Genomic DNA, 461373 nt, shown 5'->3' on the forward strand with positions numbered 1-461373 from the left:
TATTGGTCGCAAAACCATTCTGGTGAATAATTTATTTTTTGTGGATAAGTTTTTCTCATCGCTGTATGATTTCGCCCTATTTATTTTTTACTATGGAGTAAGCATATTGTGTCTTTGGAGCATTGGGATCTTTGCCTGAAGCGGTTGCAAGACGAATTCTCCGCTCAACAATTTAATACCTGGATTCGACCTTTACAGGTGGAATCATCAGAATCAGGCGATTTACAGCTAACGGCACCGAATCGTTTTGTTCTAGATTGGGTGACAAATAAATACCAAACTCGTATTAAAGAGCTCTTATCTGAAATTTCCGGTAATGAGCCTGCGCCCAGTTTGGTTTTTAGTGTTCGATCTCAAAACATGAGTCAACCCTCCCCTCCTCCTAAATCCAGTATGGAGACCGTCGCTCCTGTACGAGAAGAGGTGTCTAAGCCTTCTTTCCATGCTGGCTTTGGTCTGATGGATGCGGAAGCGGATAGCCGAACTGATATCGAATTTGAAGCGCCATTAAAATTAAAAGAGTCTTCTCTCATTGGCTCTTTAGAGCCTTATGAGCAAGGTCAATTGCCGCTTAACTCAACAAATCGTAAAGTCGAAGTTGAAGGTGGAATTAATCACGGTGCTAACCTAAATAACTCCTTCACTTTTGATAACTTTGTTGAGGGTAAATCTAACCAACTTGCTCATGCTGCGGCCTTACAAATTGCTGAAAACCCTGGTGGTGCTTATAACCCGCTTTTTATATACGGTGGCGTTGGTCTAGGTAAGACCCACTTAATGCAAGCCGTGGGTACAGAATTAATGCGCCATAATCCGAATGCGAAAGTGGTGTATCTTCATTCAGAACGCTTCGTTGCGGATATGGTAAAAGCGTTGCAATTAAACGCGATCAATGACTTTAAACGCTATTATCGTTCAGTTGATGCGTTACTGATTGATGATATTCAATTTTTTGCGGGCAAAGATCGTACACAAGAAGAATTTTTCCACACTTTTAATGCATTATTAGAAGGTGGTCAGCAAATGATTTTAACCTGTGATCGATACCCGAAAGAGATTCAAGGTCTTGAAGATCGATTAAAATCGCGCTTTGGTTGGGGATTAACGGTTGCTATTGAACCGCCAGAGCTAGAAACTCGCGTGGCAATTTTAATGCGTAAAGCGGATGAAAGTGGCATTAAGTTATCTTATGATTCTGCTTTCTTTATTGCACAAAAAATTCGTTCTAATGTGCGAGAACTAGAAGGTGCATTGAAGCGTGTTATCGCCAACTCGCATTTTACCGGTCGTGCTATTACGCCTGATTTTGTCAGAGAGTCCTTAAAAGACCTTTTAGCATTGCAAGATAAGCTTGTTAATATTGATAATATTCAGCGAATTGTTGCGGAATATTATAAAATTAAGGTGAGTGATTTATTATCGAAGCGACGCAATCGTTCAATAGCAAGACCCAGACAGGTCGCCATGTCTTTGGCGAAAGAACTGACAAGTCACAGTTTACCTGAAATTGGTGATGCATTTGGGGGTCGAGATCATACGACCGCATTGCATGCGATTCGTAAGATTAAAGAATTACAGGATACAGATTCTGATATCCGCGAAGATTACAAACAACTTATGCGAATTTTGACTACCTAATGCTAGGTGTTAAGTTAAGAAAACGGGGATCATAATGAAATTTTCAGTCGTCCGCGAGGCGCTTCTTAAACCACTTCAATTAGTTGCTGGTGTAGTAGAGCGTAAGCAAACCATGCCTGTTTTGGCAAATGTACTTGTTGAAGTTAAGGACAATATTCTTACCTTGACTGGCTCTGACTTAGAAGTGGAGCTGATCAGTCATGTGCCATTAGATGAGTGTGAGGAAGGTCGTGTTACTGTTCCCGCTCGAAAGTTGGTTGATATTTGTAAAAGTCTACCGGATTCCGCCGTCATTGAATTTTCATTAGATGATCAAAAAGCAGTGATTCGGTCTGGTCGTTCTCGTTTTAGTCTGTCAACGCTACCTGCAGAAGAGTTTCCAAATATTCAAGATATGCAGGGCGACCTGAGTGTGGTTGTTGCGCAATCAAGTGTCCGTCGTTTGATCGAACGCACAGGCTTTGCCATGGCGAACCAAGACGTTCGCTATTATTTAAACGGAATGTTGCTTGAAGTGGCGGATGGTCAATTACGAGTCGTTGCAACCGATGGCCACAGATTGGCAACAGCAATTGAAGACGCTCAAGTGACCGGCGACTTAACGCAAGTTATTGTGCCTCGTAAAGGGGTGTTAGAACTGAACCGTTTGTTGAGTGATACAGACGAAACGGTTGAATTGGTGATTGGTTCAAATCATATTCGTGCAAAAGTAGCGGATTATGTGTTTACCTCTAAATTAGTGGAAGGTAAATTCCCTGATTACCATCGAGTGATTCCGCGTAATAATGAAAAAATCATCATTGCGGATCGTTTAGAATTACGCCAAGTGTTCTTGCGAGCCTCAATTTTATCAAATGAAAAGTACCGTGGTGTACGTTTAATACTGAAAAATGGCATGTTGCAAGTGTTTGCCAATAACCCAGAGCAAGAAGAAGCTGAAGAGTCTGTCTTGGTTCAATACCAAGGTGATAATTTAGAAGTGGGCTTCAATGTGGGTTATCTACTGGATGTATTAGGCGTGGTAAACAGCCAAGAGGTACGTATTTCATTAAACGACTCCAACAGCAGTGCTTTGATTGAAGAATCTCAAAGCCATGCGGCTCAATACGTTGTTATGCCTATGCGTCTTTAAATCTTGTTAATGCTTGGCAAAAAATAACGCATGCTACATATTAAACAGCCCCTGCTTGAATCGAGTATTGCAGGGGCTGTTTGTCATTTGAGTATATTGGATTAAGGCTTTTCACATTATGTCGATAGTACGTTTGGACATCTCCAAAGTACGTAACCTCGAACAAATCTCGTTTTCTCCTTCTCCCCAAGTGAACCTAATTACTGGGGTAAATGGCAGTGGTAAAACGTCGATTCTTGAAGGCATTCACTTATTGTCATTTGGACGTTCTTTTCGAAGTCATAAGCATAAAACGTATATTCAGCATGAAAAAGAAGAATGCGTTGTGTTCGCTCAATTGACAGCGAAGCGGGATGATCTTATTTCGATGGGGTTAAGACGCGCACGTGATGGCACGATCGATGTGCACATTCAGGGACAAAAAGCACAATCAGTGGTTGAACTCGCAGAAAGGCTCCCCGTTCAACTGATTAACCCAGATGCCTTTCGGTTATTGGAAGGCTCCCCGAAAATTCGTCGACAATTTGTCGACTGGGGTGCCTTTCATTCTGATAACGGCTTTATTAATGCTTGGAGAGATTGGCAAAAAGCATTAAAACAGCGCAATTCTTTGCTTAGACGTGGTAAAATATCCACCAGTTTATTAATGGCTTTTGACCATGAGTTGATTCGGTTAGGGGATAAGGTAAATCACTATCGCCTAAACTACATCAATCAACTGACACCAATTTTTTTATCTGTGTTGGCGGAGCTATCTGATTCAATTAAAGTGCGACTGTCATTTTCTCAGGGGTGGGACGCGACAAAAAGTCTGACGGATGCCATGGCATCTTCCTGTGATAGAGACATCGACATCGGGTATACTCAAATAGGTCCCCAACGAGCCGATTTGCGAGTCAAAACCGATGCGGGTGACGCACTTGATACACTTTCCAGAGGCCAGCAGAAACTGGTGGTTTCTGCTTTAAAAATTGCCCAAGGAAAGCGGTTAATTGAAATGGGCCGTCCTTTGGTGTTTCTAGTGGATGATTTACCCGCTGAGTTAGATACTCAACATAGACAAAAACTGTGCGCACTGTTAGAAGCGTTAAACAATCAAATTTTTATAACCAGTGTTGAGCCAGATATTATGGATTACACTTGGTCCGACACAACCGACGTTCGTCACTTCGAAATGAAAGAAGGCGAATTGTCTTTATCCGAGCGAAGGTTTGCAGGAGAGTTAAATGAGTGAAAATAGTTACGATTCGTCCAGTATCAAAGTTCTTAAAGGTCTTGATGCCGTTCGTAAACGACCAGGCATGTACATCGGCGATACAGACGACGGCACAGGCTTGCATCACATGGTATTCGAGGTTGTCGATAACTCGATTGATGAGGCTTTAGCGGGTCATTGCGATACGATCACTGTGACTATTCACCCAGATGAATCCATTTCAGTTTCTGATAATGGTCGTGGTATCCCTGTTGATATTCATGAAGAAGAAGGCATTTCCGCCGCCGAAGTGATTATGACGGTATTGCATGCCGGTGGTAAATTCGATGACAACTCGTATAAAGTATCTGGTGGTTTGCATGGTGTGGGTATTTCGGTTGTAAACGCCCTGTCAAAAAGCCTGACTTTGACGATTCGTAAAGAAGGCAAAGTGTACGAACAAACGTATGTACACGGTGTGCCTCAAGCGCCACTTGCGATTATTGGTGAATCCGATGGCGCAGGTACAACGGTTCATTTCCACCCATCAGAAGACACTTTCACGAATATCTTATTTGTTTACGATATTTTGGCAAAACGTCTACGTGAGTTATCTTTCTTGAACTCCGGTGTTGCGATACATCTAAAAGATGAACGTTCTGGTAAAGAAGATTTCTTTAACTATGATGGCGGTTTACGTTCGTTTGTTGAGCATTTGAATACCAATAAAACACCGATCAACCAAATCTTTCATTTTATCTGTCAGCGTGATGATTTAGACGATGGCATTGCTGTAGAAGTCGCTTTGCAGTGGAATGAAGGCTTCCAAGAAAACATTTATTGCTATACTAATAATATTCCTCAACGTGATGGTGGTGCCCATTTAGCGGGCTTCCGTGCGGCGTTAACCCGTACTCTTAATACCTTTATTGAGAAAGAAGGTTTAGCGAAAAAATCCAAAGTTGCGACAACGGGTGACGACAGCCGTGAAGGCTTAACCGCTATTGTTTCTGTGAAAGTGCCTGATCCAAAATTCTCTTCTCAAACTAAAGATAAGTTGGTTTCTTCAGAAGTAAAAACAGCGGTAGAGCAAGAAATGAGCCGTCGCTTTTCTGAATATCTGTTAGAGTCTCCTGGTGAAGCAAAAATCATAGTCAATAAAATGATTGATGCGGCGCGAGCGCGTGAAGCAGCCCGTCGAGCACGTGATATGACGCGTCGTAAAGGCGCGTTAGACATCGCTGGTTTACCTGGAAAACTGGCCGATTGCCAAGAGAAAGATCCTGCGCTTTCTGAAATCTACCTAGTGGAGGGTGATTCCGCTGGTGGTTCGGCAAAACAAGGTCGAGATCGTCGTACTCAAGCTATTTTGCCTCTGAAAGGTAAAATACTGAACGTTGAAAAAGCCCGTTTTGACAAAATGCTGTCTTCTGTAGAAGTCGGTACTTTAATTACAGCATTAGGCTGCGGTATTGGCCGTGACGAATTTAACGTCGAGAAATTGCGCTACCACAGCATCGTTATTATGACCGATGCCGACGTCGATGGATCACATATTCGAACATTGTTGCTAACCTTCTTCTTCCGCCAAATGCCAGAAGTTATCGAACGTGGCCATATCTTTATTGCGCAACCGCCTTTGTTCAAAATTACCCGTGGTAAACAAGAGCAATACATTAAAGATGAAGCGGCTCTAGATCAGCACTTAATTGAAGTGGCTCTAGATGGCGCAAACATGTATGTTAACGAAGGCGCGCCCGCCATTCAAGGTGAGCCTCTTTCTAAGATGATGCATGATTACATTCGTATTGAAGATGACATCAAACGTTTGTCTCGTGTGTATCCTAGAGATGTGATGGGTAAGTTACTGTACTGCAAAAAACTGACTCAAGAAAATTTAAAGGAAGAAGCATTAGTAATTGAATGGGTTGAAGCCATTCGATCTATGATGCCGCTTGATGCACGAACAGGCTTCCGTTTTGATTTTTCTGTTGAGTTCGACGTTGAACGCAGTGATTACCTACCTGTGGTCGAAATCATGTCTCATGGTGTATCGAATCGTTACCGTTTTGAAGCGGCCTTCTTTAATTCTCCTGAATACAAGCGCATTGTCGCCATGTCTGAATTAGTGAGTGAAATCTTCAGTGAAGAGTCATTTATTAAGCGCCGTGAACGTACTCAAGCCGTGACTACGGTGGAAGAAATGAAAGCCTGGCTGATGAAAGAAGCGTCTCGTGGCATGACACTGCAACGATACAAAGGACTGGGCGAGATGAACCCAGATCAACTTTGGGAAACCACCATGGATCCTGATGCCCGCCGTATGTTGCGCGTTACCATAGACGATGCGGTTGCCGCGGATCAAATGTTCACCACCTTAATGGGTGATGAAGTTGAACCACGTCGTAACTTTATCCAAGATAATGCACTATCAGTAGAAAACTTAGACGTATAAATCTGAATGAGACACTTTAATCTCGCATAAGATTGATTTAAAAAGCAGCCACTAGGCTGCTTTTTTTGGCTACTCGCTTTTTACAAACTCTTACAGCGCCGCTTTAATACTGTCTTCAATGGATGTGGTTGGTCGGCCAATTAAGGTTGACAGGGTTTTACTGTCGTTGAACAAGCCTCCTTTAGAGGCACCAATATCTGAGTTGGCTAGTATGGTCGCCAGCCCTTCAGGTAAGCCGACTTGAGTCAAAACCTGAGCGTATTCTGTTTCTGGTAGGTTTTGGTACACCACTGTTGTACCTGATTCTTTGGAAATTGCGCTGGCGTACTCGGTCAAAGTAAATGCGTTGTCTCCGGCCAGTTCGTATACTTTGCCTGCTTGGTTATCGCTAGTCAGTACAACCGCAGCGGCTTCGGCGTAATCGACACGGGATGCGGTAGAGAATTTACCTTCCCCTGCACTGCCAAGCACGGCTCCGTGTTCAAGCGCCATTCCAATGTTTGCCGTGTAGTTTTCTGAATACCAACCATTGCGCAGTAGTACGTAAGGCACATCGGATTCCGCTAAGCGTTTCTCTGTTTCGATATGTTCTGCCGCGAGCGCTAACGGTGAGCTAACGGCCTGTAAAATACTGGTGTATGCGATCAGTGAAACGCCCGCTTCTTTTGCCGCATTGATGACATTCGTATGTTGAGGAGTACGTTGACCTACTTCACTGGAAGAAATCAGCAGCAATTTCTCTACGCCAGCAAAAGCGCTAACCAAGGTGTCTGGTTGTGCATAGTCGGCATGACGAACTTGTACGCCTTTTTCAGCTAGGTCTTTTACACTGTCTGGATTTCGGACGGCGGCAATAATATGGCTCGCGTCTGTTTTCTCTAATAGCGAATGAATGACCAAACGGCCTAGTTGACCGGAAGCGCCTGTGACTAAAATCATGGTTTTCTTCTTTAAGTGTTAAGTTGATAAAGCTACAATAAACTACTAACAAACTTTTGGTAAGTACCTACCTAAAGGTAAGTATGGAGAAAATTATGCAAGAAAAAGTCAACTTAACAAAAACGTCGTTGTCAGAACGATTCACACGTGGGGATGTTCTCTCGAGTGAATGCCCTGCTCGTGATGTGTTAAAACACATAACAAGTCGTTGGGGTGGATTGGTCTTAATCGCCCTGCACGAGGGAGAAACATTTCGTTTTAGTGAACTACGTCGAATCATTCAAGGGGTGAGTGAGAAGATGCTGGCGCAAACGTTGCAGGCATTAGAGCAGGATGGCTTTGTTATTCGCACCTCTTATCCCGTTGTGCCACCGCATGTGGAATACAGTTTGACGAAGTTAGGTTCCGAAGCCGCTGTGCATGTGGCTGGATTGGCGGACTGGGTTGAGGGAAATCTTACCGAAATTTTATCGAATAGAAACAAGGCGGTCTTAACCAAAGCATCGTAAGACAGCCTGTATGATATGGCTTATATCCGCTAGACAGTGTTCCTATTTTTTAATAACAGTACGATAAAATAACTGCCTCCAATAATCGCAACAACAGTGCCTGCGGCCAATTGATTGGGATAGATGATAACTTGCCCTAGCCAGTCAGAAAATTGCAATAAGGTCGCGCCAAGCAACATAGACAAGAACAGCTGAGAAGTGACCTTTTGTGCGCCTAATAAACTCGCCAAATGAGGCGCGACAATACTAACAAAGGCTATAGGCCCAACCAAAGCTGTGATGAGCGCGCATAATCCAGCACTAATGATGAGCAAAAGAATAAAGCTTTTTTGCACAGATACGCCTCTAGCCGATGCGGTAATACGACTGATGGAAAGCAGAGTTAACCAACGCTGTAAGCCAAAAGCGATCAAGATAAAGACGCTGACTCCGATCATTAATATAATAGCCTGACTTTGGGTCACTCGATAAGTTGAGCCGGATAACCAACGCAGAATATCATACACATCATCTGTACCTGTCATAAGCACACCTTGGATCAGTGTTTCTATTAATGCCGTTAATGCCACCCCAGTTAAAATCAACGCGGCCGGTGCAAATTGGAAACGCTTTCCTAAAATGAGTAATACGCCAAGTGTGCTCATACTGCCGATAAACGCCACCAGAGGACCTAATTCACTGATGCGAATACCGAAGAAGAGACTGACGGTAATTAAGGCTAAAATCGCCCCCGCTGACAAGCCGAGCAGATCCGGACTGGCTAATGGGTTGTGAATCAGACGTTGCAAAATGACACCTGCAACGGCCATACCGGCTCCAGAAAAGAGACTGGCGATTAAACGTGGCCACCGAAGCGGCCAGGCAAACTCAGTTGGCCAATGAAATCCATAAAGATGGTTCTCTATATGGGTAAAAATGCCCAGTATGCTAACGGTTAATACAGCACAAACCGCCAGTATAATGGTCTTATAGGTGAATATATTTGCACCCTGAAACAGTTTAACAGGCGCGTTTTCGTGCAGGGTTGCGCCAACACGTTGACGGATCAAGAAAATTAATAATGGAGCGCCAATTAAAGCGGTTGTTAGCCCTGTTGGTACTATGTCAAACGCCATGGTATTAGCAAATAATGCTATGCCGTCGGCAGATAGTAAAATACCAGCGCCAAGCAAGGTGGATACCAACAACTCAGACGATGCGGTTCTTGCCCCTAAAAAGCGTGCGGCATTGGGCGCTACCAAACCAATAAACCCTATGATGCCTACCATTGTTATGGCGGTTGAAAGCAGCCAAAGTCCACTCATAATAAGGATGAAAAACAGCAGAACAACATTGAGTCCCCTCGCAGAGGCCGCCGCTTGACCTAAACGCAGCAAGGTTAGTGGTTTGCCCGCAAAAGCAAGAATACCCAGAGCAATAAGACAGTGAGGCCAAAACCAGTGTACTTTTTCCCAGCCGTTTTGGCTTAAATCCCCTGCTCCCCAGATAAACAGATTACGAGCATATTGATCATTTAATAAAATCAGTGCGGTGGTGATGGCACCAAAAAGTAAATTGATGGCCATGCCAGAAAGAATTAAAGACAAACCGGTTAAGTTACGCAGGCCTGAGATGAGTAATACAAACCCTAATGCGAACGCGGAGCCCAACATGGCGGCGATGGCTTGGTATTCAGTTTGACCTTGAGGCCAAAAAACCGCCAGTAGAATTAAGCCTAGCCAGGCTCCGCTTGATGTGCCTAATGTGACAGGTGATAACAATGGGTTACGGGTTAATTGTTGAATAACACTGCCGATACATCCCATAACGGAGCCAACTAATAACGCCATAGCTAGCCTAGGCAAACGAGAATAAGCCCAATCAATCTCATCAAAGCCGACGGCGTCTTTACCGAAAAGAATCCCTAACTGAGCGGAGAGAGTAAGCGCTGAATCAATTTGCAGATACAACAATGCTAGGCTCAAAAACGCACTAATTGAAAGAACAAAAGGCCGCATTTTTTAGGGTGCCACCGTCAATAGTGCCGCCGTGAGTGCTTCGGCCAAATATTTTAATGACATAGCGCCGCCATAAGTCCATGTTGATTCAACCGAGGCGGTTTGTTTGTTTATCACAAAAGGCATGGCTTGCCATAGTCGAGACGCCTGTAGCTTCTGTTCTTGATAAAACGGTTTAAAGTACAAGACGATGCCATTTTCGACTGCTTTAAGTTTTTTTAATCGCTGTTGATGAATGCCCCATTGGCTGGTTGGTAAAGACAGTGCGGATTTTATGCCTAAAAGGTCCAGTGCGTATTGAGGCATGGAGTTGTGGCCATACACATAGGCTGAGGTGGTACTGGCAAAACGAATGCTGGTAACGGGTGGAACTCCATTTGGAAACGCTGAATTGAGTTGTGCTTTGAGCGCCATTAATACTCGGTCTCTTTCGGCCAGTTTTTTGTTAGCCATGTCGGTTTTATTGAGTAATTTGGCAATGGTTAGAAACGTCCAATCAGCTTGCTTAGCGTTATTATGGTCGGCGCGATAGGTATCAAAAAAAACGACAGGGGCGATACGTTCTAAACGTGGTCGCAGGGATTTTAAGGTATCTGAGATCAATATGACATCGGGCTTGAGTTGAGCGAGCAACTCAATGTTTGGTTCGGCTCTATTGCCTATTTCCATGGTACTGCTTGGCATTGCCGGCTTGGCGACCCATTCTTGATAGGCTTTGATTTCTGGCACAACAAGCGGTGTAACGCCTAGCTCGATTACGTCTTCAGCTAATTCCCAACTCAAAGTGGCTACGCGTGTTGGTGTTTCATTAAAGGTGATTTCTCTTTGGCTGTCCTTGATGGTGATATCGGCTTGAACGGCGCAAGGAAAAAGTAACGCCGCCGCTAGGAGAAGCCATAATGAAAACGTTTTTTTGTAAGTAAGTATTAACATACAAGAGCTACCTTTGATTCGTTATTGGGATGATCAATCAGTTCCATGGGAATGTTATAAAGAGATTCGAGTTGCCTTTTATCCATAAATTCAGCAGCGGAACCTTGAAAAAAACAGTGGCCTTGATGAATAGCCAGTATATGGTCCGCGTAACGAGCCGCCAGATTAATATCATGCAAGATCACGATAATGCCTTGGCCTGTTTCTTGATTGAGCTTTTTTAAGAGAGATAAGAGTTCGTATTGATGCGCGATATCAAGAGCCGATGTGGGTTCATCTAATAATAAAACAGGGGATTGTTGGGCAAGCAGCATCGCAATCCAAGCTCTTTGTTTTTCACCTCCAGACGCTTGATTCACGGGTTGATCGGCATAATGGGATAAGTTCACTTGTCGAAGCGATTGTTGCACTATGTCATGGTCTTTTTGTTGCCATTGACCCCACGTCCCATGCCAAGGAAATCGTCCTAATTCCACAAGTTCTTTTATGGTTAAACCGGCCACTTCTGGTAAGGCTTGTGGCAAAAACGCGATCTCTTGAGCGAGCTTTCGTTGAGAAAAGAGTCGTAGCGCCTTTTTATTAAAGTGAATATGGCCTCGACTTGGCGTAAGTTGTCTCGCGAGACACTGCATAAGTGTGGTTTTTCCTGAACCATTTTGACCTAAAATGACCGTCACTTTATCTGAAGGTAAGGTTAAATCAGGAATATCAAGAATGCGCTTTTGATTACGCTCAATGATAAGTTGGGATAATTCAAACATGCGATTTTTAACTCAGTTTTTTGTGTTTTGGGCAGTTGCTACAAAATGCTTTGTTTGCACAGCGAAACGCCAAACAACAGGTTTTTCTGATGAAAACGAGTTGATCGCCCTGCTGTTCTATTTTGGTGATTGGGTCATGAGGCAAAAGCAGAGAATCAGCCCACAGAAGATAATCGTGTTTAATGCTTTGCACATCGTAGCGGGTAAGTGATCGGGTTGCTGTAGACAAGTAAGCCATGACTAAGTCAGCAAGTAGCGCTTTATAAAGGCGTGTTTTGCCTTTGAACTCGAGGCTGTGTTCAGGTAAGAAGCCATCAAATACTGTCGCTAGCTGAGAGGCGGCCGACTGAATCCGAGATTCGCGGTTACTTGTCAACCATGTCCCATCCTTTAAAGCGTAGCCAGCAATATAATTATGTTGTTGATATTGTCGGATGGTGGTTAAGGTATCAGGCACCATTTGCAAATGATAAACACACATCATGGCTAAGGAAATTGGCTGCCACCAACTCAATTCCCAAGCACGCACTCGCCAATAAGGCGAGCCGGCTTCAGGGTGCGTTTCCTGTAAGCTTTGATGTAATTTACTGAGTACGGTGCCTGAGGCATGGCAAGCAAGGAACTCTTCTAAAGCGTCTCCTTCTCGCCATTCTTTGCCTTTTAACGGTGCCGAAAATGCGTGTGCAAGCTGAAATAATTGCTCAAGGGGTTTTGTCATGGTATTGAGTCTTTATTTCCCGTACTGTCAAATCTAAAATTCATAGCGAGCACTTACTTCAAAAGAGCGATCGTCGCCAAACCAGCAATTGTTTGCATCATAACAACTGTAATAGGTCTCATTAAACGCATTAGAAACGGACAGTTGTATATTTGCACCTTGTAAGTCTGGAGAGAAACTGGCTAAGTCGTAACCTATGGACAAGTCAACCAGTGTTACAGCGGGTACTTTATCGGTATTTTTGCTGTCTAATTCCATCTCTCCAATATAACGAACACCCGCTCCTAAGGTGGCTCCAGCAAAGGACCCCGACTGAGGTTCGTAGCTTAACCAAGAAGAAAGTTGTTGGTCTGGAGTCCAAATGGGCGTATTGCCTTGAATACCGTTGTTATCTTTAGTGACTTCAACATCCTGTATTGTATAGGCGGCTAGAAAACTCATTTCATCTGTAATGCGTTGTTGTATGTCTAGCTCAATGCCTTGAGAGCGCACTTTACCTACTTGAACTAAATCGTAAGGACTGCCTTCGGGATCGCGAGTTAATACATTCTGTTTATTAATTTGATAGGCCGTTAGGCTTGCTACAGTATTAGCGGCGTCATATTTGATACCTGCCTCCCACTGATCGGCGGTAGAGGTATCATAGGTTTGACCATTTCGACCACGCCCTGGAACGGGTTCAAAGCTCTGTGCATAACTAATAAAAGGAGAGACGCCATTGTCTAGTTCATACAGTGCTCCTATGCGTCCTGTAAGCTGACTTTGGTCTACCTTTGTGTCGGTTTCTGCACCATATTTTTTGCCTTTTTCGGTCGACTTATAATGGTCGTACCGTCCGCCAGCAATCAAGACCAATTGGTCTAAACGAATTTGATCTTGCACATAAAGGCCAACCTGTTCTTTCTCTATGGTGAAATCACTGCTGTAAAAAGGGTTGTAACTGAGGTCAGAACGAATCACTTGATGGTGGTTTGGGTTAAACAGATCCAATGTTGGTGCCACACCATCTTCATAAAGAATGTCAGAGGTCAGTTGTAAGTAATCGAGTCCAACTAAAAGGCTGTGTTCCGTTTTCCCTACTTCAAATAAGGCTGAAAATTGGTTATCAATGGTAATACCCGTTGATTTCTCATCGGTAAGATAAGCGCGACGAGACAGCGTACGCTCGTCTTCAGCAAGACTGGTCGAGTACGTATTCTCTTGGTACGCGGTGGCGTCCATTCCTCTTACGTTTTGTAAAAAGTGCCAGGTGTCATTGATTGTATGATCCAGTTTATAGCCAAAAAGTAACACATCACGATCATAGGTCTCCCAATTACTGTCTCCAGCATAAGCGGTTGCGTCTAATGTGCCATTGATATTATTGAACAAAGTGCCTTTTGATGGCAGTGGCGAGTATACGCCAGCGGACGGATCTTGTTGATAATATAAGTTTAGGTTTAGTTGAGTACGGTCACTGATTTTCCAGTCGAGTGATGGCGCAATCATGACTCTTTCTTCTTCTGATGTTGTGGCTTGACCCTCTTTTTGTCGAATTAAGCCAATGACTCTATAATTCATTGTCTCGTTTAAAGGGCCGGTGCTGTCTATTTGGATTTCACGTTTATTGTTACTGCCAAGAGTGGCCTCAAGCTGGTTTTTCTGGAAAGGCTGTGGCGACTTACCGATTAGGTTGACCATCCCTCCTGGAGGCATAGAACCATAGAGAGTGGATGTAGGGCCTTTAAATACTTCTACTTGCTCAATAGCGGCTGTGTCTATCTGAGGTTGTAAGTTCCAGTCGTTATACAATAGCTGTAAACCATCGTAATAGTTTTGCTGATTATTGAAACCGCGAATGTTAAAGAAGTCGTTTCGAGTGATGGCTCCTCCTCTAAGCTCTGTATTGACTCCTGATGTGTAGCGTACTGCTTCAGAAAGGCTTTGAGTGCCTCGTTGTTCAAGGCTCTCTTTGGAAGTAATGGAAATACCTTGTGGGGTTTCATGCGGTTCTAATAATGTTTTCGTTGCTGTATTGCGATAAGTCTGACCCTTTACGGTTAACGCTTCAAGTAACTCCCCACTGACTTTCGTTTCTTGAGCGTGGGAAACAATGGAATACGAAGACGTGAGCGCGATCATGCAAGCCAGTAAAGAAGGTTTCAGTTGAATAAAAGAATTCATTTGATCTCCAAGAAGAAAAAAACTTAATTGATAATGAATATCATTATAGTTGCTATCTAGGAAGAATACTTAACCGTTTGGGGCATAATTAAGATAAAAGTGGTCTAAGCAAACTCATTTATTGAGTAGCGTGGCCGAATGGGCAACCAATATTCCATGTAACTGTTGGGATTACCGGGTGAATAATTGGCCTCATATTTTTCTAATTCAAAACCTGAGATACCGTCATAATCTGATTCTGGTAGCCAGTCGAAAATAAACCAGGTAAGTGCTTCTTTTATCGCTTGAGCGTTACCATGAATTGGGATAACGGCATATTCTTGAGCCGGAATTTGAAGTATTTTTTCGAAAGGTAATGGACTTTGATTCTCTGATTGATAACCAGCCCAATACAAAATTTGTTGCGGATACGCCTTATTGTCATGAGTATCAATGACCCCAACGGCTTTGTCTCCTTTATGGAATGCAGGATGGGCTTTTTGGTAATGCTTGTATTGAGTTTCAAGCTCTTGCCATATTTGTGGTACACAAATCTGAAAGTCTGGCTTTGATGAAAACAATCCATGCACCCAAGAATGTCGTCCAAAAAGGGTAAAAGCGTCATGGCTTTCTATTCTAATTTGCATGAATGCTTTTGAAGGTGTCCAAGGCGACTGTATTATCGGTGGATGTTGTAATGGGGTTCTTAGCCCATGACGAGTCCCTCTTTGCCTATATTCTCTAGGTGAGCAATCGAAAAGTTGCTTAAAGGCTCGGCTAAAACTCACATCTGATTCAAAACCACAGTCGATGGCAATATCAAGATGTTTGGCATTGGAAGACAGTAATTGTTCGGCGGCTTGACTTAACCGCAGTTCACGAATGTATTGCGCAACGGTTAAGCCGGTAACCTCTAAAAATACGCGTTGTAGTTGCCAGCGGGACCAACAACTTTGCTCCGCCAATTCGATAACACTGATTGGTTGATTCAGATGCGTATGAATGAAATCAAGGATCTTTTCTATACGTGTGAATCGTGTAATTGGAACCATAAAATCGCAATACATTAAATAATAATGGTTATCATTTTATAAGAAACGCATTAAATACTCATTATTTTATTCAAACTTTCTAACCTTTACTAAACTGTAAAATAGATTAAGTCTTATTAAGACGAAAATTTGGTGCTCTCCTACTGTTTTTTACTGTGTCTACATGCTCTACTTCCGATGAAACATATCTCTGTTTAGCCTTCTTCAAAAAGGCTGAGTAACGTAATTGAATGAGGTTTTTTAAATGAGAGAAATGCCACGCACGGCGACATATTGCTCCATGTTTATTGCCGCCGGTTTGATCACCGGAGTGCTTGGCCCGAGCTTAATTTATTTATCGAATTTAGTGTCTGCCAGTGTCACAGAAATTTCAACCCTCTTCGTTGCCCGCTCTGTGGGAAATATGTTCGGCGCTATTATAGCCGGTCGCGTCTACGACAAAATTAAAGAGGCGCATCATTATATGATGGTTATGGTGCTTCTTGCTGGTATTTGCATTGCGATTACCCCTTTCTCATCAAGTCTCTGGATGCTTATCGTGATCTTTGCCGTGATGGGCTTCACTGAAATTTCGGTGAATACGGGTGGTAATTTAATGATTTTGTGGCTGCATAAGGATAAAGCCGGCTCCGCTATTTCATTACTTCATCTATGTTATAGCTTAGGCAATATGGTGGCCCCTTTAATTCTTATTTTAGGAGGCGCTTTAGGAAGTGATTACAGCGTAGGTTACTGGATGATTTTCCTTTACTCATTGATTTTTCCTTTCTTATTATGGAAACAATCAAGCCCTAAGTTTGAGTCGATGAATAAGCAAGAGGGACCTCAAGTAGTTAATAAAACCTTTTTCATTTGTTTTATGGTCACCGTTTTTCTTTACGTCAGCCTTGAGATTACCATTGCAGGTTGGATAAGTACCTATGCTGTTTTGCGGGGAGTGGATCAAACTCAAGCGGCTATTTTGGTGACTTGGTTTTATGTGGCTCTATCATTTGGTCGGTTTATTTCTGTACCTGCTTTGAGATGGGTGTCATTGGTCCATTCACTGTTTGCGTTACTGTCTTTTTCCATTATTGGCACATTGGCATTATTGTTTACAACCCTTCCTATGATGGCTGTAGTGCTCATTCTTGGGCTTGGTTGCTCGGCTTTTTTCCCAATATTGTTTTCATTTGTTAATGGTATTATTCCGTTAACAGGTAAGTTAACTGGCTATGTATTTATGGGGTGTGGTTTAGGTGCCATGATTATTCCGGCGATCACTGGGCCCTCGATAGATTACTTTGGCGCCAATGTGTATCCAATTATTTTATTATTGATGACGCTTTTACTCGTGGGAAGCTGGGCGAATTTACTAAGGCTCAGCAAAGTGTCTTAGAGCCTTAGCGTGTGAGTTACTTACTGATATTTAAATAAGGTGTCTAGGGTAAAGGCCGCAAGGTCAGTGAAGACATTGAAATGAAAATTCATCTCTTTGTATTGAGTATCGCGGCCTTTTCCAGTTAACACCAGTGCCGCCTGGCAGCCTCTTGCTATTCCAGCCTCTAAGTCACGTTTTGAGTCACCAACCATAATGGCTGGAACCGAATTAAAATTAACGCCGAGTTCCTTTTCTATAGCGTCGATCATACCAGGTTTTGGCTTACGGCAGTGACAGTCATCGTCGGGTCCATGTGGACAATACTGTATGCCAGCTATTTTACCGCCTTCTGCTTCGATAAGACGGATCATTTTTTGATGCATCTGCTCGAGTATTTCGAGTGTGTAATACCCTCTGGCAACACCAGACTGATTGGTGGCAATGTAAACGTGAAATCCCGCTTTGGACAAGGCGGCAATGGCTTTTATGCTACCTGGTATAGGCTGCCATTCGTCTAACGTTTTTACGTATTGATCTGAGTCGTAATTAATAACGCCGTCTCTATCCAAAATGATAATCGGTTTTTTGTTAGGCATAGTGCGGATTCCAAATATAGTATTCGGTCGTATTATAAGCACTTTACTGCTAACTCCACAGAAGTTTTGCGTTACAATAGGCGATACTATTGATACATGTTGTTGGATTGCTATGTCTTTTATTTCTTCTTCATTAATTACGGTTATTAAATTAATGAGTCACCTTCCCTTCTCGACCGTTCAGACAATGGGTCAAGTTGCGGGTAAGACAGTGTTGCGTTTTGATCGTAGAACTCAATCTGCCATTCATAGAAATTTACAGTTATGTTTTCCTGAGTTATCGCTAAAAGACAGACAGACAATAGCGAAGAAGCGTCTTGGCTACATGGGCCAAACCTTAGCCGAAATGAGTCACTTATGGGTAAAACCTGCCTCAGAAAGTCTCAATCTGATCGAGACTTCATCGAGTTCTCAAGGGTATGATAACCAAGCTTTTCTGGATGCCTTATCTGATGATGGTGGTGTTATTATTCTTGCTCCTCATTTAGGAAACTGGGAAATGATGAGCTATTACGTTTCTCAATATCGTAAAATGACCGCGATGTATCGTCCGCAAAAAGACGCTAAATTGAACCAATTTATTCTGGATGCAAGGCAGCAAGCTGGGTCTGAATTAGCGCCGACGAATCGTCGAGGTGTTATGCAGCTGATGAAAGCCTTGAAAGGCCTTAATGGTATGGTGGGCATTTTACCTGATCAAGTGCCTCAAAAAGGCAGCGGCGTGTTTGCGCCCTTTTTTGGGGTCTCGGCTTACACCATGACATTGGCACATCAATTAGCATTGAAGACAAATGCAAAAGTGTTTGTTGGGTCAGCGTTTCAAATAAAAAAGGGTTACCGTGTTAAGATTGTTCCTGTAGAGCCTGATTTTTACAGTGACGATGAAACGGAATCGGCGGCCTCTTTGAATCAAACCATAGAATCATTAATACGATTATACCCAGAGCAGTACCAGTGGGAGTACAAACGTTTTAAGTTGCAACCTGATAATAAAGAGTCTCTTTATAAATAACGTGGTTTAGGTTTCTCTTAGTCCTCTTTAATGCTGGCAAAAATAGCTTTATGGCAGGCTCCCAACAAGTCTTGCGGAGCGAGTCCTATATCCAGACCTCTCTTGCCCCCACTAACATAAATCCGATTAAATTCTTTGGCGCTGTCATCAATACAGGTGGCAAGGCCTTTCTTTTGACCAATCGGACTGATACCGCCAACAAGATAGCCCGTGAGTCGTTCTGCATTTTTAGGATCAGCCATATGCAATTTTTTGACTTTGAATGCATTAGACACCTTTTTAAGGTTTAACGTACTGGTTACTGGGACGATGGCGACAAAAGTTGATTTATCATCGGTCACTAGAAGTGTCTTAAATACTTGGTTTGGATTCAGGTTTAATTTTTCAGCCGCTTCCATACCAAAGTTTGTGCAATGTGTATCGTGCTCGTATTCGTGAATACTGTAGGGGATGTTTTGCTGTTTTAAACGTTTACAAGCGGGTGTCATTGTCTTCCTTCCTAATTCATAAATAAAACATCTGAGCGAACAAAATACGTTTCTTCCAGTGTCTTTAAATTAACGAGTATAGCGTCTATTTTTGCCAAAACATTGGGGTAAACAAAACTAATAAAGTAAATACCTCTAAGCGCCCCAACAGCATAGCAAAGCACAGCATCCATTTAGCTGGATCATTGATGCTTCCAAAATTTGCGGCCACTTCGCCTAAGCCAGGACCTAAGTTATTCAAGGTGGCGGCCACAGCCGACCAAGCGGTCACCTGATCTATTCCTGTGGCCATCAAACCAACCATCAAGATAACGTACACAATTAAGTAAGCGGAAAAGAAACCCCAAACGGCGGAAATGACATTTTCAGGAATCGCTTTACCGCCCAGTTTAACTGGAATAACCGCACTAGGATGCACTAAACGTTGAATCTCTCGTAGCCCCTGTTTAAGGATCAAAAGAATACGGATGACCTTCATACCGCCACCCGTTGAGCTAGCACAACCACCAGCAAACGATGTGACAATGAGAAGGAAAGGTAAAAAGTGTGGCCAACTGGCAAAGTCTGAAGTACTAAACCCTGCTGTAGTGGCAATGGAAACACTTTCGAAAATAGCGAAACGAAGAGCGGTTGACCATTCGAAGGAAGACGTAATGCCCAATACAATCGTTGAAAGGCTAATCGTGCAAAGCAAAATGAATAAGAAAAATTTCACTTCAGGGTCTTTAAAGTAATGCCAAATACTGCGATGACGCCAGGCAAAAAAGTGCAAGGCAAAATTCACGGCGGCAATAATCATAAAGGCCACACAAATCAACTCAATGACTGGACTGTTGAAATAGCCAATACTGGCATCATGCGTTGAAAACCCACCAATAGCGACCGTCGAAAAACTATGGCAGATAGCATCGAATAATGTCATGCCTGCGGCCCAATACCCAAACGCGCACAAGAGCGTTAACGTGGCATAGATATACCAAAGCGCTTTTGCTGTTTCTGCGATACGAGGCGTCAGCTTAGAGTCTTTCACTGGGCCTGGTGTTTCTGCTCGATACAGCTGCATTCCCCCTATTCCCAACATGGGCATGATCGCGACAGCCAATACGATGATCCCCATACCGCCTAACCATTGTAATAATTGGCGATAGAATAAAATGGATTTGGGGAGATCGTCTAACCCTGTAAGGATAGTTGCTCCTGTTGTTGTTAAACCTGACAAGGACTCAAATAAAGCGTCGGTAAAACTTAATGCGGCGGAGTCGGTCAGCATAAAAGGTACGGAACCGAACAGTCCTAGAACAGACCAAAATAGTACCGTTATAATAAAGCCGTCTCTAATGCTCAGATCTTGCTTTTGAGTTCTGAAAGGCAACCAGAGGCAGAATCCTCCTAGTAAATTTACGCCTAATGCGTAAATAAAAGCGTTCATTGCTCCGTCGTTATAGATGAGAGAAACCATCATTGGCGGAATCAAGGTTAGGCTAAACACCATAACCAGTAGTCCTATAACGCGAAGAATAACCTGAATGTGCATGTCTTATCCTTGATGAAAGAGACGTATAAACGGTATTGTTAATGTTATGTGTCGGAAAAAAGTTAAGCCTGTCGGCTTTTCCTCTTTCTTAATAGAGCGGCAAACGTATTTAGAAAAAGGTTAGGCCCACCTGAAACAATTGCTCTACGGCTGAAATTTGCTTCTTATTTGAGACGAAGATAATGATGTGGTCTTCTGCTTGAATCATCAGGTCGCCGGTTGCAATCAATACTTCATCACCTCGTACAACGGCTCCAATGGTCGCACCTTCTGGTAAATTTATATTAGCAATGCTGCGACCAACGACTTTAGACGATCGGTAATCTCCATGCGCTATGGCCTCTAATGCTTCTGCGGCACCTTTTCGAAGAGAGTGGACATTGACTACATCTCCTCGACGGATAAAAGATAACAATGAGCTAATGGTCGTCTGTTGAGGAGAGATCGCAATATCGATCATGCCTTCCTGCACAATATCAACATAAGCTGGATTATTAATGATGGTCATAACGGTGCGGACGCCAAGTCGTTTGGCCAGCATTGATGACATGATATTGGCTTCATCATTATTCGTTAAGGCACAAAAAACATCGGTCGATTCAATATTTTCTTCTAGCAATAACTCTTGTTTAGAGGCGTCTCCGTGCAACACAATCGTATTATCGAGCGTCTCTGACAAGTATCGACAACGTGCTGAACCTCGTTCAATGATTTTTACTCGATATTCTTTTTCCAGTGTTCTAGCAAGGCGTTCACCAATATTGCCACCACCCGCAATAATAATTCTACGATAAGGTGTGTCTAATGGGCGCAGTTCACTCATGACATCCAACACATCTCTTTGTGCTGTCAAAAAGAAAACTTCATCATGGGCGCGGATTTCGGTATTACCATCAGGTGTAATGGAATGGCCATCTCGATAGATTGCAGCGATGCGTGTTTGAATTGAAGGCATGTGTTCCTTTAAGAAACTAATGGGTTGGTTAATAAGAGGCCCACCAGTTTCTGCTTTTACGACAACCAACTGCACTTTGCCATTAGCAAACTCCATTACCTGTAAAGCACCGGGATAACGAATCAATCTTTGCAAATGTTGTGTGACGGCTTTTTCTGGACTGATACGAACGTCGATAGGCAGCGCGCTATCATCAAATAATTGCGGGTACTTCGAATAAGCACTGGAGCGAACTCGCCCAATTTTTGTAGGCGTTTTGAAAAGTGTGAAAGCCACTTGGCAAGCCACCATGTTCGTTTCATCATGGTTGCTTACGGCGATCAGCATATCGGCATCATCGCAGCCTGCTTGCTCTAATATTTCTGGGTGAGCGCCATTGCCTTCAACTGTTTGGATGTCTAATCTATCTTGTAATTCTCGTAAGAGCTTGCCGTCTACATCGATGACGGTGATGTCATTATCTTCATTCGCTAAGTTTTCTGCGAGTGTCGCTCCAACTTGTCCTGCACCTATGATTATGATTTTCATACAGTACCTTGATTGACTGAAATAATAGACAAAGGTCGAGCCTAGCTGTCCGCTTCAAGAGTCAAATTTAAATTGTGAATGTAATAGTATCTTTGTGGTGATGTGTTGGGCTAATGTTAAACCCATTAGGTTAATTAATTAATGCTGTTTTCTAAATATTATAAAATAATGTGTGTTTCTTATTTAAACTCTTTATATCTAAACAAAGAAGTCATGATTGACTCCTTTGTTGGTGTGTATTTTTACTCTAATGGCTCCCTGTTTGTTTTATCTGCTTTGAGCTATTTTTTCTAGTAAACAATAATAAAATCCATCATGCCCTTGTTTTTGGGGTAACAGTTGTCTCCCATGTTGTACTTTAACGCCGCACTCTTCTGGTAGGTCTAATGCTTTTTCAATAGCATCATCGTGTGTTTCGAGAAAGCGTGCTATTTGAAGCGCGTTCTCTTCTTCCAAAATTGAACAGGTGGCGTAAAGCAGTTGTCCTCCTGGCGCAAGGGTCTTCCAGACAGCGTGCAAAATGTTTTTTTGAGTATGCGTAAGCTCTTCGACTTCTTTTGGTTTTCTATTGATTTTAATATCTGGGTTTCTTCGAATAACACCGGTCGCTGAGCAAGGTGCATCCAATAAGATTTTGTCAAACGATTGTCCGTCCCACCATGAATCCGTATCACTTGCGTCTGCACAAATTACCTTTGCCGATAATTGTAAACGATCTAAATTTTCATGTATTTTATCTAAACGCCAAGGTTCCAATTCAAGAGCGGTGACATCTAGGTTGGCTCTTTCTAGTAAATGACCTGTTTTACCGCCAGGTGCTGCGCAAGCATCCAAGACTTTTTCTCCCTCTTTTAAGTCTAAAATAAAGGCCGCTAATTGAGCTGATTCATCTTGCACACTAAAATAGCCTAGTTCGAAATGAGGTAATTGATTCACCCTAACCGGTTTTTTAAGATACAAAGAAGAGGATGAAAACAGGCCTTTTTCTGTATCTATATCTTCTGATAACAATAGCTCTATCGCTGTTTCACGTGAAACATGGCGCTCATTTACTCTAAGACACATAGGTGGATGGCTGTTATTTGCGTCAACAATGGCGTCTAGGTTATCCGGCCAGTGTTTTTTTAAACGTTTCATAAACCACTTAGGATGAACGTATTCTACTGAAGGCATAGAATCAATGGCCGCAATGATGGCATCTTTTTCTCTTAAATAGCGACGTAATACGGCATTGATTAACTTTCCAGCCCAATTCTTATTTAATTCTTTGGACGCCTCAACCGCTTCATTAACGGCCGCATGGTCCGGTGTGTCCATATAGTCAATTTGATACAACCCTATTAGCAAGGCGGCATACAGGTCGTAGTCTTCCTCTTCAAATGGTTGTTGCAACATGCTTAAGGCAATACTGTTAAGTTTTGGATACCATCGACAAACGCCAAAACAAATTTCTTTCAACTTTGCTTGATGTTCACTGTGAACACGACTGGCGTGTTTTGTAAGTTGAGTACTAAGCGAGCCTTTGTTTTGCAATACGCCAGTGATAACTGCTATAGAAACGGAGCGGGCCGTTAAATAAAGTACAGACGATTCTGAAAAGTATTGGTGTTTATCCGTCATGAGATACGCCTTGAGTAAGAGTTTGACCAACCTGAAGAAGATCACTGTGTTTCCCATTTAGCGCATCTTTCACGGTTAAACGTTTTCCACCAGCGAATTGAATTACAGTAAGGGCAAGCGTACCTTTTCCTGTTGCAATGTGTACCGCGTCTTTTGTGACTTGAATGATTTCCCCCGCGGCTGATTTGGAGACCATTGCCTCGTCAATAAGATGCGCACCATGAATTCTCATTGTGCCTTTACTCGTTTCTGTATAAGCAACAGGCCAAGGAGATAACCCCAGTACTTTTCGTTCCAGAGTTACGGCTTCGGCGGTCCAATCTATCTCCCCTTCTTGTTTTACTAATTTTGATGCATAACAAGCAAGTTGATCATCTTGTACTTCACTCTGTAGCTGACCTGAATCTAATTGATCTAAAGCGTTAATTAAAGCCTGGCCACCAAGAACGGCCAGTTTATCATGTAGCTCGCCTGAGGTTTGATTTGGTTCTATCTGGCAATGCGCTTTCAGTAACATATCGCCTGTATCCAAGCCCACATCCATTTGCATGATAGTAATACCCGTTTCGGAGTCCCCGGCCATCACGGCTCGATGAATCGGTGCCGCTCCGCGCCATCTGGGCAGCAGAGAGGCATGGACATTAAGACAGCCTAATCTGGGGGTGTCTAATACCGTTTTCGGTAAAATCAATCCATAGGCGGCAACAATCATTACGTCTGCGTTTAGAGCAGACAACATATTACGGTCTTCTTCTTGTTTAAAGTTCAATGGCTGATAAACAGGAATGTCATGTTCTATTGCAAGCGCTTTTACTGGGCTGGGTATAAGTTTTTGGCCTCTCCCAGAAGGTCTATCCGGTTGCGTATACGCGGCAACAATTTGATAATTACGGTCTGCTGCATGATCGATTAAAGACTGTAAACTGGATGCAGCAAACTCTGGCGTACCTGCAAAAATAATACGTAAGGGTTGAACGTCCGTATCTCTAAAAGTAATTGAATTGTCTGGCATGGAATAAGTCTCCAAAGTAAAAGTAAGTTAGAAACCACAAGGCGGATAAAAAGAAAAAATCAGGCCGAGGCCTGATTCTAAACAGTTAATCGGTTTGCATAGAAACCAAGGTAAAGCGCATAGTCCTGAATGATTCAGTCTTTCATCTTCTTGAGTTTAAGCAGCTTCGTTTTAATGCGGTTGCGTTTTAAAGGTGATAAATAATCCACCATAAGTTTGCCATCTAAGTGATCGATTTCATGCTGAACACAAACCGCCAATAGCTCATCTACATCCATTTGAAACGCTTTACCATGACGATCGAGCGCTTTCACTCTGACTTTTGCCGCGCGATAAATATGTTCATAAAACCCTGGAACCGATAAACAGCCTTCTTGTTGTTCATTTGGCGCATCATCAAGCACCTCAAACTCAGGGTTGATGAACACGATCGGATCATTTTTTTCTTCCGAAAAGTCCATAACAACTAAGCGGTGATGATAATTCACTTGTGTGGCCGCCAGCCCCAGACCGTTTTCGTCATACATTGTTTCAAGCATATCGTCGATCATCGTTTGCAGTTCTGGAGTAAACTCTGTGATGGGTTTAGCTACAGTTCGTAAGCGCGGATCAGGGAATTCTAATACCGGTAATACAGCCATAATAATTTTCCACAATTCAGTTCTATGTTGATCTTCTCACGTCTGCTTTATTTGGGAGTGATCAATGAAGGTCCAAATGCAACCCCAAACGTAATATAGACATTGAAATGAACAACTAGTCATAATTTAATGAGCCTATTGTAACGTATGTTAAAAGATTGATCAGCGTTTCTGTGGAGTCAATTACACAATTATGTTTGAATTAATAAAAGCATTATTTAGGACAAGTAATGTTTGAGCGCCTACAGGCTCAATATTTAATGAATGATTAATGTATGGCTTTATTGTTGATTGACAGCTAAGGAAAGCACAATGACGATACAACTCTCTTTTGACAGCCTCGCTGACCCGAAAAATAATCGACCGCTTAACCTATTAGATTGGTTAAGTCTAAGTTTAATGAAGGGGGCGGGACCGACACGCTTAGATCGCCTTTGGCAATATTTAACCTTGCTTGAAATGGAAGGAGATCATGAGGCCACTTTTTGTTCTGAGCTAGATACTCATTTATTCATCAAATTAAAATGGCCAAAAGACGCCGCTCATCAAGCGGGGCTGTATTGCCAACAAAGAGTGCTATCGGCTGAAACGGAGTCTAAATTGCAGCACACTCTAGAATGGTTAAAAGACGAATCACATCATTTAATTATAAAAGGCGACATGGATTACCCTATCAAGTTAAGCGAAATTCCAGTCCCCCCTATTCTTTTATACGTAAAAGGTAACCTTGAGTGTCTGTCCAGGGTTTGTTTGGGGATGGTAGGGGCACGACGCTGTAGCCATTATGGTCGCCAGTTGGGCTTTCAATTTTCCAAGCAGCTAAGTGAAGAAGGTATAACGGTAGTTAGTGGTGGCGCAACGGGCATAGACAGTGCCGCCCATGAAGGTGCCAATGCCGTTAATAGGCCGAATATTGCGGTTATGGGGACTGGCTTTGAAAAGCTTTATCCGAAAGCGAATGTTCGTTTGTTTGAGAATATTTTAAAAGCAGGCGGTGCTTGGGTCAGTGAGTACCCATTGATGACATCGGCTCGCCCTAATCTATTTCCTCCCCGTAACCGTATTATCAGTGGGTTAAGTGAAGGTGTTCTGGTTGTGGAAGCCACGGAGAAAAGCGGATCATTGATTAGCGCGAGTTACGCTTTACAACATAACAGAGAGGTCTTTGCTATTCCTGGTAGAATTGATCAAAACAATGCTCAAGGCTGCCATCGTCTGATTCAACAAGGGGCCACTTTAGTTATGGATGTGGACGATGTGTTAAACGAGTTGGTTCCCGTTATGGTGTCATCTCAGTCGCCAATCACTCAATCAAAAGGGAGTCATGAAGGACGGGCCCGATCAATACTCATGCAACCGGTCGAGGTGCCAATATCATCCTTATCTAGCGTTGCTCGGTCAGTACTGGTTTGTTTTAACAAAGTTGATAAAGAAAGCATTCTAGAATTTTCTGATTTTATGGATGTGATTGGCTGTAGTATCAGTGACTTAATGCAAGCTTTGGTTGAGTTAGAAATGTTGGCTTGTATTGAACCGTATACCACGGGATATCGACGTTGTTATTGTTATCCTTAGTCATTTGGACCGTTAGAATAGCAGAATAGATGTGTCAAAAGGTGAACTGACATTGGATGTAGGCAATGGTCCGATGAGAGAAAAGTAGAGCTAGAGTAAACCGGTGCTGTTTCTGTATATTTTGTTTTGAGGAATGTGACTCACCCTGTTTCACGTGAAGAACAGGGTGAAGTGAACCGGTGTAAAATATCGGTAATGGCCAGGTTAAGAGCCAAAAATATCGTTTTTGAGTTGCTTAATATCACGGCGTTCTTTTTTGTTTGGCTTGTGATCCGCCATGATTCGTCCGCCAAGGGTTTTATGCTGCAGGGCTTTCTTTTCACGTTTCTCAATGGATTCGGCCGTTTCTTCATAAAGAAGCTGTGCTTCTGGAGCACCGCGTCTTTGTTCGCTAATGGCTTTGATAACGACTGTCTTTTCATCGTATCCTAGTTTCAGTGTCAAGGTTGCGCCCACCTCAACTGAACGACTGGCTTTGCCCTTGGCGCCATTATAAGACACCTTTCCCCCGTCAATAGCGTCTTTACAAAGTGAACGTGTTTTGTAAAAACGTGCGGCCCATAGCCATTTGTCTAAACGTATTGCTTGTGGAGCGGGCTGTTTTTCTGCTTTACTCATAAGAGACTGTATTTACCTATCTGATTTCTATTATTTGCACTCTGTATATTGAGTGTTATGTTGAGGCGTAATTTACTATGAAGGATGTCAACGGCCACCCGTTTTTTGTTGAGCTACAGCAGATAATACACAATGCTGCTGATGCCATCATGGATATTTATCAGCGAAACGATTTAGGTATACAAAAAAAGTCAGATGACAGTCCCGTTACGGCCGCGGATATGGCCGCCCATCATATCATTCTTGAGGGACTAAAAAAGCTAACACCAGATATCCCAGTGCTTTCTGAAGAAGGTATATATCCATTTGAAGAAAGAGTGACTTGGCCACGTTTATGGGTAGTTGACCCATTAGACGGGACCAAAGAATTCATCAAACGTAATGGTGAATTCAGCGTTAATATTGCTTTGGTTGAAAACCACATACCTATTTTAGGTATGGTGTATTTACCTGTGACTCAAGAAGGGTTCTTTGGCGTAACGGGAGACGTTGAAGGGTTACCAAAAGGCGCGATTAAATGGACCGAGGACGGTTATCAGGTGATTCAGGCGAGAGCGCCTGCGTCTACCCTAGTTGCGATGACAAGCCGCAGCCACAGTCCTGAATTGCCAGAGTCCTTAAAAACTGAGCTATTGAATGATTTTTCTCATATTCAAGAAATTCCAAAAGGCAGTTCGATTAAAGCGTGCCGAATTGCAGAAGGTGTGGCGGATATTCATTTACGCCGTGGGCCAACAAGCGAGTGGGACACCGCCGCCACTCAAGCGATTGTCGAAGGCGCTGGTGGTGTGCTAATGGACTTTAACGGGGTTCCTTTTGCTTATAATAAACGCACTTCATTATTGAACGGCCACTTCTTTGTGGCTACGTCCGCCTTGGCCCCTGTCATTTTAGAATGGTATAAGTCAGAGCGGCCCTAGCGAATGCTGGCGGTCGTTGATGTTGAAAAACGAGTACCATAAGTGACTACTTACTCCTGCTTTTTACTCTTTATACTTGAATACTTTCTCTTAATACCGCTCGTTTTCGACTCATAATATGGCGAATGAGTATTTATCATAATGGTGGATTCGTTTACATATAAACAGTGGCCGTGTATGGAAAAAGCCGAATTCTACTTATCCTTGCATACCCCCCACTCATAGATGAATGATAAACTGTGCGGAACGAAAAGGTGCAACCTTATAGTAGAGTGCATTTTGATGAATCGATATCGGAGAAGAATGTGTCGGCGAACAATGTTCAAAAAGGGTTAACTCAGGAAAATATCCAGTCTGTAAAAGCCTATCTAATGGGCCTACAGGATCATATTTGTGCCGCATTGGAAATGTTTGAACCGCAAGCGCGCTTTAAAGAAGACGCGTGGGATCGTTCAAATGGAGGCGGTGGCCGTACTCGTGTTATTGAAAATGGCGATGTGTTTGAAAAAGGTGGCGTAAATTTCTCTCATGTTATGGGGGATAAGCTCCCTCCTTCGGCAACGGCAGACCGTCCTGAATTAGCGGGTGGTCGTTTCGAAGCAATGGGAGTGTCATTGGTGATGCACCCTAAAAACCCTTATGTACCGACCTCTCATGCGAACGTTCGGTTGTTCGTGGTTCACAAAGAAGGCATGGAATCCGTTTGGTGGTTTGGTGGTGGTTTTGATTTAACACCTTATTACGGTTTTGATGAAGATTGCACTCAATGGCATCAAACGGCTTTAGAAGCATGTGAACCATTTGGGGACGACTATTACGATCGCTTCAAAAAATGGTGTGATGGCTATTTCCATCTGAAGCATCGAGGTGAGCCTCGTGGTATTGGTGGCTTATTCTTTGATGATTTTTCTGAGTTGGGCTTTGACGGTAGCTTTGCATTTATGCAGTCTGTTGGCGATGCTTATACTAAGGCGTATCCCCCGATTGTTGCAAAACGACTGGCAACGCCTTATGGCGAAAGGGAACGTGACTTTCAATTAAATCGTCGCGGTCGTTATGTTGAGTTTAATCTGGTGTTTGATCGAGGAACTCACTTTGGATTACAAAGTGGCGCGGGTCGAACCGAATCTATTTTGATGTCACTACCACCAGAAGTGAAATGGGGCTACGACTATAAACCCGATGAAGGAACGGAAGAGGCGCGTTTATTAACGCATTTTTTGACGGATAAAGACTGGCTAAATCGAGGACAGTAATGTGACAAATGAATCAATAAACATGGATCAGTACGGTGTATTCGGTAACCCAATTGCTCACAGCAAGTCGCCTGATATCCATCATTTTTTTGCGAAGTCAACCTTGCAATCGTTGACGTATTCCAAATTATTGGGGGATGTAGATACTTTCGAATTACAAGTAAAAGAGTTCTTTAGGGAAGGCGGTAAGGGGTTGAATGTTACCGTACCGTTTAAAGAAAGAGCCTTTAATCTGTGTGATGTAGTGAGCCCCAGAGCAAAGCAAGCTGGTGCTGTTAACACTTTGCTTGTGGGTAAAAATGGCCAGATTTTTGGGGATAACACCGATGGTGTCGGTATGGTGAGAGACATTTGTGAGAACCATGGTCAATCCTTAACGGGAAAACGCGTATTGGTCTTAGGCGCTGGTGGGGCGGTTCGCGGCGTTTTAGAACCTTTACGTAATGAGTCTCCAAAGGAAATAGTGATCGCTAATCGTACCTTATCAAAGGCGCAGGTTCTCGCAGAGCATTTCAGTCAAGAAGCCATCTCAGTTATAGCCAGTGAGTTTGATCAGGTTACTGGGGAATTTGATGTCATTATTAATGGGACATCAGCCAGTTTAAGTGGTGACTTACCTCCGCTGCCTGAGTCGGTTATCCACTCAGACACTTGGTGCTATGACATGATGTATGCAAAAGAGCCAACGGTGTTTCTTAAATGGGCTTATGAATTGGGAGCCAAAGGTTCCGATGGTTTAGGTATGTTGGTTGAGCAGGCCGCTGAAGCGTTTTTCTTGTGGCGTATGAAGCGACCTGATACGGATTCCCTTATTAATAAGATGCGTGCCGACCTTGAGTAACGTCATTGTTAATGTCATTTGTTGATGCAAAGTAAGGTATTGAAATGAAGGCCCAATGGTTCAATCAAGTTCAACAAATAGGTAAAGTACGCTGGCAACAAGCGATCGGTGAGACAAAGTATCCTTTTGCTCAATATGCGTTCCATGCTGCACTTGAAGACAGTGGCAGTGTCGGAGGTGAGACCGGTTGGTATCCAGAGTACATCTTGTTGATGGAAGACGATGATACCCCTGTTGCTATAGTGCCTACTTATTTGAAAACGCATTCTCAGGGTGAATTTGTTTTTGATTGGTCATGGGCTGATGCTTACCAGCGCTATGGTTATCCCTATTTTCCGAAACGAATATGGGCTGTCCCCTTTTCTCCTGTAACGGGCCCACGTATTTTTACAGCGTTGGATCCTCAGGGTAATTCAATGGAACTTTTAGGCTTATACGCGACCGTTGGCGATTTATTAACACAAAGAACACAACAACAAACGATGTCCAGCTGGCATCTTTTGTTTACCAAGTCTCACGTGAAACAGGCGTTTGTTGATGATCCAATTTTGTCGAGAGTGTCTTGCCAATTTCATTGGTTTAATCGTGATTATAGAGATATGGAGCATTATCTGGAGCATTTTTCGAGTCGTAAACGCAAAAGTGCTCGTAAAGAACGTCAAAAGGTGGTTCAACAGGGAATCCGTTTACAGCGCAAACTGGGCGTGGAATTGACGGAAGATGACCTTTCTTTTTTTTATCTGTGTTATCAATCGACTTACGCTAAACGTGGACAGTATGGGTATTTAACACGCGAGTTTTTCCAGCAGTTAGTGCAAACTATGGGTGAACAGGTTGTACTGGTGCTGGCGTATCATGATGATCAGGCCGTGGCGGCTTCTTGGTGTTTCTTTGACGATCAGTCATTGTATGGTCGCTATTGGGGTTGTCTGCAAGAGTTTGATTGTTTGCACTTTGAAGCTTGTTATTACCAAGGCATTGAATTTTGTCTCGAAAAAGGCCTGCAGCACTTTGATCCAGGCACTCAAGGTGAGCATAAAATTGCTCGTGGTTTTGAACCTGTTTATTCTCATAGTTTGCATTACATAGATAATGAAGGCTTCCGAGAGGCAATCGAGGCTTTTTGTAAAGAAGAAGCGCAATCTGTTGTTCTGTATCATCAAGAAACAACCAATCTGTTACCTTTTAAAACCGCTTAATGAGCGTATTATTCACTCTCCAATTCAAAGAGTATCTTCTTTACAAACAACGTTATCTTAAGGTGTGATATGGGCGTTAAAAGTGCAATGTATTTATTACTATTGGCATCAATTTGGGGGGCGTCATTTTTATTTATGAGAATTGGCGCTCCACCACTTGGCCCAGTATGGTTGATTGAATCACGCGTAGGTTTCGCCGCCTTGTTTTTATGCGTCGTTGCCTTATTGATGAAGAAAAAATTACACCTTAGGCAGCACTGGAAACATTATACCTTCCTTGGTGTGATGAGCAGTGCTCTGCCCTTTCTTTGTTACGGTTATGCTGCACAGTATTTAACGGCTTCTATGATGTCTATTATTAACGCCTTAACACCCGTATTTGGCGCGGCAATTGGAGCTTTGTATTTTCGTAAACCCTTAACTCGTAATGCCGTGATCGGGTTAAGTCTTGGGGTACTGGGTGTAGCGGTTATTGTCGGCTTTGATGCCGATTTGTTAAAAAATCAAGCGTGGTTTGCTGTATTGGTCGTGTTGGGCGCACCTTTATGCTATGGCGTAGCGGCCACCTATACACAAGTAGTAAGCCCTGTTGCTCCCTTTAATAATGCACAAGGTTCCATGTTAATGGCAACCATTGCCCTATTACCCATTGCTCTCTTTTTTACACCTAATACGACACCTAATGCAGTGGAATCGATTTCAGTAATTGCCCTTGGCGTTGTTTGTACTGGCGTGGCTTATCTGATTTTCTTTAAACTTTTAGAGGATATTGGCTCCTCTTCCTTGCTTACCGTTACCTTCCTGATTCCGATTTTTGGTGTCTTCTGGGGAGTGGTGTTTTTGGATGAAAAAGTAGGTATTCATACTTTTATCGGTGGCGTATTAGTGGTACTTGGTACGATGAAAACGACAGGGTTTTCATTTACAAAAGCGTTAAAGACAGAGCAATAAACCGTTTAGTATAAATGAGGAAGACTTTGGCTAGCTCGTATCGGCGAGTCTAGCCAAAGTTTATTATGCGGTAAAAGGAGGTTACATATCTTGATGTGGCCCAAACACCTCGTAATGAATTCGATCATCACTAACGCCAAATGTTTCCAGCTGTTGTTTTGCAAACTTCATAAAACCTATGGGTCCACAAAGATAGAAATCACCGTTTTCCAAAGGTAAATTCTCAATCGTGCTTAAGTCCATTAATCCGTGATGAATAAGAGGATCTTCACTGTGGTCGTTGTTGTACCAAGTATGATGAGTTAAATTAAGCGCTTGCGTTAGCTGTAAGACTCGCTTCTTGAAAGAGTGCTGCTGGCGATTCTCACAAGCGTGCAGATGCATGACAGGTCGCTGATAGCCTGTTTGAGCCAGGCTTTCCAAAATAGAAATCATAGGCGTTAAACCGACGCCAGCGGATAGGGTTACCACAGGTCGATTGCGATCAACAAAAAAGAAATCGCCTGCAGGGGCAAAGAGTTCAACCTCTTCATTTAACCGTAAGCCATCATGTAAGTAATTGGACACTAGCCCAGGCACTCCCATTACTTCTCGTTTTACTGAAATTCTATAGGTTTCACCATTCGCCGTATCAGATAAAGAGTATTGGCGTATTTGCTCATATTCTGAGTTTTTTGGTTGTACTTTTATACCGAGGTATTGACCTGGTAAAAAGCCAATAACCGCTTGTTGATCGAGAGGTTCAAAGATTAAGCTTTTCACCAGTTCGGACTCAATACGTTTTTCTATTAAGCGGAATTTTCTAGCGCCTTTCCAACCTCCTTCCGCCTCTGCTCTTGCTTGATAAAGAGCGCCTTCTCGCTGGATAAAAACATCGGCTAATTGCCCGTAAGCGGCGGTCCAAGCGTCTTCTATTTCAGAGGTAAAAGCATCTTGAGCAAGTTCACGTAAGGTTTCAATCAAATGGTGGCCAACGATGGCATAGTGATCAGCTTGAATAGAAAGGCTTGTGTGTTTTTGGGCAATTTTTTCGACGGCTTGCGTCAGTACTGGCAAGTTATCTATGTGCTTTGCATAGGCGGCAATTGCATTAAACAAGGCCAATGATTGGGCTCCAGAATGCTGGTTACTCATATTAAAAATATGTTTTAACTCTGGGTTATGCTTGAACATACGCTGATAGAAATGTTGGGTAAGGGAATTACCAACATCTTCTAATAAAGGAATAGTACTTTTTACGGTAGCAATCTGGCTTTCTGTAAGCATGGTTGTTCCTCGACGATAAAATTAAAAAAGCATTTTTAGTAAACCTATTTGCTGTATTGCATTGCCTATGCCAAGAAGTAAAAACCTTTATAAAACAATAATGCTAACAGAATTTAAAAATGATTCATGTCAAAATGACCTATAATATTTATAGGTTAAAATGACCTATTTAGGTCAAACTGTTTTAGTATTTAAGCGTGGCCGTTAAAGGTTAATACTGACCTTAGTGCCAATTCGAAAGAGAGTACGTTATGGCAGCCATATCTTCTAATGCGTTGATTGATCTTGCGATTGATTTAACAAACAGTGTTACAGGGATCGATAGGTTCGATCGATTATTGACAGTGATTCGTCAAACCATCTCTTGTGATGCGGTGGTACTCTTACGTCAACAGGGTCGAATTCTTGTTCCTTTGGCACAACACGGACTTTTAAAAGATACGCTTGGTCGACGTTTTGATATTGACTCCCACCCTCGTTTTTTAGAAATATGCCGCTCTAAAATTCCGATCGTGTTTGAAAAACATTCGCCTTTACCTGACCCATACGATGGCATGTTATTGCTTCACGAAGGGAATCTACCTATCCATGCTTGTATGGGGCTGCCATTACTTGTGGACAATGAAGTAATTGGCGTATTGACGTTAGATAGTATGGAACCGAATGTATTTGATGATATCCCTCAAAGAACACTTGATATCATTTCCGCCATGTCGGCCGCGACATTAAACACCTCAATGTTGCTGCAAACACTTGAAACCCAATCTCAACATGTGAAGAAAGTGGTTCTGGAGTTAACCACTGAAGCCTTAGTAAAGGACGGGGGTGAAATTATTGGCAACAGTCCTGCAATGTGTAAATTAAAGCACGAACTCGAAGTCGTAGCGCCCTCTGATTTTGCTACCTTAATTGAAGGGGAAACAGGCGTTGGCAAAGAGCTGGTGGCCCGAACTTTACATCATTGTTCGAGCCGTTCAGAAGGCCCTTTAGTGTATGTAAACTGCGCGGCTCTACCTGAGAATTTAGTGGAAAGTGAGCTTTTTGGCCATGTAAAAGGTGCCTTTACGGGGGCCGATCGTACTCGAGCAGGAAAATTTAGCTTAGCAAATGGTGGGACTTTATTTCTGGATGAGATCGGAGAGTTACCTTTAGCGGCACAAGGTAAATTGTTACGGGTATTACAAAGTCATGAAATTCAACCTGTAGGACAAGACGCTATTGAATATGTTGATGTGAGAATTCTTGCGGCGACAAATCGAGTGTTAGCGGAAGAGGTAAAGGCAAAGCGTTTTCGAGTGGATCTTTATCATAGGTTAAGCGTATTCCCTATTAAAGTACCGGCACTGAGAGAGCGTTCTGGTGATGTGCCATTATTAGCTGGGTATTTTGCGGAACAGACACGGCGAAAGTTGGGGTTGTCCCAGTTGATCATTGACTCACAAGCGTTGGAGCTGCTTAGCCATTACCATTGGCCTGGAAACGTACGAGAATTAGAACATGTGATTATTCGTGCCGCATTGCATGCTAAGGCGAATACACGTCATTCTATTCCCCGTATCTGTGTGGCGGATGTGAATTATTTATTTTCTTCAGAAGAGACGAGTTTGTTGTCTCTCGAACGATCATCTAAAAATCAAGTGAGTCAAACATCAGACTTTTCAACATCGTTAAAAGATGCCACCGATCAATTTCAACGCTCCATGATATTGCAAGCGTGGGAGCATGCGACTGGGAATTGGTCTGTTGCCGCTAAATTATTGTCTATGGATAGAGCGAACTTAATACGCTTAAGTAAGCGTTTAGGTATTACTGTGGTCAGGCAAATTAAAAGAGATTGATATCATAAGAACGGTTGATAAAAGTAAGTAGTGAATGATTTACTTCGCCTTATTAAATAGAGGCTATGGCTTAAGTTTTCTTCTGGATCGACTGTCTGGCGGCACTGACTTGACGAATACGTTCCGCTGGTATTTCTAACTGAATTAATAAGTAGCGGATTAATTCCTTAGGGTAAGCTTGCTTCTCTAATGCGATGGCCATGCAATCTAGCCACATTTTTTTATCTTCATAGCCTACATCTATGTGTGAGTGCGCTTGTGGAATACTGATGGAACCATATTTCTGGCTATATAAGCGTTCTCCTCCCATCCAACCAGATAGAAAACAATAGAGTTTATCAATGGACAGTTTTAAATCCGTTGGGTGCATGTCCCTGAGTTTTTTAAACTCACTTTGAGTGCTCATGGTTAGATAGAAATCTTCTACTAATTGATGTAATCCTTTGTGCCCTCCGACAGCCCTCAACGTACTATCACCTTTTCCGTAATCAATATTGTCTGGCTTATCTATTGTCATAAATGCTTCCTTTTGATGTTACATACTATTGAGCAAACGGGTTATTTTTCTTCTTTATCCATTTTTATGGAATTTCGGTATCCGCCTACTGAGGCCAATAAGCCAATGATGACACTCATAACGAAAGGGATCTCGAACAGTAACGTAATACTAAAAAATACGATACCGACGGCTAAACCTTCGACAATCGGTTTCAACTTCTTTTTCATAAACACTCCGAACAAAAATAGTATGACAGCCAGTTTAATAAAATCTGAATTAAATTGCTGCTTTTACCTGTTTTTTTTAATAGAGAGTGTATTTATACACTTGATCTTATTTTGTGGATAAATTTAGAGTAACATTATGACTTTGTATATTGGACGAATTGAGTACTTTGTCCCCATTTTTTGAAAAAAAGTATGTATAACACCTCATACTACCCACAATCCGATCGTTAAAATGTAGGCTGTGAATAACTTTTTACAGTATCTCATCTTGGTTATCCACAAAGGGTCAATGCCTTATGTCAGCGTTTTATTCGATAGTGAGCCGTTTCCAACAAGATCGTGCTGTGCATAACCGTATATGGCACATGTCATGGCCGCCTATGCTAGCGAACATTACAACGCCGCTATTAGGCCTAGTGGATACTATGGTGGTTGGGCACCTTGGCACCGCGACTCATATGGGCGCTGTCGCGATTGGGGCAAGTGTGTTTAGCTTTATTTTTTGGGCATTCGGCTTTTTACGTATGGGATCAACAGGGTTAACCGCTCAAGCCCTTGGTAAAAAAGACGTCACTCGTGTTCGTGAACTCTTATTTCAATCGGTTTTAATGGGCTTTTCTATTGGTCTATTATTGATTTTATGTAGAGGTCCTATTTTAGAATTAGCGATGTCTTTGATGTCTCCAAGTAAAGAGATTGAACCTTGGGCAAGAGTGTATTTTGAAGCGCGTATTATGAGTGCTCCAGCTGTATTAGCGGGTTATGCTTTGATTGGCTGGTTCTTCGGTATTCAATACTCCAAAGGTCCGTTGTGGGTCTTATTGGTGATTAATATCGCCAATATGATTTTGGATTATTACGCTGTATACCATCTTAATATGGCAAGTGACGGGGTGGCTTGGGCAACGGTGTGGTCGCACTACATTGGTGTGATTCTGGCCATCTTTCTGGCGGCTAAGAAATTACGCCATATGTCTGGCGCCGTTCCTGTCGTTGCTTTGATTAAATGGCGAGCTTATATTGAGTTGGTGCAAGTGAATCGCTATTTATTTGTACGAACGGTTCTGTTGTTAATTGTTATGAGCTTTTTTACAGCGCAAAGCGCGCAGCAAAGTGATGCAATTCTGGCGGCGAATTCCGTATTACTGACGTTTGTTCTCATTATTTCCAATGCATTGGATGGCTTTGCTTTTTCAGTGGAAGCCTTATGTGGTGAAGCAAAAGGGGCTAATAATCCATCACAATTTAGAAAAACCGTTATGTTAGCTTGTGTTTGGGCTTTGTTAACCGCCATCGGCCTAACGGCGATTTTTTGGCTATTTGGGAATGCTATTATCGGCTTTTTAACCAGTGTACCCTCCGTTAAGTCGGAGGCGGCTCTGTACCTGCCTTGGCTGGTGTGGTTGCCTTTATTAAGTGTTTGGTCATTTATGTTAGATGGTGTTTTTATTGGTGTTACGGCGGTCAAACAAATGCAAAACACGATGATTTTTAGTGTGTTATTGGTGTTTTTCCCTTTATGGTACATCTCACAGCCTTTGGATAATCATGGACTGTGGATGAGCTTTTGTTGTTTGTTTGTGGCTCGAGGGTTATCTCTGTATTGGTGCTATAGACAAGCCATATCGACAGAAGTGTGGTTTGAAAAGTCATGCTCATGATGCACAGAGCGTAATTTGATTCAAATTAGATTCTCAAAATACGAATAAAAACAATTCTCAATACTATTTGATATTGAGTGTCATTTGTGTAAAATCCCTCTTCAATTAAAAATGATTTTTGTTTAAGGAAGAGATAATGAAGCTGGGTCTAATAAGTTCACTTATGGGTTCTCTGTTGGTTGCGCAAACGGCATTCGCCGATATGACAGTGATTGAGGATGTTTTAGGTCGACAAGTTGAAGTTGACTTGCCTGCCCAACGAGTGATTTTGGGATTTTATGCTGAAGACTATATGGCAATAGGCTCCGAGCAAGCCTTTGATCATGTGGTTGGTATTTCCAGAGATACATGGGAAAGCTGGCGTCCAGCTAGTTGGTCTTTGTATACGAATTATCGCCCTTCTCTAAAAGATATCCCTGACGTGGGAGAAGTTGAATCTCAGACGTTCTCGATTGAAAAAGTATTAAGCCTCAAACCAAGTGTCGTATTGCTAGCGGATTGGCAGTATAAAGGCCTAGGTATGGACGCTGATACGTTAGAAGAAGAAGGTATTCCGGTTGTTGTCGTTGATTACAACGCGCAAACGTTAGAACGTCATTTGAAAAGCACCAATATCATTGGCCAATTAACGGGTCAACAAGAGCGTGCTAAAACAATCGCAAACGAATACGAAGCTGTGATTGCATCTACTCAACAGAAAATTTCAAAATCTGGTTTACCAAAGCCAAAAACCTATATTGAATTTGGTAATAAGGGTCCTAGTGAATACAGTTTTACTTACGGTAAGAATATGTGGGGTGCCATGTCCTCGGCGATGGGTGGAGACAACATTGCCGCCCCTTTTATTGAATGGTGGGGACCGATGAACCCTGAGCAAGTTATTGCCTCTCAACCAGATGTGGTTTTTATTGCTGGTACCGAGTCAGGTGTGAAGGGTGATTCTATGCCAATGGGGCAAGGAATCGATCGCTCTATGTCGGTAGAAAGGCTAAAAGGCTTCACTCAGCGAGATGGATGGTCTGCTTTTCCAGCGGTTCAAAACAACCGTGTTTATGGTATTTATCAAGGTGCTTCACGGACTATTTTAGATGCATCTATGGCTTTGTACATGGCAAAAGCACAATACCCAAGCTTATTTAAGGATACAGATCCTGAACAAGCCTACCTTGATTTTTATAAGAAGTATTTACCTGTTGTACCCACAGGAACCTTTGCGGTACAGGTTACAGAGTAATCTTTATTTTTAGGCAGACTTGTTTTTATTAGAGTATTTTTATGCATTCTGATCTTCTTCAAAATGCTGTAAAAGATCAGCGACGTTTGGAAAAACGTCGCTTTTCTATTATTGCATGCCTCGCTTTTATGCTGTTTTTTTCATTTCTACTCGATATTGCAACGGGACCCGCCCTATTAAATGTCCTAGATGTACTTAATGCGCTATTCAACCTAATGGGCTTTGCTATCAATGTTGACCCAACAACCCAAGTCATTGTCGCTAAGTTACGCTTACCTGTTGCCATTATGGCTGTCATTGTCGGAGGTGTATTAGGTGTTGGCGGCGCGGAAATGCAAACCTTATTGAACAATTCAATGGCCAGCCCCTATACATTGGGAATGGCCGCTGCAGCGGGGTTTGGCGCGGCGTTTTCTTTGTATTTTGATGCGTTTGGTTTCCACCCAAGCATTAGTGTTCCTATTAGCGCGTTTATTTTTTGCATGCTGGCGGCCTTTTTTCTCTTTTCACTCGCTATGATGCAAAGAATCAGTTCAGGTCAGTTAGTCCTTGCCGGTATTGCCCTACTCTTCTTGTTTCAATCTTTATTGTCTTTAGTTCAGTTTGTTTCGTCTCCTGAGTTGAGCCAACAAATTCTGTTTTGGCTATTTGGTAGTTTATCTAAAGCAAATTGGAGCAATGTCGCTTTGGTTTTTGCTGTGACACTGACATGTCTGTTTTTTTTATTACGAGATTCATGGAAATTAACGGCACTTAGGTTAGGAGAAGCAAGGGCCAAAAGCTTAGGTGTAGATGTGGCTCGATTACGCCTTAAAACCTTATTTTTGGTTGCTGTTATGACCGCTACCGTCACCAGTTTTGTGGGCATTATTGGCTTTGTGGGGATTGTTGCTCCAAATATGGCTCGAATGATTGTAGGGGAAGATCAGCGTTACTTCTTACCTTTGTCCTTTATTTTAGGGGCTTGTTTGTTGTCCAGTGCCTCAGTACTGTCAAAAATCATTGTTCCTGGTGCTTTATTTCCAATCGGTATTGTTACTGCCATTATTGGTGTCCCTTTCTTTTTTTGGCTAATCATGAGTAAAAGAAAATCATTATGAAAATGGACTCTGTGACTTCGTTAAAAAGCAAGATTGAAAGTGAAAACCCTGTGTTGATGGTGGATCAACTCAATGTGGCATTGGGAGATTTAGTGCTCGCTAAAGACATGTCATTTTCTTTAGAGGCCGGAAAAATACACGTTATTATTGGCCCTAACGGTACGGGTAAAAGTACCCTGCTGAAAGCCTTATTTGGAGACATAAAACGGCAGTCTGGTGATATTTATCTTCCGGATATTAAATTGACGAAGCGCTCTCTTGCTGAGTGGAGGAAACGGTTTGGTTATATGCCACAAGACATTCGTTTAGATGTTGGTTTGAGTGTCTTAGAGGTTGTTTTACTCGGTCAGCTCGATGCCCTTAGCTTTCGTTTAGAAGACAATATGATTCAAGATGCTTTAGTGGCATTGAATGACATTGGATTAGTGCATCTTGCACATCGTGACGTTAGTACATTAAGTGGTGGTCAATGTCAGATGGTGCTGTTCGCTCAAGCGTTAATGAGACAACCTAAAATCTTAATGTTGGATGAACCCGTGAGTGCTTTGGATTTGCATTTTCAGCATGTGTTGTTGGAACACTTAGCTGAGAAAACGAAAAAAGAAGGGTGGATCACTCTCTTAGTGTTGCATGATTTAAATTTGTCGGCGCAATATGCGGATAATTTGTTGGTTTTAAAAGACGGTAATTTGGTGTCACAAGGGCATCCCAACCAGGTACTAACGGCGAAAATGGTTCAAGATGTTTACAAGATTAAGGCTGAAATTATTAGCGACTCGTCTGGTATGCCATTTGTTCGAACAATACGCCAAACTGAACCCCAATATCGTCATATTAATGACGATTTAATGCCTCAAAAAAAGGTCGCTACCGGTGTGTAAATCATTGAAAAACGTTATCCTTCTTAAACCTTTCCAATGTGTCGTGTTCGTTTTTGCGGGTGTGTTTGTCCATTCTACAAGTGCGGCTGACTGGGAAATAAAGATGCTTAATTTTGGTGCAAAAGGCAGCATGGTATTTGAGCCTGACTTTGTGCAGGCTGAAGTAGGTGATACAGTGACCTTTATCCCCTCAAATAGTGGTCATAATGCGAGATCCTATGTTGTCCCCGACGGCGCTAAATCGTGGAAAACGCCAGTTGATAAACCCTATACCATCGCACTTGAACAAGAAGGGTTACATCTCTTTTATTGCCCTCCCCATTTAATGATGGGCATGGTTGGAATGATTCAAGTAGAACTTGCTTCAAACCTAGATAAACTCATGGCCAAAGCGCCTAAGCTACGTTCTAAAGTCGCTCTAAAACCTGAACGAGTCGATGAGTTGCTGCGGCAAATACATCAATAATACTAACTTGCTTAATACCGTCTTCATTTTATTTATTCAGCTGTTTGGTTCGTTATGTTTTTAAAGTCGTTTTTAGCCGATTGGAGTACTCTTACAGCGGCTGGCCGAGTACTGGTAATCAATGGCTTTACCTTTAACTTAGGTTTCTACATGATGCTGCCTTATCTAGCGACGCATTTGGCGCAGGATTTGGGTTTGAGTGGCGGTTTTGTTGGTTTTATTATCGGATTACGAGTCCTTAGCCAACAAGGTCTCTTTCTCGTTGGCGGCACCTTAGGGGATTACTTTGGCTATAAGCCGATGATTCTTTTGGGCTGTGCGGTGAGAGTGGTTGGATTTGCCTTATTAGGCATTGGAGAAAGCCTCTATGCATTAATTCTAGGCGCTTTTTTATCTGGTTTTGCTGGTGCGCTTTTTACCCCAAGCAGTCAAGCGTACCTAGCTTCTGACTATCCTCGACAACATGAAAGAGAAGGTATTTTTGCATTACAGAATTTAGCCAGTGAAGCTGGAATGTTACTTGGTCCAGTGTTTGGCTTAGCGTTACTGTCAGTTTCTTTTGCTTGGATTGGGGTCACTTCGGCTGTTTTTTTTGCCTTACTTTTAGTCATCCAATGGTATTATTTACCTGATAGCAAGCGTGCTAATCACAAACCTTCAGATGAAAAAGAGTCGACTTCGAGTGCGCCGAAAGACAGTCTCACCCTATTAGCTTACCGCTCCTTTTGGCACCAGTGGTTAGCCATGTTAAAAAATTCGGCTTTTATACGATTCGCCTGTTATGCATCGGTTTACCCCTTATTATTTCATCAATTATACAGTGCTATACCCAGTGAGGTTCGCTTAGTAACGGATAACGTAAGTATCATTACTTGGGTGTTTGTTGTGTCCTCTATTTTGGGCGTTACGCTACAAATGCCGATGAGTCGATTGGTGGAAAAAAAATTAGGCACCGCTTTGGGAATGGGTCTTGGGATGGGGATAATGGGGAGCGCTTATCTATGGTTAAGTATCGAGACAACTTGGCTACCCGCGTTACCTTTTTTGATCTGTGCGGTGTTTTTCAGTATTGGCTCTATGTTAGTTTTTCCCCTGTTAGGCGCGTATATCCCGACGTTTTCTTCAGTCAATGAGCTTGGGAGATATTACGGACTATTTGCTTGTATTGGTGGCGTGTATGCTTTTCTAGGCAATGTTGTTACCAGCTGGTTGCTGTCTTCAACAGAGCTGGAGCACGGCGTCATTTGGTTAGGGTTGTTCTTGATCAGCTGTCTTGCTGGTGGCGGTTTGTACCGACAAGTAAAACATCAGTCTAAAACCAGTGCATTGAATCCACTTTAATTGTATGAAATCGCAAGTTACGCATTGCTTTAGGGTCTATTATGATGTCTAAGCATTCTTTTAAAGAGCACAAACTAATATAAAATAGCGGTTCTGTACGTTTTTAGGCGGCTCTACTGTATCATGACTCAATTAGCTTCAAATAAAGAGGATAGTGTCAGAGTGTGTGCTCAAAATAGGCATTTTATAGTAGGTTACGGAAGTTTAATAAACAGTCGCAGTCGTGCTAAAACGGGTGAAACTGGGCGTGTTTGGTCGGTAAAAATTTCGGGGTTCGAACGCCATTGGTCTGTTATGTCGGCTGATTTTGGTATGAGTTCCGTTGCGGTGATTCCAAAAGAGGACGCTTATTGCAATGGGGTATTAATTGAGATCCATGAAAGTGAAATAGCCGCCTTTGATAAACGAGAGCAAGGTTATCAAAGGGCTCAAATTGATTCTCAGCAGTTGTCTTCTTATGAGAACGAAAGCCTACCTAATGGAACCGTATGGATTTATCACTCTCACGACATTACCTCGCCTAATCCCGCTTGCCCTATTACTTTAAGCTATGCCGATGTTATTTTAGCGGGTTGTTTAGAACATGGAGACGCTTTTGTTGAGGATTTTCTGCAGTTTACCTGTGGCTGGGATCATGCTGTTTTAAACGATAGAAAAGAGCCTCGTTATCCTCGAGTTCAACCTGAACTTGATGCAAAAAAATTGAACGCCTTATTTAAAAATGTGGCTAATATAACCCAAGAAGAGCTGTCGATTACTTATGAATTTTAACCCTACCAGTTTACTACTAGATCGTGTTTCTGACGCATTTTCAGGCAAAGTCTTGTTTGCAAATCCGGACGACACGTACCCTCTTGAGCTCGGTAAGCAGGCAGAGGTTTATGCTTGGTGCCAATCAAAATCCATATTTGATCGTTTACTTAGAGGCGGGTTTAATGAAAACCATGCTGAGTTTAATGCGACTTGGACTCAATCTACAGCAGAAACCTTTGATCATATTATTTTGATCCAACCAAAAGCCAAAGAATTATTAGATTACTTAATTGATGCAAGCATGCCTCATTTAAAGCTAGGCGGTAAAATTTGGTTAGTTGGTGACAATAAAAGCGGTGTGAAATCCTCTTATAAGCGATTAGAAAAACACGCGGTAAACGCGGGCAAAGTAGATGGTGCGAAACACTGTTTAGTGTATAACGCTTCTAAGGAAGAGGCGTCTCCAGCCTTCAAATTTGAAAAATGGATTACTCAATGGACGCAAACGGTCGCCGATCAAACTTTTACCTTATGCAGTATACCGGGTGTATTTGGTCATAAAAAATTGGATAAAGGGACGTCGTTGTTATTGGGGCAACTGTCTGAACACCGCTTTATGAGTGACGCCAAACAGGCTCGTTTTCTTGATTTTGGCTGCGGCGATGGCATTATTGCCCTTTGGCTACATAATAAAACTGGCGCTAAAATTACCGCGTTAGATGACAGTGCTCTTGCGTTGAAGGCAACGGAATTAACCTTTTCTGCCAATGGCGTGAGTGATTACGTCACAACCTTGGCGTCCAATGGTTTAGAGGATGTAAAAGGTCGTTTTAATTATATTGTGACCAATCCACCATTCCATACAGGCATGTCAACGGACTACAGTGTTGCCGAAGGTTTTTTTACGTCAGTAAAGCAACATTTAACCTTGAATGGCGAACTGTTTGTTGTGGCGAATGATTTCTTGAGATACCCCGACTTTATTGATGCGGCTCTGGGTACACATACGCGCTTACAAAGAGCGCAAGGGTTTGCGATTTATTATGGGAAACAAAAAAAACCGAAATAACGTGTTGGTATCCGTCTTTTTTGTAAGAGGATCATGATGGAAAAATAAAAAGGAGCCGTGTTATTCGCTCCTTTTTATTTTGGTCTTTCTTTACCGGCTATGCAATGGCCTCACTCAAGTCCATTCGTTTTTCTTCAACGGCGTGACAGGCGATAAGTTGCTCTACTTCTCTACGCAAAAGCGGTGCCTCTGTTTTGCAGCGATTATTTGCAAAACTACAGCGTCCATGGAATGCACAGCCACTGGGAGGATTAAGAGGGGAAGGTAATTCACCTTTTAGCTTAATCCGTTTACGGCGTTTATCAGGAGCAAGCTGTGGCGTACTGGACATTAATGCCAACGTATAAGGGTGTTTTGGATTCGCAAAAACCTGTTCTTTAGGGCCTTGCTCAACCACCTTACCCAGATACATCACCATAACTTCATCCGCGATATGCTCGACAACAGAGAGATCGTGAGAAATAAACACATAACTCAAACCAAATTCCTGCTGTAGATCCATCATTAAGTTTAGTACTTGAGCTTGTACAGAAACATCTAAGGCGGAAACGGGTTCATCCGCCACGATCACGTTGGGATCAAGCATTAAGCCGCGAGCGATGGCGATACGTTGTCTTTGGCCTCCTGAAAACATATGCGGATAGCGATCATAATGTTCGGTTTTTAGACCGACTTTTGACATGATCAATAGCGCTTTTGCTTTACGCTCAGCTTTGTTCAATTTGGTATTGATGACTAAAGGCTCTTCTAGGATATCGCCAATTTTCTTTCTTGGGTTGAGCGATCCATATGGGTTTTGAAAGATAATTTGTATGCGTTGGCGAAGCGCCATCTGCTCTGATTTTGATAACGTCAGCAAATTTTGCCCTTTATAATTAAGTTCGCCTGATGTTGGCGTCTCTATCATAGTCAGCATTCGCCCTAAAGTGGACTTACCACAGCCGGATTCACCGACTACGGCTAACGTTTTACCTCGTTCAAGCTCGAAGCTAATACCGTCGACGGCTTTTACTAATGCATCCTCTTTAAAGAAACCTTGATTGACAACATAGTGCTGCTTTAAATCTGTACCCTTTAATATGAGATTTTCATTTGTGTTGCTCATGCGGCAGGCCTCCCTTCAATATCAAGTGGTGTGTGGCATTTAACCTGTCTATCTAATGAGCCTTGTGTCGTGGGTTCCAGAGTGCGGCATTGGTCGGTTACATAAGGGCAACGGGGGCTGAGCAAACAGCCCGCTGGTCGGTCATATACTCCTGGGACCACACCTGATAAGGCATCTAGACGACTTTTCCCAGCAGAAGATTCGGGTAAAGATTTTAGTAACGCTTGGGTATATGGGTGCTTCGGAGAAGAAAATACCTCTGCAGCCGGTCCTGATTCAACTATTTGACCTGCGTACATGACGATGACTCGGTGAGCCACCTCGGCGACGAGAGCGAGATCGTGAGTGATTAAGACTAAGCCCATTTGCTTCTGACGTTGTAGGTCGATAAGTAAGTCAATAATCTGTGCTTGAATGGTGACGTCCAAAGCCGTAGTTGGTTCGTCAGCAATTAACAGTTTGGGGTTACAGGCGATTGCCATAGCGATCATCACACGTTGGCTCATACCGCCCGAAAGTTGATGAGGATAAGCGGATAAGCGTGTTTCGGGAGCGGGAATACCCACTTGATTCAACAATTCAACGGCGCGTGCATTGAGCTCTTTTTTTCGGCCTCCCTGATGCGTTTTTAAGGCTTCGATAATCTGATAACCTACGGTAAAGCAAGGGTTTAAGCTTGTCATTGGATCTTGGAAAATCATCGCAATTTCAGATCCAGTCAGCTTTCTACGTTGCGCCTCAGGCATGGTTAATAGGTCTTGTCCGTTAAAGGATAAGTTGTCAGCCTCCACTTTACCTGGGAAATCAATTAACCCCATGATAGACAGCGAACTCACGCTTTTACCTGAACCAGACTCTCCTACTATGCCTAGCACTTCGCCTTCTTCAACTTTGTAACTGATATTGTCAACGGCTTTAAACTGGCCAAAAGTAACCGATAAATTTTTGAGTTGTAATAATGACATAGTACTCTCCTACTGTTTCAGCTTAGGATCAAGGGCATCACGCAAACCATCACCCATGAGATTAAAGGCTAATACAGTGATCAGTATCATTAAGCCTGGAAACGTAACAACCCACCATGCACGCTGAACGAATTGCAAAGCATCCGCTAACATACTGCCCCATTCTGGTGTCGGTGGTTGAGCACCTAAACCAAGGAAGCCCAGTGCGGCCATATCTAGGATGGCACTCGAAAACCCCAGTGTCGCCTGAACAATTAAAGGCGCTAAACAGTTAGGTAAAATACAGATAAACATCAATCGTAGTGGACTTGCTCCAATGACACGTGACGAAGTGACGTAATCTCGTGACATTTCGGCTAAGGTGGCGGCACGAGTTAACCTTACATAGTGTGGCAATGACACGATTGAAATGGCGAGCGCGGCATTAATAATACTGGGTCCAAGGATGGCGACAATCGCAATGGCCAAAAGTAAGCTTGGCATGGCCAACATAATGTCCACAATACGCATAATCGCGGTATCAACAATGCCTTTACAGTAACCTGCTGTTAAGCCCAGTAAGATCCCTAGAAAAAGGGAAAAAGTGACTGAAATAATACCGACTGCAATGGACAAACGAGCGCCGTGTATTAAGCGAGATAAAATATCTCGTCCCACATCGTCTGTACCAAGGAAATAGCTCCAATTACCGCCTTCTAACCACGCTGGAGGAAGTAAAAGAGCATCGCGTGCTTGAATAGACGGAGAGTGTGGGGCAACTAGATCGGCAAATACGGCTAAAAAACAGATAAATACAATAAAAACAAGGCCAGCAACAGCACCTTTATTGCTTTTAAAATAAAACCAAAACTCTTGTAATGGCGTTCTTGGTACCGGTGCAACTAAAGAATCGGATGACACTGTCATTTGTTCTGTGCTCATAATGGTTCCTTAATGACTGTGGCGAATACGAGGGTTAATAATGCCGTAGGTAATGTCTACTAGCAGGTTCACAACAATGATGATGGTTGCGACAATTAATATCCCACCCTGTACAACGGGATAATCTCGACGCCCAATAGATTCAATGAGCCATTTTCCTATTCCAGGCCAAGCAAAAACAGTTTCTGTCAGAATGGCACCAGAAAGTAAAATACCGACCTGCAGGCCAATGACGGTAATGACGGGTATCAAGGCGTTTCTTAGAGCATGAATTACGATCACTCTCCAAGGGGCGATCCCTTTGGAACGAGCGGTACGAATATAGTCTTCACTTAATACTTCGAGCATCGACGAGCGAGTCATACGAGCAATCACGGCCATTGGTATCGTTCCAAGTACGATACTGGGTAAAATCAAATGTGAAACCGCAGAGGTAAACGCCCCGTCTTCATCAGAAAGCCAAGCGTCTATTAGCATGAAGCCCGTTGTATTATCTATCCAATAGACGACGTCAATACGTCCAGATACGGGAGTCCAACCTAGTGTGACGGAAAAAATAAGCATTAACAGCAAAGCCCACCAAAAAATGGGCATAGAGTATCCTGTAAGAGAAACGGTCATGACAGAATGATCAAAAATGGTTCCTCGTTTTACCGCGGCGATAATGCCCGCAGGTAACCCAATCAGGATGGCAAAAAGCGCAGCACAAACTGACAATTCGACGGTTGCTGGGAATAAAGCTAAGAATTCATCTAATACGGGGGTTCTGGTAACGAGTGAATTACCTAAATCGCCTTGTAAGACGCCGCCAACATAACGAAAGTATTGAATGTATAGAGGTTGATCAAAGCCCAGCTCTGCGCTCAGCATGGCGTGACGTTCTGCCGACACACCTCTCTCCCCAGCCATAACCTCAATAGGGTCGCCAGGAATCATATGAATAAGGGTAAAAGTAAGTAAGGTGATGCCAAGAAAAGTGGGAATCACTAAACTTAAACGACGTAAAATAAACTGGAACATAAAATATCTCTTGAAACACAAATGCTAGAGCAGAAAACCTGCTCTAGCATTTTTTGGGCGGGAAACTATTTGGTTAAACTAACACCAGAGAAGTAGTGACCACCAAGAGGATCAATGATGAAATTTTTCACTTCTTTACGAACTGGTTCGTATACAACAGAGTGAGCGACTGTGATCCAAGGCGCTTCACGTTTGAAGACCATTTGTGCTTCTTCATAGTACTTAGTACGGTTGACTACATTTGAATCTCGTTTTGCTTTTACTAGCAAATCATTGAATTCAGTATCACACCATTGGGCACGGTTTGATCCACCTACAGCGTCACAACCAAGTAATACATATAGGAAGTTATCCGGATCACCATTATCACCAGTCCAGCCTAGTAGAACCGTTTCATGTTCGCCTTTTTTAGAGCGGTTTAGGTATTCACCCCACTCGTAAGAAACGATTTCGGCTTTCACGCCGACTTTCGCCCAATCTTCTTGCATTACTTCTGCCATGCGTCGAGCATTTGGGTTGTAAGGACGTTGTACTGGCATAGCCCAAATATTGGTTGAGAAGCCGTTTTCATAGCCTGCTTCTTTTAAGAGTTGCTTTGCTTTAACTGGATCGTAGGTGTAATCAACCACTTTGTTGTTGTATGACCACATTGTCGGTGGAATAGGGTTTTTCGCTACTTTACCAGCACCTTGAAAGACAGAATTTATAATCGCATCTTTATTGGTCGCTAAGCTTAACGCTTGACGCACTCGAACATCATCAAATGGAGGCTTTTGCGTATTGAAAGCAAGGTAACCTACGTTCAAGCCTTCTTGGCTCATTAGGTTAATCTCTTCATCTGCTTTCATTTGTTCTAAGTCAGCAGGGTTTGGGTAAGGCATCATATGACATTCGCCGGCTTTTAATTTAGCGTAACGAACGGATGCGTCAGGTGTAATAGAGAAAACCAGACGATCAATGGCGGGTTTGCCTTTCCAGTAATCTTCAAATGCCGTGTAACGAATTAAAGAGTCTTTTTGATACTGAACCTTCTGGAACGGACCTGTTGCCGCTGGGTTAATATCGATTTGTTCTGGCGTGCCTTTTTTCATTAGCATATCAGCTTGTTCGGCTGAGAAGATAGATGCGAAATCCATTGCTAAGTTAGCAATGAAAGGGGCTTCTGGTTGGTTTAGAACAAACTTAACCGTGTAATCATCTACTTTTACAATGTCTTTTATTAATGAGTCCATGCCCATACCTGTGAAGTACTCGTAAGAACCTCCAGATACTTTGTGGTAGGGATGACTCGTATCCCACTGACGTGCAAAAGTGAAAATGACGTCATCAGCGTTGAAATCGCGTGTTGGCGTGAAGGTTTTTGTCGTGTGGAATTTCACACCTTGACGTAGTTTAAAGGTGTATTCAAGGCCATCAGGGGTTACTTCATAACTTTCCGCTAAGCCTGGCTCTGTCTGAGTAGTACCTAATTTAAATTCTAAAAGACGGTTAAACATGTTTTTAGAAGAGGCATCAAAGGTTGTACCAGAAGTGTAAAACGCTGGGTTAAACCCTTCTGGGCTACCTTCAGAACAATATACAAAAGTAGATGCAGCATGTGCAGACGTTGAAATCGCTGTTGCAGCCATAATGGCCATAGGTAAAGCGGCTAGCCCTTTTATCATTGTATTTCTCCGGTTCTCTTATGTGTTGTAATTAATTGAAATTATTCAAAGTCAAAAAATATTTTTTGTAATTTTTATAAACCTAGGAAGGGAGATGTAAGAGAGCGTCATGCCATTAATGACTCTACTCCATCCTTCGACTGACAGAGTAGAGCCACTTCACTCATCCGTGAGCCCCCCTATATCCATTTCATTCGCACTTATTTTTTGACAGTGGATGAAACAGCGTCCTTGAAGAGTAACTAAGGTGCACAAAATGACCAATCGAAATAACGATATACCTTATACGTATATTGTATGGTGTAGCTGAAATTTTTATAAAAAATTATGTTAATCAATGAGTTAAGTATATACCTTCATATAGGCCTTTTCGTGTTTTTGTTGAAAACGCCCTTTTTGCAATCGAATTATCTTAAATATAAGTCATGAATTTAGAGACTTGATTAATACTGACGTGTCATTTCGTCCATAGCCTTCTGTGATTAAACGCTGGTATTTTTCATCCACATCACGAGTTAAAGGGAGGCTTAATGACATCTTTTGGGCTTGATCCAAACAAAGCCCCAAATCTTTATGCATCCATTCAATGGCAAAACCAAAGTCGAATTGCTCTTTTGCCATTGTTTCTCCTCGATTTTCCAATTGCCAAGAGCCCGCTGCACCGTATTTAAGCGTTTCCACAAGCGTGGCGATGTCTAATCCTGCTTTTTGAGCAAAAAGAATGCCTTCTGATAGACCTGATAATACCCCTGCGATGAGAATTTGGTTTACCATTTTAGCGATTTGGCCGTGTCCTACAGGCCCTTGGAGCACAACGGATTTAGCATAACAGTCCATTACCTTTTGAACCTTTGCTAATACAGATGCATCGCCTCCAACCATCACAGTCAGTACGCCATTTTCTGCCCCTGCTTGTCCTCCTGATACTGGGGCATCTAAAAAATAGCCGCCTTTGTCCCGAGCGATTCGTGACAATTCTTGGGCCACTTCGGCAGAAGCCGTTGTATGATCGACAAAAATAGTACCTGGCGCCGCCTTTGAAAATACACCCTCTTCGCCAAGATAGACTTCCCTGAGATCGTTGTCATTCCCGACGCAAGTGAATACGATTTCTTTATTTTCAGCTGCCAGTGCCGGTGTTGTTTCCCACTGCCCCGTATAGGATTGTGACCAACTTTCTGCTTTTAATCTTGTTCGATTAAATACGGTAACGGAATGACCTGCCTGGCTTAAGTGACCCGCCATGGGGAATCCCATTGTTCCTAAACCGATAAAGGCAACTTGCTGACTCATATTTATCTCTCCATTTATCTATTATTAATGATGGTTTTGTCTTGTTAATCAAAGGTAACAGAATAGCGTGAGTGATTTCGAATGGTTAGTGACAGACTTAGAAAATTGTGAGCGTACAGTGGATATATATAGGTGTAATACCACAAATCACCTGTGGATAAAAATGTGCACTTAATTTAGAAAAGGCTTATTTAGGGTGTGGTTAACTGTTTTTTTTGTTAATTGTTTAAAAATCAATCATCTTCGTTTGCTTTTTTGTCGACTCATACCTTTGGTGTCATTTGATTTAGATTGAATGTCTCTTTAACGTAGCTGAGGTTGAGCATGGCTTCATATTAAAGGGTTCGCTTGTTACGTTCTCAACTTAATAATTAATATTATATATCTATATAAAACAAACCATTAGCATTTTATTAGCTGGTCTAGAATAGGTAATAAAGCGAGAGATAACTGCTTATTTGCTAATAAATCTAAATGTATGCCATCTAATTCACTTGGCTGAATAATACTGGCTGAGTTAAAAAACACACACTCATGTAAGCTAGCAACTCTTTGATAGTACTGGTGTAATTCTTGCGATTTTTCCACGGCGCCTTGATACATGTCAGCCAAATCCCCTTTTGGGGATAAAATATTTGGTGGCGCGACTAAAAAAATCTTAGGTGTTGGAAAATTATGTGGGCTTGGCGCCTGTATTTTATGAATAATTTGCTCTATCCCCTTTGACGCTTCATAAGCGCCTACATTGAAATAGTGCTTTAAATCATTTGTGCCAAGCATAAGAATGATGACGTCAATGGGACCAAAAATTTCCAATGTCGTTTGAATCGATAACGAGCCATTTCTACCTTCTCTAAATGGATCCTCCCAAACGGTTGTTCTTCCTGGAAGTCCAAAATTGATGACTGTGTGAGTTGAGCCTAAATGGTCGTTCAATAGTTCTGGCCAGCGTTGGTTGTGATTAAATCGACCACCTTGCGGAGCGGCTCCCCAAGTTAACGAATCGCCATAACAGAGTATTGTCGCCATGATAGTCCCCTTTTTGTTCAGAATACTCAGTAAGTATAGTCATTAATACAGCATGCATTGACTTTTTTCATGAATAAAGACGGCGGCTTAATTAATGATTGAGATAGCTCATTGGCTGACTTTTTGGCAGGCGCAGGCGATTCATAGCTAAGTCATTTATAGGACTGTTGTAAACAAATTTAGAGCCATTTAGGTTTCAGCGGTATCTATCTAAAACGCGTTTCATGATTTGTCTTAAGGACTGTTAAATCGCTGTTTGTGATTTCTGGCTCGATATTTGCTTTTAAAATGTGTTGCTTTAGTGTGTATACAGTCAACTATTAGGCAGACGAATGTAGATAAATAAAGTGCAAATAATGGTCACGCTAAAAATTGAAGGACTCACTACATTTTGTGACTTTTGATGCGCTATTTTGAGAGAAGCGTTCATTTCGTGTTTTTTTTTGATTAAGGTTTAGTATATTTTGTCTCTCTAATGTAAGAGACGTTTATTCCATAAAGTTCTTCTATTTATCTGTTTTTTAGCTAAAAATTTTGACTGATGGCAGTAAACAAGGTATTTATAACTGGGGTTGGGTATCAAATCAGATTTTTGGTTTGAAAGAAAAAATAATTTTACATAAGTTTACTGAACTCATTACGTTCTATTACAAAGTGGTAGTCTAAATGACGTTTTGATTGTCAGTAATTCGTAAGATTGTGCTCCATTATAATAATTAATAAATATAAAAGAGGGTTTATCTATGTCAACAACTCTGATTGTTGGTATCGACGGTAGTGAAGCAGGTGCTCGTGCTTTGTCTTACACTAAACGTCTAGCCACTTTGATTGGTTCGGATTGTAAAATCGAAGTAGTCTACGTCATCGAATGGTCTCCTTATTCTTTTCAAACTCCTGAAGAGAATGCTCAAAGAAATAAACAACGTGAAAAAGCCATATCGGTTGCGAATGAGCGCATTGTAGAACCTGCGGTTTCTTCGCTTATCTCTGAAGGTTTTTCTGCTGAAGGTCGTGTACTGCACGGTAAAGTAGCGCATCTACTGAACTCTGTTGCGGTAGAAACAAATGCAGAGCAAATCGTCGTCGCTCGTTCTTCTGCGGCCGGTTTCACTTCTCGTGTATTTGGTAGTGTTACGGCGAATTTGGTAATGAGCTCAACTGTACCTGTTACAGTTGTAGGCTAAGGAGTAATTATGAGATTAAAAAACGCAATGTATTCAATGATTGTGCTCTTTATGGGCCTATTTCAAGCAACAATAGCGAAGGCAGAAGGTATTGATGCTGCGGTAAACGCCGTATTTGCCTCTTCAACAGGTTGGTTTGTTAATTTAATTTTCGCTCCGTTACCTGGTACGTCTTTTCCATGGATCGTTCTTTGGTTGGTCGTGGGCGCAAGTGTTTTTACGCTGTACTTTGGTTTCGTTCAATTCCGTGCAATTCGTCATTCAATTGAATTGGTTAAGGGCGATTACTCGGACCCTAAAGACGCCGGTGAAGTCAGTCACTTTCAAGCGTTAACAACCGCTTTATCTGGTACGGTTGGTTTGGGTAACATAGCAGGTGTTGCTGTCGCCATTGGTATTGGTGGGCCGGGTGCGACTTTCTGGATGATCCTTGCGGGTTTGATGGGGATGGCCTCTAAGTTTGTTGAGTGTACGTTAGGTGTGAAGTACCGTAATGAATATAAAGATGGCAGTGTATCGGGTGGACCGATGTACTACATTTCTAAAGGCTTTGAAGAACGTGGCTTACCTGGCGGTAAATTCCTTGCGGCTCTGTTCGCTGTGTTTTGTATCTTTGGTGCGTTTGGTGGCGGTAACATGTTCCAAGCAAACCAAGCACACGCTCAATTAAGCAGTGTGATCGGTGATTACCCAGGTTGGATTACCGGTGTTATTTTTGCCGTGATTGTGTTCTTGGTTATTGTGGGTGGCATCAAATCTATTGCTCGAGTAACAGAGAAAGTCGTTCCTTTTATGGGCGTTCTTTATGTTGGTGCAGGCTTAATCATTCTGTTAATGAACTTCGATCAAATCGGTTGGGCTTTTGGCCAAATCTTTGAAGGCGCATTTACAGGGCTTGGTGTTGCTGGTGGTATGGTTGGGGCTTTGATTCAAGGCTTTAAACGTGCGGCTTTCTCAAACGAAGCGGGTGTTGGTTCAGCGGCCATTGCTCACTCGGCGGTAAAAACCAATGAGCCTATCACAGAAGGTTTGGTGTCTTTACTTGAGCCATTCATCGACACGGTTGTTATTTGTACTATGACGGCACTTGTGATCATCATTACAGGCCAATTAATCTCGGATCCTTCAACAGGTCTTTATGTATTGAATGAAGCCGGTACAGCGATTGCGACTCAAGGCGGTACTTCTGGTGTTGCGTTAACATCCGCTGCATTTGGTTCGGCATTCACATGGTTCCCATACATTCTCGTTTTAGCGGTTGTATTGTTTGCTTTCTCAACAATGTTAAGTTGGTCTTACTATGGTTTAAAAGCGTGGACGTATTTGTTCGGTGAAGGCAAAGCCGCAGAGATGTCTTTTAAAGTCTTATTCTGCTTGTTTGTTATCATTGGCGCGTCGGCAAGTTTAGGCCCAGTTATTGACTTCTCTGATGCGATGATTTTCGCAATGGCTGTTGTTAATATCATTGGTCTATACTTCTTAATGCCAATTGTTAAGAAAGAATATATCTCTTATTTCTCTCGCTTGAAGAGTGGTGAAATTAAGAAATTTAAATAAGGTAAACGTTATTTAAACTCTAAAAAGGCGTCTATTTAGTAGGCGCCTTTTTTTTGAATCATGGAAAATGGTATTAAAGGTTACCTTAAAGGAACTCATGGCTCTTAATAAAAGCAGACTAAATGGGGATGGATAGAGCGATGGCCACTTATTTAATCGGTTATTTTTGAATCTATTATTCTGTTTCTACCAATTTTCTTTGCCGTATATAGATGCTGATCTGCAATACTAAATACTTCGGTTGTGTTGGCGCCTTCATGAGAGTAGCCAATACCGATACTTGCGGTAATACCGTGAACAGGACTTGTGTCCAATTGGCTAATCGTATTTTTTAAATATTCTGCCAGCTCTAAGACCTTCTCTCTCTTACTGTTAAGCGTAATTATAATAAATTCCTCTCCTCCCCATCTTCCTAAGATATCATTAGGGTGTACTTTTCGGCTTAAGTAAGAGGCAATGCTCACCAATATTTTATCACCTTCTAGATGTCCGTATTGGTCATTAACTTGTTTAAAATGGTCTATATCGACGACTAAAATAGCGTAATCCTGCTGGTTTCCATCTGAATTCAGTTTTAGTTCTTTAATGACTTTATCGATCCCTCTACGGTTTAATATACGTGTTAATAAATCAATATAGGCATAATTCTCTAGTTTGATGGCCTGTCTTTGAGCTTGATCATTATTCTTACGAAGTTTAATGACCATCCACAATAGGGTTATGTAGATAAAATGAGCGATCCCCATGTTAATCACAACCGCTAAGGAATCGTTTAGTGTGTTGTCTATGATAAGCGCAATGAAATGACCAACTATCGTGATGCTAAAAATAATGAGGGTTGTTGGAGTGGCTTTTTTTACATCTAAGAACAGGTAGGCCATTACATAATTTAGTCCTAACCATTGTGAAGAGTTCAAAAAAAGCGCGTCGTTAAACGCATAATGCCAGATGCTTGAACAGATTAAGAAGCTAGCAATGACACTATAAGCGAGCATTAATAAAGTTTGATGGCTGAGTTTCTTCGTTAGGCTTAAAAAATAAATAATGCTCAAAAATGTGATACATAATGGATAACTGTATTGATCAAATAATACAATAGAACCGGTTACAGAATTGACTAACCAAATTAATGTAAAGCAAGCGATAGAGAATAAGATCAACTTTCTGAATAGCTCAAGCTTAACGCCTGACGCACGCAGTAAATAATGTCCAGTTCGTTTCTGATCCATTGTGAATCAATACCTATAAACAAAAAATTACATTATTGTACAGGTATTTTACATTTTGAAGTAGTTTGATTTTGCATGGATCGCTTAAAAACTGTCCAAAGAAAAGAAGACTCATTACTTCTGCTTCTACTTATTTTGGGTGTACTTTTAATCGCGCGTTGAAAGCGCCTTTCTTTGATGACTTTTCTAGACATTTCTACTGTAGTCTTTATAGTAGCCAATGTTTTAACAGCAGAATATAGGTCTAGATTATGTTAGAAGCTCAACCTATTGATATTAATAAACTTGAAAAAATACGCACATCTTGGCTGCCTGCGGTCGAGTTCTTGTTTGGTGAAGCCGTAAATGAAGCCGAGTTTGTTGGTTTTGAACTTCGTGATGACACCCAAACACCTTCTACTGCGTTTAATCATGCCACCAGGCCTTTTGCCTATACCATTCACATACCGCAGAAAAGTCTTAGTAATGACGTTTTATTGTTAGCCGACATTATGCATGAGTTGTGTCATGGGTTGTTTCCATTAGGTTATGAAGGCCACACAAAAGAACGTAAAACAACGGTTCTCTGTGAAGGTGCCGCAATCTATGCCTCTGTTGTCGCGTTGCGACAGGTGTTTGGAGATGAATGTGTGGACGAATATCTGAATGTCTTGAGCGAGCAAGCGTTTAGCTATTACGATGCATTTTCTTATGTGGCTACTTTATTGTCGGATGACCCTAAGGCGATTAAAAAATTACGTGTTTTGCGTCCTTTTTTACAAGATGTGCAGAAACCGGACTTTGCTTTAGCGGATGTCAATGCCGATGTTAAAATAAAAGACATACTATTGATGACGTTTCGTCCTTAAGCAGTATGAGCCGTCTTAGCTTAGACACTCACTATATTTCTAAACGTTAGATTCACTCTTGGCTGGTTAATTTTTTGGGTTGGCGGTAGCCTGTGCTGCCAATAATCTTGAGTCGTTCCAGCCATAACCAGCAAACTTCCATGCTCTAAAAGCACGGAAACCGTATCGTTGGTGAGCTTGTTTTTAAAAGAAAAGATTCTTTCGGCGCCAAGGCTTACAGAAGCAATTGATCCATGTTTCTTTAACTCTTTTTCAGAGTCACTGTGCCAAGCCATCCCTTCATTACCATCATGATATAAATTTAAAAGACAAGTATTAAATGTCTCCCCTAATGTGTTTTCCACAACGCCTTTAATATCAAGTAAATCCTTTGTCCAAGGTGATGCTTGTTTGGTAACGTTTGAATAAGTATAGCGAAATGCGTGGTCAGCATATAACGCTATCTTACGTTTGGTGGTAATGTGCTTACCCATAATAATGGCTTGGTCATGCTGCCAATTTACAGTATGTAACAAGCGCTCAAAATGAGTATTTGCTTCCTCTATTGATAGGAAAGCCCCGTAATATTTCACGATGTTTTCGCCATCCAAAAGGTTTTCAGGGTTTTCAATAAAGTCTCTAAATAAATTCATGACAGTTCAATGATTAGGGCGAGTTGGGTATTATCTCAATAATCCCATAGATATAGAAAATAAAAAAGACAGAAAACAAGGTACAATTGTCGTCTGTCTTTTAGGTTAATGACTGGATTCTGTCATTAATTCGTTAACGTGCTTTCAGATAGTTTAGCATAGTATCGGCATCGGATACTTCAAATGGGTCTGCCGGAGCATCGTCTTGATAGCCTGCTTCTGAGAACATTTTTACAATATTGCCATTTTCTACGTGCATAGCATAACGCCAGCTGCGCATACCAAAACCAAGATTGTCTTTCTTCACTAGCATACCCATTTGACGAGTAAAGTCGCCATTACCGTCTGGTAACAAGAAGACATTGTTTGCATTTTGACTTTTTCCCCACTGATACATAACAAAGGCATCATTCACAGAGATACAAATGACTGCATCGATTCCCTGTGCGGTAAATTCGTTATAAAGCGCTTCAAAGCGAGGTAAATGTGAGGTTGAGCAAGTAGGAGTAAACGCGCCGGGTAGAGAAAATACAACGACATTTTTATCTTTAAAAAGGTCTTCACTTGACACGTCTTTCCATTCAAATGGATTTGGACCGCCCAAGTCATCATTACGGACTCGTGTTTTAAAAACAACATTAGGTACTGTATTAGGCATGATAGGTTTTTTCCTTTTGGTCTACGGATGAATAATAGAATTTATTAATATCTATTTACTATAACTTGGTATGACGATGCGTTTTTTCAATCGTTCAAAACAGATTAGCGTATTCATTTTAACATTACTCTACTTCTGAAGAACGGAATACTTCTTTAGGCCGTTTATTCATTTCTTGGTGGGGTATTTATCCGTTAATGGCCGTAATTCGGTCTAGATAAATATTAGGTATTTCTTTCACTTTGCCATTCTAAATGGCACGTAATGGCTTCCGCTTTTGCGGCTCGGAGACCATCACTCATTTTCATGGGGGTAGCGAACAGTTTACCAGATTGAGTCGGCTCTATTTCTTTGACTGTGTCTCCCCAACCTCTCCCCATAACGCTTCAATTTTACTATCTCGGCCGCAACTGGCACGGTAATATCGGTAACGAATTGGGTTTTTCTTATAGTAATCCTGATGGTAGGTCTCAGCGAGATAAAAAGGGCTGGCGGCCAGAATCGGCGTAACAATTTTCTCATTAAAGGGCTTTGATTGTTTTATCTCTGCTAGCGATGTTTCGTATATGGCTTTTTGTTCATCACTTTGATAAAACATAGCGGTAAGATACGGGCTGCCCTTATCGCAGAACTGGCCTTTGTCATCTGTTGGGTCGATGGTTTTCCAGAAATAATCTGACAAAGACTTTAAGGTAACTTTCGTATCATCAAAGGTGATCTTTACCGCCTCGTAATGACCTGTTTTTTTTGCCGATACTTCTCGGTAAGTTGGGTTTTCTGTATGGCCTCCTGTGTAGCCAGAAACCACGTCTAAAACGCCATCAACTTTCTCAAAATCTGACTCGACACACCAAAAGCATCCACCTGCGACTATCATGGTTTGAGTTGTGGCCTTTACTGCGAACGAATGAGTTAGAAGCGCGGCACCTATCATGCCGCCAAACACTCTGTGTATTTTCATAATATTTCACCTGAACTAATCGTAAAGAATACGGTTTAATAAGCAAGACGCTTCTTTGATAAATATAGGGGGTGTCTCATAAAATATGATCACATACCCAAATAAAGACATTGTTCAGGCGCAATAGTTCCATTTAATAAACAGGTCGGAATAATCTACTGTGGTTAAAAGTCGTATTATTGGCCCTACTCGTTACTATTAAAACCCATGATCAGTACTGATTGGGTAGCCGTTGCCCTGTCGAAGCCGCGCTTTACGTGAGGCAACGCTCAATAATCGGTCGTCACTACTTAATGAATCAGGTTTTAGTCGTAAAATAGGTGTTGAGCGGAGCATGATAGGTGCCGTAACGGAGAACAAGCCATTACGCTAGCGGTCAAGTTTGCTAACGGAACGGCTTACTTATTTCACCGGCTTTATTCTGTTTCTGTCATTAACTGCTGAACACAACCGTACGGCTACCATTTAAAAACACACGCTTCTCAATATGATAGCGAATGGCGTTAAACAGCGTGATCCTTTCTACATCTTGCCCTTTGGAAATTAAGTCTTCAGGGTAGAAGGCATGGTCAACGGTTTGAATACCTTGAGTAATGATCGGCCCTTCATCTAGATCATTATTAACGTAATGAGCCGTGGCGCCTACCATTTTGACCCCTTTTTCCCATGCTTGATGGTACGGACGTGCGCCTTTAAATCCTGGCAGCAGTGAATGATGAATATTGATGGCTTTCCCATTCAATTGATCACACATCCAAGGAGATAGCACCTGCATATAGCGGGCAAGTACGACGAGTTCCGCATCGTATTTCTCTAATAGCTCAATAATTTGCTTTTCCTGTTGCGGCTTAGTTTCTGCCGTAATAGGTAAATGGTAATAGGGAATGTCATGCCATTCAGCCAACGCTTTTAGATCTGGGTGATTTGATATAATGACGGGTACTTCAATGTTTAACTGACCTGTACGGTGTCGGTAAAGTAAGTCATTTAAGCAGTGGTCGTATTTCGACACTAAAATAGCAACTCGAGGTTTATGCTCCGGCTTAGTCAGCGCCCATTCCATCTCAAACTCTGTCGCTCGAGGGGAAAACTCCAGGTCGAACTGCTCCGCACTAAAGGATTCGCCTTGGGGTTGAAACTCTATACGAATAAAAAAGCGTTTGGCGACATGGTCATCAAAAGAGTGAATCTCATCCACATAATTACCCGCTTCAGCCATAAAACGGGTAACAACATCCACTGTACCTAATTTACTTGGGCAGCTAGCGGTAAATATCCAAGGTTTTTTAATATGAACCATTATAGTACTCCTAACAGTATGCGACCTTCATTCATTTCAGTAACAGAATGACAGTCTTGAACGGAATGCGGCCCACTCCTAAAAAGTAAGCCGCATTAATTGAAAGGTCTTACGCTTCGATGACTAGACCAAATTCTCGGCTGGCATCTTGTAACCAGAGCCAAATATAGTCGGCAAAGCTGCGTCGTATAATCAGCTCAAAGGAGTGTTCTCCTTTACGTCGAATAATCGCCGTGCTTTTGGCAAACGTTGTAGAGACAACCTTTCCGACAGGGAAGACGCGACTGTGTAAATCCACAGAAACCGATTTTTTCAACACATCGATCACGTTTTCGCCAGACAGTTCTAACACCGTTGATCCTCCGCTGCTGTTCACTAAGGAGTAATGGCCAGGCATTTCAGCTCTAAATTTTGTTTCTATATCAAAGGCTTCTAACCCTGGGATAAGGATTAACCATTCATCTGGTGAGAGCCAGCGAATAGAATACGCCCCCTTTTCCACTGACGTTAATGGTGATAAAGGTAAAGCGACACCTAATACGTTTTCAACCGCCGCTTTTTGTTTTTCATCATTTGCATTACAGCGTAAGGTTAAATGACATAACAGTTTATGCTCTCGCAAATGTACGCCCCCTTTTTTCGGTCCCTGCTTTGCTAAAGACGCTAAATCGGCATGATACAGAGGCGACTGTCCTTGTATTTCAGACGAGGGCAACTGATCCATTACCGCCGCTTTTATTGGTGCCTCAGGCTCTTGCAATGTAGTGCTCGTATTATCAGACATTTTGACGCTCCCCTTTTGGATCTAAGAAGATTGGGCTGCAGATTTCGGCTTCAATGACAGAGCCATTAGCAAGCGGGTAAAACACACTTTCTCCCATCTTGCTGAGGCCGCCTTTTACAAACCCCATGGCAATACTATGACCTAAGTTTTCACTCCAATAGCTTGAGGTAACATGGCCGACCATTGGCATAGGAATGGAGGCTTTCGGATCAAACACCCCTTGAGCACCTTCGGGTATTACTTGTTGAGGGTCCTTTGTTTTCAACCCCACGAGTTGTTTACGGTCTTCACGAAGACAATCCTGACGTGCCATACCTCGTTTACCAATAAAGCTAAAGGGTTTTTTAGCCGCCACACACCAACTCATACCTAAATCATGAGGGTGTACTGAGCCGTCAGTATCTTGGCCTGCAATAATGAATCCTTTTTCAGCTCGTAGAACGTGCATGGTCTCCGTACCGTAAGGTGTTAAATTGTATTTTTCACCGGCTGCGAAGAGTTTTTCCCACACGTGCATGCCATAATTCGCTTGTACGTTAATTTCGAATGAAAGTTCGCCAGTAAAGGAAATTCGAAATACTCGAGCAGGAACGCCAGCTACGGTAATTTGCTTCCAGTCCATGTAAGGGAAGTTTTCATTGCTAATATCATCGTTTTCGACCAGTTCGGATAACAGCTTGCGGCTATTTGGCCCTGAGATGGTTAACGTTGACCAATGATCTGTAACGGTATTGAAGTAGACCTCCAATTCAGACCATTCGGTTTGATGATACAACTCAAGCCATTCTAGTACTCTTGCAGCGCCACCCGTTGTGGTGGTCATTAAGAAGTGTTGATCTCCAAGGCAGGCCGTAACACCGTCATCGAAGACCATGCCATCTTCACCGCACATTAAGCCGTAACGGCATTTTCCAACGGCGAGTTTAGCCCATGCATTTGTGTAGACTCGCCCTAAAAATTCACGTGCGTCTTTTCCTTGGATATCAATTTTTCCCAAGGTTGATGCATCCAAAATCCCCACACTGTTGCGCACCGCTAAACATTCTCTGTTTAACGAGTCTTGCATGGATTCAGCTCCGCGAGGGAAATACCACGGACGTTTCCATTGACCAACATCTTCAAATTTTGCACCACGCTCAAGGTGCCATTGGTGCATGGCTGAGTAGCGCTTAGGATCAAATAACTCGCCACAGTGACGACCTGCAATCGCGCCAAAGGTAATGGGCGTGTAGTTAGGTCGGAAAATCGTGGTACCCGTCTCAGGAATGGTTTTCTTTAAGATTTTGGCGGCTACGGCCATACCATTAATATTGCCTAGCTTGCCTTGATCCGTGCCAAAACCCATGGCGGTATAGCGTTTTACGTGTTCAATTGATTCAAAGCCTTCGCGACAGGCCAGTTCGATACCGGCGGCGGTCACATCGTTTTGATAATCAACAAACTGTTTTGGCGCTTGTGAAGTCGGTTTGATGTGAGGGATATGGAACAAAGACATTGGAGCATCTTGCTGAAGTGTGTTTGTGGCCGGTAAAACTAAGTCAACGGCGTCTAAACCCAACTCACGTACGGCTTGTTGTCCAGCCGTACGGCCTTCATTTAACGCACTCGCTAAATCGTATTGGCCATTAATTCCACCTGCTGTGAGCTGCTTTTGCTGTGTTTTACCCGGTAAGAAACCGACAACGTCATCGCTCCAGATGGGTCGGCTCCCCGTGTGGCAAGACAAATGGATAACAGGGCTCCAGCCACCAGATGACGCAACGGTATCGGCGCTTAATTCCTTAGCTGAACCTGTAACCTTATTGCCGTCTTGACTAATTGGAGCGATAGAAACACCACTCACACGTTTACCGCCATGGACTTCAATGACCGCCGAACCAAGAATAATATGAATGCCTTTTTCACGAGCTGCGTGAGCTCTATCGCCATTTGCTGCGGTACGAGTATCAACGATAGCGGCCACTCGGCGACCTGCATCGTGCCAATCTAGAGCGGCTTGGTAACCATAGTCATTTGTTGTCATGAGTACTAACTCATTACCAGGGACGACACCATAACGATTAATATAGGTCGAAACAGCACTGGCAACCATGCAGCCTGGAACGTCGTTGTTGGCAAACACAAGCGGTCTATCGTGGGCACCTGTCGCAAGTATCACCCATTTAGCGCGTACTTTGTGCATGCGCTGACGTACCTGGAGTGCGGGTGCAATATCGGCTAAATGATCCGTGCAACGCTGATGAATCGTAACAAAGTTATGATCGTGATAACCATTAACGGTAGAACGAGGTAATAGCATGACATTTTTCAGCGTGCTGAGTTCTTCAACGACAGACTTTACCCATTGCGAAGCGGGGTGGTTATCCAACGTTTCTTTTGTACTTAATAAGCAACCACCAAACTCATTGTTCTCATCGGCTAGAATCACACGAGATCCGCTTCTAGCGGCTGTTAATGCGGCAGCAAGGCCCGCTGGGCCAGCCCCAACAATTAGTACGTCACAATGCTGATTAATGTTGTCATAAATATCTGGGTCATTTTGCTTAGGAGAGCGCCCAAGTCCTGCGGCTTTGCGAATCACCGTTTCATAGTTTTCCCATAAAGATTGCGGGAACATAAACGTTTTGTAATAGAAACCGGGAGGCATCAAGTTTCCTCCAAGCTTACCAACCATGCCCATGATGTCTGTTTCAACACTTGGCCAACCATTGGTAGAAGCGGATACCAGTCCATTAAAGAGCTCTTGTTGTGTTGCGCGCACATTAGGAACTTGAGTGGCTTCCGTTGCACCAAGCTGCAGCACGGCATTAGGCTCTTCTGCGCCCGCAGCGACAATGCCTCTTGGTCGACTGTATTTAAAACTGCGGCCAACCAGATCGATGCCGTTTGCTAACATGGCCGAAGCCAAAGTGTCCCCTTGGAAGCCTTGGTACTCTTTGCCGTTGTAAGAAAAAGTCAGTGGCTGAGAGCGGTCGATGCGGCCTCCGTTTTGAAGGCGGTTTTTCTGTGTCATGATTCCGCTCCTATGATTCAGCGACTATGGATGGCGTTTCGCCAATTTTATAAACTTCTTTGATTTCATACGTTTGAGTGTCGCGAGTCATATTGAAAAACTTGCGACAACCTGCAGCATGTACCCAGAGCTCATGGTGAATTCCGCGTGGGTTCTTGCGGAAAAATAGATAAGTCCCCCACTCTTCATCGGTATGGGAATCCGGATCAAGGGGGCGTGGAAGATGCGCCTGACCTTTTGCATGAAACTCTTCTTCTTCACGATATTCCGCGCAGTGCGGACAATAGATATGAAACATACTTAATGGCTCCTATTAATGCGCTACACCAGCGGCGCCGTGTTCATCAATCAAAGCCCCATTATGGAAACGGAACATAGAAAAAGGTTCCGCCATTGGGTGCATCTCTCCAGTAGCCAGAGACGCCGCAAAAACGTTACCTGAACCCGGAGTGGCTTTAAAACCACCGGTTCCCCAACCACAGTTAAAAAATAAATTCTTCACTGGCGTCTTACTGATGATCGGACAAGCATCTGGGCAGGTATCGACAATACCACCCCATTGACGGTTCATACGAACACGACTAAAGATTGGGAACAGTTCAACTATGGCTTGTACTGTATGTTCAATTGTTGGGTAAGAACCTCGTTGTCCATAGCCGTTATAACCATCGATTCCAGCGCCTATTACCAGGTCACCTTTATCGGATTGACTGACATAACCATGTACATGATTGGACATAACCACAGTGTCTAAAATCGGTTTGATCGGTTCAGAAACCAATGCCTGTAGGGGGTGAGATTCTAATGGCAGCTCGAACCCCGCCATTTTTGCGATAACACTGGAATTACCAGCGACAACCGAGCCAACCCGATCGGCCATAATGTCACCGTAACGGTTGGTTTTAACACCTGTGATTGTGCCATCTTCAATAATTAAATCGGTGACTTCTGTTTGTTGAATTAAATCCACGCCATAAGAGTCTGCACCCCGAGCAAATCCCCAAGCAACAGCATCATGACGAGCAACGCCCCCACGTGGCTGCCACGATGCGCCCATAATTGGGTAACGTGTATTTTGCGAACAATCCATGTGTGGCACGATTTCCTTGATTTGCTGAGGGTCCAGAACTTCTCCATCAATGCCATTTAAACGATTGGCATTTACTCGACGTTCAATATCACGCATGTCTTGCAATGTGTGCCCTAGGTTCAACACTCCACGCTGAGAAAACATGACGTTGTAATTTAAATCTTGGGAAAGTCCTTCCCATAATTTCATGGCATGTTCGTAAAGGTGAGCGGCTTCGTCCCATAAATAGTTAGAACGTACTATTGTCGTATTACGAGCGGTATTTCCGCCGCCAAGGTAGCCTTTTTCGATCACTGCCACATTGGTGATGCCGTGCTCTTTTGCAAGATAATACGCTGTCGCTAAACCATGACCACCGCCACCAATAATGATGACGTCATATTTTTTCTTTGGCGTAGGATTACGCCAAGTACGCTGCCAATTTTCATGATGTGAAAAACTGTGCTTTAGTAACCCAAAACCTGAATAACGCTGCATATCGTCAGCTCCTATTTTTGACAGCCGCCCACTTATAAGTGAAAGCGGTGAAGATTCTTTTATACCAACTAGCGTTGCTGTTTAGCGATAAGCTCGATCAAGGACGAATAGGGTCTGCTTTGTTGAACATACACCTCTGGCAGCCTACATCGTTTCTAATACAAGTGACGCCCACTTGATTTTGACGTTACGCTTTTATCCGTTGTGTTGGGGAGTAAAAGCGGGCTTTGTACAAACCTCTACGACGGTTTTCAGTAATATAGCGGTTAGACCAAATAGCACTATGCTTCCATACGACTTCCTATTGCGCAGATACGACAAAAAAGAGGGTTTTTAGACACAAGGGGTGTCACAAGGTGTATCAGGGTTATGTTTCTTTATTGAATAAATGATTTTTTTTGAGGCGATCTGCCGTAGCGAGTTTAATCCCGATAATGATGGGTTAACGTATTGAATTTATTTGGCTTTGAAGACATGTCTTGATGTGTTTTTAGTGAGTATTAGTCAGGTTGGCGAATATTGAAAATAGTGCAAAGATAAGAGGTGGGTAACAAAACAACTTAACGAGAGTGAGTATAAAGAATGACGTTATCAATAAACGCCATTCTTTATTTAACGAAAATTAAACGCTATCGCACTTCAGAGTAGTCGAGATTGGTTTTAATCGTCGTGATTTTAGTGGTTAAAAACGACAGTAAAATGCCGTACATTGGAATAAATAACCCAAGACTGATAACCAGTTTGAAGCCATAGTCCGCCCATGCAATCTCCTGCCAATGCTGTGCCATAAAGGGATCAGGACTTTGGTAGAATGCAATGCCAAAGAATGCCAACGTGTCTAGACCATTGCCAATGAGTGTGGATGCGGCTGGGGCAATCCACCATTGTTTTAATAGGCGTAAGCGGTTAAACACTTGTATATCAAGAATTTGACCGAGTAAGTAAGCCATTAAACTGGCGATAGCAATACGGGCTACAAACCAGTCAATCGTCGCAAGCGAAGTGATTCCATTAAACGTGCCTTTAGAAAAAACGACGGATAAAACATAGGAAATAAACATCGCAGGGATCATGACAAAGAAGATGATTTTACGTGCCAGTAATGCGCCAAAAACACGCACGGTTAAATCCGTTGCTAAGAAAATAAAAGGAAACGTAAAGGCGCCCCAAGTAGTATGTAACCCCAGAATAGTGAATGGAATTTGTACGAGATAATTACTGGATGCAATTATCAATAAATGGAACGCAGCAAGATAGAACAGCGCTTTATTTCGCTGTTCAGCCGTAAAGTGACTCATATTTTGACCTTTTTCGTTTGGATTGGGGTGAGGGAACCCAAGTGAAAGTACTTGCTGTGCGCAAAGGACTTCCTATCTGTTTACATTTGACCGTATATGGCCAAACTCGGCGCATTATTATACAGCAACCACTGTGGGAGGCAATTGTTTAATTAAGATGTAAAACACAGCGTGTTAAACGTATTTTCAATAAAACCCTATTTTCCGCATTCAAATTTGTAAAAAGAGACATTAAGCGATAGCTTTACCTTAATGGATAGAGAAATTATAGAAAACGTTAATATAATTACTTGGTGCGTGCCGTGATTTCATTCTTTAGTTGGGGCAATGAATGTTTCTAGATACAAATGTTAAAGCAATTATACTACTCGTCTTGCTATCGCTGATTGCTCTAGCTGCACACCGCTTAGGCTTTTTGGATACCCATTTACCTTTAATGAGTGGGACTCATGTCAATCTAATTTCAGAAATTAAAGAAGGCAATATAACGTCAGAATTTAAACAAGAAACGGACCTAAGTGCGTCAGTACAATGCCATTTAACTCATTCAGCAGGGTTTAATTTGTGCGGTATTTCTATCGCTTTAGGCGCGGAGGGCCCTAAAAGTGGTTTAAATCTAGCGAAGTATGATCGTCTTGAAATTGATTTAGGTTTTCGGTCGCCGATGCCGCATCAAAAAGTAAAAGTTTCTTTTAGAAATTTTCATAAGGCCTACTCCCGCCCTGAAGATCTAGTTTCTTTAAAATTTAATACTATTACCTATGACCCTTCAGTGTACGAGCCTCCGTTGATTGTGCCATTACACTCCTTCTATGTAGAGAACTGGTGGCTGGCTCAATACAATGTTGGCTTTAACCATAGCCAAACGGATTTTTCGAATGTGTCATTTATTGAGTTTCTGACAACGGATATGTCTGTTCCTGGCGTTTATGAACTGGAAGTTCGAAGTGCTTTATTAAGAGGACAGTGGTTAACAGAAACAGAGCTCCTTCGATATATTTTCTTAGTTTGGTTGGCCATTGTTATCCTCGTGGTAACAAGGCAACGAAATCAGCTTAAACGACTGGCGGTAATGGATTTGGTAACAGAATCTTATAACCGACGTGGCGTCAATCAATGGGTAACACGAGCCTTGTCTAAGAGTACTGTGTGTTTATTCTATATAGATATCGCAGGGTTTAAAAAAATAAATGATGCTTATGGTCACTTAATTGGTGATGAGTTGTTAAGACAGTTCTCGAACCGAATCAGAAAAGACCTGTATGCGTTTCATGAGAGAAGCGCGGTTATATCCCGCTTATCGGGAGATGAATTTCTTTTGGTGTTCAAGGACCTTGACCCCGATCAAACTCAAACGCTTATAAAAGATCTGTTCTCATTACTTCAAGAGCCTTTTGATTTAAGTGGTAACCAAGTCATCATTAACATTCATCTCGGAGTGGCTCATTCATCAGAAACCGTGAATACCTTTAATGATATAGTGGTGCAAGCTGATTCGGCTATGTACTTCGCTCGAAAAAGTGATTCGATACGTTATAAAGTGTTTGATGAAAGTGTTTCACATGATATTTACTTTCGTAAGCAGATCGCTGAACAAATTAAGGATGCTATTTCTGAAGATTTATTTATTCTGCATTTTATGCCGATTTATAATAGCCAGACACTCAAGATAGACGCCGTTGAAGTATTGTTAAGGTGTCAGTCAGGCCGTTTATCTGGTGTGGGCCCTGACATTTTTATTCCCATTGCTGAAGAATATAATCTTATAAAAGCGATAGACCTCTGGGTAATAGAAGAGACCTTTAAAAAAATACATCAAGAACGCAGCTTATTAATGGATCTAACGGTTGTCTTTTGTATCAATATTTCTTCTGCTGAACTGCATAACACGTCATTTAGTCTCCATCTCGGTAGTTTGTTAGATAAATACCATATTAAGCCCCAATGGATTAAGTTAGAAATAACGGAAACGAGCTTTATCGAAACGGGTGCAAGCAGCATTAAAATTCTAAACGAAATTCGTTCTTTAGGCATTCAGTTGGCGTTAGACGATTTTGGTACAGGCTATACGGCATTTAACCAACTCATTCATTACCCAATTGATTGTTTAAAAATAGATAAGTCGTTTATTGATAATGTAGGTTCTAAAAATGAGACCACAGAATCCATGATTGAAGCCATTCTATTGATTGCGAAGTCCTATAAACTTGAGACGATTGCAGAGGGAATCGAAAATGCAGATCAATACCGTTATATGGCCGCAAACGGTTGTGATTTGATGCAGGGTTATTTTTTAGCAAAACCAATGGATTGGCAGAGCTTTAAGTCATTACTCAGTTACCCGAGAACAGAAGCCTTGCGAGCCAAAATAGAAGGTTCTTCTGGTCAAACTGAAAACTGATTGCTCGTTTCTTAGCTTCAGGTACGCACTGCGACTGATATCATGTAAGGCCACGTAATTGACGCGTTGTAAATGACCATGCTATCAATGTTAGTACTATCAAAATGGCGTTGAAAATAGATGATTTTATAACGGTGCTTGCTTCTTGTGAAATAGAATAATTGGTGTGTATGTGAAGGGCGAATCGAGACGAAAAAAAGTGTTGCATTGGCTCCTAGGCAGTAAAAGCCTACCGTTTCAGTATACCCATCATTTTGTCTTATTGGTGTGCGCCGTTATTTTTATTATCTCCGTCTCTTTTAATTATATGTTAGGCATTTCTAACGCTCTTAATATGTATTTACAGGCTTTTTTAGTTCCTGCTGTTATTTGGATTTGGTATCAGTCCAGATGGAAATATCACTTTTATAAAATGGCCATTGTCTTTGCTTATTTTTTGAGTCTAGTTACCTTACCCACAAACTGGTTGGGTAATGGAGGATCAAGTGGCCCAACGTTCTTAATGGGTATGACATCACTGGTTTATCTATCCGTATTATTAAGAGATAAAGCGCTATATCGAAGACTTGGGCAAACGTTTGTTTTACTGATACCGATTCCTTTAGTGTATGTTGAACTCCATTATCCAGACCTGATTTTTGCTTATCCCAGCGATACTCTACGACAAACGGATTTAATTTTTTCTTTTATTCTTGCTGGCTTTATTGTCATGGTTATTATGGAAAATTATTTTAAACGATTTCAGTTAGAGCGTGAAAGAGCCGAATATTTAACCGAGCAATTACGGTTTCTATCAGAACAAGATCCATTAACCAGTTTGTATAATCGCAGGGGTTTTCAGCGTTATTTCGAAGAAAAAATCACTCAACAGACACCTCTTTCGATGGTGGTATTGGACCTAGATGACTTCAAGCAAATTAATGATCAATGGGGCCATAGTTATGGCGATGAAGTGTTGTGTGCGTTTTCAAATGTTCTAAAAGATCGAGCGATAAAAGATAAGGGGATAGCGGTTCGTTTTGGGGGGGAAGAGTTTGTGTTATTACTTCCTCTTTCAGAGAAAGAAGCTTTTATAAGTACTCGAAAAGTGTTTTCAGCGTTTTCAAGAAAAGAGCTTACTCATGGTGCGATTACCTTTAGTGCTGGCGTTGCTCAAGCGAAGCTCGATGAAACACAAGACAGCCTGCTCAACCGAGCAGACCGACAATTGTATAAAGCAAAGCAGTCTGGTAAAGCGTGCATAAAAATGTAAAGCCAGTATTACACTTTTTGCATTTGACTCAGTTGGGCCGTGAGCTCAATAGCCCTTAAACGAGCGTCAATATTATGTATTGGAAAAGAGAAAATGATTTCATCGATTTGTGTGGCTTTGATAAAATCCATTAACTTTCTTGAAACCGTTTTTTTATCACCGACCATAGAGTAGCGTAATGTACTATTAATTATGTCTATTTCAGAAGATGAGAGAGTCTCTGAAAGGGTATAAACAGGGCTGGGGAAAGGCTGGTTGGTTCCACGGCGCAGGTGAGCGAACTTAATTTTCGCTGAGGTAAAGTGGAACTCAGCGTCTGCTTGAACATCTGCGACCGACGCCATTACACCAGCAGAAACAAAGGGTTTGTCTAACTGTTCAGATGGCCGAAAATTCGAGCGATAAATGTTGATCGCATCCAGTAGCATCTCTGGTGCAAAATGAGAGGCAAAAGAAAAGGGTAACCCCATATAAGCCGCCAATTGCGCAGAGTATAGACTGGATCCTAATAGCCAAAGGGGGACATAGGTTCCCTCTCCTGGCACGGCAATAATCTGTTTTGTAAGCTTATCCGCACTCAAGTAGCTTTGTAATTCGGCCACATCCTCAGGGTAGCTGTCTACGTCGCTGGTTATATTGCGACGTAGCGCTCTTGCCGTCATCATATCGGTTCCTGGCGCTCGTCCTAGCCCTAAATCCACACGATTTGGGTACATAGAAGCCAGAGTGCCAAATTGTTCAGCAATAACTAATGGTGAGTGGTTCGGTAGCATGATGCCGCCGGCCCCAATACGGATTCGATGAGTGGCGGCTCCAATTGCGGCTAACATGACCGATGTCGCGGAACTTGCTACACCTCGTGAGCCATGATGTTCCGCTAGCCAAAAACGTTGGTAGCCATTGTCTTCGCCGCATTTGGCGACCTTTTTACTGTTTTCTATGGCTTCGCTAATAGATTGATCATCACCTACAGGTGCTAGATCAAGGATGGAAAAGGGTATCGGCATAACATGCTCCAAGGGTAAATCACGTCTCTTGTTTCATTCATATTCAATAATAAAGGTACTAACGTGGCTAATACTCTATAATAAAAGCACTAATATAGCGTAATCTGGTTTCTATCACGTCAGTTATTGTTTAATTCAAGTAAGGTATCTATGTAAGAGGACAGTGTGATGAAAGTGCTTTTTTGGGTAATCGTTTACTGGTGTTCTGCCATTACCCATGCCTCCACAACAGACATTAACTTGAATCAGAGTGTTCAGACTTTAAATGATAACGGACTATGGTATTCGATAAGTAATGAATTAACGGATTTATCGATAGAAGAAATAGAGCTGGCTTTTTTTAAAGAAACAACTGATTTTGAACGTGTGAATGGCAGTATTGTCGGCTCTTCTGGTTCTTTTCTTTCGAGGATCCACCTTACATCAGAGTCTCAGCAAACGGTGTTTGTCGTCCCTAAAGCGAACTTTATTGATCGAGGTGTTGTCTATTGGCAACCAGACCAAGGTGTGGCTAGGCAAGTGGCGCAGTTCTCCTTGCTTGATGGTGAACAGATGCCACGTTTATTACATGATCAATCATTTACAATGAATCTTGATCAGCATGACTCTGGATCTCTTTGGATTATTATTCAAGCACAGCACTTTCCGACACCAGTACCATTAACCTTTTATACTCAAGCTACGTTTTATCAATATCTATTCATTATCAACACGTTAACCGTGTCTTCTGTTGTCATCATGTTGATGTTAGCGGTGTTGGCGTTGGCTATATTTTTTCGCACTAAACAAAAATTAACTCTGTTATGTGCTGGCTATATTGGTCTCCATGGTCTTGGATGGGCGTCATCATCTGGTCTAATTAATTATTTTTTTGCGTCTTTAAGTGTTAATTTAACTTATGCTGGCATGTATCTTTTTCCATTTGCCGTTGCTTGCGCTAGCCTATTTACCCAAGCGTTGTTTAATTGCTCTAAATCCCATCCGGTATTATCAAAATATTTAATTCGATTTGCTCAAACCTCTGCTTTAATGGGGGTCGTTATGCTCTTCCTACCTTTTCAACGCACCTTTTACCTTGCCCATTTAATTGCGGCCTTCTGGGTTCCGTTCAGCATTTGGATTGGCGTTAAAATGTTATCGAATGAGGACTATAGGGCGAAGTATTATCTGGCGGGTAACCTGTGTTATGGACTTGCTATAGTCTATTACTCGGCCTCTCATTTACATCTTATACACTATATGATTTACCCTGAGCTGGCCGTTGTTGTCGCATTAGCGATTGACTGCCTTTGTATATTATTGTCCTTGTCTGAATGGTTGAAGGTGAAACAAAACGACTTTATAACGATGTTATTGGAATCCAGAATTGACCCTTTAACAAAAGTAGGAAATAGGCTTCGAATGAATGAAGCTTTAGAGGCGTTAAGTAAGCCTTGTGCAGTGACTGTGATCGATTTAGATGGAATGAAGCAGATAAATGATTCGTTTGGCCATAATGAGGGCGATCGCTTTCTGCAAAACGTAGCGGCTCTAATGACAAAGGAAGTGGGTCATTTTGCAGAAGTATTTCGGACCGGGGGGGATGAATTTGTATTGCTTGTCGTTGTCGATAATAAAGAAGAGCTACCTATGATTGATCAGCGTTTACACCATGCGATTCTAGATCTTGAATCAATCTTGAGGGAAAGCTGGCCTACGGCAGGTATTAGTTTTGGTGTGTCATCTACCTATGGCGGCCTGAATTCAAGTGATTGTTTAATCGATGCGGATTTAAAAATGTATCAATACAAAGAGGCTAGAAAGAACCCGCAGAAAAGCGTAGGGGCCTAAAAAAAACCATCGAGTTAGGCCCAATATAATTTAGCTAGCGGTGATACTATTCGTTATCAGTCCGCCATTGACGTTGATTTCTACATCTTCTTTTAGCCCTAAGCTGCATTCAACTATTCCAGCTCTCCTGATGTATTGAATCTCGTTTTCAGCTGATTAAAAAGCCGTTGGGTATAGCTTGCCATGAATAGCTGGCCCGGTGGGAACGCCTGTCGGAGATCCTCCTTCCGGTTCAATACTAATACCAAAAGTAGCATGTCGTATGATCGCCGGGTCATAATCAATTTGTTTTTGAGTAGGTGAAGCAACGGAACTCAGTAGGCCTAATGAACGCGGCGCAGGGCCAATTTCATCTGCCTTAATCCATAACTGGTAGGTTTTACCCAATTGACCTTGAGCGGTTACCGAGCGAACGCTTAGCTGACGCGTTTCAATGTCTAAGGACATAATAAAGGCTGGTTGCTTATCGTCTTCTTGGAAAACGGCCACAAAAGGTAAGCTCTCTTGAGAGACTGGACTCAAGGTGACTGGCTTAATAATAAGAAAGACCGCTAAGCAGGCGGCGATAGCAGAAGCACCGAATGCGGCCATACGCCAACGGTTCAGCTTCGCTCGCATTATCTCTATATCGATAATATGAGATGACACACTCTGAGTATGTGGCATTAGGTCATAGGCACATTCTTCTTCCAGGCGACGATCAAGCTGTGCCAGAATATCCTCAAATAAGGACTCTTTTGGTGTGACTTCTTTGACATAATCGTTTAATCCAGAAAAATGCGTCTGCCAGAGAACAATGGCCTCTTCTAACCCAGGGTCCGTTTTACGGCGTTTTTCGACCTGCTCACGTTCGGTTTTTTCTAACGTACCAAGGACATACTCAGCCGCAAGCATCTGGATGGATTCGTTTGTGTTCATATTCATAAATTCATACAACCTTGCAGCTGCTTAATGCTGCGATGTAGCCAGGTTTTAATGGTTCCTAACGGTTGATTGAAACGTTCAGCAAGTTCTTGGCGTGATGAGCCGTCTAGATACGCTGCTTTAATCATCTCCGCCCTAGGAGAGTCAAGACCTGATAAACAGGACTCCAATTTAAGTAACTCTTGATTCTGAGTGAGCGAATCGTCTGGCTTCATTGAATCGTCTACTATTAAATCAAAGTCCACATCGGCCTCACTATCGGGTAGCTGGTTTTTACGTACCTCGTCAATGGAACGGTTACGGGCAATCGTTGCCATCCAGGTAATGGGCGATGACACTTGATCCTTATAGGACGAAGCGTTTTCCCATATTTTAAGATACACTTCCTGCAAGATCTCTTCAGATAATGCCTGACGTTTTAAGATACGATAGATAATACCAAAAAGTTTCCGATGCGTTGCTTGATATAACTCCGCGAAAGCTTGGCGGTCGCCTTGAGCGACCTGATTGAGTAAATTTGCCAGTGATTCTCTAGACGGCTGTATTGAGAGCAACGATGGGTTCATAGAGGATAAATGTGTAACGTTGTAATTCGTTAATGTTTCTCAATAGAAAAGGTTTCACTGAGCCGTTGAGACATACCTTGTTTTAGTGTTTACAAAAACATTTCTTAAGTGAGCTTAGCGTTGTTTGTATTGAGTCGGGCAATAGCCTCTAGTGACTTTAGCGGATCTTAGCATTAAATGCTTGGTTTTTCGGCCACTTGCCCGTTTTCTCCATAATCTGAAACTGCTGGATTTTAAATGATTTCTCATCAATCTAATAACGGCTTGCTCATTTAAGCCAAATTGGTTCTCAATTGCCTCAAACGGTGTTCTATCTTCCCAAGCCATTTCCACGATTCTTGATTGCTCGTCTGCGTTCAACAACATATTTCTCCAAATAGACGTTTCTATATTGAATGCAGTACGTGATCTAAGAGCGTTTCAGTTCAACTGAAAAGGGAATTAAAAGCATAATCAGTGGATATTAATTAATTTCTTGCATAACATAAATACAAACGATAATCGTTATCATTTTTTGGTTGTATTTTTTATGTCTATTAAAGTTGAAACACCTTGTATCAAACAACATTACGCTCTCCATAAAAAACGCACTAATAAGCGAATGATCATACTCGCCGCTCTGGTCGCTCTCTGGCTGGTTCCAAGTTTCAGTGGCATGGTGGTGGCCGTATTAGCGGATGCGTTTTTGCAAGTTTCTGCTTTTGTTGCTCTAACACTGGCGCTTTATTATGGAATTAGCCATCATTTAAACGCCTCATCTTTGCAACTCTGGATGCAGAAAAAACCCTATCGTGAGGTGATTTTTGCTGGCCTTATGGGAATCTTGCCTGGGTGTGGTGGAGCGATTGTTGTTATCACTCAGTATACTCAGGGACGGATTGGATTTGGTGCTGTAGTCGCTGTATTGACGAGTACAATGGGCGATGCCGCCTTTCTACTGATCAGTCAAAAGCCAGAAGAGGCCATTATTGTACTGTTGATTAGTCTCAGCATTGGTATCCTATCTGGACTGATTACGGATTGCTTTTTACCCTCGCCACAACTTGAGTCACGTTCGTCTATTGATAAGCAATACAGTGCTTTGATCACTTCACCTAGTCATTTTGATGTATGGATAAGTCGTTTAAGTATGGCGTTCTGGTGCTTATTGATCATTCCGGCCAGTGTTGTCGCGCTGCTGCTCTCGATGCAACGTGATGTAAATCATTTATTGGGTTTACCCAGCCAAACGATAGAATATTTGGGGGCCATAGCTGGGTTTATGTGCTTGTTCTTGTGGACCTGTTCGGCCAAAAGCGATCGTTACTCTGAATTAACAAAAGAAAATGACAATGTGTTGCCTAAACATTGGATTCGAAAAGTGGCACAAGACACACAATTTGTAACCAGTTGGGTTGTGGTGGCTTTTATTGTGTTTGAACTGCTGTTGCGGCTTGCTGGTGAGGACTGGTTACCGTCCTTAAGCTTGTGGGGAAGCGCCACCATCTTTTTTGCGGCCATAGTTGGATTGCTGCCAGGTTGCGGACCACAAATTATGGTGACAGGGCTGTATTTACAAGGAGCGATTCCTTTATCTGCTCAGATTGCGAATGCCATTAGTAATGATGGCGATGCCTTATTTCCTGCGATTGCTTTAGCGCCAAAAGCGGCTTTGCTGGCCACGGTCTATTCCACCGTACCAGCTTTAATCGCCGGCTATGGATATTATTGGATTGTAGAAGTATAAAGGTGTCCTTCGTGATTATGTGGACGACTTGGCGAAATGTCTCAATGCGACCCCCGTCATCCGATAGCCTACCCACTCATCTTGTGATTGAGCACCGATTGCCTCATAAAACTCTCTGGCTGGCGTATTCCAATCCAAACAACTCCATTCAAAGCGTGCGCAATCCTTGTCGACAGCTATTTTTGCTAACGCTTTTAATAATTTAAGACCGGCTTTTTGCCCTCGATATTCTGGTGAAACGTATAAATCTTCTAGGTAAAGACCTGACTTCGCAAGCCAAGTTGAATAATTGAAAAAGTAGATGGCAGAGCCAATTGGCACGCCATCAAGCTCACAAATTAACGCATAGGTATGGCTTTTTTCATCAAATATACTGGCTCGAATGGAGTCTTCTGTCGCGAGCACCTCATGTTCTGCTTTTTCATAAATGGCTAATTCAGTGATAAAGTTTAGAATAATCGAGGTATCGTCTATGGTGGCGGCACGTATGATTAAATTGCTCATATTTTTACCTTTTTAAAGTGGATGTGATCAATAGACAGAGTGTAGTACTCCCTTTATTATGATGCCAATGCATAATTATCAGAGATAACTGCTTAATATTCATATTGAGACGAGAGGTGTGTATGGACTTGCATCAGATAGACTTAAATTTATTGATTATATTCGATGCTTTATATCGCCAACGGTCTGTCTCTTTGGCGGCTGAGGACGTGTGCCTTAGTCAATCTGCTTTTAGTCATGGGTTAGCGCGTTTGAGAAGGCGTTTAAACGATGAACTATTTATCCGTATCAATAATACAATGCAGCCAACAGATCGAGCTCATAAAATGGCACAGAGCCTGTCTTTAGCCTTACCATTTTTGCGTTCAGCCATTAACAATATAGACACTTTTGATGCATTAACAGACCATTCCGAGTTCAAAATTTCGGCAACAGATTATACTGAGTTTAGTCTGTTACCCCATTTGGTTGGCCAGGTTAGCCGACAAGCACCAAATATAAAACTCACGGTGATTGCCGCTAAAGCACCCCATCCACTAATGCATTTGACAAACGATGAAGTCGATTTCGCTTTTGGGTTTAGTCATCACAATGAATCGTCTAGCACGATATCGTCTCAAACGTGCTTAACGGACCGTTATTGTACCGTTGCCCGTAAAGGACACTCAACATTGAAGGGAGAATTAACTCTTGAAATCTACTTGTCGCTTTCCCACGTGAGAATCTCACCTTGGGGAGAAAAACAGGGGATTGTGGATGAAGTGCTTGCCAAACAAAAGCTTAAGCGCAATGTTATGTTACAACTGCCCAGTGTTTTAGCCGCACCACATACTTTATTGCATTCAGATCTACTTCTTACCATGCCAAGGTTGGCCGCAGAACAGCTCTCTACTTTGATAGATATTCAACTGTTTGACCCTCCAATAGCCATTCCGGATTATCATTTAAATGTTTACTGGCACAGGTTAAACTCAGACAAAGCCAGTTTTCAATGGATGCAAAAACAGTTTTGTTCTTTCAATCAAAAAAGAGCCAACACTAAATGAAAAATGTTTATGCGCCGCCTTTATTTAACGGATTATCTCGTTTAGCAACAGAAACCATCTAGAAATCTGTATCCATAAATAGTAATAAGGTAGATACAGATAAGAGATCGACACGATCATCTTATGAATGTGAGATGTCAGAATCGGTGTAATACACTGTAATAGAGAAAGTATAAAAATCCGACTAATAATAAATCTTTAATGTTCAACAAGTTGTTAGTATTAAAGGATTTTTATGACAAACCACGACCATCTATTAGAGAACTGTTGTCTCCGCCACGTACATACAGACACGGACACTTTGACCTGCTCTTGCTGTAGTCCAATCTGGAAATATTTTCTTTTGCCAAAGTCCCTAAATAGTCAATTTCAATTCGACCGGGAGTCATCATGTAAGGAACCTGAGCCAGCGACGAAAATATTTCGTGTAAAAAAAGGCTTAAATGGGTTAGGTCATATCCATACGTTAGCAGGCGGTCAAGACATTTCTGTGGAAGCCATCGGCATTCAAAACGGTCGTATTGTAGCAACAGGAACCTACAAAGATGTGAAAGCGGCCATGCCTAATTGTACTCTGGAGCGGATTTTGGAATCTGGTCATACTCTTGTACCAGGTATGTTTGAACCGCACTTACACATTATCACCTCGGCTGTTTTTAATACGATGGAAGACGTAGGACCTTTTGAAGGGCAGAATTTGAGAGAGGATTACACCCGTGATTTTGTCGTTACGCGTCTGAAAGACTGTGTTGAAAAGGATTCGGCTGATGAAAAAGAGGCCATGAAATGGATTTTAGGGCGAAATGTTGACCCCTCTTTGTTAGCGGGGAGATAAAGCCTTCGATGCCTCGATACTAAATGGGGTTTCAGATAAACAGCCTATTTTCTTACTTAATTCTTCTATGCATGTTGGTTATGTGAATGATGTTGCTATGGAAAGGGTAAAAGATTTTTTCAAGAATAGTTCAAAGACAGACGTTTCGTTTCTAGACACCTGCAACGGTATTTTGCAGGAGCTACCTCAGTTGGGACCTGTATTAAAGGTTATAGCTGCGCAAAACTCACTGAGTGCAGATGATCTTCATTTAAAGGTTCAAGAGATTTTCGCTGAAGCCAGCAGCCGAGGTGTTACCTCAGTATTGGATGCAGGAGTAGACCCTGCTACTGTTGATAAGGAAAATGAGGGCCCCTCTTTTCTTTATAATCAGCCAGAAATGTTAAAACGCATCGCTGAGAGTAATTGTCCTGTCCGAATAAGTGGTGCGCTTGCGGCGACCACCTTGGCGGATTTTAATGACAAAATTGAAGGACGCTATCATTTAAATACAGGCAATGAATTATTTAACATTCCCTTTATTAAAATCTTATCTGACGGCTCCAACCAAGGTCTGACAGGACTGCAATTTCAACCGTATGAATGTAATGAAAACTATCTTCCTTATAATAAAGTCGGCCAGCCTCAATCAGACCAAGATGTCAGTAAGCAAACTAACATCGGATTGTTTAATTATGGTTACCCAACAGAATACGACACCTTGATTAAAAAGATCGTTGATAATGGCTGGCCTATGATGATTCATGCAAATGGAGATCAAGCCGCAAGTCGAACAGTGGAGGCGTTAGAGCGAGCAGGGTTAACGAAGGCAACCAAGGAACAGCGTCGGGATCGCATTGAGCATGCCTCTCTACTAACCAACGACACCCTCGAAAAAATGCAAGAACTAGGCACATCACCAAGCTTCTTAATTGGGCATGTGGGGTACTGGGGATGGGCTTTCCAACAGACGATTCTGGGAACTGAAAAATCACAACTGTTAGATCGTTGCCAATCGGCTATTAGTCAACACGATATGCGTATTACGTTGCACAGTGATTACAGTGTTACCCCGTTGGGGCCATTGCGTATGATGGAACAGGCTATTACGCGTATTATGGAAGGGGCTCCAGGCATGCCAAGACCAAAGAATGACTCAATGCAAACGAAGGACGAGTCTCCTGCGGCATCTCTCCCCTTTCCTGTGCTTAACGAAGAGGAGCAAATTTCTCGCTTTCAAGCCTTAAAAGCTGCAACGTATGACGCTGCTTGGCAATGTCATGCAGAAACATGGTCCGGATCATTGGAAGTCGGTAAGTGCGCCGATTTCGTTATCCTTGAGGCGTCTCCTTTAACCTATGGTAATTCTAAATATGGCGTTTATTCTGCCTTTGGAATGCGTGATATCAAGGTACTTGAAACTTGGAAAGGTGGCGTAAGACGGTATCACAATAAAGACGTATGAGAGCATAAATACACGCAATAATAGGGATGGTGTGATGTCACAATCTGCTCTTTCAGACTAAGTGCAGATTGTGATTGATATTATCGGTCTGGTGTTTTTCGTTGCTAGCGGTTAAAAGCCAGCCTTAACACACGGTGTACTAATCACTCATAATGACATCGTTCACCGCTTTTGAAATGAGGTCCTTTTTTACTCGCGTCGGTTTAATGGGCCTTTCAAACCAGAAGCTCATGGGTTGATCGTAGCCGATACCGTGCATATAGTTGTACAGAGCTTTGCGTAACCCTTCTCCCAACATGTCGTGATCTGTACCCGTTGGGTCAGTGAAATCCACATCATTTTCAGCGAAAAGAATCTCAGGGCGCTCCGCTAATGTAATACCAAACGCCTTCGGGTTAATGCCGATTGGGCTGTGGGCTGTGGCGGCAAAGCGATGCCAGAAAGCCGATTGAAAGCATCCTTGAGCCATCATTTGACGCACCATTTCCAATGAGTCTATGGTTTCTTGTTCGGTTTGAGTTGGGAAACCATACATTAAGTAGGAGTGAACCAAAATATCGGCCTCACTAAAGGCTTTGGTGACGCGTGCGACTTGCTCGACACTGACGCCTTTTTTCATTAGCTTGAGCAACCGATCAGAGGCGACTTCAAGGCCACCGCTCACGGCGACACAACCAGAATCCGCTAATAGCTGGCAGCGTTCAGGAGTAAAGGTTTTTTCAAAGCGGATATTGCCCCACCAACTGATCACTACTCCGCGCTCAATTAAACGCTTTGCCAGAGCAAACAAGGCCTTAGGTGGCGCCGCTTCATCAACAAAGTGAAATCCCGTTTGCCCGGTTTCTTCTATGAGTTCTTCAATACGATCGACCAGAATATCGGCGCCAGCCGCATCGTAACGATCAATGTAATCCAAAGTTACGTCACAAAAACTGCATTTACGCCAATAACAACCGTGAGCAATGGTGAGCTTATTCCAACGACCATCGCTCCAAATTCGATGCATTGGATTCAACATTTCACACAGAGAAAGGTATTCACTTAACGGCAAGCCATCGTAAATCGGTGCGGCCACATCGGTTTGGGGAATATCGTGCAATTCGGCGTTGGTGTTGTAATGAACGTAGGGTTCGCCATTGTCGTCTTCCGCGAGAAAATAGGTGCGTACCAAATCGTCGATTTCACACTGACCGTCAAAGTATTCCAATAGGGTCATAAAAGGGCGCTCGCCATCATCTAGACAAATAAAATCGACAAACTCAAACACGCGAGGGTCTTTTAAAGCTCGCAGCTCGGTATTGACAAAGCCTCCGCCCATCACGATCGGAAGGTCTGGGTGAATGGTTTTACAGGTTTGCGCAATGCGTAATGCACCCAACATATTGCCAGGGAAAGGCACCGTTAAGGCCACCACACTGGGTTGGGTTTCTTCCAAATACAACGCCACCAATTGTTCCAAAATTTCCGAGCTGAAACTGGGTTCATCCATTAACGTATTGTAGAGATCATCAAAACTTGGGTTGGCTGCCGCTAAACGCTCACCATAACGGCTTACCTCAAAATACGGATCAACGCCTTGAGTAATCACCGCTGACAAATCATTAATAAATAAGGTGGCCAAATACTTGGCTTTATCCTGCACGCCTAAACGGCCAAATGCGGTCTTTAGAATGTCCCCCGATACGGCTTCCATTTGTGCAATAGCATCAAATGCTGGGCCTTCTGGTAAGAAACGACGAGAAACAATGCGCAGTGCAAGACTTGGGTCTTTACCCTGTAAAAAACGAATGACAGGCTCGACACATAAGCGATACTGGTCGAACTCAGCCAGAAAAGTAAAGATCACAGCAGGCCGTTCATCGTCTTCAAACGATTCGAAATTCGCCTCAACATGTTGACGAATAATATCCAACGCGGGCATGGTCATCATTTCAAGAAACAGTTCGATAGCCGGGTCACGTTGCACGGCTTCATAGCCCCGAGAGCGCAAAAAGCCAGTTAGATACGCTGTTGCTGGATACGGCGTATTCAGTTGGGTCATCGGTGGGGTCATTAGAAGAACGGTCATAGCCTGCCTTTAAAAGTAAAACCTAATTGAAAGTAAGGCGGATTCTAGCAGTAAAAACCTTAAAAGGGATGGCGACTTACTTTAAATGACTGAGAGCGACTCTGTTTCAAATCGAACACCGTGTCGCTCTCAGTCAGTTTATGTTGGCTTAAAGTTTGAAAAACTCGACTTCTTTTTTAAGGGATCTCGCTAAAGAATCAACGTTTTCAGCGGCTTTAGCGTTATTATGCATGGCATCCATGGATTCTTGTGTCATGTTCATAATCTGATCCATGGATATTGAAATATCAGATACGAAAGATACCTGGTCTGCGCTGGCTGTGGCGACTTCACGAACTTGAGACAAGGAATCCGCCGCTTGCACCTCAATATTTTGCAGTAGTTGAGTCGCTTTCTCAGATTGTTTCCTACCGTTCTCTACTTGCGGTAGGGCGGCTTCCATCATACTAACTGAGGCTTGAGTCGATGTTTGAATTTCACTGATAACACTGTCAATTTGAGCTGTTGCATCGCCTGTTCGTTTGGCTAGATTACGCACTTCATCGGCCACAACAGCGAAACCTCGGCCTGACTCACCTGCTCGTGCGGCTTCTATGGCGGCATTTAAAGCTAACAAATTAGTTTGTTCTGAAATGGAACTGATTTCACCGATGATGCCACCGATTTGTTGAGTACGACTTTCAAGATCGCGAATTTGATCAACCGACGTATTCACCGTTGTTGCAATTTTATCTATTTCTGTCGCGGTTTTTTCAACGATGTCTCGACCTTGTTTCGCGTATTCTGCCGTCGTCTCCGAGTTCTTTTCGGTTTTGGAAGCCACCGCTGCGACTTGATCGATGCGTTCTCTCATTGATTCAAGACGTTGAGCGGTCATCTTAGTTAGCTCAGACAATTCAACCGTTCTAGACAGAACCTGAGTATTACCATTGGCAACATCGCTGATTTGAGCCGCTACATTGTTTGATGAGCTGACAATGGTTCGTACAATGCTCGTTAGCTTTATTCCCATAGCAGATAAAGAGTCCATTACTGAGCCCGCTATATAGTCTTCTTCTTTTATTATTAAATGACCCTCAGAAAATTCTTTGATTTTTGTTTGAGCTTCAATCGGTTCACCGCCTAATGAGAGACGAATACTACGCGCAATTAACAGGGCTATAATAAGAGATACCACCACGGAAAAGGAGCCTAAAATAAGCATCAGGTTTTCAAAGCCACCTGTGACGGCTCGTGCTTTTGGTGTCGCAATTTGGTTTTGTTTTTCTTGGTAGTCTATGAATTCATTAATAACGTTTAGATATTGAATAAAGGCGGGACGAATTTGATCTAACATGATGGCCGTCACTGGTTCGTTACGACGTGATAATTGAAGTACTTCTTCTACCATAGGTAACGTGCGTTTCTTGATGTTATCAATGCGCTTTAGAATGTCTTTTTCTGTCTCTGAAAAAGCCACGCCTTGCTGCAATAATCTATTCATATCTTGTTCAGCGGCGTTATAGAAATCTTCTAAACGTCGGATTTCTTGCTCTAAGAGGTCAATTTCTTGTGCACTTCTTGCTATTCCTACATCGCGAATTGCAATAGCACGATCATGAACACTGCCACGGTAATTAATCGCATATCTTTGCTTAACCGAATTAATATCGGTAATTTCGGCAAGGGTTCTGTCAATGAAGTTAACGTTTCGGATACCTAACGTAACCAATACCATCATAATTAGAATGATAATTCCAAAACCAGTGATCAACTTTGTTCTAACCGAGCTGTTTGAGAAAAAACCCATCGTTATCCCCTCTATCTAAATTATTTTAATGTTAGCAACGATTGCTTATTTGCTTAAAATTGTCTGGAAAATGTCTTTCTTAAGACAGGTTTTCTTACCCTTAAAAGTGGTTAGTGGTTAGCACTACCGTTTACATTTATTTGTGTAACGATAAAACGGTACCATCGTCAGAACGAATGTAGCGTGATTATTACTCTTGAAAGTACTATTACTGATTCTGTGAATCGTGTTTCTAGGTTGAAATCCTCTGTTTTTAAGAGCGTACACTTTATGCCTCTTAATTCATACCTCCGAAAAGTACGTATCTAGTCCACAAATGGACCATTTTTAGTGCGGTGGTGCTTATGAGATCAACGCATTATTGAAAGTGCTCTGATGTTTCTTTTGAAAGAGTGACCAATACCTACAAAGGCTGTCTCAACGCGTATATTTTTATAAGTAACGAGGAAGAGCTCTGACCCTTATTAGATTTATGGTAGAGTACGCGCCGTTACAGGTTGTTAGCGTGTCGTTAACAACAATAGGGAAGTCAGTGAAACTCTGACGCTGCCCCCGCAACGGTAAAAAAGTCACACTTTGTCACACGGCCACTGTGGTTCATCATGGGAAGGCGACAAAGCTTGCGTTAGCAACTTTTGAGTCCGGAGACCTGCCTGTAACGGGGGGTTCCGCGTAATAAGCTGGAACCAATATGTCACCACTGTGCGGGCGTGCGCAGTGCAACGGTAGACTCGACTTATGATTACTCAATTAACTCCTCCGGCGTTCACGAAATCCATCGTGGCGCTTAGTATTATCTCAGCTACGGCGCTTCAAGCGGACGTCGCAACGGCTGACGCATTACCTTTAAAGCCCTTGGTGGTTACCGCAACCTCAACGCCTTTAGAAACCGCCGACACACTGTCGTCCGTTACGGTCATTACTCGTGAAGAAATTAACGCTCAACAAGCGCAAGAAATGAGCGAGCTGTTAGCCGCTCAACCAGGTGTAGATATTAGCTCGAACGGTGGTTATGGCAAAGCGAACAGTGTTTACATGCGCGGTGCCAGTGCTGAATCGACTAAATTTTTATTGGACGGCATTCCTTTGTATTCAGCCACCTCTGGCGGCGCGCCGTTTGAAAATATTCCAACTTCATTAATTGATCGTTTGGAAATTGTACGTGGCCCGAAAGCGACCTTATACGGCGCTGATGCTGTGGGTGGGGTAATCCAAGCGTTTTTACCTGAGGCAGGTGATGAAAAACAATTGGATGTGTCTATAGGAGGCGGGTCGTTCGACACGAAAACGGCCGACGCCACGCTGTCGGGTGCCAGTAATCACTCTCAATACCTTTTGTCAGTAGGAAGTTTTAAAACCGACGGTGATATTATCAAAGAAGGCGAAGGTGAGCAGGGTTACGAGAACGAAAACCTATTGCTTAACCTTGGGCACAAATTTGCCAGCGGGGCACGTATAAGCGGTTTGATTATGAACAGCGAAGGGCGTAATCATTATGTCGGTGATGAAAACGATTACCAAGTACAAGTGATTGGCTTAGGTGTAAGCGTGCCAGTATTAGAAGACTGGGATACCGAGCTAAAATTGTCCCAGACGCGTAATGAAAGTACCACTCTGTCTTCGGGTGATAAATACGATACTAAAACGCAAACCGCTCGCTGGAGCAACACCATTTGGTCTGGCGACCATGAGTTTGTAGTCGGCGCAGAGACGTCGGAAGACCGCATTGAGGTGACACGTTATCAAGCACCAGATCGACGTAATGAGGCCGCCTTTGCTCAATCCCTGTTTGACTTTGGTTCAACCAGTTTACAGCTTAATATCCGTCAAGATCACAACAGTGCTTACGGTGATTCTACAACGGGTGGCATTGCAGCAGGTTACAAATTAGATGAGATTCATACGGTACGAGCCAGCTATGGCAAAGCCTTTGAAGCGCCTACGTTTAATGATTTATATTATCCCAACAGTGGTGATCCGACGCTGAAGGCAACGAAATCTGAAACCCTTGAATTGGGCATTCGAGCCGACCATGATGCCATGTTTTGGGATGCCGCTGTGTTTGATGCGTCCTATGGCGATATGGTGATATGGTCAAACTACACAGGGTCTTGGGCGGCGTATAATGTGGACTCTAAAGTACAGGGCGTCGAACTTGCGTCTGGTATTACTTTAGATCAATGGCAGCTCAGGGCGGCGTTTACTTGGCTCGATGCCAAAGATCAAGATACGGGTTTTCAGTTACCTAAACGAGCGCAACGCAGTGCGCGTTTCAGTGCCGATCGTTTGTTTGATAAAGGACAAGCAGGCATAACATTGATGGGTGCTACAGGCCGTGCAACCACCTTAGGCAGCGCCGAGACATTAACGGGCTATGTGACCATTAATGTGCGCGCAAGTTATGACTTTGCAACCGATTGGAAGGCTGAAATCAGCGTTAAAAATGCCTTGGACAAATCCTATCAAACGGCCAAAGGTTACTTTAATCCGGGTCGAGGTGTGTTCTTAACTCTGAATTACTCAGCTTTTTAATGAGTAGACTAATGCGAATCACCTGTTCGATAGTTGCGTGTTGGTTAAGCGGCTGGGCCTTTGTCCCAGCCGCTTCAGCGGAAGCGATCTGTGTGCTAGATGATCGTCAGCTCAACGTTTGCCTTGATCATCCGGCGGAGCGAATTGCGGCGTTATCTCCCGGTGCGACCGAGTTGATTTATGCCGCTGGCGCGGGTAATAAGGTTGTGGCTGTGGTGTCTTACAGCGATTACCCTGAAGCCGCTAAAAGCGTCGCCTCGGTGGGCAGTCATACGCGTTTAGATTTAGAGCGTTTGATTAGTTTGCAACCGGATTTGATTCTAGCATGGGGAACAGGTAACCCAACTGAACAGCTTGAGACTTTGGCGCGTTTAGGCTTACCCGTTTACTACGTGGAACCCCATGAATTCGAAGACATCGCTCGCAATATCGAAAACATGGGCAAACTTGCGGGTACCTCAAAGCCAGCAAATGCCGAGTCGAAAGCCTTTCGCTTAGGGATTCAGGCGTTACGTGAACGTTACCAAAACGCCGCGTCAGTAACCACTTTCTATCAAGTATGGGAAGAGCCGCTAATGTCGATGAATGGCCAACATTACATTAGCAAGGTGGTGACTCTATGCGGTGGTGTGAACGTCTTTACTGACTCGCCTCGCTTGATACCACGACTGAATCAAGAAGCCGTCTTGCTGAAAAATCCAGAAGCCGTTATTGCAGGTGGTATGGGTGAACGCAATGCACACTGGTTAGAGAACTGGCGTAAGTTTCCTGAGTTGCTCGCTACGCAACAAGGCAATTTGTTTTTTGTACCACCCTCATTAATCCAGCGACCCACACCGCGCTTATTAGAAGGCGCAAAAATTCTTTGCCAAAGACTGGATACCGCTCGTGCTCGCCGTTAATACACGCGATGTAACGCATCGTCGCGGCATACTCTGGCCGCTGATGATATTGGCGGCCCTTTCTTTATTGAGTGTCGTGTTGTCGATTACTCAAGGCAGTGTGAGTTTGTCGCCTTACGCGGTGTGGCAAGCGTTACTTGGACAAGGCTCCGGTCTCAACCAAACGTTAGTCATTGAGTTGCGTTTGCCTCGTGTAATGGCGGCATTCGCCACTGGTGGCTTATTAGCTGTCGCGGGAGCGTTAATGCAAATATTACTGCGAAATCCTCTGGCTGATCCTTATGTTTTGGGGATATCTGGCGGTGCATCTGTGGCCGCATTGACGGCCATTTTGCTCGGTATTAGCGGGATACTGATGTCTGGTATGGCGTTTCTTGGAGCCGTCTTATCTACCTTATTAGTTTTTGGGCTTTCCACTCGTTTGGGGAACATGGCGACCATGCGCCTGTTGCTTACTGGTGTGGTGATTGGGGCGGGCTGGGGGGCGTTGATTACCTTAATGCTGGCGCTCGCGCCACCCCATAAAATACCAGGAATGCTGTATTGGTTGATGGGTGATTTATCCTACGCCAGTACACCTTGGCTTGCTTGGCTGATATTGGTGCCGACATGTTTGATCTTAATGCCACTGGGCCGCAGTCTAAATGTATTGGCGCGGGGGCCTTTGCAAGCGGCCTCATTGGGTGTCAATGTAAAAGGCTTAGAGCGTCTTGTGTTTCTGCTAGCCAGTTTACTGACGGCCATTGCCGTCACGACAGCGGGCAGTGTTGGTTTTGTTGGATTGGTGGTTCCGCATATGTTACGGATGGTCTTAGGTAATGATCAGCGATTGATTCTCCCTGCAAGTGCTTTAGCTGGCGGTTGTTTGGTGACCTTAGCCGATACGTTGGCGCGCACAGTGATTGCGCCGGAGCAACTGCCTGTAGGGGTGATAACGGCTTTATTGGGTGTGCCAACCTTCTTGTATCTGCTGCAACGGGGCCGTGTATGACTGAATTGACTCTGATCAATCTACTGGCCGACATTCCCAACCAAATTGCTCGACCAGAGCATGCGTTATCGTTAACTTTTCAAGCGAGGCAGATGTGGGGTATTTTGGGCCCCAATGGCGTAGGGAAAACCACTTTACTGCATACTTTAGCCGCTTTGAAAGCATCAGCAATAGGGTGTATTGAATTAAATAATCGGCCCATTAACACCATACATCGTGTAACATTGGCGCAGAAAATTGGCATCATGTTTCAAGAACATCAAGACGGTTTTCCTGCCACTGTGTTAGAAACCGTCTTATTAGGACGTTTTCCTCACTTGTCTCCTTGGGAAATGGAGAACCAACATGACCTTGACTTAGCTCTCGTCGCATTAGATCGTTTGGATTTAACGCCTTTTCGTGAGCGAGCGTTAAGCAGTTTATCTGGAGGAGAGCGGCAACGAGCCGCATTAGCTACTTTAATGGCTCAAGACCCAGAGGTTTGGCTGGTGGATGAACCAACAAATCATCTGGACTTACATTATCAAGTTGCTGTAATGGGGCTATTACAAGAGCAAGCCAGAATAGGGAAAGCGGTGGTCATGTCTCTGCACGATGTGAATGTTGCCGCCCAATGGTGCTCTCATATTCTACTTTTGTATCCAGACCGTCCACCGATTTGGGGAAAAGCCAGCGATTTGCTCACTCAAACTAATCTAGAACCGCTTTATCGACAAAAACTTGCCATGACGGAACTCAATGGCAAACCTCTTTTTGTCCCTGTAAGCGAACAGTAGATTGTGCTTTAGCGCAATAATGATCAGTAATATCAAGGTGTTTTCGGGTTAAATCAAACGAAAAGGTTGTGCTTTAGCTCAATAATAGTCAGAAATATCAACGTCTTATCGGGCTAAATCGCGCGAAAAGTAGGTTGTGCTTTAGCGCAACAAGGATCAGTAATATCAACGTATTGTCGGCCTGAAGGCCGACCTACAGGATGCAATAATGATCGATAATATCAAGGTGTTGTCGGGGGATCAGGGCATTGTCGGCCTGAAGGCCGACCTACAGGACGCAACAATTATTAATAATATCAACGTCTTGTCGGGCTAGAGCCCGACAAGACGTTGTGGTTTAAATCATCAGACCGTCGCCCACCACTTCCTCTTGATAGCTTGGCATCCCTGTTAAGAGCACAAAACCGTCTTCTCTCGATAGATTCGTATCCAGCCTTGACGTCCAGTAATCCACTTCGGTTTCGTTCAGCGGTGTCTCGATCACCGCGTTGGATACTTGCTCCACAAAGCTTCTATTATCCAATGCCCCCCATTTGGCTTGGTATTGCTCTGATGTCATCAGCGCTTGAGCTTGCCCAAACAGAGTGAGGCCACTTTCTTGATACTGACTTAATTCCTCTAAAGTAACGCTTTCTCCAGTCACCAGTTGTTTCAGGGCGGCAAGGTATTTCAGTGTGTAGGCGGATAAGTTTGTGGCGGCGAAGTTCTCAGTGGTGTCCGAGAAGGTAACCACTTCAACGCTGTTCAGGGTATCCGTTTCCACATAGGCTTTATCTGTATACACCAAGGTGATTTTGCCGTCAGAGGTTAAGAGAGTTTGGTAATCGGTGGAGGCTCTAAATTGCTGCGCTGTATCGATGCCGGTGCCACCGTTAAGGATGTCGCTGCCATGACCGCCAATCAGCGTATCGTTACCGTCACCGCCGTTGAGTATGTCTTCACCCGCGTCTGGCATTAAACCGCTTTCGGCTACATCCAGGGTCTGAGCCAATTGCAAATTACCACTGTTGTCAGCCATCAAGGCCGTTGACTTGCTGTTATCGACTAATTGCACTAACCAGGATTCAAGTGTTGTGCCACTATTCATCTGGCTGACCGCACTGTTGATGTCTTGCTGGGTGACGTTATTGGCTCCCCACATGGCATTCAGCAGGCCGCTGACTTGCGTTTGCACGTCGGTTTGATCGGTAAAACCTGACTTGGCTTGCCAAAAATCCAGTGCCAGAGTCGCTAATTGATCCACATTGTGTTGGCCCGATGCAAAATCATTTAACTCGGCAAGGGTCGGTCGCGCTCCAACCACGGCGGTATATAAAACGGCAATGGTTTTTAAACGCGCGACATCAGAGGCCAAGAAAGCATAGTCTTGGTTGCCTTGAAGCACAAAGCCAGCTTGGTCAAAGTTTGCGACGTTTGCTTGAGAGGTATCAACCGCAAGCGCTTCGCCTTCGATGATGTACACAGGTCGAGTATACCAATCGCCAGTAAATGACGACGATACCGCGCCTAAATCAGAGAAGTCAGCATCATCAGGTATGTAGGTGGTTTGTATTTTGCCATCGGCTGTTAAGCTAAAGGTGAATTCTCCTTTGCTTTGTTGGCCGCCTTGAAGTACGTCATCACCGGTGCCGCCATTTAAGGTGTCGTTACCCGTGCCACCAACGACGGTATCGTTGCCCGCGTCCCCGAATAAGAAATCATCACCGCCTTTGGAGCCGATAAGATCATTGCCATCACCAGCGTGCAGTTCATCGTCTTCCGCACCGAGGATAATATCTTGGTTACCCGCGCCTGCGAAGACCACGTTTTTACCCGCACCACCGCGGACTTGAATACCGCTGCCCACGATAACAGCAAACTCTATGTCGCTTAGATCCAATACGGTGCCAGGCGACAGTTGACGGGCATCAATGACGAGCGCTTCTTCTTGTGTGGTATCTGAAGTACCTGATACCTTAATGGTTGTGCCACTGGAGCTTTGGTTTTGACCTAGTTCCAGTACCACTTCATTCACCCAAAGTTGGTTGCCTGCATCAGACGCCTCATTTAAAAAGGTTTGACCTTTTGCGAGTGCTTCGTCCTTGTCCGACCCTGCGGTTGAGAACTTATTGATTAGACTGACGAGATCGGTTTCTGCATTTTTGGTTTTGGCGGTATTGTTGGCTCTCGCTTTGATACCAACGCCTGTTGGTAAACTGACGGTGGTGACTACCACGTTACCTGCGTCATCAGAGAAATGCAGAGGCACATCGGCCGATTCAGACGCTGGGTTTGTGTCTGAGCGGTCTGCTGTCGTTGGGAAAACGGATATGACGTCAATTGCCTCCCCATTTTCATCTTCTTCTGTGGAAGAGCTAACAAATGCGCCATCAACAACGGTTGCATCCGCTGGCGGAGCGGTTGGTGTCGTTGGTGTTTCTGGTACAGGCGTTACGCCAAACGAAAAGGTATTCGGCGTTGTATCTATTGTATTTATTGAACCTGAGTCATCAATCACACTAAAGGTGAAAGCATCATTACCAAACGCGGTAGGCGCATACACTAAATTGCCTAAATCGGCGAGATTAATAATCTGTCCGTCGGTTACGGTGACCCCTGATAGTGTTAGTAGACCGCTGTCTAGCGACTGCACATCAATGCGTATACCAGATAATCCGTCGTTTTCCACATCGGTTAGGGTAAAGTCAGAGGCGGCAAAGGTATGCGCTTGTAAGCCACTAATGGAAACGGATTTATCGGCGCCTTCTGGCGCGTCATTGACGTCGTTTACACTGACCACAACCGCTTGGGTATCGGTCAAGGTGCCGGTGCCATCATCGGTGGCGATTACATTGAAGCTGTAACTGGCTTTGGTTTCGTAATCGGCGGAGTCGTTGAGTGTCACCACCCCAGTGGTCGCGTTGATGTTGAGTTGCTCCGCATCGTCACCTGATAAACTGTAGGTGACGGTGTCGTCGTCCACATCCGAGGCGGTGGCGGTGTAAATCGCGGTACTGGTGGCGGCATTTTCATTGACACTCCCCGTCGCACCAGAGGTGATGACAGGCGCGTCGTTCACGGCTGACACAGCAATGTCACGAGTGCTCGTACCCTGGTTGCCTGCGCCATCAGTCAAGTTAAAGGTTACGGTGCGGGCTGAACTGCTGGGGCTCTCTGATGTGTTGTGGTAGCGAATCGCCTGAAGCACCTCTTGAATATTGGCCGCTGTTGCGGATGATAGGAAGGTGAGTGTCCAGGTTGTGTTGTTGGTGACACTCGAGGTGGTTACTGTGCCTATGCTCGTTGTATCGGAACGTAAATCGGTTCCGTTGATGTTAATGCCAGTTGCTGTCCCCGTTGCTAGAGACAGAGTATCGGATGCTTCAGCATTGGCCGAAATTTGTACGGTCAATACAGAAGAGCCTGAACTTCCTGCTTCGGTTAATGTCATCGCACTGTCAATCGCCGCGGCTACATCATTCTCCGTATAAGCGAGTGAACCGCTCGTAATGGTCACAGTTGGATTCGTGGTGTCGATGGTGACCGTTAATCCTGATGAAGCGACTGAGACATTGCCCGCGGCATCGGTGGATTTGGTGGTAAGCGTGTGCGCACCGTCTGTTAAGGCTCTGGATGTGATTGACCAGTTGCCTGAACCGTCTGCAGTAGTCGAGCCTAATGAAGTGGTGCCATCCGTATCGTACAGGGTGACGGTCGCATTGGCTTCCGCGGTTCCTGTTACCGTGGGTGTGGTGTCGCTCGTGATGTTGTCACTATTCGACGAGCCAGAATCGGAAGCATCAGCAAGATCGGCAACCGACAGCGCATTTGGCGCGGCGGTGTCAATGGTGACCGTTAATCCTGATGAAGCAACTGAGACATTGCCCGCGGCATCGGTGGATTTGGTGGTTAAGGTGTGTGCACCGTCTGTTAAGGCACTGGAGGTAATTGACCAATTGCCTGAACCGTCGGCCGTAACCGAGCCCAATGAGGTGGTGCCGCTGCCGTTGGTATCGTACAGAGTGACGGTCGCATTGGCTTCCGCTGTTCCTGTCAGTGTGGGCGTAGTGGTGCTGGTGATGTTGTCACTATTCGACGAGCCAGAATCGGAAGCATCAGCAAGATCGGCTACCGACGGCGCATTGGGTGCGGTGGAGTCAATGGTGACCGTTAAGGCCGATGAGGCAACCGAGGTATTGCTAGCGGTATCCGTGGCTTTGGTGGTTAAGTTGTGGTCACCCTCCGTTAATGTACTGGATGTGATTGACCAATTGCCTGAACCGTCTGCAGTAGTCGAGCCTAATGAAGTGGTGCCATCCGTATCGTACAGGGTGACGGTCGCATTGGCTTCCGCGGTTCCTGTTACCGTGGGTGTGGTGTCGCTCGTGATGTTGTCACTATTCGACGAGCCAGAATCGGAAGCATCAGCAAGATCGGCAACCGACAGCGCATTTGGCGCGGCGGTGTCAATGGTGACCGTTAATCCTGATGAAGCGACTGAGACATTGCCCGCGGCATCGGTGGATTTGGTGGTAAGCGTGTGCGCACCGTCTGTTAAGGCACTGGATGTGATTGACCAGTTGCCTGAACCGTCTGCAGTAGTCGAGCCTAATGAAGTGGTGCCATCCGTATCGTACAGGGTGACGGTCGCATTGGCTTCCGCGGTTCCTGTTACCGTGGGTGTGGTGTCGCTCGTGATGTTGTCACTATTCGACGAGCCAGAATCGGAAGCATCAGCAAGATCGGCAACCGACAGCGCATTTGGCGCGGCGGTGTCGATGGTGACCGTTAATCCTGCTGAAGCAACTGAGGTATTGCCCGCGGCGTCCGTGGCTTTGGTGGTTAAGGTGTGTGCACCGTCTGTTAAGGCACTGGATGTGATTGACCAGTTGCCTGAACCGTCTGCGGTAACCGAGCCTAATGAAGTGGTGCCATCCGTATCGTAAAGGGTAACGCTGGCGCCTGCTTCGGCGGTACCTGTCACCGTGGGTGTGGTGTCGTTGGTGATGTTGTCACTATTCGACGAGCCAGAATCTGAGGCGTTAGCAAGATCGGCTACCGATGGCGCACTTGGTGCCGCGGTGTCGATGGTGACAGTTAATCCTGCTGAAGCAACTGAGGTATTACCCGCGGCGTCCGTGGCTTTGGTAGTTAAAGTTTGGTCACCCTCCATTAATGTATTGGATGTGATTGACCAATTGCCTGAACCGTCTGCGGTAACCGAACCCAATGAGGTGCTGCCGTCGGTATCGTACAGGGTGACGGTGGCATTGGCTTCCGCGGTGCCTGTTACCGTTGGTGTGGTGTCGTTGGTAACGTTATCTGTGCTTGATGAGCCAGAATCGGATGCAGAGGACAGATCTGCTACCGACGGCGCATTGGGTGCGTCGGTGTCAATGGTGACCGTTAAGGCCGATGAGGCAACCGAGGTATTGCCAGCGGCATCCCTGGCTTTGGTGGTTAAGTTGTGGTCACCCTCCGTTAATGTACTGGATGTGATTGACCAGTTGCCTGAACCGTCGGCGGTAACCGAGCCCAATTCTGTACTACCATCGGTATCGTAAAGTATGACCGTGGAATTGGCTTCGGCGTTACCGCTGATCGAAGGTGTTGTAATGCTCGTTACGTCATCAGAAGAAGAGCTTCCTGAGTCACTAGCAATGAGGAGATCAAGACCACTTGGCGCATCAGGGGCAACTATATCAGGAGTGCCGACAGTATAAGACTCACTTGATCCGGTGGGTGATACATTAACTAATAAATTACTATGGGTGTCTGAAATATTGTGACTACTTGAGAGCGCAACTGAAACAGTGCCATTTAAATCCGCGAGGTTTCCGCCAGACAGTGTTAAGTGGTAGGTAGAATCATTAACAGTAGAAAGGCTTGCTGTTGCAGTGGTGCCTGAAATGATGAAATCATCGCTCGTAACATTCGCTACTGATTCAGAAAAGACCACTTCAAATGTCAATGAATCGTCTTCGGTTTGAGCTTCACTAGGGGAGTAGCGAGTTATGGAAGTAACGGTTGGTGCAACGGTGTCAACAGTATGAACTGTTCCGCTATTGTACTCAGCAAACAGTGTATTTTGATTATCTATTATATCTGTTCCAGCTTTAATATCTAATCGAGTCGTTCCTTCTCCTTCTAGTGAGTCTACTGTGACCGTGTAAGTTGTTCCGCTCCCGTTAATTTCACTAATGTTACCGGAAGCGGTTCCAGTTGTGGTTAGCTGGAAGTCATCTATTGTTACGTTAGAAACAGCTGAAGTAAAAGTAACAGTGTAATCAACAGCAGTGGAACTAGCTGGTTTGTTTTCTGGAATCGTAGTGGCTGAGAAAATGATAGAAACTATATCAGAAGCCACATATCCACTGGAGTAGTAATCATCACGAAAATAAAAGGTGTTCGTACCAACAGCTAAAGGGGACCCTGAATATTTATAGACATAGCTGTAATTGTTAACATCGCTAGATTCAAGAGTTAACAAATGGTCTACTGATGCATCGTAAGTGGTGTTGTCATCCAAGCTTAGCCAGACGACTCTGTCGTTGTTGCTATTTACGTAGTAGTAAGTGTTTACTTTAAACAGGAGGTTGTTATTAAGGCTTGTTTCTCCATCATAATTGTTTTCGCCATCATCAGATACTGGCGCTAGTGATATGTAAGGTCCACACATTTTCTTATCCTTTAATTTTTAAACTTAAACTACTGCCTAAATTTTCAGCACCTAAACTTTTTGAAAGCTTGACTGTGTTATCGACGTCTACACCACTGTTAATAGTCAAAAATAATTCCAAAGCGCCTTTTTCTTTTAAATAACGCTTCATCTTTCTAATCATGCTGGCCCCTAGGAAACCTCCTCGAGCCTCAGGTTTCACATAAAATGATAAGTCAGCGCCGAACAGCTGCTCAGAGAAAAAGTATCTGGAAATTAGGCAGAAAGCGTAGCCAACGATCTGATCATCTTTAACGGCTAGAAAAACCTCATTATCTGGAGAGAGGATAAACTGCTTAGCTGTTGCAAGAGTGGCGCGACGGCTGAAAGTGGCGTGCTTCCAATTAAGTTCAGGGTAGGCATGGAATTCAACTAAATCAGCGATGGCTTTTAGGTCGCCAAGTGTTGCGATACGAACAGGCATAATTAACCCCTTCCAAAACTGATAATCATATGCTTACAGCAGTAAAGTACAAGTAAAAAATTGTATTTTATTAAGAGCGGTATGTCTTTATTTCAATAATAAAAAGTGAGCCTATTAATTTTGTGTTTGGTTAGTCTAGGGAATATGCGAATAAGTTAGCTAATTAGCACTAAGTCGCTTGCTGACTTGATTTGCCTTTCAATTTTCTCCAAATCTCAGTGTTTAGCGTGTCTTGTTCCCTAGTTGGAGCCATAAAACTCCAACTACCGTCATCAAGACGGATTAACCTCGTGCAGACCTTATTATCTGATCCACTCGCAGTATGTTTCCCAGTGCAAACAACACTGCGAGCTTATTGTCATTTTTTGATAAGCCTTTATAGACTACTTTGCGGAAGCCAAACTGGCACTTGAGTATTCGAAACGGGTGCTCTACTTTTGCTCTGATGCTCGCTTTTATGTACTCAGTGTTAATGGGCTTTTTATTAATACGGGGATGCTTCTTCCATTCCTGAACCTTGCTTGGTATCTCTGCAATCAACCAGTCCAACGTCTTATCTTTGGTTTCCTCACGTTTTTTTACGCCACGATATATCGAGTCAGCGGATACAAATAATTCATCCCCATGCATCAGTTCATGGATTTGCTTTAAGTCATGCTCATTGGCGAATGTGGTGGTAAAACTGTGCACCAAACCACGTTTAGCATCGACTCCAATATGTGCCTTCAATCCAAAGAACCATTGATTTCCTTTCTTGGTATGGTGCCTTTCTGGGTAACGTGCTATATGCTTTATTTTTGGTCGAGCTAGCGGCGTCAATAATAGTCGCGTCAACGACAGTGCCTTCTGTGAAGTCAATACCTGAATTTGATAGCCATTTGTGGACTTTTTTAAAGAACCTACGCCCAAGCTTATGTTTCTCCAGTCAATGCCTGAAGTTTATAATGGTGGTGTGATCAGGTATTACGCCTGCTAAGGATAACCCAGCAAACAGCCGCATAGAGGTAATCTCATAAAGCCCGTCCTCCATGGCAGGGTCTCCCATGTTGTACCAGTTCTGCATAAAGTGAATGCGTATCATGGTAGACAAAGGATAGGGGCAACGGCCGTTAACTGCTTTTGGATAGAAGGGTTCAATTTGGGCTTCAAGCTGCCGCCCAGGAATCAATTCATCCATTCGACCAAGGAAGAGTTCTTTGCGAGTTTTGCTGCGTTTGCTGGTAAATTCGGTGTCGGCGAAATTATCTCATGTTACCGACTTAATCGCATGTTCCCTTATATTAGTAAACATTGCAACTTTCATATTTTTGTCGTATTTGGATGTCTTCATGTATCCTTTTTTAGAAAGTATTGGGAATATCATCATGCTGTATCGATGGAGCTCAGATTTTTGAGTTATCGAGAATTATCGGGATACATCCTGACTTTGTTATGACAGGGGAAGATTGGCGTTTAGTGCAATGCTTGTAGGGCCACATAATGGCATATTCTTTATATCTTAAGGTTGTTAGATCGAAAAATTTGTGCTGAATTAGTCTACATCAGTCTGGATGAATCCGGCGAAGGTGATTTTTTTGAGAAAAATAGTGTCGATATATCTCATAGAAGCGAGCGACGTGTGTCAGTTTCTCTCCCTTGTACTGGTGTAAAAAATAAAAATGAAACAGCCTTCCTCTTACCTCCGGTAATACTCTCACCAAGGGTTCTTTGAGGCACAAGAATGACGCTTATCAAGTTATTGCCCCATTAAAAGAACACGGTATGAATTGTCAATTTCACTTAGTATAAAGAACGCTCAAATTTTATGTGATGAACCGTAAAATGGCGTTAAATGCTTTGGTAATAGGGCGTATAACTACCGATGAATACCTCTATCGGCTTGAGTTGGAAATGACCTCTGACCAGTCGAGCGTTTTGTATTCTATCTATGCGGAACATCCTCGAGGACGATCTAAGGTGATCCCAAGCCGTGATGTACCATATCGGCCAGTTCAACAAGATATACTGGGCTTCAATTACCCGCGTGGTGTGTTCTCCGGTGTCGGACTGGTAGTCGATCTCTAAACATCTTTGTGCTAAAAACGCCTCGGCGATGTTCTCGGAAATGTGTGACCCGGGTGCTGTGTAGCGAGAGACGGTATTTGCTCCCGCATTGTCACCAATCATAATGCGTTTACGGATAGTGCTGACAGAGTTTCTTTGCTCTTGAGGGAAGGCTTGGAACAGTTTCTGTTTAATCGCTTTTAAGTTACTGGTAAGAAGAGGGGATTGCAAAGACTCCATAATGGCCAATGAAAGTATCAGCTCAACCACTTCATGATGACTCAATTGCAGGCGGTCCACACCCCATCGACCATTTAAGCGAATGCCACCACCACGACCCCTTTCGGATTCAATAGGATACCCGGCACGTTTTAACTCAGCCAGTTCACGCATTAAGGTACGCTGACTGATGCCCAATTGCTCACGCAAGTCAGCGGTTTTCCAGTAGGTTTCAGAGCGAAGTAAACCAATGAGGCGATTACGTCGTTCCGTACGTTGTTCAAAGCTGGTATTGATCATTTATCTAATATGCCATTAAATGGCATAAAATACCCTATACTCCACATCTTAGGCAACGTTTTATTCAATTCAACACAGGGTTTAACATCAATATAACGACGAGGAGTTTTAAGTATGAAGCACTATTACAACCCAATGAGCCGGGCTATCTCTACTGACTGGATGCTGAAAGAGCTGGATGCTCCGCATGAGCAAATTAGGATCGATTTTAAGACAAACGAAAATAACTCGGCTGACTTTCGCAACATCAACCCCATGGGGAAGCTACCTACACTGGTGGATGGCGAGGTTGTAGTAACAGAAGTCTCGGCTATTTGTGCTTATCTTGCGGATAAGTTTCCTGAAAAGAAGCTAGCCCCTGAAATAGGGTCGGTTGAACGAGCGGCCTATTATCGCTACTTGTTTTTTGCTGGTAACACCATTGAGCCGGCCTTCTCTCTTGCCGCGTGTGGCTTTGAGCATCCTGACCCAATGTCGGCGGGTTGGGGTGATATGCAACGTGTATTAGCCACGATTGAAGAGATGACACCTGAAATTGATTGGGCGCTTGGCGAACAATTTACCGCCGCCGATGTCGTGTTTGGTGGCCTTCTAGACTTCTCAATTACTTTTAAGTGGTTCGAGCCATCACCTAAGGTAGCGGCTTATGTAAAACGCATTCGTCAACGACCTGCCTATAAAGAGACACATACGGCTTTTTAATGGGAAAATAGAAAAAAGGTTTACAACAGATCGACAATTCTTTAAACAGGTTCTTTAAGTAAAAGTAATGAGGTTAATTAAAGACCGTTGTGTTTTTAAGGACATCACACTTTTTGATGGATCGATCCACTTAACTTTATTTCAGGGGCATTTTTCAGAGGTACTATGGACAGCTTATCGGACAACAGTAAAAAACAAAGCGTCATTTTTGTGGAAGGTGAGGCGTCCGGTGACGTTCTTTGTTGTGCCGAAGGGCTGAGTTTTTGGGGTGGAGTCGATCCAGAGACGGGGCGTATTATCGACGTCCATCATCCTGATTGTGGGGCATCTGTTGCTGGGAAAATCTTGCAGATGCCGACGTCCAGAGGGTCTTGCAGCGGCAGCGGCGTGCTGTTAGAACTGTCTTTAAATGGACTCGCGCCAGCGGCCTTGGTTTTTAAAGAGCCTGAAGAAATCTTAACCTTAGGTGCGTTGGTAGCGGATAGAGTGTTTGGAAAACCCTTGCCAACGCTGTCCTTGTCGGCGAAAGATTACGCGCGGCTTGCAGAGTCGAAAGCCGCGTCTATTTCTGGATCTAAGCTAATAGTGGGTAGTCAAGAGCTCAGTCTTGACGTGACTAAACTGGGTGATATTGAATTAACCGATGAAGACCAATCTTTATTAAGCGGAACCTCAGGTCCAGCGGCGAAAATGGCGATGGACATTATTTGCCTAATGGCTTCTGTGGCTGGGGTTCGGCAACTCACTAATGTCACCCGAGGCCACATAGATGGTTGTATTCTGGCTCATTCGGCCAATTTAATTTTCGCGGAAAAATTGGCTGATCTGGGTGCTAAGGTGGTCGTTCCTACTACGATTAATGCGATTTCAGTGGATAGAGAAAATTGGACATCACAAAATATCTCGGCTGATTTTGGAAGACGAGCAAGTCGGCTGGCCGATGCCTATGTACGTATGGGCGCGCGCCCGACTTTTACCTGCGCGCCTTATTTATTAGACGATGCGCCAGTCGAAGGAGAGACCATTGGCTGGTCAGAGTCCAATGCGGTTATCTACGCCAATACCGTACTGGGAGCACGCAGTCCGAAACACCCAGATTATCTCGATTTATTTATAGCTATGACAGGTCGAGCGCCGGCTTCTGGAGTCTATACCCAAGAGGGGCGCGTGGCTCACAAGGTCATTGCTGTTTCTCCTCCTGCAACATTAGGCCTTCACGACGACCTGTTCTGGCCTTTATTAGGTTGGTTAGCGGGACGTGAATCGCCGGATCATATCCCTTTACTAACGGGAATTGAGCATTTGCACCCAACCAAGGACGATTTAAAAGCATTGTGTGCGGCTTTTGGTACCACATCGGGCGCGCCTATGTTGCATATTGCTGGACACACACCGGAAGGTGCGCAATCGCCGCATGCCGATGCCGAACGACGTTTTATCGGGATGGCTGACTTCGTTTGTGCATGGACAGAGCTGAACCAGGGGGAAATGACCGTAGACCTAGTGGCTATTGGTAGCCCTCATGCGTCTATTAATGAAGTACGTCGGGTCGCCGATTTACTGGGTGATAACCAATGCAATCCAGCCACTAAAATGATCATCACCATTGGGCGAGAGGTCTTGAATCAAACAAAATCTGAAGGGCTAGTTGATCGATTAGAGAAAGCCGGTGTGCGGCTGATTCCTGATCTGTGTTGGTGTTCAATTACAGAGCCTGTTTTCCCACCAGAAGCGAAAGGTCTATTCACCAACTCGGGTAAATACGCGCATTATGCTCACGGTTTGACAGGTAGGCATTCTCGTATTGGGAGCTTAAAAGAGTGCGTTGACGCTGCGGTCAGTGGGCAGGCCCCCGAAAAACGTCCAGCATGGCTGGATGGTTAGGTTTGTTACTATCAAACTTGGGGGCTCTTTTGAGTCGGCTTTAATCAATAATGGTTTTCAGGTAATCATAACCAAGCTGCTGCATTTGTTGCTCAACCCATTCTGTTCTCTCACGGAGGTAAGGTGTTAAGCGGTTAGGGGTTCGAGTACGCGGGCTTGGCAGCATGATGGCCAACCGCGTCGCTTGTGTCGCTGAAAGTGTGCTGGCCGATCGACCAAAGTAATGTTGACTGGCGGCTTCGACGCCGTACATACCTTGACCGAACTCGGCCACGTTTAAATACACTTCAAGGATACGTTTTTTCCCCCAAACCATTTCAAGGACTACCGCTAAACCTGCTTCCAAACCCTTGCGTAAAAAGCTACGGCTAGGCCAAAGAAAGAGGTTCTTCGCCGTCTGTTGCGTAATGGTGCTGGCACCACGTAATCCTTCTCCATCACCGTAATCAATTATCGCGTTACGGATTTCAAGAACATCGATACCAAAATGTATGGGAAAACGTTGATCCTCTGACGCCACTACCGCCAACGGAATGTGTGGCGGCAGTGTATCAATGCTTATCCAAGCCTGCTTTACCGGATAAGGGCTTTGTAACATAAACGCCGTCGTCGGCAGCGGCGCAAAGCGAAACACCAGTAACACCAAGGCAAAGGTCAGCCACATACGCCATAAAAGACTCCATGCTTTTTTTAATTTACGGCGTTTACCTTTTGGCATGTAGGCACTCTTACTCGGTTTGATGGGCCTTTAATCAAGGTGTTTGTTGTCCGGTGACTTTATTTTTGAATCAAAGCGCCGCGCTTACTTTTGACGCAACTTCGTCAGACACCCAGGCTTTCCAAATGTGAGGGTAGTGTTCTAAAAAGTAATACATAGCCGCTTCTTCATCTGCTTGGTTATCTTCCATCCAAGCTAATAAAGTACTCATTTCTTGGTTCGTAAAACCGCGTGTTGAAAAGTATTCAAAGGCTTGAGGTTCTGTCTGAGAAAATGTCTCTGTCGTTATGGTGTAAACAGGGGAGGGGGGGTACATAGTCACTTTTGGCGATTCACAGTCTGGTTGTGTGGTGCAATTGCGATATTCTTCAACATCGGTTCCACTACCAAAATCGACTTTGACCATTTCATATTTCCCAAGTACGGGGGTTGGTGACCAGTAATAACCAAACCACGGCAAATGACGCTCGTGAGCTTTTGCTATGGTTCCAGCCAGTCCGGCACCGGAACCTGGATCAATCATTTCAAATTCATGGCTTTCTAGCTCAAGGGCGTTGAAGAGGTGCTCAGACGTGATTTGGCATGTCCATCCTGCTGGACAACCATAAAAGGCGGAAGCCGTATCACTTTCAGGATGCTTAAATAATTTAGCATGTTGAATAATCCCTTCTATGGTTGCCATTTCAGGGTATTGGTCGATCATATAAGCCGGAACCCAAAAACCTTCTTCTCCTCCATTCACGAGTGACTTACCTGCGTAACGCAGGCGTTTATTTGCGACACCTTTATCCAGCGCCTCTTTAATGCCATTAGTCCAAAGCTCTGGCGCAACATCAGGACGACCTTTTTCAATCATAGACAATCCGGTAGGAACACTGTCACCAGGGACGAGTTCAGCATCACATTGATAGCCATGATTAAGAATGAATTGATCGACATGCGCCATTAAACTGGCGGAATTCCAATTCATATCGGCGATGGAGAATGATCCGCAGGTCGACGCATTGGCCTGAATTGAAAAAGTAGAAAACAACATCACAGGTAACATAGAAGGTAGGATTTTCATACGACTGGATTCCTATAGAGAGAGGTCAGATACGTAATTATAACCATAAGATGGGAGAGTAAAAGTATTTAAGGGGTCTGACCCCTTTTAGAGGGGCGGCCGCGATAGTCTTGACCAACCCTTTGTTTTAGTTGAGCTTCGACTTTCTCTTTAAAATAGCTGTCGCCAAGAGGCGTCCCCGTTTGCCAAGCGGACTGTATTGCTGATAATTCTCGAGTATCAAGGTGCCGTTCAAACAGACATAAGTAGTTCTGTATTTTTTCTTCGGTGTTACGACCTAGGGCGCTATAGACAGGGTGAGTCGTAATAAACGAAAGCGGTTTGACTCCGCTGTTGTGATGAAAGCTAGACCAACGATATAAACTTGGATGATCGACCATATTCGCTCTAACGGGGTTAAGTTCAATGTAGCGCATGACGGCTAAAAAATAGCGGTCTGATTGTACTAAGCTACTTTTAAACCGTCCCTCCCAAATAGAGCCACTACGTCCGTATTTATGATTTATAAAAGGAACATAACGTCGACCAATATGCTGCATGAACTGACTTACATCTGCTCCAGATTGAGCCGTTAACAGAATATGAACATGGTTCGTCATAAGGACAAAAGCGTGAATAGCAACATTGTATTTGACGGCGGCTTCTTTCATCCAGAAAGCGTACGCTTTGTAATCTTCATCCTCGAAGAAAACGGGGGCGCGAGAAGCGCCGCGCTGAACTATATGTACCGGAACATTTGGTAAAAAGAAACGGGGTTTTCTTGGCATCTTTTCCTCCTTGAAGAGAGACCTTCGAGTATCTTAAAGGGGTTATCTTAAAGGGGTCAGATCCCTTAAAAATAACGCCAATGTTAGTTGCAACCTGGTTCGGTGTTTAAGGGATCTGACCCCTTTTAGTGCTTTTAGTGTCGTAATTAACATAAAAGTAAGATATAACCTTTTCATTATGCTGTTGTTTTTTGTTGGATTTTTTTTCATGTTTTTTTCGCCCTTAAAAAAGCGCTCTTTTATTCTATTCATCTCCGTTTTGACGTTTTTTACGGTCAGTGCCATCGGTATTTATTGGGCACATTTATCTCAAGCCCTGATTGAAAAAGAACATGACATACTACTCAATCAGATTGCCATAACACAAGCATCCTCTATCGAAAGAAGGCTTACACTGTCTTTAGCCGCAACCCAAGTTATCTCCCAAGAAGTCATTCAGGCTCATGGGGATTTAAGTAATTTTGATCGTACTGCTGAAAACACCCTGTCATCCATTGGTGGTATTAATAATCTACAACTCGCGCCAGATGGAATTATTACTGAAATATTCCCTCTTGAAGGCAATAAGTCCGCTATCGGATTGAATATTTTAAAGCACCCCGTGTACCGTGAGGCGACTCTTCACTCAATTAAAAATAAAAAGCTCATGGTGGCAGGCCCCTTTCAGCTGGTTCAAGGGGGAATTGCATTGTTGGGACGTAACCCTGTTTTCCTGATAGATCAAAATGGTCAAGAAACTTTTTGGGGCTTTGTTTCTGCCATGATTTATTTAGACGACTTATTGCAATCGACAGAACTGTATCGTTTAGCCGATCAAGGGTATCTTTTTCAATTGTCGCGCATTCCTCCAGAATCAAAAGAAGCCATTGTCTTTGTAGAACCGATAAAGGCGTTTGTTGGCTCTACAGTAACAGCGCCCATCATGATACCAAGCGGCAACTGGACGCTCACGATTGGGCGAAATCAAGGTCTGGATACTCAATACATTACTCAATGGTATTTAATCAGTTTTTTGATTGGCCTATTAAGTGCGACGTTTGTGTATTATCTGCTGCGTTACCCACTCAAACTGCAATCATTGGTCGACATCAAAACAGCGGAACTGCATAAGTTAGCCTATACCGATCCACTGACCCACCTCCCCAATCGACGACTCTTAATGGACAAAATGAAAGATGCGGTATTGAATTCCCACAAAAGCCACACCGCTTTTATCTATTTTGATATTGATAACTTCAAACGTATCAATGACAGCATTGGCCATGATGTTGGGGATTATATCTTGTGTTGTGCGGCCGAACGTATCCAGAAAAATCTTCAAGAGAATGACCTAGTTGGCCGTTTAGGTGGGGATGAGTTTGGCGTACTACTGCATAACATCAGAGACAAAGAACAAGTTAAGGAATGGCTAAACAAACTTAATGAAACCATTAAGAAAGCAATTATAATCCAGCAGAAAGAACATTTTATTAGCATGTCTTTTGGGATTGTATTAATGCCAGAAGACGGTGACAACATCGTCTCTATCGTGCAAAACGCCGATATGGCTATGTATCATGCGAAGCATTTAGGCAAAGACCAATACTGTTTCTACAGTCATTCCATGAAAGAAAAAACTCTCAATCGCATTCATTGGGAAGAAGACATTCAATCGGCGATTCACCATCGCGAGTTCATTTTGTTTTATCAACCCCTGTTTAGTATCGGAAAAAAACAAGTCATCGGAGCTGAGGCGTTGATCCGCTGGAACCATGCCGATAAAGGAATGGTTGCCCCTGATCAGTTCATTCCGATTGCTGAAGAAACAGGGCAAATTTTGGAGATAGGTTATTGGGTTATTCGAGAAGCTTGCGATTATATCCAAAGTCGCTCGGAGCGGAACTTGCCCCCACTCACCATTCAAATAAATTTATCCCCTTTACAATTGTCCGAACCCCATCTGCTGCCTTATTTGATTCAATGTTTGAACGAAACGAACATCGATCCCAAACTTCTAGGCATTGAGATCACCGAAACCGCATTGCTTCATGATATTACCTTAGCGTCCCAGGTATTGAATAAAATCAAAGCCATGGGCATTGGGATTGCCATTGACGATTTTGGGATTGGTTATTCCTCATTGCAACTACTAAAAGACTTACCTTTTGATACCTTGAAAATTGATCGCCTTTTCATTTCCGAATTAGAAAAAAATCCAGATGACCAACGAATTGTAGAAGCGATTATTGCCATGTCACATAAATTAGGTCTACAAGTCATTGCGGAAGGCATTGAAACCAATGAGCAATTAATTCAGTTGCGAGAATTTCAATGTGATAGTGGCCAAGGTTACTATTTAGGACGTCCTGTTCCTAAAAGCGAATTCGAAAAGCAGCTCGAACAGCCTGTTATCAATGACGTCTAATCCTGAAATTGGGTCGATCTTAAAGGGGTCAGATCCCTTAATGTTTAAGGGATCTGACCCCTTTTAGTGCTCTTCGGTGTTACGACCTAGGGCGCTATAGACAGGGTGAGTCGTAATAAACGAAAGCGGTTTGACTCCGCTGTTGTGATGAAAGCTAGACCAACGATATAAACTTGGATGATCGACCATATTCGCTCTAACGGGGTTAAGTTCAATGTAGCGCATGACGGCTAAAAAATAGCGGTCTGATTGTACTAAGCTACTTTTAAACCGTCCCTCCCAAATAGAGCCACTACGTCCGTATTTATGATTTATAAAAGGAACATAACGTCGACCAATATGCTGCATGAACTGATTTACATCTGCTCCAGATTGAGCCGTTAACAGAATATGAACATGGTTTGTCATAAGGACAAAAGCGTGAATAGCAACATTGTATTTGACGGCGGCTTCTTCCATCCAGAAAGCGTACGCTTTGTAATCTTCATCCTCGAAGAAAACGGGGTCGCGAGAAGCGCCGCGCTGAACTATATGTACCGGAACATTTGGTAAAAAGAAACGGGGTTTTCTTGGCATCTTTTCCTTCTTGAAGAGAGACCTTCGAGTATCTTAAAGGGGTCAGAACCCTTAAACAATAGTGATGTGGTGAGTGACTAGAATCGTCCGTTTTTAAGGGTTCTGACCCCTTTAAATTCCAAACCTTATTTAAATACCACATCTCAGAAGAAGAACTCGGACGGATTCGATCTGCTACGCATTTAGATATGGCACTGGGAAACGAACGTTTTAAAGAGGAGATCGAGAAGCTAGCAGGTAGGCGAGTGACGCCAAGAAAGTGAGGTAGGAAACCGAGTCAGATGGATTGAATTTTCATCTGACTCACTTGCTTTAGGCTGTGACGGCTCTTAAGCGGGCTTCGTGACGTTTTTTTGCCCACTCTTGAGCCTTTCTAGGGTTGAACTCTGCAGATGCTTTATCTGCAGTTAATGCACGGACAGCAAATGAAGCATCATAAGAAGAAATTGAAGATACGTTTGCAATCTCTTTGGCACTTGAATCTTTATTTTTACTGCTCATTCTGCTTTTCCTCCATTGAGGTTAATACAATAGACATAATATCGCGTACGTTGCGCAAAAAGTCATCATGTAAGTCGGTGATGAACTGGTTAGGTTCAGAGCTAGTGATAACTAAAACGCCATAAGGCAAAGGTTGAGACTGGTCTTGAGCGAGAGGTTTAACAATCGGAGATGATATAAAGCTAGAATAGTTTGATGCGTCATTTTTACTCATTGGTAGTTCTGTGCTGTTTGATGCATCGTGACAAATCATACAGCGCTTATTTGCGAAAGAAATGCCAACATGCCCTACACCGACTTCCCAGCTTCTTCCTTGTGTATCTAGACGGTCATCATGAATGCGCTCTTTTATTTCAAGTAAGTTCGACTCGGAGTTGTACTCGTAAATGACAAAATTATATAGAGCTTTACCTCCAAAGTTAAAAAGCCCTTCACGAAATTGGCTTAGAACGTGCAGTACGTTTCTGTAAATCTCTGATTTTGTAATTTGAGGGTTATTTTTAAATAAATCAGTTATGGCATCAATTGTTATCACAGAATAGTCAACAAACTCCATTTTTTTAAGAATCTTCGCATTATCTATTTTCGATAGTTCTAGTTTCTCGCTAATTGAGTCAAATTCGTCTGCTGTATGACTCATACGGGTCTGTAAGAAAAGCCAAAGAGAAACAAATATGTGCACAAGAATTAAAATAACAACCGGTATTGAATGTGTATTCCAAAATGAGTCAAAGCCAGTTTCAGGATCAGAGATAGTAATGGCATTAAAGTACAGTGTTACGTAGTAACCAATTACTAATGGTGCTATGAGTGTAACCCAGATGTTAAAACCAATAGATGCAATGGTGTACATCTGAGTTTTAATCGTAAGGTTCTTTTGTAATTTCCTTTTAAGACTTTGCATTTTTCATATTCCTTGATGGTGTAGAGTTGCTTGCGACGAATCTGCTTAGGGGGTTTTTATTGTCAATTCCATTCTGTGTACCCTTTAATAATTCCCATTGCCTCTAGTGTTATGCCTTGCCCCTTTTAGGGGAGGCCTAATGCACCTCGTCCCAGTTGTCTCCAACACCCGCTTCCACAAGCAATTGCACGTCAATTTGGCGGCTGTTCTGCATGATCTCGACGATTTTGATCTTAAAGGGGTCAGATCCCTTAAAAATAACGTCAATGTTAGCTGCATTCTGGTTTAGTGTTTAAGGGATCTGACCCCTTTAAGGGGAGGCCTAATGCGCCTCGTCCCAGTTGTCCCCAACGCCCGCTTCCACAAGCAATGGCACGTCAATTTGGCTGCTGTTCTGCATGATCTCGACGATTTTGGCTTGGGCGTTTTCTAGGTCTTTTTCCGCCACTTCGAAGATGAGTTCATCGTGTACTTGCATGATCATTTTCACGTCTAGGTCGGTGTCGGCTAGCCAGTCGTGCATTTTGATCATGGCGCGTTTGATGATGTCGGCGGCGGAGCCTTGCATCGGGGCGTTGATCGCGGTGCGTTCGGCGGCTTGGCGCATGATGGCGTTTTTCGCTTTGATATCAGGCAGGTAGAGTCGGCGGCCGTAGATGGTTTCGACGTAGCCTTGTTCTTTGGCTTGTTCACGGGTGCTGTCCATGTAATGTTTTACGCCCGGGTAGCGGTCAAAATAAATCTGTATGTATTTTTGCGCTTCTGGGCGACTGATACCCAATTGCTTGGCTAGACCAAAGGCGGACATGCCGTAGATAAGGCCGAAGTTGATGGCTTTGGCTCGTCGGCGTTGTTCTGTGGTGACCTCGTCTAGGCTGACGTCGAAGACTTCGGCGGCGGTGGCTTTGTGGATGTCGGCGTCTTTTGAGAAGGCGTCGAGCAGGCCTTTGTCTTGAGACAGGTGTGCCATGATGCGCAATTCAATTTGCGAGTAATCGGCGGCAATCAGTTTGTGACCCGTTGGCGCAATAAAGGCTTGGCGAATACGACGGCCTTCGGCGGTACGAATCGGGATGTTTTGTAAGTTCGGATCCGTGGACGACAAACGCCCTGTGGCGGTGACGGCTTGATGATAAGAGGTATGAATGCGACCTGTTGCTTGAATCATTTCAGGCAGTTTGTCGGTGTAGGTGGATTTCAGCTTTGATAAGCTGCGGTGTTCCATGATCAAGCGAGGTAATTCATAGGTTAGCGCCAATTCTTGTAGAATCGGTTCCGCGGTGGATGGCTGACCTTTAGGGGTTTTCTTAATAACAGGTAAGCCCTGCTTCTCGAACAAGATCACTTGCAGTTGTTTCGGTGAGCTTAGGTTAAAGCTTTCACCCGCTTCTTCATGGGCTTTGATTTCCAGTTCTTGCAAACGACTGGCAATTTCGCTGCTTTGCTCATGCAACAGGTCTGGATCAATCAAGGTGCCCGTTTGTTCCATGTGGGCCAGTACAGGAATCAAAGGGCATTCAATGTCGGTAAAAATAGACGCAACGGAAGGCGTTTTTGCAACTTGTGGCCAAATGGCGTTGTGTAAGCGTAAGGTAATGTCGGCGTCTTCGGCGGCGTAGAAAGCGGCTTGTTCTAGGTCGATTTCATTGAAGGTTTTTTGTTTTTTGCCTTTGCCAGCCAGTTCTTCAAAGCTCACACAGGTATGACCAAGGAATTTCTTCGCTAAGCTATCCATGTCATGGCGGTTCCCTACGGAATTTAAGGTATAGGATGCCAGCATGGTGTCATGTTTGATACCTTGCAGTCTAATGTCGTAGTTGGCTAACACATTGGCGTCGTATTTGATGTGCTGGCCAACTTTGGCTTTATTGTCGTCTTCTAAAAACGGTTTTAGTTGTGCTAAGACCCAATCACGATCCAGTTGTTCTGGTGCGCCTTCGTAGTCGTGGGCTACGGGAATGTAGCAGGCGGTGCCTTCTTCAACGGAAAAAGAGACGCCAACGATTTCCGCTTTCATGTAGTTCAAACTGGTGGTTTCGGTATCAAACGCCACGAGCTCCGCTTGCGTGATTTTTTCTAACCAAGTGGCAAACTGCGCCTTATCCAAAACGGTGTCGTAGTGGGCGTCAATGGCACTCGGTAAAATGATGTCAGCGGTATTTGGATCGTCTTCTGTGCTGGTTTTGCTGTCAGCGGGGGTGCGGTCTAGGTCTTTAATCCAGGTTTTGAATTCCAGCTTTTCATACCATTCGCGTAAGGTGTCTGTGTCGATTTTGCCGTTGTGCAGTGTCAGCGGGTCAAAGTCCAATTCCACATCGCATTTGATCGTTGCAAGTGTGTAAGACAGCTCGGCCATGTCTTTGTTTTCGGCCATTTTCTTTGACAGTGTTTTCGCGCCTCGGAAGCTTAAAGTCGCAATTTCGTCTAGACGTTCGTAAATGCTTGTTAGCCCGCCTAAGCCTTGCAGTAAGCCTAGTGCGGTTTTTTCGCCCACACCCGGTACGCCGGGGATGTTATCCACTTTATCACCCATTAAGGCAAGGTAATCGATGATGAGCTCAGGTGGAATGCCAAACTTGTCCTTCACTCCTTGGATGTCCCATGGTGGTGTCTGTCATGGTATTTACTAGGGTGACTTTATCTGTAACCAACTGAGCCATGTCTTTATCGCCTGTGGAGACGATGACATCACGACCGGTTTCGCCGACAATTTTGGCAACGGTACCAATCACATCGTCGGCTTCTACACCCGTAATGCTAATAAGTGGTAAGCCCATGGCTTCAATCAGTTTATGAATCGGCTCTATTTGTGAGCGTAAGTCATCTGGCATGGGTGGACGTTGGGCTTTGTATTCGCTGTAGATGTCATCTCGGAAAGTCTTGCCTTTCGCATCAAAAATAACCACCATCGGTGAGTCTGGGAAACGGCCCATTAAACTGCGAATCATGCTGATGACGCCGCGAATGGCGTTGGTGGGTTGGCCGTCGCTGGTGTTCAATGGTGGAATGGCATGAAAAGCACGATATAAGTACGATGATCCGTCTACCAAAATCATTGGCGAAGTGGTGTTTGAGGCGTTAGCCGACATGAAAATACCCTCTTTGGCACAGAATTCTAAAATTAATGGCTAGATTATCATATTGAGAGGCGTTTAGTGGACGGAAATGCATTCTCAGCAATTGACCTTTTTCCGCTTATTGTGGAGCATAGGCTCTTCTTTGAATACGCTTCCGCTGTTGATATTAAAATAGGTACGAAATTGGCTGTTTATACTTCTCTCGATCAAGATGACATGTTGGCTTTATTGGCCGATTACGATTTAGGTAACTTGGTGTCTTTTCAAGGCATTTCTGGAGGAGTGGAAAATACGAATTATTTCGTGACCACGGATCAAGGTAAGTATGTCTTGACCTTGTTTGAAGAGTTCGAAGCTGAAGAGGTGCCTTACTTCTTAGACGTGGTGGCGCATTTTAAGGCGGAAGGGTTTAACGTACCGGCCGCGATAGATGATAAACAGGGTGAACGACTGCGGATGGTGAAAGGTCGACCTGCCATTATGGTGGATTGTTTCCCTGGTACATTACTTGACCAAACAGATGCAGCCAGTTGTGCCTTAATGGGGACTGAATTAGCTAAGTTGCATAAAGCTGGGCAAACCTTTCCGGAAAAACGCCCAAGTCATCGTGGCGTTGCGTGGTGGAACGTTACCAGTAAAGACTTAGCTCCTAAATTGCCTGCAGAAGAGGCTACCTTACTATTGGATCAGGTGCGCGCGTTTGATGATTTTTTGCAGACATCGACAGAGTTACCAACCGGTACCATTCATGCCGATCTGTTTTTTAACAATACCTTATTTGTTGGTACGGAATTATCTGCGATAATCGATTTTTACAATGCGTGCCACAGCTGGTTAACTTATGATTTGGCTATTGTGGTAAACGATTGGTGTTCCGATCCTGACACAGGTGAATTGGATATGGCTAAGTACTCGGCTTTGGTGACGGCGTATGCCAGTGAGCGTCCTTTTACGGGGGCTGAAAAAGAGACTTGGCCGTTAATGTTGCAAACCGCCGCCATGCGATTTTGGTTATCTCGTTTGGAAGCGTGGTACGGTGCGATTGATGATCCTGAGCGTTTGGCACAACAACATAATCCGGAAGAGATAAAGCGTATTTTAAAAGTACGTCTTCAATCTTGTCCTGAACTTGTCTGATTGGACTCGGTGAGCTCGTTTCCATCGCTTTGACATACTTTTAAAGGTACCGCTGATGCATTTACATCGTCCTTTTGCTGTTCTTTTGGGTATTTGGTTGTTTTGCCTTGCCAGTTTGGTAGGGGCTCATCCACACGTTTTTATTGAAGGGCAATATCGCATCGAGTTGGATAAAACCACCATTGATTCCTTTGAAGCGAGCTGGAAGTTTGATTTATTTACCAGCTCAAGTTTAATTCTTGAATTCGATACTAACTCCGATAGTCAGTTTCAAGGCCAAGAGAAACAAATCGTGGCGGATAAGCTAAAAAGCTTTGAGGCATTTGATTTTTTTATGAAAGTACTGGTCGATGGCAATGCGGTGCGGCCCTCTCGTGTTGTTGTGTCAGATATCATCATACAGAATCAGCAGATCCTACTCATCTTTTCGGTCGCTATGCCTGATCCTATCAACTTACAAAAACAGACTTTGTCTTTATCTTTTGGGGACGATGAGTTTTATTTCGCACTGATGCCACCTGAAAATGGCTTGTTGCTACTGCGCGGTATGTTAGCCGAGACCTGTACACCTAATAGTCGAGAAGCGGAAGAGATGGCCATTGATTCTTGGGCAGACGTGAGCTGCGATTGATTGTTTCACTACGACCATTTTGTATTTTATAGAGCTTAGTATTTGATAACTCGTGAGGTTAAACCATGTTAGAACATTTCCAATGGCTACCGTTTTTAGTCGCAATCAGCTTATTAACCATGAGTCCGGGGGTCGATACGATTTTGGTTATGCGTAATGCCGCCCGCGAGGGCTGGAGAGACGGTTTCTTGACGAGTTTGGGGATTTGCATGGGGCTGTTTGGCCACGCCGCTGTCTCGGCTTTAGGGCTATCGGTTATTTTATTAGGGTCGGCTGAATTGTTTTTTGTCTTTAAACTGATGGGAGCGGCTTACCTTGTGTATTTAGGGATTCAGAGCTTACGCAGTGCGATGCGTCCGATGGGGATGACGTTTACCGATAGCCGTCAATCAAAGGCCGTGGGAGGGATGGTGTCTTTTAGGCAAGGGCTGTTGTCTAACGTGTTAAACCCGAAACCGATTATTTTTTATATGGCGTTTTTGCCGCAGTTTATCGATCCTAACTATTCGGCATTAAATCAATCTTTGTTTATGGCCCTGTTGCATTTTACCCTTGCAATGATGTGGCAAACCTTGCTTGTTCTTATGGTTCATAAGGCAAGAATTTGGCTGGCGCGACCAAAAGTGGCGCAAGTCTTGGACAGCCTAACCGGCTTATTGCTGGTGGGTTTTGGTGTAAAACTCGCATTAAGTCAAAGGTAACCCCTACGGTTTTAATGCATTCTGGATAACGTGTTCTATGAGTATGTTAATTGCGACTTGGATAAAGTTTTTCTTCCTATTTGCTCCCTTTTTTGTGTTGTCTATGTTCTTAGCTTTGACCCGTGGTGAATCTAAGGAATCGCGTAAAAAAGTGGCCAATAAAGCCATTATTTCGGCGGCTGTTATTGCCTTAGTGCTGCTGTTTTTTGGTGGTGGCTTATTTGAAGTGTTAGGAATCAGTCTTGATTCATTTCGTATCGGCTCCGGTATTTTGCTCTTTTTATCGGCCTTGAGCTTGGTAAAAGACGGCACCCGTAATCATGCGGTGGGTATGCCAAGTGAAGAGCGAGATGATGTTTCTGTGGTGCCTTTGGCGGTACCGACTATTATCGGGCCTGCAACCATTGGTACGATTCTGGTTTACGGTGCGGAGTTAACAGGTTGGACCTTATTTTTTGGTGTTCTTGGGCTACTGTTGGCACTCTTAAGTCTTGGCATTCTCTTGTACATGGCGTCTTACATTGAAAAATTATTGGGTCGTACCGGGCTGAATATATTGAGTAAGATTACGGGGTTGATTTTGGCCGCAATGGCGGCGCAAATCTTTATGGGTGGTTTTATGGGCTTCTTATCCCCTTTAATGTAAGAATGATTGAGTATTAAAAAGTTATAATATAACATTCTTGTTATTCATGGGTAATGACGAGAATGTTAGATGAAATACCTCCTGTCAGCGACTTTGTTGTGTTTGTTATTTATAGTGTGGTTCGCCTTTAGTGATGCGGCTTGGTATCAGTCAGCAACGCACTGGGTGATGACACAACAAATCCAGTTTCACCGTAGTTTAGTCGTGTCTATGCGTTCATTGAGTGATGGCGGTAATGTGACGTTATTATTAAGCTGTGTTGGCGTGAGCTTTTTATATGGCGTCTTTCATGCCGTCGGCCCCGGACATGGGAAGGCGGTGATTTCGTCTTATATGCTGGCCAGTAACGCCAGTATAAAGCAAGGTATTGGATTAACGGCAGCCAGTTCGTTTGCTCAAGGCGTGACCGCCATAGTATGTGTGTTGGTTTTAGGCTATGCCTTTGATTTAGCCGGTCAAGCCACTCGGGTAAGTCGTTTTTTTGAAATGGCCAGCTTTATCATGATTGGTGCTATGGGGCTCTGGATGTTATTACGGGTGCTTCGTAATAAGCCCGCCTGTTGTGATCACCATGATCATGTCGTACCACAGGACCAGGTTGTCAATCGTTCACATAACCATTCACATGAGCATACACACAACCATACTGTACAATCATGCTCTCATTCAACTCACCATTTCCATGAAAATACGTTGCATACATGTTCTCATCACCACTCTGAAGATAAAGAGCATCATCATACAAATCAGCATAATGCTGTTGAGGGTGATAAGATACAGCGCTATGCGTGGTGGTCTATGATGAGTGCCATCGGTATTCGACCTTGTTCAGGCGCGATATTAGTGCTGCTGTTCTCTTTGAGTGCCGGTATTTTTCACTGGGGCGTTTTAGCCACATTGGCCATGTCAGTGGGTACGGCCATTACGGTCAGTTTTTTGGCTATTATCAGTGTGCTTTTCCGCCAGTCCGTCTATGCGCAGGGCCAGTCTTCTGTTTGGCGTGATCGTTGGATGAAAGGCTTTGGTATAGTGGCGTCTGCGTTACTTATTCTTATCAGTGTGTCTATGCTGGTTGGATATTTAAATTATTCCGATAGGGTGCTGTGATGAATACACCTCATAATCATGATTCTTGTATTGAATCGGCGTTAGCGACAGCAGAACGGCTGTGTAAAGAGCAAAATCAAAAGCTAACCAAAGTAAGACGTCGTACTTTGGAATTAATCTGGCAAAGTCACCGGCCGTTAGGTGCTTATCAATTGTTGGCTAAATTGGCGGAGGAAGGTTTTAACTCGGCACCGCCAACCGTTTATCGAGCCTTGGATTTTTTGATGTCAGCGGGTCTTATTCATAAAGTGGAATCCATGAATGCCTACCTAGGTTGTGCCCATGCTGATAAGGCGCATAAAGGCTATTTTTTAATTTGTGACGCCTGTCATAACGTAATGGAGTTTGATTATCAGGACATCCATAGCTCGTTAATTGAAAAAGCGGCCGAGCAAGGTTTTAGTTTGCGTGCCGAAACCATTGAATTGACCGGTCTTTGTGGGAACTGCCAAGCGCTCGAGACGCAAGGAGCTCAAGCATGAAGCCATTGATTACCTTTGATGACATCGGCATTGAATTTGATGGTCGTGACTTGTTAAGTCACATTAATATGGCGATCCATGAAGGCGAAATTGTCACGTTAATTGGGCCTAACGGAAGTGGTAAAAGTACCTTAATCCGTACACTACTGGGTTTGCAAACACCCACTTCAGGACGTGTTATACATCACGATAAAACGCGCATTGGCTACATGCCGCAGAAGCTGCATGTTGATCCGACATTGCCATTAAACGTGATGGATTTTTTATCTTTAGTGAGAAACGTTAATAAATCTCAGATCCCTGGCGTACTTGCTAAAATAGGCATTGAGAAATTGGCCAAAAAACAGGTTCACTTTTTATCTGGTGGTGAAACTCAACGCGTTTTGTTGGCGCGTGCGCTGTTAAATAACCCCAATTTGTTGGTTCTGGATGAGCCAGTACAAGGGGTAGATGTGAACGGCCAAGTTGAACTTTATAATCTCATTTCAACCATTAGAGATGAGCTGAAATGCGGTGTTTTGATGGTATCTCATGACTTGCATCTGGTCATGGCAAAAACCGACACAGTTGTCTGTATCAATCAACATGTATGCTGTTCTGGAACGCCTCAGCATGTGACGGGCCACCCAGCGTATCAAGCTTTGTTTGGCGTCCCTGGCGCGGCGGAGTCGATTGCTATTTATTCACATCATCACGACCATGTTCACGATGAAAACGGTGATGTTTTTCTGACGGATACGGTAGAGGCGGGTAAAATGGACACACATGTTCATGGCAAAAACTGTCATCATTAAAGGTCACTAAGAAAGTGTATAACCCTGAATTTAAGGTGTCATTCCAAGGCACGATTCCAAGGTAAGTAAAATGTTAGATTTATTGTTTCGTGCGTTGCTGGGTGGCATGGGGGTGGCGGCGGTCGCTGGACCGTTAGGTGCTTTTGTTGTTTGGCGAAGAATGGCGTATTTTGGTGATACTTTGGCGCACTCGGCGTTATTAGGTGTGGCCTTGGGTTTTTTGTTCGATATTAATCTTAATCTAGCGGTAGTGGTTCTTTGTGTTGGCTTGGCTTTGGTGCTAGTGACATTACAAAAGAAACACATTATCGCAACGGATACCTTACTGGGGATCTTAGCCCATTCTTCTTTATCTCTTGGATTAGTGGCAGTGAGCTTCTTAGATAATATCCGCATCGATCTAATGGCGTATTTATTTGGGGATTTGCTGGCGATTAGCCTATCGGATTTGTACTGGATTTACGCTGGTGGGGCCTTAGTGATATTGCTTCTGATTGTTTTTTGGAAACCTTTGTTAGCCATGACGGTCAATGAAGAGCTAGCAAAAGTAGAAGGCTATCCTGTCGAAGCCATACGACTTCTACTGATGTTGTTGGTGGCTCTAGTGATTGCGGTTGCCATGAAAATAGTGGGTGTCTTATTAATTACTTCATTAATGATTATCCCGGCTGCTACCGCGAGAAAGGTCTCTAATTCGCCCATTCAAATGGCGACAATGGCGAGTCTGATTGGCTGTTTATCAGTATGTGGTGGGTTGTGGGCATCGTATCAATGGGACACGCCAGCTGGCCCAAGTGTGGTTGTGTTTGCCGCCTTCCTATTCTTATTTATCTACAGTCTACCAAAGATGAACCGAGTATAGCGCTGGTGTCACGTCGCTCGGGGACAATAGAAAGGCTCTTGAAGAGAGAGCGAGTCGAATCCAACGGGTTTCCTTGTGTTGGATTCGATCATCATGTGACGCAATTACATTCAGTAATCAGACGGTCAGGTTATCCCTCTTGCTGTTCGGCAAGGTATTCGTCTTTTAGTTTGACGTAATTTAAGCCAGCGTATTGAAAGTAGTCTAGCTCGGATTGTTTTAATGGTCTAACCGCCTTAGCGGGTGATCCCATATACAAAAAGCCGGATTCAAGTCGTTTACCTTGTGGTACCAAAGAACCGGCGCCGATAATCACTTGGCTTTCCACTATGGCGCCATCCAAAATAGTGGTCCCCATTCCAATCAATACTTGGTCGTGTACTGTACAGCCATGCAGCATAGCCATATGCCCAACGGTCACATCATCTCCAATGGAGAGAGGGTGTCCTTCCGGTTTATAAACACTGGCGTGAGTGATGTGCAAACACGTATTGTCTTGAATGCTGGTTCTTTTGCCTATACGGATACGATGCATATCCCCACGAATGGACACCAATGGCCAAACAGAACTGTCTTCACCAATTTCAATATCACCGATAAGAACCGCTGAGTCATCCACCCAAACTCGTTCACCTAAAACAGGGCTGTGGCCCCGAAACGATTTTATTGTCATTGTGTGTCTCCATAAATACTTGCTGTAGGTGTTGAAAAGAGCCTCAACCTTACCCATTAATAGGTTATATAGGCAATGCTCTTATTTATTTTTTGAAGGATACCATGTTATGTCAACGTCAGTATGGGATGCGACCTCCCTTCCTAAATTCTCGGCCATCGATGTGGACGCTATCGAAGCCGATTTAACCCAATTACTGGATAAAAACCGTAAGACAATGGCAGCCTGTGTTGCTCAGGATGGCCCGTTAACATGGGAAAATTTTGTGCTGCCGTTGGATCAAATTAACGACGAATTAGGCGTTTTTTGGTCTCCTATTAGCCATTTAAACTCAGTAAAAAACAGCCCTGAACTGCGCGATGCTTATAATGCATGCTTACCGAAATTGACTCAATACTACACTGAAATTGGGCAAAATTACGCCTTGTATCAAGGGTATAAAACATTATTAGCACAAGCCGATCAAGTCAATTACAGCGTCGCTCAGAAAGAGGCTTTAACTCAAGAAGTTCGTGGCTTCGAGCTTTCCGGTGTGGGCTTAGAAGGCGAAGCCAAAGAGCGCTATGGTGAAATAAATCAACGTTTGTCTGAATTAAGCAGCTCGTTTGGAGAAAATGTTTTAGATTCGACACAAGCATGGAGCAAGTTAGTCACTGACGAAGCGGAGCTTGCGGGTCTGCCTGATTCGGCCATGGCGCAAGCGAAACAAATGGCGCAAGCGAAAGAAAAAGAAGGTTGGTTATTTACACTGGATTTTCCGTCTTATATGCCCGTCTTAAATTATGCAGACAACCAAGCGTTACGTGAGGAATTATATACGGCCTTTGCGACTCGGGCATCAGACACCTCACCTGTCGGCGTCCAATACGATAATGCCCCCTTGATCGATGAAATTCTAGCCTTACGTCATGAAATGGCAGGGTTGCTCGGTTTTGATAATTACGCCGAATTATCTGTTGCCACAAAAATGGCAGAGAATGGCGAGCAAGTGATTGGATTTTTAAATGATCTTGCGGTTAAGGGCAAACCCGCTGCCGAAAAGGATCTACTGCAAATTAAAGAATTTGCATTGCAAGAGTACGGTGTCGGCGAATTAAATTCGTGGGACATTGGCTATTACGCTGAAAAACTACGAGAGCATAAATTTTCAATTTCCCAAGAGGCGTTACGTCCTTATTTCCCGATTAATAAAGTCTTGTCTGGATTATTCCATGTGGCGCAGACCTTATTTGATATTGAAATCCGTGAAGAAACCGAATTTGACTCTTATCATGCGGATTTGCAGTTATTTACCATTAGCAAGCACGGTGAAGATATCTCTCGTTTCTACTTAGACCCTTATTCTAGAGAAGCGAAACGAGGAGGGGCTTGGATGGATGAATGTCGAGTGCGTCGTCGTTTAAAAGATGGCACTTTACAACTGCCCGTCGCCTACTTAGTGTGTAATTTCACGCCACCAATTGGCGATCAACCTGCCTTGTTAACACATGATGAAGTGACTACCTTGTTCCATGAATTTGGCCATGGTTTACATCATATGATGACGCAAGTGGATGTGGCGGCGGTATCGGGTATCAATGGGGTTGCGTGGGATGCGGTCGAGCTGCCAAGTCAGTTTATGGAAAATTGGTGCTATGAACCAGAAGCACTCGTTTACATTGCCGGACACCATGAAACAGGGGCGTTATTGCCGCAAGATTTGCTAGATAAAATGTTAGCAGCGAAAAACTTCCAGTCTGGAATGCAGCTAATGCGTCAATTGGAATTCTCATTATTTGATTTCCGTTTGCATAAAGAATTTAAGTCAGGTATTTCGGTACAAGGGTTAATTGACGAAGTGAGACGTGAGGTGTCCGTGTTCACTCCGCCAGCGTTTAACCGTTTCCAAAATAGCTTCTCTCATATTTTTGCAGGTGGTTATGCGGCAGGATACTACAGCTATAAATGGGCTGAAGTCTTATCGGCCGATGCCTTTTCCCGTTTTGAAGAAGACGGTATTTTCAATAAAGAAACGGGTGCCTTATTTCGTGATACAGTACTGGCCAATGGTGGATCTCGACCTGCGGCGGAGCTGTTTGAAGCGTTCCGAGGTAGAGAGCCTTCAACAGATGCGTTACTACGACACAGTGGGATTGCCGCTTGAGCCATATTAGCTAGGTTGGTAAGTAATGACTAAAATTAATGAAAAAGGTAGGCTGTGCTGGTGATCAACTGACAAGTTACTCTTTTTTTAGCGTGTAACGCGTGTTTTTAGGGTGTAACGCGTGAAATTTAAGTATATAACATAAGAGGCGATTCCATGATAAAGCGTTTTATTGCGGGTGCGGTTTGCCCGCGCTGTAGCGAAATGGATAAAATTCGTGCTTGGCGTGACGATGAAGATGAAAAGCAGTTTCGTGAATGCATTTCCTGTGGTTATACCGATGAGCAATCGACTGTGATTCAAGAACAACCAGTAGAAATAGCCACGCGAGTAAACAAGCCACACGTCGAAGCGCCAGATGCTGAAGAAACCGTTATACAGTTTATTCCTAATCCAAGTATGACAAAACATTAGCGCATTCTCGTGTTCATTTTGGTAAATAAAAATGCCCACTCTTGCTGAGAGTGGGCATTTTTTTATCACGCTCTCTCTTTCCTGAGTTAACTTACTTCAAAGCCTTTTGGTAAAAAACCCTCTAATAGGTCGATGCCTGCAAAATGTGGCGCCAGACGGTGTTTCTGCTGTTCCAACAGTACGGCTGGTGCGCGGCTCGCATCAACAGAACAATTGTGTTCACTTATTAATTTTTTTCCTTGCTCATTCAGTTTACTCTTATCGATCAAACGGGTATTGATGGAAAATTCACCTACAGATTGGATACAGTGTTGACGACTAAAACGAGCAAAACCATTAAAAGTAAAGTGTTCTTCAACGTAGTTATTACTGAGTTCTATAAGCGCATCGATCATTTTAAAAAGTAACTCATTTTCAGAGTCTTGCTTGAGTATTAGCGTGCATTCAACACCGTGTAATTCAGTAAAATCAGAGGATTGGTGATCGTCTGCGCAAGTAAAAATGATATCAACCAGCGTTTGTCCGTTGCGTCTATGGGTAACTTCAAGGCACTTAATTTGAGTCTGATCGAAGCGTAATAAGTCAAAGATCGCCTGTACACGCTCAACTGAAAAGACGGTGTCGGCTTTTGTCGATTCAAATAAATCGCGACATTGCGCCATTAAGGGTAAGTCATGATGACTATTGAAAGGCGTGCTGATTTTTCCTGATAATGTGGAACGTAAAGTCACTAATTCACGTATTTCATGCTCTCGGGCTTTTTGAATGGCCAAAAAGACAGTTTGAATAATTTCAGACGTGGGTAGGTTTGGTTCAACGCGCCATTTACGACCATAGACAATCTTGCTAGGTCGGTTAGGTAAATGCCGTTGATAATTCTCGCGACCAATAATGCCAATTTGAATAAATAAACCTTGCTCGTCTTCTGAGCAAAAAACCGGGTAATGCTTAGAAAATTCAATTTTATTTAAAACAGACTCCACGCTTTCTAAGGAATGATCATAGCCGTAAAAGTGCTGGGGTACACAAGATGCGCCATTCGGTAAATCAATTTTAGGTGCCGAAATTAGACAGTATTCACCCCACACTTCAGTAGTAGAAAGGCTGTCAGTTATAGAAATGTCCTTTTTCTCAGGTAAATTCAACACTATTTTGTTCATATAGGCATCGATCTCAAAAAATGGAATGGTCATAGGTCTAGGTATGACAGACTTTTTTTACAATAGTTTTACTCAGTACGAAAAAAAGTAATTTAATGGATCACTTTAAGTGCGATAAGATCCTTCTGTTTTCACTTTTATTGCTCAAGATAGAATCACTTGTATTTATCTTGTGTCTTATATAAGATTCGAAGAGTTTTGTCCTATATCAATGAAATGATTTCTGATAGAAGGGCTAGCCTAATACTAAAGCCAGAATTATTCGCTGATGGTCAATAAAGTGGTGGCCTGATTTGGTTCTTAGCGCTTAATGGTACTGTGTGTCGTAGCTTATTGTTGTTCAATTTTAATCTGTGGTTATTTATATTTTCCTAGGTTTTCTACTATGTCCTATTTCTTCACTCTTACAGGATTTTGAAGCGTCAGACGTTAGTATTTATGATTGTTCATTCGATTTAAGAAGAAAAGACGTTAAACTTATTTTAGAGCGTAACGTTGTCATATAAATAGAGGGTTTTTGAATGCCTTGGATGATAAAAATAATATCAGGGTTAAGCGCGTTAAATGACGCCATTATTTGGCTATTTAAACAGTTAGCTTTGTCGGCTGTGGCGATTATGACACTGGTGATTTTGGTGCAAGTGTTTTTCCGTTACGTTCTGAATAACTCTTTTCCATGGTCGGAAGAACTGGCTCGATATCTTATGGTATGGATGACCTTTCTTACATTACCCGTTGTCTCTCGCCTGGGACAACATGCTGCGCTAGAGATAATTCTAGGCAGCCTGCCTCATAAATTAAATACCATACTGCAACTGATTCTATATGGATTAATCGGTATTGTTTTGTTCATTGCGTTTGATAAAAGTTACGACTTTGCGGCGAAAGGTACGCGTATGTTGGCAACGTCATTACCGGTGACGAAAGCATGGTCTTATGCTGCAATGCCGGTTGGATTTGGTGTCATGATGCTGGTGTATTTGGAACTTTTTTTGCTGTGTCTGGTTGACTTATTTTCACCCTCTGAATCGGCTGAGTCTTTAGCCGAATCATCCGCGAATAAATAATAAGGGTTGTCATCATGGGTATTTCATTTTTCTGGATTCTTTTGTCCGCCATGTTTTTAGGTATGCCAGTGGCGTTTGCGTTGTTATTCGCACCAGGCTTGAGTTTGTTTTTAGAAGGTAAAGAAGCGTTTTATTTATTGTTGACGCAACGTTTATACAATGGCATTGATAGTTTCCCTTTAATGGCCATCCCTTTTTTCATGTTAGCAGGAGAGGTAATGAACCGCAGTGGTATTACCTTGTCACTGGTTCAAGTCAGCCAAGCCTTTATTGGCCATTTTCGAGGTGGCTTGGCACAAATTAACATTTTATCTTCCATGTTATTTGCGGGGTTAAGTGGGTCGGCTGTGGCGGACTGCTCTGCGTTGGGAAAAATGTTGATTCCAGCCATGGAAAAAAATGGTTATTCGCGTCGCTTTGCGGCCGCCGTAACGGCCGCCTCTTCTATTATTGGCCCAATCATTCCACCTAGCGGCATTATGATTTTGTATGCTTTTGTGATGAATGTTTCAGTGGGTGGTTTGTTTGCTGCGGGCATTTTGCCCGGTATTTTAGTTGGAACCAGTTTGATGGTGATGACTTGGTATTTATCTAAAAAGCGGGGCTACGCTGTAGCCGCCGAAAAAGCAACGTATAAAGAGAGGGGGCGCGCGGTTAAACAAGCCTTCTGGCCTCTGATGACGCCCGTTATTTTGTTAGGGGGTATATTATCGGGTATTTTTACGCCGACAGAGGCGGCGGCTGTGGCGGCGGCTTATGCGTTAGTTATTAGCTTTATGACGAAAACCATGACGATGAAATCGTTACCGGATTTGTTCTATGAAACGGCAAAGTCCTCCGCTGTGATTTTATTCCTGGTTGGCAGTGCGGTGGCGTTTTCGGCTGTGATTAGTTTGTCTGGTGCACCACAAAAGGTGGCCAGTTTTATGGTGTCATTAACGTCTGACCCATTGATGCTGTTATTGCTGATTAATATTTTGTTGTTGATTGTAGGTATGTTTCTTGATGCCGGCCCAGCCATTTTGATATTGGGCCCTATTTTAGGACCAATTGTCACGCAATTTGGTGTGGACCCATTGCATTTTGCCATTGTAATGTGTGTGAACTTAACGGTTGGACTTGCGACACCGCCCATGGGGCTTGTGCTCTTTGTTGCCGCCAGTGTCAGTGGTGAGAAAGTTGAGCGCATCAGTAGAGAAATGTTGCCTTATTTAGCCATGCATTTATTGGTCATTGTGCTCATTACCTACATTCCAGCGATAACGATGACCTTGCCACGTATGTTGGGCTTTGCTCAATAGGTCTTATCTCGACCTGGTATAGGCTTAGGGCCCAGAAATAAAGTGGATATGTTAAGGGAACTGATTTCAGTTCCCTTTTTTTATACTTTATTTTTAGCCAACACTAAATATTATTACCCAGTAAATATTGTTTATTTATTTTATATGGGTAATAATTAAAAAGTTATAGAATCATTATTAGCCCTACAATATTAATGAGGTAAGTTTGTGTCTACTCAGTATTTAGCCGTTCATCAAGGTCAGTTATTAATTCAAGGATCATTAGAAGAAATCGTTGTTTATGTAAAAGGGCATCAAGAGGGTAAAGAGCCGATTCTTTTTGAATTTGAAACATGCAAACGTACCGAATTAAATTGGTATGGTGATATTGATAGTGTGCTTGCTAGTTTTGCCTCTTTGTCAGGTCACTCTGGAAAATCAAGAGGGCGACCAAAGCTCGGGGTAAAATCAAAAGAAGTGACTTTGCTTCCTCGTCACTGGGAGTGGCTTTCTATGCAAAAGGGAGGGGCGTCAGCCACCTTAAGGCGTCTCGTTGAAGAGGCCCAAAAAAATGCCTCTATTGAAGACACTATTTCGCTGAAACAACAGCAGCTTGATCAGTTTATGCTGGCCTTTCTAGGCGATGAGGCAGGTTATGAAGAAGCAAGCAGAGCCTTATATCGAAATAGTTTGATTGGCTTTGAAAAGGCGATTAAAGACTGGTCTGATGATATCAAAACCTTTGTTTTGGACAAATTTCATCAAATATCTGAACTGCATAAAGGTGAGTCATTGACTAATGAAAGGTAGTAAATACTATGGGTAGTTCTCAACAGAATAACGTCTTTTTACAGTCGTCATTACCTTCTGTCTTTTTAAAAACAGCGGCGCCGATCATTTTAATCATGTTAGTGAATGGCTCTTTTACCCTAGTCGATGCGTACTTTCTTGGTGTCTTTGTGGGCGCGGATGCGTTAACCGCAGTGACCTCAATGTTTCCTATTTTTATTTTCTTAATCGCCTTGTCTACGTTGGTTTCGAATGGTTTTTCGAGTGTTATGGCCCGACAATTGGGTGCAGGGGACTTGGTAAATGCTGTCGATACGTTTGCTCAGGCGATTACCCAGTCGATTCTAGTGTGCTTAGTTTTGATTGGTCTTTTCTTTCTTGGGGGCAGAGAGTTTACCTTATTGGTGAGCCATGGAAACCATGACATCGCATCAATGAGCTATTCTTATATTTCCATTCTTATATTAGCTTCTCCACTCGCGTTTCTCTTAACAGTTAATGGTGACAGCCTGCGTTGTGAAGGGCATATGGCGTTTATGGCCATCACATCATTATTTTCAATCCTGTTAAACGGTCTCTTTAATTATATCTTCATTGTGGTGTTTTCGTGGGGTGTGGAAGGCTCTGCGTATGGTTCGGTGCTTGCTCAAGCGATCAATTTAGTGATTATTTTTCTCTACCGTAAACGTTCTTCAAGTGGGTTGAGCTTGCAAGTCGTGCAATTGTCATCTTCTTATACGCATTGGAAAACATTTTTGACCTTGGGGGCGCCATCCAGTTTGAATTATCTTGGGCTGTCTTTAACGTCTGGCGCAATTCTTTTTAATTTGTCTCTTTGGAGTGCCGATCATTACGAGGTGACGGTGGGTGCCTATGGCATTATTACCCGCTTAATGACCTTTATTTTTCTTCCATTGCTTGGGTTAAGCATGGCGTTTCAAACGATTGTCGGCAATAATATTGGTGCGAAAGAAGCAAGACGGGCTAACACATCCATAAAAATAGCTCTGTTCATATCTCTGGTTTATGGTGCTGTTTGCCAAAGTGTATTATTGATCTTTAAAGATCGTCTGGGTGCAATCTTTGTAAATGATGTTCAAGTGATTAATGAAGTGGCGCGCATTTTACCTATTGCCTCCTTAGCTTTATTTACTGTGGGACCTTTGATGATGATCACCATGCTATTTCAAGCCATGGGAGACGCAAAACGGGCGGCCATCCTGGGCGTGATGAAAACCTACTTCTTTACCATACCGCTTATTTTTCTATTACCTTTTTCCTTTTCTGAAGTCGGTATTTGGATAGCCAGCCCAAGCGCTGAGGTATTGGGGTGGTTGTTGGCCATTTATGTGCTTATTCAACGATACCGTAACGAAAGTCGTTCGTTTGGTTTGTTTTTTGATGAACGGGTACAAAGAGTATGACGCATGATGATTTAGCCTTATATGAAACACAAATTGGCGCCTTTTTAATGGTCGAAGACCCTTCTGATTCGGCTCACGATATCAATCATATCCTGAGAGTCGTAAAGGTGGCCAAGCAGATCGCCAAAGAAGAGCACGCTGTCCTTGAAGTAGTGGTGCCTGCCGCCTGGTTACACGACTGTGTCTCATTAGCGAAAAACCATCCCGACCGTGCGAAAGCCTCAACGTTGGCGGGCGATAAGGCCATTATTTTTCTCAAATCCATTGGTTATCCTAAGTCGTTTTTTGATGCCATTCATCATGCAATTTCGGCCCACAGTTACAGTGCTGATATTGCTCCAACCACACTTGAGGCTAAGATAGTCCAAGATGCGGATCGTTTGGACGCATTAGGCGCGATTGGTGTCGCTCGTTGTATGCAAGTAAGTGGTGCGTTGAATCGCTCCCTCTATTCAGCAGACGATCCGTTTTGTCTCTTTCGTTCAGCCGACGATAGGCAATTTGCTATAGACCACTTTTACAACAAACTGTTTAATATCGTGGATACCTTGAACACGTCTTCAGCGCGTCATGAAGGGCAAAAACGTGACGTCTTCATGCGTGCATTCATCGCCCAGTTAGCCCAAGAAATATAGAATAAGAAAGTCTTGACCTTAAACTATACTCTAAGGTCTATCATAAGGGTATTGAATGAATCATAGGTATTTTTATGAAGATTGGAGAGTTAGAAAAGCAGTCTGGAATCAGTGCTCATACATTACGCTATTATGAAAAAGCTGGGTTGCTGACCCCTTCTCAACGGGGTGAAAACAATTATCGCCACTATTCACAAGATGATTTGATTTCGGCCAAATTTATAAAAAGAAGCAAAGCGTGTGGCTTCAGCTTAGCGGAAACCGCTTCTTTATTGGCGATTAAAACCGATAAAAGTCACCATGTTTGTGCCGAAGCAAAATCCATTACCCACAGTAAAATTCAAGAAATAGAAGAGCAAATTCAGCGTTTACAACAGATGAAAGACACCTTAATTCAACTTGAAAAATATTGTTGTGGTGGCCAGGAGAGTGCGGTGTTTTGTTCCATTATCAGTGCGTTAGAGCAAGATCAAACAGTAGCAAAAGGAGAGTAGCATGGATTTCTTTATTAACTTTATTACCTTGTTTGTGGAGTCTGCGCCGTTTTTATTAGCAGGGATGTTGATCGCAGGCCTTATCCATCAATTGGTCCCAAAAAAATGGGTCGAATCCACCTTGGGTAAACGTAATTCGGTTGTCACGGCGGCGTTTATTGGTGCGCCTTTGCCTTTGTGTTCTTGTTCCGTTATTCCCGTTGCCATGGGGATTCGCCGCAGTGGGGCGAGTAAAGCCAGCACGGCCAGTTTTTTAGTCTCCACCCCAGAGACTGGCGTGGACTCCGTGGGTATAACCTATGCCTTGATGGGCCCCGTAATGGCGATAGCTAGACCCATTGCGGCGATTGCTTCGGCGATAGTGGCGGGTAGTTTAATTGCCGTGTTTGGTTCAAGAGAGGTTCCTAAAGCAATCATAGAAGACGCACCCGTCAAAAAAAGTTGTTGCCACAAGAGTGCACCAAAAGCCACAAGTACTTTTGATAAAATGAAAGCCTCTTTTGTGTTTGGTTATGGGCGGCTATTACGTGACTTTATGGTGTGGTTTCTTATCGGTATTTTCTTTGCTGCGGTTGTGACCACCTTTGTTCCTGAAGACTTCTTAACTCAATATGGTCAAGGTGTCTTTGCTATGTTGGTTATCGTGCTTATTTCGATACCAATGTACATCTGTGCTACGGCATCGACCCCGTTGGCTGTGGGCTTGTTGCTCTCTGGCATTACACCAGGTGCGGCCTTGGTCTTTATGTTAACGGGCCCAGCTACTAATATTGCGACTCTAATGGTCATCAAAAATGAACTGGGTAAACGAGAATTGGCTATTTATTTGATTGCAATTACTGTCAGTGCGGTTGGATCGGGGTTGTTGTTGGATTACTTATTTGATGTCTTTCAGTGGGAGCTGACGTTAGCTCACGGAGATCACTCCGACATGATGGGGTTCTTTTATCAAGCCAGCGCAGTTGTACTCGCTGGGCTGATTGTATTCCAGATGCAAAAACGCTATTTAAACATCGGTAACCCAAAAGTCAGTGATGCGTGATCCGTCTCGTTTTAACGATTGATACCGAACATTCTCGCGTAGCCCCTTAAATCCTTTGAACTTTAGAGATAGAATGTAGTCGATTTTACTGTTGTGAGGCCTTTGTTCATGATTGTTAACAATGGCCTTTTAATTATGATTTTCTGACTATTTGAGAGCGTACAAACGAAATGAAAGTGTTAATTAACCTTATCCGTAATGCATTAGGTGTAATCATCGCCACGGTTGATCTTATTACACGAGGTTCAAAGATGAAGCGCACGCCGGAAAAGCAACAAGAGGTTAATCAAGCGTTGCAATCGTTGTCGCTCTACCAATTTTTCGCTTGCCCCTTCTGTATCAAGACGCGTAGGGCGATGCATAAATTGAATTTACCCATTGAAACTCGCAGTGCCTCCGAAGGATCGCCACATCGTGAAGCTCTGTTAGCGGGTGGTGGTAAAGTAAAAGTACCTTGTTTACGAATAGAGCAGGGCGATAAGGTTGAATGGCTATACGAGTCGTCAGACATTATTCGTTATCTTGAAACACGATTTTCTTAAACTATAATGAAAAACAGTGAGTTAACGATAATCCGCGGTGTTGTTGATGCGTTAAGAGGGTTCGAAAGCGTGACCGAAGGAATCTACTTCGGCTCTCGTTAAATAACGCCATTGGCCAATATCGACATCAAGCGACACGTCTCCGATTTGCTCTCTATGCAGAGAAACAACACGATTCCCTACCGCCGCGAACATACGTTTTACTTGATGAAACCGCCCCTCTGTAATGGTTAACAGTACTTCTTTTGCGTGAATGACCGTTACTTGAGCCGGTAGGGTAAGCGTTGCTTCACCTTGTAATAGGATGCCTCGGGCAAATGTAGTCGGAACATCGGCTGAGAGTTTTCTGGCTAGCTGAACTCTGTATACTTTTTCGCATTTTTGAGCCGGTTGGGTAATGTTAAAGGACCAGCGTCCATCATCGGTAATTAACACTAGCCCTGTGGTATCGGCATCCAGTCGACCGGCAATATGAAGTTCTGAAACCCGACCAACATTCAAATCATTAAAGAGAGAAGGGTAGGCTTCATCTTTGTTTGAGCAAATAGTGCCAGCGGCTTTGTGCATCAAAATATAGCGAAAGGCACGTGGTTGCAGTCTTACTCCATTTAGCATTATGGTATTGTTTTCATGGACTTGCGTCGCCTCATTGGTGATAACGCTATGATTAACACGGACGGCACCAAGATGAATGTACTGAATGACGTCACGTTTTATTAACTCAGTACTTTTACACACAAATTTATCAAGGCGCATGATGACCACCTTATCATTGTTTGAAAAAGCGACATTATCCTTTCTTGGCGTTAATATTCAAGGCGTTATTGGTTTCTATGGTGTACAGATGGCTATTCCATTGGCCAAGTGAAGACAAAAGACGCACCTCGGCCAGTGCTTTTTTCTAAGGTGATTTCTCCTCCAAAGGTCGTGACAATTTTTCTAACGATGGCGAGACCCATGCCACTGCCTTCCACTTCATCGCGAGGTCTTAAGGTTTGAAACATAGTAAAGATTCGCTCATTATGCTCAGGAGGAATGCCGGGGCCGTCATCTTTTACTCGGAAAATATATCGGCTATTTTCGTGTGTTGCGCTAACACGTATTTCCCCATTACTTTTGTCACTGTGTTTGATCGCGTTATTGATCAAATTTCGGAAAACTTGTTCTAAAGGGATGCTCTCTGTTGTGAAGGTTGGCAATGTTCCGTCTATATGCAGAACAAAAGCCTGTGTGACATTACAGAGATCGAACACGTTTGTAACAACACTGTTTAGGTTAACTTCGTGTTTAAGTGCGCCTTTATTACCGGCCCTAGAATAGGTTAATAAATCGTCTAATAACTGTTCCATACGGCTAATACGAACTCGCATTAAACGAAGGTGCTTGGCGTCCTCCTCTTGTAATACGCCTTTAAGGTCTTCTTCTAACCAAGTGGCGAGTTGATCGATGCCTCGCAGCGGTGATTTCAGATCATGAGAGGCCACATAAGCAAAATTGTGAAGCTCAAGATTACTTCTGGAAAGTTCTTCAACGTAAAACTTGCGCTCAGAAATATCTTGCAGTGTCGCTACGATTCGCTTGGCTTTGTTTTCTTCACATTCTATGGTGCCTATGGTTCTTACCCAGATAAACTTACCTGACTTTGTGATGAAAGGCAGCTCTAAATCCCAATCTTTATGCTGGTTGATGGCTTGTTCTATGGCCGAGTTAAGGCTGATTTGCGATTCTTGAGTGTAATTATCAAGCAGTTGCTCCATTGAAACCTTAGAGTTTAATGCTAGACCATAAATTCGATAGGTTTCTTCTGTAAAGAAAATTTCTTTTGTTTTTAGGTCTATGTCCCATCCACCGACACCCGCCATTTTGTTCGTTCTATCTAATGTACCGCTTAGACGCCTTAATGCTAAATCTTTTTGAAAGCGTTCTGTTAGGTTAGAGATCGAAGATAAGAGCTTGGTGCCTTGAGGTGTTTCAATGGTGTGTAAATTGATTGAAATAGGAAATTTTAAATTGTTGCTGCGTAAACCCACGATATCTTGATTGATGTTTTTTTTCTTTGAGGAGGTGTCATCAAACAACAGACTGATCCATTCTTGAACCCTAGTCTTATACTCTAATGAGACCAATTTTTCGAGGGGGTGATCGAGTAAGTCGGTACGTGAATAGTCAAACATACTCTCTGATTCTTTATTGACCAGCTCTATTTCACCACTTTTATTAATCAGCATCAGCGCGGTTGGGGCGGCTTCTATTAAAAGTTCAAATTGTTTTTCGAGCTTCTTGCGCAATGTAATATCAATAATACCGCACAATGTTTGTGCTTCACCCTGATAAAGAATAGGGCTGAGACCGATTTCTAATGGCACCTCAAAACCCTGTTTATGAAGGCCAAATAGATCCCTTCCTTTTCCCATTGATTTTACTTCTGGAGCAGAAAAGTACCCTTGCATAAAGTGATTATGCCTTTCTCTATAGCGTTCAGGCAGTAGCCTATACAGTGGCTGATGGAGTAATTCGCTTTCCTTGTAGCCAAAAATTTTCTCAGTATGCGCATTTATCATGGTGATGATTCCCTGGCTGTTAACGATAATCTTGCCGTGAGGATCATTATTAATCACATCGTGTATTTCTTTTTCCATGTGCAGAGAGGCTTCTAACTGCATCTGTTTTGATTTCAATGTCGCCTTGTTATCACGGTATAGATAGATGAATAACGCTGATGAGACCGTCAGGGTACTTAATAGTGCAAACCATAAGGCTTTTTCGATGGCTTCGCGTGCGGGTGAAGTAACCGAAATGGTGATTGTTCTGCTCAGGTCGTGCTGGTCTAAATAAATCGTTTCTTGCGCCATTATGTAAGCATGAAGCATCTGGAAAGGAGACGGTGCGTTTTTTGTCACTCTCTGCTTGTCGATGTGAGTGAATTCATCTAGCCAACGGTATTGTGATCCCAACTCAAACCCAAACGTTTTATCATGATCAGGATGAGATAAGAAATCGCCTTGATTATTCAGAACGTAGATGTTTATTTCTTGCTGGAAGCTCGAATAACGGCTGTTTATTCTTTTAAATATGTCTTCAGCATTAACGTTAATAACGATGGCGCCAAATAAGGTTGGCTCTTGCTCTTTCTGTACGTAAATAGGCGTACCAATACGTATTACAGGTAAATAAGGGACGCTATAAATGCCGTTTTCCTGATTCAATGTAATGTCGGAGACGTAGGTTTCCTGTGCTGGTAGCTGGCTAATTTTTTTAACGTAGTTTCTGGTTCCTTTTTTCTGCAATTGGTCCTTGGGAACCTTAACTGATTGATTATTCTCTTTATTAATCCTAACCAATTCTTTACCGCCGTTCTGAATGCCAATATAGCGAGCCTGGATTATATCTGGGAGACTGTCTAAATAGATTTGAAGTACCGTCGCTAGCATCGCTTCGGATAATGAAAAATCAGCCATTTTGGTGTCATATCTATCTTCATTTAAGGATAAATTTGCAATGCGTTTGACAGAAGGTAATTGTGATAGAAAAAGGGTTTGATTACTGAGTAGCGCTAAATCCGCTTTTAACCCCCGTGCTTTTTCTTGTGCAATCAAAGAGAGCATTTGATGGCTGCGTCTAATCTCTTGCTGATAAACAGAGTGGCTTGCTAATAAAAGGAGACTACTTGAGGCCAAAATGAATACGGCGAGATAAACGTATTTTCTTAAACGTTCATTTGTCATAGGTACGATCTCTATATAACGCTTGATTAAGCGATGGCTTTACTCTTCTTTAGAAATCTAGCTTCGAACTCTAAAGCCGGTATCGGTTTGGAATAATAGTATCCTTGAATGAGATCGCATTTATTGTCATTACAAAACTGCAGTTGTTCTTTGGTTTCTACCCCTTCTGCTATCACTTTGAGCCCTAAGGTTCGAGCGAATTGGATCATCGCAATTAATACTTGATCTTGAGAGGATTTTTGCTTGTGAGCAGCAATGAATCCTTTGTCTATTTTTAAGGTATGTATTGGAAAAAGGTGTAAGTGTTGTATGGAAGAATAGCCCGTACCAAAGTCGTCGAGGGACAGCTTAATGTTCTTTTGTGTAAGCTCTAATAGTCGGCCAACAATACGTTCAGGGCTGTGAATAATGGAACTTTCAGTGATTTCTAACTCAAGGCTACAGGGGTCTAAGCCGCTTTTTCTGAGCGTCGAGCTGACCGATTCAAGTAAGCGAATATCCTGTAATTGCAATGCCGATAAATTAACCGACACAGAAAGTTCATTGGGAGAGAGCTCATAATCCTGGTGCCACTGGTTTAATTGTGTGCAGGCCGTTAATAATACCCATTCTCCAATTTCATTAATAAGATTCATCTCTTCGGCTAATTCAAGAAAAAAAGCAGGCGACAGAATGCCTCTTTGCGGATGGTCCCATCGAACCAGTGCTTCCACTCCTTCGACAGTATTGGTGCCTGAGTTTATTTGAGGCTGATAATACACCTTGAATTGATTCTGCTTTAATGCGCTCTTTAGTTCATTTTCAAGTTGTTGTTTATTTTGCGCCTCTGCATGCATTTGATCAGAGTACAATCTATATTGGTTCCGACCATGACTTTTGGACTTATACATAGCAATGTCAGCACACTTCATTAGCTCTTCTGGTGTCGAAGCGCATAACCCTAATATTGAGATGCCAATACTTGCAGAAAGGTCAAAAGCAATGGAATTAATGATGAAGGGGCTCTGTAAGCAATTGATGATGCATTGGGCAATGTCGATCGCTTCGGTTTCAGTTTGTATGTTCTGAGACAAAATGACAAACTCATCGCCGCCCAATCGCGCGAGCAGTAACTCTTTGCTAATTGAATCTTTAAACCGTTTCGCTACTTTTTTCAATAGCTTATCGCCAACTGAATGGCCAAGAGAGTCATTAATTTTTTTAAAGTGGTCTAAGTCAATAAAAAGTACCGCTAATGTAGACGCTGAATAGTGTGTTTCGACATAGCTTTCTTGAAGAATTTGCTCGAAAGAGCGGCGGTTTATGAGCCCTGTTAAATAATCCGTTTGAGCAAGGCTCTTTAACGATTTTGTTTTTTGGCGCAGTTCATTTTCAAGTATGTGCCGATGCTGTGCTTGATGAATTGCTCTGTTTAACCTTTCTGCATTGACCTCTGATTTCAGCAAGAAATCATGGGCACCCACCGTAATGGCTTGAGCCGATACAACCTCGTCTTCATGTTGGCTGACCATAATAATAGTGCAGACATTTTCACTTTGCTTTAATGCTCTAATAACACTAAAACCGTCAATATCGGGTAAGCGGTAATCGATAAGTAAAACATCGATTTTATTTTCTTGGAATTGATTTATACCTTGCCTTCCCGTATTAGCTTCAATGATTTCGAGCGGTCGTTGAGTGAATCGAAGCGCTCGTTTTATGGCTTCTCTATCGATGTCATCGTCATCAACGATCAATAGCGTGATTGGCATCATGGATTTATCTGTATTATTCATGCTCAGGTAACTCCACAATACGCCAGTAATTACCTAACATTTCTACAATACTCAAAAATGCTTCACCGACTTGTTTTTTGACTATGTAGCCAGCGACATTTTTTTTGTAAGCTTCAAATTTATCTTGGTCGTCACGGGACGTGGTTAATATAAACACCACAGAATCAAACAGTTTAGGGTCCGCTCGGAGCTCTGATAACATATCAATACCATTCATACGTGGCATATTAATATCAAGTAAGGCAATAAAAGGTTTTCGTACATGACCTTGCCTAAGCATTTCTAACGCTTCAACACCGTCTTTTGCCCGCATGGTCGGGTTGGCTATTTTTAACTTCTTGAGTGCTCTTTGAATCCCAAGAACGTCGACATCATCATCATCGATTATAAAAAGAGTCACTGTCTTGTTTTGTTGATTTGACATCATATTGTGGCTTTCCTTTGCTTTGCAGAGTAACTATGTCTAGTTGGTCAATATGAAAGTTTAGTTCTAAAATGGTGATAGACAAGTAAAAAGGCAGAAATTTTATACAACTAAATTTTGAGAAGGTGATGGTTTTTATTTATAGAGGTTGGTTATAGCATAATGTTAAAAAAGCCAGTAAATACTACAAATAACGCCCTAAAATAGAGCGTTTTAATGCCGATTCCCCGTTATTTCCGTGCCGCTTTTGGTGATATACCAAAGTAGGCTTTGTAGCAATTACTAAAATGACTCATGCTAATAAATCCACAGGCTAAGGCAATGTTAGTAATGCTTTTATTACTTTGTAGAAGCAGTCTACGGGCATTGGTGATACGTAATTCCAGATAATAGCGTGATGGCGTAACGCCTAAATAGGTTTGAAACAGCCGTTCTATTTGACGGCGTGATAACTTGGCGCAAAGCGATAGCTCTTCAAGGCTAAGTGGTTCTTCAATGTTATTACGCATCAGCTCTAAGATGGTTGAGAGGGTTGTTGGGTAGGTCGGCTTTTCAGAGGCTTTTAGTTTCGTCGGCTCTTTACTTTCTTCTAACTGATCACAACTTAAAATGTCTCTTATGGTTAAGACAACGTCTTTGCCTTTTAACGTTTCGATTAATTTCAACATCATTTCGAGAGCGCTATGTGGTCCTGCGCAGCTCACACGTTTTTCGCTTATGACGAACGTCTGGTTTGAGGCGGTTACCAAAGGCATATTTTCTTTGAGAAAGGCATGGTTATCCGGATGTAGGGCACACGTTTGATTGTTCAGTAATCCGGCTTGCGCTAACGCAATCGCACCATTCCATAGGCCTCCTAAAATAAGGCCGAATTGATTGGCTCTTTTTAAGTAAGAAGAAAGTATTGGATTGTGTTCCAGAGAGCAGCGAAAACCGCCACAGATAATGAGAATATGAGGGGCGTTATCTTGGGTAATAGGCTTAGAGGTGATGGTGTCGTCGCTGGAAATATTAATCCCTATATCACTCTTAACAATCGTTGAGGCTAACCCTAACGTAACGTAGTCGAATTTATGATTTGAATGAACTAGGTTGGCCGTGACTAATGTATCGACAGCGTTCGTAAAGGCGGCCATCGAAAAATGCTCTAATAGGATGAAGCTAATGTTAGTTGGCTTATCTTGTTGTTGGGTGTTTGTCCGAAGGAACAGATTATTTGAGGTGGAAATGGCCTTGCTGAAATCACGTTGAGTACTTTTAATCATTTCTGCTGCCTGCCAAATCACAATTAACGAACAAGATAAGACGTGTTTAATTGGGAACAATGATTATACAAGCCGTTGAACGTGAGTCTACTCTTTTACTTTAACCAGCAAGAACCGTGCGTTTTATTAAGGGAAGCTTTCTTAACCCTACGTCATAAAAGGGGGATGTAGAGAGTCGTTTTTAGACAACCGTCAAACATCAAGAGCGTATATAACAGTCTGTAAAGTAAAATAACTTAACCTTTTACGTTTAAAGTCGTATAGAGAACCTGTCACTATGAGAAGGCTTGATTTCAACCAGTTAGCAACATTTGTCACGATTGTTGAGGTAGGAAGTATTACTAAGGCTGCGTTGCTACTCCATCGAACTCAAGCCGCTATTAGTATTCAATTAAAGAAATTAGAAGAAGGGACAGGCAAAAAGCTGTTAAACCGTCATTACAATAATTTCACTATGACGAATGAGGGTGAAATTTTGTTAGCTTATGCGCGTAAAATTCTGTTGCTATCAGAAGAGGCCTGCCAAGCGATGAACGCCGATGAAGTCTCAGGCGTAGTGAGATTTGGCATACCTGATTGCTATGCTCGAGCGTATATCCAAGAGTCATTGAGACAGTTTACTCAACGGTTTCCTAAAATTCGTATACACATTAAGAACGATAGCAGTCATAAATTATTCGACCGTTTTCAGAATGGCGAGCTAGACCTTATCTTGGTGACGAGAGACCCAGCAGAAGAAAAGGGTACGCTTCTTAGAAGAGAGAAAATATGTTGGGTTGCGTCCAAAGAGTATCAATTAAACACGAGGAAAGTCATTCCATTGGCTCTCTACGAAGAGGGTTGCGTGTATCGAAATAAAGTGATTGATAGCCTAGATAAAGACGCTAAGGACAGCTTTATTGCGTTTGAATGTCAGGGCGTTACAGGGTTTGATATTGCGATTTCGAATGGCTTAGCGGTATCCGCCGTTTCTGAGTCTTTAGTGAAGGATGAGTGGCGGATACTCAAACCCTCTGAAGGCTTACCAGATTTAGGCTTAGTGGAAATTGAAATGCACGCTCGCTTTGATGTGAGTAAGGCCGTGAATTGTTTTGCCGATGTATTGTCATCTAAAATTAGCCGTAGTCATGATGGATCATCACTTTAGTGTCATGAAGATACAAGGTTTATTGCGTGCTTAGGTCGGCTTTATTAACGTGAAAACCGATCCAAATGTGTTCCGCTCTTGTTTGAAATGCGTTTCATGGGTCTAGTAAATGGATTAATTCGAGGCGCTAGAATGGACTCTTTCCCGCAAGCCGTAAGGTAACGTCTGCCGCTGAAATGTCTTGACAGCCCAAAGTGTTCTGACCACACCATAAGGGGGAGAATGCGTCGAGATCTCGCTTTTCCGCAAGCTGTCTCAGTTGAGTCATTGCAATGGATGCATAAGGAAAGGTAGGAGCGAGTGGGCTCATATACCCTAGTTCTTGCATCACCCGATTGACTATGCCTCGAGCTGGCCGACCAGAAAAAACATTGGTGAGGGCTGTATGTTGAGAGCGAGAGCTCTTAATTGCAGTACAGTGCAGGGCTGTGGTTGTGGCTTCAGGGCAAAGTAAATAAGTCGTGCCCACTTGCACGGCCTCTGCCCCGAGTAACAACGCCGCCTCTACGCCTTTGCTGTCACTGATTCCGCCAGCGGCAATAACAGGCACACTGACACTGTGGACAATCTGTGGCAGTAAAGCCGATAATCCCATTTGGGTCGAAATATCATCGGATAAAAACATTCCTCTATGCCCACCCGCTTCCAATCCCTGAGCGATAATGCCGTCAACACCATGAGTCTCTAACCAGAGCGCTTCTTCTAGTGTTGTGGCGGAAGAAAGTATTTTTGTGCCCCAGCTTTTTATATAATCCACTAATTTCTTTTCGGGGAGGCCAAAGTGAAAACTGACAAATTCAGGTCGAAAGGGTTCAATGGCGTCGGCGATATCAGAGCTAAAAGGCAAGCGACTTGCTTTTTGAGGTGAGTGATCCACGTCACAGTCCAACTCTTTAAAATAAGGCGTTAATGTCTGCTGCCAAACAGTCTGCTGTTCAATATCATAATTGGGCATTGTATGGCAGAAAAAATTTAGGTTATAAGGGCTACTGGTCGTCTCTTTAATGTGTTTAATTTCGCTGGTCATTTTCTCAATAGACAGCATGGCGCAAGGTAAGGAACCTAAGCCTCCAGCGTTGCTTACTGAAATAGCTAATTGACAGTCTTGAACGCCCGCCATCGGAGCTTGAATAATCGGTAACTCAGTACCTAACCACGTTTTCTTATTACGTTTCTGCATCTCCATTTCCCTATATAGACAAGTATTGTTGGTGTAGTCGTTTGGTATTCATGAGAATACCTTGGTAAAAAGCGATATCCAAGAGCTTTACCAACACACGGCTTATTATATTGAAATCGTTTTTAGTTAGAAGGTAATTTCCAATGAATAATAATGTATATACATGAATGTATTTTAATGATTTATTATGAATAAAAAGTGTGCAAAAAAATTTAAAATGAGCTAATTTAGTGCTTTAAATTCAATTTTTTGGGTTAAAACAAAAATAAATCATAATATTAGTTGTATATACGTGTGAATGTTTATGTTGGTGTGAATGTTGCTTTCCATGGGTATGTGACTAAATTTTTAAGGATCCGGTTTTATGAGTACGATGAATCACTCTTCTAGCAATACAGGGCTGGCAGCGTTAAAGCTAATTGGCTTTAGTGCAATAGGTTTTCTCTTTTTCTTTGTGCCAATAACGATCAGTGGCAAAAGTACCATACCGCTCGACCATATTGTTTCGTGGTTAAGGGCTGACTTTTCGAATGCTATTCAAGTCTATGCGTTGCTGGTGGTTGTAGCGGGTGGTGCGTACCCATTTTTAAAAGGCAATTGGAATGCCAGTCGCACACAGATGGTGTTGTCGGTTTTTAAACTCATTGGTGTTATGACCGCGTTTATGGCGTTTTTCTCTATTGGGCCTGCATTTCTTTTTGAAAAAGACATGTTGCCATTTCTGTTCTCTAAATTAGTCGTGCCAGTTGGTTTAATCGTCCCGCTTGGCGCCATCTTTCTGGCTTTTCTAATTGGCTATGGTTTATTAGAACTCGCGGGTGTCATGTTACAGCCCATAATGAAACCACTTTTTAAAACCCCTGGTAAATCGGCTATTGATGCGGTCGCTTCATTTGTTGGTAGTTATTCCGTCGGTTTATTGATTACCAATAAAGTCTACCAATCAGGTCAGTATTCGGCGAAAGAAGCGGCGATTATTGCGACAGGTTTTTCGACAGTTTCCGCTACTTTTATGGTGATTGTTGCTAAAACATTGGGTCTAATGGAGGTGTGGAACGTATTTTTTTGGAGCACATTAATCATTACTTTTATGGTAACAGCGATTACCGTTCGACTGCCGCCGTTGAGAAGTTTTGATGACAGTAAATCGGTACCTGATCTCGAAACATTAGAAGGGTCGCGCGTACAGCATGCGGTATCAGAGGGACTGACGGTAGCACGTCAATCCGCTCCTCTTTGGAAAAGCATTATTGAAAACGCCAAAGACGGTATGTTGATGGCCATGAGTATCCTGCCATCTATTATGTCTGTGGGGTTATTGGGGCTCATACTGGCGAAATACACACCTATTTTTGAATGGATTGGTTTTCTTTTCTACCCGTTTGCCTGGGCGTTGCAACTACCGGATCCTTTGTTAGTGTCAACCGCTTCTGCAACTGGGTTAGCGGAGATGTTTTTGCCTGCTTTGATTGCCGCGAAAAGTGTTTTTGTGACAAAGTTTGTTATCGGTGTGATATCCATCTCTTCGATATTATTTTTCTCTGCGTCTATTCCTTGTATTTTATCCACTCAGATCCCAATTTCTATTCGTCAGATCTTAGTCGTTTGGTATCTCCGTACTGTCTTAACTATGATCATCGCCACCCCTGTTGCTTTCTGGGCGGCGGGAGCGTAACGGGTTTTCATTCATTGAAAGCCGATTAGTTTATCGTAAACGCCAATGATGTAATGGTTCATCATTGGCGTTTTTATGATCTTTAGTGTCCGTTGTTAACTGAGCTTTGTAGTCCTTTTGTTGGTATAAGCTGTTGGATAAAGAAGCGAATACGACGTTTTTTGAGATGATTACATTGTAAGCGTTAAGCGAGTATGGCGTTAGGAATAGGGAGGGGGAGTGGTTGCTTGATAGGAGGTTGATCAGAGACCGAGATCGAAATAAGCCGGGCTGACATAAGCCCGACTTAGATGTAAGTGCTTACTCGCTTAAATCTGTTTGTACACAGGCTTGGATTAGCTTTCTTAGCTGCTGTTTAATCACTGGCAGCGTGTCCGTGTCCAATTCATAGCGACTTTGCTTAGCTAACTCGTCATTTAGGTAGGTCGCTTGAGAGAGTTCAAGCTGGATGGCGTGAATACCTTGCTCGGGCTGACCGAATCGGCGAGTAATGTAGCCGCCTTTGAAGCGTCCGTTCGCTACTTGGTTGTATTCAGAGCTCACGGCGTTTTGAACGCAAGTAAGTAAATCTATATGGCAGGCTTCGCCTTGGTTGGTGCCCCAGTTGAAGTCTGGTAGTTTGCCATCAAATAGCATAGGCACTTCGGCGGCGATGCTGTGCGCGTCAAATAAGATGGCGTAACCGAATGTGGCTTTTAAACGTGCTAGCTCTTGTTCGATTGTTGAATGATAAGCTTGCCAAATGTGTTCTTTGTAAAGCGCTTTCAAACCTTCATTGGGTTCTTGTCCTGCGACAAAAACAGGCGATTCATCAAATAAAATGGTGGGAAACAACCCCGTCGTTTTAGTCTGATAAAGGGGTTTATCATCGACAGGGCGGTTTAAATCAATTACATAACGAGAGTAGTTGGCTTGAATACAACCTACACCTAATGTTTCTAAACAATCGTATAATTCAGGAATAAACCAATCAGTATCTGGTAGTTTCTTTGCTTGCTCCGTTAGTGCGTTTTCAACCTCGGGTGTCAGTGATAAGCCAGAATGAGGCATGCTGACCAAGATAGGGGTATCGCCTCGCTTAAAATAAAAAGGGTTTTGTATCGCTTGGACGACCGCGTCTGTCATTGTGTGATCTCTCCGTGTTGAATGCGTTGTTTCATTAATTGGCCGCCTAACCAGTAGCTGAGTTCACCTGGGCTTTCTACGTCCCAACAGACGAAATCCGCGACCTTACCCACTTCCAAGGTACCATGACTCTCGGCGATACCCAATGCTTCAGCCGCGTAGATCGTTGTACCAGCTAAGGCTTCTTCTGGTGTTAGCCCAAATAAGGTACAGCCCATGTTCATCATCAAACGTAATGACAACGCTGGCGAGGTTCCCGGGTTGGCGTCGGTGGCAATGGCCATAGGCACTTTATGTTGGCGTAATAAATCGATCGGAGGCTTTTGTGTTTCTTTTAATGTATAAAAGGCTCCAGGCAAGAGCACGGCCACGGTACCTGACTCTTTCATGGCCATCACATCGGCTTCTTCGATAAACTCAATGTGATCCGCCGATAAGGCTTTAAAAGACGCCGCCATCCGAGTACCGCCTAGAGACGAAAGCTGTTCGGCGTGAATTTTTATCTCCAATCCCAGTTCTTGGGCTTTTTCAAAATAACGTTGAACCTGCGCCGTACTAAAGGCGATACCTTCACAAAATGCATCGACCGCATCGGCCATACCCAGCATCGCCACTTTTGGAAGTAGTGTGTCGCATAGGTAATCAATGTAGGCGTCCTTGTCGTCAAATTCTGGCGGCATAGCGTGTGCCGCCAAACAGGTACGCTTTATGGTGACAGCCAAGTCGTTACCTAAAGACGTCGCGACTCGTAGCATTTTTAGTTCACTTTCTAGTGACAATCCGTAACCTGATTTGATTTCAACCGTGGTGACACCATCGTCCATTAAGTGCTTAAGACGACGACGTGCACTGATCAGAAGTTCGGCTTCGCTGGCGGCTCGAGTTGAGTTAACCGTGGAAGCAATTCCGCCTCCTTGCTTGGCTATTTCTTGATAACTGATGCCGTTTAGACGCTGCTCAAACTCTCCTGCTCGATTACCGCCAAACACAAGATGTGTGTGACTGTCGATTAAGCCTGGAGTGACCCAACCGCCTTCAAGGTTATGTTTGGAGGCGGTTTCATATGCGGGTAAATCGCACGCTTTGCCAAGCCACGCAATGCGACCACCCAAGACCCCAATAGCGGCCTCTTCAATTACATTATAGTGGCCGTCGACCATAGTGGCGACATGAGCTCCATACCAAAGGCGATCAAATACAAGAGGAGAGTCTAAGCGTGTCATACATTACTCCGCTAAACTGGGTAATAAGTTTTCAGGCATAATGCTGTTGTGTACTGCTTCCATTAAAAGGGTGTTGGCTTTTTCGATGTCCGTCGCAAAGTAACGGTCTTTATCATAGAAAGGCACACGAGCACGTAATTCTGCACGGACTTGCTCCAGTTTTTCACTGGATTTCAGTGGCGCACGGAAATCCAAGCCTTGTACCGCGGACAAGATCTCTACGGCTAAAATACCACGCGTGTTTTCCGCCATATCTTTTAAACGACGTGCCGCAAAGGTAGCCATAGAGACGTGATCTTCTTGGTTTGCTGAGGTCGGTAAGCTGTCAACCGATGCAGGATGGGCATAGGTTTTGTTTTCACTGGCTAACGCGGCGGCGGTCACTTGAGCAATCATAAAACCAGAGTTAACTCCGCCATTGTCCACTAGGAAGGGTGGTAATTTACTTAAGTTACTGTCGATCAGTAACGCCATACGACGTTCAGAAAGGCTGCCGATCTCGGCAATGGCCAGCGCGAGGTTGTCGGCGGCCATCGCAACAGGCTCGGCGTGAAAGTTCCCCCCAGAAATAATATCGCCAGACTCGGCGAAGACTAATGGGTTATCCGAAACTGCATTCGCTTCAACACAAAGCACACTGGCTGTGTTGCGAATTTGAGCAAGACAAGCACCCATTACTTGGGGTTGGCAGCGCAGTGAATAAGGGTCCTGTACTTTCTCACAACCTTCATGAGAATTGCCTAATTCGCTGGTTGGGCCTAAAAGGTGGCGATACGCGGCGGCGGCATCGATTTGAGTTTGATGGCCACGCACTTGGTGAATCCGAGCATCAAATGGACTGCGGCTACCCAAGGCGGCTTCAACCGACAGTGCACCACAAGTAATAGCGGAGGCAAACAAGTCTTCGGCTTCAAATAAGCCTTCTAAAGCAAAAGCGGTAGACGCTTGGGTACCATTAAGCAGAGCAAGACCTTCTTTTGGCGCTAAGGTGATAGGAGACAAACCCGCAACAGCAAGAGCGGCTTGACCAGATAATATTTCGCCTTTATAACGAGCTTGTCCTTCACCCAATAAAACGGCGCTCATGTGAGCTAAGGGCGCTAAGTCACCGGAGGCACCAACAGACCCTTTTTGAGGAATGCAAGGGTACACTTCTTTATTGATTAAGGTTAATAAGGCTTCAATGACCTGCAAACGAATGCCAGAAAAACCACGAGCCAAACTGTTTACTTTCAATGCCATGATGAGCTTGACGGTTTTGTCTGTCATTAAGGCGCCGATACCAGCGGAGTGGGATAATACAATACTGCGTTGTAGCTCTTCTAGATCTTCGGCGGCAATACGAGTATTGGCTAACAAACCAAACCCCGTGTTAATGCCATAAACCGTGCGGTCTTCTGCAATCACATCGTTTACCACATCCGTACTGGCCTGAATCGCAGGAATGGCGCTGTCCTCCAAACTCAGCTGTACTGGCTGGCGACTGATCTGGCGTAGGTCATTTAACGTTAATTGACCGGGTTTGATGATTAATTTAAACATGGTTAGCCTCTAAGTAACGGTCTTCAGGACCGAAGCACTCTCGGATAGAGAATGCTTTTTTGTCAGTGTTTATCGTAATAATATTTCATTGTAATTAGGCGGTAAACCTACTTATTTTTTTGTGGTAATCATAGGTAAATGCAGATTTTGTTCTTGCGCACAATCAATGGCAATTTGGTAACCAGCATCCGCATGACGCATAACCCCTGTCGCTGGATCATTATGCAGCACTCGTGCAATACGTGCCGCCGCATCGTCACTACCGTCACACACTATGACCATACCGGAATGCTGAGAGAAGCCCATACCAACACCACCGCCATGATGAAGTGATACCCAAGTAGCACCGGAAGCGGTATTTAATAAAGCATTCAATAGTGGCCAATCGGACACAGCATCAGAACCATCTTGCATGGATTCGGTCTCACGGTTTGGACTGGCTACCGAACCTGAATCCAAATGATCTCGTCCAATAACAATTGGGGCAGACAATTCGCCACTGCGAACCATTTCATTAAAGGCGAGTCCAAGTTTTGCGCGTTGACCAAGACCAACCCAACAAATACGTGCAGGTAAACCTTGGAATTGGATGCGCTCACGCGCCATATCTAACCAATGATGCAAATGCGCATCATCGGCGATCAGCTCTTTTACTTTTGCGTCGGTTTTGTAAATATCTTCTGGGTCGCCAGACAGTGCCGCCCAGCGGAATGGGCCAATACCACGGCAGAATAGCGGACGGATGTAAGCCGGTACAAATCCTGGAAAATCAAAAGCATTCTCGACGCCTTCTTCCATCGCCATTTGGCGAATGTTGTTGCCATAATCAAAGGTTGGAATCCCCATTTTTTGGAACGCCAGCATGGCTTCAACGTGCTTCGCCATAGATTGCTTAGCGGCCTTGACCGTTTCTGTAGGGTGAGTCTTGCCTTTTTCGCGATATTCTTCCCAGCTCATGCCAGATGGCAAGTAACCGTTAAGCGGGTCATGTGCCGACGTTTGATCCGTTACCATATCAGGTCGAATACCACGACGTACCATTTCTGGCAAAATGTCAGCGGCATTACCACAAAGGCCTATTGAAATGGCTTTACCTTCTTTTGTGTATTTGGCGATACGTGCTAATGCATCGTCTAAATCGTTTGCTTGTTCATCTAAGTAGCGTGTCTTTAAGCGGAAATCGATACTGGTTTGTTGACATTCAATGTTCAAAGAACAAGCGCCAGCTAAGGTGGCCGCTAATGGTTGAGCGCCACCCATACCCCCTAACCCCGCTGTTAGTACCCAGCGCCCCGTCAGGTTTCCATCAAAGTGTTGGCGACCCGCTTCAACGAAGGTCTCGTATGTGCCTTGAACGATGCCTTGACTACCAATGTAGATCCAAGAACCAGCGGTCATTTGGCCATACATAGCCAACCCTTTTGCGTCGAGTTCGTTAAAGTGTTCCCAATTAGCCCAGTGAGGCACAAGGTTTGAGTTAGCGATCAATACTCGTGGTGCATTGCTGTGTGTTTTGAAAACACCAACGGGTTTACCTGACTGCACTAGCAGCGTTTCATCGTCTTCTAAGTTGGTCAGTGTTTCAACGATCTTGTCATAACTCTCCCAATCACGTGCAGCACGGCCAATACCACCATAAACCACTAATTCTTCAGGATTTTCGGCCACTTCTGGGTCAAGGTTGTTCATTAGCATACGCATTGGCGCTTCAGTAAACCAAGACTTAGCGGTAAGTTTGGTGCCGGTTGCGGCTTTAACAACACCTTGACGGTAACGTTTTTGAGAAAGAGTTTGCTTTGACATTGAAATCACCTGCATTGGAAAAATTAATTAATACTACATGTATATACAACTAAAAGATAAGTTCAACTTTGTTTCTTTGCAAGTCCTAAATCAATAATTCTGAGTTTTTTCTAAAAATGATCCATTTTAAGGGCATATTTTTCTATTTTATTTAGCTTGTAACGCCGTTAATTAAACGCAAAATAGCAAAATCTTACTTGTATATACAATATGGTTTCTATTAAACTCAATCTTTCTTTGTGACAGCTGGAATAAATTGATGACCTCACAACACGCGTCTTTTTACTTTGCGAAACACGCTTTACTGAACTCTGGTTGGGCAAACAATGTGCTATTTAAAGTGGCTAATGGCGTTTTTACGTCTATTCAAGCGGATTGTGAACCACCAAAGGAATTATCTTCCTCTATAACGTGGCTTGATGGCCCTATGTTACCTACCCTGGCTAATGTCCATTCCCATGCGTTTCAACGTGTTATGGCGGGCGCCGCCGAGGTTAGTTTGAACCCGAACGACAGTTTTTGGAGCTGGCGTGACTTGATGTACAAAGTGGTGCAAAAACTGACTCCGGATGACGCTCAGGTTATTGCTACCCAGCTTTATATCGATATGCTGAAAGCAGGTTACACGCAAGTTGGCGAGTTTCATTATTTGCATCATGCCCAGCAGGGCAAATCCTATGCACAAAAAGCAGAAATGTCGTTACGATTGCTTGATGCGGCTAACCAATCTGGTATTGGCTTAACTCTGCTACCTGTTTTATATGCTTATTCAGGGTTTGGCGGTCAGACTCCAACTGAAGGCCAGGCGCGTTTTATTCATTCAGTGGACTCTTATCTGGCATTGCAGCAAGCCTGTGCATCGGCCTTTTCAATGTCCAACGTAAACCAAGAGAATAAGCATAACGTTGGCATCTGCTTTCATTCTTTGAGAGCGGTAACTAAGCCGCAGATTGAAGAGGTTTTATCGGCGCTAGATCCAAATCAAGTTGTGCACATCCACATTGCCGAACAGCAGAAAGAAGTACAAGATTGCTTAAATTGGAGTGGCCAAAGACCGGTTGAGTGGTTACATAATGAAATTGGGTTGAGTGATCGTTGGTGCTTGGTGCATGCGACTCATTTAGATCCGAATGAGCTATCGGCCATTGCGTCTAGTCATGCTATTGCCGGTTTATGTCCAACCACTGAAGCCAATTTAGGGGATGGTATTTTTCCGGCGGTTGAATTTGAACAAGCTAAAGGACGCTGGGGTATTGGTTCCGACAGTCACGTGAGTCTATCCATAGTGGAAGAGCTCAGAACCTTAGAATATGGGCAACGTCTGCGAGATCAACAACGCAACAGGTTACATCGAGCAGAGCAACCCAACGTTGGAGATAACCTGTATCAGCAAGCACTTATAGGCGGTAATCAAGCATGTGATGTGTCGCTTGGCTTAAAAGTGGGTAGCCGTGCCGACTTTATGTTACTGGATGATGCGCATCCTTTTATCGCCGCTAGCCAACCCTGTGATTTCCTAAATCGATGGTTGTTTGCCTGCAATGAAAATGTCGTAAAAGACGTCTATGTTGCCGGCGAGCCTATCGTCACCAATTTCAGTCATCCTTTGGAAGAAAGTAGCCGTAAGGCCTTTACCCAAGTCATTAAAAAGGTGATGTACGATGAATGACAGAGCGGCCTATCAGATCATAGACTCATCTCAGTATGGCCGAGTACCATGGAAAAATGGTCGTGGAGAAACGCTGGCCATTGTGAGTCATGAAGATGAAAAGGGGATTCGGTTTCGAATCAGTCAAGCGGCCGTCGTTGAGAATGGCGTTTTTTCAGATTTTACAGGATTGCATCGTACCCTAGTACTATTGAGCGATTCGGGGATGACGTTAACGCATGAGCGGCATGAGCAACGAACGAGCAGCCCATTATTAAATGCTTTGGACATGGCGCTTTTTGACGGTGGCGATCTGACTTCGGCGACCTTGCATCAAGGTCCCATCGAAGATTTAAACATTATGGTGCGTAAACAAGACACGCAAGCGACTCTGAAAGCCATTTATAGAGAGGAATCGGTCTGTATTCGCCCACTGCAAGAGTCACTTTTACAGGCGTTTTATGCTACCCAACTCTGCCATCTTTCCTATGTGGCTGATCAAGCGGTTGAACACATAGATCTGTTAGAAAACAGTATTCTGATATTGAGTGCCGCTGGTGTCTTGACTGTCGAGCAAGGAGGCGGCGTGTTTATAGACATTAGTGATTTATAGACATGAGCTCTTACATCAAGAAAGCAGAATAGCTCTCCCTTTGACCCTTTTAATCAAAGATTAGAAGGGTTTTTTTTAATCAAAAAAGCGCCTGTTTAACGGCCAAAATGACCGAATAATTGAAAACGAGAACCGGGATACAGTAAGCGAGCGGCTGTGACTATGTCATCCCCAGACCACGTTCGCCTTTTTATCTGTAGACACGGTTCTTGGGACGTAATTTGTAGCCTTTCACACTCAACGCTTGAGGGCATAATCGCTTCGACTAGGTGCTCACCCTCCGTCATGGGGGCCACACTCATGAGGTACTCATAGGACGTGTGATGGGTAAAGTCTTGTTGCGCGTACTCTGGTGCCAGCATGGCGTTGACAATGCGCTCTTCAATTTGAATTGGCAGCTCATTTTCAAAGTGCAGCACAACCGAGCGGAAAATATCGTGGCTGGTGCGGATTCCTAACATCATGGCTTCTTCAACGGTCGCCCGTCCGGATTCGATGACCAGCAGTTCTGCTCGATGTTGATGTCCACGGGCTGAAATTTCATCGGCAATGTTGTGAACTTCAAACAGGGCAGAATGCGATTTTTTTTTGGCAACGAATGTCCCTAGACCTTGTTGACGAATAAGCAACCCTTCGGCCGTTAATTCTCTTAGGGCACGGTTTACTGTCATTCGACTAACGCCTAAGGCTTTAACGATTTCAGACTCCGACGGGACCCGTTGATTTTCTTCCCACTCACCTGTCGCAATTTTCTGACTAATGGCTTGCTTTAACTTAGAGTAGATCGGTTGTGGCGTGCTCGACAAATCATTAAATAAATTGTGCAGCATTGAGATTTTTTTATCGGTCACGAACATACCATTAATGAAAAAATGTGGCGAAATTATACAGTGAGTCAGGTTTTTTAAACAACCGCTAGACTATTTTCCTTGAATAATGAACTCTATGAAGAGTGGCGTGTCTCAATTGAGTTACACTATTTTTGTTCGTCACCCTATTCAAGGAGATATTTATGAAAAAAATCCTATCAGCGGCATTGTTTGCACTGTCCATTTCGGCTCCCGCTCTGGCTGTAGATGGCATGATCAATGTTCAAAGTAACCACTCAGTGAAAGAGACCGCTGATCGTATGGAAGGTGTCTTAAAAGAAAAAGGCATGACGGTGTTTAATAGAATAAAGCACTCTGAAGGGGCCAAAAATGTGGGTATTGAATTAAGAGACACGGAATTGGTTTTATTTGGCAACCCAAAAGTAGGTAGTCCTTTGATGCAATGTGCTCAGAGTATTGCGATTGAATTGCCTCAAAAAGCATTAATTTGGGAAGATGAGGCCCAAAATGTTTGGATTTCTTATAATGATCCAAACTACTTAGAGCAAAAGCATCATCTAGTTGGCTGTGAAGCCGTTATTGAAAAAGTCGGCAATGCATTAGCCGGTATTACAAAAGCGGTTGCCTCTTAACCCCTTCACGATCAGAGTATTGAAAGCCCAATAAGTGCGGTGGTTGCCGTAGTGAGGGCTTTGATTTAAATAAAGTCAGCTATAGATCGTTTTTGTTGCTAAGCGTTGGAGCCCAGCTTTTAGCCCAATCCCCTAGAGGCTCTAAATGCTTAAAGAGGGCTCTACCATCCTCGGTTAGGCTATAGCCATCCGTGGCTTTTTCAATTAAATTTGCGGCCCTTAATTCCTTTAAACGCGTATTGAGTACACTCGGGGAAGCGGAGCCGCAATGAGTTTGCAGGTCTCTAAAAGTACGATTACTTCCACTTAAGCCCCATAATATTCCCATTGCCCAGCGACGCCCCAATAAATCAAATAAGACCATGATAGGCTGACCGCTTTCGGAGCCTCGAACTGGACGGCCCATCGTCGGTAATTCTGTTTTTTCTTTGATGGTATTCGAGTGTTGACTATTGGCCATAATGTCTCTTTTTGAAAGTGCGTTCTTTGAAGCATGGCATTCTGAAGTTTGCTACTAAATTAGTAGCAAAAGTAGTGGTCAATATGTATGCTACTCATTTAATAGCATGTTAAGAGACTACTATGACAAACAAATCATCACTAATCAACGCCTTGCTGTGGGTGATACTGGCCTCTATGTGGGGCTCTTCCTTTTCGATGATTAAACTTGGGGTGGCCAGTTTAGACCCCGTTGTGATTGTGGCTGGCAGAATGTTGATTGGCGCCGTGTTGATTTTTTGTGTCTTGATTTGGGCTGGGCAAAGGCTTTCCTCTAATGCAAAAGTATGGCTTTCTTATACCATCGCTGGGTTGTTAGGAAGTACGATTCCTTTTGTCATGATTACCTATGGTGAACAATCTGTAGACAGCGCCTTAGCGTCTATTTTGATGGGGGTGGCGCCTGTGGCCACGGTTGTATTCGCTGCGACGGTATTGCCAGATGAAAAGTTAACCAAACGAGTCGTAGCTGGGTTGGTGTTTGCTGTGATGGGAGTGGTGATTCTGGTCGGCCCAAGTGCATTGCACTCTTTAGGAAATGACTTTACTGGCCAATTATCGATTATCTGTGCGGCACTTTGCTACGCCGCGAACACGGTTTATGTGAAGTGCTGTGTTAGGCGTCCGGCATTAGAAATGGCCTCTGGCTCTACCTTGGTTGGTGCGTTCTCCATTCTTCTCATCACTTTTTTAATGGGAAAGCATGAATTTAGTATTGAGCCTACTATGATGTCCATTGGTGCCGTTGTGTATTTAGGCGTGTTTTCCACTGGTTGTGCCAATCTGATTTATTTTTATTTGGTGCCTCGAATTGGTGCTACCCGTCTGTCGCAAATTAATTTTGCCGTACCTGTCATGGGCAGTTTGATTGGCTTTTTCTTTCTGAATGAAATGCTTACGTTAAGGCATATCATGGCGTTAGCCGTTATTGTTTTTGCCGTTTATTTAGTGCTATCCGGTGCTAAGTCCTCAGCGGGAAAAGTGCACGCTTCTAAGTGAATGCTTAGAGAATCGAGCCTAATTCTAGTAATAGAACAAGCACATTACCTTGCATAAAACGGATCGTTTGAAGAGTGAGCGTTCTGTTTATTTATCGGAAAAACTGTCTGCAATTGGCTTTGTACTGACCCCATGAATAAAAACACTGAACAAAATCGTTGTCATCGCGATTGTAGCAATCAAAGACTTTCCTTCTATCTGAGTATCAATCACCATCAAAGTAAACACAATGGACGCCAATCCTCTAGGGCCAAACCACGCAAAAGTGAGCCTTTCTTTCAGGTTCAGAGCGGTGAAACTTAAGGACAGCATGACAGGGATCATACGAATTAATGTGGTACTTAATAAAGCATAGATCACAATTCTTAGGTTAATTTCTGGTATCACGGCGTAGGCCACAACAAAGCCAAATAAACACCAAATCAGTAAAGAAATGAAATCCGCAATGTGCTCGCTGTCCTTTATCAACGGCTTGCTCAGATGTTTAGGGGCAAACTTATCAAACAGCAAACCCGCCACAAACGCCGCAATAAAGCCACTGCTATGTAAGGCCTGTGCCAATGAAAAAACCAAAACCGCAAAGCCTAATAATAGATAAGGGCTAGAGTGATGAGCGAAATAACGGTGTGTCATGGCGAAGCGCATAAGCGCAATAAACGCAAAGGTACTGACGAGCGCAATGATCACCGCTACCCCAAGTTCTCTGACAAAAATAATGGTCACGTCTACGTACCCCAGTGTTGTCTCGGGACTGTTGGCGAGCAGGCTGAAAATCAAAAATAGCGGCACACATAAACCATCATTCAGCCCACTTTCCGTGTTAATGCCCTCACGTATTCTGGCTGGCACAGACAGGTTCTCCAGCAGACCTTTGCTTAAAGCGGCATCCGTAGGCGTTAAAATAATGGCGATCAACGCCGCTTGAAGTAAGGTCAAATCAGCAAACAACAGCAAAGCGGTAGCGATCCCCAATAACAGGGTCAATGGCAACGCCACAAACAGCAATAAACTTGGGTATTGAATGCTGTGTTTTAGCACGCTTAGCTTGGATTTTGCGGCATCGGTAAACAAAAAGACGCTTAACGTCATTTCGATCAATGGTAAAACATAATCTAACCCGCCTTCCAAATGCGTACTTTTATTAGGTAGAAAACACGCAATCAAAATACCACCGACAACAAAAAACATCGGCCCTGTGATGTCTTTTTTGGATAAGGGGCGAATCGAAATGGAATAGAGTAAAAACAACCCACTGACAACGGCCAACACAGTGTATAGCATCTTTGCTCTCTCCCTAATCGTACCTGTTTTACTGAGCGAATGTGAATGAAGAGTATTAAACCAGAAACCGTCAAAGGATGCTTAGGTTGTTTCTCAATAATCTACTTGGAAAAATCATACCATCGTTCGTCTGAGAAATTTAAATAAAACAAAACATCGTTCTAAAAAAAATGATCTATTGTGTCTTTTTTATTGTTGGTGATGGAAATATCGTTTAAAGTGATTCTTGATAAATGAGGTAGGTGAGTCAGGAAGGCGTTCGTTTTATAACCATTAAGTAGGTGATGGGTATGTTAGACATGTTTGATTTAAGCAATAGGGTGGCGATTGTAACGGGCTGTAATGCCGGGCTGGGTCAAGGTATGGCGTTAGCATTAGCTCGTGCTGGGGCTGATGTTGTCGGGGTTAATCGCAGAATGCCTACCGAAACCATGGCGCTCATGACGGCGGGAGGACATCGTTTCCACAATGTTATGGCGGACATGAGCAAAATGGAAAGCGTGGACAAGGTGATGACAGAGGCGATTGCGGCGTTTGGGAAAGTGGATATTTTGGTTAATAATGCTGGCATTATTCGTCGTAATGACTCGATTGATTTCACGGAAAAGGATTGGGATGATGTGATGGACCTGAATGTGAAGGCGGTTTTCTTTATGTCTCAGGGGTTTGCTAAGCAGGTTATGACTCAAGGAACGTCGGGTAATATTATTAACATTGCGTCAATGTTGTCTTATCAAGGAGGGATTCGAGTGCCTTCTTATACGGCGTCAAAAAGTGGTGTGATGGGGGTAACGCGTTTACTGGCAAATGAATGGGCGCCACACGGAATCAATGTGAATGCTATTGCGCCGGGGTATATGGCGACTGACAATACGACCGCTTTACGAGACGATGAAGTGCGTTCTCAAGAAATAGTGGGCCGTATCCCTTGTGGTCGTTGGGGTAAATCGGATGATATGGCTGGGCCGATTGTATTCTTGGCGAGTGATGCTTCACGGTATGTCAACGGTTATACCATTGCGGTAGATGGCGGATGGTTAGCTCGTTAGGCTTCCATCATTGGGTTAGCTTTCATTCTGCCCATGCGTTCTTGTATTGTTGACAGTGCTGAAGCCGCTTTATTCTAATCAAGACATCAAAAGGCATTTTATTACTCTGGGATGTCACTCTCTAAGAAATTATTCTACAATTACAAAATAACATTTCAAAAAAAATGAAACTTATGATGAATGAAGAGAATAACCAGCAAATAGAGCCCGTTTCATCAGTGATGAAGGTGTTTGCCATATTAAATGCCTTGGCCGAAAAAAAGTCGTTAGGAGTAACGGAACTTGCTCAAATTGTGATGACCTCTAAAAGTACGGTTTATCGCTTTTTACAAACGATGAAAATGCTCGGGTTTGTCCGACAAGAAGGCGAAGATGATCGTTACTCACTGACGTTAAAATTATTTGAAGTGAGTTCTAACGCACTTGAGCACGTTGATTTAGTGTCTTTAGCTGAGCCGCACATGGCGTCGATTGGGGCGTTAACAAAAGAAGCGCTTCATCTCGGTATCCGTGATGGCGACAATATTGTGTATATTTTTAAAATAGACGCTCAATATAATTTACGTATGCAGTCACGTATTGGTGGACGTAACCCTCTGTATTCAACGGCGATAGGCAAAGTGTTACTGGCTGAAAGGTCAGAAGAGTATGTGCGAGGGGTGCTTTCTCAGACGGACTTCACTCCCTCTACTTCAAAAACGCACCGTTCTGTCGATTCTCTTTTAGTTGAGTTAAAAGACGTGCAAAAGCTTAGTTATGGTGTGGATAATGAAGAGCAGGAAGAAGGGCTTCGTTGCATTGCTGCGCCGATCTACGATCGCTTAGGGAATGTGATCGCTGGATTAAGCTTGTCTTTTCCGACCTTACGATATACGCCTGAAAAATTTGATGAGTATGTTGTCTTGTTGCAGGACGCGGCCGCAAAAATATCGAAAAACTTAGGTTGTTCGAAAGCATAACGCTTTACACACCCAATATGAAGCAGGGACGGCAAGCTCTCTGCTTTTCTTTTCTTTTGTCTTAATTTTTTCTTTGTTAGATCTATTTCAATACCGCCTTTGTAATCATTTTTTATTCAGTATTAACGGTTTTTAACAGATTGCTGTGTCTGTCATTCGTCCTTAATTAACCATACGTATGGCCTTGAAATAAAATGAAACGCTTTTTCATAAAGTATTGAACGGTGTTTTTAAATTCTGTTATACTGTGGTTCTCTTAAATAAACATGCCACGAGTTGTCTTATGTTTGTCTACAATAATGACGTCCCTTTGGACGATCTGGGTGACGGTGTATCGCGCAAAATGATGGCGCATTCAGAGAACATCATGACGGTTGAAGTGCATTTCGAAAAAGGGGCTGTTGGACCCATGCACCAGCATCCGCATGAGCAGTTAACCTATGTTTTGTCCGGAAAATTCGAATTCACAATTGGTGATGAAACTAGAATAGTTGGTCCAGGTGATGCGCTTTATAAAGAGCCGAATGTAATGCATGGTTGCGTATGCTTAGAGCCCGGGGTATTGCTGGACAATTTCACCCCTATGCGAAAAGACTTTTTGTAATGTGTGTTGCGTTGAATGTGATTAACGGTGGTTTTTGTACAAGATGCAGTCTGTTAAATCTCACATTCAAAAGCAAAATTGATCAAGCCAGATTCTGGAGAGTGTTATGAAAATTGCGTTAATGATGGAAAACAGTCAAGCGGGAAAAAACTCGATGATTCTTGAGTCGCTAAATGACGTGGCAGGTTCATTGAATCACGAGGTGTTCAACGTGGGTATGAGTGATGAGAACGATCACCATTTGACGTATATTCATTTAGGCATCATGGCCAGTTTGTTGTTGAATTCAAACTCCGTAGACTTTGTCGTAGCGGGTTGCGGGACAGGGCAAGGAGCAATGATGTCGTTAAACCTACACCCTGGTGTTTTGTGTGGTTATTGCCTTGAACCGTCAGATGCATTTTTGTTTAATCAAATTAATAATGGCAATGCGATTGCCATGGCGTTTGCAAAAGGCTTCGGCTGGGCGGCTGAGTTGAACGCACGTTACATCTTTGAAAAGGCCTTTTCTGGACCTCGTGGAGAAGGTTACCCTGTTGAACGTAAAGAGCCTCAAATTCGAAATGCGGATATTTTGAGCCAAGTAAAAGCGGCGGTCATCAAAGACGATTATCTTGATACCTTGAAAGCGATCGATCAAGATCTAGTGAAAACGGCCGTCACCGGCGAGCGTTTCCAGCAGTGTTTTTTTGATCATTGTCAGCGTCCTGAAATAGAAGCCTATGTACGTTCGCTTTTATAAGAATGATAGGGTCAAGTGACACTGATCGTAAGGCATTGCTTTATCGCCATTCTGGGCATCAAAGCAAATGGTCTCAAGGGTTATAAAAAGAAGTAAATTATGTGGATTATTTATGCATTATTAGCCGCTCTATTTTTTGGAATGAGAGGGATAATGTACCAATGGACGTCTCAGAAAGACATCAACCGCAATGTAATGTTATTTGGGGTTTTTTTTGTCGGTTTTGTCATTAGCTCTGTGGCCATGTATGTTTTAAATCAACAATGGTATGCATGGACGGATATTTGTATTGGGCTCTTATTGGGAGGCGGCTCTTTTGCCTCCAATGCGGCTTTACATAAAGGTTTTTCAGTAGGTAAAGCATCCCTTATTAGTATTCTGTCCGGGTTACCGCCGTTGTTTGTTGTCTTGCTGGCTTTTTTACTTTGGGACGAGACGTTAACGACTCAGCAGTTTATAGGGTTTGTCGTCATTTTTGTTGGGCTTTATACCATCCGCTATTCAAATGATATTTCGTTGCGCAATTTACAAGGGGCGCAATGGGGCCTTCTTGCCGCGCTGTTTTTTGCGTTCAACGATTTATTAGGTAAACAGTCAACGCGTCTTGACGCGGACATGTTTGCCACACTGACGTTGATGTTTGGAGTTGGCAGTTGTTTATTTGCCTTTAGCTGGCTTAAAAACCGTAAAGTGACCGCCCGCAATGTCGAGGGAGCACGACCACACTGGTCAAATATACGAACCTTTTCCTGTGGGTTGGTTATTGGGCTTACAAACGTAGCTGGAATGATGGCCATTTTATCCGCTTTTGCTCTTGGCGCGGCAGGGTTGGTTTCTGCTGTAGCGGCGATGAATATTTTGATCGTTTTATTGTATTCGCGTATTTTTCTAAAAGAGTCTTTTAGTAGACAAGAGGTTTTGGGGATTAGCGCGGCTTTGATCGGGATTCTTATATTGAGGTTAAGTCAGTAAAGCATTGAGTTAAATGGCTTATCAAAATAGGGCGAGGCGAGAAAAGCAGATCATCTTTTATCCTACAAAATGGTTAGATCCTCCGTATGGCTTGACCGTTCTCTTCAATGCTAAAGAGAACGGTTGCCCCGTATCGGTCTGCGCTACTTTTACAGATCGTAAGCGCGTATCCTTAGGTACGCCAATAAAGATGATTGGGATTGTCGACAAAAATAGCCTGACGCGTTTTTGAATCGGGCATCCAATTCATCACGGTATCCAATAATTGCACGTCATTAGGCGCTTCGGTAGGAGACCTCGAGACATGTGGCCAGTTGCTCCCCCAAATAATTCGTTCAGGAGCGTGTTCGATAACGCGTTTTGATAGAGCGGCTAAGTCGTGATATTCCGGTCCACCAGTAACAGAGCTTTCATAGCAGGCCGCGATTTTGTAGTAACAGTTGCCTTTATCGATCAGTTTGAGTAATTGCTTGAACTCTTTAGAATTTGGTGCAACAGGAGGCAGAAACTTTCCATGATGGTCAATGACATAGTCTCCTTGTATTTTAGTTAACAAGGCGGCCCGGTCGAGCATTTCACGACCATTAAACTGCACTATGCAGGTCCAATCCAGCGGTCGAATTTTCGCATTCACTTCCAGTAAGTCTTTCATGCGAACGGCGCCTAAGGTGAGCTCCATAATACGCGCACCACGAACCCCGTTTTCATGCCATTTTTGTAGGCTCGCTTCGTCTGTGTTGGTGGTCACGGCGGCCACACCTCGGCCTTTGTTCCCCAATGCGCTAAGAGCGGCAAGCAGTACACTGTTATCTGTTTGATAAGCATTAGGTTGAGTAATAACAACTTTCTCTAACCCAAGCCACTGCTGTACTTGACGATAATCATTTATGTTCGCAGCATCGATGGGTAAAGAAGGGCCACCAGGCAAAGAGGGATGTTTGGCATCGTAAACATGTATGTGAGTATCGACACTGCCTACTGGTAAGGCAGCATGTGGCGCTTTTCCTGTGAGTGTACGAGACATCATGTGGCTCCTCCTTCTAGTATTGAGGGGCGTATTTGGCAAGCTCTTCGCGGATTATCTCAACCCCCAACCCATGTCCAGTGGGAACGTTTAAGTGACCGTCATCCAATTCAAATGGCGTGGTGACTATGCTAGAACGGAACGGGTTGTGGGTCTGATCAAACTCAAAGCGAGGAGAGGCTGTGCCTGGTGATGGCGGGCTAGGCGGAATAATAGCGTGAAAATGTAAGGACGCTGCCAGAGCAATACTGGTTCCCCATACATGAGGTACACAGCGAATGCCGTAAACGTCACATAATGTCAGGATTTTTTTCGCTTCACTCAAACCACCAACGCCACACACATCAGGTTGCAGAATGTCTACGGTATGTTGTTTGAGCGCTTCATTAATGCCCCAACGTGAATGCCAAGTTTCGCCTCCAGCTAGAGGGATTGGTTGAGTGGTACGTAGTTTGTTGTAGCTGGATAACGCTTCTGGCACAACCGGTTCTTCAAACCAAAGTATGTCACAGTCGGCAACTTGATTCGCCACACGTGCCGCGTCAATATGATCGTAGCCATGATTCGCATCTATCATCAGCTCAATGTGATTACCAAGGCATTGGCGAACGGCTTTGATGGAGGCGACATCAAGGTCAACACCAAAACCAATCTTGATCTTAACCGCTTCGAAACCTTGATTTTTGTAGGTGGATACTTCTTTTAGTAAGCTTTCAATTCGGTCTTCTCCAATCATGCGAAAACCGCCAGTGGCATAAGCGGGAATGCGAGTACGAAAGGCGCCGCCCATTAGTTGATATGTAGGGCATTGATGGAATTTACCTGCAAGGTCCCAAAGGGCGATATCAATGCCGCTGAGGGCGTTAATAGTAGCACCTCTTTGGCCTTGATCTCGAAATGTGTTGTAAAGCATCAACCAAATAGGCTCGATATCAAGAGCATTTTTACCAATTAACAAAGGTGCCATGACCTTGATGAAAGCGTCATTCACAATGCGGTTACCAAGACACTCCCCCCAACCAATCAACCCATTGTCGCACTGTATTTCAAGTAATAGGTGGTCGCGAGAGGTAAACCGCATTGACGCCGATTCAAATTGTCTTTCTAGGGTATGAGAAAGATGATGTGTTGTTATAGTGGTGATTTTCATCTGAATACCTTTTATCTATTTTTATTATGAATAAAGTGAAGATATCATAACTAATAGGATAAAAACCACAAATTCATACTATGACCTGTTTCTCTCTATGTCTCTCATCAGTTTTCTATAGCGTTCGCTACCGTTGTTTAAGTGAACTCTGATCGCTTGTTGCGCGGCGGCTGTGTCGCGATTCTCGATCGCGTCTAAGATGGCTTTATGTTCATTATTAAGAGATTTTTCTATTTCAGGGTCTCTGGGCAATCCAGCTTCTTCTCTGAGTCTGGAGCGTGGAATTGTTCGACGCCCCAATACTTCTAAAAAGTCAATAAAGTGCTGATTATTAGTGGCCTTTGCTATGGCAAGGTGGAACTCAAAATCTTCCTGTTCTGCGTTTTCCCCATTATGTACTTTTTTGTCATATGCATCGAAGCAGCGGTATATTTCGGCCTCTTGCGCTGGTGAACATCGAGCTACGGCAAGTGCTATAGCCTCTAGCTCTACGGCGGTTCTGAGTTCTAAGGATTCGATCGTATCTGTCAGTGTTTGGGTGTTTTTTCTCAGCGAAGATAAAATATCTTGTTTGGGTTCAGCAACAAAAACACCGATGCCTTGCTTGGCTTCGACTAACCCTTCGGCCTTTAAGGTCGCAATGGCTTCACGTAAGACAGTACGACTGACAGAAAGCTCCTCCATTAAGTTAGGTTCAGTAGGTAATTTGTCGCCCGCTTTTAAGCCTTGATTATGAATTCGATCTCTCAGCTTCTTGGCCGTTTTTTGCGGTAGGCTGGTTTTTGTTTTCTTTTGGATAGACATATTTTTAAGCCTGTTTCTCAACACTCAATTATGCTTAGATGATTATTTAATGGTTAATATATCACATACTATGATCTCTAAATAATAGAAAGTTTTCACTGACTTAAAAAGTTTTTTTGTGTTATTCATAGTATGACTGTTGTCAGTGAGTATTCTTGTGTGGTACAAATAAAAAACGTTAAGGCTGTTCATTTTTTTTGAAAAGCTGTTTCTTAATGTTTGATTGAATGAACAATAAAAAGTATAAACTTTGGAGAAATAACAATGATAATAAAAAATCCCACTCAAAAATTTGGAAAAGCCCTTGCTCTTGTTACCGCTGTCTCAGCCGCTGCCTTTGCTTCTGTGGCGCAAGCTGAATGGAAAGGGTGGAACATACATAACACAGGGTATCCAGTGACCGTTGCAATGGAGTCCTTCATAAAAGAAGCCGATAAGGTGACAGATGGACGCGTGAGTGGACGAGTCTACAACGGCGCGGTGTTAGGCAGCCAGTCTGATGCGATTCAAATGCTTCAAGTTGGTGGTATTCAGTTTGCCGGCTTTAACCTTGGCCCTATGGGTGAAGCGGTGCCTGAAGTAAACGTGGTTTCTTTACCTTTTATTTTTAAGAATCTTGATCACATGCATCGCGTGATGGATGGTCCAATTGGTGATCAACTAAGTGACGCCATGGAAAAGAAAGGCATTATGTCCCTTGCTTGGTATGATGGTGGCGCACGTTCTTTCTACAACACGGCGAAACCCATTCAAACGCCTGCAGACATGAAAGGTGAGAAATTTCGAGTCATGAACAATGAGCTGTATGTTGGCATGGTGCAAGCATTAGGCGGTAACGCTACGCCGATGGCGTATTCTGAAGTATACCAATCTTTGAAAACGGGAGTGGTGGATGGTGCTGAAAATAACTGGCCATCATACGATTCAAGTAATCATTTTGAGGTTGCGCCTTATTACTCTCTAACTGAGCATTTAATTTTACCTGAATGTATTTGTGTGAGTGTCGATGCATGGAATGATTTGTCAGCTGAGGACCAGGTTGCGGTTAAAAAAGCGGCTCGTGATAGCTCTGCTTTACAGCGTAAGTTGTGGGCCGAACGCGATGCTTCAAGCCGTAAAAAAGTATTAGCTTCTGGTGTTAAATTTAATGAAATTCAAGATAAATCGGCTTTTCAGAATGCGATGAAACCGGTTTATGCTAAAGCGATTCAAGACAATCCGTCGTTAGAAACCTTTGTCGATCAAATTAAAAACACTCAGTAAGTTCAGTGTTTTAAGTTGTGCTTATCTCTCTTTTTAGAGCTGATAAGCACGGTTCGATAACATTTTAGTGATGAGTGGTTTTATGAATGCTTCCTCCCCTAAAAAAACGCCCATAAAGACCTTTCTGGATGTATTAGCGCATTTAGCGACCGCACTATCCGGCGTGTTCATGGTGGTTCTTGTCGCTAGCTTTGGTTGGTTGGTTTTTGGTCGCTATGTACTGAACGACACACCAACTTGGGTAGAGCAAATGGCCTTACTTTTGGTAACCAATATCACTTTTTTAGCGGCGGCTGTTGGGATTCATGAACGAACCCATCTAAGTGTGGATATTTTATCTCTTTGTTTACCTAAGAAAGCGGGTCGCTATATCAGTATTCTGATTGATACGACGCTTTTTGCATTTGGCTTGACTATGGCTATTTACGGCGCGGAATTAATTGATTTCGCTTGGTTTAGGAAAATCCCTCTTTTGGGCATAAGTGACGGTATCCGTTATTTTCCTGTTGTTGCTTCCGGTGTGTTGATCAGCTTATTTTCAGGATACCGCGTTGTTACAGAAACAATGGAACTGTTTATTCATGAATCTGTTTCTGACGATTCACTTTCTGCTGATGTAAAAGAGGAGCCGTAACATGGGATTGGCTATTTTACTTGGGTTATTTGCTTTGTTGACGTTTGCTGGTGTGCCCGTGGCGTTTGCGCTGGGAATGGCGGCGATTTCATCTTTTTGGTTCGAAGGTCTGCCTTTGATGATTGGCTTTCAAAGAATTGTGGCGGGAACATCAACCTTTTCTTTGTTAGCGATTCCATTCTTTATTTTTGCCGGTGAGCTTATGTTACATGGCGGCATTGCGGCACGTTTAATTCGACTTGCTTCCTCTGCCGTAGGTTGGATGCGTGGCGGATTGGGTCAAGTTAACGTGTTCTCTAGTATGCTGTTTGGGGGGATTTCTGGTTCAGCGGTAGCAGACGTTTCGGCCCTTGGTTCTTTATTGATTCCAGTAATGAAAGAGAAAGGCTACGACGATGACTATGCTGTGAATGTGACGGTCACCTCTTCAATTGCGGGTATTATGATTCCACCCAGTCACAATATGATTTTGTATGTGGTCGCTGCTGGTGGCGGTATGTCGGTTGCGAGCTTGTTTATAGCGGGCGTTGTTCCTGGTATTTTGATGTGTATTTTGTTGGGCGTTGTAGCTCGTTGGATCGCCATTCGCAAAAACTTCCCAACAGAAGAGTTTGCAGGCGTTAAAGCGATTTTCATTGCCTTTCTGGCGTCATTTCCAGGGTTGGTTACTGCGATTATTGTCGTGGGTGGAGCCTTGTCTGGCGTATTCACCGTCACTGAATCAGGTGCTATTGGCGCCATTTACGCGATCTTGATTACCGGTCTGGTTTATCGCTCTTTAAGTTTAAAAGATTTTTGGATTGCGGTGGTTCGATCCGTGAAAACCACGGGTATGGTGATGGTGTTGGTTGGATGTGCTTCGGCTTTCGGCTATATGCTGGCGCTTTATGAAGTGCCTAAAGTATTGGCCGCAACCTTAACGGCTATTTCGGATAATCCAATCATTATTTTGTTGATGATGAACTTAATCTTATTGGTTCTCGGCATGATAATGGACATGGCGGCATTAATTTTAATTTGTACGCCGATTTTCCTACCGGTTGCAACGGGCCTTGGAATGGATCCGATTCATTTTGGCGTCATGCTTATGATGAACTTGGGTTTAGGTTTGTGCACACCTCCAGTGGGTGGGTGTTTATTTGTTGGCTGCGCCATTGGCGGTGTGTCGATACAAAAAGCGGTGAAGACCATCTGGCCGTTTTATTTGGCTATTTTATCCGCATTACTGTTGGTGACTTTTGTCCCAGCTGTATCGATGACTTTGCCTAATTGGATTAATGGTTAATCCGTACTTGTACCTTGATAAAACAGTTAAGGAGGAACAGATGAAACGAGTGTTATTAACAGGCGCCGCTGGAACATTAGGTCAAGCGATGCGAAAGGCGTTAGCTGGCTGGGCAGAGGAGCTTGTATTATCCGATCGAGTTCCAATCGAAACGCTTCATTCTGGTGAATCATTTGTAGCGTGTGATCTGGGTGATTTTGATTCTGTGGTCGAGCTGGTTCGTGGTTGTGATGGCATAATTCATCTTGGTGGACAATCGATTGAAGGCACCTTTGATAGCATCATGAATGGCAACCTAAAAGGCACTTATCATATTTATGAAGCCGCCCGTCAACTGGGTGTTAAGCGCATCTTTTTTGCTAGTTCGAATCACGTGGTGGGTTTCCATTCTCGCGAAGCGCGTTTAGATGCCAAAAGTCCGATGCGACCAGACAGTCTATACGGCGTTTCAAAAGGCTTTGGGGAGCTGATGGCGCAGTATTATTTCGACAAATTTGGCGTTGAGTCGGCTTTGGTGAGAATTGGCAGTTGTTTGCCAAAGCCGCTAGACCGTCGCATGCTATCGACTTGGTTAAGCGAAGGCGATTTAGCGGATTTGATCAAAAAAGTGTACTCAGTTAATCGTCTAGGCTGCACGGTCATTTACGGTGCTTCTAATAATCCTTGGTCGTGGTGGGATAACCGTCATGCAAACTTTGTTGGTTGGCATCCCAAAGATTCGTCGGCGCCGTTTGAAGAAGAAGTATTCGAGAAGGATGCGCCGTTAGCAGACGATCACCCTGCTTTGTTATTTCAAGGTGGATTTTTTGCGACGGCAGGCCATTTTGAAGACGATTAATGGTTAGAGCCGCACGTATTTATTAAAATTTAAGTCGATTTTCGGCTAAGACAAATTCCTATTAACATATTGAAATATATGCCCTTTTTTTGGGGTAGGGATTTCTTTTACCCAAAAATGGGTACATTGACAAAATGAGGACCATTTTATGGCACTTTCTATTGATAACATCCGCACTGCTTTGAGTGACGGTTTACTTTCATTTCCTGTTACAGACTTTGATACAAATGGTCAATTTCAGGCTGATACCTACAAACAACGCATCGAGTGGTTTGTTGAACACGAGGTATCATCGGTTTTTGTTGCTGGTGGCACAGGGGAGTTCTTCTCATTAGATCTAGAAGAATACAAGCAAATTTGTAAGGTCGCCGTAGAAACTGTAGCGGGTCGAGTTCCGGTCATCGCCAGTGCAGGTCGCAGTGTGGCTGAATCAAAAGCGTTTGTAAAAGCCGCCGAGGAAGCGGGATGTGACGGCATTCTATTAATGCCGCCTTTTCTGACAGAATGCCCCGAAGATGGCGTTGTGGAATACGCCACACAAATTATGCAAAGCAGCCCAATTCAATTCATCTATTACAACCGTGGCAATGGTATTTTAAGCGCTGAAAGTGTGAAGCAATTAGCGTCTCAAAACCCAAATATGATTGGTTTAAAAGACGGCGTTGGTAACATGGCGGCCCTCAACGACATTGTTAAAACTGTGGGTGATCGTTTGGTGTATATCGGTGGTGTTCCCACGGCGGAAATTTTTGCGGAAGCCTATATTTCTATTGGCGTTAATACTTACTCTTCCGCTGTGTTTAACTTTATGCCGGATATGGCAAACCGCTTTTACAAGGCATTACGAGCGGATGATAAAGAGACTGTCACGGCCATTATTAAAGATTTCTTTATCCCATTCTGTCGTCTTCGCGATGAGAAAAAAGGTTACGCAGTGAGTTTGATTAAATCAGGGGCAAAAGCGATTGGTCGTTCAGCGGGTGATGTGAGAGCACCGCTTACCATGCCGACGGCTGAGCAAGAAGATCGCCTAAAAGCTTTAATCGAAGCAAATAAATAAACCCATGCTGGAAAAGAAAAAGCGCTGTGCTATATGGCGCTTTATTTTTAAAACCCACTCACGGAAAAATTGTGGAGATAACAATGCAAATTTTAGGACAAATGCTGATAGGTCAACGATCTGTTAAAGGCCATAAAAAAGCCATACGTGCGCTTAATCCTGCAACGAATGAATGTTTAGAGCCCAGTTTTTTAGGGGGAGATCAACAGCATGTCGACCAAGCGGCGGTTTTGGCATGGGAAGCGTTTGATGTTTATCGAGCGATTTCTGTTGAACAACGTGCGGCTTTTCTTGACGGCATAGCAGATGAAATTCTCGCGTTAGGGGATATTTTGGTTGAACGTGCCATGGCAGAAACCGGTTTACCAAAAGCTCGTATTGAAGGTGAGCGTGGTCGTACTGTGGGGCAACTTCGTCTGTTTGCATCTGTGGTAAAAATGGGTAAATTTGTTGATGCGAGAATTGACCCTGCTATGCCGGATCGGTCGCCATTACCACGTTCAGATTTGCGGTTTCAGAAGGTCCCGTTAGGTCCTGTAGCGGTGTTTGGTGCGAGTAATTTTCCACTGGCTTTTTCTGTCGCGGGTGGGGATACGGCTTCTGCTTTGGCGGCGGGGTGTCCGGTGATTGTAAAAGCACATTCGGCTCATCCTGGTACGTCGGAATTAGTCGGAAGAGCCATTCAAAAGGCCGTCAAAAAATGCGCACTACCGGAAGGTGTTTTTTCGCTGTTATTTGGTGCGGGTGCCGATGTTGGTGGCTCGCTAGTGGCCCACCCTTGCATTAAAGCCGTTGGCTTTACTGGCTCCCGTGCGGGTGGCACAGCTTTGATGAACATGGCCGCTAATCGCTCGGAGCCAATCCCTGTTTATGCAGAAATGAGCAGTATTAATCCCGTGTTTTTGATGCCGCATAAACTGGCTCAGCAAGCTAAGTCTGTTGCGTCTGGATTTGTTGCATCATTAGCAATGGGGGCCGGTCAGTTTTGTACCAATCCTGGGCTGTTGGTGTTGTTAGATGGCGAAGGTGCAAGTGATTTTATGGATCAAGTGACGGCCGATACAGAAGCGCTTACTACACAAACCATGCTAACTCCTGGAATTTACCAAGCCTATTGCGATGGCGTAAAGGCATTGGTAAGCAATGAGAAGGTGGCTTTATTAGCAAAAGCCAAAGAGTCGCATGGGCTAAACCAATGTCAAGCGCATGTTTTTGTAACGAGTGCGGCGTCGTTCTTAAGTGATAAAAGCTTAGAAAGCGAGGTTTTTGGTTCAAACTCGTTAATCATTAAATGTCAAAGCCTTGAAGAGTACAGTGAGGTTGCGGAGCATTTAGAAGGTCAATTAACGGCTACCATTCAAATGGGTGAAGACGATATCGACGCCGTTGCAAGGCTTTTGCCTATTCTGGAACGTAAGGCAGGTCGCCTTTTATGCAATGGCTATCCAACCGGTGTAGAAGTGTGTCATTCCATGGTACATGGTGGGCCGTTTCCTGCGACGTCAGACAGTCGTTCAACGTCAGTGGGCAGCGCCGCGATTGACCGCTTTGTCCGCCCTGTTTGTTATCAAGACTTTCCGACTTCGTTATTGCCTTTGAGCGTTCAAGACAAGAACCCTTTGGCCCTTCCTCAGTTAGTGGATGGTGTGCTGCATTCATTCGGTTAGGAAAAATAGCACTAGATTGAGGTAGAGGGGAGGTAGCAATATCTTCCCTTTTTTCGTCAGATGTAAATGTATAAACGCAAGCTAAATAATGGCACCAGTGAAGTCAGTCAACTGTTCTTAAACAGATAGATGTTCAGGGTCTGTATAAAATGACAAGTGATCTTAAAGTGGCATCGAGCCTGTTTTGATTATCATCATCCTAGGTGGCATGCCTGATATAGCGCTTTCAAAGCCTGAAGACGTGCGTGCTTTTATCCAGTTAGGGTAGAGCGAGCAAACGGACCTTATCCCCAAACAACGCGATTTCGGCCTGCGGCTTTTGCTTGATACATGGCTTGATCGGCTCTTTGAAAGCATTCTTTAAATGATTCATTAAATTCCATTGTAGCGATACCCGCGCTGCAGGTTAAGTGCTTAATGTATGGGAACTCTGTCTTCGATATGTGTTTGCGTAATGTTTCCATATAACTTAAAACCGTATCAGGCTCAGAGTTAGGTATTAATATAACAAATTCCTCACCGCCCCATCGACCCACAATAGTTTGATTTTGCTTATCATTTGTTAGTTCTTTAGCCAAGTTTCGCAACACTTCATCACCAATTTCATGCCCGAACTGGTCATTAATTTTTTTGAAATGATCGATATCTAAAACAACGAGAGAGGCTGGGGGGAGGTTGTTTTTCTTAGCGTTATCTATTTCCTCATCTACCAAAGCGCTGAATGCTCGGCGGTTATAAAGTTTGGTTAGGGGATCCTGGTAGGCCATTTTTGCAAGTAGGGTGTTCTGTTCTTTGAGTCTGTCGTTTTTCTCTGACACTTCTTGTGTGCGTTGCTCAACCATTTCCTCCAAAAAAGCCGTATGTGTCTGGATGGTTGTGATTGTATCGTAGAAGGCTTTGGATAATTGACCTATTTCGTCTTTCGAGTCAATGACTGTGACGTTATTGTGATCACTGTTAACGAAGGTTTTTACTTCTTTCGTTAGCTGACTCAATGGTAAGGTGATTTTATTGGATAGCTTTATGATTAATAATAAAAACATGACCATTAATATCAGTGCAGTGATTAGCACGTTGTATAATATTTCATAGATGTTATGGAATATTTCAGACTCTTTGGTGGTGACGAATAAAGTCCAATCTGGCAGGTTTTTTACCTTAGAGAAGGTCACTATTTTTGACTCATCGATACTGGCATCTTCGTAATGGCCATATCCATTATCCTGTACCTTGGTTTGTTTCACTATGTCCCCAAAACCTGGATAGTTTTCGCTGTTCTCTGTGGACAATTGCGCCGTCATAATAAAGTCCTTATTCGGATGGGAGACAACGGTTCTATTGGAATCAGCGAGCCATGCATAACTGCCTTTCGTGAGTTTAATAGCAGATAGTTTTTCATTGAGGACGTTCAGAGGAACGGCCACGGCGATGGTGCCAGCCCAAGCTTTCTGATCATTCCAAATAGGGACGGCGACTATGATCACGGGTTCTTTTTCAAACTTACTTAATACAGGGACTGTAATATTGTGCTCTTTGCCTACCCACTGTTCACCTTGAATAAAGGAAGGATGGGTGACCTTGTTAGTATTGCCTTTTGAGTCGGTTAAGATGAGGTTTTGATCTATGTATATGGTATTGATAAAATCGCCATCTCCTACCTCCATTAATCTATTTAACTGTGCATTAATGCTTTGCTTATCTCCTTGTCTTATTAAAGGGTTGTCACTAAGCATTTTTAACATAGCAATGTAGCGACTGAACTCTTGACTCAGTATTTCCGCATGCATCGTTGATATTTCAGCGGATTTTACTAACTCCAACTCCAGCACACGGTTACGTTCATTTAGAAAGGTCGTGAGCAGTAGGGTAGAAATAAAAGCGATTATCACTAAAGAGTATGTGGTAATGATCTTGGTTTTTATTGTTTTTAACATGCCTCTCCTCAGTCAATAATAGTCATAAATACAGTAACCAGTGGCTTATATTATATTGCCTAGTCATTCATGATATCGGCATTCTTAATTATAAATTAGAGTCCGGCTGAACCACCGTTTTACAGCAATTCGATGCCTTTATTTTTTAAGGTGTCGCTGCAGTATAAAGCGAATTGAGTCACTAAATTATTATTTTTTGTAATTTCTCGGTTAAGTATTGGTCAGTCTAGTGATTAAGTTGATCTGATGGTCGCTATTATATTGCCTTACTTACTGGCATCAGTTGGTCAAGGCGAGTGATTGGGCTTGGTTTTAAAGATGCACTGGGTGGCTTGCTGACCCTCACGCGCCTTTACCATCTCTGAGGTAAATACTGCGTGAAATACAAAGGCATCACGATATTGGTTTGCTTTAACGCCGATGAACCTTGTGTACCCGTTAACTTAAAGGTTTTACTGGGAGTACATTTTTCAACGTAGGATGCCAATGATTTTGCTTTTGTACGTTTACCACTTTTGACTTCAACAGGGACGATATCGCCTTCATCGGTCGCCAAAATAAATTCGATTTCGGCGCGGGCGTCATTCCATGAATAACTTGGGTCAACGCCAACAGCGGTAAGCTCTTGTTGCACAAAGTTTTCAGCCACATAGCCCCTGTAGTTATAAACAGAAAGCTCATAGTTTTGTTGCTTAATCTCTTTATAACTGCTGCCCAGCATATGATTAAGCAGGCCCACATCAAACAGAAACAGTTTCACCCTATTTTCTTTTTTATAGGCCGCCAACGGAGATTTCGGCAATCCTTCAACAGGGTAGTTTGGCAAAGCTAAGCGACAGCAGTTAAGCCAATGGATCGCGGTTTCAAAATCGCTATAACGAGATTTACGCTCATGCACATGCCTAAATTTAAAGCGTTTAACCGACTCATCGCTGACAAGTGATAGCTGGGCTGGAATGCTATTAAACACCGATTCAATCAGTGTGGCATCGACCTTGCCCGCGTACTTACCGAAATCTCGGCGATAACCTTCAACTAAATCGGCATGAATTTTTGTGACTTTTTCAACACGCTCTAGAATGCTTGAATCCTTATACTGATACCAAGCAGAAACGGCTTCCGGCATACCACCGGTAAAAAAATAGTCGGTTAGTTTATCCATCAATTTAGTATGCACCGCCGGTGTGCTTGCTTGACTATCAAATGCTTTGATCAGTGCTTGCTCGTTGGATGCGTCAATAAATTCTTGGAAGGTCAGTGGTCGTAAATTGTATTGTTCTACCTTGCCCACAGAGAAGGTGTTGAGCAAACCAATGTTAGAACCGCTGGCTGCGACAAAATAGGACGGGGCTTTTTCGGCAAAATACTTAAGCGAAGTAACGGCTCGTTCACATTCGCCAATTTCATCTAATATCAGCAAGTCGGTTTCTGGATTGAACGCTTGGTTGGTTAACAACTCAATGTTCATGACTAGCTCGTTAGGTGACAGTGAGCCATCGAACGCCTCTTTGTAAGCAGGGTTTTCAAGGAAGTCGATACGAAGGATGTTGGCAAAGGCGTTCCCAAATAACTCTTGTAGCAGATAGGTTTTACCTGTTTGTCTTGCACCATCGATCAATAATGGCTTGCGCACCGGTTGATTTTTCCATGCTATTAGGGCGTTTAGTAAGTTGCGCTGCATTGTCATTTCCCGCCAATTAAGACTGTTAACTGCCTGTAGTATAACTCAATCTACATTTTTACGCGCATAAAAGTGCGTAATTTTACACTTTTATGCGCGTAAAAATGTAATTTAATGGCCTTTGGCATTCAGGGATTCACATCATCGCCTTGGCCAACGCGCAAACTAAACCTAAAAGTAGGATATAAATCCAATTATATTGAGTAAAGTGGGAATATAGTCCCTTTGGTTGGTGATATGGCTAAGCGTGACTTACACAATGTACTGTTTCCGAAGCAGCGCAAAATCCTGACGCATTTTGGTGAAGACTTGCTGTTGGCGATGAAACGACGTGGTTTTACAAAAAAGCTACTGTGTGAACGTACTGGTTTTGATCATAAAACCGTGAATAAAGTCTTCGCCGGTGATCCGGGCGTTGCCATAGGCACTTACTTAAAAGTGATGGCCGTTCTTGGCATGGAAAGCAACTTTGCAGAAATGGCCGCTCATGATGAAGTGGGTATCAAGCTGCAAAACATAAAATTGCTGGAAGGTTCAAAATGAGCCGTGAAATCGTCGAAGTCTATGCCGACTGGCAGCCAATTGAGGCGCCTTTACTAATAGGGCTGCTTACTTACAGCGACTCAAGCCGAGGTGGCGTGTTTAGTTTTGCCTACGATAAAGCATTTTTAACCTCAGCCTATCGCTTGCAAATTGATCCAATCCTGACGCTTCACTCCGGTGAACTCTATAACGATGAAGCCGATAAAAACTTTCGCGCATTTCTTGATTCATCGCCTGATAGATGGGGGCGTATTTTAATGCAGCGGCGTGCAGCCATTGAAGCGCGCAAAGGCATTCGAGCAACAAGTCGATTAAACGAGCTAGATTACCTGCTGGGCGTACACGACTCTTACCGGATGGGTGGCATTCGATTTAAGCGAGTAGGCTCGGATGCTTTTTTGGACGACAACTCTGAGTTTGCTGCGCCGCCAATGGCTTCTTTGCGAGAGCTAGAGCACGCAGCAATGCAGATTGAAAAAGACGATAACATCGACAGTGACGAGTATTACCGCTGGTTGAAAATGCTGATTTCTCCAGGCTCATCATTAGGTGGTGCAAGGCCCAAGGCTTGTGTCACAGATGAACAAGGCCACTTGTGGATTGCTAAGTTTCCCATCTAAAACCCTGTTTCTGCCCACGGTAAGCGAGCTCGCGCGTGACGGTTTATCTGCTATTACATATCAAAAATTGCTTTTTGATATGTAATAGCTAATCATTCTTGTGTTTGTGGGATTACGGTGATATGTTTTTGTATATAATTCTTTTTAATTGATGCATTAAGGCGTATCGAAATGAGCTATGCAACAGAGCCGATACTACAAAGCCTTCGAGAAGCTCGGGTACGTAAGGGGTTTAGCCAAAGAGAGCTGAGCGCGCGTTCGGGTGTGCCGCAAAGCCATATTTCGAAAATCGAGTCTGGCGGTGTTGATTTAAGAATGTCTAGTTTGATAGCTCTGGCCCGTGTACTCGACCTAGAGTTATTTGTTGCGCCAAAAAAATCTGTACCTGCTATTAAGTCGATCATTCGAAGCAGCCAAGGCATCAGCGATGAAGGTGAGCAAATGTCGCCTGCATATCAGTTAGAAGAAGACGACGATGACTAATTATGTATCTACGCTCAACGTGTTGCTCTACGGGGAACCTATCGCAACGATCACCAACGTGGGCAATGACAGAACGCTTTTTGCCTTTATGGATTCGTACATTAATGACGAATCGCGGCCTGTGTTGGGGCTTGGTTTTAAAGATGCGCTTGGTGGCCTGCTGACTAGCTTCAAACCGACCCAAACTAAGTTAACCCCGTTTTTCTCTAACCTTTTGCCAGAAGAAACCATGCGCCATTACCTGGCAGAGCGTGCCGGTGTTAATCCAGCGCGGGAGTTTTTTCTACTGTGGGTGCTGGGGCAGGATCTGGCTGGCGCGATCACGGTTGTGCCTGTGGATGGTGAAGCTTTACCACCTAATGTGCATCAAGACATTGACGATGAAACGAAGACAGATGGGCCAATGCGTTTTTCATTGGCGGGTGTACAGTTGAAGTTTTCAGCCGTACAACAGGCAAACGGTGGCTTGACGATTCCAGTAACCGGTCAAGGTGGCTCTTGGATTGTGAAATTGCCATCGTCTCGATTTGACGCTGTGCCAGAAAATGAATACTCAATGATGGAACTGGCTCGAATGTTGGGAATGGATGTACCAGAGACGCAGCTACTCCCTATTAATCAGATTGCTAATATCCCAGATGGTATTGGTAAATTTGGCCGCTCTTTTAAAAACGCTCAGGCGTTTGTGATTAAGCGCTTTGATCGTGCAGGTGATCAAGCCGTACATATTGAAGATTTTGCGCAAGTGTTTGGCGTCTATCCTCAAGATAAATACAAAAAAGCCAGTATGCGCAATATTGCTCAGGTTATCGGCATCGAAGGTCAAGACAAGGACATTGCAGAATTTACCCGTCGATTGGTGTTCAATACCCTAATTGGCAATGCCGATATGCATTTGAAGAATTGGTCTGTGATTTACAAAGACAAGCGCACCGCATCGATTGCGCCTGCCTATGACTTTGTCTCGACCATTCCTTATATCCCCGATGATAGTGCGTCGTTAAAGGTTAGTCGTAGCAAAAAATTCAGTGATTTCACGCTGGATGAGTTATCACACCTAGCCGCTAAAGCCATGCTGCCAGAAAAATTGGTGTTAGATACTGCCAAGCAAACCGTAGCAGGCTTTCATGAAATCTGGGCGAAAGAAAAAGCGCATTTACCGCTTGCCAAATCAATGATTGAAGCCATTGATACGCACTTACGAAATATACCGCTACGCTAAAATGAGAACCGACGCGTACAAAAATGCAGAGGCGTCGGTCATATTGAGTTAAAAACTTTTGAACGGATAACTGTTCACCCAACAACCTATTCGATGTTTTGGATCTGCTCATTGAGTAATAGGGTAGAACCTAGCAAACTCAATAGCTTATCGAAAAGAAACCGTTCAAAAATGCCTGTTTGCCCACCAAACTGCCCACCACTTGCCTATGGCTATTACTAAATCTTAGTGGTTAGCAATGGAAAAACAGTGCCGTTTTTATGCTGCTGTTAGGGTTTAAAAATAGCAGTTTTGAAGGGCTTTATCGAGTAATTTTTTCAACACCTTATTTAATAATGGATACAATAATATCCACTTTCTGTTTTATTTCGCTATAATGGGTATGACTGTATCCATTTGGCCTTTGCGGATGAAATTTACCTTACTTGATGATACCGATGTAAGCCAAGCCTATGCTGCTTATTTACGTGAGTTACGAAAGCAGGCAAAGCTGTCGCGAGCGGCGCTTGCTGAGCGCAGCTGTGTGCCTGCGGCCACCATTAAAAAGTTTGAGCTGACCGGGCAAATTTCATTTCGCCAATTGCTGTTGCTATGGCAGACCCTCGACTCGCTTGGGCGTTTGTACGAGCTCACGCAACCTAGCAAAGAACGCGCTGCTATACCCACGAGTATCGATGAGGTGCTAAAAGATGAGTTTTAAACCCATTCAAAAACTCGCCGTAACTCGTACGTTAAGCTCAGGTGAGCAGGTTGCTGTAGGGGTCTTGGCCCAGAATCGGCAAGGCGTTTTTTTTCAGTATGCAGATAGCTATTTGCAGCAGCTTGGCAACTTATCACCTTTTACCTTGCATGCGAACGCGCAAGTTCAAGTCGCTCCTAAAGCGCCGCACCAAGGTGTACATGGCGTATTTGGAGATTGTTTGCCCGATGGCTGGGGCATGCTGTTACAAGATCGTATTTTCCGGCAAAAGGGCATACTGCCTAATCAATTAACGGCGATGGATAGGTTAGCCTTTGTCGGTGATAAAGGCATGGGAGCATTGTCTTTTTCTCCGGTGTCTGAGTTTTCAGCCACCACGCACGCGGATATTGATTTAGCGACGTTAGGCTTAGAAGCACAAACGCTGTTCGATTCTTCGATGTCAGATTATATGGATGATAATCACGGTGAGTTAGATGGGCATACGCAACAGGTGTTGGCCGCATTAGTCGCCGGAGGTAGTTCGGGTGGGGCCAGACCTAAGGCACAAATTTATATGCCTGCTGGGGAAACTCAGCATTGTCGAACCTTCGCTCAGCTTGGAGATGAGGCTTGGCTGGTGAAGTTTACCTCTAAAAATCTCGCACTTGGCCATGAAGAAGGTTTGTGTGAGGCGGTTTATTTACAAATGGCAGAACTTGCTAAGTGTCAACCGCCGCAATGGCAACTCATTGAAGCACCACCTACAAGCGGTGCGTCTGCTTGGTTGGCGCTTAAGCGTTTTGATTATGTCACTGAACAGGCCGACTTAGGCAGCAAGCGCAGTGCAGGTCGATTGCATATGCACAGCGCTTGCGGGCTACTGGATGCAGACTTTCGAACGCCAAGTTTAGATTACATTGATTTGATTAAAGCCAGCCGTCAGTTGTGTAAATCGCCAGCTGCTGGACAACTGCAATTTCGCCGTGCCGTTTTTAACCTGCTGTCGTCTAATCAAGACGACCACAGTAAAAACTGGGCGTTTTTGCAAGCGGATGACGGTCAATGGGATCCTGCCCCTTTTTACGATGTTACCTACAGCCCACATCCATTCAACGAACACGCCACTGCGTTCGGCGGTTATGGTAAAGCGCCACCGCTTAAGGTGATGCAAAAACTTGCTACCAGTGCTGGCTTTGCGAATTGGCATGATGCAAGGCAAGTCATTGAAGAAGTCGCAGAAGCCATCAGCCAATTTACGTATCTGGCACAGCAGCAAGGGATCAGTAAAACAACCGTGTCTGCGATTACTAAGACATTGGATCAGCGCAAACAGGAAAATGCCGCGCTTTTTCAATGAAAGTAAAACAAACTTTTCAATTCACAATAAATACAAGGTCTACAGATTGTTACCCATAAAGTCACTTTGTGTAGACCTCCAACCTCTGCATTCCCCTGTTTGGTAAAACGCATAGACGAGTACTCAACTTGTATTGCACACTTTTACGCGCATAAAAGTGTAATTTGGTTCTTATTGAGTATTAAACAGCCCTTTAATAGCTATCTTTCTTCTCTGAAGCTGCCCTTGTTTGCCAAGTTTTAGCGATGTGGGCATGAGCAAATGCTATAAGAATATGACGCCCTTATTTTTTATTTAGCAATTGGATGTCTTGCAGCTTTCTTCCCAGCTCGTCATCACGGGCGACCTTGGTTAGGTCGTCTAACAAGCCGAGGACTGCCAAAACCTTAACGTAGTGACCAAGTGAAACGGAAGGATCACCTTTTGATATTTTACGCAGTGTTGGCTTAGAAATCCCTGTCCTACTATGCATCATTTCTTGAGTAATGCCGCGTCTCTTCATCGCCAATGTTAAGTTTTCTCCTAAGATGCTTAACATCTTCCTTTGTCTAGGGAATATGACCGCAGTGCGTTTTGATTTTGGCTCGACAGTATTCATAGTGAAACTATATTGTCTTAAATCTTAATTTGGTGAAATTATAGTTTCACTTTTATCGTCAAGTTGTAAAGCAATAAACTGCCAATCTCTCGAAGTAAAGTGAGTCAAGATCTGAACAGGTCATGTCGATTTTTTACTGTTTTTTCGACATAAGTTTTTTATGTGTCGATACACTCGACATATCAACTCTTAATCCAAACGACTCACCGATACAGGGGTATGAGTAGGGAGCTTCAAAGCAGTACGCTGTTCTTTGGGCTTTTGGGGCAGTCTGGGCAAAGCCTTAATGCACACTATTTAGCCGCACACTAACCCTGCCCACAGGCTATTTATGACTTGGGGCTTTATGTAAATTCTGGGGCAGCTAGCTACTTGTACCCTCAGAAAGCTGCACGATCTGGGCATTTATCTGCCTACAGCGTCCGTTTAACTCTTTAATACTAGTGGGGACAAACTCCTAAGAGAACTTAACAGATCAGTGAGGCTTATTTTGGAAAAAATAGAAACGATGAACCCAACGACACAATCACCCACAAACACGGTACACCCAGCGCGTCAGCAGCGGATTTTGCGCTTGCCCGAGGTAAAGTCCAAAACAGGCTTTGGCCGCAGCACCATTTATGCCTTGATGGCCAATGGTGAATTTCCGCGATCCATTCGTATTGGTGCGCGTGCCGTGGGCTGGTTAGAAAGCGATATCGACCAGTGGATTGAAACCCGCCGTATCGGTGCTGCTTATGGCCGTGGATAAACCATCAGCATCAACCCCGTTACTTGCCAATGAGATGTATAACAACAGGCCAACATTACCGGCTGGTTTTGCCTATAACGCGCAAAACTGGCTGGTGATGCAACCGGCCGGGCAAGATAGCCCTGTTAAAATCTGCTCTTGGTTGCAAGTGGCCGCCCGCACCCGCGATCCGCAAGGGGACACTTCTTTTGAAAATAAAGGGCGGCTATTTATTGCACTGGTTAGACGATGACAATCGCCATCGCTACTGGGCTATGCCTGCAGAACTATTGGCCGGAGATGGCAGCGAGTACCGCCGAATCCTACTCAGCCGAGGCATGCGCCTAAGCAACAGTGTCAAAGCGCGGCAGTTGCTCTCCCTGTTTATTCAACAAATGGGCGAACTGGCTACGCAAAAGGTCATTAGCGTGAACTGCATTGGCTGGCATCACCACGCTTATGTGCATCCGCGCCTCACCTTTTACCCAAGCGAACACAGCAACAACCCGCGCATGGTGCTGCAAACCATGCACCCGATAGAAGGCTTTATTCAACAAGGTAGTAGCGACAGTTGGCGGCAGCACGTTGGCCGTTATTGTCTGGATAACCCGCTATTAATTGTTGGTGTCTGCGCTGCACTTATGTTCAGGACGAACGGTATGTCGCGGGCGCATGGATGCGCAAGAGCGACGGCTGCACCCTTATTGCATTTGTGTGGGGTGGATGGTTTTGGTTTACACCTCTACGGTGCCAGCAGTACTGGTAAAACCGCGGCGCTGTATCCGGCGTTATCGGTGTGGGGCGAACCTAATCAACTGCGCCACAGTTGGCGTGCCACGGCCAACGGTTTAGAAGGCACAGCATTAGCGCATAACGATGCCTTGCTGGCGCTCGATGAAATGGGCGAAGTTAACCCAAAAGAGGCAGGCGATGTCGCTTATATGCTTGCCAATGGCCAAGGTAAAACCCGTGCAGGCAAATACGGTGAAATGCGCTTACCCGCCCGTTGGCGTTTGGTGTTTTTATCCACTGGTGAAGTGACGCTCGAAAGTCATCTTGCCAGTATCGGCAAGCGCTTGGTCGTTCCTGCGCATCCATGCGCCCACGACATACCGTTCGTCCTGAACATAAAAGCGGGGCAGCAAGTGCGCGTGATTGATCCCCTCTATAGATTTCTGACTGCAAGTAGGCGGCAAGCTTTTGAACCCTATGAGCTTAGTAGCCTAAGTGATTAGGGTGAAAAAGTGCAGCCAACACCCTTGCAGGTAGAAAGATGACGAGGGAGTGCTGATGACGGTCTATAAATGGGCGTGTTTAACCAGAGTCATGGTATGAACGCCGCCGATTTAGCCGATCACCTAAAACAGCAAAGTCGCCAACATTACGGCTGCTTGGCCTTGGACTGGTTACGGTATTTAACGCAGCACAGCGCGCTGGTACGACCCGTTTTCCAAAACGTACGCCAACGTTTTTTAACCGGCTTACCTCCCGAGTCAGACGGCCAAGTGCGCCGAGTCGCCGAAAAGTTTGCCTTACTGGCTAGTGCTGGGTTGTTAGCCATTCAAGCCAAAGTACTCGATTGGCCAACCCAAAGTGTCGAAGCCGCCTGCTTAAATCAGCTTAACCAATGGATACTCGCTCGCGGTGGTGTGGCCGCCAATGAAGACCAACAAGCCATTCGCCAAGTACGCAGTTTTATTGAGCAGCATGGCGAAAGCCGCTTTACGCCCAAACAAACCGGTTACAGCAGCCAAGTACGCCAACGAGCAGGCTGGATTGATACTTCTGGCCCACACACCCTCTACCTGTTTTACCCAACTGGCTGGCGTGAAGCCACCGAAGGCCTAAGCCCAGATCGCGCCGCCAAAGCACTGATGGCCGCAGGCTACCTAGTTCCCGATGGCAACCGACCACAGCGCAAAGTCAGCCTGCCCGACAACACACGCCCGCGAATGTACTGCGTGAAAGGCAGCATCTTGGATGACTAAAAAGGTAATGACCCCTGCATGGGCTTGTCGCCTTGTAATGCACCGCCTGTCAACATAAGGGCTGGGTTCAGTTTGTAGTCCATTGCAGATAATACCGCCAGAGGCATTCCCGTGAACCGCTAGCGTACCAACAACCAGCACCGAGCGAATAACAAATGAGCTCAATTATTTGGTTTTAACTCAAATAAGTTGAGAATAATCATAATCGTGGTAGGGTAAGCAACAGTGAAAAATCCCCAAGTTTATGGTTAAGAAAACACCGTGGAGAGAGCATGATCCGCTGCCACCTAGCCCGATTAATGGGTGAGAGAAAAATGCGCATTAGCGACGTGATGCGAGAAACCGGCCTAAGCCGTACCACCGTCACGCTACTGTACAAAGAAACCGCGCTCAAGGTGGACTTGGAAGCTATCGCTAAAACCCTGTACGACTACTGGTTTGTGCAGTTCGACTTCCACGACGACTCACCACAAGGCCAAGGCAAACCCTACAAAACCTCCGGCGGCAAAATGGTCTACAACCCAACCCTAAAGCTCGAAATACCGGAGGGGTGGACAGTAATGCCGCTATCAAAACACTTAGATTGCAATAAGAAAAAACTTGGGAAAAAGCACAACTTAAAGACACTCAATTACCTAGATACTGCGAACTTAACAAACAATATTGTCGGATCTATCCAAAAGCTCGATGTGGGTATTGATAACATACCAAGTCGAGCCAACATGCTTGTAAGTAAAAATGATATTCTGTATTCCACTGTGAGACCAAATCAGTTTCACTATGGAATTGTGAAAGCTCCTGTTGAGGATATGATTGCTTCAACTGGATTTGCAGTGCTTACACACAAAGCAAACTCAGAGCTTAATGTGGTTTTCTACCTTCACATCACAAGCCCCCAAAACACCAACAGATTAATAAAGATTTCCGAGTCCTCGAAGTCGTCTTACCCATCCATTTCTCCTGACGATATTTTAAATCTCGCAATAGCTTTGCCAGCTGAAACAAAGATACTCAAGCGATTTAGTGAATTGCTAAATCCATTGTTTGAAAAAGTATCAGAAGTTCAGAAAGAGAATAATGAATTGGAAAAACTCCGCGACTGGCTTCTCCCCATGCTAATGAACGGTCAGGTAACAGTAAAATGATCAACGCTGCGTTTCGGGTTTTACTGACGTTCAATGCCACTTCGCTGCTGGTGATTATCTTTTTGGTACAAAAAGGCGTCACTCTGGGCGATTTTCTCGGTGGTGTAAGTTATTTAGGTTGGACAGTAGCACTTCCGAACGCAGTGTCTTATTTGTTTTATTTGGCCATCCCCATTTTATCGACGGGCTTGAGCATTTGGCTGAGTAAATACCTTGGCAATGACGAGTTCAAAGCGGGTGAAGTCGCCAGTATTGAACATGCCAATAACAGTTTTTTACCTAGTTATTTGGGCTATTTTTTTGTTGCGCTGAGCATAGGCAACTGGGAAACCCTGTGGTTTGTTTATGGAGTATTGTTTGTGTTCACTTTCTTGTCGCAGGCGCTCTACTTCAATCCACTGTTTTTGTTGTTTGGTTATGAGTTCTACAACATCACCACCAAAAACGGCACGGCTATTTTTCTGATTAGCAAAGCGCGCTACAAAAAGCCTGATGATATTCAAATACCCTTGGCGTACCGGATTAACAATTACACCTTTATCGAGCGAGAATAATGATGGACCATATACTGGCACACATAAAAACAAGAGCAAAAAAACGCATTTTCAAATTGGTTTCGGATCAGTCTCTTTTTGATGCCATGACCGTCGATGTAACTGCCTGTGTGCCATATAACCCAGACCATAACCTCGATGAAGATGCATGGTTTAAAATTGAAGGCTTTAGCAACCAAGCCTACGGTTTAGATCTATTAAAGAAAGAGTTCGATTCAAAAGATTACCATAATTTAGCTAAAGCTAATTTTTCTAAAATTGCTTATTTATTTGCTGTTCAGGGCGATGACTTTTATTTTCAAAAAATAACCCCTGGCCTTTTTGTTAAGCGCAAAACACTGGTGTTTGGTGAAACGGCTGAGCTTGAAAAAAGTCAAATGCGCTTAGTAATTAATGCCTTACCTGATGCCGTGTATTTCAAAGCAGCAGATACTTTAATTTTCAAAAGCCTAGCAACGATTTCAAGTATATTTAAAGGCATAGATGAACTGTACAAGGAAGCGACAAAAGTAGAAGTTGAGCAGTTCTTAGACGAGTCATTTATAGATCTGAGCAACAATTACAGCGTCGAAAAAGTATCAAAGCCAAATCGAAAGCGTATTGGACTTGCCATGAAAACGCTTGAAGGTATGTCAGTAGGCGATAAAACCAATATGCTTGACTACATAGATGGATATTGCGAGCAAAAACTTAAATTTGATCAACAGAATCAAAAGTTTGAAATCTCAACGGATGAAGACTTGAAATTGTTGGTTTATGGCATTGAACAGCGCTTTTACACCACCCCCTTTGGGAATGAAAAGCGCTGTGCTAATTCTGTCACGACAATGGGTTAAGGAGTATTTTCATGGCTAAAGACCTAACCGCATCATCACATGACCGCCAAAATATCCTTAACAACCGCTACGCCCTGCAACACGCCGAGCAGCACTTAGGTTTGGGTGGTGTGACCTTTGAAGGTGAGACAGTATTCACCAAAGCGCAGGTGGTTGGCCTGTACGAGATCGCAGACGCAACGATAGAGCGTTACCTTACATCACACGGGGAAGAGTTGAAGGGTAATGGTTATAGGGTCTTGCGGGGATCTAAACTAAAGGAATTCAAGAGCTTAGTTTCTGGTACCCTCATCAATGAGGGTACCAAAACTACGGCTCTAGGGTTGTTCAGTTTTCGTGCAGTGCTCAACATAGGGATGTTACTAACAGAAAGTGAGCCCGCACGCCTTTTGCGTTCACGTCTGCTGGATATTGTCTTGGATGTAATGGCTGAGCGCGCTGGTGGTCATACCAAGTTTATTAATCAGCGTGATGAAAATTACCTTGTCTCTGCTCTGCAAGAAGAAAACTACCGCCGTCAGTTCACCGATGCATTGGATAAGTATGTAGAGGTCAATAAATGGACGTATGCACGCTTTACAAACTTGATATATCAAAGCATTTTTCATGAAAATGCGACTGAATATAAAAAGGTTTTAAACCTAGCAACGAAAACCAATATCCGCGAGACCCTATATTCAGAAGTACTCAATCTGATTGCTAGTTACGAATCAGGCATTGCTCATGAACTAGAGCAAGCCAGCAATAAATTAGGCCGCAAGCTTTCGCAGAAAGAGGCGGAGAGCCTATTTGCGAGTTTTGAAAGTCACCCTCTGTTCAAACCTCTGATTTTGGATGCCAGAACTAAAATGGCCAGTCGCGATTTGTGCTTCCGTGATGCCTTGCATGAAAAGCTGGAAGCTTATATTCAATCGGTACCCGAAGCTGATTTTGATCGTTTCTTGGGTGAAAAGAGCCGTTCTTTGGAAGAGCAATTGAGTGATCCAGAAACATTGGCCGTACTCAAACGTTTGAAAGATCGATAAACAAAGGAATGTGGCTATGAGTGATTCTACCGATAGGGGCTTACGGTTTTTCTATTTCGATGTAGCCCATGCAATCAGCGTTCACGATTGGATTATAGAGCATTCTGGTGGGCTAGCAGGCACCAAAGACGTTGGTCAGTTAGCCAGCCCCTTAGAGCACATACAAAATGACTGGTATTACCCAGAAATGGAGGACAAGCTGACTCACTTGGTATTCTCCATTAATAAAAACCATGCTTTTAATGATGGTAACAAACGATCATCGTTGGTGTTAGGCGCTTATTTCCTTGAGTTAAACGGTTTTGACTATGTGGTAAAGCGCTTTGCCAAAGAAATGGAAAACATCGTCGTTTGGGTTGCAGATAACGTGATTGATAAGGATCTATTACGTCAGATCATCAGCTCAATACTTTATGACGACGATTATCCAGAGTCGGTTAAGCTAGCTATATTTGAAGCGATCGAAGCAGCAAAAAATTACTAACCATTTCGTGGATCATCACGAGATGGTACGTATAGTTGGCCATTTTGCATTGTAAATATTAAAATCGCATCAACAACACCCCTCGCGCTACCCGTTAGATCAGCGCCCTGTGAGGGGTTACTCTTTTTCAGGCTTCTAATTTTTGGTACCGTAATGAGTTACGGTACCAAAATTCGCTTTCATCCACACATCATTCTCCGGCTCACAAAGGTGGTGCAGCAGCGCTAGGTTGATCTGGTGGCTGATCACGTTGCCGTTTCGTTTTCCGTTGGTTTTTCTTAAACCGCTCAGTAATAACCCCGTGCACGATTTTCCTATTTGCTCTGGCGAACTGGGCAGGCAAAAGGCGCGGTTTTGCCGTTTGGGGTGCAAGGTAGTGCGCTTTCCTGTTTTAGATAAAGGCGTGATGCACCAAAAAATACAGGCGTTGGCTGGTGTGTTTGCGTGCAATGTGTTTGATATCGGTTAAATGCGCCGGTAACAAAACCAACCCGCCTTGCGCATGCCCATCAACCTCAGGTAAAGGTAGCCAATATAAGTTTGGCCATTGCTCGGGGCTTTGCCATTTTTCTACGATCACTTGTGCGCCAATACTATTCAGCCATTGGTGAATCGGGCAGCCTGGGTGTGCTTGTTTAACGCGTGGTAACTGAAAGGTCAGCCAGCGGGTTAAGCGTTCGGCGGCATTCTCGCACTGGCTTAGTGCTGGATAGAGGGTAAACGCGCCTTGCCCAACCAGTAAGGCGACCACCTGCTGTATCCATTCTCTATTCCAGTCGTTGCCACTGCCCATAACACGTCACACATCACCTTGTTGGTTCTTCATGCCGTCTATTTTCAGTCGTCGGGTGCAGACTCGGTGGTGAATTAGATGAAAGAAATGGCCATCAAGCTCACCAGTCAAATCAGTTTTTTCTGATGACCTGTTCGCGGCTAACTGTTTGATATACATAGTCCAATACGGCGCTGTTTGGTGGCATTTGGCTAGTGCAAAAAAAATCGAGACGTCAAACGATCGTTTGCATTCTGGGTTTAAAAAATCAAACGGTTTGTACTTTGATGCCGAGGTTGGTTTAGGGGGAAAAAAGTGCCAAACCTTGCGTTGCGCCAGTACCTGCAATGCTTAGCAGCGTTGGATTTAAATCGAGAAGCCAAACAGTAAATGGGCTAATTTCCCTGTTTGGCGTTTCGATCCAAAAGCCAAACGGATAGTGGTTTTGGCGTATGGGGGTAAAGGCATGGGGAAGTGTGTGGCGGCTGTTGAAACTCATGGATTAGCAAATGACGCCTAGAGGGGATTGCATCAGCTGATCAAAATAAGTAATTGGGTTGGTTGATTTAGCTTAAAGCTGGGTGTGGTATTTTGTAAGCGAGCTATCGGTAGGAAAAGCAATGGCTGAATAGTGACAAGGCGAAATGAGAACCGACGCGTACAGAAATGCAGAGGCGTCGACCATATTGGCTTGAAGATTATGTTTAGTGACCTATTTTGTCAATCAAAGCCCCCAATTGCCCCATTCCCTGGGGCAGTTTAATTTCCTCTTATTCACCCTCTAAAGCTCGGCATATCAAGTGTTGCTCCATTGTCCTAACTGCCCACGGTAAGTGAGCAAATGGGTGGCTTGTTAGTTTCGCCCGGATGGCAGTTCCCAGAGCGCATTCTCTAAATCAAACTCGGCCCACTTCGACTCCGTGAGTTCACTTTTACGCACGCCTAATAGCAGTAGAAGGCAGCAGGCCAAGTAGTTGTCTCGCGAGAATTTAGGTGCATTGCTACGAAATACTTGAAAAGCATGCTCAATCTCATCAAGCGTTAAATATCGTTCTCTCGGGGTTTCATAGCCACCTGCATCACTACTGGAGAATGCCGCTGCAGGATTCATCATGACGAGTCCAAGCTGTATCGCGTGGCGAAAGATCTGATTGGTAAGGTGTAATGACTTGTTGGCAATCGAAGGTCTATCTGTCACCTTGATCGCTTGAATCATGTCACGTATATGAACTGGAGTGATCCGATCAATTGGAATATGCCCCAATACTGCATTGATATTTTGTCTGTAGATACGCTCAGGAATATGAGGGTGCTTAAGGCTTAGCTTAAGTTTAGAGTCATATAGATCCTGAAAGATCGTATTAAAAGAAGATGAGGGGGTAAGGACTCCTGATACGCCACTTGGTGTAGAAAGAGGGTCTACGCCTTTTCTTACAACTCCGCGTAGGTTCTCTGCTTGCGCTCTTGCTTCGGCTAAGCACAATTCACTGTCTTTACCGAGTGTTAGCTCACGACGTTTACCATAGAAGCTGTAGCGTAGTGACCAATAGGGCTCGCCACGCTTCGGGATTACAAAGCTTAACCCGCGACCATCAGATGTTTTGCTTGGCCCCAAGGTTTTTAATTCTTTAATTTTCTTAAGTGTTAACTGTGTCATAACCTGTCCAAATATACTCACCAGATTGGAGCGTATCAGGATGAATATGCTCACCACAATACTCACCAAAATGATGAGACGATTTGAAACGGCTTGAATCAAATAAAAACAAAAGTTCTTATTAAACAGTTAGTTATATTCTATTTTGAGCGTGATTGAGTATGGTTTAACTCTACTCGATATTCTGAATCTGCTCCCTCATTTGTTCAATTAATACTTTTAATTCCACGGCGCTTTGAGTGGTTTCAATCACAATGGATTTTGAAGATAGGGTATTGGCTTCGCGGTTAAGCTCTTGCATTAAGAAGTCTAAGCGACGGCCGATTGGGCCTTTCTGTGAAAGTTGGCGGCGCACTTCTTTAGTGTGAGTGGCGAGGCGGTCTAGTTCTTCGGCGACGTCGGCTTTTTGTGCGAGTAGGACGATTTCTTGTTCGACGCGCATGGGATCCAGTTCAACTTTGGCCGCTTCGAGTTTTTCTATTAGGTTTTGTTTTTGCGCGGCTAAGATGGTTGGGAGCTGGGTTTGTACTTGAGCAACAATGGCGTCAATGTCATCAAGGCGCTGGTGGATAAGTTGGTTAAGGGCGTCACCCTCTCTGATGCGTGCTTGGATCAAGTCTTGAACGGCTTCATTGAATAACGCAATGATGCTTTTTTTCATGATATCCGCGTCTATACTGGAGTCTGAGAGAATGCCCGGGTATTGCAGAATGTCTAATGTGGTTGGCTGCGCTGCTTTGGGTGCATGTTGGCTAATCCGTTCTAATGCTTGAGCCAAGTTTTGCACCTTGGTTTCATTAATAGCCAATCCTGTGGCGGCTTTGTCTAGGCTTTGAAAGCGTAATTGACATTCCACTTTACCGCGGTTGAGTTGCTTGCGAAGAGTGTCTCTGAAGGTGAATTCAAGTTCTCGGAAGCTTTCTGGGAGGCGAAAGTGCGGTTCAAGGTAGCGCTGATTTACCGAACGAATTTCCCAGCTGATGGTTCCCCAGTCGAAGGCGGTTTCTTTGCGAGTAAAGGCGGTCATGCTTGCTGTCATAAAGTCTTTCCAATCATTGTTTTGAATAGTGTGTGGTGATGTTGTAATGAAACAGTGTAACTCAGCCAAAGATTGAGGAACAGTGACCAAGATGGGTGCGCTTTTACCTTACTCTTCGTTATAATGCGGGTTTTATAGTCCTGAAGATAGAGAGAGACCTATGCGACCAAGTGGCCGAGCTACCGATCAGTTAAGAGAGCTTAAAATTACCCGTAATTTTACAAAACATGCCGAAGGGTCTGTATTAATTGAGTGTGGTGATACAAAAGTAATTTGTACCGCCACACTGGTACCAGGCGTACCGCGTTTTCTGAAAGGCAAAGGCCAAGGTTGGATTACCGCTGAGTACGGTATGTTGCCTCGTTCTACAGGCAGTCGTATGGATCGTGAAGCCGCACGCGGTAAACAAGGTGGCCGTACGGTTGAAATTCAACGTTTAATTGGTCGTTCTTTGCGTGCGGCCGTGGACTTGAAAAAATTAGGCGAACACACATTAACAATTGACTGTGATGTGATTCAAGCGGATGGTGGTACACGGACCGCGTCTATTACAGGTGGTTTTGTTGCTTTAGCCGATGCGGTTCGCAAATTAGTTGAAACGAAAAAAATTAAAGAAAATCCAATTGTATCGCAAATTGCGGCTATTTCAGTTGGTGTGTACAAAGGTGTACCTGTTTTGGATTTGGATTACCCAGAAGATTCTAATGCGGAAACGGACATGAATGTGATTATGAACGATAAAGGTGGGTTCATTGAAATTCAGGGTACGGCGGAAGGTGCCGCTTTTGATGATGAACAAATGATGGGGATGCTGAAGGTCGCTCGTAAAGGCGTTAATGAAATTTTAGAACTACAACGTAAAGCCTTATTTGACAAATAACTTTATTTAATTTGTAACATAAGTACTTATGTCATTTTTATGAAAAAAGTCTAGCAATGCTGGGCTTTTTATAATAAAAATGGCTTTATACCTGTCCTTATAAATGCCCTAACGCACTTAAAGGCATTAGGACGTCTTTGTACTTTCATAATGGATTGATTAAGGCATGCATCATGCAAAATATGCATAAGATACAGATTGCTTGCCTGCTGTTTTTTATGGGGCTGTATAACCAGAATCTAAAAGCACAAGAGATCACATTATATGGGATTCATTTCCCGCCGCACGTTATTGACTCAACGATTATTTCGAAACCTTCTTTTATCGATACAAATAAGAGTGTCTATGGCCTTGATGCTGATTTGGTGCGCGAAGCCTATGCAACACAAGGTGTCGTTGTCAATTTTGAGATTATGTCTTGGCGACGGATTATGCGTGATGTTCAAGCTGGAATGATTCTAGGTGCTATTACTTGCCGCAAGGTTTCTCCACGAGCTCAATTTTCGATTTTTTCTGAGAACATAACGCTTTCTGCTCACGCCTTGGTAACGAGAAAACAATTACTGGATGATCAAGCTATTTCTTTAGCTACGTTAATAAATTATAAAACTGTGGCTGTGGAAGGCTGGTCTCAGACGAATGTTTTGAAAGACGCTGAGATCCCTTTTTCTATAGTCAGTAATTTAAGACAAGGGCTTAATGTCGTTTTGCGCAGAGACCAGGATGTTTTGGTTGTGGAACGAGATAACGCGATTTTTACCGCGAATAAAATAGGTATCCAAGATCAACTCAGTTTTTATGATTTAACGGTTGATGAAAGTAATTATTACCCTGTCTGCTTTAGTAAAGAGTATCCTGATGCCGAAAAGTGGCGAGACATATTGAATAAAGGGCTTGAGGTCATTAAATTAAATGGTGTTCAAGAAAGGATATTCCAGCGTTATGGCATTTTTTATGATTCAATGAATCAATCTCTTGTGGCTAAGGAGTAGCGCAAATGCTGGCGTTGAAAGATCGACTTTTTTATAAACAAGCTAAATACGCCTTAATTCTTATCTTATTGTATAGCTTGTTGTTTAGTTTTTTTCAAATGTCCATGGATTGGAAAGCCGAAAAGAAAAATATAGAGCATCAGACCTGGTCCACGCTTCATATTATTCAAAATGCCGCAACGGTTGCGGCTTATACATTAGACAGAAATTTAGCGGATCAAGTTGTATCCGGGTTAATGCGCACACAAAATTTTTATCATGCTCAAATCTCTGATGATCTAGGTAACTTATTAGCTCGCCGTGATCGGGCTGTTGAACCTCTCTTCCACCAATGGATTATCGAGAGTATTTTAGATGGTCTGACACGAAAGTATGACATGACGTTGCTACAAGAGGGTCGAATTGTTGGTGAGTTGTGGGTTGCCTTAGACGCGACCGTTGTCCTTTCTAATTTTATACATAGAAACCTCTTTCTCGTAACAACGGTATTTATCAGTGCTTTTTTACTTGGATTAGCCATGTTATTGCTGTTTTTTCTGCAGACATCACAACCTCTTTTTCTCCTAATAGAGCAGCTTGCTAGTTTAGAAAAAAGTGCGAATGAGCCCAACCAATTAGAGTTTCAATCTACCTCACGTAGTGATGAATTTGGTGTCTTGTCTCGCACGTTTACCGCTCTTTGGCATAAAAGGAAGGTAGTCGAAAATGAGTTGGCGAAAAGCGAAGCCTACTTTAAAGCCGTGTTACACCAATCCAGTGAATGTATGTTGCTTACGGATTTAAATGGGCGGATTCATGATTGTAATGAGGAAGCCTGTCGTTTACTTAATTATGATAAAGCCAGTTTATTGAAGTTGTCGTTGCCGCAAGTGGATTCGTTGCAGCCGTTAGAGCGTTTAAAGGAATGGTCTCAGGGAGAGGTCAAAATTTTTGAAACACAGTATGTACGGCGTAATGGTCATGTTTTCCCGGTTGAAGTTCGAGGCAATATTGTCAAGTTAGGTAAAGAGAGGTTCTTTCTTGCTTCTGTGCGAGATATTACCCAACGTAAGAAAGACCAAGAGCAGATGAATTTTTTAGCCTATTATGATGCGTTAACCAGTTTGCCAAATCGTCGTTTTTTAAATAATCACCTTGATAATGTGGTCGAATTGGCCTGTGAAAAAGGGTTCATAGGCGCCTTGTTATTTATTGATTTGGACCGATTCAAAGCGATTAATGATTCCATGGGGCATTTGGTTGGTGACAGTCTTCTGGTTGAGGTGGCTAAACGGATACTTGAACCTTTGTCTAAAACGGCCGTCGCGGCCCGTATTGGTGGGGATGAGTTTGTGGTTTTGCTTCCTGAACTTGCGACTACTTTAGCGGAGGCCCAGGAAAAAGTGACTGAGCTAGCCGACGTGTTGTTACGGTCATTAGAGCGCGTTTTTATTATTGATGGGGCCGATTTATTTATCTCCGCGAGTATTGGCATAAGTTTGTTTCCATTGCCTGATACAAATAAAATGAATATTTTACAGCGCGCCGATACGGCTATGTACCAAGCCAAAGAAAATGGCCGTAATGGGTATTTTTTTTACCATATAGAGATGCAGCAGCAAGTTAATGAAAGGGTACAGATAGAACATGCCTTGCGAACAGGTTTAGAGAATAATGAGTTTTATATGGTTTACCAACCTCAAGTGAACGACCTTAATGAAACGATTGGCTTCGAAGCCTTATTGCGTTGGAATAGTCACGAATTAGGGGTCGTCTCTCCCGATCGGTTTATTCCTATAACAGAAGAAACGGGCCTGATAAACCCATTAGGTTTATGGGTGATGAAAGAAGCATTTACTCAACTGAAAGCATGGCAAGACATGGGCATACCGGCTTGTTTTCAAGGTGTAGCGATTAATATTAGCCCTTATCAGTTTTCGCAAGAGGGCTTTGTACAACAGGTTTTAGAGGCTGTCAGTACTATTGGAGTAGATCCGCGTCTTATTGATTTAGAAATTACAGAAGGTTTGTTAGTAAAAGACATACCCTTAGTTACATCAAAAATGCAAATGCTAAAGGATATTGGAATTCGCTTTTCGATTGATGATTTTGGTACGGCTTATTCTTCGTTACGTTATTTGCAGCACTTTCCGTTAGATCAACTGAAGATTGATCAATCTTTTATTCGAGATTTAACCGATGAGTCCTCCAGTCAGGTTATTGTGAACACCATAGTGTCTATGGCAAATCATATGCAGTTGTCTGTTTTAGCGGAAGGTGTTGAAACCCGTCGCGAGAAAAACATATTACTCACATTAGGCTGCACACGTTTTCAAGGATACCACTTTGCACGGCCTTTAGATAAGGAAGCGGCCACAGAGTACTTGTATAAAAATACCCCTATGCTTGTGCAATCTCCTAACCATTAAACATCGATTTTCTCAATGGGTATTAATGCTTTGGTGTCAGCTCTACGTTTGACGTTAAATGTCAGTCATTCTGCGTGTTTTTGCTTCTTCATATCTTTCCTCGCTGTGTCATGATACTGAGTCAGAGATTTTGATCTCACCATAATAAAAACAACAATTAGGAGTGACTCGTGAAAAAGACATTATTAATGACAGTGATGCTTGCCATTAGTGCGAATGCGGCGGCCGCAGATTTCAATGGTACTTGGCAGTTACAAGATGCGAATGATACACAAGCTAAGTTGGATGAGGCCGTAGAGAGCGTTGCAAAGGAAATGAATTTCTTTATTCGCGCATTGGCACGACCTGCGCTCAAAAAACAAACCCAGATTTGTACTCAATGGCGTCTGCAAACGGTAGACAATCAGTTTCAATGGCAATGTGATGGTGATGATGCGTTGGTGATTCCAATATCCGCTCAAAATGAATTTTTGAGGAAAGACGAAGAAGGCGTCGAAATTTCAGGCACGTTTCAGCGTTCTGATGACGCCATAACCACTATTTTACAGTCTGAACGTGGTATTCGAACCAATACATGGAAAATGGTTGGCGACAATGAGCTGAGTTATCGTGTCAAATTAGAGTCTGAAAAATTACCTAAGCCAATGACATGGATGCTTAGTTACAAAAGAGAATGAAGTTAGTGGACTAATGGAAGTAAAAGCAAAACGCTCTAGTGAAATTGTATTGACACTAGAGCGTTTTTATTTCAATTATCTTAGCGTTTTACAGCACCCGTTGGTGCAAAGGTCGCGCCTTGAATTGGAGAGTTCTTTTGAATGTATTCGACTAGAACATCCGCATCGACATAACCTGAATCTGTATAGTTCTTGTGGTCTGTTACTTTAGGGTAACCGTCACCACCAGAGGCTACATAATTGTTAATCGCAATACGATAGCTTCTATTGTCCATTAATGGTGTGCCATTAACTTTAATATTAGTGGCGATGCCATCTTTAAGCGTTAGCTCAACACCTGAAAATTGGGCAAATGCACCTGAACCAGCTTCCTTAGAAGCGACAACTGAAAGATACTCTGTCAGTTCCTTAGCGGTAAAGTCGACGTATGAGACGCTGTTAGCGAAAGGCTGTACTTGCAGTACGCTCTTATAGGTTAATAGGCCTTTTGGCATGTCGTCACGAATACCGCCAGAATTCATGATACCGATGTCGGCGTTCACTTTTTCTTTCATAGATAAGGCGATTAAGTTACCTAAGTTCGTTTCTTGATTTCGAACAATTTTGCGATTACCAATAAAGTCTGAATCGGCTGAACCAATTTCAACACTTAGCTCGGCCTGGCCTTTTTCCTGGAATGGTGTGAGCAAGGCAAGCATTTCTGGGTCTTGAGGAATTTCTTCGTCAATATAAACTCGTATGCTTTTGCCTTCCGCGTCTTTTACTTTTTTCTTCAGATTAACAGGGACAAGCTCGTATTCAGACCATACGATTGCGCCATTTTTAATCACTAAATCAAGGCGACCAACGTATTTACCCCATTCATGCGCTTGTAAGATTAGGGTGCCGTTTTGCTCATCAGGTTCAAATAATGGGTTTTGTGAATGCCCGCCGACAATAACATCAATACCAGGGACGGCTCTGGCTAACGTCACGTCTCCTGGTGCATTGCCACCGTAATCACCGTTTTCGTAATGGCCCATGTGTGTCGCCGCTACAACAAAGTCGGCTTTTTTGCGTAATTCAGGAATCAGTGTTTGAGCTACGTCAACAGGTTTGCGTATTTCAAGGCCTTGTAGGTATTCTGGATTACCTAAAATAGCGGTACTTTCCGTTGTGAAGCCTACGACAGCAATTTTCAAATCTTCAATTTCAAAAATTTTATAGGCGTCAAATAATGGTTTACCGGTTTCTGTATCAATAATATTGGCTGATAGGAATGGAAATCCCGCCCAGTCTTTTTGTTGGCGTAGGACTTCAATTGAATTATCAAATTCGTGGTTACCTAAAGCCATAGCATCGTACTGCAGCATGTTCATGCCTTTGAAATCAGGCTCTGCATCTTGTAAATCGGACTCAGGCACACCCGTATTGATATCACCACCAGACAATAGAAGTGTTGTACCATTTTCTAAAGCGACTTCTTCACGAATGTTGTCTATAAGTGTTTTTCGTGCCGCCATACCGTATTCGCCTTTGCTATTTTGCCAAAAGCGTCCGTGGTGGTCATTCGTGTGCAAAATTGTAACACGATATTCTTTATCGACTTCCCAACCTGGACCTTGCTGTTGACCGACAACAGAGCAGCCTGCGATCGCTACTGCGAGCCCGGTGAGTGTGAGATGGGTAATGTAACGAGTTGGCTTCATTTGGTTCTTCCTTTTAGTCATGTGATGATTCTTTGCTAACGTGTTTGTCGACATTGTTTTAGTTATTTTAGTTATTTTAGTTATATGTCTTAATTGAGTTATTACAAAAATAACTGACTGTAAACATATAACATAAGAGTGACAATATGAAGACGTATTGCTTTCACTTGAAGGTTTTTATTAGATAAACGAAAAACTGTCTGTTAGGACAGGTTAATCTAACTATATAAGGATAAACTGGAAATGTTAATCAGATATTGCGATTTAGTCAGTAGGTGATGCTTTAATTTCATCACATACATCTATGCATCACTTTATAAAAACAGAGCGGAGTGCTCTGTTACTAAGTGGTGAGTGGGTTAGTCGAGCTGGATAAATCTACTCGTAGTTTGTGTCCTAATGTTGTGTTAAACCAGGATTGCGCCTCTTGTATACTTTGAAATATACCTCCTGGTACGCCAAAAACGGTTTCGACGCTCATATTTTTCATCTTTTTATGGCTTTTTTCTGGGACGATATTAATCATGGCGATCACATTATGTTTAATGGCATCACTGGCGCCATTATTCAACCAACGTTTGGTTTCTTTTGCGGCGCCTTTTGGATGGATCAGCGACGCTTCATCAAGAAATAACCTGATGGCGACAAAAGGTTGATTGCGGGACAGTTGTTCATTCCATACTTTTAAAGAGTAGATATGTTCTTCGAGTGATTGTGGCCCTGCAAACTCGAAAAGCACAATAGAATCCGTTTGATTGCGATAACGAAACATCTTGCTTCCTCTGAATTTGGGGCTGAATTTCTCCAAGCCCCGGCTAGATCGGTTATATTGAAACGCTTCCGCTAGTACTTGATTTCCGCTCCAACTAAATACGTTCGTGGTTGTAACAGTACCGCTGAAGGCAAGGCGCCTGGATAGCGAGCCACAGGCTTATTTGTATCGAAGAGGTTTTTAACACTACTGAATAAACGAATGGTGTCCATTTCGTAGGATACGCTTGCATCCGTCACTACATAAGGATCCGTTTTGCCACCAGCGCGATTATTTACATCGGTGTAATAACTATTTGAATAGCGAGAGCTTAAGCTTGCTTGCCAGTTTTCTTGTTGCCATAACACCCCGATACTCGCGGTGAAATTTGGCGCACTGAGCAATTGGTTTCCTTCAACACCTGAATTTGGATAAGCGACTATGTCCGTTTCTAGTAGTGCGAGATTGGCCCATAAGTTAAACTCATTTGTGAGTTCTGCGTTGACTCCTAGCTCTAGTCCCCAAGTGTCTACTTTGTCGGCGTTACGTACGACAAAACTCTCGTCTGTAGTGTCGTTTGGCGTGAGGTCAAAGGGGAGCTGCATATCTTTATAGCGTGAGTGGAAAAGGTTCTGCGTGGTGCTGATTTGACCATTAGCAAATTGCTGACGGCCATACACTTCATAGGTGACAACGGTTTCTTTATCGTATTCGTAATTAACGATCGGGGAAGCGAAAGTAATGCCGCCGCCACCCGCATTGTAACCTTTGGAGAGTTGCGCTCCCCAATTGATGTTCTCCGAAGCAGACCAATTGATGCCAATTTTTGGAAGCCATTCTTGATATGACTCGTTTGATGAGATGGCTACGGCCGGTGTGCTATTCGGATTACCACCGTGACGTTGTCTGTCTTCTTGTTCATAGCGCAGTCCAAGAGAGAGATCGACACTTTCTGATAGCGGTATGAGACCTTCACTATAAACGGCAACCGTATCGGTTTTGTCATCAAAATTTTGACCACCAAAAAATTCAATCGACTCCTTTTGTCTGGCTTGATAATAATACATCCCAGTGACTAAATTCGTGCCTTGATTCTGATAGCGCAACTGAGGTTCGACAACGTATTCTTTAGTGCGGATTGTGGCGTTACTGCTATTGGGCGCTGAATGTCGAGTAAAGTCGAAATCAGAGGTCGATGCATTGAGTTGCAGTTGCCAGTTTGTGTTTAAAGACATGGAGTAATCGGCGGCAAAGCTGGTTGATTCTGGTTTATGCACTGGTTGCTGGGGGAAGTTGGAGCGCCTTTCATCAAAAGGTTCAACGATAATTTCACCATTTGGCCCCTTATATGATGTTTGCGTTAGGGAAAGCAAAAGACGTGGGTCATAGTCCTTGTCTGGGGTGAAAAGCAGTTTGCCTCGTATTGTTTGCCCTTCAATTTCTCCGGGGTTACTGACGCCGTCAAATGAGTCATAGTGAACGGATGATTCTTTTTGTAGGCTATCGATAGTAAGGCGCACAGCCAGAGTGTCCTCGATTAGTTCTGAGTTCACCATGCCAGACAGTTGCCTTTGGCTATTGTTGCCTGCTTGGACTTTAACAGACCCTTCTTCTTTAAACTTCGGATCATGCGTTTTTACAATGACACTTCCTGCGATAGCATTGCGTCCTACTAGCGTGCTTTGAGGTCCTCTCAACACTTCGATCTGCTCAATATCATAGAGCCCTAAGTCGCCAAAAACGACTTCATTGTAACTGGCTGGTCGACCATCAATTTGCCAGCTTAAACGAGGGCGGCTACCGGCAAAAAAAGCATTAGCGTTCTCGGCCGGTCCGGTTCCATCTACGCCTCTAATGGTTGGCGCTTTTCCTGTTCCTGTGACCAGCGATAGATTGGGGACGGAATCCAGAACATCACGTAAGGTTGATAAGCCCGCTCTCTCTTTTAGCGTGTCTGAAGTGAATACCTCTGTACTGGTGCCACTTGCACTTAATGGCCTGTCAATTAACTCTCCTGTCACCATTAAAGGTTGGAGAACAGTCATATTTTCTGGATCAGTTTGTGGGGCTTTGCCCTCTTGCCCCCATGCGGTAGTGATCATCATACAGGGGAGAATAATTCGGATAGGCGTTATTAATAGGTTATTCATGCTCAAATTCTCAATTGATAATAATTATCATTAATATTATTATGCTAAAGAGAAATCAGCTACTCCAAAAGCGTGAGAAAGACTCCGATCGCGGTATTTTTTATAGGTATTTTATTAAAATGAGCCATCAATCGATATATGAATCTACATTAGCAGAGCACAAGAAGTTTAATGGGCGTATGTCTGATATGGGAGTCACTCCCTCACTGTCGATAGCGGATAAGCAGGGAATCTGTTTGTTAGCACACGCAGATTTTATGGCGTTTGAAGGGGATTATTCACCGACACCATCCCCTTTTCTCATGCTTAACCTTTGTACTGGCTATGTTGGTCGCATGAAAAGAGAAGGCGATGGGCCTTCTCTTGAAGGCGTGCTTCGCTCTGGAACCGTTGCTATTGGATTACCGAATACGACCGCTTCGGGTTATTGGTCGAAAACACAAATGCTGGGTATAGCAATCAACCTTGATTTGTTAGCGTCTCATAGTACAGAGGTGGTTACGGTGGACAGTTTACTTCCTGCGGCCTCTCAATTGCATAATGAACCTTTGTTAAGCGCTGTGATGACTGCGCTTTGGCGAGACGCTGAATTGCATGGGCTATCAGGTGCTTTTTTTGAGCAAGGTCTTTATGTTTTGCTAAAGCGTCTAGTCAGTTGTCACCCTCCTAAAAATCAAAAGCATTCTACTTATCCTTTACAGGGAGCAAGACTTCAAAGAGTACTAGACTTTATTGAAAGTCGTCTGAGTAATGATATTCGAGTCACTGAGTTAGCAGGTCTTGTTGGACAAGATGTTCGTTCCTTTACGCGCTCTTTTTATTCGTCTACCGGATACGCCCCTTATGCATATTTTACCTTTAGACGCATGGAGTATGCTAAACAGCTTTTATTAGATAGATCTGTTGCCATAACGGATATTGCCATGAGAATAGGTTATGCTAATCCGAGTAAATTTTCCGCTGCCTTTCGACGAGTTAACGGTATAACACCGAGTGAATGGCGTCGAATGCTGTAAATGAGTGCTACTAGGTGATGTTAATAAAAGGAAGTATTGAAAATGATGAAAATGTATTTGCTGTTCAGTGTGCTTGGTGCTGTTATTCCTTTTGGTGCGTTTTTACCTTGGATCATCGATAATGGGCTTGATTTGGTGTCTTTTTATAACGCCGCAACAGCGAATTCAATAAGCATTTTTGCTTGGCTTGATGTGGTGATTGCTGCCATTGCATTATTGGTTTTTATTGTGACAGATGGACGAAAAAATAAAATCAGCCATTATTGGGTCGCTGTCTTCGCCACGTTGACGATTGGCGTGTCTTGCGGTTTGCCCTTGTACTTGTATTTCAAAGAAAAGCAAAGGTTAGTACTGAAACAGGCGACGTAATACTCTTTATAGCCGTTTATAAAAAAGGTTTTATTGCGATAAGTTACTTTCTTTTGACTTAACTGTTTGGTCGCCTATTCTGTCGTTTCTGTTGTTGTAAAAGATTGATCTAGATTAATAAAATTATTTAAGAAGCTGTTACTTTTGCGGTCACAGATATGTTGTTTGACCTCAAAAGGAATCCATTATGAAAGCTTTACTTTCTGTTGCTCTTGTTTCTGTTCTTTTTTCTTCTGTCGCCCTCGCTCATGAAGCAGGCGATCTTTTCGTTCGAGGCGGTTTGGCAAAAGTCACACCGCATGAAAGCAGCGACGATGTTTTAAACTCGGGTGAATTGGACATTGGTAGTGATACTCAAGTCGGCTTAACACTAACGTATATGCTAACAAACCAATTCGGGGTGGAATTGTTGGCTGCGACTCCTTTTACTCATAAAGTGTCAACCGCTGGATTAGGCGAAGTGGCTGAGGTATCGCACTTGCCCCCTTCTGTAATGGCGCAATATTATTTCGGTCAGGAACATAGTCAAGTACGTCCTTATGTCGGTGCGGGTCTAAATTACACGGTATTCTTTGAAGAAGAAGGTAAGGGTGCGTTAGCTGGGACCGATGTAAATTTAGATAACTCTTTTGGCTTGGCGGCTCAAGTCGGTGTTGATCTGGACCTTTCTGACGGCTGGTTCGCGAACGCTTCCGTTTGGTATATGGATATAGATACAGATGTTCATACCGCTGTGGGTACAGTTGATACTGAAATTGATCCTATTACTGTTATGGCGAGTGTTGGTTACACGTTTTAGGGCCGGTTTAGTTATGGTATGTAAATTGGAGGGGGGATCGGATGTGAATCCCCTCTGGTTTATCATTTCTTTCTTCTTTTTCTGTCACAAGATCAGGTTTTGTTTCAATTATAACCTTCTTACATTCTGTATGACCGAACTCATCCTCAAGTAAGGCGATCCGTAGTGCTCTTTTCTGAATAAACCATTCTTATAACAATATGTTAGAAAAATTGATTGAAATGTCATTTTCTTGATACGAGTCACCTTTTTTCTAGAGTAAACCCGTCATAATTTGGGCTTATAGGTATTTCGCTTATGTGGAATTCAAACTCATCTTATTATGGAAAGTAGCAAATATGATTCTGAACGCCTTTAAAGTGAGCCATAAGTTATGGGCACTTATTATTACTCTGGTTATGCTTCTAGTCGTTTTTGAAGGATCAGCTTACACTGGTATGTACAATGAATTATTGCAGGCTCGTAAGCATCAAGTAAAATCCCAAGTTGAGAATGCTTACTCACTCCTCGCCTTCTATGCTTCGCAAGCGCCTACCATCGGAGAAGAGGAGGCGAAAAAGAGCGCCTTGGCTGCACTTTCAAATTTGCGTTATGGAGAAAGTGGGTATTTCTGGGTGAATGATATGGATGTCACCTTGCTTATGCACCCCTTCAAACCGCAGCTAGAGGGTAAAAGCCTCAAAATGGCAACAGATCCGAATGGTTTGTATCATTGGCGGCTTATGGTGGATGAAGTAAACCAATATGGAGAAGGGTATGTAGAATACGCCTATAAAGGACCTCAACTTGATACGATAGAAGATAAAGTGTCTTATGTGAAAGGCTATAAACCTTGGGGCTGGGTCATAGGGAGTGGCGTGTTGTATAGCGATGTAACCCATGCGTTTTGGTCTTCATTCGAGCTGTCTGTCATAGTGGAAAGCCTATTGGTGCTGGTGGCGCTTGTTGCGAGTTTTATCATTGTGCGTAACATTACTTTGCCTTTGCAAACCGTTACTGAGCATCTGCAACGTATTGCACAGGGGGATATGACACAGTCTATAGCGTTAAATCGAAAAGATGAAATAGGCATGTTAGCCGACGCGTCTAATAGAGTATCAAGTTCGTTAAATGTCACTCTGTCTCAAGTGTCGAGCGCTATTCGAGAGTTGCAAACAGTTTGCACGCAAATGCAAAGTAACTCAAACAGCACACAGAATGGCATGGACACTCAATTTAAATCGGTTGAATCTTTAGCGGCGGCGATGAATGAAATGTCCTATTCAATAAAAGAGGTGGCTCAACATGCTAAAGACACAGCTGATGCGACGCAATCGGTGCAAACGATTACTCGACAAAGCAGTCAGGACCTAGACGAAACAAATCAGAATATTCAAACTTTAACGCATCATGTAGAAGGCGCTAATGACGTTATTGGTAAATTGCTAGACCAAACAACCGATATTGATTCTGTTTTAGGTGTTATTGGTGATATTTCTGAGCAAACAAATTTGTTGGCTCTTAATGCCGCAATTGAAGCCGCTCGAGCGGGAGAAAAGGGTCGAGGCTTCGCCGTGGTTGCGGATGAAGTCCGCTCACTTGCCAGTCGAACTCAAGGTTCAACCGTTGAAATAAGGTCTATTATTGAAAAGCTGCAGCAACAATCAAAAAAAGCCTCGTCCTCGATGGAAACCAGTACCCATCAAGCTGAACTGGGTGCTGATAGAATGGCATTTGCGGCGGATAATTTGAAGAACATGTTGCATCAAGTGGATGATGTTTCTGCACGTAGTATGCAGATAGCCGCTGCCGCAGAACAGCAGGGATCGGTCGCAGAGGAAATTAATACAAGTATTATTGGCATTAAAGGTGTGTCTGAGCAAGTATTAGAAGATGCCAAACAAGTGTCAGACAGCAGTCAAATGATTGCCGATATGACCGCAGCATTAAACCGCCAGGTGAATCAGTTTAAGTTTGCTTAGGGCTCGGTTGCCCCTACTTTTTTTGATTTCGTTTTGGTTTCTTTGGCGCTATAACATGAGGAAGCCAGATCATTGCCGATGATCTGGCGAAAAAATTGAAAAATACCACTGATTTGAATATTGGGCGATCAATTCTCAAAATGAGATGCGTTAAATATTGTCTGCAATTCATCGTGTTTTTCACTGTAAACTTCAGCTTTTTTAGCGAAGGTGTTCGCTCCGTCTAAATTAACTTCAGCATTATACTGAATGCCTTCTTTGTCCAACGTATTTGATAAGGCTTCAACACTGGATAGATTGCTACGGTAAGTCTCGTAAGCAGAGTCATTCGATGAGGTGGTTTCTGCAAAAGCCGCTGCTGCAAAAGCGGATGATGTTAATAGTGCCAAAGTTGTTCTTGAAAATGTGTTCATAATAAATCTCCAACTATTCTGTATTTCAATTCACACTTATGTAGAAAGTGAATCTCTGTTACGTTTCGATGAATTTATTATTGCCTAGGATGCTTAGTAAAAATAGCCTTTGCACTCCGCTTCCCACATTGTTACTTCGTTCATGTTTTATTGGTGCTAGATTGAGTTTTTAAAAGATGAAATGTGCAGAAACACACTAATTTCAAACACATTTCTTAATGTTATTTAGATAAAATCAGATCGTTTTTATGGTTTTTTGTGCCTCTAAAACCGTTTTAAAGAGGCATTCGTTCCTAGCTTTTAGAAAGGCCTGATAAGCCTTACCACTGCGCTTGATGGTTCTTTTTTGAGTCTGGTAATCAACATGTACTAATCCGAAACGCTTGCTGTACCCCTCTGCCCATTCAAAGTTATCCATAAGGCTCCAAGCGAAGTAACCTTGAATGTTTACGCCTGCTTCTATGGCATTATGAATCGCATTTAAATGAGCATTTAAGTAGCGAACGCGTTGTTCGTCATTCACTTCACCGTTTATTAAGGTATCCACACAGGCGGCGCCATTTTCGGTAATAATGATCGGTGGGAGCTCATATTGTTGGTGCAGATTTATTAATAACTCTTTAAAAGCATGAGGTGCGACCTCCCAACCTATGTCAGTGTATTCAACTTCATTGCTATTTTTGACATTCAAGAAGAAGTGTTCTGCATCAAATGCGTTGTGGTTGCAGGTGTAATAGTTCAAACCAAGAAAATCAATAGGTTGTGAAATAATGTCCATATCACCTTCAAGCACCATCGCAGGAAGATAGTGCGGTGCGACTACTTGCAATATATTCGGATATTGGCCTTTCATTAAAGGTTCAATAAAGAACTGATTATCGAGCGTCTCTCTCATTAATCCAGCAAATTGATCTTCCGATGATTCACTTGCCGCATAGGAGCGATTCATATTTAGTACAATGCCTACCTGTGCACTTGGGGCATTTTTTCGAAGTACGGGTAACGCTAAACCGTGGGCAAGCAGTATGTGATGAGCGGCCTGTCGACCGTATTTAGGATCGGATAACCCTGGTGCATGAATACCAAGTTCATAACCTAAAATTGCCGCGCAAAAGGGTTCGTTAAATGTGGCCCAAGAATCCACGTATTGGTTTAACGCCTGTGATATTAAGTTCGCATAATCGCGAAACTTATAACAGGTATCGCGATTTAGCCAACCTCCTTGATCTTCTAAATGCTGAGGCAAATCCCAATGGTAGAGAGTGACGAAGGTTTTAATGTTGGCCTGTTTTAATGCTTTCAGGATCTCTTGGTAAAAACGCACTCCTAAAGGATTAAGTTGACCGTCTAATTGGATCACTCGAGGCCAGGCTATAGAAAGCCTATAAGCATCGACACCTAGGGATTGGATTAGTTTGATGTCGTCTTCCCAAAGATGATAATGGTCGCAGGCGATGCGGCCATCGTCATTATTTTTCACCGCATTAGGTTGATTGCAGAAACGATCCCAAATGGACTCCAAGCGACCGTCTTCTGTGTTAGCGCCTTCAATCTGAAAGGCGGCAGTGGCTACGCCGTAAGTAAAAGAAGACGCTAACATTTTAGTATTTTCAGGTAACTGAATGGACAAAACTGAATCCTTTAAGTAAACAAATAATGATGCGTTTAGAGTAGAAGAGGTTCTAAAAAAGAGTCAATATAAACACCAAGCAATTGATGTAATTAAGTTGATTAAGTGGATATTAAGTCAGCAATAAGTGCTATTAAAACCTAAAACGCATGGGTACCAATTTTTTTCCAGATAACGTGTAACGGACAAAGCGTTCTTCTAGATGGTTTGGTAAATCTTGAATGTTTACTGTGCAAAAGCCATTTTTTTTATAAAAGTGCTCTAGATGTTCAAAGGCAAAGCAATAGGTTTGCTTGGCTTGAAGTGCTTCTTTAGTATGATTAAGTAAGTAACTTGCCAGACCCTGCTCTCGATAAGAGGGCTTGGTAACCATGGCTGTTAGAAGTTGGTAATCATCGAACAATTTTAATCGATAAGCGCATATTATTTCAGGGCCTTTTAACAGCCATATTGGGTCCGCTTTATTGGGTTTGCCTGAGGGGTAATAAGATTGATAGAAGTTTTTTGCAAGAGGAAAGAGCAATCGAGAAGATTGCTCAACGGTGTATAGGGATTGTTCAGACATACTAAGCCATTACGGTTGATGATTAGGCGCCCACAATGGCCTCAGCTTCTAGAAGAACGTCTTCTATAGAAACAAAACTATGGCGTTTATTGATCAAGGCTTTACCCAGTGCAATGGCGTTTGCTTCAGCAACCGCTCTAGCATTGGTTTCTTGAATGCTTTCTAGGTCACTTACATGGGCCAAGCCAACGGTTCTGCGAATCAGCTCACAACCAGCATAACCAATGGTATCCAAAAAGACGGAACGTAGAAAACGTGCCTGATAAGTGGGACTTTGCAAGGCTAAATCTTGAGTTTTATCGTCCATTAATTCAGTCATTTCTTTAGCGAAAACGGTCCATGTATCACGCGTGATGTCTTTTAATATACTCAGGTGATTTGCTTTTTGTTTGCCATCCCACTTTGCTGCGCTGCCGCAATAGTTGAGTAAATAGTTTCCAATCGGGGAACCGACATCAAATCCCATTGGACCATAAAAACCAAACTCAGCATCTATGACTTTCATGGTTTTATCGTCGACAAAAAGGCTGCCACTGTGCATGTCGCCATGGAGTAACGCTTGAGTGTTATTTAAAAATTTGGCTTTAAGTTCGGCCACTTCAGCGAGTAAGTTATCGTCTGTGCGAAGCTCAAGAGACAGAGTTTCCGTTGGTTGAAATATATTATTGCGTTCGTTTTCCCTATAAGGATCTGTAAAAAACAGGTCTTCGGTGATTTGACACAGATCTGGGTTGATAAAACGAGCCACTTGCCTTTTTTTCTCTTTTGCAGATAAATAGAAATCACTGGTATAGAACAAGGTTTGGGCTAAATGACGCCCGAGCTGTCTGCCTACATGAGGAAAACGCTTACCAGCAACAAGCTCTCCTCGCATAATCTCAAAGGCGTTAAGGTCTTGCATTACTATGGTGGCTAATGCGGCATCATAATGAATGATATTCACTGTGTATTCTGGACTTATTTTAAAATGCTCTAGTAGCACTTCGGCTTCAATACGGGCTCTATCTAAAGTAAGAGGCCAGCTTTCACCCACACAACGTGCATAGGGTAATGCTTGCTTAACAATTAAACTGTTGTTTTTTGCATCGCTAACACGAAAAACTAAATTTAAGTTACCATCGCCCATCTCAACGCAATGTAAGTCTTGACTCTTTTTAAAGTAACCCAGTTCTTGAACATATTGGATGACGTCTGTTTCGGAAAACGTTTTATAAGCTGTCATAAAGCCTCTATTGGTTGTAATGGGTCGGTAGGACTAGCATAATTTCCGATATTGTAACCTTATTTGAGAGTTTTCTGCATGAACGATTTACATGCCCTTAGTATTTTTGTTGATAACAATCAATTATCAATACTGGATCAAACATTATTACCAAACCAAACGAAATGGCTCGTCTGTGATTCCATTGACTCAATGGTGCTAATGATACAAAAACTACAAATACGAGGTGCACCAGCCATTGGTATTGCCGCCTGTTTGTTATTGGCTATACGAGCCGAACAAGGCGTATCAAAAGAGCAGTTCTTAGCCGATGCTCAACGGTTGCGGGCGGCTCGTCCTACGGCGGTTAACCTGATGAATAATATAGACAGTCTTTTAAACGCGGCGGCAATCGAATATCCAATATCTGTGGTAAATGAAGCAGAGCGTTTGTTTGCCGAAGACATTGAGTTGTGTGATAAGTTGTCAGAGTTTGGAAACAGCCTAGTTGCGCCAAATAGCCGTATCTTAACTCATTGTAATACGGGTGGTTTGGCAACGGTTGGTGTGGGTACGGCCATTGGCGTAATTCGTAAAGCGCACGAGTCTGGTAAAAAAATAAAAGTTTGGGTTGATGAAACTCGTCCTCTCTTGCAGGGTGGCCGTTTAACTGCGTGGGAAATGGGCGAGCTAGGGATACCTTATCAACTTATTTGTGATTCGATGGCCGCGATGCTAATGGCAAGGGGTGAGGTCGACAGTATTTTTGTTGGTGCTGACCGAATTGCAGCCAATGGTGATTTTGCTAATAAAATTGGTACTTACAATCTCGCTGTGTTAGCGAAGTATCATAAGGTGCCTTTTTATGTTGTGGCACCACATACAACAGTCGATTTAGCGTGCCTAAATGGCGATAACATACCAATAGAAGAGCGCGACTCTGCAGAAATTAAAGGGGTCAGAGGTGGGTTTGGTGACTGTATCTGGGCTCCTGAAGAAGCATCGGTATACAACCCCGCCTTTGATGTTACCCCGGCTAGTTTGGTTTCTGCTTGGGTGCTAGATACGGGAATTTACCGACTCGAAGACATTAACCAAGGTAAACTTAGTGCGTTTTGACGACTTTTAATTGACCTCCCCGCTTAAGGTCTCAATCACTAAGTGGGGAGGCGTGGTCTTTCATTTTAATCGAGTAAAGGGAATTGGTTGGCAATGGGACTCCCCGTAAAGTGCGCAACCCAACCCTCTTGGTTGTTAAACAGTCTAATCGCGGTGAACTCAGGTTCAGACCCCATATCAAACCAGTGAGGCGTATTTGCAGGTACACTGATTAGATCTTCTTTCTCACACAAAATTTGATAAATGTATTCGCCAATGTGTAGGCAAAAGAGCCCTTTACCATTTACAAAAAAGCGAATTTCATCTTCTGTATGAATGTGTTCGCTTAAAAACTTCTCTCTAAAGGCGACTTTATCTGGATGATGTGCGTGCATGCTGACAACATCAACCGTCTGATATCCTCCTGCCTCCTTAAATGCTTGAATGTCTTTTGCATAAGCTTCCAAAATTTGCTCATTAGATGTCGATGAATCGATAGGGAAGCTGGCTTGCCAGCGCTCAAAAGTAACGTCCAGCACAGATAAAAGGGCTGTTATTTCATTCGTGTTCGTTGTGTGTAGTTGGCAAATTTCAGGATGATCTTGATGGTATTTTGATAAGGTACTCATGTTCTTTACTTTCCTCTAAATAGAAATCAATGGCCTATCATTGGAAAACAATTCGTTCAAATGAATTGGCGTTTGGGTGTCGACTTTTTTGTTGAGACTCTCGTATTAACTGATAGGTCTGCATTCCGGCTTCTTCGGCCGCATCGAGTTCGGCCACGACATCCGACAAAAAGAGTATTTCATTTGCTGCATAAGGGGTTGATTCAGATATGTTTTTATAGGATTTTGGGTCTTGTTTTAAGCCGACCTTAGTATCAAAGTAATCGTTAAATAAGGGGGTCATGTCGCCAAAGTCAGAATAACCGAAAATGAGCTTTTGTGCGGCAACAGAGCCAGAACTATAAACATAAAGCGCAATCCCATTTTTATTCCATTGGGTCAATTGCTCGAAGGTATCTGGGTAAACGTGCCCTGTAAATTCTTTTGATTCATAGCCATGCTTCCATATCATTCCCTGTAATGCTTTTAGTGGTGTGATTTTTTGATCCGTCTCTATCCAGTGCTCCAGCGTATCAATTAGCGTAGAAAGACTGGCATTGGCGTGACCTATATGTGCTTTTACGGCCTCAAGTTGTTCTGTAACCATTGGGTCTTGCTGGTGTTCGTAAATGAAGGTGGACAAATGTTGACGAGCATAAGGAAACAACACTTCGTGAACAAAACTAATTTTGCTGGTTGTACCTTCTATGTCGGTGAGAATCGCTTTGATCATCGTAGGTTTCCTTGTTTTATATTGTCTGGAAGCAAAGGCCGTAATTGGATGCGTTTTAATTCGCACTCAATTAAGAATTCCCAGCCTTCTAAATGGCGTTTCGCCTCGTCTATGGTGTTTCCCCAAGCGTACATGCCATGGCCTTTAACTAAAAAAGCAAATGGCATTGGAGAGGCTTCCCAGCGCTGTTGTACGACCGCGGCTAATGCTTGCATGTCCTGGCTGTTGTTTATAATTGGCAAGAGTAAATCCGATTCATGAGTTGTATTACCTTTAATGGATTTTTGCATTTCATACCCATTAAAGCGATAGACTGGCGCATCGATTAAGCGACTAAAAACAGTTGTATGAATAGAATGAGTATGAAATACCGCCTGTGCCGTGCTATCAAGATCATAAATTTGTGTATGCAGGCGTGTTTCCGCCGAAGGTTTTCCTTTGCAATCGAGCTCATTACCAGACCATTTTATCGTTAATAGATCCTTTTCTTCTAAATGGCCTTTATGTTTTCCTGATGCGGTGACAAGGCACTCTGCTGTATTGAGACGTGCAGAAAAATTGCCACCGGTAGCGGGTACCCAGTGTCTTTCGCTGATCCATTTTCCTGCGGCAATAATATCTTGTGATAATTTTCGGGCTCGATTTTCAGATTTTATGGTCATGAATATGTATCCAAAATTGATTTGTTTACATATTAACATTGGATTCACTCTCTCACAGTGATAATTATTGAATAATATAAGCGAGAATGGGTTGTATTTGGTACGATGGGGTATCAATGTATAAACAGGTGGAAATAACACTGTGTTGAAATTAAAACAGATTATAAGTGTCCTTTGTGTCTCGTTTTCATGTCTTTTTATTCCTTTATCACACGCTGGTATTGGTGTTATTCCACAAGAAAAGGAAACGTTTTCTGATTATGTCATAAGGGTAGAATCTTTTTTACAGCAGAATAAAAAGATCCTTGATCCCCAAAATAAGCAACAAGAGATTCAGGCGGTGATGCCGTTCGAATTTCTGCCCTCAGCGGATTGCAAAGGCGCTTCAACGGGGCTTTTATTGTCGCATGGGTTATCAGACTCACCATATGGAATGCGTTCTATAGCGCGTTTGTTAAGTGAAAGCTGTATTCATGTCAGAGTGGTTCTGCTACCTGGTCATGGTACAGGTGCAGAAGATTTGATTGATGTTACTCGTGAAGAATGGCGGCAGGTGTTTAACAGAAGTGCATTAACGTTAAAGGCTGAAGTCGATTCTTTTTTTGTTGGCGGCTTTTCTACCGGCGGGGCTTTGGCGTTGGATTTTGCGTTATCTCATCCTGATATTACTCAAGGGGCTGTTCTTTTCTCACCTTTGTTAAAGATCAATAGCTCAATTGATTGGTTGTCACCTATCTTGTCTCCAATAATTACTTGGTTAGATCATGAAGAAACGGATGACTATGCTAAGTATGCGTCCATTCCAGTCCCTGCAATCGCTCAAGCGTATAAAACAGCGAAAGAATTGCGAAATCGTTTAGACACAACGCCGCTTTCTGATGTCCCTGTATTCATTGCACTCCCAGATCAAGATGCCACAGTAGATAGTGCGGTCACGCAAGAGATTTTTTCAAACTCTTTGATTCATAAAAAAAGCCAAATGTTGATTTATTCGAGTGATATGGAAAATCAAACTCAAACTAGGATAAGTGTCCAAAAAGTCTATTTACCGGAACAGAAAATCACTGGGTTATCTCATATGTCTATCCATGGAAGTCCCGATGATAAGCATTATGGTATAAAGGGCGATTATCGAATTTGTGATTTTGATAAGGATAAAGGGGATTACAAAAGGTGTAAGTCAGAGCCGAATATTTGGTTTGGAGAGAAGGGCGAACTGTTGAACTCAAAGAGTACTTATGGTGCTCGTATTACCTGGAACCCTTATTTTGATTCTTTGGTAGAAGATGTCGTTCAATTTATACAATCTAACTCTTAATGGCACTGTGCTGTTAAGACAATTATGTATAGCAGGAGTTGGTTGTGCGAGACTTATTGTTGTTATTAAGTGATAGCCAGTTTCATTCTGGAGAAGAGCTGGGCCAATCGCTTGGTGTGACGAGAGCGGCTGTTTGGAAAAAGCTTAAAAAATTGCAGTCATTTGGCGTTGTTGTTCATTCAGTTAAAGGGAAGGGGTATCGTCTTCCTTTTCCTCTTGAATTGCTGAACGGGGAAGAGATTCGTAAAAAAATACTGGCATCTAATGTCTCTGTGAAAGTGTGTTTTGAAACAAATTCGACTAACACTGAGTTAAAAAAGCAGATAGAGCAAGGTTGTCATCTGCCCATGTTGGTTGTGACAGAAAAACAAAATCAAGGTAAGGGTCGAAGAGGTCGTCAATGGGAAGGAGGCGTCGCACAAAACATTATGTTGTCATTTGGGTGGTGTTTTGAATCTGGTACGGGCGCAATTGAAGGGTTAAGTCTTGCTGTGGGGGTGGCTGTAGCAAGGGTGCTAGATCGCTTAGGAGTGGCTAATATTGGATTGAAATGGCCCAATGATATACATATTAGCGGACAAAAAATTTGTGGGATTTTGTTGGAAATGGTGACAGACAGTGATGTCTGTAAGGTGATTATTGGTATTGGCCTGAATGTGAAAATGGCGTCTCAAGAAATGTCTAGTGTGACTCAACCTTGGACTGATTTGTTCTCTCAACTAAATATAATCCCTAGCAGAAATGACGTGATTGGTATGCTGTCAAATGAGCTTGCCGCGATTTGTCGATCTTTCGATCAAGGGAATGGTCTGTCTGATGTAATGGATGAATGGCTTAAGTATGACATTTTAATCGGCTCAGAAGTGATGCTTCAATCGGTAGCAAAACAAGAGATTGGAGTGGTTAAGGGGATTACAGAAACAGGTGCTCTTATTTTTGATGATGGACAGTCTGTTCGCCATGTTTATGGGGGCGAAGTCAGTGTTCGTAAGCAGTAAAAACCCAATAGATCGATATGTCTTGGTGGTAGATGCAGGCAATACGGTCATAAAATGGGTGGTTTTTTGTAAGGAAAGTATTGTATGGAGAGGTTGTGACAATGATATTGAAGGTCAGCCTTTCGATATTGATTGCATTTATTTTGCCAGCGTAAGGGATGATGTTTCCAATACTGAGTTGTTAAATACTATAAACAAAAAATACCCCAACGTTGTCTGTGTGACTCTTGATGTCCAAAAAAGAGAATGCAATGTAGAAAATGCTTATGATGAACCTTATCGCTTAGGAATTGATCGTTGGTTGGGGGTGCTGAGTGTATACCATCAGTTTAACTCGGCCGTGGTCATTGTGGATGCAGGAACCGCTATTAAAATTGATGTTGTTAACGGTGAGGGTAAGCACTTGGGAGGATATATTACTCCTAGTAGCAAAATGATGGAGGCGTCTTTGGTGGAAAATACTGGGCGCATTCGCTTTTCAGAAAAAGACATGGATGATGTGACTGGGTTGCCAAAAAATACGGGGCAAGCGGTTAGGATGGGGTGCAATGAAATGATATTAGGTTTCATAGAGCGTGTTCTAAAGCGCTATTCAGAGTCTAAGTATGTATTTACTGGTGGAAATGGTGAGTACTTAATGAACCAGCTAATGATTGATGGCTTGTTTGATTCTGATCTTGTTGTTAAAGGGGCAAAACTTCTCGGTGATGCGAGGGTGATAATACGATGAAATGGCTTTTCTTTTTATTAATATTTGGGAATATGGGTTTTTTTGCTTGGCATCAATTAGAGGCTGGCCAATCGAGTGTTGTTGTAAAGTCTGTGTATGCGCCGCCAGTTAGTCAAAAAATTGTGACATTAGAAGAAACGGACCCGACTTTAGAAGGAATTAACGAAAGCGAGACTAAAGACGTTGTTGGTACTGAAGTTAAAGACGATTTAGAGCGCAAACTAGAGGCTATTGTAGAGAATGCGGTCTTGGCAAGAGGGCAAGAGGGGGCTTTGGCTTATTGCCCAATTATCGAGGTTGAGAAAGATCAAGATAGGGTAAAACTGATTGCTAAATTGGGGCAGTTTGGTTGGCGTTATCGTGATGATGAATACAAAAGCAACAGTCTTAAATATTGGCTCTACATAAATGCGCCCAATACACGCTCTGAAGCCGCTGATATTATGTCTGAATTAAAGCAAAAAGGAATCGACAGTTTTAGAATTACACGAGGAGAGATGAAAAATCGCATTTCTCTAGGCCTGTATTCAATTGAAAAAGCCGCACAAGAAGAAGAGAGGCGAATTGAGTCTTTGGTGGATTATTCTGTTGAAACATTTGAGCACAATCGTGTTGTTAGTATATTAAAAATACAAATTGTTGATAAAATAACCAGGGTTCAGTTGAGTGAGCTTGAGAATTGGATGAAATTAAGCAAGATGATGATAAATTTAGAAAAAAACCCTTGTTAGCTATTGCATTTGATTTTTCTCCTCCTATAATGGCATCCACCTTTTGGGGTGCTGCAAAAAAAGTTGTGCAGTAGTGGAGGGGTTCCCGAGTGGCCAAAGGGAGCAGACTGTAAATCTGCCACGAAAGTTTCGGTGGTTCGAATCCACCTCCCTCCACCAATTAATGCGGGTATGGTATAGTGGCTATTACCTCAGCCTTCCAAGCTGAAGAGGCGGGTTCGATTCCCGCTACCCGCTCCAATTGCTCATGTAGCTCAGTTGGTAGAGCACACCCTTGGTAAGGGTGAGGTCGGCAGTTCAAATCTGCTCATGAGCTCCATGCTCTTATTTTGCAAAACGCAGTATTTATCAAATATTTGTTGTCTTTCTGGGTAGTTAATCTTGATTTACGTTAAGTAAGCGAGTATTATCCTTCGCCCATACGAATGTAGGCCAGTAGTTCAGCTGGTAGAGCGTCGGTCTCCAAAACCGAATGTCGGGGGTTCGAATCCCTCCTGGCCTGCCAATTTCGTACCTGTATATTTAGCTAGGAATATCTTAAGTATGAGTTCAAATGCTGAAGCTCCAGAATCTCGTGGAGATGTATTTAAGTGGTTTTTTGTACTGCTATTGGTAATGGTAGGTGTTGTTGGTAATAACTACTTTTCTGAAGAATCTTTGCTTTACAGGTTAATTGCTATATTGGCGTTAGCGGGTGTGGCTGGTTTTGTTGCGCTGAGCACGGTTAAAGGTAAGGCGTTTTCTGTAATGGTCCGTGAGGCTAAAACAGAAATTCGTCGTGTTGTTTGGCCAACACGCCAAGAAACAATTCAAACGACTTTGATTGTTCTGGCCGTTGTTATTTTTATGTCACTTGTGCTGTGGGGTATCGATTCCTTTTTGGGATGGGTTGTTTCTACAGTAATAGGTTAGGAGTTGCCCGTGGCGAAGCGTTGGTATGTTGTGCATGCTTACTCAGGTTATGAAAAGCACGTAATGCGTTCTTTAGCTGAGCGTGTAGAAATAATGGGTATGCAAGAGCATTTTGGTGACATCTTGGTTCCAACCGAAGAAGTGGTTGAAATGCGAGATGGTAAAAAGCGTAAAAGTGAACGTAAATTCTATCCTGGCTATGTGTTGGTGCAGATGGATATGAATGACGACTCTTGGCATTTGGTGAAAGGTACCGGACGTGTTCTTGGTTTTATTGGTGGTACCGCTGATAAGCCTTCTCCTATTACGGAGAGAGAAGCTGATGCTATATTGCAAAGAGTAAGTGATCGAGTTGATAATCCTCGTCCTAAGACTCTGTTTGAAGTGGGTGAGGTTGTTCGTGTTAACGAAGGGCCATTTGCTGACTTTAACGGTGTTGTTGAGGAAGTGGATTACGATAAAAGCCGAATCAAAGTGGCTGTGCTTATTTTTGGGCGCTCTACGCCAGTTGATTTGGAATTTAGTCAGGTTGAAAAGGCCTGATTGTATTAACGGGTAGCCGTAAGGCAGAGACCCAATTGGAGTTAGAAAATGGCTAAGAAAGTCCAAGCTTATATCAAGCTACAAGTTAAAGCGGGTCAAGCGAACCCAAGTCCACCAGTTGGTCCAGCATTGGGTCAGCATGGTGTTAATATTATGGAATTTTGTAAAGCTTTTAACGCGAAAACTCAAGGCGTTGAAGCGGGTCTTCCGACTCCTGTAATTATTACAGTATACAGTGACCGTAGTTTTACGTTTGAAACTAAGTCTACTCCAGCGGCTGTTTTGCTTAAGAAAGCGGCAGGCCTTAAGAGTGGTTCACCACGTCCTAATACTCAAAAAGTGGGTACAGTCACTCGAGCTCAGCTTGAAGAAATTGCTACTGCTAAAGCGGCTGATTTGACGGCTTCTGATATGGATGCTGCTGTTCGTACTATTGCTGGTAGTGCGCGCGCTATGGGTCTTGATGTTGAGGGTGTGAACTAATGGCTAAGTTAACTAAACGCGCTCGTTTGATCGCAGAAAAAGTAGAGTCTACTAAGCAGTATTCAATGGAAGATGCGGTTGCGCTTCTAGCTGAACTTTCTACTGTTAAGTTTAAAGAATCAATCGATGTATCTGTGAACTTGGGTGTTGATCCTCGTAAATCTGATCAGGTTGTTCGTGGTTCTACTGTTTTGCCAAATGGTACTGGTAAAGATGTTCGTGTTGCTGTGTTTGCACAAGGTGCTAATGCTGAAGCGGCTACGGCGGCTGGTGCGGATGTTGTTGGTTTTGATGATTTAGCGGAACAAGTTAAAGCAGGCAATTTGGATTTTGATGTGGTTATCGCCTCTCCAGATGCTATGCGTATTGTTGGTCAGTTAGGTCAAATTTTAGGCCCTCGTGGTCTTATGCCTAACCCAAAAGTTGGTACTGTAACACCTGATGTGGCTACAGCAGTTAAAAATGCTAAAGCAGGTCAAGCTCGTTACCGTACTGATAAAAATGGTATCATTCATGCTGGGGTTGGTTCTATTGACTTCACTGCTGATGCCGTTAAGGGTAACGTTGAGGCGTTATTAGCTGACTTGCGTCGTGCTAAACCTGCTTCATCTAAAGGTGTTTATATGAAAAAAGTAACCTTGTCCTCAACAATGGGTCCAGGTATACAAATTGATTTAGGAACGTTAACTTTCTAAATCAAACTTTGGGGGCTGAGTTATTCTTTTAAGAGAGTAATTCAGGTCGTCAAAGACCGTAGGAACTTTCGAGTTTAATAAGGCATTGTTAAATGCTTATCCTGCGCAGATGGTGTGGCCCGATTCAGATTAACTGGATCCAACTCACCAGTGAGTACTTCGAATTTTTTTCGGAGGGTTGGTAAATTAGGGGAGAAATCCCTGTTAATCCAGGAGAAAACCAGTGGCATTAGGTCTAGAAGACAAAAAAGCCATTGTCGCCGAAGTTAGCGAAGCTGCTAAAGTTGCGTTGTCTGCTGTTGTTGCTGATTCCCGCGGTGTTACCGTTGGAAACATGACAGCTCTACGCAAAGAAGCACGTGAAGCTGGTGTTTATGTACGTGTAGTACGTAATACATTGGCTCGCCGCGCGGTTGACGGTACTGATTTCGAATGTTTAAAAGACAGTTTTGTTGGTCCTACTCTTATTGCTTTCTCAAATGAACACCCAGGTGCGGCGGCTCGTTTGTTAAAGAAATTTGCGAAAGACAATGAAGCGTTTGAAGTTAAAGCATTAGCCTTCAACGGTGAGTTGATGGCTGCTGGCGACATTGATCGTTTGGCTACTCTGCCTACGTACGACGAAGCTATTTCACGCTTGATGAGTGTTATTCAAGGTGCAACTAGTAAGTTTGTCCGTACTCTTGCAGCAGTTCGCGATCTAAAAGAGCAAGAAGCAGCGTAAATTTAAACGCTTCTATCTTGAATTTATTTGTTACATTGCCCAAGGGCAATATTGTTAAAATGCTAGGAATCTGAGTCATGGCTCTATCTAAAGAAGATATCATCAATGCAGTAGCAGAAATGTCTGTAATGGATGTTGTTGAATTAATTTCAGCAATGGAAGAAAAATTTGGCGTATCTGCAGCGGCTGCTGTAGCGGCAGGCCCTGCAGCTGATGCTGGCGCTGCTGCTGAAGAACAGACTGAATTTGACGTTATTCTTACTGCTGCTGGCGATAAGAAAGTAAACGTAATTAAAGCTGTTCGTGCTGCTACAGGCTTAGGTCTGAAAGAAGCGAAAGGTTTGGTTGATAGCGCTCCAGGTGCTATTAAAGAAGGCGTTTCTAAAGAAGATGCTGACGCACTTAAAGCTGCTCTTGAAGAAGCTGGTGCATCTGTCGAAATCAAGTAATGATACTTGTATTTCCAGATTTCGACCAATAGTCGAAATGGCTGGTGACATATTGTCACCGGCCTTTTTGGGTTTCTAAAGCCTAAATAAACATACAAAAGAATTTACAAATGGAAGATTATGCTTCCATATTTGGTAAGGCCTGATTTGGGCCTTTTGCGTCAATGTGCACAATCTGGGGAATGCTGATGGCTTACTCATACACTGAGAGAAAACGTATCCGTAAGGATTTCGGTAAACTGCCGCCCGTTTTGGATGTGCCATACTTGCTGGCAATTCAGCTTGAATCCTATCGTAATTTTTTGCAAGAAGGTAAAGATCTTGCAGAAAGAGGGGAATTAGGTCTGCATGGGGCCTTTAAATCTGTCTTTCCAATGGTTAGTTTTTCCGGTAATGCGGCTCTTGAATATGTCGATTATCGTTTAGGCAAACCAGTATTTGATGTTAAAGAGTGTCAATTGCGTGGTGTTACTTACGCAGCACCTTTACGTGTCCGTGTTCGACTTATTATTTATGATAAAGAGTCGTCAAATAAGGCAATCAAAGACATTCGCGAGCAAGAAGTCTACATGGGTGAAATACCACTCATGACAGAAAATGGTACCTTTGTAATTAACGGCACTGAACGTGTAATCGTATCTCAATTACACCGCTCACCAGGTGTTTTCTTCGACCATGACCGTGGCAAGACTCACTCATCTGGTAAATTGCTACATTCTGCTCGCGTTATTCCTTATCGTGGTTCTTGGTTGGACTTCGAGTTTGACCCGAAAGATTGTGTTTTTGTTCGTATTGACCGTCGACGTAAGCTTCCGGTAACGATCTTACTGCGAGCATTAGGGTTCAGTACTGAGCAAATACTAGAGCAATTTTTTGAAACAACTTCATTCTATGTTAGCCGTGATGGTTTTGAAATGGAGTTGGTCGCAAGCCGTTTACGCGGTGAAACAGCCTTATTTAATATTGCTGATGCGAATGGTGAATTAATTGTAGAGGAAGGGCGTCGCATTACGGCTAAGCATATCCGTTTAGTTCAGAAAGCGGGTCTTGAGCGCTTAACGGTACCTCTAGAATATTTACTTGGAAAAGTTACTGCGAAAAACTTAGTTCATCCTGCAACGGGTGAATTAATTGCAGAAGCAAATACTGAATTATCAGTAGAATTGTTGGAAGTATTGGTTTCTGCGGGTATTACAGAAATTGCGACGTTATTTACCAATGATTTGGATAACGGCCCCTTTATTTCTGACACGTTGCGAATTGACCCTACTAATAATCAGCTAGAGGCATTGGTTGAAATATACCGAATGATGCGTCCAGGTGAGCCGCCAACTAAAGAGTCGGCTGAGAGCTTGTTCCAAGGGTTATTCTTCACTGAAGATCGTTATGATCTTTCTGGTGTTGGTCGTATGAAGTTTAATCGCCGTCTAGGGCGTGATGAAGATACTGGTTTGGGTATCTTGGACAATGACGACATCATCGCAGTGTTAAAAACCTTGTTAGACATTCGTAATGGCAATGGCATGGTCGATGATATCGATCATCTGGGTAACCGTCGCGTACGTTCTGTTGGTGAAATGGCTGAAAACCAATTCCGCGTTGGTTTAGTTCGTGTTGAAAGAGCGGTAAAAGAGCGTCTTTCAATGGCAGAAGCGGATGGTTTAATGCCACAGGATTTGCTAAATGCGAAACCTGTTGCGGCCGCAATTAAAGAATTTTTCGGTTCTAGTCAATTGTCACAGTTCATGGACCAGAATAATCCATTGTCTGAAATTACGCACAAGCGTCGTGTTTCAGCGTTGGGACCTGGTGGTTTGACTCGTGAACGAGCTGGCTTTGAGGTTCGAGATGTGCATGCGACTCACTACGGTCGTGTTTGTCCAATCGAAACACCTGAAGGACCAAATATCGGTTTGATTAACTCTTTGTCGACTTATGCTCGTACAAACAGTTATGGTTTCTTAGAAACGCCATACCGTAAAATTGTTGATGGCAAGATGACAGATGATACTGTTTACGTTTCGGCTATCGATGAAGCAAAATATGTAATTGCCCAAGCATCTGCAAATGTGGATAGTGAAGGGCGTTTGGTTGATGAGTTGGTTCAGGTGCGTCACATGCATGAAACCACTTTGCTACCAAAAGAGAAAGTAAACTTGATGGACGTATCTCCACGACAAGTTGTTTCTGTTGCGGCATCGTTAATTCCGTTCCTAGAGCATGATGATGCAAACAGGGCCTTGATGGGGTCAAACATGCAGCGTCAGGCGGTTCCAACGTTGAAGGCAGATAAGCCTGTAGTTGGTACTGGTATGGAGCGTAACGTAGCCAAAGACTCTGGTGTTTGTATCGTTGCCCGTCGTGGTGGTGTGATTGAGTCTGTAGACGCTAGTCGTATTGTTGTGCGTGTAAATACCGAAGAAACAGTTGCTGGTGAAGCGGGTGTTGATATTTACAATCTGACAAAATACGTTCGTTCTAACCAAAATACCTGTATTAACCAGCGTACTTTGGTTATGAAAGGTGAGTCTGTTGCTTCTGGCGATATTATGGCAGACGGGCCTTCTGTTGATATGGGTGAGTTGGCGTTAGGTCAAAACATGCGTATCGCATTTATGCCTTGGAATGGGTTTAACTTCGAAGACTCGATTCTTGTATCAGAACGAGTAGTGGAAGAAGATCGTTTTACATCGATTCATATCCAAGAGCTTACTTGTGTGGCTCGTGATACTAAACTTGGGCCTGAAGAAATAACGGCTGATATTCCTAATGTTGGAGAAGGTGCGCTTTCTAAGCTTGATCAATCTGGTATTGTTTATATTGGTGCGGAAGTTGAGCCTGGCGATATCTTAGTCGGTAAGGTAACGCCTAAGGGTGAAACTCAGTTAACACCTGAAGAGAAGCTTTTGCGAGCTATTTTTGGTGAAAAGGCCTCTGATGTAAAAGATACTTCTCAACGAGTTAAGACAGGTACTCGCGGTACCGTTATTGATGTTCAGGTGTTTACGCGCGATGGCATCGACAAAGATGAGCGAGCTAAGGCTATTGAGAAGTCTCAATTAGATCAGGTTCGTAAAGACTTGAATGAAGAGTTCAGAATTGTAGAGCAAGCGACGTTTGAGCGTTTAGCTGAAGCGCTAATTGGTCAGGTTGCTGATGGTGGCCCTGCTCTGGCGAAAAATGCAATTATCAGTCAAGACTATCTTGAAACGCTTGATCATCCGGATTGGTTTAAAATTCGTGTGGTTGATGAGAGTGCAAGTGAGCAGCTTGAAAAAGCACAAGCGGCACTGGTTGAGCGCCGTAAAGAATTGGACGCTAAGTTTGAAGATAAAAAGCGTAAGCTTCAGTCTGGTGATGATTTAGCTCCAGGTGTTCTTAAGATTGTTAAGGTTTATGTTGCTATTAAGCGTCGTATCCAGCCGGGTGATAAAATGGCCGGTCGTCATGGTAACAAGGGTGTAATATCAAAAATTATGCCTGTTGAAGATATGCCATACGATGAGAACGGTGATCCAGTTGATATCGTACTTAACCCACTTGGTGTACCGTCCCGAATGAACGTTGGTCAAGTCTTGGAAATTCACTTAGGTGCAGCATCCAAAGGCTTGGGTCGTAAGATAAACGAAATGCTAGCTATAGAGCGTGAAACAGCAGAAAAAGTGGCTGAAGTTCGTGCTTTCCTTGATGAAGTTTATAATGGCCATGAAGGAGATGTACCTCGTTGCGCTCGTTCAGAAGAATTGGATACTTTCTCTGATGAAGAGATTCTCCATCTTGCTGATAATTTAAAAGGCGGCGTTCCGATGGCTTCTGGTGCGTTTGATGGCGCCAAAGAAATCGAGATTAAGCGTATGCTACGTCTTGCGGGGATCAACGAAAGTGGTCAAATCACTTTGTTTAACGGACGTACTGGCGAAGCATTCCAGCGACCTGTATCAGTGGGTTATATGTATATTCTGAAGTTGAACCACTTGGTTGACGACAAAATGCATGCTCGTTCAACAGGTTCCTACAGTCTTGTTACGCAGCAGCCATTGGGCGGTAAAGCTCAGTTTGGTGGTCAGCGTTTCGGTGAGATGGAGGTATGGGCGCTTGAGGCATACGGAGCGGCTTATACATTGCAAGAAATGCTTACAGTTAAGTCTGATGACGTTAATGGTCGTACTAAGATGTATAAAAACATCGTTGATGGCGATCATAGAATGGAGCCAGGCATGCCAGAATCCTTCAACGTATTAGTGAAGGAGATTCGTTCTTTGGGTATCGATATCGAGCTTGAAAACGAATAAGAGCAATCACATTTGACCTGCTGGGGAAGTGATCCTTCCTCAGCATTACGACGGGGCGAATATCCATGAAAGACTTATTAGGTCTTCTAAAGTCACAGGGGCACTCAGACGAGTTCGAAGCGATTCGCATTGGTTTGGCGTCTCCAGACATGATACGTTCATGGTCTTTTGGCGAAGTTAAAAAGCCAGAGACTATCAACTATCGTACTTTCAAGCCAGAGCGTGATGGTTTGTTCTGTGCAAAAATCTTTGGTCCTATTAAGGATTACGAGTGCTTGTGCGGTAAATATAAACGCTTAAAACACCGTGGTGTTATTTGTGAAAAATGTGGTGTAGAGGTGGCTCTGTCCAAAGTACGTCGTGAACGTATGGGACATATTGAGCTTGCTTCACCAGTTGCTCACATTTGGTTTTTGAAATCGTTGCCATCTCGTATTGGTCTTATTTTAGATATGACCTTACGTGACATTGAACGAGTTTTGTATTTCGAATCTTTTATTGTTATTGATCCTGGTATGACAACGCTTGAAAAAGGGCAGTTGTTGAATGATGAGCAATATTTTGAAGCGCTAGAAGAGTTTGGTGATGAGTTTGATGCTCGTATGGGTGCTGAAGCAATTCAGATGCTATTACGAGACCTTGATATGGGTGAAGAAATTACGCAAATGCGTGAAGAGCTAAACTCAACTAATTCAGAAACTCGCATCAAAAAGCTTTCTAAGCGTCTGAAGTTAATAGAGGCCTTTAATGCGTCTGGTAACAATCCTGAATGGATGGTTCTAGAAGTGTTGCCTGTGTTACCACCAGACCTACGTCCATTGGTTCCTCTTGAAGGTGGTCGATTTGCAACGTCGGATCTAAATGATTTATATCGTCGTGTAATCAACCGTAATAACCGTTTGAAACGTCTTCTTGAGCTATCAGCTCCAGATATCATCGTACGTAATGAAAAACGTATGTTGCAAGAGTCAGTTGATGCCTTACTTGATAATGGTCGTCGCGGTCGTGCAATTACTGGTTCGAACAAGCGTCCTTTAAAATCACTTGCCGATATGATTAAAGGTAAGCAAGGTCGTTTCCGTCAGAACTTATTGGGTAAACGTGTAGATTATTCTGGTCGATCTGTAATTACAGTGGGTCCTTCTCTACGTTTGCATCAATGTGGTTTGCCTAAAAAAATGGCTCTAGAGCTATTTAAGCCATTTATTTTCTCTAAGTTAGAGCTTCGTGGAATGGCGACAACCATTAAAGCGGCGAAGAAAATGGTTGAGCGTGAAACGCCTGAAGTTTGGGATATTCTAGATGAAGTGATTCGTGAGCATCCGGTTATGTTAAACCGTGCACCAACGCTTCACCGTCTTGGTATTCAAGCATTCGAGCCAATGCTGATTGAAGGTAAAGCAATTCAATTACATCCATTGGTTTGTGCGGCCTATAACGCCGACTTCGATGGTGACCAAATGGCCGTACACGTACCGTTAACAATTGAAGCTCAATTGGAAGCGCGTGCGTTGATGATGTCAACAAACAACATTTTATCACCAGCTAATGGTGAGCCTATCATCGTTCCGTCTCAGGACGTTGTATTAGGTTTATATTACATGACTCGTGAGCGCATTAATGCGCGCGGCGAAGGCATGATGTTCTCTGACATTAAAGAAGTCCATCGTGCATATGGAGCCGGTCAGGTCGAGCTTCATGCGATTTGTAAAGTGCGTATCAGTCAAGTTGATACAACACTAGAGGGTGAGAAAATTCCATCTACTTTTGTTGCTGATACCACGGTTGGTCGTGCTCTATTGTTTGACATTGTTCCTGATGGCTTACCCTTCTCTGTTGTAAACCAAACGATGAAGAAAAAGGCAATTTCTAACTTAATTAACGAATGTTATCGTAAAGTTGGTTTGAAAGAGTCTTGCGTATTTGCTGATCAGTTGATGTATACCGGTTTTCAGTATGCGACAGAATCGGGCTCTTCAGTTGGTGTGGATGATTTTGTTATTCCACCAGAAAAGGCAGGTATTATCGATCAAGCGGAAGCTGAAGTTAAAGAAATTGAATATCAGTACGCAGATGGTTTGGTAACTCAGGGTGAAAAATACAATAAAGTAATCGACTTGTGGTCGCGTACCAATGAGAAAGTTACTGAAGCCATGATGAAAAACTTGGCGAAAGAGTATGTTGTAAACAAAGCGGGGGAGACGGTTGAACAGCAATCATTTAATTCTGTTTATATGATGGCTGACTCCGGTGCCCGTGGTAGTGTTGCTCAGATGCGTCAGTTGGGCGGTATGCGTGGTTTGATGGCAAAACCCGATGGTTCCATTATCGAAACGCCAATTACGGCTAACTTCCGTGAGGGTCTGTCAGTACTTCAGTATTTCACATCTACTCACGGTGCTCGTAAAGGTTTGGCGGATACGGCATTGAAAACGGCTAACTCAGGTTATCTGACTCGCCGATTGGTTGATGTTGCGCAAGATCTGGTCGTTACACAGGTTGATTGCGGTTCTCAGAATGGTTTGACTGTAAGTGCAATGATTGAAGGTGGTGACGTAGTTGTGCCTCTTGGTCAACGAGTGCTTGGTCGTACAACCTCTTTAGACGTGCTTGATTCTAAGGGTAACCTCGTATTGCCTGCTGGTACATTAATTGATGAGCATAATGTTCGTACAATTGAAGCAGCAGGTGTTGATGAAATGTTGGTTCGCTCTGTTATTACCTGTGATACTAAGCACGGTGTGTGTGCTAAATGTTACGGTCGTGATTTGGCTCGTGGACATTTGGTCAACATTGGTGAAGCTATTGGTGTTGTTGCGGCTCAGTCGATTGGTGAGCCTGGAACGCAGCTGACGATGCGTACTTTCCATATCGGTGGTGCGGCTTCTCGAGCTTCTGCGGTAGACAGTGTGCAAGTGAAGAGTGGCGGTACAGTTCGTTTCCATAAGATGAAAATCATTCCTCGTGGAGAGAGTCAATTGGTAGTCGCTTCACGTTCTTCTGAATTGGCCGTTGCCGATGATGCGGGTCGTGAGAAAGAGCGTTACAAGTTACCATACGGTGCTGTATTGAACGTTAAAGAAGGTGATGAGGTTGTTGCTGGTCAAGTAATTGCTAACTGGGACCCTCATACACACCCAATCGTTTCTGAGATGGAGGGTCGCTTAGAGTTTAGCGGCATGCAAGAGGGCGTTACAATACGTCGTCAATCAGATGAAATGACGGGTTTGACAACGATTGAAGTATTGGAGCTAAAAGATCGACCTGCTGCAGGTAAAGATTTGCGCCCAATGATTGCTGTTGTTGATTCTCAGGGAAATCCTGTTCTTATTCCTGGAACAGAGTCCCCTGTGCAATACTTGCTACCAGAGAAAGCGCTATTGAGCCTTGATCATGGTGCAACAATTCAGTCCGGTGAAGTACTTGCACGTATTCCACAAGAATCGATTGGTAACAAAGACATTACCGGTGGTTTGCCACGTGTGGCCGATTTATTTGAGGCTCGTCGCCCGAAAGACCCTGCAATCATGGCAGAGGCATCTGGTGTTGTGAGTTTTGGTAAAGAGACTAAAGGTAAGATTCGTTTGGTCATTATCCCACAAGATGGGTCTGATCCAATCGAGACATTAATCCCTAAGTGGCGTCAAATCAACATCTTTGATGGTGAAGAAGTGTCACGTGGTGAGATTATTGCCGATGGTCCGCTAAATCCTCATGATATTTTGCGTTTGCAAGGTGTTGAGGCGTTATCGGATTATATCGCTCTTGAAATTCAAGAAGTCTACCGTTTACAGGGTGTTGTAATTAACGATAAGCACATTGAGGTTATTGTTAATCAGATGCTGCGTAAAGTAGATATTGTTGAACCTGGTGATACAACGTTGATTCAGGGAGACCAAGTGGAGCTAACTCAAGTGCTTGAAGCAAATGAGGCGGCTGAAGCAGAAGGTAAATTCCCAGCTAAATGTGAACGTGTGTTACTTGGTATAACGAAAGCCTCTTTGGCAACTGAGTCATTTATTTCGGCCGCTTCTTTCCAAGAAACTACCCGAGTTCTGACGGAAGGTGCGGTAACGGGTAAGAAAGATTACCTAAGAGGTTTGAAAGAAAACGTTGTGGTTGGTCGACTTATTCCAGCAGGAACAGGTTTGGCTTATCACAGTGAGCGTAAGCGTAAAAAAGAGCTTGCGGCAGCAGCGAAAGAAGGTGGTAGTGCAACAGTAAGTGCTTCAGATGTTGAAGAAGCACTAAGTGCGGCACTAAAAGACTAACTTTTCGCTCTTTATTGGTCAAGGAGGCGATTTTTTAGTCGCCTCCCTATTGACTGTTTTATAGGCGCAAATTAAACTTGCGCCTCCTTAATGTTGGCGATTTCCGCCAAGTGTATTGGATTCAGTGGAGCTTGTTTAATGGCAACCATTAACCAGTTGGTTCGTAAACCACGTAAACGTAAAGTGGCAAAGAGTGACGTACCTGCGTTACAGGCTTGTCCGCAACGCCGCGGTGTCTGCACACGCGTATATACTACTACACCTAAAAAGCCTAACTCGGCTTTGCGTAAAGTATGTCGTGTTCGTTTGACTAACGGCTTTGAAGTAACATCATACATCGGTGGTGAAGGTCACAACCTACAGGAACACAGCGTAGTGCTGATTCGTGGTGGTCGTGTAAAAGATTTACCGGGTGTTCGTTATCACACAGTTCGTGGTAGCTTAGATACTTCAGGCGTACAAAATCGTAAGCAAGGTCGTTCTAAATACGGTACTAAACGTCCTAAGAAATAAGCATTATGCGCTTTCTTAAATAGACAGTTTAGAAAAAAATTAATCGAGTAAGGCCAAGCCAGAGATTCATGTCTTGGACTAACCTGAAGAGGATATAGATATGCCTAGAAGACGCGTCGTCGCTAAGCGTGAGATACTTCCAGATCCTAAGCACGGAAGTCAAGTTCTTGCGAAATTCATTAACCATGTAATGGTTAGTGGCAAGAAATCAGTCGCTGAAACAATTGTATACACAGCTTTAGAAAAAGTTTCTGAGCGCGCTAAAACAGAAGAGCCTATGGCTATTTTTGAGAAGGCCCTAGAAGCAATCCAGCCTATGGTCGAGGTTAAATCTCGCCGTGTAGGTGGGGCAACATACCAAGTTCCTGTTGAAGTACGCCCAGCGCGTCGTTCAGCATTGGCTATGCGTTGGTTGGTTGATGCATCACGTAAACGTGGTGAAAAGTCAATGGCTTTGCGTTTGGCAGGCGAAATTGTAGATGCTGCTGAAAATAAAGGCTCTGCGGTTAAGAAACGTGAAGACGTTCATCGCATGGCTGAAGCAAACAAAGCATTCTCGCACTACCGTTTCTAAGAGATCGGAGAGTATATCGTGGCACGCAAAACACCTATCAATCTATATCGTAATATTGGTATTTGTGCTCACGTGGATGCTGGTAAAACAACTACTACTGAGCGGGTTCTGTTCTATACTGGTCTATCCCATAAAATTGGTGAAGTGCACGATGGTGCAGCAACAATGGATTGGATGGAGCAAGAGCAAGAGCGCGGAATTACCATAACTTCGGCAGCCACTACGTGCTTCTGGAGCGGTATGAGTAAGCAGTTTGAGCAACACCGAATTAATATTATAGATACTCCTGGGCATGTTGACTTCACGATTGAGGTTGAGCGCTCTCTGAGGGTTCTTGATGGTGCGGTTGTTGTTTTGTGTGGGTCTTCAGGTGTTCAGCCGCAAACTGAAACTGTTTGGCGTCAAGCCAATAAATATGAAGTTCCACGCATGGTTTTTGTCAATAAAATGGACCGGACTGGTGCTGACTTTTTTATGGTTGTAGAACAGCTTGAAAGTCGTCTTGGCGCTAATCCGGTACCAATTCAAATCAATATCGGCGCTGAAGAAAACTTTCAAGGCGTAATTGATTTGGTGTTGATGAAGGCAATTAAATGGAATGAACAAGATCAAGGTATGACCTTTGTCTATGAAGACATTCCATCTGATTTGCTTGGTGAAGCAGTTGAATGGCACGAGAAAATGGTTGAGGCAGCTGCTGAGGCCAATGATGAACTGATGGATAAATACTTAGAAGAAGGTGATTTGTCTGTTGAGGAAATTAAGGCTGGGCTTCGAGCTCGTACTCTTGCAAATGAGATAGTCTTAGTTTCATGTGGTTCAGCATTTAAGAATAAAGGTGTTCAAGCAGTATTGGATGCGGTTGTAGAGTATATGCCTTCGCCTTTAGAGGTGAAGCCTATCGACGGTTTGTTGGAAGATGGTGAGACGCCAGTGCATCGTGAAGCCGATGATGACGCGCCATTTTCAGCCTTAGCATTTAAAATTGCAACTGACCCATTTGTTGGGACGTTAACTTTTATTCGTGTCTATTCGGGTGTTTTGTCGTCTGGTGACGCAGTGTATAACTCAATTAAGTCAAAGCGTGAGCGTGTAGGCCGTATGGTTCAGATGCATGCAAATGATCGTGAAGAAATTAAAGAGGTGCGCGCTGGTGATATCGCGGCTGTAATTGGTATGAGAGATGTGACTACGGGTGATACCTTGTGTCATCCAAGTCATGTCGTGGTTTTGGAGCGTATGGAGTTTCCAGAGCCAGTTATATCTGTTGCCGTTGAACCTCGATCTCAAGCGGATCAAGATAAGATGGCTGTTGCCTTGGGTAAATTGGCCCAGGAAGACCCATCTTTTCGGGTGGAAACACACGTAGAAACAGGTCAAACTATTATCTCTGGAATGGGTGAGCTGCATTTAGATATTCTTGTAGAGCGAATGAAGCGCGAATTTAAAGTTGAGGCTAACATTGGTAATCCTCAGGTTTCTTATCGTGAAAAAATTCGTAAAGAAGTTGAAGTAAATCATAAGTTTGTTCGTCAATCCGGTGGTAAAGGTCAATACGGTCACGTTATGATGAAGCTTATCCCGACTGATGGTGAGGGGTTGGAGTTTATTAACGAGATTGTAGGTGGTGCTATTCCGAAGGAGTACATCCCCGCAGTACAAAAAGGCGTTGAAGAGCAAATGAAGAATGGTGTTGTTGGAGGTTTTCCTTTATTGGGGCTGAAGGTAGTGCTGTTTGATGGATCATTCCATGATGTTGACTCTAGTGAGATGGCCTTTAAAATAGCAGCTTCTCAGGGTTTGAAAAAAGGTGCGGCTGAAGCTGATGCCTGTCTTTTGGAGCCCGTTATGAAAGTGGAAGTTGTTACTCCTGAGGAGTACATGGGTGATGTGATGGGAGACTTGAATCGTCGCCGCGGTATTGTTCAGGGAATGGAAGATTCCCCATCAGGGAAAATAATCCGAGCTGAGGTGCCTCTAGGCGAAATGTTCGGCTATGCAACTGATGTGCGTAGCTTGTCGCAAGGGCGTGCAAGTTATGCAATGGAATTTGAAAAATACGCTGAAGCACCGGCTAGTGTGGCAGATGCGATTATCAAATATGAATATTAATCATCATACTTACTAATTCATTAAGGTGTATGTATCATGGCAAAGGCTAAATTCGAACGTAATAAACCACACGTTAACGTTGGTACTATCGGTCACGTCGACCACGGTAAAACTACTCTAACTGCTGCACTTACTCGTGTATGTGCAGAAGTATTTGGTGGCACGGCTGTTGCATTTGATGGTATCGATAACGCTCCAGAAGAGCGTGAGCGTGGTATCACAATTTCTACGTCTCACGTAGAGTATGATTCTACAGATCGTCACTATGCACACGTAGACTGTCCAGGACACGCCGATTATGTTAAAAACATGATCACTGGTGCGGCTCAAATGGACGGCGCTATCCTTGTATGTGGCGCGACAGATGGTCCTATGCCACAAACTCGTGAGCACATCCTGTTGTCTCGTCAAGTAGGTGTTCCATACATCGTAGTTTTCTTGAACAAAGCTGATTTGTTGGCAGAAGACTGTGGTGGTGCGGATTCTGAAGAATACGCTGAAATGTTAGAATTGGTAGAGATGGAATTGCGTGACTTGTTGTCTGAATATGACTTCCCAGGTGACGACACTCCAATCATTGCTGGTTCTGCTTTGATGGCGTTGAACGGTGAAGATGATAACGAAATGGGTACAACTGCAGTTAAAACTCTAGTTGAAACATTGGATTCTTACATTCCTGAGCCAGAGCGTGCTATCGATGGTGCATTCATTATGCCTATTGAAGATGTGTTCTCTATCCAAGGTCGTGGTACGGTTGTAACGGGTCGTGTTGAGCGCGGTATCATCAAAGTTGGTGAAGAAGTTGAGATCGTTGGTATCGTTGATACAACTAAAACAACTTGTACTGGTGTTGAAATGTTCCGTAAGCTTCTTGACGAAGGTCGTGCTGGCGAAAACTGTGGTGTACTTCTTCGTGGTACTAAGCGTGATGACGTTCAGCGTGGTCAAGTTTTGGCTAAGCCTGGTTCAATCACACCTCACACTACTTTTGAAGCAGAAGTGTATGTGTTGGGTAAAGATGAAGGTGGTCGTCATACGCCTTTCTTTAAAGGTTACCGTCCACAGTTCTACTTCCGTACAACAGATGTGACTGGTGCTTGCTCATTGCCTGAAGGTGTTGAAATGGTTATGCCTGGTGATAACATTCAGATGACTGTAGAATTGATTCACCCAATCGCAATGGACGATGGTCTACGTTTTGCGATCCGTGAAGGTGGTCGTACAGTAGGTGCTGGTGTTGTTGCTAAAGTTATCAGCTAATAAGAAATTTTCTTATTACTGAGTTACTTTTAAAAAAGCCGCTTGAATAACAAGCGGCTTTTTTTGTCGCCACAAAAAATGTATTGGTTTTTGATTGGTTACTTGACAACCAGTTTCAGGCTCGCTATTATTCGCCGTCCTTAAAAAAAGGATGGTGCCTTAATTAAATTATGATTAAGTCATCAAAACACTGTATTTGGAGTTGGAAATGCAAAGCCAAAAAATCCGTATTCGTCTGAAAGCATTCGATCACCGTCTGATTGATGCTTCGACACAAGAGATTGTGGACACAGCGAAGCGTACTGGTGCGCAAGTGCGTGGTCCTATTCCGCTTCCTACTCGCAAAGAGCGTTATACAGTACTAGTTTCTCCACACGTAAACAAAGATGCGCGTGATCAATATGAAATTCGTACACACAAACGTGTTCTAGATATTGTTGAGCCAACTGAAAAAACAGTTGATGCTTTGATGAAGCTAGATCTTGCGGCAGGCGTGGAAGTTCAAATTTCTTTAGGTTAATTTCTAAAGATTGGGGTGCGAGAACCGGCTGGTTATCAGTCGGCTTATGCACAATAGTGGAATGATCTGGAATGATCAGCCGTAGCGGGTGATAGCCCCATACACAACTGGCAAATGAGGTATAAAATGGCTATTCAATTAGTCGGACGTAAAGCCGGTATGACAAGAGTCTTCACTGAAGATGGTCAATCCGTGCCAGTAACCGTCATCGAGGTAGAACCGAATCGCGTTACGCAAGTGAAAACTGCAGAAGTTGATGGCTACAAAGCTATTCAGGTTACTGTTGGTTCTCGTCGTGCGAGCCGTGTAAACAAAGCAGCAGCAGGTCATTTTGCTAAAGCTAATGTTGAAGCTGGTCGTGGTTTGTGGGAGTTCCGCCTGGCAGGTGATGAAAAAGAAATCAACGTTGGTGATGAGCTAACAGTTGCTGATTTCGAAACCGTATCTATGGTTGATGTAACTGGTCAATCAAAAGGTAAAGGTTTTCAAGGTGCCATTAAACGTCACAACTTTTCAATGCAAGATGCGACGCATGGTAACTCATTGTCTCACCGTGCTCCTGGTTCTATTGGCCAATGTCAAACACCTGGTCGTGTTTGGAAAGGCAAAAAGATGGCAGGTCACATGGGCGCTGAACAAGTAACTACACAATCTCTAGAAGTTGTTCGCGTGGATTCAGAACGCAACTTAATTCTAGTTAAAGGTGCGGTTCCTGGCGCTGTAGATGGTGACGTCATTCTTCAAACAGCAGTTAAATCTCGCTAAGAGAGGGGTAGACAATGAACTTGAATCTTACAGGCTCTGAAGGAACGATCGACGTTTCTGAAAGTACCTTTGCACGTGAGTATAACGAAGCGTTAGTACACCAAGTTGTTACAGCTTACTTGGCTGGTGCTCGTCAAGGTACACGTGCTCAAAAAACTCGCTCAGAAGTGGCAGGTGGCGGACGCAAACCTTGGAAACAAAAAGGTTCTGGTCGTGCTCGTGCAGGTACTATTCGTAGTCCTATCTGGCGTTCAGGTGGCGTAACATTCGCTGCTAAACCGCAGGATCACTCACATAAAGTGAACAAGAAGATGTATCGTGCAGCAATGCGCACCATCTGGTCTGAACTTGTACGTCAAGACCGTCTTGTTGTAGTAGAAGAATTGGCTTTGGAAGCTCCAAAAACAAAACTCTTCAAAGCAAAAATGGCAGAATTGAATATTGAGAATGCATTAGTTGTTACACAAGATTTTGTGGATAATGTTTTCTTGGCAGCTCGCAATATTCCTAACGTAGATGTACGCGATGCGGCGTCTATTGACCCTGTTAGCTTGATTGCTTACGACAAAGTGTTGGTGACAGTTGGTGCTCTTAAGCAAATTGAGGAGTCACTAGCATGATCGGCGAACGCATTTATAAAGTTTTGTTGGGACCACACATTTCTGAGAAAGCAACAATTGTTGCTGAAGGTAATGGTCAATACGTTTTTCGTGTTGTAAGTGATGCAACGAAACCTGAAATTAAACAGGCAATCGAAGCACTATTTGAAGTTAAAGTTGAAGATGTACGCACCTTGAATCAAAAAGGTAAAACTAAGCGTACAGCTCGTGGCCTAGGTAAGCGTAGCGACGTTAAAAAAGCGTACGTTCGTTTAGCTGAAGGTCAAGAAATTGATTTCATAGACGCTGAATAAGGGGAGATAGGTCAATGGCTGTTGTAAAATGTAAGCCAACGTCTGCAGGCCGTCGTCACGTTGTTAAAGTTGTAAACGATGAGTTGCACAAAGGCGCACCTTATGCACCTCTTCTTGATAAGAAGAGTAAGTCTGGTGGTCGTAACAACAACGGGCGCATCACTACGCGTCACGTAGGTGGTGGTCATAAGCAGCATTATCGTATGGTTGATTTCCGTCGTAACAAAGATGGGATACCTGCGGTAGTTGAGCGTTTGGAATATGATCCAAACCGTTCTGCAAACATCGCATTAGTTTTATATGCTGATGGCGAACGTCGCTACATTATTGCCTCTAAAGGCATGGTAGCTGGTACTGTAGTTTTTAATGGTGCAGATTCACCTATCAAACCAGGTAATAGTTTGCCTTTGCAAAATATCCCTGTGGGTAGTCTTGTACACTGTGTAGAGTTGAAGCCAGGCAAAGGTGCGCAAGTCGCTCGTTCTGCTGGTGCATCAGCTCAGCTTGTTGCTCGTGAAGGTCGTTACGTTACTCTTCGCCTACGTTCAGGTGAAATGCGTAAAGTTTTGACTGAATGTCGCGCAACGTTAGGTGAAGTATCTAATTCTGAGCATAGCTTACGCGTGCTTGGTAAAGCAGGTGCTAACCGCTGGCGCGGTATCCGTCCTACTGTACGTGGTGCGGCTATGAACCCAGTTGATCACCCGCATGGTGGTGGTGAAGGTCGTAGTAAAGGTGGTCGTCACCCTGTTACACCTTGGGGTGTGCCTACTAAAGGCTACAAAACACGCAGTAATAAGCGTACTGACAAACTTATTGTACGTCGTCGTACTAAGTAACAAGAGGAAACGACTGTGCCACGTTCACTAAAAAAAGGTCCTTTCATCGACCTTCATTTGTTGAAAAAGGTAGAGGCTGCGGTAGAGAAAAACGATCGTCGACCAATAAAGACTTGGTCTCGCCGTTCTACTGTCTTCCCTGAATTTGTAGGGTTGACTATCGCTGTCCATAATGGTCGCCAGCATGTACCAGTTATTGTAACTGAAGACATGGTCGGTCATAAATTGGGTGAGTTCGCTCCAACCCGCACGTATCGCGGCCATGCTGCGGATAAGAAAGCCAAACGCTAAAAGGGGATTATTATGAGTGAAGTAAGCGCTTCATTAAAAGGTGCTCGCCTCTCAGCACAGAAAGCCCGTTTGGTTGCTGATCAAATCCGTGGTAAGTCTGTGAGCGAAGCACTGAACATCTTGGCGTTCAGTCCTAAAAAGGCGGCAGCTATTGTCAAAAAAGTACTAGAGTCTGCTGTTGCAAATGCTGAGCATAACGATGGTGCTGATATAGATGACTTGCGTGTTTCTACGATCTTCGTTGATGAGGCTATGACTCTAAAACGTATTAAGCCACGTGCGAAAGGACGTGCAGATCGTGTATTCAAACGCAGTTGCCATATTACAGTCAAAGTCGCTGACTAATTAGGAGAAACCCAATGGGTCAGAAGGTTCATCCAACTGGAATACGCTTAGGAATAGTTAAAGATCATACTTCAACTTGGTATGCTAACAACCAAAACTACTCCAAGCTGCTATTAAACGATCTTCAAGTACGTAAGTTCTTGGAGAAAAAATTAGTGCAGGCATCTGTATCTCGTATTGAGATTCAGCGCCCTGCTCAAACAGCTCGTATTACTATTCACACTGCTCGTCCGGGTATTGTAATTGGTAAGAAAGGCGAAGATGTAGAGAAATTGCGTAATGCCATTTCTACAATGATGGGCGTACCTGTCCACATTAACATCGAAGAAATTCGTAAGCCTGAACTAGATGCTAAATTGGTTGCGCAAAATATTGCGGGTCAATTAGAGCGTCGTGTAATGTTCCGTCGTGCTATGAAGCGTGCTGTACAAAATGCAATGCGTGGTGGCGCGAAAGGTATTAAGGTTCAGGTTAGTGGTCGTTTAGGCGGAGCAGAAATTGCCCGTGCTGAATGGTACCGCGAAGGCCGTGTGCCGCTACACACTCTGCGTGCTGACATTGACTACGCTACTTATGAAGCAAACACAACTTACGGCATTATTGGCGTAAAAACGTGGATCTTCAAAGGCGAAATCTTGGGCGGTATTGAACAAGTGCGAGCTACTAAAGGCGCACAAAAGAAGAAGTCTAAGTAGGGGGTGAGTCATGTTACAACCGAAACGTACTAAGTTCCGTAAGATGATGAAAGGCCGTAATCGCGGTCTTGCAATTCGCGGATCTCAAGTTAGCTTTGGTGAATACGGATTAAAGTCGACTCAACGTGGTCGAATTACTGCTCGTCAAATTGAGGCGGCGCGTCGTGCAATGACTCGTCACATCAAACGTGGTGGTAAAATCTGGATTCGTGTATTCCCTGATAAGCCGATTACCCAAAAACCTTTAGAGGTTCGTCAGGGTAAAGGTAAGGGTAACGTAGAATATTGGGTTGCACAAATTCAACCTGGTAAGATGCTTTATGAGGTTGAGGGCGTTTCTGAGCAACTAGCACGCGAAGCTTTCGCGCTAGCAGCTGCTAAGCTTCCTTTGTCCACAACTTTCGTAACGCGTACGGTGATGTAGATGAAAGCAAAAGAACTACAAACAAAGACTGTGACTGAGTTGCAGCAAACTTTGATTGAATTGCTTAAAGAGCAGTTCACTCTGCGTATGCAGAAGGCAACTGGCCAGCTAACGCAAACTCATTTGCTTCCTCAAGTTCGCCGCAATATCGCACGAGTTAAAACCGTGCTTAATGATAAGGCAGGTAACTAAGATGGCAAGTGCAGAAACAAAACCTCGTATTGCTACTGGTAAAGTAGTAAGCGACAAGATGGATAAAACCATTACAGTACTAGTTGAACATACAGAGAAGCATGCCCTTTATGGTAAGTTTATCCGTCGTTCTACTAAATTACACGCTCACGATGAAAACAACGAATGCCAAATTGGCGACACTGTGAAGGTCGTGGAAGTGCGTCCTTATTCCAAGTCTAAAACTTGGAAACTAGTGCAAGTTGTTAACAAGGCGGCAGCTGTATAAGCTGCTCCTTCGTGAGACTTGTTATCTAATTTGATTGGAGAGCAGTTATGATTCAAACAGAATCGATGCTTGATATTGCAGATAACAGCGGTGCTAAGCGTGTTCAGTGTATAAAAGTACTGGGTGGCTCACATCGTCGTTACGCTGGTATCGGTGACATTATTAAGGTCACAGTGAAAGAAGCGATTCCTCGTGGTCGTGTTAAAAAAGGGCAAGTTCTAAACGCTGTTGTTGTTAGAACTAAAAAAGGTGTTCGTCGTCCAGATGGCTCCGTGATCCGTTTTGATGTAAACTCAGCGGTTCTATTAAATGCGTCTGGTCAACCAATTGGTACTCGTATCTTTGGCCCAGTTACCCGTGAGTTGCGCTCTGAGCAGTTCATGAAAATTATTTCTCTTGCACCTGAAGTGTTGTAAGAGGGAGGGGGCTAAATATGCGTAAAATCAAAAGTAATGACGAAGTTGTTGTAATTGCTGGTAAAGATAAAGGCAAGCGCGGCAAAGTTGTTAAAGTTGTTGACGAGAACCGCGTTCTTGTTTCTGGAATCAATATGATGAAGAAACACGAAAAGCCGAACCCTATGAAGGGGACGACTGGTGGTATCGTTGAGAAAGAAGCACCTATCCAGGTTTCGAATGTAGCTATATTTAATGCGGCTACAGGAAAAGCGGATCGCGTCGGCTTTAAAGTGACTGAAGACGGTACGAAAGTACGTATCTTCAAATCAAACAGTGAAGCGATCGACGCCTAAGAGCGAGAATTATAGCCATGGCGAGACTTAAGCAAGTTTATAAAGATCAAGTAGTAACTCAGCTGTCTGAACAGTTCGGTTACCAAAATGTAATGCAAGTGCCAAAAATCACTAAAATTACATTGAATATGGGTGTGGGTGAAGCAATCGCAGACAAGAAGCTTCTTGAAAATGCGGTTAATGATCTACAAGCACTTAGCGGCCAGAAAGTTGTCGTAACTAAAGCGCGTAAATCGGTAGCAGGCTTTAAAATCCGTGATGGTTATCCTATCGGTTGTAAAGTTACTCTACGTGGTGAGCGTATGTGGGATTTCTTCGACCGTTTGGTTGATGTTGCTATCCCTCGTATCCGTGACTTTCGTGGTTTAAACCCGAAGTCGTTTGACGGACGTGGTAACTACAGCATGGGTGTTAAAGAGCAGATCATCTTCCCTGAAATCGATTACGATAAAGTAGATCGTGTACGTGGTATGGATATTACCATTACAACTACTGCTCGTACCGACGAAGAAGGTCGTGCTTTGCTAGCCGCCTTTAGTTTCCCTTTCAAGAAATAAGAGGTAAGGAATCATGGCTAAAATATCAATGATTCAGCGCGAAGCAAAACGCACAAAATTAGTAGCTAAGTTCGCTGAAAAGCGTGCTGCTCTAAAAGCAATTATTAGCGATGTGAATGCATCTGATGATGAAAAGTGGGAAGCGACGCTTAAATTGCAAGCTCTTCCACGTGATTCATCTTCTTCTCGCCAGCGTAACCGTTGTCAAATAACGGGTCGCCCACATGGTGTTTATCGCAAGTTTGGTTTGTCAAGAATCAAATTGCGTGAAGCGGCTATGCGCGGTGATGTACCTGGCTTGAAGAAAGCTAGTTGGTAAGCAAGTAGAGCGCGATCATACTACATTGCAGTGAAGAGATGTTCAGTTATGCTGGACATTTCGTTCGCTGCTGTGTACTATGCGCGAGCTCTATTTGCTGCACAATGGTTTTAAATTAGGAGCTCTTAAATGAGTATGCAAGATACACTTGCGGATATGTTTACACGTATTCGTAATGCGCAGATGGCTTCAAAGACATCTGTTAGCATGCCTTCATCTAAAATGAAGGTTTCAGTTGCTTCTGTTCTACGTGAAGAAGGTTATGTAACTGACTTCTCAGTAACTGAAGAAATTAAACCGACTCTTACTATCGATCTTAAGTATTTCGAAGGTAAGCCGGTAATCGAAGTTATTAAACGTGCTTCACGTCCAAGTTTGCGTCAATACAAGACAGCTACTGACCTTCCAAAGGTTGAAGCTGGTCTAGGTGTTGCAATCATCTCAACTTCTAAAGGTGTGATGACAGACCGTGCGGCTCGCGCTGCTGGTATTGGTGGCGAAGTAATCTGCACTGTTTTCTAGGAGTTAGTATGTCTCGTGTTGCTAAAAGTCCCGTGACGCTTCCTGCTGGTGTAGATGTAACTCTAAATGGTCAACACTTAGTCGTTAAAGGCGGCAAAGGTTCATTAGAGTTAAATGCCCACCAGAATGTTGAAGTTGCTCAACAAGATAATGTGATCACTTTTGTTCCTCGTGATGGAGCAAAACAAAGCCGCGCTTTGGCTGGTACAATGCGTTCTTTGGTGAACAACATGGTTATTGGTGTAAGCCAAGGTTTTGAGAAAAGACTATTGTTGCAAGGTGTTGGTTATCGTGCTGCAGTTAAAGGCAATGTTTTAAATCTAAGCCTTGGTTTTTCTCATCCTGTTGAATATGAATTGCCTGCTGGCGTTACGGCTGAATGCGCTTCTCAAACAGAAGTCGTTCTTCGTGGTATTGACAAGCAAGTGATTGGTCAGGTTGCTGCTGAAGTTCGTGGTTTTCGTCCTCCTGAGCCTTATAAAGGTAAAGGTGTTCGTTATTCTGACGAAGTTGTTCGTCGTAAAGAAGCTAAGAAGAAGTAGGTAAGTATTCATGAACACTAAAAAACAATCTCGAATTCGTCGCGCACGCCGCGCACGTTTGCATATTCGTGAGTTAGGTGCGCATCGTCTTACTGTACATCGCACACCACGTCATATGTATGCACAAGTTATTTCTCCATGTGGAAGTCAAGTGCTAGCAAGCGCCTCTACTTTAGATGGGGACCTGCGCTCTGAAGCGACTGGGAATAAAGATGCTGCACAAAAAGTTGGCACTTTAATCGCTACTCGCGCTAAAGAAGCAGGTATCACAGCGGTCGCATTTGATCGTTCTGGTTTTAAATACCACGGTCGCGTTCAAGCTTTAGCTGACGCAGCTCGTGAAGCCGGTCTAGAGTTCTAAGGGGTACCAAATGGCAGTTAATGAACAACAAACTAGCGACCTCCAAGAGAAGCTAGTTCAAGTCAACCGTGTTGCTAAAGTTGTAAAGGGTGGTCGTATCTTCTCTTTCACAGCTTTAACAGTGGTTGGTGACGGTAATGGTAAAGTTGGTTTTGGTCGTGGTAAAGCGCGTGAAGTTCCTCAAGCAATTCAAAAAGCTATGGAGCAAGCACGTCGTAACATGATCACTGTACAACTAAATGGTGATACGCTTCAGTACCCAGTAAAAGCGGCTCATGGTGCATCTAAAGTTTATATGCAACCAGCGTCACAAGGTACAGGTGTTATCGCAGGTGGTGCAATGCGTGCAGTTCTTGAAATTGCAGGTATTCACAACGTTTTGGCTAAGTGTTACGGCTCTACAAACCCTGTTAATGTTGTTCGTGCAACTATTAAAGGTTTGCAGGACATGCAAGCTCCTGAGCAAATTGCAGCTAAACGCGGTAAGTCAGTCGATCAAATTTTGGGGTAATGTGTTATGGCAAATAAAACCATCACAGTTGAACTAACCCGCAGTCCGATCGGTCGTCTTCCTAAGCACCGTGCAACTGTTGAGGGCTTAGGTTTACGTAAAGTCGGCCAGCGCCGCGAATTAGAAGACACACCTTCTGTTCGTGGTATGGTTAATAAAGTTTATTACATGGTTAAAGTGGTAGGGGAATAAAATGTTCTTAAATACTATTAAACCTGCCGAAGGTAGCAAATCTGCTCCTAAACGCCGTGGCCGTGGTATTGGTAGTGGCTTAGGTAAGACAGGTGGACGTGGCCATAAGGGTCTTAAATCTCGTTCAGGTAGCTCTGTTAAGCCAGGTTTCGAAGGTGGTCAAATGCCTTTACAGAAACGTCTACCTAAATTTGGTTTTACATCTCGTCAAGCAAAATATGTTGCTGAAGTTCGTTTAAACGAATTGGCGTCTGTAAATGCTGAAGTAATTGATTTAGCTGCTCTAGTAAGTGCTAATGTTTTTGGTCATCAAATTAAAACTGCGCGTGTAATCTTGTCTGGTTCTATCGACAAAGCCATTACTGTTCGTGGTCTTAAGGTGACTAAAGGCGCTCGTGCTGCTATCGAAGCGGCTGGCGGAAAAGTCGAGGAATAAATGGCAAAGCGTGGCTCACTACCAGCAAATGCACAAAAAGGCTTAGGAGAACTTTGGTCTCGTATACGTTTTGTGTTTTTAGCGATTATTGTATATAGAATAGGTGCACACATCCCGGTTCCAGGCATAAATCCTGATCGCTTGTCTGCCCTTTTTGATCAAAATGAAGGCACAATCCTGAGTTTATTTAACGTATTCTCTGGTGGGGCACTTGAGCGCATGAGTATTTTTGCGCTAGGCATACTCCCTTATATTTCTGCCTCTATTATTATGCAGTTATTAACGGTAGTAAGTCCGCAGCTAGAACAGCTCAAGAAAGAAGGTGAAGCTGGGAGACGTAAAATCACTCAGTATACTCGTTATGGGACCGTTCTTCTTGCGTTAGTTCAATCTGCAAGTATGGCAGTTGGTCTAGCTAGTCAAGGGATATCGTTTAATAGTGGTATAGAGTTTTATGCAGTCGCTGTAATTACTCTTGTCTCTGGTACGGTTTTCTTGATGTGGTTAGGAGAACAGGTGACTGAAAAAGGTATTGGCAATGGTATTTCGATACTTATTTTTGCTGGTATCGTAGCCGGTCTACCTTCTGCACTCGGCAGATCTTTTGAGTCGGCTCGTCAAGGCGATATTAATATTCTAGCCTTATTGCTAATTGGTATAATGGCTGTAGCTACAGTAGCGTTTGTTGTCTTTATTGAAAGAGGGCAGCGTCGGATTACAGTTAATTATGCTAAGCGTCAGCAAGGTAAGAAAGTATTTGCTGCACAAAAGAGTCATCTACCTCTTAAGGTTAATATGGCAGGTGTAATTCCTCCTATATTCGCTTCAAGTATTTTGCTTTTTCCTGCGTCAATTGGCCAATGGTTTGGTCAAGGTGAAGGCATGGAATGGCTTCAAGATGTCTCTTTGGCTCTTGCTCCAGGGCAACCGCTCTATGTGTTGTTATTTTCGATAGCAATTGTTTTCTTTTGCTTCTTCTATACAGCATTGGTGTTTAACCCTAAGGATGTAGCAGATAATTTAAAAAAATCCGGTGCTTTTTTACCGGGGATTCGTCCAGGCGATCATACCGCTCGATATATTGACGGTGTAATGACCCGTTTGACATTGTTTGGTGCTTTATATATCACCTTAGTGTCTTTGATGCCTCAATTCTTTGTTGTTGCATGGAACGTGCCTTTCTACTTCGGTGGAACCTCTATGTTGATCGTAGTTGTAGTGGTTATGGATTTCATGACGCAAGTGCAAAGTCATTTGATGAGTCATCAGTACGAGTCGTTAATGAAGAAATCTAACCTGACTGGTTATGGTCCTAATGGCCTGATGCGTTAATACGCATTGGTTGGAGGAGTTGAACATGAAAGTACGTGCATCTGTTAAGAAAATCTGTCGTAACTGCAAAATCGTTCGTCGTAACGGTTCAGTTCGAGTGATTTGTATTGAACCAAGACACAAACAACGTCAAGGTTAATACTAATTAGCTCTTTGATGGGGAAGGGTGGTTGATTTTTCGTCTCAAAGACGGCATAATCGCCGCCCTAATGAAAGCAAAGTGATGATATTTATCATCCTAACAACGGAGTAAAGTGAATGGCCCGTATAGCCGGTGTCAATATTCCTGACAATAAACATGCGGTCATTTCTCTGACTTACATCTTCGGAATCGGTCGCACCCGTTCACGCGCAATTTGTGCGGCTAGTGGGGTTCAGGAGACAGCAAAAATTGGTTCATTGAATGATGAAGTTCTTGACCAATTACGCGGAGAAGTTGGTAAGTACACAGTTGAAGGTGATCTTCGACGTGAACTAAGCATGTCTATCAAACGTCTGATGGATATGGGTTGTCATCGCGGTATTCGTCACCGCCGCAGCCTACCTGTTCGTGGTCAACGTACCAAAACGAACGCTCGTACACGTAAAGGCCCTCGTAAGCCTATTCGTAAGTAATATAAACGCGTTTCGCTCTAGCCACAATGTCGCTAGAGCTGAGCATTTAAAATAGGAAAAGTGCAATATGGCTAAGCCAGCTACGCGCAATACCAAGAAAAAAGTCAAAAAGTCAGTTGTTGACGGTGTTGCTCATGTACACGCGTCTTTTAACAACACTATTGTGACTATCACCGATCGCCAAGGCAACGCTTTGTCTTGGGCTACTGCAGGTGGTTCTGGTTTTCGCGGATCTCGTAAAAGTACGCCTTTCGCAGCTCAAGTTGCTGCTGAACGTGCCGGTGCTGTTGCTCAAGAATTTGGTTTGAAAAACGTAGACGTTATGATCAAGGGTCCTGGCCCAGGTCGTGAGTCCGCAGTTCGTGCATTAAATGCATTAGGATTGCGTATCAATAACATTACAGATGTGACGCCGATACCACACAATGGTTGTCGTCCACCTAAGAAACGTCGCGTTTAATTGAGGAGACAGATACATGGCTCGTTATATAGGTCCAACTTGTAAGTTGTCTCGTCGTGAAGGTACGGACTTGCAATTAAAGAGCGGCTCACGTGCTCTAGAATCAAAATGTAAATTAGAAGCAGCACCTGGTGTTCATGGCGCACGCCGTGGCCGTTTGTCTGACTATGGTTTACAGTTACGTGAAAAACAAAAGGTTCGTCGTACATATGGCATCCTTGAGAAACAATTCCGTAATTATTATAAAAGTGCAGCTCGCTTGAAGGGTGCAACAGGTGAAAACTTGTTACAACTTCTTGAATCTCGCTTGGATAATGTTGTTTATCGCGCTGGTTTCGGCTCTACACGTGCTGAAGCTCGTCAATTGGTTGGGCACAAAGGTGTTCTAGTCAACGGTGCAACAGTAAATATCGCGTCTTACCAAGTTAAATCTGGTGACGTTGTATCTATTCGTGAAAAAGCTAAAAAGCAACTTCGTGTACAAAATGCACTTGAGCTTGCTAAGAATCGCACAGCTGTTCATTGGATTGAGACTGACTCTACTAAATTAGAAGCAGTTTATAAATCAGTTCCTGAGCGTGGCGATTTGTCAGCTGAAATTAATGAAAACCTAATTGTTGAACTTTACTCTAAGTAAGGTTGAGCAGTTGGGAGAATAAATAGGTGGATCTATGCAGCGTTCAGTGAGCGAATTGTTAACCCCACGCAACATTGAAGTTCAAGAATTGGGCAAAACACGCGCCAAAGTTACTCTGCAACCGCTAGAACGTGGTTTTGGGCATACTTTAGGTAATGCTTTGCGTCGTATTCTGTTATCTTCAATGCCTGGTTGTGCGATTGTTGAAGTTGAAATCGACGGTGTATTGCATGAATACAGCGCAATTGAAGGGGTAAAAGAAGATGTAATTGAAATTCTTCTTAACCTTAAAGGAGTTGCAATCGCTCTACACGGGCAAGATGAAGCAACTCTTACTTTAAGTAAAAAAGGTCCTTGTGTTGTTACTGCTGGTGATATTCAGTTGGTAACAGACGCCGAGATCGCTAACCCTGATCATATACTTGCACATTTGGATGAGTCTGCAGAACTTAATATGCAGATCCGAGTTGCTCGTGGTCGTGGTTATGAGCCTGCTGATGCTCGTATTGCAAGTGATGATGAGACTCGTCCTATCGGTCGCTTGCAGCTGGATGCTTCATTCAGCCCTGTACGAAGAGTAGCTTACAGTGTTGAGAATGCTCGTGTAGAGCAGCGTACTGACTTAGATAAACTTGTCTTAGACATTGAATCTAACGGTACTATTGACCCTGAAGAAGCAATTCGACGTGCAGCTACTATTCTGCAACAACAAATTGCTGTGTTTGTCGCCTTAGAAAGCGAAAGCGAAGCACCTGTTGTGGAAGAAGAGGATGAAATCGATCCAATTTTGCTACGCCCGGTTGATGATCTTGAGTTGACCGTTCGAAGTGCTAACTGTTTAAAAGCAGAGAACATTTATTACATCGGTGATTTAATACAACGTACTGAAGTTGAGCTTCTAAAGACGCCTAACTTAGGTAAAAAATCGTTAACTGAAATCAAAGATGTTTTAGCACAGCGTGGTTTGTCTTTGGGAATGCGTTTGGAAAACTGGCCACCAGCTAGTTTGAAAGACGATAGCAAGGTACTAGCTCGCTAGGTCATTGTTCCCTGACCACCGTAGTTTGGTAAGGAATTTATAATGCGTCATCGTAAGAGTGGACGTCACTTAAACCGTACTAGCTCTCATCGTAAAGCGATGTTCAAAAATATGGCTGCTTCATTATTCGAGCACGAAGTTATTAAAACTACGTTGCCGAAAGCCAAAGAACTTCGTCGCGTTGCTGAGCCACTGATTACATTGGCTAAAAACGATTCTGTTGCGAATCGTCGATTGGCTTTTGCTCGTACTCGTAGCAAAGATGCTGTTGGTAAATTATTCTCTGAACTTGGTCCTCGTTACCAAGCTCGTCCAGGCGGTTATGTTCGCATTCTTAAATGTGGATTCCGTGCTGGTGATAATGCGCCGATGGCTTACGTTGAATTGGTCGATAGACCAGTTGCAGACGTTGAAGATGCTGCTGAATAAGCAAGATCTTTAAAAAAACCAGACTTTATGTCTGGTTTTTTTATGCCTAAATTTTGTTCTTGTCACTAAAAAGCCTAAACAGATAACCTGTCTAGGCTTTTTAGTGTAAGCATGAGTCTATTGCTGAGCTAAATTTAATAATGGCTTTAAGAATCTAGCTGTATGAGACGTGTTCACTTCAGCTACTTCTTCGGGGGTTCCTTCCGCAAGAATGTAGCCTCCGCCACTGCCGCCTTCAGGCCCTAAGTCAATAATCCAGTCTGCGGTTTTAATGACATCCAAATTGTGCTCGATAACAACAACAGTGTTACCATGATTCCTTAATCTATGAAGTACTTTAAGAAGTTGCTCAATATCGGCAAAATGTAACCCTGTCGTTGGTTCGTCTAAAATATACAAGGTTTGTCCAGTATCACGTTTCGATAATTCTTTTGAAAGTTTCACTCTTTGAGCTTCCCCTCCTGACAGTGTAGTAGCAGATTGTCCTAATTTGATATAACCCAAACCCACATCCATTAATGTTTGAAGCTTTCTAGCAATAGAGGGTACTGGATCAAAAAAATCTCTGGCGTCTTCAATGGTCATTTCTAGACAGTCGTGAATATTTTTACCTTTATATTGTATTTCTAAGGTTTCACGGTTGTATCGTTTTCCTTTACAAACATCGCATGGAACATAGACATCGGGTAAAAAATGCATTTCTACTTTAATAACGCCATCACCTTGGCATGCTTCGCAACGTCCACCTTTTACGTTGAAACTAAATCGACCTGGTTTATATCCGCGAGATCTGGCTTCTTGTGTTGCTGAAAACAGCTCTCTCATGGGAGTAAATATGCCAGTGTAGGTAGCCGGGTTTGATCTTGGCGTTCTACCTATTGGGCTTTGATCAATATCGACACATTTATCAAAGTGTTGGAAACCTTCAATTCTGTCATGTTGTGATGCTTTTAAGGTTGTCGCGCCATTTAGGGCTGTTGATGCTAATGGATACAAGGTGCTGTTGATTAGAGTCGATTTCCCCGAACCAGACACTCCAGTGACACAGGTCATTACTCCAATTGGAATATGTAAATCAACATTATTTAAATTATTGCCACAAGCCCCATACAAGGATAAATGCAGTCCATCTTTTGCTTTGATTCTCTTGTCTGGTAACTCAATTCTGCGAGTACCATTTAAAAATTGACCTGTAATAGAGTTAGGGTTATCCATAACGTCTTTTGGTGTACCGCTTGCAATGACTTGCCCACCGTGAACACCTGCCCCTGGACCAATATCGATGACAAAGTCGGCTACTCTAATTGCATCTTCATCATGTTCAACGACGATAACAGTATTGCCTAGGTCTCTCAATCTGGTTAATGTTGAGATCAAGCGTTCATTGTCTCTCTGGTGTAAACCAATAGAAGGCTCGTCTAGTATGTACATAACACCAACGAGCCCCGCGCCGATTTGACTGGCAAGGCGAATTCGTTGTGCTTCACCTCCAGACAGTGAGTCAGCTTTACGATTAAGAGTAAGATACTCTAGTCCAACATTGGCTAAGAAAGTTAAACGATCTCTAATTTCTTTCAGTATTTTTGAAGCGATTTCTCCTTTAGCGCCAGGCAATGATAAGCTGGTAAAATAGTCCAAGCAATCTGCAATGGGTTTTGCTGTAATCTCTGGAATGGTAAGTTCTTCAATAAAGACATTTCGAGCGGCTTTATTTAGTCGCGCTCCATCGCATTCGGGGCAAGCTTGTACACTTATGTATTGAGATAAATCATCACGTACCGAGTCAGACTCTGTTTCATGGTAACGACGTTGCAAGTTAGGGATTACCCCCTCGAACGCGTGTGATCGAGTCATTTTATCCCCACGTTCATTGATATAGACAAAGGATATCTTGTCTTTACCTGACCCATTTAGAATGTGTTTTTTATGAGTATCTGGAATGTCTTTGAATGGGAGTTCAATATCAAACCCGTAATGTGTTGCCAGTGCTTGTAACTGTTGAAAGTAGAAGATGCTTCGCCTCCCCCAGCCTCGAATAGCGCCTTCTGCAAGGGTTAATGTATCATCAACGACAATTAAGCTTGAATCAAATAATTGGTGTGTGCCTAAACCGTCACAAGTTGGGCAGGCCCCATTAGGATTATTAAATGAGAACAATCTCGGTTCAAGTTCAGTGATGCTATAGCCACATACAGGGCAGGCAAATTTGCTTGAGAAAATATGAACTTCGTCCGGAGAGTCCATATTCATCACCTTAGCGATGCCGTCTGAAAGTGTTAAGCAGGTTTCGAAAGATTCTGCGAGCCGTAACTGTAAATCGTCTCTTACTTTAAAGCGGTCAATGATCACTTCAATTGTGTGTTTTTTGTTTTTTTCTAGCGTAGGCGCATCATCTAAATCTACTACTAAGCCATCAATGCGAGCACGTATAAAACCTTTAGATAAAAGATCGCTAATCGTATGTAGGTGTTCGCCTTTTCGGTCCTTGACTACCGGTGCTAATAGCATCATTTTGGTTTCAGCAGGTAGGGAAAGTACTTTATCGACCATTTGAGAAATTGTCTGCGCTTCTAAAGGCTCTCCATGGTCAGGACAGCGGGGCTGTCCTGCACGAGCGAAAAGAAGACGTAAGTAGTCATAGATCTCTGTAATAGTACCAACGGTAGATCGAGGATTATGAGACGTTGATTTTTGCTCTATCGAAATAGCGGGAGACAGACCTTCAATATGATCAATGTCTGGCTTTTCCATCATTGATAAAAATTGACGAGCATAGGTTGAAAGTGATTCCACATAACGTCTCTGGCCTTCAGCATAGAGAGTATCAAAGGCTAAAGACGATTTTCCTGAGCCAGATAACCCAGTAATGACAATTAACTTATCTCTTGGGATATCTAAGTCGATATTTTTGAGGTTATGGGTACGTGCCCCTCGAATGGTGATATTATCCATTTGTCTCCGGCCCTGTAGTAAAACAAAAAATCATTATACGTATTTGTTAAAATAACTGTCTATTTTTACAGTAGTTAAGATAGAGCTTCAACGCTATTTTTTGTAAAATACCATTTTATAAACTATTCATTTTTAAATTTGCGCGGTTATAACCTTTTTATGGATGCATTTGAGCGTCGTTCAGTTGTTGCTTTAGCTACGGTTTACTTATTTCGTATGCTGGGATTGTTCCTTATTATGCCTGTCATCAGCTTGTCAGCGGCTGATTTAAATGGCGCTAGTGCCGCGTTAATTGGAACGGCGATTGGTATTTATGGATTAACGCAAGCTTTGTTGCAAATTCCGATGGGAATGTTGTCAGATCAAGTAGGGCGTAAACGTATTATTGTTCTTGGTCTGATTTTATTTGCGGTGGGCAGTATTATTTGTGCGAATGCAGATGATATTCTAAGTTTAATTCTTGGTCGTGCCGTACAAGGTGCTGGAGCCATTGCCAGTACATTAATGGCATTGTTAAGTGATGTTACGCGAGAGCAGAATAGGACCAAAGCTATGGCCACCGTAGGAATCAGTATCGGTGTGTCTTTTATGTTGTCTTTGGTATTAGGCCCTTGGTTATACTCTCTTATAGGTTTATCAGGCTTATTTTACGTATCGTTAATCTCTTCCTTAATAGGTATTTCCTTAGTTGTTTGGATGGTTCCGAATGTTAAGCAACATACTTTTAGGCGAGATACGACACCGAGTTTATCTGCCTTGAGAAGTGTGCTTCAAAGTGGGCATTTACGATCGTTGAATATGAGTGTTTTACTGTTACATGCGAGCTTAACTGCGCTATTTGTTTGTATTCCTAGTTTGCTGGTAAACCAGTTTCATTTTCCATTAATTAATCATAGTTGGCTTTATTTATTTGTCATGGGATTGGCCTTTGTTGGTATGGTACCATTAGTCATCATTGCAGAAGCAAAAGGTAAAATGAAGCAAGTGATGACAAGCGTGATGCTATTGTTATCTATTTCAATTGTCTTCATGGGCGTGGTTCAAAGTGTCTGGCTATTTTCTGTATTGCTCTGGGCTTACTTTGTTGCTTTTAACACGTTAGAAGCGACCTTGCCTTCTGTTGTGAGTAAGTTAGCCCCTGTAGGGTATCGCGGTACGGCAATGGGGGTTTTTTCTACGCATCAATTTTTCGGCGCTTTTTTGGGCGGCGTAGGCGGTGGTTGGCTGCTGCAGAATACGTCCATAGAAACCTTATTTGCTTCTGTGGGAAGCATGGTATTTATTTGGACTTTGTTGTCTTTACGTCAGCCTGCGCCACCTCAGTTGACTAGCTTGGCTTTTAGCCTCGGTGGTTTAAGTCAGCGTGAAATAACAAAATTATCATCACGATTAATGACGATCCAGGGAGTGGAAGATATGCAATTATTTGAAGATGAACAAACGGCGTATTTAAAGGTTAATAAAAAACAACTAGATAGAGATAGTTTGCTGCGTGTTGTACCGCAAGTAACGCTTTAAAGAACATAAATAGACAGAATTGGAGAACGTCATGGCACGTGGAATAAATAAAGTTATCTTAATTGGTAACGCTGGTAATGATGCAGAAGTACGCTTTATGCCAAATGGTGGCGCCGTTGCAAATGTCAGTTTAGCGACGTCGGAAAGTTGGAGAGACAAGCAAACGGGTCAAATGCAAGAGCGCACAGAATGGCATCGAGTGTCGTTTATGGACCGTGGTAATTTTCGCTTAGGACAAATAGCTGGCGATTTTATCAAAAAAGGTTCAAAAGTGTATGTTGAAGGCTCATTACGTACGCGTGAATGGGAGAAAGACGGCGTTAAGCGTTATACAACAGAAATAATCGCAAATGAAATGCAATTATTAGACGGACGCAATGATCAGGGTGGTCAAGGCGCCTATGATAACAATAACCAAGGTGGTTACGGTCAAGCTCCACAGCAGCGTCCGGCATCACAACCTCAAGGTGGCTATGGTAATCAACAGCCGAATCAGGGTTATGGACAGCAACCTGCGGGAGGGTATGGACAAGCTCCACAGCAGGCGCCCCAACAATCGGCTCCTGCGCAGCCACAGTCTTTTGGTAGCTGGGGTGACGCTCCTCAGCCAGCGTCGCAACAGCCTGCTCAACGTCCTTCGGCACCAGCACCTCAGCCATCTGCGCCAAAGCCCCAAGCGGCACCTCAACCAGCTCCGAATTTTGATGACTTTGATGATGATATTCCGTTCTAACCCAAGACATAAAATGTAATGTTTGTAGATAAAGGTCTCTGAAAAAGAGGCTTTTATCTACACTGTTTGTAATTGTGCTATCTGGTTATCCACATCAGTTAAGTAACCTGTTTTCAACCAGAATTTTGTGCCTTGACTTCCTGCCTTAGCGTGAATCTTTGAGTTGACAGGAAGCCTTAACCAATCGTATTTTTCCAATAGATCCTCTTGTTCTTGTAAAGAACCTTCAAGTATCAATAGCTCAGCACCTTTCGGCATGCCCCAATTTACAGTGGCATTGGGTAGAAGTTGAATTAAGCTGACTTCTTCAATGTGATCTTTATATAGGGGCGTGATTGAAATGCCAGAGTGATTCGCTAATTCAACAGGCGCCATTTTGTTTGTCTGAAGGCGAATGTGGGTGCGGTCTTCGGGTTGAAACTGCCATAACTTCACAAACATAATACAACCTACTTTCGATCCTGGAGAGTGGCTTGATTGCGGAGGGTTTCGAACATAAGAGCCGCTAGGGTAGTCTCCGTGCTCATCTTGAAAAACCCCGTCTAGAATAAAGAATTCTTCACCACCCGTGTGAATATGGGGAGAAAAGGTGCTGTCTGGTGCATACCTTACTATGGTGGTCGCGCGAGCGACTTCCTCTCCCACTCGATCAAGAGGCTTACGCTCAACGCCCACCATCGGAGAAGCTAGCCAATTGAGAGATTCGCTGTGTATAACGACTCTTTTGTTAAAATCAGTGGAAATTTTCATATTTATTTCCTGATATCCTCTAGGTTGCAAAGTACGGTTTTAGGTTTAGGCCGTGTAAGTATCTGGTTATGTGTCTAATAACAATAACGGCTTATGCTTATTATACTGTTTGATCAATACATATTCGTCTAGTGCTTTACTCGACAGGAACAGTTATGTCTTTAATTATGGCTGCACTAGTATTATAAATAAGCAAAAACTTTGTTACTAATAGCGTATAATTTATGGTTTTTGATCGTAAGATGAATAGTAGAAGGTGAGGAATTCCTGTGGTTGATGACGATGATTTCTCTTTATTCTCTCAAGAAGTGAAAGGCATTAAAAAACTTGAAACAAATGCCATGTATTTAGGGAAGAAAGGGTCACCTGTTGATTACTCCGTAAGGAAAGAGGCTGCGACTCACGTTCCAATAAAGGATACAAACCATTTAACAGCAGACTATGTAGAAAGAGTCGCTGCATTAGATATTTTGCAATATAAAAAGGAGGGTGTTCAAGATGGTGTCTTTAAACGTCTAAGACAAGGTAAATATGGGATTGAATCACGTTTAGACTTACATCGTCGGACCGTGGAACAGGCCCGGCAGCAAGTTTATCAGTTTGTTCAGGACTGCATGAATAATGATATTCGTGTCGCAATTATTGTGCACGGTAGGGGAGACAGAACACCAGATAGTGAAGCAACGCTAAAAAGTTATTTAAATAAATGGTTGAGAGAATTGGACGATGTTATGGCGTTTCATAGTGCTCAGAAATATCATGGCGGTGGTGGTGCTGTGTATGTTTTATTTAAGAAAAGTGAAAAAGCCAGATTAGAAAATTGGGAAAAGCACCAAAAGCGCTAAATTTATCTTAATACGCCAATGTTTCTGGGCTGATGTGCTCATTGTTCGTGCAGTAAAACGAAGTCGTTTGCTATAATCGATCAACTTTGTCTTCTATATCAAGACATAACACTAGTGCCAAAGAAAGGCATAGCCTGAGTCAAATAATTTCAGTCTAAACCATATTTATAGAGGTAAAGAATGACAAATAATACGGAACACCATGCGGCATTTTCTTTAGTGCGAAGTGAGTTTATTGACGCATTAAATGTGGACGTTTTTGAATATGAGCATAAAGTCACTGGTGCTAAGCACATTCATATTGCATCTGAGAACGACGAGAATGTTTTTCTTGTTGGACTAAAAACGGTTCCTACTGATTCATGTGGTGTAGCGCATATTCTAGAGCATACTGTCTTATGTGGATCTGAACGTTTTCCTGTTCGTGATCCTTTCTTTATGATGATTCGACGTTCTCTGAATACGTTTATGAATGCGTTTACATCATCTGATTGGACGGCTTATCCCTTTGCTAGTAAGAACAAAAAAGACTTTCGTAATTTATTAGATGTGTATTTAGATGCTGTTTTCTTTTCTCGTTTGGATCCTTTAGATTTTTCTCAGGAAGGGCATCGTCTTGAGTTTGCTGAACCGACAAATGCAGAGTCTGATCTGACGTTTAAAGGCGTTGTTTTTAATGAAATGAAAGGCGCGATGAGTTCAACAAACTCAGTGCTATGGCAAACGATTACAAAATATTTATGTCCTAATAATACCTATCATTTTAATTCTGGTGGCGAACCAACAGACATTCCTGATTTATCTTATGATGATCTAATGGCATTTTATAGAACGCATTATCATCCATCGAATGCTGTTTTTATGACATTTGGTGACTTGCCTGCCATTGAGCTACAGGCGGAATTCGAAGACAAGGTATTAAGTCGCTTCGAACGCCTCGACAGAAAAGTTATTGTGCCAAACGCCAAACGATACTTCTCTCCAATACGAGTTGAGGAAGCCTATGCAGCTGAAGATGTAAAAGAAGATGCTTGTCATGTTGTAGTTGCATGGTTACTTGGAGAAAGTACTGACCTATCTCAGCAATTTGAGGCGGAGCTTTTGTCTAATGTATTGTTGGATAACAGTGCTTCACCATTGCGTCGCGTTTTGGAAGGCTCGAAATTAGGTAATGCGCCTTCCCCAATGTGTGGTCTAGAAGACAGCAATAAAGAAATGAGTTTCATGTGTGGCCTTGAAGGGGTTGCCCGTACCGATGCGGAAAAAGTAGAGTCATTGATTGTTGATACGTTGAAGCAAATCGTTGTGGAGGGGGTTCCACAAGAGATGGTCGAGGCCATGTTGCACCAGTTGGAGCTAAGCCAGAGAGAGATTGGTGGTGATAGTTATCCATTTGGCTTGCAGTTAATTTTAGGTGGTTTATCTACCGCTATGCATGCGGGCGATGTGATTGCTCAGCTTAATTTGGATCCTGTGATTGCCGATCTACGAGAGCGTATACAAGACCCTAAATACATCCCTAATCTTATTCAAAGTCTAATTTTAGATAATGCTCATCGTGTCACGGTAACATTACGACCCGACACAGAGTTAGAGGGTCGTCGAAACAATGCTGAAAAAGACCGTTTAGCTGCAATCAAAGCGGGTCTGTCAGATGTGGAAAAGCAGCAGATTATTGAGCGCAGTGAAGCACTAAAAGTACGTCAATCACAAATTGATGATATGAGTATATTACCAAAAGTAGGACTTGAAGATGTTCCTGCTGAGTTGCCGACTTATGCCCGTGAAAAGTTAGAACAAACGCTACCGGTTACTTTTTATCCACAAGGTACGAATGGTTTAGTCTACCAACAGCTTGTCATTGATTTGCCAGAATTGGATGAAGAAGAAACGGCTTACTTGCCGTTATTTTCTTATGTACTTACTGAACTGGGCGCTGGTGATTCAGATTATTTGATGATGCAGGAGCGGCAAGCTCAGGTGTGTGGAGGCATAGGCGCCTCTACGTCATTAAGGGCGACATTAGGTGATCGTCAAAAACTGAGCGCGTATTTTGTTATGTCATCAAAAGCGCTGGTGTCGAACTTCGCGAGTATGAGTGAGTTGATGTATGACAGTATTTGCTTTCCTCGTTTTGATGAGGTGGAACGCCTTAAAGAATTAGTTTCTCAACGTCGATCTCGTAGAGAGCAGTCTATCACTGGACAAGGTCATGTATTAGCTATGACCGCTGCGTCAAGCGGTGTGTGTGGCTTATCCAGTCAGCAAGAAGCTTGGGGTGGGATGTCTGGAATTCAATCATTGAAAGCATTAGATGATGCTTTACAGTCTGAAGATCAAAAGGCTTTAGAGTTGATGGCTGTTTTTGCTCGTATTCATGACAAATTGTTAACGTCTAATAAGCAATTGCTGGTGGTTGGCGAGGCGCCTCAGCAGTCCGCTTTATTAGATCAAGTAGATCGTGTATGGGCCTCTCTTACAAAAGGGGATGCGGTACGTGAATTTGCATTACCTCCGGTAGATCTGAATGTTAAAAAAGCATGGCTTACGTCTACTCAGGTTAATTTTTGCGCAAAATCGTTTAAAACAATCATGGGTATACACCCCGATGTAGCGCCATTAACTGTATTAGGGGGCTTCCTAAGAAATGGTTATTTGCACAGAGTGATTCGTGAGCAAGGAGGGGCTTATGGTGGTGGAGCCACCTTTGATTCAAGTATTGGTGCTTTCCGTTTTTATTCTTATCGTGACCCGAGATTAACGGAAACACTTAATGATTTTGATGCTTCTCTAAAATGGTTAGCGACGTCTGATCATAGTGCGGATTCACTTGAGGAAGCGATTTTAGGTGTTATTGGCTCTATGGATAAGCCTGGTTCTCCTGCTGGAGAGGCTCAAGGTGATTTCTTTATTCAACTGCACGGTCGTACAAAAGAGCAAAGAGAGACGTTTAGGGCACAGATACTTGCGGTGACAATTGAACAGTTACAAGATGTTGCTAAGCGTTATTTAACGCCTGAAAATGAAAGTATTGCTGTTATTAGTTCTCCAAGCCAAAAAGAAACGCTAACGTCGTTAGGGTTTGATACAACAACATTATAAAAAATAATACAAAGCATCACGGACTTATTATGGTGATGCTTTATACATAACGGAAAATTGAATGGATCAGTTTCATGATATACGCCCTTATAACGATGACGAAGTTGTAGAGGTATTAGAGCGTTTGATAAATACGCCTGATTTTATTAATACTATTATTGGTTTTCGATTTCCTCGATGGCCGGCTGTTCTTCATACTCCCTTGGCCATGGCTGTAAAATGGGTATTAAGGCGTCAAGTATCTAAGATTAGTGGCGTCTATGATTTTCAGAGCCGAATAGCGAGCTACATGGCTCGTATGATTAAAATGACGACAACAAGTGTTGAGTATCGCGGTCTAGATAAATTACAAAAAGACAAGGGTTATCTTTTTATATCAAATCATCGTGATATTGCCATGGACCCTGCTTTTGTTAATTACGGGCTCTATTTATCTGGCTTTGATACTGTTCGTATTGCTATTGGAGATAATTTATTACGCCGTCCTTTTGTGTCTGATTTAATGCGGTTGAACAAAAGTTTTATCGTGAAGAGGTCGGTTGCGGGAGTGCGTGAGATGATGGCCGCTTTTGGGCAGCTTTCTAATTATATTAATCACTCTGTAACTGATGAGCGATGTAATATATGGATTGCTCAGAAAGAAGGTCGCGCAAAAGATGGTTTAGATAAAACGGACCCAGCGATTATAAAAATGTTCTATATGAGTAAGAAGAAAATCGCTACTTTTCCAGATGCAATGAAAGACCTTAATATCGTTCCGGTTTCTATTTCTTACGAATATGATCCATGTGCTTTGGATAAAGCGGCAGAGTTGGTAGAGAAATCGACAACAGGAGAATATGAAAAGGCGGAATTTGAAGATATTGATAGCATTAAAAATGGTATTGTTGGTCAGAAAGGAAAGGTAATTGTTACCTTTGGGGATGTGTTGGTGAATGGTTACGATACACCAGATGAACTGGTAGCCGAGATTGATCGCCAAATTATTAGCAATTATGCTATCCATCCCACAAATAGGTCTGCTGTTGCAATGTTGGAGTCAAAAGGTGGCATTGACCCTGAATTTGATGCCTACATTAAAGCTTGTCCAGAGTCATTGCGTGAAACGGTATTGAATATGTATGCAAACCCTTTAGTGCAGCAACTCAATCAAAATCGAGATAAAGAGTAAAAATAAAGGAGCGTTAAATGAGTGGACTTCGGTCTTTAAGAGGGGTTGTTGGCTCAATTCTATTTGGTGTTTGTTATATTGTCTTGACCATTGTGTCAGGGGTGATATCGCCTCCAATTGCCTTATTCTTCCAGCCTAAAAATAGGCAGCTGGTTTTAAATGTTCACAATGCGATTTTATTGGCGTTATTTAAGGTTTTTTGCGGCGTTACTATTCGTGTGAAAGGTCGAGAAAACTTGGTAAAAGGTAAGCCTGTTATTTTGGTGGCAAATCATCAATGTGAATGGGAAACGTATTTTTTGCAGGTGTTAGTAACGCCTCTGTCGACTGTACTTAAAAAAGAACTACTTTCAGTGCCTTTTTTCGGGTGGGGGCTAAGAATGGTTCAGCCTATAGCTATTGATCGAGCTCAAAAAAGTAATGCTTTGAAGCAGATATTAAAACAAGGCAAAGAAAGAATAGAGGATGGACGTTCAGTGTTGATTTTTCCTGAAGGTACTCGTGTGAAAGTGGGCCAAGAAAAAGAGTTTAACAAAGGTGCCGCTATGTTGGCGACCTCGTCTAATGCTCCTATTCTTCCTATTGTTCATAACGCTGGCTACCTCTGGACGAGTAAATCATGGCGTAAATATTCTGGAGTGATTGATGTGGTTATTGGTCCTGAAATTTCTTCTGAAGGCAAGAAGACCTCAGCACTGCATGAAGAAATGCAGGACTGGATGAGAGCAGAAATGGCAAAGCTTCCTAAAGGAAGGTGATTGCTTCCAGAGTAACGTCTATGAAGGTCAGATATAAAAAAACCAGCAGAAGCTGGTTTTTTTATATCTGAAAACGCATTATTTAAGCTTGGTACTTCTTGAATATCAAGCTTGCGTTAGTGCCACCAAATCCAAAGCTATTGGACATAATATAGTTCAAGTCAGCGTTATCTTTGCGTGTAGTGACAACAGGAATATCTCCAGCAGCTGGATCCAGTTCATCCACGTTTGCTGATGCTGCGATGAAGTTGTTTTCCATCATCAACAAGCAATAAATAGCTTCGTGAACCCCCGCAGCGCCTAAAGAGTGGCCTGACAAAGACTTAGTTGAGCTGATTAAAGGGATCTCATCACCAAAGGTTTCGTTTACAGCTTGCAATTCTTTCATATCACCAGCTGGTGTGCTTGTACCGTGAGTATTGATGTAATCAACTTTCTCGTCAATTGTGCTCATTGCCATTTGCATACAACGAACGGCACCTTCACCAGAAGGAGCAACCATGTCGTAACCATCAGATGTTGCGCCATAGCCAACGAGTTCGGCGTAGATTTTTGCACCACGTGCTTTAGCGTGCTCTAGTTCTTCAATAACCAACATACCACCACCGCCTGCGATTACAAAACCATCACGGTTTGCATCGTATGCACGAGACGCTTTTTCAGGTGTGTCATTATATTTAGAAGAAAGCGCACCCATTGCATCAAACATACACGTTTGAGTCCAGCTTTCTTCTTCGCCACCACCTGCAAAGACAACATCTTGTTTGCCTAATTGAATAAGCTCCATTGCATTACCAATGCAATGGGCGCTTGTAGAGCAAGCTGAAGTAATTGAGTAGTTAACGCCTTTAATTTTAAATGGCGTTGCCAAACAAGCTGATACCGTGCTACCCATAGTTTGAGTGACTCGGTAAGGGCCAACACGTTTTACGCCTTTCGCTCGTAATGTGTCCGCTGAATCGACTAAGTTCTGTGCAGAAGCACCACCAGAGCCTGCAATTAAGCCCGTTCTGATGTTCGATACCTGGTCTTCGGTCAGCCCTGAATCCGTAATGGCTTGTTGCATAGAAACATAGGCATAAGTCGCCGCAGGCCCCATAAAACGGCGTGTTTTACGGTCAATTAAGTCGTCTGACTCTAGGTCTACACGACCACAAACATGGCTGCGAAAGCCCATTTCTTTATAGTCATCAGCAAAGCGAATGCCGGATTTGCCTTCTAATAGTGAATTTAGGACGCTGCTCTTGTCATTACCAAGACAGCTTACAATACCAAGACCAGTTACAACTACGCGACGCATAGAAAGTGCCTCTCTATTCTTTATCTTTTTTAAAAGTTTTCAGTTGAGGTAAATAAACCTACACGCAAATCTGTTGCTGTATAAATGACACGTCCATCAACAGCAACGGTTCCATCAGCAATGCCCATAACCAATTTACGTTCGATAACGCGCTTGAGCTGGATATTAAAAGTCACTTTTTTTGCTGTTGGTAGAATTTGACCAGTGAATTTAACTTCGCCACACCCTAGTGCACGTCCCCTGCCTTTGTTGCCTTTCCAGCCAAGGAAAAAACCGACAAGTTGCCACATAGCATCTAAGCCTAGGCAACCAGGCATAACAGGGTCGCTTGGAAAATGACAATCAAAGAACCAAAGATCTGGAGAAATATCAAGTTCAGCAATGATCTCTCCTTTTCCATGTTCACCGCCTTCAGCAGTAATTTTGGTAATGCGGTCCATCATAAGCATGTTGCCGACAGGTAATCGTGCATTACCCTCGCCGAACATTTCGCCGTAACCGCATTTTAATAGTTCGTCTTTTTCAAACGATGAAGCTGTAGTCATTGTAATCCTATTCCCCTAGCTTAATGGTGTTCGTTCATATACACCGCTATGGTCCAATTTACGTTAATAAAATTTGCTGAATTATATCGCTTCAAGCCGCTAATATGAACGTTTGTATGGAAAAAAACCAACTTAGCACATTAAAAGCTGGAAAAACACCAAACAAAGCGAGTTCTTGTTCGCCCTGAAATCAGTTTTCCTGATGCCTGATAGTCGTTATATTACTCGTGTTTATGATTTTTTTATGCTCGAAGACGATATATGACCTAATTGTCACGTTTATGGTCTTTTTAATACAGTTATCTTTACATTATGCGTTAAGATTTTCGTTTAACGGAAGCGTTGGCTAACGCAATAAGAGCGTCTTTATAAGGCGTTTGAGGTAGGCCTTTAATGGCTTCGCATGCCAAAAATGCCTGCTCTTCCGCTTTATTCTGAGTGTATTTAATTGCCCCACAAGACGTTACATCTTGCATTATTTGCTCTATGTTATCTAAGCCACCACTCAAAATCGCATCTCTAACACGTTCCTTAGCATCTTCTGTGCCGTGCTTCATTGTGTAGATCAAGGGTAATGTGGGCTTACCTTCTGCAAGGTCGTCTCCAACACTTTTTCCCATTTCCTCCGCTGTACTTGTGTAGTCCATAACGTCATCAATTAATTGAAATGCTGTACCGACATGCATCCCATATTTAGCCATTGCTTGATTATGCTGTTCACTTGCGTTTGCAATAACTGAACCGCAAAGCGCCGCTCCTTCAAATAATTTAGCTGTCTTATATTGAATGACTTTTAAATAACTCTCTTCTGTTGTGTCTGGGTCGCCACAATTAATAAGTTGCTGTACTTCACCCTCAGAAATCACGTTGGTTGTTTCAGACAGTATTTGCATACAGCGCATACTGCCCACTTCAACCATAATTTGAAAAGCGCGTGAATATAAAAAATCACCCACTAAAACACTGGGCGCGTTGCCCCATTCTTCATTGGCTGTCTTTTTACCTCGTCGCATATTCGATTCGTCAACCACATCGTCGTGCAAAAGGGTTGCCGTATGAATAAACTCGATAATGGTTGCCAAGCGTACCATATTGCTTTGTTCTACTGACTCCTCTAACGCATCTTCATAACCACAGGCTCGTGCTGAAAGCAGTACCATTAATGGCCGTAAGCGCTTACCGCCATTACTTATAATGTAATAGCCTATTTGCTCGATAAGGGGAATGTCACTTTTCAGCTGCGACATTATATGTGAGTTTACGTTGGCGAATTCATTAGCCACAACATCATGAATAGGGTTGGATTGCATGCAATTTCCGAAATTAAAATAGTCTCAAGCTGACTCGTTGGTTGCTTCATGCTAGGTAAGTGGAGCCTTCTGGTCAACCCATAGATGAAAAATCCTACATGATTCAGCTTTTTACTTGTCAAACATGGTTCGATTTTGTACAATCCTGCGTCCGATTTATCCACATTTTGCTCCCTATCATATGGTAATCTGATATTTGTGCGATGAGGTATCATTAAACACGTATTGGGCCACTAGAAGTAGGTCAAATTAACCTAGTAGCCGGATAAATCTTATTGGAGAGAATACATGTTTGCAGTTATTAAAACTGGTGGTAAACAATACCGCGTTCAAGAAGGTCAAGTCCTTAAAATTGAAAAATTGAATGTTGAAGCAGGTAACGCTGTTGATTTCAACGATGTATTGCTAGTTAGCAATGGTGACGATGTGAAAATTGGCGCTCCAGTTGTTGATGGTGCATTAGTAACAGCAGAAGTTGTTTCTCATGGCCGTGGCGATAAAGTTAAGATCCTTAAGTTCCGTCGTCGTAAGCATTCGATGAAGCGTATGGGTCACCGTCAATGGTTCACAGAAGTTAAAATTACGTCTATTAAATAAGCGTGATTGATTCAATATTAAGGGGTGTAAATTATGGCTCATAAGAAAGCCGGTGGTAGTACTCGTAACGGTCGCGATTCCGAATCGAAACGATTAGGTGTCAAACGCTTTGGTGGTCAAGTTGTTATTCCTGGTAACATCTTAGTTCGTCAGCGCGGTACACAGTTCCATCCAGGTGAAGGCGTGCGTTGTGGTAAAGACCACACGTTGTTCGCTGTAGCTGAAGGTCAAGTTAAGTTTGAAGTAAAAGGTAAATTTAAGCGTCGTACAGTTTCTGTCGTTGCTGCTTAATTCTCTTTGAATTCAGAAAAGAGCTCCGCAGCGGCGGGGCTTTTTTTTTGGAAAAATTCTATAGACTAGGTAATACTAGTAATTTGTTATACACCTAAGAGGGTGACACTGTGAAATTCGTTGATGAAGCCAGTATCTATGTTCGGGCAGGCAAGGGTGGTAATGGCTGTTTGAGTTTTTGGCGCGAAAAATTCGTTGCAAAAGGCGGTCCAGACGGCGGTGACGGCGGTGACGGCGGTAGTATTATTTTGCAAGCAGATGCGGCGCTTAATACTTTGATTGATTATCGCTATACACGAAGCTATCAAGCCGAGACGGGCGAGGGTGGTAAAGGCCGTGATATGACTGGCTCGAAAGGTGTTGATTTAGTCCTTACTGTTCCTGTGGGTACAACTGTTATTGATGAAGATACAGGGGAGACCTTGGGTGATCTGACTCGTGATGGTGAGCAGCTTAAAGTGGCTCAAGGTGGTTTAAAGGGGTTAGGGAATACTCGTTTTAAATCCAGTACTAATCGTGCGCCAAGGCAAACGACTAAGGGCACAGAGGGTGAAGAACGTTCGCTGAAATTAGAAATGAAGCTACTTGCGGATGTGGGGTTGTTAGGATTACCTAATGCGGGCAAGTCGACTTTTATTCGCTCTGTATCATCTGCGAAGCCGAAAGTAGCGGATTACCCTTTTACTACATTAGTGCCTAATTTGGGTGTCGTAAAAGTCAAAAAGCATCAGAGTTTTGTTATTGCGGATATTCCAGGAATTATAGAAGGTGCGGCTGATGGTGCTGGGTTGGGTATTCGATTCCTGAAACATTTAGTACGTAATCGCATACTACTGCATTTAGTTGATTTGGCTCCGTGGGATGAAATTACACCGGCTGAAGCGGCGGTTATTGCGGTAAATGAGTTACACCAATTTAGCCCTACTTTGGGTGCACGTGAACGTTGGTTGGTTTTGAATAAAATTGACATGGTTCCAGAAGATGAACTTGAAGAGCGCTGTCAGTCTGTTATTGATGCATTAGGTTGGGAAGGCCCAACATACAGAGTGTCAGCCATTTCAGGGGAGGGGACTCAGGTTCTATGTTTGGATCTCATGACCGCTTTAGACGAAAGACGTTTGTTACTTAAAGAGAGTCCCGAAGAGCGAGAAGCAGAAGACGAAATGCGTCGTCAAATCGATGAAGAAGGTAGAGAGCGTATTCAATCTTATCGTGCCGCGAAAAGAGCGGAGGCGCAGGGTGATGACTTTGACGACGACTTCGACGACGACGATTATGATGTAGAAGTTGAATACGTTAAATAATGTTCTTTTGTCTAAATGAGAAAGTGAGAAAACCAGCACCATGGATATGCGAGAAAAAATAGCAAAGGCTCAGAGGGTTGTCATAAAGATAGGGAGTGCTTTATTGACAAATGATGGTCAAGGCTTGGATGTAAAAAGTATTGGCAAGTGGGTGGAGCAAATTGCTCATTTACGTGACTCTGGGAAGGAGGTGGTGTTGGTGTCATCAGGCTCAATTGCAGCAGGAATGACGCGTTTGGGGTTTTCTACTAGGCCTAAGCGCGTTAATGAGCTGCAGGCTGCTGCTGCGCTTGGTCAGATGAAGTTGGTCGGTTTGTATGAGTCCTATTTTGTTGACCACGGTTTGCATACGGCGCAAATTTTATTAACCAATGATGATTTATCTAATCGCCGTCGCTACCTTAATGCGCGCTCAACGTTAAGAACCTTATTGTCTTTTGGTGTTATACCGATCGTTAATGAAAATGACACTGTGGTGACCGATGAAATACGTTTTGGTGATAATGATACTTTAGGTGCATTGGTGGCCAATCTGGTTGAGGCGGATGTACTGGTTATCTTGACGGATCAGCTTGGTTTGTACGATAAGAACCCACGAGATCATGCTGATGCTCAGCTCATTCCTTATGCTTATGCTTCTGATGAGCGATTAGAGGGTATGGCAAGTGGTGGTGCAGGCGCTTTAGGCAGTGGTGGTATGTTGACAAAAATTAGAGCGGCGCGATTAGCTGCACGTTCTGGTGCTGATACGTTAATTGTTTCAGGACGAGAGACGGATGTGATTTCTCGTGCTCTATCTGGTGAAGTGTTGGGTACTTGGTTGCAGCCTGAGCAGGGGCGCTTAGCGGCTCGTAAACAGTGGTTGGCTGGACACCTAAAAAGTCGTGGATCTCTTGTTTTGGATGCTGGAGCGGTTGACGCGTTGCGATCCGGTGGGAAGAGTCTTTTGCCTGTCGGTGTTCTTGATGCGGAAGGGGCGTTCTCGCGTGGGGACATGGTTCGTTGCGTCAATGAAGCTGGTGTTCTGGTTGCAAGGGGGTTAGTGAACTACGGCGTGGCGGAAACGTTAAAGCTTGTGGGTCATGGTTCGGCGGAGATAGGCTCTATTCTTGGGTATGAGGGCGAGCCTGAATTGATTCATTGTGATGATTTGGTGATTGTGTAATGTCTATGAGTCGAGGGGGTGGGTTTTATGGCTAAGCCGGGTAAGACAGGCGTTGCTAGAGTGTTTGCTGCAATGAAATACTCTTATCAAGGATTGACTGCACAGTGGCGCTATGAGGCCGCCTTTCGTCAAGAGGTAATCCTGCTGTTGGTCGCAATACCATTTGCTTTTTGGTTGGGAGAGACAAGATTAGAGCAGGCTTTCATGGTTTTCTCAGTTGCTTTAGTTGTCATTGTCGAAACGTTTAACTCTAGTGTTGAGGCTGTCGTGGATCGTATTAGTGATGAGCATCATGAGTTATCTGGTCGTGCAAAAGATTTGGGATCGGCTGCCGTGATGCTTTCTTTGTTTTTAGCGGCATTTGTTTGGGTGATGTTACTTTTTTAGCTTTGGTTGAAGGCACTTGTGACTGAGGTGGGTTTTCAGTCATAAAAAAACCGGCTGAGGCCGGTTTTTTTTACGTTCAAATTAAGCGATTGCTTTGATTTGAGCGTTTAGGCGGCTCTTATGGCGAGCTGCTTTGTTTTTGTGATAAAGGCCTTTAGTGGTCGCTTTATCCAATTTAGAAGTTGCTACAACATAAGCTGCTTGAGCTTCTTCTTTGTTACCTGCTTCGATAGCTGCATCTACTTTTTTCAAGTAAGTGCGCACCATTGAGCGTAGGCCACCATTGTGAGCGCGACGTTTGATCGCCTGGCGCGCACGTTTTTTTGAACCGGCGGAATTTGCCACGGTTGGCTCCTTAAATTCGAAAATGAAACGATACAACACTGCGTTGTTTCGTGAAATCAATGTCAAGTGTAACTTGAAAATCTCGCGGCAAATTTTACCAGCTTTTAATCTCACCACAACCCCAAACTGTGAATTATTCATACAATCAGAGGCGTTTTTTCTTATTCTCGTAGGATAATGGGTGTTATTCTTGCGAATTTACAAAAGTAAGCGAGCTTTTTCCATGCGACGAGAGTCTAAAGCGGTTAGTAGATCTTCTTTTTCATTGTTGAGATCTGGTGTTGTTGTCTCTATTTGCACCTTTATGTCCAGGATCTTAGGATTGGCTAGAGATGCGTCTCTTGCTTTCGTTTTAGGTGCGAGTGGCGGAGCTGATGCTTTTTATGTTGCATTCAAAATCCCTAATTTTTTTCGCCGTCTGTTTGCTGAAGGGGCTTTTTCACAAGCGTTTGTCCCTGTTCTAAGCGATTATAAAGTGAATAAGGAATACGAAGATGTTCGGGCGTTAGTTTCAGCCGTAAGTGGTTCTTTAGGGTTGGTGCTTTTGTTTATAACGGTGGTTTTTATGTTAGGTGCACCGTGGATTATTCAATTGTTTGCGCCAGGCTTCTCAAGTGACAATGCTCAGATGGCGCTAGGTGCAGATTTACTAACAATCACTTTTCCTTATCTTATGTTTATATCATTAACGGCTTTGGCTGGAGGGATTCTTAATAGCCATGGGGAATATGCTGTTCCTGCAATTACGCCAATTTTTTTAAATCTATCAATATTGGTAGCGACTTTGGTGTTTGCTGTTGAGGCGCATAACAAAGAAACCGTCATCGCGTGGGGGGTGTTTGCTGCTGGGCTAATACAGCTGTTATTTCAGGTTCCTTTTTTGGCTCGTTTGAAATTGCTGCCAATGCCTACTGTCAATTTTTCGCATCCTGGGGTTAGGCGTATTTTGACACTTATGTTACCCGCTTTATTTGGGGTTTCTGTCAGTCAAATTAATCTGTTATTAGATACGGTGTTGGCGTCTTTTTTAGAGACGGGAAGTATTACGTGGTTATATTTGTCTGATCGTTTATATGAATTGCCTTTAGGTGTGTTTGCAATTGCTATTAGTACTGTTGTATTACCCTCTTTGTCTCGCAGTTTTTCTGGTGGCGACGATGGTAAATTTGTAAAGACATTAGATTGGGGGATGCAAATTATTTTCTTTATTGCTCTGCCATCATCACTGGCGTTATTTCTATTGGCTGAGCCATTAATCGCGACAATTTTCTTCCGGGGATTGTTAACTGTTAACGACGTTTCTATGGCGGCTCAGAGTTTGCAGGCTTACTCATTAGGTCTGCTGTTTATGATGTCCATTAAGGTGTTGGCTCCTGGATATTACGCTCGTCAAGATACCAAAACGCCCGTTCGTATTGGGATCTTTGCTATGGTAGCTAATATGGTATTGAATTTATTGTTAGTTGGGCTGTTCGGCCATGTTGGCCTGGCGCTCGCTACCTCTATTGCGTCCGCATTAAATGCATTTTTGCTTTGGCGAGGGTTGAGCAAGCAGGGATATTATCAGTTTTCAGTAATATGGTGGAAGGTATTGAGAGTGGCTTTATTTGGCCTGTTTTGTCTTATGATTGGTCTGGTTTGGGTAAGTAATCAAAATATAGAGTGGACGGCGTTAGCTGACTTAGAAAGAGTGCTGTATTTACTTGTTATTGTTGTTGGTGGGGTCATGGCCTACATAGGAGGCGCATTTGCGTTAGGGTTTAGATTGAAAATGCTGAGACTCTAGTATTCCAGCCTACCGTATAAAGTCGAACTGCTATATAATCTAAGTATTTTTCAGTAGAAAATAACTTTGGCTTAGATGGGGCTCTATGAAGTTAATTAGAGGTATTCATAATATACGGTTACATCATCAAAAATGTGTATTAACAATTGGTAATTTTGATGGTGTTCATCGTGGGCATCAAGCTATTTTGTCTCGTGTTAAATTCTTAGCAAGTGAATACCGGGTGCCTTCTTGTATTATGATTTTTGAGCCTCAACCTAGAGAGTTTTTTTCATCAGATAACGCGCCTGGTAGAATCACTCAATTGCGAGATAAGGTAAGACTTTTAGAAGGGCAAGGCATTGATTACGTACTCGTTATGCCCTTCAATAAAAACTTGCAGCAACTTACCGCAAGAGAGTTCTGCCGCTCTATATTGACAGATGGGTTGCAGGTTCGACATTTAGTAGTGGGCGATGATTTTCGTTTTGGTTGTGACCGACAAGGTGATTTTAATTATTTGAATCAGTTTGGGATAGAACATGATTTTGTCGTTGAAAATACAACCTCTGTGGTCACGCAAAAGCAAGAACGCGTAAGCAGTTCTTTGATTAGGTCGTTATTGAAAGAAAGTGATATCGCTCAGGCAGAAATAGCATTGGGCCATCCTGTTGAATTGTCTGGGAGAATTGTTCGAGGTAAGCAGCTTGGACGAACATTAGGTTTCCCAACGGCCAATGTACATTTAAAATCAGCTAAACCGGCTCTGACTGGTGTATATGCTGTTTTACTTGTTCACAATGGGATTGAATACCCTTCTGTTGCGAACATTGGAACCCGTCCAACCGTCGATGGTGTGCAGACAATTTTGGAAGTGAACATCTTTGGTTTTACCGGTGACTTATACGGTGAGTATGTCAATGTGAGATTTTGTCAGTTTATACGTGATGAGCGTAAAATGGCTGGCTTAGAAGAGTTAGAAAAACAAATTCAGTTAGATAAAGAAAAAGCGCAACACTATTTTATTAATCAGTGAACGATGATCTTTGAGGATAAATCGAAAAACCATGAGTGATTATAAACCAACACTGAACTTGCCAGAAACGAGCTTCCCTATGAGAGGGGATCTGGCAAAACGTGAGCCTGTTATGCTAAAACATTGGCAGGATATAGATCTATACAACAAAATTCGTGAAGTGAGTAAAGGGCGTAAACCGTTTGTTTTACATGATGGTCCTCCATATGCGAATGGTGATATTCATATTGGTCACGCAGTAAATAAAATCCTCAAAGATATTATTGTGAAGTCAAAAACAGTAAGTGGTTTTGATGCACCTTACATCCCCGGTTGGGACTGCCACGGTTTGCCAATTGAGCATAAAGTAGAGCAGCTAATCGGCAAAGCTGGGACGAAAGTTTCTTACAAAGAGTTTCGCGCAAAATGTCGTGAGTATGCTCTGACTCAAATAGAAGGCCAAAAGAAAGATTTCATTCGTCTTGGTGTGTCTGGTGATTGGGAAAAACCTTATCTAACCATGAATTTCAAGACGGAAGCGAATATTGTCAGGGCTCTGGGTAAAATTGCTGAAAATGGCCACCTAGTAAAAGGCTTTAAACCCGTTTATTGGAGTGTGGTGGGTGGTTCTGCATTAGCGGAAGCCGAAGTAGAGTATCAAGACAAAACGTCGCTATCTTTAGATGTTCGTTATGCGCCGCAAGATGAAGCGACACTGCTATCTAGGTTTGTCGGTGCTGAAGGTGAGGGTAAAGTTTCTGTTGTTATTTGGACGACTACGCCTTGGACTTTACCAGCGAGCCAAGCGGTTTCTGTACATCCTGAATTCAATTATGCGTTAGTTGAAGTTGATATGGGGTTGGGTAAAGAGCGTTTGATCGTAGCGGAAGACATGGTTGCAGGTTTGATGGCGCGTTATGGCGTAACAGACTTCCGTATTGTTGGTCGTACTGTGGGTGTTGAGCTTGCTGGCGCAATATTGAATCATCCGTTCCTAGAGCGTGATATCCCCGTTATCTTAGGTGAGCACGTGACCACTGAAGCCGGTACGGGTTGTGTTCATACCGCGCCAGATCATGGTGTGGATGACTTTAATGTTGGTCGTGAAAACGGTATTGGTACGATTAATCTTGTTCAAGATAATGGTGTTTATACTGATGCAGCGGGTGAGTTTGCGGGTTTGCATGTTTATAAAGTGGACGGTGCTGTACTAGAGGCATTGAATCGCAACAATGCATTGGTGTTTGAGTCGAAGATTTTTCATAGTTATCCACATTGCTGGCGTACTAAAACGCCTTTGATCTTCCGTGCTACACCGCAATGGTTTATCAGTATGACTAAGGAAGGTTTATTGGATGCCGCGAAAAATGCCGTTGAAGGTGTTAAGTGGGTACCAAGTTGGGGACAGAATCGCATGGAAGGGATGTTAAATAACAGCCCTGATTGGTGTGTGTCTCGTCAGCGTACTTGGGGGGTTCCAATTGCTTTGTTTATAAACAAAGAAACTCAAGAGCTTCATCCTCAGACACCTCGTTTAATCGAAGAAGTGGCTAAGCGCATTGAAGTTGAAGGGATTGACGCTTGGTTTGAAATGGATACTGAAGCGCTTTTAGGTGCAGAGGCTGAAAAATACAGCAAAGTAACGGATACCTTGGATGTTTGGTTTGACTCAGGTGTGACGCATTATTCTGTTATTGATCAGAGAGCTGAGCTGAGCTTCCCCGCTGATTTGTATTTAGAAGGTTCCGATCAGCATCGTGGTTGGTTCCAATCCTCGTTGAAAACATCTATTGCGATCCGCGGTGTCCCACCATATAAGCAGGTACTAACTCACGGTTTTACTGTGGACGGTGACGGTCGTAAGATGTCTAAGTCTTTGGGGAATGTGTTATCCCCGCAAAAAGTGATGGATACTTTGGGTGCTGATATCATTCGTTTATGGGTAGCTGCAACAGATTATACAACTGAAATGACGGTATCCGATGAAATTCTGAAACGTGTGGCTGACTCGTATCGCCGTATCCGTAATACGGCACGCTTTATGTTGTCTAATTTAAATGGTTTTGATCCTGAACTGCATACCGTTGCCCCAGAGAAGATGATTGCTTTAGATCGCTGGATTGTAGATAAGGCGGCAAAACTGCAAAAAGAATTAGATACAGCTTACAATGAGTATCAGTTTCATACTGTGAATCAGAAAATTCAGAATTTCTGTTCCGTCGAACTGGGTGGTTTTTATCTTGATATTGTTAAAGATCGTCAATATACAACTCAAGAAAACAGTTTGGCTCGCCGCTCGGCTCAAACAGCGCTTTATCATATAGTCGAAGCGTTTAGTCGTTGGATCGCCCCAGTATTGAGTTTTACTGCGGATGAACTTTGGCAATCATTACCAGGTAAAAGAGGTGAGTCAGTCTTCTTAGAAACCTGGTATGAAGGGCTCACAGAGCTGCCTGACAATACTGAATATGGAAATGCATTCTGGTCAACGATTCAACAGATGAAAGAGTCCGTTAATAAGGTATTAGAGCAAAACCGTAGTGAAGGTAAAATTAAGGCGTCACTAGGTACAGAGCTTGGCTTGTATTGTGATGGCCCTCTTTATGATGCGCTTGTTTCTTTATCTGATGAACTGCGTTTCATCTTGATTGCTTCTAAAGTAACTGTCTTACCATTATCTGAAGCGCCTTCTGAAGCCGTAGCAACAGAACTGGATGCTTTAAAAGTCACGGTAGAGTTAAGTGAAAATGCAAAGTGTGTTCGTTGTTGGCATCATCGAGAAGAAGTTGGTACACGTGAAGCGCATCCTGAGTTGTGTGATCGTTGTATTTCTAACTTACCGGACGGAGAGGGTGAGAGTCGCCTTTACGCATAATGGTTTCAATGAATGAGTTAAAACGAGTGCAGCGCTGGTGGGCGCTGGCTTGTGTCATTATTGCGCTCGATTGGCTTACAAAACAGTGGGCCAATACCAGTTTGTATTATGGGCAAGAGATTCCTCTCTTGCCTTTTTTTGATTTAACGTTGCGATATAACACGGGCGCAGCATTTAGCTTTCTAGCTCAAGCTGGTGGTTGGCAACGTTGGTTTTTTACGGTTATTGCTCTTGCTGTCAGTATTGGTATCAGTTGGCGCTTGTTGAAAATTGGCAAGACAAACTATTGGGAGTCCTTATCCTTATCGTTAATATTAGGTGGGGCACTTGGGAACTTATACGATCGTCTTGTATATGGCCATGTAATCGATTTTATTCAGTTACATTGGCAGCAGAGTTGGTATTTTCCCGCGTTTAATATAGCGGATAGCGCCATATCAATGGGTGTTGTTGTTATGTTGTTGGAAAGCTTTTTAAATAAAAAGGCAGTGAGTGATCAAACATGAGTAAAATTACCGAACAAAGCGATATTACATTACATTTCGAGTTGGCGTTAAACGATGGTCAAGTAGTTGATTCAACATTTGAGAAGTCGCCTGCGCAATTTAGTTATGGTGATGGAAGCTTATTGCCTTCGTTTGAAGAAATGTTAATAGGCTTAGAAGAGGGTCAAGAAGCTAGCTTTAATATGTCTCCAGAAAAAGCTTTCGGTATGAGAAACCCTAATAACATTCAACGAATGCCTCGCAGTCAGTTTGCGATTGATATTGAAGAGGGCATGATCGTATCTTTTGCTGATGTTGGAAAAAACGAACTGCCGGGAGTGATCGCTTCTATAGAAGATAATGAAGTGGAAGTCGATTTTAATCACCCATTATCAGGCCGTGATCTTGTATTCAGAGTGAAAGTTCTAAAGATAGGGCCGAGTGAATGAGTTTTTCAATTCAGTTAGCGAACCCGAGAGGCTTTTGTGCTGGTGTAGATCGAGCGATTGATATTGTAAATCGTTGCTTGGATCTATTTGAGGCACCTATCTATGTGCGTCATGAAGTAGTGCATAACAAATTCGTTGTCGAAACCCTAAAGTCACGTGGTGCTGTTTTTGTTGAAGAATTAGATCAAGTTCCAGATGATAATATTGTGATCTTTAGTGCGCACGGTGTTTCTCAAGCGGTTCGAATGGAAGCGGATCGACGAGGTTTAAAGGTGTTTGATGCGACTTGTCCGTTGGTCACTAAAGTTCACCTTGAAGTCGTGCGGTTCTCACGAGATGGCATGGAATGTGTGTTGATAGGGCATGATGGTCATCCAGAGGTCGAGGGCACAATGGGGCAATATGATGCAACCAATGGTGGTGCTATTTATTTAGTTGAAAGCCCTGATGATGTATCAAACTTAATTGTTAAAAATCCCAATGCACTGGCTTTTGTCACGCAAACAACCTTGTCGATGGACGATACATCTGTTGTTATTGATGCTTTACGCTCTACCTTTCCAAATATACAGGGCCCCAAAAAGGACGATATTTGTTACGCCACTCAAAATCGACAAGATGCAGTCAAAACGCTTGCGGCAGAATCGGATTTGGTTTTAGTGGTCGGTTCAGTTAATAGCTCGAATTCCAATAGACTAAAAGAATTGGCTGAGAGAATGGGGTCAACGGCTTACTTAATAGATAACGCAGCAGAGATTCAAGTCGAATGGCTAAGTGATATAGCCAGTGTTGGTGTTACTGCGGGAGCGTCTGCGCCTGAAGTTTTGGTTAATCAAGTTATTGAGCGATTAAAGCAAGAAGGAGGCTCCGCTCCTGTTGAAATAGAGGGCAGAGAAGAAAATGTTTCTTTTTCTATGCCCAAAGAACTTAGAATTATTAACCTGTAAACAATAGGCCAGTGTTGTTTCGCTGGTTTCTGTGTGTTTATTGTACTGACCTCAATGGATTTTGTGTGGAAAACGAACGATTTCCTGCTTGGATCACTTTAATTGCCTTTTTTTATAATAAATTCCAAAAAAGGGTTGCACTAAATCTGTAGATCCTTAATATACGCCCTCGCTGACACGGACAACCACTCAGAACAACGAGTGACTGCCCAGCAAGAAGAAACAAAATACTGTGTTCTTCTTGTCTTACTTTAGTCAGCACGCTCTTTAAAATAGTTAATCAGATAATTTGTGTGGGCGCTCGCTGGAGACTTCGAAAAAATTTGAAGTCTTACGAGAGTCCAAACACTTTCAATTCGTTCTTGTTTGTTTGATTTATCAAACAAACATTTAAGTTTAGTTAGAGTTAAATTTGAGTAAGCAAGCTGATTTATCAGCACAAGATCTTAAACTGAAGAGTTTGATCATGGCTCAGATTGAACGCTGGCGGCAGGCTTAACACATGCAAGTCGAGCGGAAACGATGTAGCTTGCTACAGGCGTCGAGCGGCGGACGGGTGAGTAACGCGTAGGAATCTGCCTAGTAGTGGGGGACAACATGTGGAAACGCATGCTAATACCGCATAAGCCCTACGGGGGAAAGGAGGGGATCTTCGGACCTTTCGCTATTAGATGAGCCTGCGTGAGATTAGCTTGTTGGTGAGGTAAAGGCTCACCAAGGCGACGATCTCTAGCTGGTCTGAGAGGATGACCAGCCACACTGGGACTGAGACACGGCCCAGACTCCTACGGGAGGCAGCAGTGGGGAATATTGGACAATGGGCGCAAGCCTGATCCAGCCATGCCGCGTGTGTGAAGAAGGCCTTAGGGTTGTAAAGCACTTTCAGAGGGGAGGAAAGGTTATTGATTAATACTCAATAGCTGTGACGTTACCCTCAGAAGAAGCACCGGCTAACTCTGTGCCAGCAGCCGCGGTAATACAGAGGGTGCAAGCGTTAATCGGAATTACTGGGCGTAAAGCGCGCGTAGGTGGTTTGTTAAGTCGGATGTGAAAGCCCAGGGCTCAACCTTGGAATGGCACCCGATACTGGCAGGCTAGAGTACGATAGAGGAGTGTGGAATTTCCTGTGTAGCGGTGAAATGCGTAGATATAGGAAGGAACATCAGTGGCGAAGGCGACACTCTGGATTGATACTGACACTGAGGTGCGAAAGCGTGGGGAGCAAACAGGATTAGATACCCTGGTAGTCCACGCCGTAAACGATGTCTACTAGCCGTTGGGTTGTAATGACTTAGTGGCGAAGCTAACGCAATAAGTAGACCGCCTGGGGAGTACGGCCGCAAGGTTAAAACTCAAATGAATTGACGGGGGCCCGCACAAGCGGTGGAGCATGTGGTTTAATTCGACGCAACGCGAAGAACCTTACCTACTCTTGACATCCAGAGAATTCGCTAGAGATAGCTTAGTGCCTTCGGGAACTCTGAGACAGGTGCTGCATGGCTGTCGTCAGCTCGTGTTGTGAAATGTTGGGTTAAGTCCCGTAACGAGCGCAACCCTTATCCTTATTTGCCAGCACTTCGGGTGGGAACTTTAAGGAGACTGCCGGTGACAAACCGGAGGAAGGTGGGGACGACGTCAAGTCATCATGGCCCTTACGAGTAGGGCTACACACGTGCTACAATGGCGCATACAGAGGGCGGCGAACTTGCGAAAGTAAGCGAATCCCACAAAGTGCGTCGTAGTCCGGATTGGAGTCTGCAACTCGACTCCATGAAGTCGGAATCGCTAGTAATCGTGAATCAGAATGTCACGGTGAATACGTTCCCGGGCCTTGTACACACCGCCCGTCACACCATGGGAGTTGATTGCTCCAGAAGTAGCTAGCTTAACCTTTCGAGGAGGGCGGTTACCACGGAGTGGTCAATGACTGGGGTGAAGTCGTAACAAGGTAGCCCTAGGGGAACCTGGGGCTGGATCACCTCCTTAAACGATACGAAGCTCTGGTGAGCGTTCACACAAATTATCTGATGACTACTTTATAGCGGCAATTGTACTAGGATAGAGTTCTAAGCAAGGTGTTGATGAAAGTGATTATGTGATGACCTGTCATCATATTGTTTGTCTTATTCATAAATGTCTGACTTAGTGCTTTGCACTAAACTTGCTCTTTAACAATGTAACTTTTTGAAATAGACGATAATCAAGCGTCAAACCGGTGGAAAGCATCTTTCTCTTTATTGAGAATAACCTGGATGACTTTCTAAAATCGTAAAATCCAGTGATGACACAAAAGCATCGTTGGTATGTGATCTGAGTGTTGTTTTGATACTGGCTCTTCTTTAAGAAGCGTTAGGCATCAAAAAACTACTTTGGGTTATATGGTCAAGTGACCAAGCGTGCACGGTGGATGCCTTGGCAGTCAGAGGCGATGAAGGACGTGGTAATCTGCGATAAGGTTCGGGGAGTTGATAAACAAACTTTGATCCGAACATTTCCGAATGGGGAAACCCACCCGCTTGCGGGTATCATTAACTGAATACATAGGTTAATGAGGCGAACTCGGGGAACTGAAACATCTAAGTACCCGAAGGAAAAGAAATCAACCGAGATTCCCTAAGTAGCGGCGAGCGAAAGGGGATTAGCCCTTAATTGATTTGGTGTTAGTAGAACAAGCTGGAAAGCTTGGCCGTAGAGAGTGAAAGCCTCGTATACGAAAACGCCTTATCAATGAAATCGAGTAGGACGGGACACGTGGTATCCTGTCTGAATATGGGGGGACCATCCTCCAAGGCTAAATACTCCTGACTGACCGATAGTGTACCAGTACCGTGAGGGAAAGGCGAAAAGAACCCCGGCGAGGGGAGTGAAATAGAACCTGAAACCGTGTACGTACAAGCAGTGGGAGCGGACTTAGTTCCGTGACTGCGTACCTTTTGTATAATGGGTCAACGACTTATTTTCAGTAGCAAGGTTAACCATTTAGGGGAGCCGTAGGGAAACCGAGTCTTAATAGGGCGTTTAGTTGCTGGGAATAGACCCGAAACCGGGCGATCTATCCATGAGCAGGTTGAAGGTTGGGTAACACTAACTGGAGGACCGAACCCACGTACGTTGAAAAGTCCGGGGATGACTTGTGGATAGGAGTGAAAGGCTAATCAAGCTCGGAGATAGCTGGTTCTCCTCGAAAGCTATTTAGGTAGCGCCTCGTATCTCACCATTGGGGGTAGAGCACTGTTTGGGCTAGGGGGTCATCCCGACTTACCAACCCCATGCAAACTCCGAATACCGATGAGTGCAATTACGGGAGACACACGGCGGGTGCTAACGTCCGTCGTGGAAAGGGAAACAACCCAGACCGTCAGCTAAGGTCCCAAAGTTACAGTTAAGTGGGAAACGATGTGGGAAGGCTTAGACAGCTAGGAGGTTGGCTTAGAAGCAGCCATCCTTTAAAGAAAGCGTAATAGCTCACTAGTCGAGTCGGCCTGCGCGGAAGATATAACGGGGCTAAAACTGTACACCGAAGCTACGGATGCAAGATTTATCTTGCATGGTAGAGGAGCGTTCTGTAAGCCGTTGAAGGTCAAGCTGTAAGGCAGGCTGGAGGTATCAGAAGTGCGAATGTTGACATGAGTAACGATAAGGGGAGTGAAAAACTCCCCCGCCGGAAGACCAAGGTTTCCTGTCCCATGCTAATCAGGGCAGGGTGAGTCGGCCCCTAAGGCGAGGCAGAAATGCGTAGTCGATGGGAAACAGGTTAATATTCCTGTACTTATGTATATTGCGATGGAGAGACGGAGAAGGCTAGGCTAGCACGGCGATGGTTGTCCGTGTTTAAGGTAGTAGGTTGAAGGCTTAGGTAAATCCGGGCCTTCTTAAGACCGAGAGCTGATGACGAGTCCTCTTTTGGACGAAGTAGTTGATGCCATGCTTCCAGGAAAAACTTCTAAGCTTCAGATATACATGAACCGTACCCCAAACCGACACAGGTGGTCAGGTAGAGAATACCAAGGCGCTTGAGAGAACTCGGGTGAAGGAACTAGGCAAAATGGCACCGTAACTTCGGGAGAAGGTGCGCCGGTTAGTGTGAAGGATTTACTCCGTAAGCATTGACCGGTCGAAGATACCAGGTGGCTGCGACTGTTTATTAAAAACACAGCACTCTGCAAACACGAAAGTGGACGTATAGGGTGTGACGCCTGCCCGGTGCTGGAAGGTTAATTGATGGGGTTAGCGTAAGCGAAGCTCTTGATCGAAGCCCCAGTAAACGGCGGCCGTAACTATAACGGTCCTAAGGTAGCGAAATTCCTTGTCGGGTAAGTTCCGACCTGCACGAATGGCGTAACGATGGCCACACTGTCTCCACCCGAGACTCAGTGAAATTGAAATCGCAGTGAAGATGCTGTGTATCCGCGGCTAGACGGAAAGACCCCGTGAACCTTTACTATAGCTTCACAGTGAACTTTGAACCTACTTGTGTAGGATAGGTGGGAGGCTTTGAAACTAGGACGCCAGTTCTAGTGGAGCCAAACTTGAAATACCACCCTGGTATGTTTGAGGTTCTAACTCAGGTCCCTTATCGGGATCGAGGACACTGTGTGGTGGGTAGTTTGACTGGGGCGGTCTCCTCCCAAAGAGTAACGGAGGAGCACGAAGGTGTGCTCAGCATGGTCGGAAATCATGCGAAGAGTGTAAAGGCAAAAGCGCGCTTAACTGCGAGACAGACACGTCGAGCAGGTACGAAAGTAGGTCTTAGTGATCCGGTGGTTCTGTATGGAAGGGCCATCGCTCAACGGATAAAAGGTACTCCGGGGATAACAGGCTGATACCGCCCAAGAGTTCACATCGACGGCGGTGTTTGGCACCTCGATGTCGGCTCATCACATCCTGGGGCTGAAGCCGGTCCCAAGGGTATGGCTGTTCGCCATTTAAAGTGGTACGCGAGCTGGGTTTAGAACGTCGTGAGACAGTTCGGTCCCTATCTGCCGTGGACGTTTGAGATTTGAGAGGAGCTGCTCCTAGTACGAGAGGACCGGAGTGGACGAACCTCTGGTGTTCCGGTTGTCACGCCAGTGGCATTGCCGGGTAGCTATGTTCGGACGGGATAACCGCTGAAAGCATCTAAGCGGGAAGCCTCCCTCAAGATGAGATCTCACTGGGACATAAGTCCCCTAAAGAGCCGTTGAAGACTACGACGTTGATAGGTTGGGTGTGTAAGTGCTGTGAGGCATTGAGCTAACCAATACTAATTGCTCGTGAGGCTTGACCATATAACACCAAAGTGGTTTTAAGTGATAAAGAGAGACTGAGAAAACTCGAAAAGAGAAGGGTCAAACGCATCATGAAAAGATCATAGAGACACAGATTACGACGCGCATCAGCGATGATGTGGCTGGTTTGATACTTGGTTATCGCTATTTCAAAAAAGCATTGTTAAAGATTCAAGCACGTACTGGCGTGTTGTGAGTGAAGAAGCTGGATTAAGCCTAAGGGCTTAACACAGGCACTCAGAACGAACGCAACCGGTTTGCTTGACGATCATAGAGACGTTGAACCACCTGATTCCATCCCGAACTCAGAAGTGAAAAGCGTCATCGCCAATGGTAGTGTGGCATTCGCCATGTGAGAGTAGGTCGTCGTCAAGTTTCAATTAGAAAGCCCTGATGGCTCACGCTGTCAGGGTTTTTTTTCGTCTGTAGATCGGGATTTAAGCTGACAATAGGGTATAGGGATATCTTGGGGCCGTATGTGGTGACGTCCCATAAAGTGTGTCTTCTTCCGATAACTTTACTTTTTTATCCGTTAATTAAACTTGTGGCTTTTTGAAAGCCGACTTACCGAATATTGATAAGTCGTGTGGTTGATATGAATAGTCACTTTGCTTAATAACGTTAACACAGATTCTACTTTGGGCATCGAATTCCGAATTTTCAAGGTTCGTTTGAACGATTTATTCAGTCGCTCAATCCAGTTTGTTGTGCAGATCATATTTCGAATCTCGTATTCAAATTCTTGATAGGTGGAATAATAACTCATAAAATTTGGATTACTGAGCTTAATGAGGTCTGGATAGCGTTTACACCACTTTTCAGAAATGTGCTGTGCCTTGAGAGATAAACTCTCTCTTGTATCTTCTCTGTTGTTTAGTTGGAAAATATTCGCTAAATCTTCAACTATCCTGTTCAAAGAAGTGTGTTTATGTATGATTTTCAATATAGAAACCGTAACCAGGTGACGTTTTGAGTAAGCTGGATGCGTTTCCTGTATTTAATATTTTGCGTAATTTGTGGATATGCACTCTAAGTTTGTTGCTATTTGGTATATCGTCTCCCCAAAGACTTTGTATTAAGCTCGCTTTAGAGACTGGGTGGGGACTGGCTCTTAAAAGCGTTTCTAAGAGTGTAAATGAGGTAGGAGTTAATACTATCTCCTGATCATATAGCATACCTTTTCGATTATTAAGGTCTAAGCGTAGAGGGCCATTAACAAGTTGTGTGATTTGTCCACTTCGTCGTTTTGCTAATACGTTAAGACGAGCAATTAGCTCTTTTATTTCGTATGGTTTAACCATGTAGTCATCTGCACCTGCAGCAAAACCAGCTAGTTTATCTTCTAAAGTACCGCGAACGGTTAATATCAATACAGAAGTATCAATACCTTTGATTCGGATTTTTCTACATAAAGACAAACCGTCCATTCCTGGCATGTTAATATCAAGAATGATGACATTGTAGGTATTTTTTTCTATTAATTGAGCGCCTTCCAACCCGTTTGAAGCGTAATCACATATTATTTTTTCCCTTGCAAGGTTATCTATTAATGATCTTGCTAGGTCTTGATCATCTTCCACCAATAAAACGTCTAGCATTTCTTGCTCCAAATAATAAAAGTAGTGTTATAAAAAAATGATAAATACCGATTTTTTCGGTAAGTTAACGTATTTTTAACAGTATTGGCCATAGAATACCTCAACAGTAAGGCTAATACTAATGATAACTAATCTCTTTAGCGTTTAATGAATGGATCAAATAGTGGATACAAATAGTAACGATGTAAATAATGAACTGTCTTCAGAAGCGACTATTAACTCGATCTCTGAAACATTGCTTGATAATGGCACGTCTTCAGATGTTGTTAATGAAGTTATTGAGTCTACTTCTATTAATGATGCCTTGGTATTAACGGATGGTGTACAGGGTGACACTGTACAAGCCTTGGATGGTACAAGTGCGGATACAATGAGCCGCTTTGTAGATCAAGTTGTTTCCTTAATTGATGTTGGAGGGCCTGTTGTTTGGATACTGACGGTATTATCTGTTTTTTCATTGACGATTATCCTGCTGAAAGTTTGGCAATTTGTACGCGTTCGACCAGAGAATATAAAAGATGTAAAAGCAAGCCTTATCCATTGGGAAAATAATGACCCTAAAGCAGCATTGGCTGCGCTGGATAAACGACACCCTGTCTCTAATATTGTTCGTTATGCAATGGACGGCGTTTCTAATGAGCAAAATTCACAGCGCCTACAAGAAGAGTTAGGAAGGCAGGCTAATGAGTTTATTAACCAATTGCGTGGGCTGTTAAGGCCATTAGATGTCGTTGCTAGTTTGAGCCCTCTATTAGGGTTGATGGGAACCGTTCTGGGTATGATTGCCGCATTTCAGCAAATGGAAGCCGCAGGCAGTCAAGTTGATCCCTCTGTATTATCTGGTGGTATTTGGCAAGCACTGTTAACAACGGCGGCAGGTCTTGCTGTTGCTTTGCCTGTTTCTACAGCACATAGCTGGTTGGATCGTAAGGTCGAACGGGTTGGTTACGAAATTAATGATGCTGTCACTAGGGTGTTTACTCGTGCACCGGGCAAGCATGCTAATGAATTATCAAGTGTTGGGGGCAGTAGTCGTGCTGCTTGATCTACCAGCGCGCCGGAAAAATTCGATTAGTTTGACTCCTCTGATCGATGTTGTGTTTATTTTGTTATTGTTTTTTATGCTGTCTTCAACATTCAATCAAGCAAAGCAAATAGAGCTTAGTTCTGCTATGACGGGAAAAGCTAAGCAAGTTACGTCGTCGACAACCACACAGAAAATACTTCTCTACTCAGAAAATGATGTAGAAGTAAATGGCGTAAGATATGAGTGGAGGAGTCAGCAAATGTTAGATCAGTTAGCTTCATTTGCGGCTAACGGCGATAACGTTGTGTTAGCTGCGAGAAGTCATGTCAGCGTACAAAGTGTTATTAAACTTATTGATCAAGTCTCTGTTTCTGGTGTGAAAAATTTAAACATAAGCGAGTCCGTGACACGATGATACTCATCAAAACTAAGTCTGACTCCTCTTCTAAAGATAAGTTAGATGAGAGCATGATTCCGGCTATTAATATTGTCTTTTTGCTGCTGATTTTTTTTATGATTGCCGGTCATATTGAGTCAAGAAGTGATCTCTTAGTAATACCTTCATCAAGTAGTGAAACTGACCTCGTAATGCAAGAAATTGAGATCAGGGTAATGGCTGATAGTCGTTATTATTTAAATGATATTCAAATCAATAAGGATGAATTGGTTGAAAGAATTCGTAATCTTTCACCATCTACTGAGTCAAAAATTACTTGTCGCATACATAAAGAGTTACCGGCCTCGGCGATGGACCCAGTGCTCACTGCCGTTAGGTTATTAGGCGCTAAACAATTGCTCTTAGTTACGGAACAGTAGAAATGATAACCATCAAACATATTTTGATCAGTGTGGTTGCCGCTGTACTCATTCACATAGCCCTGTTAACTCCCTGGTTGTTTGATACAGAAGAGGGTGATGGTGCAATTGCAAAAGGGATTAATGGTCTACAGGTCAGTGTTGGGCTTGCAGGGAGTTTTACGGATGTTGCTGAAAGTAATAAAGCATTACAAGATCTCGAAGAAAGTATGACGCCCGAGCCGGAACCAGAAGTTGAACCGGAACCAGAAGTTGAACCTGAACCAGCAGTTGAACCTGAACCAGCAGTTGAACCAGAGCCAGTCGTTGAGCCTGAACCAGTCGTTGAACCTGAGCCAGCAGTTGAACCTGAGCCAGTCGTTGAACCTGAGCCAGTCGTTGAACCTGAACCAGTCGTTGAACCTGAATCAGAAGTTGAACCTGAGCCAGTCGTTGAACCTGAACCAGTCGTTGAACCTGAGCCAGTCGTTGAGCCTGAACCAGTCGTTGAACCTGAGCCAGTCGTTGAGCCTGAGCCAGCAGTTGAACCAGAGCCAGTCGTTGAGCCTGAACCAGTCGTTGAGCCTGAACCAGTCGTTGAGCCTGAACCAGTCGTTGAACCTGAACCAGTCGTTGAACCTGAACCAGAAGTTGAACCTGAACCTAAGTCAGAGGCGAAAACTGTTAGTAATCCTCTGCCCGAGGATACTCAGGACAATGATAAAAAAGCATCTATTTCGGCAACTAAAGCGACAGGCTCTGGAGAGCAGGTTGCAGCCGGAGGAAATCCTGCGGCGAAAGAAAGTTATTTAAGTAAAGTAATGGCTCGGATTGCAGATTCTAAGCGTTATCCTCGCAGCGCCCGTCGAGATGGGGTAACAGGTACATCGACAGTCGCATTTGTTATTAAACAAAATGGGCGAGTTATTAATGCAAGAGTTATCACTAGTTCTGGCGATCAGCGTTTAGATAAAGAGGCGCTCGCGATGCTGATAAGAGCGAGCCCTTTTCCACGAATTCCTAGGGAATTAGGTAAGGGGAGCCTAGAGCTGACTCTACCAATTAAATTTTCATTAAATACTAATCGTAAATTGTTTTAAGGAACCGTTATGCCCAGTAAAAACTCGTCACCAATAAAAAGTATTCGACAAGCAAATAGAGTCTATGGTTTAGCTCCTAGTACTCTTGCTTTAGCGATTTCTGGCGCATTGATTGCTGACCTTGCGATGGCCGCCGAAGAGCCTATTGTATTGGATAAACTCGATGTTGAAGAAACCATTACGCCTGATACAAATCCATATGCCGTGCCGGGATCGTCGTATTTAGCCGAAAAGCTTTCTGATCCACGTAGAACACGTTCATTAGCGGAAACGCCACAGACAATTACTGTGCTAACAGCGTCTGAAATCGCTGATACAGGACGCAGTGATTTACGTGAAATTCTAGATGCTCAACCAGGCATTACTTTGGGTACTGGTGAAAATGGTAACGCGTTTGGTGATCGATATGTTATTCGTGGACATGAAGCGCGCAGTGATATGTTTGTCGATGGTCTACGTGATCCAGGTATGGCGATTCGTGAAAGCTTTGCTGTAGAGCAAGTTGAGATCAGTAAAGGGCCAAGCTCTAGTTTTGCGGGCAGAGGTACTACTGGTGGAGCGGTAAACTCAGCGACTAAAAGAGCGAGTACGGAATACGATTTCGCGAAAATATCGGCGGGTGTAGGTACAGATAGTCACGCTCGTGGCACATTAGATATCAACCAAGTGATTGATTATGATACTGCGGTTCGTGCCAATATCTTGCTATCTCAAGAAGATGTACCGGACCGTTCGCCTGCCGATAGAGAGCGTAAAGGTGCTGCTTTTTCGGTTACGCATATGCCGACTGATAAATTAGAAATTACAGCCGATTATTACCACTTTGAGGGTGACGACAAACCTGATTTAGGGACTTACATTGATCGTACAACGGGTATTCCAGTTGAAAATATCCCTGTATATCTTCAGAACGAAGATTTTTTATCCTCGAAAGTGGATACGGCAACAGTGCGAGTGGGTTATGAAATTACCCCTAAAACTCGCCTTGTTAACTTAACTCGCTACGGTACGACAGACAATGGTTACTTATTAACAGGAGCGTCTGGAAGCACAGCTTATACAACCGAAGCCGATGCGAATAATGATGTTAATAGCTTTCCTTCTATTGGGCTTAGTACTCACCAAGGTTGGCAAGAGGTTGAGTCCTTTGCGAACCAACTAAATATTTTGAGTAACCAAGAAATCGGTGGTATGAATCATGAGTTGGTATTTGGTGTAGAATACAGTGATCAAAGTGTACTAAATGGGGTATATGACCGTACAACAAATGGAGCGACAAACTGTTATACCGCTGGTCGTAGAGGGGTTGGTGCGAGCCACTGTTTAACCGATGCTAATGGTAACTCAGTGTCCGACATTAATTCATTATTACAGAGAGAATACAGTAAAGGGGATTATGATACAGATTGGAATGTGAAAACATTATCTTTTTCTGTCATGGATACCGTTGACCTTAATGATAAATGGACGGCCTTTGGTGGCCTGCGTTACGATTATTATGATTATAAAACCATTGCTGGTACAACAACGTACGCGGATAAAGATGGTTTCCTGAATGGTCATTTAGGTGCGAGCTTTAAGATTAATGATAAAGCCAATGTCTATGCGAGCTATTCGACAGCGACCAATATTAACGGTGGGGAATCTGATGTGGGTACCAGCTGTGGATATGGTGGTATTTGTGTTGCAGGTGATGACCCAGACTTAGGGACGCCAGAAAAAACCGATAGCTGGGAGTTAGGGACTAAATGGCGCTTCAATGACGACAAGTTACTGGCTACTGCGGCGCTTTTCCGTATTACAAAAAATGATGTAATGGAAAGCCCTTCTGGCGATTCATACAGCACTTTGGGGTCTTTGAATACAGGACAGAACCAAGTAGATGGTATTGAAGTTGGGCTAGCTGGTAACTTGACTACTAAGTTGAGCGCGCAAGTTGGTTTTACCGTTATGGATGCTGAAGTGACTAAGTCGATCACCCCTGAGAATGTTGGCAAAACGCTGGCTAACTTTGCAGATAAATCGGCTTCTTTACACCTTCGCTATCAAGCAACACCTAAGTTTGCTTTTGGTGGCACCGCAACGTATGAAAGTGTTCGCTATGCGGGCCAACCAGACAGCGCCGCTGGTAACTATGCTGTACCTTCCTATACAGTGCTTGATGCGTTTGCGTCATACCAAGTCAATCGTGATATGTCGTTACGTATGAACGTGGGTAACCTGTTGAATGAAGATTATTATCTAGCCGCTTACCGTTCAGGGACATTCACTTATATTGGTGATAGAAGAAATGTTCAATTAACGATGGATTATAGCTTCTAATAGTTGATTTACGTTGTTCATTAAGTAGTGACTGTGTCACTGTAGTTTGATGCAAACATCCGTTTTTTTGAGCTTGGCTTGAGGAGATGGATGTTTTGCATTGTAGGATGCGATGAGTTGTCATCAACTGGAGTTTTGACTTAAAAATCAAGCAGGTAAAATGCAAAAAAACCAGAAAATATACCCACCGCTTAACCATATTCCAGCCGATATTTTGTGTGCTCAAGATTATGAGCGGCTAGCATCAAGCTTTATCCCATTAGACCGTTTGGCTTATATTTCTGGTGGTAGTGGTGATGAAACGACGTTAGTAGAGAACTGTCGTTCATTCTCTGAATTCTCGATTATTCCAAGATCACTAAAAGATGTGAGCAAAGGTCATACAGGCCTCAATATCATGGGGAAAGATTTTGTCCACCCAGTACTGCTTGCACCTGTTGCACACCAAGCGCTTGTTCATCCAGAGGCTGAAAGAGCGACGGCTTATGCGGCTGAAGCAACGGATTCTTGCATGATTGCAAGCACTCTGTCTTCTTTTACTTTAGAAGACATTGCCGGTAATTCCTCCCACAGGAATTGGTTTCAAATTTATTTTCAACCAAACGATGAAGACACATTGAGCTTAATGAAGCGCGCGATCAATGCAGGTTATCATTGCATAGTGTTAACCGTCGATGCTTCTATTCAAGTGCCAAGTGTTAGAGCACTGCAAGCGAAATTCAGTTTTCCAGAGCACGTTAAAGCCGCTAATATTATTCATCAAACGGTCCAAGAAAAACCTAATCTTCAATCTGGTCAGAGCCATATTTTTCAACATTACATGCAAACTGCGGCCACCAGAGAACGAGTGAAAAAACTCATTGAAGCAAGTGATATTCCTGTTGTGGTAAAGGGGGTTATGAGCGAAGACGATGCCATGGAGTATTGTGCTTTAGGGGCGGCTGGAATCATCGTCTCAAATCATGGGGGGCGCACATTAGATGGCGTGCCGTCTAGTCTCTCTGTTTTATCTAAAATCCGCCGTGCAGTAGGCACAGATTACCCTTTGCTATTCGATAGTGGCATTCGTTCCGGTCGTGATGTTTTCAAAGCAATTGCGTTAGGTGCGGATGCGGTGTTAATTGGGCGCCTACAAATCTATGCGTTGAGTGTAGCGGGCGCCTTAGGCGTTGCTCATATGGTGAAGTTATTAAGGGAAGAATTAGAGCTGTGCATGGCGATGACAGGATGTTCGAGCATCGATGAGATAAAAAAAACCAAGTTACATAAAAAGATGGAGAAACTGTGACATGTTATTAACCATCCCTAATGTGTTGTCAGCCGATGACGTTCTTCAAGTGAGAAATTACCTTGATAAAGCGGATTGGCAAGATGGAATGAATACGGCCGGATCAATGGCTCGGCACGTTAAAAAAAATCAGCAACTTGATGATACTCAAGAGCCAGCCGTGAGTCTTGGTAATCATATATTAAGAGTGATGTCGCAACATCCGGCATTCATCTCGGCGGCCTTGCCTGACAAAATTTACCCACCAAAATTTAATCGTTACAGTGAGTCAGAAACCTACGGTGCTCATATAGATAGCGCATTGATGCAACTGCCTAATAGCAATCAAACAATACGTACGGACCTTTCTGCCACGCTTTTTTTAGCCGATCCTGATGAATACGATGGCGGTGAGTTGGTAATAGAAACTCAATATGGTACCCAAAGTGTCAAGTTAGATGCAGGGGACTTAGTGCTATACCCATCGACGAGTTTACATCAGGTATCTCCTGTGAGTAGAGGTGCAAGGGTGGCTTCTTTTTTTTGGATACAGAGCATGGTAAGAGACAGTCAACAACGTGAAACTTTGTTTGAATTGGATCAATCTGTGCAACGTCTTACTGTTGAGCTTGGTGCTGGTCACAGTGATGTGATTAATCTAAGCGGTATTTATCATAATCTGATTCGTCAGTGGGCTCAGCCTTCTTAAACGTTTTTTATTACTTATAGAGGTATTTAGAAATGAAAGTTCGATCATATTGTCGTTATTTTATTATGGCTCTATTCAGTCTACCTCAGCTGGTTTTAGCTGAGGAACTGATGGTTTATTCATCCCGTAACGCTACATACATCAAACCGCTTTTTGATGACTATTCGAGAGAGACTGGCGTTGGTGTTCGTTATTTGGTCGCACCCGGGCCCACTCTAATTTCTCGCTTGAGTGTTGAAGGTGAGGCAAGTCCGGCTGACCTTTTCATAACGGCTGGCGCCGCAAACCTTTGGTCCGCTTCCCAGAAAGGGTTATTGTCATCGGTACGATCTCGCACTTTGGACAAAAATGTGCCTGACTATTTGAAATCCAGTAAGGGTGATTGGTTTGCCTTTTCAAAAAGAGCTCGTACTATTCTTTATAATCCTGAAAAAGTATCAGCCGATGAGTTACACGGTTATGCTGATTTGGCGCAATCAAAATGGCAAGGTAGGTTGTGTTTGAGGTCTTTCAAAGATGAATACAGTCAGTCATTGGTAGCAATGCTTATTAACGATGTTGGCACCGATAAAACCGAAGAAATAGTAAATGGTTGGGTGAGTAACCTGGCGATGAACCCTCTTGATGATGATATGAAAATAGCCGCTGCGATTAATCAAGGGTTATGTGATGTGGGTATTGTTAACAGTTATTATTTTGCAAGATTTAAACGTGAACAACCTGATACTAAATTGAAATTATTCTGGGCTGATCAAGACGGTAAAGGCGTTCATGTTGATATAACGGGCGTTGCTGTAACAGCGAGTGCAAAAAACAAGCAAGCCGCGCTTGATTTACTTGAGTGGTTAACCATCAAGCAAACACAAGTATTTTTTGCTAACTTGAGTATGGAATACCCTGCTAACCCAAAGGTGTATCCAGCGAGAGAAGTGGCTAAGTGGGGCAAGTTTAAAGAAGATAAAGCGCCTGTGGAAAACCTAGGACATAACCATAAAGCGGCCGTAGCTTTGATTAAGAAAAATCAATATAAGTAGCCATTTAGCAAGTCTGTTTTGTTAGTGGTTTTGTGTGTGGTATGTTCTATTAATATTCAATATTGTGAATATTTGATTAACAATGATCATATGGTTTTTTTATCTATAAAAGCGGTAGCTCGTGACCAAACACAACCACTTTCATTTTAGAAATTTGAAGCGCTATAGAGGCATCAAAGATCTGCAGAATTATGAATAAAAAGATTTTCGATATGATCATTTCTTTCTTACCGCATACCTTGATATCTAGTAAATAGAGGCTATTAAGAAAAGACAACATACTGTATTAGGATTTAAATTTATGTCTGAATTATTGAAAAACCTAGAGTGGCGTTATGCAACTAAACAGATGGATGCCTCTCGTCCAGCTGAGCAAGAAAAAATTGACCGTATTTTGGAAGCTACACGCTTAACAGCTACATCAAGTGGATTGCAGCCATATGAAGTGATCGTCGTTAAAAATGCGGATATAAAAGAGCAAATCAAACCGCATGCTTGGAATCAAAGTCAGATCACCGATTGTTCTCATTTATTGGTATTTGCGGCGTGGGATAACTACACGGAAGAACGAATTAATATGATGTTTGACTTAGTAAATGAAGAACGAGGTTTTGTTAATGAGGGATGGGAAAACTATCGTCAAATGGTTTTGGGTCTATACCCTAAACGTGATGCTGAGGTAAATTATCAGCATGCAGCACGTCAAGCTTATATTGGCTTGGGGACCGCTTTAATTGCGGCGGCGGAAGAAAAAGTAGACTGCACTCCAATGGAAGGTTTTGTGCCTGAAGAAGTAGACACCATCTTAGGCTTAAAAGAGCGCGGCTTACGCTCAGTGATATTACTCCCTATTGGCTATCGTGCAGACGCCGGTGATTGGCTAGTTGACCTGAAAAAAGTTCGTCGCTCAAAAGAAAACTTTATTACTGAAGTGAACTAGTTTTTATATGAAATATTGAACAGCGTATCACTTTAAATAGACCCCAATAGTTGGATATTCCCGTTATTGGGGTTTTTTATCTTAGTTGTGGGAATCATACCAAGCGGTGAGCATTTTCATGATTTGATGTGAATCTGAAGGCCTAGCGGAAGGTCTTTGTAAGGCCGTATGCCCTTGTTCTAGTGCTTCACGTATCAGTCTTACTTGGTATAAAAAACCATTACCCTCGGCGTTGACATCAATGGTTTCACTCTCTTTGTCATATTGGGTAACTCGTAGGGTGTTGTGGCTACTTTCTGGTAACCAAGGGTTAGATAACAGTTCAATACGTCCTGCTTCACCTAAAATAGTAACGCTTGCATGTAACCCATAGGTCTCTGCTGTATATACTTGAGCCATAACTGGCTTTTGTTTTTCTAGGTTCATAAACCGAAACTGGACTGAGGATTCGCAAATATTCCCATCATTACCTCGAGTACCCGTTGCTGATACATGGAAATCATGAAAAATATGATCACCAAAAGACTGTTGCAGCAACAATTGTATTAAAGATATTGGGTAACAGCCTAGATTAAATAAGGCGCCTTTACTTTGAGGGTTAACAAATTCTGAAATTGGCGCGCAATACTGAGCGTGGATAGATCGTATATTACCAATTACGTTGTGGTTAATGTGCTGCATGATGGTGCTGATGAAAGGGTGGGTTAGGTACATTAACCCTTCAGCAAAAAACACCTTATTGTTGTCCACTGCTGTGAGTGCTCGTTCTGTTTTTTGCATGTCGATCGATAAGGATTTTTCACAGAGTATGGCTTTACCTGCATTGGCTGCTTTTATAATAAACTCATGGTGCAAATGGTTAGGTAAAGCAATGTAGATAATATCGATATTGCTGTCATTGATCAGCGCATCATAGTCTTGGTAAACATGACCGATGTGGTATTTTTTTGCAAACTCTGCTAAAGGTTTTGCTGAGCGACCGGCAACGGCATAGAGGCACGTTTTCCCTTCTTGAAGAATGGCATCGGCCATCACATCAGAGATAAAGCTGGTTCCAATAATTCCCCAGTTCAATATTTTACTCATAGTAATGGCTCCAATTCAGGCTGTTGCAACTCAAACGCCTGAATTAAATCTGTCAAGCCAGAGGCAATAAAATCTTGAGTGTGCTGAGCTTGAAAGTGTGCCTCAAAGGCCGTTTTGTCATCGTATCTTTCCCATAAAATAAAACGGCATGGGTCTTCCTTATCTTGTAATGGCAGTGCCATAGAACAACCGGGCTCCGTTTCCATGGCGCGACAAAATGCGTATAAAGCCGTAATGGCATGACGGAGCTCTTTCTCCGGCTTGATACGGATTTCAGCAGTAATAAATAGACCTGATTGCAACATTTGATCATCCAAATAAGTGTATAAAATCATATAATTCGGTAATCTAATTGACTCCTACAAGTTAATAAATAAGTATTTGATTGATTGTTTATAAACTGTAGGTTGCTAATGCTGGATAAATTAAAAAGCATGCAAATATTTGTGCATGTGGTGCAAAGTGAGAGCTTTACCAAAGCGGCGGTTGATTTTGCTATTAGCCCAACCATGATAGGTAAGCACATCAAGTCTTTAGAACAGCAATTAGGGGTTCGATTGCTACATCGGACAACCCGACGTCATTCCTTAAGTGATGCTGGGCAACTCTATTACTTAGAATGTGTGAGAATTCTGGAGAATATTTCTGAAGCGGAAAACAATATTCAAACGTTTGCAGAACGTCCTACAGGGACGGTAAGAATCAATTGCCCGGTGACGTTTGGGAATATTATTCTTGCCCCTATTGTGACGGATTTTTTAAACTTGAATGAGGGCATTAATATCGACTTAATTCTCGACAACAATTTAATTGATCCATTGCATGATCACTTTGATCTAATTATTCGGATTGGGGAGCTTGCGGATTCTGAGTTAATTGCCCGCTCCATTGGAGAATATGAAATGGTTTTTTGTGCCTCTCCAGACTATCTTGAAAAAAACACGGTGCCTGACACATTAGAGAGTCTTCTCAATCATTCGTGTTTAGGATTTAGTTACGGCGATATACAGGCTCATCGAGCACTAGGGATTGATACCCTTGCTTTTAATAAACAACACGTTCGTCTTGCTTCTAATAGTGGCCAAGTATTGAAAACGGCCGCCATCAAACACACAGGAATCTTGTTACAACCCAGAATGCTGGTAAAGGATGCCCTTGAAAAGGGTGTATTAGTTGAAATTTTACAGAAGTACACCCCAGCGCCTATGGGAGTAAATCTCTTGTATAAAACCAAGCAGTTACCGTTGAAAACACGGATGGTTATTGAGTTTCTATTAGCAAAAATAAAGCGGTAGGTTTTTTTCTTGTCAAACGTGAGCGTGATATTGAATGGATCACCGATCAAAAAAGACCGGCCTAAGCCGGTCAATTCATGGGAAGGTTATATCGTGAGGGTGATTATTCCCATGATTTTAGTAAGTCTTCATAAGTTACGGTTACACCTTGTGGTTTTTCATTCGCAAGTTTCGCTTTTGGCGAACCTGGTTGAGCTAACCAATAGGCTTCATCACGAGGCTCATTCAATTTCGGACCACATACTGGCTGAACGTTTGCACGTTCAAGACGAGCCATGACCTTGTCTTGAGCTTCAGCTAAGCCGTTAAGTGCTTCTTGTGGTGAGGCTTCACCACTTGCCGCTTGAGAGATATACTGCCACCAAAGTTGTGCTAATTTAGGATAATCTGGCACATTGATCCCCGTTGGAGACCATTCTTTACGAGCAGGTCCTTTATAGAACTCCACTAAACCACCCAGTTTTGGTGCCGCTTCTTGCATTTCTGGAGAGTTGATGTCTGACTCACGAATAGGTGTTAGACCAACTAACGTTTTCTGTAAAGAAACCGTTTTAGACGTTGTAAACTGAGCATATAGCCATGCTGCAAGACGGCGATCGTCCGGAGTAGAATTCATGAATGTCCAGGCGCCCACATCTTGGTAGCCTTTTTTCATGCCTTCTTCCCAGTAAGGTCCAACAGGAGAGGGAGCCATACGCCATTTCGGTGTGCCGTCTTCATTTACAACAGGTAGACCCTGTGTCGTCATATCGGCTGTAAAGGCCGTGTACCAGAAGATTTGTTGTGCAATGCTACCTTGAGCGGGAACAGGCCCAGACTCAGAGAAGGTCATACCTTGAGCTTCTGGTGGCGCATATTTACTTAGCCAATTAACGTATTTGGTTGTGGCATAAACGGCCGCAGGACCATTAGTTGCACCGCCACGAGAGACACTTGACCCCACTGGGGAGCAGGCGTCTTTAATACGAATGCCCCATTCATCAACAGGAAGACCATTTGGTAAGCCTTTGTCACCAGCGCCTGCCATAGAGAACCAAGCATCGGTAAAGCGCCAGCCTAGAGACGGGTCTTTTTTACCGTAATCCATGTGGCCGTAAACAGGCTCACCATCGATTGTTTTCACTTTATCAGTGAAGAACTCTGCAATGTCTTCATAAGCAGACCAGTTAACTGGTACACCTAACTCGTAACCATAAATGGATTTGAATTTTTCTTTCAGATCTTCACGTGCGAACCAGTCGGCGCGGAACCAATAAAGGTTAGCAAATTGCTGTGTTGGTAACTGATAAAGTTTGCCATCTGGTCCAGTAGTAAAATCTAACCCAATGAAATCAGCAAGGTCTAATGTTGGCAGGGTGTAATCTTTACCGTCACCTATCATCATGTCAGAGATAGGAACGACTTTACCGTAGCGAAAGTGAGTACCAATTAAGTCGGAATCATTAACATAAGCATCGTAGATGTTACGGCCAGATTGCATTTGTGTTTGTAACTTTTCAACAACATCGCCTTCTTGGATCAAATCATGGTTGACTTTAATGCCGGTAATTTCTTCAAAGGCTTTGGCTAATGTTTGAGACTCATATTTGTGTGTTGTTAATGTTTCTGATGCAACATTAATTTCCATGCCTCGGAATTTTTTAGCCGCTTCCGTAAACCATTGCATTTCAGTAAGCTGTTGCTCTTTTGTTAATGTCGAAACCGAAAACTCAGAGTCAACCCACTTTTCTGCCGCATCAGAATACGCGTCAGCCCAGAGGGAAGCCGAGTGTAACATTACGGCAAAGGGTAAGGCGGCTAGTGCAAGTTTTTTCTTATTGTAGTGCATATTTTACCTCAACAAAGTTTAGTTTTATAAAAGCATCCATGCTAAAAATCCTATTAAGTTTTCGTTTATTAACCCCAGCGCATTAGGATAATCATCCAAATAACGCAAAGAGCTGTTGCCACCGAAAGATCAGCATTAGTCAACGACACAAATGCTAGGTGGATAAAGGCACTGCTAAGCAGCCCAATAAAAAGTCGATCTCCACGAGTTGTTGCTAAAGGAATAAACCCTCTGCGCTCAATGGAAGGCGACATAATTTGCCAAACAGTCATACCGATCAAAATGATGGCAATACCGCTGAAGAATAGCGCCGTTGGTAACGTCCAAGACATCCACTCCATAATAATTCTCCTTACACTCGGCCAAGGGCAAAGCCCTTCGCGACATGGTTACGAACGAAGTAAATAACGAGCATTCCAGGTAAAATGGTTAACACCCCAGCGGCAGCAAGTAGCCCCCAGTCCATTCCCGATGCGGAAACAGTTCGTGTCATGATCGCGGCAATGGGTTTTGCTTCGACAGACGTCAATGTACGAGCCAACAACAGTTCTACCCAAGAAAACATGAAGCAGAAGAAGGCCGTTACACCAATCCCTGAGCGTATGAGTGGGATGAAAATTTTCATAAAGAAGCGAGGAAAGCTGTAACCATCGATATAAGCTGTTTCGTCAATTTCGCGAGGCACGCCACTCATAAAGCCTTCTAGTATCCAAACGGCAAGAGGGACATTGAAGAGACAGTGAGCAAGTGCGACAGCAATATGGGTATCGAATAAACCAACAGAAGAGTACAACTGAAAGAATGGCAACAAGAATACCGCTGGTGGCGCCATTCGGTTAGACAATAACCAAAAGAACATATGTTTATCACCGACAAATTTATATCGGCTAAAGGCATACGCGGCAGGCAGGGCCACTAAAAGACTGATGACCATGTTCATGGAAACGTAGAAGATAGAATTTACATAGCCCATGTACCATGTTGGATCACCGAATATTTTTGCATAATTAGCCAAAGTGAAATCTTGAGGGAAAAAAGATAATCCACTTAAAATCTCAGTATTGGTCTTAAACGACATGTTGATTAACCAATAAATGGGTAATAACAATAAAACAAGATAAACCATCAGACCGATACGACCTCGTAAGGTAGCGTTCTTGGCTTTTCTATCTGCAATACTTACAACGGGAGCTTGCTCTGTAAGTATGACTTTTGAGCGGTTCTGCGGTGCGGTTGTAGATTGTGTCATGACTGGCTCCTACTTATCTTTCTGCATATTCATGATGGTGGTATAGAACACCCAGCACACTAATAAGATGATTAAGAAATACACCAAAGAGAACGCAGCCGCTGGGCCAATGTCAAACTGTCCTATGGCTTGCTGTACTAATGATTGGCTTAAAAAAGTTGTTGAACTGCCAGGTCCACCACCCGTCAAGACGAAAGGTTCGGTATAAATCATGAAAGAGTCCATGAATCTCAACAAAACACCAATGATTAAGACGTTAGTGAGCTTAGGAAGCTGAATATGACGGAAAACAGCCCAACGTGACGCCTGATCGATTCGAGCGGCTTGATAATAGACTTCTGGAATGGCTCGTAATCCGGAATAACATAAAAGTGCTACCAGCGGAGTCCAGTGCCATACGTCCATGAGAATGACAGTCAGCCAAGCATCTGTTGTATCAGAGGCATAGTTATAGTTAACGCCGATTTCAGACATAAAGGCACCAAATAAGCCGATGTCAGCTCGACCAAAAATTTGCCAAATTGTGCCAACCACGTTCCATGGAATCAGTAATGGAATCGCGACTAAAATGAGTGCTAAAGAGGCTCCTCGACCTTTTGTTGGCATCATCAATGCGACACAAATGCCAAGCGGTACTTCAATAGCCAAAATGGTGAAGGAGTATATGAATTGGCGTAGTAAGGCTTCGTGTAAACGGCTGTCGAGCATCACCTGTTTAAACCACTCAGTGCCAACGAAGTATCGAGTATAAGGGTCGAAAATGTCTTGAACAGAATAATTAACAACCGTCATTAAGGGGATGATTGCAGAAAAAGCCACAATCAAGAAAACGGGCATAACAAGGAACCATGCCTTGTTGTTCTCAACCTTAGTTTGCATTGTGAGCCTCCAAGGAGTCTGTTGTTTGAGATGAGTGTGAATTCAGGGCTGAGTCCTGTAGTTCGACTAAGTACTCATCAACATAGATCTTGGTCCATTGCTCTGGGAAGCTGACATAAATCTGGCCAGAAGGTACTTGTTGGTCTTCACTTAAGCGTGCTTTCATTAACTGCCCATTAAAGAGGAATGAAAGGATCTTATAGGTCCCTAAATCTTCTACGTAATCGACATCTACTGGATAGGCATCGTCATTTTTTCCATCCCAAACATGAACAAACTCAGGCCGGATACCGATGGTTATTTTTTTGCTGTTCATGGCCTTTAGGCGATCCAGCATGGCCTCACTAGTGGAAATAATGTGTTCGCCGAAGGTTAATTGGTCCTTCAACTCCGCTTCGAAGAAGTTCATTCCTGGGCTGCCAATAAAGTAGCCCACAAAAGTGTGTGCGGGTTTTTCGAAGAGTTCTCTTGGTGTGCCGAACTGTACAATTTGACCGTTATACATAACTGCGATTTTGTCGGCGAAAGTAGAAGCCTCTAGTTGGTCATGAGTCACATATACCATGGTAATATTAAATTGCTCATGTATTTGCTTCAGTTTTCGGCGTAATTTCCACTTTAATTGAGGGTCAATTACCGTTAATGGTTCATCAAATAAGATCGCTGAAACATCGTCCCGAACTAACCCTCGACCCATGGATACTTTTTGTTTTTGGTCCGCAGATAAGCCTTTTGCTTTGCGCTTTAATTGCTCCGATAATTCAAGAATTTCGGCAACTTCGTGAACTTTCGATTTCACCTTGTATTCCGGTACGCCAATATTTCGTAACGGGAAGGCAAGATTGTCGTATACAGTCATGGTGTCGTAAACGACGGGAAACTGAAATACTTGAGCGATGTTTCGTTCTTCTGGTTTGAGTTCGTTAACGCGTTTACCGTCAAATAAAACTTCGCCATTCGATGGTTCGAGTAATCCAGAAATAATATTGAGCAGAGTTGATTTACCGCAGCCTGATGGACCTAGCAAAGCAAATGCACCACCTTGCTCCCACACATGTGACATTTCACGGATAGCATAATCTTCAGGTCTAGAAGGGTGCTCGACATAACTGTGAGCTAATGCATTTAAAGTAATTTCAGCCATGATTATTGATCCCTCATTCTTGCTGGGGAATGCACCATCTGACCTTGAGCGTCAAAGGCGTAAAGTTTATGTGTTGGAAAATAGACTTTAATATTTTGATCAACTTGATATTCATGTACGCCTGATAGATGGAGTACAAGATCAAAATGTGAATTGTGAACATGTAAGAAGGTTTCTGAACCGCTAATCTCAGCAAGATCCACCCTTACAGGCAGTTCTAAATCATCATCAGAGTGTGGAACAAGACCGATATGAGATGCTCTAACACCAAACTGGTAGTCACCTGGAGGCAATCTTCGCAGGTCATTGTTTAGCCTAAAATGCACGGTTTCGTCAAAAGTCACTTCCTCATCGCTCACGCGGCCAGGTACAACATTGATTGGCGGCTCTGAAAACATTTCTGCGGTAATAATGGTCTTTGGCTGATGATAGACCTGAGCGGTAGGCCCCATTTGTAATAACTTACCTTCATGCAATACGGCTGTATTGCCACCAAGTGCAAGCGCTTCGTTTGGCTCTGTTGTTGCGTACACCGCAATGCAATTACGTGCTTTGAATAAGGCGCGCAATTCTTGTCGAAGCTCTTCTCGTAGTTTGTAGTCTAGGTTGACAAGAGGCTCGTCGAAAAGAATGATTTGTGAATCTTTTACCAGTGCTCTTGCCATGGCGGTACGTTGTTGCTGACCACCAGATAGTTGCAGTGGTAAGCGGTCTAAAAAAGGGTCAATTCGAAGCATCTCGGCCGTTTCTCTAACACGGCGATCAATTTCAGTCTCACTCATTTTTGCGAGTCGAAGAGGAGAAGCTATGTTCTCGTATACGGTTAGATTGGGATAGTTGATAAACTGCTGATAAACCATTGAAATGTTGCGATCACGAACAGGCATGCCCGTTACATCAACACCATTCATCAGAATTTTACCTTTAGTGGGTCGATCAAGACCTGCCATGAGGCGCATAAGCGTTGTTTTGCCGGATAACGTTCGGCCAAGCAAAACATTGAAGGAACCTGGTTCAAGGCTTAAATTAACCTCATCGATCCAAGTTTCACCTTCAACAACGCGCGTCACATTTTGCAGCGTTAAAGACATGTGAATTACCTTTTTTTTGTTATTATGTTTGCATTCTTCTTTTGCTTTTGGTTCTGTTTAGAATCAAAAAGTGCGAAAGCGAACACGTAATTATGATGTTAGGGTTACATAATCCGTGCCAAAAATAATAAATCCATGCTGTGTTAGATTTAAGCATTTGAAATAAAAAGATTTTTTTCGTTTTTTTGGCTCTTTTTGGTGTTTTTTCTCTGAAAAGAAAGAGTGTTCATAAGTGTTCAAAGTGTTTACAGTATCGCGAATTCTATGAACAGTTGTTAACGGCTTTAGCGTATTTTTGATACTCTAGAAATGTATGTTTGTTCATTTTGATAATGCAAAAAATCGCCTGTATTCTTGAGTGCTGTGGTTTGGAGAAATAAGTGAAAAAAGAAGATAAAAACAATAAGAATCAACTGTCTACGGATAGTTCTTTATCTAAAGAAAAGGCTAAAGAAACAGCACATAAAGAGCTTATTCAAGAGTCATGGTATCGCTGCGAAAAATTTGGATTGGACCACAGCAGTCAACCGGATTTTGCGGCGTTACCTAAAGGTATATTGAATGATTTAGTTGATCAGCATCGTAGCTTATTAGAAACAACTGAAAATGAAGTTTTACCTTATTATGAGAATATTTTAAGCAATTCGTCATGCATGATTGTCTTGGCAGATAGGCAAGGGCATGTTCTCAATACCTGGGGGCAGCCGCGTTTTGGAACCGCCGCTAAGCACGGATTAGTAGGGGGGAATCAATGGACCGAAATGGGCGTAGGAACGAATGCAATCGGCACCGCACTGATTACAGGTGAAGCGATTCAAGTGGGCCGCGACGAACACTTTTTACGAGCGAATCGTTTTATGGTGGGATCGGCATCCCCTATTTATAATTCTAATAATGATTTAGTCGGTGTGCTTGATATCTCCTCGGACGCTTATCTTCCTCAAGACCATACTTTTGGCATGGTTAAATTGATGTCTTTAAGTGTGGAGAATAGATTGATATTTTCCGCCTTCCAGAAAGATCATTTTATCTTAAGCTTCAATACGAACGTGGTGAGTTTAGATAGCCATTGGTCTGGTATTTTGGTGTTGGACGAGAATGGTACGATAGTGTCTGCGAATCGTCGTGCAGAAGTTGTGTTAGCCAGGGATTTAGCCTTGTTAAATGTTAATCAATTGTTTGACTGTGAAATGAGAGATATCAAGCATCACCCACTCAATTTACCGATGAAATTATTGGCTATGGGACGTTATCAATTTTACGTTAAAGTAATTCCACCTGCGCTACAAATAATGAAAATACCTGATTTTCGAAATCGAAAAGACTACATTTCACCTTTACAGAACAAATCAAATGATAAATCGAACGCCGCTCCTAACATCAAACCAAAAATGATCCCTGATAATGTTATCGCCCTTGATGAATTGCAACATGGTGATGAGAGAGTTGAAAGATTAGTGAAACAAGCTCACAAAATAATGGAGAAAGACATCCCTATTTTAATTCATGGGGAAACTGGAGCTGGGAAAGAAATTTTTGTCAGAAGTTTGCACTACCACAGTTCTAGAGCCGCTGAAATGCTGGTGGCGGTTAATTGTGCTGCGATACCTTCAGAGCTGGTTGAGTCTGAGTTGTTTGGGTATGAAAAAGGTGCGTTTACGGGCGCGCAAAATAAAGGTTCGATAGGATTAATACGTCGAGCTCATAGAGGGACGCTATTTCTTGATGAAATTGGTGAAATGCCAATGGCCGTTCAGTCCCGTCTACTGAGGGTGTTACAAGAAAGGATTGTGACACCTTTAGGTTCGACTGAAGTGTATCCTGTTGATATTAAACTTATTTCAGCTACTAACCGAGCGTTAAAGACGGAAGTAAAAGAAGGCCGCTTTCGACAGGATTTGTATTACCGTATTTCTGGACTCAATATAGAGTTACCGGCCTTGCGTGAGCGGAGTGATAAAGTTGAATTGATACAATATTTACATAACCGGCTACGCCAAGAGGAGCCTGGTCCAGCGCTTTCAAAAGAGATGTTAGCACTGTTAGCAAAACACCCATGGCCTGGTAATATGCGTCAATTGGTGCATGTGTTAAAGGTGGGAATGGCCATGGCAGACAATGATGTGTTAGAGGATTGGCATTTACCAGATGATTTCTTTGATGATATGGACAATCATGAGGAAACTCAACCTGATAAAATTGAAGAGTCTTTAGAAAGGTTAATACCTAGACTGTTACATGAATATAAAGGCAATATTTCTCAAACAGCCAAAATGGCTGGCGTAAGCCGAAACACCGTCTATAAATACGCTAAGTCGAAAGAGGAATTAGAGTAATTTATGACTGGCTGATTGTACTATTGACCTCCCAATAAGGGTGATCACTTGCCAACTTTTCTATAATAAAATCGAGAAAAACACGTACTTTTGCAGGTAAGTAGCGACGTTCTGGGAACACCACGTAGAAAGTCTGCATGGGAAGTGAATACTGTTCTAAAAGAGGTACTAGGTGCCCTTTTGAGATATCTTGTCCAATGACAAAAGTAGGGATTTTAGCAATGCCTAACCCTTCTAGTGTTGCTTTTTGTAATGCTTCACTGTTGTTTACTTGATAATTACCTTCGGCTTTGATTTTTTGAATACCATCTGAATGATGAAAGACCCATTCATTCGCGTTATTACCGTACGAAAAACTGATGCAATTATGTTCTTTAAGCTCTGCAGGTGTGGATGGTATCCCATGCTTTTCCAGATAGAATGGAGACGCACAGATAACACTTCTGCAAGAGGCTAAACGTCGAGCAATTAACGATGAGTCTTGCATTTCTCCTGCTCGAATGGCCACATCAAAGCCGGCTTCAACTAAATCCACTTTTTTATCGTCCATAACGAGATTGAGTGTTATATCTGGATAATGCGTTAAAAAGTCCGCGACTAAAGGTGCCAAGTGCAAACGACCAAACGACATTGGTGAGCTGACTTTTAACACGCCTTTAGGTTTGCCTTGTAGCTGTGTGACGGTATCTATACCCTCAGAAGCCGCGATAAGTGCTTTAAGAGCATAGTGAAAGTATTGCTCACCAGCCCCCGTTAAGCTGAGTTTTCGTGTTGTTCTATGAAGTAATTTCACACCTAAAGTATTTTCCAGCCGACTCACTCGCTTACTCACGGCGGATTTGCTTGTGCCTAATTTCTCGGCCGCTTTAGAAAAACTGCCGTTCTCTACGACGGCAACAAAGACGGGGATGGCTGAAAAAGTTTCCATGAAGATTCCATTGTTGAGTTTAATTCTACAATCATTTTCTTTGAAGTCAGTTTATTAATCAATTTAAAACAATGTAAAGTTCACTTCAGCGGATGTATCGCTTTAGATTCAAGTATTTTTAAACAATATGAGGTTAAAGAAAACGCTATGAATATCTTTCAAGCCATTGAGCAGCGCCGAGCAGTAAAACACTATCAGCCTAATTTAAACATGACGGATGAGGATTTTAAAACACTGATGAACTCTGTTTTATTGTCTCCTACATCCTATAACATTCAACATTGGCGCTTTGTAAGAGTGACGGAGAGAGCGCAAAGAGAAAAATTAAAAGCATTGGCTTGGGGACAGGCTCAAGTATCAGATGCATCCGAACTCTTTGTTTTATGTGCTGATGTAAATGCCTGGAATGATCGTCCAGAACGTTACGTGGCAAACAGTCCGAAAGAAACTCAAGATATGTTGTTACCAATGATGCACAATTTTTATAACCAAAAAGAACAGCTACAAAGAGATGAAGCCATGCGTTCATGCGGTATGGCCGCTCAGACAATGATGCTGGCTGCAAAAGGGTTAGGGTATGACTCTTGTCCTATGGTAGGTTTCGATCATGATAAAGTGGCAGAGTTAATACAACTCCCTAAAAATCATGTGATTGCGATGATGATGGCTATCGGGTACGCAGAAAAAGAGGCTTATCCTAGGTCTGGCCAATTGCCATTGTCGGACGTACTTGTAGAAAACCAATTTTAATGGTACTTAGTAAGCTTGTTCACTCTCTGATTCCACGGCTTTATGTATTAAGGGGGTGATAAGAGAGTGATTAATCTTGATAAGTGCGCATTTTACAATTGGAGATCTAGAATGAGTTGGAGTTTATGGGTTGCGATAACGCCTTTTTTATTTTTATTGGCATTATCTCCAGGACCAAATAATTTTACGGCTATGTATAACGGCATGCAGTCTGGGAGTATGTCTGCCGTCGTTGCGGCAATCGGTCGTAATCTGGCATTTTCTATTTTGATGCTGGTCTCTGCATTAGGACTTGGCGCAATTATTGTCTCCTCTGTTTTTTGGTTTGGCGTTGTTAAGTGGCTTGGCGTAGTGTATTTATTGTATATCGGTGTGAAAACTTGGCGCAGTGCTCCAATCGCTTTGGATGAGCATGAATCTGAGAATAAAAGCATCGCTCTATCTGGGCACTATTTGAGGGGGCGTCAGGAATTTTTGATTGCGATAAGTAACCCGAAAGCCATATTGATCTTCACAGCGATATTTCCCCAGTTATTGGATCTTACCCTTCCTGTTACACCTCAATTTATCGTGATTGGAGTCACTTTTATTATGGCTGAATTTTTTGCAGCCTATATTTATGCTGTGAGTGGTAACACAATTCGTCGGTTAATCAAAAGCCAAGCCGGTTTGAACAGGCTAAACAAAGGAATGGGAAGCTTATTCGTTTTTGCAAGTATGCTCTTAGCAAGCTCTAGTCGAAGTTAATCTATGCCTAGGTTCATATATAGAAATACTATATGAACCTAGGAGAGACTCGAAAAGGTAATGTACATTATCTATATCATAGGACTAAGAATGATGTGAATAGGGCAAAAAAGCCTAGAGCGCTTACGGCCCCTCCATCGGCTATTAATTACCATCGCTATAAAAACCGCGCTATAAAACACATACGAACCTTGCTGTTCGTTTAACACTAGAACGACGTTCTCCTATGCATCAAAAAAGTCATTTCAAATAAATGAGATTTATTATCATTAAGGTTGGATTTTATTTCATTTTTGTATGATAATGATTCTCATTAACTTGGTTTGCAGCCATATAATTGATGGAGAGAGCTATGCATAATTGGGAAAGTTTAACGAGATTAGCGAATAATGCCTATTCCAAACACGCGTTTTCTGATGCTGTTGATTTAAATAAGCAGGCGTTAACACAAGCAGAACAATCGTTTGATGATGATTTTAAGAAAGACCCAGAGTCAGCCGTGGCGGCTACGACGGTCAGTTTTTTCAATATGGCCGAATCTTACACCGCATTAGGAGATTATGTCTCTGCAAATACACAGTACGAACAAGCGGTTAATTTTCTTCAAAGTATTATTGTTCGGCCTAATTTAGACTTTGAACAGAGAGAGCTCATCATGAGAACGGCGACTCATATTCGTTTTGAATGGGAGCTTTTTTCTCAGAGCTACAGCAAGGAACTTATTTCACAAAGTAAAGCGCTTATGCAAGCTCTTGCCCACACGGTTTCTTGCACAAAACATGTTGTACATCATTAAAAAATAAAGCATTTATTAAGGATAAAGCGAATGAAAAATACACTGACAAACAGGGTTGTAATCATCTGTTTATCACTGGTAAGCCAGCTAGGTATGGCTCACCCAGGACATGACCATTCTCATTGGTCTAGTGACCCACTTCATATTATTACCCTGGTGGCGATTGGGTCGGTTATTGTGGGCGCTTTTGCTTATAAATACGTGATTCGTAAGCCTAAGAAATGGCCACATCAAGAGGGTAAAGGTCATGATATATAACCTAGTAAAAATAATCGATAACATCATTGGCTTTAAAACGGCTCAGGCACATTGTGATATTCCTTGCAAAATTTATGATCCTTCGACAGCACAATTGGCGGCTCTAAGTTGTGTTCGTTTGATGGACTTGATTCAAGAGATAGAAGGGAAAGATGACATGAGAGTAGCCGATTACTCTCAAATAGCGCGCTTGGTGAGTGAAAAAGAGTCGGCAAGTACAGAAGTTAAAGAGGCGGTGAGTGTTATTTGGGGGGATTACTTTAAAGAGCCACAGTTTGAGCAAGTACCTAATATGCACCGTTTAGCCCACAATATCATGGTGCAAGCATCAAAATGTAAGCAAAATATTGACCGTAAGGAAGGTGAAGCGCTAGTTGAATTGGTGAATGAGTTTGCCGAAGCGTTTTGGTTTACTAAAGGCGTTGGTGTATATCGCGTTAGTTGCCCTTATCCTCCTAGGCTTGATGTGGTGTACCCCGATCTCAAAGGTTGAACGTTATTTAAGGGTGAAAGAAAGTGTTGCCCGTGAATAAGGAGCCATTTATGTTTCGCTTTATTAAGGTTCAAGGAGAGAGCATGAGTCCCCGTCTTTATGATGGGGACTTTGTTTTTGTAAGTCGCTTATATTGGTCGCTAGAAGTGAATCAATTGGTTGTAGTGGATCATTCTGTATATGGGTTTATCGTAAAAACAATTCTTCATATTGCTCCAGGAGGGTTGCTTTGGCTTAGTGGTGAGAATCATAAAAGCCTCACGCCTGAGCGTATCGGTTGGGTATCGCAAAAAAGAGTTATAGGAAAAGTGCTATGGTGTGTCGGCTCAAAACGGTAATATTGAGCACCACGAAAGTCATTCAAATAAAGCCCAAAATGGGGGCTATTGACGATCTAACTGTATAAAATAAAAACAGAACGTCAAGTTGCTCTTCTTAAGATCGCGCTTGATGAAAGGCGTACCGTGCTTTAAATAGTAGAGACCATTTTGAGAATATCGAGGAAAGCCTCTACTGACTCTAATGAGGCCGACTCGTGCATGGTGTGATAGCCAATGGTAGGAATTTGTATTGTGGTACCGTCTACCAAGCCATTTGAAGACGCGATAATTCTGCCCAGCTCGGTGCTACCGAACGTACTCGGTGGCAAGCCTTGTTCTGCTCGTTTTGTGTTTAGGCTCTCTACATAGCGATTTTTAAATAAATAGCGGATGTTGTTTTTGATGCATAAAGCCTCAAGCTGCTTAGTGCTATCATGATTAAAGGTCGCGTTTGCATCCTTTTCTCTGAGCACTAAAAGCTGTTCATTTGCAGACTCTAAGTTAGGAAATGGGCTGGTATCAATGACGAAAAGCCGGTTTGTTGAACCTCCAAAACGACGAAACCATTCAAGTAAATAGCGCCAACTTTTCCCCGCTTCTTCTTGCGCAGTAAAGAAAGCGGTGCCTTTGAAACCATGATCGAATAAGTCAACCAAGGCGGCGGCCGAGATAACATTATCTAATTGCCCCTCTAAACGATTATTGCCGATAGTTAATTTGTCTTTAAAGGCAATTGGAGTGCCTGCAACAACACTTTCCAAACCCTCAATTTCAAAAATTAAGTTGTTACGAAACTCACAGACATAAGAACTTTTTATGGTGCCTTTGCCTCGATAAACACCTGACCAAGGCTCATACGCAAACACTTCTTCGTGGTTGTAACGTTCAGTCACTTTTGACATCAGCTCTTCTGATACCGAGTTGTTCAGTAGGTCTGTACGATTGGCTGAAACAAAGGCCGCGTATTGGAACTCGTTTGGCCCAGTACAAACGAGGCCATGTCGATCAATATGGGCTGAAAACATGGTGCTGAGTGGGTCACTTCCTTGGGCAACAAGTAAACCTTCATACCAGGTAACTTTCGCCCCTCGTTCCTCTAATTCTCTTTGTAATACACGAAAAAAGGAGTGTTCAGCACCAACAACACTGGGTTGTCGGATAAGCCGTTTTAGCAGGTCAATAAAATCGTCACTAGGCATGCAAAATGGTTCCAAAAGTAAAGATAGGTTAAGTGCTTCTTATACCTTGAATAATTGTACTTACATACTGTTTTTTTATTTTTAACAGAACTATTTTCATTTTACGTTAATAAAGATGTGGAGATTGTCTTAGCATTTTTAGGCACGTTTGATGCCCATGTTTGATGTAATAAGGTAGGTGTTATGTGTGTTGGCCTATCTATGCATTAATTAGACAAAACAGGTTAAGTCGACTTTTTCTATCAGTAATAACAAAATAACCTCTGAGAGGAATGGCTCCTCAGAGGTTATGTATTGTTTTTCTAGTAGGTATACTCAACAAAGTCAGAATTACTGAAGGATTGAACGCCCACTAAATCGGTTATATTATCAAATGTAACTACTTGGTCTCGATTAGTAGATGAGCTCCAGTCGTTGTCGTACCACAATTCAGCCTGACCAGACGTCGTATTATGAACCAGTACAAACGCGTCAACGGCGGCCCCAGTGTCTGTTGAAATTTGGTCTCCATTTAAAGAAGACTGTAATTCTATGATTTTTTGAGAGTCGGCGTTGCCTATATTCGTAATGCCAAGTCGGTTTTCAACATAGTCTGTAATAGACAATAGGGCACCACCCTGGGTGGCGGTTGTATTGCTAAAGTCAAATTGGTTAAGCCCTATCTTATCTGTTCCATTATTGAAGTCAGTGATTAAGTCTGCATTGTTATTGTACCCTGACAGCCTAAATTGATCGGCCCCACCATTTCCTGTTAGTGTATCGGCCCCACCTTGGCCATAGATAATATCAGAATGGCTACCACCTTTAATCACATCATCAGATAACGACCCGGCAATTCGTAAAACACCGGTAAAAGAACTTGCATCGATATTAGCCGCATTGGAAAACCCCGCTAGTTTTTGACCATTTGATATGTCTACCCCTGCTTTTGCCATCAAACTTAAATCATGTGTTCCAGTAATTGAAAATACCGATGTACTGTTATTTCCTATTGCATAACCGTTGTGGTTATTGTTTTGATTGGTTTCAATCACATTGGCTTGCAAACCGGTGCCGGTTGAATCGAGCGTTAATGAAGAAATATTAGAACGAACTTCAATGCCGTATCTTTCGTTATTATTGGACGTGGCTGTGAAAACGGTTTCCCCATTTGTTGCGGTAGAACTGATTAATTCAATGGTGGCCGTATTGCCAGCATTTTTACCTTCTACTCGCAGTGCATAACTTCCGCCAGATGATATGTCTGTTTCGAATGAGCTTCTGTCGCTACTTTCAATGTCAGAGAGTGTAAAGCCATTATTATTCCCTGTTCTTCCCGTAAACAAAAAGTGGTTAATACCAGAAAGATTCGCGGCATTAATATTTTCAGCGCCATCAACGCCTTCTAATGTTGAAAAACCGCTAATACGATTTACCGCGTCTGCATTTAAATTGTTAAAGCTAAATGTGGCAAGTGTGTTTTTACCAGTACCGCCATCCAGAGTTGCAGAGGTGTTTATGGTACTGTTTTTCAAAATAATCCGGTCATCCGCAACACTCCCCATGAAAATAAAATTGCTTTCTGTACTGTCACGCGCGTCAATATCAACACCACCACTTGTCATCGAAGAGGCGTAGACTGTACTTAGCCCAGTAAAGTCATTATGGATATCCATTACTAAAGACGCATCCCCTGAAATATTCAGTGTTGAGAGCGTTAATTTATCTAACCCTAATGTTATATATGACGCATTAGTTGTGCTTGAAATATGCGCTATCTCAAAGCTGTTGTCGTTTGAGCCGTCTGCATTGATCGCCCCAAATATGCTGAACTGTAACGTTGAGCCAGCCCCATTAAGCGCTAAAGAAAAGGCATCGGTAGTGCCTGAGCGGTCACCGCTAAAGTTAGCGAAAGTTAAACCTAGGGTATCTGTCATACCTATTTTTGTCGTGGAATCAAGATTGATGAGTTTAGTATGAGCGCCGGATACAGAACCTTGATCTACAATAAGAGATTCGCCAGTGACATTCGTGAAATCAAACTTAAATGAATCGACAGCTTGATTTTTTAAATAAAAATTCTCTACATTAGAGAGAGAAGGAGAAATAACATCTCCGCCATTTCCTGCATTTATTACGCTTGCTATACGCAGGCTTAATGTATCTACTCCATCTCCTCCATTGATTACATCTGAATTTGTTAGCGTGGTGGCATTCCCTGTAGGGTCGTAGACAGCTGAGTAGGAATCTACTTGATTTGTACCGACAAAATTGTCTGCCGCCGCCGTTAGAGAAATGTTTTTTACGGAATACTGCTCCACGAAAGCGGCCGCACTTTCAAGTGTTGTAGCGTTAGTTGTTGTTACACCTGACATCAATCCAATTAAAGTCGGTATATCGACAGGTGGATTAGTGGCGACATACGCTTTAGCGACTAAGGCTTTGTTGTTTAGTAACGTAGCAACCGGGACAAATGCTGGGTCTAAATTCTCTTGAGCGAGAAAATTGATGGCTTCATTAACAATGGCTCCGAAGCCAGCGCCATTACTTAAACTGGCCGTAAAAAAGGCTTTGGCTTGTGAGCCAGCGCTTAACGGGTTGTCATCAGATGTTAAGCCAAAGTTGTTCATTAATATGTCTACTTGACTATCAAGTGTGACTTTGCCTGCAAGGATAATCTCTTTAAATACGGTTGTGTTGGCGAGTGCGTTCGATAACGAGAGCATACTCTGACCACTATCAATAATATTTGCAAAGCTGGAAAGGTTATTCGCATCGATGCCAGCGTTAAAGAGTCCTATTATTGTTTTTAGTATCTCTGTTTCTTGTTGTGCTGTAATGGCCATGATGCGCTCTCCACGTTATATAATTTCAGATGAAAATATTATGTTTATTTCTCTTTTTGATTTTTAAACGGAAAAGAGAATATAAAAATGAATGGATCTTATTAAGTTTCCGCTTTTTTTACCTGATTTATTTACGACATTGTTTCTTTATATTAGATAAAACACTATACCTAAGATTAATGATTAGCAAGAATGAAGTATGAAAATTAAATAATGGCTCCCTCACTACATAAAATAACAAAAAACAGTATTTTAATTTTTAGAATGATTTTCTCTACTCAACTATTTAATTTAAATAATGATTTTAATGTTTACAAAAAAATACTTTTTTATACAGTAAATTAAACCGTGTTTTTTATGATCAATGAAATTTTTTATATGTGAGATTTTTAACGTTTTTATTTTTATAATAATTCTCTTGTCGGTTAAATAGAGTGCACGCTATCCCAGATAGCTAAACTGTTGATTATTTTAATAAATATAAAATAATCAACAGTTTAGCGGTTTATGTTTCTAATGTTTATCTGTGTCTTCAGGTTTTTCTGTGTATAGACCGCACTTACTGATGTTTTATAAATAATGAAATACAGCAATCTCCAAGAATAGTGTTAATCCTCACATGTCATAGTTTTAGCGTAAAGACGCCTTCAGGGGTTACAGGAAGGTATTTTTTGTAAAAATCCAAATACGCTTGTTCCGGTTGTAAATCTGAAAAGAGCTCTGGATACATGGCTTTGGCATAAAATTCAATCATGGCGCTGTCTAATATGGTACGGCAGGCCCCATGGTAAGCGCCATATAAACGATTGTGCTTAACAGCAGAAATTGAAGACCAGCCTAAGCGCTCCTTATAGCCCACCAGACGCTTATGGGCGTCATCTGTATTAACTCCCTGACCCATAATCATGGCGTCACTTCCTTGTCCTGTTTCATAACCTGTAATTACAATAACATCTGGATTAGAGGCGATAACTTGTTCTGGGTTGAGTTTCCCCCACCATTCAATAAAAGGCGCAGAAATATTATCCCCTCCACTCATCGTTGCAATTGCGCCCCACATATTTTTACCGAAGGTAAAACCAAGTTCTTGCACTCCTGACGCACCGAACTCAGTATAAATTTTAGGTTTTGGAAGTTTTGCATCGAACAGCCTCTGGCTAATACTCTCAACGGTTTCTTTGTATTCAGCGGCAATTGTTAAGGCTCTTTTCTCTTGTCCTGTGATTATTCCAATCAGCTCTGTGCTTCTAATATGCCTTTCTAACGTTTGGGCATTATAATCGACTACAACCACAGGAATACCGGCGTCTTCAATTTTTTTGATATCATCACCGAGACCTTTAAATTGCCAATCGGCCAAAAGTAAAAGGTCAGGATTTAAGCCGATTACTTTTTCGACTGAAAAGGTTCTTGTATCAACACGTCCAATACCTGGTATGTCATTTAATGAAGGCCGGTGATTTACATACATGTCCCAGTTGGCTTGACGTGCTTGCCAAATGTATTTCGACATACCGACGACTTTGTCGTAGGCCGCTTCAGTCCCAATTGCCATGTAATCTTCTGGGTAAAAGCCGACAATCACTCGTTGAGCTGGTGCGTTAAATGTCACATCTCGATTCAAAACGTCTTTTACTGTAATGGGAGTCGCCCAACTTACATTCATTAAAAAGGTGAATATAAGCATTATGAAAAACTTAACCATATCAATACCTAATATTAAAAATTAATTTTACATGATAATGATTATCATAATTAAATGAAAGTCATTTATTTTCCCATTGATACTCTTTCATTTACGCGCGTTTTGTTTGATGGGGATTCGTTTAGATACCCTATTATTTATCTGTATCCTCAGTATTTCTCCTTCTGTATGTAGGCAGGGGGATGTAAACATCGTAGAGTGGCGGATCCATCTACAAGGAACGATACGTTATGACACCAAAAGATATGTTGCTTGCTCTGGCCATTATTTTCGCTTGGGGGTTTAATTTTGTCGTTATTAAGTGGGGACTAGACGAATTGACCCCAATGATGCTTGGAGGGCTGCGTTTTTTAATCATTGCGGTTGTTGGCTCCTTCTTTTTTTCACGTCCAAAAACGCCTTTGAAGTGGGTGGCTGGTTATGCATTGACACTTAGTTTTGGCCAGTTTGCTTTTTTGTTTACCGCTATGGAATTTGGCATGCCTGCAGGTATGGCCTCATTAGTCCTTCAGTCTCAAGCGATCTTCACCTTGTTTTTCGCCGCTTTATTCTTAAAAGAATACATTCGACCTTACCAGTTGTTGGCCATTGGTATTGCCGCTAGTGGTTTGGCTGTTATTGGTGTCAATGGAGAAGATACCACCATGACTATTTTAGGCTTTGCACTAACATTGGCCGCGGCATCAACTTGGGCACTGGCGAATATTGCAACGAAAATCATTATCAGAAAAGGTTACGATGCCAATGTTAATTTGATTGTCTGGAGTTGCTGGATTCCACCGATCCCCTTCTTTATTTGTGCTTATTTTGTCGATGGCAGCGAGGTGATGTGGTCAAACATAATTCATATTGGATGGAAGACTATGGCCACGCTCGTTTATCTATCGCTTATTGCAACCATCGGTGGCTATGGTTTATGGAGCTATTTAATGTCCCGCTACTCAGCTGGAACTGTGGCTCCGTTAACGCTAGGCGTACCTGCTGTAGGACTTACGACATCTGCTTTTATTTTGAATGAACAAATTAGCCAAGCTCAATGGACTGGTATCATGCTCGTTCTGGTGGGCCTAATTATGAATACTTTAGGTGGGCGCTGGTTACTGAATAAAAAATCGTCATAGCCTAGGCTTTTAATTTTATGTGTTGGTGCATTAGGTTTAGTTAACGGGTTTGAACCCATGTATTATATTGTTAAATCAGTTAACGCATAAAGAAAGTAAAGAAGGTTGAATTGAACGACATTACCGTTTCTATCTATCCCGATAAACGACGAAAACAGCAAGCCTTGGCTATTTGGTTTGCTTGTATTTTAATCGTTACATTCGGCGTTTATCTCACCAGCATCCAGTTTTACAATATTGAATGGTTAACTCGCAGTGGTTGTGTTGTTGTACTTTTTGGGATTTGGTCTGGTATGAAAGGGATAATAGAAGAGCGTGTGATTGCAGGCCGTATTGACGTCCAACGTCGTATCGCTTTGTCACGAGCAAAACGAAAATCACGTAAAATTAAGGCTCCCAAAGAGTACGTTGAAAAAGAAATCGCCTCTATAGAGTTGGCTTATGAACGAAAAATAGATGAATTAAGAGATACCGTGAGATTGCACTTAGGTATGGTTGAGGTTTCGTTATTAATGACGGGGACCTTTATTTGGGGCTTTGGCGATTTACTTTTTAAGGTAGTCGCTTTTTAACGCATTGGTATGGGCGAAAAATATCAACAAACGTTTTTTAATGAAGTATAAGAAACGAACTGCATAAGAATTTCTCTTTCTGCAGCAGTTCAAGTATAGGCGCTTATCGACCTTTTGCTAAGGCGACTTTTGAATGGTTTTGACGTTTAAGCTGGTCGCTTATCCAATAGCCAGTGGCAATCATTTCCTCTAGGTTAATGCCTGTTTCTATGTTGAGACCTTGAAGTAGATAAAGTACGTCTTCAGAGGCGACGTTACCTGATGCGCCTTTAGCGTAGGGACAGCCACCAAGGCCTGCGACTGATGCGTCGATAATGCCAATTCCTTCTTCAAGAACGGCATACAAGTTTGCGATAGCCTGACCATAAGTATCGTGAAAATGCGCGGCCAGTTTATTCATCGGAATATCTTGTGATACGGCTTCTAGCATGCGTTTCGCATTGGTAGGAGTACCTGTACCTATCGTATCCCCTAAGGAGATTTCATAGCATCCCATCTCATACAATTGTTTGGCAACACGTGCTACGGCATTAGGTGATACGTGACCTTGATATGGGCAGCCTAATACAGTAGAAACATAACCTCTCACTGGAATATTGTGTGCCTGTGCTAATTCAATAACAGGCACAAAACGTGAGAGGCTTTCTTCGATTGAGCAATTGATGTTTTTTTGGGTGAATGCCTCAGAGGCGGCGCTAAAGACGGCAATCTCACTTGCATTTGATGCAATGGCATTTTCAGCACCTTTTAAATTAGGCGTGAGTGCAGAGTAAATAATACCATCGCGACGTTGAATACCTTGCATGACCTCACTCGCATCAGCCATTTGTGGAACCCATTTGGGAGACACGAAACTGGCGGCTTCTATATGTGAAAGACCGGTACGGCTAAGACGCTCAATTAATTCGAGTTTTATTGCCGTAGGAACGACGTCATTAACCGTTTCACAGGATTCATTTTGCAATCCATCGCGAGGACTCATCTCAACGAGTTTTACATGAGTTGGGAAAGCCATGACTAAGAAGCCTCTTCATCTAATTGTAAGGAAAGCAGCTCGGCACCATCGCTTACGAGTTCTCCCGCTGTGAAAAAAATCGCTTCCACTATGCCGTCTTTAGGTGCTTTGATCGCATGTTCCATTTTCATGGCTTCGACTATCACTAAGGTTTGCCCCTGTGTTACCGCTTGGCCTTCTTTCACTAGGATATCAACAACCGAACCGTTCATCGGCGCTTTTAAGCTTCCCGCTGACGCGGTTTCTCCTTGTTCAAAAGTTGTGACAGTAAGGGCACAGTGAACAGTTTGACCGCCATAGAAAAGAGCTAATTGGTTACCCTTTTTTGAAGCATGTACTTGGTATTTTTGTCCATTAATAAACGCAACCAATTGATCGTCCCTGAATTGGGTATCCACTTCATAATGCTGTCCTTGTAATGAAAAAAGATAGTTTCCGTCGTCTAATGAGGCCGCATGAGTCGTTACTTCGATTTCAGATTCTTCTGCTGCGATTGATACTTTCATGCGGTTGCTTAAGACACTGTTTAAGCGCCAATTATGCAATGATACAAAAGGGGACGTATTGACTGAGAGCGTGTCGATTATTCGATCTTGCAAAAAGAAGCAGGAGGCCAGTATTAGAGCGGCTGTTTTATCTAATGATGGCGTGGGTGTTAAATTGTGTTGATGTTTCTCTATGAAGTTAGTCGTGAGGTCGGCGGCTCGAAATGCGTCTGAATCTGATAAGGTATGTAGAAAACCAATGTTAGTGGTTACTCCGTCTATGCGGTATGAGGCCAATGCATGTACCATGCGTTCGATAGCTTGTTCACGATTTTCATCCCACACGATCAATTTTGCTATCATTGGATCATAGTGAATGCTTACTTCGTCACCTTCAACAACGCCTGTGTCGACACGAATGTATTGGCTGTTAACGGGTGTTTTTAAATAATGAAGCGTACCCGTTGCTGGTAAAAAGTCATTATTAGGGTCTTCCGCGTAGATTCTTGCCTCTATTGCATGGCCATGTAATCTAATTTGATTTTGTTGTAATGGCAGAGCTTGTCCATGGGCAATACGTAATTGCCATTCAACTAAATCCTGTCCGGTAATCATTTCTGTGACGGGATGCTCAACTTGCAAACGCGTATTCATTTCCATAAAGAAAAAAGAACCGTCTACATCATAGAGAAACTCAACGGTACCGGCGCCGACATAGTCTATGGCTTGTGCGGCTTTTACTGCCGCTTCTCCCATGGATTTACGCGTCTCCTGTGATAGATTTGGAGCAGGCGCTTCTTCAAGTACCTTCTGATGCCGACGCTGGATAGAACAGTCGCGTTCAGAAAGGTAAACGCCATGGCCATGAGCATCACAAAATACTTGAATTTCTACATGTCGAGGCTGAGTAAGATAGCGCTCAATCAACATATCAGAATTGCCAAAGGCGTTTTGAGCCTCACGTTTGGCCGCCGATAGGGCGTCATCAAATGCCGCCATATTTTCTACTACACGCATGCCTTTTCCGCCACCGCCAGCGACGGCTTTTAGCAACAGAGGGAAGCCGCATTTTTGCGCTTCATCGCGAAGTATTTTGGGATCTTGATTGTCACCATGATACCCTGGAACCAATGGCACACCCGCTTCTTCCATAATGGATTTGGCTGCGGATTTTGATCCCATGGCTGCGATGGCTTTTGCTGGTGGTCCGATAAATACAACTGTGTTTTGTGTGCATTTTTCTGCGAACGTTGTATTTTCAGACAAGAACCCATAACCAGGGTGAATAGCTTGAGCACCACTTTTTAACGCAATATCGAGTATTTTATCTTGGCATAAATAACTTTCTGAACTGGCGGCTGGGCCGAGTAAATAAGCTTCGTCGGCCAGTGAAACATGACGCGCATGACGATCGGCTTCAGAATACACTGCAACGCAACGAATGCCCATTTTCTGAGCCGTCGTAATCACTCGACAAGCAATCTCACCGCGATTGGCTATCAGTATTTTTTGAAACATGTTATTTCTCCTCAGAAACCCAAGTTGGACGGCGTTTGTTCAAAAAGGCGCTGAGTCCTTCTTGCCCTTCGTTACTGACACGAATATCGGCGATACCGTTTACTGTGTGCTGAATGAGCTCAGAAGAAAGGTCTTTATGGCTAACATCGGCGATCAGTTTTTTGGCTGCTGTAACGGCTTTAGGGCTATTTTGCGTAAGCTGTTTGATCATGGCATCGGCGGCGTTTGTTAACGCCTCATAGGAACTTAATAGTTGATGAACGAGCCCTATTTGTAACGCCTCTGGAGCGCTAATCACTTCTGCTGTTAGAAAAAACCGCCTGGCCTGACGTTCTCCAATCGCGCGAATGACGTATGGACTAATGGTGGCAGGGGTGAGCCCTATTTTGACTTCACTGAGGCAAAATCGAGCATTATCTTGTGCTAATACAATATCGCAACACGCGGCTAATCCAACAGCACCGCCGTAAGTAGCGCCTTGTATTAAGGCTATGGTAGGGTGTTGGAAGTCGTTGAGTGTTTGCATTAATTTGGCGAGGTTGGCGGCATCTTGAACATTGTCTGCATGACTGTTTTGCGCCATGCGCTTCATCCAGTTAAGGTCTGCTCCTGCTGAGAAATGTTTGCCATTCGACTTTAGTACCAGAACTCGAGTGCTTTCATTGTTCTCGGCGGCTTTGAGCTTCTCAATCAACAATTGAATGATGCTATCATCAAAGGCGTTGTGTTTTTCTGGACGGTTTAGAGTCAGTTCAGCCACTCCGGCCTGAGAATAGCGTAGCGTTACTCGCCCATCAACATCTTCTATAGAGTGGTTAAGAGTCAGTGGCTGTTCGGTCTTGGTAGTCATTATGTTGGTCTCCTACTACATACGGAACACGCCAAAGCGCGTCTCGGTTTGTGGACGGTTTTGTGTCGCGGCAAGGCTAAGTGCAATAATGCTTCGGGTTTGAGCAGGATCAATGACCCCATCGTCCCAAAGACGACCACTGGCATAGTAAGGATGTCCTTGATGTTCATAGGTGTCGATAATAGGCTGTTTAAACGTCACTTCATCTGAATGGCTCCATTCTTTACCTTCTCTTGCTAGCTTGTCACGGCGGACGGTGGCCATGACTCCAGCGGCTTGTTCTCCCCCCATCACAGAGATGCGTGCGTTTGGCCACATCCACAGAAAATCTGGATTGTAAGCGCGACCGCACATGCCGTAATTACCAGCACCAAAACTGCCACCAATTAATACGGTGATTTTAGGAACATTGGCACAAGCGACGGCCATCACCATTTTGGCTCCATGTTTTGCAATGCCTTCTGATTCGTATTTTTTACCTACCATGAAGCCAGTAATATTTTGTAGAAACAGCAACGGAATGTTTCTTTGGCAGCAAAGCTCGATAAAGTGCGCCCCTTTTTGTGCGGACTCACCAAAGAGAATGCCATTATTAGCAATGATACCTACTGGCATTCCATGAATATGAGCAAAGCCTGTTACTAAGGTCATGCCATACAATTGTTTAAATTCGTCAAACTCAGAGAGATCGACAATTCGAGCGATCACTTCGCGAACATCAAAGGACTTTCGTAAGTCGGTACCCACAATGCCGTATAATTCTTTAATATCAAATTTAGGCGCTGCAGGCTCTTGGCTTGTGATGTTCAAGGCTTGTGTTGAGTGAGTGTTTTTATAATTAAGATTAGCAATGCAACGACGCGCAATTTGCAACGCGTGTTCGTCGTTTTCGGCATAATGATCCGCTACGCCGGAAGTACGGCAATGGACATCCGCTCCGCCTAACTCTTCGGCCGTGACCACTTCGCCGGTTGCGGCTTTGACTAAAGGTGGGCCGGCTAAAAAGATGGTACCTTGATCTCGTACAATAATGGATTCATCGGCCATGGCAGGGACATAGGCACCCCCTGCGGTACACAGTCCCATAACGACGGCTATCTGAGGGATGCCCTTGGCGGACATACGTGCTTGATTATAAAAAATACGGCCGAAATGGTCTCGATCAGGGAACACATCATCTTGTTGTGGTAGGTTGGCGCCACCGGAATCCACTAAATAAATACAAGGCAGATGGTTCTGCTCTGCAATTTCTTGAGCGCGTAAATGCTTTTTCACCGTAAGTGGGTAATAGGTACCGCCTTTAACCGTTGCGTCATTGGCGACGATCATGCACTCCACACCGTTTACACGACCCACTCCGGCGACCACTCCGGCGGCAGGAATCACATCATCATATACTTGGTAAGCGGCGAGTTGGCCTATTTCTAGGAAGGCACTGCCTGCATCAAGTAGAGAGTTGATACGGTCTCGAGGTAATAATTTTCCTCGGGCTAAATGACGTTCTTGATAAGAGGGGCCACCGCCTTGAAGAATGATGTCTATTTTTGCTTGCAAGTCGGCAACGATTTTAGACATGCTTTCTGCATTAGATATAAACTCGGCGGAACGAACCTGTATCTTGCTTTGTAAAATGGGCATTGTCGTGCTCCTGATGCGAGATCAACATAATGTTGGCCATACGTCATTGAGATCTTATGGATATCAATGACGCGTTTAATAAGCGTATCGTTCTGTTTTAGTAAATTAATTAGTTATCTAAAAACAGTTCTCGACCGATTAACATACGGCGAATTTCTGAGGTGCCTGCGCCAATTTCGTAAAGTTTGGCATCACGTAGTAAACGACCTGTAGGGTATTCGTTAATGTAGCCGTTGCCGCCTAAAAGTTGAATGGCATCCAACGCCAGTTGGGTCGCCATTTCGGCTGAATACAAGATGGCACCCGCAGCGTCTTTACGTGTAGTATCACCTCGATCAGCGGCCATCGCTACCATATAGACATAAGACTTTGCGGCATTCATACGGGTGTACATGTCCGCTAATTTACCTTGAACTAATTCAAACTCTCCAATGGCTTTACCGAACTGTTTACGGTCGCGGATATACGGAACCACAACATCCATGGCGGCTTGCATGATGCCAAGAGGGCCACCAGACAGAACCAAACGCTCGAAGTCTAATCCACTCATTAGGACGCTAACTCCGCCGTTTAATTGCCCTAGAATGTTTTCTTTTGGAACCTGGCAATCTTGGAATACCAGCTCACAGGTATTGGAGCCACGCATGCCTAGTTTGTCGAGTTTTTGAGCTTGAGTGAAACCTTCTGTGTTTCGTTCAACGATAAAAGCGGTGATGCCTTTCGAGCCTGCTTGGAGATCTGTTTTTGCGTAGATTACATAAACATTGGCGTCAGGACCGTTGGTGATCCACATCTTATTGCCATTGAGAACATAGTGATCACCAGCGTCACGAGCATGTAACTTCATTGATACTACATCGGAGCCGGCATTTGGCTCAGACATGGCTAAGGCGCCGATATGTTCACCTGAGACTAACTTGGGAAGGTATTTTTCTTTTTGCTCTTGGGTACCATTTTTATGAATTTGGTTTACACATAAATTGGAGTGAGCACCATAAGAAAGGGCAACGGATGCGGACGCTCGACTGAGCTCTTCCATGGCAATCACATGCGCCAGGTAACCCATATTCGCGCCGCCAAACTCTTCTTTAACGGTAATGCCTAATAGACCCATATCACCCATTTTTTTCCATAGGTCATTGGGAAAAAGGTTGTCTTGATCTATTTTTTCGGCACGAGGCGCAATTTCAGCGGCCGCAAAACCATTGATGTGACTGCGCAACATGTCGACCGTTTCGCCAAGGCCAAAGTTGAGTTCAGAGTAGTGTGAGATCATGTTATTTACCTATTCTTATTCTTGTTTCAGGTTGTACGCTGAGATCAATGTGTCCTGTATTTTTACAGGGCCTTGATTGATGTTTCGGCATGCTCTTGAGTTTGTTTGGTGTACAGTTCATCGAGTGCAGATTGGCATCGTTGTTCGGCATTTTCGATTTCAATTTGTGTCATTTTGAGATCTTCAAGCTGCTGTTCTAGCTGTGCTTTTTTAGACTTTAAGTTGTCCAGCATTTTCAACAGTTGGCGTTCACTCCCCTTGGGCGTTTCATCCCAAAGGTCAAAGAGTTCTCTGGATTCCGCTAAAGAAAACCCCAAACGTTTGCCGCGCAAAATTAATTTTAAGCGCACTCTATCCTGAGGGTGATAAATGCGTGTTTGACCTTTTCTTTCTGGATGCAGTAATCCTTGATCTTCGTAGAAGCGGATACTTCGAGTGGTAATGTCGAATTCGGCTGACAAATCACTGATGCTAAATGTGGGTTTACTGTTTGACATAGTCATACTCAATTTGAATTTTTTTTGTCTAATCTCTTGCTAATAGACTAATCAAGGTTTACGTTTACGTAAAGGTAATTATGAAAAAATAATGCATTTTATTTGCATAACGCATCCAAGCGGAAAAATAACAACAAGAGGGTTTCAAAGTGACCAATAAAAAGGATGTAACAATCGACTCAATTGTCATTGTTGGTGCAGCGCGTACACCAATGGGTGGCTTACAAGGTGATTTAAGTTCTGTGCCGTCACCTGAATTAGGGGCGGTAGCCATTAAAGCGGCACTTGAGCGTTCTCATTTATCGTCGGAGCAAATTGACGAAGTCATTATGGGTTGTGTTTTATCGGCTGGATTAGGTCAAGCGCCAGCGCGTCAAGCCTCTTTAAAAGCAGGGTTGCCATTAAGCACCGGTTGTACCACTGTGAATAAAATGTGTGGTTCAGGCATGAAAGCCGTCATGATGGCGCACGATCAAATTCTTGCCGGATCGGCTTCCATTATGGTTGCGGGTGGCATGGAAAACATGAGTATGTCGCCTTATTTACTGCCGAAAGTTCGTGAAGGATTACGTATGGGACATGGGAAGGTATTGGACCATATGTTTCTAGATGGTCTTGAGGACGCTTATGAAGGAGGCCTAATGGGGGCATTTGCTCAAGCGACCGCAGATGACCATCAGGTGACCCGCGAAGCAATGGATGAGTTTGCGATTCAGTCGCTAAAAAAAGCCAATGCCGCCATCGAAAACGGTTCGTTTGAAAACGAAATTGCCGCCGTGACGGTTCGAGGTCGCAAAGGCGATGTGCTGATCGATATGGATGAGCAGCCAGGCAAAGCAAAACCAGAAAAAATCCCACATTTACGTCCTGCCTTTGCAAAAGACGGTACCGTAACGGCCGCTAATGCCAGCTCTATTTCGGATGGCGCGTCGGCTCTGATTTTAATGAAGGAAAGTGAAGCGATTGAAAAAGGCGTGCCAATATTAGCTCGTATTGTCGCCCATGCAACGCATGCGCAAAAGCCAGCCGAATTTACCATTGCTCCAATTGGTGCTATCGAAAAAGTATTAGCGAAATCCCATTGGGAAAAAGAATCCGTTGATCTATTTGAAATCAACGAAGCGTTTGCTGTGGTGACTTTGTTAGCGCAGCAACGTCTTGGTTTAGATATGAATAAAATAAATGTGCATGGTGGAGCCTGCGCCCTAGGCCATCCTATCGGTTCCAGCGGCTCGCGTGTGCTTGTCAGTTTATTGTACGCGTTGAAACAAGGTAATTTGCGTCGCGGTATCGCATCTTTGTGTATCGGCGGTGGTGAAGCAACGGCTGTAGCCATTGAAATGCTGTGAAAATTTTCGGATAGCTGCAGTCGTTTAGACAAAAGAATAAAAACAAAAAACCATGGGAGAAAGTAAGCATGACTCAAAAAGTCAATATGTTAATTAATGGTGAAATGGTCAAAAGCCAAAGCCAAGAGTGGATTCCAGTAACCAACCCTGCGACACAAGACGTGATTGCTGAGGTTCCTAATGCGACCTCAGAAGAAGTGGAACTGGCCGTTGCCACAGCACAGGCGGCTTTTGAAACTTGGAAAGAGGTGGCTGTATCTGAACGTGCCCGAGTGATGTTACGTTATCAAGCTTTGTTAAAAGAGCATCATGACGAAATTGCGGAATTATTAAGTCTTGAAACAGGCAAAACCTTCGACGATGCGAAAGGGGATGTCTGGCGTGGGATTGAAGTCGTCGAGCAGGCGTGTAATGTAGCGGCATTAAGTATGGGTGAAACCATGGAAAATGTGGCCCGTAAAGTGGATTGCTACAGCTATACACAACCTCTTGGTGTTTGTCTTGGTATTACCCCCTTTAACTTTCCCGCCATGATTCCACTTTGGATGTTTCCTATGGCGATTGCCTGCGGTAATGCCTTTATTTTGAAACCGTCAGAGCAAGATCCTTTAACGCCTATGCGATTGGCAGAACTGTTTGTTGAAGCCGGTGCCCCGAAAGGTGTTCTGCAGGTCCTTCATGGGACAAAAAAAGTGGTTAATCAGTTACTCGTACACCCAAATATCCTGGCGATTTCTTTTGTTGGGTCAGTGGGGGTTGCGGAACATATTTATAAAACCGGTACGGATAATTTAAAACGTGTTCAGGCCTTTGCTGGCGCCAAAAATCACATGGTTGTTATGCCGGATGCTCAAAAACAGCAAGTGATTAATAACTTAGTGGGGGCTTCTGTTGGGGCGGGAGGCCAGCGCTGCATGGCGATCTCTGTTGCCGTGTTTGTGGGAGAGGCACGTGAGTGGGTAGATGAATTAAAAGAAGCTTTAGCTCTAGTTCGCCCTGGCGCCTGGGATGATAAAGGGGCCGGATATGGTCCGCTCATCAATCCTCAGGCAAAAGAGCGCGTATTAAAATTGATACAGGAAGGTAAAGACGCCGGCGCTGATTGCGTTTTAGATGGCCGTGATTGTGTGGTTGATGGCTTTCCTAATGGTAATTGGGTTGGGCCCACTTTATTTACTAAGGTGACTCGAGATATGTCCATTTATCAAGAAGAAATTTTCGGTCCTGTTTTACTGGTGCTGGAAGTGGATACTCTCGACGAGGCAATCCAGCTTATTAATGAAAATCCTTATGGTAATGGTACCTCTATTTTTACGGCGTCTGGCGCGGCGGCTCGTAAATATCAGCATGAAATTAAAGTCGGTCAGGTTGGTGTGAATGTACCGGTACCGGTGCCTTTACCTTTCTTCTCTTTCACTGGCTGGAGAAAGTCATTTTACGGTGATCAGCACGCTTATGGTAAGCAAGCCATTCGCTTTTATACTGAAACGAAAACGATTACGGCACGCTGGTTTGAAGACGATATTGCCGCGGGCCCAAATATGACCATTGAATTGAAATAGCGAGGAAACCAACATGGATTTTGAATTAAATGAAGATCAGGTCGCCTTTGCGGATATGGCTACTGCGTTTGCTAAGACGGAATTAGAACCTTTTGCAGCTCAATGGGACGAAGAACATTTTTTCCCGATAAATGTGATTCGTAAAGCCGGTGAAATGGGCTTTGCTTCCCTGTATTCTCCTGAATCGGCGGGCGGTTTAGGCTTACCTCGACTGGATGCGAGTATTATCTTTGAGCGTCTTTCTATGGGCTGTACTTCCACCACGGCGTATTTGACGATTCATAATATGGTCACTTGGATGGTAACGTCTTTTGCACGTCAGGAGGTATTAAACAAATATGCGGAGCCGTTAATTAGTGCTCACTTGCTAGGTTCTTATTGCCTAACTGAGCCTAATTCTGGTTCCGATGCCGCTTCCTTAAAAACCTCCGCGGTGCGCGATGGTGATCATTATGTGTTAAATGGCAGTAAGGTGTTTATTTCTGGAGCCGGCAGTACTGATGTTTTAGTGGTTATGGCTCGAACAGGTGGGGCTGGTGCACGCGGAGTGTCCGCCATTGTCGTTGACGCACATAGCGAGGGTATTTCTTATGGGCGATGTGAAGATAAGATGGGGTGGAACAGTCAGCCAACACGAATGATCAGCTTTGATAATGTCAAAGTCCCTGTTGAAAACTTACTGAGTGAAGAAGGTGAAGGTTTTGTCCTAGCGATGAAAGGACTAGACGGTGGTCGTATTAATATCGCGTCTTGTTCAATTGGTACCGCGCAGCAAGCATTGAATCACGCTCGCAACTATATGTTAGAGCGCAAACAGTTTGGAAAAAATATTGGTGAATTCCAAGGTTTGCAATTTCGTTTAGCCGACATGGCTACTGAGCTGGTGGCCGCTCGTCAGTTGGTACGTTTAGCCGCCAGTAAACTGGATTTACAGCACCCGGATGCCACGACTTATTGTGCCATGGCAAAACGGTATGCGACTGATGTCGGATTTAAAATTTGTGACGATGCTTTACAAATATTCGGTGGTTATGGCTACATTAAAGAATACCCATTGGAACGACACCTAAGAGATAGCCGTGTACACCGTATCTTAGAGGGTACGAATGAAATTATGCGAGTTATTATTGGCCGTCGTTTATTAGCAGACACCCATTCAGAGTTTTAAGGAGATAGTATGTCAAATGCACTTTTATTAGAGAAACGCGGTCATGTTGCTATTGTGACTATGAATAATCCGCCAGCCAATACATGGACGTTTGAGAGCTTGTCGTTATTAAAAACCATGGTAGAAGAGTTAAATGCGGATAAATCGATTTGGAGCTTGGTTATTACAGGGGCTGGGGATAAGTTTTTCTCTGCGGGCGCTGATTTGAATCTTTTTGCCGATGGAAACCGTGACGTCGCGCGAGATATGGCAGGTGTATTTGGCTTGGCTTTTGAAACCCTAAGTCAATTTAGAGGCGTTTCCATTGCGGCGATTAATGGTTATGCCATGGGAGGAGGTCTAGAGGTCGCCCTAGCATGCGATTTACGCATTGCAGAAGTTCAAGCTGTCATGGCTTTACCTGAAACAAAAGTAGGGTTGTTGCCTTGTGCTGGTGGTACTCAAAACCTCGTACTTCTTGTCGGGGAAGGCTGGGCGAAGCGGTTAATGCTCTGCGGTGACAGAGTAAAAGCCCCCCAAGCCTTAACACTTGGCTTGATTGAAGAGGTGACACCGGAAGGGGGCGCTCTAGAGAAAGCCATAGCACTTGCGGAACAAGTTGGTCAACAAAGCCCAACCGCGGTGTCCGCTTGCAAAACATTGATTCAAAATCATAGAACAGGAACGGTTCAGCAGGGCTACACTCTTGAACGGGAACTGTTTGTAGATCTTTTTGAAACAGAGGATCAAAAAGAAGGCGTGCAGGCTTTTCTAGAGAAGCGCGCTCCCCAGTGGAAAAACAGCTAGTTTATCCACAGGCAAAAGCAAACGGTTTATGTAAAGAGGAGTAGGTATGAGTTGCGTGACCTTTATTGAACATTGTACGCAGGGCGGTCAGGTCTTAGGTGAAGTGCGCTTGAATGCAGAAAAAAGCCTCAATGCGCTTAACTGGGAAATGGTTCAGTTAATTCGACCTAAACTAGAGCAATGGCAAAAAGACGAGCGTATTTGCGCCGTGCTATTCGGCAGTGAAGGAGAGAAAGCGTTTTGTGCTGGTGGTGACATCGTTAAGCTGTATGAGGCCATTAATAGAACAGATGATAAAAGCGGAATGGATACGTTTTTTCACCATGAATATGCATTAGATTATTATTTACATACCTATTCAAAGCCCTTAATTGGATGGGGAAAAGGCATTGTGATGGGGGGGGGTATGGGGTTGTTTAATGCCTGCCATTTTCGAGTGGTTACAGAGACCTCACATTTGGCTATGCCAGAAGTTAATATAGGTCTCTATCCTGATGTGGGCGCTTCTTGGTTTTTAAATCATTTACCAAGGCGTAATGGTTTGTTTCTTGGATTAACGGCGTGTGCCATTTATGCAAACGATGCGGTTTTTCTGGGGTTAGCTGACCGAGCGATTGCTAATAGTAAGCGAGCTGAATTACTCGATCGTCTTTTATCTGATTCATGGACACGACCTGGAGTGGAAGTAATTGATGGTATTTTGCGTCAATTAGAAGCTGAATCTCAAGCCACTTTCCGTGCATTACCGCATGCGATCCAAGATCATCAAGAGTGGATTGATAATGTCATGGCGAAAGACAGTGTGGTTGAGATGGTTGCAGGTGTCTTGTCTAGTGAAAGTGATGACCCTTGGATAAATAAAATTCAAAGTACCCTGAAATACGGTAGTCCGGTGTCTATGCACATTATTAAGCGTCAATTGGAGCGTTGTCGGCACGCGTCTTTAAAAGAAGTGTTTCAAACCGAGTTGGATTTAACGGTAAACATATCGCGACACCGAGAACTCCCAGAGGGAATACGCGCGCTGCTAATTGATAAAGACAGGCAACCTCAATGGACCTATAAAACGGTTGAACAAGTGGATGAATGTTTTATCGATGGCTTTTTTGACTCGCCTTGGACTGCTGACACTCACCCTCTTCGATGTTTATAAAAGAGAACAGTTAGGTGTTGAGTTTATCTATGTGGTTATTGCGACCAAAAGTCTGATAACCCGAATCGTCCTTAAAATAAGAAAAATAGGAGTGATACTATGCAAACCATAGGGTTTATAGGTTTAGGTAACATGGGAGCCCCAATGGCGGCTAATTTAGTTAGAGCCGGTTACGTGGTAAAAGCCTTTGATTTATCCGCTGATGCGCTTGTTCAAGCCAAGGAAGCACAATGTGTTGTTGCTATGTCTGCATCCGATGCGGCACAAGACGCCGATGTGATTATTAGCATGTTACCTGCAGGGAAACATGTACATAACTTATACCTCTCTGGTGCAGAGCCCTTGTTTGACGTTGTTAAGAAAGAGGCGTTGATTATTGATTGCTCAACCATTGAAGCCGATATGGCGCGTTCTATTGCAGAATTGGCCATCGAACGTGATATCGATTTTATCGATGCGCCGGTTTCTGGTGGCGTTGGTGGTGCTCAAGCGGGCTCATTAAGTTTTATTGTTGGTGGTTCAGCCGAACAGTTTGAAAAAGCCAAGCCGGTACTAGAAAGTATGGGAAAGACTATTTTTCATGCAGGGGACCATGGTGCAGGACAGGTCGCAAAAGCCTGTAATAATATGCTCTTAGGGATTTTGATGGCGGGCACGTGTGAGGCCTTGAGCATGGGGGTCAAGAATGGACTGGATCCCAGTGTCTTGTCTGACATCATGAAGCAAAGCTCAGGCAATAATTGGGCCCTACAGGTATATAATCCGGTACCTGGTGTGATGAAGAATGTTCCTGCGGCAAATGACTACCAAGGAGGTTTTCAAGTGGATCTGATGTTTAAAGATCTTGGTCTCGCAATGGAGCTTAGTCAAAAAAGTGCCAGTGCAACGCCTATGGGCTCCGCGGCTAGGGGCCTGTTTAACTTACACAAGTCTCAGGGAAGCGGTGCCTTAGATTTTTCCAGTTTAATACGCCTTTATTCATAATCGTCTGATATATAAAATAATTTGAACATAAGGAATGACAATGAAAGTTCAAGATAAAGTGTTTGTTATTACTGGTGGTGCGCGTGGATTAGGTGCTGGCATGGCCGCGCATCTCGCGTCTCAAGGTTCACATATCGCACTGATTGACATTGATCAAGCTTCCGTCGATAAAACGGCGAGCGTATTATCGACCAATGGTATTCTGGTTAAAGGGTATGAATGCAATATTACAGATGAAGCGGAAGTGGAAACAACGTTTGCCAAGATAAAGCATGACTTTGGTCGAATAGATGGTTTGGTTAATAACGCAGGAATCATGCGAGACGGCATGTTGATTAAAGTGAAAGAAGGCGAGCTTGTTGGTAAGATGTCTTTGCAGCAGTGGCAAAGTGTCGTTGATGTCAATTTAACCGGCACGTTTCTTTGTGGTCGTGAAGCGGCTGCTATAATGGCTTTACAGGATGACGGTGGCGTGATTGTTAATGTTTCTTCTGTTTCGAGAGCCGGTAATATGGGACAAACCAATTATTCAGCCACAAAAGCGGGTGTCGCCAGTATGGTGGTAACCTGGGCAAGAGAATTGGCGCGTTTTAATATTCGTGTTGGCGGTATTGCTCCTGGGCTTATTGCCACGGAAATGACGGCACAAATGAAGCCAGAAGCCATTGAGCGCTTACTCAAGTCTGTTCCATTAGGACGATTAGGAGAAGTAGATGAAATGGCTCATACCCTACAATATATAGTAGAAAATGATTACTTTACTGGTCGTATTATCGAAATGGATGGCGGTGTAAGAGTATAACTCCGTGTGCACTAAACGCCGTTTCCAATTTCTAAAACAATAAATAAGATAGATAAGGTAGCTTAATAATGAAAATAGTAGTCGCAGTTAAGCGAGTGATTGATTACAACGTGAAGGCTCGCGTGAAAGCGGATCAAACCGGTGTGGATTTGACGAACGTCAAAATGGCTTTGAATCCTTTTTGTGAAATTGCGGTGGAAGAAGCGATTCGCTTAAAAGAACAAGGCGTCGCAGAAGAAGTGATTGTTGTGTCTATTGGATCCAAGTCTTGTCAGGAACAATTACGCAATGCGTTGGCGTTGGGGGCAGACCGTGCGATTCAGGTTGAAACGGTGGACAGCCCAGATTCATTATCGGTAGCACGCATTTTAGCTAAGGTGGCAGAAACAGAGCAACCAGGATTGATTTTATTGGGTAAGCAATCCATTGACTCTGATAATAACCAAACAGGTCAAATGCTCGCCGCATTACTGGATCGCCCGCAAGCCACTTTTGCTTCAGAAGTAAAAGTGGAAGCTGGTAAGGTGTCTGTAACACGTGAAATCGATGGTGGCTTGCAAACGTTAAATCTGACATTACCGGCCATTGTGACAGCGGATTTGCGTTTGAATGAGCCTCGTTATGCTTCTTTGCCAAATATTATGAAAGCCAAAAGAAAACCTCTTGATGTGAAAACAGCTGAGGATCTTGGCGTTACGGTAGAGACGAATCAAACTATCTTAAAGGTCGAAACGCCAGCTGAACGCTCCGCTGGTATTAAAGTGGGTTCTGTGGATGAACTGGTTGAAAAATTACGTAATGAAGCGAAGGTGATAGCATGAGCATTTTAGTGTTAGCAGAACATAATAATCAGACTCTTCAAGCCGTTACTTTGAATGTTCTATCGGCCGCCCAAAAGATCGGTGGCGACATTACTGTTTTAGTGGCAGGCAATGCCTGTGCGACTGTTGCGGATCAGATTGCAAACGTGTCTGGTGTGAGTCGAGTGATTCTTGCCGATGCAACGGCTTATGAGCATCAGCTTGCGGAAAATGTGAGTAAATTGATCGTTGAACTTGCCGCAGGCTTTACGCATATTTTAGCGGCATCGACAACAACGGGCAAAAATGTGTTGCCTAGAGTGGCTGCATTATTAGGGGTAAATCAATTATCCGATGTGTTATCTGTTGAATCAGCGACCTGCTTTAAACGCGCTATTTACGCTGGCAATGCCATTGCCACGGTAGAGAGCCATGATGCGGTAAAAGTTATGACGGTTCGTGGCACCGCATTTGACGCTATGCCGAGTGATGGCGGCAGCGCAACAGTAGAGAACACCGATAAAGTATTTGATTCTTCTGATGTGAGTTTTAGCCATGAAGAATTAGCGGAATCAGATCGCCCTGAGTTAACAGAAGCGAAAGTGGTCATCTCGGGTGGCCGTGGTCTAGCTAACGGAGAAAACTTTGATCTCTTGTACAAAGTGGCTGATAAGCTAGGAGCCGCTGTTGGGGCATCAAGGGCGGCAGTGGATGCTGGGTATGTTCCAAATGATATGCAGGTTGGTCAAACAGGTAAAGTGGTTGCGCCGGATCTATACATAGCGGTTGGTATTTCTGGTGCTATTCAACACTTAGCTGGTATGAAAGATTCTAAAATCATTGTTGCTATTAACAAAGATGAAGAAGCGCCTATTTTCCAAGTGGCGGATTATGGATTAGTAGCGGACTTGTTCACGGCGGTGCCTGAATTAGAAAGCAAGCTGTAAAACGTTGATTGCAACGTTGACAGAGATAAATAAGCGACTATTTTTGAATAGTCGCTTATTGTATTTTATGGAATGCTTAAAGAATCACGTTGTTACTTTTTCCAGAAATCAAAATGATCATTAATGCTATCTAAACAACGTCATGAAAACAGTCTTTCAGAATCGTCATACCTTCATCTAAGATTTCCATTTCGATGGTTAACGCGGGCAATACTCGAATAACATTACCTCGGATACCGCAAGATAATAGCACCAACCCTTTTTCAGCCGCTTTAGCGGAAAGGGCCTTGGTTAGCTCTGGGTTTGGTTTGCTGGCATCGCCTTCTTTTACCAATTCCATAGCGATCATAGAACCCGTATTACGGATATTGCCGACTAGCTGAGGGTAGAGTGCTTGAATCTCTTTTAGGTGAGCCATCGCTTGTTCACCGACCGCAATAGCGCGTTCGCATAAACCTTCTTCTTCAATAACATCTAATACCGCTAATGCGGCGGCACAACCGACAGGAGAACCGCCATAAGTACCTCCTAAACCACCAGGTAATGGTGTGTCCATAATATGAGCTTTACCAATCACGGCGGCAAGAGGGAAGCCGCCCGCGATGCCTTTCGCCGCTGTCATTAGGTCTGCTTCAATACCGGATTGTTCATGGCAAAACATAGTGCCAGTGCGTGCAAAGCCTGATTGGATTTCATCCATGATTAACAAAATGCCATGCTCATCACATATGGCACGAAGCGCTTTTAAGAATTCGGCCGGAGCTTGGTAGAACCCGCCTTCACCTTGTACTGGTTCTAGAATAATAGCCGCTACGCGAGACGCTTCAATGTCGCAAGTAAAGCGCATCTTTAATTCTTCTAAAGACTGTTCAATGCTAATACCATGGTATTCATTTGGATAAGCAACGTGGAAAATATCACTTGGGAAAGGTCCGAAGCCAGCTTTATAAGGGTTTACTTTTCCAGTTAGTCCCATGGTCATGTTTGTGCGCCCATGGAAGCCACCATTAAAGGCAATAATGCCCGGACGGCCTGTATGGCAACGTGCGATCTTAACGCAATTCTCCACAGCTTCAGCGCCAGTTGTCACAAAAATTGACTTTTTAGGCGTGCTTCCTGGTGCGATCGAATTTAATTTCTCGGCCAATTCTACGGCGGATTCATATGGGCTAACCATAACACAAGTATGAGTAAAGCGTTCAAGTTGCGCTTGGACGGCGGCTTTCACTTTTGGGTGATTGTGGCCTGTGTTGACAACCGCAATACCCGCACCAAAATCAATGTGACGTTTCCCTTCAACATCCCATAATTCTGCATTTAGAGCCCGGTCAACGTACACAGGAGCCATGTTACCTTGGCCGCGTGCAATAGCGCTTTCTTTGCGTTTCTGTAAATCCGCGTTACTCATAGTTTGTGCCTCACTTTAAAAATTGTATGTTTTCTATTCGTTGATTCATGTCATTAGGTTGGTTTGTATTTAAACCAACCGCTAGCGTAAGCCACCCATGCATAAATATTTAATTTCGACGTATTCATCGATGCCATATTTAGATCCTTCACGGCCACTGCCAGATTCTTTCATACCGCCAAAAGGCGCAACTTCTGTGGACACTATGCCTTCGTTGATACCGACCATGCCATAATCTAATGCCTCGGAGACCCGCCAAATACGAGAGAGATTTTGCGAGTAGAAGTAAGACGCCAAACCAAATGGTGTGTCATTCGCCATGGCGATGGCTTCGGCTTCGGTTTCAAACTTAAATAAAGGGGCGACAGGGCCAAAAATCTCACTGTGGAAAATGGTCATGTCCTGAGTGACACCTGTTAATACCGTTGGCTCATAAAATTGCGCGCCAATAGTCGAGGCTTGTTTGCCACCGATCAGAGCGTTTGCTCCACTTTTTATGGCGTCGTCGACCAGTTCAGAAACCTTGTTAATGGCGGCCGTATTAATTAATGGCCCTATTTGAACGTTGTCGCTAAAGCCATCACCAGTGGCGAGTTGCTGAACGCGAGCGGCTAACTTTTCCGCAAATGCATCATAGATACCCGCTTGCACCAACATACGGTTAGCGCAAACACAGGTTTGGCCAGCGTTGCGGTATTTTGATGCAATCGCACCTTCAACGGCGGCATCTAAATCAGCATCGTCAAAAACGATAAACGGTGCATTTCCGCCTAATTCCATTGACGTACGTTTAACCGTTTGTGCGCATTGAGTAAGTAATAACTTACCGACGGGAGTCGAGCCGGTAAAACTGAGTTTTCTAACCTCAGTGTGGGAGGTTAAGGCATGGCCTATGTCAGCGGCTTTTTTACCGACCACAACATTGATGACACCCGCTGGTATACCCGCTTGTTGCGCTAAATCGGCTAAAGCAAGTGCGCATAATGGGGTTTCATCAGAAGGTTTAATAACAATGGTGCAACCGGCGGCTAATGCCGGTCCCGCTTTACGGGTGATCATGGCTATTGGAAAATTCCAAGGGGTAATCGCTGCTACGACACCGACAGGTTGCTTAACGGTTAATAAGCGCTTGTCTTGTGCAAAGGTAGGAATCACATCCCCATACAGACGTCTTGCTTCATCGGCAAACCAATCAATAAACGAGGCGCCGTAAAGGACTTCACCTTTAGATTCTGCAAAAGGCTTACCCTGTTCTAGAGTCATTAACCTTGCCAAATCGTCTTGGTTATCAAGAATTAATTGATACCATTTACGTAATAAACGTGATCTTTCTTTTGGTAAAACAGTACGCCATTCACTCAGCGCGACTTGAGCCGCCTCTATAGCTTGATGGGTTTCTGATGCGCCCATATCGGCCACATCAATTAAATGTTCGCCTGTGGACGGGTTGGTTACAGGGAAGGTGTTACCTGAAAGCGCGTTCGCCCATTTACCATTAATGAATGACTGATGGTGAATCAGCTCTGGCTGAGAAAAGGTACTGAGTAAATGATCAGATAAAGGCATAAAAATCTCCAGTCAAAAAGCGCGACAATAGATTGGTCAGCACGCCTTGTTTGAAATCATAATGGATACGTTATGGCTTATCATAAGGAGAAGTGAAAAGGGAACAATGTCGAGCTATCAACCTAATATTTGAATACGATCAAACATTAGGTTGATAGCTCGAGGGAATAACGATAGCAAAGAGGCTTGAGACTCGCTTAATGGATTAAGACCATTTAAAAATTCTTACTTCATTACTGGGTTGGGGGGTATCCGGAATATTTAACGCCAGTATAAATGAAGCGACGGCCATGGCCGCGCCAGCGAGAAAAACGGCGGTAGGGGAAACAAGCCACAATAAGCCAAAAGTAACAGGAATAACGACCGCCGCAATGTGACTAATGGTAAAAGAAATGCCTGATGTGGACGCGATATCCGCTGGGTCAGCAATTTTTTGGAAATAGGTTTTTATGGCAATCGCCAAAGCGAAGAACAGATGATCTATCACATAGAGGGACGCCGCCCACTCGGCTTGTTCTACAAAAGCGTATCCGATGAAAACAAGAATCAGCCCTACGTATTCAAATAAAAGTGCGTTACGTTCACCGACAAGGCCAATAATCCGACCTATTTTTTTCGCAAAAAGCCAATTAAACGCATAGTTAATCAAGAACAATAGAGTGATGTCTGCAGCGGAATAATGAAACTTCTCGACCATTAAAAAACCAGCAAAAACAACAAAAATTTGTCTTCTCGCGCCACTCATAAAAACCAGTGCATAGTACAACCAATAACGCTTTCTTAGAATAAGGTGTTTATGCTGAATGGTTTTACTTTCGAACTGGGGGAACGCAAGCCAAATAAACAGCACTAAGCTTAATGCCAGTGTGCCCGCCATTAAATAAATCCAGATAAACTCTAATTGTAATATCTCCAAGGAAAACCATAAAAAACCATAAGTAATTAAGGACGCAAGTGCACCGATAGAAATCAGTTTTCCCAGAACTTCAGGTGCTTCTTCTTTAGATAGCCATTGCAATGAAAGCGACTGTTTGAGGGTTTCAAAATAATGAAAACCGATGGACATCAGCAGCGTCGTACAGAGTAGCCCTCCCACAGACGGAAACATCCCAGTAATGGCAACCCCAACAGTGAGCATGATCAAGGCCAACACCATGAAGAACTGTTCTCGTATGAACAGTAGGATAAAGACGGCAGTAAACGCTAAAAACCCCGGGATTTCTCTGACGCTTTGCAGTAGTCCTATCTCGGCACCCGTAAATGCGGCTTCTTCAATGACAAAGTTATTCAGTAGCGCTTGCCAAGTTGCAAATGAAATTGGCAAAATGATAGAGACAAGCATCAGTAATACCGCTGGCGTTTGCCATGGCTTTGTCGTTGAGGTCGTTAGCTCGGTTGTCTTCATAAATCCATGTCCATAGTGAAATAATCTTGATAGGACATAGGTTAACAAGTATGTTTTAGTCTTGCTTTCTATCAAATGTCAGATTATATCGATTAAAGGACAGGTCTCATGCTATCAGGTTTGACACATCGACCCTCTAATGAACAAATCGCCACGGCGGATAAGCGCTACATATTAGCGCGCCAAAGTGATATGCCGCCAGCTCACGAAGGTACCAGGCACAGTCATTCATGGTATCAATTGATGTATGCCTCCAGTGGGTTGTTAAATGTCGCTTTTGCTGATCAGATGGTTGTCATTCCGCCACACAAAGCCATTTGGTTGCCGCCTGGCTGTGAACATAAAACCTTTACCCCTATTGGCGCAAAATTTCGCAGTTTGTATTTTCGACCAGATCAAGTGGCTGTATTGGGTAATAAGAGCAAAGTTTTGAGTATTTCGCCGTTAATTCGAGAGCTGATATTAGAAATTGTGGCACGCTGCGATGTGGATCTGACATGGGAAGAGGCCGATTTTAGGTTGTTGACGGTTTTGTTGGATCAACTGGCCGCTCAGAAGGACAAAGGACTGACTTTGCCTATGCCTCAGGACTCTCGTCTTATAAAGCTTGTTGAAGAGCTACAATTGAATCCGAGTAATGAGGTGAATCTAGAAGAATGGGCAACAACCCTTGGTGTTTCAAGCCGTACCATAAGCCGGATCTTTATGTCTCAAACGGGCATAGGGTTTAAAGAATGGCGTCAAAGGTTGCGATTACTTTATTCCTTAGTATTACTTGAAAAAGGGGACTCTGTTACGCAAGTAGCGTTGGACGTAGGCTACAGCTCACCTTCTGCTTTTACTTACGCATTTCATCAGTTTTTTAACTGCACACCCAAAAACTACTTTTCTTAGAGTGGATTGTATTTTTGAATATCACTTAAATAAAACGGGTCATGTGTGACTGTATTAAGATGTCATAAAGGACCAAAAAAGATTGGCTTGATGGCTTTGTGTCTGATTGCGTAAACGAATCATAAAAACAGGAAGCGTGCTGGTAGAGGTGAACTGTTCAACGCTAATGGTGACAAGCTCTCCATTTTCTAAATGCTCCTTAATAATGTGCTGCGGCATTCTGGCCCATCCAAACCCGTTTAGGAGAAGCGTTTTTTTTGCGTTGAAATCACTTACAAACCAGCGCTTACCTGTGGTTAATAAATGCTGATAACCATCGCTGTTTTTATTACTTCGAGAAGGGTTACTGACTAGAATTTGAGGCGTGGAGTATAATTGCTGTTGTTTTATTTTATCGACATTTTTTACCCCCAAGGTACGCAATTCCTCTAATAATACAGGGCTAATAACGGTCAGCATCTTTACTGTCATCAGTTGCGTAAAAGCGTGCCGATCATCCAATCCGTATCGTGGACCAATAGCGATATCTGACTGATCTTTTAACAGGGTTTCTTGAACACCATGCATGTGTCCCGTCGTAATTTCGAGAGAAATGTTAGGATGGCATTGGGTAAAACGTTTGATTTTTTGCATACAATCAGTGGTGAGAGACATTTGGCTTAAGCAAATTCGCAAGGGCATATCGACACCGTGAGATAAGTTATGTCCTAAGGATTCTAATTGTTGAACTTGAGATAAAAGTTTTTTACTTTGTTGGAAAAACGAATGTCCAGCCGGGGTAAGTGTTGGTCGATAACTGTCTCGATCAAATAATAGAATATCGTATTTATCTTCTAATGCTTTGATGGATGCACTGATACTTGGTTGGGTTTTATGGAGGGCTGTGGCAGCAGAGCGAAAGCTACCTGTTTCGACAACCGCGATAAACGCTCTTACTTGGTCTAATTTCATAATATGATCATTTATATGGATCGTTTTAATAAAAAAACGAGATTATTTATTTTTCATTATTTGTTTTATTCTGCCTTAAATCAACTTATTTGATGGTCTACATACCAGTAAACGTCTGTTTTTCATTTTTTGGGCTAAACGCTAATGGATATAACCTTTCTTATTTTAACGCTAGCCGGACTCATTACCGGTTTCTCTAAATTTTCAGTTGGAGGAATGGGGCTATTAGTGGTTCCTATTTTAATGATTGCCGCTCCAGGGCCGGAAGCGTTGGGGATATTAGTCCCCTTGTATTTGATAACGGACATTATGGCGATTATCAGTTATCGCTCTAAAATTGCTTGGTCTGTAGTTTGGCATTTTATGCCATTGGGTGTGCTAGGGATGCTCTTAGGAAGCTACGTACTGGCTAACATCGATCCCAATGATTTTGTGTTGACTCTAGGTGTCATTATGATCGCAATGATTAGCCTAAGTCTGTATTTGGACTATCGTCCTGCTACCTTTATGCAAACCAAAAAAGCGGCTTACGGAATGGGTTTTTTTAGTGGCCTGATTAGTGTGATTTCAAACGCGGCAGGTCCTGTGTTTAGTTTGTTTTTGCTGGAACAAAAGTTGAGTAAAGAGTCTTACGTGAGCACCAGAGCATGGATACTCTTTAGTATTAATCTATTAAAGATCCCGCTGTTTATCCCTTTAGGGCTGCTTTCAGCCGAATCGGTTACTACTAGTTTGCAAGGTATTCCGGGGCTTATTATTGGGGCGTTTATTGGTTATCACTTTTTAAAGAAAGTGAACCCTAATCAGTTCAAATGGCTAATCAGAGTGATGGCCACACTTGCGGCTTGTAAGTTATTTTTCTTTTCATAAGCAAGTGTTGATTTTTTATGGCATTTCATAATTGGCAGAGCGTAATCAAAAAGACAGGTAAGTTGCGCTCTTTTTGATTATGCTCTTCGATTAAATACCGCTATGTTTTAAATTGATTCAAGTTTGCATGAAGATCAACTAAATTAGCCGCAATTTCTTGGTTTGATTGCTCTGCCATTGCTGTATTTTCACTGGTGATCGCCGCAATGTTATTAATGTTTTCAAGGTCTTTTTTTACTTCGTAAGCAACATTTACTTGCTCTTCAGTGGCCGTCTCTATTTGAGCATTGAAGTCAGAAATTTCATTAACGGCGGTGGCTGCATCTTCAAAAAATTGAGCGGTATGAGCACTTTTTTGTAGGCACTCTTCGGTGATAGTTAACCCTTTTGCCATACTGTTTACGGCATGGTGTGCTTCTTTCTGTAGTGTTTCTACTAATTTTTCGATGCTGATAGTCGAATCTTGAGTTCTTTGAGCCAGGGAGCGAACTTCATCGGCGACAACGGCAAATCCTCGACCCGTTTCACCTGCACGCGCGGCTTCAATGGCGGCATTCAAGGCCAATAAGTTTGTTTGTTCTGCTATGCTCTGAATGGTTTCCAATACCGTACCAATATTATTGGTTTCTTCCATTAAGCCATTTATATCGGTTGAGGTGGATTGCACATCCCTCGCGAGACGCTTAATTATTTCTTGAGTTTCTTCGGCAGATTGACGACCCTCCAATACCTTGTTTGTTACATGTCTTGCTACTGCAGCGGCCTCAGCTGAGCTTTTGGCCACTTCTTCCGTAGCTTGACTCATTTGTGTTACGGCACTGGCTACTCGCTCTGTTGCCACTTTTTGACGCTCAACACTGGATAACGTTTGTTGAATAACGTCTGTCGCTAATTTAGAAGATTTTCCTAGTGACGTAGACGATCCATTGACAGCGATGAGCGTTTTTTGAAGTTTTTCCAAGAATGAGTCTAAAGCATTTGATACCGTGCCTATTTCGTCCTTTGACTGGCTGTTTATTCTAAAAGTCAAATCACCATTGCCATTTACTAAGGCATTAATGCGTTCAATTAATGTGTTGATCGGTACGGTAATCGTTCGCCCAATGAAAAAAGGGATCAAAATGGCTAAAAGAACGGCCGTCGTCAGTCCTATTATGATAACCTGAACGGAGTGAATTTCATCCTCTTCTGCTTGCTTTGCTGATTCAATAGAAAACGTTTCAGCCGTATGGAGTAGCTTTATTAAGTGATTATCTAACGTCAAGTTTTGCTTCTCTAACGACTCTAAATTTGTAATTGCTTTTAAGATGCCAGCATTTTGAATAGTGTGTAAAAAGTGTTCCGTATCGTTTTCTATTTTAAAAAACTCGTCTTCTATTGCTTCAAAGTCATGAAGAAGAGCGGCCACTTTTTGTCTGGCCTTATCAGTATGAAGGTCTTTCTGAAACGAATGAATCTGCTTTTCTGTTGTGAGCATCTCGTCATGTAACGCATTAATTTTTTTATTGAGCTCGTCGATAAGTTTGCTTGAGGTTACCGATAACCCATTATCTTCAATGTGATCTAATAAGGCATGGGAAATGACGCGTTCAAGTGCGATAACGTGCTGTAACTGATGTTCTGTTATCAACGTAATGGATTGTGTTAGCGGAATATTGTTGTAAGCAATATCGTGTATTTCCAAGCCTATTTTATTTAATTAGGTGATACTAAACCAGCCAACGGAAATGATTAAAGTAAGTTGTATAAAACCCATTAGGAAAATTTTATGGGATATTTTTAGCATAGAAAGCATAACTTGGTTCTTAAATAAATAACGTTATTCTATGGTGGCAGTGATTCTTACCTTACGCTAGTAACAAATTGTTAATGGAAATAAAAGAGCATGACCTAGATGGGGGGGTATCGTGGATGTTGCTTTACTAAATGGGTTTCGGCCTTGGAAAAAACTTTACAAGAGTATTCTTGGGTCTTTTGGATAGAATCGCTCTGGGGCTTGTTTTTGCAAAGGGAATTGGCGGGTGTTTTTGTAAGGCATTTTCATAAAACCGGACACACCTAAGCCACTTATTTTGGGTATGGCTTTTACTATTCGGTTCAGTGCACTTTTAAATTCGACGGTTTGGCTGGGGTCGAGCAAAACGTAATTACTGTGAATTTTTAGGTGAGTCGGTAACGCTTCAAAGATGATTAGCCCTGTGTGACGCATATTATTCAATAAGGTGATTTCTTCCATGATGTCATCTGGTAGTTGTAGCAGTTCATCCGGGTCTTGACCATCTTCAAAATAAGAGTGGTGTCGACTTTTATCCTCTGCAAAAGAGGTAGAGGTCGTTTCAAATGGAATACACATGCCTTTACTTGGGTAGAACGAGTCTTGTTCATTTTTTCGGCTGAGGTGTTGAGTATTTTTAGCATTAAACATACAGCATTTAAATATACCGTCTCTATGTATTGCCTGGGCTAACGTAACCACATTATTCACAGCGGTCGTAAAAGGTGCTTTTAATGATGTATCTTGAAGCTGGAGGTTAGAGTCAATAAAAACACTATTTTCATCCCATCGAACAGCGATACCACCTAGGATTGGGTATTTTCCAAGGCGACTAATGGCGCCTAAAAAAGCTCTTTCAGTGTGACCCATGCCATGCATGAAATTTTTGTAGTACTTTTCTAACTCTACATTGTCTACATTGTTCATTAAATAATGGTCGAGATTACCTTCCCTTAAAAAACTTTTTCGTGAGCTATAAACCACGGTTTCCATATCGGCGACACCTTCGATACTCCAGATGGGAATTTGGTTTTTATCTTCCTCTATGGGGATATTAGGCATAACCATTTTTTGCATTTTTGACATGTTTTTAAAAAGGTAATCACCGGCTTGGCGTTTTTGTTTATCGTCTCCCGCAAGTAACGTTTGTAACGTGATGGCAAACTCCTTCGGCAAGCCTAGAGACGTCACTGGAATGGCATCGAATCCGTAACGGCAGCTCTGACCTGATGCCAGTGCGTACAAGGTGCCTGCGACACCTTGCTCATCAAAACGCGGAGAACTCAGTTCGCCATTGAGTTGCGCATCGCCAATAAAATATACATCGCCCAATTTGGCATTGGTTTGCTGTACATCATCGCTAATTAACCCAAATGCATTGTATCCTACCGCTTGTTCATCTGAGTCGAGTTGGGCGTAAACACTCGACCCCCAATCAATAAGCTGAACGGTTTCGCTTTCTGGATCAAACACAATATTAGACGGTTTTATGTCACCATGCACAATTGGCGTTGGCCTATTGTTGGTTTCAACCTCTCTTAATGCCTGTAGAATCGCGATTAATTGAGCTGCGATCTTAATAACAAGACGAGGAGGAAGTCGACCAAACTTGACACTGTAAGCTTCTAAATCAAGACCTTGGGCCCGAGACATCATCAGAATTGATTGGCGAGAGATCTTTGTGTATTCAAGAACCTTAGGGATGTGTTTATGCTCGATTTGGCTTTGCATCCACGCCTCATCTTCTAGCTTATCTTGAATATGCTGAGGGAGATTAATCCGAGAGAACTTAAAAACATACTCTTGCCCATCCGAGGCTCGACCTCCAAAAACAAAACCATACGCTCCTTTCCCGATAAACTCGATGTCAAAAAAACCGAGTAAGGTGAGTTGGTCTATACAAAGCTGTACCCAGTCTTTTATTTTCTGAGCGTCTTCATGACTCATTAAATAAATGGATTGGTCTTCGTTTATATAAAACTGTTGGAGCGTAGGTTGCGTCATTTAATCGAATAATTATCCAATCGTTATCTAAGTTGAGTCAGCATGGAAATTGGGTTCTCCACATAACTCTTCCATTTATTGCAGAAGCGAGCCATGGTTGCACCATCTATAATTCGGTGATCGCCTGACCAGCTAACGTGCATGATTTTGCGAGCCTCAACTTCTCCTTTATCATTAAACCTTGGCTGTGTTTGAATGCGCCCCATCGCCATAATTGCGACTTCTGGTGGATTAATAATTGGCGTTGCTACGGTGCCACCGATTACCCCAATATTGGAAACACTGATACTGGCGCCTTTCATCTCGTCTGGTTTGAGTTTCCCACTACGAGCCGCTTCGGCCAGCCTGTTTACTTCTAATGCCACTTCCAATAAGGACAAGGTCTGTACCTTTTTAACATTGGGAACCAACAAACCGAGCGGTGTATCGGCCGCCATACCAATATTAATATCGTATAAATAGGTGATTTCAGTGCAATCCTCATTAACTCGGCTATTTAAAATTGGGAACTCAGGCAAGGTTAACGCCAGTGCCTTCATAATAAATGGCATCATGCTGAGCTTGGCTCCTTGAGCGGCAAACTCAGGCTTTAACTGAGCTCTGAATTCTTCTAGATGGGTGACATCAAGTTCTTCGGCATAAGTAAAATGTGGAATACGTTTTACGGAATCCAGCATTTGTTTGGCCATAATGGCTTTGATACCTGTAATTGGTTCTACTCTATTCTGATTCGCACCGGCTACGACCGAAAGCGGTATCGCTTCTTGAATTGGTTTTGCAATGTCAGAGAGGATGCTGTCAGGTAAGGATTGATGCTGTTCAATGTCTTCTTTATAGACGCGACCATTTTTTCCCGAACCTGTAATTTGATGAATATCCACGCCACATTCGCGAGCTAAGCGTCTGACGGCTGGGCTAGCGACGGCTTTGCCATTATTTGACGAGGCGCTCGAAGGTTCATCGGGGGTTGCCTCCCATTGAGTTGCTTTTACGGTATCTGTGAGCGCGTAATTTTGTTGACTCGTTTCTGATTGCTCTTCCTCTTTATCATCCGCTACTTCAATTTCGAACAAAGGTTGATGGACTTTAGCAATCTCACCTTTAGCGTAATAGAGTTTACTGATTCGCCCCGTATACATCGAGGTGATTTCTACTAACGCTTTGTCCGTCATGACATCTGCAACAGATTGATCTTCTTTAATTTCCTGACCTTCAGTGATTTGCCATTCTACTAGCTCACATTCCACTATGCCTTCACCAATGTCCGGAAGAATAAAATCAATTTTCATTTTTGGGTTCCTCATAAAAGTATAAAAACGTGCTTTTTAGTTAAGAATTAAAAAAGCATGGGTTAAAAAGCCATGGATGCTTTGATGGCTTCATACGTTTTTAAATGATCTGGCATGTATTCCTTTTCTAGCGTGAGAGGGAAAGGCGTGTCTAATCCCGTTACCCGTACTATTGGAGATTCCAGATGGAGGAAACAGGTTTCTTGGATAGCGGCCGCAATTTCGGCACCGAATCCCGACGTTTTAGGTGCTTCATGGTTTATCAGTAGGCGTCCCGTTTTTGTAACCGATTGAGACACGGTTTCTCTATCCCATGGCAGCAAGGAACGAAGATCAATCACTTCACAGGATATGCCCTCTTTTTCAGCCATATCAGCCGCCATTTCGATGACGTCAACCTGAGCGCCCCAAGCCAGTAAGGTGATGTCTTTGCCCTCTCTTACAATATCGGCTTTACCAAGAGGCAGTTCGTAATCCTCATCAGGTACGTCACCAACGGATGAGCGGTAGAGTTTTTTGGGTTCAAAAAAGAGCACAGGGTTTGGATCACGAATTGACGCCAGCAATAAACCTTTTGCTTGCTCAGGGTTGCGAGGAACCACCACTTTTAGACCCGGTGTATGAGTGAAATAGGCTTCAGGTGATTGTGAGTGGTAGAGTCCACCGTTAATACCGCCACCATAAGGCGTTCGAATGGTTAACCCACCAACATTAAATTCATTGCCAGAACGATAGCGGAATTTTGCCGCTTCGTTCACGATTTGGTCAAACGCAGGGAAAATGTAATCCGCAAATTGGATTTCTGCAATGGCTGTCGTGCCTTGAGAGGCTAAACCATTAGCAAAGCCTAAAATACCTTGCTCGGTTAACGGTGTATTAAAACAGCGTGTTTTGCCGTGTTTCTCTTGTAACTTACTGGTCGCGCGAAATACGCCCCCAAAATGGCCAACGTCTTCACCAAAACAAAGCGCATTTGTATCCTTAGTCATGGCAATATCGAGTGCATTATTGATCGCTTGTAATAGATTCATTTTACTCATGACCAAACCTCCAAGATGATTTTTTATAGGATTCCGGATAACGTCGAATATGCTCTTCGAGATCGGCTTTCTGTTCTTCCAAATTCCAAGGGAGGGTGTCATAGACATCAGTAAAGAGATCATCTAATGGGGGAGGTGAGACTTTTTCGCCTTTTTTCATGGCGTCAACCACAGTTTGACGATGTTGCTGCTTCAGCGCTTCATCCTGCTCTTCATCCCACCAACCTTGAAGGATTAACCAACGCTTCATGCGGGTGACAGGGCATTTAATACGCCAAACATCTTCTTCTTCTTTGTTACGGTAACCACTTGGGTCGTCAGAACTTGAGTGGGCTCCGAGACGATACGTCATGGCTTCTATTAAGACAGGTTGGTGTTGTTCTACCGCCAACTTTCGAGCTTCTTGAGTGGCTTTTAATACAGCTAATACATCATTACCATCTACTCGAATGGTTTTCAGTCCATAGGCAACACCCCTAGGGGCAATGCCATCGCCTGCAAATTGTTCTTTAGAGGGTGTTGAAATGGCGTAACCATTATTACGGCAAAAGAAAATAACGGGCACCTTGTAAACCCCTGCCATGTTTAACGCGGCATGGAAGTCACCCTCGGAAGCGGCTCCCTCTCCAAAGTAGCAAATCACGCAGTTGGCTTTTGACTGGGCTTTTAATCCGTAAGCATAACCTGTGGCTTGGGGTAACTGAGTGGCTAATGGAGATGACACCGTCATGTAATGAAGCTTCTGTGAGCCATAGTGAATAGGCATTTGGCGACCTTTTCCCAAATCTTTCTCATTAGAAAAAATTTGATTCATAAACTGGTCTGGGGTAAATCCTCGAAAGGCAAGCGCTCCTTGTTCGCGATACTGAGCCATGATCATATCGTCATTTTTCAAGGCGGCTGTACTGCCGATGTCGGCGGCCTCTTCCCCCGTTTCAGTCATGTAAAAACTGATACGACCTTGACGCTGAGACGCTAACATTCGCTCATCTAGTGCACGTATAAAGAGGAAGGTATCGTATATCTTGAGTGCTAGAGTTTGATCGATATCAGGTAGCTCAGCACCTGGGTAGAGGTGTCCGTCTTCTTGAAGAATTCGCAAAGTCGGTAGGGTTAATGATGTACTGTCCGCAAATATAGGTCGATGCACGATCGGTGCATCTGTTTTGTGAATATCACTCATAATTGACCTTCTTGTTTTTATTATCATGTCTAGCGATTTTGTCGATAGCATAAGTGTAGTACTGTAGGATCACCGTAGTACCTTCTTTGAATGTAATGCTTAATTGAGGTGTTTGTAAAGTTCCCTGATGTAAAGACAGGTTAATTTTTCAACGAGAGAGTCTAAAGAAGTAGACAGCAAAATAAGGGTTTCAAATGCAAAATTAGTAAAATCAAACGGTTATAAAACAGCATAACGAGACATAAAATTCACACCTTTTATGATAATAGTGTAAAAATATAGGCTGTATTTAAGATAGAATTAGAGTACGTGTAAATATTAATGAAATAAAACTAATTGATTCAAATGATAGTTAGTTTTTTACTATTGTCTGTCATAAGACTAGGGAAAGATCAATGACGTATATGTATTTGGCTTATTTTCACCTGGCAACTGTTCTACCTGCTTTTTTCATTGGTACCTATTTATTGATACGCCGTAAAGGGACACCAATACATAAGATTCTTGGACAAGCTTACATGCTACTTATGCTGATTTCAGCCATCACTTCATTGTTTATGGAGGCACGTATTGGGTGGCAGGTATTAGGTCATTTTGGTCCCATTCATTTGTTTAGTTTGCTGGTTTTATACCTAGTTCCAACCGCCTATATTGCGGCTCGAACAGGCAATATTAAACGCCATAAAAGCAATATGATTGGACTCTATTTAGGTGGGTTACTCATCGCGGGCAGCTTTGCTTTCATGCCTGGCCGTTTATTACATGGGTGGTTATTTAGTTAAGCGTTTGTGTTTGGTTCTTTTGGGTTGAATACACCACCGCTCTCAAGTGCGTAATGAGTTGGATACTGAGAAGCCGTGGTTATCTTTGGTATTCTTTAACGCTATATTATCGGGTTGGTACTGGTCTTTGAACCAATGCTTGGCCTTTACTGTTAAATAAGTAGCAGTCTGATAACGTAGCACCAATTTTTAGCACATCACCATGACGGCTTAAGTCTTGACCCGAAACTTCAATGGTTAGGCTTTGTCCATGGCAGCTACCGTATAAGTAACTTAATCCTCCTAGGTGTTCCGCCACATCGATTTCAATATCAAGGGCAATGCCTGACTCTTCATTGAATGGCGTTAAATGCTCGGGTCTAAGACCTAAGGAAACTTTTTCGTTTACAGAAACCTGCGTTGTATCGGCTTTTAATTTAATCTGCTGACCGGCCACTTCGATGGTGATCCTATCGGCATTATCGATTGCGGTTACCTTAGCTTCCATAAAATTCATACGGGGCGACCCCATAAAACCGGCCACAAATTCATTTGCTGGGTTATGATAAAGTGCCATCGGAGAGCCAACCTGCTCTATATTACCAGCACGTAGGACGACAATTTTGTCCGCGAGTGTCATGGCTTCAACTTGGTCGTGAGTAACATAAACCATCGTTGCAGAAAGCTGATTATGCAATTTCGCTATTTGTACTCGCATATCAACACGCAGTTCGGCGTCTAGGTTGGATAGCGGCTCATCAAATAAAAATACTTTTGGTTCACGAACAATCGCGCGACCAATGGCAACACGTTGACGTTGACCACCAGAAAGCTGCTTCGGTTTACGATCAAGAAGAGGGCCTAATTGAAGAATATCGGCCGCATGAGAGACTCGTTTCTTAATAACTTCAGGGTCTCCTCCTGTCATACGAAGGCCAAAACTCATATTCTCTTCGACCGTCATATGAGGATAAAGAGCATAGGATTGGAATACCATGGCGACACCGCGATCCGCTGGAGCAACGTCATTCATGTTTTGTCCATCAATTTCAAGGGTGCCGTCAGTAATCTCTTCTAAGCCAGCAATCAAACGCAATAGAGTGGATTTACCACAGCCTGATGGGCCGACGAAAACGACAAACTCACCGTCTTCTAAATCTAGATTTACCCCATGAATGGTTTCGATATCGTGAAAGCGTTTAATGACATTTGTTAGTTTTATGGTCGCCATAATAATCTCAGTCCTGATTTTTAGTGAGAGGCTGTGCCCCCATTCTTGATGATATTTCCGCGCAGGCTTCTTTTATGCGCTGTTGGAAATGTAGGAAACGATCTTCATCTACTCGAAATGCTGGTGCCGTAATGCTTAGGGCTGCAATCGGTTCATTACGATAGTTGAAGATAGTGGAAGCGGCACATTGAATGCCTTCTTCATGCTCTTGTAAGTCAAGTGAGATACCTGACTTTCTAATGCGAATTAAATCTTCTCTGAGTTTTTCTTCGCTATTAAGGGTTGTCTCTGTGTGCTTAATAAAGCGTTGAGTCGCGATAATTTCTTGTAACTGTGCTTCAGGTAAAAAAGCGGCTAATGCCTTACCGACACCCGTACAATAAACGGGCCCTTTTTTTCCGACAGCGGAAAACAAACGCAAACTTTTTTGACTTTCCAGTTTGTCAATATAGATAACATCCCCGCGATCTAAGACCGCTAAGTGAATGGTTTCTCCCGTTTCTTTCCACAGTTCACGCATTTGATCTGCGGCGATATCGCGTATATCTAAGGTAGACCAGGCTTTATGAGCGAGTTCTAACAAGCCGTAGCCAGGGTGATACAGCTGAGAATGATCGTCTAAACGAACGAGGCCTTCGTCTGTCAAGGTAGACAGGATTCTATGTGTCGTTGCTTTAGGTAATTCGGAGCGTTCCACTAAGTCGGCAAATCTAAGAGGTGTATTCGTGCAACAAACCTCTTTTAATATTGTTAGTGCTTTACTGAGTGACGAACCACCACTTTTGGTATTGGTTTCAGTCATGTACGTCTCCTATTTGTCACTGTCTAAGAAAGGGTATGGCCTCATTTTCTCATGTATTTATTGGAAATACATAAGAGATGTGGTGACACAGTCCACTAAAACTACCCAAATACAGTTATTAGCCATTTGTTATTTTTTATTTGTTGCAAAAATCGAAACTATGTTCCATTATTTTATAGTCTGATGTGGCTGTCAAGCAGAGCACGCATTTAAATACATAAAACAAATAAGAATAAGAGGTGGTAGGGCCATGCAGAAAATGCATAGCAAACAGCAAAAGTGGATGCCGATGCTCTTTTTAGCGCCAGCGGTTATCATGTTTTCTGTTTATGTCATTTTGCCCATCGTACAGAGCATTTTGCTCAGCTTGTATGAATGGGATGGGTTAGGTGAAAAAACCTTTATTGGCTTAGATAACTACATTGAGTTATTTGCCGACGAACAATTTTGGGTGGCACTAAAAAACAATATTTATTGGATGGTTTTTTATATGCTTGCCCCTCCTTTGGGTTTAGCAATCGCATTATTTTTGAATCAAAAAGTAATGGGTATACGTCTTGTTAAGTCTATGTTTTTCTTTCCTTTTGTGATTTCGCAAGTCGTTATTGGCTTGGTGTTTTCATGGTTCTATGATCCAACGTACGGCCTTTTTAATATTGTTTGGACAGGTATGGGATTTGAGCCTGTGGCCATTCTGTCTGATGAGAACTGGGTTACCTTTGGCATTATCGCGGCAGGTCTTTGGCCTCAGATTGCCTATTGCATGATCTTATATCTCACAGGGTTAAATAACCTCAGTCCAGATCAAATAGAAGCGGCTCGGTTGGATGGTGCTCATGGTTGGAAAATGTTGTGGCACGTTATTTTACCGCAACTTCGCCCCGCAACCTTTATCGCTATTGTTGTGACTGTCATAGGCGCTCTGCGCAGTTTCGACTTGGTGGCGACCATGACTGGCGGTGGACCATTCGGTAGCTCTAATGTATTGGCGTATTTCATGTACGAGCAGTCGATCTTTAATTATCGTGCTGGCTATGGTGCCGCCATTGCTACTGTATTGTTCTTGATTATGGATATTTATATTGCCTACTTCTTGTGGCGCATGCTGAAGAGTGAGAAAGCCTAATGTTTCCTACACCAATTGAAAAATTATCGGCCCCAGCAAACATCAGTTACCGAGTGGCTATATGGATCGCCTTATTATTGTGGTTATTGCCTATGGCCGCGGTGCTATTAACCTCCGCGAGATCGGTTGCAGACATCAATGCGGGTAACTATTGGGGCATTCCCAGTGAATGGATGATCATTGAAAACTACGTTCAGGTTTTTCAAGCGACTCCCATGGCTAAGTATTTAATGAATTCTATTTTGATTACCGTACCTGCGGTGGCTGGAGCCGTGGCTTTATCTACGCTTGCGGGTTATTCCTTGGCTAAATTCAAGTTCAAGGGGTCTGTCGCTCTGTTTGCAACCTTTATTGCTGGTAACTTTGTACCATTCCAGATCTTAATGATTCCTGTACGTGATTTGACCATTGATATGGGTCTGTATGATTCTGCAACCGGTTTAATCCTGTTCCATATCGCCTTCCAGACTGGGTTTTGTACCTTGTTTATGCGTAACTTCATTGTTGCTCTGCCTGATGAATTAATTGAAGCGGCTAGAGTGGAAGGTGTCAGTGAATGGAAGATCTTTTGGTATGTTGTTTTGCCATTGGTTCGTCCAGCATTGGCGGCCTTGTCGGTATTGATTTTTACCTTTATCTGGAATGACTATTTCTGGGCATTAGTGCTGGTTCAAAGTGATGAAGTTCGCCCTATAACCGCCGGTATTAGTGCGCTTAAAGGCCAGTGGTTAGCCTCTTGGCAACTTATCTCAGCAGGTTCTATTATCGCGGCACTGCCACCTGTAGTGCTTTTCTTTGCGATGCAAAAACATTTCATTGCAGGCTTAACGCTTGGCGCAACGAAGGGGTAATACACAATGACAGCATTGGCAAACACTGGGTTTTATCGACAGGATAAAGCCGGTAAAACATTGATATTAGCTTGTCCAGAAAAGGGGGCGCCTGAATTGGTGTACTTTGGTCTGGCGCTGCCATTCGATACACCGTCGGAAAATGTGTATCTTGCTATGCAATCAGGTGTACCACAAGCCATGCTTGAGGAGCCGCCTAGATTGAGTTTATTACCAGAAGCGGGGCGTGGCTGGTTGCAATCCCCCGCCGTTGAGGTGACTGCGTTAGATAGACCCACGTGGGCGGCTGTCTGGTCTCTTGATAAGGTGGTGGAACAGAACCTCGGTTTTAGTGTGTATTTGAGTGATGCCGTGGCTGAGTTGGCTGTCTGTCTTAATATTGCGCTGTTAGAGTCGGGCGTTCTGTCTCAAAAAATCACCTTAACAAATAACGGCACCACCCAGATGAATGTAGAGCGTTTAGCTTGCACTCTACCTGTGCCTGAGTACTTTACTGAACGCATGGGCTTTTATGGTCGTTGGTGCCAAGAGTTTCAGCAAGAACGTTCTAGCTGGCAATCCACCTGGTTGCAAGAAAATCGCCAAGGGCGGAATTCACATGCGAATTTTCCTTGCGTTATCGTCGGTGAGGAGGGCTTTGACGAACTCAAGGGTACTGTCATTGGGGCTCATCTTGCGTGGTCAGGTAACCATAGAATAAAAGCCGATTACACCATTTTAGGGCATCGATTTATTCAAGCCGAAGCCTTGTATCTTCCTGGGGAAATGGTGCTTCAACCGAACGCTTCTATAAGCACCCCTGAGTTTCTAGCGAGTGTCAGTGATCAAGGCTTGAATGCAATGAGTCAGGCTTTTCACCGGGAAGCACGTACTCGGTTACAGCTTTCGAAGCCAAGACCGGTACATTTAAATACGTGGGAAGCCTTTTACTTTGAACACGATCTTGAGTCGTTAAAAGCGCTTGCGGATGCGGCGGCAGAAGTAGGGGTGGAGCGTTATATCCTAGATGATGGGTGGTTTAAAGGTCGGGATCACGATCAGGCCGCCTTAGGGGATTGGTTTGTCGATAACAAAAAATACCCAGATGGGTTAATGCCTCTAATACAACATGTAAAAGACCTAGGTATGGAGTTCGGGCTTTGGTTTGAGCCAGAGATGCTGAACCCTGATTCGGATTTATTCAGAGATCATCCTGAGTGGGCGTTACAGCTACCGCAATATGAGGCGGTGTTAGGTCGTTATCAATTGGTACTTAACCTAGCGAATCCAGACGCTTATGCCTACATTCGCGAACGTTTATTGAGTCTGTTATCGGAATACCCTATTGATTATATTAAATGGGATATGAACCGAGAATATACGCAGCCAGGTAGTGATATTCATCCTGAAGCGCATGCACAGGTTCTGGCGTTATACGGTTTGCTAAAAGAAATAAATGATGCTTTTCCTCAATTAGAAATTGAAAGTTGTGCTTCTGGTGGCGCACGCGTTGATTTTGGCATTTTAAATTATACCAAGCGGTTTTGGGCTTCCGATTGTAACGATGCTTTGGAGCGCAGCGTTATCCAACGGGGTTTTAGCTATTTTTTTCCACCGGAAGTGATGGGGGCTCACATTGGCCCAGATCAAAGTCATACAACCAGCCGAAAGCACGATGTGACTTTTCGAGCGGGCACTGCCATGTTGGGTCATTTAGGGATTGAATGGAACTTGCTGGAGGCCAACCAGGAACAGAAGCAGACATTACGCCGTTGGTTATCCCATTATAAAGCCTTAAGAAATATTTCTCATACAGGACGCAATTGGCGATTGCCCAGTGCCGATGGCCGAGCACAAACTCAATGGGCTTTAAATCAAGACGGTGTAGCGGGTTTTGCTGTCTATTCGCAGTTGGCTATGCCTAAACAAGCGCAGCCGTTACCGGTTCGTTTCCCTGGATTAATTGCCGAACAAACTTATGAAATAACCATTTTAGAGCACAGTGCTTTGGGAGGGCATTTGATGAAAACACCCCCTTCATGGTGGGGGCAGTCTTTGACATTAAATGGAGCCACCTTGAGTAATATCGGTTTGCAGTTACCTATTATTGATCCCGAAGCGCTTATCTTGCTGACTATTCAAGCCGTTTCGGCTACGGAGAAAAATTAAATGACAGATCCAAAAGACACAAAAAAGAAAGCACTACGTAGCCAACAATGGTATGGAAAACTCGATAAAGATGGTTTTATTCACCGTAGTTGGATGAAAAATCAAGGGTACCCAGACCATAGTTTTGATGGTCGTCCAATCATTGGTATTTGTAATTCTTGGAGTGAGCTTACGCCTTGTAATGCCCATTTACGCGAATTGGCGGAATACGTTAAACGTGGTGTTTGGGAAGCGGGTGGTGTGCCTTTAGAGTTCCCAGTTATGTCTCTTGGGGAAACTCAAATGAAGCCGACGGCCATGTTGTTTCGTAACTTAATGAGTATGGACGTGGAAGAGTCCATGCGTGCGTATGGCATGGACGGTGTGGTCCTTTTAGGCGGTTGTGATAAAACCACACCGGCGCAGTTGATGGGCGCGTGTTCGGTTGATTTACCCACTATTGTTGTGTCGTCTGGCCCCATGCTGAATGGTAAATATCGTGGCAAAGATATTGGTTCCGGAACGGATGTTTGGAAGTTCAGTGAAGCGGTTCGCGGTGGCAAAATGTCATTAGATGAGTTTATGAGAGCGGAGTCGGGAATGTCTCGATCTCGAGGCACTTGTATGACAATGGGAACGGCCTCAACGATGTCTTGTTTAGTGGAAGCGTTAGGTATGTCGTTACCAGAAAACGGTACCTTGCCTGCGGTGGATGCTCGCCGTCAAGCGCTTGCCCATTTAACTGGCTCTCGTATTGTAGAGATGGTGAAAGAAGATTTAAAACCGTCAGATATCTTAACTAAATCGGCGTTTGAAAATGCCATTCGTGCCAATGCGGCGATTGGGGGATCGACGAATGCGGTTGTGCATTTGCTGGCCATTGCCGGGCGGATTGGTGTTGATCTGACATTGGAAGATTGGGATCGTATCGGTGCTGAAATCCCATGTTTAGTGAATCTCATGCCATCCGGACAGTATCTAATGGAAGATTTTCATTATGCCGGCGGTTTTCCCGCATTGATTCAGCGTCTAAGCCATGAATTTGATATGTCAGCGAATACGGTCCTGGGAGAAAGCCTAGGAGCGATTACAGAAGGCGCGGAATGTTTTAATGAAGACGTCATTTTACCATTAGATAAGCCACTACGTAAAAACGCAGGGATTGCTGTTTTACGTGGCAATTTATCGCCTCAAGGCGCGATTATTAAACCCAGTGCGGCAACGCCTGCGTTATTACAACATACAGGGAAAGCGGTTGTCTTTGAAAATATTGAAGATTATAAAGCGCGTATTGATACCGCAGAACTAGAGGTCGATAAAGACTCTATTTTGGTGCTAAAAGGATGCGGTCCAAAAGGGTATCCCGGTATGCCTGAGGTTGGCAATATGGCCTTACCAAGTAAGCTACTGGAACAAGGGGTTACGGATATGGTTCGTATCAGTGATGCTCGAATGAGTGGGACGGCTTTTGGTACCGTGGTTTTGCACGTGGCTCCAGAATCGACTGTGGGTGGCCCTTTAGCACTGGTACAGAACGGTGATGAAATCACTCTCGATGTGGATGGTCGTGGTTTGCATTTGCATATATCGGATGAAGAAATGGCACGCCGTAAAGCGGCTTGGATACCAGAAGAAAGTGAATATAAACGTGGTTATGCCAAATTGTATATTGATCATGTTATGCAAGCCGATGAGGGGGCCGATCTTGATTTCCTAGTGGGTAGCAGTGGTTCAACGGTTAGTAGGGAGTCTCACTAATGACAGATACGACGTATTCTAGTCTTGTTGGGCGTCATGCGCTCGTGACTGGAGGAGCATCCGGAATCGGTGAAGCCATAGTGAGATCTCTTGCTCAGCAAGGATGCCTTGTTAGCTTCTTTGACATTGATAAAAGCGCCGGGGAAGCCTTAACGAATGAATTATCGCAGCAAGGTTTACAGACGCATTTTAGCGATGTGGATTTAACCGATATCGAGACCTTACAGAAGAGCATTCACATTCGTATGGCTGAGTGGGGGGCGATACGAGTTTTAGTGAATAATGCCGCTAATGATCATCGTCATACTTTATCCAGTATGACGGCAGAGCAGTTTGATGCCTGCATGTCGGTGAACTTAAAACATCATGTGTTTGCCGCGCAGACAGTGGCTCCTGCCATGGCGAAAGCAGGGGGAGGTAGCATTATTAATATGAGTTCTAACTCTTGGTTATTAGGGTTAGAGGGGTATCCGGGTTATGTGACGGCAAAAGCGGCTATTTCAGGCTTAACAAAAGCGTTAGCTCGTGAATTAGGTCGAGATAAAATACGTGTAAATACGGTTTTGCCGGGTTGGGTTATGACAGAAAAGCAAAAACAATTGTGGCTGACTCCTGAAGCGGAGGCTGAGTTGATGCAGCAACAAGCGTTGAAGGAAAAAATGCAGCCTTCTGATGTGGCTGATTTAATTCTGTTTTTGGGCTCTGAAGATAGTCGGATGATTACAGGGCAAAACTTAGTTGTTGACGGAGGGCGTGTCTAATGGATTTATCTGAAAATAGCCGTCCGTTGTTTATTGCCATCGACTGGGGGACGACAAATTTACGTGCCTTTTTAGTGGATAAAAATGGCAACATTCAAGCACAAAAACAAAATGAAAGTGGCATGCTGTCACTGAATAGTGATGAGTTTGAAAATGTCTTAAAAACCTTGTTAGAGGATTGGTTACGTCCCGATTTGCCCGTGTATATGGCTGGTATGGTAGGCAGTCGAGGTGGTTGGCAAGAAGTACCTTATCAGTCCTGTCCTATAGCACTGTCGTCTTTAGCCGATCACCTCCAATGGCTAACCACTAAATTACCCTGCCCAGTGGCCATTGTTCCAGGTATCCAAGGGTTAGGTATTCATGGATATCATGATGTCATTCGAGGTGAAGAAACTCAGCTATTGGGTGCATTAGATTGGCTGGCATCACAGGGGCGAGAAGGAGAAGATCCTCTGTGTTGCATGCCAGGAACCCATTGCAAATGGGTGCAGATTGAAGACGGAGGCATACAGCAGTTTTCTACCACACTGTCTGGAGAAATTTTCGCACGCTTAAACGACGACTCTAGTTTGGTGAAAGGTCTACCTTCTTCTGATGTATTTCATACAGATGCGTTTAATAAAGGGGTTGCAACCAGCTTAACCATGGGCGGGTTTTTACATCATTTATTTAGTACTCGTAGTCGCGTTGTATGTGGTGAGTTAACGGCGGAAGAAGGAAGGGACTATTTATCTGGAGTGGTTATTGGTACCGATGTTAAGGATATTTTATCTGCCTTACAGCCTAGTCAAAAAAGTGTTCTCTTAATTGGCAGTCATAATTTAAGTGAGCGTTATGCTCTTGCCTTAGCGGCTCATGGATTGCGCAGTGAGTTTTTAGATGCCAGCGACGCCAGTATACGAGGTTTGAAGTATATGGCGGCGAATCACCAACATTCTTTACCCTTAACAGGAGTGGCAAATTGATGACACATTCTTTTGACGCAATGATGCAAGAACTTCCAATGGTGGCCATTATGCGAGGCATTGAGCCAAGCGAAGTGCTAGATCATGGTCGAGTCCTGATTGAAGCGGGCTTTCGGATAATAGAGGTGCCATTAAATTCGCCGAATCCATTTGAAAGTATTCGCCTTTTGCAAGAGGCTTATGGAGAAAACACGCTGATCGGTGCGGGTACTGTTTTGACTATGGAGCAGTTGGCACAGTTAATCGCAACGGGAGCAGGTTTGATGGTGGCTCCTCATACGGATCCAGAGATCATTCGCGCCGCCAAGGCCGCAGGTTTATACACTATGCCAGGGTTCTTTACCGTGACGGAAGCCTTTGCGGCTATTCACGCTGGTGCTGATGCGTTAAAAATATTTCCAGCCGAAGCCTTACCTTCTTTAAAAGTGATTTCAGCCATGGGAGCCGTGGTGCCAAAAGAAGTTCGTTTATGCCCAGTGGGAGGCGTATCACCTGATAATGTGGGTGATTATCTTGATGCTGGTGCGCGAGGGTTTGGTTTAGGCTCCGCTCTGTATAAAAAAGGACAATCTGTCGAGCAAACTCGCCTAAATGCTTTGGCGTTTTCCGCGGCGTGGAAAGAGAGATCATAATGACGACAACCGTAACTCAAATCAGCCAGCAACGACATCATTTGGCCGAAGGTCCTTTTTGGAGTGAGGCGGAACAATCCCTGTATTGGGTAGATATCCCTGCTTGCCAAGTTTGGTGTTGGAATCAAACAACGGGGCAATACACCCATTGGACGCTTCCCCAAAAAGTATCGGCCGTGTTTACGACACAAAGTAATCGGTTGTTGGTTACTCTCGCCGACGGTGTGGCGTATTTAGATAAAGAGACAGGCGTCTTAGCGTACTTGTGTAAACTGGACGAGGATATCCCTGGTAACCGCAGTAATGATGCTAAGTGTGATGCTAACGGGCACTTATGGGTTGGCACTATGGATGATGCAGAAACCTCACTGACGGGGAGGCTTTGGAAAGTCTTGGCAACAGGTGAAAAGCAAAAAATGCTCGATGGTATTGGTATTGCAAATACTCTGGCTTGGGATGAAAGTCGAGATGTGTTTTATTTTGGTGATTCTATGAAAGGGGCAGTACATGCGTTTTCATCCGCTGAATTTACAGACATAAGAGACCAAGAGGCTTTTCTGAAAACGCCGGCAGGTATGGGTCCTGATGGATCGGCTATTGATGTTGAGGGGTGTCTTTGGAATGCGCAATGGGATGGCTTTCGCGTTGTACGTTATAGCCCACTAGGTGAGATATTGCAGGTTATAGAGCTGCCTTTTGCAAAACCGACCAGTTGTGCCTTTGGTGGTGCTAACGGAAACACTTTATTTATTACGTCTGCCAGTGTCGATACGAATGAGACAGAGTTGAGGGCATCGCCTTTAGCTGGGCATGTTGTGGCCATCGAGGTGGATGTTGCTGGCGCACCTGGACAGCCGTTTGCGGGAGCATAGAAAATGAAATTAGGTGTCTGTTATTACCCTGAGCACTGGCCCAAAGAAAGGTGGGTTCAAGATGCACAAGAGATGAAAAAAATTGGTATCGAATACGTTCGAATAGGAGAATTTAGCTGGAGCACGATAGAAGCCGAGCCCGAGGTATTTAATTGGCGTTGGTTGGATGAGTCGCTGGCGGTGCTGCATGAACATGGGTTAAAGGTGATCTTGGGAACGCCAACCGCCACTCCGCCTAAATGGTTGGTGGATAAGTACCCTTCCATGCTGGCGAAAGATGAACAGGGTCGTGTTAGAGGATTCGGTTCGCGCCGCCATTATACCTTTGCCAGTTTGGAATATCGGGAGGAATGTCGTCGAATTGTAACCATGATGGCTGAACGTTACGGTCAGCATCCCGCGATTGTTTCATGGCAAACGGATAATGAATTTGGGTGCCATGATACGATTCTAAGTTATGGAACTGAGGATTTGCGTGCTTTTCGTCTTTGGTTGGCGGAAAAATACCAAAGTATTGAGGCGCTAAATAAAGCATGGGGAAATGTTTTTTGGAGCATGGATTATCGCTCTTTTGATGAAGTTGAACTCCCCAACCTCACTGTAACGGAAGCCAATCCTTCTCATCGTTTGGATTTTCAACGATGCTGTTCTGATCAAGTGGTCGCGTACAATCGCTTACAAGTCGACATTTTAAGACAGTATGCAAACGGTCGTGATCTTGTGCATAACTATATGGGCTTTTTCACCGCTTTTGATCACCATAAAGTGGGTGAAGACTTAGATGTTGCCAGTTGGGATACTTATCCTTTAGGTTTTCTTGATCAAGAAGACATTTACACTGCAACAGAGAAACATGAATACCTTCGAACAGGCCATCCTGATTTTGGTGCTTTTCATCACGACTTATATCGAGGTTGTGGTAAAGGCCGCTTATGGATTATGGAGCAACAGCCAGGCCCGGTGAATTGGGCTCCCCATAACCCGTCCCCAGCGGATGGTGCTGTCCGTTTATGGACATGGGAGGCTTTCTCCCATGGGGCTGAAATGGTGTCTTATTTTCGCTGGCGACAAGCGCCATTTGCGCAAGAACAAATGCACGCTGGTTTGCTGAGGCCGAATGGAGAGCATGCTGAAGCGGCCATAGAAGCGGAACAGGTTGCGACGGAAGTTAAGCGTTTAGCGAGTGAGTTAGGGGTGGATGTAGACGCTTTAGTGTCTTTACCGAGCGCTGGCTCGGTGGCCTTAATGTTTGATTATGATGCTTGCTGGTCTTTGGATATACAGCCTCAATCCAAAGCATATCGTTATCTGTTCTGGTGCTATCGAATGTATGAAGCATTGAGAGAACTCGGCTTAAGTGTGGATATTATTTCTTCTAAGGCGGAGTTCGACCATTATCAGATGTTGGTCTTACCGGCACAATCTTATGTGTCCCCAGAGCTAACAAGTCGTCTTGAAAGCTATAAAGGGGTTTTATTAGTGGGCCCTAGATCTGGTAGTAAGACAGAAAGCTATCAGATACCTGAAAATTTACCTCCAGGTCCGTTGGCGAAACTGTTGCCGTTGACGGTTGAACGTGTTGATGCTTTGCCTGAACACATGCCGTTGCAAGTGAATGGTCTCTGGGGTGAAGGCATACTGAAGCACTGGCATGAGCAATTTAAAACAGAATGGCCTGTGCTGTTGCAAGATAGCGCGGGTGATCCTGTATTAGTTGGTAGTGGTCAACGTTATTACCTTGGTTCTTGCGTTGACAATAAGGTATTGAAGGCAAGCCTGACTCGGCTAGCTGAAAAAGCCAATCTAGCGCCTTACTTCCTTCCTAAAGGGGTACGTATTCGACAAAGGGGAGATCTTATTTTTGCCTTTAACTACAGTTCAATACCTCAAGTTTTCCGTCCAACGAAGGCTTTGCCTTTAATTGGAGGTGCGAAATTAGCGCCGTGTGGTGTGGCCGTTTGGAACAAAGAGCAAGAGAAGAACAAAAAACAGTCAAAAAATGGCATTAATTGCTTTTGATTTGTTGACGAAAACCATTTTCTGATTAATACTGAAACTAAGTTCCATTTTAACAAGAAGAAGAGAGGACTCCTAAAGCATGAAAAAAATTCAATCTTTGATCGTAGGTACCGTGTTAGCAACAATGATGGCATCAGCGCAAGCAGGCACATTAGTTATTAACTCTGACCAAGCGGATCCAGCACCCAAAAAAGCATTTGAAGAAATTGTGACTAAATTCAAAGCTGAGAACCCTGACGTAGAAGTGAAATATAACCTATACGATAAAGAAGGCTATAAAACCGCGATTCGTAACTGGTTAGCCACATCACCACCAGATCTTGTGTTTTGGTATGCGGGTAACCGTATGAAAACATTTGTGGAACGTGGGCTTCTAGAAGACGTTAGTGATCTCTGGGATGAGGAAAAATTACACGATGTAATGCCGACAGCAAAACCCGCGATGACGATTGACGATAAGCAATGGGGTGTTCCATATACCTATTATCAATGGGGTGTTTACTATCGCAAAGATATCTTTGAACAATACGGCCTTACTGAACCAAAAACGTGGGATGAGTTTTTAGCGGCGAGTGCGACATTGAAAGCCAATGATATCGCTCCAGTATCGATTGGTACAAAGTATCTTTGGACTGCGGCGGGTTGGTTTGATTATATCAATATGCGTACAAACGGTTTGAAGTTCCATATTGATTTGATGGACGGCAAAATTCCTTATACAGATGATCGTGTTCGCAAGACATTTGAAAATTGGAAACAAATGGTTGAACCAGGTTACTATCTAGAAAACCATGCGTCTTATTCTTGGCAAGAAGCGCAGCCATTTATGTACAACGGTAAAGCGGCGATGTACCTAATTGGTAACTTTATTACACCAAACTTTCCTGCTGAATTAGACGGTAAAATGGGCTTCTTCCAATTCCCAATAATCGACCCTGCTGTCGATGTAGCCGAAGATGCACCAATGGATACCATCCATATACCAGCTAAGGCAAATAATAAAGAAGATGCTCGTAAGTTCTTGAGATTTATGGCAAGAGCCGAGAACCAAACGTTGGTTAACAAAGCCTTGTTACAAATTCCTCCTCATAAAGACGCTCAAGCACCGGATAACTATTTCTTAAATAAAGGTGTGAAAATGTTAAATGAAGCGGATGGTACGGCGCAATTCTATGATAGAGATACCAACCCAAATATGGCGAAAGAAGGCATGAAAGGTTTTCAAGAGTTTATGGTTAAACCTGAGCGCTTAGATGCTATTTTAAAACGTCTAGAAAAAGTGCGCCAACGTACTTTTAAATAACGCATATTTAGCTTTTTCAATAATTTAGACCTGATTCTGGTGCTTTTCTGGAATCAGGTTATTTACATTGAGTTACTCTGCCCACTTCATCTATAGAGCGTCTCGCACTCTTGAACGCCACGACACTTGGTTTATCAATTTATGTATTGAGTAAAAGGTCTTGTTCATTTTAGTTTTTTAACGGCTTACATTCTCAACAATTTTTTACTCTGATTATTAAATGTACTGTTCTTTTCTTGAACAGAACCCAAAACAGGTTACACTTATAGCTAATCGATTCTCAATATTTTGGGTTATCAATCAAACCATTGATTGTATTGTTTTCGCCATTGGATATGTATGAAATTTACTAGGCAAGTACTATTTGCGTTGACTGTGTGTATTACCTTGTTGAATGCAACAACCTCTTTTGCTGTCACCCTTCTTTTTACGTCTAACATCCCCGATATTTTTCAAAGTGATAACGAAGCAAATATCGCTAATTTAGCTGGATACATTGATAGCGTAAGAAACACATCAAAAGAAGACGTTATATTTATTCATGGAGGTGACAGCTTATTTCCAAATGCATTGTCAGTCTATGATAAAGGTGCTCACATGATTGATATTCTCAATGTGATGGAAACAGACGTTTTTATGGTAAACCAAAGGGAGTTTGCAAAAGGTTTGGATTCCTTGTCATTGCGTACTGGAGAAGCTAATTTTCCGATGGTGTTATCGAATATCAAAGATTTGAGAACCATGCGGCAAGTTGAGGGTACTTATCCTTATTTTATTTTTGAAACTCAAGAAATGTCGCTTGGTGTTTTAATGATGATGGCGCCAACCGTTAATTATCGCTACTTACGGGGAACGGCTTTTGTTAGAGATCCTTTTGAGGAAATGCGTAAACTTTCCGCAAAATTAAGACAAGAAGGCGTGGATAAAATTATTGTCGTAACAGAAGCCGATGTCATCATGGAATACCCTGTTTCAGACATGACTATGGTTGATTTAGTTTTAACCACTCATGAAGGAAAAGATGAGGTTGATTTTTCGATGACGCCTCTTTATGCAAAAGGAGGTGGCAATGACGCAGAGGTAATCGAAATCCATCTTGATAAAAACAAGAGCCTGTCAACGGCCGATATTGTGAATTATTCCATGGTACCGGAAAGCCATAAGGTTCGAATGGTGGTAAATGGTTACATTAACCGTCTTTCCGTAGTATTGGAGCAAAAGGTTGGCACTATCTCTACACCGATGCACTCGATTAAACGTTTTGTTCGAACTGAAGAAAGTGCCTTAGCTAATTTATTTGCTGATTCTATTCGAGCCTTCAGAAAGACCGACTTTGCCGTAATCAACAGTGGTTCAATTAGAGGGAATAAAGAATACGAGAAAGGAACTGTTTTGATAAGAAAGGATATTTTCAAAGAGCTTCCTTTCGGAGGCAGAGTCAATGTTGTAAACATTACTCCAGCCGAATTAAAGCAAGTAATGGAGCACTCATTAAGCGATGTAGAAAATGTTTCCGGTCGTTTCTTACAAATTTCGGGCTTTGAAGTTCTATATGATCTAAATAAACCTGTGGGCGCACGAGTTTTGTCCATTACTCAAAAGGGTCACCCTTTAGAAAAAGACAGCTATACCTTAGCAACGGATGATTTTATTAAAAATGGCGGCGATAAATACGATGTGTTTAAAAGTAAACCCGTCATTTCTTATGCGGTCGAAGATCCTTATGTTTGGAGTGCCGTTGTTACTTTTATAGAAGAGAAAAAAACCGTTTCTCCTAAAATAGATGGGCGATTAAAGAACATTAATTTAGGAACCGTGCAATAAATGTCTGTTCATATAAAGCAAAACCGTTTTTTTAAAATTAGCTGGAAAATTATATGTTGCTTTTTACTGATCATAATCTGTTTGGTAACGATCAGTTTCATTGCTTTTGAGCGATTAAATGTGTTTCAAAAAAATGCTCAATATAATGAAAGGGTGAGTGTACCAAATTTTGAAAAGCTTTCTAGTTTAAAACTGAATGTCACACTTTTGTCTTCTCTTAGTAGAGAGCTCATAGAGGCTGATTCATTAGCAAAGTTACGAATTTCTTATAAAGCGATTGATGACTTAATAACGCAGATTCGACAAGAGCTCAACTTAATGGAAGATCAGAATTCCGCTCAAAAATTAAATTCATTGCTTTCTGTTCTTGCACCTGGTTTGACTAAGCTCTATGAGCATCAAATTAAACATCTTCAACTAGATAGCCAGATCGTCAGAAAAGTATCGTCAATTTTAGAATATTTAGAAAATAAGCAATTAGACAGCAGCAAGCATTCTTTAGACGTTTTTTACGCTTGGAATGATATGACGTATAAAATCTCTCGGTCTATATTTGACCTAATTATTAAAAAGCGTAAGTTTGAAATTATCGAAGCACAGTCACGCTTGTTACATTATCTAGCCTTGTTAAACAATCTTAATTTAGAAAATGACGTAGAGACTATTTCATTTATACGTTCTGCAATTGAGGGCCCTTTAGGTCTAATATTCATGTTGGATAGACGCAGTGATATTCAATTTAAGCTTGTTGGTGTAGCGACACAAAATAGCATTATTTCGGATAATATGTTGGATAATGTCGCAAGCTTGTTTAATGACACCAAAGTTGATCTCTCTGAACAAGCGTCTCAGCTGGTGTCTGATGCGACTAATGCGCAATTTCGTTTGAATATTATGATTTTTGTAAGTCTTCTCGTCATACTGTTGAGCTATTCTGTTTTAAAGTATCAGTTGTTTGATCGTATTCGCTTGTTACGGAAACTGCTGTCATCAGGCCAGTTAACGAGTCAGCAATTAATGCAATTTAATGATGCTAATGAAGTCGGGGAGGTAGCGGATCAATTAAGACAATTTTTATTAAAGATAGAAACTCAGCAATTAACGATTACCATGGTGAGCAAACAGCTAGCCGATGTCATTCAGCACTCGAATTTGCGTGTAGCGGTACTGTGTAATCAAGAGATTGTGTATCACAATGAATATTTTTCTGAAGTATTCTCCTTAGACAAAATTGAATCAATTGATCGTTTACCAAAGGCATTTCATTTTATTAAGTATGACGATGTCGTTTGTCATGAAAATGAGGGGTCTATCGTTTTAATCGAATCCTATTACGATGACATTTGCCATCGATGGTTTGATTTAATTGGGGCTCCAATTACCTGGGAAGAGCAAGAGTCCTTGTTATTAAATTTAGTTGACGTAACGGATCGACAGCATGCAGAGGCTCGATACGCAAGGAACTTATCAGAAGTTGAGGATGAGTCTTTTAGAGATTCGTTAACTGGGCTTTTTAATCGTAAAAAATTTGATACGTTAACCAAAGACCTTTCTTATAATAAAAGTTCGAATGAGTTTGCTGTGTTAGTTTTTGATATTGATTTCTTTAAAGGGTATAACGATGTGCTTGGGCACTTAGAAGGGGATGAGGCACTAAGGAAAGTCTCTGATGTTTTAAGAGAAATTACCCCAGAAAACGGATTGTGTTTACGTTACGGTGGGGAAGAATTTGTTGTTGTGTTATTTGATATCACACTAAAAGAAGCCTGCATTGTCGCAGAAAATGCGTTGCATTCTATCTGCGAAATGGCGATTCCTCATCCAAGTGATCAATGCGAGCTATTAACGTTTAGTATTGGCATCGCTCAGAGCGCTGAATCGCACCATGATTTCTTACAATGCTTTGATTTAGCCGATAAAAGGTTATACCTTGCAAAGTCTAATGGCCGTAATCAGTTTGTCTTTACTCATTAGTTATAATTGACCTCACTTTTCTTTAAGTAATAAGATTTTTATATTTATGGATGACACATCATTAGTTTGGCGTAAATTTATTTTTCCCGATCAAATCAGAATTCAGCGCTGCAAAAAAATGCCTGAGTTAGGACCTCAAATTTTATTTTTTAGTGGCGGTACAGCACTGAATAAAATCAGTCGAGCGTTAAAATACTATACGCATAATTCAATCCATCTAGTGACACCGTTTGATTCTGGAGGCAGTTCCGCTCGTTTGAGAGAAGAATTTACCATGCCGGCCGTTGGTGATTTGAGAAGCCGTTTAATGGCGCTTGCCGACGAAACCGTCTTGGGTCAACCAGACGTTTTTAACCTTTTTAATTATCGATTAGATAAGCAGGGGCAAGCCGCGGAACTGAGGAATGAATTGGACAGCATTGTAGCAGGCACTCATGAGTTAATTCAGCCAATAACAGAGCCTATGAGACAACTGATTCGAACCCAGTTGGCTATCATTCTATCGAAAATTTCTAGCCGTTTTGAGTTAAGAGGAGCCAGCATCGGAAATTTAATAATAGCTGGCGGCTATTTGAATAATCAGCAGCAATTGGACCCCATTGTTTTTTTGTTTTCGAGATTGGTTAAGGCGTTAGGTACGGTTCAGACAATCGCTGATTCAATTTATTGTCTTGCCGCTGAATTAGAAAATGGGGAAATTGTTATAGGTCAGCATAATATTACAGGCAAGGAATCCGACCCATTACGGAGTCCTATAAAACGTATTTTTTTAAATGAATCTCCTGTTTCTTATTGCCCCATACCATGCGAGATCTTACCCGATCGAAAAGACATGATCATAAATGCAGACATTATATGCTATCCTCCCGGTAGTTTTTATAGCAGTGTGCTCGCTAATATACTGCCATTAGGCGTTGCCGATTCCATACTTAATAATCCAAATTTAAAAGTGTATTTACCGAATTTAGGTGTTGATCCAGAGCAACTTGGAATGGGGCTGTTATCTCAAGTGGAAGCCATTATCAAAGCGGTATCAAATGGTTCTACTTTGGATGCAAAGGGGATATTGGATTTCTTAATATTAGATGAGGCTCATTATCAGAGTGAGACGACGGAAGAATTAGACACTATTAGGAAATTGGGTGTTGGTATTTTAGTGGCACCCTTAGTGAAAGAGGCATCATTATATTATGATGAAGAGGCGGTATGTCAATTTTTGGTCTCTTTAGTATAATTTGACCTTTATACGCTTTAACAAGTAGTCTTAATTAAGTTTAGGGAAGGGTTTATGTTCGAGGTCTTCTTGTTAGATCTAAGTTTGTGAATTTATTAATTATTAGAGAGTGTTTATGAGTGTTAATGTTCTAATTTGTGACGACTCGAATATTGCTCGAAAGCAGCTGGCTAAATTAATTCCTAAGGATTGGGATGCGAAAATACACTTTGCTGTAAATGGTATGGAGGCTCTTGATATTATTGGTTCTGAAAGCATAGATATGATGTTTTTGGATTTGAATATGCCAGTAATGGATGGCTATTCGACTTTAGAGCATTTGCAAAAAAGATCAGTAAAACTCAATGTTATTGTTGTTTCTGGTGATATACAGCCCCAAGCATTAGAGCGTGTAAAAGCATTAGGCGCTTTGGATTTCTTAAAGAAACCAGCCACTCAGCAGTCTATTAAAATAGCACTGGAGCACCATAATCTCTATCAATCATCGGGTGATCCAAGTAGCGTTAAGATCAAAAAGACTGATACAAAGTCCTCTCCTGAATTCTCATTAAATGATTGTTTGCAAGAAGTTTCTAACATAGCAATGGGTAATGCTGCGAGTGTTTTGGCTGACATGTTAAATGTGTTTGTGAAACTCCCTGTTCCCAATGTGAATATGCTTGAGGCCAGTGAATTACAGATGGCACTAAGTTATGGCGAGAAAGACAATCAATGTTCTGCCGTATCCCAAGGCTACGTCGGCTCCGGCATTGCGTTTGAAGCATTACTCATTTTTTCTGATTCTAGTTTTCCAGATATGGCGAAGCTTCTTAATTACAGTGATGAACTTGATCGGGATGCAGAAGTTGAGTTGCTAATGGATGTGTCTTCCGTTCTGATAGGGCCGTTTATGTCGGCGTTAGGTCGGCAGTTGAACATTGACTTTAGTCATAGCCATCCTGTGTTATTAGGTCAACATGTTCCAATTCAAGATTTAATTAATGTTAAACGAGCTCATTGGAAGCGAACGTTAGCTGTTGAAATCGTTTATGAAGTTGAAAATTACCAAATAAGTTGTGATCTTATGTTGTTATTTACAGAAGACTCTGTTGGTGTGCTTGAGAAGCTACTTTCTTATTTAGCTGAGGAAGAATAATGTCCGATACATCGAATGAATTGTTTGAGCTTCACTGGCTTTTTGACATGCTGCACAACATTGATGTTGGCTTGGTTGTATTAGATACCAATTATGAGGTTCAGCTGTGGAATAGTTTTATGGAGAATCACAGTGGCGTGAGCTCTATTACAGCTAAAAATAAATCTTTATTCAGTGTTTTCCCTGATTTAAATGCGGAATGGTTACAAAAAAAATTAGATAATGTAGTGGCACTACGTACGCCAATCTTCATTTCTTGGGAACAGCGTCCTTTCTTATTTTCATTTAAAAGCTATCGTCCAATCACTGGGATAGCGGAAAAAATGTTCCAAAATGTCACCATCCGGCCTTTGAGTCATGTTGACGGCTCCATTAAATACGTCTGTATGGTTATTTATGACGTGACTGATGTGGCGACAAATAAAGCCGCATTGTCCGCAGCGAATCGCAAACTTCATGTTATGAGTACATCAGATGCTTTAACGGGGTTGAAAAATCGCAGCAGCTTAGATAAAGCATTGGATATGGCCTTTAGAAGTTTTCGAGCCTCTCCTACCTCCGAGCACTCCTTAGTCATGATCGATATTGATTTTTTCAAAAAAGTAAATGATCAATATGGTCATCAAACGGGTGATCTTGTCTTAAAAGAAGTCGCAAATACGCTCATTAAAAGCTCTCGAAAAGGAGACTTCGTTGGTCGCTTTGGTGGGGAAGAGTTTGCCATATTATTGCCTAATTGTAGCGAAGATAATGCGTTCATCTATTGTGAAAAGCTCAGAAAGCAAATTGAAGCGTTAACTATCTCATCTCCAAAAGGCGATATTAAAATTACCATGAGTTTAGGGGTTTCACAATTAAGTGAAGACGATTCAACCATCGCAACGTGGTTAAGTAAAGCGGATGATGCCTTGTATCAAGCAAAAGAAAAAGGGCGTAACCAAACTTTAATTTTCAAATGATGTCGAACCTAATTAGTGTGGAAAAATATGTTTGAAGTAGGAGCAAAAGATGGATAGCCAGCTGATTTCAGAGTTGGAAGCAGTAGGTGGTGAACTTTTTGCTGCAAGTTTTAAAGGGTGTGATGAAATTGTAATAGACCAGCCAGGTTTTACTGCAAAGATTTCTTTATGGGGAGGGCACTTAACCAGCTTTGTTCAAAACTCGTCTGAAGACCTTTTGTTTCAATCCTCGAATGATGGTTCGGACAGCCGTTTTGGTAGAAAACATTTTGGGGTGCCTGTATGCTGGCCTTGGTTTGGGGCTAATTCAGAATTTACGGATTTACCTGCCCATGGACTCGCTCGTTATTTTCGTTGGGAGCTAGAAGACGTCGGCCGTTTTAAAAACGGTGATGTAAAAGTGGTTATTAAACTTGAATCAGATAAGCATCCTCTGATTGAAGATATGTGGCCTCAGGCATTTGAGTTAAAACAAATTTTTCGTTTAGGAGATGGTTTTCAGGTTAACTTTTCTGCCGCTAACCTTTCCAATGAGCCTGTCCAAGTTTCTGAAGCATTTCACACGTATTTTCATGTTGGTGACAGCCATTTGTCTGTGGTTAAGGGTCTAGATGGCTTAGAGTATATTGATAAGTTTATGGGGGGGCAGCATCGGCAGAAGAGAGAGATATTTCCTTGCACCTTTCTTGACCGCATTTATCTAAATGCACCGTCTGTTACTTATTTGGATGACCCTGTTTTTAACCGACGTATTTCTATTGTTACCGAGGGAACCTCATGTGTTGTCGTTTGGAATCCTGGTGAAGAACTGTCGAGAGAACGTAATGATATGCTAGACGAAGATTATCGATCTTTTGTCTGTGTAGAAAGTGCGAATGCGTTAGCTAAAATGCACACTGTTGGACCACGAGAAATTTATCATTTAAAAATGAAAGTAACCTCAAAGACACTGATGAATTCTTGATAAACGTTCATCAGTGTCTTTGAGGTCTATAGGACCGAATTGACGAAGAGTTTTAATTCTTCTGTCTGTGGTTTCTCAAATATGTCTTTTGGTGGGCCTTCTTCCCAAATTTTACCTTGATTCATAAACACCACTCGGTCACTTACATCACGCGCAAAATTCATTTCATGAGTGACCAGAATTAACGTAATGCCTTCTTCGGCGAGCTGTTCTACTACTTTTAATACCTCACCAACTAATTCAGGGTCAAGTGCTGATGTAATTTCATCACACAGAAGCACTTTTGGTGACATGGCTAAAGCACGGGCAATAGCAACGCGTTGTTGTTGCCCTCCTGACAGCTGTTCAGGGTAACTGTCAAATTTATCGGCAAGCCCTACTTTAGTAAGCATTTTTTTAGCAACGTCACGCGCCTCTTCAGAAGACTGTTTTAACACAATGGTTGGGGCCAGCATAATATTTTGCCCCACAGTTAAGTGAGGGAACAAGTTGAAGTTCTGAAATATCATCCCCACACTTTTGGCTAATGCTTTTACCTGAATTTCCTCCGTTGTGACTTCTTTGTAGTCAACGGTAATTCCTCCTTTTTGATAGGCTTCTAAGCCATTCATGCAGCGTAATAGTGTGCTTTTTCCTGAACCACTTCGGCCAATGATACAGATCACTTCTCCCTGTTTAATAGAAAGGTTTACCCCTTTTAATACGTGGAGGTCCCCGTAATATTTATGAACATCATTAATTTTAACGAGAGGCATTGAATTTTTTCTCCAAGAATTTACTTGTCCAAGATAATGGATAACACAACATAAAGTAGATAATGGCGACAAATGTAAACACTTTAAAAGGTTCAAATGTTGCGTTGTTTAGCATTGACCCCGCCTTTGTCAGTTCAACAAATCCAATGACTGATGCCAAAGCGGTACCTTTCACAACTTGTACAGAGAACCCTATAGAAGGTGCTAAAGCGGTTCTAATAGCCTGAGGTAGAATGATATAACGTAGAGTTTGTAAGAAATTTAACCCTAGGCAGCGAGACGCCTCCCATTGCCCCTTTGGTAAAGTATCTATACACCCACGCCAGATTTCGACTAAAAATGCGCTGGTAAATAAAGTTAAAGACAAGGCGGCCGCGTTCCAAGCTGATATCTCAATGCCTATCATGGACAAGCCAAAGAAGCATAAAAACATTTGCATAAGTAAGGGCGTACCCTGAAAAACTTCGACATATATCCGGACAAAAATGGATAATAACGGTGTTTTATTCAATCTTGCCGCCGTCAATAATAAAGCAACGGTTATGCCGCCAGCAAAAGCGGCTAGAGACAATAGTATTGTCCATTGGGTAGCAATTAATAAATTTCTTATGATGTCAATGTTAGAAAATTCAATCATTTAGTTACTCGATAAGAGAAGACTCTTCTTCCAATCATGTTAAATGCTTTACGCATTAAAATGGCAAGTAAAAGGTACAGCCCTGCCGTGATTAAATAACTTTCAAAGCTTCTAAAATTACGTGACTGAACTAAATTTGCAGCGTAAGTTAAATCAGGAACGGATATCTGAGACAGTACAGCCGAGCCAAGCATAACGATAATGCATTGGCTTGTGAGAGCGGGGTAGATTTTCTCAACCGCAGGCACCATAACGACTCTAAGAAGTGTTTGTTTAAAACTTAATCCTAGCACTTTCGCGGCTTCCCATTGACCTTTAGGCGTTGTTCCTAAACCCGCTCGAATAATTTCCGTACTGTAAGCGGCAAGGTTTATCACCATAGCAATCATGCCTGCTTGCCATGGTGATAACATAACCCCAATTGATGGTAGTCCAAAAAATATAAAAAATAACTGTACGATAAAAGGTGTGTTTCGAATCAATTCCACATATACAGAAACCACGCTGGCAAGTAAAGAGGAACCGTATTGACGGGCGGTTGCTAGAACCGCCCCCAATATTAAGCCTAATAAAGTTGAATACAATGTCAGCTCAACCGTTGTTAGCAAGCCTTTTAGGAACTGGTCTGTATAAGGCAATAAATCCGAAAAGTTTAGCATTGTGTTTAAGCTCCAAAGCCTTCCGGTAGAGGTGCTTTTAACCATTTCATTGAAATGTTGTTAAGTGTCCCATCCGAAAATGCTACTGCAATAATGCGGTTAACTTCAGATTGCAGTGCGCTCTCACCTTTCATCATGCCGATATAGCAAGGAGATTCTTTCAACATGAATTTGCTTTCAGGGGCTCTGTTAGGTTGCTTTTTAGCAATTTCAGCCGCGACCAAATTCCCCGTGGCGATCAAATTAACTTGACCAGAAAGGTAGGCAGATAATGTCGTATTATTATCTTCAAAGCGCTGAATGGTTGTATTTTTTGAAACAATTTTTTCTAATTCTAGGTCTTCAACGGCTCCGCGTGTTACACCAACCGTTTTATTTGTCAGGTCGTCTACACTCTTAACCTGTATTTCTTTATCACCAAATACACCTAAAAAGAACGGTGCGTATGGCGTTGAAAAGTCAATGGCTTTTTCTCGTTCAGGGTTTTTCCCAAGGCTGGAAATGACTAAATCTGCTTTTTTAGTTTGAAGATAAGGAATGCGGTTGGCACTGGTAACAGGAATTAACTCAAGCTCTACGGACAGTTTGTCAGCGATGTATTGAGCCACATCAATATCGATGCCTTGAGGCTTAAGGTCTAAGCCAACGGACCCAAAAGGAGGGAAATCCTGTGGTACCGCAACGCGTAAAACCTTTCTATCTTTAATGTCTTGTAATACATCCGCTTGGACTATGGTGGCCGTTGAGAGAGTGGCCAAAGAAGCGGCAATAAGAAGTGTCTTTTTAAGTATGTTTTTGAGTTTCATTGTCTTTTTCCTTTTATGCACTTTAAGTTGAAATAACGAATGAAATGTAGTTTGCAACAGTTGTGCCAGCATAAAAAAATAATTTCACTTAGTTCTATAAGTAAATGAATGCTATAGAAAACTTCTTTTTTATAACCGAATGGTCTAATTTGTAGGGCGCGTTACAGGTGCCGTTCAGCTTTATGTACAGGTTTTTTTTGGTGCATCAAAGGAGCGTTTAGAGTGCTAGTGCACTCTATTCGCTATTTTTTTAACATAAAAAAAGCCCCGTCTGATGATCGTCAGCGGGGCCTATTTAGAGCGAGTAGATTGGCTATTTAATTATAGGTTAGTCAATATTGTATTCCATGACTAATGGTGCATGATCTGCAAAGCGTTGGCCTTTATAGACACTACCGCCTTGAATTAAGTGTTTTAATTTGGGTGTGGTGATTTGGTAATCCAAACGACCACCTTCGTCTAGTTTCCACGCTCGTTCATAGTCTGGCCACCAAGTATATTGCTTGTCTTGCTTATTCACTTGACGAAATGCATCTATGTATTCTAATTCGTTGAAGATTTCATTAATCCATTTTCTTTCTTCCGGTAAAAAACCTGAATTTCTTTGGTTAACAAACCAACTGCTGACATCGATAGGTGATCGAGCCACATTGGCCGTACCACAAAAAATAAACTCTCTACGTTTGCGTCGAGTTTTAATCAAATGGTTTTTTAAGCCTTCCATGAAACGGTACTTATGTTCTTGTAAACTTGCTTCATGATTGGATCCATGAGGGGTTAAGAAAGAGCCAATACTGACGTTCTCAAAATCGGCTTGAATAAACCGACCTTCAAAGTCGCACTCAGGGAAACCCATGCCAGTCATAATGGCTTTTGGCATGCTTTTGCAATAGATTGCCACACCAGCCGTGTTTGGATCCTCCATTGAATCAAAGAAATACGTATTGAATCCTGGCGGGAAAAAAACACTGTCATTCAAACTGCGTTCGTCAACTTGTATATCTTGCAAGCATACAACGTCTGGGTTCTGTCGAACCATCCAATCAAAAAAGCCACGTTCGGCTGCTTGTTTTATACCATTTACATTAAGGCTAATGACCTTCATTTCTGGTCCCTATAATTCGAAGCCGTGTGTTATATTACCAACCATAAACTTTTGGCACGGATAACACGAGTTAAAGCGTGTTGTTTTTTACATTTTTATCTTTCTGGAGTTGGTTATGCAACCTTACCAAAAAGAATTCATTGAATTCGCTATTTCACAAAACGTCCTAAAATTCGGTGAGTTTACACTCAAATCTGGCCGTACAAGCCCTTACTTTTTTAATGCAGGCTTGTTTAATTCAGGTCAAGCACTGGCTAAGTTAGGCCGTTTTTATGCGGCGGCACTTATGAATGCAAATGTCCCTTTTGATGTTCTTTTCGGGCCTGCCTACAAAGGCATACCGCTAGCAACAACGACCGCTGTGGCGCTTTATGACCACCATGATTGCGATACACCTTATGTCTTTAACCGAAAAGAGGCTAAAGCGCACGGTGAAGGTGGTTCATTAGTTGGTGCTCCTTTGTCTGGCGATGTCATGATCATTGATGATGTCATCACAGCAGGTACGGCCATTCGAGAAGTCATGGCCATCATTCAAGATGCAAAAGCCCAACCTGCTGGTGTCTTGATCGCGCTCGACAGACAAGAAAAAGGTAAGGGCGAATTGTCTGCAATTCAAGAAGTTGAACGAGATTTTTCAATACCTGTCATCAGTATTGTGTCTTTAAATGACATAATGACTTATCTTGAAGAGCAACAATCTTCAGAACTTTCGCAACACTTACCTTCTGTTAAAGCATACCGTGATCAGTACGGTATTTAAACACCGTTTAGCCGATAGAAGCGGATAATCAGCCTCTATCGGTATTTTATCTTGTTGTACCATGAATAACTATCGGCTTACCATTAAGTTTTTCGCTATGGCATTCCATTGATCGGCCCACATTGTCGTTGGCTTGTTCTTGAATTCGCTGCGAACATATTGTCTCACTTTCCCTTCGATAATCGCGATTAAGAGTTCGGCATTAGCCGCCACGCCTGCTACAGGCTTTAACCCTTCTTTCAGATCGGCTTCACGAATGACTTGTTTAAGTTGAGTCTCAATTCGATCAAACAGTTGGCAGATGCGGGTACGTAAACGCTCTGTTTCCCCAGCAAGAACATCCCCTGTCAGTAAGCGGCACATGCCAGGGTTCTGCTCTGCAAAACCCAGCACCAACGACAGTATCATGTGTAAGCGAGCATTTACTTGGTTCTCTTCGTGTAAAATCAAATTAATACGAGAAAAAATGGTTTCTTCAATAAACTCAATGAGCCCCTCGAACATCTTAGCTTTACTTGGAAAGTGGCGGTATAAAGCGGCCTCAGATACGCCAACTTGTTTTGCTAGAGCCGCTGTTGTTATGCGCGCACCTGGACTGCTCTCAAGCATTTGAGCGAGTGATTGTAAAATTTGGGTTCGACGATCCGTTTTTTTCACTGTCATTTTATTCTCGTTCTAACTTGCACAATGTTTATGAAACTTGCTTTTTAAATGCTGAGTTTTGAAACGCGCTCGTTATGGCAAGTTTGAATTTGAAATTAATGTACCAACACCCGCATCGGTGAATATTTCCAAAAGGGTTGCATGAGGTACTCGACCATCAATAATGTGGGCGCTGGTGACGCCGGCATTGACAGCCGATAGAGCACAACTGATTTTCGGTAGCATGCCACCATAAATAGTGCCGTCTGCAATTAAAGCATCTACCTCTAGAGTGGTTAGCCCTGTTAGAACGTTTCCTGATTTGTCTTGTAAACCTGCAATATTGGTAAGCAAAATTAATTTCTCAGCATTCACTGCCTCGGCTACTTTGCCTGCTACCAAATCCGCATTGATATTGTATGAATTGCCTTCGGAATCTACTCCGATAGGTGCGATGACAGGTATTAAATCACTGTTTTCAAGTACTTTTAAAACACTTGTGTCAATTGAAGCAACTTCACCAACATGGCCAATATCAAGGTTCTCTGGAGCATCCATTGATTCGGACTGATGTTTCACAAAGAGTTTTTTAGCTTGGATAAAACCACTGTCTTTTCCTGTTAAACCGATTGCTTTACCACCGGCTCGACTAATCAAATCAACAATGCCTTTATTGACTTGACCACCAAGAACCATTTCTACAATATCCATAGTGCGTGAATCAGTTACGCGCATGCCATTGATAAACTTGGATTCAATATTTAGATCGGCCAGCATTTGACCTATTTGAGGGCCTCCGCCATGAACGACAATAGGGTTGATCCCAATTAACTTCATCAAAACGATGTCTCGAGCAAACCCGGCTTGCAAGGCTTTATCTGTCATTGCGTTACCGCCGTATTTTATGACAAGTGTTTTCCCCGCAAAGCGCTGTATATAGGGAAGAGATTCACTTAGAACATTGGCTGTTTCTAATGCAGAGTCTCGTGTTAACGGCATAGCTTAACGCTCCTTAAAACTAAGATGATGTAAGGTCGGCAGTGTAACTCGCCTTAAGCAAACCAGTACAAAGACATACTAGGATGCATAATATGTAAGTAGGCACTAATGAAAGAAATAATAACGTGATATCAAAGTAGAGACTATAAAAAAATGAGCGTTCTTTGAGTTTTGTTGTTTTCGTAAAATAATACGCCACCGCGGCAGAGCAGGTGAAATAAGAGGTAAATTATTTACTTCGCCTGCTCTGGATAAAGCCTATTTCTTTCCTGTGTGACCAAAACCGCCTTCACCGCGCTCTGTTGCCTCAAAAGAATCCACTAAAGTAAAATCCGCCTGAACCACAGGCACCAGAACTAATTGAGCAATGCGCTCACCGGCTTCAATTGTAAAGGCATCTTGACCGCGGTTCCAACAAGAAACCATCAGTTCTCCCTGATAATCTGAGTCAATCAAGCCTACTAAGTTGCCTAAAACAATTCCGTGTTTATGACCTAATCCTGAACGAGGTAATATTGTTGCGGCCAAATTCTGATCTTCAATGTAAATCGCTAAACCTGTAGGGATAAGCTGTGTTTGTCCTGGCTCAAGAGTAATGGATTCATCTAAGCATGCCCTTAAGTCCAACCCCGCTGAGCCTTCGGTTGCATAACTCGGTAAAGGTATGCTGTCGCCTATTTTTTCATTCAGTATTTTTAATTGGATTGTTTGTTTCATGATCTATATTTTCCAAGGGTATAGGTAAAGTTTTCTGATAGATTATTGATTTTTCTGTCTAATAAATTCCACGAGAAGAGACGCTAACTCAGTCTTGTCCGCTTTGTTAGGAGACCACGTTGAGTGTTGACTCACCACGGTTACTTCGTTTTGTTCTTGGTTGAAGCCTATGTCTTTTCGAGAAACATCGTTAGCCACTATTAAATCTAAGCCTTTCTTTGCAAGTTTATCTTGAGCATAGGAGATGACGTTTTGTGTCTCTGCTGCAAAGCCAACGACAAATTTAGCCATAGATTCTCCGGCTACGGTGGCAATTATATCTGGGTTTTTAATTAAATTAAGTTGCATTTCATCTTTATCATTTTCTTTTTTCATTTTTTGTGTGGCAATGTCTTGGATTCTAAAATCGGCAACGGCCGCGGCGCCAATAAAAACATCCACTTTATTTTTTTGGCAGACGTCACGGCAAGCGGCCAGCATATCCAAAGCGGAGAGAACCTTTACTACTGAAATAGAGTGATGAGAAACGCTTAAAGAAACAGGACCGCTAATTAAAGTGACTGTGGCACCTAATGTTGCGGCTGCGTTTGCCAATGCATAACCCATTTTTCCAGAACTGTGGTTACTGATGAATCGAACAGGGTCAATAGCTTCCATTGTTGGGCCTGCCGTAATGACCCAGTGCTGGCCTGATAATGGCGGAGTCTCTGTTGATGGAACGTTGAAAAAGTGAATCACGGCGTCATACATTGCTTGCGGCTCAGACATTCGACCATAGCCCACATCCCCGCACGCTTGCTCACCTGACTCAGGCCCAACGGATTGTATGTCTCTTGCATGAAGTGTGTGAATATTCGCTTGGGTTGCTGGATGCTTCCACATCGCCTGATTCATTGCTGGGGCGATAAGGATGGGTGACTCTGTTGCTAGGCATAGAGTGGTTAATAAATCATCGGCCATTCCAGCGGCTTGGCGTGCGATAAAGTCCGCCGATGCGGGGGCGATCAGAATGAGGTCGGCCCATTTAGCCAGCTCAATGTGTCCCATCCCTGCTTCGGCTTCAGGGTCGAGTAAACTGGTTCGAACAGGTAAGCCTGAAATGGCTTGTAATGTCATAGGTGTAACGAATGCCAACGCACCTTTTGTCAAAACCACTTGGACTTGTGCCCCCGCTTTTTTTAATAATCGAACCAATTCAATGCTTTTATATGCGGCAATGCCTCCAGTAATGCCCAGTAGGATCTTTTTCTCATTTAGTAATGTCATAAAAAAGGCTTCTCAAATAATTCGGTAATGGTTTATTGTGTGCTTTGCGGTCTGAGTAAGACCGTGTATTTTCGAATAGGTTCGTAGACAAAAGAATATCATGGATCAAGGAGTAGATCATGAGTATCAAGCATTGGCCTGAACAAGAGCGGCCTAGAGAAAAGCTAATAAATAATGGCGCTGAGTCTTTAAGTGACGCCGAACTATTAGCCATTTTTTTACGAGTGGGAGTGAAAGGCGTGAGTGCGGTTGAGCTGGCTAGGAGAGCCATTATGCACTTTGGTGGTCTCAGAGCGCTAATGTCAGCCTCTAAAGAGGAGTTTTGTGCGTGTATTGGATTTGGTGAGGCTAAGTTTGTGCAACTCCAAGCCGTACAAGAAATGACAAAAAGACACTTAAATGAGCAGCTGGTTCGGGAAGATGTGTTTACCAGTGCTGAGTTAGTCAAAAATTATTTAAAAACACACTTACAACTGTCGCAAAGAGAGGTATTTGCCGTGTTGTTTTTAGACAGTCAACATCGACTCATCCAATATAAAGAACTGTTTTACGGAACGATCGATTCAGCCGCAGTGTACCCAAGAGAAATTGTTAAGTTAGCATTAAAAGTAAATGCCGCCGCTTGTATCCTAGCTCACAATCATCCGTCGGGTGTGGCTGAGCCAAGTCAGGCGGATATTTTAATTACCAGTCGTATTAAAAAAGCGTTGGATTTAGTGGATGTAAGGTTACTTGATCATTTTGTTGTTGGCGACGGATCGCCAGTTTCTCTTGCTGAGCGAGGGCAAGTTTGACGCTGACACTGAAAACTGGTTATTTTTTTCACAAATTCTTGATAGTAAATAGTGCATGTGGGAGAATACGCGCCGCTATTCCTCGGTATGGGATTTTAGTGGTGATAAAGAAACCACGCTCCGCCTGAGGAAGTGCAGAACACTTCCAAAAATTTTCTGGATAGCATTAGAAAGGTTTTATTATGTCTCGCGTATGTCAAGTTACGGGTAAGCGTCCTGTTACAGGTAATAACGTTTCCCACTCTAAACGCCGTACAAAACGTCGTTTTCTTCCTAACCTTCATTGGCACCGTTTTTGGGTAGAAGGCGAAAACCGCTTTGTACGTCTTCGTGTGTCTTCTAAAGGTATGCGTATCATCGATAAAAAAGGCATCGAATCAGTTCTTTCTGATATTCGTGCCAATGGCGAAAAAGTATAAGGAGCTGAACCATGGCATCTAAAGGCGCTCGCGATTTAATTCGCATGGTATCATCTGCTGGTACCGGTCATTTTTACACTACGGATAAAAACAAGCGTAATACTCCTGACAAGTTGGAGTTTAAAAAATACGATCCTGTTGTTCGTAAGCATGTAATGTACAAAGAAGCTAAAATTAAATAATTTTACTTCAATGTATGAAAAAGCCGGCTTTTGCCGGTTTTTTTATACATAAAATATAGCGTTAGTAGAATATTGTATATTGGCATTTATTATGCATTTAAATTAATGGTGGTGAATCTCTTATGCCTGAATTACCCGAAGTTGAAACCACAAAAAATGGAATAGCCCCTCATTTATTGTCAGTGGCTGTTGAAAAAATTGTTATTCGCCAGTCTATCCTTAGGTGGCCAATTACGCCCGAATTGCCAAGTCGAATGGAGTCTCAAGTGATCCGTTCCGTCTCTCGAAGAGGGAAGTATATCGGCATACACACAGACGTTGGCACCATGATTGTGCACTTAGGTATGTCTGGTAGCTTATATTTAGTCGATAAAAAAACGGAAGCGTTATTTCATGACCATGTGGATATCGTGCTGACTTCGGGGAAATGTTTGCGTTATACCGATCCAAGGCGTTTTGGTTCAATTTTGTGGACAGAAGAGGACTGGTTGCAGCACCCTTTGATTTGTTCGCTGGGGCCTGAGCCATTAACTGACGAATTTAATGTGTCCTATTTATCGGCTAAAGCGAAATCGAGAAAAAAGCCAATTAAGACTTTTATTATGGACAGCAAAATTGTTGTTGGTGTTGGTAATATATATGCCAACGAAGCACTGTTTAAATCAGGAATACGTCCCGATAGGCATGCGGGTCGTATTAGTGAAAAGCGTTTGGCGCTATTGGTAGAGAATATTAAGTCAGTGTTGTCTGACGCCATAAGCCAGGGCGGTACAACTTTAAAAGATTTTGTCGGCGGTGATGGGAAACCAGGGTATTTTAAGCAAGCTTTGTCTGTTTATGGTCGTGCTGGCTTGCCTTGTACACGTTGCCAAAAAGAGTTAATCGAATCTCGTCTGGGGCAGCGGAGTACCGTGTATTGCTCTCATTGTCAGAGGTAAGCTCAGAATATAATTGATTAAAAATGTCGAAAGGCGTTTTGAAATTCAGAGTTTTGTGTCCATACTGAGAGAGACAAGGCCGCCAGAGTAACCATCTATATACTGATATTTGATAATTGCTCAGGCGTTAAATAAAGGATAGTTATTGCGCTCTGTTGTCAGAAAGTTTATTTTTGACTAAATGGGCAGAAAAGATGTTCATAGAGTAATAATTAAATAAAAACATAAAGAGGAATCAGAATGAAAGGTGCATTTCTTGTCACGGCGACAGCGTTAGCAATAAGTGTTGCTTCAGCGCATGCTGCCGATGTAAAACCCGCTGTTGTATACGACCAAGCAGGTAAATTTGATAAATCATTTAACGAAGGTGTGTATAACGGTATTACTAAATTTACAAAAGATTCCGGCATTCAAGTTCGTGAATTTGAACCAAAGAACGAAGCACAAACAGAACAAGGCTTGCGTCGGTTAGCGAAGCGTGGACACTCTCCTATTGTGGCTGTTGGATTCTCAATGGCCTCTGCACTTGAGCGTGTGGCAAAAGATTTTCCTGATTTAAATTTTACTATTATCGATATGGTTGTTGATTTACCAAATGTCCAATCTATTGTGTTTAAAGAACACGAGGGTTCATTCCTAGTCGGCGCATTAGCCGCGTTGAAATCTGAAACTGGGAAAGTGGGCTTTATTGGTGGTATGGACATTCCTTTGATCCGACGCTTTTCTTGTGGTTATGAGCAAGGCGCAAAATATGTGACGGCAGATGCAACCGTTTTTCAAAATATGACAGGCTCAACCCCATCCGCGTTTAACGATCCAACAAAAGGCGCTGAATTAGCTAAAAGCCAATTCTCACAAGGCGCTGATGTTGTCTTTGCTGCGGCAGGTGGAACGGGTATCGGCGTTTATCAAGCGGCAAAAGACGAAGGTAAGTGGGCTATTGGTGTTGATTCAAACCAAAACCATTTACAGCCTGGAACTATGTTGACGTCTATGGTTAAGCGCGTTGATTTAGCGGCTTATAATACCTACGATCAAGCCGTTAATGGTACTTGGGCTCCTGGTGTCACTGTTCTAGGTCTTGCTGAGAGCGGTGTGGATTGGGCGCTTGATGACAATAATGCCTCTCTTGTTGACGCTGAAATGAAAGCGAAAATAGAAGCAATACGTGCTGATATTGTCAGTGGTAAAGTTTCTGTACATGATTATATGTCCGATAACGCATGTAACATTTAATTGAGTTTATCAAACAGCCGTCTATGTAAATAGGCGGCTGTTTTTGTTTTAAATAATAATGGAAACTAATGTTTCTGCGTAAAACATCTGTTGCAAAATATAAAAGATTGGCATTTAATGTATGTATTCTGTGCATTTCATCTAATCAAAAAAGGTTAAATGAATACAACAATAAACTGAAGTGAACTCTACATCGATATGTTTTATCTTTGATGAGACACCATCTTCTTCAATAACATACGCAGACAAATCACAAATCTTATGACCGACAATAAAACCTCACTTGCCATCGAGTTACGCGACATTAGTAAGCGTTTCGGTGCTGTGCAAGCAAACAAAGACATTTGCCTCCAAGTTCCTACAGGGACTATTCACGGAATTATCGGTGAAAATGGCGCAGGCAAATCCACTCTCATGAGCATAATTTATGGCTTTTATGAGGCTGACTCTGGTGTGATTGAAATCAGTGGACAAAAAAAACATATCCGCACATCAGAAGATGCGATTAACGCCGGTATCGGTATGGTGCATCAACATTTTATGCTAGTTGAGAACTTCTCTGTACTTGAGAACGTGATGTTAGGTGCAGAGGGAGGAGCCATATTACGTCAGGGAAGTGATGCCGCGCGTTTAGAACTGAAACGACTCGCTTCTGAATACAGTTTAGATATCGATGTAGATGCTATTGTCGAAGACCTGCCTGTTGGACTCCAGCAACGGGTTGAAATTCTTAAGGCGCTTTATCGTGGCGCTAAAATTCTGATTCTGGATGAGCCTACTGGTGTATTAACCCCCCAAGAAGCGGATCATTTATTTATTATTCTGAAATCACTTAAAGAACAGGGTGTCACCGTCTTATTGATTACGCACAAGCTGCGTGAAATTATGGCATCAACCGATAATGTTTCTGTAATGAGACAAGGTCAAATGGTCGCCCACAGAGAAACGATTCATACTGATAAAGAAGAGCTTGCCGAGCTAATGGTAGGGAAAAAAGTCAGATTGAAAGTTGACAAAGATGAGGCCAATCCAACAAACGTTGTGTTATCTGCAAAAAAGTTAAGTCTTGTGGATAGCCAAGGTGTTCAGCGTCTAAAAGAAGTAAGTTTAGATCTAAAAGCGGGTGAAATCGTTGGTGTTGCCGGTGTCTCCGGTAATGGACAAAGTGAGTTACTCAATGTTTTGTCAGGTATTGCTTCAATGACAAGTGGAGAAATTCAATTCTCTGGTGAGACCATCACGGCTAAAGCGCCTAAGAGCGCGTCTGAAATGAGAGACCTGAAAATGGCTCACGTACCAGAAGATCGGCATAAAATGGGCCTTGTCACGGGCTTTGAAGCATACGAATCGGCTATTCTTGGTTATCACAATTCGCCGGAATACAATGGTCCAATTTTATTAAATCGCAAAGCGATGCTTTCAGAGTGTGAAGAGCGAATGACAAAATGGGATGTTCGCCCTCCAAATCCACACTTGAAAACAGCGAACTTCTCTGGTGGTAATCAACAGAAAATTGTTATTGCAAGAGAGGTTGAGCAAAACCCTGAAGTACTTTTGATTGGCCAGCCTACCCGTGGTGTCGATATTGGTGCAATAGAAAATATTCATGAAGAAATTGTGAAGCTACGAGATTCTGGTAAAGCGATTTTACTGGTGTCGGTAGAGCTGGATGAGATTATGGCGTTAAGTGATCGCATTATTGTTATGTTTGATGGTGCTGTTGTGGGTGAGCTGCTGGCAAGTGATGCAGATGAAAGAACCTTAGGGTTAATGATGGCCAATGCATACAACGAGCCATCTGTTCAAGCAGGAGAGAAAGCATGAGCCAAGCGAAAGTTCCTGTATGGGTTAGTATTGCCCTGATTCCTTTTATTAATGTCATGCTGGCATTTTTTGTGTCTGCTCTGGTTATCTTGGCACTTGGTGAAGATCCTATCGAAGCGGCTGGTTACTTGATTTATGGCGCTTTTGGCTACGAAGAAGGTATTGGTTATACCCTTTACTATGCAACTAACCTTATTTTCACTGGTTTAGCTGTCTCAGTCGCGTTCAAAGCGGGTTTGTTTAATATAGGCGGTGAAGGCCAGGCTTATATAGGTGGGCTAGGTGTCGGTTTAGTTTGTCTCTGGTTTGATTCGACTTTACCCTTAATGGTCATCGTCCCCATTGCTATTATTGGTGGTGCTTTATTTGGTGCGGCTTGGGCTTATATTCCAGCTTATCTACAAGCTCGTCGGGGCAGTCACGTTGTTATTACCACTATTATGTTTAACTTTATTGCCTCTTCTTTGATGGTGTATTTAATGGTGAACTGGTTAAAGCAAGATGGCCGTATGTCACCAAACAGTCGAACGTTTGAAGAGTCGGCTTGGTTACCTTACATGCACGAACTTTTCGCTCCTTTTGGTATTGAGCTAAGTGAATCACCTCTCAATGCCTCTTTTATATGGGCATTGATCTGTTGTGTCTTTGTATGGATTTTAATCTGGCATACTCGTTGGGGTTATCAATTAAGAACGCTGGGAACCAACGCAACCGCGGCGGTTTACGCTGGTATTGATAATGGTAAAGTGACCATTTGGGTTATGTTAATCTCTGGTGGCTTGGCCGGTTTTGTTGGATTAAATGAAATCATGGGTGTTAACCACAGTTTGCTACTTAATTTCACGGCGGGTTATGGTTTTGCTGGTATTGCTGTTTCCTTGATGGGGCGAAACCACCCTGTTGGTATTGTCGTTGCGGCGATTTTATTTGGTGCTTTGTATCAAGGTGGAGCGGAATTGGCCTTTGAAATTCCAAGTATTACACCAGAAATTGTGGTGGTTATTCAGGGTCTGGTCATTCTATTTTCTGGCGCATTAGAAAATATGTTGAAAGATCGTATCGAAGGCATCTTTATTCGCAAATCTGTAGCGTAGGGGTAAATTATGTTCGAAACATTAATTTTGATTCTTGATGCCACAATGCGAGTATCAACACCATTAATTTTAGCGGCCTTAGCCGGACTTTTTTCTGAGCGTTCGGGGATTGTTGACATTGGGCTCGAAGGTAAGATTTTAGGAGGGGCATTTGCTGCCGCCGCCGCCGCCGCGGTATTTGGCTCGGCCTGGGTGGGTCTTATTTTTGCTATGTTGGCTTCGATTGGTTTGGCTTTAATCCATGGCTTTGCTTGTATCACTCATCGAGGTGATCATATCGTCAGTGGTGTGGCAATCAATACGATTGTGGCCGGTTTGACTGTAACATTAGGGCTTGATTGGTTTGGCATGGGTGGTCAAACACCAACCCTTTCTGGTGATGCTAGGTTCTTGTCTATTACCTTGCCTTTTGCGGATGCGCTGGCCGATGTTCCCGTTATTGGTTTAATTTATTCCGAGTTATTAAGTGGCCATAATGTATTAGTGTACTTAGCGTTTGCTTGTGTCCCAGTGACCTTCTGGGTGATCTATAAGACGCGTTTTGGTTTGCGGCTTCGAGCGGTTGGTGAGAACCCTCATGCGGTAGATACGGCGGGTATTTCAGTGGCTTTTTTACGTTATAGGGCCGTTATTATCTGTGGTATTTTATGCGGACTTGCGGGTGCCTACCTATCGACCGCCCACAATGCTGGTTTTTTAAAGGATATGAGTGCGGGTAAAGGCTACATTGCATTAGCGGCTCTTATTTTTGGTAAATGGAAACCTGTCCCTGTGATGCTCGCTTGCTTATTGTTTGGTTTCTTAGATGCGGTGGCGGTGCGTATGCAAGGGGTATCGCTTCCAGGTATCGGTGAAATCCCTGTTCAAGCGATTGAAGTTCTGCCTTATGTATTGACCGTTTTACTGCTTGCTGGGTTTATCGGTAAAGCGATTGGGCCTAAAGCTGTTGGTCGTCCTTATGTTAAAGAGAGAGCCTAATATGACTCAAATAAACAATAAGGCGTTGTTCGACCTTGCTGTGCAAGCGATGAATAAAGCTTATGTACCCTATTCTAATTTTGTGGTTGGTGCCGCCATACAAACGGTTACAGGTGAATTGTATTCTGGGTGTAATGTGGAAAATGCATCTTATCCAGAAGGGACATGCGCTGAAGCGGGTGCGATTGCGTCAATGGTGCGTGATGGCCAAACTCAAATAGATAGTATTTATGTGATAGGTAAGGGAGAGCAATTGGTAACACCTTGCGGTGGATGCCGTCAACGCATTAGAGAGTTTTCGACACCGTCTACCATGATTCATATTTGTGGTCCCGAAGGCATAAGAAAATCCATGACAATGGAGGAACTACTGCCTTTTTCGTTTGGTCCTGACAATCTTAAATGACAAATAGCGGTTAGCCTTTTTAGTAATGATGAGTCGTTAATAATTAGGTTTACTAAAAAAGACTAAAAGCGCTCCATTCTGCCTTTCAGAATGAAGCGCTTTTTTTTTAGAGAGAAGCACATTTTAGTATTCGGTCTTATGCTTTTTTGGGTTAATCCGTTTGCAGGATGATTAAAATGCCTGTATCGTACTAGTACGTGAATACGTTTGAGTGGTTGAAATAAAAGTATGCAAGAATTAGCTAAATATTTCCTAGCCGCAAGAGATGAAGGTCAGATGCAAAAACTCTTACAAGGTCTACTGACTCCTAATGAAGTGAGTGAGATGCGTAAGCGTTTACAGATTTTTACCCTCCTGAAGGAAGGGGTCTCTCAAAGAGAAATATCAAAGCAGCTAGGGGTTGGAATTGCCACTGTCACTCGTGGTTCAAGAGCCTTAAAAGAATTGGAAGAAAACTAATGTCGTCTAAACCTGAACCGTTTAAGTTACCCCGTAAACCTCACTATGTCACAGTGGCTGAGAATTGTGATTTTTTTGAGTTATTTAAAAAAGTCGAAAAGCGTTTTGATACCTGTTTTATGTTGGAGTCTCTTGGAGAAGAGAGCTTTATTTCACGCTATTCAATTATTGGGTTTGATCCAGAAAAAATTCTCTGGGCAGAAGGTAATGAGCTGCATATTCAAGACTACAATGGCGAGGTAAATACTTATGTCTCTGATAACCCTTATTATTTATTAAGAGATATTGTGCCTCAAAATATTTTATCGCGTAAATATTCTGGTGGTTTAACGGGGTATATCAGCTACGATGCCATGAATTATTTTGAACCAAGTTTAAAATTGCATAAAAGTGACATGTTTGAAGCCTTCAAATTTGGCTTGTACACAGACGGATTGATTTTAGACAAAATGACGGGCGTTATTTTCTATTTTTACTACGGTGAAAAAAGCAGTAACCGTATGCCTTTGATTGAGACAATGTTAAAGGAAGAAGACGCCGTGAATGGTCCATTAGTCGTGCGACCTCAAGGTGAATCTATGTCTAAGCAGGATCATGCTGAAGCGGTTTCCAAGGTGAAACAAGACATTATTAATGGCAAAATTTTCCAAACGGAAGTGGGTTTTAAAAAATGGTTTAGCTTAGATGGGGATTGCATCAATATTTATGAGCAGATGCGCCAAGTTAACCCGTCACCACAGATGTACTTTATTAAATTCGGCGAGCAAAAAGTCATTGGTGCAAGTCCTGAAATGTTGTTTCGACTCAGGCAAGGTGAAATGGAAACCTTCCCGCTTGCTGGAACCGCCAAAAGAGGCGCAACAGAGGAAGAAGATCGAGAGCTTGCCAGAGTATTACTTAATGACCCAAAAGAAATTGCTGAACACAATATGATTGTGGATTTGCATCGTAATGATATTGGTCGAGTAGCGCAATTTGGAACCGTTAAAGTTCGAAGTTTGATGGACATTAAACGTTTCAGTCATGTGCAACATATCTCCAGTGAAATCGTTGGTATTATGGCGGAAAATGAGGACATGTTTTCTGGATTAGCCAGCAACTTTCCTGCAGGGACATTAACGGGCGCGCCAAAGATTGAAGCGATGAAAATTATCGATGACTTAGAAGGTGAAGGCCGAGGTCCCTATGGTGGTGCCGTAGGTCATTTCTCGTTTAACGGAGATTGTACCTTTGCTATTCCTATACGTACTGTATTTGCGAATGGGGAAAAAGCCTATGTGCAAACCTGTGGCGGTAATGTTTTCGACTCAAATGCAGAAGATGAGTATGAAGAAATTCAACGAAAATTCGCTGGCACTAAACGTGTTTTAGACCAGTTTATTCCATCCGATGCAGAGTAAGGTAAGTTTTATGAAAGTGTACATTATTGATAATTATGATTCGTTTACCTATAACCTGTATCAATATATAGGGGAAATTTTAACCAGCGCAAAGAGTCGCAATCAATTAGCTGACTTTAACGTGGTTGTGAAACGTAATGACGATTTTGAAATAGACGATCTAAGAGACGCCGATAGAATTATTATTTCACCTGGTCCTGGTTCACCAGATGACGATGCCTATTTTGGTCAGTGTGCTGAAGTAATTAGAGAGTTAGGTCAAACCATCCCATTAATGGGAGTGTGCTTAGGGATGCAAGGGATTGTGCACGTTTTTGGTGGTAAGGTAGTCAAAGCGCCGTTACCTGTTCATGGAAAAACCAGCCCTATTCAACATAATGGTTGTGGCATTTTTCACGAAATTCCGGATCAACTAGAAATTATGCGTTATCACTCACTTGTCGCTGAAAACGAAAGTTTCCCTGATGTTCTTGAAATAACCGCAGCTGTTGGACGTTTACAGTCTCAAGATTTTGCGAATCGAGATCGTGTTCTTCAAGGGGGAGCGTTTGAAATTATGGGTGTACGCCATAAGACGTTTCCTATTCAAGGCATTCAGTTTCACCCTGAATCGTTTGCAACTGAAGGAGGAAAAGATTTAATACATAACTTTTTATTCCAGCTATAATAGTGGATAGATTAAGTTCGAAGGGGGTTAATCTTAGTTAGTCTTAACGTGAGAAGGAAGCAAGGTTCGGTTTTGAAACGATTCGATGTGGATTCCAAGAAATTGTCTTTATTAGATTATTTTAGACGCTGCCAGAAAGTGCTTTCTAGTATTGCCTTGGGTGCGGATGCAAAAGACATATTTACTCAGCTTCAAGCCATTGTTGAATCAATGGAAGCTGGACGCATTGCCAGTGTATTAAAGCTAGATGAATCCACGAAAACGCTACATCATTATGGCAATAACCGCTTGCCGAAACTGTATGCTGATGCCATTGATGGCGTTGAGATTGGAGAGTATATAGGATGTTGTGGCTCGGCCGTCTACCTAGGTAAGACAGTGATTGCAAAAGACATTCAGAGTCACCCAAACTGGGTTCATTACCGCGATATCGCTAAGATTGCAAACTTAGGGTCGTGTTGGTCAGTGCCTATCATATTGTCCGATGGTTATGTATTTGGCTCATTTGCGGTTTACTCCCCTAACTCTGCGTCTCCAACAGAAGATGAGCTGGAAGTACTCACCATGTCGGCTCATATAGGGAGTGTTGTTATTGAAAAGTCTCGACTGGAAGAGAAGCTAAAGTTCGCAGCAACACATGATGCTTTAACTGGGATCTTAAATCGTACTCAATTTGAGTTGCTCGTTGGAAAGATGCTGTTAAATTTAGAGCGTAATCAACTAACAATGAGCTTACTGTTTTTAGATTTGAATAACTTTAAGGAAGTGAATGATCTTCACGGCCATGACTTGGGGGATGAGCTACTAACCTTGTTTGCTAAAGCCTTGTTGTCAGAGTTAAGAGAGTCGGATGTGGTTTGTCGACGAGGTGGGGATGAGTTCCTCGTTGCGTTAGTTGGCACATCTAAAAAAGGTTCTGAAGCTTATACGGAACGAGTACGCAAAGATTTTCTAGCAAAACAGCAACGTCTAAAATACCCTCAACATATCGAATTTTCTGTTGGTGTGTCGGAAGCCAAGCCGGGCGCGTATCCGACTCTTACCGACTTAATGATTGAAGCGGATAAAAATATGTATAAAAACAAACACCTGATGAAAAAAAGCTAGAGTAAATTTTAATAACGCACGGCTAACGATGGCACTAATAACATCCAACCTAAGCAATGCGCTTCGATTATTAGACGTCGTTAAGATGTGGAAACAGATCTTTTACGAAATTTGCGGCCGCGACCATACCTTGGTTATCATATCGCTCTAATAATGCCGAGCCGATAATGGCAATATCAGCATGATTGGCAACGTCATCTATTTGTGATTTCGAGCGAATACCAAAGCCTATGGCTAATGGCGTATCCGTATGGCTTTTTACCTCTTCTAAGTAAGCTGTTAAGGGGAGTTGTTGTTGGTTATCGCCGCCCGTCACACCTGCACGGCTTACGCAATATAAGAACCCCGTTGATTGGCTCGCTATTTTTTGTAAACGTCTGCTAGGCGTTATAGGTGTTACCAACCAAATCGGGTCTACTTGAAACTGTGCGCAGGCTTCCTGATAGTCTTGTGAATGATCTATTGCTAGGTCTGGAAGGATTACGCCGCTAATACCACTCAATGACGCTTCTTCAATGAATTGCGTTACGCCAAATTTAAAAACAGGATTTAAATAGCTCATAAACACGATTCTGCTGTTAGGATAATGCCGAGATAATTCTTTTAGATGCAATAAACAGTTTGAAATTTTTAGATCTACTGATAGGGCTTTATGACAAGCATTTACAATAGTCGGTCCATCCGCAACAGGGTCGGAAAACGGAAATTGAACTTCCAGGATATCCACACCTAAATCCAGTAGGGTTTTCATCCATTGAAGGCTTTCTTCTACAGACGGGTAGCCATAAATAACATGAGTCATTGCCAGAGGTGTATTGGTATCGTGTGATAATAGTGACTTTCTCGTCGTGATAAATTTTTGAAGTTGGCTCATGTTATACCTCTGATGTCACGTCATTCGTTTTATGGAATTGATCTGCATAATCTTGAATAAAAGGGACGAATTCGTCGTCTTGAAATGCTTTCGCTACATTAAAAATATCCTTGTCTCCACGTCCGGATAAATTAATCACAATATGCTCATCTTTAGGCCGTTGTTTGGCTTCACGAAATGCCGCCGCAAGTGCGTGGGAAGATTCTAGAGCGGGAATAATGCCTTCTTTCTTTAATAATAATGAGCACGCGTTAAGAACTTCTTCATCTGACGCATAGGCCATGCGAACCCTCCCTGTTTCAGCCAAATGGGCGATAATCGGGGAAACGCCAACATAATCTAAACCAGCGGCAATAGAGTGAGTATCTTGTAATTGTCCGGATTCATTTTGTAAAAAAATACTGGAGAACCCCTGTGCTATGGCTTTAGATCCATAGTTATGAGATAGCCGAATAGAATGTTCTCCTATCGCAGTTCCTTTCCCCGCGGCCTCGACCCCGATCATCTCTACAGAGTTATTGTCTAAAAAGGCATTAAATAAGCCGATCGCATTCGATCCTCCTCCTACGCAGGCGTACAGCTTATTAGGTAACCCTTTAAATTGAGTCTGGCTTTGTGTTTTTACTTCGTCTCCAATAACGGATTGGAAATAGGCAACCATTTCAGGAAAAGGCGCACAACCACAAGCCGTTCCAATTAAATAATGACTGTTTTGATGACTGCCAGACCAGTCTCTTAATGCCTCGTCTAAAGCGTCTTTAAGTGTTTGAGATCCGGTGCTAACTGAGATAACGGTTGCGCCTAATTGTTTCATCCAAAACACATTTGGATATTGGCGAGCAATGTCCTTTGCACCCATGTAAATTGTGCATTCTAAGCCTAACCTAGCGGCGACGAGTGCCGTTGCTATACCGTGCTGCCCTGCACCAGTCTCCGCGATGACTCGTGTTTTACCCATACGCTTTACGAGTAAGCCTTGTCCAATCACATTGTTCATTTTGTGAGCGCCACTGTGATTCAAATCTTCTCGTTTTAAATAGATTTGTGCACCACCAAAATAGTGGCTGAGATTCTCGCAATGTGTGAGAGGTGTTGGACGACCGGAGAATTGCTGCCATTGTTTGTGCAGTTCTTGAAGGAATAAAGGGTCGTTTTTGGCGTCTTCAAATGCCTCCACAATTTGCTGTTGGCTTGTATACAGAATTTCTGGAATGTAACTGCCACCGTATTGCCCATAGTAACCTTGCTCACTTTGCATTTGTTTCTCCTGTACATTTAATTTATTTACTTTACCGTTTAGTTAATAAATTAATGGTTAATTACTGGTAGGTCAAGAGGGTTTATGAAAAAATACAGACTAAATTATTCAAATTAAGTGAGACTCTGCATGGCACGAGGAAGACCATCAAAAAAAGTAGAAATAACAAGGTGTGCAAAACAACTTTTTCAACAGTGTGGGTATCAAGCGACCAGTATTGATCAAGTTGTCATACTATCAGGTGTGTCTAAGCCCACAGTGTACAGTAATTTTGCTTCTAAACAGGCCCTTTGGGTGGAGGTTATGAAGGAGGTAATTGAAGAATCGAATCTTGCTATGCAAAATTTAGACAGCCGTCAGCAAACTTTTCTGGCATCATGGATTGATATTTGGACGTTATGGGGCGCGTGCTCAGTGCGGTTAAGCTTATATCGGATTATGATAGGCGAACAAGTTAAAATGGAAGCGCAAGCGGTGGCGTTATTCGCTGATTTTGAAGCGGTTTTATCGGCGCGACTGAGTTTATTGAGAGAAAGTAGTGGCTTATTTATTGATGAGTCGCGTTATTGGATTTTATATTGCACTAGCCATCACCTTTTTATAAACAGTGCGTTGTATTCAAGTGAGTGTCATGTGAGAGCGAATGCAAATGCCTTACTCAGTTCTATCTTAATGGAGAGTGAGTCGATACGTTAATTCTATGTATCATAATGTAATGAAGATTGGGAATATTAAAATATTTGCTACACTTTATACTATCTGAGACTTATTTGCGGATATTGTGAACTTATGATTGGCCGCAAAGGTAAAATATCTGTTTTAACTTGGCTTTTCACTGAAACCCCTAGAGATATTAACCAGGCAATTTTTTTTGTGTGTAATACAATTTTTAAGGATCAAAACTACGGAATTTTATGGCATATCTAAAACGTATTTCACCGTTTAAAGTATTTTTAGGCTTATTTCTTATCAGTCTTTGTGCTTCTTATTTCTTTGTTAAGTCTTTTGTTCAACTGGAATATGCCTCTCACAAAGCATCCGCTTATGCTATTGGTGAAAGTCAGTCCGCCTTAATCAGCTCGACTATTTTCCATAACATGTCTGCGAACTACGCATTGGCCTCTTTAATTCGTTTCTCTGATGGTAATGTGGCTTTTTTTGACTCTTACTCTGAAGAATTAAAAAAACAATACCCTCTCACTTCCCATTTCTCACTGTCACCTGGTGGCATTATTACGCAAGTTTATCCTCTAGAGGGTAACGAGAGTTCGATCGGCCTGAATCAATTGAGTTACCCAGATCAACGTGAGATGGCTCAATTGACAAAACAATCTCAAAAATTAACCTTAGCAGGCCCCGTCAACTTGGTTCAGGGTGGTAAGGCATTAATCGGACGTTGGCCTGTTTGGATTGAAGAAGATAGAGAACCTGTTTTTTGGGGATTTACGAATGTTACGATAAAACTTGAACGTTTCTTGCAAGAGGTCAATTTAATTGATCTGGAAAAACAAGGTTTTCACTATCGCTTAGAACGGATTAATGACAATGACATCAACTCCTTTGTCGCCACATCCACCAATCATTTAATTCAGGACCATGACTGGTTAGATATTGACATTGTTGTACCAAATGGCCAGTGGCTTTTAAGAATGTCACCTAAAAATGGTTGGCTTTCTAAAAGTATGCTTTTTACCAATGTCACTATAGCGCTAATTTTATCTTTATTGTTTTCTGGATTGGTGTCTGTTTTGTGGCGAATTTCGTTAACCAAACAAGCATTAGAAGCTACGGTAGAAGAGCGAACGAAAGAGGTTACCCGAGCTTATGCTAGGATGTCATCCTTGATGAACGCAATCCCAGATATGTTATTTGAATACGATGAAGATGGCATTCTGCTTTATTGTCATTCGCCGACTTTTGAGACAGTGGGCATTGCTTTTAATAAAATGATCGGTTGTAAAATAGATGACTTCCTCCCTAAACACGTCGCGAAGAGTTATTACAATTCTTTTGCTGAAGCGAAGAAAACAGGTCATTCAATAGGCAATACATTTTCAGTTAACCATAAAAAGGGCGTTCGTTGGTTCGAATTATCTGTTACTTACTCATCCAAAGAAGAAAACATCAATGGCGCTCGTTACGTTGTCGTATCGAGAGACATTACATCAAGAAAAGAGGCTGAATTAGAGTTACGTATTGCCGCTACGGCTTTTGAGTCTCAAGATGCTGTGATCATTACGGATATGTCTAAGCGTATTTTACGAGTGAACAAAGCGTTTGAGGGCCTTACAGGGTACTCTGAAAAAGAGGTGCTTGGTAAAACGACTGAAATATTGAATTCAAGTTATCATGATGAACATTTTTATAAAAATTTATTTGCTCAGCTAATGGAAAATAGCTATTGGGAAGGAGAAATTTGGAGCCGCAAAAAAGATGGCTCTGTCTATCCCGAGCTGTTAAGTATTTCCATTGTTTATGACTCAAATGGATTGCCCGTTAATTATGTGGCCATCGCGAAAGACATTACGCTCGTAAAGCAAAATGAACATACGATCAATCAGCTTAATTTTTATGATTCTTTAACAAGTTTACCGAATAGAAGAATGGTTCTAGAGTATGTAGAAAATATCCTTTCCATGCGCCAATCATTAACTTTTCCTGTAAGGCATACGCCTAAAGCCAATAGCGCTATTCTATTCGTTGACCTTGATAATTTTAAAAACATTAATGATACCAAAGGACACCCAACAGGAGACCTATTTTTACAACAGGTGGCCGAACGGCTGTTAGAGTGTGCCGAACAGAATTGCATGGTTGCTCGATTTGGCGGTGATGAATTTATCGTTGTGTTAACACCAACAGAACTTGAAATGATAAAACAAGAAAAAATTGGCAACATGATTCAGAAAATTCAGCACGCATTAAGTACCCCCATTTTTATTAGAGAAGAGCGGTTTGATGTTTCTTCCAGTATCGGTTTAGCGGAGATTGATCACACGATCACAACAGCGGCGGATGTCTTTAAAAATGCTGAGTTGGCCATGTATGAAGCGAAAGCCGCGGGTAGAAGTCAGGTGTGTTATTATTCTGAAAAAATGCAAGAAAAGCTAATCAGTAAAATGAATCTAGAATTAGCCTTACGAGATGCGATCAGCAATAATGAATTTGAGTTATATTATCAGCCACAATTCGACCGAAATGGTGACATTCAAGGGGTTGAAGCACTCATAAGATGGTTTCATCCGGTACAAGGTCTTATCTCTCCAATGCTGTTTATCCCTCTCGCTGAAGAGTCAAAGTTAATACTCTCAATAGGCGATTGGGTGACGCGAACCGCCTGTTTACAATTGAAAGCATGGCAAGCAATCCCTGAGCTTAAACATATAACCATTTCTGTAAATGTGAGTGCTTTACAATTCTCTCAGGAAGAATTTGTTAGCTCAGTTGAATCTATTTTAAAGGAGACAGGTGTGCCTGCCAATCAATTGCAGTTAGAGCTTACAGAAAGCATGTTGATCATGGATAAAAATATTATTGCTGCAAAAATGAGTGCGCTTAATGCATTGGGTATTCTTTTTTCATTAGACGACTTTGGTACAGGTTATTCTTCATTGTCTTATTTGCAGAAATTGCCCTTCGATCAATTAAAAATAGATCAGTCTTTTGTTAGAAACTTATCAGGCGATGACGCAGGTTCGCTTGCTCATGCTATTGCCGCCATGGGGAGCAGTTTAGGGTTGGAGGTGATTGCTGAAGGCGTTGAAACACAAGAGCAGTTTGATTTGCTCAAGCAATGTAACTGTGATTTATTTCAAGGGTATTTTATGGGTTACCCTGTCCCTGTTAAAGAATTGGAAAGTCGATTTTCTAGCACTCAATAAGAGGTAAGCGATGGGTAGAGGAGCATTAGCTAACAGTAATCGTCTCTTTTGCCATCGATAAAAACAGTGCATTATTACTGGCTTTCTTGGCTTCTTTTTTGGCCGTTGCGGCAAGTTCCGCCACTTCTAAGTGGTTATCGCAGTGTTGCTCTCGTGGGTTAATAATCCCAATGGATAAACTTAAAAATGTGTAGAAAGTGGGTTCGTCTTGTCTATTCTTACTCCAAATGCCCCCTTTATCCGTCGAGTCTTGGTCATAAAAGGTTTTAACTGAACGTGAAAACTCTTTGAGTATGGTCTTGCACGTCGTTAAGTAGTTTGGGCTCTCAAAAATAACCACAAAATCGTCTCCTCCTACGTGACCAATAAAGTCATTGCGCCCTCTAGTGTGTTTCTTAATTAGGTTTCCAACCATTTTTATGGCTTCGTCCCCCGTTGCGTAGCCAAAGTAGTCATTAAATGGCTTAAAATCATTTAAATCGAAATAGGCCACATGAAAGTCCGTACGATCGTTTAGTCGCTGAGTTATTTCTTGAGTGATGAGTACGTTGCCAGGAAGAAAAGTAAGTGGATTAGAGTAAGTGGCATTTTGTATTTTTAATTCGGTGATCTGTTTTAGTAAATCCTTAACATTGGCCATTCCTATAAATTCTTTATTTTCCACAACGATAATATCATTGTTCATTGCATTGGTATCTTGTGCCGTTATTTGTTGGGAAACGTTCGACAGTTTTATATAGCTCTCTACAATTAATGCGTCTTTATTTAATAATTGAGTCGTGTGTTTGTTTTCGTAAAGTGAACGGCCATATGGCGTAGAAAAAAGCTCATGAAGTTGGTCCCTTTTAATAACGCCTATCGGGTTCTTGTCTTTCAAAATAGGAATGGCCGTCAGGTTAGGCTGTTTTTTAAATAGCTCACTTGCTTCGAGAAGTAAGTTATCGTGTTCTAAAAAGGGAACCGTGTGTGCGAGTGATTGAATTGTTTCTTTGTGATCAAGTTTTTCTCTGCGTTTTAAAAAATTTTCTTTTAGCTCATTATTAAAAAAGACGAGTGGTTCTTTGGTTGGTCTACCTAACAAATACCCTTGTCCAATAGTAACTCCAAGCTTAAGCAATTGGTTTAGCTCTTTTTTTGTCTCAATACCTTCTGCGATAATCTGGCAATCCAATCTATTCCCAATAGCCACAATTGATCGAACAAACTCTTGTTTTACCTTGTTATTATGAATATCTCGAATGAAGTATTGATCAATTTTAACGATTTCAGGTTGCAGGTCTGACCACAATTTTAAGCCTGAGTAGCCGACACCTAGATCATCAATCGCTACTTGGAATCCCATTTTTCTATAGTGTTCGACGGATTCTAACGTAACACCCTCATTATCGTAAGGGTGTTGTTCTGAGAGCTCGATAACAATATCTGTTTGAGACATTTTCTTTTCTTTTAGAATCGACAGTGTCATACCACTTTGGTGTTCTTTAGAGCGAAGTAAAGACGCACTTACATTCAGAAACAGTTTTCCTGGAAGATTAAGTTCAGAGAAGGTTTGAATGGACTTTTGGCGACATATTAATTCTAATTCATGCAACTTTCCTAACTGAATCGCTTTAGTAAACAGCTTACTAGGATAAAAAAACGGACTGTCTTCAGGGCCTCTTGTTAACGCCTCGTGACCAATTAAGTCGCCATTCGTAATGTCGAAGATAGGCTGGAACACAGGGATAATGTTTTCTTGTTTGATGATTTGATCAAACTCTAGAGTACTAACGGATGTCTCCATGTATTTACTATTGCACCATTGAAGTTAAAAATATTAAACAACAATAAGGCTAAAATATGACAGTTATGTAACAAAAAAGACATTTTATGCTAAGTATCTGTGATCTATGGCATTTTTTCGATAAACAACCGTATTGCTATTGTACTTAGACTCTAAATAGCCGGTATTATGCTCATTAGTGAGTGCTTTTTGTCATCCAAACAAAAATACTGTTGGCAAGGTTTTCTGCAACTTCTTGATTTGCTGACATTTCAGCTTGTTCTTTATTACTAGAAATACCTCTTGCTGAAGTGGTCCAAGAAGCCAATGCTGTTTGGTCATTCCGCTCTAATCGTGCATTTAAACTCACAAAAACGTAATGCCTGTTCTCTTGAGTTTTGTATTCATATTGCGGTGTTAAAAATAACGATAAGTGGCTAGTAGAATAATGAACAATGGTGGGGGTTAAGCCTTTTTTACTCAGTGAGCTGCTTACCGTCTGACTGAGCGTATTATTGAGGCCTTCTTCATCTACAGAAATACGTAATTCTCGGATCAATTGGGCTGTTTTTGCTTGTACTTTAAACACATATTGTGGTTGTTCGACGGTTTCTCCCTTAGAGTACAAACTCAGAGTTTCATTTAAATGACGTCTTTCTGTTAGTAAAGAAAGAGCTGGCAGCAAAAGTGGCCATTGGTCTATTAAAGGCTGTTCATATTGCGCTTTTTTATCAATCTGAAGTAGGCGGTGATCTACAGTGGATATCTTATCTTTTAGTTGTTCAATGATATTTTTTCTATCTAATTTTTGGAGGACATAAACATAATTTGTGTGTGAAAAGCGTTGATCTGTTTCAGATGAGTTCAGCTGAATGGGATTGGTTTCGACTCGAACTAATTGAGATAAGGTCTTCATCACTTTTTCTTGTTGTGAATCGAATACTTGCACCTGAATATCTTGAGCGCTCATACTTTGAACGGTAACACTTAATTGGTTGGCGATATCTAAATTAGCGTGTTTGATTGCCAGGTCAAACGAGCTGGCAATATCAGGTAGAACTTCGGCGCTTCCCACACCATATAAGTAGCGATCGTCTTGGGGCGGCTCGGAGACCCAAAAAGGAAGAGATGGCTCAATCGTTTTTGGTGAAGTAGAGCAAGCTACTATAAACAATGCCATTACTAAAAAGCAGGCTTTACCTAGTTGACCAAACATCATATTAAAAGAACCCTTTATCGGCGAGTTTTTTAATCTTCTTTTGCCCATTCCAGACTTCTTTGTTTGTGGTCATATCGATAAGTTTTAAATCGACTTGATAAAAGCTGACGCGCTGGTCTCCGTTGGAATCAACAATGGAATTGATTGAACCAGAAAGAGCAAAGCCCGCGCCATGTTCTAAGCCAAATTGAGCGTTTGTGCCTGCTAATGCGTTTAATTCCTGGTCTTCTCTTTCTGTTCGAATAGCGTTTCTTTCTTCACCAGAGACAACAAAGTCCACTTTACCAAGGCGTAATAAGCTACGTTTTATATCGTTAATAAAGGTGTCGACTGGAATATGATCATGACTTTTATTACGAATGGTTTGTACTATGACGGTTGGGTTGCCAGCGTGTTTGAACTGGAATTCGCGAAACCACGGAAAGGTTAGCATATCGCTCATCATTTCTTCAGCGACGAGCTTTGAGTCGATATCATTCCATTTATCTGAAAGAGCGACTTCTTTATCAACATCAATGCGTTTAACGCTGCCTGAGCTACACGCAACAAGTAAGAAACCAAGGCAGATAAGTGCCGCCATTTTAAAACGTATAATGTGCATTGTAAGTCCTCATTTAATAAAGCTTTAACAGTGGATCGATGAGACATCTTTTAATTTGGGTTACGGATATTCCAAACTTTAATCGTATTATTAAGTTTAACCTGATTTAAAGAAAAATGTTGCTGGTTCACTGAATAACGTAAGTCATACACTCCTGAATCAATGGGTTGTCGTATCAACCGAACCTGAGCGGGTAGAGTCAACCAGTTACGCGTTTCTGCGGCCGAAGAGACAAAAACAACCACTTTACCTAATAAATCTATCAGTTCTCTCGTACCGTCGTCTTTAATGGATGCTTTTACTTGATAGGCGAGCCATGAACGCAACATTTCTCTTAATAATCCTTCATAAATATCTCGTTGAGATTGATGAAGTTGATCTTGCAAGGCAATATCTGCAAGAGAGGACATTCGTATACTATTGTTCGCTAACAAATTTGGCCGAGCGCTTGATGACGTATTCTGATCTTCGGCTACTGAAGAAATAGATAAGCTTGTTAGGCTGTTGTCTAAGGTAAAGCGGTTATAATAGGGAATGGTGACTCTTAAGGGCGAAGTAAATAGCGCTTCATCAAAATGCAACCGCGTGAGCTCTTGCCATATTTTCGAGCCTAGAATAATGCGTTTGGTAAAAAAACCTTGTAATGCGGCGTTAGCTTTACCGGCCTTATAGTTTGCTATCATACTTAAAGGGTGTATATCTGCATACACCATGGTAAACCAGTTGGATGCATCGTTTGCTTGCGCTGTGTGACCTCCATAAAAAGGTTCGAGTACAAGCGAATAACCTGTTTGATCGCCATACAAAAGGACACTCATTTCTTGTTTTTTAGGTAAAAATCCCTGATGTTCCAGAAGCACTATTTCACTCTTGTGTTGGGCGTAATTTAATAATATTTCTTGGGATTCTTTTGAAAGCTTATTTTGTATTAATTGAGGGAGCTCTGTCGTCCACCCTCCCGATTTTTGCATCATACGAATGGTATCAAGCCATGCTCTTTCAGACGTTACACTGGGTAAATCGTATTGGGAAGCATAACCCGTCTCGTAAAGTTCCGCGGCGGCTTGATAGGATATTCTCGCATTGTCGAAGTCGGCGGCTTGTTCATACAAGAGCCCTGTCAAATAGCGCGCCCAAGCATCGTCACGATAGGCGTACTTATCTTTATCTAAGTAGCCAGTATAAAGGCTTGAAAGAAAGTTAAATGTTTTCTCTAAGAAGGATTTATTTTCGCTTTTTATATCTGAATAACTGGGGGTTTGCTGGTTAATTTCATTTAATTTCAAATCAATCCGTCGACTCTCAACGAGTGCCGCATCTAACTGTTGAGTACGTTCATTTTGACTGGTCGCTTTATCCGCTAACGCTAGATAATTAAGAGACTTAAAATAACTGATGTACACACGTTCAATGCTGTCACCTCTATAGACGCCTTGTCTTGGGTTCGAGAGTAACGCCCATGACCTATCAGTAAAGCTTTGATTAAAAAATGCATCACTTAAACGTTCCGCTTCTTCTAACAGGGTATTGCTGCGTTGAAAATCTCCTTGGTATTGCGCAAGTGCGCCTCCTTCCAATAAATTGAGAAGCTTGTCTTTAGGGGACTCTAGTGCATTAGATATGGTTGACTCAGCGGCTTGCCAATCACCTTCTTGAGCAAGTGAAAGGCCTTTATTAATGTCTTGTGAGTAGGTTGAACAACCTTGGATAACAAGTGCGATGATGAAAATCAGTGCTGGCACATTAGAACCCTTTATTTAGAAACTCATTTATAAATAAAGCGGATAAAAGACCGGCGCATCCTAAATACAATAACAGCCAACGAATTTTCAAACAATTTGGGCACGGTTTCTTCTTTTTAACCATGGTGGTTAATCCTTTGATGACCAGGTCGATGTATTTTGACATGGAAATAGCTGATAAAGTAAAAAAGAGGCTAAATAGCCTCTTTTTTACTTTATCACTAGGCTCAGCCTAAGCGCTACATAAAACTTACTGCTCAGTGGCTTGAGCTTGTTGGTTCTGTAGGCTTTCAAGATACAGCGCGTCAAAATTAATTGGTGCCAGCATCAATGCTGGGAAGCTGCCTTTTACGCAAAGTGCATCGATGTTTTCACGTGCATAAGGGAAGATAGTACCTGGGCAGAATGCTCCTAGGGCGTGATGAAGCTGTCTTTCGTCAAGGCCAGAAATATTGAACAAGCCACCTTGTTGAACTTGAATTAGAAAGGCTGTCTCAGATGCATTTTTTACTGTAACAGTAATTTCTAGCACAACTTCATACAATGCTTCACCAACTTGGCGGCTTTTTGTGTTTAATTCTAAGCCAATTTCAGGTTTCCATTCTTCTTGAAAAACCATTGGAGAGCGAGGTGATTCAAATGAAATGTCTTTTAAAAAGATGCGTTGCAAAGCAAGTTGTGGTGCGGCCGCTTCTTCATTTGATGTTGCTGCCGTTGCGGCTTCAGTGTTCTCTGACATGTTGATTCCTTAGTCTTGTATTATTGTTAAATTAATTGGTAAGTAATGAGTCTAATTTGTTTGCTCTTTCTAAGGCAAATAAATCATCACAGCCACCAATATGCGTTTCACCGATCCAAATTTGCGGCACAGTACGCTGTCCACTTTTATCCATCATTTCTTGGCGAAGTTTGGTATTGCCATCGACCTTTATTTCTTTAAAGTCTGCATTTTTCATATTCAACAGTTGCTTTGCTCGTGAACAATACGGGCAGTAGTCACTCGAATAAATGGTTATATAAGCCATATTTACCTCAGATTAGCTCTTTACAAGTGGCAAACTGGCTGCTTGCCATTCGGTTATGCCACCTTGAAGTTTAAAGACATTAAATCCAGACTTTTTAAGCTCACTGGCACTTGCTCCAGCGGTTAACCCCGATTTACATACTAAAATGATTGGGGTGTTTTTATGCTTCTCAAGTGCACCTAGCTGATCTTTAATTGTCGAGGCTGGGATATTCATTGAGTTGGTAATGTGGCCTGTTTTAAATTCAGCGGCAGGACGAATGTCAACGACAACCGCATCTTCATTGTTGATTAACGTGGTGGCCGCTGCTGGTGAGAGAGTGGCGGCATTCCCTTTACTTTCATACCATAATACCGCAAGAGCCGTTATCGCAAAAACGGCCACTAGAGACCAATGAGTGGTCGCAAATTCTATTAATTGATTCATCATAACGTTATTAACCTGTAAAAAAACTGATGGCATTATACACGGCTAGGCTTTACCGTACATCCGCTTGAAAAACTATTCTATTTTACTTTTTTGCCGACAGGTTAATCGTGCAAAGAAAACGGCTATTTTGAGGTGAAAAATGACTGTATTTAGGGGACTAATACTCTGTGTAATCTCTTCTTTTTTTATGGGTTGCTCTGGAAATACACAGCCGACACAGAGTGTGCTAAAAGAGAAAAACCAAGTTGAGTTAAGTCGCAGTCAACTACAGATTCAACTTGGGAAGTTAGCCGATGAGCTCTGGATCAGAACGGGAGAGCTTATCTTTACAGACTCTCATCTACCGCTCACCTCAGCGAGCCAAGATACGGTGCAAAAAATCAGAGACTCGCTACACCAGCAGATTCAAGTTGCCAATGAAAAGATACAGGCGGTTAATTTTCGAGTGGCTCAACGTCAGCAAAATAAAGAGGCCATGAGTACTCTTGTTATCGATTTAATGAATTTGGATTGGAATGGCGTACAACCAACCTTTTTGCAAAGATCAAATCGGCTATCGATTGTTCAAGGTGAATCGACACGTTGGAACCTTGAAAATAAAGAGAAGAAAGTCATCTCGTTAAAGGTAACCTGGAGTGAAAAAGGTGAATTGTTTATAGAAGGGCAGGCTGTTTTAACGGTCACGTCATGGATTGAACCAACACCTTTTGTAACCAGTATTCGCTGGTTTAATGGTGAAGTTAGATCGCAAGGTCGATTAAATTTGACCTTGCGACCCTTCTTAATATAAAAGGTTAACCCTGATTGGTTGAATCGAATATTTTATCCGCGTTACCCTCGATAAAACTGTCAAACAAGGTGCCATCGGCTTGTTTATGACGGATAGCAAATTCGTAAAAACAGCTTGGTATGGAATCGGTTTCACCATCCGCAAAAGTAAACTCTATTTTATCGGCCATGGTGGATGATTGTTCTAATAACAGCTCCGGTGTTCCTTTGATGAGTCCGCCGACGCTGTTGAGCGTATAGCCATTATCAAGGAGCAGTTGATTTACTGTCGCTATGTCATTAAAGCCCTTCAAGTGATTGATACTGACCGTAAAATGATTTGCTTTTAACCCTATAGTGGATAACCATGCGGCGTACTCACTTTCTTGGGAGAGTGTTTGATAGTCGGCTAATGTGGGTTTGTCCCACAAAGGGCCTTGCCAAAAAACGGCGGGCGATTGAACGGCATCGTCTGGTATTTGGCTAATCATTTTATCTATAATGTGTTGAGAGGCTTCCGACAGCTCATGAGTGAGTAACTCACTCAAGAAAATTTTAGGAAGGTTTTCGTCGGCGTGTTTATAGCAACGAGCCGCAAGGTGCTTGTTCTCAAAACGGAAGGCTCCGTAAGCTTTATAGCCTAATTGCGTAAGTAGGGGTTCTAGCTTCTCCAAAGCGATAGGAGAATTGGCAAACGTCCTAAAAGCGACATGATCGTTGATGATCTCTTCACCGGCACTGATAAATAACTTTTGAACACGATCTGCTTGAGGCGTTATTTCAATGTAGTGTTTCCAAAGAGACTGAAAAAAATCATTCGCGTGCATAAGTAAGATTCCTCAATAAAGTTAATAGTAATCACCGCCCATTAAATGGGTTTTTAATAGACGCTAAGTCCATTGATTAGGTGGAACGGTGTTAAATGGCATTATTTAATTAGCCATTGTTTAGTAAAGGTTACTGTACGATGGCGCGTTATTTTCTACAAAAGGTAATAATGCATGTTGTCATGCAAAAAAGTTGATCATTTGCGATAGATCATGTAATTAACTGCTTTATTATGGGTTAATTTTAAATCAACAGGGTATTACTATGCGACGCTATCTTCCTTCTTCAATGTCATTGAAATGCTTTGAAGCGTCTGTAAGGCATTTGAGTTTTACTCGTGCCGCAGAAGAACTGCATTTAACGCAAAGTGCTGTAAGTCGGCAAATTCGAAATTTAGAAGCGTTTTTGTCGCGTGATCTTTTTATACGTTTAAATAAACGTTTAGTGCTGACTGGTGCTGGCGCCGCTTATTATAGGGAAATTTTGCCGCTACTTGATGGTATGGAAAATGCCTGTCTAAAAATGCGGCAGCGAGAAGATGAAAAGACAACCCTCACACTGGCCTCGTTGCCAACCTTTGCTTCTCATTGGCTGGTTCCTCGTTTAGTGTCTTTTCAGCGGCAGCACCCTCAGTTCCAACTCAATATAAAAGCGCTAGGGGATGGCGAAGTGGATCCTCATGATGTGGATATTATCTTGCATTACGGTGGTGATCATTGGCCTAAAGCGATCTCGCATCACCTTATGAGTGAGCAAGTCGTTGCTGTTTGCTCGCCTTTGCTGATTGATTCTAAGGGAGATCAGAGTCACTTGACTAAGGATATTATGACCTATCCCTTGCTACACTTGTCGTCTAGAATTAATGCATGGCCCGATTGGATGTCGTATCAAGGTATTGAGTATGATGTCTATTCGGGTGCAAGTTTTGATCACTTCCAAATGATACTTGAAGCCGTTAAATTGGGAATGGGGGTTGCCCTTATTCCCACTATTATGGTGAAACAAGACATTGAATCCGGTCTCTTAATTACCCCTTTTGGTGACTCCATGACGACCTCTAATGAATACTTTCTATCTTACCCTGCTGATAAAGCGGATTTAGAGCAAGTAGTGGTGTTTAGAGATTGGGTTCTGCAAAACATTGACGGTTAATTTACATTTTTATGAAAGCTATATTGGCCATTTTGTAACAAAATTACATAGCTGTGATAGTATCAAAAAAGTTTTTTCAAAAATCACATTACGGGTAGGACTATAATGAGCAAGAAAACCACCGCACTCTTTATCCTAGATGGTTGGGGCTATAGCGAAACATCTAAATCAAATGCTATTACTGCAGCAAATACGCCTAACTGGGATGCACTCTGGTCAACTCGACCACACAGTTTAATTGAAACATCGGGTATGGCGGTGGGCTTGCCAGAAGGGCAAATGGGCAATTCTGAAGTGGGTCATATGAATTTGGGAGCCGGGCGAACGGTTTATCAAAACTTTACTCGTATTGGAAAAGCCATTGAAGAGGGTAGCTTTAACGAAAATCCGGCGTTAGTAGCGGCGGTTGATAAAGCGGTTGCGTCTAATAAAGCGGTGCATATATTAGGATTATTATCTGGTGGTGGAGTGCACAGCCATCACGAACAAATTATGGCTATGTGCGATATGGCGGCGTCAAGAGGTGTCACCTCTCTTTATGTACATGGTTTCACCGACGGTCGAGATACGCCACCACGTTCAGCAAATGAGCCTGTTAAATGCCTTAGCGATAAATTAAATTCCATTGGTGTCGGTAAAATTGCTACCTTAACAGGGCGTTATTACGCTATGGATCGAGATAATCGCTGGGAACGAGTTGAGACCGCTTACAATGCTATTGTTCTTGGTGAAAGTGACTACAGTGCCGAGACGGCAGAAGAGGCAATTGCTCTAGCTTATGCGCGTGATGAAAATGACGAGTTTGTTAAGGCCACGGTCATTGGTACTCCCGTTCCTGTTGAAGAGGGTGATGCCGTTATTTTTGCTAATTTTAGACCCGATCGTGCGCGCCAACTGACACGTGCGTTTACAGAAGATGACTTTACCGGTTTTACCCGTAAGTCTCGTCCAGCTCTAGCGGATTTTGTGACCTTTACCGAGTTTGCTTCTGATATTGATGCCAGCGTTGCCTTCCCTCCTGTTGCTTTGAGTAATACGCTTGGTGAAATTTTGTCAAAAACAGGCAAGAAGCAATTAAGAATTGCTGAAACTGAAAAGTATGCTCATGTTACTTTCTTCTTTAATGGTGGTGAAGAAGCCGTTTTTGAAGGAGAAGAGCGTGAGTTAATCCCATCTCCAGATGTTGCCACGTATGACTTAAAGCCTGAAATGAGTGCGCCAGAGGTTACAGATAAGCTAGTTGACGTTATTTTAGCGGGTAAATACGATACTATTATTTGTAACTTTGCCAATGGGGACATGGTTGGTCACAGTGGTGTTTTTGACGCGGCGGTGAAGGCTGTTGAAGCCGTCGATCTTTGCTTAGGTCGGATTATCGAGGCTCTTGAAAAGACGGGGAGTCAATGTTTGATTACGGCTGATCATGGCAATGTGGAGCAAATGTTAAGTGAAGATGGAACTCAACCACTGACTTCTCATACTCTAGAGCCGGTTCCATTGATCCTTTACTCTGGTGAAACGGGATGGGGGATAAAAAGTGGGACCTTATGCGATATTGCCCCAACATTACTTGATATGATGGACATGCAAAAACCGGCTGAAATGACGGGCGTTAGCTTGCTAACTCGTACCTAGGATAGATATGTTTCGATCTTTTTTTCAACATCACTATAAAAAAACGCTAAAACGTTTTAGTGCTTTAGGCTTGTTATTTTGCTTCAGTGTCTCCATTGTGCAGGCGGCTGAACCCACTTCCCCTGAAGAAGCACAGAAACAGATAGAGCAGGTTCAAAAGGAAATGAAGAAATTACGTGGTTGGCTAAACGACGTAAAGTCTCAAAAAAGTGATGTTGAAAAATCGTTAGAAAACCAAGAAAAATCGATTCAAGAATTAATTGAAAAAATAAATAAAATTCAATCAGATATAAAAAAAGGAGACTCGCAGTTAGGCTCCTTGAAGCGGCAACAGCAAGAATTGAAGTTCAGTATTCAAAAACAAAACGAACAAATAGCCGCCCAATTAAGGGCGGTTTATCGTTCGGGTGAACAAAAAAGCATCAAACTCCTGCTCAATGGTACTACTCCAGAAGAATCAATGAGATTGGTTCATTACAATCGCTACTTTTCAAATGCAAGGCAGTCCTTAATTAATGGGTTTTCTACCGAAGTTAATGAACTGGATTTAGTTGAAAAAAGCATTCGTAGTCAAAGAGCTCAATTGGCTCGTGATGAGATTATATTGCAAGGTGAAAAGCAAAAGCTTCTTGATGAAGGGGCAAAACGTAAACGTTTACTGGCGCAGATCAATGCCGATTTACAGCAAGGTACGAAAAAAACAGAGCGATTAAAGCAAGATGAAAATCAGTTAAAAGAATTGTTGAAGAAATTAGAAGAAGCGTTGGCTGATATTGAGCTGTTAGACGAAGAGATGAACTTCGCTGAACTAAAAGGAAAGCTAACCCCTCCTTTATCTAAGGTTCGTGTTATTACTGAAACAGGTAAAGTGAATTTAGGTGGTGTCAGCCTGAAGGCGTTTGCTGGTGAAGAGGTGAAAGCGGTTTACCATGGAAGAGTAATTTTCTCTGAGTGGTTGCGCGGTTTTGGTTTTTTAGTGATTTTAGATCATGGTGGTGGCTACATGTCATTGTATGGCTACAACCAAAGTTTATTAAAAGAAGTGGGTGAGTGGGTTAGAACAAATGAGGTTATTGCAACAGCAGGAAGCTCAGGCGGCCGATCTGAAACCAGTTTGTTTTTTGCTATTAGGCACAATGGAGCGCCTTTAAAACCACTTGACTGGATTCGTTAAAGCGATTTGTATCATTCATAATGACGAGTCATTCCATACAAACATTGATTAATGTAGGTAAGAAAAATGAGTATTAAGAACACACTAAAGGGATGGATTGCATGTGGATTACTTATCAGTGTTTCTCCACTATGGTCCGCCAATAGTGATGATGAACAAGAGCGCTTGCCTTTGGCTGAAATACAGTCGTTTGTTAGTGTGTTTGAAACAATTAAACAAGGCTATGTTGAAGCATTAAATGATAAGCAAATATTGCAGAAAGCACTGAAAGGAATGGTTTCCGCATTAGACCCCCATTCAGAATATCTAACTAAGGATGAAATTGAGTCTTTCCAAGAGATGACCTCGGGGAATTATGCGGGTATTGGTGTTGAAGTAGAAATGAATGAAGGGCGTTTGATTGTTATTGCGCCTTTGGACGATTCTCCCGCTTCTCGTGCAGGCGTTCTCCCTGGAGACGCCATAGTGCGTATCGATGATAAGTTGGTTTCTGGTGTTGGGATACAAGAAGTTACCATGTTAATGAGAGGGGAAGTGGGCTCTCTTGTTGAGTTAGACATTGAACGAGACGGAGAGATTATTAGTCTTTCCCTTGAAAGGACGTTATTGGACAGTCAAAGCTTAGATAGCCGTTGGTTAGGTAAAGGCATAGCCTATATACGCATTAGCCAATTTCAAGGTGATACGGATAAAGAATTTAATAAAGAGTTGAGCTCGTTACAAGAGCAAGAAGCCATTACAGGGTTGGTGATTGATTTGCGTAACAATCCTGGAGGCGTTTTACAAAGCGCAGTGGGGGTCGTTGATAGCTTAATTGATTCTGGCTTGATCGTTTATACAGAGGGCCGGCATTCACAATCGAAGGTGACTTTTTCGGCCTCCCCAGAAACCGCGTTACCTACCGCTCCGGTTGTGGTGTTGATAAATGAAGGTTCAGCGTCGGCATCGGAAATTGTAGCTGGAGCGTTACAAGATCATAGTAGGGGGCTGATTATGGGCACGGAAAGCTTTGGTAAAGGCTCTGTCCAAACCGTTGTGCCTTTAGCCGATGGTTCCGCTGTAAAATTAACAACAGCACTGTATTTCACGCCAAATGGTCGTTCTATTCAGGCTCAAGGGATTGAACCCGATGTACTTGTTCCAAGCGTAACGCTAGTGGATAAGGAAGCGGAATTCTTTGTTAAAGAGGCTGAACTAAGTGGCCATCTGAAAAACGGTACGGGTGGCAAAGACAGAACCAGTACGGATGTTAATGTGTCAATAAACGCGCTTGCTTATGATGATTTCCAGTTGTATCAAGCTTATACCGTGCTCACGGCCTTCCCTCAATTACTCAAAAGACAGCGTTAATTATGTTTTGTATGGTTAAGCCCCGACCTTATATCGGGTTCTTTTTTGGGTTACTGACTTGTGTTCTGTCGACTGATTTACTGTCTGAGTCGCCCTATTCAAATGCAATTGATGTAACAAAAAAGGCGCCCACACCGCCTTTTTTGTTACGAAAGGGGCCTATCATTGCGCCATCATACGAGGAGTACTTTGCGGACCACTTTAAGAAAAGTAAGCCACCTGAAGCGTCCTTTTTTGGACCTATAATAAAGGATCTTGCGGCGCCAATTAATACACTATCTGAGACGTCTAATCAAAGTCGTTTATTCGATGAAAACATAATTACTTTTATACCCTCGCCCGTTGAAGCCATGGATCGTTTGCCCGCACCTGCAACAATTAGCATTGTTATTGATGATCTAGGGTATAACCGCAAGGGGATGGAAGGCTCTCTTGCGTTACCTAATGAAGTCGCTTTAGCGATTTTGCCCCACACCCCATTTGCATTAAAAACAGCGACTGCAGCAGTCCTGAGTCGCCGTATAATCTTATTGCATGCCCCCATGGAAAATAAAAAAGCGCTTAGTCTTGGCCCTGGTGGTTTATACAGCAATATGACTGAAGAAGAGTTTAAAACGACGTTGCAAGAAGGCCTAAATGCCATCCCCGGTATTACTGGGGTGAATAATCACATGGGAAGTTTGCTCACTGAAAAAACACCTCAAATGCAATGGGTTATGGAAATAATAAAGCCTAAAGGACTTTTCTTTTTAGACAGTTTGACAACGTCAGATAGCGTTGCTCAAAAAATAGCGCAAGAGCAGGGGCTTAAAACGGTGACTAGGGATGTGTTTTTAGACAATATTCCAACAGAACACGCTATTTCTAAACAATTTGAAAAACTGTTGCGCACGGCAAGGAAGGAAGGTTCGGCGGTCGCTATCGGCCACCCTTATCCAGCAACCATAACATTTTTATCAAAACATCTTTCAAAACTACGAGAGAGCGGTGTTGTTTTGGTGCCAATTGATGCTCAATTAAAATAAAAAAAACAGTATTTCCTTTTTTCTTTCTTAATTTAGATGTAAATGAAATGTGTTATATGTAAATGAAAAGTTTCATTTATACATACTTGTCTTTTAAAGTGCACATACGTAAACGATTCCCCCTTTTTTCTTGACAACATTCTTAACAAAAGCGTGCGTATTCAGTTGACCAAACTTTATTCAATAGCTATGGTTTTAGACAGTTATTGTTTATGCCTTATAAAATGCGTGAATAATAAGTGTTGCCAAAACTGTACATAAATATTTCTCTATCATTTTTTAAATTCTAATAATAAATTTAAACCAATAGGAACCTTTATATGTCACATACGATTATTAAAAAAAGCTTACTTTCTATGGCCATCACTGGAGCTATTGCCGTATCTTCTTTTGCGCAAGCAGAATTAGTTATAGGTGTTGCTGGGCCGCATACAGGTGCTTACGCCGCATTTGGTGAACAGCTATGGCGTGGTGCCGCTAAAGCCGCGGAAGATATAAACGCAGCTGGTGGTGTTAATGGTGAGATGATTAAAGTCGTTAAGGCAGACGATGCTTGTGAACCAAAGCAAGCGGTTTCAATTGCTAACCGTTTGGTTGACTCTGATGGTGCCGTCGCTGTAGTTGGTCATTTCTGTTCTTCCTCTACCATTCCGGCTTCTGAAATTTATGCGGATGCCGGTGTGTTAATGGTGACTCCTGCTTCTACGAACCCAACAGTAACCGATCGTGGTCTAGAAAATGTTTTCCGTGTATGTGGCCGTGATGATCAACAAGGTGACGTAGCGGCAAGCTATATTGTTGGCGAATTGGGCGCTCAGCGTGTTGCGATTCTGCACGACAAAGATACTTATGGTAAAGGTTTAGCCGATGCAACTAAGAGAACGCTAAACTCTTATGGCGTTGAAGAAGTATTGTATGAAGGTTTGACTCGTGGTGAGAAAGACTTTAATGCTGTTATTACAAAAATCCGTTCAGTTGATGCTGATGTAGTCTACTTCGGTGGCCTTCATTCGGAAGCGGGTCCTTTAGTTCGCCAATTACGCGAGCAGGGTTCGACTGCTATTTTCATCTCGGGTGATGGTATTGTATCGGATGAGTTTGTTTCTGTTGCCGGTTCTCCTGAGTATGTTGATGGTGTATTAATGACATTTGGTGCCGATCCAACCGCCTACGCGGCAGGTAAAACGGTAGTGGAAGGTTTCCGTACAAGTGGGTATGAGCCTGAAGGCTATACTTTATACTCTTATACCGCTATGCAAGTTATCGTTGAAGCACTTAAAAATAACGATTTAGACCCAATTAAAGGCGCTGAATGGCTGAAAAGTAACAGCGTTTCAACGGCAATGGGCGTTAAAGACTTCGATTCTAAAGGCGATTTAGAAGTATCTGATTACGTTATGTACAAATGGGATAACAAAGGCAAATACGCTCAAATTGATTAATACGACATCCTAGTATTAATAACCCATAGTCACAGTCAGTCATCTGGCTGTGACTCCTTCCAGCATTAATTCTTTAGAGGTTTTACGATGGATATCGTTCTCCAACAGTTGGTTAACGGTCTTACCCTAGGTTCTGTTTATGGACTTATTGCAATAGGGTATACCATGGTATACGGCATTATCGGTATGATTAACTTCGCCCATGGCGATGTTTACATGGTATCGGCTTACATCACTGCGATAGTCGTTGCTTTATTAAGTTATTTTGGTATTGAGTCTTTCCCAATTATTATTGTTGGAACGCTTTTTGTTACGATTGCTATTACCGGTGCTTATGGTTGGGCTATTGAACAAATAGCGTATAGACCATTACGTAACTCCAGTCGTTTAGCGGCGTTAATATCAGCAATTGGTATGTCGCTTATTTTACAAAACTATGTACAAATTAGCCAAGGCGCACGCCAACAAGGTATTCCGAACTTGCTATCAGGCGCCATTCGGATTGATATCGGTGATGGGTTTGTACAGCTTACCTATATGAAACTGCTTATCCTATTGGTCGCATTTGTTAGTATGGGCGTCCTAACCTACATCATTCAGAAAACGAAACTAGGGCGTATGTGTCGTGCGACACAACAAGACCCGAAAATGGCGTCGATTCTAGGGATTAATACAGACAGAATTATTTCCATTGTGTTTGTTATTGGTGCATCAATGGCGGCGGTTGCGGGTGTCTTGATTACCATTGACTACGGTGCTTTTGATTTCTATGTTGGCTTTATTATTGGTATTAAGGCGTTTACTGCGGCTGTTTTAGGGGGGATTGGATCATTACCTGGAGCGATGCTAGGCGGCTTAATATTAGGTATTTCCGAATCGTTATTTGCGGGATTAATAAGCTCGGATTACAAAGATGTCTTTTCATTTTCTTTGCTTGTCATCATTTTGATTTTCCGTCCAAGTGGTCTGCTTGGAAAGCCTGAGGTGGAGAAAGTTTAATGGATTCTTCAATTGATTTTAAAAAGAGTATTATTGACACAATACTTGCTGGCTTAATGGCGCTGGTTCTATTTGGCCCTATTGTTGGTATTGTTCTCGATGGGTATGACTTTAATACTGAATACAGCCGAGTAGCTTGGCTTGTCGCCATCGTCATGGTGGGGCGTTTTGGTTTTTCTTGCTTCTTGCAGTCCAGCAAGGGTAAAGAAATGCTATTTAGGCGCAGTTCGGGTGATGCAGGTGGCGTTATTGTTACGGCGCCTGGCTATAAATCCAAAATGGTATGGATTGTTCCAATTGTTATTGTGGTTGGCTTGCTTGTGCCTTTCATTGCCTCTAAATATGTCTTAACGGTTGTCATTCTAGGCTTGATTTATGTCTTGCTTGGATTGGGGCTAAACATTGTTGTCGGATTAGCGGGTTTACTTGATCTAGGCTTTGTTGGCTTCTACGCCATTGGCGCTTATGGCTTAGCGCTTGGTTATGAGTATTTAGACTTAGGCTTTTGGTCTATGCTACCCATTGCGGCTATTCTTGCTGCGCTTGCAGGCGCTATTTTAGGGTTTCCTGTATTGAGAATGCATGGTGATTACTTAGCCATTGTAACGCTAGGCTTTGGTGAGATTATTCGCCTGATTTTGAATAACTGGGCTGAAGTGACTCATGGTCCAAATGGCGTGTCAGCCCCTTTACCGAGCTTTTTCGGATTGGAGTTTAAGCGGCGAGTCGCCGATGGCACCACCTTTCACGACTACTTTGGCATAAGCTATGATTCTGGTTTCAAATATATGTTTATTTATTTGATTCTGTTTATTGTTGTTTTATTAGTGTTACACATTAAAAAACGACTGGTTAAAATGCCTATTGGTCGAGCATGGGAAGCCTTGCGTGAAGACGAAATTGCTTGTCGCTCACTGGGTTTGAATCATGTCTTGGTTAAGCTTTCTGCTTTCATGATGGGGGCTTCTGTTGGTGGTATTGCCGGTGTGTTTTTTGCTACATACCAAGGGTTTGTTAACCCTTCCTCCTTCACTTTCTTGGAGTCCGCGCTTATTTTGGCCATTGTTGTATTGGGTGGATTAGGGTCTACGGTAGGTGTTGTTATTGCGGCATTCGGCCTAACTGTGCTGCCTGAGTTGTTGCGTGAATTTTCAGAATATCGAATCTTAATGTTTGGTATTTTGATGGTTGTTATGATGATTTGGAAGCCGCGTGGTTTGGTTCGTGTTACCCGAACTGGTTTTGCAACTCGTAAGGGAGCCTTAAAATGAGTAAAGAGAATATTTTAGCTGTAGAGAATCTCGTTATGCATTTTGGAGGAATTAAAGCGCTTAATGACATAACGTTTGAGATTAAACAAGGCTCGGTATCGGCATTGATTGGTCCAAATGGTGCCGGTAAGACAACGGTGTTTAACTGTCTTACCGGCTTTTATAAAGCCACAGGTGGCCGCATTACCTTATCGGCTGGTGGTGAAGACACCAGCGTTATTAAAGTGTTGGGAGAAGCCTTTCAGCCAACGGACTTTCTCTCTCCAGTGGCATTTGTGAAGCGACTTAAATACAAAATGTTTGGTGGGTCGCATTTAGTTAATCGTGCCGGTTTGGCGCGTACTTTCCAGAACATTCGTTTGTTTAAAGAAATGTCTGTTGTGGAAAACCTGTTAGTTGCACAGCATATGACAGTTGATAGAAGTTTAATCTCTGGCATTTTAAATACCAAAGCCTTTAAACAAGCGGAGGAAGAAGCATTACAGAAAGCCTTTTATTGGCTCGGTGTGGTTGACTTAGTTTCTCATGCCAATCGTCTTGCTGGTGAGCTTTCTTATGGGCAGCAACGCCGCTTGGAAATCGCACGTTCTATGTGTACCAATCCTGAACTGATTTGTCTTGATGAGCCGGCCGCGGGTCTTAACCCTTCTGAAACCGAAGAGTTAACCAAAATGATTCGTATTCTGCGCGATCAACATAATGTGACCGTGTTACTTATTGAGCACGATATGGGCATGGTAATGGACATATCAGATTACATTGTCGTTTTAGACCATGGGCAAGTTATTGCTAAAGGCAATCCTGATAGCATTAAAAATAACCCTAAAGTTATTGCGGCGTACTTGGGTGCGGAAGACGAAGACGAGGTAGGTTTATGAGTGCCTTAATGGAATTTAAAGATGTTGATGTCTTTTATGGTCCAATACAAGCGTTGAAAAAAGTGTCTTTAGAAGTGAATGAGGGAGAGATTGTTACCTTAATTGGATCTAACGGTGCAGGCAAATCCACGTTACTAATGTCTATATTTGGTCAACCAAGAGTGGCGTCCGGAGAAATCATTTACCGTGGTGAAGATATCTCTAAAAAATCGGCTCACTATGTGGCATCAAATGGTTTGGCTCAATCCCCTGAAGGTCGTCGAGTTTTTCCAAGTATGTCAGTTGAAGAGAATCTACTAATGGGAACAATCCCTATTGGTATGGATCATGCTCAAGAAGACATTCAGAAGATGTTTGATATATTTCCTCGATTGAAAGAAAGACGAAATCAAAGAGCATCGACGATGTCTGGTGGAGAGCAGCAGATGCTGGCTATCGCAAGAGCGCTGATGAGCCGTCCAAAACTGCTTTTGTTGGATGAACCGAGTTTGGGTCTTGCCCCTATTATTGTTAAGCAAATCTTCAGAGTACTTCAAGAAGTGGCTCAAACAGGCATGACAATCTTTTTGGTGGAGCAAAACGCAAACCATGCCCTGAAATTAGCCGATCGTGGCTATGTTATGGTAAACGGAGAAATTCGTTTAACGGGTACAGGCGATGAGTTACTGGTGAACCCTGAAGTACGTGATGCCTATTTAGGCGGTCATTAATATTTCTTAGTCATCATAAGATGCTAAGACGCTCATATGAAGCATGAGCTGTCTTAGCATCCATTTATCGTATCGTATCCGCTGCAGTTAGACGGCCTTAGTTCCTGTAGATTGTATCGCAGAGTAAGTCTTTGACTTGAGATGGCTGATTATTATGCCCTAGTGGCGCATCAAAAATAGCATCAACTTTATCACCAAAATACTGACTGACTGCGTCTTTAGTTAGCGCCGGAGGATGGCCTGCTGTATTGGCTGAAGTTGAGACTAAAACGTGGCCGAAATGCGAACATAATTCACGTGTTTGCTCATGTTGTATCATTCTGATGGCAACACTGGCATGATCTCCTCTGACCCATTCTGGGGCAATAAGCGTATCCGGTACAACCCAAGAAGTGGGTGTTTCTGTATCAGATACAAGTCGTTGATACTGTTCCGGAGACAGTTGGTCTTTCCATGGCGTTAAGTGTTCTGCTTCACCTGAAATGAGAATCAGCCCTTTATGTACCGGACGATTTTTCAACGCTAAAATGCGGTATACCGACTCTCTATTAAATGGGTCGCATCCTAGCCCCCAAACCGCTTCAGTAGGGTAGGCAATAACACCACCTTTTTTTAAAATAGGAATAATGTCAAATATCGAGGAGGTAATAATCATGTTGACTTACAATAGGGAGCATTGGCGTAAATGAGGACGCTGACGGCACAGCTAAGACGTCAGCGTTATTATGAATTTATACTTAAGAGCTTAAAGTTTTGAAATTTTTTCTTTAAGGTCTTCTATTTTGCTACTAACCACTTTTTCTAGATGCTCAAGCTCTGCAACTAGGTCTTCTTTCGTTAGCTTATCTTCGTGTTTTTTACCGACAAGTTTACCCAATTCATCCACAGCACGTAATACAACTAAAGACGGTTCTTTAACTTGTTGATAAGTTTGTTGTCCACCATCAGCGAGTACTGTTTTAGTTGAACGGCCAAATTTGAATTTCTTACTTTTAGGTAACAAAGAGCCTTTTTCGCGACGGTAGTAAACTTTTAAAACATCAAACCCGTTTTCATAACGTAATGTAAACTTTTCAATATCTTCAAAGCTAGTAACGCCCATAGACTCTAATGTCTGGTACATAATCAATTTCCTATCAAGAGTGTTGGTGTAAAAACAACCTTAGGATATTGTTATTCTAAAAACAAGTAAATGCAATAATTCGATTTAACGAGAGAATGCTTTATTCTTCATCATTCTCTACATTATCTATCCCCAATTCTTTGATTTTTCTTGTTAGGGTATTACGTCCCCAGCCCAACAAGAGAGAAGCGTCTCGCCTGCGTCCTGCCGTATGTGTTAATGCGGTTTCAATCATGATTCTTTCAAACTTTGGAACGGCTTCACTGAGAATGTCTTTTTGGCCTTGCCCCAATGCATGGTCGACCCACGTTTTTAACGCTTCTTCCCAACTATCAAATGATTGTTCACTTGGCACTTTAGTCAGCAGCTCAGGCGGTAAATCTTCGACTAATACTTCTCTGCTAGAAGCCATAACAATGAGCCAACGACAAGTGTTTTCTAGTTGTCTAACATTGCCTGGCCAGTCTAAGCGTTGTAAATAGTCTTCGGTTTCGGCCGTTAAAAATTTGCTTTCAACATCCAGTTCTTCAGCCGCCCGTTTTAAGAAATGACGTGCTAGCTTTGGAATGTCTTCTCGTCTTTCCGCCAACTTAGGTAAATGAACTCGAATCACATTAAGTCGATGAAACAAATCTTCTCGGAAAGATCCATTAGTCACTAAGCTTTCTAAATTTTGGTGAGTCGCAGCAATGATTCGCACATCGACTTTTACTGGCACATGTCCACCGACTCGATAAAATTCACCATCGGCTAAGACCCTTAACAACCGAGTCTGAGTTTCCGCTGGCATATCACCAATTTCATCAAGAAATAATGTTCCTCCATTGGCTTGTTCAAAACGACCACGTCGTTGAGTATTTGCCCCAGTGAAGGCGCCTTTTTCATGGCCAAACAATTCCGATTCAATTAAGTCTCGTGGTATCGCGGCCATATTCAGTGCAATAAAAGGGCTTGCCGCTCTAGGGCTATGCTTATGAAGAGCGTGAGCAACAAGTTCTTTGCCCGTACCTGATTCGCCATTGATGAGAACCGTAATGTTGGAGTTGGCTAAGCGTCCGATAGCGCGAAATACTTCTTGCATCGCTGGGGCTTCACCAATGATGTCTCTTTCAACATCTTCGATCTCTGGTTCGATTTCATGTTGGTTTTCAATTTTTGGCATTGACTCTTTGTGGTGCAACAAGGCTCGTTTCACAAGAGTGACAGCGTCATCCACATCAAAAGGCTTAGGAAGGTATTCAAATGCACCGCCTTGATAAGACGCTACGGCGCTTTCTAAATCTGAATGCGCCGTCATAATAATCACGGGTAAATACGGGTGCTCGGTTTGCAGTTTATTTAATAGGCTTAACCCATCCATTCCAGGCATACGAATATCACTGATAATGGCATTCGGTTGCTCTTGATCTAATAGCTTAATGAGCGTTTCTGCACTGTCGAAAAGTCGACACTGCATGCCTTCTTGTTCAAGCGTTTTTTCTAATACCCAACGGATTGACTTGTCGTCGTCTACAATCCAAACGGTTTCTGAAGTGTTCATGAAATCTCCTTTAGCCTTAGATAGTCGTTTCTATAGGCAGATAAATATTAAATTCTGTTTTATGTTGCTCACTATTGCATTCAATAAGGCCGTTGTGTTGGTGAACAATCGACTGAGCAATAGAAAGCCCTAGGCCTGTTCCATCTGGACGGCCACTGACCATTGGATAAAACAGGGTTTTCAAAAGGGGTTCGGGAATACCTGGGCCATTGTCAATAATGCTGATGCAGCACACCAAGCGATGTCTTTTTGTGCCTATGGTAAATTGTCTTAGCGCACGGGTAACAATCGTGATGTTTTTTTCAAGGGTTTCTTCATCTTCTAATAAGGCCTGCATGGCATTGCGTGTAATATTTAACAGAGCTTGAATAAGTTGTGACTCATCTGCGATCAGGTTTGGAATGCTGGGGTCATAATCTCGTAAAATGGTTAATTGATCGGCGGCTTCAACAGAGATTAATTGATTGACCCTCTCGATGACCTTGTGGATATTTAATTCTTTGTTTTGAGGTAATTGACGAGGCCCAAGTAGGCGATCCACTAAATCTCTCAACCGATCGGATTCTTCAATAATCACTTGAGTGTAATCTTTTAAGGCTTCGTCTTTGAATGCGCGACTAATCAATTGAGCGGCACCACGGATACCCCCTAACGGATTTTTGATTTCATGTGCTAGCCCTCTAACCAATTCTTTACTGGTTTGATGGTTAACGATTAACTCGTCTTCTTGAGAAATTCGCTTCATGTGATCGCGAGGGTATAACTCTATTAATAAACTTTCTGTTGAACTGACGGCCCCCATAATGGGCGTAACTGTGTAATCAATTAACAGTTTTTTACCATTTGGTAGGGTAACCTCTGCCTCACGCTTAGTGTATGGGTAGCCGGATGCAATAGCACTTTTTAAGGAATCCGTATTGTCTTCATCTTCAATAAAAGCCTGATTGATTTTATGTCCATAAATGCGTCGTCGACTGATCGCCAGCATCATCTCGGCTGCTGGGTTTAAATATTCGATCCGCAGTTCTAGATTCAGCTGGACGACGGCCGTAGATAAATGGTCAATTAATACGTTATGCACAATGTAGCCTCTTAAGTAATACCCAGTATCTGCAAAATACGAACCAATTTTTATCTTATTAACATGGCGAAATATAAGGGTATAAAAGAAATATTGAAAGTGATGCGCACCATAATCGTGCGGCCATGTTTCTGCAGTGCAAAAAAAAGCCCTGGTTTGAATCAGGGCTTTTTGATTGGACTTATCTATTAAAGGCTGTAATACAATTCAAACTCAAGTGGGTGAGTCGTCATTGAAATACGTTGCGCTTCAGCCGATTTAAGATCAATGTAAGCATCAATCATATCGTCAGTGAATACACCGCCTTGAGTTAAGAAGGCACGATCTTCATCTAGGCAGCTCAACGCTTCTTCTAGACTTGAAGCAACAGTAGGAATCGCTAAAGCTTCTTCTGCTGGAAGGTCATACAAATCTTTATCTGCGGCATCGCCAGGATGGATCTTGTTCTTAATGCCATCGATACCGGCCATAAGCATTGCAGAGAACGCTAAGTAAGGGTTTGCGGTTGGATCAGGGAAGCGAGCTTCAATACGCTTGCCTTTAGGGCTGGCTACATAAGGAATACGGATAGACGCAGAGCGGTTACGAGCTGAGTAAGCTAGCATAACAGGTGCTTCGAAACCTGGAACAAGACGCTTGTAAGAGTTTGTTGAAGCGTTCGTGAATGCGTTCAATGCTTTAGCGTGCTTGATAATACCGCCAATGTAGTAAAGCGCCATTTCAGAAAGACCAGCATACTGATCACCAGCGAATTGGTTTTCGCCGTTTTTCCAGAAAGATTGGTGAACGTGCATGCCAGAACCATTGTCGCCAACGATTGGTTTTGGCATAAATGTCGCTGTTTTACCGTAAGCATGAGCTACGTTATGAACGCAGTATTTAAGTACTTGTACTTCGTCTGCTTTTTTAACCAATGTGTTGAATTTAACACCGATTTCGTTTTGACCAGCGGTCGCTACTTCATGGTGATGGACTTCAATGTCTAAGCCCATTGCTTCCATGGCATTACACATTGCGCCACGAAGGTCATGGTGAGAATCGACGGGTGGTACAGGGAAGTAGCCGCCTTTAACGAAAGGACGGTGACCCATGTTGCCGCCTTCAATTTTTTTATTGGAAGACCAAGCCGCTTCTTCAGAGTTGATCTCGACTGTGCTGCCAGACATGTCTGTTTTCCAGCGAACATCATCAAAAATAAAGAACTCAGGCTCAGGACCAAAGAAAGCCGTATCCCCTAGACCGGTAGACTTTAGGAACTCTTCTGCGCGAAGCGCTACTGAGCGTGGATCACGGTCATAGCCTTGCATGGTAGAAGGCTCGATGATGTTGCAACGAACAATAACAGTAGAATCTTCAGAGAAAGGATCAAGAAGCGCTGTGTCGTCTTGAGGTAGCATGATCATGTCAGACTCGTTGATGCCTTTCCAACCAGAAATAGAAGAACCATCAAACATTTGACCGTTTTCAAAGAATTCTTCATCAACCGCTTTTGCAGGAATAGTAACGTGTTGCTCTTTACCTTTAAAATCAGTAAAGCGAAGGTCTACCCACTTCGCGTCATGTTCAGCAATCAACTCAAGGGTCTTGATTGACATAAGTTGTTCTCCATTTAAAAGTTTTAGGCGAAATAATAATTTCGTTCAGTCTATAAAAGGTTCCGTAAGTGAAACCATGTTGGCTCTAAGAAAGCATAACTTGTGCCAAAATAAAAGTAGATAATTAAAAGTCTTTATTTATCAATGTGTTATTTTTTCTGGTGTTTTTCTCGCACAAAAATGACTCGCAAAAATACCCATAAAACCCCTTTTGTGTTCATTTTTGGTGCAGTTATTTTTTTGTTGTGTTTTTTTGGTGCAAATATAAATTTCTATGCACGATTAAAGTTCTTTATAATAGGAGCCATTAAAAATAACCCCTTGAAGCCTGTGTAAATATGAAATTTGTCGTTAAATTCTTTGCTGAGATTACAGTTAAAAGCCGTCCGGTCCGAAAAGCCTTTATAAAACAACTGAGACACAACATTCGTCTTGTTCTACGTAAAGTAGATGATGATGTCACTGTGGCTGGTAATTGGGACTTTATTGAGATTCTATCTGATAGAGATGAGTTGAGAGAAGAGTTTGTAGAGCTTTTACAGAACATTGCGGGTATTGCGCATTTTCAATTTGTCAGAGAATTCACGCTAACGGATTTAGATGGTGTGGCTAAAGAGGCGAAAAAATCGTATGGAGAGGCCTTAAAAGAGTCTGTTTTTGCAGTACGAGTGAGGCGAGTTGGTCGTCATAGTTTCAGTTCGGTTGAAGCGGAATACCATATAGGTGGTTGTTTAAAAGAATGGTGTGAAGCGGATTCTGTTCGTTTAAAGAACCCTGACGTGCTTGTACCGATTGAAATTCGTAACGACAAAGTGTGGATTATCGAGCAAAAAACAGACGGGTTAGGCGGGTATCCACTGGGTTCTCAAGATCCAGTGCTGTCGCTTATTTCAGGAGGGTTTGATTCAACAGTCTCTTCTTATTTAACCATGAGTCGAGGGCTAAAAACGCATTTTTGTTTCTTTAATTTAGGCGGCGATGCTCATGAAATTGGCGTTAAGCAAGTGTCTAATTTTATTTGGAAGAAGTATGGCTCAGAATTAAATGTAAAATTTGTCACGGTTCCGTTTGAAGACGTGGTTTCAGAGATTTTAACCAAGGTTGATAACTCTCAAATGGGCGTTATTCTTAAAAGGATGATGCTAAGAGCCGCTGAACAGGTGATGCAGAAAGTGGGTGCTCACGCTTTAGTTACTGGTGAGAGTGTGGCTCAGGTATCAAGCCAAACACTCATCAATTTAAAAGTGATTGATCAAGTAACCAATGAACTTGTTTTAAGGCCTCTTATAACTGAGAACAAGCAAGAAATTATTGATTTAGCGAAACGCATTGGTACGGCACCTTTTGCTGCGAGTATGCCAGAATACTGTGGCGTTATTTCTGTTAAGCCAACGACTCGAGCGAAACTGTTTAAAATAGAACATCAGGAGACCAAGTTTGATTTCGCCGTTTTAGACGCGGCGGTTGAAAATGCAAAAATCGAATCCATCCAAAACGTTTTAGATGATGTAGAGAAACAATATCAAGGCGATATTCCTATTGTAAGAATGCCAGTATCTGATGAAATCATCATTGATATTCGCCATCCTGATGAAGTCGATAAGCAGCCACTAAAAGTGACGGGTCATCAAGTGGTTGAAATGCCTTTCTTTACGCTGAATAGTCGCTGGTCTTCGTTAGACCAAGAGCATGCTTACCTGCTTTATTGTGGTAAAGGTGTTATGAGTCGTATCCATGCGGCGAGTTTATTAGGGCAGGGTAAGCAGAATATCGGGGTGTATTTACCCTAATCTATTTCCAGAACAGATTAAACGAATGTATTCCATTTGTTCGGCTGTACTATTTGATGCTTTTATACAGGTTAAAGACACGATTTAACTGTGTTTTCAGAAAAAGAGAGAAATTTTTTTCTCTCTTTTGTGTATCTGTCATGGGAAGTTCATCAATATAAAGGTACAATTGCGCGAATTTTATCCCAAATGAACAATAATTAAACACTAAATGCCCTTGTGCCGCGGTGTTGTTATTGTGAAATGTTGCACTTTCTAAAGGCAGAAAAAAATCAATGTCGAATAATATCAATAAGTTACGTAACGTAGCTATTATTGCCCACGTTGACCATGGTAAAACTACCCTGGTTGATAAGCTTCTAAGTCAGTCTGGTACATTGGATCGTAAAGACGTTGACTCTGAACGTATCATGGACTCTAACGATCAAGAGAAGGAGCGTGGGATAACCATTTTGGCGAAAAACACTGCCATTCGCTGGAACGATTACCGTATTAACATCGTAGACACACCAGGACACGCCGACTTCGGTGGTGAAGTAGAGCGTGTTTTGTCTATGGTTGATTGCGTATGTTTATTGGTTGACGCGGTTGATGGCCCAATGCCACAAACACGTTTCGTTACCTCTAAAGCATTTGAGCAAGGCTTGCGTCCAATTGTTGTTATCAACAAAGTTGACCGCCCTGGTGCTCGTCCTGATTGGGTTATGGATCAAGTGTTCGATCTGTTTGATAGCCTTGGTGCAACGGAAGAGCAACTCGACTTCCCTGTTATCTATGCGTCTGCAATTAACGGTCAAGCCGGTGACGATGCAGAAAACCTAGCCGACGACATGACGCCATTGTATCAAATGATCGTTGATAGTGTTCCGGCTCCAGATGTTGATCCAGATGGTCCTTTCCAAATGCAGATTTCCGCATTGGACTACGACAGCTACGTTGGGGTAATCGGTGTAGGCCGTATTACTCGTGGTTCTTTATCGCCAAACCAACAAGTTGTGATTAAATCTGCAGATGGTTCTGAGCGTAAAGGCAAAGTACTTAACGTGAAAGGCTATTTAGGTCTTGAGCGTATCGATACCGATCTTGCCGGCGCAGGTGATATCGTTTGTATCAATGGTATCGATAAATTGAGTATCTCTGATACCTTGTGTGATCCAACTTGCGTAGAGTCGTTGCCAGCACTGAGTGTTGATGAGCCGACAGTAAGCATGAACTTTATCGTAAACGACTCACCCTTTGCTGGTAAAGAAGGTAAATACGTAACGACTCGTAATATTAAAGACCGTTTGGATCAAGAGTTGATTCATAACGTGGCATTGCGTGTTAAAGAAGGTGATACACCTGATAAATTTATCGTGTCTGGTCGTGGTGAATTACACCTTTCTGTATTGATCGAAACAATGCGTCGTGAAGGCTTCGAAATGGGCGTTTCTCGTCCTGAAGTTGTTACCAAAGAGATTGATGGCAAATTGTGTGAACCGTTTGAACAAGTGGTTATCGATGTAGAAGATCAGCATCAAGGTTCTATCATGGAAGAACTTGGCTTGCGTAAAGGCGAACTAACTAACATGGAACCCGATGGTAAAGGCCGTACTCGTCTAGAGTTTATGATGCCTTCTCGTGGTTTGATTGGCTTCCGTGGTTTGTTCTTAACCTTGACGTCTGGCTCTGGTATTTTGACCAGCGTTTTTGATCATTATGGCCCTGTTAAAGAAGGTCAAGTTCAAAGCCGTAAAAATGGCGTACTAGTCAGCATGCTTACTGGTAAAACAGCGGCTTACTCTTTGTTCAACTTACAAAGCCGTGGCCGTATGTTTTTAGGTCATGCTGTTGAAGTGTACGAAGGTCAAATCATCGGTATTCACTCACGTGATAACGATTTAGCCGTTAACCCAGTAAAAGGTAAGCAGCTAACAAACGTGCGTGCATCCGGTACAGATGAAGCCTTGACACTGACTCCACCAATTCGTCATACACTTGAGCAAGCGCTTGAGTTTATCGAAGACGACGAATTAGTAGAAGTAACACCTGAAAGCATCCGTCTACGTAAGAAATTACTAACGGAAAACGAACGTAAACGTAACGGTCGTAAGTAAGCATTCACATTAGCTGGTCATGTTTACATTAGACATGACCAGCTAATATGAAAAGCCGGTTAATTGCCTAAAAATCCTCGCCAATGGCGGGGATTTTTTTTTGCTCGTCCCATCATAGTAGATCGCGCCTTCAGGCCGACAAAACCCTCTAATACCTCTAAACTCTCTTGGAGCAAAAAAAGCCTCTTGGGGTACAAAATACCTCCGTCTTAATTATGTGCATGATGGCTACCTTGCATGTCTATAGGTTTCACTGATCAAATAGGTTTCACTGATTGCAAAGAAATCGAGTATGAAGACGTTCTTAAGAACGACCTTTATACCTCAATCCAATTGAGCTGAATCGACTTCTTTCGCTATCTCCTCGTTCGGCTCAGCCCACCTCGCGGCTAGGTGCACTAAGATAATAATCATGGCTAATGGGACCGAAATGGAAATCCACACCATGGGAATTCCCAAAGTGTCAGCCGTCAAACCGGCTTGTCTGGCTAAATAGCCTTTCGCAAAGCCGCCTTTTAAACCAATAAAGCAAAAATAAAGCACGGGTAAGATAAAGGTAAGGATGGCGGCACTTTGAATGGCATTGGTTATAAGGGCAAATATACTAGGACGCTTGGGAAAGACAGAGTCCATGAGTACGGCGTCAGATTGGGTTTTGAACGATAAGGTGGCACCTAGTAACCCTGTCCAAACCATTGCATAGCGAGCAACGTCTTCAGTCCAAATTGGTGGTGAGGAAAAGACATAGCGAGCAATAATTTGGACCATGACGGTGAAGAACATAACCCCAACAGTGAATACGGCGGCGCGTCGAGCATATTTATGAATACTATTACTTATTTTTACAATCAATTGTCGCATGTACAACCTCGTGGTGCGCTGGACAGAGGCCTCAAAGAGCCTCTATCCATAAGACGTATGGGTTTCCTGATTAACGATTGCTGTCTGACAGGTCTGACCAAAGCTTAACGTCTTCAGAAGGCATCAAACCTGAGTCGTAAACCGGCTTAGACATTTTTCGGAAAACAGCGCGTTCGGCATCCGTCAAGCGCTGTACCGTTACGCCATTTTCTTCTAGAGATTTCAAGCCAGAGACAGAAATACCGTCAAGCCAAGCTCGAGTGGCGGCATCGGCCGTTTTAACCGCCTTATCTACGGCTGTGCGTTCGTCTTGAGATAAATCCTCATACCAGTCTTTAGAGACAAGCACAGCACGTAAAGGCCAAATAACACGAGCATCCGAGAAGTTCTTCACAAAGTCTGTTTGACCAAACATGATTGGAATGAGAGGCGAGTTTAGATAGCCATCGATGACACCAGTTTGTAAGCCTGCCGGTACTTCACCCCAAGGTACGATAGTGCCCGCTGACCCCCACGCTTTGTACATTGATATCTGCGCATCGTCTAGAGCGCGCATGCGTAACGAGGACATGTCTTCAGGAGAGCGAACGGCTTGCTTCGTCGTGATCACTCCGGAGGATGGCCCAAGAGGCGCAAGTGACAACAGTAAAACATCTTGTTTCGCTAGGCTTTTGTTGACTCGGTCAAACACTTTTCCTGCTTCAAGAGTTCGATCCATGTGGGCAATGCTGTCGAATATATAAGGTAGACGAACGCCATAAATAAACGGATCTACTTGAGCAATTGAACGAACGTCAGACAGCGATACTTCAAGCAGTCCTGTGGAAACCTGGTCAAATTTCTCCGCTTCATTCCCGACAGATCCTCGCGGTAATTCACGCACATCCATGCCAGATTTCTTAAGCTCTGATCCAAATGCATAAGCCCAATTGTAAGAACCGGAAGTTGCAAGATCGGGTTTACTATCCAATGCGATCTTTACCTCTGTTGCAGAGACAGCTGAGGTCATAACCAGCAATGATGCCAGTGTTAATGCTTTTAATTTTAGTGTTTTCATAGGTTTCTCTCTTTTTTATTTTACTGAAAACCCGAATAAACTCGGAATGAACAGACTGATTGACGGCCAGTAGACCAATGCCATTAGTAGGGTTATTTGTACAAGAATAAAAGGTAAGACGGCATAAGCAAGTCGCCAGTAATTGAGTTTTGTTAGCGCCGATACCACGACTAGGCACTTTCCTAAAGGCGGGGTAATAAGGCCAACACATAGGTTGAAACACAGCACCACGCCAAGGTGAATTGGACTAATACCCTGTTCAAGGGCTTGTGGCGCAAACAGAGGGATCAGTAAGGTCAGTGCTACAGGCGTGTCCATGAACATCCCTGCAATTAAGAAAATAGCGACCAGAAAAAATAGATACTTGGTTCCTGTTAAACCAAAACTTTCGACCCAACCTGCTAAGGCGCTTGACCAGCCCATTTGTCCAGCTAAGTAGCCTAATACAGAGATGGCAGCAAGTATGATAAATATGGTTCCTGTCATTCGAGCTGTGGCTTCCATGGCATCGTATATCATGCGAAAACTGAGGCCGTTGTAAAATTGACCTGCACCGAGTGCAACGAGTACCGCAATCGCAGAGCCTTCTGTCGGCGTTGCTAACCCGAACACTAAGGAGCCTAAAATTACCACAGGTAAGCAGAGGGCTGGTAAGGCATTCAACAAACTCGGAAAAAATTTTGGAATATCGGCGTTATCGCCAGCCCCACCTGGATGCCCCTTAACGTGTGCGATAATGGAGTTTAATACAATTAAGGATACGGCCAACAACAAGCCTGGAATAATACCGGCCGCAAACAGAGCCGCAACGGATGCCCCCGTTAGACCACCATAGATAATCATAATAATGGACGGTGGGATAATAGGCCCAATCATAGATGACGCCGCCGTGATGGCGCCTGCGTAATAGGGGTCGTAGCCGCGTTCTTTCATTTCAGGAACAAAAGTGCGTGAAAGAGCGGCACTATCGGCAATCGCTGAGCCAGATATACCCGCAAAAAAAACGCTCGTTAAAATGTTGACGTGTCCTAGGCCACCTTTAAATCGACCTACAGTGGACATGGCAAAGTCGATCAAACTGCGAGTCACGCCTGCACGGCTCATGATTTCAGCGGTTAGGATAAACAATGGCATCGCCATAAAGGCAAATACATCCAGCTGGGCAAAAATTCGCTGTGGTAAAATAGAGAGAAACTGTGCTTTATCGACAGCAATAAACGTAACGACTGAGACCGCTCCCATCAAGTAGGCAAAAGCGGTTCCACTTATAAGCAGTACAATGAAAACAATAGGTATTATCCACATAACATGAGCCCTTTATACTGCTGTTTTTACAGCAGTTGATGAATCGCTACTGTTAAAAATAGGTGGATGAGTCACAATGGATTTCAGATCTATATCTGAATCCTGCATGGTGGTAAAGTCTGGGATAGGTCGAGCTGTCTCAGGTGTTTTTGCTAGGAATGCCTCAATTGAACTGGCCGCCGCTAATAGCTTTTCATCTGAGCGAACTGCGCCAAGTATCTGTAGGCCAAACGGCATGCCTAATGAGTCAAGACCCGTTGGGATCGTGATGGACGGTCCATTGAGTAACGAGCCTCGGTAGGTTAGTGCAAGCCAACGGTAATAAATGTCCATTGGTTGTTGATCAATGTGGGTCGGGTGAGACTGAGTCCAAGTAAAGGGAGACACAGGGACCGTAGGCAATAAAATAATATCGAAATCTTGCATCAATGCGTTGTACTTGCGCAGAATTTTGGTTTGTTCAACATGAGCCCAACCTCGATCGGCGAGGGTAAACGACTCGGCTAAAGCCACATTTGTTTTGATGTTGTCACCAAAAAATTCGGGTGTATCAATAATCCCTTGAGCAAAAGCCACATGAAAACTTTCTGCCCGTAAGATATCAAATACTCGATCCATATTACCAAGGTTTAAATCAACCGCATGGCATATCGCCGCCCGTGGTTTAATGGCTTCTAGACGTTTATGAAACGTTTCGCGAATTTCAGGAGCCACAGGGGTGCCGCCAAAATCTTCACTGTATCCGATACGTAAGTTTTTTAACTCAATCTTCGGCAAGTTGGAGAAACGATCCGGAGCCGCAGGCGCCGACAATGGATCATTTTCATCGTAGCCCTGATTCACTTGCAGCATTAACAGGATGTCTTCCACTGTTCGAGCCATCGGGCCAAGGACAGAAATACCTGACCAGCCTAATGGGCGTGTCGGGTGTGCCACCACATCAACCGACGGCCGATAACCAACGATGCCACAAAGCGCCGCCGGTAAGCGCAGAGATCCGCCTGTGTCGGAGCCCGTACATAATGGAAAAAAGTGAGCCGCTAAGGCGGCGGCTGAGCCGCCAGAGGAACCGCCAGCGATCAGATTTGGGTTAAACGGGTTGCCCGTTGCCCCCCAAACCGGATTTCGACTGTTGCCACCTGCCCCCAACTCTGGGACATTGGTTTTGGCCACAATAATCGCACCCGCTTTACGTAGCTTAGCCACCATAGGTAAATCGTTCGATGATACATTGCTGCGCAAGCGGGGGCTGCCATGTGTGGTTAATAATCCTTTGGCGTCTTGTAAGTCTTTTACTCCAATTGGTAAACCATCGAGAGGGCCTTTTGGGGTGCCTAGCTGCCAACGTTTACTTGATTGAGCCGCTTCTAAAATCGCATCTTCAACCGCCATATCGGTGAGGGCGTTGATTTTAGGATTTATTTTCTCGATTTGTTCAAGGCAAGCCGTTAGATAATCGGTTGGAGTCAAGACTTTATCAGCAAATGCGCGGAGCACTTCGCAAGCAGATAAGGAGGTTAATAGAGCATTATTCATAGAGTGTCCCCATGACTGTTTAAGCGGGTCGTTGGGAGCGTACTCAAATGGAAAGGAGCAGTGTGCAAAATAGTTCCTCCAAGGACCAAGCGTTCTTTGTTTTTATTGCATACCTTATATCATGCTATGTATACAAAAATAAAGCCTAATAAAATGCAGCGTTCATGATTGACTGTGGTTGGACTCTGGCATCAGGTTGATAAAAGACCGTCACGAATGGGTTTATCATATTGATTATTCGCAGTTGATTTACGCTGAGCGGTACTTGATAAAACCACATCAGGTAGCACGCGTAATCGTACTCATAGTCTCCAGCTATCAAAGACAGTAAGCTTCATCTACTCTGACCGTTGTCAGTACTGAGTTGGCAATAAAGCAGGCTTCGTGTGATTGATGATGCAATTCTTTTAATGTTTCTGAACTGGGTTTTTCCCCGAAAAAAGTGACAATTGGGCGTAAAACAACCTCGGTCATCATTTGTTTGCCGTTAGGTCCGATGGCTAAAGTTCCCATTGCCTGGTCCGTGTATTGCTCGACAATGAGCTTTTTACGAGAGGCAAAATCTAAAAAGAACAGCATATGGCAACTGGATAAAGACGCGACAAAGGCTTCTTCAGGGTCAACATTGTCCGCTACAGACATGGGTAATGGCACAATATGTGGTGACGATGAAGCGGGAACAACCACGCCGCCTTCGAATCGCCATTCATGGGCACGACTGTATTTTTTATCTGAAAAGAGTTGTGAGTCACGTTTCCACTCAACGGTTGCAAAATAGTCTGACATGATGACTTCCTCAATCAAATTTATAGTCAAGCGGCGTTGCTCTATTGTGCTAGCATAATCCGGAAAAAATATAATTTACACTCATCTTCTATAAAACGGATGACGTTGAGCGCTAAATGGATCGCTCTAGATACATTCTCAAATTTATGCAAGTGTGTTAGCAAAGCGTTGACGGGACGTTATACTGACTTGGAGTCAGTAACGGCCTTAGTATAGAAATCACTATCAATGGATATAAACAATGAAACATTATTTAGAGCGTGATTACGCAGGGTATGGCCGCCAAGGAATGCCAAATGTGAAATGGCCCAATAACGCCAGAGTGGCTTTACAATTTGTTTTAAACTTTGAAGAAGGTGGTGAAAACTGCGTATTGCATGGAGATGAGCATGCCGAAACGTTTTTATCCGAGATATTCGGCGCGCAACCGTTTAAAGATCGACATATGAGTATGGAATCGCTTTATGAATACGGTTCTCGCACAGGTGTTTGGCGAATTCTTAACGAATTTGAACGTAGAGGGTTGCCTCTGACGGTTTTTGCTATTGCGACGGCATTACAACGTAATCCTGACGTCGCAAAGGCTTTTGTAGAAGGTCAGCATGAGATTGTTTGCCACGGCTTAAAATGGATTCACTATCAAGACATGCCCATCGAACAAGAACGCCAACAAATGCAACAGGCGCTTGCTTTAATCGAAGACGTCACAGGCGTTAAACCTGTTGGTTGGTACACAGGACGAGATTCACCAAATACTCGATCCTTGGTAGCCGAGCAAACACAATTAAAATACGATTCGGATAACTATGGCGACGACTTGCCTTACTGGGTGAAAGTACCGCTTCAGGATAATCTTGGTCGTGCTGTTGAGAGTGGTAAAACTAAAGCGCATCTCATCGTACCTTATACCCTCGACTGCAACGATATGAAGTTCTCTTCACCTTATGGGTTTAATCATGCTGAAGAATTTTTCCAATACTTGAAAGATAACTTTGACTGTTTGTATGAAGAGGGAGCAACAGCACCGAAAATGATGTCGATTGGTATGCATTGTCGCACTCTTGGTAAACCTAGCCGATTTATGGCACTAAAGAAATTTTTGGATTACGTACAATCTCATGACAAAGTCTGGGTTGCTCGTCGTGAAGAGATAGCCGATCACTGGATTAAAAATCATCCACCTGAGGACTGATACGTAAGAAGTAAAAATGCGTGTTTGAATGGTGTGGAGTATGGGTCTGTTTGTTGGAGAAGCGGGTTGATTGTATGTGCGTGTCCTATCGTGTGTGTCTATAAAAATATCGGCTAGTAGCGACTGACTCAACGGTAAGTTGGTTAAGACGGTATCAAGGTAAAACAGACGGTGTAACGTTTTTGCCCTGGTGCGGGTAATAAGCACCGATGAGCCAATAAAAAAGGACTGAACAGTAGCGCGTCACCGGCTTTGAGGTCGTAACCTAATGCTTCATTGGAAACGCCTAATGATTGCATTTCGCTTGAAAGATCTTCTTTACGTTTGTCTAGATCTAAAGGCAGAGCGCCTGCGTCTCTCAAAAGTTCGCTACGATATTGGTCTATTATGAGCGTATTACCTTGATGTTCTTCGACACTGTTTAAGTATATAAACAGCTTTAACGATCTGTTTACCCCATAGTCAAGGTGCCAAGTCGTACTAAGGTAGTCCTTATCCTCAGGCGTTAACGCGTCAAAAACAGATCCAATAATTTGATAACCATTGTTGAAATAGACCTTTAATAAACTATTCAAAGGCTCTTCAGAAAGCCAAGGCATACATTCGGTAAGAATGAACTCGGCACTGTCTGTATCTGATTTATCGAAAGCCTTTTCTTCATAATAATGAATTAAAGTTTCACAAAAAAGGGTAGGCACAACATTAGGGATGTGCAGTGACAGATGGGTTTCAAGCTGGGTTAATTGTTCATTAAGGGGCATATCACTCAATCCTTTTGTTCTGTCTATCCTATTTAATTAGGCCTTAGCAAGCTGTTCATTATCTCTGGTAGTGTATTTTGGCTTTTGTGACTTTTTCCAAATAATATCGAGATTCCGATCGAGGGTGCTCGTACCTGAGTTTTTTGTAAACATGGCTGGTGGATGTTTGGTTGATCTTCTCCATGGCCCGCGTTCTATTCGTATCAAACGTTTTTAAGACATTGCCAGTGCCACCGTTGTAAGCCGAAATCATTGAATATTCTTGGCTTAATTTATTGGTCACTTTAACTAGGTATCGAGTTTGTAGTATATAAAGGTAAGCACTGCCTATGTCGATGTTGTTCTCAGGTGAGAAAAGCACTTCTTTTGTTGGCTGCCCCGATTTCTTCTTAACGAGATTGTAAACATCTTTACCCGCCGTAGCCGGCACCACCTGCATCAATCCATAAGCGTTTGCAGGGCTGACAGCATAGGGGTTAAAAGCACTTTCTGTTTCGATGATGCCATAGATCAGCGCCGGCGATAAGTTGTAACGGTTGGCCGCCGCGAGCACATAATGGCTGTATTTTTCTTGGCGAAGGTGTTGATGTTGCTCGACCAGTTTAAATTCAACAGCATAAATGGTGGTGTTATTTGACTTGGATTTGGAAAGCTTGTTTGTAACAAGGTAATCTGAATAGCGTTGTGCTCGCCAACCATATCGGACGATTTTTCCATCATGATCCATGACTTGGGGATACAAAAAAGGGACACCATCTGTATCAGGCTCGGCACTGGAGAAAATATCTGTTTTGGTTGGGTCAGACGTGGTTAATAGCGTTGTTGTGACCGCTTTTTTTAAGGTATCAAGAGGAGAGTCTATATTAATGGTTTCAACTCGAACCACTCCTCGATCAAAATCAACGACGGTTCTCGCTTGATAATCATTGGTGTATTTTACGTATTTTTTCTTTTCAGGGAGCTCACTGTTACCTTTCCCCCATATTTTATTTACGGTTTGGTCCAGTTCTTCAAATAAGACTCTAACGACTCGAATGTCTTCTTTAATTAAATCTCGGCTTGTTTTTGCTTGCCGAGCAATGGCTTCTATATCGTTAATGTCTTGAATGTTTTTTATTTGCTCAGATAACTTTTCAACAGATGAAACCGATTTACAGCCACTTAATAAAAGTAATAAAAAACCAATTGATAAAAAGTGAGGTTTGCTAATAATATTCTTTATCATCAAATAGTTATTCATATTAAATAAATGGCACCTTGATCTCTTTTTATTAGTCTAAAGCGTATCTATTGGAAGACTTAAAACGTTTGATTAATTTATCCTACCTTATTTTATTCTTTTTCTAAATCGTTCGGTTAAATCGAACATATCTTCGAGTTCTCGCATGCGTTTTGAGGTCTGTGACCAGAGTCTTTCCTCAAGGGCGACGATCATTGATTCTGCAAAAAATAGTGTCACCACACCAGAATCCCATCCCGATTTGCCTTCTATACGGATGGGTAAAGTGTGTTCAGAGAAGTCAGCCACAGGAGAAAGCCATTGATCAGTAAAGAGAATTATTTTGGCCCCACGCGCTTTTAGTAAACGACCAGCTGTAATTAAATCCTGTTCGTAACGACGGACATCAAACATAATAACGACATCATTTTCTTTTATTTTTAATAGGTGGTGAGGCCATAAAGAAGCGGTTTCAGGGAAAAGGTGAACGTCGTCGCGTATAACATTGAGATGGGTATTCAAATAGCGTGCAAAAGCACTGGTTATACGGCCTCCGAGAAGATGGAGTGCGTGTTTTTGGTTGGCTAATAAGTCGATAATCGCATCAAATTGCTCATGATTTATTTGATTTAGGCTGTGGCGTAAGTTTGTCGTAACGGTATCGGCAACCCTATTTAATACATGTTCTTTTGGTGCATCGGCGGCCCATCTATCATGCTTCGCAATAGGATCAGACAAGGTTTGTTGCAGCTCTTCTTTCAGCTCTTTTTGGAAGGTCATAAAACTGGAAAAACCGATTCGTTTCAATGTTCTCATGACGGTGGGAGTAGAAACGCCACAATTTTCAGATAACTCAGTGATGGAGACCAAACCAGACATTGGGTAGTTTGTGAGTAAATAAGTAACGAGTTTTAGTTCCGCCGGGCTAAAGAGATTGAGTTGTGAGCGAAACAGTTCCGCAATCGTGTGGCTATCTGTGTGTATTGGCGTGTCACTCATAAAATGTACTCTTTTTTTTCAGTATCACGTGTCTTTGCTTTGGTTGCAAATAAGCGCATGAGTTATTTGAGCGCCGCACTATAAACCTATAAATAGGTTCTATACAGCTATTTTTCCTGAATTTTTAGGCTTACTTAATTCTCGATTGAGTAAAGTATATATGAAAATTAAATTTATGTTAAAAAATTGACACTCAAAAAAAATAATGTATAAATATTTACGCAAGGTGTTTTTTTAGGTTTTGTTTCCGTTGAGTTAGTCTGTGATTGTTAAACGAAAAAGTAAACGAAAAAGCGGTGAAAATCTGAAAAGTTTCTAGAAGTTCGTAATACAGAGAGTCTTTTGTAAAAAGGGTTTATATACCTCATTGGTATAAGCTCTGTTTTGACAAACAATATTGAGTGCTCAGTGTTGGTATGGCGAAATGGCCGAAGACTAAAATCATTGTGAGTTATGGAGAGGACAGAAAATGAATAAGAACAAACGCGATTTTATTAAAAAAGCCGTCGTAGGTGGTGCTGCCGCTGCTACGTTAGGCGCGTCTAATGCTCAGGCTAAAGCAGCCCCAATTAAATGGCGTTTGCAAACTTATGCGGGTGCCGCATTAGGTGAACACGTTATTAAACCAGCCGTTGAAGCATTTAACAAAGCGGCTAATGGCGAAATGGAAATTGAGCTGTACTACGCTGATCAGCTAGTCCCTACGCCAGAGTTATTCCGTGCTTTGCAAAATGGTACGATTGACGCGGTACAAAGTGATGATGACTCAATGGGGGCGCCAGTCGATATATCTGTTTTTGGTGGATACTTCCCATTTGCGACCCGTTACAGCCTTGATGTCCCCGTATTATTTGAACAATACGGTTTAAAAGAGATCTGGGAAGAAGCCTACGATGAAGTCGGTGTGAAGTGGTTAAGTGCTGGAGCATGGGATCCATGTCATTTCGCAACAAAAGACCCGATCAATAGCTTAGCGGATTTAAAAGGTAAACGAATATTTACTTTCCCAACAGCTGGCCGTTTCTTAAATCGTTTTGGTGTTATTCCAGTCACTTTGCCTTGGGAAGACATTGAAGTGGCATTACAAACAGGTGAACTGGATGGTATTGCCTGGTCAGGTATTACCGAAGATTACACCGTTGGTTGGGCCGATGCGACCAATTACTTCTTAACCAATAATATCTCAGGTGCATGGAGTGGTTCTTTCTTTGCTAACAATGATTCTTGGAATGCTTTACCAGAGCATCTAAAAGAGTTATGGAGGCTTTGTATGGACAGTTCACATTACTATCGTCAACATTGGTATTGGGGTGGTGAAGCGAAGTTACGTACAGAAGGAACTAAGATGAAGTTGACTTCTATTTCGGATGAAGAGTGGGCCACAGTGGAAGCGGAAGCACATAAATTCTGGGATGAAATTGCTGAAACCAGCGACCGTACTAAAAAGGTTGTAGATATCTTTAAGAAATACAATGACACCATGTCGAAAGCCGGTAGACCATATCGCTACAGTTAATTTGTGATGCTTAGGTTGGCCTTTGTTCTTTGTTCAACAAAGGCCAACCTAATAGGCGCAAATGCCTTCTAAAAATATAATGACGTTCTCGATAGGGAACGCCTCCGTGTAAAATCTCTGTTCTTGGTACGTTATTATGTATAACGCAATTCAAACTTACATACGATTTGTTTATAAATTCAATCGTGGTGTGGGTGTTTTAGCTATGTATTTAGTGCTTGTGATGATGGGCATTTTGCTTTTTTCATCCATATCCAAAGGTGTGGGCACTCCACAAATTTGGGTTATTGAAATGGCGCAATTTACGATGGCGGCCTACTACCTCTTAGGTGGTGGCTATTCTATGCAAATGGATGCGCATGTTCGCATGGATGTGTTTTATGGTAATTGGTCTGCGAAAAGGCAGGCGATTACAGACGCTTTCACCGTTCTTTGTCTGCTCACTTATTTAGTGATGTTATTTTATGGCGCCCTGTCGAGTACGTCTTACGCGATCGAGTACGGACAGCGCAACTATTCCTCTTGGAGACCGCCTTTGGCGCCAATAAAAACGCTTATGAGCCTAGGCATCTTTTTAATGTTACTGCAAGTTCTCGCCACTTTTGCGCAAAATGTGGCCGAAGCAATGGGCAAACCATTTGATGTGAAACGTCATCCAGAGGATCTCTCAATATGAGTTATGAAATGATCGCAATATTGATGTTTTCTTCATTGATGTTGATGTTGCTTACCGGACAACGCGTTTTTGGTGCCGTTGGGTTTGTGGCGGTTGTAGCCTCATTGGCTTTATGGGGCGATGGTGGCTCTGAAATGGCGTTTAATGCCAGTATGAAGCTCATGAATTGGTATCCGCTGCTTACTTTACCGTTATTTGTCTTCATGGGATACATGTTGTCTGAATCGGGAATTGCCAGTGATCTTTATCGCATGTTGCATGTTTGGATGGGGTCGCTGAAAGGGGGGCTGGGTATCGGTACCATAGTGTTAATGGTCGCCATATCCGCGATGAATGGTTTAAGTGTCGCCGGAATGGCCATTGGTACCAGTATTGCGCTGCCTGAAATGCTTAAACGTGGCTATGATAAACGTATGGTGACGGGAGTGATACAGGCCGGTAGCTCTCTAGGCATTCTGGTTCCGCCGAGTATTGTATTGGTGCTATATGGCATGATAGCACGCCAACCCGTCAGTCAATTATGGTTAGCCGGTGCGATCCCTGGTTTGATTTTAGCCGTAATGTTTATTGCTTACATTGTTATCCGTTGTCGTTTACAGCCGGAGTTAGGACCTCCTTTACCGCAAGCTGAGAGAGATCAAATAACAAAGAAAGAAAAGTACATGTTACTGGGGGCAGGCGTCCTACCTTTAGTCGTGATTTTCTCTGTTATTGGCTTGTTCTTAATGGGCTACACCAGTTTGGTAGAGTGTTCAGCCGTGGGTGCGGCGGTGGCTATGTTGGCGGCACTGGTGAAAGGTCGCTTGAGCTTTCGCTTGATTCATACAACCTTAAGAAAGACGCTGGGTATCAGCTGCATGTTCATGTGGATCATTATGGCGGCCTTGTGTTTTGGGGCGGTGTTTGATGGTTTGGGTGCGGTAAAAGCGATCGAGGCGTTATTTCTAGATCAATGGGGCTTGAGCCCTTGGCAGGTACTCATAATGATGCAGGTGTCTTATATCATTATGGGGATGTTTCTTGATGATACGGCCATGTTAGTGATTGTAGCGCCTTTGTATATCCCATTAATTATTGCGCTGGAATTTAATCCAATTTGGTACGGTGTACTGTACACAGTGACCTGTCAAATTGCTTATATGACACCACCATTCGGTTATAACTTATTCTTGATGCGTGCAATGGCACCAAAAGAAGTCAGTTTGATTGATATTTACAAATCCATCACTCCGTTTGTCATTATTATGGTGTTTGCCTTAATCCTATTCACGGTTTTCCCTCAAATTACGTTGTGGTTACCTGAGCTGGTATTTGGTCAATAAGTCATTCTGAAACAACGAAATACAGACGAGAGAGTCATGTTGAAATTATTTAAAAAGGGAGAATCTTTGTGGTGATGTACGGATTAGAAGAATCGCCGACTGAATTGGTCAACCCGGCAGGGAAATCAGATATTTTACTGATCTGTGAACATGCCAGTCATTTTATCCCTGAAAGTTTTCATAACTTAGGGTTAACAGATGCTGAGTGCTTGAGCCATATTGGTTGGGACATTGGTGCGGCGGATATGGCGCGAGTATTGAGCCAGCAGTTGGATGCGAGTTTGGTTCTGCAGCGTTATTCAAGGTTACTGTATGACTGCAACAGGCCGCCGAGTGAGATGAGTGCTATCCCGCCGTTGAGTGAAGTGACCGCCATTCCTGGTAACAGTGAGTTGACAGATGAACAGAGGCATTATCGAGTTGAACGTATTTATCAGCCTTTTCACTCAGAAATAGAGGCGCAAATCAAAGCGCGTACAGAAGCGGGTAGACGCACTGTAGTGGTCACGATTCATAGTTTTACGCCGACCTACAAAGGTGAATTACGTACCGTTGAGTTAGGTGTGATTTGCGATAATGACAATGCATTTGCGAATACGTTTTATCAAATTGCTCAGCAAGTAAGTGATCATGATATCCGTATGAATGAGCCATATGGCCCGTCTGATCCGGTGCTGCACACGGTGACTCGACATGGAACGGATCACCAAATAGCGAATGTGATGCTAGAAGTGCGCAATGACTTAATTGAACAGGCTGTAGGGCAGCACGAATGGGCGAACCTTATTGGCAAAGTATTAAATCAAGTAAATACTTAAGCAAGTACATTAACATTGAACCATGACATTAATAAAAATTAGAGACAAAGGGGAAAACTGATGAGCGGAATGTTAACGCTGGAACAATTAAAAGAAGAGTTTGCGGCTGGCAGCCTTGATACCGTATTGGCTTGTCAAATTGATATGCAAGGCCGCTTAATGGGAAAGCGTTTTCATATCGATTACTTTATCAATAATGCTGTCAATGAAACGCATTCTTGTAATTACTTATTGGCCACAGATTTAGAAATGGAAACCGTGTCAGGTTATAAGTCAACCAGCTGGGAAGCCGGTTACGGTGATTATGTAATGAAGCCGGATTTGACGACATTACGCAGAGTGCCTTGGTTAGATGGAACGGCGTTGGTTTTGTGTGATGTTTTAGATCATCACTATAATCCTGTTCCGCATTCACCTCGAGCGATTCTTCGTAAGCAAATTGCTCGCCTAGATGCGATGGGAATGATTCCAATGATGGCGACAGAGCTCGAATTCTTTATGTTTGACCAAAGCTATGCCGATGCTTGTGCGGCGGGTTACAAAGACATGACGCCTGCCAGTTCTTATAATGAAGATTATCATATTTTTCAAACCACTAAAGAAGAAGGGGTTATTCGAGCGATACGCAACGGCGTTTACGGTGCTGGCATTGCGGTGGAGTGTTCTAAAGGTGAGGCGAGTGCTGGACAAGAAGAGCTAAACATTAAGTATGATAAAGCGCTGACAACGGCCGATCACCACTCCATCGCTAAACACGCATGCAAAGAGATTGCATGGCAGAATGGTAAGGCCATCACCTTTATGGCGAAGTGGGATAAAGACGCGACTGGCAGCTCCTCTCATGTGCATCAATCGTTATGGAGTAAAGACGGTACGCCACTTTTCCTAGACGAAACACAGCCTCATGGTATGTCTGAACTTATGCGTCATTATTTAGCGGGTTTACTGGCTCATGCTGATGATGTGACCTGTCTACTTGCTCCTTACATCAATTCATATAAACGTTTCCAAGAAGGCACATTTGCACCGACTAAAGCGGTGTGGAGTTTAGATAATCGTACGGCTGGTTTCCGTTTATGCGGCGCCGGAACGAAAGGCATCCGTATAGAGTGTCGTATTGGTGGTTCTGATCTTAATCCATACCTTGCTTTAGCTGGACAATTGGCAGCAGGTCTTGCTGGCATCGAGAAAAAAATGCCACTGGAAGACGAATTTGTTGGTGACGCCTATGCTGGTGAAAATGCACATCGAGTACCAAATACGTTACGCGCGGCAGTTGAAAAAATGAATGATTCAAGTATGTTGCGAGAAGCCTTTGGCGATGACGTAGTGGACCATTATGTCCGTGCCGCCCGCTGGGAGCAGCAAGCGTATGATCAGCAAGTAACAGACTGGGAAGTCGCTCGAGGTTTTGAGCGCTGTTAATTAGACGAATGGTCGTTTTTTATGAGGCTTCAGGGTTCTGTGTTCTGAAGCCTCATCTGTTTACTGCTTCATTTGATAGAGCAGAAACAGTACGACGGTTTGAATTCAATATATTTTAAGTTTTAGGTAAAAAAATGAATAAAATTCAATGTGTATCGCCCGTTGATGGCCGCGTTTATGCGGAACGTGATGTGGCAACTAGCGATCAAGTGGCCGCTGTTTTTGCTAAGGCGTCAGCCGCTCAACATCTTTGGGCGCAAAAAAGTGTGGCGGAACGAAGTGAGTATTGCACCCTAGCTGTTGACGCTATGATCGGCATGACAGATCGGATCGCGGAAGAGTTGGCATGGCAAATGGGGCGCCCGATTAGCCAAGGTGCAGGTGAAGTGAAAGGGTTGGAAGAACGTGCGCGGCACATGATTGCCATTGCAGAATCGTCTCTTGAACCATTTGATCCAGGGTTCAAAGAAGGTTTTAAGCGGAAAATAAGCCGTGAACCATTAGGTGTAGTAATGACGATTGCGCCTTGGAATTTCCCTTTTATGACCGCGCTAAACTCTGTTATTCCGGCTTTGCTTGCGGGTAATGCGGTTGTGCTGAAACACGCGTCCCATACTTTATTGGTGGCGGAACGTATCCAAGATGCATTTGATCAAGCGGGATTACCAGACGGTCTGTTTCAACATGTGGTTCTTGATCATACAAGCACCAGTGAGTTAATTGCATCCGGCAACGTGGACATGGTGTGCTTTACGGGTTCTGTTGGTGGTGGTAAAGCAATGGAGCAAGCGGCAGCAGGTCAGTTTATTCCTTTAGGGTTAGAGCTTGGGGGTAAAGACCCGGTTTATGTGAGAGCGGATTGCAATATGGCCTACACCATTGAGAATCTAGCGGATGGCGCCTTTTTTAACAGCGGCCAGTCTTGTTGTAGTATTGAGCGTATCTACGTACATGAAAGTATTCATGATGAGTTAGTGGCTGGATTAGCGGCGGCGGGACAAGCTTACACCTTAGGCAATCCATTACATAAAGAGACAAATTTAGGCCCTATGATTAAACCTGCCGCGGCCGATTTCGTTCGTCAACAAGTGGCCGATGCGGTGGCCGCAGGAGCGAAAACGCATGTGGATACGAGCTTATTCTCATTAGATAAGCCGGGCTCAGCTTACATGGCACCACAAGTGCTCACCGATGTGACCCACGGCATGTCTGTGATGATGGATGAAAGCTTTGGTCCGGTAGTGGGGGTGATTAAAGTGTCCAGTGACGAGGAAGCCATTGCGCTTATGAATGATTCCGAATTCGGATTGACGGCGGGCATTTGGACAGAAGACCTTGAGGCCGCGGAGAGAATAGCGCCACAATTAGAAACGGGCACTGTGTTTATGAATCGCTGTGATTATCTAGACCCTGCCTTGGCTTGGACTGGAGTAAAGAATACTGGACGAGGTTGTTCATTGTCGAAAATGGGCTTTGATGCGTTAACCAGACCGAAGAGCTTCCACTTTAAAACGTCAACCAATTGAGTTGGCACAGGTAGCAGGAGTGATGCAATGAAAGCTTACGATTACATAATAGTTGGAGCGGGTGCGGCGGGCTGTGTTGTGGCCAATCGCCTAAGTGCGGATCCTAAAGTGTCAGTGTGTCTTATTGAAGCTGGTGGTGACAGTAACAGTCCATGGGTGACCATTCCTGCTGGAATTTTTGGTCTTTATGGCAATAAAACGTACGACTATGCTTTTGAAGGGACACCACAAACGCATTTGCACAATCGTAAAATGATGGTGAACCGAGGTAAAACCTTAGGTGGCTCGACGGCCATTAACAGTATGGTGTATATCCGCGGGAATCAGAATGACTACGATGGTTGGGGAAAGCTCGGTTGCCGAGGTTGGTCTTATCAAGATGTCTTGCCCGTTTTTAAAAAATTAGAAGCCAATCAGAGTCAGCAATCGGCTGAATACCATGGCTTTGATGGTGAGTTAGCGGTCACTAAACAGCAAGACCCGCACCCAGTTTGTCGTACCTTTATAAAAGCCGGAGCCACGGCGGGTTTGCCTGAAAACAGTGATTTTAATGGCCCTTCTCAGTTTGGTTTAGGTGTCTATAATGTGAAGCAAAATAAAGGTCAGCGGGTTAGTAGCTACAGCGCCTTTGTGAAGCCCATTCAGTCGCGCAGCAATCTTACTATCATGACTCATACGGATGTGCTGTCTCTCCTATTAGAAGGGGATCTAGCGAAAGGGGTGAATGTTGAGTCTAACGGCCAGAAAGAACAAATTATGGCTCATAAAGAAGTGATCCTGTCGGCCGGAACCATTGTTTCTCCAAGGATTCTACTTGCATCTGGTATCGGTAATAAGGCTGAGTTAGAAGCATTGGGTATTGAATGTCGAGTAGATTTGCCAGGCGTCGGTGAAAATTTACAAGATCATATTGATAGTATGGTAACAGTGAGAGCGAAAACCCCCGAGACCATTGGTGTTTCCTTGTCTTCACTGGTACCTCATGTCATTTTGGCCCCAATCAAATACGCTTTACAGCGCAAGGGCTGGCTCACGACTAACTATGTTGAGGCCGGTGGTTTTGCCAAAACTAAGCTGGCTGAAAGCGCGGAGCCAGGTTCGGCCGATGCTGACCCAGATATTCAATTTCATTTTACGCCTTTGTACCGTAGCCATCGTGGTAAAAAGTTTGAATTTGGGCATGGTTATTCTGTTTTTACCTGTGTGCTGCGACCAAGAAGTACAGGTAGCATTAAACTCGCCAAAGACGGTTCCCATCGTACTGTCTTAATAGACCATAATTTTTTTGCCGATGAGCGAGATCAGAAGGTTCTGATAGAAGGGATTAAAAAAGCCCGAGAGATTCTAGCATCGCCAGAATTTGATGGTATTCGTGGCAAAGAAATGGCTCCGGGTAAAGAGGTTCAAACGGATGAGGACATCTTGCACTACTTGCGTGAAACTGCGAGTACGGTTTATCACCCTGTCGGCACATGTAAAATGGGCATCGACGACATGGCCGTTGTTGATCCTGAATCACTAAAAGTAAAAGGGCTTAAGAACGTTAGGGTGATCGACGCCTCTATTATGCCAACGCTAATTAGTGGTAACACCTCTTCCCCTTCTATGATGATAGGTGAAAAAGGCGCTCAAATGATATTGAGCGACTCGTCTTGCTAAGGTTTTAAAAGACTATCGTGAGTCGATATTCAATGAGGTCTATCTTGAAAAGTGACATCAAATAGAGACAACCCCATAGAAAATAGCGACAGGCGAAAAGCATCTTCGGGTGCTTTTTTTCTGCGCTTGATTTATTGTGTAAAACAACACAACCCTCCCTTATTTTAGTGGACGATAGGAATTGTAATGAAACTGCTTATTCAAAGAGCAAAACAAGCCAGTGTGACCGTGGCAGGAGAGTTAATTGGCGCGATTGATCATGGTCAGCTTGTGTTGGTGGGTATTGAAAAAGCCGATACCGAAATGGACTTGCAACGCTTAGCCGACAAACTACTAAAATACCGCATGTTCAGTGACGAAGAAGGAAAAATGAACCTGAATGTAAAACAAATAGACGGGGGGATATTGCTTGTCTCTCAATTTACCTTAGCCGCGGAAACAAAAAAAGGCTTAAGACCGGGTTTTTCAACCGCCGCCGTACCAGCCGAAGCGGAACGATTATTCAATCTCTTCGTCGAAATGGTGCGCAAACAACATGACACTGTAGCAACAGGGCGCTTTGGTGCCGACATGCAAGTGAGTCTAATCAACGATGGTCCCGTTACCTTTATGTTGGATTAGGGTACAGTTTTTTAAAGGTAACCAATGTAATTATTTATTTGTTATTAACCTTTGAGCCATGGAGAGGTAAATCTTGTCAGATAACACACTCACCTATTACAACCAAAATGCAGAACACTTTGCTAACTCAACTCGATACATTGATATGTCAGAGCTTTATCAGGCGTTTTTACCTTATATAAACACTCAGGGTCTCATCCTCGACGCAGGGTGCGGGTCCGCTAGGGATGCGGCTTATTTTAAATCACAAGGCTTTAACGTCAATGCTTTCGATGCCAGTCAAGAATTAGCTGAATTGGCAAGTGCTTACCTACAACAAGAGGTTGAGGTTAAAAGGTTTCAGGAACTGGATGAGAAGAACTTATACGATGGTATTTGGTGCTGTGCCAGTTTATTACATGTCCCAAAAGAGGCGCTTTTAACGGTGTTCCTAAATTTAGAAACGGCACTGAAAAATAATGGCGTGTTGTATGTGTCTTTTAAATACGGCACACACGAAAGATTGCATAATGGACGAGCCTTTACAGATTTAAATGAGGAAGCGTTAGTTACATTATTGGATGAATTACCACAACTAAGTTTGATTAAAAGTTGGCAAACAACCGATCAACGGCCTGAGAGGGATTCTGAAATATGGCTGAATGCACTGATAAGAAAAGCCAGTAATACATGAGTAATATCATGAAGCAGCAGCTTGATTTTATTGCTTACATTCAAAGGATGTTAAACGAAGGTGACTTTACGGCAACCTACAAGTTTGCGTTACTTCACGCCATTGCCGACGTATGTGTAGAGCAACCAATAGCAAGAGAACAAAATGAGTTAGTCATACCTTTGCCTACATTAGCTGAAAAATTGATTCTATTATATTGGCATCATGCTGTGCCTTTCTCATCAGAACACACAGGGGAAAAAGCGCTACTGAAACAAAACGCTGGTGCTCAATCAAAAGTTATTTCCGTACTGTATGAGTGCCAACAAAATAATATCCGTAATTTACGGCAATTAAAGCAAAGCTCATATTGGAAAACCGCGTTTAATGCCGCGATGGCAACGTTAAAAACCGGTCCCCTTTGGCGTTTGCAAATATTAGCGAAGCAAGAAGAATGTTTCTTGTACCCTCATACACGCCATTCTCAATTTATAACGTTAAATACGGGTATTTCAAATTGCTTTAGACGTTTTTATGATCTAGTTGTCTATCTTGCAAAGAATGCATGGTTACAAAAAATTCAAAGTATTAAGCAGAATCAGTCCCTTATTGGTCCACAAAGTCAATTACATGACTTTTTATTTGGTACTGACCGCACTGTATTAGTAAAGGCCAAACCTATTTTGGTCGAGTTACAAGAAAACCTGTGTTTTTATTGTAATAAGCCAATGAATAATAGTATTGAAATCGATCACTTTATTCCCTTTTCGCGATACACCAACGATCTTGGACACAATTTTGTGGCGGCTCATTCGGTTTGTAATAACAACAAGCGAGATTATTTAGCGGCGCAGTACCATAGGGAGAATTGGCAGCAACAAAATTTAGTTTCTTATGCTGACACCATTACGAGTGAATTGAGTCATTATTTTTATTGTGATGTTGATACGTCATTAGCGGTGAGTAATTGGGCTTATCAAGTAGCTGAAGAGAATGGCTCTAAATTATGGGTTGGAGTAAAAGATAGGTTTATAAACTTCAAATCTTCTGCAGAGGTTATCTCTTTTCCTGAGATGAGTGCTACTAAAGATCAATTTCATGAAGTCTTAACGTCAGAAAAAACAAACCGTAATCTAGTAGATAATACTCAAGAAACATTGCCTTATTACCCTAACTTAAAGATAGCGTGCGGGCATTTCAAAACAGGGGACGACAGTGATGTTGAATATATGGATGTGCCTAATTGCATTGGGGTGAGAATAGACCCTGACAATCACTTTTTAGCTCGAGCTTCTGGCCACTCTATGAATGGCGGAAAACACCCTATTCTGGATCGACAGTTATTATTACTAGAGAGAATTACACCTGATAAAGCGGGTTCATTACAGAATATAACGGTAGCCATTGAACGTCATGACATAGGAGGGGAAAGCCAATACTTATTAAGAGATGTAAAAAAAGTCGCTTCAGGTAAGTATCTATTAGTAGCTAAAAATCCAGATTATGATGATTTGCTTGCTGACGACAATATGAGAACTTTTGCTCGTTTGAAGCATGTATTTTTAGAAGAAAGTTGAAATCCTCTAGTATTTATTAAGGTAAACATTGTGGTCATGTCGTGTTGCCGATCGTTATTATTAGAGTTATCGCTTAAATTTGGAAGGCCAGATGTAATATAAAAAAAGAGACTCAAGGTCTCTTTTTTTATATTTGTAGTCATGGCTTCTATGAAGCCGCTGGTGTCTCAGCGGTTTCGTTTTCATCGTCATTAACAGGAACGGAGCGTCCCGCAATTAGCCCCACTTCAAATAGTAACCACATAGGAATAGCGAGCAAGGTCTGTGAGAAGATGTCTGGAGGCGTGAGTAGCATCCCCATTACGAAACAGCCTAGAATGATATACGGGCGTTTTGCTGAAAGAGATTTAACGGTTGTGATTCCTGCTTTAATGAGTAGGTAAGTGGCTACCGGTATTTCGAAAGTAGCACCGAACGCAAAAAAGAGTTTCAATACAAAGTTCAAATAATGATTTATGTCCGTCATTACGGTTACTTCACTTGGGCCAATAGACGTAAAGAACCCAAAAATTAATGGTAAGACGACGTAGTAAGCGAAAACAACGCCAGCATAGAAAAGAAAAATACTTGAAATTAATAACGGAATCGCGATTTGTTTTTCATTCTTATAAAGTGCGGGCGCTATAAAAGCCCACGCTTGGTATAAGGTAAAGGGAACAGACAACAAGACGGCAATGGCAAAGGTAAGTTTTAAAGGGGCCAAAAATGGAGAGGCAACCTCGGTAGCAATTAAAGAGCTTCCTTCTGGTAGCAATAATCTTAAAGGTTCGGACACCATTAAATAGAGGTCATTTGCAAAAACATAGAGACCGAGAAATAGAACCAAAATAACAATAACTGTTTTTAATAAACGATTACGTAACTCAATTAAATGCGTAACTAAGGGTGTTTGAGACGCGGTATTGTTATGACTCATTAGAGAGGCATCCTGTCATGAATGTCTAATAAATAGAATTTAATTTTTTTCTGTTTGTAACGTCTTATCCGATACCATTGTTTCTGAGGAACTGGACGTTTCAACCTTGGCTTCTTCAGCTACTTGTGAGGCTGTGTTAACTTCCTCTATAGCGTCAGGTATTTGATTATTCGCTGTTTCAGGTAAGGGCGTTATCGTATTTTGAATGGCATTGGTTTCGGCCATAATACGATTATTGGTTTCCTGAATTTTTTGTTGTAGCTCTTCTTTGTCTAGTTGTTCATTGATTTCTCGTTGAACAGTACCAATGCTCCGTTTTATTTTTCTAATCCATAATCCCGCCGATCTTGCAGCGTGAGGCAACCTTTCAGGGCCTAAAATAAGTAGGCCCACAATAAAGACGATGAGGAGCTCTGAAAAGCCTATATCAAACACAGATTATGCGCTCTTATCTTTTTTATCATCTTCAATGACTTTAGCTTGAACATCGGCTTTTTTCTCGTCATCTTGCTCGTCTTTGTTTACCGCTTCTTTAAAGCCTTTCACGGCACCACCTAAGTCAGAGCCTAAGTTTTTTAATTTCTTAGTGCCAAATATAAGGATGAGAATGGCTAAAACGATAAGAAGTTGCCAAATACTAATTCCACCAAGCATATTATGTTTCCTATTTTGATCGACTGGCTTTTTCTTCAAGGCCAGATAAGTTAAATCGACGAGCTAACTCATTTAGGACATCTTCAGGGCCTAAATCTAAATGAGATAACATCACTAAAGTGTGGAACCAAAGGTCTGCCGTTTCGTAAACAAGGTCTGTCTTGTCTTCAGATTTTTGGGCGTCTTTTGCGGCCAGAATAGTTTCAATACTCTCTTCGCCCACTTTTTCTAAAATCTTATTTAAACCTTTTGCGTGTAAACTGGCTACGTAGGATGAATCCGACGGCGCTAATTTTCGTTGCTCAAGCGTTTTCGCTAGTTCGGTTAAAATATCGGTTTTCATTATACTCTCTCAAATATTACGGTTTTAATACTAACAGGTATATTCCTGCAATAAAAAGCCCTAAACTCATTATATCTGCACTTGCTAGATGTTTTAGTGCCATAGGGTCTGAGACTATCCAAGCGCTAATGATGCTTAATATGCCTAATACCTTAAAAGGTGTGTTGCGACGATTACGCTTAAGCTCTTTATTCAAGTTCATGAGTGCTTGTGTTTGCGCTATGGCTCTTTCTTCCTGCTTACTTGCTTGAGACAGGGCACTGTAAATTAGGTTTGGGATTTGAGGGAGTTGACCAGCCCATTCAGGTGCTTGCTTTTTGATTTCATCGAAGACTCTTTGTGGGCCAATTTGACGCTTCATCCATCGTTCTAGAAAAGGTTTAGCGGTTACCCATAAGTCGAGATCTGGATACAGCTGTCTGCCTAAACCTTCAATATTCAATAGGGTTTTTTCTAATAGTACGAGTTGCGGCTGCACTTCCATATTAAAACGTCTTGCTGTCTGGAAGAGCCCAATTAATACTTGTCCAAAAGAAATATCTTTTAATGGTTTGGCAAACATAGGTTCACAAACACTGCGTATGGCCGTTTCAAAGGCATGAACTGGCGTGTTCTTTGGTACCCAGCCACTTTCTACGTGTAATTGTGCCACCATGCGATAATCTCTTTCAAAGAAAGCGAGTAGATTACGTGCTAAATAGTTTTTATCTTCATCTGTGAGGCTGCCCATAATGGCACAATCAATCGCGATGTATTTAGGTGACTCTGGATTGCTTGGGTCGACAAAAATGTTGCCGGGGTGCATGTCGGCATGAAAGAAGCTGTGATCAAACACTTGAGTAAAAAATATTTCTACGCCTCGTTCTGCAAGGCACTTCATATTCACTTTGGCGTTATTTAAATCGTTAATGTTGGCAACAGGAATGCCTGAAATGCGTTCGATAACCATCACATTATCGCGGCAGTAATCCCAATGGACTTGCGGTACATAAAGCAAATCAGATTCATGGAAATTACGCTGTAATAGACCTGTGTTTGCCGCTTCTTTAGCTAAGTCTAGCTCATCAAGAATGGTGTATTCGTAATCACTGACCACCTCTACAGGTTTAAGTCTGCGACCATCTTTGCTGTATTTATTGAGAAGCTTTGCAAGGCTATACAAAAGACCGATGTCTTGTTTTATGGTGGATTCAATGTTTGGGCGAATAACCTTAATAACAACGTCTTCACCTGTTTTAAGGGTGGCCGTATGTACTTGCGCGATTGACGCTGATGCGAGTGGGGTTAAAACGAATTTGTCGAACAGTTGGTCTATTGGTGCGCCTAATGCCTTTTCAATAATAACTTGAGCATCTTCTCCGGAAAAGGGTGGAACCCTATCTTGAAGTTTGGCTAACTGATCCGCTAAATCGTCATCGAGCAAATCTCTTCGGGTGGATAATAGTTGACCGAATTTGACGAAAATAGGCCCAAGAGATTCTAACGCTAGGCGTAAACGTTCACCTCTGGAGCCTTGTAGGTTCTGCCTACCTAAAGTGGATAGTGCACCAAAAGTATACTTTAGAAACCAGGGTAGCTTATCAATAGGGATAAAAGTGTCGAGTCGGTAGCGAATGACGACGTTAACAATACGTCCTACTCGTTTAAGGTTTTGCCACATAATTAATATTTGAATCCTTTGTGTAGAGCGACAATACCACCAGTTAAGTTTTGATAGGACGTACGTTCAAAGCCTGCTGAGTCCATCATGTCTTTTAATGTTTCTTGATCTGGGTGCATACGAATAGATTCGGCGAGATAGCGATAACTCTCTGCATCATTGGCGATAATTTGACCCATAAAAGGCAATAATCTAAATGAGTATTGGTCATAGATTGTAGAGAGGCATTCTGACTCGGGTTTAGAAAACTCTAAAATGAGCAACCTTCCGCCCGGTTTCAGTACGCGATACATAGACTTTAAGGCTGCGTCTTTATCGGTTACGTTTCTTAAACCAAAGGCGATTGTGATGCAGTCAAAAGTATTATCAGCGAAAGGCAAGGATTCGGCATTGGCTTGAGCAAATTTTACATTGCCTACGACACCTTTATTGGCCAATTTATCGCGGCCAACTTTCAACATTGAATCATTAATGTCGGCAAGAATAACTTGCCCTGTAGAGCCGACCAAGCGGGAAAATCTTAGTGTCAAATCGCCGGTACCACCAGCAATATCGAGCACTTTATTGCCCGCTCTTACGCCTGACTGATTGATGGTATGCATTTTCCATAGGCGATGGATTCCTCCAGACATTAGGTCATTCATAATGTCATATTTGGCGGCAACCGAATGAAAAACTTTGGCGACAGCCTCCACTTTTTCATCCGTGGGGATCTCTTTGAATCCAAAGTGCGTCGTGTTGTTTGAAGGTTCTTGCATAACGAAACTTAATCCCGTGTTTGTAATGCGTTCATGCCTTGCTAAAAGACCAAAAGAGGAACGCAAATTTTAAAAGTTAATAAGTAAATAATCTTAATAGGATACCTTAATCCGCTTATGAATCAGATAGCTATTTTATCTTTATGAGATAACCTTGAATTAAAAAGGATCTCTGGTTCAGTCTGAGAGAACATCACTTAACTCTAGAGAACACAGCTTAACTCTAGAGAACACAGCTTAATTCTAAGAGAACACAGCTTAACTCTAGAGAACACAGCTTAATTCTAAGAGAACACAACTCGGTTTCGACCTTGTTCTTTTGCCTGGTACAGGTTTTTATCCGCTCTTTCGAACAGGGCTTCATGGTTTTCGTTCTCTTGTAATAGAGCCACACCTATAGATATGGTGATAGGAACGGGTTCACCTTGAACATTAAATGGCATCTTTTCAACTGCTTGGCGAATGCCTTCCATTTTTGTTTTAGCGGCACTAAGAGAGGTATTGGGTAATAAAATAACAAACTCCTCACCCCCATAGCGAAATGCCATGTCTTTTTCTGTGAGTGCGCTACGAATCTGCCTAGGGAGTAATCTTAATACTTTATCCCCAGCCAGGTGGCCCCAAGTATCATTTACACTTTTGAAGTGGTCAATATCACACACAGCAAGAGCCAACTGGGTGTTGGCTTTTTGATTCATATTACAAATAGGCAATATTGAGTCTTGGTAGGCGGCTCGGTTTGGAAGGTTCGTTAAACTATCGGTCATCGCTTGTGCAAGCTTTTGCTGTAAGCTGAGTCTGAGCGTTGAGGCGTCTTTTTCCATTCTACTGACTTTATTTCTTAAGTGGGAAATGGAATGACTTGCTTGCTTTTCTTGTTCCTGCATCTGCTTTTGGTACTGATCCATTGTTGATGAAATGGTGCCAAGCTTTGCCTCAATTAGGCTTTTTAAATTACCTAAATCTTTTGCTTGTAATGCTGCGTTTGATGTTTCAGAAACGTGTTTTCTTAATTCAGAGTTTAGATCTTTACGAGTGCTCGTTAATGTTCTCTGGCTTTTATAGCTGGTTACTATACCGGCATTGATCGAGGCGAGCTGAGAATTTAACTGGCTTAAATAAGACGTTAAATCTTGCTGGTTTTTGCCCAGGGCGATCATGGCTAAGTTAGTGGTTTCTGCCACCATTTTGGGGATGTGTTCTAACTCTTTCGAATCGCTTAAAAAAATTTTCACGTCACTTATTTGGTCATCAAAATTTTCTGGCAGCGATAGGTTATCTAACAGTGAGGTTAAGGTTTGAGACACATCCAGTAAGACACCTGAAATATTCTTTTCAGCAATGGAGCTTTCTTTCCCATTTTTGGAAAATAACTTTTTAAAAAGCGAGCGTTTTTCATTTTTAGCGTCATTGTTCGCTAATAAAGTGGCCTCAACCAAAGAAAGTGAAGACTCTACTAAATCAGGCCAGTGAGGGACAGATTGCCATTGGCTGCGTATTGTCGTAAGTAAGTCTTTTTTCTGTTTCTGAGGGACAGTGTGGTTTGGGAGTCGTTCTAGAAGATCGATTAAATCATGAAGAACATCTCGAAATTTCTTCGCTCTGAAATCTCGTGCTTCGTCGGCTTTTATTAGTTTTGGTTCAGATTCTTTTAACACAGTGCTGATGGTAGTAGCATCTGAGTTTGACGTGATCGTTTGTCGAATTTCTTTTAATGCCAGATCCAGCTGAGGGTCCATCCCTTCTGCCATCATACTGGTTCTAGAGACGGCTTTACGAAGCGTTTCTATCAGCTTAATTGTCGCTGGATCTGACATTTTTCCTCACTTAAACTACATTGTTTTGCGTTCTTGTTCTATTAGGTAGTCAACAACATTATAGATGTTATTACTACCATTTGCCGTCTCCGCGGTCACTAAATATTTACCGTTAACAATTAAACCTGGAACGCCACGAGCGCCATAGGCTCTGATTTTGGCATCGGCTTGCTTCAAACGGCTGTTTACGGCGAAAGAATTGTATTGTTTTTTGAATTCATCTTCACTTACACCATATTGCGCAAAAAATTCCGCTAAGTCATCTTCTGAATTTAGACGACGTTTGTCTAAATGTATAGCATTGAACAAGGCTGAGTGTGTTTTATCTAATACATTCAGAATATCCGCAACATGATACGCTTTTGCGTGAGCTAGCCAGTTACGGCCAAATACGGCTGGAGTGAACTTGAAGTCTACGTCTTCTGGCAGGTCTGCCGACCAAGCTTCTGTTAAAGGCTCAAGCGAAAAACAATGTGGGCAGCCATACCAAAAAATTTCGATGACTTCTATTTTGTCAGGCGATGCGGTTCGTACAGGTGATTTGATAAGAGTGTAGCCATTGCCTGGGCTGTAATCGGCAGCGATAGCGAGTGAAGGTAAAACAAAAGCGAGTACGAAGGATAGGAACAGTTTTTTCATTAAATTCTCCAGGTAACATTCATAAATCAGAAGGGTAATCATTATTTATAAAATTCTACCTAAAATAGGATGTTCAAGAGTCATTAATCGTATGTGTTTTCGTTAACTTTACGTAATGTTTACGGCAAACACTCTTAATAGTCTTTCTTTTAAGAGTGTTTGTCTATCAATACAAGATGGCTAGAGCTGGCGCCGTCTAGTAAAGGCCTTGAATATAGCTAGAAACGGCTTCAATTTCATTATCATTCATTTTAAAGGCGATATCACGCATGATATTGGCCGGATCATTTGCTCTTTCACCTTTTTGGAACATTTTTAGCTGAGACTTGGTGTAGTCAGCATGTTGACCGCTGAGTGATGGGAAAGCCGCTGAATCAAGGCCTTTACCGCTTGGTCCATGGCACGCTGTGCAAGCCGGAACACCTGTTTTAGGGTTGCCTGAACGATACAGTGCTTTACCAGCTTCTACTAAAGCGGCATCGGCTTGACCAACAACAACAGCGTTGCTTGCAAAGTAAGCGGCGATGTCGGCTAAGTTTTGATCTGTTAGGTTGTCAAGCTGTCCGGCCATCTGTGCAATTGGACGAGTACCGGATTTGATATCATTCAGTTGTTTAAGAAGGTATTTTTCTTGCTGACCAGCAAGTTTCGGGAAAGTAGGCGCAAGGCTGTTTCCGTCCGCTGCATGACAGGCTGCGCAAGTTGTTACCAATTCTTTTCCAGCATCGGCATTGCCTTGAGCCATTGCTACTGATGTTGCGCTCACTGCGACCAACATACCTACTAATACTTTTTTCATTCACTGCCCCTGACATATCAAGAAAAATGCATTTATTTTGACTGGCATGACAAAACAAACACGATATATGACCCGTATATTTACCTACTGCAGTAGACTAATCAAGAAGTACCGAGTTAAAGCATGGTAAATAAACAATTTAATAGGCATTATATACAACCAAATGAAAAACGTGAACGCTAATCAGACTCTATTGACGAATATCAACTTATGACACCCTTTGATCCTATTTTTCACTCAGCTTATTTTATCAAAAGTGCTGAAAAACTCTCTCAATGTCCAATTGACCAAGGTTTGGAGGTTGCTTTTGCTGGGCGCTCCAATGCTGGCAAGTCAACGGCCTTAAATACACTGACTGACCAAAAGAAATTAGCAAGGACTTCAAAAACGCCAGGGCGAACACAATTAATTAATTGTTTTGGCCTAAATGTGGACGACAGGCGTTTAATTGACTTACCTGGTTATGGGTTTGCAAAAGTCCCTGTGGCGATGAAAATTAACTGGCAAGCCCACATGCAAGACTATCTTATGAATCGACATTCATTAGTGGGTTTTGTCTTAGTGATGGACATTCGCCACCCATTAAAAGAATTTGATGAATTAATGCTAGATTGGGCTCAGGCCAATAAAATGCAGGTTCATGTTCTGTTGACTAAGTCGGATAAATTGAAGCGCGGACCCGCTAAATCAACCATGTTACAAGTTCAAAAGAATCTAAACGAAAGAGGGGTGATCGGCTCGGTGCAAACCTTCTCTGGTTTATCTGGTGATGGACTTGATGCCCTAAGAAATAAGTTGGGTGAATGGTTGGAATTAGGCGCTTTTACTAAAGCCGCCAAAGCCGAAGGGTAAAACCTCACATCCTTGTTTACATAACCCCAGTGAGATTTCGTTGCCACTCTACTCAATTTCACTGGGGAAGGCCGTAAACTATTGTGGTATTAGGTATTCCGTTAAGTAAGTATCAAAATCCAATGTGTCTGCTGCTTCTATAGCATGCTGTTTTTCAAATGACTCTTTTGCTTGGTTGGCAAAGAGAGTCTCTTCTTCTTTGGATAATGGCGTATTTAACCATTCTTGTTGTTGATCTTTGGCCAAAGCTAGCATGGCTTCTTTATAACCGCTTGCTTGTTCCGCTAACGAAACTATTTTATTGGAGGGTAACGCCGCCGGTGTTTTAAATGCCTGCACTTTCTCTTCAATTGCGTTTACGTAGTGTTCATTGCCTGTGTGTTGGCTTAAAAAACGGGCGACAGTTTGCAATTTTTCTAATACATGTAGACCTTGATCCTTTATCAGCACATCACCCTTGCCGAAATCAAAAAGATAGTTCTCATCTCTTCCGTGTGTGGCAATTTCTTGTTGCAGTTCTCTTAACGCGTGGCACTCTTCTTCACGCAATTCATGATCGCCATCTAGCATGCAAAAGACCAAGAAAACATCGATAAAATAGAGCGTATTCTTTGACATTCCGATAGGGGAGAAAGGGTCGATGTCCATGATCCGAACTTCTATATACTCAACGCCACGAGATTGTAATGCCGTACTCGGGTGTTCTCCAGACTGAGTAACGCGCTTTGGCCTTATGTCACTGTAGTATTCGTTTTCAATCTGCAAAATATTTGTGTTTAGTTGATTGTATACCCCATCCGTTTTTAAGCCTATTTGTTGGTATTTTGGATAAGGCGTTTTCAATGCTTGTTTTAGTGTGTCAATGTAAGTGCTCACTTTGTTGTAACACACAAATAAATCAGCTTGCGCATTGTTTTGATACCCAAGATCACTCATTCTAAGTGAGGTGGCGTGTTGTCCATAATAAGTGTTCTCGCCAAGCATATTGAGTTTGTCCGTGCCTTTCTGGAAAAAGCTCTTATCAACCGCTGGTGATGCCCCAAATAGATAGGATAGTAGCCATGAGTTGCGTCTAAAGTTACGAATTAGAGCGAAATAGCTATCGGATTTAAAAACTTGTCGTGCTTCTGGGTTGGCTGAGCCTGTTTTGTAGGTCTGTAAAAAATCCCAAAAATCTTCATCGAAAGAGAAATTGTAATGCATACCGGCGATGCATTGCATTATGCGACCATAGCGATTGGATAAACCTTCTCGATATACACGTTTTAATTTGCCAACATTGGATGACCCATAATCGGCGATGGGAACATCTTCATTATTTTCTAAATAGCAAGGCATACTTGCTGGCCATAAGCATTCACCTTGCTCTGCTAACGTGTGATTAACGAAATGGTGAATCGTTGTTAATTCAGACATCACACCCTCAACATTTGGGTGCACACCAGTAATAAATTCCATTAACGATTCTGAGTAATCTGTGGTGATCGCGTTATGGGTAAGTGCCGAACCCAGTTTTTGAGGGTGAGGCTGATGAGAAATACGACCGTTTAATTTATTAACCCTCAGTGCTTCGCGTTCAACACCTCGGTGGAAAGTAAGTGGTGTTGCTTCTTTGTTCTGTTGACAGAACGCATCGAGTGCCGTTAAAGCGGTGGACAGCGAAGTAGTCAAATCATATTCCTTTTACGTAAGGCATTTTAATAAGGGTTTTTCTGATTGTACTCTTGTGTTATTCGGTGCGGCAAGAGTGCAGCCTACCGCTTTCACAATCATTGCAGATTATGGAAGATAATTTGCCTGAATGTCGGTCTATTTAACTTGCTAAAGTCGCTCATTCAATAATACAAAATAGAATGACAAGACTATGTTTAGCTGTATTGATGTTTAAGAAAGAGAGATGAGGAGGGTAAAAGGGTATGATAAAAGCCCTGTGAAAGTACCTGCTACTTAGTAGCAGGTACTTTCATGAGAAGAGCGTGTTTGCACTATTATAATCGCATCTCGATGCCGGCGGCCTGCATCGTTTCTTTCGCTTCTTGGATGCTGTATTCAGCAAAGTGAAAAATACTGGCCGCGAGTACCGCATCCGCCTTGCCTTTGATGACACCATCAACTAAATGCGCTAAGTTGCCAACGCCTCCAGATGCAATGACTGGAACATGGACGGCTTCACTGATGGCGCGCGTCACACCAAGATCAAAACCGTTTTTTGTGCCATCTCGGTCCATACTGGTTAATAGTATTTCGCCTGCACCATATTCAACCATTTTCTTGGCCCACTCAACCGCATCCAGTCCTGTTGGTTTGCGGCCACCATGGGTAAAAATTTCCCATTTGTCGGTCTCACCTTCTGCGCTGACCTTTTTTGCATCGATGGCCACCACAATACATTGAGAACCAAAGCGTTGAGCCGCTTCGCGCACAAATTCAGGGTTAAATACAGCCGCGGTATTGATGCCTACTTTATCTGCGCCTGCATTTAACATACGTCGTATGTCATCACAAGTTCGGATTCCACCGCCTACAGTCAAAGGGATAAAGACTTGGCTCGCAATGGCTTCTACCATATGGACCGTTGTTTCTCTATCGTCTGAACTTGCGGTGATGTCTAGAAAGGTGATCTCATCTGCGCCTTGTTCATCATAGCGTTTAGCGACTTCTACAGGATCACCAGCATCTCGAATATCTAAAAATTGTACGCCTTTAACGACACGTCCATTATCAACGTCAAGACAAGGAATTATGCGTTTTGCTAAGCCCATTTCTGGCTCCTAAAATCGTTGTAAAGAAACGGCGAAGTATTAATATGCTCGGCCGTTCCAATTGATAAAGTTTTTATAAAGCTGTAAACCGTCTTTGTGGCTTTTTTCTGGGTGAAATTGCACCGCAAAAACATTGTCTTTTGCAAGGGCTACGCAGAAGGTTAAGCCGTAGTCACAGGTGCCCGCCATTTCTTCTTTATTTTGGGGGACAACATAATAGCTGTGTACAAAATAAAAGGGTGCCTTGTCTGGAATGCCTTTCCATAACGGATGATCAATGGTTTGTGATACCTGATTCCAGCCCATATGAGGTACTTTTAATTTACGGCCATCATAGTCTTTGTGCGTTTCACCAAAGAAGAGTGCATTACCTTGGAAATGGTTAAGGCAATCAACCCCATTGTTTTCTTCACTATGGGACATTAAGGATTGGATGCCGACGCAAATCGCGAGAAAGGGTTTTTCAGCCATTGCTTTGCGAATACTTGGTACTAAGCCAGTTTTATGCATTTCACCAACACAATCACGAATTGCGCCAACACCAGGAAGAAGAACGCGATCAGCGGCATCGATAACCGCTGGGTCACTGGTGACAACGACGTGTGTATTTTCATCCGCCACATGTTCTAACGCTTTGGCAACTGAGTGCAAGTTCCCCATGCCATAATCAATCACAGCAACAACAGATTTTTTTGGGATAGTCATTGTTAAGCCTTTATAAACAACCTTTAGTAGATGGCATTTGTCCAGCCATACGTTCATCCACCTCTAGGGCCATGCGTAAAGCGCGACCAAATGCTTTAAAAATGGTTTCAGCTTGATGGTGGGTGTTTTTACCGCGTAAATTATCTAAATGCAAAGTGACTTTTGCGTGGTTAATAAAACCGTGAAAAAACTCAGAAAAAAGATCAACATCAAAGCCACCAACAGAACCGCGAGTAAAAGGCACATGCATTTCTAGACCTGGGCGCCCGGAAAAATCAATGACCACTCGTGAAAGCGCTTCGTCTAATGGCACGTAAGCGTGACCATAGCGCTTAATTCCTTTTTTATCGCCAACAGCAATATCAAACGCTTGACCAAGCGTAATGCCTAAGTCTTCGACAGTGTGATGAGCGTCAATGTGTAAATCACCAACGGCATGAATGTCCATATCTATTAAGCCGTGACGTGCTACTTGGTCAAGCATATGATCAAGAAAAGGAACCCCAGTTTCACAGTTGAACTTACCTGTTCCATCTAGGTTGATGGTCACTTTGATTTGAGTCTCAAGAGTGTTGCGTTCAACACTGGCAATGCGATCGGACATGAATGAATTTCTCCGTGTTTAAAATAAGGATGGGTAAGGCGTTTTATACAAAATCGACAAGTTACCTACAATAATACCGACATTATAGAACGGAGCTCTCTATGCTTCTATCTTAAAGTGACTCTCTTTTGAACTCTTCTTGTGTTTGTTGGTGCAGAGGGCGTTTTCAATATGCTTTAATAAAAGAATAAGAAGGTAAGCTGACTCGACTGTTTTGAGGCATAAGCCTTCATAGATGCGTTTAATGATTAATGGAGAGTAAACATGATTTGGTTAAAGCGGTTAAGCTTAGGAATTGCAGCATTGGTAGCGTTGCTTGTTGCGGCCATTGTTTATGTTGTGGTTTTTATTGATCCGAACGACTTTAAGCAAGAGTTACAAACTGTTGCTAGTAAACAAGCTAATGTGACCTTGCGTTTAGATGGTGACATCAGTTGGTCGTTTTTCCCCTGGTTAGGCTTAGAACTGGCGGATGTTGGTGTTGCCTTAGGGTCTCAGCAAGAGTTGGTGAAGTTTGGCAAGGTTGAATTTGGTTTGGCTATCATTCCTTTACTAAGCCAAACGGTGCAAGTTGATAGAGTGAAAATTATTGATTTGGAAGCCAACCTTTCTGTTGATAAACAAGGCACGCCAAATTGGAGTACCAATGCTTCAGCAGAGGTTGCTACGGCCGAGCAGAATGGTTCTCCTGCAGAAACAGATGACAGTCAGGCATCAAAAGAGCCTTTCTCCCTGCCAAACATTCAACTCGATCAGTTACTTGTTCAAAATGCGCAACTGCAATATCGCGATGAACAAAACAATATGCTGTTAAAAACGGCGCTTGATCTAGAGTTGAATAATGTACGTTGGGATGAAGCTTGGCCGATGTTACTTGAGATCGCCGTGGAGAAAAGTGACTTAGCTGGGCAGGATAAAATGCAATCCACAGTCTCTTTAGGTGCAAACCTATCTATTTTCCCAGAAAAAGAAGCCTTTTCTTTAGAAGGGTTAACGCTCAAAACAGAGACGCAAGCGGAATTTTTACCCGTATCGCCTTTAGCCGCCTCTTTTATTGTGAAACAGGTGGATTTTGATTTACCACAAGAAAACGTCATTATTGAAAATGCAGAGCTGTCGGCTTTGGGGGCGTCGCTTTCAACCTCAATTAATGCCTATCAAGTATTAAGCGAGCCCGTTTTTGATGGTTCTCTTACACTAGATAATCTAAATCCACGTGATTTACTCAACAAATTATCGATTGCGTTGCCAGAAATGAGTGATGAAACGGCATTAACGCGCTTGTCTGCGGAACTCTCATTGTCAGGTTCAACCAAAAAAATACAAGTGAGTCCTTTTACGTTGAACTTAGATCAAACGACACTTAACACCATCGCGCAAGTGAATTTAGAGCCCTTGTATTGGGATATTGCGATCGAAGGTAATGCATTAGATGTAGATCGTTATTTACCTCCAAAGTCTGATTCTGTTGAGAATTCACCTAAAGAAGAAGAGGTCGTTGTTGCTGAAGCGGGCGCTGAAGTCGTGGAATTACTACCTGTTGAATTAATAAAGCAGCTTAATGGTCGCGTTAGCCTTGAGTTAAACGATGTCACTGTTTTGAATCTTAAGCTGGACTCTATTACCGCTAAGTCAACCCAATCGAATGGTTTGGTGAAACTTGAGCCATTAAATGTGGACTTGTATTCAGGCCGAGCCAAGTTGACCGCGAATTTAGATGTGCGTCAACAAACGCCTAAAATTAACGTGTATCCTGATGTGAAAAACATACAGATTCAACCCTTGCTAAATGATTTTATGGAATTAGAGAAAATAGCTGGTAGCACAGTGGTAAACGGTAACTTGGTACTTTCAGGTAACACGATTGACAGTTTAATGGCGTCATTAAGTGGCGATTTGTTGGTCGAAGTTAATGATGGTGAGTTAGTTGGAATGAACCTCACTAAAGCGGTATGTGAAGGCATTGCCGTAACGCGTAATGAATCTCTGGAGCAATCCTCTTTCGATGAAAATACCCCCTTTGAAAGATTAACTTTCCCAGCTCATATTGTGAACGGGGAAATATCTACACCGGGCTTAACCATTTCCGCCGTTACCCTAAAGGTCACGGGAGATGGTGTGATTTCATTGCCAAACTCGTCACTAGATTATCGTACGAATATCGCTTTTACTGGTAGTGGCTTGGATAATGCGTGTCGAGTTAAAGAAGTGTTTACAAAATTAGCGTTCCCCGTTGTTTGCAAAGGTAAATTCAGCGACGACCCGGCTGGTCTGTGTGCGCCTGATTTGGCCGGGTTTGGGAAGGTTTTTGCTGACCTAGCAAAAATTGAGCTAAACGCGAAGCTGGATGCAGAAAAAGCCAGAGCTAAAGTGAAATTGGAGGCTGAAAAAGCGCGCGCCCAAGAAAAGTTAGATGCAGAGAAAGCCAGGGCTCAAGAGAAACTTGAGGCTGAAAAAGCGCGTGCTCAAGAAAAACTGGACGCTGAAAAGGCCAGAGCAAAAGCGAAATTAAAAGAAGAAGAGGACAAAGCCAAAGAAAAATTGAAAGACAGCCTTAAAGGCCTCTTTGGTTGATCCTTCGTTTATTCAATAACTAACCAATTAAATGTAACAGTGCAAAAGGAAGGCTCGTCTTCCTTTTGCCGTGAGAGCCTAATGATCCCTGCTAAAAACTTCTCTGAACGTGTTTTATCCTGGTTTGACCAATATGGTCGAAAGAACTTACCTTGGCAACAGAACAAAACGCCTTATCGTGTTTGGATTTCAGAAATTATGTTGCAGCAAACACAAGTGACAACGGTGATTCCGTATTACGAGCGTTTTATGCAATCGTTTCCTAATGTTGAAAGCCTTGCTAAAGCGTCTGAAGACGATGTTTTAGCTCATTGGAGTGGTTTAGGGTATTACGCTAGGGCGCGTAACTTACACAAGGCGGCCAAGAGGTTAGTGGATGAATACGAGAGTGAATTTCCATTAACGGTTGAAGGGGTTTGTGAACTGTCTGGAATAGGGCGCTCCACCGCCGCGGCCATACTGTCTATTTCCAGAGGCGTCCAAGCCGCTATACTCGATGGCAATGTTAAGCGTGTTTTGGCGCGTTTTCATGCGGTTCCAACTTGGCCCGGTGAGAAAAAAACTGAGACTATGATGTGGGACCTTGCTGAGCAGTATGTACCTGCAGATAGGCCTGGCGACTTCACTCAGGCTATGATGGACTTAGGGGCTACTCTTTGTACCCCGTAGTAAACCTCAGTGTTTGTTATGTCCTATAAATGAGGATTGTGCCGCTTTACAGATAGGAGATCCAACGAATTTTCCTATTAAAAAAGTGAAAAAAGAGAAGCCCCACTAAAAATACAATCATGTTGATTCTACTGGACTCCAATAGCAATGTACTGCTAGAGAAACGTCCGTCGGTAGGCATTTGGGGTGGACTTTGGAGTTTGCCTGAGTCTAACGAAGAGGATCAGTTAGTAATGGAAACTGAGCAAAGGTTTCAGTGCCAACTTAGCTCAGCTAATCGTTTAACCTCCTTCCGCCACACCTTTAGTCACTATCATTTAATGATTCAGCCTATTGTTTTTGCCATGGGTATGACTGGAGCCGTTGCTGAAAGTACTAAATATCAGTGGTACTCAAAAGAGGTGGCTTTAACCTTGGGTCTGCCTGCGCCTGTGAGGCAAATCTTGGAAGAAGTGTTGTCTCATTAATTTGGTATTCACGTCAAATTGAAATATTTGTCTGGTGCAATATAAGGCATTTTAGTTAGGTTTCTTAAGGGTGAAATTATGTCTGCAGTATGGGAAGTCTTTATTCGCTTTTTTATCTTAGGGTGTTCCAGTTTTGGAGGGCCTGCGGCACATTTAGGCTATTTTTATAAAGAATTTGTTGAAAACCGACACTGGCTAACGAAAGAAAGTTATGCTCAGTTTGTTATGCTCAGCCAAGTGGTGCCAGGTCCTGGGTCCAGCCAAGTGGGTTTTGCCATCGGTTATCATCGAGGTGGTTGGTCTGGTGCTGTGGCGGCATTTGTTGGTTTCACATTACCCTCGGTCATTATCATGTTGTTATTTGTTTGGGGAAATAATGCCTTAGATGATAATGGTTTTTTACAATTTTGGGTCCAAGGGTTAACTTTATTGGCGACAGTGGTGGTGGCGGATGCCTGTTACACTATGTGGAAGCAGTTTTGTAAGAGTACAACCACGCGTATTATTGCTATTGCATCCATCGCTTTTCTTGCTCTGTGGTCATTTGGATACGGCACTTTAATCATGCTATTTATCACCGCACTAGTAGGAGGCTTTTTACCACTTAATGACAACAAAAGCGCGTCTGAATTGACCGATGTTCGTTATGCGAATACTGCGGGTATTGTGGCTGTTCTTTTATTTGTACTGAGCTTTTTTACATTTTCATCTTTGGCGATGAATGTGTTTTTTGACTATTACCAAGCCGGCAGTTTGGTATTTGGTGGTGGTCATGTGATACTGCCGCTCTTGCAAAGTGTTTTAGATCAACTTCCTGAAGAGGTGATTCTTTCTGGTTATGCTCTAGCTCAGTCGGTTCCTGGCCCTATGTTTACTGTCGCGACGTTTCTGGGGGGCATGACTGGTAGGGAGATGAGCGACCCCTTTGCATTTATGCTGCTGGGGGGGATGGCTTCTTTAGGGGTGTTTTTACCGGGCTTATTACTGATGTTGTTTGCTCAGCATCACTGGAAGCGGTTCTCGGCTATCCCGAAAATAAATGCGGCCATTGTGGCGTTAAATGCGTCTGTTGTTGGTCTATTGCTGTTTGTTTTTGCCACCGTTGTTTTGCCCCATAGTGTATTAAGTTTTGTGGATGGAATTGTGATGGTGTGTACGGGGGCTTGGCTGTTTTGGAAGCGTCCCAGTATTTTAGTGCTCTTACTGGTGCTTTCTTCTATCTCATGGTTACGCTACTGGCTGGCTTGATTTTCTTAACTTGTGCCCGCATTAAATAAAGTTATTGGTTATTATTTTATGTGTCACACATTGGTTGTTAAAAGGCGTTGATTATGGCAAATACTGTATTTTGTAAGAAATACCAAAAAGAACTGGAGGCTCTTGATCGTGCGCCTTTTCCTGGGGCTCGTGGGCAAGACATTATTAGCTCGGTTTCTAAGCAAGCTTGGCAGGAGTGGCAGACGCTGCAAACCATGCTAATTAATGAAAAGCAGCTCAATATGATGATGCCAGATTCAAGAAAATACGTTATGGAACAAATGGAGAAATTTTTTAATAACGAGCCAACAGATAAAGTAACGGGGTACGTTGATCCAAGTGATATTATTGAGCTTTAGCAAGTGTGTTAGATAATAAAAAAAGGAAGCGATCAAGGCTTCCTTTTTTATTGAGTCAAAGAGGAGGTTATTGAGTAACGAAGCTGGCAAACAATAAGTCAATCACAGGTTCTTGTCCCGTTTCTTCTTTCAGTGTTTCATTAAGTGCCACTAGCGCATCTTTCCGGCTCTGCTCACGCGCCAACGCCCCTTTAACGTGTTCGTCTTTTAACTGGCTCATAAAGATAACGATAGCGTCTCTAACTAATGGCATATTATCATCTATATAGCTTGCCAGCTCGGTTTTCGTCCTCAGTGTAATTCGGGTTTTAATATACTTAAGCTTACTTCCCTTCGAGCCATAATTGACGATAAAGTCAGGTGATAGCTCAATATAGACTGGAAGGCTAACGGCTTCTCCTTCCTCCTCTGCATAAGCGGCATTTAAAGCGAAAAAGCTCAAAATAAACGTCAGTAAAATGTAAGGTATTGTACGTTGTTTCATAAGGTGTCTCGTTTTAAGTCCAATTCTTTGTATACTACGCGCCTAATGAGCGTTATGTCAGTAGTTATTGACGTTTTTTTTGTTGAATTCCTTTCGCTAGGTTCTACATATTTAAGGTCATTTTTTTATTGTGAGGCAGTATATGTTGCAGTTTCTTTCTATAAGACGTTTTCATGGTTTGATTGCATTCGCGGCGTTTACATTGCTGGCGGTTGCTTTCTATATGGAATATGAAATGGGGTTAGAGCCATGCCCTCTTTGTATGTTACAAAGGATCATGTTTCTCGCCATTGGTGTTGTGTCATGTATTTCGGCGCTGCATAATTCTTTACGGGGATTCCGTCATTATTCCATTACAATCGTGGTTATTTCCTTATTGGGTGCGGGGTTATCAATCCGACATTTATACCTTCAAGGGTTGCCGGAAGAGCAACTGCCCGCCTGTCTGCCTGGTTTAAGCTATATGGTTGAAGTGTTTCCATGGCAAGAAATCATGTCCGCTATGATTATGGGAACGGGTGAATGTGGCGATGTTGTATGGACTTTTTTAGGGTTAAGCATCCCTGGTTGGACTTTAGTCGCATTTGTTGGCATGGCATTCATTAATATTATGATTGCACTCAAAAGTAACCGCACATAAAGCGATTGTTGTTAATGTGTAAACAGAGTATGTGAATCTCTTGCAGCGTGTATTGGATGGGAATATGCTATTGATAATAATTGATTTTAGGGAGCACTCTTATGTTAGAACGTTGTAAATCTGCGCAAGAACGTTGGGGCGGTGTTCATATAATGATTGATCGCTGGTTAGAACAGCGTCGTCTATTAATTGAAAGCATGATCAAACTGCGTAAAAGAGAAGAATTTACGCCTACGGATACGCCTTTAATTTTGTCGGTATCAGAAAAACTTGTTGATTACGTTTCAGCGGGCCATTTTGAGATTTATGAGCAGCTGGCCATAGAAGCAAAAGAGTTTTGTGATGACAGTGCACTGCAACGTTTAACGTCTGTTATGCCAGAGATTCAAGAAACCACTGAATTTGTTGTCGAGTTTAACGATAAATTTGATACCAAAGAACACTGTAATGATAAGTTGACTGAGTTACCATTTGCGTTGCAAACATTAAGTGTCATCATGTCAGACCGCTTCATACTTGAAGACTTGTTAATCAAAGAGCTGCACGAGGCTCATAATGAGCAAAGTGCTTAAACTTGCGCTTGTTCTTTCTGCAAGTACGTTTTTATTTGCTTGCTCAGCCGAAGGTCCGTCTAAAACAGCCGAGTTCGCAGTACAGGGCCTTTACTCGGCGGCGTTAAGCTCCGATGGTGCCAATTCATTGGTTGGCTCGATTCAGCATGGTGGCAGTTTCTGGAGTAATAGCCCGGCGGAACGACGTTTTAATTGGAATCATGCTCAAGGTGATTTTACACCTTTAATCAGTGTTGATATTGATCCTTCAGGTCGTTATGCATTAACCGGTAGTGCACGCACTATGGTGCTCTGGAATACCTCTACCGGCCAGTCAGAAGGATTTTGGAATACACCTGGAGACATTCGCTCTACAAAACTGATTCGTAACGGTGATTACGCTATTGTTGGTTTAGATGATCAAACGGCGCGTTACTTTGATGTGAAAAATGGTGGTATTAAACAAACCTTTCGAACTGGCGCGATTGTTCGAAGCGTGGATGTTGACGATGTCGGTAGTTTCGTTATAACAGGCGATGATAAGTACCAAGTTATTGTGTGGGATACGCAAAATGGCGAGATCAAACATCAATGGGAACTGAGTAATCGCATTTCCTCTGTGGCCTTATCCGACGATGGTCGCTATGCGTTTGCAGCGGCACAATTAGGCAATGCTAAAGTGTGGTCAACAGAGACGGGCAAGGAGCTGTTCACCATCTCCACAGGTAAATTAGATTCTCGTAATGTCACGATCAGTAACGCCAGGTTCTCCCCTGATAATCGTTATTTACTTACGGGGGGAATTAGCCCTGATGTGAAACTAATTAGTTTATTAAGTGGTGACGTGATTCAGAAATGGTCTCTTGAATTAAAAGATGTGTTACGCCCAACGGGGTCTTCTGTTTTGGCGTTGGCATTTGGTAAAGACGATACCTACTATGCCATTGGTAGTAATGGCAAACTTAATGTTTTTCAGTAATGTCTATGACTGATCCAGAAGAGGCATCTGGGCAACAGATTGCCAATTTTTCTCTGTCTAAACGCCAACTTTCATGGCTGAGTGTATTTGCCTTTTTGGCTTTTCTGTCGGTTGCATTTGGTGCTTTTGGCGCGCATGCGTTGCAATCTATAGTCGATGAGAAAGCCTTATCTTGGTGGCAAACGGGCTGTCATTATATGAGTTATCACGCTTTAGCTGGATGCTTTACCTCTTTATTTTTAGCTCAACTGCCTCGTGCTCGAGTGACGCTATGGTCTTTTCTAGTGGGCATTGTTTTTTTCTCTGGAAGCTTGTTTACCATGTCACTTTCTGGTCTGACTTTGCTTGGCATGATCACTCCTATTGGCGGTTTTTTGTTTCTTTTAGGCTGGGGATGGCTGATTTTCGTGTTTTCCTGCGCGGCTCGCAGGACATAATCTGACTTTTCGGGTAGCATATCGCTCAATGAAATTCCCTTTACTAATTACTGAACGAATTAGAGTATGTCAGATCATCAAAACGAAACAGAAACCACAGCAAAAATACGCACTATCAGAAGCTTTGTTGTACGCAGTGGGCGTATGACAGAAGGTCAGCAAAAAGCCTATGACGCCAATTGGGCATTTTATGGTTTGAACCTTGAAGATGGGCAATTACATTACCAAGACGTATTTGGTAGAGAGTCTGACATTGTTGTTGAAGTTGGCTTTGGTATGGGGGCGTCTCTTGTTGAAATGGCAAAAAACGCACCTGACAAAGACTTTATTGGGATTGAAGTTCATCCACCTGGCGTTGCTAAGCTGATGATGTTGGCCGATGAAGCCGGGGTGAAGAATATTCGTGTGTTTTGCGATGATGCCATTGAAGTGATGGCTAACTGCATACCGAATGCTTCCGTTGCGACTTTTCAGTTATTTTTTCCTGATCCATGGCATAAGAAGCGTCATAATAAACGTCGTATTGTACAAGCTACTTTCGCTGAGAAAATTGCTGAAATCCTAAAGCCAACGGGTACCTTCCACATGGCAACAGATTGGCAGCCATACGCTGAACATATGATGGAGGTGATGGAAGCGCAAACCTTATATGAAAATGTCGCAGGTAAAAATACCTTCCATCCCCGTCCTGACTGGCGTCCCTTAACGAAATTTGAGCAAAGGGGTGAGCGTTTAGGCCACGGTGTATGGGATCTTATTTACGCCAAAAAGTAGCGGGTCAGTTTCACAAATAACCGTTGTGCACTCTATCTAAACCTCCTATAGCGAAAGTAATAGGAGGTTTTTTTATGGTGAGTGTGGTGCTGGTTACGAATCGTTTTCTTGAACCAAGGGTGCTACTTGGCATGTCTTGCAGCCAGTTTAAGTTGATGCTCGATTTCTTTCGAGGACGGGCAGGGTGATGATTCATGTTGCAGTATATCGAGGAATAGTTGAGTGGCTGGTCCGGTTCTTTCCCCTTTACCAAAAATGGCGTATAGATGAACGGATTTGTAGCTGCCTGAGACAAGAGGAATCGCTTTTAGCCCACCATTGTCGAGTTGCTTAGCAATTTCAGAGGTAGGGAGCCAAGCAAAGCCAATTCCACTACTGACTATCTCTAAAGCCGACTGGATGCTTGATACTGTCCAACGTCTATCCGAACCTAACCAACCCGCATCTTTTTTATGGTCACTGGAAGAGTCTCGA

The 461373-nt window shown here is 42.9% G+C and carries 422 protein-coding genes, 4 tRNA genes, 3 rRNA genes, 7 pseudogenes and 1 riboswitch (1 of these 437 only partly in view); of the genes and pseudogenes, 264 read left to right on the top strand and 172 right to left on the bottom strand.

Annotation, left to right across the window (positions count from 1 at the left end; translation table 11 throughout):
• Positions 1-108: 108 nt before the first annotated feature.
• From dnaA to gyrB, 4 genes and pseudogenes are all read left to right on the top strand, one after another.
• Positions 109-1638: a chromosomal replication initiator protein DnaA gene (gene dnaA, locus IEZ33_RS00005; RefSeq protein WP_191601717.1), complete on the top strand. Its 1530-nt coding sequence runs from the start codon at positions 109-111 to the stop codon at positions 1636-1638.
• A gap of 34 nt (positions 1639-1672) precedes the next feature.
• Positions 1673-2770 carry a DNA polymerase III subunit beta gene (gene dnaN, locus IEZ33_RS00010; protein ID WP_191601718.1) on the top strand — a complete coding sequence of 366 codons (1098 nt, stop codon included), beginning with the start codon at positions 1673-1675 and terminating at the stop codon, positions 2768-2770.
• Between the two features lie 118 nt (positions 2771-2888).
• Positions 2889-3996: pseudogene (gene recF / locus IEZ33_RS00015) on the top strand (DNA replication/repair protein RecF).
• On the top strand, positions 3997-6420 hold the full coding sequence (gene gyrB, locus IEZ33_RS00020) for a DNA topoisomerase (ATP-hydrolyzing) subunit B (protein ID WP_191601720.1): 2424 nt from the start codon (positions 3997-3999) through the stop codon (positions 6418-6420).
• Between the two features lie 90 nt (positions 6421-6510).
• Here gyrB and IEZ33_RS00025 read toward each other — a convergent pair whose 3' ends face one another.
• A complete protein-coding gene (locus IEZ33_RS00025; protein ID WP_191601721.1) occupies positions 6511-7359 on the bottom strand; it encodes an SDR family oxidoreductase in 849 nt (282 codons plus the stop codon).
• 95 nt (positions 7360-7454) lie between these two features.
• Here IEZ33_RS00025 and IEZ33_RS00030 point away from each other — a divergent pair, with 95 nt between their 5' ends.
• Positions 7455-7868, top strand: a complete 414-nt coding sequence (locus tag IEZ33_RS00030; RefSeq protein ID WP_191601722.1) for a winged helix-turn-helix transcriptional regulator — start codon at positions 7455-7457, stop codon at positions 7866-7868.
• 29 nt (positions 7869-7897) lie between these two features.
• Here the strand turns inward: IEZ33_RS00030 and fhuB are convergent, their stop codons facing one another.
• The 6 genes from fhuB to IEZ33_RS00060 form a co-directional block, all read right to left on the bottom strand.
• Entirely contained in the window at positions 7898-9865 is a 1968-nt protein-coding gene (gene fhuB, locus IEZ33_RS00035) for a Fe(3+)-hydroxamate ABC transporter permease FhuB (RefSeq protein ID WP_191601723.1), read from the bottom strand.
• A 3-nt stretch (positions 9866-9868) separates the two neighbouring features.
• Positions 9869-10798, bottom strand: coding sequence for an iron-siderophore ABC transporter substrate-binding protein (locus tag IEZ33_RS00040; RefSeq protein ID WP_191601724.1), 930 nt, complete (start codon positions 10796-10798; stop codon positions 9869-9871).
• The gene (locus IEZ33_RS00045) at positions 10792-11559 is read right to left on the bottom strand and encodes an ABC transporter ATP-binding protein (protein ID WP_191601725.1); all 768 of its coding nucleotides are present in this window, start codon (positions 11557-11559) and stop codon (positions 10792-10794) included. The genes IEZ33_RS00040 and IEZ33_RS00045 overlap by 7 nt, the downstream gene beginning before the upstream one ends.
• Positions 11560-11566: 7 nt before the next feature.
• The gene (locus IEZ33_RS00050) at positions 11567-12277 is read right to left on the bottom strand and encodes a siderophore ferric iron reductase (RefSeq protein WP_191601726.1); all 711 of its coding nucleotides are present in this window, start codon (positions 12275-12277) and stop codon (positions 11567-11569) included.
• 33 nt (positions 12278-12310) lie between these two features.
• Positions 12311-14440 carry a TonB-dependent siderophore receptor gene (locus IEZ33_RS00055; RefSeq protein ID WP_191601727.1) on the bottom strand — a complete coding sequence of 710 codons (2130 nt, stop codon included), beginning with the start codon at positions 14438-14440 and terminating at the stop codon, positions 12311-12313.
• 104 nt (positions 14441-14544) lie between these two features.
• On the bottom strand, positions 14545-15471 hold the full coding sequence (locus tag IEZ33_RS00060) for a helix-turn-helix domain-containing protein (RefSeq protein ID WP_191601728.1): 927 nt from the start codon (positions 15469-15471) through the stop codon (positions 14545-14547).
• A gap of 244 nt (positions 15472-15715) precedes the next feature.
• On the opposite strand from IEZ33_RS00060, the gene IEZ33_RS00065 reads away from it, so the two are divergent.
• Positions 15716-16849 (top strand): MFS transporter, encoded by a 1134-nt coding sequence (locus tag IEZ33_RS00065; RefSeq protein WP_191601729.1) that lies wholly within the window; start codon positions 15716-15718, stop codon positions 16847-16849.
• Between the two features lie 20 nt (positions 16850-16869).
• Here the strand turns inward: IEZ33_RS00065 and gmhB are convergent, their stop codons facing one another.
• Entirely contained in the window at positions 16870-17427 is a 558-nt protein-coding gene (gene gmhB, locus IEZ33_RS00070) for a D-glycero-beta-D-manno-heptose 1,7-bisphosphate 7-phosphatase (protein WP_191601730.1), read from the bottom strand.
• 112 nt (positions 17428-17539) lie between these two features.
• Between gmhB and IEZ33_RS00075 the strand changes: the two genes are divergently transcribed.
• The gene (locus tag IEZ33_RS00075; protein ID WP_191601731.1) at positions 17540-18439 is read left to right on the top strand and encodes a lysophospholipid acyltransferase family protein; all 900 of its coding nucleotides are present in this window, start codon (positions 17540-17542) and stop codon (positions 18437-18439) included.
• 17 nt (positions 18440-18456) lie between these two features.
• On the opposite strand, the gene ybaK is transcribed toward IEZ33_RS00075, so the two are convergent.
• The 6 genes from ybaK to def form a co-directional block, all read right to left on the bottom strand.
• On the bottom strand, positions 18457-18927 hold the full coding sequence (gene ybaK, locus IEZ33_RS00080; protein WP_191601732.1) for a Cys-tRNA(Pro) deacylase: 471 nt from the start codon (positions 18925-18927) through the stop codon (positions 18457-18459).
• Between the two features lie 85 nt (positions 18928-19012).
• Positions 19013-20461: a TrkH family potassium uptake protein gene (locus IEZ33_RS00085; RefSeq protein WP_191601733.1), complete on the bottom strand. Its 1449-nt coding sequence runs from the start codon at positions 20459-20461 to the stop codon at positions 19013-19015.
• A gap of 109 nt (positions 20462-20570) precedes the next feature.
• Positions 20571-21944 carry a Trk system potassium transporter TrkA gene (trkA, locus tag IEZ33_RS00090; RefSeq protein ID WP_191601734.1) on the bottom strand — a complete coding sequence of 458 codons (1374 nt, stop codon included), beginning with the start codon at positions 21942-21944 and terminating at the stop codon, positions 20571-20573.
• A gap of 267 nt (positions 21945-22211) precedes the next feature.
• Positions 22212-23564 carry a 16S rRNA (cytosine(967)-C(5))-methyltransferase RsmB gene (gene rsmB / locus IEZ33_RS00095; RefSeq protein ID WP_191601735.1) on the bottom strand — a complete coding sequence of 451 codons (1353 nt, stop codon included), beginning with the start codon at positions 23562-23564 and terminating at the stop codon, positions 22212-22214.
• Complete coding sequence (fmt, locus tag IEZ33_RS00100; protein WP_191601736.1) at positions 23554-24576, bottom strand: methionyl-tRNA formyltransferase; 1023 nt, start codon at positions 24574-24576, stop codon at positions 23554-23556. The genes rsmB and fmt overlap by 11 nt, the downstream gene beginning before the upstream one ends.
• Before the next feature lie 134 nt (positions 24577-24710).
• Positions 24711-25217: a peptide deformylase gene (gene def, locus IEZ33_RS00105; RefSeq protein WP_191601737.1), complete on the bottom strand. Its 507-nt coding sequence runs from the start codon at positions 25215-25217 to the stop codon at positions 24711-24713.
• Positions 25218-25529: 312 nt separating this feature from the next.
• On the opposite strand from def, the gene dprA reads away from it, so the two are divergent.
• Positions 25530-26792: a DNA-processing protein DprA gene (gene dprA / locus IEZ33_RS00110; protein ID WP_191601738.1), complete on the top strand. Its 1263-nt coding sequence runs from the start codon at positions 25530-25532 to the stop codon at positions 26790-26792.
• A 204-nt stretch (positions 26793-26996) separates the two neighbouring features.
• Here the strand turns inward: dprA and hslR are convergent, their stop codons facing one another.
• On the bottom strand, positions 26997-27410 hold the full coding sequence (gene hslR / locus IEZ33_RS00115; protein WP_191601739.1) for a ribosome-associated heat shock protein Hsp15: 414 nt from the start codon (positions 27408-27410) through the stop codon (positions 26997-26999).
• Between the two features lie 77 nt (positions 27411-27487).
• On the opposite strand from hslR, the gene cysQ reads away from it, so the two are divergent.
• The 5 genes from cysQ (at position 27488) to IEZ33_RS00140 (ending at position 32577) form a co-directional block, all read left to right on the top strand.
• Positions 27488-28330: a 3'(2'),5'-bisphosphate nucleotidase CysQ gene (cysQ, locus tag IEZ33_RS00120; RefSeq protein WP_191601740.1), complete on the top strand. Its 843-nt coding sequence runs from the start codon at positions 27488-27490 to the stop codon at positions 28328-28330.
• 305 nt (positions 28331-28635) lie between these two features.
• Positions 28636-29586 carry an oxygen-dependent coproporphyrinogen oxidase gene (gene hemF, locus IEZ33_RS00125; RefSeq protein WP_191603473.1) on the top strand — a complete coding sequence of 317 codons (951 nt, stop codon included), beginning with the start codon at positions 28636-28638 and terminating at the stop codon, positions 29584-29586.
• Positions 29587-29608: 22 nt separating this feature from the next.
• Positions 29609-30427, top strand: coding sequence for a shikimate dehydrogenase (gene aroE / locus IEZ33_RS00130; RefSeq protein ID WP_191603474.1), 819 nt, complete (start codon positions 29609-29611; stop codon positions 30425-30427).
• 44 nt (positions 30428-30471) lie between these two features.
• The gene (locus tag IEZ33_RS00135; protein ID WP_191601741.1) at positions 30472-31626 is read left to right on the top strand and encodes a GNAT family N-acetyltransferase; all 1155 of its coding nucleotides are present in this window, start codon (positions 30472-30474) and stop codon (positions 31624-31626) included.
• A gap of 69 nt (positions 31627-31695) precedes the next feature.
• Positions 31696-32577, top strand: a complete 882-nt coding sequence (locus IEZ33_RS00140) for a DMT family transporter (RefSeq protein WP_191601742.1) — start codon at positions 31696-31698, stop codon at positions 32575-32577.
• 81 nt (positions 32578-32658) lie between these two features.
• Here IEZ33_RS00140 and hmpA read toward each other — a convergent pair whose 3' ends face one another.
• The gene (hmpA, locus tag IEZ33_RS00145; protein ID WP_191601743.1) at positions 32659-33843 is read right to left on the bottom strand and encodes an NO-inducible flavohemoprotein; all 1185 of its coding nucleotides are present in this window, start codon (positions 33841-33843) and stop codon (positions 32659-32661) included.
• Between the two features lie 251 nt (positions 33844-34094).
• Between hmpA and norR the strand changes: the two genes are divergently transcribed.
• Entirely contained in the window at positions 34095-35681 is a 1587-nt protein-coding gene (gene norR, locus IEZ33_RS00150; RefSeq protein ID WP_191601744.1) for a nitric oxide reductase transcriptional regulator NorR, read from the top strand.
• Between the two features lie 70 nt (positions 35682-35751).
• On the opposite strand, the gene IEZ33_RS00155 is transcribed toward norR, so the two are convergent.
• Together IEZ33_RS00155 and IEZ33_RS00160 are read right to left on the bottom strand one after the other, a co-directional pair.
• Positions 35752-36198 carry a group II truncated hemoglobin gene (locus tag IEZ33_RS00155; protein WP_191601745.1) on the bottom strand — a complete coding sequence of 149 codons (447 nt, stop codon included), beginning with the start codon at positions 36196-36198 and terminating at the stop codon, positions 35752-35754.
• 41 nt (positions 36199-36239) lie between these two features.
• Positions 36240-36407 carry a hypothetical protein gene (locus IEZ33_RS00160; RefSeq protein ID WP_191601746.1) on the bottom strand — a complete coding sequence of 56 codons (168 nt, stop codon included), beginning with the start codon at positions 36405-36407 and terminating at the stop codon, positions 36240-36242.
• Positions 36408-36703: 296 nt separating this feature from the next.
• On the opposite strand from IEZ33_RS00160, the gene IEZ33_RS00165 reads away from it, so the two are divergent.
• From IEZ33_RS00165 to IEZ33_RS00200, 8 genes are all read left to right on the top strand, one after another.
• Entirely contained in the window at positions 36704-38068 is a 1365-nt protein-coding gene (locus tag IEZ33_RS00165; RefSeq protein WP_240009585.1) for an MATE family efflux transporter, read from the top strand.
• Positions 38069-38204: 136 nt separating this feature from the next.
• Entirely contained in the window at positions 38205-39302 is a 1098-nt protein-coding gene (locus IEZ33_RS00170; RefSeq protein ID WP_191601747.1) for an ABC transporter substrate-binding protein, read from the top strand.
• A 41-nt stretch (positions 39303-39343) separates the two neighbouring features.
• On the top strand, positions 39344-40402 hold the full coding sequence (locus tag IEZ33_RS00175; protein WP_191601748.1) for a FecCD family ABC transporter permease: 1059 nt from the start codon (positions 39344-39346) through the stop codon (positions 40400-40402).
• The gene (locus IEZ33_RS00180) at positions 40399-41283 is read left to right on the top strand and encodes an ABC transporter ATP-binding protein (RefSeq protein ID WP_240009586.1); all 885 of its coding nucleotides are present in this window, start codon (positions 40399-40401) and stop codon (positions 41281-41283) included. Before IEZ33_RS00175 ends, IEZ33_RS00180 begins: the two co-directional genes overlap by 4 nt.
• Positions 41284-41287: 4 nt before the next feature.
• Positions 41288-41749, top strand: coding sequence for a pseudoazurin (locus IEZ33_RS00185; RefSeq protein WP_240009587.1), 462 nt, complete (start codon positions 41288-41290; stop codon positions 41747-41749).
• A gap of 54 nt (positions 41750-41803) precedes the next feature.
• Positions 41804-43090 carry an MFS transporter gene (locus IEZ33_RS00190; protein WP_191601749.1) on the top strand — a complete coding sequence of 429 codons (1287 nt, stop codon included), beginning with the start codon at positions 41804-41806 and terminating at the stop codon, positions 43088-43090.
• Positions 43091-43213: 123 nt separating this feature from the next.
• Positions 43214-43861, top strand: coding sequence for a gamma-glutamylcyclotransferase family protein (locus IEZ33_RS00195; RefSeq protein ID WP_240009588.1), 648 nt, complete (start codon positions 43214-43216; stop codon positions 43859-43861).
• Positions 43851-44912: a class I SAM-dependent methyltransferase gene (locus tag IEZ33_RS00200; protein WP_191601750.1), complete on the top strand. Its 1062-nt coding sequence runs from the start codon at positions 43851-43853 to the stop codon at positions 44910-44912. The genes IEZ33_RS00195 and IEZ33_RS00200 overlap by 11 nt, the downstream gene beginning before the upstream one ends.
• Positions 44913-45009: 97 nt before the next feature.
• Here the strand turns inward: IEZ33_RS00200 and IEZ33_RS00205 are convergent, their stop codons facing one another.
• The 7 genes from IEZ33_RS00205 to IEZ33_RS00235 all read right to left on the bottom strand — a co-directional run bounded on the left by IEZ33_RS00205 (position 45010) and on the right by IEZ33_RS00235 (position 52909).
• On the bottom strand, positions 45010-46017 hold the full coding sequence (locus tag IEZ33_RS00205; protein ID WP_191601751.1) for a peptide ABC transporter ATP-binding protein: 1008 nt from the start codon (positions 46015-46017) through the stop codon (positions 45010-45012).
• Entirely contained in the window at positions 46014-46982 is a 969-nt protein-coding gene (dppD, locus tag IEZ33_RS00210; protein ID WP_191601752.1) for a dipeptide ABC transporter ATP-binding protein, read from the bottom strand. Before dppD ends, IEZ33_RS00205 begins: the two co-directional genes overlap by 4 nt.
• Positions 46983-46991: 9 nt before the next feature.
• Entirely contained in the window at positions 46992-47903 is a 912-nt protein-coding gene (dppC, locus tag IEZ33_RS00215; RefSeq protein WP_191601753.1) for a dipeptide ABC transporter permease DppC, read from the bottom strand.
• A 9-nt stretch (positions 47904-47912) separates the two neighbouring features.
• On the bottom strand, positions 47913-48923 hold the full coding sequence (locus tag IEZ33_RS00220; RefSeq protein WP_191601754.1) for an ABC transporter permease subunit: 1011 nt from the start codon (positions 48921-48923) through the stop codon (positions 47913-47915).
• Between the two features lie 65 nt (positions 48924-48988).
• On the bottom strand, positions 48989-50587 hold the full coding sequence (locus IEZ33_RS00225; protein WP_191601755.1) for an ABC transporter substrate-binding protein: 1599 nt from the start codon (positions 50585-50587) through the stop codon (positions 48989-48991).
• Positions 50588-51010: 423 nt separating this feature from the next.
• Positions 51011-51880, bottom strand: coding sequence for an NAD(P)-dependent oxidoreductase (locus IEZ33_RS00230; RefSeq protein WP_191601756.1), 870 nt, complete (start codon positions 51878-51880; stop codon positions 51011-51013).
• Positions 51881-52282: 402 nt separating this feature from the next.
• A complete protein-coding gene (locus IEZ33_RS00235; RefSeq protein ID WP_191601757.1) occupies positions 52283-52909 on the bottom strand; it encodes an SGNH/GDSL hydrolase family protein in 627 nt (208 codons plus the stop codon).
• Between the two features lie 743 nt (positions 52910-53652).
• Between IEZ33_RS00235 and IEZ33_RS00240 the strand changes: the two genes are divergently transcribed.
• A complete protein-coding gene (locus IEZ33_RS00240; protein ID WP_191601758.1) occupies positions 53653-54093 on the top strand; it encodes a universal stress protein in 441 nt (146 codons plus the stop codon).
• Positions 54094-54102: 9 nt separating this feature from the next.
• Positions 54103-55650 (top strand): alanine/glycine:cation symporter family protein, encoded by a 1548-nt coding sequence (locus tag IEZ33_RS00245; RefSeq protein ID WP_191601759.1) that lies wholly within the window; start codon positions 54103-54105, stop codon positions 55648-55650.
• A gap of 152 nt (positions 55651-55802) precedes the next feature.
• On the opposite strand, the gene IEZ33_RS00250 is transcribed toward IEZ33_RS00245, so the two are convergent.
• Positions 55803-56879, bottom strand: coding sequence for a GGDEF domain-containing protein (locus IEZ33_RS00250; RefSeq protein ID WP_191601760.1), 1077 nt, complete (start codon positions 56877-56879; stop codon positions 55803-55805).
• Between the two features lie 251 nt (positions 56880-57130).
• Between IEZ33_RS00250 and IEZ33_RS00255 the strand changes: the two genes are divergently transcribed.
• Entirely contained in the window at positions 57131-57727 is a 597-nt protein-coding gene (locus tag IEZ33_RS00255; protein ID WP_191601761.1) for a hypothetical protein, read from the top strand.
• A 20-nt stretch (positions 57728-57747) separates the two neighbouring features.
• On the opposite strand, the gene IEZ33_RS00260 is transcribed toward IEZ33_RS00255, so the two are convergent.
• The 9 genes from IEZ33_RS00260 to IEZ33_RS00300 form a co-directional block, all read right to left on the bottom strand.
• Entirely contained in the window at positions 57748-58359 is a 612-nt protein-coding gene (locus IEZ33_RS00260; protein WP_191601762.1) for an alpha-ketoglutarate-dependent dioxygenase AlkB family protein, read from the bottom strand.
• 133 nt (positions 58360-58492) lie between these two features.
• A complete protein-coding gene (locus IEZ33_RS00265; RefSeq protein WP_191601763.1) occupies positions 58493-59017 on the bottom strand; it encodes a peroxiredoxin in 525 nt (174 codons plus the stop codon).
• A gap of 343 nt (positions 59018-59360) precedes the next feature.
• Complete coding sequence (msrA, locus tag IEZ33_RS00270; RefSeq protein WP_191601764.1) at positions 59361-59978, bottom strand: peptide-methionine (S)-S-oxide reductase MsrA; 618 nt, start codon at positions 59976-59978, stop codon at positions 59361-59363.
• 433 nt (positions 59979-60411) lie between these two features.
• Positions 60412-61278 carry a formyltetrahydrofolate deformylase gene (gene purU / locus IEZ33_RS00275; RefSeq protein WP_191601765.1) on the bottom strand — a complete coding sequence of 289 codons (867 nt, stop codon included), beginning with the start codon at positions 61276-61278 and terminating at the stop codon, positions 60412-60414.
• Positions 61279-61387: 109 nt separating this feature from the next.
• Entirely contained in the window at positions 61388-62062 is a 675-nt protein-coding gene (locus IEZ33_RS00280) for a sarcosine oxidase subunit gamma (protein WP_191601766.1), read from the bottom strand.
• The gene (locus tag IEZ33_RS00285; RefSeq protein WP_191601767.1) at positions 62055-65075 is read right to left on the bottom strand and encodes a sarcosine oxidase subunit alpha; all 3021 of its coding nucleotides are present in this window, start codon (positions 65073-65075) and stop codon (positions 62055-62057) included. The genes IEZ33_RS00280 and IEZ33_RS00285 overlap by 8 nt, the downstream gene beginning before the upstream one ends.
• A 10-nt stretch (positions 65076-65085) precedes the next feature.
• Positions 65086-65373 (bottom strand): sarcosine oxidase subunit delta, encoded by a 288-nt coding sequence (locus IEZ33_RS00290; protein WP_191601768.1) that lies wholly within the window; start codon positions 65371-65373, stop codon positions 65086-65088.
• Between the two features lie 15 nt (positions 65374-65388).
• Positions 65389-66642 (bottom strand): sarcosine oxidase subunit beta family protein, encoded by a 1254-nt coding sequence (locus IEZ33_RS00295; protein WP_191601769.1) that lies wholly within the window; start codon positions 66640-66642, stop codon positions 65389-65391.
• Positions 66643-67271: 629 nt separating this feature from the next.
• Positions 67272-67940 (bottom strand): 7-cyano-7-deazaguanine/7-aminomethyl-7-deazaguanine transporter, encoded by a 669-nt coding sequence (locus IEZ33_RS00300; protein WP_191601770.1) that lies wholly within the window; start codon positions 67938-67940, stop codon positions 67272-67274.
• A gap of 331 nt (positions 67941-68271) precedes the next feature.
• Here IEZ33_RS00300 and IEZ33_RS00305 point away from each other — a divergent pair, with 331 nt between their 5' ends.
• Complete coding sequence (locus tag IEZ33_RS00305; RefSeq protein WP_191601771.1) at positions 68272-70341, top strand: putative bifunctional diguanylate cyclase/phosphodiesterase; 2070 nt, start codon at positions 68272-68274, stop codon at positions 70339-70341.
• Positions 70342-70513: 172 nt separating this feature from the next.
• On the top strand, positions 70514-71593 hold the full coding sequence (locus tag IEZ33_RS00310; RefSeq protein WP_191601772.1) for a GGDEF domain-containing protein: 1080 nt from the start codon (positions 70514-70516) through the stop codon (positions 71591-71593).
• Between the two features lie 8 nt (positions 71594-71601).
• Here the strand turns inward: IEZ33_RS00310 and IEZ33_RS00315 are convergent, their stop codons facing one another.
• On the bottom strand, positions 71602-72600 hold the full coding sequence (locus IEZ33_RS00315; RefSeq protein WP_191601773.1) for an LLM class flavin-dependent oxidoreductase: 999 nt from the start codon (positions 72598-72600) through the stop codon (positions 71602-71604).
• 168 nt (positions 72601-72768) lie between these two features.
• Here IEZ33_RS00315 and IEZ33_RS00320 point away from each other — a divergent pair, with 168 nt between their 5' ends.
• Positions 72769-74430 (top strand): diguanylate cyclase, encoded by a 1662-nt coding sequence (locus IEZ33_RS00320; RefSeq protein WP_191601774.1) that lies wholly within the window; start codon positions 72769-72771, stop codon positions 74428-74430.
• A gap of 156 nt (positions 74431-74586) precedes the next feature.
• On the opposite strand, the gene IEZ33_RS00325 is transcribed toward IEZ33_RS00320, so the two are convergent.
• The 3 genes from IEZ33_RS00325 to IEZ33_RS00335 all read right to left on the bottom strand — a co-directional run bounded on the left by IEZ33_RS00325 (position 74587) and on the right by IEZ33_RS00335 (position 76286).
• Complete coding sequence (locus IEZ33_RS00325) at positions 74587-75354, bottom strand: anti-sigma factor (RefSeq protein ID WP_206696883.1); 768 nt, start codon at positions 75352-75354, stop codon at positions 74587-74589.
• On the bottom strand, positions 75351-75920 hold the full coding sequence (locus IEZ33_RS00330) for a sigma-70 family RNA polymerase sigma factor (protein WP_191601775.1): 570 nt from the start codon (positions 75918-75920) through the stop codon (positions 75351-75353). Before IEZ33_RS00330 ends, IEZ33_RS00325 begins: the two co-directional genes overlap by 4 nt.
• Positions 75921-76034: 114 nt before the next feature.
• A complete protein-coding gene (locus IEZ33_RS00335) occupies positions 76035-76286 on the bottom strand; it encodes a TIGR03643 family protein (protein ID WP_191601776.1) in 252 nt (83 codons plus the stop codon).
• A 163-nt stretch (positions 76287-76449) separates the two neighbouring features.
• On the opposite strand from IEZ33_RS00335, the gene IEZ33_RS00340 reads away from it, so the two are divergent.
• The gene (locus IEZ33_RS00340) at positions 76450-77646 is read left to right on the top strand and encodes a putative manganese transporter (RefSeq protein ID WP_191601777.1); all 1197 of its coding nucleotides are present in this window, start codon (positions 76450-76452) and stop codon (positions 77644-77646) included.
• Positions 77647-77661: 15 nt separating this feature from the next.
• Here IEZ33_RS00340 and IEZ33_RS00345 read toward each other — a convergent pair whose 3' ends face one another.
• Entirely contained in the window at positions 77662-78150 is a 489-nt protein-coding gene (locus tag IEZ33_RS00345; protein WP_191601778.1) for a GNAT family N-acetyltransferase, read from the bottom strand.
• A gap of 122 nt (positions 78151-78272) precedes the next feature.
• Here IEZ33_RS00345 and IEZ33_RS00350 point away from each other — a divergent pair, with 122 nt between their 5' ends.
• The 3 genes from IEZ33_RS00350 to IEZ33_RS00355 all read left to right on the top strand — a co-directional run bounded on the left by IEZ33_RS00350 (position 78273) and on the right by IEZ33_RS00355 (position 81475).
• Positions 78273-79196, top strand: coding sequence for a LysR family transcriptional regulator (locus IEZ33_RS00350; protein WP_191601779.1), 924 nt, complete (start codon positions 78273-78275; stop codon positions 79194-79196).
• Positions 79197-79539: 343 nt separating this feature from the next.
• Entirely contained in the window at positions 79540-80031 is a 492-nt protein-coding gene (locus IEZ33_RS20555) for an amidohydrolase family protein (RefSeq protein WP_206696884.1), read from the top strand.
• Between the two features lie 16 nt (positions 80032-80047).
• Positions 80048-81475, top strand: a complete 1428-nt coding sequence (locus IEZ33_RS00355) for an amidohydrolase (protein WP_206696931.1) — start codon at positions 80048-80050, stop codon at positions 81473-81475.
• 139 nt (positions 81476-81614) lie between these two features.
• Here IEZ33_RS00355 and IEZ33_RS00360 read toward each other — a convergent pair whose 3' ends face one another.
• Both IEZ33_RS00360 and IEZ33_RS00365 read right to left on the bottom strand, forming a co-directional pair.
• Positions 81615-83543, bottom strand: a complete 1929-nt coding sequence (locus tag IEZ33_RS00360; RefSeq protein WP_191601780.1) for a B12-binding domain-containing radical SAM protein — start codon at positions 83541-83543, stop codon at positions 81615-81617.
• A gap of 148 nt (positions 83544-83691) precedes the next feature.
• Positions 83692-85332, bottom strand: coding sequence for a methyl-accepting chemotaxis protein (locus IEZ33_RS00365; protein WP_191601781.1), 1641 nt, complete (start codon positions 85330-85332; stop codon positions 83692-83694).
• 477 nt (positions 85333-85809) lie between these two features.
• A riboswitch (cobalamin riboswitch) is annotated at positions 85810-86003 on the top strand.
• A 67-nt stretch (positions 86004-86070) separates the two neighbouring features.
• On the opposite strand from IEZ33_RS00365, the gene IEZ33_RS00370 reads away from it, so the two are divergent.
• Genes IEZ33_RS00370 through IEZ33_RS00385 form a run of 4 tightly spaced genes read left to right on the top strand, consistent with a single transcriptional unit; the run spans position 86071 to position 90533 of the window.
• Positions 86071-87864 (top strand): TonB-dependent receptor domain-containing protein, encoded by a 1794-nt coding sequence (locus IEZ33_RS00370; protein WP_191601782.1) that lies wholly within the window; start codon positions 86071-86073, stop codon positions 87862-87864.
• 11 nt (positions 87865-87875) lie between these two features.
• Entirely contained in the window at positions 87876-88766 is an 891-nt protein-coding gene (locus IEZ33_RS00375; RefSeq protein WP_191601783.1) for a cobalamin-binding protein, read from the top strand.
• Between the two features lie 43 nt (positions 88767-88809).
• Positions 88810-89757: a FecCD family ABC transporter permease gene (locus IEZ33_RS00380; RefSeq protein ID WP_191603480.1), complete on the top strand. Its 948-nt coding sequence runs from the start codon at positions 88810-88812 to the stop codon at positions 89755-89757.
• Positions 89754-90533: an ABC transporter ATP-binding protein gene (locus tag IEZ33_RS00385; protein ID WP_191601784.1), complete on the top strand. Its 780-nt coding sequence runs from the start codon at positions 89754-89756 to the stop codon at positions 90531-90533. Before IEZ33_RS00380 ends, IEZ33_RS00385 begins: the two co-directional genes overlap by 4 nt.
• A 337-nt stretch (positions 90534-90870) precedes the next feature.
• Here IEZ33_RS00385 and IEZ33_RS00390 read toward each other — a convergent pair whose 3' ends face one another.
• The 4 genes and pseudogenes from IEZ33_RS00390 to IEZ33_RS00405 form a co-directional block, all read right to left on the bottom strand.
• A complete protein-coding gene (locus IEZ33_RS00390; RefSeq protein WP_191601785.1) occupies positions 90871-97191 on the bottom strand; it encodes an Ig-like domain-containing protein in 6321 nt (2106 codons plus the stop codon).
• Between the two features lie 4 nt (positions 97192-97195).
• A complete protein-coding gene (locus IEZ33_RS00395) occupies positions 97196-97654 on the bottom strand; it encodes a GNAT family N-acetyltransferase (protein WP_191601786.1) in 459 nt (152 codons plus the stop codon).
• Between the two features lie 282 nt (positions 97655-97936).
• Positions 97937-98894 (bottom strand): annotated as a pseudogene (locus tag IEZ33_RS00400) (IS5 family transposase); the annotation flags it as partial.
• Positions 98895-99481: 587 nt separating this feature from the next.
• Positions 99482-100216: a helix-turn-helix transcriptional regulator gene (locus IEZ33_RS00405; protein WP_191601787.1), complete on the bottom strand. Its 735-nt coding sequence runs from the start codon at positions 100214-100216 to the stop codon at positions 99482-99484.
• 114 nt (positions 100217-100330) lie between these two features.
• Here IEZ33_RS00405 and IEZ33_RS00410 point away from each other — a divergent pair, with 114 nt between their 5' ends.
• Positions 100331-100918: a glutathione S-transferase family protein gene (locus IEZ33_RS00410; protein WP_191601788.1), complete on the top strand. Its 588-nt coding sequence runs from the start codon at positions 100331-100333 to the stop codon at positions 100916-100918.
• Positions 100919-101083: 165 nt separating this feature from the next.
• A complete protein-coding gene (lhpI, locus tag IEZ33_RS00415; protein ID WP_191601789.1) occupies positions 101084-102802 on the top strand; it encodes a cis-3-hydroxy-L-proline dehydratase in 1719 nt (572 codons plus the stop codon).
• A 40-nt stretch (positions 102803-102842) separates the two neighbouring features.
• On the opposite strand, the gene mtgA is transcribed toward lhpI, so the two are convergent.
• The 3 genes from mtgA to IEZ33_RS00430 form a co-directional block, all read right to left on the bottom strand.
• Positions 102843-103520: a monofunctional biosynthetic peptidoglycan transglycosylase gene (gene mtgA, locus IEZ33_RS00420; protein ID WP_191601790.1), complete on the bottom strand. Its 678-nt coding sequence runs from the start codon at positions 103518-103520 to the stop codon at positions 102843-102845.
• A 70-nt stretch (positions 103521-103590) separates the two neighbouring features.
• On the bottom strand, positions 103591-104586 hold the full coding sequence (locus IEZ33_RS00425; protein WP_191601791.1) for an ABC transporter substrate-binding protein: 996 nt from the start codon (positions 104584-104586) through the stop codon (positions 103591-103593).
• A 68-nt stretch (positions 104587-104654) separates the two neighbouring features.
• Complete coding sequence (locus IEZ33_RS00430; protein ID WP_191601792.1) at positions 104655-105353, bottom strand: transposase; 699 nt, start codon at positions 105351-105353, stop codon at positions 104655-104657.
• A gap of 208 nt (positions 105354-105561) precedes the next feature.
• Here IEZ33_RS00430 and IEZ33_RS00435 point away from each other — a divergent pair, with 208 nt between their 5' ends.
• Positions 105562-107757 carry a bifunctional diguanylate cyclase/phosphodiesterase gene (locus IEZ33_RS00435; protein WP_191601793.1) on the top strand — a complete coding sequence of 732 codons (2196 nt, stop codon included), beginning with the start codon at positions 105562-105564 and terminating at the stop codon, positions 107755-107757.
• A gap of 63 nt (positions 107758-107820) precedes the next feature.
• On the opposite strand, the gene IEZ33_RS00440 is transcribed toward IEZ33_RS00435, so the two are convergent.
• The 3 genes from IEZ33_RS00440 to IEZ33_RS00450 all read right to left on the bottom strand — a co-directional run bounded on the left by IEZ33_RS00440 (position 107821) and on the right by IEZ33_RS00450 (position 109738).
• Positions 107821-108333, bottom strand: coding sequence for a transposase (locus IEZ33_RS00440; RefSeq protein ID WP_191601794.1), 513 nt, complete (start codon positions 108331-108333; stop codon positions 107821-107823).
• Between the two features lie 312 nt (positions 108334-108645).
• Entirely contained in the window at positions 108646-108834 is a 189-nt protein-coding gene (locus tag IEZ33_RS00445) for a hypothetical protein (RefSeq protein WP_191601795.1), read from the bottom strand.
• Entirely contained in the window at positions 108824-109738 is a 915-nt protein-coding gene (locus tag IEZ33_RS00450; protein ID WP_191601796.1) for a GAF domain-containing protein, read from the bottom strand. Before IEZ33_RS00450 ends, IEZ33_RS00445 begins: the two co-directional genes overlap by 11 nt.
• Positions 109739-109877: 139 nt before the next feature.
• Here IEZ33_RS00450 and IEZ33_RS00455 point away from each other — a divergent pair, with 139 nt between their 5' ends.
• Complete coding sequence (locus IEZ33_RS00455) at positions 109878-110027, top strand: hypothetical protein (RefSeq protein WP_191601797.1); 150 nt, start codon at positions 109878-109880, stop codon at positions 110025-110027.
• Between the two features lie 33 nt (positions 110028-110060).
• On the opposite strand, the pseudogene polA reads toward IEZ33_RS00455, so the two are convergent.
• Positions 110061-112827: pseudogene (gene polA, locus IEZ33_RS00460) on the bottom strand (DNA polymerase I).
• A 66-nt stretch (positions 112828-112893) separates the two neighbouring features.
• On the opposite strand from polA, the gene IEZ33_RS00465 reads away from it, so the two are divergent.
• From IEZ33_RS00465 to znuB, 8 genes are all read left to right on the top strand, one after another.
• The gene (locus tag IEZ33_RS00465) at positions 112894-113952 is read left to right on the top strand and encodes a homoserine kinase (RefSeq protein WP_240009590.1); all 1059 of its coding nucleotides are present in this window, start codon (positions 112894-112896) and stop codon (positions 113950-113952) included.
• A gap of 55 nt (positions 113953-114007) precedes the next feature.
• Complete coding sequence (locus IEZ33_RS00470; protein ID WP_191601798.1) at positions 114008-114583, top strand: DUF1007 family protein; 576 nt, start codon at positions 114008-114010, stop codon at positions 114581-114583.
• A 65-nt stretch (positions 114584-114648) separates the two neighbouring features.
• A complete protein-coding gene (locus tag IEZ33_RS00475; RefSeq protein WP_191601799.1) occupies positions 114649-115284 on the top strand; it encodes a LysE family translocator in 636 nt (211 codons plus the stop codon).
• A gap of 37 nt (positions 115285-115321) precedes the next feature.
• Positions 115322-115930: a MarC family protein gene (locus IEZ33_RS00480; protein WP_191601800.1), complete on the top strand. Its 609-nt coding sequence runs from the start codon at positions 115322-115324 to the stop codon at positions 115928-115930.
• 69 nt (positions 115931-115999) lie between these two features.
• A complete protein-coding gene (locus tag IEZ33_RS00485; protein ID WP_191601801.1) occupies positions 116000-117037 on the top strand; it encodes a nickel/cobalt transporter in 1038 nt (345 codons plus the stop codon).
• On the top strand, positions 117037-117519 hold the full coding sequence (locus tag IEZ33_RS00490; RefSeq protein ID WP_191601802.1) for a Fur family transcriptional regulator: 483 nt from the start codon (positions 117037-117039) through the stop codon (positions 117517-117519). Before IEZ33_RS00485 ends, IEZ33_RS00490 begins: the two co-directional genes overlap by 1 nt.
• Positions 117516-118313, top strand: a complete 798-nt coding sequence (znuC, locus tag IEZ33_RS00495; protein WP_191601803.1) for a zinc ABC transporter ATP-binding protein ZnuC — start codon at positions 117516-117518, stop codon at positions 118311-118313. The genes IEZ33_RS00490 and znuC overlap by 4 nt, the downstream gene beginning before the upstream one ends.
• 70 nt (positions 118314-118383) lie before the next feature.
• On the top strand, positions 118384-119175 hold the full coding sequence (znuB, locus tag IEZ33_RS00500) for a zinc ABC transporter permease subunit ZnuB (protein ID WP_191601804.1): 792 nt from the start codon (positions 118384-118386) through the stop codon (positions 119173-119175).
• Between the two features lie 130 nt (positions 119176-119305).
• Here znuB and IEZ33_RS00505 read toward each other — a convergent pair whose 3' ends face one another.
• Complete coding sequence (locus IEZ33_RS00505) at positions 119306-119848, bottom strand: gamma carbonic anhydrase family protein (RefSeq protein WP_191601805.1); 543 nt, start codon at positions 119846-119848, stop codon at positions 119306-119308.
• A gap of 109 nt (positions 119849-119957) precedes the next feature.
• On the opposite strand from IEZ33_RS00505, the gene prlC reads away from it, so the two are divergent.
• Complete coding sequence (gene prlC, locus IEZ33_RS00510) at positions 119958-121991, top strand: oligopeptidase A (RefSeq protein WP_191601806.1); 2034 nt, start codon at positions 119958-119960, stop codon at positions 121989-121991.
• Between the two features lie 156 nt (positions 121992-122147).
• Positions 122148-122405, top strand: a complete 258-nt coding sequence (locus IEZ33_RS00515) for a YheV family putative zinc ribbon protein (RefSeq protein ID WP_191601807.1) — start codon at positions 122148-122150, stop codon at positions 122403-122405.
• A gap of 86 nt (positions 122406-122491) precedes the next feature.
• On the opposite strand, the gene IEZ33_RS00520 is transcribed toward IEZ33_RS00515, so the two are convergent.
• A complete protein-coding gene (locus tag IEZ33_RS00520; RefSeq protein ID WP_191601808.1) occupies positions 122492-123565 on the bottom strand; it encodes a hypothetical protein in 1074 nt (357 codons plus the stop codon).
• A 521-nt stretch (positions 123566-124086) separates the two neighbouring features.
• Between IEZ33_RS00520 and IEZ33_RS00525 the strand changes: the two genes are divergently transcribed.
• From IEZ33_RS00525 to IEZ33_RS00560, 8 genes are all read left to right on the top strand, one after another.
• Positions 124087-124632 carry a TRAP transporter small permease gene (locus IEZ33_RS00525; RefSeq protein ID WP_191601809.1) on the top strand — a complete coding sequence of 182 codons (546 nt, stop codon included), beginning with the start codon at positions 124087-124089 and terminating at the stop codon, positions 124630-124632.
• 14 nt (positions 124633-124646) lie between these two features.
• On the top strand, positions 124647-125933 hold the full coding sequence (locus tag IEZ33_RS00530; RefSeq protein WP_191601810.1) for a TRAP transporter large permease: 1287 nt from the start codon (positions 124647-124649) through the stop codon (positions 125931-125933).
• 207 nt (positions 125934-126140) lie between these two features.
• Positions 126141-126722 carry a DUF2239 family protein gene (locus IEZ33_RS00535; RefSeq protein ID WP_191601811.1) on the top strand — a complete coding sequence of 194 codons (582 nt, stop codon included), beginning with the start codon at positions 126141-126143 and terminating at the stop codon, positions 126720-126722.
• 8 nt (positions 126723-126730) lie between these two features.
• On the top strand, positions 126731-128125 hold the full coding sequence (locus tag IEZ33_RS00540) for an MATE family efflux transporter (protein WP_191601812.1): 1395 nt from the start codon (positions 126731-126733) through the stop codon (positions 128123-128125).
• Complete coding sequence (locus IEZ33_RS00545; RefSeq protein WP_191601813.1) at positions 128122-128760, top strand: HD domain-containing protein; 639 nt, start codon at positions 128122-128124, stop codon at positions 128758-128760. Before IEZ33_RS00540 ends, IEZ33_RS00545 begins: the two co-directional genes overlap by 4 nt.
• Before the next feature lie 74 nt (positions 128761-128834).
• Positions 128835-129254, top strand: coding sequence for a Zn(2+)-responsive transcriptional regulator (gene zntR / locus IEZ33_RS00550; protein WP_191601814.1), 420 nt, complete (start codon positions 128835-128837; stop codon positions 129252-129254).
• Between the two features lies 1 nt (position 129255).
• A complete protein-coding gene (locus tag IEZ33_RS00555; protein ID WP_191601815.1) occupies positions 129256-130296 on the top strand; it encodes an SO_0444 family Cu/Zn efflux transporter in 1041 nt (346 codons plus the stop codon).
• 170 nt (positions 130297-130466) lie between these two features.
• Positions 130467-130838, top strand: coding sequence for a glutathione S-transferase N-terminal domain-containing protein (locus tag IEZ33_RS00560; protein ID WP_191601816.1), 372 nt, complete (start codon positions 130467-130469; stop codon positions 130836-130838).
• Between the two features lie 51 nt (positions 130839-130889).
• Here the strand turns inward: IEZ33_RS00560 and IEZ33_RS00565 are convergent, their stop codons facing one another.
• The 5 genes from IEZ33_RS00565 to IEZ33_RS00585 all read right to left on the bottom strand — a co-directional run bounded on the left by IEZ33_RS00565 (position 130890) and on the right by IEZ33_RS00585 (position 138027).
• On the bottom strand, positions 130890-131594 hold the full coding sequence (locus IEZ33_RS00565) for a pseudouridine synthase (protein WP_191601817.1): 705 nt from the start codon (positions 131592-131594) through the stop codon (positions 130890-130892).
• A gap of 92 nt (positions 131595-131686) precedes the next feature.
• Positions 131687-134563: a PAS domain S-box protein gene (locus IEZ33_RS00570; RefSeq protein WP_191601818.1), complete on the bottom strand. Its 2877-nt coding sequence runs from the start codon at positions 134561-134563 to the stop codon at positions 131687-131689.
• A gap of 26 nt (positions 134564-134589) precedes the next feature.
• Positions 134590-136338: a two-component system response regulator gene (locus tag IEZ33_RS00575; protein ID WP_191601819.1), complete on the bottom strand. Its 1749-nt coding sequence runs from the start codon at positions 136336-136338 to the stop codon at positions 134590-134592.
• On the bottom strand, positions 136331-136765 hold the full coding sequence (locus IEZ33_RS00580; protein ID WP_240009591.1) for a response regulator: 435 nt from the start codon (positions 136763-136765) through the stop codon (positions 136331-136333). The genes IEZ33_RS00575 and IEZ33_RS00580 overlap by 8 nt, the downstream gene beginning before the upstream one ends.
• Before the next feature lie 227 nt (positions 136766-136992).
• Positions 136993-138027 carry a GlxA family transcriptional regulator gene (locus IEZ33_RS00585; RefSeq protein ID WP_191601820.1) on the bottom strand — a complete coding sequence of 345 codons (1035 nt, stop codon included), beginning with the start codon at positions 138025-138027 and terminating at the stop codon, positions 136993-136995.
• A 277-nt stretch (positions 138028-138304) separates the two neighbouring features.
• Between IEZ33_RS00585 and IEZ33_RS00590 the strand changes: the two genes are divergently transcribed.
• Positions 138305-139174 carry a LysR family transcriptional regulator gene (locus IEZ33_RS00590; RefSeq protein ID WP_191601821.1) on the top strand — a complete coding sequence of 290 codons (870 nt, stop codon included), beginning with the start codon at positions 138305-138307 and terminating at the stop codon, positions 139172-139174.
• A gap of 127 nt (positions 139175-139301) precedes the next feature.
• On the opposite strand, the gene IEZ33_RS00595 is transcribed toward IEZ33_RS00590, so the two are convergent.
• On the bottom strand, positions 139302-140354 hold the full coding sequence (locus IEZ33_RS00595; protein ID WP_191601822.1) for an NAD(P)H-dependent flavin oxidoreductase: 1053 nt from the start codon (positions 140352-140354) through the stop codon (positions 139302-139304).
• 364 nt (positions 140355-140718) lie between these two features.
• On the opposite strand from IEZ33_RS00595, the gene IEZ33_RS00600 reads away from it, so the two are divergent.
• Entirely contained in the window at positions 140719-142029 is a 1311-nt protein-coding gene (locus IEZ33_RS00600; protein WP_206696887.1) for a YjiH family protein, read from the top strand.
• Between the two features lie 300 nt (positions 142030-142329).
• Here the strand turns inward: IEZ33_RS00600 and hutG are convergent, their stop codons facing one another.
• The 4 genes from hutG to hutU all read right to left on the bottom strand — a co-directional run bounded on the left by hutG (position 142330) and on the right by hutU (position 147722).
• Positions 142330-143154 (bottom strand): N-formylglutamate deformylase, encoded by an 825-nt coding sequence (hutG, locus tag IEZ33_RS00605; RefSeq protein WP_191601823.1) that lies wholly within the window; start codon positions 143152-143154, stop codon positions 142330-142332.
• A complete protein-coding gene (gene hutI, locus IEZ33_RS00610; protein WP_191601824.1) occupies positions 143151-144377 on the bottom strand; it encodes an imidazolonepropionase in 1227 nt (408 codons plus the stop codon). Before hutI ends, hutG begins: the two co-directional genes overlap by 4 nt.
• A 3-nt stretch (positions 144378-144380) precedes the next feature.
• Complete coding sequence (gene hutH / locus IEZ33_RS00615) at positions 144381-145919, bottom strand: histidine ammonia-lyase (RefSeq protein ID WP_191601825.1); 1539 nt, start codon at positions 145917-145919, stop codon at positions 144381-144383.
• Positions 145920-146030: 111 nt separating this feature from the next.
• Positions 146031-147722 (bottom strand): urocanate hydratase, encoded by a 1692-nt coding sequence (gene hutU / locus IEZ33_RS00620; protein WP_191601826.1) that lies wholly within the window; start codon positions 147720-147722, stop codon positions 146031-146033.
• A 259-nt stretch (positions 147723-147981) separates the two neighbouring features.
• Between hutU and IEZ33_RS00625 the strand changes: the two genes are divergently transcribed.
• Positions 147982-149391, top strand: coding sequence for a formimidoylglutamate deiminase (locus IEZ33_RS00625; protein ID WP_191601827.1), 1410 nt, complete (start codon positions 147982-147984; stop codon positions 149389-149391).
• Positions 149384-149983 carry a HutD/Ves family protein gene (locus IEZ33_RS00630; RefSeq protein WP_191601828.1) on the top strand — a complete coding sequence of 200 codons (600 nt, stop codon included), beginning with the start codon at positions 149384-149386 and terminating at the stop codon, positions 149981-149983. Before IEZ33_RS00625 ends, IEZ33_RS00630 begins: the two co-directional genes overlap by 8 nt.
• A gap of 95 nt (positions 149984-150078) precedes the next feature.
• Here the strand turns inward: IEZ33_RS00630 and hutC are convergent, their stop codons facing one another.
• Positions 150079-150834, bottom strand: coding sequence for a histidine utilization repressor (hutC, locus tag IEZ33_RS00635; protein ID WP_240009592.1), 756 nt, complete (start codon positions 150832-150834; stop codon positions 150079-150081).
• Positions 150835-150995: 161 nt separating this feature from the next.
• Here hutC and IEZ33_RS00640 point away from each other — a divergent pair, with 161 nt between their 5' ends.
• Positions 150996-151445, top strand: coding sequence for a DUF302 domain-containing protein (locus IEZ33_RS00640; RefSeq protein WP_191601829.1), 450 nt, complete (start codon positions 150996-150998; stop codon positions 151443-151445).
• A 79-nt stretch (positions 151446-151524) separates the two neighbouring features.
• On the opposite strand, the gene IEZ33_RS00645 is transcribed toward IEZ33_RS00640, so the two are convergent.
• Positions 151525-151905 (bottom strand): winged helix-turn-helix transcriptional regulator, encoded by a 381-nt coding sequence (locus IEZ33_RS00645; RefSeq protein WP_191601830.1) that lies wholly within the window; start codon positions 151903-151905, stop codon positions 151525-151527.
• A gap of 122 nt (positions 151906-152027) precedes the next feature.
• Between IEZ33_RS00645 and IEZ33_RS00650 the strand changes: the two genes are divergently transcribed.
• Positions 152028-152942 carry a DMT family transporter gene (locus IEZ33_RS00650; RefSeq protein WP_191601831.1) on the top strand — a complete coding sequence of 305 codons (915 nt, stop codon included), beginning with the start codon at positions 152028-152030 and terminating at the stop codon, positions 152940-152942.
• 87 nt (positions 152943-153029) lie between these two features.
• On the opposite strand, the gene IEZ33_RS00655 is transcribed toward IEZ33_RS00650, so the two are convergent.
• Positions 153030-154223 (bottom strand): cation:proton antiporter, encoded by a 1194-nt coding sequence (locus IEZ33_RS00655; RefSeq protein ID WP_191601832.1) that lies wholly within the window; start codon positions 154221-154223, stop codon positions 153030-153032.
• 290 nt (positions 154224-154513) lie between these two features.
• Here IEZ33_RS00655 and kduD point away from each other — a divergent pair, with 290 nt between their 5' ends.
• The 5 genes from kduD to IEZ33_RS00680 all read left to right on the top strand — a co-directional run bounded on the left by kduD (position 154514) and on the right by IEZ33_RS00680 (position 158549).
• Complete coding sequence (gene kduD / locus IEZ33_RS00660; protein ID WP_191601833.1) at positions 154514-155272, top strand: 2-dehydro-3-deoxy-D-gluconate 5-dehydrogenase KduD; 759 nt, start codon at positions 154514-154516, stop codon at positions 155270-155272.
• Positions 155273-155445: 173 nt separating this feature from the next.
• Positions 155446-156231 carry a DNA-binding transcriptional regulator KdgR gene (gene kdgR, locus IEZ33_RS00665; RefSeq protein WP_191601834.1) on the top strand — a complete coding sequence of 262 codons (786 nt, stop codon included), beginning with the start codon at positions 155446-155448 and terminating at the stop codon, positions 156229-156231.
• Between the two features lie 283 nt (positions 156232-156514).
• The gene (locus tag IEZ33_RS00670; RefSeq protein ID WP_191601835.1) at positions 156515-156835 is read left to right on the top strand and encodes a cupin domain-containing protein; all 321 of its coding nucleotides are present in this window, start codon (positions 156515-156517) and stop codon (positions 156833-156835) included.
• A 106-nt stretch (positions 156836-156941) separates the two neighbouring features.
• The gene (locus tag IEZ33_RS00675; protein ID WP_191601836.1) at positions 156942-157577 is read left to right on the top strand and encodes an RpiB/LacA/LacB family sugar-phosphate isomerase; all 636 of its coding nucleotides are present in this window, start codon (positions 156942-156944) and stop codon (positions 157575-157577) included.
• 99 nt (positions 157578-157676) lie between these two features.
• Positions 157677-158549, top strand: a complete 873-nt coding sequence (locus IEZ33_RS00680) for a DMT family transporter (RefSeq protein WP_191601837.1) — start codon at positions 157677-157679, stop codon at positions 158547-158549.
• A 172-nt stretch (positions 158550-158721) separates the two neighbouring features.
• Here the strand turns inward: IEZ33_RS00680 and IEZ33_RS00685 are convergent, their stop codons facing one another.
• The 3 genes from IEZ33_RS00685 to IEZ33_RS00695 form a co-directional block, all read right to left on the bottom strand.
• Entirely contained in the window at positions 158722-159576 is an 855-nt protein-coding gene (locus IEZ33_RS00685; RefSeq protein WP_338040934.1) for an amidohydrolase family protein, read from the bottom strand.
• 13 nt (positions 159577-159589) lie between these two features.
• Positions 159590-160723: a mandelate racemase/muconate lactonizing enzyme family protein gene (locus tag IEZ33_RS00690; RefSeq protein ID WP_191601838.1), complete on the bottom strand. Its 1134-nt coding sequence runs from the start codon at positions 160721-160723 to the stop codon at positions 159590-159592.
• Between the two features lie 78 nt (positions 160724-160801).
• The gene (locus IEZ33_RS00695) at positions 160802-161527 is read right to left on the bottom strand and encodes a FadR/GntR family transcriptional regulator (RefSeq protein WP_191601839.1); all 726 of its coding nucleotides are present in this window, start codon (positions 161525-161527) and stop codon (positions 160802-160804) included.
• A gap of 264 nt (positions 161528-161791) precedes the next feature.
• On the opposite strand from IEZ33_RS00695, the gene IEZ33_RS00700 reads away from it, so the two are divergent.
• From IEZ33_RS00700 to IEZ33_RS00725, 6 genes are all read left to right on the top strand, one after another.
• Entirely contained in the window at positions 161792-162790 is a 999-nt protein-coding gene (locus IEZ33_RS00700) for a TRAP transporter substrate-binding protein (protein WP_191601840.1), read from the top strand.
• A gap of 82 nt (positions 162791-162872) precedes the next feature.
• On the top strand, positions 162873-163424 hold the full coding sequence (locus tag IEZ33_RS00705; protein ID WP_191601841.1) for a TRAP transporter small permease: 552 nt from the start codon (positions 162873-162875) through the stop codon (positions 163422-163424).
• A gap of 1 nt (position 163425) precedes the next feature.
• Positions 163426-164709: a TRAP transporter large permease gene (locus IEZ33_RS00710; RefSeq protein WP_191601842.1), complete on the top strand. Its 1284-nt coding sequence runs from the start codon at positions 163426-163428 to the stop codon at positions 164707-164709.
• Positions 164710-164749: 40 nt separating this feature from the next.
• On the top strand, positions 164750-165547 hold the full coding sequence (locus IEZ33_RS00715; protein WP_191601843.1) for an NAD-dependent epimerase/dehydratase family protein: 798 nt from the start codon (positions 164750-164752) through the stop codon (positions 165545-165547).
• Positions 165548-165695: 148 nt separating this feature from the next.
• Complete coding sequence (locus IEZ33_RS00720; RefSeq protein WP_191601844.1) at positions 165696-166607, top strand: 5-dehydro-4-deoxyglucarate dehydratase; 912 nt, start codon at positions 165696-165698, stop codon at positions 166605-166607.
• A gap of 83 nt (positions 166608-166690) precedes the next feature.
• Positions 166691-168274, top strand: coding sequence for an aldehyde dehydrogenase (NADP(+)) (locus IEZ33_RS00725; protein WP_191601845.1), 1584 nt, complete (start codon positions 166691-166693; stop codon positions 168272-168274).
• 284 nt (positions 168275-168558) lie between these two features.
• On the opposite strand, the gene IEZ33_RS00730 is transcribed toward IEZ33_RS00725, so the two are convergent.
• Entirely contained in the window at positions 168559-170208 is a 1650-nt protein-coding gene (locus IEZ33_RS00730; protein WP_191601846.1) for a sensor domain-containing diguanylate cyclase, read from the bottom strand.
• A 352-nt stretch (positions 170209-170560) separates the two neighbouring features.
• Entirely contained in the window at positions 170561-171889 is a 1329-nt protein-coding gene (locus IEZ33_RS00735; protein ID WP_191601847.1) for an ATP-binding protein, read from the bottom strand.
• Positions 171890-172126: 237 nt separating this feature from the next.
• Here IEZ33_RS00735 and IEZ33_RS00740 point away from each other — a divergent pair, with 237 nt between their 5' ends.
• From IEZ33_RS00740 to IEZ33_RS00765, 6 genes are all read left to right on the top strand, one after another.
• Complete coding sequence (locus IEZ33_RS00740) at positions 172127-172432, top strand: helix-turn-helix domain-containing protein (protein WP_036984862.1); 306 nt, start codon at positions 172127-172129, stop codon at positions 172430-172432.
• Positions 172429-173052 (top strand): type II toxin-antitoxin system HipA family toxin, encoded by a 624-nt coding sequence (locus IEZ33_RS00745; RefSeq protein ID WP_240009593.1) that lies wholly within the window; start codon positions 172429-172431, stop codon positions 173050-173052. The genes IEZ33_RS00740 and IEZ33_RS00745 overlap by 4 nt, the downstream gene beginning before the upstream one ends.
• Positions 173053-173223: 171 nt before the next feature.
• Positions 173224-173535 (top strand): helix-turn-helix domain-containing protein, encoded by a 312-nt coding sequence (locus IEZ33_RS00750; protein WP_191601848.1) that lies wholly within the window; start codon positions 173224-173226, stop codon positions 173533-173535.
• Positions 173528-174757 carry a type II toxin-antitoxin system HipA family toxin gene (locus IEZ33_RS00755; protein WP_191601849.1) on the top strand — a complete coding sequence of 410 codons (1230 nt, stop codon included), beginning with the start codon at positions 173528-173530 and terminating at the stop codon, positions 174755-174757. Before IEZ33_RS00750 ends, IEZ33_RS00755 begins: the two co-directional genes overlap by 8 nt.
• Before the next feature lie 376 nt (positions 174758-175133).
• Entirely contained in the window at positions 175134-175457 is a 324-nt protein-coding gene (locus tag IEZ33_RS00760; protein WP_476738640.1) for a helix-turn-helix domain-containing protein, read from the top strand.
• A complete protein-coding gene (locus IEZ33_RS00765) occupies positions 175447-176796 on the top strand; it encodes a type II toxin-antitoxin system HipA family toxin (RefSeq protein ID WP_191601850.1) in 1350 nt (449 codons plus the stop codon). The genes IEZ33_RS00760 and IEZ33_RS00765 overlap by 11 nt, the downstream gene beginning before the upstream one ends.
• A gap of 283 nt (positions 176797-177079) precedes the next feature.
• Here IEZ33_RS00765 and IEZ33_RS00770 read toward each other — a convergent pair whose 3' ends face one another.
• A complete protein-coding gene (locus IEZ33_RS00770) occupies positions 177080-177394 on the bottom strand; it encodes a helix-turn-helix domain-containing protein (RefSeq protein ID WP_178969552.1) in 315 nt (104 codons plus the stop codon).
• 490 nt (positions 177395-177884) lie between these two features.
• Between IEZ33_RS00770 and IEZ33_RS00775 the strand changes: the two genes are divergently transcribed.
• The 8 genes and pseudogenes from IEZ33_RS00775 (at position 177885) to IEZ33_RS00810 (ending at position 184156) form a co-directional block, all read left to right on the top strand.
• The gene (locus tag IEZ33_RS00775; protein ID WP_476738641.1) at positions 177885-178145 is read left to right on the top strand and encodes an AlpA family transcriptional regulator; all 261 of its coding nucleotides are present in this window, start codon (positions 177885-177887) and stop codon (positions 178143-178145) included.
• Positions 178132-179287, top strand: a pseudogene (locus IEZ33_RS00780) (DUF927 domain-containing protein); the annotation flags it as partial. The gene IEZ33_RS00775 and the pseudogene IEZ33_RS00780, both read left to right, overlap by 14 nt.
• A 141-nt stretch (positions 179288-179428) precedes the next feature.
• On the top strand, positions 179429-180112 hold the full coding sequence (locus IEZ33_RS00785; RefSeq protein WP_240009596.1) for a hypothetical protein: 684 nt from the start codon (positions 179429-179431) through the stop codon (positions 180110-180112).
• 272 nt (positions 180113-180384) lie between these two features.
• A complete protein-coding gene (locus tag IEZ33_RS21090) occupies positions 180385-181257 on the top strand; it encodes a helix-turn-helix domain-containing protein (protein ID WP_476738642.1) in 873 nt (290 codons plus the stop codon).
• Complete coding sequence (locus tag IEZ33_RS00795) at positions 181254-181811, top strand: hypothetical protein (RefSeq protein ID WP_191601852.1); 558 nt, start codon at positions 181254-181256, stop codon at positions 181809-181811. Before IEZ33_RS21090 ends, IEZ33_RS00795 begins: the two co-directional genes overlap by 4 nt.
• A complete protein-coding gene (locus IEZ33_RS00800; RefSeq protein ID WP_240009597.1) occupies positions 181811-182647 on the top strand; it encodes an ATP F0F1 synthase synthase in 837 nt (278 codons plus the stop codon). The genes IEZ33_RS00795 and IEZ33_RS00800 overlap by 1 nt, the downstream gene beginning before the upstream one ends.
• An 11-nt stretch (positions 182648-182658) precedes the next feature.
• Positions 182659-183672, top strand: coding sequence for a DNA-binding protein (locus IEZ33_RS00805; RefSeq protein ID WP_191601853.1), 1014 nt, complete (start codon positions 182659-182661; stop codon positions 183670-183672).
• A 16-nt stretch (positions 183673-183688) separates the two neighbouring features.
• Positions 183689-184156 carry a type II toxin-antitoxin system death-on-curing family toxin gene (locus tag IEZ33_RS00810; protein ID WP_191601854.1) on the top strand — a complete coding sequence of 156 codons (468 nt, stop codon included), beginning with the start codon at positions 183689-183691 and terminating at the stop codon, positions 184154-184156.
• 391 nt (positions 184157-184547) lie between these two features.
• On the opposite strand, the gene IEZ33_RS20665 is transcribed toward IEZ33_RS00810, so the two are convergent.
• The 4 genes from IEZ33_RS20665 to IEZ33_RS00830 all read right to left on the bottom strand — a co-directional run bounded on the left by IEZ33_RS20665 (position 184548) and on the right by IEZ33_RS00830 (position 187624).
• Entirely contained in the window at positions 184548-184949 is a 402-nt protein-coding gene (locus IEZ33_RS20665; RefSeq protein WP_240009598.1) for a hypothetical protein, read from the bottom strand.
• A 280-nt stretch (positions 184950-185229) separates the two neighbouring features.
• On the bottom strand, positions 185230-185427 hold the full coding sequence (locus IEZ33_RS00820) for a hypothetical protein (protein ID WP_191601855.1): 198 nt from the start codon (positions 185425-185427) through the stop codon (positions 185230-185232).
• A gap of 354 nt (positions 185428-185781) precedes the next feature.
• On the bottom strand, positions 185782-186585 hold the full coding sequence (locus tag IEZ33_RS00825; protein WP_191601856.1) for a tyrosine-type recombinase/integrase: 804 nt from the start codon (positions 186583-186585) through the stop codon (positions 185782-185784).
• A gap of 172 nt (positions 186586-186757) precedes the next feature.
• Positions 186758-187624: a YicC/YloC family endoribonuclease gene (locus IEZ33_RS00830; RefSeq protein WP_191601857.1), complete on the bottom strand. Its 867-nt coding sequence runs from the start codon at positions 187622-187624 to the stop codon at positions 186758-186760.
• 160 nt (positions 187625-187784) lie between these two features.
• On the opposite strand from IEZ33_RS00830, the gene rph reads away from it, so the two are divergent.
• The 4 genes from rph (at position 187785) to IEZ33_RS00850 (ending at position 192581) form a co-directional block, all read left to right on the top strand.
• Positions 187785-188504: a ribonuclease PH gene (gene rph / locus IEZ33_RS00835; RefSeq protein WP_191601858.1), complete on the top strand. Its 720-nt coding sequence runs from the start codon at positions 187785-187787 to the stop codon at positions 188502-188504.
• A 173-nt stretch (positions 188505-188677) separates the two neighbouring features.
• Complete coding sequence (locus tag IEZ33_RS00840; protein WP_191601859.1) at positions 188678-189496, top strand: substrate-binding periplasmic protein; 819 nt, start codon at positions 188678-188680, stop codon at positions 189494-189496.
• Positions 189497-189501: 5 nt separating this feature from the next.
• Positions 189502-191904: a putative bifunctional diguanylate cyclase/phosphodiesterase gene (locus IEZ33_RS00845; protein ID WP_191601860.1), complete on the top strand. Its 2403-nt coding sequence runs from the start codon at positions 189502-189504 to the stop codon at positions 191902-191904.
• A gap of 170 nt (positions 191905-192074) precedes the next feature.
• Positions 192075-192581 (top strand): hypothetical protein, encoded by a 507-nt coding sequence (locus tag IEZ33_RS00850; RefSeq protein WP_191601861.1) that lies wholly within the window; start codon positions 192075-192077, stop codon positions 192579-192581.
• Positions 192582-192661: 80 nt separating this feature from the next.
• Here IEZ33_RS00850 and ushA read toward each other — a convergent pair whose 3' ends face one another.
• From ushA to IEZ33_RS00865, 3 genes are all read right to left on the bottom strand, one after another.
• Positions 192662-194269: a bifunctional UDP-sugar hydrolase/5'-nucleotidase UshA gene (ushA, locus tag IEZ33_RS00855; RefSeq protein ID WP_191601862.1), complete on the bottom strand. Its 1608-nt coding sequence runs from the start codon at positions 194267-194269 to the stop codon at positions 192662-192664.
• Between the two features lie 343 nt (positions 194270-194612).
• Positions 194613-195041, bottom strand: coding sequence for a hypothetical protein (locus tag IEZ33_RS00860; protein ID WP_191601863.1), 429 nt, complete (start codon positions 195039-195041; stop codon positions 194613-194615).
• A gap of 71 nt (positions 195042-195112) precedes the next feature.
• Positions 195113-197170 carry a TonB-dependent receptor gene (locus IEZ33_RS00865; RefSeq protein ID WP_191601864.1) on the bottom strand — a complete coding sequence of 686 codons (2058 nt, stop codon included), beginning with the start codon at positions 197168-197170 and terminating at the stop codon, positions 195113-195115.
• A 119-nt stretch (positions 197171-197289) separates the two neighbouring features.
• On the opposite strand from IEZ33_RS00865, the gene IEZ33_RS00870 reads away from it, so the two are divergent.
• The 4 genes from IEZ33_RS00870 (at position 197290) to IEZ33_RS00885 (ending at position 201315) form a co-directional block, all read left to right on the top strand.
• Positions 197290-198186 (top strand): helix-turn-helix domain-containing protein, encoded by an 897-nt coding sequence (locus IEZ33_RS00870; protein ID WP_191601865.1) that lies wholly within the window; start codon positions 197290-197292, stop codon positions 198184-198186.
• A 42-nt stretch (positions 198187-198228) separates the two neighbouring features.
• Positions 198229-198555, top strand: coding sequence for a DUF2834 domain-containing protein (locus IEZ33_RS00875; protein ID WP_191601866.1), 327 nt, complete (start codon positions 198229-198231; stop codon positions 198553-198555).
• A gap of 187 nt (positions 198556-198742) precedes the next feature.
• Positions 198743-199354, top strand: a complete 612-nt coding sequence (locus IEZ33_RS00880; RefSeq protein ID WP_191601867.1) for an OmpW family outer membrane protein — start codon at positions 198743-198745, stop codon at positions 199352-199354.
• A gap of 338 nt (positions 199355-199692) precedes the next feature.
• Positions 199693-201315, top strand: a complete 1623-nt coding sequence (locus IEZ33_RS00885; protein WP_191601868.1) for a methyl-accepting chemotaxis protein — start codon at positions 199693-199695, stop codon at positions 201313-201315.
• A 128-nt stretch (positions 201316-201443) separates the two neighbouring features.
• On the opposite strand, the gene IEZ33_RS00890 is transcribed toward IEZ33_RS00885, so the two are convergent.
• The 4 genes from IEZ33_RS00890 to mtnK form a co-directional block, all read right to left on the bottom strand.
• A complete protein-coding gene (locus IEZ33_RS00890; protein WP_191601869.1) occupies positions 201444-201728 on the bottom strand; it encodes a hypothetical protein in 285 nt (94 codons plus the stop codon).
• A gap of 235 nt (positions 201729-201963) precedes the next feature.
• Complete coding sequence (locus IEZ33_RS00895; RefSeq protein ID WP_206696889.1) at positions 201964-203358, bottom strand: GH1 family beta-glucosidase; 1395 nt, start codon at positions 203356-203358, stop codon at positions 201964-201966.
• A 133-nt stretch (positions 203359-203491) separates the two neighbouring features.
• Complete coding sequence (locus IEZ33_RS00900; protein WP_191601870.1) at positions 203492-203923, bottom strand: GNAT family N-acetyltransferase; 432 nt, start codon at positions 203921-203923, stop codon at positions 203492-203494.
• A gap of 22 nt (positions 203924-203945) precedes the next feature.
• Complete coding sequence (gene mtnK, locus IEZ33_RS00905) at positions 203946-205145, bottom strand: S-methyl-5-thioribose kinase (protein WP_191601871.1); 1200 nt, start codon at positions 205143-205145, stop codon at positions 203946-203948.
• A 78-nt stretch (positions 205146-205223) separates the two neighbouring features.
• On the opposite strand from mtnK, the gene mtnA reads away from it, so the two are divergent.
• On the top strand, positions 205224-206243 hold the full coding sequence (gene mtnA / locus IEZ33_RS00910) for an S-methyl-5-thioribose-1-phosphate isomerase (RefSeq protein WP_191601872.1): 1020 nt from the start codon (positions 205224-205226) through the stop codon (positions 206241-206243).
• Positions 206244-206308: 65 nt separating this feature from the next.
• Here the strand turns inward: mtnA and IEZ33_RS00915 are convergent, their stop codons facing one another.
• The 3 genes from IEZ33_RS00915 to IEZ33_RS00925 are packed head-to-tail and all read right to left on the bottom strand — an operon-like array spanning position 206309 to position 208225.
• On the bottom strand, positions 206309-206851 hold the full coding sequence (locus tag IEZ33_RS00915; RefSeq protein WP_191601873.1) for a 1,2-dihydroxy-3-keto-5-methylthiopentene dioxygenase: 543 nt from the start codon (positions 206849-206851) through the stop codon (positions 206309-206311).
• A 37-nt stretch (positions 206852-206888) separates the two neighbouring features.
• Positions 206889-207563 (bottom strand): acireductone synthase, encoded by a 675-nt coding sequence (gene mtnC, locus IEZ33_RS00920; RefSeq protein WP_191601874.1) that lies wholly within the window; start codon positions 207561-207563, stop codon positions 206889-206891.
• Positions 207560-208225 (bottom strand): methylthioribulose 1-phosphate dehydratase, encoded by a 666-nt coding sequence (locus IEZ33_RS00925; RefSeq protein ID WP_191601875.1) that lies wholly within the window; start codon positions 208223-208225, stop codon positions 207560-207562. Before IEZ33_RS00925 ends, mtnC begins: the two co-directional genes overlap by 4 nt.
• A 142-nt stretch (positions 208226-208367) precedes the next feature.
• Here IEZ33_RS00925 and IEZ33_RS00930 point away from each other — a divergent pair, with 142 nt between their 5' ends.
• From IEZ33_RS00930 to rplQ, 48 genes are all read left to right on the top strand, one after another.
• Positions 208368-209543, top strand: coding sequence for an alpha/beta hydrolase (locus tag IEZ33_RS00930; RefSeq protein ID WP_240009599.1), 1176 nt, complete (start codon positions 208368-208370; stop codon positions 209541-209543).
• Positions 209544-209587: 44 nt separating this feature from the next.
• Entirely contained in the window at positions 209588-210541 is a 954-nt protein-coding gene (locus IEZ33_RS00935) for a biotin--[acetyl-CoA-carboxylase] ligase (protein WP_191601876.1), read from the top strand.
• Positions 210525-211271 carry a type III pantothenate kinase gene (locus IEZ33_RS00940; RefSeq protein WP_191601877.1) on the top strand — a complete coding sequence of 249 codons (747 nt, stop codon included), beginning with the start codon at positions 210525-210527 and terminating at the stop codon, positions 211269-211271. Before IEZ33_RS00935 ends, IEZ33_RS00940 begins: the two co-directional genes overlap by 17 nt.
• Entirely contained in the window at positions 211268-212002 is a 735-nt protein-coding gene (locus tag IEZ33_RS00945; protein ID WP_191601878.1) for an SPOR domain-containing protein, read from the top strand. The genes IEZ33_RS00940 and IEZ33_RS00945 overlap by 4 nt, the downstream gene beginning before the upstream one ends.
• Positions 212003-212077: 75 nt before the next feature.
• A tRNA-Tyr gene (locus IEZ33_RS00950) sits at positions 212078-212161 on the top strand.
• 6 nt (positions 212162-212167) lie between these two features.
• A tRNA-Gly gene (locus tag IEZ33_RS00955) sits at positions 212168-212242 on the top strand.
• Between the two features lie 3 nt (positions 212243-212245).
• A tRNA-Thr gene (locus IEZ33_RS00960) sits at positions 212246-212321 on the top strand.
• Between the two features lie 110 nt (positions 212322-212431).
• Positions 212432-212507, top strand: a tRNA-Trp gene (locus IEZ33_RS00965).
• Between the two features lie 38 nt (positions 212508-212545).
• Positions 212546-212914 carry a preprotein translocase subunit SecE gene (secE, locus tag IEZ33_RS00970; protein WP_191601879.1) on the top strand — a complete coding sequence of 123 codons (369 nt, stop codon included), beginning with the start codon at positions 212546-212548 and terminating at the stop codon, positions 212912-212914.
• A gap of 9 nt (positions 212915-212923) precedes the next feature.
• The gene (gene nusG / locus IEZ33_RS00975) at positions 212924-213457 is read left to right on the top strand and encodes a transcription termination/antitermination protein NusG (protein WP_191601880.1); all 534 of its coding nucleotides are present in this window, start codon (positions 212924-212926) and stop codon (positions 213455-213457) included.
• A 48-nt stretch (positions 213458-213505) separates the two neighbouring features.
• On the top strand, positions 213506-213940 hold the full coding sequence (gene rplK, locus IEZ33_RS00980; protein WP_191601881.1) for a 50S ribosomal protein L11: 435 nt from the start codon (positions 213506-213508) through the stop codon (positions 213938-213940).
• Entirely contained in the window at positions 213940-214635 is a 696-nt protein-coding gene (gene rplA / locus IEZ33_RS00985; RefSeq protein WP_191601882.1) for a 50S ribosomal protein L1, read from the top strand. Before rplK ends, rplA begins: the two co-directional genes overlap by 1 nt.
• Before the next feature lie 223 nt (positions 214636-214858).
• On the top strand, positions 214859-215359 hold the full coding sequence (gene rplJ, locus IEZ33_RS00990; protein WP_191601883.1) for a 50S ribosomal protein L10: 501 nt from the start codon (positions 214859-214861) through the stop codon (positions 215357-215359).
• Positions 215360-215436: 77 nt separating this feature from the next.
• Entirely contained in the window at positions 215437-215808 is a 372-nt protein-coding gene (gene rplL, locus IEZ33_RS00995; RefSeq protein ID WP_191601884.1) for a 50S ribosomal protein L7/L12, read from the top strand.
• A 188-nt stretch (positions 215809-215996) separates the two neighbouring features.
• On the top strand, positions 215997-220100 hold the full coding sequence (rpoB, locus tag IEZ33_RS01000) for a DNA-directed RNA polymerase subunit beta (RefSeq protein ID WP_191601885.1): 4104 nt from the start codon (positions 215997-215999) through the stop codon (positions 220098-220100).
• 65 nt (positions 220101-220165) lie between these two features.
• On the top strand, positions 220166-224371 hold the full coding sequence (rpoC, locus tag IEZ33_RS01005; protein ID WP_191601886.1) for a DNA-directed RNA polymerase subunit beta': 4206 nt from the start codon (positions 220166-220168) through the stop codon (positions 224369-224371).
• Positions 224372-224509: 138 nt separating this feature from the next.
• Positions 224510-224884 (top strand): 30S ribosomal protein S12, encoded by a 375-nt coding sequence (rpsL, locus tag IEZ33_RS01010; RefSeq protein WP_191601887.1) that lies wholly within the window; start codon positions 224510-224512, stop codon positions 224882-224884.
• Positions 224885-224984: 100 nt separating this feature from the next.
• Positions 224985-225458, top strand: coding sequence for a 30S ribosomal protein S7 (rpsG, locus tag IEZ33_RS01015; protein ID WP_191601888.1), 474 nt, complete (start codon positions 224985-224987; stop codon positions 225456-225458).
• 18 nt (positions 225459-225476) lie between these two features.
• On the top strand, positions 225477-227570 hold the full coding sequence (fusA, locus tag IEZ33_RS01020; protein ID WP_191601889.1) for an elongation factor G: 2094 nt from the start codon (positions 225477-225479) through the stop codon (positions 227568-227570).
• Between the two features lie 36 nt (positions 227571-227606).
• Complete coding sequence (tuf, locus tag IEZ33_RS01025; RefSeq protein ID WP_191601890.1) at positions 227607-228830, top strand: elongation factor Tu; 1224 nt, start codon at positions 227607-227609, stop codon at positions 228828-228830.
• A gap of 208 nt (positions 228831-229038) precedes the next feature.
• On the top strand, positions 229039-229350 hold the full coding sequence (gene rpsJ / locus IEZ33_RS01030; protein WP_067207662.1) for a 30S ribosomal protein S10: 312 nt from the start codon (positions 229039-229041) through the stop codon (positions 229348-229350).
• A 126-nt stretch (positions 229351-229476) separates the two neighbouring features.
• Complete coding sequence (gene rplC, locus IEZ33_RS01035; protein WP_191601891.1) at positions 229477-230115, top strand: 50S ribosomal protein L3; 639 nt, start codon at positions 229477-229479, stop codon at positions 230113-230115.
• 14 nt (positions 230116-230129) lie between these two features.
• Complete coding sequence (gene rplD / locus IEZ33_RS01040; RefSeq protein ID WP_191601892.1) at positions 230130-230735, top strand: 50S ribosomal protein L4; 606 nt, start codon at positions 230130-230132, stop codon at positions 230733-230735.
• A complete protein-coding gene (rplW, locus tag IEZ33_RS01045; RefSeq protein WP_191601893.1) occupies positions 230732-231028 on the top strand; it encodes a 50S ribosomal protein L23 in 297 nt (98 codons plus the stop codon). The genes rplD and rplW overlap by 4 nt, the downstream gene beginning before the upstream one ends.
• A 14-nt stretch (positions 231029-231042) precedes the next feature.
• The gene (rplB, locus tag IEZ33_RS01050; RefSeq protein WP_191601894.1) at positions 231043-231867 is read left to right on the top strand and encodes a 50S ribosomal protein L2; all 825 of its coding nucleotides are present in this window, start codon (positions 231043-231045) and stop codon (positions 231865-231867) included.
• 15 nt (positions 231868-231882) lie between these two features.
• Positions 231883-232158: a 30S ribosomal protein S19 gene (rpsS, locus tag IEZ33_RS01055; protein WP_191601895.1), complete on the top strand. Its 276-nt coding sequence runs from the start codon at positions 231883-231885 to the stop codon at positions 232156-232158.
• A gap of 12 nt (positions 232159-232170) precedes the next feature.
• On the top strand, positions 232171-232503 hold the full coding sequence (rplV, locus tag IEZ33_RS01060) for a 50S ribosomal protein L22 (RefSeq protein ID WP_191601896.1): 333 nt from the start codon (positions 232171-232173) through the stop codon (positions 232501-232503).
• Between the two features lie 14 nt (positions 232504-232517).
• Positions 232518-233198 carry a 30S ribosomal protein S3 gene (rpsC, locus tag IEZ33_RS01065; protein ID WP_191601897.1) on the top strand — a complete coding sequence of 227 codons (681 nt, stop codon included), beginning with the start codon at positions 232518-232520 and terminating at the stop codon, positions 233196-233198.
• Between the two features lie 10 nt (positions 233199-233208).
• Positions 233209-233622: a 50S ribosomal protein L16 gene (rplP, locus tag IEZ33_RS01070; protein ID WP_191601898.1), complete on the top strand. Its 414-nt coding sequence runs from the start codon at positions 233209-233211 to the stop codon at positions 233620-233622.
• On the top strand, positions 233623-233814 hold the full coding sequence (gene rpmC / locus IEZ33_RS01075; protein WP_191601899.1) for a 50S ribosomal protein L29: 192 nt from the start codon (positions 233623-233625) through the stop codon (positions 233812-233814).
• A gap of 1 nt (position 233815) precedes the next feature.
• The gene (rpsQ, locus tag IEZ33_RS01080) at positions 233816-234082 is read left to right on the top strand and encodes a 30S ribosomal protein S17 (RefSeq protein WP_191601900.1); all 267 of its coding nucleotides are present in this window, start codon (positions 233816-233818) and stop codon (positions 234080-234082) included.
• Positions 234083-234129: 47 nt separating this feature from the next.
• Positions 234130-234498 (top strand): 50S ribosomal protein L14, encoded by a 369-nt coding sequence (gene rplN / locus IEZ33_RS01085; protein WP_009834615.1) that lies wholly within the window; start codon positions 234130-234132, stop codon positions 234496-234498.
• Between the two features lie 17 nt (positions 234499-234515).
• The gene (rplX, locus tag IEZ33_RS01090) at positions 234516-234833 is read left to right on the top strand and encodes a 50S ribosomal protein L24 (RefSeq protein WP_191601901.1); all 318 of its coding nucleotides are present in this window, start codon (positions 234516-234518) and stop codon (positions 234831-234833) included.
• A 17-nt stretch (positions 234834-234850) separates the two neighbouring features.
• Positions 234851-235390 (top strand): 50S ribosomal protein L5, encoded by a 540-nt coding sequence (gene rplE / locus IEZ33_RS01095; protein ID WP_191601902.1) that lies wholly within the window; start codon positions 234851-234853, stop codon positions 235388-235390.
• Positions 235391-235403: 13 nt separating this feature from the next.
• On the top strand, positions 235404-235709 hold the full coding sequence (gene rpsN, locus IEZ33_RS01100) for a 30S ribosomal protein S14 (RefSeq protein WP_133004494.1): 306 nt from the start codon (positions 235404-235406) through the stop codon (positions 235707-235709).
• Between the two features lie 129 nt (positions 235710-235838).
• The gene (gene rpsH, locus IEZ33_RS01105) at positions 235839-236231 is read left to right on the top strand and encodes a 30S ribosomal protein S8 (RefSeq protein WP_191601903.1); all 393 of its coding nucleotides are present in this window, start codon (positions 235839-235841) and stop codon (positions 236229-236231) included.
• A gap of 8 nt (positions 236232-236239) precedes the next feature.
• Positions 236240-236773, top strand: a complete 534-nt coding sequence (rplF, locus tag IEZ33_RS01110; protein WP_191601904.1) for a 50S ribosomal protein L6 — start codon at positions 236240-236242, stop codon at positions 236771-236773.
• A 10-nt stretch (positions 236774-236783) separates the two neighbouring features.
• On the top strand, positions 236784-237134 hold the full coding sequence (gene rplR, locus IEZ33_RS01115; protein ID WP_191601905.1) for a 50S ribosomal protein L18: 351 nt from the start codon (positions 236784-236786) through the stop codon (positions 237132-237134).
• Positions 237135-237144: 10 nt separating this feature from the next.
• Positions 237145-237645, top strand: a complete 501-nt coding sequence (gene rpsE / locus IEZ33_RS01120; RefSeq protein WP_191601906.1) for a 30S ribosomal protein S5 — start codon at positions 237145-237147, stop codon at positions 237643-237645.
• Between the two features lie 6 nt (positions 237646-237651).
• Entirely contained in the window at positions 237652-237837 is a 186-nt protein-coding gene (gene rpmD, locus IEZ33_RS01125) for a 50S ribosomal protein L30 (RefSeq protein ID WP_191601907.1), read from the top strand.
• Between the two features lies 1 nt (position 237838).
• Positions 237839-238273 (top strand): 50S ribosomal protein L15, encoded by a 435-nt coding sequence (gene rplO, locus IEZ33_RS01130; RefSeq protein WP_191601908.1) that lies wholly within the window; start codon positions 237839-237841, stop codon positions 238271-238273.
• Complete coding sequence (gene secY, locus IEZ33_RS01135) at positions 238274-239605, top strand: preprotein translocase subunit SecY (RefSeq protein WP_191601909.1); 1332 nt, start codon at positions 238274-238276, stop codon at positions 239603-239605.
• Positions 239606-239630: 25 nt separating this feature from the next.
• Positions 239631-239744 (top strand): 50S ribosomal protein L36, encoded by a 114-nt coding sequence (gene rpmJ / locus IEZ33_RS01140; protein ID WP_110577380.1) that lies wholly within the window; start codon positions 239631-239633, stop codon positions 239742-239744.
• Positions 239745-239863: 119 nt separating this feature from the next.
• The gene (gene rpsM / locus IEZ33_RS01145; RefSeq protein ID WP_191601910.1) at positions 239864-240220 is read left to right on the top strand and encodes a 30S ribosomal protein S13; all 357 of its coding nucleotides are present in this window, start codon (positions 239864-239866) and stop codon (positions 240218-240220) included.
• Positions 240221-240287: 67 nt separating this feature from the next.
• Positions 240288-240680 carry a 30S ribosomal protein S11 gene (gene rpsK, locus IEZ33_RS01150; RefSeq protein ID WP_191601911.1) on the top strand — a complete coding sequence of 131 codons (393 nt, stop codon included), beginning with the start codon at positions 240288-240290 and terminating at the stop codon, positions 240678-240680.
• 16 nt (positions 240681-240696) lie between these two features.
• Positions 240697-241317: a 30S ribosomal protein S4 gene (rpsD, locus tag IEZ33_RS01155; protein WP_191601912.1), complete on the top strand. Its 621-nt coding sequence runs from the start codon at positions 240697-240699 to the stop codon at positions 241315-241317.
• Between the two features lie 34 nt (positions 241318-241351).
• Positions 241352-242356 carry a DNA-directed RNA polymerase subunit alpha gene (locus tag IEZ33_RS01160; RefSeq protein WP_191601913.1) on the top strand — a complete coding sequence of 335 codons (1005 nt, stop codon included), beginning with the start codon at positions 241352-241354 and terminating at the stop codon, positions 242354-242356.
• Positions 242357-242398: 42 nt separating this feature from the next.
• Positions 242399-242785, top strand: a complete 387-nt coding sequence (gene rplQ / locus IEZ33_RS01165; RefSeq protein WP_191601914.1) for a 50S ribosomal protein L17 — start codon at positions 242399-242401, stop codon at positions 242783-242785.
• Between the two features lie 117 nt (positions 242786-242902).
• Here the strand turns inward: rplQ and uvrA are convergent, their stop codons facing one another.
• The gene (gene uvrA / locus IEZ33_RS01170; RefSeq protein WP_191601915.1) at positions 242903-245737 is read right to left on the bottom strand and encodes an excinuclease ABC subunit UvrA; all 2835 of its coding nucleotides are present in this window, start codon (positions 245735-245737) and stop codon (positions 242903-242905) included.
• A 159-nt stretch (positions 245738-245896) separates the two neighbouring features.
• On the opposite strand from uvrA, the gene IEZ33_RS01175 reads away from it, so the two are divergent.
• Together IEZ33_RS01175 and ssb are read left to right on the top strand one after the other, a co-directional pair.
• Positions 245897-247255: an MFS transporter gene (locus IEZ33_RS01175; RefSeq protein ID WP_191601916.1), complete on the top strand. Its 1359-nt coding sequence runs from the start codon at positions 245897-245899 to the stop codon at positions 247253-247255.
• A gap of 31 nt (positions 247256-247286) precedes the next feature.
• Positions 247287-247988 carry a single-stranded DNA-binding protein gene (ssb, locus tag IEZ33_RS01180; protein ID WP_191601917.1) on the top strand — a complete coding sequence of 234 codons (702 nt, stop codon included), beginning with the start codon at positions 247287-247289 and terminating at the stop codon, positions 247986-247988.
• 57 nt (positions 247989-248045) lie between these two features.
• Here ssb and IEZ33_RS01185 read toward each other — a convergent pair whose 3' ends face one another.
• Entirely contained in the window at positions 248046-248738 is a 693-nt protein-coding gene (locus tag IEZ33_RS01185) for a cupin domain-containing protein (protein WP_191601918.1), read from the bottom strand.
• Positions 248739-249007: 269 nt separating this feature from the next.
• Between IEZ33_RS01185 and smrA the strand changes: the two genes are divergently transcribed.
• The 4 genes from smrA to IEZ33_RS01205 all read left to right on the top strand — a co-directional run bounded on the left by smrA (position 249008) and on the right by IEZ33_RS01205 (position 254614).
• Positions 249008-249583: a DNA endonuclease SmrA gene (gene smrA / locus IEZ33_RS01190; protein ID WP_191601919.1), complete on the top strand. Its 576-nt coding sequence runs from the start codon at positions 249008-249010 to the stop codon at positions 249581-249583.
• A gap of 180 nt (positions 249584-249763) precedes the next feature.
• The gene (locus IEZ33_RS01195) at positions 249764-252685 is read left to right on the top strand and encodes an insulinase family protein (RefSeq protein ID WP_191601920.1); all 2922 of its coding nucleotides are present in this window, start codon (positions 249764-249766) and stop codon (positions 252683-252685) included.
• A gap of 61 nt (positions 252686-252746) precedes the next feature.
• Positions 252747-253856 (top strand): 1-acyl-sn-glycerol-3-phosphate acyltransferase, encoded by a 1110-nt coding sequence (locus IEZ33_RS01200; protein WP_191601921.1) that lies wholly within the window; start codon positions 252747-252749, stop codon positions 253854-253856.
• Positions 253857-253873: 17 nt separating this feature from the next.
• Positions 253874-254614, top strand: a complete 741-nt coding sequence (locus IEZ33_RS01205) for a lysophospholipid acyltransferase family protein (protein WP_191601922.1) — start codon at positions 253874-253876, stop codon at positions 254612-254614.
• 82 nt (positions 254615-254696) lie between these two features.
• Here the strand turns inward: IEZ33_RS01205 and fabB are convergent, their stop codons facing one another.
• The 3 genes from fabB to ispB all read right to left on the bottom strand — a co-directional run bounded on the left by fabB (position 254697) and on the right by ispB (position 257769).
• On the bottom strand, positions 254697-255914 hold the full coding sequence (fabB, locus tag IEZ33_RS01210; RefSeq protein WP_191601923.1) for a beta-ketoacyl-ACP synthase I: 1218 nt from the start codon (positions 255912-255914) through the stop codon (positions 254697-254699).
• Between the two features lie 29 nt (positions 255915-255943).
• A complete protein-coding gene (fabA, locus tag IEZ33_RS01215; RefSeq protein ID WP_191601924.1) occupies positions 255944-256459 on the bottom strand; it encodes a bifunctional 3-hydroxydecanoyl-ACP dehydratase/trans-2-decenoyl-ACP isomerase in 516 nt (171 codons plus the stop codon).
• 317 nt (positions 256460-256776) lie between these two features.
• Entirely contained in the window at positions 256777-257769 is a 993-nt protein-coding gene (gene ispB, locus IEZ33_RS01220; RefSeq protein ID WP_191601925.1) for an octaprenyl diphosphate synthase, read from the bottom strand.
• 288 nt (positions 257770-258057) lie between these two features.
• Between ispB and rplU the strand changes: the two genes are divergently transcribed.
• From rplU to IEZ33_RS01245, 5 genes are all read left to right on the top strand, one after another.
• Positions 258058-258366: a 50S ribosomal protein L21 gene (gene rplU / locus IEZ33_RS01225; protein WP_191601926.1), complete on the top strand. Its 309-nt coding sequence runs from the start codon at positions 258058-258060 to the stop codon at positions 258364-258366.
• A gap of 33 nt (positions 258367-258399) precedes the next feature.
• Entirely contained in the window at positions 258400-258657 is a 258-nt protein-coding gene (gene rpmA / locus IEZ33_RS01230) for a 50S ribosomal protein L27 (RefSeq protein WP_191601927.1), read from the top strand.
• Between the two features lie 110 nt (positions 258658-258767).
• Complete coding sequence (gene cgtA, locus IEZ33_RS01235) at positions 258768-259961, top strand: Obg family GTPase CgtA (protein WP_191601928.1); 1194 nt, start codon at positions 258768-258770, stop codon at positions 259959-259961.
• Between the two features lie 40 nt (positions 259962-260001).
• The gene (gene proB, locus IEZ33_RS01240) at positions 260002-261126 is read left to right on the top strand and encodes a glutamate 5-kinase (protein ID WP_240009600.1); all 1125 of its coding nucleotides are present in this window, start codon (positions 260002-260004) and stop codon (positions 261124-261126) included.
• Positions 261127-261153: 27 nt separating this feature from the next.
• Positions 261154-261513, top strand: a complete 360-nt coding sequence (locus IEZ33_RS01245) for a diacylglycerol kinase (protein WP_191601929.1) — start codon at positions 261154-261156, stop codon at positions 261511-261513.
• Positions 261514-261594: 81 nt separating this feature from the next.
• Here IEZ33_RS01245 and rpsT read toward each other — a convergent pair whose 3' ends face one another.
• Positions 261595-261858 carry a 30S ribosomal protein S20 gene (rpsT, locus tag IEZ33_RS01250; RefSeq protein ID WP_191601930.1) on the bottom strand — a complete coding sequence of 88 codons (264 nt, stop codon included), beginning with the start codon at positions 261856-261858 and terminating at the stop codon, positions 261595-261597.
• A 322-nt stretch (positions 261859-262180) separates the two neighbouring features.
• On the opposite strand from rpsT, the gene murJ reads away from it, so the two are divergent.
• The 9 genes from murJ (at position 262181) to rrf (ending at position 275036) form a co-directional block, all read left to right on the top strand.
• Complete coding sequence (gene murJ / locus IEZ33_RS01255) at positions 262181-263644, top strand: murein biosynthesis integral membrane protein MurJ (RefSeq protein ID WP_338040936.1); 1464 nt, start codon at positions 262181-262183, stop codon at positions 263642-263644.
• Positions 263645-263729: 85 nt separating this feature from the next.
• Positions 263730-264659, top strand: coding sequence for a bifunctional riboflavin kinase/FAD synthetase (gene ribF / locus IEZ33_RS01260; protein ID WP_191601931.1), 930 nt, complete (start codon positions 263730-263732; stop codon positions 264657-264659).
• A gap of 31 nt (positions 264660-264690) precedes the next feature.
• The gene (gene ileS / locus IEZ33_RS01265; protein WP_191601932.1) at positions 264691-267513 is read left to right on the top strand and encodes an isoleucine--tRNA ligase; all 2823 of its coding nucleotides are present in this window, start codon (positions 264691-264693) and stop codon (positions 267511-267513) included.
• A gap of 8 nt (positions 267514-267521) precedes the next feature.
• Complete coding sequence (gene lspA / locus IEZ33_RS01270; protein ID WP_191601933.1) at positions 267522-268019, top strand: signal peptidase II; 498 nt, start codon at positions 267522-267524, stop codon at positions 268017-268019.
• Positions 268016-268447 carry an FKBP-type peptidyl-prolyl cis-trans isomerase gene (locus IEZ33_RS01275; RefSeq protein WP_191601934.1) on the top strand — a complete coding sequence of 144 codons (432 nt, stop codon included), beginning with the start codon at positions 268016-268018 and terminating at the stop codon, positions 268445-268447. The genes lspA and IEZ33_RS01275 overlap by 4 nt, the downstream gene beginning before the upstream one ends.
• Positions 268444-269394 carry a 4-hydroxy-3-methylbut-2-enyl diphosphate reductase gene (ispH, locus tag IEZ33_RS01280; RefSeq protein WP_191601935.1) on the top strand — a complete coding sequence of 317 codons (951 nt, stop codon included), beginning with the start codon at positions 268444-268446 and terminating at the stop codon, positions 269392-269394. The genes IEZ33_RS01275 and ispH overlap by 4 nt, the downstream gene beginning before the upstream one ends.
• Positions 269395-269842: 448 nt before the next feature.
• Positions 269843-271380: ribosomal RNA gene (locus IEZ33_RS01285) — 16S ribosomal RNA — on the top strand.
• Between the two features lie 394 nt (positions 271381-271774).
• Positions 271775-274661: ribosomal RNA gene (locus IEZ33_RS01290) — 23S ribosomal RNA — on the top strand.
• Between the two features lie 260 nt (positions 274662-274921).
• Positions 274922-275036, top strand: a 5S ribosomal RNA gene (gene rrf / locus IEZ33_RS01295).
• Together the 16S, 23S and 5S rRNA genes form the textbook arrangement of a ribosomal RNA operon.
• Positions 275037-275193: 157 nt before the next feature.
• On the opposite strand, the pseudogene IEZ33_RS01300 reads toward rrf, so the two are convergent.
• Both IEZ33_RS01300 and IEZ33_RS01305 read right to left on the bottom strand, forming a co-directional pair.
• A pseudogene (locus IEZ33_RS01300) lies at positions 275194-275571 on the bottom strand (transposase); the annotation flags it as partial.
• Positions 275572-275587: 16 nt separating this feature from the next.
• Positions 275588-276259: a response regulator transcription factor gene (locus tag IEZ33_RS01305; protein ID WP_191601937.1), complete on the bottom strand. Its 672-nt coding sequence runs from the start codon at positions 276257-276259 to the stop codon at positions 275588-275590.
• A 163-nt stretch (positions 276260-276422) separates the two neighbouring features.
• Between IEZ33_RS01305 and IEZ33_RS01310 the strand changes: the two genes are divergently transcribed.
• The 9 genes from IEZ33_RS01310 to IEZ33_RS01350 all read left to right on the top strand — a co-directional run bounded on the left by IEZ33_RS01310 (position 276423) and on the right by IEZ33_RS01350 (position 285453).
• Positions 276423-277304 carry a MotA/TolQ/ExbB proton channel family protein gene (locus IEZ33_RS01310; protein ID WP_240009601.1) on the top strand — a complete coding sequence of 294 codons (882 nt, stop codon included), beginning with the start codon at positions 276423-276425 and terminating at the stop codon, positions 277302-277304.
• Positions 277294-277701, top strand: a complete 408-nt coding sequence (locus IEZ33_RS01315; RefSeq protein ID WP_191601938.1) for an ExbD/TolR family protein — start codon at positions 277294-277296, stop codon at positions 277699-277701. Before IEZ33_RS01310 ends, IEZ33_RS01315 begins: the two co-directional genes overlap by 11 nt.
• Positions 277698-278102, top strand: a complete 405-nt coding sequence (locus IEZ33_RS01320) for an ExbD/TolR family protein (protein WP_191601939.1) — start codon at positions 277698-277700, stop codon at positions 278100-278102. Before IEZ33_RS01315 ends, IEZ33_RS01320 begins: the two co-directional genes overlap by 4 nt.
• 2 nt (positions 278103-278104) lie before the next feature.
• Positions 278105-279181, top strand: a complete 1077-nt coding sequence (locus IEZ33_RS01325; protein WP_206696890.1) for an energy transducer TonB — start codon at positions 278105-278107, stop codon at positions 279179-279181.
• A 9-nt stretch (positions 279182-279190) separates the two neighbouring features.
• Positions 279191-281503, top strand: coding sequence for a TonB-dependent receptor (locus IEZ33_RS01330; RefSeq protein ID WP_191601940.1), 2313 nt, complete (start codon positions 279191-279193; stop codon positions 281501-281503).
• A 160-nt stretch (positions 281504-281663) separates the two neighbouring features.
• The gene (locus tag IEZ33_RS01335) at positions 281664-282791 is read left to right on the top strand and encodes an alpha-hydroxy acid oxidase (RefSeq protein ID WP_191601941.1); all 1128 of its coding nucleotides are present in this window, start codon (positions 281664-281666) and stop codon (positions 282789-282791) included.
• Position 282792: 1 nt separating this feature from the next.
• Complete coding sequence (locus tag IEZ33_RS01340) at positions 282793-283479, top strand: Fe2+-dependent dioxygenase (protein WP_191601942.1); 687 nt, start codon at positions 282793-282795, stop codon at positions 283477-283479.
• Between the two features lie 32 nt (positions 283480-283511).
• On the top strand, positions 283512-284513 hold the full coding sequence (locus IEZ33_RS01345; protein WP_191601943.1) for an extracellular solute-binding protein: 1002 nt from the start codon (positions 283512-283514) through the stop codon (positions 284511-284513).
• Between the two features lie 301 nt (positions 284514-284814).
• On the top strand, positions 284815-285453 hold the full coding sequence (locus tag IEZ33_RS01350) for an NAD(P)H-dependent oxidoreductase (RefSeq protein ID WP_191601944.1): 639 nt from the start codon (positions 284815-284817) through the stop codon (positions 285451-285453).
• Positions 285454-285534: 81 nt separating this feature from the next.
• On the opposite strand, the gene IEZ33_RS01355 is transcribed toward IEZ33_RS01350, so the two are convergent.
• Together IEZ33_RS01355 and IEZ33_RS01360 are read right to left on the bottom strand one after the other, a co-directional pair.
• On the bottom strand, positions 285535-286539 hold the full coding sequence (locus tag IEZ33_RS01355) for a Gfo/Idh/MocA family protein (protein WP_191601945.1): 1005 nt from the start codon (positions 286537-286539) through the stop codon (positions 285535-285537).
• A complete protein-coding gene (locus tag IEZ33_RS01360) occupies positions 286536-286844 on the bottom strand; it encodes a putative quinol monooxygenase (RefSeq protein ID WP_191601946.1) in 309 nt (102 codons plus the stop codon). The genes IEZ33_RS01355 and IEZ33_RS01360 overlap by 4 nt, the downstream gene beginning before the upstream one ends.
• Before the next feature lie 108 nt (positions 286845-286952).
• Between IEZ33_RS01360 and IEZ33_RS01365 the strand changes: the two genes are divergently transcribed.
• Positions 286953-287834: a LysR family transcriptional regulator gene (locus IEZ33_RS01365; protein WP_206696891.1), complete on the top strand. Its 882-nt coding sequence runs from the start codon at positions 286953-286955 to the stop codon at positions 287832-287834.
• A 103-nt stretch (positions 287835-287937) separates the two neighbouring features.
• Here IEZ33_RS01365 and IEZ33_RS01370 read toward each other — a convergent pair whose 3' ends face one another.
• The 6 genes from IEZ33_RS01370 to IEZ33_RS01395 all read right to left on the bottom strand — a co-directional run bounded on the left by IEZ33_RS01370 (position 287938) and on the right by IEZ33_RS01395 (position 294025).
• On the bottom strand, positions 287938-289662 hold the full coding sequence (locus tag IEZ33_RS01370) for an ABC transporter substrate-binding protein (protein ID WP_191601947.1): 1725 nt from the start codon (positions 289660-289662) through the stop codon (positions 287938-287940).
• A gap of 68 nt (positions 289663-289730) precedes the next feature.
• Positions 289731-290003 carry a DUF2160 domain-containing protein gene (locus IEZ33_RS01375; RefSeq protein WP_191601948.1) on the bottom strand — a complete coding sequence of 91 codons (273 nt, stop codon included), beginning with the start codon at positions 290001-290003 and terminating at the stop codon, positions 289731-289733.
• An 11-nt stretch (positions 290004-290014) separates the two neighbouring features.
• Positions 290015-290788: an ABC transporter permease subunit gene (locus tag IEZ33_RS01380; RefSeq protein WP_191603495.1), complete on the bottom strand. Its 774-nt coding sequence runs from the start codon at positions 290786-290788 to the stop codon at positions 290015-290017.
• A 132-nt stretch (positions 290789-290920) separates the two neighbouring features.
• A complete protein-coding gene (locus IEZ33_RS01385) occupies positions 290921-291790 on the bottom strand; it encodes a carbohydrate ABC transporter permease (protein ID WP_191601949.1) in 870 nt (289 codons plus the stop codon).
• A complete protein-coding gene (locus IEZ33_RS01390) occupies positions 291780-292934 on the bottom strand; it encodes an ABC transporter ATP-binding protein (RefSeq protein WP_240009603.1) in 1155 nt (384 codons plus the stop codon). The genes IEZ33_RS01385 and IEZ33_RS01390 overlap by 11 nt, the downstream gene beginning before the upstream one ends.
• 2 nt (positions 292935-292936) lie before the next feature.
• Complete coding sequence (locus IEZ33_RS01395) at positions 292937-294025, bottom strand: ABC transporter ATP-binding protein (protein ID WP_191601950.1); 1089 nt, start codon at positions 294023-294025, stop codon at positions 292937-292939.
• A 413-nt stretch (positions 294026-294438) separates the two neighbouring features.
• On the opposite strand from IEZ33_RS01395, the gene IEZ33_RS01400 reads away from it, so the two are divergent.
• The gene (locus IEZ33_RS01400; protein ID WP_191603496.1) at positions 294439-296361 is read left to right on the top strand and encodes a sigma-54-dependent Fis family transcriptional regulator; all 1923 of its coding nucleotides are present in this window, start codon (positions 294439-294441) and stop codon (positions 296359-296361) included.
• Position 296362: 1 nt separating this feature from the next.
• Here IEZ33_RS01400 and IEZ33_RS01405 read toward each other — a convergent pair whose 3' ends face one another.
• Positions 296363-297289 (bottom strand): LysR family transcriptional regulator, encoded by a 927-nt coding sequence (locus IEZ33_RS01405; RefSeq protein ID WP_191601951.1) that lies wholly within the window; start codon positions 297287-297289, stop codon positions 296363-296365.
• 147 nt (positions 297290-297436) lie between these two features.
• Between IEZ33_RS01405 and IEZ33_RS01410 the strand changes: the two genes are divergently transcribed.
• The 6 genes from IEZ33_RS01410 to IEZ33_RS01435 all read left to right on the top strand — a co-directional run bounded on the left by IEZ33_RS01410 (position 297437) and on the right by IEZ33_RS01435 (position 300671).
• Positions 297437-298039: a nitroreductase family protein gene (locus tag IEZ33_RS01410; protein ID WP_191601952.1), complete on the top strand. Its 603-nt coding sequence runs from the start codon at positions 297437-297439 to the stop codon at positions 298037-298039.
• 111 nt (positions 298040-298150) lie between these two features.
• On the top strand, positions 298151-298786 hold the full coding sequence (locus tag IEZ33_RS01415; protein ID WP_191601953.1) for a LysE family translocator: 636 nt from the start codon (positions 298151-298153) through the stop codon (positions 298784-298786).
• A gap of 352 nt (positions 298787-299138) precedes the next feature.
• The gene (locus IEZ33_RS01420) at positions 299139-299582 is read left to right on the top strand and encodes a tetratricopeptide repeat protein (RefSeq protein WP_191601954.1); all 444 of its coding nucleotides are present in this window, start codon (positions 299139-299141) and stop codon (positions 299580-299582) included.
• Between the two features lie 30 nt (positions 299583-299612).
• The gene (locus tag IEZ33_RS01425; protein WP_191601955.1) at positions 299613-299840 is read left to right on the top strand and encodes a hypothetical protein; all 228 of its coding nucleotides are present in this window, start codon (positions 299613-299615) and stop codon (positions 299838-299840) included.
• Positions 299830-300333 carry a superoxide dismutase, Ni gene (sodN, locus tag IEZ33_RS01430; RefSeq protein ID WP_191601956.1) on the top strand — a complete coding sequence of 168 codons (504 nt, stop codon included), beginning with the start codon at positions 299830-299832 and terminating at the stop codon, positions 300331-300333. The genes IEZ33_RS01425 and sodN overlap by 11 nt, the downstream gene beginning before the upstream one ends.
• 50 nt (positions 300334-300383) lie before the next feature.
• Entirely contained in the window at positions 300384-300671 is a 288-nt protein-coding gene (locus IEZ33_RS01435; protein WP_191601957.1) for a S24/S26 family peptidase, read from the top strand.
• Positions 300672-300802: 131 nt separating this feature from the next.
• Here the strand turns inward: IEZ33_RS01435 and IEZ33_RS01440 are convergent, their stop codons facing one another.
• From IEZ33_RS01440 to IEZ33_RS01450, 3 genes are all read right to left on the bottom strand, one after another.
• A complete protein-coding gene (locus IEZ33_RS01440) occupies positions 300803-301852 on the bottom strand; it encodes a peptidase M42 (RefSeq protein WP_191601958.1) in 1050 nt (349 codons plus the stop codon).
• A 302-nt stretch (positions 301853-302154) separates the two neighbouring features.
• A complete protein-coding gene (locus tag IEZ33_RS01445) occupies positions 302155-304677 on the bottom strand; it encodes a beta strand repeat-containing protein (RefSeq protein WP_191601959.1) in 2523 nt (840 codons plus the stop codon).
• Positions 304678-305299: 622 nt separating this feature from the next.
• Positions 305300-306382 carry an ABC transporter substrate-binding protein gene (locus IEZ33_RS01450; protein WP_191601960.1) on the bottom strand — a complete coding sequence of 361 codons (1083 nt, stop codon included), beginning with the start codon at positions 306380-306382 and terminating at the stop codon, positions 305300-305302.
• Between the two features lie 230 nt (positions 306383-306612).
• Here IEZ33_RS01450 and IEZ33_RS01455 point away from each other — a divergent pair, with 230 nt between their 5' ends.
• Positions 306613-307503, top strand: coding sequence for an EamA family transporter (locus tag IEZ33_RS01455; RefSeq protein WP_191601961.1), 891 nt, complete (start codon positions 306613-306615; stop codon positions 307501-307503).
• 110 nt (positions 307504-307613) lie between these two features.
• Positions 307614-308075: a hypothetical protein gene (locus IEZ33_RS01460; protein ID WP_191601962.1), complete on the top strand. Its 462-nt coding sequence runs from the start codon at positions 307614-307616 to the stop codon at positions 308073-308075.
• Between the two features lie 103 nt (positions 308076-308178).
• Here IEZ33_RS01460 and IEZ33_RS01465 read toward each other — a convergent pair whose 3' ends face one another.
• The 6 genes from IEZ33_RS01465 to IEZ33_RS01490 all read right to left on the bottom strand — a co-directional run bounded on the left by IEZ33_RS01465 (position 308179) and on the right by IEZ33_RS01490 (position 315354).
• Positions 308179-309090, bottom strand: a complete 912-nt coding sequence (locus tag IEZ33_RS01465) for a hydroxymethylglutaryl-CoA lyase (protein ID WP_191601963.1) — start codon at positions 309088-309090, stop codon at positions 308179-308181.
• Between the two features lie 2 nt (positions 309091-309092).
• Positions 309093-311093 carry an acetyl-CoA carboxylase biotin carboxylase subunit gene (locus IEZ33_RS01470; RefSeq protein ID WP_191601964.1) on the bottom strand — a complete coding sequence of 667 codons (2001 nt, stop codon included), beginning with the start codon at positions 311091-311093 and terminating at the stop codon, positions 309093-309095.
• A 1-nt stretch (position 311094) separates the two neighbouring features.
• Positions 311095-311943 (bottom strand): enoyl-CoA hydratase/isomerase family protein, encoded by an 849-nt coding sequence (locus tag IEZ33_RS01475; protein WP_191601965.1) that lies wholly within the window; start codon positions 311941-311943, stop codon positions 311095-311097.
• Between the two features lie 15 nt (positions 311944-311958).
• A complete protein-coding gene (locus IEZ33_RS01480; protein WP_191601966.1) occupies positions 311959-313581 on the bottom strand; it encodes a carboxyl transferase domain-containing protein in 1623 nt (540 codons plus the stop codon).
• A gap of 109 nt (positions 313582-313690) precedes the next feature.
• Complete coding sequence (locus IEZ33_RS01485; protein ID WP_191601967.1) at positions 313691-314857, bottom strand: isovaleryl-CoA dehydrogenase; 1167 nt, start codon at positions 314855-314857, stop codon at positions 313691-313693.
• A gap of 62 nt (positions 314858-314919) precedes the next feature.
• The gene (locus IEZ33_RS01490) at positions 314920-315354 is read right to left on the bottom strand and encodes a MerR family transcriptional regulator (protein WP_191601968.1); all 435 of its coding nucleotides are present in this window, start codon (positions 315352-315354) and stop codon (positions 314920-314922) included.
• A 149-nt stretch (positions 315355-315503) separates the two neighbouring features.
• Here IEZ33_RS01490 and IEZ33_RS01495 point away from each other — a divergent pair, with 149 nt between their 5' ends.
• The 9 genes from IEZ33_RS01495 to IEZ33_RS01535 all read left to right on the top strand — a co-directional run bounded on the left by IEZ33_RS01495 (position 315504) and on the right by IEZ33_RS01535 (position 324905).
• Positions 315504-316703: an acetyl-CoA C-acyltransferase gene (locus tag IEZ33_RS01495; RefSeq protein WP_275672791.1), complete on the top strand. Its 1200-nt coding sequence runs from the start codon at positions 315504-315506 to the stop codon at positions 316701-316703.
• A gap of 68 nt (positions 316704-316771) precedes the next feature.
• On the top strand, positions 316772-318265 hold the full coding sequence (locus IEZ33_RS01500) for a CoA-acylating methylmalonate-semialdehyde dehydrogenase (RefSeq protein ID WP_191601969.1): 1494 nt from the start codon (positions 316772-316774) through the stop codon (positions 318263-318265).
• Positions 318266-318278: 13 nt separating this feature from the next.
• Positions 318279-319433, top strand: coding sequence for an acyl-CoA dehydrogenase family protein (locus IEZ33_RS01505; RefSeq protein ID WP_191601970.1), 1155 nt, complete (start codon positions 318279-318281; stop codon positions 319431-319433).
• A gap of 9 nt (positions 319434-319442) precedes the next feature.
• Positions 319443-320219 (top strand): enoyl-CoA hydratase, encoded by a 777-nt coding sequence (locus IEZ33_RS01510; protein WP_191601971.1) that lies wholly within the window; start codon positions 319443-319445, stop codon positions 320217-320219.
• A gap of 46 nt (positions 320220-320265) precedes the next feature.
• Complete coding sequence (locus IEZ33_RS01515; RefSeq protein WP_191601972.1) at positions 320266-321372, top strand: enoyl-CoA hydratase/isomerase family protein; 1107 nt, start codon at positions 320266-320268, stop codon at positions 321370-321372.
• A gap of 99 nt (positions 321373-321471) precedes the next feature.
• Entirely contained in the window at positions 321472-322356 is an 885-nt protein-coding gene (mmsB, locus tag IEZ33_RS01520) for a 3-hydroxyisobutyrate dehydrogenase (RefSeq protein WP_191601973.1), read from the top strand.
• A 40-nt stretch (positions 322357-322396) separates the two neighbouring features.
• Positions 322397-323158: an SDR family oxidoreductase gene (locus IEZ33_RS01525; RefSeq protein WP_191601974.1), complete on the top strand. Its 762-nt coding sequence runs from the start codon at positions 322397-322399 to the stop codon at positions 323156-323158.
• Positions 323159-323226: 68 nt separating this feature from the next.
• Positions 323227-323979, top strand: coding sequence for an electron transfer flavoprotein subunit beta/FixA family protein (locus tag IEZ33_RS01530; protein WP_191601975.1), 753 nt, complete (start codon positions 323227-323229; stop codon positions 323977-323979).
• Positions 323976-324905 carry an electron transfer flavoprotein subunit alpha/FixB family protein gene (locus tag IEZ33_RS01535; protein WP_191601976.1) on the top strand — a complete coding sequence of 310 codons (930 nt, stop codon included), beginning with the start codon at positions 323976-323978 and terminating at the stop codon, positions 324903-324905. Before IEZ33_RS01530 ends, IEZ33_RS01535 begins: the two co-directional genes overlap by 4 nt.
• 130 nt (positions 324906-325035) lie before the next feature.
• Here the strand turns inward: IEZ33_RS01535 and gabT are convergent, their stop codons facing one another.
• From gabT to IEZ33_RS01550, 3 genes are all read right to left on the bottom strand, one after another.
• Positions 325036-326313, bottom strand: coding sequence for a 4-aminobutyrate--2-oxoglutarate transaminase (gabT, locus tag IEZ33_RS01540; RefSeq protein WP_191601977.1), 1278 nt, complete (start codon positions 326311-326313; stop codon positions 325036-325038).
• 81 nt (positions 326314-326394) lie between these two features.
• Positions 326395-327879 (bottom strand): NAD-dependent succinate-semialdehyde dehydrogenase, encoded by a 1485-nt coding sequence (locus IEZ33_RS01545; RefSeq protein ID WP_191601978.1) that lies wholly within the window; start codon positions 327877-327879, stop codon positions 326395-326397.
• 205 nt (positions 327880-328084) lie between these two features.
• A complete protein-coding gene (locus tag IEZ33_RS01550; RefSeq protein WP_191601979.1) occupies positions 328085-329284 on the bottom strand; it encodes an MFS transporter in 1200 nt (399 codons plus the stop codon).
• A gap of 108 nt (positions 329285-329392) precedes the next feature.
• On the opposite strand from IEZ33_RS01550, the gene IEZ33_RS01555 reads away from it, so the two are divergent.
• Positions 329393-330178 (top strand): AraC family transcriptional regulator, encoded by a 786-nt coding sequence (locus tag IEZ33_RS01555; RefSeq protein ID WP_191601980.1) that lies wholly within the window; start codon positions 329393-329395, stop codon positions 330176-330178.
• Positions 330179-330232: 54 nt separating this feature from the next.
• Here the strand turns inward: IEZ33_RS01555 and IEZ33_RS01560 are convergent, their stop codons facing one another.
• Positions 330233-331129, bottom strand: a complete 897-nt coding sequence (locus IEZ33_RS01560; protein WP_191601981.1) for a LysR family transcriptional regulator — start codon at positions 331127-331129, stop codon at positions 330233-330235.
• Between the two features lie 144 nt (positions 331130-331273).
• On the opposite strand from IEZ33_RS01560, the gene IEZ33_RS01565 reads away from it, so the two are divergent.
• The gene (locus IEZ33_RS01565; protein ID WP_191601982.1) at positions 331274-331999 is read left to right on the top strand and encodes a sulfite exporter TauE/SafE family protein; all 726 of its coding nucleotides are present in this window, start codon (positions 331274-331276) and stop codon (positions 331997-331999) included.
• Positions 332000-332099: 100 nt separating this feature from the next.
• Here IEZ33_RS01565 and IEZ33_RS01570 read toward each other — a convergent pair whose 3' ends face one another.
• From IEZ33_RS01570 to IEZ33_RS01590, 5 genes are all read right to left on the bottom strand, one after another.
• Positions 332100-333683: a methyl-accepting chemotaxis protein gene (locus IEZ33_RS01570; protein WP_191601983.1), complete on the bottom strand. Its 1584-nt coding sequence runs from the start codon at positions 333681-333683 to the stop codon at positions 332100-332102.
• Positions 333684-333950: 267 nt separating this feature from the next.
• On the bottom strand, positions 333951-335777 hold the full coding sequence (locus IEZ33_RS01575) for a protein kinase family protein (RefSeq protein WP_191601984.1): 1827 nt from the start codon (positions 335775-335777) through the stop codon (positions 333951-333953).
• Positions 335778-335800: 23 nt separating this feature from the next.
• Positions 335801-337066: a 2-oxo acid dehydrogenase subunit E2 gene (locus tag IEZ33_RS01580; protein ID WP_191601985.1), complete on the bottom strand. Its 1266-nt coding sequence runs from the start codon at positions 337064-337066 to the stop codon at positions 335801-335803.
• A gap of 62 nt (positions 337067-337128) precedes the next feature.
• On the bottom strand, positions 337129-338106 hold the full coding sequence (locus IEZ33_RS01585) for an alpha-ketoacid dehydrogenase subunit beta (protein WP_191601986.1): 978 nt from the start codon (positions 338104-338106) through the stop codon (positions 337129-337131).
• On the bottom strand, positions 338099-339289 hold the full coding sequence (locus IEZ33_RS01590; RefSeq protein ID WP_191601987.1) for a thiamine pyrophosphate-dependent dehydrogenase E1 component subunit alpha: 1191 nt from the start codon (positions 339287-339289) through the stop codon (positions 338099-338101). Before IEZ33_RS01590 ends, IEZ33_RS01585 begins: the two co-directional genes overlap by 8 nt.
• 395 nt (positions 339290-339684) lie before the next feature.
• Between IEZ33_RS01590 and IEZ33_RS01595 the strand changes: the two genes are divergently transcribed.
• Entirely contained in the window at positions 339685-340071 is a 387-nt protein-coding gene (locus tag IEZ33_RS01595) for a DUF2306 domain-containing protein (RefSeq protein WP_191601988.1), read from the top strand.
• A gap of 106 nt (positions 340072-340177) precedes the next feature.
• Here the strand turns inward: IEZ33_RS01595 and IEZ33_RS01600 are convergent, their stop codons facing one another.
• Complete coding sequence (locus IEZ33_RS01600; protein WP_191601989.1) at positions 340178-341281, bottom strand: ABC transporter ATP-binding protein; 1104 nt, start codon at positions 341279-341281, stop codon at positions 340178-340180.
• Positions 341282-341288: 7 nt separating this feature from the next.
• Complete coding sequence (locus IEZ33_RS01605) at positions 341289-342083, bottom strand: IclR family transcriptional regulator (RefSeq protein WP_191601990.1); 795 nt, start codon at positions 342081-342083, stop codon at positions 341289-341291.
• A gap of 250 nt (positions 342084-342333) precedes the next feature.
• On the opposite strand from IEZ33_RS01605, the gene IEZ33_RS01610 reads away from it, so the two are divergent.
• The 16 genes from IEZ33_RS01610 to IEZ33_RS01685 all read left to right on the top strand — a co-directional run bounded on the left by IEZ33_RS01610 (position 342334) and on the right by IEZ33_RS01685 (position 362590).
• Positions 342334-343209 carry a carbohydrate ABC transporter permease gene (locus tag IEZ33_RS01610; protein ID WP_191601991.1) on the top strand — a complete coding sequence of 292 codons (876 nt, stop codon included), beginning with the start codon at positions 342334-342336 and terminating at the stop codon, positions 343207-343209.
• Entirely contained in the window at positions 343209-344060 is an 852-nt protein-coding gene (locus tag IEZ33_RS01615; protein ID WP_191601992.1) for a carbohydrate ABC transporter permease, read from the top strand. The genes IEZ33_RS01610 and IEZ33_RS01615 overlap by 1 nt, the downstream gene beginning before the upstream one ends.
• 6 nt (positions 344061-344066) lie before the next feature.
• Positions 344067-346208, top strand: coding sequence for an alpha-galactosidase (locus IEZ33_RS01620; RefSeq protein WP_191601993.1), 2142 nt, complete (start codon positions 344067-344069; stop codon positions 346206-346208).
• Entirely contained in the window at positions 346209-347945 is a 1737-nt protein-coding gene (locus tag IEZ33_RS01625) for an IlvD/Edd family dehydratase (protein WP_191601994.1), read from the top strand.
• The gene (locus IEZ33_RS01630; protein WP_191601995.1) at positions 347945-348706 is read left to right on the top strand and encodes an SDR family NAD(P)-dependent oxidoreductase; all 762 of its coding nucleotides are present in this window, start codon (positions 347945-347947) and stop codon (positions 348704-348706) included. Before IEZ33_RS01625 ends, IEZ33_RS01630 begins: the two co-directional genes overlap by 1 nt.
• Positions 348706-349674 carry a 2-dehydro-3-deoxygalactonokinase gene (locus IEZ33_RS01635; protein ID WP_191601996.1) on the top strand — a complete coding sequence of 323 codons (969 nt, stop codon included), beginning with the start codon at positions 348706-348708 and terminating at the stop codon, positions 349672-349674. The genes IEZ33_RS01630 and IEZ33_RS01635 overlap by 1 nt, the downstream gene beginning before the upstream one ends.
• Positions 349674-350306, top strand: coding sequence for a 2-dehydro-3-deoxy-6-phosphogalactonate aldolase (locus tag IEZ33_RS01640; protein ID WP_191601997.1), 633 nt, complete (start codon positions 349674-349676; stop codon positions 350304-350306). The genes IEZ33_RS01635 and IEZ33_RS01640 overlap by 1 nt, the downstream gene beginning before the upstream one ends.
• Positions 350306-351178: an SMP-30/gluconolactonase/LRE family protein gene (locus IEZ33_RS01645; RefSeq protein ID WP_191601998.1), complete on the top strand. Its 873-nt coding sequence runs from the start codon at positions 350306-350308 to the stop codon at positions 351176-351178. The genes IEZ33_RS01640 and IEZ33_RS01645 overlap by 1 nt, the downstream gene beginning before the upstream one ends.
• Positions 351179-351181: 3 nt before the next feature.
• Positions 351182-353197: a beta-galactosidase gene (locus IEZ33_RS01650; RefSeq protein WP_191601999.1), complete on the top strand. Its 2016-nt coding sequence runs from the start codon at positions 351182-351184 to the stop codon at positions 353195-353197.
• 79 nt (positions 353198-353276) lie between these two features.
• Positions 353277-354500, top strand: coding sequence for an ABC transporter substrate-binding protein (locus tag IEZ33_RS01655; protein WP_191602000.1), 1224 nt, complete (start codon positions 353277-353279; stop codon positions 354498-354500).
• A gap of 339 nt (positions 354501-354839) precedes the next feature.
• Entirely contained in the window at positions 354840-356324 is a 1485-nt protein-coding gene (locus IEZ33_RS01660) for a bifunctional metallophosphatase/5'-nucleotidase (RefSeq protein ID WP_191602001.1), read from the top strand.
• The gene (locus tag IEZ33_RS01665; RefSeq protein ID WP_191602002.1) at positions 356325-358298 is read left to right on the top strand and encodes a GGDEF domain-containing protein; all 1974 of its coding nucleotides are present in this window, start codon (positions 356325-356327) and stop codon (positions 358296-358298) included.
• Between the two features lie 46 nt (positions 358299-358344).
• Positions 358345-359532: a GAK system CofD-like protein gene (locus tag IEZ33_RS01670; RefSeq protein WP_191602003.1), complete on the top strand. Its 1188-nt coding sequence runs from the start codon at positions 358345-358347 to the stop codon at positions 359530-359532.
• A gap of 115 nt (positions 359533-359647) precedes the next feature.
• Positions 359648-360667 carry a response regulator gene (locus IEZ33_RS01675; RefSeq protein WP_191602004.1) on the top strand — a complete coding sequence of 340 codons (1020 nt, stop codon included), beginning with the start codon at positions 359648-359650 and terminating at the stop codon, positions 360665-360667.
• A complete protein-coding gene (locus IEZ33_RS01680) occupies positions 360667-361626 on the top strand; it encodes a GGDEF domain-containing protein (protein ID WP_191602005.1) in 960 nt (319 codons plus the stop codon). Before IEZ33_RS01675 ends, IEZ33_RS01680 begins: the two co-directional genes overlap by 1 nt.
• Before the next feature lie 49 nt (positions 361627-361675).
• Entirely contained in the window at positions 361676-362590 is a 915-nt protein-coding gene (locus IEZ33_RS01685) for a D-hexose-6-phosphate mutarotase (RefSeq protein ID WP_191602006.1), read from the top strand.
• Between the two features lie 26 nt (positions 362591-362616).
• Here IEZ33_RS01685 and IEZ33_RS01690 read toward each other — a convergent pair whose 3' ends face one another.
• The 5 genes from IEZ33_RS01690 to IEZ33_RS01710 all read right to left on the bottom strand — a co-directional run bounded on the left by IEZ33_RS01690 (position 362617) and on the right by IEZ33_RS01710 (position 366552).
• Positions 362617-363345, bottom strand: a complete 729-nt coding sequence (locus IEZ33_RS01690) for an amino acid ABC transporter ATP-binding protein (protein WP_191602007.1) — start codon at positions 363343-363345, stop codon at positions 362617-362619.
• Positions 363332-363982 carry an amino acid ABC transporter permease gene (locus tag IEZ33_RS01695; protein WP_191602008.1) on the bottom strand — a complete coding sequence of 217 codons (651 nt, stop codon included), beginning with the start codon at positions 363980-363982 and terminating at the stop codon, positions 363332-363334. The genes IEZ33_RS01690 and IEZ33_RS01695 overlap by 14 nt, the downstream gene beginning before the upstream one ends.
• Positions 363979-364641, bottom strand: coding sequence for an amino acid ABC transporter permease (locus tag IEZ33_RS01700; protein WP_191602009.1), 663 nt, complete (start codon positions 364639-364641; stop codon positions 363979-363981). Before IEZ33_RS01700 ends, IEZ33_RS01695 begins: the two co-directional genes overlap by 4 nt.
• 5 nt (positions 364642-364646) lie before the next feature.
• On the bottom strand, positions 364647-365447 hold the full coding sequence (locus IEZ33_RS01705) for a transporter substrate-binding domain-containing protein (RefSeq protein ID WP_191602010.1): 801 nt from the start codon (positions 365445-365447) through the stop codon (positions 364647-364649).
• Between the two features lie 328 nt (positions 365448-365775).
• Positions 365776-366552, bottom strand: coding sequence for an exodeoxyribonuclease III (locus IEZ33_RS01710; RefSeq protein ID WP_191602011.1), 777 nt, complete (start codon positions 366550-366552; stop codon positions 365776-365778).
• Between the two features lie 115 nt (positions 366553-366667).
• Here IEZ33_RS01710 and pyrE point away from each other — a divergent pair, with 115 nt between their 5' ends.
• Positions 366668-367315: an orotate phosphoribosyltransferase gene (gene pyrE / locus IEZ33_RS01715; RefSeq protein WP_191602012.1), complete on the top strand. Its 648-nt coding sequence runs from the start codon at positions 366668-366670 to the stop codon at positions 367313-367315.
• 69 nt (positions 367316-367384) lie between these two features.
• Here pyrE and slmA read toward each other — a convergent pair whose 3' ends face one another.
• The 4 genes from slmA to coaBC form a co-directional block, all read right to left on the bottom strand.
• Entirely contained in the window at positions 367385-367978 is a 594-nt protein-coding gene (gene slmA / locus IEZ33_RS01720; protein ID WP_191602013.1) for a nucleoid occlusion factor SlmA, read from the bottom strand.
• Between the two features lie 72 nt (positions 367979-368050).
• A complete protein-coding gene (gene argB, locus IEZ33_RS01725; RefSeq protein WP_191602014.1) occupies positions 368051-368956 on the bottom strand; it encodes an acetylglutamate kinase in 906 nt (301 codons plus the stop codon).
• Positions 368957-369214: 258 nt separating this feature from the next.
• Complete coding sequence (dut, locus tag IEZ33_RS01730; RefSeq protein WP_191602015.1) at positions 369215-369673, bottom strand: dUTP diphosphatase; 459 nt, start codon at positions 369671-369673, stop codon at positions 369215-369217.
• A 42-nt stretch (positions 369674-369715) separates the two neighbouring features.
• The gene (coaBC, locus tag IEZ33_RS01735) at positions 369716-370939 is read right to left on the bottom strand and encodes a bifunctional phosphopantothenoylcysteine decarboxylase/phosphopantothenate--cysteine ligase CoaBC (RefSeq protein WP_191602016.1); all 1224 of its coding nucleotides are present in this window, start codon (positions 370937-370939) and stop codon (positions 369716-369718) included.
• A 119-nt stretch (positions 370940-371058) separates the two neighbouring features.
• On the opposite strand from coaBC, the gene radC reads away from it, so the two are divergent.
• The 13 genes from radC (at position 371059) to IEZ33_RS01800 (ending at position 382443) form a co-directional block, all read left to right on the top strand.
• Positions 371059-371733: a RadC family protein gene (radC, locus tag IEZ33_RS01740; RefSeq protein WP_191602017.1), complete on the top strand. Its 675-nt coding sequence runs from the start codon at positions 371059-371061 to the stop codon at positions 371731-371733.
• A gap of 182 nt (positions 371734-371915) precedes the next feature.
• Positions 371916-372152, top strand: a complete 237-nt coding sequence (gene rpmB / locus IEZ33_RS01745) for a 50S ribosomal protein L28 (RefSeq protein WP_191602018.1) — start codon at positions 371916-371918, stop codon at positions 372150-372152.
• Between the two features lie 11 nt (positions 372153-372163).
• A complete protein-coding gene (gene rpmG / locus IEZ33_RS01750; RefSeq protein ID WP_191602019.1) occupies positions 372164-372334 on the top strand; it encodes a 50S ribosomal protein L33 in 171 nt (56 codons plus the stop codon).
• A gap of 122 nt (positions 372335-372456) precedes the next feature.
• Complete coding sequence (gene mutM / locus IEZ33_RS01755; protein WP_191602020.1) at positions 372457-373272, top strand: bifunctional DNA-formamidopyrimidine glycosylase/DNA-(apurinic or apyrimidinic site) lyase; 816 nt, start codon at positions 372457-372459, stop codon at positions 373270-373272.
• A 240-nt stretch (positions 373273-373512) separates the two neighbouring features.
• Positions 373513-374508 carry a BMP family lipoprotein gene (locus IEZ33_RS01760; RefSeq protein ID WP_191602021.1) on the top strand — a complete coding sequence of 332 codons (996 nt, stop codon included), beginning with the start codon at positions 373513-373515 and terminating at the stop codon, positions 374506-374508.
• A gap of 261 nt (positions 374509-374769) precedes the next feature.
• Entirely contained in the window at positions 374770-376332 is a 1563-nt protein-coding gene (locus IEZ33_RS01765) for an ABC transporter ATP-binding protein (RefSeq protein ID WP_191602022.1), read from the top strand.
• Entirely contained in the window at positions 376329-377426 is a 1098-nt protein-coding gene (locus IEZ33_RS01770; protein WP_191602023.1) for an ABC transporter permease, read from the top strand. Before IEZ33_RS01765 ends, IEZ33_RS01770 begins: the two co-directional genes overlap by 4 nt.
• Before the next feature lie 9 nt (positions 377427-377435).
• Entirely contained in the window at positions 377436-378404 is a 969-nt protein-coding gene (locus IEZ33_RS01775) for an ABC transporter permease (protein ID WP_191602024.1), read from the top strand.
• A 1-nt stretch (position 378405) separates the two neighbouring features.
• Positions 378406-378810: a cytidine deaminase gene (locus IEZ33_RS01780; RefSeq protein ID WP_240009604.1), complete on the top strand. Its 405-nt coding sequence runs from the start codon at positions 378406-378408 to the stop codon at positions 378808-378810.
• Between the two features lie 228 nt (positions 378811-379038).
• A complete protein-coding gene (locus tag IEZ33_RS01785) occupies positions 379039-379269 on the top strand; it encodes a Trp family transcriptional regulator (protein WP_191602026.1) in 231 nt (76 codons plus the stop codon).
• Positions 379269-380669, top strand: coding sequence for an anthranilate synthase component I family protein (locus IEZ33_RS01790; RefSeq protein WP_191602027.1), 1401 nt, complete (start codon positions 379269-379271; stop codon positions 380667-380669). The genes IEZ33_RS01785 and IEZ33_RS01790 overlap by 1 nt, the downstream gene beginning before the upstream one ends.
• 10 nt (positions 380670-380679) lie before the next feature.
• Entirely contained in the window at positions 380680-381336 is a 657-nt protein-coding gene (locus tag IEZ33_RS01795) for an anthranilate synthase component II (protein WP_191602028.1), read from the top strand.
• A 72-nt stretch (positions 381337-381408) separates the two neighbouring features.
• Positions 381409-382443, top strand: coding sequence for a sensor domain-containing diguanylate cyclase (locus tag IEZ33_RS01800; RefSeq protein ID WP_191602029.1), 1035 nt, complete (start codon positions 381409-381411; stop codon positions 382441-382443).
• 70 nt (positions 382444-382513) lie between these two features.
• On the opposite strand, the gene trpA is transcribed toward IEZ33_RS01800, so the two are convergent.
• Together trpA and trpB are read right to left on the bottom strand one after the other, a co-directional pair.
• Positions 382514-383317 (bottom strand): tryptophan synthase subunit alpha, encoded by an 804-nt coding sequence (trpA, locus tag IEZ33_RS01805; RefSeq protein ID WP_191602030.1) that lies wholly within the window; start codon positions 383315-383317, stop codon positions 382514-382516.
• Between the two features lies 1 nt (position 383318).
• Positions 383319-384575 carry a tryptophan synthase subunit beta gene (gene trpB, locus IEZ33_RS01810; protein WP_191602031.1) on the bottom strand — a complete coding sequence of 419 codons (1257 nt, stop codon included), beginning with the start codon at positions 384573-384575 and terminating at the stop codon, positions 383319-383321.
• Positions 384576-384704: 129 nt separating this feature from the next.
• Between trpB and IEZ33_RS20960 the strand changes: the two are divergent.
• The 3 genes and pseudogenes from IEZ33_RS20960 to IEZ33_RS01820 form a co-directional block, all read left to right on the top strand.
• A pseudogene (locus IEZ33_RS20960) lies at positions 384705-384863 on the top strand (TetR/AcrR family transcriptional regulator); the annotation flags it as partial.
• Between the two features lie 15 nt (positions 384864-384878).
• Positions 384879-385271 (top strand): hypothetical protein, encoded by a 393-nt coding sequence (locus IEZ33_RS01815; RefSeq protein WP_240009605.1) that lies wholly within the window; start codon positions 384879-384881, stop codon positions 385269-385271.
• 218 nt (positions 385272-385489) lie between these two features.
• Positions 385490-388456, top strand: a complete 2967-nt coding sequence (locus tag IEZ33_RS01820; protein ID WP_191602033.1) for a bifunctional diguanylate cyclase/phosphodiesterase — start codon at positions 385490-385492, stop codon at positions 388454-388456.
• A 25-nt stretch (positions 388457-388481) separates the two neighbouring features.
• Here IEZ33_RS01820 and IEZ33_RS01825 read toward each other — a convergent pair whose 3' ends face one another.
• The 7 genes from IEZ33_RS01825 to IEZ33_RS01855 form a co-directional block, all read right to left on the bottom strand.
• Positions 388482-390239 carry a GGDEF domain-containing protein gene (locus IEZ33_RS01825; protein ID WP_191602034.1) on the bottom strand — a complete coding sequence of 586 codons (1758 nt, stop codon included), beginning with the start codon at positions 390237-390239 and terminating at the stop codon, positions 388482-388484.
• 175 nt (positions 390240-390414) lie between these two features.
• On the bottom strand, positions 390415-391437 hold the full coding sequence (locus tag IEZ33_RS01830) for an LPP20 family lipoprotein (protein WP_191602035.1): 1023 nt from the start codon (positions 391435-391437) through the stop codon (positions 390415-390417).
• A 1-nt stretch (position 391438) separates the two neighbouring features.
• The gene (locus IEZ33_RS01835; protein WP_191602036.1) at positions 391439-392038 is read right to left on the bottom strand and encodes a penicillin-binding protein activator LpoB; all 600 of its coding nucleotides are present in this window, start codon (positions 392036-392038) and stop codon (positions 391439-391441) included.
• Positions 392039-392088: 50 nt separating this feature from the next.
• Positions 392089-393780, bottom strand: coding sequence for a COG3014 family protein (locus IEZ33_RS01840; protein ID WP_191602037.1), 1692 nt, complete (start codon positions 393778-393780; stop codon positions 392089-392091).
• A gap of 250 nt (positions 393781-394030) precedes the next feature.
• The gene (secB, locus tag IEZ33_RS01845; protein WP_191602038.1) at positions 394031-394519 is read right to left on the bottom strand and encodes a protein-export chaperone SecB; all 489 of its coding nucleotides are present in this window, start codon (positions 394517-394519) and stop codon (positions 394031-394033) included.
• A gap of 31 nt (positions 394520-394550) precedes the next feature.
• Positions 394551-394805, bottom strand: a complete 255-nt coding sequence (gene grxC / locus IEZ33_RS01850; RefSeq protein ID WP_191602039.1) for a glutaredoxin 3 — start codon at positions 394803-394805, stop codon at positions 394551-394553.
• 12 nt (positions 394806-394817) lie between these two features.
• A complete protein-coding gene (locus IEZ33_RS01855) occupies positions 394818-395234 on the bottom strand; it encodes a rhodanese-like domain-containing protein (RefSeq protein ID WP_191602040.1) in 417 nt (138 codons plus the stop codon).
• A gap of 139 nt (positions 395235-395373) precedes the next feature.
• On the opposite strand from IEZ33_RS01855, the gene IEZ33_RS01860 reads away from it, so the two are divergent.
• On the top strand, positions 395374-396024 hold the full coding sequence (locus tag IEZ33_RS01860; RefSeq protein WP_191602041.1) for a hypothetical protein: 651 nt from the start codon (positions 395374-395376) through the stop codon (positions 396022-396024).
• A gap of 4 nt (positions 396025-396028) precedes the next feature.
• On the opposite strand, the gene IEZ33_RS01865 is transcribed toward IEZ33_RS01860, so the two are convergent.
• A complete protein-coding gene (locus IEZ33_RS01865; protein ID WP_191602042.1) occupies positions 396029-396829 on the bottom strand; it encodes a DUF1338 domain-containing protein in 801 nt (266 codons plus the stop codon).
• 265 nt (positions 396830-397094) lie between these two features.
• Here IEZ33_RS01865 and IEZ33_RS01870 point away from each other — a divergent pair, with 265 nt between their 5' ends.
• The 10 genes from IEZ33_RS01870 to IEZ33_RS01915 all read left to right on the top strand — a co-directional run bounded on the left by IEZ33_RS01870 (position 397095) and on the right by IEZ33_RS01915 (position 408466).
• Positions 397095-397982 carry a LysR substrate-binding domain-containing protein gene (locus IEZ33_RS01870; RefSeq protein WP_191602043.1) on the top strand — a complete coding sequence of 296 codons (888 nt, stop codon included), beginning with the start codon at positions 397095-397097 and terminating at the stop codon, positions 397980-397982.
• 105 nt (positions 397983-398087) lie between these two features.
• Entirely contained in the window at positions 398088-399617 is a 1530-nt protein-coding gene (gpmI, locus tag IEZ33_RS01875) for a 2,3-bisphosphoglycerate-independent phosphoglycerate mutase (protein ID WP_191602044.1), read from the top strand.
• 7 nt (positions 399618-399624) lie between these two features.
• Complete coding sequence (locus IEZ33_RS01880) at positions 399625-400791, top strand: murein hydrolase activator EnvC family protein (protein WP_191602045.1); 1167 nt, start codon at positions 399625-399627, stop codon at positions 400789-400791.
• Positions 400792-400857: 66 nt separating this feature from the next.
• Positions 400858-402141 carry a S41 family peptidase gene (locus IEZ33_RS01885; RefSeq protein ID WP_191602046.1) on the top strand — a complete coding sequence of 428 codons (1284 nt, stop codon included), beginning with the start codon at positions 400858-400860 and terminating at the stop codon, positions 402139-402141.
• 11 nt (positions 402142-402152) lie between these two features.
• Positions 402153-403166 carry a divergent polysaccharide deacetylase family protein gene (locus tag IEZ33_RS01890; protein WP_240009606.1) on the top strand — a complete coding sequence of 338 codons (1014 nt, stop codon included), beginning with the start codon at positions 402153-402155 and terminating at the stop codon, positions 403164-403166.
• A gap of 320 nt (positions 403167-403486) precedes the next feature.
• Entirely contained in the window at positions 403487-404608 is a 1122-nt protein-coding gene (locus IEZ33_RS01895; protein WP_191602048.1) for a branched-chain amino acid ABC transporter substrate-binding protein, read from the top strand.
• 87 nt (positions 404609-404695) lie between these two features.
• A complete protein-coding gene (locus IEZ33_RS01900) occupies positions 404696-405607 on the top strand; it encodes an ABC transporter permease subunit (protein ID WP_191602049.1) in 912 nt (303 codons plus the stop codon).
• A complete protein-coding gene (gene livM, locus IEZ33_RS01905; RefSeq protein ID WP_191602050.1) occupies positions 405607-406878 on the top strand; it encodes a high-affinity branched-chain amino acid ABC transporter permease LivM in 1272 nt (423 codons plus the stop codon). The genes IEZ33_RS01900 and livM overlap by 1 nt, the downstream gene beginning before the upstream one ends.
• The gene (locus IEZ33_RS01910; protein WP_191602051.1) at positions 406875-407756 is read left to right on the top strand and encodes an ABC transporter ATP-binding protein; all 882 of its coding nucleotides are present in this window, start codon (positions 406875-406877) and stop codon (positions 407754-407756) included. Before livM ends, IEZ33_RS01910 begins: the two co-directional genes overlap by 4 nt.
• Positions 407753-408466 (top strand): ABC transporter ATP-binding protein, encoded by a 714-nt coding sequence (locus IEZ33_RS01915; protein ID WP_191602052.1) that lies wholly within the window; start codon positions 407753-407755, stop codon positions 408464-408466. The genes IEZ33_RS01910 and IEZ33_RS01915 overlap by 4 nt, the downstream gene beginning before the upstream one ends.
• Positions 408467-408563: 97 nt before the next feature.
• On the opposite strand, the gene tsaC is transcribed toward IEZ33_RS01915, so the two are convergent.
• The 5 genes from tsaC to glnA all read right to left on the bottom strand — a co-directional run bounded on the left by tsaC (position 408564) and on the right by glnA (position 413805).
• Positions 408564-409121: an L-threonylcarbamoyladenylate synthase type 1 TsaC gene (gene tsaC, locus IEZ33_RS01920; RefSeq protein WP_191602053.1), complete on the bottom strand. Its 558-nt coding sequence runs from the start codon at positions 409119-409121 to the stop codon at positions 408564-408566.
• A gap of 90 nt (positions 409122-409211) precedes the next feature.
• Positions 409212-409589 carry a DUF3461 family protein gene (locus IEZ33_RS01925; protein WP_191602054.1) on the bottom strand — a complete coding sequence of 126 codons (378 nt, stop codon included), beginning with the start codon at positions 409587-409589 and terminating at the stop codon, positions 409212-409214.
• 100 nt (positions 409590-409689) lie between these two features.
• A complete protein-coding gene (gene ntrC / locus IEZ33_RS01930) occupies positions 409690-411129 on the bottom strand; it encodes a nitrogen regulation protein NR(I) (RefSeq protein ID WP_191602055.1) in 1440 nt (479 codons plus the stop codon).
• 16 nt (positions 411130-411145) lie between these two features.
• On the bottom strand, positions 411146-412210 hold the full coding sequence (gene glnL, locus IEZ33_RS01935) for a nitrogen regulation protein NR(II) (RefSeq protein WP_191602056.1): 1065 nt from the start codon (positions 412208-412210) through the stop codon (positions 411146-411148).
• Positions 412211-412398: 188 nt separating this feature from the next.
• Entirely contained in the window at positions 412399-413805 is a 1407-nt protein-coding gene (glnA, locus tag IEZ33_RS01940; protein WP_191602057.1) for a glutamate--ammonia ligase, read from the bottom strand.
• Positions 413806-414143: 338 nt separating this feature from the next.
• Here glnA and thiI point away from each other — a divergent pair, with 338 nt between their 5' ends.
• Positions 414144-415595: a tRNA uracil 4-sulfurtransferase ThiI gene (gene thiI, locus IEZ33_RS01945; protein WP_191602058.1), complete on the top strand. Its 1452-nt coding sequence runs from the start codon at positions 414144-414146 to the stop codon at positions 415593-415595.
• Between the two features lie 275 nt (positions 415596-415870).
• Positions 415871-417691 carry a translational GTPase TypA gene (gene typA / locus IEZ33_RS01950; RefSeq protein WP_191602059.1) on the top strand — a complete coding sequence of 607 codons (1821 nt, stop codon included), beginning with the start codon at positions 415871-415873 and terminating at the stop codon, positions 417689-417691.
• 324 nt (positions 417692-418015) lie between these two features.
• Here the strand turns inward: typA and IEZ33_RS01955 are convergent, their stop codons facing one another.
• The 5 genes from IEZ33_RS01955 to IEZ33_RS01975 form a co-directional block, all read right to left on the bottom strand.
• A complete protein-coding gene (locus IEZ33_RS01955) occupies positions 418016-418552 on the bottom strand; it encodes a TRAP transporter small permease (protein WP_191602060.1) in 537 nt (178 codons plus the stop codon).
• A 70-nt stretch (positions 418553-418622) separates the two neighbouring features.
• Positions 418623-419609 (bottom strand): TRAP transporter substrate-binding protein, encoded by a 987-nt coding sequence (locus IEZ33_RS01960; RefSeq protein ID WP_191602061.1) that lies wholly within the window; start codon positions 419607-419609, stop codon positions 418623-418625.
• A 15-nt stretch (positions 419610-419624) separates the two neighbouring features.
• Positions 419625-420914 (bottom strand): TRAP transporter large permease, encoded by a 1290-nt coding sequence (locus tag IEZ33_RS01965; protein WP_191602062.1) that lies wholly within the window; start codon positions 420912-420914, stop codon positions 419625-419627.
• Between the two features lie 12 nt (positions 420915-420926).
• Positions 420927-422450, bottom strand: coding sequence for an amidase (locus IEZ33_RS01970; protein ID WP_191602063.1), 1524 nt, complete (start codon positions 422448-422450; stop codon positions 420927-420929).
• 318 nt (positions 422451-422768) lie between these two features.
• Positions 422769-423236: an OsmC family protein gene (locus tag IEZ33_RS01975; protein WP_191602064.1), complete on the bottom strand. Its 468-nt coding sequence runs from the start codon at positions 423234-423236 to the stop codon at positions 422769-422771.
• Between the two features lie 241 nt (positions 423237-423477).
• Here IEZ33_RS01975 and puuE point away from each other — a divergent pair, with 241 nt between their 5' ends.
• Positions 423478-424428 (top strand): allantoinase PuuE, encoded by a 951-nt coding sequence (puuE, locus tag IEZ33_RS01980; protein WP_191602065.1) that lies wholly within the window; start codon positions 423478-423480, stop codon positions 424426-424428.
• 143 nt (positions 424429-424571) lie between these two features.
• Here the strand turns inward: puuE and IEZ33_RS01985 are convergent, their stop codons facing one another.
• The 3 genes from IEZ33_RS01985 to IEZ33_RS01995 form a co-directional block, all read right to left on the bottom strand.
• Positions 424572-425189, bottom strand: a complete 618-nt coding sequence (locus tag IEZ33_RS01985) for a hypothetical protein (RefSeq protein WP_191602066.1) — start codon at positions 425187-425189, stop codon at positions 424572-424574.
• A 58-nt stretch (positions 425190-425247) separates the two neighbouring features.
• Positions 425248-426429 carry a murein transglycosylase domain-containing protein gene (locus IEZ33_RS01990; RefSeq protein WP_240009607.1) on the bottom strand — a complete coding sequence of 394 codons (1182 nt, stop codon included), beginning with the start codon at positions 426427-426429 and terminating at the stop codon, positions 425248-425250.
• 87 nt (positions 426430-426516) lie between these two features.
• On the bottom strand, positions 426517-427407 hold the full coding sequence (locus tag IEZ33_RS01995; RefSeq protein WP_240009608.1) for a MurR/RpiR family transcriptional regulator: 891 nt from the start codon (positions 427405-427407) through the stop codon (positions 426517-426519).
• Positions 427408-427876: 469 nt separating this feature from the next.
• On the opposite strand from IEZ33_RS01995, the gene IEZ33_RS02000 reads away from it, so the two are divergent.
• From IEZ33_RS02000 to IEZ33_RS02045, 10 genes are all read left to right on the top strand, one after another.
• Positions 427877-428923 carry a TRAP transporter substrate-binding protein gene (locus tag IEZ33_RS02000; protein ID WP_191602067.1) on the top strand — a complete coding sequence of 349 codons (1047 nt, stop codon included), beginning with the start codon at positions 427877-427879 and terminating at the stop codon, positions 428921-428923.
• A 136-nt stretch (positions 428924-429059) separates the two neighbouring features.
• On the top strand, positions 429060-429599 hold the full coding sequence (locus tag IEZ33_RS02005) for a TRAP transporter small permease subunit (protein ID WP_191602068.1): 540 nt from the start codon (positions 429060-429062) through the stop codon (positions 429597-429599).
• Positions 429596-430921 carry a TRAP transporter large permease gene (locus IEZ33_RS02010; RefSeq protein WP_191602069.1) on the top strand — a complete coding sequence of 442 codons (1326 nt, stop codon included), beginning with the start codon at positions 429596-429598 and terminating at the stop codon, positions 430919-430921. Before IEZ33_RS02005 ends, IEZ33_RS02010 begins: the two co-directional genes overlap by 4 nt.
• Before the next feature lie 74 nt (positions 430922-430995).
• The gene (locus IEZ33_RS02015) at positions 430996-431739 is read left to right on the top strand and encodes an N-formylglutamate amidohydrolase (protein ID WP_240009684.1); all 744 of its coding nucleotides are present in this window, start codon (positions 430996-430998) and stop codon (positions 431737-431739) included.
• A 60-nt stretch (positions 431740-431799) separates the two neighbouring features.
• Complete coding sequence (locus IEZ33_RS02020; protein WP_191602071.1) at positions 431800-433164, top strand: glutamine synthetase family protein; 1365 nt, start codon at positions 431800-431802, stop codon at positions 433162-433164.
• 134 nt (positions 433165-433298) lie between these two features.
• Positions 433299-434690, top strand: a complete 1392-nt coding sequence (locus tag IEZ33_RS02025) for an aldehyde dehydrogenase family protein (protein WP_191602072.1) — start codon at positions 433299-433301, stop codon at positions 434688-434690.
• Positions 434691-434717: 27 nt separating this feature from the next.
• Positions 434718-436349, top strand: coding sequence for a GMC family oxidoreductase (locus tag IEZ33_RS02030; protein ID WP_191602073.1), 1632 nt, complete (start codon positions 434718-434720; stop codon positions 436347-436349).
• 186 nt (positions 436350-436535) lie between these two features.
• A complete protein-coding gene (gene dtd / locus IEZ33_RS02035; protein ID WP_191602074.1) occupies positions 436536-436970 on the top strand; it encodes a D-aminoacyl-tRNA deacylase in 435 nt (144 codons plus the stop codon).
• 73 nt (positions 436971-437043) lie between these two features.
• Entirely contained in the window at positions 437044-437643 is a 600-nt protein-coding gene (locus IEZ33_RS02040) for a class I SAM-dependent methyltransferase (RefSeq protein ID WP_191602075.1), read from the top strand.
• A gap of 8 nt (positions 437644-437651) precedes the next feature.
• Positions 437652-439199 (top strand): S24 family peptidase, encoded by a 1548-nt coding sequence (locus IEZ33_RS02045; protein WP_206696892.1) that lies wholly within the window; start codon positions 437652-437654, stop codon positions 439197-439199.
• Positions 439200-439347: 148 nt separating this feature from the next.
• On the opposite strand, the gene tatC is transcribed toward IEZ33_RS02045, so the two are convergent.
• The 9 genes from tatC to IEZ33_RS02090 form a co-directional block, all read right to left on the bottom strand.
• Positions 439348-440115, bottom strand: coding sequence for a twin-arginine translocase subunit TatC (gene tatC / locus IEZ33_RS02050; protein WP_191602077.1), 768 nt, complete (start codon positions 440113-440115; stop codon positions 439348-439350).
• A gap of 39 nt (positions 440116-440154) precedes the next feature.
• Complete coding sequence (gene tatB / locus IEZ33_RS02055) at positions 440155-440550, bottom strand: Sec-independent protein translocase protein TatB (protein ID WP_191602078.1); 396 nt, start codon at positions 440548-440550, stop codon at positions 440155-440157.
• A 3-nt stretch (positions 440551-440553) separates the two neighbouring features.
• On the bottom strand, positions 440554-440769 hold the full coding sequence (tatA, locus tag IEZ33_RS02060; RefSeq protein ID WP_191602079.1) for a Sec-independent protein translocase subunit TatA: 216 nt from the start codon (positions 440767-440769) through the stop codon (positions 440554-440556).
• Positions 440770-440779: 10 nt separating this feature from the next.
• The gene (locus tag IEZ33_RS02065) at positions 440780-441112 is read right to left on the bottom strand and encodes a phosphoribosyl-ATP diphosphatase (protein WP_191602080.1); all 333 of its coding nucleotides are present in this window, start codon (positions 441110-441112) and stop codon (positions 440780-440782) included.
• 16 nt (positions 441113-441128) lie between these two features.
• On the bottom strand, positions 441129-442772 hold the full coding sequence (gene ubiB, locus IEZ33_RS02070; RefSeq protein WP_191602081.1) for a ubiquinone biosynthesis regulatory protein kinase UbiB: 1644 nt from the start codon (positions 442770-442772) through the stop codon (positions 441129-441131).
• 2 nt (positions 442773-442774) lie between these two features.
• Complete coding sequence (gene ubiE, locus IEZ33_RS02075) at positions 442775-443530, bottom strand: bifunctional demethylmenaquinone methyltransferase/2-methoxy-6-polyprenyl-1,4-benzoquinol methylase UbiE (RefSeq protein ID WP_191602082.1); 756 nt, start codon at positions 443528-443530, stop codon at positions 442775-442777.
• Positions 443531-443814: 284 nt separating this feature from the next.
• Positions 443815-445347, bottom strand: coding sequence for a GGDEF domain-containing protein (locus IEZ33_RS02080; protein ID WP_191602083.1), 1533 nt, complete (start codon positions 445345-445347; stop codon positions 443815-443817).
• A gap of 15 nt (positions 445348-445362) precedes the next feature.
• Positions 445363-445986: a thiol:disulfide interchange protein DsbA/DsbL gene (locus tag IEZ33_RS02085; protein ID WP_191602084.1), complete on the bottom strand. Its 624-nt coding sequence runs from the start codon at positions 445984-445986 to the stop codon at positions 445363-445365.
• Positions 445987-446182: 196 nt separating this feature from the next.
• Positions 446183-446785: a c-type cytochrome gene (locus IEZ33_RS02090; RefSeq protein ID WP_191602085.1), complete on the bottom strand. Its 603-nt coding sequence runs from the start codon at positions 446783-446785 to the stop codon at positions 446183-446185.
• 210 nt (positions 446786-446995) lie between these two features.
• On the opposite strand from IEZ33_RS02090, the gene yihA reads away from it, so the two are divergent.
• Entirely contained in the window at positions 446996-447637 is a 642-nt protein-coding gene (gene yihA / locus IEZ33_RS02095; RefSeq protein WP_191602086.1) for a ribosome biogenesis GTP-binding protein YihA/YsxC, read from the top strand.
• Positions 447638-447715: 78 nt separating this feature from the next.
• Here the strand turns inward: yihA and gshA are convergent, their stop codons facing one another.
• The 4 genes from gshA to hisB form a co-directional block, all read right to left on the bottom strand.
• Positions 447716-449308 (bottom strand): glutamate--cysteine ligase, encoded by a 1593-nt coding sequence (gene gshA / locus IEZ33_RS02100; protein ID WP_191602087.1) that lies wholly within the window; start codon positions 449306-449308, stop codon positions 447716-447718.
• Positions 449309-449625: 317 nt separating this feature from the next.
• Positions 449626-450399, bottom strand: coding sequence for an imidazole glycerol phosphate synthase subunit HisF (hisF, locus tag IEZ33_RS02105; protein ID WP_191602088.1), 774 nt, complete (start codon positions 450397-450399; stop codon positions 449626-449628).
• Between the two features lie 39 nt (positions 450400-450438).
• A complete protein-coding gene (gene hisH, locus IEZ33_RS02110; protein ID WP_191602089.1) occupies positions 450439-451104 on the bottom strand; it encodes an imidazole glycerol phosphate synthase subunit HisH in 666 nt (221 codons plus the stop codon).
• Positions 451105-451114: 10 nt separating this feature from the next.
• Positions 451115-451708: an imidazoleglycerol-phosphate dehydratase HisB gene (gene hisB / locus IEZ33_RS02115; protein WP_191602090.1), complete on the bottom strand. Its 594-nt coding sequence runs from the start codon at positions 451706-451708 to the stop codon at positions 451115-451117.
• Between the two features lie 264 nt (positions 451709-451972).
• On the opposite strand from hisB, the gene IEZ33_RS02120 reads away from it, so the two are divergent.
• From IEZ33_RS02120 to IEZ33_RS02135, 4 genes and pseudogenes are all read left to right on the top strand, one after another.
• Complete coding sequence (locus IEZ33_RS02120; protein WP_191602091.1) at positions 451973-454282, top strand: AsmA family protein; 2310 nt, start codon at positions 451973-451975, stop codon at positions 454280-454282.
• An 81-nt stretch (positions 454283-454363) separates the two neighbouring features.
• Positions 454364-455418 (top strand): annotated as a pseudogene (mutY, locus tag IEZ33_RS02125) (A/G-specific adenine glycosylase).
• Between the two features lie 78 nt (positions 455419-455496).
• Positions 455497-456666 (top strand): chromate efflux transporter, encoded by a 1170-nt coding sequence (chrA, locus tag IEZ33_RS02130; protein WP_191602092.1) that lies wholly within the window; start codon positions 455497-455499, stop codon positions 456664-456666.
• An 83-nt stretch (positions 456667-456749) separates the two neighbouring features.
• Complete coding sequence (locus tag IEZ33_RS02135; protein ID WP_191602093.1) at positions 456750-457034, top strand: oxidative damage protection protein; 285 nt, start codon at positions 456750-456752, stop codon at positions 457032-457034.
• A 67-nt stretch (positions 457035-457101) separates the two neighbouring features.
• Here IEZ33_RS02135 and IEZ33_RS02140 read toward each other — a convergent pair whose 3' ends face one another.
• On the bottom strand, positions 457102-457518 hold the full coding sequence (locus IEZ33_RS02140) for a flagellar basal body-associated FliL family protein (protein ID WP_191602094.1): 417 nt from the start codon (positions 457516-457518) through the stop codon (positions 457102-457104).
• A 142-nt stretch (positions 457519-457660) separates the two neighbouring features.
• Here IEZ33_RS02140 and IEZ33_RS02145 point away from each other — a divergent pair, with 142 nt between their 5' ends.
• The 5 genes from IEZ33_RS02145 to trmB all read left to right on the top strand — a co-directional run bounded on the left by IEZ33_RS02145 (position 457661) and on the right by trmB (position 460899).
• The gene (locus IEZ33_RS02145; protein ID WP_191602095.1) at positions 457661-458158 is read left to right on the top strand and encodes a disulfide bond formation protein B; all 498 of its coding nucleotides are present in this window, start codon (positions 457661-457663) and stop codon (positions 458156-458158) included.
• A 101-nt stretch (positions 458159-458259) separates the two neighbouring features.
• Entirely contained in the window at positions 458260-458730 is a 471-nt protein-coding gene (gene rsd, locus IEZ33_RS02150; RefSeq protein WP_191602096.1) for a sigma D regulator, read from the top strand.
• On the top strand, positions 458714-459688 hold the full coding sequence (locus IEZ33_RS02155; RefSeq protein ID WP_191602097.1) for a WD40 repeat domain-containing protein: 975 nt from the start codon (positions 458714-458716) through the stop codon (positions 459686-459688). The genes rsd and IEZ33_RS02155 overlap by 17 nt, the downstream gene beginning before the upstream one ends.
• On the top strand, positions 459688-460125 hold the full coding sequence (locus tag IEZ33_RS02160; RefSeq protein WP_240009609.1) for a DUF423 domain-containing protein: 438 nt from the start codon (positions 459688-459690) through the stop codon (positions 460123-460125). Before IEZ33_RS02155 ends, IEZ33_RS02160 begins: the two co-directional genes overlap by 1 nt.
• A 66-nt stretch (positions 460126-460191) precedes the next feature.
• A complete protein-coding gene (gene trmB / locus IEZ33_RS02165; RefSeq protein WP_191602098.1) occupies positions 460192-460899 on the top strand; it encodes a tRNA (guanosine(46)-N7)-methyltransferase TrmB in 708 nt (235 codons plus the stop codon).
• A 122-nt stretch (positions 460900-461021) separates the two neighbouring features.
• Here the strand turns inward: trmB and IEZ33_RS02170 are convergent, their stop codons facing one another.
• On the bottom strand, positions 461022-461373 hold the 3' end of the coding sequence (locus IEZ33_RS02170; RefSeq protein WP_191602099.1) for a LysR family transcriptional regulator. The gene runs 596 nt beyond the window's last position; only the last 352 of its 948 coding nucleotides appear in the window; its start codon lies beyond the right edge, outside the window; the stop codon is at positions 461022-461024.

This window comes from Marinomonas algicola, from assembly GCF_014805825.1.
In the GTDB taxonomy this organism is placed as follows: Bacteria; Pseudomonadota; Gammaproteobacteria; order Pseudomonadales; family Marinomonadaceae; genus Marinomonas; species Marinomonas algicola.

What these genes read in the sequence shown, in the direction of transcription:
- dnaN (WP_191601718.1), top strand. Translation starts at nt 1,673, where the DNA reads ATGAAATTTTCAGTCGTCCGCGAGGCGCTTCTTAAACCACTTCAATTA.
- gyrB (WP_191601720.1), top strand. Translation starts at nt 3,997, where the DNA reads ATGAGTGAAAATAGTTACGATTCGTCCAGTATCAAAGTTCTTAAAGGT.
- IEZ33_RS00025 (WP_191601721.1), bottom strand. Translation starts at nt 7,359, where the DNA reads ATGATTTTAGTCACAGGCGCTTCCGGTCAACTAGGCCGTTTGGTCATT.
- IEZ33_RS00030 (WP_191601722.1), top strand. Translation starts at nt 7,455, where the DNA reads ATGCAAGAAAAAGTCAACTTAACAAAAACGTCGTTGTCAGAACGATTC.
- fhuB (WP_191601723.1), bottom strand. Translation starts at nt 9,865, where the DNA reads ATGCGGCCTTTTGTTCTTTCAATTAGTGCGTTTTTGAGCCTAGCATTG.
- IEZ33_RS00040 (WP_191601724.1), bottom strand. Translation starts at nt 10,798, where the DNA reads ATGTTAATACTTACTTACAAAAAAACGTTTTCATTATGGCTTCTCCTA.
- IEZ33_RS00045 (WP_191601725.1), bottom strand. Translation starts at nt 11,559, where the DNA reads ATGTTTGAATTATCCCAACTTATCATTGAGCGTAATCAAAAGCGCATT.
- IEZ33_RS00050 (WP_191601726.1), bottom strand. Translation starts at nt 12,277, where the DNA reads ATGACAAAACCCCTTGAGCAATTATTTCAGCTTGCACACGCATTTTCG.
- IEZ33_RS00055 (WP_191601727.1), bottom strand. Translation starts at nt 14,440, where the DNA reads ATGAATTCTTTTATTCAACTGAAACCTTCTTTACTGGCTTGCATGATC.
- IEZ33_RS00060 (WP_191601728.1), bottom strand. Translation starts at nt 15,471, where the DNA reads ATGGTTCCAATTACACGATTCACACGTATAGAAAAGATCCTTGATTTC.
- IEZ33_RS00065 (WP_191601729.1), top strand. Translation starts at nt 15,716, where the DNA reads ATGAGAGAAATGCCACGCACGGCGACATATTGCTCCATGTTTATTGCC.
- gmhB (WP_191601730.1), bottom strand. Translation starts at nt 17,427, where the DNA reads ATGCCTAACAAAAAACCGATTATCATTTTGGATAGAGACGGCGTTATT.
- IEZ33_RS00075 (WP_191601731.1), top strand. Translation starts at nt 17,540, where the DNA reads ATGTCTTTTATTTCTTCTTCATTAATTACGGTTATTAAATTAATGAGT.
- ybaK (WP_191601732.1), bottom strand. Translation starts at nt 18,927, where the DNA reads ATGACACCCGCTTGTAAACGTTTAAAACAGCAAAACATCCCCTACAGT.
- IEZ33_RS00085 (WP_191601733.1), bottom strand. Translation starts at nt 20,461, where the DNA reads ATGCACATTCAGGTTATTCTTCGCGTTATAGGACTACTGGTTATGGTG.
- trkA (WP_191601734.1), bottom strand. Translation starts at nt 21,944, where the DNA reads ATGAAAATCATAATCATAGGTGCAGGACAAGTTGGAGCGACACTCGCA.
- rsmB (WP_191601735.1), bottom strand. Translation starts at nt 23,564, where the DNA reads ATGACGGATAAACACCAATACTTTTCAGAATCGTCTGTACTTTATTTA.
- fmt (WP_191601736.1), bottom strand. Translation starts at nt 24,576, where the DNA reads ATGCCAGACAATTCAATTACTTTTAGAGATACGGACGTTCAACCCTTA.
- def (WP_191601737.1), bottom strand. Translation starts at nt 25,217, where the DNA reads ATGGCTGTATTACCGGTATTAGAATTCCCTGATCCGCGCTTACGAACT.
- dprA (WP_191601738.1), top strand. Translation starts at nt 25,530, where the DNA reads ATGACGATACAACTCTCTTTTGACAGCCTCGCTGACCCGAAAAATAAT.
- hslR (WP_191601739.1), bottom strand. Translation starts at nt 27,410, where the DNA reads ATGAGTAAAGCAGAAAAACAGCCCGCTCCACAAGCAATACGTTTAGAC.
- cysQ (WP_191601740.1), top strand. Translation starts at nt 27,488, where the DNA reads ATGAAGGATGTCAACGGCCACCCGTTTTTTGTTGAGCTACAGCAGATA.
- aroE (WP_191603474.1), top strand. Translation starts at nt 29,609, where the DNA reads ATGGATCAGTACGGTGTATTCGGTAACCCAATTGCTCACAGCAAGTCG.
- IEZ33_RS00135 (WP_191601741.1), top strand. Translation starts at nt 30,472, where the DNA reads ATGAAGGCCCAATGGTTCAATCAAGTTCAACAAATAGGTAAAGTACGC.
- IEZ33_RS00140 (WP_191601742.1), top strand. Translation starts at nt 31,696, where the DNA reads ATGGGCGTTAAAAGTGCAATGTATTTATTACTATTGGCATCAATTTGG.
- hmpA (WP_191601743.1), bottom strand. Translation starts at nt 33,843, where the DNA reads ATGCTTACAGAAAGCCAGATTGCTACCGTAAAAAGTACTATTCCTTTA.
- norR (WP_191601744.1), top strand. Translation starts at nt 34,095, where the DNA reads ATGGCAGCCATATCTTCTAATGCGTTGATTGATCTTGCGATTGATTTA.
- IEZ33_RS00155 (WP_191601745.1), bottom strand. Translation starts at nt 36,198, where the DNA reads ATGACAATAGATAAGCCAGACAATATTGATTACGGAAAAGGTGATAGT.
- IEZ33_RS00160 (WP_191601746.1), bottom strand. Translation starts at nt 36,407, where the DNA reads ATGAAAAAGAAGTTGAAACCGATTGTCGAAGGTTTAGCCGTCGGTATC.
- IEZ33_RS00165 (WP_240009585.1), top strand. Translation starts at nt 36,704, where the DNA reads ATGTCAGCGTTTTATTCGATAGTGAGCCGTTTCCAACAAGATCGTGCT.
- IEZ33_RS00170 (WP_191601747.1), top strand. Translation starts at nt 38,205, where the DNA reads ATGAAGCTGGGTCTAATAAGTTCACTTATGGGTTCTCTGTTGGTTGCG.
- IEZ33_RS00175 (WP_191601748.1), top strand. Translation starts at nt 39,344, where the DNA reads ATGCATTCTGATCTTCTTCAAAATGCTGTAAAAGATCAGCGACGTTTG.
- IEZ33_RS00180 (WP_240009586.1), top strand. Translation starts at nt 40,399, where the DNA reads ATGAAAATGGACTCTGTGACTTCGTTAAAAAGCAAGATTGAAAGTGAA.
- IEZ33_RS00190 (WP_191601749.1), top strand. Translation starts at nt 41,804, where the DNA reads ATGTTTTTAAAGTCGTTTTTAGCCGATTGGAGTACTCTTACAGCGGCT.
- IEZ33_RS00195 (WP_240009588.1), top strand. Translation starts at nt 43,214, where the DNA reads ATGACTCAATTAGCTTCAAATAAAGAGGATAGTGTCAGAGTGTGTGCT.
- IEZ33_RS00200 (WP_191601750.1), top strand. Translation starts at nt 43,851, where the DNA reads ATGAATTTTAACCCTACCAGTTTACTACTAGATCGTGTTTCTGACGCA.
- IEZ33_RS00205 (WP_191601751.1), bottom strand. Translation starts at nt 46,017, where the DNA reads ATGAGCAACACAAATGAAAATCTCATATTAAAGGGTACAGATTTAAAG.
- dppD (WP_191601752.1), bottom strand. Translation starts at nt 46,982, where the DNA reads ATGTCATTATTACAACTCAAAAATTTATCGGTTACTTTTGGCCAGTTT.
- dppC (WP_191601753.1), bottom strand. Translation starts at nt 47,903, where the DNA reads ATGAGCACAGAACAAATGACAGTGTCATCCGATTCTTTAGTTGCACCG.
- IEZ33_RS00220 (WP_191601754.1), bottom strand. Translation starts at nt 48,923, where the DNA reads ATGTTCCAGTTTATTTTACGTCGTTTAAGTTTAGTGATTCCCACTTTT.
- IEZ33_RS00225 (WP_191601755.1), bottom strand. Translation starts at nt 50,587, where the DNA reads ATGATAAAAGGGCTAGCCGCTTTACCTATGGCCATTATGGCTGCAACA.
- IEZ33_RS00230 (WP_191601756.1), bottom strand. Translation starts at nt 51,880, where the DNA reads ATGAGTCAGCAAGTTGCCTTTATCGGTTTAGGAACAATGGGATTCCCC.
- IEZ33_RS00235 (WP_191601757.1), bottom strand. Translation starts at nt 52,909, where the DNA reads ATGGCGACAATACTCTGTTATGGCGATTCGTTAACTTGGGGAGCCGCT.
- IEZ33_RS00240 (WP_191601758.1), top strand. Translation starts at nt 53,653, where the DNA reads ATGTCAACAACTCTGATTGTTGGTATCGACGGTAGTGAAGCAGGTGCT.
- IEZ33_RS00245 (WP_191601759.1), top strand. Translation starts at nt 54,103, where the DNA reads ATGAGATTAAAAAACGCAATGTATTCAATGATTGTGCTCTTTATGGGC.
- IEZ33_RS00250 (WP_191601760.1), bottom strand. Translation starts at nt 56,879, where the DNA reads ATGGATCAGAAACGAACTGGACATTATTTACTGCGTGCGTCAGGCGTT.
- IEZ33_RS00255 (WP_191601761.1), top strand. Translation starts at nt 57,131, where the DNA reads ATGTTAGAAGCTCAACCTATTGATATTAATAAACTTGAAAAAATACGC.
- IEZ33_RS00260 (WP_191601762.1), bottom strand. Translation starts at nt 58,359, where the DNA reads ATGAATTTATTTAGAGACTTTATTGAAAACCCTGAAAACCTTTTGGAT.
- IEZ33_RS00265 (WP_191601763.1), bottom strand. Translation starts at nt 59,017, where the DNA reads ATGCCTAATACAGTACCTAATGTTGTTTTTAAAACACGAGTCCGTAAT.
- msrA (WP_191601764.1), bottom strand. Translation starts at nt 59,978, where the DNA reads ATGAAAATACACAGAGTGTTTGGCGGCATGATAGGTGCCGCGCTTCTA.
- purU (WP_191601765.1), bottom strand. Translation starts at nt 61,278, where the DNA reads ATGGTTCATATTAAAAAACCTTGGATATTTACCGCTAGCTGCCCAAGT.
- IEZ33_RS00280 (WP_191601766.1), bottom strand. Translation starts at nt 62,062, where the DNA reads ATGTCTGATAATACGAGCACTACATTGCAAGAGCCTGAGGCACCAATA.
- IEZ33_RS00285 (WP_191601767.1), bottom strand. Translation starts at nt 65,075, where the DNA reads ATGACACAGAAAAACCGCCTTCAAAACGGAGGCCGCATCGACCGCTCT.
- IEZ33_RS00290 (WP_191601768.1), bottom strand. Translation starts at nt 65,373, where the DNA reads ATGTTTCATATCTATTGTCCGCACTGCGCGGAATATCGTGAAGAAGAA.
- IEZ33_RS00295 (WP_191601769.1), bottom strand. Translation starts at nt 66,642, where the DNA reads ATGCAGCGTTATTCAGGTTTTGGGTTACTAAAGCACAGTTTTTCACAT.
- IEZ33_RS00300 (WP_191601770.1), bottom strand. Translation starts at nt 67,940, where the DNA reads ATGAGTCACTTTACGGCTGAACAGCGAAATAAAGCGCTGTTCTATCTT.
- IEZ33_RS00305 (WP_191601771.1), top strand. Translation starts at nt 68,272, where the DNA reads ATGTTTCTAGATACAAATGTTAAAGCAATTATACTACTCGTCTTGCTA.
- IEZ33_RS00315 (WP_191601773.1), bottom strand. Translation starts at nt 72,600, where the DNA reads ATGCCGATACCCTTTTCCATCCTTGATCTAGCACCTGTAGGTGATGAT.
- IEZ33_RS00320 (WP_191601774.1), top strand. Translation starts at nt 72,769, where the DNA reads ATGAAAGTGCTTTTTTGGGTAATCGTTTACTGGTGTTCTGCCATTACC.
- IEZ33_RS00325 (WP_206696883.1), bottom strand. Translation starts at nt 75,354, where the DNA reads ATGAATATGAACACAAACGAATCCATCCAGATGCTTGCGGCTGAGTAT.
- IEZ33_RS00330 (WP_191601775.1), bottom strand. Translation starts at nt 75,920, where the DNA reads ATGAACCCATCGTTGCTCTCAATACAGCCGTCTAGAGAATCACTGGCA.
- IEZ33_RS00335 (WP_191601776.1), bottom strand. Translation starts at nt 76,286, where the DNA reads ATGTTGTTGAACGCAGACGAGCAATCAAGAATCGTGGAAATGGCTTGG.
- IEZ33_RS00340 (WP_191601777.1), top strand. Translation starts at nt 76,450, where the DNA reads ATGTCTATTAAAGTTGAAACACCTTGTATCAAACAACATTACGCTCTC.
- IEZ33_RS00345 (WP_191601778.1), bottom strand. Translation starts at nt 78,150, where the DNA reads ATGAGCAATTTAATCATACGTGCCGCCACCATAGACGATACCTCGATT.
- IEZ33_RS00350 (WP_191601779.1), top strand. Translation starts at nt 78,273, where the DNA reads ATGGACTTGCATCAGATAGACTTAAATTTATTGATTATATTCGATGCT.
- IEZ33_RS00360 (WP_191601780.1), bottom strand. Translation starts at nt 83,543, where the DNA reads ATGACCGTTCTTCTAATGACCCCACCGATGACCCAACTGAATACGCCG.
- IEZ33_RS00365 (WP_191601781.1), bottom strand. Translation starts at nt 85,332, where the DNA reads ATGGGTTTTTTCTCAAACAGCTCGGTTAGAACAAAGTTGATCACTGGT.
- IEZ33_RS00370 (WP_191601782.1), top strand. Translation starts at nt 86,071, where the DNA reads ATGATTACTCAATTAACTCCTCCGGCGTTCACGAAATCCATCGTGGCG.
- IEZ33_RS00375 (WP_191601783.1), top strand. Translation starts at nt 87,876, where the DNA reads ATGCGAATCACCTGTTCGATAGTTGCGTGTTGGTTAAGCGGCTGGGCC.
- IEZ33_RS00380 (WP_191603480.1), top strand. Translation starts at nt 88,810, where the DNA reads ATGATATTGGCGGCCCTTTCTTTATTGAGTGTCGTGTTGTCGATTACT.
- IEZ33_RS00385 (WP_191601784.1), top strand. Translation starts at nt 89,754, where the DNA reads ATGACTGAATTGACTCTGATCAATCTACTGGCCGACATTCCCAACCAA.
- IEZ33_RS00390 (WP_191601785.1), bottom strand. Translation starts at nt 97,191, where the DNA reads ATGTGTGGACCTTACATATCACTAGCGCCAGTATCTGATGATGGCGAA.
- IEZ33_RS00395 (WP_191601786.1), bottom strand. Translation starts at nt 97,654, where the DNA reads ATGCCTGTTCGTATCGCAACACTTGGCGACCTAAAAGCCATCGCTGAT.
- IEZ33_RS00405 (WP_191601787.1), bottom strand. Translation starts at nt 100,216, where the DNA reads ATGATCAATACCAGCTTTGAACAACGTACGGAACGACGTAATCGCCTC.
- IEZ33_RS00410 (WP_191601788.1), top strand. Translation starts at nt 100,331, where the DNA reads ATGAAGCACTATTACAACCCAATGAGCCGGGCTATCTCTACTGACTGG.
- lhpI (WP_191601789.1), top strand. Translation starts at nt 101,084, where the DNA reads ATGGACAGCTTATCGGACAACAGTAAAAAACAAAGCGTCATTTTTGTG.
- mtgA (WP_191601790.1), bottom strand. Translation starts at nt 103,520, where the DNA reads ATGCCAAAAGGTAAACGCCGTAAATTAAAAAAAGCATGGAGTCTTTTA.
- IEZ33_RS00425 (WP_191601791.1), bottom strand. Translation starts at nt 104,586, where the DNA reads ATGAAAATCCTACCTTCTATGTTACCTGTGATGTTGTTTTCTACTTTT.
- IEZ33_RS00430 (WP_191601792.1), bottom strand. Translation starts at nt 105,353, where the DNA reads ATGCCAAGAAAACCCCGTTTCTTTTTACCAAATGTTCCGGTACATATA.
- IEZ33_RS00435 (WP_191601793.1), top strand. Translation starts at nt 105,562, where the DNA reads ATGTTTTTTTCGCCCTTAAAAAAGCGCTCTTTTATTCTATTCATCTCC.
- IEZ33_RS00440 (WP_191601794.1), bottom strand. Translation starts at nt 108,333, where the DNA reads ATGCCAAGAAAACCCCGTTTCTTTTTACCAAATGTTCCGGTACATATA.
- IEZ33_RS00445 (WP_191601795.1), bottom strand. Translation starts at nt 108,834, where the DNA reads ATGAGCAGTAAAAATAAAGATTCAAGTGCCAAAGAGATTGCAAACGTA.
- IEZ33_RS00450 (WP_191601796.1), bottom strand. Translation starts at nt 109,738, where the DNA reads ATGCAAAGTCTTAAAAGGAAATTACAAAAGAACCTTACGATTAAAACT.
- IEZ33_RS00455 (WP_191601797.1), top strand. Translation starts at nt 109,878, where the DNA reads ATGCACCTCGTCCCAGTTGTCTCCAACACCCGCTTCCACAAGCAATTG.
- IEZ33_RS00470 (WP_191601798.1), top strand. Translation starts at nt 114,008, where the DNA reads ATGCATTTACATCGTCCTTTTGCTGTTCTTTTGGGTATTTGGTTGTTT.
- IEZ33_RS00475 (WP_191601799.1), top strand. Translation starts at nt 114,649, where the DNA reads ATGTTAGAACATTTCCAATGGCTACCGTTTTTAGTCGCAATCAGCTTA.
- IEZ33_RS00480 (WP_191601800.1), top strand. Translation starts at nt 115,322, where the DNA reads ATGAGTATGTTAATTGCGACTTGGATAAAGTTTTTCTTCCTATTTGCT.
- IEZ33_RS00485 (WP_191601801.1), top strand. Translation starts at nt 116,000, where the DNA reads ATGAAATACCTCCTGTCAGCGACTTTGTTGTGTTTGTTATTTATAGTG.
- IEZ33_RS00490 (WP_191601802.1), top strand. Translation starts at nt 117,037, where the DNA reads ATGAATACACCTCATAATCATGATTCTTGTATTGAATCGGCGTTAGCG.
- znuC (WP_191601803.1), top strand. Translation starts at nt 117,516, where the DNA reads ATGAAGCCATTGATTACCTTTGATGACATCGGCATTGAATTTGATGGT.
- znuB (WP_191601804.1), top strand. Translation starts at nt 118,384, where the DNA reads ATGTTAGATTTATTGTTTCGTGCGTTGCTGGGTGGCATGGGGGTGGCG.
- IEZ33_RS00505 (WP_191601805.1), bottom strand. Translation starts at nt 119,848, where the DNA reads ATGACAATAAAATCGTTTCGGGGCCACAGCCCTGTTTTAGGTGAACGA.
- prlC (WP_191601806.1), top strand. Translation starts at nt 119,958, where the DNA reads ATGTCAACGTCAGTATGGGATGCGACCTCCCTTCCTAAATTCTCGGCC.
- IEZ33_RS00515 (WP_191601807.1), top strand. Translation starts at nt 122,148, where the DNA reads ATGATAAAGCGTTTTATTGCGGGTGCGGTTTGCCCGCGCTGTAGCGAA.
- IEZ33_RS00520 (WP_191601808.1), bottom strand. Translation starts at nt 123,565, where the DNA reads ATGAACAAAATAGTGTTGAATTTACCTGAGAAAAAGGACATTTCTATA.
- IEZ33_RS00525 (WP_191601809.1), top strand. Translation starts at nt 124,087, where the DNA reads ATGCCTTGGATGATAAAAATAATATCAGGGTTAAGCGCGTTAAATGAC.
- IEZ33_RS00530 (WP_191601810.1), top strand. Translation starts at nt 124,647, where the DNA reads ATGGGTATTTCATTTTTCTGGATTCTTTTGTCCGCCATGTTTTTAGGT.
- IEZ33_RS00540 (WP_191601812.1), top strand. Translation starts at nt 126,731, where the DNA reads ATGGGTAGTTCTCAACAGAATAACGTCTTTTTACAGTCGTCATTACCT.
- IEZ33_RS00545 (WP_191601813.1), top strand. Translation starts at nt 128,122, where the DNA reads ATGACGCATGATGATTTAGCCTTATATGAAACACAAATTGGCGCCTTT.
- zntR (WP_191601814.1), top strand. Translation starts at nt 128,835, where the DNA reads ATGAAGATTGGAGAGTTAGAAAAGCAGTCTGGAATCAGTGCTCATACA.
- IEZ33_RS00555 (WP_191601815.1), top strand. Translation starts at nt 129,256, where the DNA reads ATGGATTTCTTTATTAACTTTATTACCTTGTTTGTGGAGTCTGCGCCG.
- IEZ33_RS00560 (WP_191601816.1), top strand. Translation starts at nt 130,467, where the DNA reads ATGAAAGTGTTAATTAACCTTATCCGTAATGCATTAGGTGTAATCATC.
- IEZ33_RS00565 (WP_191601817.1), bottom strand. Translation starts at nt 131,594, where the DNA reads ATGCGCCTTGATAAATTTGTGTGTAAAAGTACTGAGTTAATAAAACGT.
- IEZ33_RS00570 (WP_191601818.1), bottom strand. Translation starts at nt 134,563, where the DNA reads ATGACAAATGAACGTTTAAGAAAATACGTTTATCTCGCCGTATTCATT.
- IEZ33_RS00575 (WP_191601819.1), bottom strand. Translation starts at nt 136,338, where the DNA reads ATGAATAATACAGATAAATCCATGATGCCAATCACGCTATTGATCGTT.
- IEZ33_RS00580 (WP_240009591.1), bottom strand. Translation starts at nt 136,765, where the DNA reads ATGATGTCAAATCAACAAAACAAGACAGTGACTCTTTTTATAATCGAT.
- IEZ33_RS00585 (WP_191601820.1), bottom strand. Translation starts at nt 138,027, where the DNA reads ATGATTAAAAGTACTCAACGTGATTTCAGCAAGGCCATTTCCACCTCA.
- IEZ33_RS00590 (WP_191601821.1), top strand. Translation starts at nt 138,305, where the DNA reads ATGAGAAGGCTTGATTTCAACCAGTTAGCAACATTTGTCACGATTGTT.
- IEZ33_RS00595 (WP_191601822.1), bottom strand. Translation starts at nt 140,354, where the DNA reads ATGCAGAAACGTAATAAGAAAACGTGGTTAGGTACTGAGTTACCGATT.
- IEZ33_RS00600 (WP_206696887.1), top strand. Translation starts at nt 140,719, where the DNA reads ATGAGTACGATGAATCACTCTTCTAGCAATACAGGGCTGGCAGCGTTA.
- hutG (WP_191601823.1), bottom strand. Translation starts at nt 143,154, where the DNA reads ATGACAGACGCGGTCGTCCAAGCGATACAAAACCCTTTTTATTTTAAG.
- hutI (WP_191601824.1), bottom strand. Translation starts at nt 144,377, where the DNA reads ATGACACGCTTAGACTCTCCTCTTGTATTTGATCGCCTTTGGTATGGA.
- hutH (WP_191601825.1), bottom strand. Translation starts at nt 145,919, where the DNA reads ATGTTTAAATTAATCATCAAACCCGGTCAATTAACGTTAAATGACCTA.
- hutU (WP_191601826.1), bottom strand. Translation starts at nt 147,722, where the DNA reads ATGTCAAAGCAAACTCTTTCTCAAAAACGTTACCGTCAAGGTGTTGTT.
- IEZ33_RS00625 (WP_191601827.1), top strand. Translation starts at nt 147,982, where the DNA reads ATGACCTCACAACACGCGTCTTTTTACTTTGCGAAACACGCTTTACTG.
- IEZ33_RS00630 (WP_191601828.1), top strand. Translation starts at nt 149,384, where the DNA reads ATGAATGACAGAGCGGCCTATCAGATCATAGACTCATCTCAGTATGGC.
- IEZ33_RS00640 (WP_191601829.1), top strand. Translation starts at nt 150,996, where the DNA reads ATGAAAAAAATCCTATCAGCGGCATTGTTTGCACTGTCCATTTCGGCT.
- IEZ33_RS00645 (WP_191601830.1), bottom strand. Translation starts at nt 151,905, where the DNA reads ATGGCCAATAGTCAACACTCGAATACCATCAAAGAAAAAACAGAATTA.
- IEZ33_RS00650 (WP_191601831.1), top strand. Translation starts at nt 152,028, where the DNA reads ATGACAAACAAATCATCACTAATCAACGCCTTGCTGTGGGTGATACTG.
- IEZ33_RS00655 (WP_191601832.1), bottom strand. Translation starts at nt 154,223, where the DNA reads ATGCTATACACTGTGTTGGCCGTTGTCAGTGGGTTGTTTTTACTCTAT.
- kduD (WP_191601833.1), top strand. Translation starts at nt 154,514, where the DNA reads ATGTTAGACATGTTTGATTTAAGCAATAGGGTGGCGATTGTAACGGGC.
- kdgR (WP_191601834.1), top strand. Translation starts at nt 155,446, where the DNA reads ATGATGAATGAAGAGAATAACCAGCAAATAGAGCCCGTTTCATCAGTG.
- IEZ33_RS00670 (WP_191601835.1), top strand. Translation starts at nt 156,515, where the DNA reads ATGTTTGTCTACAATAATGACGTCCCTTTGGACGATCTGGGTGACGGT.
- IEZ33_RS00675 (WP_191601836.1), top strand. Translation starts at nt 156,942, where the DNA reads ATGAAAATTGCGTTAATGATGGAAAACAGTCAAGCGGGAAAAAACTCG.
- IEZ33_RS00680 (WP_191601837.1), top strand. Translation starts at nt 157,677, where the DNA reads ATGTGGATTATTTATGCATTATTAGCCGCTCTATTTTTTGGAATGAGA.
- IEZ33_RS00685 (WP_338040934.1), bottom strand. Translation starts at nt 159,576, where the DNA reads ATGATGTCTCGTACACTCACAGGAAAAGCGCCACATGCTGCCTTACCA.
- IEZ33_RS00690 (WP_191601838.1), bottom strand. Translation starts at nt 160,723, where the DNA reads ATGAAAATCACCACTATAACAACACATCATCTTTCTCATACCCTAGAA.
- IEZ33_RS00695 (WP_191601839.1), bottom strand. Translation starts at nt 161,527, where the DNA reads ATGTCTATCCAAAAGAAAACAAAAACCAGCCTACCGCAAAAAACGGCC.
- IEZ33_RS00700 (WP_191601840.1), top strand. Translation starts at nt 161,792, where the DNA reads ATGATAATAAAAAATCCCACTCAAAAATTTGGAAAAGCCCTTGCTCTT.
- IEZ33_RS00705 (WP_191601841.1), top strand. Translation starts at nt 162,873, where the DNA reads ATGAATGCTTCCTCCCCTAAAAAAACGCCCATAAAGACCTTTCTGGAT.
- IEZ33_RS00710 (WP_191601842.1), top strand. Translation starts at nt 163,426, where the DNA reads ATGGGATTGGCTATTTTACTTGGGTTATTTGCTTTGTTGACGTTTGCT.
- IEZ33_RS00715 (WP_191601843.1), top strand. Translation starts at nt 164,750, where the DNA reads ATGAAACGAGTGTTATTAACAGGCGCCGCTGGAACATTAGGTCAAGCG.
- IEZ33_RS00720 (WP_191601844.1), top strand. Translation starts at nt 165,696, where the DNA reads ATGGCACTTTCTATTGATAACATCCGCACTGCTTTGAGTGACGGTTTA.
- IEZ33_RS00725 (WP_191601845.1), top strand. Translation starts at nt 166,691, where the DNA reads ATGCAAATTTTAGGACAAATGCTGATAGGTCAACGATCTGTTAAAGGC.
- IEZ33_RS00730 (WP_191601846.1), bottom strand. Translation starts at nt 170,208, where the DNA reads ATGTTAAAAACAATAAAAACCAAGATCATTACCACATACTCTTTAGTG.
- IEZ33_RS00735 (WP_191601847.1), bottom strand. Translation starts at nt 171,889, where the DNA reads ATGCAGCGCAACTTACTAAACGCCCTAATAGCATGGAAAAATCAACCG.
- IEZ33_RS00740 (WP_036984862.1), top strand. Translation starts at nt 172,127, where the DNA reads ATGGCTAAGCGTGACTTACACAATGTACTGTTTCCGAAGCAGCGCAAA.
- IEZ33_RS00745 (WP_240009593.1), top strand. Translation starts at nt 172,429, where the DNA reads ATGAGCCGTGAAATCGTCGAAGTCTATGCCGACTGGCAGCCAATTGAG.
- IEZ33_RS00750 (WP_191601848.1), top strand. Translation starts at nt 173,224, where the DNA reads ATGAGCTATGCAACAGAGCCGATACTACAAAGCCTTCGAGAAGCTCGG.
- IEZ33_RS00755 (WP_191601849.1), top strand. Translation starts at nt 173,528, where the DNA reads ATGACTAATTATGTATCTACGCTCAACGTGTTGCTCTACGGGGAACCT.
- IEZ33_RS00760 (WP_476738640.1), top strand. Translation starts at nt 175,134, where the DNA reads ATGGGTATGACTGTATCCATTTGGCCTTTGCGGATGAAATTTACCTTA.
- IEZ33_RS00765 (WP_191601850.1), top strand. Translation starts at nt 175,447, where the DNA reads ATGAGTTTTAAACCCATTCAAAAACTCGCCGTAACTCGTACGTTAAGC.
- IEZ33_RS00770 (WP_178969552.1), bottom strand. Translation starts at nt 177,394, where the DNA reads ATGAATACTGTCGAGCCAAAATCAAAACGCACTGCGGTCATATTCCCT.
- IEZ33_RS00785 (WP_240009596.1), top strand. Translation starts at nt 179,429, where the DNA reads ATGGGCGTGTTTAACCAGAGTCATGGTATGAACGCCGCCGATTTAGCC.
- IEZ33_RS21090 (WP_476738642.1), top strand. Translation starts at nt 180,385, where the DNA reads ATGATCCGCTGCCACCTAGCCCGATTAATGGGTGAGAGAAAAATGCGC.
- IEZ33_RS00795 (WP_191601852.1), top strand. Translation starts at nt 181,254, where the DNA reads ATGATCAACGCTGCGTTTCGGGTTTTACTGACGTTCAATGCCACTTCG.
- IEZ33_RS00800 (WP_240009597.1), top strand. Translation starts at nt 181,811, where the DNA reads ATGATGGACCATATACTGGCACACATAAAAACAAGAGCAAAAAAACGC.
- IEZ33_RS00805 (WP_191601853.1), top strand. Translation starts at nt 182,659, where the DNA reads ATGGCTAAAGACCTAACCGCATCATCACATGACCGCCAAAATATCCTT.
- IEZ33_RS00810 (WP_191601854.1), top strand. Translation starts at nt 183,689, where the DNA reads ATGAGTGATTCTACCGATAGGGGCTTACGGTTTTTCTATTTCGATGTA.
- IEZ33_RS20665 (WP_240009598.1), bottom strand. Translation starts at nt 184,949, where the DNA reads ATGGGCAGTGGCAACGACTGGAATAGAGAATGGATACAGCAGGTGGTC.
- IEZ33_RS00820 (WP_191601855.1), bottom strand. Translation starts at nt 185,427, where the DNA reads ATGAGTTTCAACAGCCGCCACACACTTCCCCATGCCTTTACCCCCATA.
- IEZ33_RS00825 (WP_191601856.1), bottom strand. Translation starts at nt 186,585, where the DNA reads ATGACACAGTTAACACTTAAGAAAATTAAAGAATTAAAAACCTTGGGG.
- IEZ33_RS00830 (WP_191601857.1), bottom strand. Translation starts at nt 187,624, where the DNA reads ATGACAGCAAGCATGACCGCCTTTACTCGCAAAGAAACCGCCTTCGAC.
- rph (WP_191601858.1), top strand. Translation starts at nt 187,785, where the DNA reads ATGCGACCAAGTGGCCGAGCTACCGATCAGTTAAGAGAGCTTAAAATT.
- IEZ33_RS00840 (WP_191601859.1), top strand. Translation starts at nt 188,678, where the DNA reads ATGCAAAATATGCATAAGATACAGATTGCTTGCCTGCTGTTTTTTATG.
- IEZ33_RS00845 (WP_191601860.1), top strand. Translation starts at nt 189,502, where the DNA reads ATGCTGGCGTTGAAAGATCGACTTTTTTATAAACAAGCTAAATACGCC.
- ushA (WP_191601862.1), bottom strand. Translation starts at nt 194,269, where the DNA reads ATGAAGCCAACTCGTTACATTACCCATCTCACACTCACCGGGCTCGCA.
- IEZ33_RS00860 (WP_191601863.1), bottom strand. Translation starts at nt 195,041, where the DNA reads ATGTTTCGTTATCGCAATCAAACGGATTCTATTGTGCTTTTCGAGTTT.
- IEZ33_RS00865 (WP_191601864.1), bottom strand. Translation starts at nt 197,170, where the DNA reads ATGAATAACCTATTAATAACGCCTATCCGAATTATTCTCCCCTGTATG.
- IEZ33_RS00870 (WP_191601865.1), top strand. Translation starts at nt 197,290, where the DNA reads ATGAGCCATCAATCGATATATGAATCTACATTAGCAGAGCACAAGAAG.
- IEZ33_RS00875 (WP_191601866.1), top strand. Translation starts at nt 198,229, where the DNA reads ATGATGAAAATGTATTTGCTGTTCAGTGTGCTTGGTGCTGTTATTCCT.
- IEZ33_RS00880 (WP_191601867.1), top strand. Translation starts at nt 198,743, where the DNA reads ATGAAAGCTTTACTTTCTGTTGCTCTTGTTTCTGTTCTTTTTTCTTCT.
- IEZ33_RS00885 (WP_191601868.1), top strand. Translation starts at nt 199,693, where the DNA reads ATGATTCTGAACGCCTTTAAAGTGAGCCATAAGTTATGGGCACTTATT.
- IEZ33_RS00890 (WP_191601869.1), bottom strand. Translation starts at nt 201,728, where the DNA reads ATGAACACATTTTCAAGAACAACTTTGGCACTATTAACATCATCCGCT.
- IEZ33_RS00900 (WP_191601870.1), bottom strand. Translation starts at nt 203,923, where the DNA reads ATGTCTGAACAATCCCTATACACCGTTGAGCAATCTTCTCGATTGCTC.
- mtnK (WP_191601871.1), bottom strand. Translation starts at nt 205,145, where the DNA reads ATGACAGCTTATAAAACGTTTTCCGAAACAGACGTCATCCAATATGTT.
- mtnA (WP_191601872.1), top strand. Translation starts at nt 205,224, where the DNA reads ATGAACGATTTACATGCCCTTAGTATTTTTGTTGATAACAATCAATTA.
- IEZ33_RS00915 (WP_191601873.1), bottom strand. Translation starts at nt 206,851, where the DNA reads ATGAGTACCTTATCAAAATACCATCAAGATCATCCTGAAATTTGCCAA.
- mtnC (WP_191601874.1), bottom strand. Translation starts at nt 207,563, where the DNA reads ATGATCAAAGCGATTCTCACCGACATAGAAGGTACAACCAGCAAAATT.
- IEZ33_RS00925 (WP_191601875.1), bottom strand. Translation starts at nt 208,225, where the DNA reads ATGACCATAAAATCTGAAAATCGAGCCCGAAAATTATCACAAGATATT.
- IEZ33_RS00945 (WP_191601878.1), top strand. Translation starts at nt 211,268, where the DNA reads ATGAAATGGCTTTTCTTTTTATTAATATTTGGGAATATGGGTTTTTTT.
- secE (WP_191601879.1), top strand. Translation starts at nt 212,546, where the DNA reads ATGAGTTCAAATGCTGAAGCTCCAGAATCTCGTGGAGATGTATTTAAG.
- rplK (WP_191601881.1), top strand. Translation starts at nt 213,506, where the DNA reads ATGGCTAAGAAAGTCCAAGCTTATATCAAGCTACAAGTTAAAGCGGGT.
- rplA (WP_191601882.1), top strand. Translation starts at nt 213,940, where the DNA reads ATGGCTAAGTTAACTAAACGCGCTCGTTTGATCGCAGAAAAAGTAGAG.
- rplL (WP_191601884.1), top strand. Translation starts at nt 215,437, where the DNA reads ATGGCTCTATCTAAAGAAGATATCATCAATGCAGTAGCAGAAATGTCT.
- rpoB (WP_191601885.1), top strand. Translation starts at nt 215,997, where the DNA reads ATGGCTTACTCATACACTGAGAGAAAACGTATCCGTAAGGATTTCGGT.
- rpoC (WP_191601886.1), top strand. Translation starts at nt 220,166, where the DNA reads ATGAAAGACTTATTAGGTCTTCTAAAGTCACAGGGGCACTCAGACGAG.
- rpsL (WP_191601887.1), top strand. Translation starts at nt 224,510, where the DNA reads ATGGCAACCATTAACCAGTTGGTTCGTAAACCACGTAAACGTAAAGTG.
- rpsG (WP_191601888.1), top strand. Translation starts at nt 224,985, where the DNA reads ATGCCTAGAAGACGCGTCGTCGCTAAGCGTGAGATACTTCCAGATCCT.
- tuf (WP_191601890.1), top strand. Translation starts at nt 227,607, where the DNA reads ATGGCAAAGGCTAAATTCGAACGTAATAAACCACACGTTAACGTTGGT.
- rpsJ (WP_067207662.1), top strand. Translation starts at nt 229,039, where the DNA reads ATGCAAAGCCAAAAAATCCGTATTCGTCTGAAAGCATTCGATCACCGT.
- rplC (WP_191601891.1), top strand. Translation starts at nt 229,477, where the DNA reads ATGGCTATTCAATTAGTCGGACGTAAAGCCGGTATGACAAGAGTCTTC.
- rplD (WP_191601892.1), top strand. Translation starts at nt 230,130, where the DNA reads ATGAACTTGAATCTTACAGGCTCTGAAGGAACGATCGACGTTTCTGAA.
- rplW (WP_191601893.1), top strand. Translation starts at nt 230,732, where the DNA reads ATGATCGGCGAACGCATTTATAAAGTTTTGTTGGGACCACACATTTCT.
- rplB (WP_191601894.1), top strand. Translation starts at nt 231,043, where the DNA reads ATGGCTGTTGTAAAATGTAAGCCAACGTCTGCAGGCCGTCGTCACGTT.
- rplV (WP_191601896.1), top strand. Translation starts at nt 232,171, where the DNA reads ATGAGTGAAGTAAGCGCTTCATTAAAAGGTGCTCGCCTCTCAGCACAG.
- rpsC (WP_191601897.1), top strand. Translation starts at nt 232,518, where the DNA reads ATGGGTCAGAAGGTTCATCCAACTGGAATACGCTTAGGAATAGTTAAA.
- rplP (WP_191601898.1), top strand. Translation starts at nt 233,209, where the DNA reads ATGTTACAACCGAAACGTACTAAGTTCCGTAAGATGATGAAAGGCCGT.
- rpmC (WP_191601899.1), top strand. Translation starts at nt 233,623, where the DNA reads ATGAAAGCAAAAGAACTACAAACAAAGACTGTGACTGAGTTGCAGCAA.
- rpsQ (WP_191601900.1), top strand. Translation starts at nt 233,816, where the DNA reads ATGGCAAGTGCAGAAACAAAACCTCGTATTGCTACTGGTAAAGTAGTA.
- rplN (WP_009834615.1), top strand. Translation starts at nt 234,130, where the DNA reads ATGATTCAAACAGAATCGATGCTTGATATTGCAGATAACAGCGGTGCT.
- rplX (WP_191601901.1), top strand. Translation starts at nt 234,516, where the DNA reads ATGCGTAAAATCAAAAGTAATGACGAAGTTGTTGTAATTGCTGGTAAA.
- rplE (WP_191601902.1), top strand. Translation starts at nt 234,851, where the DNA reads ATGGCGAGACTTAAGCAAGTTTATAAAGATCAAGTAGTAACTCAGCTG.
- rpsN (WP_133004494.1), top strand. Translation starts at nt 235,404, where the DNA reads ATGGCTAAAATATCAATGATTCAGCGCGAAGCAAAACGCACAAAATTA.
- rpsH (WP_191601903.1), top strand. Translation starts at nt 235,839, where the DNA reads ATGAGTATGCAAGATACACTTGCGGATATGTTTACACGTATTCGTAAT.
- rplF (WP_191601904.1), top strand. Translation starts at nt 236,240, where the DNA reads ATGTCTCGTGTTGCTAAAAGTCCCGTGACGCTTCCTGCTGGTGTAGAT.
- rplR (WP_191601905.1), top strand. Translation starts at nt 236,784, where the DNA reads ATGAACACTAAAAAACAATCTCGAATTCGTCGCGCACGCCGCGCACGT.
- rpsE (WP_191601906.1), top strand. Translation starts at nt 237,145, where the DNA reads ATGGCAGTTAATGAACAACAAACTAGCGACCTCCAAGAGAAGCTAGTT.
- rpmD (WP_191601907.1), top strand. Translation starts at nt 237,652, where the DNA reads ATGGCAAATAAAACCATCACAGTTGAACTAACCCGCAGTCCGATCGGT.
- rplO (WP_191601908.1), top strand. Translation starts at nt 237,839, where the DNA reads ATGTTCTTAAATACTATTAAACCTGCCGAAGGTAGCAAATCTGCTCCT.
- secY (WP_191601909.1), top strand. Translation starts at nt 238,274, where the DNA reads ATGGCAAAGCGTGGCTCACTACCAGCAAATGCACAAAAAGGCTTAGGA.
- rpmJ (WP_110577380.1), top strand. Translation starts at nt 239,631, where the DNA reads ATGAAAGTACGTGCATCTGTTAAGAAAATCTGTCGTAACTGCAAAATC.
- rpsM (WP_191601910.1), top strand. Translation starts at nt 239,864, where the DNA reads ATGGCCCGTATAGCCGGTGTCAATATTCCTGACAATAAACATGCGGTC.
- rpsK (WP_191601911.1), top strand. Translation starts at nt 240,288, where the DNA reads ATGGCTAAGCCAGCTACGCGCAATACCAAGAAAAAAGTCAAAAAGTCA.
- rpsD (WP_191601912.1), top strand. Translation starts at nt 240,697, where the DNA reads ATGGCTCGTTATATAGGTCCAACTTGTAAGTTGTCTCGTCGTGAAGGT.
- IEZ33_RS01160 (WP_191601913.1), top strand. Translation starts at nt 241,352, where the DNA reads ATGCAGCGTTCAGTGAGCGAATTGTTAACCCCACGCAACATTGAAGTT.
- rplQ (WP_191601914.1), top strand. Translation starts at nt 242,399, where the DNA reads ATGCGTCATCGTAAGAGTGGACGTCACTTAAACCGTACTAGCTCTCAT.
- uvrA (WP_191601915.1), bottom strand. Translation starts at nt 245,737, where the DNA reads ATGGATAATATCACCATTCGAGGGGCACGTACCCATAACCTCAAAAAT.
- IEZ33_RS01175 (WP_191601916.1), top strand. Translation starts at nt 245,897, where the DNA reads ATGGATGCATTTGAGCGTCGTTCAGTTGTTGCTTTAGCTACGGTTTAC.
- ssb (WP_191601917.1), top strand. Translation starts at nt 247,287, where the DNA reads ATGGCACGTGGAATAAATAAAGTTATCTTAATTGGTAACGCTGGTAAT.
- IEZ33_RS01185 (WP_191601918.1), bottom strand. Translation starts at nt 248,738, where the DNA reads ATGAAAATTTCCACTGATTTTAACAAAAGAGTCGTTATACACAGCGAA.
- IEZ33_RS01195 (WP_191601920.1), top strand. Translation starts at nt 249,764, where the DNA reads ATGACAAATAATACGGAACACCATGCGGCATTTTCTTTAGTGCGAAGT.
- IEZ33_RS01200 (WP_191601921.1), top strand. Translation starts at nt 252,747, where the DNA reads ATGGATCAGTTTCATGATATACGCCCTTATAACGATGACGAAGTTGTA.
- IEZ33_RS01205 (WP_191601922.1), top strand. Translation starts at nt 253,874, where the DNA reads ATGAGTGGACTTCGGTCTTTAAGAGGGGTTGTTGGCTCAATTCTATTT.
- fabB (WP_191601923.1), bottom strand. Translation starts at nt 255,914, where the DNA reads ATGCGTCGCGTAGTTGTAACTGGTCTTGGTATTGTAAGCTGTCTTGGT.
- fabA (WP_191601924.1), bottom strand. Translation starts at nt 256,459, where the DNA reads ATGACTACAGCTTCATCGTTTGAAAAAGACGAACTATTAAAATGCGGT.
- ispB (WP_191601925.1), bottom strand. Translation starts at nt 257,769, where the DNA reads ATGCAATCCAACCCTATTCATGATGTTGTGGCTAATGAATTCGCCAAC.
- rplU (WP_191601926.1), top strand. Translation starts at nt 258,058, where the DNA reads ATGTTTGCAGTTATTAAAACTGGTGGTAAACAATACCGCGTTCAAGAA.
- rpmA (WP_191601927.1), top strand. Translation starts at nt 258,400, where the DNA reads ATGGCTCATAAGAAAGCCGGTGGTAGTACTCGTAACGGTCGCGATTCC.
- proB (WP_240009600.1), top strand. Translation starts at nt 260,002, where the DNA reads ATGGATATGCGAGAAAAAATAGCAAAGGCTCAGAGGGTTGTCATAAAG.
- IEZ33_RS01245 (WP_191601929.1), top strand. Translation starts at nt 261,154, where the DNA reads ATGGCTAAGCCGGGTAAGACAGGCGTTGCTAGAGTGTTTGCTGCAATG.
- ribF (WP_191601931.1), top strand. Translation starts at nt 263,730, where the DNA reads ATGAAGTTAATTAGAGGTATTCATAATATACGGTTACATCATCAAAAA.
- ileS (WP_191601932.1), top strand. Translation starts at nt 264,691, where the DNA reads ATGAGTGATTATAAACCAACACTGAACTTGCCAGAAACGAGCTTCCCT.
- lspA (WP_191601933.1), top strand. Translation starts at nt 267,522, where the DNA reads ATGAATGAGTTAAAACGAGTGCAGCGCTGGTGGGCGCTGGCTTGTGTC.
- IEZ33_RS01275 (WP_191601934.1), top strand. Translation starts at nt 268,016, where the DNA reads ATGAGTAAAATTACCGAACAAAGCGATATTACATTACATTTCGAGTTG.
- ispH (WP_191601935.1), top strand. Translation starts at nt 268,444, where the DNA reads ATGAGTTTTTCAATTCAGTTAGCGAACCCGAGAGGCTTTTGTGCTGGT.
- IEZ33_RS01305 (WP_191601937.1), bottom strand. Translation starts at nt 276,259, where the DNA reads ATGCTAGACGTTTTATTGGTGGAAGATGATCAAGACCTAGCAAGATCA.
- IEZ33_RS01320 (WP_191601939.1), top strand. Translation starts at nt 277,698, where the DNA reads ATGATACTCATCAAAACTAAGTCTGACTCCTCTTCTAAAGATAAGTTA.
- IEZ33_RS01325 (WP_206696890.1), top strand. Translation starts at nt 278,105, where the DNA reads ATGATAACCATCAAACATATTTTGATCAGTGTGGTTGCCGCTGTACTC.
- IEZ33_RS01330 (WP_191601940.1), top strand. Translation starts at nt 279,191, where the DNA reads ATGCCCAGTAAAAACTCGTCACCAATAAAAAGTATTCGACAAGCAAAT.
- IEZ33_RS01335 (WP_191601941.1), top strand. Translation starts at nt 281,664, where the DNA reads ATGCAAAAAAACCAGAAAATATACCCACCGCTTAACCATATTCCAGCC.
- IEZ33_RS01340 (WP_191601942.1), top strand. Translation starts at nt 282,793, where the DNA reads ATGTTATTAACCATCCCTAATGTGTTGTCAGCCGATGACGTTCTTCAA.
- IEZ33_RS01345 (WP_191601943.1), top strand. Translation starts at nt 283,512, where the DNA reads ATGAAAGTTCGATCATATTGTCGTTATTTTATTATGGCTCTATTCAGT.
- IEZ33_RS01350 (WP_191601944.1), top strand. Translation starts at nt 284,815, where the DNA reads ATGTCTGAATTATTGAAAAACCTAGAGTGGCGTTATGCAACTAAACAG.
- IEZ33_RS01355 (WP_191601945.1), bottom strand. Translation starts at nt 286,539, where the DNA reads ATGAGTAAAATATTGAACTGGGGAATTATTGGAACCAGCTTTATCTCT.
- IEZ33_RS01360 (WP_191601946.1), bottom strand. Translation starts at nt 286,844, where the DNA reads ATGTTGCAATCAGGTCTATTTATTACTGCTGAAATCCGTATCAAGCCG.
- IEZ33_RS01365 (WP_206696891.1), top strand. Translation starts at nt 286,953, where the DNA reads ATGCTGGATAAATTAAAAAGCATGCAAATATTTGTGCATGTGGTGCAA.
- IEZ33_RS01370 (WP_191601947.1), bottom strand. Translation starts at nt 289,662, where the DNA reads ATGCACTACAATAAGAAAAAACTTGCACTAGCCGCCTTACCCTTTGCC.
- IEZ33_RS01375 (WP_191601948.1), bottom strand. Translation starts at nt 290,003, where the DNA reads ATGGAGTGGATGTCTTGGACGTTACCAACGGCGCTATTCTTCAGCGGT.
- IEZ33_RS01380 (WP_191603495.1), bottom strand. Translation starts at nt 290,788, where the DNA reads ATGGTTTATCTTGTTTTATTGTTATTACCCATTTATTGGTTAATCAAC.
- IEZ33_RS01385 (WP_191601949.1), bottom strand. Translation starts at nt 291,790, where the DNA reads ATGCAAACTAAGGTTGAGAACAACAAGGCATGGTTCCTTGTTATGCCC.
- IEZ33_RS01390 (WP_240009603.1), bottom strand. Translation starts at nt 292,934, where the DNA reads ATGGCTGAAATTACTTTAAATGCATTAGCTCACAGTTATGTCGAGCAC.
- IEZ33_RS01395 (WP_191601950.1), bottom strand. Translation starts at nt 294,025, where the DNA reads ATGTCTTTAACGCTGCAAAATGTGACGCGCGTTGTTGAAGGTGAAACT.
- IEZ33_RS01405 (WP_191601951.1), bottom strand. Translation starts at nt 297,289, where the DNA reads ATGGAAACTTTTTCAGCCATCCCCGTCTTTGTTGCCGTCGTAGAGAAC.
- IEZ33_RS01410 (WP_191601952.1), top strand. Translation starts at nt 297,437, where the DNA reads ATGAATATCTTTCAAGCCATTGAGCAGCGCCGAGCAGTAAAACACTAT.
- IEZ33_RS01415 (WP_191601953.1), top strand. Translation starts at nt 298,151, where the DNA reads ATGAGTTGGAGTTTATGGGTTGCGATAACGCCTTTTTTATTTTTATTG.
- IEZ33_RS01420 (WP_191601954.1), top strand. Translation starts at nt 299,139, where the DNA reads ATGCATAATTGGGAAAGTTTAACGAGATTAGCGAATAATGCCTATTCC.
- IEZ33_RS01425 (WP_191601955.1), top strand. Translation starts at nt 299,613, where the DNA reads ATGAAAAATACACTGACAAACAGGGTTGTAATCATCTGTTTATCACTG.
- sodN (WP_191601956.1), top strand. Translation starts at nt 299,830, where the DNA reads ATGATATATAACCTAGTAAAAATAATCGATAACATCATTGGCTTTAAA.
- IEZ33_RS01435 (WP_191601957.1), top strand. Translation starts at nt 300,384, where the DNA reads ATGTTTCGCTTTATTAAGGTTCAAGGAGAGAGCATGAGTCCCCGTCTT.
- IEZ33_RS01440 (WP_191601958.1), bottom strand. Translation starts at nt 301,852, where the DNA reads ATGCCTAGTGACGATTTTATTGACCTGCTAAAACGGCTTATCCGACAA.
- IEZ33_RS01445 (WP_191601959.1), bottom strand. Translation starts at nt 304,677, where the DNA reads ATGGCCATTACAGCACAACAAGAAACAGAGATACTAAAAACAATAATA.
- IEZ33_RS01450 (WP_191601960.1), bottom strand. Translation starts at nt 306,382, where the DNA reads ATGGTTAAGTTTTTCATAATGCTTATATTCACCTTTTTAATGAATGTA.
- IEZ33_RS01455 (WP_191601961.1), top strand. Translation starts at nt 306,613, where the DNA reads ATGACACCAAAAGATATGTTGCTTGCTCTGGCCATTATTTTCGCTTGG.
- IEZ33_RS01465 (WP_191601963.1), bottom strand. Translation starts at nt 309,090, where the DNA reads ATGGCTTTCCCAACTCATGTAAAACTCGTTGAGATGAGTCCTCGCGAT.
- IEZ33_RS01470 (WP_191601964.1), bottom strand. Translation starts at nt 311,093, where the DNA reads ATGTTTCAAAAAATACTGATAGCCAATCGCGGTGAGATTGCTTGTCGA.
- IEZ33_RS01475 (WP_191601965.1), bottom strand. Translation starts at nt 311,943, where the DNA reads ATGACTACCAAGACCGAACAGCCACTGACTCTTAACCACTCTATAGAA.
- IEZ33_RS01480 (WP_191601966.1), bottom strand. Translation starts at nt 313,581, where the DNA reads ATGCCCATTTTACAAAGCAAGATACAGGTTCGTTCCGCCGAGTTTATA.
- IEZ33_RS01485 (WP_191601967.1), bottom strand. Translation starts at nt 314,857, where the DNA reads ATGATCTCACACTACTCTGAACTCAACTTTGGCCTTGGCGAAACGGTC.
- IEZ33_RS01490 (WP_191601968.1), bottom strand. Translation starts at nt 315,354, where the DNA reads ATGTCAAACAGTAAACCCACATTTAGCATCAGTGATTTGTCAGCCGAA.
- IEZ33_RS01500 (WP_191601969.1), top strand. Translation starts at nt 316,772, where the DNA reads ATGACTCAAAAAGTCAATATGTTAATTAATGGTGAAATGGTCAAAAGC.
- IEZ33_RS01505 (WP_191601970.1), top strand. Translation starts at nt 318,279, where the DNA reads ATGGATTTTGAATTAAATGAAGATCAGGTCGCCTTTGCGGATATGGCT.
- IEZ33_RS01510 (WP_191601971.1), top strand. Translation starts at nt 319,443, where the DNA reads ATGTCAAATGCACTTTTATTAGAGAAACGCGGTCATGTTGCTATTGTG.
- IEZ33_RS01515 (WP_191601972.1), top strand. Translation starts at nt 320,266, where the DNA reads ATGAGTTGCGTGACCTTTATTGAACATTGTACGCAGGGCGGTCAGGTC.
- mmsB (WP_191601973.1), top strand. Translation starts at nt 321,472, where the DNA reads ATGCAAACCATAGGGTTTATAGGTTTAGGTAACATGGGAGCCCCAATG.
- IEZ33_RS01525 (WP_191601974.1), top strand. Translation starts at nt 322,397, where the DNA reads ATGAAAGTTCAAGATAAAGTGTTTGTTATTACTGGTGGTGCGCGTGGA.
- IEZ33_RS01530 (WP_191601975.1), top strand. Translation starts at nt 323,227, where the DNA reads ATGAAAATAGTAGTCGCAGTTAAGCGAGTGATTGATTACAACGTGAAG.
- IEZ33_RS01535 (WP_191601976.1), top strand. Translation starts at nt 323,976, where the DNA reads ATGAGCATTTTAGTGTTAGCAGAACATAATAATCAGACTCTTCAAGCC.
- gabT (WP_191601977.1), bottom strand. Translation starts at nt 326,313, where the DNA reads ATGAGTAACGCGGATTTACAGAAACGCAAAGAAAGCGCTATTGCACGC.
- IEZ33_RS01545 (WP_191601978.1), bottom strand. Translation starts at nt 327,879, where the DNA reads ATGCCTTTATCTGATCATTTACTCAGTACCTTTTCTCAGCCAGAGCTG.
- IEZ33_RS01550 (WP_191601979.1), bottom strand. Translation starts at nt 329,284, where the DNA reads ATGAAGACAACCGAGCTAACGACCTCAACGACAAAGCCATGGCAAACG.
- IEZ33_RS01555 (WP_191601980.1), top strand. Translation starts at nt 329,393, where the DNA reads ATGCTATCAGGTTTGACACATCGACCCTCTAATGAACAAATCGCCACG.
- IEZ33_RS01560 (WP_191601981.1), bottom strand. Translation starts at nt 331,129, where the DNA reads ATGAAATTAGACCAAGTAAGAGCGTTTATCGCGGTTGTCGAAACAGGT.
- IEZ33_RS01565 (WP_191601982.1), top strand. Translation starts at nt 331,274, where the DNA reads ATGGATATAACCTTTCTTATTTTAACGCTAGCCGGACTCATTACCGGT.
- IEZ33_RS01575 (WP_191601984.1), bottom strand. Translation starts at nt 335,777, where the DNA reads ATGACGCAACCTACGCTCCAACAGTTTTATATAAACGAAGACCAATCC.
- IEZ33_RS01580 (WP_191601985.1), bottom strand. Translation starts at nt 337,066, where the DNA reads ATGAAAATTGATTTTATTCTTCCGGACATTGGTGAAGGCATAGTGGAA.
- IEZ33_RS01585 (WP_191601986.1), bottom strand. Translation starts at nt 338,106, where the DNA reads ATGAGTAAAATGAATCTATTACAAGCGATCAATAATGCACTCGATATT.
- IEZ33_RS01590 (WP_191601987.1), bottom strand. Translation starts at nt 339,289, where the DNA reads ATGAGTGATATTCACAAAACAGATGCACCGATCGTGCATCGACCTATA.
- IEZ33_RS01595 (WP_191601988.1), top strand. Translation starts at nt 339,685, where the DNA reads ATGACGTATATGTATTTGGCTTATTTTCACCTGGCAACTGTTCTACCT.
- IEZ33_RS01600 (WP_191601989.1), bottom strand. Translation starts at nt 341,281, where the DNA reads ATGGCGACCATAAAACTAACAAATGTCATTAAACGCTTTCACGATATC.
- IEZ33_RS01605 (WP_191601990.1), bottom strand. Translation starts at nt 342,083, where the DNA reads ATGACTGAAACCAATACCAAAAGTGGTGGTTCGTCACTCAGTAAAGCA.
- IEZ33_RS01610 (WP_191601991.1), top strand. Translation starts at nt 342,334, where the DNA reads ATGCAGAAAATGCATAGCAAACAGCAAAAGTGGATGCCGATGCTCTTT.
- IEZ33_RS01615 (WP_191601992.1), top strand. Translation starts at nt 343,209, where the DNA reads ATGTTTCCTACACCAATTGAAAAATTATCGGCCCCAGCAAACATCAGT.
- IEZ33_RS01620 (WP_191601993.1), top strand. Translation starts at nt 344,067, where the DNA reads ATGACAGCATTGGCAAACACTGGGTTTTATCGACAGGATAAAGCCGGT.
- IEZ33_RS01625 (WP_191601994.1), top strand. Translation starts at nt 346,209, where the DNA reads ATGACAGATCCAAAAGACACAAAAAAGAAAGCACTACGTAGCCAACAA.
- IEZ33_RS01630 (WP_191601995.1), top strand. Translation starts at nt 347,945, where the DNA reads ATGACAGATACGACGTATTCTAGTCTTGTTGGGCGTCATGCGCTCGTG.
- IEZ33_RS01635 (WP_191601996.1), top strand. Translation starts at nt 348,706, where the DNA reads ATGGATTTATCTGAAAATAGCCGTCCGTTGTTTATTGCCATCGACTGG.
- IEZ33_RS01640 (WP_191601997.1), top strand. Translation starts at nt 349,674, where the DNA reads ATGACACATTCTTTTGACGCAATGATGCAAGAACTTCCAATGGTGGCC.
- IEZ33_RS01645 (WP_191601998.1), top strand. Translation starts at nt 350,306, where the DNA reads ATGACGACAACCGTAACTCAAATCAGCCAGCAACGACATCATTTGGCC.
- IEZ33_RS01650 (WP_191601999.1), top strand. Translation starts at nt 351,182, where the DNA reads ATGAAATTAGGTGTCTGTTATTACCCTGAGCACTGGCCCAAAGAAAGG.
- IEZ33_RS01655 (WP_191602000.1), top strand. Translation starts at nt 353,277, where the DNA reads ATGAAAAAAATTCAATCTTTGATCGTAGGTACCGTGTTAGCAACAATG.
- IEZ33_RS01660 (WP_191602001.1), top strand. Translation starts at nt 354,840, where the DNA reads ATGAAATTTACTAGGCAAGTACTATTTGCGTTGACTGTGTGTATTACC.
- IEZ33_RS01665 (WP_191602002.1), top strand. Translation starts at nt 356,325, where the DNA reads ATGTCTGTTCATATAAAGCAAAACCGTTTTTTTAAAATTAGCTGGAAA.
- IEZ33_RS01670 (WP_191602003.1), top strand. Translation starts at nt 358,345, where the DNA reads ATGGATGACACATCATTAGTTTGGCGTAAATTTATTTTTCCCGATCAA.
- IEZ33_RS01675 (WP_191602004.1), top strand. Translation starts at nt 359,648, where the DNA reads ATGAGTGTTAATGTTCTAATTTGTGACGACTCGAATATTGCTCGAAAG.
- IEZ33_RS01680 (WP_191602005.1), top strand. Translation starts at nt 360,667, where the DNA reads ATGTCCGATACATCGAATGAATTGTTTGAGCTTCACTGGCTTTTTGAC.
- IEZ33_RS01685 (WP_191602006.1), top strand. Translation starts at nt 361,676, where the DNA reads ATGGATAGCCAGCTGATTTCAGAGTTGGAAGCAGTAGGTGGTGAACTT.
- IEZ33_RS01690 (WP_191602007.1), bottom strand. Translation starts at nt 363,345, where the DNA reads ATGCCTCTCGTTAAAATTAATGATGTTCATAAATATTACGGGGACCTC.
- IEZ33_RS01695 (WP_191602008.1), bottom strand. Translation starts at nt 363,982, where the DNA reads ATGATTGAATTTTCTAACATTGACATCATAAGAAATTTATTAATTGCT.
- IEZ33_RS01700 (WP_191602009.1), bottom strand. Translation starts at nt 364,641, where the DNA reads ATGCTAAACTTTTCGGATTTATTGCCTTATACAGACCAGTTCCTAAAA.
- IEZ33_RS01705 (WP_191602010.1), bottom strand. Translation starts at nt 365,447, where the DNA reads ATGAAACTCAAAAACATACTTAAAAAGACACTTCTTATTGCCGCTTCT.
- IEZ33_RS01710 (WP_191602011.1), bottom strand. Translation starts at nt 366,552, where the DNA reads ATGAAGGTCATTAGCCTTAATGTAAATGGTATAAAACAAGCAGCCGAA.
- pyrE (WP_191602012.1), top strand. Translation starts at nt 366,668, where the DNA reads ATGCAACCTTACCAAAAAGAATTCATTGAATTCGCTATTTCACAAAAC.
- slmA (WP_191602013.1), bottom strand. Translation starts at nt 367,978, where the DNA reads ATGACAGTGAAAAAAACGGATCGTCGAACCCAAATTTTACAATCACTC.
- argB (WP_191602014.1), bottom strand. Translation starts at nt 368,956, where the DNA reads ATGCCGTTAACACGAGACTCTGCATTAGAAACAGCCAATGTTCTAAGT.
- dut (WP_191602015.1), bottom strand. Translation starts at nt 369,673, where the DNA reads ATGAAACAAACAATCCAATTAAAAATACTGAATGAAAAAATAGGCGAC.
- coaBC (WP_191602016.1), bottom strand. Translation starts at nt 370,939, where the DNA reads ATGACATTACTAAATGAGAAAAAGATCCTACTGGGCATTACTGGAGGC.
- radC (WP_191602017.1), top strand. Translation starts at nt 371,059, where the DNA reads ATGAGTATCAAGCATTGGCCTGAACAAGAGCGGCCTAGAGAAAAGCTA.
- rpmB (WP_191602018.1), top strand. Translation starts at nt 371,916, where the DNA reads ATGTCTCGCGTATGTCAAGTTACGGGTAAGCGTCCTGTTACAGGTAAT.
- rpmG (WP_191602019.1), top strand. Translation starts at nt 372,164, where the DNA reads ATGGCATCTAAAGGCGCTCGCGATTTAATTCGCATGGTATCATCTGCT.
- mutM (WP_191602020.1), top strand. Translation starts at nt 372,457, where the DNA reads ATGCCTGAATTACCCGAAGTTGAAACCACAAAAAATGGAATAGCCCCT.
- IEZ33_RS01760 (WP_191602021.1), top strand. Translation starts at nt 373,513, where the DNA reads ATGAAAGGTGCATTTCTTGTCACGGCGACAGCGTTAGCAATAAGTGTT.
- IEZ33_RS01765 (WP_191602022.1), top strand. Translation starts at nt 374,770, where the DNA reads ATGACCGACAATAAAACCTCACTTGCCATCGAGTTACGCGACATTAGT.
- IEZ33_RS01770 (WP_191602023.1), top strand. Translation starts at nt 376,329, where the DNA reads ATGAGCCAAGCGAAAGTTCCTGTATGGGTTAGTATTGCCCTGATTCCT.
- IEZ33_RS01775 (WP_191602024.1), top strand. Translation starts at nt 377,436, where the DNA reads ATGTTCGAAACATTAATTTTGATTCTTGATGCCACAATGCGAGTATCA.
- IEZ33_RS01780 (WP_240009604.1), top strand. Translation starts at nt 378,406, where the DNA reads ATGACTCAAATAAACAATAAGGCGTTGTTCGACCTTGCTGTGCAAGCG.
- IEZ33_RS01785 (WP_191602026.1), top strand. Translation starts at nt 379,039, where the DNA reads ATGCAAGAATTAGCTAAATATTTCCTAGCCGCAAGAGATGAAGGTCAG.
- IEZ33_RS01790 (WP_191602027.1), top strand. Translation starts at nt 379,269, where the DNA reads ATGTCGTCTAAACCTGAACCGTTTAAGTTACCCCGTAAACCTCACTAT.
- IEZ33_RS01795 (WP_191602028.1), top strand. Translation starts at nt 380,680, where the DNA reads ATGAAAGTGTACATTATTGATAATTATGATTCGTTTACCTATAACCTG.
- trpA (WP_191602030.1), bottom strand. Translation starts at nt 383,317, where the DNA reads ATGAGCCAACTTCAAAAATTTATCACGACGAGAAAGTCACTATTATCA.
- trpB (WP_191602031.1), bottom strand. Translation starts at nt 384,575, where the DNA reads ATGCAAAGTGAGCAAGGTTACTATGGGCAATACGGTGGCAGTTACATT.
- IEZ33_RS01815 (WP_240009605.1), top strand. Translation starts at nt 384,879, where the DNA reads ATGAAGGAGGTAATTGAAGAATCGAATCTTGCTATGCAAAATTTAGAC.
- IEZ33_RS01820 (WP_191602033.1), top strand. Translation starts at nt 385,490, where the DNA reads ATGGCATATCTAAAACGTATTTCACCGTTTAAAGTATTTTTAGGCTTA.
- IEZ33_RS01825 (WP_191602034.1), bottom strand. Translation starts at nt 390,239, where the DNA reads ATGGAGACATCCGTTAGTACTCTAGAGTTTGATCAAATCATCAAACAA.
- IEZ33_RS01830 (WP_191602035.1), bottom strand. Translation starts at nt 391,437, where the DNA reads ATGATGTTTGGTCAACTAGGTAAAGCCTGCTTTTTAGTAATGGCATTG.
- IEZ33_RS01835 (WP_191602036.1), bottom strand. Translation starts at nt 392,038, where the DNA reads ATGCACATTATACGTTTTAAAATGGCGGCACTTATCTGCCTTGGTTTC.
- secB (WP_191602038.1), bottom strand. Translation starts at nt 394,519, where the DNA reads ATGTCAGAGAACACTGAAGCCGCAACGGCAGCAACATCAAATGAAGAA.
- grxC (WP_191602039.1), bottom strand. Translation starts at nt 394,805, where the DNA reads ATGGCTTATATAACCATTTATTCGAGTGACTACTGCCCGTATTGTTCA.
- IEZ33_RS01855 (WP_191602040.1), bottom strand. Translation starts at nt 395,234, where the DNA reads ATGATGAATCAATTAATAGAATTTGCGACCACTCATTGGTCTCTAGTG.
- IEZ33_RS01860 (WP_191602041.1), top strand. Translation starts at nt 395,374, where the DNA reads ATGACTGTATTTAGGGGACTAATACTCTGTGTAATCTCTTCTTTTTTT.
- IEZ33_RS01865 (WP_191602042.1), bottom strand. Translation starts at nt 396,829, where the DNA reads ATGCACGCGAATGATTTTTTTCAGTCTCTTTGGAAACACTACATTGAA.
- IEZ33_RS01870 (WP_191602043.1), top strand. Translation starts at nt 397,095, where the DNA reads ATGCGACGCTATCTTCCTTCTTCAATGTCATTGAAATGCTTTGAAGCG.
- gpmI (WP_191602044.1), top strand. Translation starts at nt 398,088, where the DNA reads ATGAGCAAGAAAACCACCGCACTCTTTATCCTAGATGGTTGGGGCTAT.
- IEZ33_RS01880 (WP_191602045.1), top strand. Translation starts at nt 399,625, where the DNA reads ATGTTTCGATCTTTTTTTCAACATCACTATAAAAAAACGCTAAAACGT.
- IEZ33_RS01885 (WP_191602046.1), top strand. Translation starts at nt 400,858, where the DNA reads ATGAGTATTAAGAACACACTAAAGGGATGGATTGCATGTGGATTACTT.
- IEZ33_RS01890 (WP_240009606.1), top strand. Translation starts at nt 402,153, where the DNA reads ATGGTTAAGCCCCGACCTTATATCGGGTTCTTTTTTGGGTTACTGACT.
- IEZ33_RS01895 (WP_191602048.1), top strand. Translation starts at nt 403,487, where the DNA reads ATGTCACATACGATTATTAAAAAAAGCTTACTTTCTATGGCCATCACT.
- IEZ33_RS01900 (WP_191602049.1), top strand. Translation starts at nt 404,696, where the DNA reads ATGGATATCGTTCTCCAACAGTTGGTTAACGGTCTTACCCTAGGTTCT.
- livM (WP_191602050.1), top strand. Translation starts at nt 405,607, where the DNA reads ATGGATTCTTCAATTGATTTTAAAAAGAGTATTATTGACACAATACTT.
- IEZ33_RS01910 (WP_191602051.1), top strand. Translation starts at nt 406,875, where the DNA reads ATGAGTAAAGAGAATATTTTAGCTGTAGAGAATCTCGTTATGCATTTT.
- IEZ33_RS01915 (WP_191602052.1), top strand. Translation starts at nt 407,753, where the DNA reads ATGAGTGCCTTAATGGAATTTAAAGATGTTGATGTCTTTTATGGTCCA.
- tsaC (WP_191602053.1), bottom strand. Translation starts at nt 409,121, where the DNA reads ATGATTATTACCTCCTCGATATTTGACATTATTCCTATTTTAAAAAAA.
- IEZ33_RS01925 (WP_191602054.1), bottom strand. Translation starts at nt 409,589, where the DNA reads ATGTACCAGACATTAGAGTCTATGGGCGTTACTAGCTTTGAAGATATT.
- ntrC (WP_191602055.1), bottom strand. Translation starts at nt 411,129, where the DNA reads ATGAACACTTCAGAAACCGTTTGGATTGTAGACGACGACAAGTCAATC.
- glnA (WP_191602057.1), bottom strand. Translation starts at nt 413,805, where the DNA reads ATGTCAATCAAGACCCTTGAGTTGATTGCTGAACATGACGCGAAGTGG.
- thiI (WP_191602058.1), top strand. Translation starts at nt 414,144, where the DNA reads ATGAAATTTGTCGTTAAATTCTTTGCTGAGATTACAGTTAAAAGCCGT.
- typA (WP_191602059.1), top strand. Translation starts at nt 415,871, where the DNA reads ATGTCGAATAATATCAATAAGTTACGTAACGTAGCTATTATTGCCCAC.
- IEZ33_RS01955 (WP_191602060.1), bottom strand. Translation starts at nt 418,552, where the DNA reads ATGCGACAATTGATTGTAAAAATAAGTAATAGTATTCATAAATATGCT.
- IEZ33_RS01960 (WP_191602061.1), bottom strand. Translation starts at nt 419,609, where the DNA reads ATGAAAACACTAAAATTAAAAGCATTAACACTGGCATCATTGCTGGTT.
- IEZ33_RS01965 (WP_191602062.1), bottom strand. Translation starts at nt 420,914, where the DNA reads ATGTGGATAATACCTATTGTTTTCATTGTACTGCTTATAAGTGGAACC.
- IEZ33_RS01970 (WP_191602063.1), bottom strand. Translation starts at nt 422,450, where the DNA reads ATGAATAATGCTCTATTAACCTCCTTATCTGCTTGCGAAGTGCTCCGC.
- IEZ33_RS01975 (WP_191602064.1), bottom strand. Translation starts at nt 423,236, where the DNA reads ATGTCAGACTATTTTGCAACCGTTGAGTGGAAACGTGACTCACAACTC.
- puuE (WP_191602065.1), top strand. Translation starts at nt 423,478, where the DNA reads ATGAAACATTATTTAGAGCGTGATTACGCAGGGTATGGCCGCCAAGGA.
- IEZ33_RS01985 (WP_191602066.1), bottom strand. Translation starts at nt 425,189, where the DNA reads ATGCCCCTTAATGAACAATTAACCCAGCTTGAAACCCATCTGTCACTG.
- IEZ33_RS01990 (WP_240009607.1), bottom strand. Translation starts at nt 426,429, where the DNA reads ATGAATAACTATTTGATGATAAAGAATATTATTAGCAAACCTCACTTT.
- IEZ33_RS01995 (WP_240009608.1), bottom strand. Translation starts at nt 427,407, where the DNA reads ATGAGTGACACGCCAATACACACAGATAGCCACACGATTGCGGAACTG.
- IEZ33_RS02000 (WP_191602067.1), top strand. Translation starts at nt 427,877, where the DNA reads ATGAATAAGAACAAACGCGATTTTATTAAAAAAGCCGTCGTAGGTGGT.
- IEZ33_RS02005 (WP_191602068.1), top strand. Translation starts at nt 429,060, where the DNA reads ATGTATAACGCAATTCAAACTTACATACGATTTGTTTATAAATTCAAT.
- IEZ33_RS02010 (WP_191602069.1), top strand. Translation starts at nt 429,596, where the DNA reads ATGAGTTATGAAATGATCGCAATATTGATGTTTTCTTCATTGATGTTG.
- IEZ33_RS02015 (WP_240009684.1), top strand. Translation starts at nt 430,996, where the DNA reads ATGTACGGATTAGAAGAATCGCCGACTGAATTGGTCAACCCGGCAGGG.
- IEZ33_RS02020 (WP_191602071.1), top strand. Translation starts at nt 431,800, where the DNA reads ATGAGCGGAATGTTAACGCTGGAACAATTAAAAGAAGAGTTTGCGGCT.
- IEZ33_RS02025 (WP_191602072.1), top strand. Translation starts at nt 433,299, where the DNA reads ATGAATAAAATTCAATGTGTATCGCCCGTTGATGGCCGCGTTTATGCG.
- IEZ33_RS02030 (WP_191602073.1), top strand. Translation starts at nt 434,718, where the DNA reads ATGAAAGCTTACGATTACATAATAGTTGGAGCGGGTGCGGCGGGCTGT.
- dtd (WP_191602074.1), top strand. Translation starts at nt 436,536, where the DNA reads ATGAAACTGCTTATTCAAAGAGCAAAACAAGCCAGTGTGACCGTGGCA.
- IEZ33_RS02045 (WP_206696892.1), top strand. Translation starts at nt 437,652, where the DNA reads ATGAAGCAGCAGCTTGATTTTATTGCTTACATTCAAAGGATGTTAAAC.
- tatC (WP_191602077.1), bottom strand. Translation starts at nt 440,115, where the DNA reads ATGAGTCATAACAATACCGCGTCTCAAACACCCTTAGTTACGCATTTA.
- tatA (WP_191602079.1), bottom strand. Translation starts at nt 440,769, where the DNA reads ATGCTTGGTGGAATTAGTATTTGGCAACTTCTTATCGTTTTAGCCATT.
- IEZ33_RS02065 (WP_191602080.1), bottom strand. Translation starts at nt 441,112, where the DNA reads ATGAAAACCGATATTTTAACCGAACTAGCGAAAACGCTTGAGCAACGA.
- ubiB (WP_191602081.1), bottom strand. Translation starts at nt 442,772, where the DNA reads ATGTGGCAAAACCTTAAACGAGTAGGACGTATTGTTAACGTCGTCATT.
- ubiE (WP_191602082.1), bottom strand. Translation starts at nt 443,530, where the DNA reads ATGCAAGAACCTTCAAACAACACGACGCACTTTGGATTCAAAGAGATC.
- IEZ33_RS02080 (WP_191602083.1), bottom strand. Translation starts at nt 445,347, where the DNA reads ATGTCAGATCCAGCGACAATTAAGCTGATAGAAACGCTTCGTAAAGCC.
- IEZ33_RS02085 (WP_191602084.1), bottom strand. Translation starts at nt 445,986, where the DNA reads ATGAAAAAACTGTTCCTATCCTTCGTACTCGCTTTTGTTTTACCTTCA.
- IEZ33_RS02090 (WP_191602085.1), bottom strand. Translation starts at nt 446,785, where the DNA reads ATGAAAAAAGTATTAGTAGGTATGTTGGTCGCAGTGAGCGCAACATCA.
- yihA (WP_191602086.1), top strand. Translation starts at nt 446,996, where the DNA reads ATGACACCCTTTGATCCTATTTTTCACTCAGCTTATTTTATCAAAAGT.
- hisF (WP_191602088.1), bottom strand. Translation starts at nt 450,399, where the DNA reads ATGGGCTTAGCAAAACGCATAATTCCTTGTCTTGACGTTGATAATGGA.
- hisH (WP_191602089.1), bottom strand. Translation starts at nt 451,104, where the DNA reads ATGACTATCCCAAAAAAATCTGTTGTTGCTGTGATTGATTATGGCATG.
- hisB (WP_191602090.1), bottom strand. Translation starts at nt 451,708, where the DNA reads ATGTCCGATCGCATTGCCAGTGTTGAACGCAACACTCTTGAGACTCAA.
- IEZ33_RS02120 (WP_191602091.1), top strand. Translation starts at nt 451,973, where the DNA reads ATGATTTGGTTAAAGCGGTTAAGCTTAGGAATTGCAGCATTGGTAGCG.
- chrA (WP_191602092.1), top strand. Translation starts at nt 455,497, where the DNA reads ATGTCTGCAGTATGGGAAGTCTTTATTCGCTTTTTTATCTTAGGGTGT.
- IEZ33_RS02135 (WP_191602093.1), top strand. Translation starts at nt 456,750, where the DNA reads ATGGCAAATACTGTATTTTGTAAGAAATACCAAAAAGAACTGGAGGCT.
- IEZ33_RS02140 (WP_191602094.1), bottom strand. Translation starts at nt 457,518, where the DNA reads ATGAAACAACGTACAATACCTTACATTTTACTGACGTTTATTTTGAGC.
- IEZ33_RS02145 (WP_191602095.1), top strand. Translation starts at nt 457,661, where the DNA reads ATGTTGCAGTTTCTTTCTATAAGACGTTTTCATGGTTTGATTGCATTC.
- rsd (WP_191602096.1), top strand. Translation starts at nt 458,260, where the DNA reads ATGTTAGAACGTTGTAAATCTGCGCAAGAACGTTGGGGCGGTGTTCAT.
- IEZ33_RS02155 (WP_191602097.1), top strand. Translation starts at nt 458,714, where the DNA reads ATGAGCAAAGTGCTTAAACTTGCGCTTGTTCTTTCTGCAAGTACGTTT.
- IEZ33_RS02160 (WP_240009609.1), top strand. Translation starts at nt 459,688, where the DNA reads ATGTCTATGACTGATCCAGAAGAGGCATCTGGGCAACAGATTGCCAAT.
- trmB (WP_191602098.1), top strand. Translation starts at nt 460,192, where the DNA reads ATGTCAGATCATCAAAACGAAACAGAAACCACAGCAAAAATACGCACT.